Source organism: Shewanella sp. H8, assembly GCF_040285065.1.
GTDB lineage: Bacteria > Pseudomonadota > Gammaproteobacteria > Enterobacterales > Shewanellaceae > Shewanella > Shewanella polaris.
In genome coordinates this window covers 3,229,597-3,690,969 of the sequence record NZ_CP157213.1, presented here as the reverse complement: position 1 = coordinate 3,690,969, position 461,373 = coordinate 3,229,597, and the positions used below count along the sequence as shown (strand labels likewise).

Annotated in this window: 380 protein-coding genes, 5 tRNA genes, 6 rRNA genes, 2 pseudogenes and 2 riboswitches (2 of these 395 cut by a window edge); of the genes and pseudogenes, 225 read left to right on the top strand and 168 right to left on the bottom strand. The window is 40.9% G+C overall.

Features of this window, described 5'->3' with window-relative positions:
• Positions 1–544: the 5' portion of a cAMP-activated global transcriptional regulator CRP gene (gene crp / locus ABIS04_RS15935; protein ID WP_137225504.1), read on the bottom strand. The gene continues 92 nt to the left of window position 1, outside the view; 544 of the gene's 636 nt are visible here — the first part of the coding sequence; it begins with the start codon at positions 542–544; its stop codon lies beyond the left edge, outside the window.
• 296 nt (positions 545–840) lie between these two features.
• On the opposite strand from crp, the gene ABIS04_RS15930 reads away from it, so the two are divergent.
• A complete protein-coding gene (locus ABIS04_RS15930; RefSeq protein WP_371833607.1) occupies positions 841–1,620 on the top strand; it encodes a sel1 repeat family protein in 780 nt (259 codons plus the stop codon).
• A gap of 196 nt (positions 1,621–1,816) precedes the next feature.
• On the opposite strand, the gene ABIS04_RS15925 is transcribed toward ABIS04_RS15930, so the two are convergent.
• The 3 genes from ABIS04_RS15925 to ABIS04_RS15915 all read right to left on the bottom strand — a co-directional run bounded on the left by ABIS04_RS15925 (position 1,817) and on the right by ABIS04_RS15915 (position 4,121).
• Positions 1,817–2,713: a phosphoribulokinase gene (locus ABIS04_RS15925; RefSeq protein ID WP_137225508.1), complete on the bottom strand. Its 897-nt coding sequence runs from the start codon at positions 2,711–2,713 to the stop codon at positions 1,817–1,819.
• A gap of 133 nt (positions 2,714–2,846) precedes the next feature.
• Positions 2,847–3,095, bottom strand: a complete 249-nt coding sequence (locus ABIS04_RS15920) for a YheU family protein (RefSeq protein ID WP_350431694.1) — start codon at positions 3,093–3,095, stop codon at positions 2,847–2,849.
• A 12-nt stretch (positions 3,096–3,107) separates the two neighbouring features.
• Complete coding sequence (locus tag ABIS04_RS15915; protein WP_137225512.1) at positions 3,108–4,121, bottom strand: hydrolase; 1,014 nt, start codon at positions 4,119–4,121, stop codon at positions 3,108–3,110.
• A gap of 111 nt (positions 4,122–4,232) precedes the next feature.
• Between ABIS04_RS15915 and ABIS04_RS15910 the strand changes: the two genes are divergently transcribed.
• Positions 4,233–4,745, top strand: coding sequence for a TAT leader-containing periplasmic protein (locus tag ABIS04_RS15910; protein ID WP_140235121.1), 513 nt, complete (start codon positions 4,233–4,235; stop codon positions 4,743–4,745).
• A 23-nt stretch (positions 4,746–4,768) separates the two neighbouring features.
• Positions 4,769–6,358, top strand: a complete 1,590-nt coding sequence (locus ABIS04_RS15905; RefSeq protein ID WP_137225516.1) for a GMC family oxidoreductase — start codon at positions 4,769–4,771, stop codon at positions 6,356–6,358.
• Positions 6,359–6,708: 350 nt separating this feature from the next.
• Here ABIS04_RS15905 and ABIS04_RS15900 read toward each other — a convergent pair whose 3' ends face one another.
• Positions 6,709–7,191: a TIGR02444 family protein gene (locus tag ABIS04_RS15900; RefSeq protein ID WP_350431693.1), complete on the bottom strand. Its 483-nt coding sequence runs from the start codon at positions 7,189–7,191 to the stop codon at positions 6,709–6,711.
• Between the two features lie 72 nt (positions 7,192–7,263).
• The gene (locus ABIS04_RS15895) at positions 7,264–9,174 is read right to left on the bottom strand and encodes an ABC transporter ATP-binding protein (RefSeq protein WP_140235118.1); all 1,911 of its coding nucleotides are present in this window, start codon (positions 9,172–9,174) and stop codon (positions 7,264–7,266) included.
• Between the two features lie 176 nt (positions 9,175–9,350).
• On the opposite strand from ABIS04_RS15895, the gene ABIS04_RS15890 reads away from it, so the two are divergent.
• Complete coding sequence (locus ABIS04_RS15890) at positions 9,351–9,548, top strand: YheV family putative zinc ribbon protein (protein ID WP_137225522.1); 198 nt, start codon at positions 9,351–9,353, stop codon at positions 9,546–9,548.
• A 45-nt stretch (positions 9,549–9,593) separates the two neighbouring features.
• Here the strand turns inward: ABIS04_RS15890 and ABIS04_RS15885 are convergent, their stop codons facing one another.
• The 8 genes from ABIS04_RS15885 to sfsA all read right to left on the bottom strand — a co-directional run bounded on the left by ABIS04_RS15885 (position 9,594) and on the right by sfsA (position 16,527).
• Positions 9,594–10,112 carry a DUF4124 domain-containing protein gene (locus ABIS04_RS15885; protein WP_137225524.1) on the bottom strand — a complete coding sequence of 173 codons (519 nt, stop codon included), beginning with the start codon at positions 10,110–10,112 and terminating at the stop codon, positions 9,594–9,596.
• Between the two features lie 307 nt (positions 10,113–10,419).
• Positions 10,420–11,274 carry a pantoate--beta-alanine ligase gene (panC, locus tag ABIS04_RS15880; protein ID WP_350431691.1) on the bottom strand — a complete coding sequence of 285 codons (855 nt, stop codon included), beginning with the start codon at positions 11,272–11,274 and terminating at the stop codon, positions 10,420–10,422.
• A gap of 62 nt (positions 11,275–11,336) precedes the next feature.
• Complete coding sequence (gene panB / locus ABIS04_RS15875; RefSeq protein ID WP_137225528.1) at positions 11,337–12,131, bottom strand: 3-methyl-2-oxobutanoate hydroxymethyltransferase; 795 nt, start codon at positions 12,129–12,131, stop codon at positions 11,337–11,339.
• A 62-nt stretch (positions 12,132–12,193) separates the two neighbouring features.
• Positions 12,194–12,688, bottom strand: a complete 495-nt coding sequence (gene folK / locus ABIS04_RS15870) for a 2-amino-4-hydroxy-6-hydroxymethyldihydropteridine diphosphokinase (RefSeq protein WP_350431690.1) — start codon at positions 12,686–12,688, stop codon at positions 12,194–12,196.
• Positions 12,689–12,690: 2 nt separating this feature from the next.
• The gene (gene pcnB, locus ABIS04_RS15865) at positions 12,691–13,998 is read right to left on the bottom strand and encodes a polynucleotide adenylyltransferase PcnB (RefSeq protein ID WP_350433460.1); all 1,308 of its coding nucleotides are present in this window, start codon (positions 13,996–13,998) and stop codon (positions 12,691–12,693) included.
• A gap of 240 nt (positions 13,999–14,238) precedes the next feature.
• A complete protein-coding gene (gene gluQRS, locus ABIS04_RS15860; protein ID WP_350431689.1) occupies positions 14,239–15,120 on the bottom strand; it encodes a tRNA glutamyl-Q(34) synthetase GluQRS in 882 nt (293 codons plus the stop codon).
• Between the two features lie 139 nt (positions 15,121–15,259).
• Complete coding sequence (dksA, locus tag ABIS04_RS15855; RefSeq protein ID WP_137225536.1) at positions 15,260–15,703, bottom strand: RNA polymerase-binding protein DksA; 444 nt, start codon at positions 15,701–15,703, stop codon at positions 15,260–15,262.
• A 119-nt stretch (positions 15,704–15,822) separates the two neighbouring features.
• Positions 15,823–16,527: a DNA/RNA nuclease SfsA gene (sfsA, locus tag ABIS04_RS15850; RefSeq protein WP_137225538.1), complete on the bottom strand. Its 705-nt coding sequence runs from the start codon at positions 16,525–16,527 to the stop codon at positions 15,823–15,825.
• Between the two features lie 144 nt (positions 16,528–16,671).
• On the opposite strand from sfsA, the gene pepB reads away from it, so the two are divergent.
• Entirely contained in the window at positions 16,672–17,946 is a 1,275-nt protein-coding gene (gene pepB / locus ABIS04_RS15845) for an aminopeptidase PepB (RefSeq protein ID WP_350431688.1), read from the top strand.
• A gap of 51 nt (positions 17,947–17,997) precedes the next feature.
• Here pepB and ABIS04_RS15840 read toward each other — a convergent pair whose 3' ends face one another.
• Together ABIS04_RS15840 and ABIS04_RS15835 are read right to left on the bottom strand one after the other, a co-directional pair.
• Positions 17,998–18,243: a hypothetical protein gene (locus tag ABIS04_RS15840; RefSeq protein WP_350431687.1), complete on the bottom strand. Its 246-nt coding sequence runs from the start codon at positions 18,241–18,243 to the stop codon at positions 17,998–18,000.
• 73 nt (positions 18,244–18,316) lie between these two features.
• Positions 18,317–18,553: a 2'-5' RNA ligase family protein gene (locus ABIS04_RS15835; protein ID WP_350431686.1), complete on the bottom strand. Its 237-nt coding sequence runs from the start codon at positions 18,551–18,553 to the stop codon at positions 18,317–18,319.
• Between the two features lie 192 nt (positions 18,554–18,745).
• Between ABIS04_RS15835 and ABIS04_RS15830 the strand changes: the two genes are divergently transcribed.
• From ABIS04_RS15830 to mrcB, 3 genes are all read left to right on the top strand, one after another.
• Positions 18,746–21,007, top strand: coding sequence for a bifunctional diguanylate cyclase/phosphodiesterase (locus ABIS04_RS15830; RefSeq protein ID WP_140235110.1), 2,262 nt, complete (start codon positions 18,746–18,748; stop codon positions 21,005–21,007).
• 166 nt (positions 21,008–21,173) lie between these two features.
• Complete coding sequence (gene hrpB / locus ABIS04_RS15825; RefSeq protein ID WP_350433459.1) at positions 21,174–23,720, top strand: ATP-dependent helicase HrpB; 2,547 nt, start codon at positions 21,174–21,176, stop codon at positions 23,718–23,720.
• A 68-nt stretch (positions 23,721–23,788) separates the two neighbouring features.
• Positions 23,789–26,098 (top strand): penicillin-binding protein 1B, encoded by a 2,310-nt coding sequence (gene mrcB / locus ABIS04_RS15820; RefSeq protein WP_350431685.1) that lies wholly within the window; start codon positions 23,789–23,791, stop codon positions 26,096–26,098.
• A gap of 80 nt (positions 26,099–26,178) precedes the next feature.
• On the opposite strand, the gene ABIS04_RS15815 is transcribed toward mrcB, so the two are convergent.
• The 8 genes from ABIS04_RS15815 to ABIS04_RS15780 all read right to left on the bottom strand — a co-directional run bounded on the left by ABIS04_RS15815 (position 26,179) and on the right by ABIS04_RS15780 (position 32,986).
• On the bottom strand, positions 26,179–27,006 hold the full coding sequence (locus ABIS04_RS15815) for an ion transporter (RefSeq protein WP_350431684.1): 828 nt from the start codon (positions 27,004–27,006) through the stop codon (positions 26,179–26,181).
• Between the two features lie 128 nt (positions 27,007–27,134).
• Positions 27,135–27,470: a hypothetical protein gene (locus ABIS04_RS15810; RefSeq protein WP_137225550.1), complete on the bottom strand. Its 336-nt coding sequence runs from the start codon at positions 27,468–27,470 to the stop codon at positions 27,135–27,137.
• A 23-nt stretch (positions 27,471–27,493) separates the two neighbouring features.
• A complete protein-coding gene (locus tag ABIS04_RS15805; protein WP_350431682.1) occupies positions 27,494–28,147 on the bottom strand; it encodes a hypothetical protein in 654 nt (217 codons plus the stop codon).
• A 6-nt stretch (positions 28,148–28,153) separates the two neighbouring features.
• Complete coding sequence (locus ABIS04_RS15800; RefSeq protein ID WP_137225554.1) at positions 28,154–28,843, bottom strand: PspA/IM30 family protein; 690 nt, start codon at positions 28,841–28,843, stop codon at positions 28,154–28,156.
• Between the two features lie 10 nt (positions 28,844–28,853).
• Positions 28,854–29,267, bottom strand: a complete 414-nt coding sequence (locus ABIS04_RS15795) for a YjfI family protein (RefSeq protein ID WP_137225556.1) — start codon at positions 29,265–29,267, stop codon at positions 28,854–28,856.
• 79 nt (positions 29,268–29,346) lie between these two features.
• Positions 29,347–31,107 (bottom strand): polyamine aminopropyltransferase, encoded by a 1,761-nt coding sequence (locus ABIS04_RS15790; protein ID WP_350431681.1) that lies wholly within the window; start codon positions 31,105–31,107, stop codon positions 29,347–29,349.
• Between the two features lie 3 nt (positions 31,108–31,110).
• Entirely contained in the window at positions 31,111–32,010 is a 900-nt protein-coding gene (locus tag ABIS04_RS15785; protein ID WP_350431680.1) for a DUF350 domain-containing protein, read from the bottom strand.
• A gap of 13 nt (positions 32,011–32,023) precedes the next feature.
• Complete coding sequence (locus ABIS04_RS15780; RefSeq protein ID WP_350433458.1) at positions 32,024–32,986, bottom strand: hypothetical protein; 963 nt, start codon at positions 32,984–32,986, stop codon at positions 32,024–32,026.
• Between the two features lie 163 nt (positions 32,987–33,149).
• Between ABIS04_RS15780 and glnE the strand changes: the two genes are divergently transcribed.
• Positions 33,150–35,999: a bifunctional [glutamate--ammonia ligase]-adenylyl-L-tyrosine phosphorylase/[glutamate--ammonia-ligase] adenylyltransferase gene (gene glnE, locus ABIS04_RS15775; protein WP_350431679.1), complete on the top strand. Its 2,850-nt coding sequence runs from the start codon at positions 33,150–33,152 to the stop codon at positions 35,997–35,999.
• 136 nt (positions 36,000–36,135) lie between these two features.
• Here glnE and ABIS04_RS15770 read toward each other — a convergent pair whose 3' ends face one another.
• Positions 36,136–37,089, bottom strand: coding sequence for a sodium-dependent bicarbonate transport family permease (locus ABIS04_RS15770; RefSeq protein WP_140235104.1), 954 nt, complete (start codon positions 37,087–37,089; stop codon positions 36,136–36,138).
• Between the two features lie 191 nt (positions 37,090–37,280).
• Here ABIS04_RS15770 and ABIS04_RS15765 point away from each other — a divergent pair, with 191 nt between their 5' ends.
• Positions 37,281–37,574, top strand: coding sequence for a DUF3081 family protein (locus tag ABIS04_RS15765; protein ID WP_137225565.1), 294 nt, complete (start codon positions 37,281–37,283; stop codon positions 37,572–37,574).
• A 61-nt stretch (positions 37,575–37,635) separates the two neighbouring features.
• Here ABIS04_RS15765 and zapE read toward each other — a convergent pair whose 3' ends face one another.
• Entirely contained in the window at positions 37,636–38,835 is a 1,200-nt protein-coding gene (gene zapE, locus ABIS04_RS15760) for a cell division protein ZapE (RefSeq protein ID WP_350431678.1), read from the bottom strand.
• A gap of 85 nt (positions 38,836–38,920) precedes the next feature.
• On the opposite strand from zapE, the gene ABIS04_RS15755 reads away from it, so the two are divergent.
• Entirely contained in the window at positions 38,921–39,679 is a 759-nt protein-coding gene (locus tag ABIS04_RS15755) for a polymer-forming cytoskeletal protein (RefSeq protein WP_350431677.1), read from the top strand.
• A gap of 141 nt (positions 39,680–39,820) precedes the next feature.
• Here the strand turns inward: ABIS04_RS15755 and ABIS04_RS15750 are convergent, their stop codons facing one another.
• The 3 genes from ABIS04_RS15750 to ABIS04_RS15740 all read right to left on the bottom strand — a co-directional run bounded on the left by ABIS04_RS15750 (position 39,821) and on the right by ABIS04_RS15740 (position 44,862).
• Entirely contained in the window at positions 39,821–40,735 is a 915-nt protein-coding gene (locus ABIS04_RS15750; RefSeq protein ID WP_350433457.1) for a L,D-transpeptidase family protein, read from the bottom strand.
• Positions 40,736–40,889: 154 nt separating this feature from the next.
• On the bottom strand, positions 40,890–42,440 hold the full coding sequence (norR, locus tag ABIS04_RS15745) for a nitric oxide reductase transcriptional regulator NorR (protein ID WP_350431676.1): 1,551 nt from the start codon (positions 42,438–42,440) through the stop codon (positions 40,890–40,892).
• Between the two features lie 139 nt (positions 42,441–42,579).
• Positions 42,580–44,862, bottom strand: a complete 2,283-nt coding sequence (locus ABIS04_RS15740) for a nitric-oxide reductase large subunit (RefSeq protein WP_350431675.1) — start codon at positions 44,860–44,862, stop codon at positions 42,580–42,582.
• Between the two features lie 175 nt (positions 44,863–45,037).
• Here ABIS04_RS15740 and ABIS04_RS15735 point away from each other — a divergent pair, with 175 nt between their 5' ends.
• From ABIS04_RS15735 to ABIS04_RS15720, 4 genes are all read left to right on the top strand, one after another.
• Complete coding sequence (locus ABIS04_RS15735; RefSeq protein ID WP_350431674.1) at positions 45,038–45,187, top strand: hypothetical protein; 150 nt, start codon at positions 45,038–45,040, stop codon at positions 45,185–45,187.
• A gap of 143 nt (positions 45,188–45,330) precedes the next feature.
• Positions 45,331–45,816: a transcriptional regulator SlyA gene (gene slyA / locus ABIS04_RS15730; protein ID WP_137225577.1), complete on the top strand. Its 486-nt coding sequence runs from the start codon at positions 45,331–45,333 to the stop codon at positions 45,814–45,816.
• 8 nt (positions 45,817–45,824) lie between these two features.
• Positions 45,825–46,883, top strand: coding sequence for an HlyD family secretion protein (locus ABIS04_RS15725; protein WP_140235100.1), 1,059 nt, complete (start codon positions 45,825–45,827; stop codon positions 46,881–46,883).
• A 170-nt stretch (positions 46,884–47,053) separates the two neighbouring features.
• The gene (locus ABIS04_RS15720) at positions 47,054–48,082 is read left to right on the top strand and encodes a DUF2955 domain-containing protein (protein ID WP_140235099.1); all 1,029 of its coding nucleotides are present in this window, start codon (positions 47,054–47,056) and stop codon (positions 48,080–48,082) included.
• Between the two features lie 19 nt (positions 48,083–48,101).
• Here the strand turns inward: ABIS04_RS15720 and ABIS04_RS15715 are convergent, their stop codons facing one another.
• The 3 genes from ABIS04_RS15715 to ABIS04_RS15705 are packed head-to-tail and all read right to left on the bottom strand — an operon-like array spanning position 48,102 to position 49,489.
• Complete coding sequence (locus ABIS04_RS15715; RefSeq protein ID WP_137225585.1) at positions 48,102–48,317, bottom strand: TIGR02450 family Trp-rich protein; 216 nt, start codon at positions 48,315–48,317, stop codon at positions 48,102–48,104.
• Positions 48,318–48,349: 32 nt separating this feature from the next.
• Complete coding sequence (locus ABIS04_RS15710) at positions 48,350–48,952, bottom strand: HAD family hydrolase (protein WP_350431673.1); 603 nt, start codon at positions 48,950–48,952, stop codon at positions 48,350–48,352.
• 45 nt (positions 48,953–48,997) lie between these two features.
• Entirely contained in the window at positions 48,998–49,489 is a 492-nt protein-coding gene (locus ABIS04_RS15705) for a CIA30 family protein (RefSeq protein WP_350431672.1), read from the bottom strand.
• 453 nt (positions 49,490–49,942) lie between these two features.
• On the opposite strand from ABIS04_RS15705, the gene ABIS04_RS15700 reads away from it, so the two are divergent.
• Positions 49,943–51,076 carry an endonuclease/exonuclease/phosphatase family protein gene (locus ABIS04_RS15700; protein WP_350431671.1) on the top strand — a complete coding sequence of 378 codons (1,134 nt, stop codon included), beginning with the start codon at positions 49,943–49,945 and terminating at the stop codon, positions 51,074–51,076.
• A 153-nt stretch (positions 51,077–51,229) separates the two neighbouring features.
• On the opposite strand, the gene pepN is transcribed toward ABIS04_RS15700, so the two are convergent.
• The 6 genes from pepN to ABIS04_RS15670 form a co-directional block, all read right to left on the bottom strand.
• Positions 51,230–53,890, bottom strand: coding sequence for an aminopeptidase N (gene pepN / locus ABIS04_RS15695; RefSeq protein WP_350431670.1), 2,661 nt, complete (start codon positions 53,888–53,890; stop codon positions 51,230–51,232).
• 77 nt (positions 53,891–53,967) lie between these two features.
• Positions 53,968–54,561: a penicillin-binding protein activator LpoB gene (gene lpoB / locus ABIS04_RS15690; RefSeq protein WP_175405871.1), complete on the bottom strand. Its 594-nt coding sequence runs from the start codon at positions 54,559–54,561 to the stop codon at positions 53,968–53,970.
• Between the two features lie 48 nt (positions 54,562–54,609).
• Positions 54,610–55,968, bottom strand: a complete 1,359-nt coding sequence (locus tag ABIS04_RS15685) for a hypothetical protein (protein ID WP_350431669.1) — start codon at positions 55,966–55,968, stop codon at positions 54,610–54,612.
• Entirely contained in the window at positions 55,962–56,474 is a 513-nt protein-coding gene (def, locus tag ABIS04_RS15680) for a peptide deformylase (protein WP_350431668.1), read from the bottom strand. The genes ABIS04_RS15685 and def overlap by 7 nt, the downstream gene beginning before the upstream one ends.
• A 97-nt stretch (positions 56,475–56,571) precedes the next feature.
• Positions 56,572–56,784, bottom strand: coding sequence for a SlyX family protein (locus ABIS04_RS15675; protein ID WP_137225601.1), 213 nt, complete (start codon positions 56,782–56,784; stop codon positions 56,572–56,574).
• A 20-nt stretch (positions 56,785–56,804) separates the two neighbouring features.
• On the bottom strand, positions 56,805–57,761 hold the full coding sequence (locus ABIS04_RS15670; protein ID WP_350433456.1) for a hypothetical protein: 957 nt from the start codon (positions 57,759–57,761) through the stop codon (positions 56,805–56,807).
• A gap of 184 nt (positions 57,762–57,945) precedes the next feature.
• Between ABIS04_RS15670 and fkpA the strand changes: the two genes are divergently transcribed.
• The gene (fkpA, locus tag ABIS04_RS15665; protein ID WP_350431667.1) at positions 57,946–58,701 is read left to right on the top strand and encodes an FKBP-type peptidyl-prolyl cis-trans isomerase; all 756 of its coding nucleotides are present in this window, start codon (positions 57,946–57,948) and stop codon (positions 58,699–58,701) included.
• A gap of 94 nt (positions 58,702–58,795) precedes the next feature.
• Here the strand turns inward: fkpA and ABIS04_RS15660 are convergent, their stop codons facing one another.
• Complete coding sequence (locus ABIS04_RS15660) at positions 58,796–59,761, bottom strand: zinc transporter ZntB (protein WP_350431666.1); 966 nt, start codon at positions 59,759–59,761, stop codon at positions 58,796–58,798.
• A 199-nt stretch (positions 59,762–59,960) separates the two neighbouring features.
• Here ABIS04_RS15660 and ABIS04_RS15655 point away from each other — a divergent pair, with 199 nt between their 5' ends.
• Positions 59,961–60,332 carry a YacL family protein gene (locus ABIS04_RS15655; protein WP_350431665.1) on the top strand — a complete coding sequence of 124 codons (372 nt, stop codon included), beginning with the start codon at positions 59,961–59,963 and terminating at the stop codon, positions 60,330–60,332.
• 130 nt (positions 60,333–60,462) lie between these two features.
• On the opposite strand, the gene ABIS04_RS15650 is transcribed toward ABIS04_RS15655, so the two are convergent.
• The 3 genes from ABIS04_RS15650 to narQ form a co-directional block, all read right to left on the bottom strand.
• Complete coding sequence (locus ABIS04_RS15650) at positions 60,463–61,278, bottom strand: molybdate ABC transporter substrate-binding protein (protein ID WP_350431664.1); 816 nt, start codon at positions 61,276–61,278, stop codon at positions 60,463–60,465.
• Between the two features lie 477 nt (positions 61,279–61,755).
• Complete coding sequence (locus ABIS04_RS15645; RefSeq protein ID WP_350431663.1) at positions 61,756–62,385, bottom strand: response regulator; 630 nt, start codon at positions 62,383–62,385, stop codon at positions 61,756–61,758.
• Positions 62,378–64,093 (bottom strand): nitrate/nitrite two-component system sensor histidine kinase NarQ, encoded by a 1,716-nt coding sequence (gene narQ, locus ABIS04_RS15640; RefSeq protein WP_350431661.1) that lies wholly within the window; start codon positions 64,091–64,093, stop codon positions 62,378–62,380. The genes ABIS04_RS15645 and narQ overlap by 8 nt, the downstream gene beginning before the upstream one ends.
• 282 nt (positions 64,094–64,375) lie before the next feature.
• On the opposite strand from narQ, the gene nrfA reads away from it, so the two are divergent.
• The 5 genes from nrfA (at position 64,376) to ABIS04_RS15615 (ending at position 69,462) form a co-directional block, all read left to right on the top strand.
• Positions 64,376–65,767, top strand: coding sequence for an ammonia-forming nitrite reductase cytochrome c552 subunit (nrfA, locus tag ABIS04_RS15635; protein ID WP_350431660.1), 1,392 nt, complete (start codon positions 64,376–64,378; stop codon positions 65,765–65,767).
• Positions 65,768–66,100: 333 nt separating this feature from the next.
• A complete protein-coding gene (locus tag ABIS04_RS15630) occupies positions 66,101–66,439 on the top strand; it encodes a P-II family nitrogen regulator (protein ID WP_137225615.1) in 339 nt (112 codons plus the stop codon).
• Between the two features lie 9 nt (positions 66,440–66,448).
• Positions 66,449–67,699: an ammonium transporter gene (locus tag ABIS04_RS15625; protein WP_350431659.1), complete on the top strand. Its 1,251-nt coding sequence runs from the start codon at positions 66,449–66,451 to the stop codon at positions 67,697–67,699.
• Positions 67,700–67,784: 85 nt separating this feature from the next.
• The gene (locus tag ABIS04_RS15620; protein WP_350431657.1) at positions 67,785–68,138 is read left to right on the top strand and encodes a hypothetical protein; all 354 of its coding nucleotides are present in this window, start codon (positions 67,785–67,787) and stop codon (positions 68,136–68,138) included.
• Positions 68,139–68,337: 199 nt separating this feature from the next.
• Complete coding sequence (locus ABIS04_RS15615) at positions 68,338–69,462, top strand: hypothetical protein (protein ID WP_350431656.1); 1,125 nt, start codon at positions 68,338–68,340, stop codon at positions 69,460–69,462.
• Here the strand turns inward: ABIS04_RS15615 and ABIS04_RS15610 are convergent.
• Positions 69,459–70,304 (bottom strand): ABC transporter substrate-binding protein, encoded by an 846-nt coding sequence (locus tag ABIS04_RS15610; protein WP_254693644.1) that lies wholly within the window; start codon positions 70,302–70,304, stop codon positions 69,459–69,461. The two genes, ABIS04_RS15615 and ABIS04_RS15610, sit on opposite strands and share 4 nt — an antisense overlap.
• Positions 70,305–70,717: 413 nt before the next feature.
• Between ABIS04_RS15610 and aroG the strand changes: the two genes are divergently transcribed.
• Positions 70,718–71,773, top strand: coding sequence for a 3-deoxy-7-phosphoheptulonate synthase AroG (gene aroG / locus ABIS04_RS15605; RefSeq protein ID WP_350431655.1), 1,056 nt, complete (start codon positions 70,718–70,720; stop codon positions 71,771–71,773).
• 43 nt (positions 71,774–71,816) lie between these two features.
• Here the strand turns inward: aroG and ABIS04_RS15600 are convergent, their stop codons facing one another.
• Complete coding sequence (locus tag ABIS04_RS15600) at positions 71,817–71,990, bottom strand: hypothetical protein (RefSeq protein ID WP_350431654.1); 174 nt, start codon at positions 71,988–71,990, stop codon at positions 71,817–71,819.
• 353 nt (positions 71,991–72,343) lie between these two features.
• On the opposite strand from ABIS04_RS15600, the gene ABIS04_RS15595 reads away from it, so the two are divergent.
• Both ABIS04_RS15595 and ABIS04_RS15590 read left to right on the top strand, forming a co-directional pair.
• Positions 72,344–74,131: an ABC transporter ATP-binding protein/permease gene (locus tag ABIS04_RS15595; RefSeq protein ID WP_350431652.1), complete on the top strand. Its 1,788-nt coding sequence runs from the start codon at positions 72,344–72,346 to the stop codon at positions 74,129–74,131.
• A gap of 363 nt (positions 74,132–74,494) precedes the next feature.
• On the top strand, positions 74,495–74,743 hold the full coding sequence (locus ABIS04_RS15590) for a hypothetical protein (protein WP_175405873.1): 249 nt from the start codon (positions 74,495–74,497) through the stop codon (positions 74,741–74,743).
• Between the two features lie 214 nt (positions 74,744–74,957).
• On the opposite strand, the gene ABIS04_RS15585 is transcribed toward ABIS04_RS15590, so the two are convergent.
• Together ABIS04_RS15585 and ABIS04_RS15580 are read right to left on the bottom strand one after the other, a co-directional pair.
• Positions 74,958–75,152, bottom strand: coding sequence for a hypothetical protein (locus ABIS04_RS15585; protein WP_371833606.1), 195 nt, complete (start codon positions 75,150–75,152; stop codon positions 74,958–74,960).
• 142 nt (positions 75,153–75,294) lie between these two features.
• Positions 75,295–76,782: an FMN-binding glutamate synthase family protein gene (locus ABIS04_RS15580; RefSeq protein WP_350431651.1), complete on the bottom strand. Its 1,488-nt coding sequence runs from the start codon at positions 76,780–76,782 to the stop codon at positions 75,295–75,297.
• 407 nt (positions 76,783–77,189) lie between these two features.
• Between ABIS04_RS15580 and ABIS04_RS15575 the strand changes: the two genes are divergently transcribed.
• From ABIS04_RS15575 to ABIS04_RS15550, 6 genes are all read left to right on the top strand, one after another.
• A complete protein-coding gene (locus ABIS04_RS15575; protein WP_350431650.1) occupies positions 77,190–77,819 on the top strand; it encodes a DUF5610 domain-containing protein in 630 nt (209 codons plus the stop codon).
• A gap of 43 nt (positions 77,820–77,862) precedes the next feature.
• Positions 77,863–78,612 carry a ferredoxin--NADP reductase gene (locus tag ABIS04_RS15570; RefSeq protein ID WP_350431649.1) on the top strand — a complete coding sequence of 250 codons (750 nt, stop codon included), beginning with the start codon at positions 77,863–77,865 and terminating at the stop codon, positions 78,610–78,612.
• Between the two features lie 218 nt (positions 78,613–78,830).
• Positions 78,831–79,838: an extracellular solute-binding protein gene (locus ABIS04_RS15565; protein WP_350431648.1), complete on the top strand. Its 1,008-nt coding sequence runs from the start codon at positions 78,831–78,833 to the stop codon at positions 79,836–79,838.
• A 94-nt stretch (positions 79,839–79,932) separates the two neighbouring features.
• A complete protein-coding gene (locus tag ABIS04_RS15560) occupies positions 79,933–81,564 on the top strand; it encodes an iron ABC transporter permease (RefSeq protein WP_350431647.1) in 1,632 nt (543 codons plus the stop codon).
• A gap of 2 nt (positions 81,565–81,566) precedes the next feature.
• Positions 81,567–82,598: an ABC transporter ATP-binding protein gene (locus ABIS04_RS15555; RefSeq protein WP_350431646.1), complete on the top strand. Its 1,032-nt coding sequence runs from the start codon at positions 81,567–81,569 to the stop codon at positions 82,596–82,598.
• A 254-nt stretch (positions 82,599–82,852) separates the two neighbouring features.
• Complete coding sequence (locus ABIS04_RS15550) at positions 82,853–83,791, top strand: Dyp-type peroxidase (protein ID WP_350431645.1); 939 nt, start codon at positions 82,853–82,855, stop codon at positions 83,789–83,791.
• Positions 83,792–83,853: 62 nt separating this feature from the next.
• On the opposite strand, the gene argR is transcribed toward ABIS04_RS15550, so the two are convergent.
• Together argR and ABIS04_RS15540 are read right to left on the bottom strand one after the other, a co-directional pair.
• Positions 83,854–84,324, bottom strand: coding sequence for a transcriptional regulator ArgR (argR, locus tag ABIS04_RS15545; protein ID WP_101034246.1), 471 nt, complete (start codon positions 84,322–84,324; stop codon positions 83,854–83,856).
• Positions 84,325–84,490: 166 nt separating this feature from the next.
• On the bottom strand, positions 84,491–84,916 hold the full coding sequence (locus ABIS04_RS15540; protein ID WP_350431643.1) for an META domain-containing protein: 426 nt from the start codon (positions 84,914–84,916) through the stop codon (positions 84,491–84,493).
• Between the two features lie 121 nt (positions 84,917–85,037).
• Here ABIS04_RS15540 and ABIS04_RS15535 point away from each other — a divergent pair, with 121 nt between their 5' ends.
• Genes ABIS04_RS15535 through ABIS04_RS15525 form a run of 3 tightly spaced genes read left to right on the top strand, consistent with a single transcriptional unit; the run spans position 85,038 to position 86,228 of the window.
• A complete protein-coding gene (locus ABIS04_RS15535) occupies positions 85,038–85,256 on the top strand; it encodes a hypothetical protein (RefSeq protein WP_350431642.1) in 219 nt (72 codons plus the stop codon).
• A 3-nt stretch (positions 85,257–85,259) separates the two neighbouring features.
• Positions 85,260–85,811 (top strand): GNAT family N-acetyltransferase, encoded by a 552-nt coding sequence (locus ABIS04_RS15530; protein ID WP_350431641.1) that lies wholly within the window; start codon positions 85,260–85,262, stop codon positions 85,809–85,811.
• 57 nt (positions 85,812–85,868) lie between these two features.
• Positions 85,869–86,228, top strand: coding sequence for a hypothetical protein (locus ABIS04_RS15525; protein ID WP_350431640.1), 360 nt, complete (start codon positions 85,869–85,871; stop codon positions 86,226–86,228).
• 77 nt (positions 86,229–86,305) lie between these two features.
• Here ABIS04_RS15525 and ABIS04_RS15520 read toward each other — a convergent pair whose 3' ends face one another.
• Both ABIS04_RS15520 and metK read right to left on the bottom strand, forming a co-directional pair.
• A complete protein-coding gene (locus ABIS04_RS15520) occupies positions 86,306–86,854 on the bottom strand; it encodes a GNAT family N-acetyltransferase (protein ID WP_350431639.1) in 549 nt (182 codons plus the stop codon).
• A 161-nt stretch (positions 86,855–87,015) separates the two neighbouring features.
• Positions 87,016–88,167: a methionine adenosyltransferase gene (gene metK / locus ABIS04_RS15515; RefSeq protein ID WP_137225657.1), complete on the bottom strand. Its 1,152-nt coding sequence runs from the start codon at positions 88,165–88,167 to the stop codon at positions 87,016–87,018.
• Between the two features lie 540 nt (positions 88,168–88,707).
• On the opposite strand from metK, the gene tkt reads away from it, so the two are divergent.
• From tkt to ABIS04_RS15475, 8 genes are all read left to right on the top strand, one after another.
• The gene (gene tkt / locus ABIS04_RS15510) at positions 88,708–90,702 is read left to right on the top strand and encodes a transketolase (protein WP_350431638.1); all 1,995 of its coding nucleotides are present in this window, start codon (positions 88,708–88,710) and stop codon (positions 90,700–90,702) included.
• A 188-nt stretch (positions 90,703–90,890) separates the two neighbouring features.
• Entirely contained in the window at positions 90,891–91,910 is a 1,020-nt protein-coding gene (gene epd, locus ABIS04_RS15505; protein WP_350431637.1) for an erythrose-4-phosphate dehydrogenase, read from the top strand.
• A 75-nt stretch (positions 91,911–91,985) separates the two neighbouring features.
• Positions 91,986–93,161, top strand: coding sequence for a phosphoglycerate kinase (locus ABIS04_RS15500; RefSeq protein WP_350431636.1), 1,176 nt, complete (start codon positions 91,986–91,988; stop codon positions 93,159–93,161).
• Positions 93,162–93,314: 153 nt separating this feature from the next.
• On the top strand, positions 93,315–94,379 hold the full coding sequence (gene fba / locus ABIS04_RS15495; protein WP_137225665.1) for a class II fructose-bisphosphate aldolase: 1,065 nt from the start codon (positions 93,315–93,317) through the stop codon (positions 94,377–94,379).
• A gap of 590 nt (positions 94,380–94,969) precedes the next feature.
• Entirely contained in the window at positions 94,970–95,710 is a 741-nt protein-coding gene (locus ABIS04_RS15490; protein ID WP_137225668.1) for a DUF481 domain-containing protein, read from the top strand.
• A 542-nt stretch (positions 95,711–96,252) separates the two neighbouring features.
• A complete protein-coding gene (locus ABIS04_RS15485) occupies positions 96,253–96,999 on the top strand; it encodes a hypothetical protein (RefSeq protein WP_350431635.1) in 747 nt (248 codons plus the stop codon).
• 100 nt (positions 97,000–97,099) lie between these two features.
• Positions 97,100–97,564 carry a hypothetical protein gene (locus ABIS04_RS15480; protein WP_350431634.1) on the top strand — a complete coding sequence of 155 codons (465 nt, stop codon included), beginning with the start codon at positions 97,100–97,102 and terminating at the stop codon, positions 97,562–97,564.
• A 108-nt stretch (positions 97,565–97,672) separates the two neighbouring features.
• Positions 97,673–99,121 (top strand): hypothetical protein, encoded by a 1,449-nt coding sequence (locus tag ABIS04_RS15475; protein WP_137225674.1) that lies wholly within the window; start codon positions 97,673–97,675, stop codon positions 99,119–99,121.
• Between the two features lie 186 nt (positions 99,122–99,307).
• Here ABIS04_RS15475 and ABIS04_RS15470 read toward each other — a convergent pair whose 3' ends face one another.
• The 6 genes from ABIS04_RS15470 to ABIS04_RS15445 form a co-directional block, all read right to left on the bottom strand.
• Positions 99,308–101,566 (bottom strand): PAS domain-containing protein, encoded by a 2,259-nt coding sequence (locus ABIS04_RS15470; protein ID WP_350431632.1) that lies wholly within the window; start codon positions 101,564–101,566, stop codon positions 99,308–99,310.
• A gap of 89 nt (positions 101,567–101,655) precedes the next feature.
• Positions 101,656–102,270, bottom strand: coding sequence for a TatD family nuclease-associated radical SAM protein (locus ABIS04_RS15465; RefSeq protein ID WP_350431631.1), 615 nt, complete (start codon positions 102,268–102,270; stop codon positions 101,656–101,658).
• A 142-nt stretch (positions 102,271–102,412) separates the two neighbouring features.
• Positions 102,413–105,565 (bottom strand): efflux RND transporter permease subunit, encoded by a 3,153-nt coding sequence (locus tag ABIS04_RS15460; RefSeq protein ID WP_350431630.1) that lies wholly within the window; start codon positions 105,563–105,565, stop codon positions 102,413–102,415.
• Between the two features lie 2 nt (positions 105,566–105,567).
• Positions 105,568–106,767, bottom strand: a complete 1,200-nt coding sequence (locus ABIS04_RS15455; RefSeq protein ID WP_350431629.1) for an efflux RND transporter periplasmic adaptor subunit — start codon at positions 106,765–106,767, stop codon at positions 105,568–105,570.
• A 451-nt stretch (positions 106,768–107,218) separates the two neighbouring features.
• The gene (gene srmB, locus ABIS04_RS15450; RefSeq protein WP_137225682.1) at positions 107,219–108,439 is read right to left on the bottom strand and encodes an ATP-dependent RNA helicase SrmB; all 1,221 of its coding nucleotides are present in this window, start codon (positions 108,437–108,439) and stop codon (positions 107,219–107,221) included.
• Positions 108,440–108,492: 53 nt separating this feature from the next.
• Positions 108,493–109,248: a methyltransferase gene (locus tag ABIS04_RS15445; RefSeq protein ID WP_350431627.1), complete on the bottom strand. Its 756-nt coding sequence runs from the start codon at positions 109,246–109,248 to the stop codon at positions 108,493–108,495.
• Positions 109,249–109,728: 480 nt separating this feature from the next.
• Here ABIS04_RS15445 and brnQ point away from each other — a divergent pair, with 480 nt between their 5' ends.
• The 4 genes from brnQ (at position 109,729) to recJ (ending at position 114,777) form a co-directional block, all read left to right on the top strand.
• Positions 109,729–111,060 carry a branched-chain amino acid transport system II carrier protein gene (gene brnQ, locus ABIS04_RS15440; protein ID WP_350431626.1) on the top strand — a complete coding sequence of 444 codons (1,332 nt, stop codon included), beginning with the start codon at positions 109,729–109,731 and terminating at the stop codon, positions 111,058–111,060.
• An 88-nt stretch (positions 111,061–111,148) separates the two neighbouring features.
• Positions 111,149–112,054 (top strand): site-specific tyrosine recombinase XerD, encoded by a 906-nt coding sequence (gene xerD, locus ABIS04_RS15435; protein WP_167496045.1) that lies wholly within the window; start codon positions 111,149–111,151, stop codon positions 112,052–112,054.
• Positions 112,055–112,195: 141 nt separating this feature from the next.
• A complete protein-coding gene (gene dsbC / locus ABIS04_RS15430; protein ID WP_137225691.1) occupies positions 112,196–112,924 on the top strand; it encodes a bifunctional protein-disulfide isomerase/oxidoreductase DsbC in 729 nt (242 codons plus the stop codon).
• A 128-nt stretch (positions 112,925–113,052) separates the two neighbouring features.
• Complete coding sequence (recJ, locus tag ABIS04_RS15425) at positions 113,053–114,777, top strand: single-stranded-DNA-specific exonuclease RecJ (protein ID WP_350431625.1); 1,725 nt, start codon at positions 113,053–113,055, stop codon at positions 114,775–114,777.
• A gap of 161 nt (positions 114,778–114,938) precedes the next feature.
• Here recJ and ABIS04_RS15420 read toward each other — a convergent pair.
• The 3 genes from ABIS04_RS15420 to ABIS04_RS15410 form a co-directional block, all read right to left on the bottom strand.
• Positions 114,939–115,025: transfer RNA gene (locus ABIS04_RS15420), tRNA-Leu, on the bottom strand.
• 59 nt (positions 115,026–115,084) lie between these two features.
• Positions 115,085–115,160: transfer RNA gene (locus ABIS04_RS15415), tRNA-Phe, on the bottom strand.
• 318 nt (positions 115,161–115,478) lie between these two features.
• Complete coding sequence (locus ABIS04_RS15410) at positions 115,479–116,240, bottom strand: outer membrane protein assembly factor BamD (RefSeq protein ID WP_137225695.1); 762 nt, start codon at positions 116,238–116,240, stop codon at positions 115,479–115,481.
• 123 nt (positions 116,241–116,363) lie between these two features.
• On the opposite strand from ABIS04_RS15410, the gene rluD reads away from it, so the two are divergent.
• The 3 genes from rluD to clpB all read left to right on the top strand — a co-directional run bounded on the left by rluD (position 116,364) and on the right by clpB (position 120,792).
• Positions 116,364–117,338, top strand: coding sequence for a 23S rRNA pseudouridine(1911/1915/1917) synthase RluD (gene rluD, locus ABIS04_RS15405; protein ID WP_137225696.1), 975 nt, complete (start codon positions 116,364–116,366; stop codon positions 117,336–117,338).
• On the top strand, positions 117,338–118,066 hold the full coding sequence (pgeF, locus tag ABIS04_RS15400) for a peptidoglycan editing factor PgeF (protein ID WP_350431624.1): 729 nt from the start codon (positions 117,338–117,340) through the stop codon (positions 118,064–118,066). The genes rluD and pgeF overlap by 1 nt, the downstream gene beginning before the upstream one ends.
• 152 nt (positions 118,067–118,218) lie before the next feature.
• Positions 118,219–120,792, top strand: a complete 2,574-nt coding sequence (gene clpB, locus ABIS04_RS15395) for an ATP-dependent chaperone ClpB (RefSeq protein ID WP_140235067.1) — start codon at positions 118,219–118,221, stop codon at positions 120,790–120,792.
• A 59-nt stretch (positions 120,793–120,851) separates the two neighbouring features.
• On the opposite strand, the gene ABIS04_RS15390 is transcribed toward clpB, so the two are convergent.
• On the bottom strand, positions 120,852–121,298 hold the full coding sequence (locus ABIS04_RS15390; protein WP_140235066.1) for a DUF4124 domain-containing protein: 447 nt from the start codon (positions 121,296–121,298) through the stop codon (positions 120,852–120,854).
• A 97-nt stretch (positions 121,299–121,395) separates the two neighbouring features.
• Here ABIS04_RS15390 and pssA point away from each other — a divergent pair, with 97 nt between their 5' ends.
• The 4 genes from pssA to rrf (ABIS04_RS15370) all read left to right on the top strand — a co-directional run bounded on the left by pssA (position 121,396) and on the right by rrf (ABIS04_RS15370) (position 128,169).
• The gene (pssA, locus tag ABIS04_RS15385; protein WP_350431623.1) at positions 121,396–122,247 is read left to right on the top strand and encodes a CDP-diacylglycerol--serine O-phosphatidyltransferase; all 852 of its coding nucleotides are present in this window, start codon (positions 121,396–121,398) and stop codon (positions 122,245–122,247) included.
• A 757-nt stretch (positions 122,248–123,004) separates the two neighbouring features.
• A 16S ribosomal RNA gene (locus tag ABIS04_RS15380) occupies positions 123,005–124,549 on the top strand.
• 382 nt (positions 124,550–124,931) lie between these two features.
• Positions 124,932–127,842, top strand: a 23S ribosomal RNA gene (locus ABIS04_RS15375).
• A gap of 211 nt (positions 127,843–128,053) precedes the next feature.
• Positions 128,054–128,169, top strand: a 5S ribosomal RNA gene (gene rrf / locus ABIS04_RS15370).
• The 16S, 23S and 5S rRNA genes sit together here, the layout of an rRNA operon.
• A 205-nt stretch (positions 128,170–128,374) precedes the next feature.
• Here the strand turns inward: rrf (ABIS04_RS15370) and ABIS04_RS15365 are convergent.
• A pseudogene (locus tag ABIS04_RS15365) lies at positions 128,375–128,626 on the bottom strand (transposase); the annotation flags it as partial.
• A gap of 72 nt (positions 128,627–128,698) precedes the next feature.
• Between ABIS04_RS15365 and ABIS04_RS15360 the strand changes: the two are divergent.
• The 9 genes from ABIS04_RS15360 to ABIS04_RS15320 all read left to right on the top strand — a co-directional run bounded on the left by ABIS04_RS15360 (position 128,699) and on the right by ABIS04_RS15320 (position 136,817).
• Positions 128,699–128,998 carry a transposase gene (locus ABIS04_RS15360; RefSeq protein ID WP_350431622.1) on the top strand — a complete coding sequence of 100 codons (300 nt, stop codon included), beginning with the start codon at positions 128,699–128,701 and terminating at the stop codon, positions 128,996–128,998.
• Positions 128,935–129,642: a DDE-type integrase/transposase/recombinase gene (locus ABIS04_RS15355; protein WP_350431621.1), complete on the top strand. Its 708-nt coding sequence runs from the start codon at positions 128,935–128,937 to the stop codon at positions 129,640–129,642. The genes ABIS04_RS15360 and ABIS04_RS15355 overlap by 64 nt, the downstream gene beginning before the upstream one ends.
• A gap of 154 nt (positions 129,643–129,796) precedes the next feature.
• Positions 129,797–129,873 (top strand) — tRNA-Trp (locus tag ABIS04_RS15350).
• 404 nt (positions 129,874–130,277) lie between these two features.
• A complete protein-coding gene (locus ABIS04_RS15345) occupies positions 130,278–131,066 on the top strand; it encodes a polysaccharide deacetylase family protein (protein WP_350431620.1) in 789 nt (262 codons plus the stop codon).
• The gene (locus ABIS04_RS15340; RefSeq protein ID WP_137225801.1) at positions 131,063–131,449 is read left to right on the top strand and encodes a ribosome recycling factor family protein; all 387 of its coding nucleotides are present in this window, start codon (positions 131,063–131,065) and stop codon (positions 131,447–131,449) included. The genes ABIS04_RS15345 and ABIS04_RS15340 overlap by 4 nt, the downstream gene beginning before the upstream one ends.
• Positions 131,450–131,756: 307 nt before the next feature.
• Complete coding sequence (locus ABIS04_RS15335; RefSeq protein ID WP_137225803.1) at positions 131,757–131,969, top strand: cold-shock protein; 213 nt, start codon at positions 131,757–131,759, stop codon at positions 131,967–131,969.
• Between the two features lie 328 nt (positions 131,970–132,297).
• Complete coding sequence (locus ABIS04_RS15330) at positions 132,298–132,525, top strand: hypothetical protein (RefSeq protein ID WP_137225804.1); 228 nt, start codon at positions 132,298–132,300, stop codon at positions 132,523–132,525.
• 609 nt (positions 132,526–133,134) lie between these two features.
• The gene (locus ABIS04_RS15325) at positions 133,135–134,151 is read left to right on the top strand and encodes a hypothetical protein (protein ID WP_137225806.1); all 1,017 of its coding nucleotides are present in this window, start codon (positions 133,135–133,137) and stop codon (positions 134,149–134,151) included.
• A 479-nt stretch (positions 134,152–134,630) separates the two neighbouring features.
• Positions 134,631–136,817: an OsmC domain/YcaO domain-containing protein gene (locus ABIS04_RS15320; RefSeq protein WP_350431619.1), complete on the top strand. Its 2,187-nt coding sequence runs from the start codon at positions 134,631–134,633 to the stop codon at positions 136,815–136,817.
• Positions 136,818–136,931: 114 nt separating this feature from the next.
• Here the strand turns inward: ABIS04_RS15320 and ABIS04_RS15315 are convergent, their stop codons facing one another.
• Together ABIS04_RS15315 and ABIS04_RS15310 are read right to left on the bottom strand one after the other, a co-directional pair.
• A complete protein-coding gene (locus ABIS04_RS15315) occupies positions 136,932–139,400 on the bottom strand; it encodes an EAL domain-containing protein (protein ID WP_350431618.1) in 2,469 nt (822 codons plus the stop codon).
• Positions 139,401–139,880: 480 nt separating this feature from the next.
• A complete protein-coding gene (locus ABIS04_RS15310) occupies positions 139,881–141,389 on the bottom strand; it encodes a CotH kinase family protein (protein WP_350431617.1) in 1,509 nt (502 codons plus the stop codon).
• A gap of 426 nt (positions 141,390–141,815) precedes the next feature.
• Between ABIS04_RS15310 and ABIS04_RS15305 the strand changes: the two genes are divergently transcribed.
• Positions 141,816–142,064: a hypothetical protein gene (locus ABIS04_RS15305; RefSeq protein ID WP_350431616.1), complete on the top strand. Its 249-nt coding sequence runs from the start codon at positions 141,816–141,818 to the stop codon at positions 142,062–142,064.
• Between the two features lie 103 nt (positions 142,065–142,167).
• On the opposite strand, the gene ABIS04_RS15300 is transcribed toward ABIS04_RS15305, so the two are convergent.
• A complete protein-coding gene (locus tag ABIS04_RS15300) occupies positions 142,168–143,370 on the bottom strand; it encodes an ammonium transporter (protein WP_350431615.1) in 1,203 nt (400 codons plus the stop codon).
• Positions 143,371–143,763: 393 nt separating this feature from the next.
• On the opposite strand from ABIS04_RS15300, the gene ABIS04_RS15295 reads away from it, so the two are divergent.
• Positions 143,764–144,933 (top strand): lipid-transfer protein, encoded by a 1,170-nt coding sequence (locus ABIS04_RS15295; RefSeq protein ID WP_350431614.1) that lies wholly within the window; start codon positions 143,764–143,766, stop codon positions 144,931–144,933.
• Positions 144,934–145,010: 77 nt separating this feature from the next.
• Here ABIS04_RS15295 and ABIS04_RS15290 read toward each other — a convergent pair whose 3' ends face one another.
• Together ABIS04_RS15290 and ABIS04_RS15285 are read right to left on the bottom strand one after the other, a co-directional pair.
• Positions 145,011–145,415, bottom strand: coding sequence for a hypothetical protein (locus ABIS04_RS15290; protein ID WP_350431613.1), 405 nt, complete (start codon positions 145,413–145,415; stop codon positions 145,011–145,013).
• On the bottom strand, positions 145,416–146,090 hold the full coding sequence (locus tag ABIS04_RS15285; protein ID WP_350433454.1) for a PepSY-associated TM helix domain-containing protein: 675 nt from the start codon (positions 146,088–146,090) through the stop codon (positions 145,416–145,418).
• 536 nt (positions 146,091–146,626) lie between these two features.
• Here ABIS04_RS15285 and ABIS04_RS15280 point away from each other — a divergent pair.
• Complete coding sequence (locus tag ABIS04_RS15280) at positions 146,627–147,169, top strand: carboxymuconolactone decarboxylase family protein (RefSeq protein ID WP_011636227.1); 543 nt, start codon at positions 146,627–146,629, stop codon at positions 147,167–147,169.
• A 793-nt stretch (positions 147,170–147,962) separates the two neighbouring features.
• Positions 147,963–149,198 carry a dicarboxylate/amino acid:cation symporter gene (locus tag ABIS04_RS15275; protein ID WP_140235004.1) on the top strand — a complete coding sequence of 412 codons (1,236 nt, stop codon included), beginning with the start codon at positions 147,963–147,965 and terminating at the stop codon, positions 149,196–149,198.
• Positions 149,199–149,255: 57 nt separating this feature from the next.
• Here the strand turns inward: ABIS04_RS15275 and ABIS04_RS15270 are convergent, their stop codons facing one another.
• Positions 149,256–150,437 carry a GGDEF domain-containing protein gene (locus tag ABIS04_RS15270; RefSeq protein ID WP_350431611.1) on the bottom strand — a complete coding sequence of 394 codons (1,182 nt, stop codon included), beginning with the start codon at positions 150,435–150,437 and terminating at the stop codon, positions 149,256–149,258.
• Between the two features lie 500 nt (positions 150,438–150,937).
• On the opposite strand from ABIS04_RS15270, the gene ABIS04_RS15265 reads away from it, so the two are divergent.
• On the top strand, positions 150,938–151,471 hold the full coding sequence (locus ABIS04_RS15265; RefSeq protein WP_371833646.1) for an NUDIX hydrolase: 534 nt from the start codon (positions 150,938–150,940) through the stop codon (positions 151,469–151,471).
• Between the two features lie 186 nt (positions 151,472–151,657).
• Here the strand turns inward: ABIS04_RS15265 and ABIS04_RS15260 are convergent, their stop codons facing one another.
• The 4 genes from ABIS04_RS15260 to ABIS04_RS15245 are packed head-to-tail and all read right to left on the bottom strand — an operon-like array spanning position 151,658 to position 155,705.
• On the bottom strand, positions 151,658–152,905 hold the full coding sequence (locus ABIS04_RS15260; protein WP_140235002.1) for a glutamate-5-semialdehyde dehydrogenase: 1,248 nt from the start codon (positions 152,903–152,905) through the stop codon (positions 151,658–151,660).
• 2 nt (positions 152,906–152,907) lie between these two features.
• Complete coding sequence (gene proB, locus ABIS04_RS15255; RefSeq protein ID WP_350431608.1) at positions 152,908–154,008, bottom strand: glutamate 5-kinase; 1,101 nt, start codon at positions 154,006–154,008, stop codon at positions 152,908–152,910.
• Positions 154,009–154,028: 20 nt separating this feature from the next.
• Positions 154,029–155,525, bottom strand: coding sequence for a sodium/proline symporter PutP (gene putP, locus ABIS04_RS15250; RefSeq protein ID WP_137225832.1), 1,497 nt, complete (start codon positions 155,523–155,525; stop codon positions 154,029–154,031).
• 3 nt (positions 155,526–155,528) lie between these two features.
• Positions 155,529–155,705, bottom strand: coding sequence for a hypothetical protein (locus ABIS04_RS15245; RefSeq protein WP_167496042.1), 177 nt, complete (start codon positions 155,703–155,705; stop codon positions 155,529–155,531).
• Between the two features lie 782 nt (positions 155,706–156,487).
• Between ABIS04_RS15245 and ABIS04_RS15240 the strand changes: the two genes are divergently transcribed.
• Both ABIS04_RS15240 and ABIS04_RS15235 read left to right on the top strand, forming a co-directional pair.
• Positions 156,488–157,120, top strand: a complete 633-nt coding sequence (locus tag ABIS04_RS15240; protein ID WP_371833645.1) for a TetR/AcrR family transcriptional regulator — start codon at positions 156,488–156,490, stop codon at positions 157,118–157,120.
• Positions 157,121–157,167: 47 nt separating this feature from the next.
• On the top strand, positions 157,168–158,151 hold the full coding sequence (locus ABIS04_RS15235) for an MDR family oxidoreductase (RefSeq protein ID WP_350431606.1): 984 nt from the start codon (positions 157,168–157,170) through the stop codon (positions 158,149–158,151).
• A gap of 229 nt (positions 158,152–158,380) precedes the next feature.
• Here ABIS04_RS15235 and ABIS04_RS15230 read toward each other — a convergent pair whose 3' ends face one another.
• Genes ABIS04_RS15230 through ABIS04_RS15220 form a run of 3 tightly spaced genes read right to left on the bottom strand, consistent with a single transcriptional unit; the run spans position 158,381 to position 163,033 of the window.
• On the bottom strand, positions 158,381–160,426 hold the full coding sequence (locus ABIS04_RS15230; RefSeq protein ID WP_350431605.1) for an EAL domain-containing protein: 2,046 nt from the start codon (positions 160,424–160,426) through the stop codon (positions 158,381–158,383).
• Positions 160,427–160,430: 4 nt separating this feature from the next.
• On the bottom strand, positions 160,431–160,916 hold the full coding sequence (locus tag ABIS04_RS15225; protein WP_350431603.1) for a YfiR family protein: 486 nt from the start codon (positions 160,914–160,916) through the stop codon (positions 160,431–160,433).
• A gap of 53 nt (positions 160,917–160,969) precedes the next feature.
• Complete coding sequence (locus tag ABIS04_RS15220; protein ID WP_350431602.1) at positions 160,970–163,033, bottom strand: TonB-dependent receptor domain-containing protein; 2,064 nt, start codon at positions 163,031–163,033, stop codon at positions 160,970–160,972.
• Between the two features lie 307 nt (positions 163,034–163,340).
• Here ABIS04_RS15220 and ABIS04_RS15215 point away from each other — a divergent pair, with 307 nt between their 5' ends.
• The 3 genes from ABIS04_RS15215 to ABIS04_RS15205 all read left to right on the top strand — a co-directional run bounded on the left by ABIS04_RS15215 (position 163,341) and on the right by ABIS04_RS15205 (position 168,686).
• Positions 163,341–163,856, top strand: a complete 516-nt coding sequence (locus tag ABIS04_RS15215; RefSeq protein WP_350431601.1) for a VF530 family DNA-binding protein — start codon at positions 163,341–163,343, stop codon at positions 163,854–163,856.
• 340 nt (positions 163,857–164,196) lie between these two features.
• Positions 164,197–166,776, top strand: coding sequence for an acylase (locus ABIS04_RS15210; protein WP_350431600.1), 2,580 nt, complete (start codon positions 164,197–164,199; stop codon positions 166,774–166,776).
• A gap of 440 nt (positions 166,777–167,216) precedes the next feature.
• Complete coding sequence (locus tag ABIS04_RS15205) at positions 167,217–168,686, top strand: carbon starvation CstA family protein (RefSeq protein ID WP_350431599.1); 1,470 nt, start codon at positions 167,217–167,219, stop codon at positions 168,684–168,686.
• Positions 168,687–168,762: 76 nt separating this feature from the next.
• Here ABIS04_RS15205 and ABIS04_RS15200 read toward each other — a convergent pair whose 3' ends face one another.
• Positions 168,763–169,977: a 4Fe-4S binding protein gene (locus ABIS04_RS15200; protein WP_350431598.1), complete on the bottom strand. Its 1,215-nt coding sequence runs from the start codon at positions 169,975–169,977 to the stop codon at positions 168,763–168,765.
• Positions 169,978–170,220: 243 nt separating this feature from the next.
• Here ABIS04_RS15200 and ABIS04_RS15195 point away from each other — a divergent pair, with 243 nt between their 5' ends.
• Together ABIS04_RS15195 and ABIS04_RS15190 are read left to right on the top strand one after the other, a co-directional pair.
• The gene (locus tag ABIS04_RS15195) at positions 170,221–171,240 is read left to right on the top strand and encodes a DUF2817 domain-containing protein (RefSeq protein ID WP_350431597.1); all 1,020 of its coding nucleotides are present in this window, start codon (positions 170,221–170,223) and stop codon (positions 171,238–171,240) included.
• A 3-nt stretch (positions 171,241–171,243) separates the two neighbouring features.
• Positions 171,244–172,047: an alpha/beta hydrolase gene (locus tag ABIS04_RS15190; RefSeq protein ID WP_350431596.1), complete on the top strand. Its 804-nt coding sequence runs from the start codon at positions 171,244–171,246 to the stop codon at positions 172,045–172,047.
• Between the two features lie 336 nt (positions 172,048–172,383).
• Here ABIS04_RS15190 and ABIS04_RS15185 read toward each other — a convergent pair whose 3' ends face one another.
• Entirely contained in the window at positions 172,384–173,679 is a 1,296-nt protein-coding gene (locus ABIS04_RS15185; protein ID WP_350431595.1) for a sigma 54-interacting transcriptional regulator, read from the bottom strand.
• 247 nt (positions 173,680–173,926) lie between these two features.
• Here ABIS04_RS15185 and ABIS04_RS15180 point away from each other — a divergent pair, with 247 nt between their 5' ends.
• Positions 173,927–177,025 carry a choice-of-anchor O protein gene (locus ABIS04_RS15180; protein ID WP_350431594.1) on the top strand — a complete coding sequence of 1,033 codons (3,099 nt, stop codon included), beginning with the start codon at positions 173,927–173,929 and terminating at the stop codon, positions 177,023–177,025.
• A 413-nt stretch (positions 177,026–177,438) separates the two neighbouring features.
• On the opposite strand, the gene ABIS04_RS15175 is transcribed toward ABIS04_RS15180, so the two are convergent.
• A complete protein-coding gene (locus ABIS04_RS15175; RefSeq protein ID WP_350431593.1) occupies positions 177,439–178,338 on the bottom strand; it encodes a LysR family transcriptional regulator in 900 nt (299 codons plus the stop codon).
• Positions 178,339–178,485: 147 nt separating this feature from the next.
• Between ABIS04_RS15175 and ABIS04_RS15170 the strand changes: the two genes are divergently transcribed.
• Both ABIS04_RS15170 and ybaK read left to right on the top strand, forming a co-directional pair.
• Entirely contained in the window at positions 178,486–179,454 is a 969-nt protein-coding gene (locus tag ABIS04_RS15170; protein WP_350431592.1) for a TDT family transporter, read from the top strand.
• Between the two features lie 2 nt (positions 179,455–179,456).
• Positions 179,457–179,930, top strand: coding sequence for a Cys-tRNA(Pro) deacylase (gene ybaK / locus ABIS04_RS15165; RefSeq protein ID WP_350431591.1), 474 nt, complete (start codon positions 179,457–179,459; stop codon positions 179,928–179,930).
• 144 nt (positions 179,931–180,074) lie between these two features.
• Here the strand turns inward: ybaK and ABIS04_RS15160 are convergent, their stop codons facing one another.
• Together ABIS04_RS15160 and ABIS04_RS15155 are read right to left on the bottom strand one after the other, a co-directional pair.
• Complete coding sequence (locus ABIS04_RS15160; protein WP_350431590.1) at positions 180,075–180,791, bottom strand: DUF2057 domain-containing protein; 717 nt, start codon at positions 180,789–180,791, stop codon at positions 180,075–180,077.
• A 14-nt stretch (positions 180,792–180,805) separates the two neighbouring features.
• Positions 180,806–181,660 carry an RNA pseudouridine synthase gene (locus ABIS04_RS15155; protein WP_350431589.1) on the bottom strand — a complete coding sequence of 285 codons (855 nt, stop codon included), beginning with the start codon at positions 181,658–181,660 and terminating at the stop codon, positions 180,806–180,808.
• A 171-nt stretch (positions 181,661–181,831) separates the two neighbouring features.
• Here ABIS04_RS15155 and lgt point away from each other — a divergent pair, with 171 nt between their 5' ends.
• Complete coding sequence (lgt, locus tag ABIS04_RS15150; protein ID WP_137225879.1) at positions 181,832–182,608, top strand: prolipoprotein diacylglyceryl transferase; 777 nt, start codon at positions 181,832–181,834, stop codon at positions 182,606–182,608.
• A 153-nt stretch (positions 182,609–182,761) separates the two neighbouring features.
• Here the strand turns inward: lgt and fdhF are convergent, their stop codons facing one another.
• The 3 genes from fdhF to ABIS04_RS15135 form a co-directional block, all read right to left on the bottom strand.
• Entirely contained in the window at positions 182,762–186,982 is a 4,221-nt protein-coding gene (gene fdhF, locus ABIS04_RS15145; RefSeq protein ID WP_350431588.1) for a formate dehydrogenase subunit alpha, read from the bottom strand.
• Between the two features lie 441 nt (positions 186,983–187,423).
• Positions 187,424–188,140, bottom strand: coding sequence for an oxidative stress defense protein (locus tag ABIS04_RS15140; protein WP_350431587.1), 717 nt, complete (start codon positions 188,138–188,140; stop codon positions 187,424–187,426).
• A 64-nt stretch (positions 188,141–188,204) separates the two neighbouring features.
• Positions 188,205–189,134 (bottom strand): LysR family transcriptional regulator, encoded by a 930-nt coding sequence (locus ABIS04_RS15135; protein WP_350431586.1) that lies wholly within the window; start codon positions 189,132–189,134, stop codon positions 188,205–188,207.
• A 91-nt stretch (positions 189,135–189,225) separates the two neighbouring features.
• Here ABIS04_RS15135 and ABIS04_RS15130 point away from each other — a divergent pair, with 91 nt between their 5' ends.
• A complete protein-coding gene (locus tag ABIS04_RS15130; RefSeq protein ID WP_350431585.1) occupies positions 189,226–190,044 on the top strand; it encodes a class II aldolase/adducin family protein in 819 nt (272 codons plus the stop codon).
• A gap of 68 nt (positions 190,045–190,112) precedes the next feature.
• Positions 190,113–191,006: a bile acid:sodium symporter family protein gene (locus tag ABIS04_RS15125; RefSeq protein WP_350431584.1), complete on the top strand. Its 894-nt coding sequence runs from the start codon at positions 190,113–190,115 to the stop codon at positions 191,004–191,006.
• A gap of 122 nt (positions 191,007–191,128) precedes the next feature.
• On the opposite strand, the gene ABIS04_RS15120 is transcribed toward ABIS04_RS15125, so the two are convergent.
• The 4 genes from ABIS04_RS15120 to ABIS04_RS15105 form a co-directional block, all read right to left on the bottom strand.
• Positions 191,129–192,238: a sensor domain-containing diguanylate cyclase gene (locus ABIS04_RS15120; protein ID WP_350431583.1), complete on the bottom strand. Its 1,110-nt coding sequence runs from the start codon at positions 192,236–192,238 to the stop codon at positions 191,129–191,131.
• A 536-nt stretch (positions 192,239–192,774) separates the two neighbouring features.
• Positions 192,775–193,152 carry a DP-EP family protein gene (locus tag ABIS04_RS15115; protein WP_124729894.1) on the bottom strand — a complete coding sequence of 126 codons (378 nt, stop codon included), beginning with the start codon at positions 193,150–193,152 and terminating at the stop codon, positions 192,775–192,777.
• Between the two features lie 34 nt (positions 193,153–193,186).
• Positions 193,187–196,486, bottom strand: a complete 3,300-nt coding sequence (locus ABIS04_RS15110; RefSeq protein WP_350431582.1) for a winged helix-turn-helix domain-containing protein — start codon at positions 196,484–196,486, stop codon at positions 193,187–193,189.
• 225 nt (positions 196,487–196,711) lie between these two features.
• Positions 196,712–197,677, bottom strand: coding sequence for a 2-dehydropantoate 2-reductase (locus ABIS04_RS15105; protein ID WP_350431581.1), 966 nt, complete (start codon positions 197,675–197,677; stop codon positions 196,712–196,714).
• A 141-nt stretch (positions 197,678–197,818) separates the two neighbouring features.
• Here ABIS04_RS15105 and ABIS04_RS15100 point away from each other — a divergent pair, with 141 nt between their 5' ends.
• Positions 197,819–199,132: an amidohydrolase family protein gene (locus tag ABIS04_RS15100; RefSeq protein WP_350431580.1), complete on the top strand. Its 1,314-nt coding sequence runs from the start codon at positions 197,819–197,821 to the stop codon at positions 199,130–199,132.
• Positions 199,133–199,527: 395 nt separating this feature from the next.
• Complete coding sequence (locus ABIS04_RS15095; RefSeq protein WP_350431579.1) at positions 199,528–200,493, top strand: GGDEF domain-containing protein; 966 nt, start codon at positions 199,528–199,530, stop codon at positions 200,491–200,493.
• Positions 200,494–200,696: 203 nt separating this feature from the next.
• Here the strand turns inward: ABIS04_RS15095 and ABIS04_RS15090 are convergent, their stop codons facing one another.
• On the bottom strand, positions 200,697–201,143 hold the full coding sequence (locus tag ABIS04_RS15090; RefSeq protein WP_350431578.1) for a MarR family transcriptional regulator: 447 nt from the start codon (positions 201,141–201,143) through the stop codon (positions 200,697–200,699).
• A gap of 223 nt (positions 201,144–201,366) precedes the next feature.
• On the opposite strand from ABIS04_RS15090, the gene ABIS04_RS15085 reads away from it, so the two are divergent.
• From ABIS04_RS15085 to ABIS04_RS15070, 4 genes are all read left to right on the top strand, one after another.
• Complete coding sequence (locus tag ABIS04_RS15085; RefSeq protein ID WP_350431577.1) at positions 201,367–202,395, top strand: NADP-dependent oxidoreductase; 1,029 nt, start codon at positions 201,367–201,369, stop codon at positions 202,393–202,395.
• Between the two features lie 41 nt (positions 202,396–202,436).
• On the top strand, positions 202,437–203,114 hold the full coding sequence (locus ABIS04_RS15080) for a type 1 glutamine amidotransferase domain-containing protein (protein ID WP_350431576.1): 678 nt from the start codon (positions 202,437–202,439) through the stop codon (positions 203,112–203,114).
• 107 nt (positions 203,115–203,221) lie between these two features.
• Positions 203,222–203,836 carry a glutathione S-transferase family protein gene (locus tag ABIS04_RS15075; RefSeq protein ID WP_350431575.1) on the top strand — a complete coding sequence of 205 codons (615 nt, stop codon included), beginning with the start codon at positions 203,222–203,224 and terminating at the stop codon, positions 203,834–203,836.
• A gap of 209 nt (positions 203,837–204,045) precedes the next feature.
• Positions 204,046–204,645 carry a hypothetical protein gene (locus ABIS04_RS15070; protein WP_350431574.1) on the top strand — a complete coding sequence of 200 codons (600 nt, stop codon included), beginning with the start codon at positions 204,046–204,048 and terminating at the stop codon, positions 204,643–204,645.
• On the opposite strand, the gene ABIS04_RS15065 is transcribed toward ABIS04_RS15070, so the two are convergent.
• Both ABIS04_RS15065 and ABIS04_RS15060 read right to left on the bottom strand, forming a co-directional pair.
• Entirely contained in the window at positions 204,635–205,468 is an 834-nt protein-coding gene (locus ABIS04_RS15065; protein ID WP_350431573.1) for a TIGR03899 family protein, read from the bottom strand. The genes ABIS04_RS15070 and ABIS04_RS15065 overlap by 11 nt on opposite strands.
• Before the next feature lie 82 nt (positions 205,469–205,550).
• Complete coding sequence (locus tag ABIS04_RS15060) at positions 205,551–206,732, bottom strand: MFS transporter (RefSeq protein WP_350433453.1); 1,182 nt, start codon at positions 206,730–206,732, stop codon at positions 205,551–205,553.
• Positions 206,733–206,947: 215 nt separating this feature from the next.
• On the opposite strand from ABIS04_RS15060, the gene ABIS04_RS15055 reads away from it, so the two are divergent.
• From ABIS04_RS15055 to ABIS04_RS15035, 5 genes are all read left to right on the top strand, one after another.
• Positions 206,948–208,351: a hypothetical protein gene (locus tag ABIS04_RS15055; protein ID WP_350431572.1), complete on the top strand. Its 1,404-nt coding sequence runs from the start codon at positions 206,948–206,950 to the stop codon at positions 208,349–208,351.
• 40 nt (positions 208,352–208,391) lie between these two features.
• The gene (locus ABIS04_RS15050) at positions 208,392–209,555 is read left to right on the top strand and encodes an imelysin family protein (RefSeq protein WP_137225926.1); all 1,164 of its coding nucleotides are present in this window, start codon (positions 208,392–208,394) and stop codon (positions 209,553–209,555) included.
• Positions 209,556–209,693: 138 nt separating this feature from the next.
• Positions 209,694–211,328 carry a di-heme oxidoredictase family protein gene (locus tag ABIS04_RS15045; RefSeq protein ID WP_350431571.1) on the top strand — a complete coding sequence of 545 codons (1,635 nt, stop codon included), beginning with the start codon at positions 209,694–209,696 and terminating at the stop codon, positions 211,326–211,328.
• Positions 211,329–211,515: 187 nt separating this feature from the next.
• Positions 211,516–212,037, top strand: a complete 522-nt coding sequence (hemG, locus tag ABIS04_RS15040) for a menaquinone-dependent protoporphyrinogen IX dehydrogenase (RefSeq protein WP_350431570.1) — start codon at positions 211,516–211,518, stop codon at positions 212,035–212,037.
• Between the two features lie 4 nt (positions 212,038–212,041).
• The gene (locus tag ABIS04_RS15035) at positions 212,042–212,551 is read left to right on the top strand and encodes a cytochrome b/b6 domain-containing protein (RefSeq protein ID WP_350431569.1); all 510 of its coding nucleotides are present in this window, start codon (positions 212,042–212,044) and stop codon (positions 212,549–212,551) included.
• Between the two features lie 429 nt (positions 212,552–212,980).
• On the opposite strand, the gene ABIS04_RS15030 is transcribed toward ABIS04_RS15035, so the two are convergent.
• Together ABIS04_RS15030 and ABIS04_RS15025 are read right to left on the bottom strand one after the other, a co-directional pair.
• Positions 212,981–213,637, bottom strand: a complete 657-nt coding sequence (locus ABIS04_RS15030) for a thiol:disulfide interchange protein DsbA/DsbL (protein ID WP_350431568.1) — start codon at positions 213,635–213,637, stop codon at positions 212,981–212,983.
• 279 nt (positions 213,638–213,916) lie between these two features.
• Positions 213,917–214,576, bottom strand: a complete 660-nt coding sequence (locus ABIS04_RS15025; RefSeq protein ID WP_350431567.1) for a DNA-J related domain-containing protein — start codon at positions 214,574–214,576, stop codon at positions 213,917–213,919.
• Between the two features lie 394 nt (positions 214,577–214,970).
• Between ABIS04_RS15025 and ABIS04_RS15020 the strand changes: the two genes are divergently transcribed.
• Entirely contained in the window at positions 214,971–215,537 is a 567-nt protein-coding gene (locus ABIS04_RS15020) for a phosphoribosyltransferase family protein (protein WP_350431566.1), read from the top strand.
• Positions 215,538–215,710: 173 nt separating this feature from the next.
• Positions 215,711–217,624, top strand: a complete 1,914-nt coding sequence (locus ABIS04_RS15015) for a U32 family peptidase (RefSeq protein ID WP_350433452.1) — start codon at positions 215,711–215,713, stop codon at positions 217,622–217,624.
• 18 nt (positions 217,625–217,642) lie between these two features.
• Here ABIS04_RS15015 and ABIS04_RS15010 read toward each other — a convergent pair whose 3' ends face one another.
• Positions 217,643–217,777: a hypothetical protein gene (locus tag ABIS04_RS15010; RefSeq protein ID WP_350431565.1), complete on the bottom strand. Its 135-nt coding sequence runs from the start codon at positions 217,775–217,777 to the stop codon at positions 217,643–217,645.
• Between the two features lie 41 nt (positions 217,778–217,818).
• Between ABIS04_RS15010 and ABIS04_RS15005 the strand changes: the two genes are divergently transcribed.
• The 3 genes from ABIS04_RS15005 to ABIS04_RS14995 all read left to right on the top strand — a co-directional run bounded on the left by ABIS04_RS15005 (position 217,819) and on the right by ABIS04_RS14995 (position 221,985).
• Positions 217,819–218,136 carry a DUF3622 domain-containing protein gene (locus ABIS04_RS15005; protein ID WP_137225942.1) on the top strand — a complete coding sequence of 106 codons (318 nt, stop codon included), beginning with the start codon at positions 217,819–217,821 and terminating at the stop codon, positions 218,134–218,136.
• Between the two features lie 657 nt (positions 218,137–218,793).
• Positions 218,794–219,008, top strand: a riboswitch (cobalamin riboswitch).
• 141 nt (positions 219,009–219,149) lie between these two features.
• On the top strand, positions 219,150–221,129 hold the full coding sequence (locus tag ABIS04_RS15000) for a TonB-dependent receptor (protein ID WP_350431564.1): 1,980 nt from the start codon (positions 219,150–219,152) through the stop codon (positions 221,127–221,129).
• Between the two features lie 115 nt (positions 221,130–221,244).
• Positions 221,245–221,985, top strand: a complete 741-nt coding sequence (locus ABIS04_RS14995) for an HDOD domain-containing protein (RefSeq protein ID WP_350433451.1) — start codon at positions 221,245–221,247, stop codon at positions 221,983–221,985.
• Here ABIS04_RS14995 and ABIS04_RS14990 read toward each other — a convergent pair.
• Positions 221,965–222,870 (bottom strand): LysR family transcriptional regulator, encoded by a 906-nt coding sequence (locus ABIS04_RS14990; protein ID WP_350431563.1) that lies wholly within the window; start codon positions 222,868–222,870, stop codon positions 221,965–221,967. The two genes, ABIS04_RS14995 and ABIS04_RS14990, sit on opposite strands and share 21 nt — an antisense overlap.
• 155 nt (positions 222,871–223,025) lie before the next feature.
• Here ABIS04_RS14990 and metE point away from each other — a divergent pair, with 155 nt between their 5' ends.
• Positions 223,026–225,317: a 5-methyltetrahydropteroyltriglutamate--homocysteine S-methyltransferase gene (gene metE / locus ABIS04_RS14985; protein WP_350431562.1), complete on the top strand. Its 2,292-nt coding sequence runs from the start codon at positions 223,026–223,028 to the stop codon at positions 225,315–225,317.
• A gap of 163 nt (positions 225,318–225,480) precedes the next feature.
• Positions 225,481–225,693, top strand: coding sequence for a dodecin (locus tag ABIS04_RS14980; RefSeq protein WP_350431561.1), 213 nt, complete (start codon positions 225,481–225,483; stop codon positions 225,691–225,693).
• A 14-nt stretch (positions 225,694–225,707) separates the two neighbouring features.
• On the opposite strand, the gene queG is transcribed toward ABIS04_RS14980, so the two are convergent.
• Together queG and ABIS04_RS14970 are read right to left on the bottom strand one after the other, a co-directional pair.
• Complete coding sequence (queG, locus tag ABIS04_RS14975) at positions 225,708–226,838, bottom strand: tRNA epoxyqueuosine(34) reductase QueG (protein ID WP_350433450.1); 1,131 nt, start codon at positions 226,836–226,838, stop codon at positions 225,708–225,710.
• A gap of 139 nt (positions 226,839–226,977) precedes the next feature.
• Positions 226,978–228,840, bottom strand: a complete 1,863-nt coding sequence (locus ABIS04_RS14970; RefSeq protein ID WP_350431560.1) for a diguanylate cyclase — start codon at positions 228,838–228,840, stop codon at positions 226,978–226,980.
• Between the two features lie 535 nt (positions 228,841–229,375).
• Here ABIS04_RS14970 and ABIS04_RS14965 point away from each other — a divergent pair.
• Positions 229,376–229,810 carry a DUF3069 domain-containing protein gene (locus ABIS04_RS14965; RefSeq protein ID WP_350431559.1) on the top strand — a complete coding sequence of 145 codons (435 nt, stop codon included), beginning with the start codon at positions 229,376–229,378 and terminating at the stop codon, positions 229,808–229,810.
• A 168-nt stretch (positions 229,811–229,978) separates the two neighbouring features.
• Here the strand turns inward: ABIS04_RS14965 and ABIS04_RS14960 are convergent, their stop codons facing one another.
• The 4 genes from ABIS04_RS14960 to ABIS04_RS14945 form a co-directional block, all read right to left on the bottom strand.
• Complete coding sequence (locus ABIS04_RS14960; RefSeq protein WP_350431558.1) at positions 229,979–231,667, bottom strand: NAD-dependent malic enzyme; 1,689 nt, start codon at positions 231,665–231,667, stop codon at positions 229,979–229,981.
• Positions 231,668–231,949: 282 nt separating this feature from the next.
• Positions 231,950–232,414: a DUF1456 family protein gene (locus ABIS04_RS14955; RefSeq protein ID WP_137225960.1), complete on the bottom strand. Its 465-nt coding sequence runs from the start codon at positions 232,412–232,414 to the stop codon at positions 231,950–231,952.
• An 83-nt stretch (positions 232,415–232,497) separates the two neighbouring features.
• Positions 232,498–233,577 carry a serine hydrolase domain-containing protein gene (locus ABIS04_RS14950; RefSeq protein WP_350431557.1) on the bottom strand — a complete coding sequence of 360 codons (1,080 nt, stop codon included), beginning with the start codon at positions 233,575–233,577 and terminating at the stop codon, positions 232,498–232,500.
• Positions 233,574–234,839, bottom strand: a complete 1,266-nt coding sequence (locus tag ABIS04_RS14945; protein ID WP_350431556.1) for an Nramp family divalent metal transporter — start codon at positions 234,837–234,839, stop codon at positions 233,574–233,576. The genes ABIS04_RS14950 and ABIS04_RS14945 overlap by 4 nt, the downstream gene beginning before the upstream one ends.
• Positions 234,840–235,038: 199 nt before the next feature.
• Between ABIS04_RS14945 and ABIS04_RS14940 the strand changes: the two genes are divergently transcribed.
• Positions 235,039–237,606 carry a TonB-dependent receptor gene (locus ABIS04_RS14940; RefSeq protein ID WP_350431555.1) on the top strand — a complete coding sequence of 856 codons (2,568 nt, stop codon included), beginning with the start codon at positions 235,039–235,041 and terminating at the stop codon, positions 237,604–237,606.
• Between the two features lie 96 nt (positions 237,607–237,702).
• The gene (locus ABIS04_RS14935; RefSeq protein WP_350431554.1) at positions 237,703–238,335 is read left to right on the top strand and encodes a glutathione S-transferase family protein; all 633 of its coding nucleotides are present in this window, start codon (positions 237,703–237,705) and stop codon (positions 238,333–238,335) included.
• 57 nt (positions 238,336–238,392) lie between these two features.
• Here ABIS04_RS14935 and ABIS04_RS14930 read toward each other — a convergent pair whose 3' ends face one another.
• From ABIS04_RS14930 to ABIS04_RS14915, 4 genes are all read right to left on the bottom strand, one after another.
• On the bottom strand, positions 238,393–238,893 hold the full coding sequence (locus ABIS04_RS14930; protein ID WP_137225971.1) for a DUF4447 family protein: 501 nt from the start codon (positions 238,891–238,893) through the stop codon (positions 238,393–238,395).
• Between the two features lie 121 nt (positions 238,894–239,014).
• Entirely contained in the window at positions 239,015–239,416 is a 402-nt protein-coding gene (locus ABIS04_RS14925; protein ID WP_350431553.1) for an SMI1/KNR4 family protein, read from the bottom strand.
• A gap of 159 nt (positions 239,417–239,575) precedes the next feature.
• Positions 239,576–240,355: a GTP pyrophosphokinase gene (locus tag ABIS04_RS14920; RefSeq protein WP_137225975.1), complete on the bottom strand. Its 780-nt coding sequence runs from the start codon at positions 240,353–240,355 to the stop codon at positions 239,576–239,578.
• Positions 240,356–240,570: 215 nt separating this feature from the next.
• Positions 240,571–242,658, bottom strand: a complete 2,088-nt coding sequence (locus tag ABIS04_RS14915; protein ID WP_137225977.1) for a M13 family metallopeptidase — start codon at positions 242,656–242,658, stop codon at positions 240,571–240,573.
• 294 nt (positions 242,659–242,952) lie between these two features.
• Between ABIS04_RS14915 and rsuA the strand changes: the two genes are divergently transcribed.
• The gene (gene rsuA / locus ABIS04_RS14910) at positions 242,953–243,642 is read left to right on the top strand and encodes a 16S rRNA pseudouridine(516) synthase RsuA (RefSeq protein WP_350431552.1); all 690 of its coding nucleotides are present in this window, start codon (positions 242,953–242,955) and stop codon (positions 243,640–243,642) included.
• A 112-nt stretch (positions 243,643–243,754) separates the two neighbouring features.
• Here the strand turns inward: rsuA and rpiA are convergent, their stop codons facing one another.
• The 3 genes from rpiA to ABIS04_RS14895 are packed head-to-tail and all read right to left on the bottom strand — an operon-like array spanning position 243,755 to position 246,669.
• The gene (gene rpiA / locus ABIS04_RS14905) at positions 243,755–244,414 is read right to left on the bottom strand and encodes a ribose-5-phosphate isomerase RpiA (protein ID WP_350431551.1); all 660 of its coding nucleotides are present in this window, start codon (positions 244,412–244,414) and stop codon (positions 243,755–243,757) included.
• A gap of 44 nt (positions 244,415–244,458) precedes the next feature.
• Positions 244,459–245,271 carry a mechanosensitive ion channel family protein gene (locus ABIS04_RS14900; protein WP_140234957.1) on the bottom strand — a complete coding sequence of 271 codons (813 nt, stop codon included), beginning with the start codon at positions 245,269–245,271 and terminating at the stop codon, positions 244,459–244,461.
• A 48-nt stretch (positions 245,272–245,319) separates the two neighbouring features.
• Positions 245,320–246,669 carry a hypothetical protein gene (locus tag ABIS04_RS14895; protein ID WP_350431550.1) on the bottom strand — a complete coding sequence of 450 codons (1,350 nt, stop codon included), beginning with the start codon at positions 246,667–246,669 and terminating at the stop codon, positions 245,320–245,322.
• 266 nt (positions 246,670–246,935) lie between these two features.
• On the opposite strand from ABIS04_RS14895, the gene pbpG reads away from it, so the two are divergent.
• The 3 genes from pbpG to ABIS04_RS14880 all read left to right on the top strand — a co-directional run bounded on the left by pbpG (position 246,936) and on the right by ABIS04_RS14880 (position 249,243).
• Positions 246,936–247,856 (top strand): D-alanyl-D-alanine endopeptidase, encoded by a 921-nt coding sequence (gene pbpG, locus ABIS04_RS14890; RefSeq protein WP_350431549.1) that lies wholly within the window; start codon positions 246,936–246,938, stop codon positions 247,854–247,856.
• A 207-nt stretch (positions 247,857–248,063) separates the two neighbouring features.
• Complete coding sequence (locus ABIS04_RS14885; protein ID WP_350431548.1) at positions 248,064–248,708, top strand: cupin domain-containing protein; 645 nt, start codon at positions 248,064–248,066, stop codon at positions 248,706–248,708.
• Between the two features lie 184 nt (positions 248,709–248,892).
• The gene (locus tag ABIS04_RS14880; protein ID WP_350431547.1) at positions 248,893–249,243 is read left to right on the top strand and encodes a HopJ type III effector protein; all 351 of its coding nucleotides are present in this window, start codon (positions 248,893–248,895) and stop codon (positions 249,241–249,243) included.
• A 141-nt stretch (positions 249,244–249,384) separates the two neighbouring features.
• Here the strand turns inward: ABIS04_RS14880 and ABIS04_RS14875 are convergent, their stop codons facing one another.
• The 3 genes from ABIS04_RS14875 to ABIS04_RS14865 are packed head-to-tail and all read right to left on the bottom strand — an operon-like array spanning position 249,385 to position 254,065.
• Positions 249,385–250,662: a cytochrome c gene (locus ABIS04_RS14875; RefSeq protein ID WP_350431546.1), complete on the bottom strand. Its 1,278-nt coding sequence runs from the start codon at positions 250,660–250,662 to the stop codon at positions 249,385–249,387.
• Positions 250,659–251,195: a 2Fe-2S iron-sulfur cluster-binding protein gene (locus ABIS04_RS14870; RefSeq protein ID WP_350431545.1), complete on the bottom strand. Its 537-nt coding sequence runs from the start codon at positions 251,193–251,195 to the stop codon at positions 250,659–250,661. Before ABIS04_RS14870 ends, ABIS04_RS14875 begins: the two co-directional genes overlap by 4 nt.
• Positions 251,192–254,065: a molybdopterin cofactor-binding domain-containing protein gene (locus ABIS04_RS14865; protein ID WP_350431544.1), complete on the bottom strand. Its 2,874-nt coding sequence runs from the start codon at positions 254,063–254,065 to the stop codon at positions 251,192–251,194. Before ABIS04_RS14865 ends, ABIS04_RS14870 begins: the two co-directional genes overlap by 4 nt.
• A 1,151-nt stretch (positions 254,066–255,216) precedes the next feature.
• Here ABIS04_RS14865 and ABIS04_RS14860 point away from each other — a divergent pair.
• The 7 genes from ABIS04_RS14860 to ABIS04_RS14830 all read left to right on the top strand — a co-directional run bounded on the left by ABIS04_RS14860 (position 255,217) and on the right by ABIS04_RS14830 (position 264,944).
• On the top strand, positions 255,217–255,852 hold the full coding sequence (locus ABIS04_RS14860) for a YitT family protein (RefSeq protein WP_137225995.1): 636 nt from the start codon (positions 255,217–255,219) through the stop codon (positions 255,850–255,852).
• 1,041 nt (positions 255,853–256,893) lie between these two features.
• Positions 256,894–258,436, top strand: a 16S ribosomal RNA gene (locus tag ABIS04_RS14855).
• Between the two features lie 381 nt (positions 258,437–258,817).
• Positions 258,818–261,730 (top strand): 23S ribosomal RNA (locus ABIS04_RS14850).
• Between the two features lie 197 nt (positions 261,731–261,927).
• Positions 261,928–262,043, top strand: a 5S ribosomal RNA gene (gene rrf / locus ABIS04_RS14845).
• 486 nt (positions 262,044–262,529) lie between these two features.
• Positions 262,530–263,816 carry an acetyl-CoA hydrolase/transferase C-terminal domain-containing protein gene (locus tag ABIS04_RS14840; protein WP_350431543.1) on the top strand — a complete coding sequence of 429 codons (1,287 nt, stop codon included), beginning with the start codon at positions 262,530–262,532 and terminating at the stop codon, positions 263,814–263,816.
• A gap of 164 nt (positions 263,817–263,980) precedes the next feature.
• Positions 263,981–264,403, top strand: a complete 423-nt coding sequence (trxC, locus tag ABIS04_RS14835; protein ID WP_350431542.1) for a thioredoxin TrxC — start codon at positions 263,981–263,983, stop codon at positions 264,401–264,403.
• 94 nt (positions 264,404–264,497) lie between these two features.
• Positions 264,498–264,944 (top strand): DUF3465 domain-containing protein, encoded by a 447-nt coding sequence (locus ABIS04_RS14830; protein WP_350431541.1) that lies wholly within the window; start codon positions 264,498–264,500, stop codon positions 264,942–264,944.
• A 194-nt stretch (positions 264,945–265,138) separates the two neighbouring features.
• On the opposite strand, the gene metH is transcribed toward ABIS04_RS14830, so the two are convergent.
• Positions 265,139–268,855 carry a methionine synthase gene (metH, locus tag ABIS04_RS14825; protein ID WP_350431540.1) on the bottom strand — a complete coding sequence of 1,239 codons (3,717 nt, stop codon included), beginning with the start codon at positions 268,853–268,855 and terminating at the stop codon, positions 265,139–265,141.
• Between the two features lie 332 nt (positions 268,856–269,187).
• Between metH and ABIS04_RS14820 the strand changes: the two genes are divergently transcribed.
• From ABIS04_RS14820 to cobO, 8 genes are all read left to right on the top strand, one after another.
• On the top strand, positions 269,188–269,877 hold the full coding sequence (locus tag ABIS04_RS14820; RefSeq protein ID WP_350431539.1) for a histidine phosphatase family protein: 690 nt from the start codon (positions 269,188–269,190) through the stop codon (positions 269,875–269,877).
• Positions 269,878–269,982: 105 nt separating this feature from the next.
• A riboswitch (cobalamin riboswitch) is annotated at positions 269,983–270,114 on the top strand.
• A 78-nt stretch (positions 270,115–270,192) separates the two neighbouring features.
• The gene (locus ABIS04_RS14815) at positions 270,193–271,002 is read left to right on the top strand and encodes an ABC transporter ATP-binding protein (RefSeq protein WP_350431538.1); all 810 of its coding nucleotides are present in this window, start codon (positions 270,193–270,195) and stop codon (positions 271,000–271,002) included.
• Positions 270,995–272,101: an iron ABC transporter permease gene (locus tag ABIS04_RS14810; protein WP_350431537.1), complete on the top strand. Its 1,107-nt coding sequence runs from the start codon at positions 270,995–270,997 to the stop codon at positions 272,099–272,101. Before ABIS04_RS14815 ends, ABIS04_RS14810 begins: the two co-directional genes overlap by 8 nt.
• 110 nt (positions 272,102–272,211) lie before the next feature.
• The gene (gene cobT, locus ABIS04_RS14805; RefSeq protein WP_350431536.1) at positions 272,212–273,267 is read left to right on the top strand and encodes a nicotinate-nucleotide--dimethylbenzimidazole phosphoribosyltransferase; all 1,056 of its coding nucleotides are present in this window, start codon (positions 272,212–272,214) and stop codon (positions 273,265–273,267) included.
• A 9-nt stretch (positions 273,268–273,276) separates the two neighbouring features.
• Positions 273,277–274,062: an adenosylcobinamide-GDP ribazoletransferase gene (locus ABIS04_RS14800; protein WP_350431535.1), complete on the top strand. Its 786-nt coding sequence runs from the start codon at positions 273,277–273,279 to the stop codon at positions 274,060–274,062.
• Positions 274,062–274,592: a bifunctional adenosylcobinamide kinase/adenosylcobinamide-phosphate guanylyltransferase gene (gene cobU / locus ABIS04_RS14795; protein ID WP_137226016.1), complete on the top strand. Its 531-nt coding sequence runs from the start codon at positions 274,062–274,064 to the stop codon at positions 274,590–274,592. Before ABIS04_RS14800 ends, cobU begins: the two co-directional genes overlap by 1 nt.
• Entirely contained in the window at positions 274,592–276,154 is a 1,563-nt protein-coding gene (locus ABIS04_RS14790) for a cobyric acid synthase (RefSeq protein WP_371833605.1), read from the top strand. Before cobU ends, ABIS04_RS14790 begins: the two co-directional genes overlap by 1 nt.
• Complete coding sequence (gene cobO, locus ABIS04_RS14785) at positions 276,151–276,789, top strand: cob(I)yrinic acid a,c-diamide adenosyltransferase (protein WP_137226020.1); 639 nt, start codon at positions 276,151–276,153, stop codon at positions 276,787–276,789. The genes ABIS04_RS14790 and cobO overlap by 4 nt, the downstream gene beginning before the upstream one ends.
• Before the next feature lie 243 nt (positions 276,790–277,032).
• Here cobO and ABIS04_RS14780 read toward each other — a convergent pair whose 3' ends face one another.
• Positions 277,033–277,389: a helix-turn-helix domain-containing protein gene (locus ABIS04_RS14780; protein ID WP_137226066.1), complete on the bottom strand. Its 357-nt coding sequence runs from the start codon at positions 277,387–277,389 to the stop codon at positions 277,033–277,035.
• A gap of 135 nt (positions 277,390–277,524) precedes the next feature.
• On the opposite strand from ABIS04_RS14780, the gene ABIS04_RS14775 reads away from it, so the two are divergent.
• Positions 277,525–278,892, top strand: coding sequence for an aldehyde dehydrogenase family protein (locus ABIS04_RS14775; RefSeq protein ID WP_350431534.1), 1,368 nt, complete (start codon positions 277,525–277,527; stop codon positions 278,890–278,892).
• 80 nt (positions 278,893–278,972) lie between these two features.
• The gene (locus ABIS04_RS14770; protein WP_350431533.1) at positions 278,973–279,767 is read left to right on the top strand and encodes a 2OG-Fe(II) oxygenase; all 795 of its coding nucleotides are present in this window, start codon (positions 278,973–278,975) and stop codon (positions 279,765–279,767) included.
• A 152-nt stretch (positions 279,768–279,919) separates the two neighbouring features.
• Here ABIS04_RS14770 and ABIS04_RS14765 read toward each other — a convergent pair whose 3' ends face one another.
• From ABIS04_RS14765 to ABIS04_RS14740, 6 genes are all read right to left on the bottom strand, one after another.
• Positions 279,920–281,644 (bottom strand): RluA family pseudouridine synthase, encoded by a 1,725-nt coding sequence (locus tag ABIS04_RS14765; RefSeq protein ID WP_350431532.1) that lies wholly within the window; start codon positions 281,642–281,644, stop codon positions 279,920–279,922.
• Positions 281,645–281,813: 169 nt separating this feature from the next.
• Complete coding sequence (locus tag ABIS04_RS14760; RefSeq protein ID WP_059746541.1) at positions 281,814–282,752, bottom strand: hypothetical protein; 939 nt, start codon at positions 282,750–282,752, stop codon at positions 281,814–281,816.
• 284 nt (positions 282,753–283,036) lie between these two features.
• The gene (locus ABIS04_RS14755) at positions 283,037–283,414 is read right to left on the bottom strand and encodes a VOC family protein (protein WP_350431531.1); all 378 of its coding nucleotides are present in this window, start codon (positions 283,412–283,414) and stop codon (positions 283,037–283,039) included.
• Between the two features lie 109 nt (positions 283,415–283,523).
• Positions 283,524–284,312, bottom strand: coding sequence for a DIM/SIM/IMP family subclass B1 metallo-beta-lactamase (gene blaDIM, locus ABIS04_RS14750; protein WP_350431530.1), 789 nt, complete (start codon positions 284,310–284,312; stop codon positions 283,524–283,526).
• Between the two features lie 70 nt (positions 284,313–284,382).
• Positions 284,383–285,693: an AarF/ABC1/UbiB kinase family protein gene (locus tag ABIS04_RS14745; protein WP_350431529.1), complete on the bottom strand. Its 1,311-nt coding sequence runs from the start codon at positions 285,691–285,693 to the stop codon at positions 284,383–284,385.
• 406 nt (positions 285,694–286,099) lie between these two features.
• Entirely contained in the window at positions 286,100–286,642 is a 543-nt protein-coding gene (locus ABIS04_RS14740; RefSeq protein WP_350431528.1) for an isochorismatase family protein, read from the bottom strand.
• A 131-nt stretch (positions 286,643–286,773) separates the two neighbouring features.
• On the opposite strand from ABIS04_RS14740, the gene ABIS04_RS14735 reads away from it, so the two are divergent.
• The 11 genes from ABIS04_RS14735 (at position 286,774) to ABIS04_RS14685 (ending at position 299,393) form a co-directional block, all read left to right on the top strand.
• On the top strand, positions 286,774–287,811 hold the full coding sequence (locus ABIS04_RS14735) for a DUF2235 domain-containing protein (protein WP_350431527.1): 1,038 nt from the start codon (positions 286,774–286,776) through the stop codon (positions 287,809–287,811).
• A gap of 197 nt (positions 287,812–288,008) precedes the next feature.
• Positions 288,009–288,809: a cobalamin-binding protein gene (locus tag ABIS04_RS14730; protein ID WP_350433448.1), complete on the top strand. Its 801-nt coding sequence runs from the start codon at positions 288,009–288,011 to the stop codon at positions 288,807–288,809.
• Positions 288,810–289,625: 816 nt separating this feature from the next.
• Positions 289,626–290,228 (top strand): hypothetical protein, encoded by a 603-nt coding sequence (locus ABIS04_RS14725; protein WP_350431526.1) that lies wholly within the window; start codon positions 289,626–289,628, stop codon positions 290,226–290,228.
• 68 nt (positions 290,229–290,296) lie between these two features.
• Positions 290,297–290,692 (top strand): hypothetical protein, encoded by a 396-nt coding sequence (locus ABIS04_RS14720; RefSeq protein ID WP_350431525.1) that lies wholly within the window; start codon positions 290,297–290,299, stop codon positions 290,690–290,692.
• 812 nt (positions 290,693–291,504) lie between these two features.
• Positions 291,505–292,764: an HlyD family efflux transporter periplasmic adaptor subunit gene (locus tag ABIS04_RS14715; RefSeq protein WP_350431524.1), complete on the top strand. Its 1,260-nt coding sequence runs from the start codon at positions 291,505–291,507 to the stop codon at positions 292,762–292,764.
• 65 nt (positions 292,765–292,829) lie between these two features.
• On the top strand, positions 292,830–293,051 hold the full coding sequence (locus ABIS04_RS14710; RefSeq protein ID WP_350431523.1) for a hypothetical protein: 222 nt from the start codon (positions 292,830–292,832) through the stop codon (positions 293,049–293,051).
• A gap of 171 nt (positions 293,052–293,222) precedes the next feature.
• Positions 293,223–293,921 (top strand): ABC transporter ATP-binding protein, encoded by a 699-nt coding sequence (locus tag ABIS04_RS14705; protein ID WP_350431522.1) that lies wholly within the window; start codon positions 293,223–293,225, stop codon positions 293,919–293,921.
• Between the two features lie 17 nt (positions 293,922–293,938).
• Positions 293,939–295,252 (top strand): ABC transporter permease, encoded by a 1,314-nt coding sequence (locus ABIS04_RS14700; protein ID WP_350431521.1) that lies wholly within the window; start codon positions 293,939–293,941, stop codon positions 295,250–295,252.
• 22 nt (positions 295,253–295,274) lie between these two features.
• Positions 295,275–296,483 carry an FtsX-like permease family protein gene (locus ABIS04_RS14695; protein WP_350431520.1) on the top strand — a complete coding sequence of 403 codons (1,209 nt, stop codon included), beginning with the start codon at positions 295,275–295,277 and terminating at the stop codon, positions 296,481–296,483.
• A gap of 148 nt (positions 296,484–296,631) precedes the next feature.
• Positions 296,632–298,035 carry a sigma-54 dependent transcriptional regulator gene (locus ABIS04_RS14690; RefSeq protein WP_350431519.1) on the top strand — a complete coding sequence of 468 codons (1,404 nt, stop codon included), beginning with the start codon at positions 296,632–296,634 and terminating at the stop codon, positions 298,033–298,035.
• A 2-nt stretch (positions 298,036–298,037) separates the two neighbouring features.
• Positions 298,038–299,393: an ATP-binding protein gene (locus tag ABIS04_RS14685; protein WP_350433447.1), complete on the top strand. Its 1,356-nt coding sequence runs from the start codon at positions 298,038–298,040 to the stop codon at positions 299,391–299,393.
• 41 nt (positions 299,394–299,434) lie between these two features.
• Here ABIS04_RS14685 and ABIS04_RS14680 read toward each other — a convergent pair whose 3' ends face one another.
• From ABIS04_RS14680 to ABIS04_RS14670, 3 genes are all read right to left on the bottom strand, one after another.
• The gene (locus ABIS04_RS14680) at positions 299,435–300,244 is read right to left on the bottom strand and encodes a DNA-binding domain-containing protein (protein ID WP_350431518.1); all 810 of its coding nucleotides are present in this window, start codon (positions 300,242–300,244) and stop codon (positions 299,435–299,437) included.
• Between the two features lie 2 nt (positions 300,245–300,246).
• On the bottom strand, positions 300,247–301,185 hold the full coding sequence (locus ABIS04_RS14675) for a DUF692 domain-containing protein (RefSeq protein WP_350431517.1): 939 nt from the start codon (positions 301,183–301,185) through the stop codon (positions 300,247–300,249).
• 103 nt (positions 301,186–301,288) lie between these two features.
• Positions 301,289–301,747, bottom strand: coding sequence for a hypothetical protein (locus ABIS04_RS14670; RefSeq protein ID WP_350431516.1), 459 nt, complete (start codon positions 301,745–301,747; stop codon positions 301,289–301,291).
• A 342-nt stretch (positions 301,748–302,089) separates the two neighbouring features.
• Here ABIS04_RS14670 and ABIS04_RS14665 point away from each other — a divergent pair, with 342 nt between their 5' ends.
• The gene (locus ABIS04_RS14665) at positions 302,090–302,473 is read left to right on the top strand and encodes an MAPEG family protein (RefSeq protein ID WP_350431515.1); all 384 of its coding nucleotides are present in this window, start codon (positions 302,090–302,092) and stop codon (positions 302,471–302,473) included.
• 75 nt (positions 302,474–302,548) lie between these two features.
• Here ABIS04_RS14665 and ABIS04_RS14660 read toward each other — a convergent pair whose 3' ends face one another.
• A complete protein-coding gene (locus tag ABIS04_RS14660) occupies positions 302,549–302,794 on the bottom strand; it encodes a hypothetical protein (protein ID WP_254693657.1) in 246 nt (81 codons plus the stop codon).
• A gap of 266 nt (positions 302,795–303,060) precedes the next feature.
• Between ABIS04_RS14660 and ABIS04_RS14655 the strand changes: the two genes are divergently transcribed.
• Positions 303,061–303,669, top strand: a complete 609-nt coding sequence (locus tag ABIS04_RS14655; protein WP_350431514.1) for a uracil-DNA glycosylase family protein — start codon at positions 303,061–303,063, stop codon at positions 303,667–303,669.
• 10 nt (positions 303,670–303,679) lie between these two features.
• On the opposite strand, the gene ABIS04_RS14650 is transcribed toward ABIS04_RS14655, so the two are convergent.
• Together ABIS04_RS14650 and glnD are read right to left on the bottom strand one after the other, a co-directional pair.
• Positions 303,680–304,189, bottom strand: coding sequence for a YcxB family protein (locus ABIS04_RS14650; RefSeq protein WP_350431513.1), 510 nt, complete (start codon positions 304,187–304,189; stop codon positions 303,680–303,682).
• A 517-nt stretch (positions 304,190–304,706) separates the two neighbouring features.
• Entirely contained in the window at positions 304,707–307,352 is a 2,646-nt protein-coding gene (glnD, locus tag ABIS04_RS14645) for a [protein-PII] uridylyltransferase (protein WP_350431512.1), read from the bottom strand.
• Positions 307,353–307,428: 76 nt separating this feature from the next.
• On the opposite strand from glnD, the gene ABIS04_RS14640 reads away from it, so the two are divergent.
• From ABIS04_RS14640 to ABIS04_RS14620, 5 genes are all read left to right on the top strand, one after another.
• Positions 307,429–308,142, top strand: coding sequence for a 16S rRNA pseudouridine(516) synthase (locus tag ABIS04_RS14640; protein ID WP_350431511.1), 714 nt, complete (start codon positions 307,429–307,431; stop codon positions 308,140–308,142).
• Positions 308,143–308,206: 64 nt separating this feature from the next.
• The gene (locus ABIS04_RS14635) at positions 308,207–309,163 is read left to right on the top strand and encodes a LysR family transcriptional regulator (protein WP_350431510.1); all 957 of its coding nucleotides are present in this window, start codon (positions 308,207–308,209) and stop codon (positions 309,161–309,163) included.
• 337 nt (positions 309,164–309,500) lie between these two features.
• Positions 309,501–311,852: an OmcA/MtrC family decaheme c-type cytochrome gene (locus ABIS04_RS14630; protein WP_350431509.1), complete on the top strand. Its 2,352-nt coding sequence runs from the start codon at positions 309,501–309,503 to the stop codon at positions 311,850–311,852.
• 380 nt (positions 311,853–312,232) lie between these two features.
• Positions 312,233–314,617, top strand: a complete 2,385-nt coding sequence (locus tag ABIS04_RS14625; RefSeq protein WP_350431508.1) for an OmcA/MtrC family decaheme c-type cytochrome — start codon at positions 312,233–312,235, stop codon at positions 314,615–314,617.
• 363 nt (positions 314,618–314,980) lie between these two features.
• A complete protein-coding gene (locus ABIS04_RS14620; RefSeq protein ID WP_350431507.1) occupies positions 314,981–317,284 on the top strand; it encodes an OmcA/MtrC family decaheme c-type cytochrome in 2,304 nt (767 codons plus the stop codon).
• A 639-nt stretch (positions 317,285–317,923) separates the two neighbouring features.
• Here ABIS04_RS14620 and ABIS04_RS14615 read toward each other — a convergent pair.
• The 6 genes from ABIS04_RS14615 to ABIS04_RS14590 form a co-directional block, all read right to left on the bottom strand.
• A complete protein-coding gene (locus ABIS04_RS14615; RefSeq protein ID WP_350431506.1) occupies positions 317,924–319,459 on the bottom strand; it encodes an MFS transporter in 1,536 nt (511 codons plus the stop codon).
• A gap of 165 nt (positions 319,460–319,624) precedes the next feature.
• The gene (locus ABIS04_RS14610; protein WP_137226129.1) at positions 319,625–319,963 is read right to left on the bottom strand and encodes a PBPRA1643 family SWIM/SEC-C metal-binding motif protein; all 339 of its coding nucleotides are present in this window, start codon (positions 319,961–319,963) and stop codon (positions 319,625–319,627) included.
• A gap of 225 nt (positions 319,964–320,188) precedes the next feature.
• Complete coding sequence (locus ABIS04_RS14605; protein WP_350431505.1) at positions 320,189–323,095, bottom strand: valine--tRNA ligase; 2,907 nt, start codon at positions 323,093–323,095, stop codon at positions 320,189–320,191.
• 33 nt (positions 323,096–323,128) lie between these two features.
• The gene (locus ABIS04_RS14600) at positions 323,129–323,578 is read right to left on the bottom strand and encodes a DNA polymerase III subunit chi (RefSeq protein ID WP_140234910.1); all 450 of its coding nucleotides are present in this window, start codon (positions 323,576–323,578) and stop codon (positions 323,129–323,131) included.
• Between the two features lie 85 nt (positions 323,579–323,663).
• Positions 323,664–324,035 (bottom strand): hypothetical protein, encoded by a 372-nt coding sequence (locus tag ABIS04_RS14595; protein ID WP_350431504.1) that lies wholly within the window; start codon positions 324,033–324,035, stop codon positions 323,664–323,666.
• A gap of 13 nt (positions 324,036–324,048) precedes the next feature.
• Positions 324,049–324,972, bottom strand: coding sequence for a LysR family transcriptional regulator (locus ABIS04_RS14590; RefSeq protein ID WP_350431503.1), 924 nt, complete (start codon positions 324,970–324,972; stop codon positions 324,049–324,051).
• A 117-nt stretch (positions 324,973–325,089) separates the two neighbouring features.
• Between ABIS04_RS14590 and ABIS04_RS14585 the strand changes: the two genes are divergently transcribed.
• Positions 325,090–325,845: an SDR family oxidoreductase gene (locus ABIS04_RS14585; RefSeq protein ID WP_350431502.1), complete on the top strand. Its 756-nt coding sequence runs from the start codon at positions 325,090–325,092 to the stop codon at positions 325,843–325,845.
• 36 nt (positions 325,846–325,881) lie between these two features.
• Here ABIS04_RS14585 and ABIS04_RS14580 read toward each other — a convergent pair whose 3' ends face one another.
• Both ABIS04_RS14580 and ABIS04_RS14575 read right to left on the bottom strand, forming a co-directional pair.
• Entirely contained in the window at positions 325,882–326,106 is a 225-nt protein-coding gene (locus ABIS04_RS14580; protein WP_350431501.1) for a hypothetical protein, read from the bottom strand.
• Positions 326,087–326,446 (bottom strand): transporter substrate-binding domain-containing protein, encoded by a 360-nt coding sequence (locus ABIS04_RS14575; protein WP_350431500.1) that lies wholly within the window; start codon positions 326,444–326,446, stop codon positions 326,087–326,089. Before ABIS04_RS14575 ends, ABIS04_RS14580 begins: the two co-directional genes overlap by 20 nt.
• Positions 326,447–326,703: 257 nt before the next feature.
• Between ABIS04_RS14575 and ABIS04_RS14570 the strand changes: the two genes are divergently transcribed.
• Positions 326,704–326,841, top strand: coding sequence for a hypothetical protein (locus ABIS04_RS14570; protein WP_350431499.1), 138 nt, complete (start codon positions 326,704–326,706; stop codon positions 326,839–326,841).
• 125 nt (positions 326,842–326,966) lie between these two features.
• Here the strand turns inward: ABIS04_RS14570 and pepA are convergent, their stop codons facing one another.
• Positions 326,967–328,475 (bottom strand): leucyl aminopeptidase, encoded by a 1,509-nt coding sequence (gene pepA / locus ABIS04_RS14565; protein WP_137226143.1) that lies wholly within the window; start codon positions 328,473–328,475, stop codon positions 326,967–326,969.
• Positions 328,476–328,748: 273 nt separating this feature from the next.
• Between pepA and lptF the strand changes: the two genes are divergently transcribed.
• Both lptF and lptG read left to right on the top strand, forming a co-directional pair.
• Positions 328,749–329,861 carry an LPS export ABC transporter permease LptF gene (gene lptF, locus ABIS04_RS14560; RefSeq protein ID WP_137226145.1) on the top strand — a complete coding sequence of 371 codons (1,113 nt, stop codon included), beginning with the start codon at positions 328,749–328,751 and terminating at the stop codon, positions 329,859–329,861.
• The gene (gene lptG / locus ABIS04_RS14555) at positions 329,858–330,916 is read left to right on the top strand and encodes an LPS export ABC transporter permease LptG (RefSeq protein ID WP_350431498.1); all 1,059 of its coding nucleotides are present in this window, start codon (positions 329,858–329,860) and stop codon (positions 330,914–330,916) included. The genes lptF and lptG overlap by 4 nt, the downstream gene beginning before the upstream one ends.
• Positions 330,917–331,052: 136 nt before the next feature.
• Here the strand turns inward: lptG and ABIS04_RS14550 are convergent, their stop codons facing one another.
• The 4 genes and pseudogenes from ABIS04_RS14550 to ABIS04_RS14535 form a co-directional block, all read right to left on the bottom strand.
• Entirely contained in the window at positions 331,053–331,562 is a 510-nt protein-coding gene (locus ABIS04_RS14550; protein WP_140234907.1) for an RDD family protein, read from the bottom strand.
• A gap of 27 nt (positions 331,563–331,589) precedes the next feature.
• A complete protein-coding gene (locus ABIS04_RS14545; protein ID WP_137226149.1) occupies positions 331,590–331,844 on the bottom strand; it encodes a DUF2960 domain-containing protein in 255 nt (84 codons plus the stop codon).
• A 15-nt stretch (positions 331,845–331,859) separates the two neighbouring features.
• Positions 331,860–332,196, bottom strand: a pseudogene (locus ABIS04_RS14540) (DMT family protein).
• Between the two features lie 10 nt (positions 332,197–332,206).
• A complete protein-coding gene (locus ABIS04_RS14535; protein WP_137226151.1) occupies positions 332,207–332,701 on the bottom strand; it encodes a GNAT family N-acetyltransferase in 495 nt (164 codons plus the stop codon).
• 114 nt (positions 332,702–332,815) lie between these two features.
• On the opposite strand from ABIS04_RS14535, the gene ABIS04_RS14530 reads away from it, so the two are divergent.
• On the top strand, positions 332,816–333,388 hold the full coding sequence (locus ABIS04_RS14530) for a DsrE family protein (protein ID WP_350431497.1): 573 nt from the start codon (positions 332,816–332,818) through the stop codon (positions 333,386–333,388).
• On the opposite strand, the gene ABIS04_RS14525 is transcribed toward ABIS04_RS14530, so the two are convergent.
• From ABIS04_RS14525 to ABIS04_RS14515, 3 genes are all read right to left on the bottom strand, one after another.
• Complete coding sequence (locus ABIS04_RS14525) at positions 333,385–334,149, bottom strand: transporter substrate-binding domain-containing protein (protein WP_350431496.1); 765 nt, start codon at positions 334,147–334,149, stop codon at positions 333,385–333,387. The genes ABIS04_RS14530 and ABIS04_RS14525 overlap by 4 nt on opposite strands.
• Before the next feature lie 72 nt (positions 334,150–334,221).
• The gene (locus ABIS04_RS14520; protein ID WP_350431495.1) at positions 334,222–334,866 is read right to left on the bottom strand and encodes a DUF2913 family protein; all 645 of its coding nucleotides are present in this window, start codon (positions 334,864–334,866) and stop codon (positions 334,222–334,224) included.
• A gap of 156 nt (positions 334,867–335,022) precedes the next feature.
• Positions 335,023–335,601: a DUF4136 domain-containing protein gene (locus tag ABIS04_RS14515; RefSeq protein ID WP_350431494.1), complete on the bottom strand. Its 579-nt coding sequence runs from the start codon at positions 335,599–335,601 to the stop codon at positions 335,023–335,025.
• A gap of 187 nt (positions 335,602–335,788) precedes the next feature.
• On the opposite strand from ABIS04_RS14515, the gene ABIS04_RS14510 reads away from it, so the two are divergent.
• Positions 335,789–336,106, top strand: a complete 318-nt coding sequence (locus tag ABIS04_RS14510; RefSeq protein ID WP_350433446.1) for a DUF1289 domain-containing protein — start codon at positions 335,789–335,791, stop codon at positions 336,104–336,106.
• 15 nt (positions 336,107–336,121) lie between these two features.
• Here the strand turns inward: ABIS04_RS14510 and ABIS04_RS14505 are convergent, their stop codons facing one another.
• Positions 336,122–336,709, bottom strand: coding sequence for a TetR/AcrR family transcriptional regulator (locus ABIS04_RS14505; RefSeq protein WP_350431493.1), 588 nt, complete (start codon positions 336,707–336,709; stop codon positions 336,122–336,124).
• A gap of 146 nt (positions 336,710–336,855) precedes the next feature.
• Positions 336,856–338,277 carry a coniferyl aldehyde dehydrogenase gene (locus tag ABIS04_RS14500; RefSeq protein ID WP_137226163.1) on the bottom strand — a complete coding sequence of 474 codons (1,422 nt, stop codon included), beginning with the start codon at positions 338,275–338,277 and terminating at the stop codon, positions 336,856–336,858.
• Between the two features lie 244 nt (positions 338,278–338,521).
• On the opposite strand from ABIS04_RS14500, the gene ABIS04_RS14495 reads away from it, so the two are divergent.
• Entirely contained in the window at positions 338,522–338,953 is a 432-nt protein-coding gene (locus ABIS04_RS14495) for a universal stress protein (protein ID WP_137226165.1), read from the top strand.
• A gap of 49 nt (positions 338,954–339,002) precedes the next feature.
• Here ABIS04_RS14495 and ABIS04_RS14490 read toward each other — a convergent pair whose 3' ends face one another.
• Genes ABIS04_RS14490 through ABIS04_RS14480 form a run of 3 tightly spaced genes read right to left on the bottom strand, consistent with a single transcriptional unit; the run spans position 339,003 to position 342,046 of the window.
• Entirely contained in the window at positions 339,003–339,563 is a 561-nt protein-coding gene (locus tag ABIS04_RS14490) for a DUF924 family protein (RefSeq protein ID WP_350431492.1), read from the bottom strand.
• A 4-nt stretch (positions 339,564–339,567) separates the two neighbouring features.
• Positions 339,568–341,325 carry a PH domain-containing protein gene (locus ABIS04_RS14485; RefSeq protein ID WP_350431491.1) on the bottom strand — a complete coding sequence of 586 codons (1,758 nt, stop codon included), beginning with the start codon at positions 341,323–341,325 and terminating at the stop codon, positions 339,568–339,570.
• Positions 341,318–342,046 (bottom strand): PH domain-containing protein, encoded by a 729-nt coding sequence (locus ABIS04_RS14480; protein WP_350431490.1) that lies wholly within the window; start codon positions 342,044–342,046, stop codon positions 341,318–341,320. Before ABIS04_RS14480 ends, ABIS04_RS14485 begins: the two co-directional genes overlap by 8 nt.
• A gap of 225 nt (positions 342,047–342,271) precedes the next feature.
• Here ABIS04_RS14480 and ABIS04_RS14475 point away from each other — a divergent pair, with 225 nt between their 5' ends.
• The 18 genes from ABIS04_RS14475 to dinB all read left to right on the top strand — a co-directional run bounded on the left by ABIS04_RS14475 (position 342,272) and on the right by dinB (position 359,231).
• On the top strand, positions 342,272–342,598 hold the full coding sequence (locus ABIS04_RS14475; RefSeq protein ID WP_137227425.1) for a winged helix-turn-helix domain-containing protein: 327 nt from the start codon (positions 342,272–342,274) through the stop codon (positions 342,596–342,598).
• Between the two features lie 42 nt (positions 342,599–342,640).
• A complete protein-coding gene (locus ABIS04_RS14470) occupies positions 342,641–343,609 on the top strand; it encodes a magnesium transporter CorA family protein (protein WP_137226175.1) in 969 nt (322 codons plus the stop codon).
• A gap of 172 nt (positions 343,610–343,781) precedes the next feature.
• On the top strand, positions 343,782–344,459 hold the full coding sequence (locus tag ABIS04_RS14465; RefSeq protein WP_350431489.1) for an alpha-ketoglutarate-dependent dioxygenase AlkB: 678 nt from the start codon (positions 343,782–343,784) through the stop codon (positions 344,457–344,459).
• A gap of 167 nt (positions 344,460–344,626) precedes the next feature.
• Positions 344,627–344,926 (top strand): BolA family transcriptional regulator, encoded by a 300-nt coding sequence (locus ABIS04_RS14460; protein ID WP_137226177.1) that lies wholly within the window; start codon positions 344,627–344,629, stop codon positions 344,924–344,926.
• Between the two features lie 148 nt (positions 344,927–345,074).
• On the top strand, positions 345,075–346,199 hold the full coding sequence (locus tag ABIS04_RS14455; RefSeq protein ID WP_350431488.1) for a TRAP transporter substrate-binding protein DctP: 1,125 nt from the start codon (positions 345,075–345,077) through the stop codon (positions 346,197–346,199).
• Positions 346,200–346,289: 90 nt separating this feature from the next.
• Complete coding sequence (gene luxS, locus ABIS04_RS14450) at positions 346,290–346,799, top strand: S-ribosylhomocysteine lyase (protein WP_137226182.1); 510 nt, start codon at positions 346,290–346,292, stop codon at positions 346,797–346,799.
• A gap of 198 nt (positions 346,800–346,997) precedes the next feature.
• A complete protein-coding gene (locus ABIS04_RS14445) occupies positions 346,998–349,073 on the top strand; it encodes a TonB-dependent receptor (RefSeq protein ID WP_350431487.1) in 2,076 nt (691 codons plus the stop codon).
• A gap of 443 nt (positions 349,074–349,516) precedes the next feature.
• Complete coding sequence (locus ABIS04_RS14440; RefSeq protein WP_137227427.1) at positions 349,517–350,851, top strand: Na(+)-translocating NADH-quinone reductase subunit A; 1,335 nt, start codon at positions 349,517–349,519, stop codon at positions 350,849–350,851.
• Positions 350,851–352,050, top strand: a complete 1,200-nt coding sequence (locus ABIS04_RS14435) for an NADH:ubiquinone reductase (Na(+)-transporting) subunit B (RefSeq protein ID WP_350431486.1) — start codon at positions 350,851–350,853, stop codon at positions 352,048–352,050. Before ABIS04_RS14440 ends, ABIS04_RS14435 begins: the two co-directional genes overlap by 1 nt.
• Positions 352,043–352,828, top strand: coding sequence for a Na(+)-translocating NADH-quinone reductase subunit C (locus tag ABIS04_RS14430; protein WP_137226188.1), 786 nt, complete (start codon positions 352,043–352,045; stop codon positions 352,826–352,828). The genes ABIS04_RS14435 and ABIS04_RS14430 overlap by 8 nt, the downstream gene beginning before the upstream one ends.
• Positions 352,828–353,460 (top strand): NADH:ubiquinone reductase (Na(+)-transporting) subunit D, encoded by a 633-nt coding sequence (locus ABIS04_RS14425; protein WP_137226190.1) that lies wholly within the window; start codon positions 352,828–352,830, stop codon positions 353,458–353,460. The genes ABIS04_RS14430 and ABIS04_RS14425 overlap by 1 nt, the downstream gene beginning before the upstream one ends.
• Positions 353,461–353,465: 5 nt before the next feature.
• The gene (gene nqrE, locus ABIS04_RS14420; protein ID WP_011636427.1) at positions 353,466–354,074 is read left to right on the top strand and encodes an NADH:ubiquinone reductase (Na(+)-transporting) subunit E; all 609 of its coding nucleotides are present in this window, start codon (positions 353,466–353,468) and stop codon (positions 354,072–354,074) included.
• A 46-nt stretch (positions 354,075–354,120) separates the two neighbouring features.
• Positions 354,121–355,368: an NADH:ubiquinone reductase (Na(+)-transporting) subunit F gene (nqrF, locus tag ABIS04_RS14415; protein ID WP_140234893.1), complete on the top strand. Its 1,248-nt coding sequence runs from the start codon at positions 354,121–354,123 to the stop codon at positions 355,366–355,368.
• A gap of 121 nt (positions 355,369–355,489) precedes the next feature.
• On the top strand, positions 355,490–356,503 hold the full coding sequence (locus ABIS04_RS14410) for an FAD:protein FMN transferase (RefSeq protein WP_140234892.1): 1,014 nt from the start codon (positions 355,490–355,492) through the stop codon (positions 356,501–356,503).
• 57 nt (positions 356,504–356,560) lie between these two features.
• On the top strand, positions 356,561–356,785 hold the full coding sequence (gene nqrM, locus ABIS04_RS14405) for a (Na+)-NQR maturation NqrM (RefSeq protein WP_137226196.1): 225 nt from the start codon (positions 356,561–356,563) through the stop codon (positions 356,783–356,785).
• Positions 356,786–357,029: 244 nt separating this feature from the next.
• A complete protein-coding gene (gene bfr / locus ABIS04_RS14400; protein WP_137226198.1) occupies positions 357,030–357,500 on the top strand; it encodes a bacterioferritin in 471 nt (156 codons plus the stop codon).
• Between the two features lie 12 nt (positions 357,501–357,512).
• Positions 357,513–357,980, top strand: coding sequence for a bacterioferritin (gene bfr / locus ABIS04_RS14395; RefSeq protein ID WP_137226200.1), 468 nt, complete (start codon positions 357,513–357,515; stop codon positions 357,978–357,980).
• A gap of 171 nt (positions 357,981–358,151) precedes the next feature.
• Entirely contained in the window at positions 358,152–359,231 is a 1,080-nt protein-coding gene (dinB, locus tag ABIS04_RS14390; protein ID WP_350431485.1) for a DNA polymerase IV, read from the top strand.
• A gap of 91 nt (positions 359,232–359,322) precedes the next feature.
• On the opposite strand, the gene ABIS04_RS14385 is transcribed toward dinB, so the two are convergent.
• Complete coding sequence (locus ABIS04_RS14385) at positions 359,323–360,786, bottom strand: aminoacyl-histidine dipeptidase (protein WP_137226204.1); 1,464 nt, start codon at positions 360,784–360,786, stop codon at positions 359,323–359,325.
• A gap of 464 nt (positions 360,787–361,250) precedes the next feature.
• On the opposite strand from ABIS04_RS14385, the gene ABIS04_RS14380 reads away from it, so the two are divergent.
• The 16 genes from ABIS04_RS14380 (at position 361,251) to secF (ending at position 384,305) form a co-directional block, all read left to right on the top strand.
• The gene (locus tag ABIS04_RS14380; RefSeq protein WP_350431484.1) at positions 361,251–362,825 is read left to right on the top strand and encodes a leucyl aminopeptidase family protein; all 1,575 of its coding nucleotides are present in this window, start codon (positions 361,251–361,253) and stop codon (positions 362,823–362,825) included.
• Between the two features lie 901 nt (positions 362,826–363,726).
• Positions 363,727–365,016: an NCS2 family permease gene (locus ABIS04_RS14375; protein WP_350431483.1), complete on the top strand. Its 1,290-nt coding sequence runs from the start codon at positions 363,727–363,729 to the stop codon at positions 365,014–365,016.
• Positions 365,017–365,201: 185 nt separating this feature from the next.
• On the top strand, positions 365,202–366,311 hold the full coding sequence (gene proB / locus ABIS04_RS14370; RefSeq protein ID WP_350431482.1) for a glutamate 5-kinase: 1,110 nt from the start codon (positions 365,202–365,204) through the stop codon (positions 366,309–366,311).
• Between the two features lie 10 nt (positions 366,312–366,321).
• On the top strand, positions 366,322–367,596 hold the full coding sequence (locus tag ABIS04_RS14365) for a glutamate-5-semialdehyde dehydrogenase (RefSeq protein ID WP_350431481.1): 1,275 nt from the start codon (positions 366,322–366,324) through the stop codon (positions 367,594–367,596).
• A gap of 551 nt (positions 367,597–368,147) precedes the next feature.
• Complete coding sequence (gene dnaK, locus ABIS04_RS14360; protein ID WP_137226214.1) at positions 368,148–370,064, top strand: molecular chaperone DnaK; 1,917 nt, start codon at positions 368,148–368,150, stop codon at positions 370,062–370,064.
• Positions 370,065–370,175: 111 nt separating this feature from the next.
• Positions 370,176–371,300, top strand: a complete 1,125-nt coding sequence (gene dnaJ / locus ABIS04_RS14355; RefSeq protein ID WP_137226216.1) for a molecular chaperone DnaJ — start codon at positions 370,176–370,178, stop codon at positions 371,298–371,300.
• A gap of 110 nt (positions 371,301–371,410) precedes the next feature.
• Positions 371,411–372,643 (top strand): DEAD/DEAH box helicase, encoded by a 1,233-nt coding sequence (locus ABIS04_RS14350; protein WP_350431480.1) that lies wholly within the window; start codon positions 371,411–371,413, stop codon positions 372,641–372,643.
• A gap of 110 nt (positions 372,644–372,753) precedes the next feature.
• Positions 372,754–373,560 carry a M48 family metallopeptidase gene (locus tag ABIS04_RS14345; protein ID WP_350433445.1) on the top strand — a complete coding sequence of 269 codons (807 nt, stop codon included), beginning with the start codon at positions 372,754–372,756 and terminating at the stop codon, positions 373,558–373,560.
• A 78-nt stretch (positions 373,561–373,638) separates the two neighbouring features.
• Positions 373,639–374,256, top strand: coding sequence for an FKBP-type peptidyl-prolyl cis-trans isomerase (locus tag ABIS04_RS14340; protein WP_137226220.1), 618 nt, complete (start codon positions 373,639–373,641; stop codon positions 374,254–374,256).
• A gap of 84 nt (positions 374,257–374,340) precedes the next feature.
• Positions 374,341–375,153 (top strand): 4-hydroxy-tetrahydrodipicolinate reductase, encoded by an 813-nt coding sequence (dapB, locus tag ABIS04_RS14335; RefSeq protein WP_137226222.1) that lies wholly within the window; start codon positions 374,341–374,343, stop codon positions 375,151–375,153.
• Between the two features lie 173 nt (positions 375,154–375,326).
• Positions 375,327–376,484, top strand: coding sequence for a glutamine-hydrolyzing carbamoyl-phosphate synthase small subunit (carA, locus tag ABIS04_RS14330; protein ID WP_140234884.1), 1,158 nt, complete (start codon positions 375,327–375,329; stop codon positions 376,482–376,484).
• Positions 376,485–376,506: 22 nt separating this feature from the next.
• Positions 376,507–379,728, top strand: a complete 3,222-nt coding sequence (gene carB / locus ABIS04_RS14325) for a carbamoyl-phosphate synthase large subunit (RefSeq protein WP_350431479.1) — start codon at positions 376,507–376,509, stop codon at positions 379,726–379,728.
• 229 nt (positions 379,729–379,957) lie between these two features.
• Entirely contained in the window at positions 379,958–380,434 is a 477-nt protein-coding gene (greA, locus tag ABIS04_RS14320) for a transcription elongation factor GreA (RefSeq protein ID WP_137226226.1), read from the top strand.
• A gap of 399 nt (positions 380,435–380,833) precedes the next feature.
• A complete protein-coding gene (locus tag ABIS04_RS14315) occupies positions 380,834–381,421 on the top strand; it encodes a hypothetical protein (protein WP_350431478.1) in 588 nt (195 codons plus the stop codon).
• A gap of 144 nt (positions 381,422–381,565) precedes the next feature.
• The gene (gene secD, locus ABIS04_RS14310; RefSeq protein WP_350431477.1) at positions 381,566–383,377 is read left to right on the top strand and encodes a protein translocase subunit SecD; all 1,812 of its coding nucleotides are present in this window, start codon (positions 381,566–381,568) and stop codon (positions 383,375–383,377) included.
• A gap of 4 nt (positions 383,378–383,381) precedes the next feature.
• Positions 383,382–384,305: a protein translocase subunit SecF gene (secF, locus tag ABIS04_RS14305; protein ID WP_140234880.1), complete on the top strand. Its 924-nt coding sequence runs from the start codon at positions 383,382–383,384 to the stop codon at positions 384,303–384,305.
• Between the two features lie 75 nt (positions 384,306–384,380).
• Here secF and yhbY read toward each other — a convergent pair whose 3' ends face one another.
• A complete protein-coding gene (gene yhbY / locus ABIS04_RS14300) occupies positions 384,381–384,683 on the bottom strand; it encodes a ribosome assembly RNA-binding protein YhbY (protein ID WP_137226235.1) in 303 nt (100 codons plus the stop codon).
• A 90-nt stretch (positions 384,684–384,773) separates the two neighbouring features.
• Between yhbY and rlmE the strand changes: the two genes are divergently transcribed.
• The 14 genes from rlmE to rpsO all read left to right on the top strand — a co-directional run bounded on the left by rlmE (position 384,774) and on the right by rpsO (position 397,925).
• On the top strand, positions 384,774–385,403 hold the full coding sequence (gene rlmE / locus ABIS04_RS14295; RefSeq protein ID WP_137226237.1) for a 23S rRNA (uridine(2552)-2'-O)-methyltransferase RlmE: 630 nt from the start codon (positions 384,774–384,776) through the stop codon (positions 385,401–385,403).
• 45 nt (positions 385,404–385,448) lie between these two features.
• On the top strand, positions 385,449–387,422 hold the full coding sequence (gene ftsH / locus ABIS04_RS14290) for an ATP-dependent zinc metalloprotease FtsH (RefSeq protein WP_137226239.1): 1,974 nt from the start codon (positions 385,449–385,451) through the stop codon (positions 387,420–387,422).
• 70 nt (positions 387,423–387,492) lie between these two features.
• Complete coding sequence (gene folP / locus ABIS04_RS14285) at positions 387,493–388,326, top strand: dihydropteroate synthase (protein WP_350431476.1); 834 nt, start codon at positions 387,493–387,495, stop codon at positions 388,324–388,326.
• A gap of 52 nt (positions 388,327–388,378) precedes the next feature.
• Positions 388,379–389,716 (top strand): phosphoglucosamine mutase, encoded by a 1,338-nt coding sequence (gene glmM / locus ABIS04_RS14280; protein WP_140234879.1) that lies wholly within the window; start codon positions 388,379–388,381, stop codon positions 389,714–389,716.
• A gap of 139 nt (positions 389,717–389,855) precedes the next feature.
• Positions 389,856–390,638 (top strand): triose-phosphate isomerase, encoded by a 783-nt coding sequence (gene tpiA / locus ABIS04_RS14275; RefSeq protein ID WP_137226243.1) that lies wholly within the window; start codon positions 389,856–389,858, stop codon positions 390,636–390,638.
• A gap of 4 nt (positions 390,639–390,642) precedes the next feature.
• A complete protein-coding gene (gene secG / locus ABIS04_RS14270) occupies positions 390,643–390,978 on the top strand; it encodes a preprotein translocase subunit SecG (protein ID WP_137226245.1) in 336 nt (111 codons plus the stop codon).
• Positions 390,979–390,991: 13 nt separating this feature from the next.
• Positions 390,992–391,078: transfer RNA gene (locus tag ABIS04_RS14265), tRNA-Leu, on the top strand.
• Between the two features lie 81 nt (positions 391,079–391,159).
• Positions 391,160–391,235: transfer RNA gene (locus tag ABIS04_RS14260), tRNA-Met, on the top strand.
• A 170-nt stretch (positions 391,236–391,405) separates the two neighbouring features.
• Positions 391,406–391,861: a ribosome maturation factor RimP gene (gene rimP, locus ABIS04_RS14255; protein ID WP_137226247.1), complete on the top strand. Its 456-nt coding sequence runs from the start codon at positions 391,406–391,408 to the stop codon at positions 391,859–391,861.
• 31 nt (positions 391,862–391,892) lie between these two features.
• On the top strand, positions 391,893–393,392 hold the full coding sequence (gene nusA, locus ABIS04_RS14250; RefSeq protein ID WP_137226249.1) for a transcription termination factor NusA: 1,500 nt from the start codon (positions 391,893–391,895) through the stop codon (positions 393,390–393,392).
• Positions 393,393–393,417: 25 nt separating this feature from the next.
• On the top strand, positions 393,418–396,063 hold the full coding sequence (gene infB, locus ABIS04_RS14245; RefSeq protein ID WP_140234878.1) for a translation initiation factor IF-2: 2,646 nt from the start codon (positions 393,418–393,420) through the stop codon (positions 396,061–396,063).
• A gap of 66 nt (positions 396,064–396,129) precedes the next feature.
• On the top strand, positions 396,130–396,561 hold the full coding sequence (gene rbfA / locus ABIS04_RS14240; protein WP_350431475.1) for a 30S ribosome-binding factor RbfA: 432 nt from the start codon (positions 396,130–396,132) through the stop codon (positions 396,559–396,561).
• Positions 396,561–397,514: a tRNA pseudouridine(55) synthase TruB gene (gene truB / locus ABIS04_RS14235; RefSeq protein ID WP_350431474.1), complete on the top strand. Its 954-nt coding sequence runs from the start codon at positions 396,561–396,563 to the stop codon at positions 397,512–397,514. The genes rbfA and truB overlap by 1 nt, the downstream gene beginning before the upstream one ends.
• A 141-nt stretch (positions 397,515–397,655) precedes the next feature.
• Positions 397,656–397,925 carry a 30S ribosomal protein S15 gene (gene rpsO / locus ABIS04_RS14230; RefSeq protein ID WP_137226257.1) on the top strand — a complete coding sequence of 90 codons (270 nt, stop codon included), beginning with the start codon at positions 397,656–397,658 and terminating at the stop codon, positions 397,923–397,925.
• 309 nt (positions 397,926–398,234) lie between these two features.
• Here the strand turns inward: rpsO and ABIS04_RS14225 are convergent, their stop codons facing one another.
• On the bottom strand, positions 398,235–400,268 hold the full coding sequence (locus ABIS04_RS14225; protein WP_137226259.1) for a bifunctional diguanylate cyclase/phosphodiesterase: 2,034 nt from the start codon (positions 400,266–400,268) through the stop codon (positions 398,235–398,237).
• Positions 400,269–400,671: 403 nt separating this feature from the next.
• Between ABIS04_RS14225 and pnp the strand changes: the two genes are divergently transcribed.
• The 10 genes from pnp to deoD all read left to right on the top strand — a co-directional run bounded on the left by pnp (position 400,672) and on the right by deoD (position 413,875).
• Entirely contained in the window at positions 400,672–402,768 is a 2,097-nt protein-coding gene (gene pnp / locus ABIS04_RS14220; protein ID WP_350431473.1) for a polyribonucleotide nucleotidyltransferase, read from the top strand.
• A 152-nt stretch (positions 402,769–402,920) separates the two neighbouring features.
• Complete coding sequence (gene nlpI / locus ABIS04_RS14215) at positions 402,921–403,832, top strand: lipoprotein NlpI (RefSeq protein WP_350431472.1); 912 nt, start codon at positions 402,921–402,923, stop codon at positions 403,830–403,832.
• A gap of 76 nt (positions 403,833–403,908) precedes the next feature.
• A complete protein-coding gene (gene prfC / locus ABIS04_RS14210) occupies positions 403,909–405,489 on the top strand; it encodes a peptide chain release factor 3 (RefSeq protein ID WP_137226265.1) in 1,581 nt (526 codons plus the stop codon).
• A gap of 284 nt (positions 405,490–405,773) precedes the next feature.
• Positions 405,774–406,535 carry a TatD family hydrolase gene (locus tag ABIS04_RS14205; protein WP_140234874.1) on the top strand — a complete coding sequence of 254 codons (762 nt, stop codon included), beginning with the start codon at positions 405,774–405,776 and terminating at the stop codon, positions 406,533–406,535.
• A gap of 177 nt (positions 406,536–406,712) precedes the next feature.
• Positions 406,713–407,975, top strand: a complete 1,263-nt coding sequence (locus ABIS04_RS14200; protein ID WP_140234873.1) for a NupC/NupG family nucleoside CNT transporter — start codon at positions 406,713–406,715, stop codon at positions 407,973–407,975.
• 358 nt (positions 407,976–408,333) lie between these two features.
• Positions 408,334–409,221, top strand: a complete 888-nt coding sequence (locus ABIS04_RS14195) for an outer membrane protein OmpK (protein ID WP_350433444.1) — start codon at positions 408,334–408,336, stop codon at positions 409,219–409,221.
• Positions 409,222–409,606: 385 nt separating this feature from the next.
• Entirely contained in the window at positions 409,607–410,380 is a 774-nt protein-coding gene (gene deoC / locus ABIS04_RS14190; RefSeq protein ID WP_140234872.1) for a deoxyribose-phosphate aldolase, read from the top strand.
• Positions 410,381–410,505: 125 nt separating this feature from the next.
• Complete coding sequence (deoA, locus tag ABIS04_RS14185) at positions 410,506–411,837, top strand: thymidine phosphorylase (RefSeq protein WP_350431471.1); 1,332 nt, start codon at positions 410,506–410,508, stop codon at positions 411,835–411,837.
• 12 nt (positions 411,838–411,849) lie between these two features.
• A complete protein-coding gene (locus ABIS04_RS14180; RefSeq protein ID WP_350433443.1) occupies positions 411,850–413,067 on the top strand; it encodes a phosphopentomutase in 1,218 nt (405 codons plus the stop codon).
• Positions 413,068–413,164: 97 nt separating this feature from the next.
• A complete protein-coding gene (gene deoD / locus ABIS04_RS14175) occupies positions 413,165–413,875 on the top strand; it encodes a purine-nucleoside phosphorylase (RefSeq protein ID WP_140234870.1) in 711 nt (236 codons plus the stop codon).
• A 51-nt stretch (positions 413,876–413,926) separates the two neighbouring features.
• On the opposite strand, the gene ABIS04_RS14170 is transcribed toward deoD, so the two are convergent.
• Positions 413,927–414,601 carry an AhpA/YtjB family protein gene (locus ABIS04_RS14170; protein ID WP_140234869.1) on the bottom strand — a complete coding sequence of 225 codons (675 nt, stop codon included), beginning with the start codon at positions 414,599–414,601 and terminating at the stop codon, positions 413,927–413,929.
• A 161-nt stretch (positions 414,602–414,762) separates the two neighbouring features.
• Here ABIS04_RS14170 and serB point away from each other — a divergent pair, with 161 nt between their 5' ends.
• Both serB and ABIS04_RS14160 read left to right on the top strand, forming a co-directional pair.
• Positions 414,763–415,749, top strand: coding sequence for a phosphoserine phosphatase SerB (serB, locus tag ABIS04_RS14165; protein ID WP_140234868.1), 987 nt, complete (start codon positions 414,763–414,765; stop codon positions 415,747–415,749).
• A gap of 116 nt (positions 415,750–415,865) precedes the next feature.
• Complete coding sequence (locus ABIS04_RS14160; RefSeq protein WP_350431470.1) at positions 415,866–416,783, top strand: alpha/beta fold hydrolase; 918 nt, start codon at positions 415,866–415,868, stop codon at positions 416,781–416,783.
• On the opposite strand, the gene ABIS04_RS14155 is transcribed toward ABIS04_RS14160, so the two are convergent.
• Positions 416,784–419,168, bottom strand: a complete 2,385-nt coding sequence (locus tag ABIS04_RS14155) for a PilZ domain-containing protein (protein ID WP_350431469.1) — start codon at positions 419,166–419,168, stop codon at positions 416,784–416,786. It lies immediately after the preceding gene.
• A gap of 444 nt (positions 419,169–419,612) precedes the next feature.
• Here ABIS04_RS14155 and radA point away from each other — a divergent pair, with 444 nt between their 5' ends.
• Positions 419,613–420,992, top strand: coding sequence for a DNA repair protein RadA (gene radA, locus ABIS04_RS14150; RefSeq protein ID WP_350431468.1), 1,380 nt, complete (start codon positions 419,613–419,615; stop codon positions 420,990–420,992).
• Between the two features lie 95 nt (positions 420,993–421,087).
• On the opposite strand, the gene ABIS04_RS14145 is transcribed toward radA, so the two are convergent.
• The 4 genes from ABIS04_RS14145 to ABIS04_RS14130 form a co-directional block, all read right to left on the bottom strand.
• On the bottom strand, positions 421,088–421,447 hold the full coding sequence (locus tag ABIS04_RS14145; protein WP_137226289.1) for a PilZ domain-containing protein: 360 nt from the start codon (positions 421,445–421,447) through the stop codon (positions 421,088–421,090).
• Between the two features lie 153 nt (positions 421,448–421,600).
• Positions 421,601–422,932 carry a YjiH family protein gene (locus ABIS04_RS14140; protein ID WP_371833644.1) on the bottom strand — a complete coding sequence of 444 codons (1,332 nt, stop codon included), beginning with the start codon at positions 422,930–422,932 and terminating at the stop codon, positions 421,601–421,603.
• 387 nt (positions 422,933–423,319) lie between these two features.
• Positions 423,320–424,261 (bottom strand): U32 family peptidase, encoded by a 942-nt coding sequence (locus ABIS04_RS14135; RefSeq protein ID WP_137226293.1) that lies wholly within the window; start codon positions 424,259–424,261, stop codon positions 423,320–423,322.
• Positions 424,262–424,270: 9 nt separating this feature from the next.
• On the bottom strand, positions 424,271–425,272 hold the full coding sequence (locus ABIS04_RS14130) for a peptidase U32 family protein (protein ID WP_140234864.1): 1,002 nt from the start codon (positions 425,270–425,272) through the stop codon (positions 424,271–424,273).
• A 140-nt stretch (positions 425,273–425,412) separates the two neighbouring features.
• On the opposite strand from ABIS04_RS14130, the gene ABIS04_RS14125 reads away from it, so the two are divergent.
• Positions 425,413–425,910 carry an SCP2 domain-containing protein gene (locus tag ABIS04_RS14125; RefSeq protein ID WP_140234863.1) on the top strand — a complete coding sequence of 166 codons (498 nt, stop codon included), beginning with the start codon at positions 425,413–425,415 and terminating at the stop codon, positions 425,908–425,910.
• Between the two features lie 92 nt (positions 425,911–426,002).
• On the opposite strand, the gene ABIS04_RS14120 is transcribed toward ABIS04_RS14125, so the two are convergent.
• Both ABIS04_RS14120 and yegQ read right to left on the bottom strand, forming a co-directional pair.
• Positions 426,003–426,254 (bottom strand): YfhL family 4Fe-4S dicluster ferredoxin, encoded by a 252-nt coding sequence (locus ABIS04_RS14120; protein WP_137226299.1) that lies wholly within the window; start codon positions 426,252–426,254, stop codon positions 426,003–426,005.
• A gap of 12 nt (positions 426,255–426,266) precedes the next feature.
• Entirely contained in the window at positions 426,267–427,631 is a 1,365-nt protein-coding gene (gene yegQ, locus ABIS04_RS14115) for a tRNA 5-hydroxyuridine modification protein YegQ (protein ID WP_350431467.1), read from the bottom strand.
• Between the two features lie 252 nt (positions 427,632–427,883).
• Between yegQ and ABIS04_RS14110 the strand changes: the two genes are divergently transcribed.
• Positions 427,884–428,726: an HDOD domain-containing protein gene (locus tag ABIS04_RS14110; RefSeq protein WP_350431466.1), complete on the top strand. Its 843-nt coding sequence runs from the start codon at positions 427,884–427,886 to the stop codon at positions 428,724–428,726.
• A 106-nt stretch (positions 428,727–428,832) separates the two neighbouring features.
• Positions 428,833–430,323, top strand: a complete 1,491-nt coding sequence (locus tag ABIS04_RS14105) for a bifunctional diguanylate cyclase/phosphodiesterase (RefSeq protein ID WP_350431465.1) — start codon at positions 428,833–428,835, stop codon at positions 430,321–430,323.
• Positions 430,324–430,369: 46 nt separating this feature from the next.
• Here ABIS04_RS14105 and ABIS04_RS14100 read toward each other — a convergent pair whose 3' ends face one another.
• The 7 genes from ABIS04_RS14100 to ettA form a co-directional block, all read right to left on the bottom strand.
• The gene (locus ABIS04_RS14100; protein WP_140234859.1) at positions 430,370–430,801 is read right to left on the bottom strand and encodes a thioesterase family protein; all 432 of its coding nucleotides are present in this window, start codon (positions 430,799–430,801) and stop codon (positions 430,370–430,372) included.
• Between the two features lie 26 nt (positions 430,802–430,827).
• Positions 430,828–431,643: a transporter substrate-binding domain-containing protein gene (locus tag ABIS04_RS14095; RefSeq protein ID WP_350431464.1), complete on the bottom strand. Its 816-nt coding sequence runs from the start codon at positions 431,641–431,643 to the stop codon at positions 430,828–430,830.
• Between the two features lie 332 nt (positions 431,644–431,975).
• A complete protein-coding gene (locus ABIS04_RS14090; RefSeq protein ID WP_140234857.1) occupies positions 431,976–432,449 on the bottom strand; it encodes an NYN domain-containing protein in 474 nt (157 codons plus the stop codon).
• 23 nt (positions 432,450–432,472) lie between these two features.
• The gene (locus ABIS04_RS14085; RefSeq protein ID WP_350431463.1) at positions 432,473–435,571 is read right to left on the bottom strand and encodes a multidrug efflux RND transporter permease subunit; all 3,099 of its coding nucleotides are present in this window, start codon (positions 435,569–435,571) and stop codon (positions 432,473–432,475) included.
• Positions 435,571–436,656 carry an efflux RND transporter periplasmic adaptor subunit gene (locus ABIS04_RS14080; RefSeq protein WP_350431462.1) on the bottom strand — a complete coding sequence of 362 codons (1,086 nt, stop codon included), beginning with the start codon at positions 436,654–436,656 and terminating at the stop codon, positions 435,571–435,573. The genes ABIS04_RS14085 and ABIS04_RS14080 overlap by 1 nt, the downstream gene beginning before the upstream one ends.
• Before the next feature lie 280 nt (positions 436,657–436,936).
• On the bottom strand, positions 436,937–438,280 hold the full coding sequence (locus ABIS04_RS14075; protein ID WP_240778326.1) for a hypothetical protein: 1,344 nt from the start codon (positions 438,278–438,280) through the stop codon (positions 436,937–436,939).
• A gap of 284 nt (positions 438,281–438,564) precedes the next feature.
• Entirely contained in the window at positions 438,565–440,232 is a 1,668-nt protein-coding gene (gene ettA, locus ABIS04_RS14070) for an energy-dependent translational throttle protein EttA (protein WP_140234854.1), read from the bottom strand.
• A gap of 261 nt (positions 440,233–440,493) precedes the next feature.
• On the opposite strand from ettA, the gene glyA reads away from it, so the two are divergent.
• The 9 genes from glyA to ABIS04_RS14025 all read left to right on the top strand — a co-directional run bounded on the left by glyA (position 440,494) and on the right by ABIS04_RS14025 (position 448,031).
• Positions 440,494–441,747 (top strand): serine hydroxymethyltransferase, encoded by a 1,254-nt coding sequence (gene glyA / locus ABIS04_RS14065; protein WP_350431461.1) that lies wholly within the window; start codon positions 440,494–440,496, stop codon positions 441,745–441,747.
• 112 nt (positions 441,748–441,859) lie between these two features.
• On the top strand, positions 441,860–442,309 hold the full coding sequence (gene nrdR, locus ABIS04_RS14060; RefSeq protein WP_137226325.1) for a transcriptional regulator NrdR: 450 nt from the start codon (positions 441,860–441,862) through the stop codon (positions 442,307–442,309).
• A gap of 83 nt (positions 442,310–442,392) precedes the next feature.
• Positions 442,393–443,538, top strand: a complete 1,146-nt coding sequence (gene ribD, locus ABIS04_RS14055; RefSeq protein WP_350431460.1) for a bifunctional diaminohydroxyphosphoribosylaminopyrimidine deaminase/5-amino-6-(5-phosphoribosylamino)uracil reductase RibD — start codon at positions 442,393–442,395, stop codon at positions 443,536–443,538.
• A 64-nt stretch (positions 443,539–443,602) separates the two neighbouring features.
• The gene (locus tag ABIS04_RS14050) at positions 443,603–444,262 is read left to right on the top strand and encodes a riboflavin synthase (protein WP_140234851.1); all 660 of its coding nucleotides are present in this window, start codon (positions 443,603–443,605) and stop codon (positions 444,260–444,262) included.
• A 100-nt stretch (positions 444,263–444,362) separates the two neighbouring features.
• Positions 444,363–445,466, top strand: a complete 1,104-nt coding sequence (ribBA, locus tag ABIS04_RS14045) for a bifunctional 3,4-dihydroxy-2-butanone-4-phosphate synthase/GTP cyclohydrolase II (RefSeq protein ID WP_140234850.1) — start codon at positions 444,363–444,365, stop codon at positions 445,464–445,466.
• A 123-nt stretch (positions 445,467–445,589) separates the two neighbouring features.
• Complete coding sequence (gene ribE, locus ABIS04_RS14040; protein ID WP_137226333.1) at positions 445,590–446,066, top strand: 6,7-dimethyl-8-ribityllumazine synthase; 477 nt, start codon at positions 445,590–445,592, stop codon at positions 446,064–446,066.
• Positions 446,067–446,080: 14 nt separating this feature from the next.
• Positions 446,081–446,485, top strand: a complete 405-nt coding sequence (nusB, locus tag ABIS04_RS14035) for a transcription antitermination factor NusB (RefSeq protein WP_137226335.1) — start codon at positions 446,081–446,083, stop codon at positions 446,483–446,485.
• 87 nt (positions 446,486–446,572) lie between these two features.
• Complete coding sequence (gene thiL, locus ABIS04_RS14030) at positions 446,573–447,529, top strand: thiamine-phosphate kinase (RefSeq protein ID WP_350431459.1); 957 nt, start codon at positions 446,573–446,575, stop codon at positions 447,527–447,529.
• A gap of 10 nt (positions 447,530–447,539) precedes the next feature.
• On the top strand, positions 447,540–448,031 hold the full coding sequence (locus ABIS04_RS14025; RefSeq protein ID WP_140234848.1) for a phosphatidylglycerophosphatase A: 492 nt from the start codon (positions 447,540–447,542) through the stop codon (positions 448,029–448,031).
• Positions 448,032–448,120: 89 nt separating this feature from the next.
• Here ABIS04_RS14025 and ABIS04_RS14020 read toward each other — a convergent pair whose 3' ends face one another.
• From ABIS04_RS14020 to barA, 6 genes are all read right to left on the bottom strand, one after another.
• Positions 448,121–449,254 carry a hypothetical protein gene (locus ABIS04_RS14020; RefSeq protein ID WP_350431458.1) on the bottom strand — a complete coding sequence of 378 codons (1,134 nt, stop codon included), beginning with the start codon at positions 449,252–449,254 and terminating at the stop codon, positions 448,121–448,123.
• A 67-nt stretch (positions 449,255–449,321) separates the two neighbouring features.
• Positions 449,322–450,980, bottom strand: a complete 1,659-nt coding sequence (recN, locus tag ABIS04_RS14015) for a DNA repair protein RecN (RefSeq protein ID WP_137226343.1) — start codon at positions 450,978–450,980, stop codon at positions 449,322–449,324.
• 128 nt (positions 450,981–451,108) lie between these two features.
• Positions 451,109–452,077, bottom strand: a complete 969-nt coding sequence (locus ABIS04_RS14010; protein WP_137226345.1) for an AEC family transporter — start codon at positions 452,075–452,077, stop codon at positions 451,109–451,111.
• Positions 452,078–452,164: 87 nt separating this feature from the next.
• Positions 452,165–452,365, bottom strand: coding sequence for a DUF3319 domain-containing protein (locus ABIS04_RS14005; RefSeq protein ID WP_350431457.1), 201 nt, complete (start codon positions 452,363–452,365; stop codon positions 452,165–452,167).
• A 71-nt stretch (positions 452,366–452,436) separates the two neighbouring features.
• A complete protein-coding gene (locus tag ABIS04_RS14000) occupies positions 452,437–453,033 on the bottom strand; it encodes a YjaG family protein (RefSeq protein ID WP_350431456.1) in 597 nt (198 codons plus the stop codon).
• The gene (gene barA / locus ABIS04_RS13995; RefSeq protein ID WP_350431455.1) at positions 453,023–455,881 is read right to left on the bottom strand and encodes a two-component sensor histidine kinase BarA; all 2,859 of its coding nucleotides are present in this window, start codon (positions 455,879–455,881) and stop codon (positions 453,023–453,025) included. Before barA ends, ABIS04_RS14000 begins: the two co-directional genes overlap by 11 nt.
• A gap of 102 nt (positions 455,882–455,983) precedes the next feature.
• Between barA and rlmD the strand changes: the two genes are divergently transcribed.
• The 4 genes from rlmD to ABIS04_RS13975 form a co-directional block, all read left to right on the top strand.
• Positions 455,984–457,345 (top strand): 23S rRNA (uracil(1939)-C(5))-methyltransferase RlmD, encoded by a 1,362-nt coding sequence (gene rlmD / locus ABIS04_RS13990; protein WP_350431454.1) that lies wholly within the window; start codon positions 455,984–455,986, stop codon positions 457,343–457,345.
• 189 nt (positions 457,346–457,534) lie between these two features.
• On the top strand, positions 457,535–459,742 hold the full coding sequence (gene relA / locus ABIS04_RS13985) for a GTP diphosphokinase (protein ID WP_350431453.1): 2,208 nt from the start codon (positions 457,535–457,537) through the stop codon (positions 459,740–459,742).
• An 83-nt stretch (positions 459,743–459,825) separates the two neighbouring features.
• Positions 459,826–460,647, top strand: coding sequence for a nucleoside triphosphate pyrophosphohydrolase (gene mazG, locus ABIS04_RS13980; protein WP_350431452.1), 822 nt, complete (start codon positions 459,826–459,828; stop codon positions 460,645–460,647).
• 114 nt (positions 460,648–460,761) lie between these two features.
• Positions 460,762–461,373, top strand: the beginning of a protein-coding gene (locus ABIS04_RS13975) for a CTP synthase (protein WP_140234842.1). 1,026 nt of this gene lie beyond the right edge of the window; the window shows 612 of its 1,638 coding nt (coding positions 1–612); the start codon lies at positions 460,762–460,764; its stop codon lies beyond the right edge, outside the window.

Here is a 461,373-nt window from a genome sequence, read left to right as displayed (position 1 = left end):
GTGAACAACCGACAATTTGACCAATCTCTTGACGAGTGATCTTAATTTGCATGCCGTCAGGATGTGTCATCGCATCTGGTTGTTTGGCAAGGTGTAATAGCGTTTGTGCAATACGGCCAGCGACATCAAGAAACGCTAAGTCGCCTACTTTTTGGCTAGTACTGTGTAAACGATAGGCCATTTGCGCCGAAAGTTTCATCAGGATCTCAGGATTTACCTGAATGAGTTGCTTAAACTTCTTATAAGAAATTTCTGCAATTTCACATGCTTGCTTAGCACGAACCCAAGCGGTACGTTCAGATTGCTCTTCAAATAATCCAAGCTCACCGATAAAGTCGCCTTGATTCAGATAAGAAAGGATCATTTCTTTACCTTCTTCATCTTTGATCAATACTGCGACCGAACCTTTAACGATATAATATAAAGTATCAGAATCTTCGCCAGCGTGAATTAACGTGCTTTTTGCTGGGTACTTATGAATGTGACAATGTGAAAGAAACCATTCTAATGTTGGGTCAGGTTTTGGCTTACCAATCAGAGCCATATGATATTCCTCGATTGATTAAAAATGAAAGTAAGTAATGTCTAATTAAGGATTCTACGTTATTGAAACGATGAAAACTTTGATAGAGATCGTATTTAAAGATGTGCGTAGTGTATATTAACTTGTTAAATTTTAGATTAATTTTATTTTGTTTGTGATGAAAGTCGACTTTTTTTGTAAATTTGTTTAATTATCACTGAGATTGAATTATAGCTAATGTTATTTGTCTATTGTATTGGTTGCATGAGTTAGCTAATGTTATTTAATCAGTATAATAAATAGTTGTCGAGGTCTGCGTGAAAAAACTTAGTCAAATCGGGGTTATTGTGTGTGTTGCTCTATTGAGTGGACTAAGTTTGCCTGTCAGTGCGTTTGTTATTCCCCCTTCGAGCCAATCTCTGGCAGCGACTAAACTGGTTCATATTCAGATTAAAGCCAAGCAGGGTGATGCAGATGCCCAATTTTTATTAGGGTTAATGAACCTTTCGGGGCGATATGTTGCTCAAGATACTAAACAAGGGCTAAGTTGGGTTAATCTTGCCGCGCAGCAGCAAAATATCAAAGCGCAACAAACATTAGCAGACTTATCTTTTGAAGGTAAATTATTTCCACGAGATTTAGCATTGGCAGAAAAATGGTATCTGCAAATGACTGAGCAAGGAGATAAATGGGCTCATTTTCGTTTAGGGTTTATTTATTCTGCTGGTGGCGATGGTGTTATACGTAATTGTGGTAAAGCGATGGAGCAGTTTAGTGCTGCAGGTGATGCAATATCAATGGGTAATATAGCTTGGATATTAGCCACATGTCCTGAAGCTCAATATCGTGATGGATCACGTGCGCTGTCGATTTCGTTAAAATTACTTGAACATAATCAAAATGACCCAACGGTATTAGATAACCTTGCTGCAGCCTATGCGGAAATAGGTGATTTTACTTCTGCTATTGATGCTCAGAAAAAAGCGATTGATGCGTTGAGAAATAAACCGGAGATTGCGCGCAGTGATGAATTTATTTTACGCTTGAAGCAGTACCAAAATAATCAAGCTTATCGAGAAATTATTCCACTCATGTAGTGCCAATAAAACGCTAAGGTTCACTTAACGGTATTAAAGTTGATATTGGCTTGAGTATCGGGGTATTGGATTGCGTTGATGTGCTTAATGCACTAACAGATCGAGAAGGGGGATTAGTACTTTAAACACATCAACTGTCGTTATTTCGCCTGAAATCACGATGCGGTTATCTTAGTCTTTCTGACTTAAATCAAGCTTAATCGAGCTTAATATCATCTAGACTTTGCAACTCGATACGTTTATCCATTAAGTCTTTAATTAATGGAGTCAAAATTAATTCCATCGCTAATGACATTTTTCCTCCGGGCACAACCAGCGTATTGACCCGTGACATAAATGAGCCTTGGATCATATTAAGGTAATAAGGGAAATCAACATTGTTAATACCGCGAAAGCGGATTACAACAAAGCTTTCATCTAAGCTCGGAATGTCTTTTGCACTAAAAGGATTAGAGGTATCTACGGTGGGAACCCGTTGAAAGTTAATATGTGTCCGTGAGAATTGTGGCGTCATGTGTTTAATATAATCGTCCATGCTGCGCACAATTGAACCCATTACTTTTTCACGACTATGACCCCTATCATTGGTATCGCGAATAATTTTCTGGATCCATTCTAAATTGACTATCGGAACCATGCCGATCAAAAGATCGATATGTTTAGCCACATCAGCGTCTTCTGTTACCACACCACCGTGTAGTCCTTCGTAATACAGCATATCGGTATTTTCAGGTAAATCACGCCACTGGGTGAACGTACCTGGCATTTGGTTGAATGGAACGGCTTCGTCGAATGTATGTAAATAACTGCGAGTCTGACCATTACCTGTGTCACCGTAACTGGTAAAACATTCTTCGAGTTTTTTGAAGTTATTCGCTTCGGGACCAAAATAACTTAAATTACGATTTTCAGCCTGTGACTTTCTAATTAATACTTCCATTTCTGCGCGAGTGAAATTATGAAAACTGTCACCTTCAACGAATGCTGCAGTAATACCTAGCTGTCTAAAAATATGAGTAAAGGCAGTAGTTGTCGTTGTTGTGCCAGCACCGGATGAACCAGTTACAGCAATAATAGGGTGTTTTGCTGACATGTTATTTGCCTAGGTAATGTTGTGGACGCAAAAAATCGAGTCACTAGTTATACGGTAATTATCACCCGTCGGTCAATTATTCAGAGGTAACAATGTGATTATTTTGCCGAAATAATATCATTTTTTATTGCGACTAGTCGGCAGATGGACGCGAAATATGTTCGCGTTGTCGTATCGCAATAGACTCATCATCCTCACTAAACTCAACCACTAGCTCACCTTTTTTTAGTGCGAGCTTACATTGTTCCATTGCTCTAGCTAATTGTTGCTGATCGGCATCACTAAAACTACCGTCTTCAAGTTGCGATAATAAATATTCTTTTATGATACCTTGCAGCGTTTCTTGGGGTAATGACAGTAAAGCTTCATATGGCACAAGCATGGTGTATTCCTATTAAAGATCTCGCTGGGAAGATGGAGGGGCGTACTCGGATACTGTAGCTCCAGCAAGTTGAATAAACTCCAGAATACGATGTTCGAGGTAAAAACGTGGTTTCCAAGGCCATCCACCTTCAATAAACCCGACATGCCCGCCAAAATCATGCAATTCATATTCAACCATGGGTGATAATTGCTCTTGATTTGGGATGACATCATCAGTCATAAAGGGATCATCTTTGGCGTGGATCACTAATGTGGGCTTAGTAATATGTTGTAAATAAGCAAGGCCACTAGATTGCTGATAGTAATCATTGACGTCAGTAAAGCCGTGTAATGGCGCGGTGACTTTATCGTCGAACAAGTAAAATGTATCCAGTTTTTTCAGCTGACTTTTACTGATAGGCATTTGCTCGGCCAACTCTGGGGTATTAATTTTATCGAGCATTTTCTGTTGTAAGCGCTTTATTAAGAATCGCTGATAGTGAGTTGAAAAGCCACTTTCTAAGCGTTTGGCACATGCTGCTAACTTGAGCGGTGCAGACACCACAACAGCCCGTTCAAGTAGGCTGTGTCGTTCGGTGCTACCTTGGTATTTTGCCAATACATTGCCGCCCAAACTGTAGCCAACGGCATATAGAGGTGAATCAGGATAATAGTGTTTTAGTTGTGCTAGGGTAAATGCAAAATCGTTAACATCGCCGCTATGATAACTGCGAGCTAGGCGATTTGGCTCACCAGAGCAGCCTCGATGATGATGAACAACAGCAGACAATTTGGCTTTTTTTGCTTCAATGAGCATTCTGCGTGCATAATGTGATTCTGTGTTACCTTCAAGGCCATGAATAATCACTAAGATAGGCTCACCATTTTGAGCTTGGCCTAACCAATCTAAATCGATGAAATCGCCGTCAGGTAACTCTTGTCGCTGTCTAAATGTTGTTGGTCTGGCTACTTTGAAAAGCAATGGTAGAATCGTTTGGATATGTGGACTTGCAGCCCACCAAGGCGGAGTAAACAGCTTTTTCATAAATGGAATAATTCTACAATTGTTTGTGAAATTTAAACGTATTTTTAAATGTTTGTCGTGCCACTTTACCACATAAAAAATACTGACAACAATAAACTCAAAGGGAAGTAAATGAAGCGACGATCCTTTATTACTGGTGCTTTTGTCGGAACTGCGGCACTCGCGCTAGGTGTTAACTTGTATTCGCCAAGTGTCACCAATTCGATGGATGATATTCATCACCGAGTCTTGTTTAGTGTACTGATCCCAGTGTTCTTAGATGGTGCATTACCTGAAGTGCCTAGCCACAAAGAGATTGCGATTAATCGCACTTTAGATGCGATTTCGCAATCAATAACTCATTTACCCATTGAGCAACAACAAGAGTTGATGGAATTGCTGGAGTTGCTTGAAGGACGCTTTGGCTTATTGTTGCTAAGTGGCAGTATGACACCGCTGTTAATGCGTGAACCACAGCAATTGATCGACATGTTAGAGTTTTGGCGTCATAACTATTTGGACATGTTAACAACCGCTTATAACGGATTACGTGAATTGATAATGGCAAGTTACTATGCCTGTCCGGAACATTGGGGCAATTTACGCTATGTAAAGCCCACTTTCTTGGTGCATAACGCGCATTAATCCCTTATGTAAGGAGCTCTCCCTTGGCCATTATTGATCCTATTATCACCGGATTAAGCTCAGGCTGGCATCATATTGATGCCAGTACCTTAGAAATGGATCGTCACTTTGACGCTGATGTAGTTATTGTTGGTACTGGAGCAGGTGGCGGTACCGCTGCAGAGATACTCACTGAAGCGGGTTTAAAAGTGATTATGATTGAAGGTGGATCGCTTAAATCATCAACTCACTTTGATATGGAAGAACGTCACGCTTATCCTAATTTGTACCAACAAGCGGCGGCGATGAAAACCGCAGATAAAGGCGTGGGTATATTTCAAGGCCGAACTGTGGGCGGTTCAACAACAGTCAATTGGACCACATCCATCAGAACACCCGAGCAAACCTTAGCTTATTGGCAGCAAGAAAAGTCGGTAAAAGGTTTGTCTTCGCAAGATTTACTACCTTGGTTTGAGCTAATGGAACAGAGGCTCAATATTGAGCAGTGGCAATTTGAGCCCAACCGTAATAACGGTGCTTTGCGAGAGGGTTGCGAAAAGTTAGGTTGGGATTACACCGTTATTAAACGCAATGTAAAAGGATGTTGGAATACCGGTTACTGCGGCATGGGGTGTCCTGTTAACGCCAAACAATCAATGCTAGTGACCACCATACCTGCCGCATTAGATAAAGGTGCAACGCTGATTTCTCGGGCTAAGGTAATCAAACTTGAACATAAAGGCGATCAAGTTGTTGGCTTAACGGCTCAGGCATTAACCGAAGGTTTAGCACCAACGTCAGTTAAGATTACCTTCACCGCTAAGCATTATATTTTAAGTGCAGGGGCTATTCATACGCCGACGATTTTAATGCGTTCAAATACCCCTGATCCGCATAAGCAATTAGGTAAAACGTTTTTACATCCGTCATTGCTATCGGGCGGAATTTTTGCGGAACAAATTAATGGTCACAGTGGTGCGCCGCAGTCCATATACTCAGATGAATTTGTTTGGCGTGATGGTGCAAGTGGCGATCTAGGTTATAAGCTTGAAGTTGCGCCTGTACATCCAGTGCTGATCGCATCTAAAACCATTGGTTATGGTGTGAGCCACGCACAGTTAATGGCTAATTTTAACCAAATGCAGGTCACCATTGCGCTTATTCGTGATGGTTTCAATCAACAATGTCCTGGTGGACAGGTAAGGTTAACCGACACCACTTTTGCGTTAGATTATCCGTTAAACCAAGGTTTTTGGGATGGTGCACGCAGAGCATTTTTGTCTATGGCGGAACTGCAGTTTGCTGCCGGCGCTAAAAAGGTGTTACCAATGCATGATGGCTTGGCTTTTCTTAATTCGTGGGGTGAAGCGAAGCAGGCGATTAATAACGCAGATTTAGGTTTATTAAAAACCATTGTCGCCTCAGCCCATGTGATGGGAGGTTGTGCAATGGGTGAAGATAAAACCCTTTCAATGGTCGATGGCTTTGGTCATTCTCATTATCTTGAAAATTTATCGGTCATGGATGGTTCGGTATTTCCCACCAGTTTGGGGGCTAACCCTCAATTGTCTATTTATGGGATTGTCGCACGAAATGCGACGGCATTAGCTGAGAAGCTAACTCAAGCTAGTTAACTCAATTAACTTGATATACTGGCTATGGTCGGTATATCAAGTGATACTGAGGAGGATGTGTCGGTATTAGATAGGTAGCTCATTTGTCCCAATACTGATTATGTATGTGACTAGCATAATGATGAATGGTTAGTTATTTCTCCGTCATCTTGGTAGCGCTTGTGAGCCAGAAAGCAACTCCATTCTTTATAGCCTGTATCTGCTATATTTTTCCATAACCACTTGTTAATTAATGTTGTAGATTAACTAATAATGATAGCCATTTTATCGTCATAAAATACCATTATGGGTGGATGTTACTGTGACTCTAATGGACTGTGGATAATTGCTGAATAAACGGTGATGGTGTATTACAAACTAATAACACCTTGCGGATTTAACTCAGTCATAATAGCTTCATTTAAGCCGAATAAGCTCAGGTAGTGTTGTATATTGCTAGGCCCACAATGATCGGAGTTAACCGTTTCACCATCCAGTAAATTCAACTTTTGCAACAGCATATTTTGAGATTTTCGTTCCATAATTAACTCAACATCGAGCATTTTCTGATACTCGTCGTTGGCTAAGTGAACCTTAGTGATCCGACGTAATCGTCGATAAGGTTGTAACACATTCGCTTCCCATTTTTCCACTACACTGGTTAATGTTTCCCAGTGCTGCTGCATCAAAACGTAATGTTGTTGATCAAGGTATTGGGCTAATAATAAAATGTTAATATTTACTTGGTAACTGTCTTGTAAGCGTATGTAAAATTCAGGATTAATTGAATAACTTTGCTCGCAATGATGCCAAATTGTGTGACTAAACATTTGGTGATGAATAAAATGCGACATACCATTTCCTTTGCTGTGTCGATGTTATTAATAGACACTATAATTAATAATAAATCAATATGAATCAATTTGTTATTGAAAATCCTGTTCAATAACTTCAATCTGCTCTTGAATCTCTAACCAATTCATTTCGCTTTCATCCATGCTTTGCGTCAGCGTGGTGCGTTCGTTGAGAACATTAGTCATTTTAGCCTTGTTTTCTGCTTCGTATAAGCTGCCATCGGCTAATTCAATTTCTAATTCGGCTAATCTTTTACTAATTTTCTGTTGTTGGGTCTCTAACTTTATTTGTTGTTTTTTCAGAGGTGAAACTTGTTGGCGTAGTTCAGCGGCCATTCTTTTTTGCTGCTTTTTATCAACCGTGTTACCGCTGGTGGCTGTATCCGTTTTATTGTTGGCTTGGGCCAATTTTGCGGCATCTAGCAACCATTGATGATAATCATCTAAGTCGCCGTCAAAAGGTGTCACAGCGCCTTGATCGACTAAGTAATAGTCACTACAACTTAAGCGTAATAAGTGACGGTCATGGGACACAATAACCATTGCGCCTTCAAAGCTTTGCAATGCCATAGTGAGCGCGTGGCGCATTTCTAAATCTAAATGGTTGGTGGGTTCATCGAGTAACAATAGGTTAGGGCGCTGCCAAACGACTAATGCTAATACTAGGCGGGCTTTTTCGCCGCCAGAAAAAGGTCGTACGGGCGACAAAGCCATATCACCATTAAAGCCAAATCCACCTAAAAAGCTACGTAATTCTTGCTCGCTAGCATTAGGCGGCGCAAGTCTGACCAAGTGTTGCATTGGGGTATCATCAAGACTTAAAAATTCAACTTGGTGCTGAGCAAAATAACCAATGTTTAACCCTGGGTTAGGTTGGTATTTACCCGTTTTGGCCTGTAATTGACCTGATAACAGTTTAATAAGTGTCGATTTACCCGCACCGTTTCTGCCCAATAGACCGATTCGCGCGCCTGGAACCAGATTTAACTCAACTTGTTTGAGGATGATTTTATCTTCATAACCAATAGAGACATTTTCCATCACTATTAGTGGATTTGGTAAGGCTTCAGGTTTCCTAAAGGCCATTTGAAATGGATTGTCTACTTGTGATGGCAATAACTCAGCCATGCGTTCGAGGGCTTTTAAGCGGCTTTGTGCTTGTTTAGCTTTACTGGCTTTATAGCGAAAACGATCAACAAATGACTGCATATGTGAACGTTCTTTCTGTTGGCGCTCAAAGGCCACTTGTTGTTGTGCCATACGTTCTGCACGCACACGTTCAAAAGAAGAGTAATTGCCTTTGTAATAATTTAATTTGTGATTTTCGACATGAACAATTTCACCGACAATGCCATCAATAAAGTCACGATCGTGACTAATTAAAATAAGCGTACCTTGATAAGATTTTATCCAACCTTCTAGCCAATACATAGTATCTAAGTCTAAGTGGTTGGTTGGCTCATCGAGTAATAATAGATCGGAGCGGCATAACAAGGCTTGGGCTAAGTTGAGGCGCATTCGCCAGCCCCCAGAGAAGCTTTTGACTGGATTGCGTTGGTCTACATCCTTAAACCCTAGGCCGGCTAATAACGCGCCTGCTCGAGCGTGAATGGCATAACCGCCAATAGCATCAATTTTGCCATGAATAAGTGCAATGGCATTACCGTTATTATCGGTTTGAGCTTTGTCTAACTCGGCTTCAAGTTGACGGTATTCAATATCGCCATCAATAACGTATTCTAATGCGGAGACATCTAACGCTGGTGTTTCTTGAGCTACTGAGGCAACTTGCCAACCTGCAGGGAAGCTGAATTCACCTTTATCAAGATGCAAATGACCCAAAATCAAGGCAAGCAGTGATGATTTACCGGTACCATTGGCCCCAACAAGGCCAACCTTATGTCCGGGATAAATCGTCAGTGAGGTTTCATCGAGTAAGGTTTTACTGCCGCGAATTAACTGAGCTTGGCTAATGTTGATCATTAATTACAACTTGATATTTGAGAATAGAATAATGGTGCAGATAATATCGCATATACGATTTATTTCCCACAATCACGGGACTCATGTGGGCTAATCATGGCAAAATAGGCACATAAAGTAGATAAATACCTCCTTGAGTAAACATCTCAGTCAGTAACCACTAAGTCGAGTAAGTCATGACCAAAATTAAAAAGCGTTTTGTCGCCGGCGCTAAATGCCCTAAATGCGGTGCTAAAGACAGTATTTTATTGTTTAAAGAAAATGGTATTGAAACTGTTGAATGCACTGAATGTGATTATCGTGAGCAGCAAACTGATATTAAAGCGCCTCAAAAGACCAGTGGCAGTATGATTGGGGTATTTAAACCAGACTAAAACATATTTAACTGAAATATACCTCAGCAGGTATGGTGAGTGAGGCTAATTATTTATATCGTTATCGGGTGGCGTTTCGGTAGCGATCTTTGTTCTCTGCTGCTCTAATATGCTGATGAAATCTGTATTATGTTTATTTAGATCATCAAAGCGTTTGGTCACCTGTTGTAGCTCTAAAGCATAACTGGGATCGTCTTTGGGCTTGGTCTGCCAGTAACGTTTACGATCGAGCTTTTGCAGTTCACTGGCGCGTAATATTTCAAAATAGCTGTTTTCTTGCTTTAAGCGATAAATTTCGCCATCAAGCAATTTCAACAATTTCTGTTTCGAAAGAGTTTGGTTATTAAGCAATGCTGTTAATGGATCTTCTTTGAGTTCGCGCTTGTCAGAGTCGATTTCGGTGGTAATACCTAATTGGTATTCAATTTTATGTTGGCTATATTCTTGCGGACAAACAGTTTGGCTGAAAACGACTTTTTCATCCATCATGCATTTGTAAATAGTATTGGCTTGAGCAGTAAAAGCGCTCATGGTCAGTACCATCAATAATAGTCTTTTTGCCATACGGCCACACATCCTTTTGTTATCACTATTTTCGATATCAGAGCGTTAGATTATAAATACTAACCCTTATCTATAATCCCTAAAGTCTAACAACTGATTATTCTGTTTAGTTGGCTATGCCAACAATTGGTTATGGTAACAATTGGCTATGGCAACAATGATATTACGCTAGTGATATTATTGGTTAAATATGACGCAATTTTATCGATAAAGCCAGTTTTTTGGCAATAGGAATTTAAAATAATAACCAAATCTTTGTTTATTATTTATCGACTTAAGCTGATAAAATTGCTGTGTTAAGTGGGTATTAACTCAAGTGACGTTTAAATGACACATTATCGATTAAACGAGCCTTGCCTAGATACGCGGCGGCAATAACAACGAGTTCGCTGTCTGTGGCGGTGATTTGACGTAATGTATTGGCATTTCTCACTTCGAGATAATCTGGGGTAAAGCCAGCATTAACCAGCTGTTTTTCGGCTTTTAAGATAGCGTCTTGTATTGCTTCACCGTGTTGAATAGCGCTAATAATAATATCTAGTGCCTGTTTTAATGTCGCAGCAGAGTGTTTTTCATCTGCGGTTAAATAGCCGTTACGTGAACTCATTGCCAGACCAGATTGTTCACGAATAGTCTCAACACCAATGACTTTAATTGGCATCGATAAATCTTCAACCATGGTTTTGATGATCATCAATTGTTGAAAGTCTTTACGGCCGAATAAAGCGATATCAGGCTGAACAATATGAAACAGTTTGGTGACAATAGTTGCCACACCACGAAAATGACCTGGGCGGCTGGCACCACATAATTCATTGCCAATATCAGGTACTTCAACAAATGTTTGTTGTGCTAAACCTTTAGGGTAAATCATCTCTGGTGTCGGAGTGAACAGTATTGCTGTTCCGGCAGCCATCAACTTGTCGCTATCTTGTGCGAGTGACCGTGGGTAACCGTCTAAGTCTTCGTTGGCACTAAATTGCAGTGGGTTAACAAAAATAGATACAACCACATGATCTGCATGCTTTTTGGCTTCATTCACTAACGTAATGTGACCTTGATGTAAGTTGCCCATTGTTGGTACAAAGGCAACTGTTTCGCCGTTACGACGCCAAGCATTAACATGTTCGCGAATGGTTGAAATAGCAGTGGTGGTAATCATTTTCTGTTGGAGCCTTAATAATAAAACATCGTCGTTATTTGATGTACATTCAAAGTTAATGATTAATTAAATGTATGTTCTTCAGCAGGAAAAGTGCCGTTTGCCACTTCATCAATGTAGGCTCTGATCGCCGAGCGGATTTCACCAGTTTGCTTGAGATAGTTTTTAGAAAAACGCGGAATATAACCACTGGAAATCCCTAAAACATCATGCATTACCAGAATTTGTCCATCAGTGTCGGCACCTGCACCAATACCAATAACCGGGATCGTTAATGCTTCAGTGATGGCTTTAGCAAGTGGAGCAGGAATACATTCAACCACTAATAATTGCGCACCAGCGGCTTGTAATGCTTTAGCTTCATCTAGTATACGTTGAGCGTTGTCGGCATCGCGGCCTTGTACTTTAAATCCGCCAAATACGTTGACTGATTGTGGGGTTAACCCCAAGTGCGCACATACCGGTATGCCGCGTTCAGTTAACATTTTTACGCTTTCAAGTAACCAATGTCCCCCTTCTAATTTAACCATACTGGCACCCGCTTGCATGAGTGTTGCAGCGTTTGTCATGGTTTGCTCAGGGGTGCTATAGCTCATAAATGGCATGTCTGCGATAAGTAATGCACGCGCAACACCGCGTTTAACACAAGCTGTGTGGTAGGCAATATCGGCAATGGTTACTGGTAAAGTATCGTCATGGCCTTGCAGTACCATACCCAGAGAATCGCCAACTAAAAGTACATCAACACCTTCGCTGTCAAATGCGCTGGCAAAACTGGCATCATAGGCCGTTAATGCGGTGAACTTTTTAGCTTCTTGTTTGAACTTGATTAGGGTCGAACCGGTGACTTTTGACATAGTAGACTCTTAAAACAATATTGAAATACTAAAAGTTGAGCTTAATGTTCTGTCTGTTAAGATCAACTTAAATCGATAAGTTTTTGCAATTCATCGCGCATTGCTACACTAATAAGGCTTTCAAGACTGGTGTTGCAAGGCAGTGTTAGCGTTGGAGCAATATCTGCTAATGGCACTAATACAAAACTGCGTTGCTTCATGCCGTAATGAGGCACAGTAAGCCGTGGTTCATTTATGTGTTGTTGACCATACAATAATAAATCTAAATCTAAGGTCCGTGGGCCCCAGCGTTCAAGTCTAACTCGACCATGTTGCAGCTCAATGGCTTGCAATGCATCAAGTAACTCAACAGGCTGTAAGCTTGTTATAAAACCTGCTACAGCATTAATGTAATCAGGCTGTACAACGTCACCCATTGGCTTGGAACTATAGTAACTAGACACACTTAACGAACCTTCTAAGGCTAATCTTTTAAGTGCGTCGACTGCATCATCTAATTGTTGTGTTGGGTTGGCTAAATTAGCCCCCAAAGCCACATAAACTTGAGTTGCCGGCATTATTACTCTGCTTCTGGTTTCGCTTTTGCCACAGGTTTACGACGTCGTTTACGCTGTGGTGCATTTCTGTTGCGAGTATTACTGCCTTTGATACTTTTCGCTATGTCGCTACGGTCAGTTTCATCGGCTTCAACAAACGCTTTCCACCACTCAGCTATCTTGGCGGTATTGCCCGCTTCAGCTTCGCCGCGTAATAACAGTAAATCATAAGCCGCTCTAAATTTAGGGTGCTCTAACAGTTTAAAGGCTCGTGTACCTTGACTGCGCTCTAAGCGAAGTTGCAGCTGCCAAATATCACGTGCTGGAGTGCTAAATCTGCGTGGCAAACTAATAGTTCGACACTGTTGTTCAAGTACATCACCCATTGCAGCAACATGTGCATCGTAATGAGTTAAGCCACTTTCAATGGCGATATCGTCGGCTCGTTGTTTAATTGGGTACCATAATATCGCCGCGAAAAAGAATGCTGGTGTGACTGATTTATCTTCGCTGACACGAATATCGGTGTTGCGCATAACGGCTTGCAGCATTTTAGCTGTATAGCCTTTTGGTGATTCTTCGATAAGCTCGCCGACTTGTGGAAACAAGGGCGTGAATAAACCAAAGCGTAGCATCATCTGATAATTGGCTTCTGCTTTACCGGCAAAGAAGAGTTTTAATACTTCTTCGTACATGCGTGCCGCAGGGATATCGCTTAATAATGGTGCTAGTGCTTTGATGGGGTCCGCGGTAACTGCGTCGATTTGCATATCAAGTTTAGTGGCAAAACGAACAGCTCGGAGCATACGTACTGGATCTTCGCGGTAGCGAGTTTCTGGATCACCAATGAGCTTAATTGTGCGAGCATTGAGGTCGTTTATACCACCGCCATAACTGCGAATAGAATAGTCGTTAATGTCGTAGTAAAGAGCATTAATGGTAAAGTCACGACGCTCTGCATCCTCATCAATTCCACCGTAAACATTGTCGCGTAACAAACGCCCTTCGGCATTAGATTTAGACACCTTATCGTCGCTTTCACTGTGGTGACCGCGGAAGGTAGCTACTTCGATGACGTCACGACCAAAAACGATGTGTGCCAATCTAAAGCGACGTCCAACTAAACGACAGTTACGAAATAATCGCTTTATGTCTTCTGGGGTAGCGTTGGTGACGACGTCAAAATCTTTTGGTTCAAGTCCTAAAAGGATATCGCGGACACCACCACCCACTAAATAGGCTTTATAGCCTGATTTATTAAGACGGTAGAGTACTTTTAGTGCGTTTTCACTAATTTGACGACGTGAAACTGAGTGGCCATCTCTGGAGATAATATCCAGACGCAAGCCATCTTCTTGAATGGACTCTTCAAGCACTGGAGCTACTTTGTTGGTTTCAAATAGCTGTTTGCAGAATTGGCTAATACGGCGAAAAATAATACACCTCGGAATGCTAGAATAATTTGATTAAAAATCTGGCGGGTATAATACATTAAATGTAATCGAATGAGTATACATGCCGTAGTGCTAAAAAGGTTTAATGCCATAACTTATACTGAATGGTAACGATTGCTAGCTATTTCTCGCCGATAAGATAATTTCTTTTTTTGCCGGAATAGTGCTTATATTAAATTGTTCTATGGCTTGTTCAAGCATCACCTCTACCGAATCATAATCAACGGTTTGCTGACCCAAGAAGGCTAGTGCGGCATTTATACTCGCCTGTGGCTTGATTATATCGATGGCGGGGGCATGATTTTGTTTTGATAATTTAAAGCTTTTTTCGGTACAGGCTAACGGTAAATGTAGCCAACTAGGTTGAGCCAATCCCAGTTGTGAAAACATGCTTATTTGTCGGCAACTGGATTCAAGTAAATCACAACCTCTGACAACTTCAGTGATACCTTGATAGGCATCATCGAGCACAACAGCGAGTTGATATGCATATAAACCATCGCTACGTTTAATAATAAAGTCTTCTTCAGCAAAGTGTTTATCAACAATCACATGGCCTTGAATTTGATCAACAAAACTATCTGTTTTAACCCGATTACGAATTCGAATCGCGCCGTGTGTCAGTCTAGGTTGATGCCGACCGCAACGGCCATCGTATACACCACCGCTGCTTTGAATGATTTTTCGGCTACATTGACAGTAATAAGCATCGTCACTGGCGATAAGTGCATCAATTTGGTTTTGATAGGCCTGATGTCGTTGGTGTTGAAATAAAACGGTGCCATGCCAATGTAAGCCATAGGCATCAAGTGTTCTAAGGATGCTATCACTTGCACCGGTAACTTCACGTGGGGGATCAATGTCTTCTATGCGAACTAACCATTGGCCTTGCTGACTGTGCGCGCGAAGATAACTGCCTAATGCAGCAATGAGTGAACCAAAATGAAGCGGGCCTGATGGGGATGGCGCAAAACGTCCGATATAGGAAGTAGTACTCATGGTTTGGTGATGCTTTGGGGTCACTAATACAGCATTGCTTTTGTCACCACACCATAGGGTGGTAAAACAACGATGTTGTTAAGTCGGTTAAATAAAGAAAACAAAAGAGCGAGATAATCTCGCTCTTTTTGATAACGGATTAACCCGCCATTTGTTTTTCTTTGATTTCAGCTAGGGTCTTACAGTCGATACATTGATCGGCAGTAGGACGAGCTTCAAGACGACGGATGCCAATTTCGACACCACATGAATTACAGTAACCAAAATCATCTTCTTCGATTAGTTGTAACGTCTTTTCAATCTTTTTGATCAGTTTACGTTCTCTATCACGTGCGCGTAATTCCAAGCTGAATTCTTCTTCTTGTGCTGCACGGTCTACAGGATCAGGAAAGTTTGCAGCTTCATCTTGCATGTGAGTTAACGTACGGTCGACTTCTTCACGCAATTGGTTACGCCATGCTTCGAGGATCAACTTAAAGTGACCACGTTGCTTGGGATTCATATACTCTTCACCAGCTGATTCCTGGTAAGGATCTACACCAGCGATAGCGAGTACGCCAAGTTTTTTCGTGCCTTGAGGCATAACGCATCTCCTGTAATAATTTGCGTTTTAAGGGCGTCTTAAATTTACGGCCGCTATCTATAACAGAAACTCTACAGCGTGGCAAATTTTTTACTTTTTATTTTCACTTTTTCTTTGATTTACGCCATCACTTTACATGAGGTCGTTATCTGACTTTCTAATGGTGAAAGTTCAGTTTTATACGCTAACACTTCAACCCCCTCCAATACTGCTTGTTGAAATAAATCGGCATACTGTGGATCGATATGTCGTGCGGGTTTAACGCACTCTATGCCGCTGTGTTGCACCACAAATAATAATACTGCACGGTGTCCTAATGCGACCATGTGCATCAGCTCTCGTAGGTGCTTTTGTCCTCGAGTGGTCACAGCATCTGGGAAATAGCCCATCTGTTGTTCTAGTAAGGTACAACTCTTCACTTCAATATAGCAGTCTGGTTGGTTTTGGCTAGTGAGTAAAATATCGATGCGGCTGTTTTCATTGCCGTATTTCACTTCACGTTTTAGGTTGTCATAACCTAGTAGCTCAGGTATCACTTGTCGATTAATGGCTTCTTCTGCAAGTGCATTGGCTCGTCCGGTATTAATCCCGATAAGTTGTTGCTGATCCGTCTGCATTAATTCCCAAGTGTGGGCATATTTACGTTTGGGATTATCTGAGGTGGAAAACCATACTTTTTCTCCTGGAAATAAACAGTTTTTCATTGAACCAGTATTAGGGCAATGAATGGTGATTTCTTGCCCATTAGGCAGTTCAATATCAGCAAGAAAGCGTTTATAACGCTTAATTAATACACCGGATTCTAATTTGGGAGTAAATTGCATCGATGACTCATTTGATGAGTTGATTTACAACAATGCTAACAAACTTTAGCTTGGTTTATCGATTATGTTTTGTCTACACTACTGCCATTGACTCGTGATTAAACACGAGTATTGATGTTATTAGGCTTACTAAAAGGGATTATTATGAATATTATGACCGTTACTCTCACCACCGAAGCCCCTGCAGAACATTGGGGTAAAGCTGATGTCACTTATCAAGGTACTAAAGCGACGATCCATTTATCGGGTGGCGATGAACTGCGACAAGTGCAAATGGCCGCAAGAAAAATTCGCACTCAAGGCATCAATGATGTGCAGCTAGAGGGTGGTTTATGGAATTTGCATTCACAGTGGGCATTTGCGCAAGGTTTTGCTACGGCTAAAGCAGGATACCAAGTGGATTGGTGTGGCAGTGATGCTGACAAAGAGACGTTGAACCATCGTGCTGTAGCAGCCCAGTTTGCCCGTAAATTAATTAATGATACCCCTGAAGATTTATCGCCGTTGTCTTTGGCCAATCAAGCTGCGTCTTGGTTAAAAAATATTGGTGGCGACCATGTCAGTTTTACTATTGTTGAAGGCCAAGAATTATTAGAGAAAAAATGGGTCGGTATTCATGCTGTTGGTCGTGGTAGTGAACGTCCTCCTGCGTTGTTAGAGCTCGACTTTAATCCATTAGGCGCTGATGCACCTGTATCTGTGGCTTTAGTGGGTAAAGGCATTACATTTGACTCTGGCGGTTATAGCTTGAAGTCGTCAGAAGGCATGTTAGCAATGAAATGCGACATGGGCGGCGCAGCGACTGTTACTGCAGCGTTGGGATTGGCGATGAAGGAGGGGTTAAATAAACGCGTTAAGCTATTCCTTTGTTGTGCGGAAAATCTAATCAGCGGCCGAGCCTTTAAATTAGGTGACATTTTAACGTATAAAAATGGTACTACGGTTGAAGTGGTTAATACTGACGCTGAAGGGCGTTTAGTACTGGCAGATGGTTTACAAGCCGCGTCAGAAACGGGTGCTGGCTTAATTATTGACGCAGCAACATTAACTGGTGCAGCGGTGATGGCGGTGGGTTCAAATTATAATGCGATTTTTTCACCACAAATGGCAACATTACAATTAGCTCAAAAGAGCGCAGCTGCAGTATCTGAGAATGTATGGCCGTTGCCGTTAGATGCTTGGCATAAGGATATGTGTCCATCAGCTTATGCAGATACAGCTAACAGCCGACCAACCAAAGGCGGTGGCGCGGGCGGTGCATCAAATGCTGCTGGGTTCTTATGGCGTTTTGTGTCACCAGAAGCAAATTGGTTGCATGTTGATTTAGCGGCTGCATTTGAATCATCTGCATCACCATTGTGGGGCGCAGGTGCCACAACTCATGGCGTATTGACGATAGCTGAGTTATTGAAAGACTAATTATTTTTGAGCGTGACAAAGCCGTCGTTCACCTTATGTGACGGCGGTTTTTTATTCTTTGAGCTTTAAAGGCCAACTTTTTAATATCGTATAATGAACATTATTGTGCTGACGAGTCGATTGATATAAATGTAAATGGCTCGGTGCAATGGTGAGTTGAATGTTCGATTTAGTTTTTGGCAGTGATACCGATGTCACTCCGCGAAATAGACTAATATGTGGAATATAGTCATATTGATTTTTTGCGAGTTGGTGAATATCTGCAATTCTCCTAACGGCATCTGCCATAGTGTGCAATGATGCACAGGCTTGTCCTTTTAAGCAGATTAATTTTGCAGCTTGCCACCAATCTAAGGTATCGATAGTTTGGTTAAATTTGGTCTTTGGTCTTTGGCATTTGTTCTATAGCGGTAAGAATATCAGCGTAACTGGTCGGATCTACTGAACCTAAAAAGCCTAATGTTAGATGTAAATTGTGTGCTAAAACCATTGCGGAGTTAGTGTCTGTTTTATATTTAAGTAATTGTTGTAAAAGTAATATTTGTTGTGTTTGTGGTTTGTCTAGACTAAAGCCCACAAATAATCTCGCTGATGGACATGATTGCATTCGGTTGGGCCTGTGATCAGTTGGGTTGAAACATAAGCGTGAATAGATTATTAATAGCACTTAATGTAAAAATTTATCACATTATCAGTTAACTATTTAACCAATATGGTACTTATCTTTAGCGATAAGCTCCATGTGATAAGTGACTTTATTCCCAGCAAATTGAATTGCTAACCTTAACTGAGTTGATGAATGACCAATAGTACCCAGCAACTATTGAAAAGCGTTTTTACTGATGGACCTATTGAAGGCAATAATACTTCGGTGTTATCACTGCTTAATCAGGCTCTGCAATTAGTTTGCAAAAGAATGGAATGCACTGCTGCATTTGTGTTGACTAGTCAATATGATAAATTATTCGCAGTTGATAGTGATATAATCGATACCACTGAACAACAATGTGTCAGTTATTTTGGTGCATCATCCACATCAGAACCACTTTTTAATCAACAGCTTCAAGATAACTTTCCTTTATTTGAATCCATACTCTGCAATCATCAACCTATTATTTATGCTTCTTTAGCCGAACAAGAGTTAATCGCTGCCGACAATCCAATATTAATCCCGCTTTTAGAGATATTTGATGACCTTGATATTGACTGTAAACATCTTGGATTAAGCTCAGTATTACAGGTGGGTAATGTTAAGGTTGTACTTGGGACCTTGTGTGCATCAGATACTAATCCTGTGGCCAATCAGTATGACGATCCATGTCAATTTGTACTCAATTTACTTGAAGACACAGCATATCAACTAGCGTCTTCATTAGAGTTACGACGTTTAGCAGTGCTATTTGATAACAAAAATAAGCAGTATCAAGAGCTATTTCAATTATTGCCTATGCCATGTGCGCTGATTGATTTACACGATAATGTGGTACTGCAAAATGGGGTGAGTAAACATAGTTTACCTATAACCATAGGGCAGAGTTTATTTAACTTATTACGTGAAGACGATCATCCACTGCTACTTGATACATTGCATATTGTTCGTGAAGGGATTTTACGCCAAGCTTGGTGTGAAGTGCCGCTACGAAATGGAGTTCAAATTAAGTGGTATAAGTTTAGTTTTTGTCAGGCTCTTAATCAGCAACAGCAGTTATTGTTAATGATTGAAGATGTGACTGAGCGTTACCGACTTACCGATGAATTGTCGTTTCATTCAAATTATGATGTGTTAACTGGATTACCCAATCGGTTGCAGTTTGAAAACATGCTTGAAGAACTATTACATGAAGAAGATCAAGTACCTGCTTGTATAGCGTTTATCGATTTAGATCAATTTCAGGTTGTGAATGATTTAAGCGGACATCAAGCTGGTGACATACTGCTACAACAAGTGGCGACACGATTAAAACAATTACTGCGTAAAGGTGATGTTGTTGCTCGTTTAGGCGGCGATGAGTTTGGATTATTGATGCATTACTCAGATATGTCATCATCACAACAAGTGGCTAAACGGATTTGTCAGCAATTATTTGACCATGAATTTATTTGGAAAGGTATTAAGCACAATATCAGTGCCAGTATTGGGATCGCCAAGGTAGATTATGCTGATCCTGATATTTATGGCGTTATGAGTAAAGCGGATGCTGCTTGCCGATTAGCCAAAGAAAAAGGTCGCAATTGTTGGCATTTTTATAATCCTGAAGACCCACAAATGCACTTCATGTATAACCAAATGCTTGCTTCTGTTGATATTACAGGAGCGTTAGCCTTAAATCAGTTTGAATTATTTTATCAATTAATTGAGCCGCTAGATAAACCCGAGACTGGTATTCACATGGAAATCTTGCTGCGTATGGTACAAAGCGATGGCCAATATATATCACCAGGTGTATTTTTACCTGCAGCCGAACGTTATAACTTAGCGCCACGAGTCGATAAATGGGTCATTGACCATTTATTGAAGTGGGGTGGCAATAATTTAGCCATCTGGAAGCAACTTTCTATGGTGTCGGTAAATTTATCAGCTATGTCGCTTGCGGATAAAGAATTTATGAATTGGCTCGAAATGCGCTTGATGGTAGAACCTGAGCTAGTGAGTAAGTTATGTTTTGAAATTACTGAAACAGCAGCGGTAAGTCAGTTAGATCAAGCCACAGGATTAATCGATTTACTGGAACCTTTTGGGTGTAAAATTGCTTTAGATGATTTTGGTTCTGGTTTTTCCAGTTTTGCTTATTTGAAATGTCTTGACGTAGATTATGTTAAAATCGATGGTCAATTTGTGGTAAATTTATGTGAAAACCGCAGTGATAAAGCCATTGTTTCAGCCATTTGTCAGCTTGGTAAAGACATGGACTTTGAAGTGATTGCAGAGTTTGTGGAAAACACCGAAATTGGTGTATACCTGAAAAATATTGGTGTCGATTATGCTCAAGGTTATGCCATTAATAAACCGACCCGATTAGCAGAATTACAGAGTGGTTTACGAACACCGTGGTTAACATAAATTGAGTCAATAAAGTGATCTGATGGTCAAAGATGATTAATTGACTCGTGAAACCGGCAGTTAATGACACTTCGGTGCAATTGTGGGTAGAATGAACCTTAGAAAATTGCCGTAAAAGTTAATATCCTTGACCTCAAAACAAGCATTGCCGCAAATAGAATCATTGATGACCACTAAATTACCTATTCACGCGGTGCTCAACGCATTACGTGAGCAGTTTGCCACCCATTCACACATTATTCTTGAAGCGCCTACCGGTGCGGGCAAATCAACGGCATTGCCATTGGCCATGTTAGCTTGGCCTGAAATTAGTGGCAAAATTTTGATGCTTGAACCTCGTCGAGTCGCCGCCAGAAATGTCGCACAATTTATTGCCCAACAATTGGGACAATCTGTTGGGCAACTGGTGGGTTTTCGTGTGCGCGGCGAGTCAAAAGTCAGCGCAAATACTCGTTTAGAAATAGTGACTGAAGGTATTTTGACCCGAATGATCCAGCAAGATCCTGAACTGAGTGGGATTGATGTGATTATTTTCGATGAAATTCACGAGCGTCACCTCCCTACCGATTTAGGCTTGGCTTTAGCATTGGAAGTACAGCAATCATTACGTGACGATTTACACATTATTGCTATGTCAGCCACCTTGTCGGGTTTGCCACTAGACACCTTGATGCCTGATGCTGCGAAAATACACAGCGATGGCTGTAGTTTTGCCGTTGAGATTGCTTATCAACCTTGCCCTAGCCAACAGATGTGGCTAACGCATATGTCTCGTGTGATCATCGATATCATTTCAGACTCCAATCTAACGCCATATCAGCAAGGTAGTGTGCTCGCATTTTTACCTGGTAAAGGTGAGATCCGTAAATTAGCCGGACTATTACGTCAGCGTTTGGATGCATCATGGCTTATTTGTCCTATGTATGGCGACTTGTCGTCAGCGGAGCAAGATCTCGCCATTCGCGCAGCAGAACCGGGTAAACGTAAAATCGTCCTCGCGACCAATGTGGCTGAATCAAGTTTAACGATTGAAGGTATTACCCTTGTCATAGACAGTGGTTATCGACGTGAAGCGAGTTTTAACCCTAAAACCGGCGTGACACGCTTAGGGCTTAAGCGTATTAGCCAAGCCTCGGCAATTCAGCGTAGTGGCCGTGCAGGGCGTTTAGCAGCTGGTTATTGCGTGCGTTTGTGGAGCCAAGAAGAGCAAGGACGAATGCGTAACGTTGATGAACCCGAAATCACTCAAGCAGAGCTCACTGCAATGGCGCTTGATTGTGCCAATTGGGGGGCTAAATCATTTGCCGAATTATCGCTGCTCACACCACCGCCGCAGATCCATGAACAAGTTGCTTGGCGGTTACTCATTCAATTGGAATTAATTGACCAGCAACATAAGTTAACACCACTTGGTCGAGAGGCTTATGCATTAGGTTGCCATCCGCGCTTAGCGCATATGCTGCTTAAAGCTAAACAACTTGCTTTGCAAGACAATCAGCCACAGCTTTGTCTGTTAGCATGCGTTTTAGCAGGCATTATTGAAGCCCGTGGATTACCGAAAAAAGGCGCTGATATTCATCATTATTTGACCGAGGCTTTGCAGGGACAGATTAAACAACAAGTAAGACAATGGCAGCAATCCTTGGCGATATCGGGACAGGTCAATGAAGCAATACGTAATGCATCCACACGTGATATTAGTTATTTGTTAGCACTTGCTTACCCAGATCGTATTGCCAAAGCCCGTGGTCATGAAGGCTTTTTATTGAGTAATGGTACTGGTGTGGTGATCAATGCCGATGATAGTTTGGCTCATGAACCTTGGTTAGTGGTCGCTGACTTTCAAGAAACTCAAGGGCGTAATGCCGGCCAAGTGTACCTTGCTACTAAATTGGATGAACGCTTATTTACGGCAGAGCTTGCTTCGTTAGTAACTACTCACATTCACGGTGGTTGGGATGAAGCAAAAGGGCGGTTTTTTGCTGAAAAACATACCAAAATCGGTGAGGTTATTATTAAAACCGATACTGGAATTACACCAGAGCCCGCACAAATTACCGCCGCATTATTGGAACAGGTCCGCATTAAAGGGTTAACAATTCTTAATCGTGATGACAAATTAATCCAGTTACAATATAGGGTTGAATTAGCACGTCATTTTACACCAGAGCATGATTGGCCTTGCTTAACCGATGAGCATTTATTAGCGACACTAGAAGATTGGCTTGGGCCCTATTTAGATAACATTCGCTCACTGGCCGCGTTAACTAAGGTTGGTGCTTATGGGTTGGTGAAAAACTTACTCAACTGGCAACAACAACAGCTATTAGAACAATTAGTGCCGACACATTGGCCTATGGCAACAGGTACTCGTGCCCCTATTCGTTACCAGATGCCATTAGATGTTGATGGGCATTTTTATCATAACGCCGAACAACAAGGACGAGCTTTATTAAGTGTACGATTGCAAGAAGCGTTAGGCTTAGCGCAAAGCCCGACCATATTACACGGCAAAATGACGGTAACAATGGAGCTATTATCGCCAGCACAAAGACCATTAGCAGCCACAGCTGATTTAGCCAGTTTTTGGCAAGGTCCTTATATGGAAGTAAAAAAAGAAATGCGCGGTCGGTATCCAAGGCATTTATGGCCAGATGATCCTGTGAACACAGTAGCAACCAAATATACTAAAAAGAAAACGCCTGGCTTGTAGATAAGCGATAGCATTTATTAGCTATATGTACATATTTCAGGATTATATGGAAAACGAATCAATCAGTTATGACAAAAAAAACCAGAAAAACTAAAAAGTCTTCGGCCACAGCAAAAAAGCGTGGTTCATCATTGTGGCGTAAAATCTGGTCACTCACGTGGAAATTAGCCATTGTGGGTGCCGCCGTGGTCAGTTTTTATGCGATTTATTTAGACCAAATTATTGCGCAAAAATTTGAAGGTCAAAAGTGGCATTTACCTGCTCAAGTGTTTAGTCGTTCAATGGCGCTATACCCAGGTGCGGCAATTAACCATCCTCAATTAATGGCAGAGTTGAAACTGCTTGGTTACCGAAAAGTGGCTAACCCAAGGCAAGTTGGCGAGTTTTCGGCTTCAAGTACTCGTATTGAATTATGGCGTCGTCCTTTTTTACATCCCGAAGGCAATCAAGCTGAGCAACGCGTAATGATTAGCTTTGACTCTGAAGGGGTGAGTTCAGTGACTCGCATGTCTGATAAGCGTGAATTGGCGGTATTCCATCTAGAGCCTGTATTACTCGACCGCATTGTTGCTGGCGACGGAGAAGATCGTTTATTTGTTCCAAGTCCTGAGATCCCTAGCATTATTATCGATGCACTCATTTTAGTGGAAGACCGTAGCTTTTATGATCATTTTGGGGTTAATCCCTTAGCTATTGCCCGTGCGGCAATGGTCAATATTACTGCTGGCCGAACTGTGCAGGGCGGTTCAACGTTGACCCAGCAATTAGCCAAAAACTTCTTTTTAAGCAGTGAGCGCTCTATAGTGCGTAAAGTACGCGAAGCGTTAATGGCGCTGATTATTGATTTTCGTTACAGCAAGGATGAAATTTTAGAAGCCTACCTAAATGAAGTGTACATGGGGCAAGATAAGTCTCGTGGTGTACACGGCATGGGCTTAGCCTCACAGTTTTATTTTGGCCGTCCTGTTGGTGAGTTAACGGTATCGCAGCAAGCCTTTTTGGTGGCGGTAATTAAAGGGCCATCTTATTACAATCCGTGGCGTTACCCTGAACGAGCTCAAGAACGACGAGACCTCGTTTTACGCATATTAATGGAAAATGATAAGCTTACTGTCGCGCAATATAAGGCCGCTGCAGAGTCGCCTATCGGCTTACGTAGTGCAAAAAAATCAGTGCATCAAAAATTACCCGCATTTTTTGCTGTTGTGAAACAAGAGCTCCGTGATCGTTATGGAGATTCGTTACTGCAACAATCGGGCGTTAAGGTGTATACCACGCTAGATCCTATGGCCCAGGAAGCAGCAGAAAAAGCAGTGACATCTACGATGTCTTCGTTAAATAAACGCGCTAAAAATATTCAAGTGGGTATGGTTGTTACTGATAAGTACAGCGGCGGTATTGCGGCCATGGTTGGCGATAAAGTACCCGGTTATGAGGGATTTAACCGTGCCGTTGAAATTCGTCGCCCAATCGGTTCTTTAATTAAACCTTTTGTATATGCCAGCGCATTAAACCAAAGTGATAAATTCACCTTGGCTACACCTGTTGAAGATAAGCCGATAACATTAAAAAATGAACAAGGTAAAACATGGTCACCAAAGAACTTTGACAAGAAATTCAGTGGTAAAGTGCCTCTACTCACAGCATTTAAAGATTCGATGAATGTCCCCACAGTTAATGTCGGTTTAGCCGTTGGTGTTAATAATGTTGCTTCTACACTACAAAAATCGGGTTGGGCTGATGATATTTCACCTTATCCATCTATGTTGCTAGGTGCTGTGAATGGTTCGCCATTGATGGTTGCACAGGTTTACCAAACTTTGGCTGACGGAGGTCGTTATCGTAAATTAACCTCTATTACCGCGGTGTTAGATAGTCAAAATCAAGCTTTGGATGTGAGTCGTGCGGCTGGATCCCAAGCGATCAATCCTGCGACAGATTATTTAATCCAATATGCGATGAATCAAGTGGTACGTAATGGCACAGCTAAGCGTTTAGGTGCCGCTTTTCCTGGGGTGCGTTTGGCGGGTAAAACGGGTACCAGTAATGACAGTCGTGATTCATGGTTTGCCGGTTTTGATGAACGTAACGTAGCGGCCATTTGGGTAGGCCAAGATGATAATAGTAAAACGGGTTTGTACGGTAGTAGTGGAGCAATGGCTGTGTATCAAGCATTTTTGCAACAACGCCCACCACTGAGTTTACGTATGATCCCTGTTAATGGAGTTATTAATGGTTATTTTGATCGCACCACTGGTGCGGCTAAGCAAGGCAATTGTGACAATATCATTGGTCTGCCAGCGCTAGATAGCAGCTATAGACCCGCAAAAAATTGCGGTGAATCTTTGTCTTGGTGGCAAAAGTTAGTGGGTAATTAGTTAATGGATGCTAATAAAAAGCCCAAGATATAGATTACCTTGGGCTTTATATTGGGCTGTGTTTCGGTTTAGCTTGAAGATTAGTTTTTATTTTGTTGTTGCCTTAATTTGGCAATTTCATCCAGCATTTGTTGTTGGTTTTGTTCCATTTTAAGCTGGTTTTGCTGCATTTGTTCGAATGCTTGAGTCAGCTGATTATTAATGTGTTCTTTATGTGCCGCTTGAGCCTCTTGTGCTTCACTACGTTCTTGTTCATCTGGCGCCACAAATACTGAAGCCATATAACCCGAAATAACCCCAAAAAAGCTGACACCACTGATAATGACCAAACCACCAATGACATGACCGATAGTACTGACGGGATAGAAGTCACCGTAACCGACAGTTGAGATAGTGACGAGAGCCCACCAAATAGCTTGTTCAGCGGTTTGGATATTGGCGTTAGGCTCTGCGCTTTCTACTAATAAAATAAGTACTGAAGCAGCAGCAAGAATGAGCACCATTGCCACCAATAAACTGGCTAATGTAGTCTGTTTTCGTTGGCGTAATAATGGGATTATTAATGACCGGCTCATGCGGATAAGGCGGATCACTCTTAATATTTGAAATACCCGTGCTATACGTAGTGCTTCAATGGCTGGGATGCTGGCAACAAAATCAATCCAATGATGTCTTAAGTAATAGGTTTTATTGCGAGCTTTGAATAAGCCATAAAAAAAATTGATCATGAAAATGACGCATATCGAGCTGTCGATATACAGTAAAATCTTGTTGGTTTCGGTATCGAAATGGCCGAAAGTCATAGTAAGAACAATTACCACAGAGACTAACGATAGTACCATCATCGCAAGTTCAAATGGGCTAGGGGCTTCGACGTTTTTGATGGACCAACGTTTTGATTCGAGCATGTAGTTAAGTCCGCTTACGTTGGTTAGCCAATAGGCTTTATTAAATGATGAACTTTATCATAACAAAAAACGCACAAGACAGGAGCCTAGTGCGTTTTTTAATTACTGAAATGAATCGTTAAGCATATTTATTTGGTTAATTTAGTGTCTACGAAATTAACTAAATCATCTAGAACACGCTTTTTGATTTCCAGCTGAGATTCACTTTCTAAGCCGTATTTTTGCGCTAAAATGACGTAATCTTCAGCATTTAACGATACGGTCAAACGGGGGCGCTTAGGGCGTTTAGATACTGACAATCCGAGTATGGTTCGGATTTGGTCTGAAGGGCTAACACCTTTATCTAATGCGGCTTTGCGGATAGAGTATTGAAGTTTCTCATCCAAATCAAAAGCCACTTGAGTCGCTTTTGCCGCTTGTTGGTTTTTAAGCCATGTCTCTGGTAATGGTTTGCCTGAGCTCATTAGAAAATTATCTCCTACCTGTATCAGCTTGCTGGCCAGTACTCTCTAATATCGGTCAATGGACGATATAACGTTAGCATTACTTCAGTGTCGCCACTTTCATAAACTTCTATATCCACAGCGTGAGAGTCATCAGCATTCACCAAACTATAACCTTCAAAGCCTTCGCCATGTGCATCATCATCATTTTGCGGAGGTGTTAAGCCTCGAAAATCTTGACGATGGAAGTAGCCAAAACTTGCAAATTCGACTTGATGATATTCATCACTAAGCCATTTATCCAATTCTGTGCTTAATTCACTTGGAAGGGCTTTCACTGAGAGTGTGGCTTTGCCAGGCTCTTCAAATATTTCAGAAAATGCGTCAAGATCAAACAATTGTTCAACCACAGCGCGATTAATTTTCATTGAAATACTGAGGTAAGATTCGTCTTCTTGCAAGTAGGATAAGTAGATTGCGGTGCCGCTATGGCCACGTAATAAGAATTCACAAAGCTGCGAGCGCTGGTATTCATAAGTATGAACAGCTTCAACCTTAAGCTGTTGCCCACGCAATTGCGTAGGCAAAGCAAAACTGTCATCAAGGGTGATCATATCACCCTTGAGCAGTTTGTTAGGATGGTCAAGCTGGCGCTTCGGGGCTTCTTTTTTGCCGAATAGGCCGCTAAGAAATCCCATAACCGCTTAGCCTTTACGTGCTTTAATGCGATCTAACACGGCATTAGCGTTCGACTTTTGCTCACCAATACCTGCTTCAGCTAGTTTGGCATGTAATGACTTATCACTGTTTTCTTCAGCTAAAGTCTCTGACGCTTTTAAGCGATCATCAAATTGCTGTTGACGGGCTTTAATACGCTCAAGTGAATCTTTAGCATTAAGCAGTTTTGAGTTGCTTGACGCAAATGAGTCTGTGATAGTCGCAGTGGCTTTTTGTACGCTTTCAGTGGTTTTGACCATAGTTAATTGACGTTGATAATCATTTAACTGACGCTCGGTCTTTTTCACTAAATCTTTTAAACGCACAGCATGTGAACTAAAGCTGTCATTGGCAGTTTGTTGCTCGGCTAACTCTTCATCTAACTGAGCAATTTTTTCAGCAATTTCAATTGCTAATGCTTCATTACCTTTATCTAGCGCTTGGGTTACATAACCTTCGTGCTCAGCAACACTGCGTTTTAAGCGATCAATTTCGCGGCTAGCTTGCATTTCTTTAGCCATCACGTCAGTTAGTTCACGCTTGGCTTTAGTTAAATGTTTTTCTGCATCACGAATTTCTTGCTCAAAAATTCGAGTTGAGTTTGCATCAACAATATTTTGGCCAACTTCTGTTGCACCACCACGAAACGCGGTAAGAATCTTGTTTAGAATGCCCATAATTGGCTCCTTAGTTTAAAAATTCGACGAGTTCATCGATAACTTCCAGACAGTTGTCTGACAGTACGGCTAATTCTTGTTCAATCTCTTCCATGCTTGACAGCACAGACAATGCACCGTAAACCACGTATTTATCATCAATTTTTGCAAATGATGATAATGGCATGGGAATGTTGAGCTCTAACATGGTCTCAAACATTTCAGCGCGGCGATCTTGGTTTACTTCGTTTTCGCCCCACAGATAACTGATACACAATATTTGGTTGTCAGTTACTGATACAAATACCGGAATTTCTTCTCGGCCGACAATATTGACTTGCAACACTTCAACATCACCATCAATCAGATAACAATCAAACTGAAAACCGGTTTTGCTTTGATCGCATTGTCCGTTGAGGTGATTTGCAATGGTATGGATATTCATATGTGCCCTTAATTGACATATTATGTCTGTGAGTAAAGATAGCATTTAGACATATTATGTCAAGTGCTAATTAATCCAATTAAAAAAGATTAATGACTTCATTTTCTGACCAAGCAGCTAAGTGGTAGTAATACAGCTGTAATGAACCAATTTCGTTCACCTTAATCTTGTCTATATCGGTATAAAAATTCTTTGGAAACTCAAATGAAGCGTGGATAAGCCCTGGTGTAAGCCAGTTTTCTGGTACTGGCATTTGATCAATAGCGGCCAATCGTTGTTGTGGGTTTTTACCCATTTTACTGCCGATACTCCAACCCCACTCACCAAAGCTAGGGACATTATGGTGATACTGTTTGACATTAAAACCTGCAGCAGCGAGTGTTTTGCCAACCGAGATAAATGCTTTTTTGGCATGATAAGGAGAGGTTGATTGCACCGTGATCACCCCATCTGCACTGAGTAATTCATTGAGTTTGCGATAAAATAAATCTGAATACAGTTTGTTTAAATCTGGGTGGCTTGGGTCGGGCAAATCCACAATGATGGCATCAAACATTTGGCCCGTTTTAATAAGTTTATCGACGCCGTTAAATGCATCGTCGACCATTAAGGTTAAGCGTGGGTCATTCAAGGCATCGCCGTTTAACGCCAGTAATGCATCGCTTAAACGTTGTGGCATATCAGCCGGTGGCGATTTAAATAATGCCAACAAATCTTGATCTAAATCCATTAAGGTAACGGTTTTAGGTTGCCATTTGAGTACTTGCTTTAGCCCTAGACCATCACCTCCGCCAATGATTAACACGTTATCGTGACGTGCGCTGGCAGCCAATGTTGGATGAACTAAAAAGCTGTGATAGATATGCTCGTCGTTGCTAGAAAATTGCAAACGACCGTTGATATATAAATTATAAACAGGAGGTAGCCCGCCACCACGTAATCGCTCAGTAAAGTTGAGCTGCTGGAAACGTGTCGCTTTGGCATAGACCACATGATCTTTATACAATAGGTTATTAAAATGCTGTTCCCAGCTAGGGCCTTTAACCGCTAAAACACCAATGACTACACTGGCAATAATATGGCCAATCAACAACAATTTGACATGGTTTATTTTTGACCAAAAACGCCAAATAAATACCAGTCCAGCGAGCAAGTTAACACTGGCGGTGAGTGCGGCCGCTAATTGAATATCTATGGCCAGCATAAAACCGACCCAGATAGCGGCACCTATACCTGCACCAATGTAATCGGCACCATATATGGTGCCGGCATTATGCAGTAAGTGCGCTTCAGATAAGGATTGCCGAACGCGGGCGATAAGCGGAATTTCCATACCAATCATTAACCCAAGTAATACTCCCCAAACGTAAGGCAAGTATTCACTCAGGGTTTGCAGGCTAGCAATAAAGCCACCATTAGGTAAATGATCGGGCGGCAGGCCCAGTGTATTGGCGATGGCTAATGGCAGTTGTTGACCAAACCCAATCACAGCAGCGGTAACAATAATGGCAAATGAGCCACACAGTGCCACGGTTAATTCGAGCATGGCAAAGCCGGTGAATGCGCATTTTATTTTTCGGGCGGCAAATGCCCCCACACCCATTGACACAATCATTAAACCAATCATGGTGTAAATGGCAGCTTCTAGCGCGCCGAGAATTCGGCCTGCATAGTGAGATAATAAGTATTCATAAATAAGACCACATCCCGCCAGCGAGGCCATGATGCCGAGTAATAAGGCATCATCAAACCACGATACTTGACGGGATGTGAGGGGACTTTGCTGCGAGTCCCCCTGCGTTGTGCTAGTAGGAACTTCATCGAGCAAAGGTGTTGTCATAAATTAAGCCATTAACGCCGTGAGAATAAGGGCAACGGCAATACTAATCGCCATTTCTACGGCTGCAATACCAATGTTTTGTTGTTTTTCAACTTCTTCAGCAAGATTAATACCCGCCAACACCAGTTTTTTCACTAAAGTGATTAATAACGATAACACTGCCAACATGATCAATGAAAATACACACCAACCAAGAATGTTGCTTAGATGGGCGGTTGGGTTATAAACAATGAAATGACTTGCTGCATTAAAACTTAACGCCATGGCTATCATGTAACCACTGTGACGTAAGGCTAATGCCGTTTGACCTTGGGTTAATGCTTGTTGCATTGAGGCACCTTGATTACGTTGAGCATAACGTTTTTCTCGTAATCGAGTGAGTATCACTAGCATGAGTTGTGAGATTAGAAAGGCACTAAAAATGGCAATGAAGGTATCTAGGGTAATATCTTCGGCCCACATTAATACAGCGCGGATAATAATGGCTGTGGCTATAGCTGCTGCGGCATCTACTACGGCAACAGACACATTACCTTTAAGGATTTCAGCATTTTTAGCAAATTCATTTAAAGCGATTTTATCATGCAAAAGTCGGCCTAATTTGATCAACACTAAGCCAAATAAGCCATAAGCCGACATACCGATAGCTTCGGTTAAATACGATGGTGCTGCTTCGCCGGTAATAGCACCCGTGAGCACAATACCTAGTGCCGCAACAGCACCAGCGGTACTAATACCAAATGCAAAATTGTCACGCTCAGCGAGCTCGGCACTGCTGTTGACTTTAATGCTCCAGCCCTGCAAGTAACGCATTAGCGCCAGTAAAACGATAGCGATGGTTAAATCAATGGCTAGAATAATCGCCAGATCTTGAGTTAACCCATATTCTTGAAAAAATGTCATGGTGAGTCCTTACCTATTTTCCACGGCGAACACCGCGACTAGTGCGGCTGCTTGAGTTACGGAAACTGCTGTCTTTTGAATAGCTCGAACGGAATTTTCGACTCGCGCTCTGAGTGGTACTGCTGGCTTTGGGAGTACTAGCACTTTGACGTGATAAGCTAGTCGAACCGGTTCGTGTTTTAGCATAAGGGCTATCAAAACGTTTCCCTTGGCTGTTAAAACGTTTCTTGGTTTGTTCAAAGGTTTTGGCTTGCGAAGTTGCTTGCTTTGGTGAAGTGTAACGATAACGTCCCACATCATTATAATAACTGTAACCACGGTTTCCAGACCAACGGTCGTACCCTATAGGGCGGGTGAAATTAGAAAACATCGCATACATGCCATACCAAGCCCATATGGACGTACCGCTTGAGTTATTTTGCCAGCTACCATATGCCGGATTACCCACAAGCTGGCTACCGGCACCGCTGCCATCAGTACCATTTGCCAGTGCTTCAGCTTCACGGCTAATAGCGTTAACACGAGCAAGTTGCCCTTTAGACATGTCTGCAACTACGTTAACTGGATCAGATAACATATCGTTATATAAACTGGTGTCAGCCGCTTGATACACATTCTGTGCTTCGGCTAATTGCTGATCTAAATCAATAAAGTTCGCGCTGTTACTTAAGTCTTTATAACGACGAGTTAACGACTGAAACATTGGACCTTCAGTGCTGGCATCTTTAGCCAACGCTTCCAATAATGGCGTTAAGTCAGGTTGGCGTTTAGCCAAAATACTGGTGTATTGTTTGAGTAAAGTGGCATTACGTAACTGGTTATCGTTGAGCGAACTAGCCAACAGATTAAGGCGTTGTTGGGTCAGTTGTTGGTACTGAGCAATTTGTTCCGGCCTCTCGTCACCACAACCGCTAAGGGTTAGTGCGACAATCAATACCGTCATCAATGTGAGTACACGGGGGAGGTGACCTACCATGTTTTCTCCAAAATGTAGATTTTTCATGTGCTAATTCAATATGACACAGGTTATAGTAATCTTAGTGTCAATGATATTAATCTGATCATTAGACTAATCGATAGATATATCACTCACGACATAATATGTCCAACACTCATTTTCTTTAGGGGTCATTATTGCCATGCAAAACCAAGGTGACAAGGTATTATCTGTAGCCATGCTAGACAGCGCAGATCGTTACTGGTTAAGACTCTGTGACGTTTGGCCGGAAGCTACAATGGCACTGACAGTCATGCAACAACAAGAGTTAAAGATCGTGTTTAGCTTGAGTGACTACATGGGCGAGCAACTTTGTCGGCATCCTGAATGGATTGTTCAGCTATTTAATGGCTTGTTGGATGATGTGGTGCGCAGTGAGTTTGACCTTGAGTTACATGCATTATTGCAAGAGCTGACTCAAGAAGAGCAAGTTAAATCAGCTTTAAGACGTTATCGTAATCTGCAAATGGTTCGTTTAGCGTGGCGGGATTTTTTAAATTACACCCCAGTTGAAGAATCTCTGCTCGACTTATCTGCATTGGCTGAAGCATTAGTGATTGCTGGGCGAGATTGGTTATATCAAGACATGAGTCAGCAATACGGCACACCGACGAGCGCTGAAGGTAAGCCACAACCTTTATTGATTTTAGGTATGGGGAAGTTAGGCGGACGTGAGCTTAATTTTTCATCTGACATCGATTTAATTTTTACCTTTCCTGAGCATGGTGAAACCGTTGGCGGTCGACGAACTCAAGACAACCAACAATTCTTTATTCGCATGGGTCAGCGTTTGGTTAATTTACTTGATCAAGTGACGGTTGATGGATTTGTATTCCGTGTTGATATGCGCCTACGTCCTTATGGTGAAAGTGGTCCTTTGGTGGTCAGCTTTAGTGGTTTAGAAGACTATTACCAAGAGCAAGGTCGTGATTGGGAACGTTATGCCATGGTCAAGGCGCGTGTGCTTGGCCCTTGGTCTGGCTATTGTGACGAATTACATGATCTATTACGGCCGTTTGTTTATCGTCGTTATATTGATTTTTCTGCCATTGAATCACTGCGTAAAATGAAGCAACTGATCGCGCAAGAGGTTAGGCGTCGGCATTTAACGGACAATATTAAACTTGGCGCTGGCGGGATCCGCGAAGTCGAATTCGTGATGCAAAGTTTTCAGCTTATTCGTGGCGGACGAGAGCCTGCATTGCGTCAGCAGAGTTTATTCGGTGCCATTGATACCTTGTACAGCTTAGGTCAATTGGAATATTTAGCCGTTGATGAACTTAAGCACAGTTACATTCTATTGCGTCGAGTTGAAAATTTATTACAAGCCATTGACGATAAACAAACACAAACCTTGCCTAACAATGAACTTGATTGGCAACGTTTATGTTATCCATTAGACGTTGACAACGAAGCTGAACTTCGCGACAGAATCAATTCAGCAATGGCCACTATTCATGGTCACTTTAATGACACCGTTGGTGGTGATGATAGCCATGAAAACAATGATCATTGGACTTCTTTATTTTGGAATGTGCAGCAAGATGAAGACGCTAACGCATTACTGCAAGAGCAACAAATCGATGATATCGAATTATGGCCGCTATTAAGTGAGTGGCATAAAACTGTATCAAAACGTTCTATTGGGCCACGAGGGCGTGAAACTTTAGATAAGTTAATGCCTAAACTCCTCGAAGAGCTTGTTGGCCAAACCAAACCAAGCCAAGCGTTTAGGCCTGTTGCTAAAGTACTGGATAAAATCTTAACTCGAACAACTTATTTAGAGCTTTTATGTGAAAATCCGGGCGCGAGGCAACAATTAGTCAGTTTATGTTGTGCAAGTCCATGGATTGCCCGTGAACTGGCAAACTTTCCGATGTTGTTGGATGAGTTAATTGATCCATCGCAGCTGTATGACATTACTTCTATTGATGATTACCCTAGTGAACTACGCCAGTACTTATTACGCGTGCCAGAAGATGACATGGAACAGCAAATGGAAGCACTGCGGCAGTTTAAATTGTCTCAGCAGCTTAAGATTGCTGCTGCAGATGTGACGGGCGTGTTACCTGTGATGCAGGTAAGTGATCATTTAACCTTTTTAGCCGAAGCCATTATCGAACAAGTGGTGCTACAAGCTTGGCATCAGACTGCATCTCGCCATGGTATTCCTGAGGGGACGAGTCCTAGCAATATGGGGTTTGCGGTAATTGGTTACGGTAAACTTGGTGGTATTGAGCTGGGGTATGGTTCTGATTTAGATTTGGTTTTTTTACACGGGCATACAGGCTCAGGTACCACCGATGGTGAACGCCCTATCGATAATAGTCATTTTTATTTGAAGCTTGCTCAGCGTGTGGTGCATTTATTTGCCACCCGTACAACGTCTGGTGAGTTATATGAAGTGGACATGCGTTTACGTCCGTCCGGAGCTTCTGGTTTGTTGGTGAGTGAAATTGAACACTTTGGCACCTATTTACAACAAGAAGCGTGGACGTGGGAACATCAAGCTTTAGTGCGTGCTCGTTTTGTATTTGGTGATTATTCGCTGGCAGGACGTTTTAGTGAATTACGTGCGCAAATATTGCAAAATGAACGTAATAAAGTCGAGCTCGCCAAAGATGTCAGAGACATGCGGATTAAAATGCGTGAACATTTACTGAATGTAAACCCAGGACTATTTGATTTAAAACAGAGTGCCGGTGGGATTGCTGATATTGAATTTATTGCACAATATTTAGTGTTAGCTTATGCCCATGAATATCATGAGTTAACCATTTGGTCTGATAACGTGCGTATTTTTGAAGTGTTAGCCGAATTAGAATTGTTGCCAATAATGCAGGCCCAACATTTAACCCAAACTTACTGTTGGCTGCGAGACGAGAGCCATGAGTTGACATTACAACAGTTGCCCAGCAAATTACCGGTACAAAGTGTGCAACCAAAAACTGATAGCGTTATTGAAATTTATAATGAGATTTTAGCGGTTTAACTGGGTTCATTTAAACACTGTTAGTTAGTGAAATGTTTACTGATGTGTTGAATTTATTTAATCCAACACATCAGTAGGTTAAGTCCGATCTGAGATTCGATGTATGTCATCTATTTTCAAGATGATTATTCACTATTTAGCTGAGTATTTGCTCTATCCACCACTGATATATTGGCAAACCAATTAATACGTTAATCGGAAATGTTATTCCGAGTGACGCCAACATGGCCAAACCGATATTTGCATCTGGAATGGCGGCTTTAATTGCTGCAGGTGCTGCGATATAAGATGCACTCGCAGTGAGTCCCGCAAGCACTAAAATGCTGCCAGAGGGTAAATCAAGTAACATTCCCAAACCAATACCCGCCCAAGCCAGTACAAATGGAATGAGTGCTGCAAATAACAATAATCGCCACTGTTTGTATGGGATCGGGAAACAAACTTTTGCGGTACTGATACCCATTTCTAATAAGAACAATGCTAACAAGGTTTTAAAACCGCCTAGTAACATGGGGGTTAATGGTGCCATGCCACTGGTGCCATAAAGCCAACCTATGATAGCCCCACCACTGAGTAACACTACACCGCGACTTGTTAGAGCCTCGTGTAACACGCTGCCAGTTGAAGCGTGCTCACTATTGCCAGTGACTTTTGCTTGAAGGTAACGATGTAGCCACAACATGATAATAATAGCGGGTAGTTCGAGTAACACTAAATACAAGGTTGTTTCAGGTCGCAAAGGCCATTGAGACTGTTCTACCATCGTCATCACTACCGCAAATGTGCCCGCACTGACTGAGCCATAATGGGCTGCAATACTAATAGCTTCCTTTTGGGGGAGTTTGATGAGTTTACGCAGTAGTGGGTACAAACTCAGTGGAATAATAAATCCCAGTGCGATAACAGACAACAATTCTGTGATAGCTAAATGACTGGTTTCACCATGGAGTGCCATTCCGCCTTTAAGTCCTAGTGTCAACATGAGTAAAATAGACAAGGTTTCGTAGGTGGCTTTAGGAACTTTTAAATCTGACTTAATCAATCCGGCAAGCAAACCAAGAGCAAAAAAGGCAATGACAATATCAGGCATGTTATAGCTTCTGTCTGTTATAAAGTATCGCGATTTTGCCTTGTTGTGTTAACAAAGGGAAATTATTTAAGTGAAATAGACTGTAATACGGTATTATTTTATTGAGTAATATTATGCTGATCTATTAAGTGCAATCGGCGTATAGTATCTTTGGATGAACACATAAAATATTAACAGTAGAGCATCATGATATGAAAAATGAAATTGATATTCACCGGGCGTTAAAAGTGTTTAATAAAATCACTCAATATGGCGAGAAGCGCGCCATAGAAAGTGATGATGACGGCCATTTGGATCATGATTATTGGCTGTGCGGTATGAGTGCACAAACCGATCATGACGGTTATACCATTAGCTTGTCTGATGCTCAGGCTAGCTTAACGGTATTTTTTCACAACAAGTATCAGTTTGAATATCCGACCAATGACGCGCTAGACAATTTTTTACGTCGTTTTAATGATATTGAAAATTATCAAGCTCAGTAAATTTACGCTTATACTTATATTAGCCTGATCAGTGCCGATCACCTCAGTGCTGCAGGCTTGTTTACGCCCATTGTTGCATTTCAACAAGGCGACTATAAGTACGCCTAAACTCAAATTGTAATGCCCCATCAATATACAACTCTTCTAAACGGCACTGGCTGTTGAGAATTAACATCACTTTTTGGTCGTATAGCTCATCCACTAAACTAATAAAGCGTCGGGTAGGATCGTCTTCACTTGCATATGCCAGTTGTCGTTCACCAGTCGTAGTGGCTATTGCGCCATCCTCAGTACCTCTAGCTTTAATCCAACTGCGAACTTCACCGCCTAAAGTCGGCACATTACTGAGTAATATATGACTAAACTGTCCTGCAAGTTCGATATAATCTAACGCTGAACGAGGTCCTTGGCATAGGGCTGAAAATTCAAACCAAGCAAGCTGACCATATTGACTTTCAATGGCAACATCACGCTGACAAATCTCTATCGAATTAGATTGGTTTATTATATTCGACTTTTTCTGCGGGTATTGCTGACATAATAGTTCAAATACTGCTTTAGGCGTTATTGATGAAGGTAGTTTTAGCCAAGGCCTAGGTGCTGTTGTCGTTAAGTTTGTAGTATTAGCGTGTAAACGGTGATCAATCTGGCCGTTCAAATGAATGGTTTGGGTATATTGTTGAAGCAGATCGATAGTAGGTAAAAAACGATCGCGTTGTAAACCGTTTTTATACAAGTCGATAATAGGTACATTTGAGGTTGCGACTAAGGTAACATTGGACTTAAATAAAGTGTCAAATAATCGCCCAAGTAAGATGGCATCACCGATGTCAGTAACAAAAAATTCATCAAAACAAATAACAGAATATTTAGCTGCAATCTGCTTACCAATGTGAGTTAAAGGATTACGTATCCCCGATGTTTGATTTAATTGCTGGTGGATCATGGCCATAAAACGGTGAAAGTGCAGACGTAATACGGTTTTATCCGTTTGAGGCTGTGCGCTATATATGCTCTGGCCACACAAGCTTTGATAGAACAAGTCCATCAAAAAGGTTTTCCCTCGGCCTACATCTCCCCATAAATATAAGCCTCGCCTGTTTGTGCTAACAGATACGCATTGGTGATAAAGCAAATCAAGGGCGAGTATTGCTTGTTGTTGTGCAGGATCATCAACAATATTTTGCTGAATACATTGTTGGTAAGCTTGTAATGGTGACATAACATAGAATGTAAATTGCTGGACTAAGGAGTATATCATTAATGACTTACTTTATTATGATGGGATTTTCCTTTAAGCTCTTGAAGTAAAAATAACAAACCTTTAACTCTATCAAGGACCCAAAATGAATTATAAAAATAAGGGCATAACCTATATCGGTGTCGGTATGTCCTTGGAAGGTGATATGGATATCCAAGGTCCAGCTATGATAGCGGGCCAAACTAAAGGTAAAATCAGTTCAACTGCTCAAGTTAACATAGAGTTAAGCGGCAACGTTGAAGGTGAGGTTTTTTGTCAAGAGATGAGAGTTTCTGGGTTATTTAAAGGCAAATTACATTGCAAAAAATTAATCATTACCAGTTCGGGTATTGTTGATGGTGAAGTGTCGAGTCATCAAATGGAAATTTATGGCGGTGGACAATTTATCGGTATGCGCACTAAAGGGCCTGAATCATCAGGATTACCGCAAATAAACAATGAACGATTTTTATCACAAGACGATGTTACATCGACGTCGCATACAAAACTGCCAATATTGACTCGCAAACTGAGTTATTTGGCGGTAGCTATTATTGTCGTTATCACAGGGGTCGTTGTTCAACCCACAATCAGTTCGGCGTTAAACCGTGCTCAAGAAACATCTGCTGAGATAAATCAAACAAGCGCTGCGCAATACCCATTATCAGCATTGACGGTGACTGAAAAAAATGCCGCCGCATTATTGCAGGAAATGGATCAACAGGCTTCATTTGCAGAGCAAGCCGAAGAATTACTTAATGCAGGTCAAAGTGATGTTAACGTGGCGATGGAAGATTTAGATGCATTAGCACAAACCAGTGAAGTTTTGGGTGATAACCAGAATATAAGTGATGATGTTGAATAGAATCAGTTGAACGCGACGCCGGATAAACATTAATTTATTGATAAAATCAGATCAAAAAAATGGCTTGGTTAATTACAGTATTTACTGAATTAACCAAGCCATTTTTGTTATGTTTGAAGCAATCCAAGCATAACAATATTGTTATGGATTAATGCGAGTTGGCATGCCAGAACGTTGTTCAAGCAAGCGCTTTAATGTAAATGAATCAGTGTCTGGGTGAGCAACAAAACGAGTGGTGTTTTTATCGAATGATAATGGCACTGGCTCTGTTGATTCAAATTCTGCTTGGTTGCGTGAGAGTGGCTCATGGACTTCTAAATAACGGTTGCCATCAGGTTCTTCAGTGGCCTTGATAGGTTTATTGATAAACTCAACTCGAGTGCCAACTGGTACGGTCTCAAATAAATGTTTGATATCTTCATCGCGTAAACGAACACAACCAGAACTTACTCGTAACCCTATGCCGAACGTGGCGTTAGTACCATGAACAGCGTATAAATTGCCTACATAAAGTGCGAACAAACCCATAGGGTTATCAGCACCAGCTGGCCATACTGCTGGTAATGTTATCCCTTTAGCTGCGTAAGATTTGCGAATGTTAACTGTAGGTGTCCACGTTGGATTTGCGCGTTTACGATATACTTGAGTCACCCAATTTTCTGGGGTGTCTTTTCCTATTTGGCCAATACCAATAGGCAATACTTCGACAATATTTTTACCTTTTGGATAATAATACAAACGCATTTCAGCCGAGTTAATCACCACGCCTTCACGCTTAGTATCCGGTAAAATTAACTGGTGAGGGATCAATAAAGTGCTACCTGCTTTTGGCAAAAATGGGTCAACCCCAGGGTTAGCTTCTAATAAATTAGTCAACCCGAGCTGAAACTGTGATGCAATTTGTTCTAAGGTGAGTTTCCCTTCTGGAACCACGTAATATTGGTTTTCACCAACTAAATTACTGCCTTCAGCAGGTAGACGATATTCAACAGCAGCACTCGAAAAACTTAATACAATAGCGGTCGCTGCAATAAAAGTAGAGCGTAACGAATTTATCATGAGGGTTATATCATTCCTAAAACAGGCGTTATGTTAGTCAGCTTACAATATCTTGCCAAACTTGACTATTTTGTACAGATAATTAGTACAGATGGTTAGGGCGCATCGTTACTTATTGCGCCTAATATTTCAACTAATTTTTTCACTTTAGCTATTTTAATCCCAAGCGTTTAGCAAGCCGATGTAAATTACCCGAGTCGATTTGCAGATAACGTGCGGTTGCGGCCCAATTACCATCTGTTTGGGCTAATGCTTGTTGAATAAACTGGCTTTGAAAATGCTCGGTTGCATCGCGTAAGCTTGTTTGTGGCAAAGACGTTGCAGATTGTTTCATCGTTGGTTTTTTGTTTTGTCTGGCAACGGTGTCTGTGGTCTGCGCAAATTCAAAATGGCTATTTTTTATCAGACACATACCCTCTTTTGAGGTTTGTGATTTAGCTAATACAGCAGCTCGATGGATGGCATGTTCTAGTTCTCGTACGTTACCAGGCCAATCATATTGTTCAAGCAATTGCAGTGATGAAGGCTCTAGTGCTAAATGCGTTAAGTGCAACTGTTGACGATAGCGTTCGATAAAGAAGCCTGCTAACAAATGAATATCTTCTCGGCGTTCTCTCAATGGTGGTACAACAATGGGGAACACGCTTAAGCGATGGTATAAATCGGCTCTAAATCGTCCGGCTAATACTTCGCTTTTGAGATCTTTATTGGTTGCGGCAATAATGCGCACATCGACTTTTAAGCTGCGATCATCACCGACTTTCTGTAAATCTCCGTATTGCAACACTCGCAGTAACTTGGCTTGTAAGTTAAGTGCGAGTTCACCAATCTCATCTAAAAACAAGGTGCCTTTATCAGCCATTTCAAATTTGCCACTACGGTGGCTAATTGCCCCAGTAAAAGCTCCTTTAACATGACCAAAGAGCTCACTTTCAGCTACAGATTCAGCCAACGCGGCACAATTTAAATAAACCAACGGCTTTTTTGCCCTGACAGAATGCAGGTGGATTTCTTTGGCAATGAGTTCTTTACCTGTACCTGTTTCGCCTAAAATTAATACATTGAGTTCAGTTGCCGCAACCACATTCACTTCATTAAGCAGAGCTAAAAAATTATCTGCCTGACCGATGATTTCTGTTTCGTGGTTCAGTAGTCCTGATGTTTTTGCCTCTGGAATGGTAAAGTTGCTGGCTTGTTTTTCAAGCTTATCAATCAGTAATGCATTGTTTAATGACGCAGCGGCAATGGCACTAAAGCTGCGTAGTTCACTATTAGTAAATTGATCAAACTTGTGTGGATCGAGCGCATCGATGGTGAGTGCACCAATGAGTTGCTCGTTAGCGAACAACGGTAAGCCGATGCAGGCATGCACTTTTAAGTCACCATCTACATTCGGAATTAAACCATCGTAAGGGTCGGGTAATTCGCTATCGGAAGGGAAACGGACAATATCACCCGCTCGGGCAATGGTTTCGAGTCGCGGATGTTCACTCAGTATAAAGCGGCGTCCTAATACATCAGCACTCAATCCATCAATCGCCAAAGGGGTAAATTGATGACCTTGAAATGATAATAGAGCAGCAGCATCACAATGGAGGTTTTCTCTTACCGTGGTTAATAAGCGCGAAAAGCGATCGCGATTAGATAAATTAGCGGTGATATCAAGTGCGATACGAGTTAAGTCTGCTTGACTTAATGGCATGTCAAACTCCAATTAACAACAAGGTGGTGTCATTATGACAAGTGTAAATATAACAACAAGGGTAAAGGATAAATTGTTTGCACAAAAGGGGCCAGAAGGCCCCTTTGTGATATTCATCAACACATGTTTATCGATTAGATTACGCTAGTGCAGCCGCTTGTTTTGCTTTAACACTTTTGCTAACAATGGCTTTCTTGATGATGTCAAATAAGAACGCTGCCATCAACAATCCACCGATACTGAAGATAATGTCACCAAACATTCGCGTCCATACAAGGCTTTCCACTAAGTCGCTGTGGATCACTGCAGGAGAACGGGCATACCAATAACCGTGGTCGATGACCGCAAAAAACTGCACGATACCAACAGGTAGTAATGACATAAACAGCATTGCGGCTAAGCCAATATTTAAGGTCCAGAATGCCCCTTTAAGGTATTTATGGTTCCATTGCATATCGCCTGTTAAGCCACGCAGACAGAATAGCATTAGCCCTATGCCTAACATACCGTAAACGCCCATAAATGCACCATGAGAATGTGTCGCTGTAGTGTTTAACCCTTGGATAAAATAGAGCGATATTGGTGGGTTAATTAAGAAACCTAATACACCTGCACCAATTAAGTTCCAGAAAGATGTGGCCACAAAGAACATAATGACCCAGTGATAACGCTCCATCCACGGACTTGCTTTACGTAAACGATAGGTTTCCACTGCTTCAAAACCAATTAACGCTAACGGCACAACTTCAAGCGCAGAGAATATCGCTCCCCAAGCTATAACTGAGGTTTGAGTACCGGTAAAGTATAAATGATGTAGAGTACCGATTAAGCCGCCAGTTAAAAATACCACGGTTGTGAACAATACCGCTCCGTTGGCACTGCGTGCACGGATAAGGCCTAAACGAACTAACATTAATGCGATAACGGCAGTTGCAAATGTTTCAAAGAAGCCTTCTACCCATAAGTGCACCACCCACCAGCGCCAGTATTCAGCAATGGCAAGGTTTGAGTGTTTACCCATAAATAGGCCTGCACCATAAAATAAACCGATGGCCACACACGAGGCGTACAGGATCCAAATCGCCGGTAATATGTCGCTATTAACTTTTAATGCTGGGCGCATAGCTGCAGTAATTAACACTGTCCATATTAATAGGCCTACAAACAATAATATTTGCCAAACACGTCCTAAATCAATGTACTCATATCCTTGATGACCGAATAAATAGTTCATGTCTAGGTCAAAGTATTGCTGTACCCCAATCCATTCACCAGCCATAGAACCCAGAACGATAACAACTAACGCAACCCAAAGAATGTTTACACCTAAGCGTTGATACTTAGGTTCGTACCCTGATAGTGCTGGGGCAATATATAATCCTGTGCCTAACCATGCAGTGGCAATCCAAAATACGGCAAGTTGAGTGTGCCAAGTTCGGGTAACTGAATAAGGTAGAATTTCAGATATTGGGAAGCCATAAAACTCTTGACCTTCAACCGCGTAATGCGCTGTAATCCCACCCACTAATATTTGCAGTAAAAATAGTCCTATTGCTGTAACAAAATACTTTCCGACCGCTTTTTGTGATGGCGTAGGTTTAGTAAAAAATAATGGGTCACCTTTGGCTGGTTCTGGCAATGGTTCTTCTTTGCAGGTGGCGTGATGCCAAGCCAACATACCAATACCAAGAAGCAATGATACAAGACTTAATACTGACCAAACAATATTATCAGAAGTGGGTACGTTGCCGATTTGTGGATCGTATGGCCAGTTATTGGTGTAAGTATAATCATAACCAGGGCGTTCAGTTACCGCAGCCCAAGCTCCCCAAAAGAGGAAAGCATTTAACAACTCACGATGTTCAGCATCAGTAATCGTGCCTTCCTTCATGGCATATTGTTCACGTAATGAACTCAATGCAGGATCGTCACCAAATAAAGATAAATAATGTTTAGTGACTTCATTAATTGCCGCAATTCGGGTATTTGACAGCGCGACGTGAGTTTCATCCCCAGTACCTTTGACCACTGTGTTATGGCGAATATCATCTCTCAAGCCTTTTTCTAAACCGGCTTGCTGTTCTGAATCGAGTTCGGTGAAATTGCGGTTATAGCGCTCGTTTGCGGTGATTGACAACCAAGCCTGGGCTTCACGGTGTAACCAATCAGCGGTCCAGTCTGGCGCAACATAAGAACCATGTCCCCAAATTGATCCTAACTGATGACCACCCATTGAACGCCAAACGAGTTGACCTTGCTCAATATCATTTTTGGTAAATATAGGCTGACCACTGGTGTCGGTAAACGCCGTTGGAATAGGTGGTTTTTCTCGATATATGCCACTGCCTAAACTGAGTAATACAGTGAAGGAAGCAACTAGCACGATTAATAGTGCAATGCCGATAAGTTTGTTTTTGCTCATGAATCCTCTTTGCGCAAAGTCATTTTGATACAGTTAATCTGACACTACACAAGTCGTGCCAACTTTTAACCTGTATTTAAGTTGTTATTATTTAGAGGGTTACACTTCTATTTTGTTTAGAGGTAGTGTCTAAAAGACATTGAATTACTATTGTCTTTTGGACATCGGTGTCGAAATGACATCTCGTTATCGTGATGCAGATCACTTTCGATTAAATAATAGTCTTGGCGATTTATATCGATGGTTGTTTACCGCGACCATTGAGTCATTAGGCGTTGTTGAGCTTTTAAGGTTGTTTTTACAGCGAATTATGCAATTGAGATAGAGGTTATTTATAGGTTTTTCATGGGTTAACTATTGAGCAGTTGGTTTAATTCGCGGCTTATTGTTAAGTTTATACGCGCTACTATTTACTTAGCGTGCTAAGTAGTTATAATACTTAGCATGCTAAGTAAGTGACAATCCATTATGAATAAAGAATTAGAACGATTAAAAGAACTTTCTCTTGCTGAGAACTTAGGGCGATTGCATCGTTTATGGCGCACTGCAGCGGATGCAGAATTAATCCCCCTTGGTCTCACTCATCCTCGTTGGACTGCATTATGGAAGCTATTACGTTTAGGTGACAACGTAAGCCAAAAGGTGCTTGCTCATGCTTTAGAGATTGAACTGCCTTCGCTAATGCGCACCCTTAGTCAGCTAGAAGAGCAAGGATATGTACAACGCCGCTGCTGCGAGACCGATAAGCGTGCCCGTATTGTGTGTTTAACCCCAGAAGGTCTCGGCATGCTTAAACAAATGGAAGGTCGCATTATGTCAGTTCGTCGTGATTTATTGGCGGGCATTAGCACCCAAGAATTAAGTGAGTTTGAACGTATCATTAGTCTGATCAGTGATAACGCCCTCTCGGCGCTGCATAAGAACACTGAATCAGACCACAAAATCCCTGAATGAGAAATAATATGACTCCAGACCAACAATTTGCTCGACTCGTTAAAATATCCATTATTATGTTTGTACTGGTATTTGGTTATTTTATGTTTGCCGACGCCGTTATCCCTATGACGCCTCAAGCTATGGCGACACGAATGGTGACGAAAGTAACCCCACAAGTTAGCGGTAAAATTGCTTCGATTGAGGTTGAAAATAACCAAGTGGTTGCTAAGGGGGATGTATTATTTAAAATCGATTCAGCCTCATATGAGCTGGCCGTTGAACAAGCCACATTAGCCTTAGAACAGGCAGAACAAGATAATGCGGAACTGGATGCTGCCATTGTAGCTGCTCAGGCAGATGTAAAAGCCAACCTAAGCAGTTCCCAACAAAAGCGCAGCGAAGCAACCCGTATCGATACGCTTTATGCTACTAGGGGCGTATCTCAGCAGTTAAAAGATCAAACTGAAAGTGATGCAGCAACAGCGGAGGCAAATTTACTTGCCGCTAAAGCCCGATTAGTTAAATTAACCGTAAGTCGTGGACGTGATGGTAAAGATAATTTAAAAGTGCGCCAAGCTCAAAACCACTTAGCTCAAGCTGAGTTAAACCTGTCTTATACCCAAATTCGTGCTGATCAAAGTGGTGTGGTAACTAACTTACAGCTGAAAGTAGGTAGTTTTGCGACAATTGGCCAGCCGTTATTGGCCGTAGTATCAGAGAAAGTGGATATTATTGCTGACTTTAGAGAAAAAAGCCTAAGAGGCATAAAGCCACAATCAACGGCTTATATTACCTTTGATGGTCAACCTGGGCGTTTATATCCTGCTAAAGTCAGTACCGTAGATGCTGGCGTTAGCGCTGGGCAATTTGAAGCTAACGGTCGTTTAGCTTCACCACAGGATTCTGTTCGTTGGGTGCGTGATGCTCAGCGATTACGTTTACACCTTGAACTTGATCAACAAGCCATCAATACATTGCCTGCTGGGGCGCGTGCAACCGTGCAATTAGTGCCAAATAGTATTCTGCTTGGTTTGCTTGCAAAGCTGCAAATCAAGGCTGTGAGTGTGCTGCATTATATATACTAAATGAATGATTAATATATGCGTTTAGTTGTTGATTAATTGGTATTAAATTTAAATACCATTTTGCCAATCCGTAATAATGTATGACTTCCTTTTTGTTGTTTATCTGCTTCTATAGCAAAATATTAATATTAGTTTTGTGTGTTTTTTCTCCAACGCCGTAGGTATTTTAGATGTTATTACGTCATAGCCCTTTGACAGCAAATGATTTTCGTCAATGTTTACGCATTGCAACGGGCGCAACGCTAGGGTTTGCAATATGTAAGTTTTTCGACTTGAGCAATGGAGTCTTTTTTACCGTAACGCCAATGTTGTTATTGGGTTTGGTGCCTGTAATGAATGCCCATGCTATGCGACAATTGTTGGCATCGGCAGTAATGGCAGGCATTGAAGTCGGTATTGTTGGTGGTTTATTTGGCTCTCATCCAGGAATGATATTACCCATTGTTTTTGCACTTTTTTTGTATCGGTTTGCGGCAATGTCGCGTGGCAATTTATTTCTATTCGGTGCAAACGGAGTAATCAGTTTAAGTATTATGCTGCACTTTGCCAGTTATCCTAGTGTTGATATTAACAACCTTATTTTCAGTAACTTTTGGGCAACGGTTACTTCAGTCATCATTGCTTACGCCGTGACTGCATTATGGCCAGATGTTGAGCCCAGAGCGTCGATGGCGGCAGTAGTTAAAGCACCTAATCGAATGCGCCACGAAGCGTTGCTTGGAGCATCCATTGCAACGGCATCATTTTTAGTATTTCAGGTGTTTAACTTACGAGATTCTATGTCGGCTCAAGCCACTACGTTATTATTGTTATTTCCGATGCATTGGAATGGTGCGCTTGGCTATGCTCGAAAACGTGCTATTGGCACTTTATTTGGGGTGACGTTTGGCTTAGTTGGCCAAGGCTTGCTGTATGATTGGTCTGGATTATTAATTTTTGTGATACCACTGTTATGGATAGGCTTAATGCTATTTAGCCAAGTGCATGTTAGAGAGGCTAGCGGTTCCGGGGTCGGCTTTGGTGCCATGACCACCTTAGGAATCTTGTTTGGCCAATATTTAACCCCAAACAATGACTTAGTGTTTAGTGCCTTATATCGTATCAGTAGCATTTTAGTAGCGATAGTGGCGACATTATTGCTGTGTTATTTGGTGCATCGGTTGTTAAATCGTTTTGAAGCAACCCGATTTGGGCTGTAGTTAGGCGGCTGGTTTCCATTTATTGCCAGCCCATTTTCCACTGTTGTGAATCTTTTAGATCGTGCCAGTCTACCGCAAACTCTTGTGTATTCATTTCTGCACGAATAATGCATTCAATGACATTTTTTTGCTCGTCATATTCCACTTTTATGATGCTAAAATGTTTGAGCTTGTTAATAACCTCAATCTTAGTCCATTTACTGTGGAGTAATTTCTTTGGGTGAAATCGGTTCATATTGTTCTCATACTATTATTTGATTTATGTGACTAACACTTTTCAGTTGGAGTCAGTAATGGCAGCAGTTGACTTAGCTCATCAATAACAATATCTGCTAATGCTTGATAACGGTTTTCAATGCCATGGGTAATTAAGCAGGCGATCATGCCAGCATTATTGGCCGCTTGAATGTCGTATAAGTAATCGCCAACATACATAATATATTGTGGGGCAATTTCCCATTGCGAGGCTATTGCCAGTAGTGCATCGGGTGCGGGTTTTGCTGGATAATCTTCTCTAGTGAGCACATGGTCGATGGCAATATTATTTTTTTTAATCTTCATGTTACTAGCCGCAAGGCTATTACGAGTCACTATGGCGGTGGGTAATTTAGCCACTTCAATAGCATTAATTAACTCTGTCATGCCTTTAATGGGTTTAGCATTTATTGCATCTTGGTATTCATGATCAAGAATAACTTGGTTTGCTTTGGCTTGAGTTGTTTTGCAATTTAAACTGTCGACGTATTTAAGTAGATCAATGGCTTGAGGACAACCAATTTGCTGACGAATTAAATCAAAGTCCAAACTGGATTCAACTAAGGTGCCGTCTAAATCAAAAATAATGCCTTTTATTTGCATTGGTAAATTCAATGAATACCCTTACTTGCTTAATGCTTAATGCTTAATGCTTAATGCTTATCTGTCGAATTGAATAGAGTGTAACTCAATTGCAAATGGGCCTTGTTGTTTTTGGGCGACTAAAAAACCAATTCTATCAATATCTTCAAAATGTAGTTCTGGTGCATTTGCGACCGATCGCCCTCTAAAGCTGACAGTAAAGTCCGCGGCGGTAAAAGCATGTTGAGTGATTGTGTCTACACGAGTGGTAAAATTAGCTACATAAGCTTCACCATTCGATAAACTCGGTGTTTTTAGGCGAATTTGATAGGTTTTTCCATCACCTTCAACCACTAAAGTCAGTAATGATGCTGCTGTTATTTGAGATGTTAATATTGATTCTGTAGACGCAAATCCACCATTATTTTCTAATGAAACCGAACCCGTAAATAATAGCAAGTTTTGTTGGCCATCAATGCTGACTTGGCTTTGTGAGACGCCACCCATTACAGTGTCATTATTGATATTCCATTTTGTAAAGTGACTTACATCGGTAAAGTGAAATAGCATATTTTCCTCACTTGTACTCCATGCGGGCTGGCTAATAAGGGACATAAAACCAGCAACCAATATGGTTGTTTTTATGGCCTGATTCAGGCGAATTTTGTGTCTATTTATTGATGTCATTATAAACCCATTAATCATCGCTAGCGTACTGTTTTCATGATAATGCACTGAGTAAAAAAATGGCTCATCAGGGTGAGGGATAAGCCAAAAGGTACTACTGGGGGATTACATTGGCGGTATAAGATTTGCTAAACCAGCCGTTATCTAAATGATTCTCTAATAGGTTCTTTAGTAGGTGCTCTAGTAGATAATCTAATAGATGATTTATTAATACATTACGTAGGCCAGTGTCTTTCGGTTCAGTTATTTATTAGATTGCTAAATCCAATGTTTATATTCGACAAAGCATAATGATGGCAGTACCCTTGAGGAAGGTTTTACTGGGAACAATATATTTTGCAAGTCAACAGTACATTATTCACTCCATCACCAGTGCTTTCATTCAGTGTGGTGAGCATAAATTTATTTAATTTTATTGAACCGCCTTACGCTTACTACGACTTTGAAAATATCTATAGTGACAAACAGTGGCTAAAAAAGTGTGCCTGGTTAAGTGATTTTATTAAGCAGAACCAACCCGATGTTATCGGCTTTCAGGAAGTGTTTAGTCCAGACGTCTTAGCTAAACTGACAAAGTCGTTAGGTTATGAATATTTTGTTGCCTTGGATTTACCTGAGGTGATCAGTGACTATGTGTATCGCAGCCCTGTGGTGGCGATAGCATCTAAGTATCCTATTATTGATTCCGCCAATGTCATTCCAGATCCGCAGTGGGTGACTCAATTAGGTTTGGCTGAGTCATTTAGCTTTAGCCGTAAACCACTTCGAGCCACGATACAGTTTCCTATTTTTGGACCTTGCGACTGTTATGTTATTCACCTTAAGTCTAAGCGAAGTGGTGTGAGCCGCGACGATATGAGTGAAAGTGGCTTACATGGCGGAGCTGATTTTGTTGCAAGGCAAGTGCTTGGGCGCTGGGCATCCAGTTTGCAGCGTGGCAGTGAAGCCGCATTGTTATGCCATAAAATGCTAATGCGAAGACAACAAAGTCAACAACCCTTTATGCTCATGGGTGACTTTAATGACACTATGGGTAGTGAGATCTTAGCTGCGTTTAACAATCAATTACGAGTATACCGTAATGACATTGAAGACCCTGGACTAGCTAAGCTAGGCGAAACGTCATTAATGGCAGAATTACATCAAAGCAGTTTGTTTGACAGTTATGAGTTGTTTATTGCCGCAACTAAGCGCAATGCAACCTTAGCAGAAGATGAATTCGAATCGGCATCGGTAATAGATGATGAACCTCATGCGGTAAGGCAACCAACACATTACTATGGTAATAGCGGTTCTGTACTCGATTACATCTTGGTATCGAGTGAGTTCAATCCTACTCAACAGCAAAATCTGGCTCATATTGTCGATTATCAAACGTTCGATAGGCATCTTGTTCGACCGGACTATGAGCGTGATAGTGATAGTACTGATCATGCACCAGTGATGATGCGTTTTAATGTGCGCAGTTAGTGCTGTTTGTAAGTCATTGTTTTTAAAAATTAGATTGAACATTGAATTTAAATACCAATTAAGTGTGATTGACATTTGTTAATGGTGAAAGCAAATATTTGATAATAAAAAAGCGCTGATTTCTATCAGCGCTTTTTAACGTTTACAAGGTGACTAATTTAACATGTGTTTTATATTTACACAGCGCTGCTCTTGTTGACGAGTTTCAAGTAGAGCGCGTCTGGTCAATTTCGATAAACCTGTTTGCGTGTTTAAAACCGAGCTAATGGCATCAATGTTAGCTGAACTGCAATCCGTTGGAATGAGTTGCGCTGCAAAGCTGCGCATAAATACCGGCCCCTTGCTGTCCATTAACGTTAAGTTAGCGAAGCGTTGTTCTGCGGTTGCAGCACTTAATAACTTTTGCTCTGCAGGGTAAAGATTATTCATCGCGACTCGAATTTTTGAGAATGGCATGCTGTCATTATGTTCAATGGTATTTAGCCACTGTCGTTTAAGCGATGACTGCGGACGAATGACTTCTGCGGCGATAGCCGCTTTTTCACCAGAGTCAGATTGATCAAGCTGTTTTTCTCGTGTAAGTAACGCCTGAGCGTTGTCATAATCGTAACGGTTTAATTGTTTGATCATCGTCCAGCGTAAATCTTGATCTATGCTTAAACCTTTAATGAGGTCCTTACCTTGCAATAAAGATTGGATATGTTTTAACGCGTCTCCATTGCTAGAGAAACTAATGTAAGCATCGAACCAACGACGTTGGAAATCACTGTTACTAAAATACTCCATACTCATGCGCAGACTCATCTGACTCAGTGCTTTGGATATTTTATTATTATAGGCTGTATTGCTTGGCGCCATTAAATCGAGGTAGTTTTTAGCCCGCTGTAAATTGCCTAATACTTGTCCAAGAATTGTGTAATCCTTTTCCTGTGGTGCATTGATTAATGCAATATTTAAAAACTCATTTAATGGGGTTTTACCTTCGATGACACTGTCCCACATACTCTGCCAAAGCATTGATCGTAATAACTGATCGCTCACTTGGCTTAGTTGCTCTTTAGCGGTATTAAATGAAGTAGGGTCTAACTCCACTTTTACAAAACCCCAGTCATCGTAGTTTGGATAAACTAAATCTGGGCAAGCCTCGCCAATTAACTGCTCAACTTCGGTATAAGCGCCTTTGTATGTCACAGCAAGCGATTTTTGTTTTTCTACCCCATAACGTTGCTTATTGAACAAGCCAATTTTTATTCTTTGTTCACGCAGTGTTGGGTGTTGGTCATCTGCCGTTTGTATAATGGCAAACGAGTCAATTTGGCGGTTTTGGCAAGTGTATTGTGCTTTGATGGTGTTAACACCTGCGGCGTACAACCACTCTTTGGTCCAAAGTGATAAATCTCGGCCACTGGCTTGAGCTAGGCTATTAATGAAGTCGTTTAGCTCGGCATTCTTATAACTGTATTGTTGTAAATATTGGCTCACACCACGGCGGAAAGTCTCTTCACCGAGTAAATGACGCAATTGCTTGATGGTTGATGCGCCTTTTTGATAAGTAATCGCATCTATATTATCAAAAGCATTTTGGCTGGTGGCTACGGGCACTTCAATGGGATGTGTAGTGACTAAGCTGTCTTGATGATAAGCAGCTTGTTTACCAGAAGCATAAAAAGTACGCCAGGCATGACTAAATTCGGTGGCTTCACTGGTGGCAAGGGTGCCCATAAATGAGGCGAAACTTTCGTTTAACCACAGGCCATTCCACCATTTCATTGTTACCAAGTCGCCAAACCACTGGTGGGCCATTTCATGCATGATAACGCCCGCTAAACGTTCTTTTTGTTCAGCCGTCATTTCGGCATTAAATAAGAAACGGTCTTCAGAAAAAGTAATTGCTGCTGCGTTTTCCATGGCACCGTAGAGAAAGTCAGGCACCAGTACTTGGTCATATTTTTTGAACGGATAAGCAATGCCAAAGTAGCTATCAAAAAAGTCTAAACCTTGCTTAGTATAGGTAAACCAATCTTGTGGGCTAACTTGTGAGGCCACTGACTGACGAGAGAATAATCGCATTGGATAACGCCCTGAATTGTCTTGCCACACTTTGTAGGGACCGGCATGCATGGAGAAATTATACGGGCTCAGCTTAGGCGTTGTTGGGAATGTCCATAAGTTATTGTCACCTTGGTCAATCACATTGGTTTCGCGCATGGCGCTGATGACTTGCCAATCTTTTGGAGCATGGACATTAATTTGATAATTGGCTTTGATATCCGGTTGATCAAATACGGCAAACATTTGCTGGGCGGCAGCAGGCTCAAAATGCGAGTACAAGTAAACTTTTCCGTCTACAGGGTCGACAAAACGATGCAGGCCTTCGCCGTTAGTGCTGTGTTCCCGAGTAAATTCAATTTCAATAGTGTTACTACCACTGGTTAATAGACTCTGATTTAAAGTGAAGTAAGCGCCATTGTAATTAGGGTAAACCTTGGTGCCGTTAATGATAAATTGTTGAACATTGGCTTTATTTAGATCTAACGTAAGCGATTTAGGCACGCTGCTTAGGTCAAAGTGTACTACTGATTTTGCACTGAATTGGCTTTGTTCACTAAGGAAAAAGGTCAGCTCGTATTGCACATTAGAAACGATATTTGAACGTGCTTGCGCTTGTGCTTGGCTGATATTGGCTGTGCCATCTCGTTGAAAAGATGAGGTTGAAACAGAGCTGCTACAGCTGATCACACTGGCACAACATAATGCAATTAGGCTAGTTTTAATGATCCGAGGGCTAAATAATTCAGTGGATAACAATTTCACGTTAGTGTTCCTAACTTATTATTGGGTGTATGAAAAAGCCGACAAGGTTGTCGGCTTTAGCGCTATGATCAGGCTAATTACAAGCCTAAAAATGATTTCGATTTAACTTTACGAATTTCTTTTTCATCAGACCATTCAATTAAACCGGTATCAAGGTCCATTAAACGCATGGTCATTTTGTAGTACACATCTTTGGTGCTGCCATCTTGTTTAACGATGCTAGATAAGTTGCCGTACAACATGTACTGCGCCCCAATCTGACGACCAAATTTAATCGCTGTCGATGGGTCGACCATGCCTGCATTATTTTGATAATCGAGCTGTTTACGCACGGTATCAACCTTGGTCATGTCGATAAAGCGGAACTTACCTGAACGTAATAATTTGTTGCTAATAGTATCGGTAACAGACTCTGTGTCGATGTGCTCAGAGGTTTTGTTTTTGATTTTATCAACAAAAATAATGGGACGGTTAGTTTGAGTCATGACGATAACAGGTGGGAACGTCAACATACTGTCGACCATTTTAGCAGCAATATTTTGCAGATCGGTTGAGCCAAAGTTTTCGTTAACTGTTTCTACTTCAGAGGCATCGCCATATTCAACTTTAGATTGACAGGCACTCAGCCCCATTACTGCAGCTAACACAAATATCAGTTTCAAATTTTTCATAATAAATTCCATTAGTGATGAGTGACAGTTGATAAAGGTTATCGTCTATCAGATGATTATTGAATAAAAACGGGTACGATTTCCAGTTTCTATTGCCCAAATTAATGTTGTACGGTTCGGTTTCACTGTAATTTGTACATTTTGGCTATTATTTAAACCAATATTATAATCGCCCGCAGCAATAAACTCTCTGGCAATTTGTGCTTGGCGTGGCAACGTAAGCCAACTTCTACGGTCAGCCTGCTCGCTAATGACGTTAAAAATCTGCATCGCAATTGCCCCAACATTCATTTGATTGTTGCTACTACGGCTACTTTGGTTTAATTGGTATTTTGCGTAAATTCTGGCAGCTTGACGAAACAATGCAGCAGGCAAATCTTCTTTTAATGCATTTATAGCCAACGCATCGATATTGGCAATGCTCTGGGCTTCCAATACTTGGTTTAAGCCTATAATTTTACTTTCGCTTAATAATTGACGCTGTGGTTGGTAAGTCGCTAATGATGCTGTTTGCCAATTACCGTCGATAGAAAAAGGGACGGTAATACTTTGTTTTTCGGGGACAAAGCTTCTTTCTACAATAAACACCACTTGGCCTTGGTCTTCGGTAGGTAAAACGGCATCCCCCCAACGGCGTTTAAATTCATCGTATTGAGGCATGGCAAGTTGCTTAGCTAGGCGGATTAAATCTTGCTGTAAATAAGTGTTATTAGGGGTAATTTGAGCTGCTTTGCGATAATCGATAAAAGCATCGTTTGGCTCGTTAGCGAGTTCGTGCAATAACCCTGTGATGTAATAACTGTACGCGTTAAGAAATGAGCTGGTAACAGTTCCGGCTTCTTGGCTTAATTGAGTTATTTGTGCGTCGATAGTGCCATTGGCCATGTCTTGCACCGATTTTTGCGATTGCTGATATCGAGCTTGTTCTAAGCTTTGTAGTTCATTACTGCGGCGAACTTCAACGAGTGCACCTTGAGTGTCGCCACTAAATAAATAATTCAGAGCCTGATACTGGTGCAGCATTATACGTTCATAACCAGGGCCACGGTATGGAATGGCGTTATCATTTAATAAAATACTACTCGCCCCAGCCCCGAGTTGACTGGCGCTGACGGTGGCTTTGTCATCAAAGGCTTGGTAGGCATCAATGGCCTGTTGGTAATAGGTTTTGCTGCGAGTGAAATCTCCCGAAATCTGCATAATACGTCCAGACTCCTGGGCGTAAAGTAGGCCATCATTACCGCTAATATTGTCTGCTAACTCATTGATGTTTGCTGTGGGAGCATCACTGCTTAATTGTTGTCTGTACGGTGCTATTTGCGAAGGATAGTTAACAAATACACTGTTAAAAGCGCATCCCGTTAATCCCATCGTAAGAATTAATAACACCCAAACTGATTTTAACATGAGGATACCTCGGCCGATCCTGCCATAAGGTTGACTCGTTCAAGTAAGGTAATGCCTTGCAAGTGGTCATATTCATGTTGAAAAATACGAGCTATAAATCCCGATAATGATTGCTGGTGTAATCGACCATCGAGCGATTGATATTGGACCTCAATTTCGGTATGTCGCAAAATAGACAGACGTTTACCGGGGAGCGACAAGCAACCTTCTATGCCCGTTTCTGTCATTGTTGACGTAGACAATATTTGTGGATTGATCACGACCGTTGGGACCATAGATGGTGCATTGGGATAACGTTTATTGGGGTTGGATGCCATGATAAACATTGCCGCTCGACTGAACACTTGCGTTGCCGCAATACCAACCCCGTTAGTATTTAACATAGTGCTGAGCATGTTATCTGCTAACGCGTGTAATGCGTCATCAAACACCGTCACAGGCTCAGCCGTCAGCGTAAGAATATTATCGCCTGTAGTTGCTATTGTGAGGTGCTGATTTAATTGCATGTACGCCAACTGTTAGTTAACTTAAAAATAATGAGCTTTCGATACCATTGGTTAATGGTAAACCATCTTTAATCGCAACAGTGTTCATTAAGACTATTTAATAATGCGGTGGTGGTGTTTCATCTGCTTGAGATGCCATGTTACTGGGTTCAATCGCATGCAGTTTATTGACCATTAATAGCATTTGCTGTTGTTGTCTGGCAACTAATGTATTGAGTTTAATCACTTCTTGATTTAACTCCTCAATGACGATGTCTTGAAATGATAGTCTCATTTCAAGATCATCAATTTTTTGCAACACTTGCTCCATGTCGACCTCTTATTGATTGGTTATTGCTGCCAATATTCTACTAGACCTTGGCTACTAATACTGACGATAGAGCCTGGCTCTGTCATTACGGAAGAGTATACTACAGCGCCTTTATTTTGGGTGTTTTTACTCAGCTGAACTTTCCAATGTCCGAGCTTTTTCCCTGAGTCAACTTGCCATAAAAAGATCTCGCTTGATGGTGTTCCGGTGAGTAATTGCTGATCATTCTGAGCAAAGCGAGCAGAGGAAAAATTCATTTGCCTACGAATAATGTTTAACTGACTTAGTGCAGCCCCTGAAGCTGATTGCCAGATTGTTGCATTACCAGTTATATCACCTGCAAAGCTTAAACTGCCACTTTCATTAATCAGTACTTTGGTAATGCGCGAGCTTAACTGCCATTGTTGAATAGGTTGGCCTGTTTGCGCCTGCCATAGAATAACCTTGTTATCATTACCACCACTTAGTGCCTTTAGACCGTCAGCGCTAATCGATACACTATTGACCTTTTCGTTATGACCTAAAAACTGAATCAAACGATTGTTTTTCGGTGATAATGACATGACGGAACCATCACCAAGAGCGACTAAAGTTTGGCCATCATTGGCAATCGCCACGCTTTGAGCGTAAGAGGGCAGCGACCACCAACCTACCGAACTGCCATCATCTAAACGCCATATCGCTAATGAGTTACTGCTAATCGTGGCGGCAAAGATTTTGTTGGCGGAAATAGCGGTATCAATGACATTGCTGGTGTTATCCTTTTGACCTTGTAACCATTGATATGACAAACTTGGGCCGGTTAAATCCCATACTTGTACACCATTATTAGCCGTACTGATTAATGCTAGATTACCATCATCAGATAAGCTGGCGCTGTAGCTGGCATCAGTTGTCAGTATCATGACTTTGCTTGGTGAAGGTTGGCATGCGGATAATAAGCATACACAAAATAAGATTGAACAAAAAAACCGCATTGGAACTCGTATCATGAACTTGCTCCTAGAATTATTGTCTTAAACCTTAATTATATAAGGTTTACCCAATGGTATAACCGTTTTAACTAGTATAAAGTGGATAATTAACATGACCACTTACATATCTCATTGATTGAATGTATTAGGGTTATTGTAACCACTATAGGATGCTGAGGAAGCTTTAATGAAATCTATTTACAAATTATCGTTAGTTGCATTAGCCGTTGTTGGCCTTACTGCGTGTAATCAAGATCAAGACGTTACCCAAAAGAAAATTGAATTAACAACTGACGTGCAAAAAGAAGCATACAGTGTAGGTGGTTCAATCGGTAAGTACATGTCAGGTCACATTAAAGAGCAAGAAGAATTAGGTTTTGCTGTTGATCGTACCATGGTGATTAAAGGCTTTACCGATGGTTTAAGTGAAGACATGCTGCTAACTGAAGAAGAAATGCAGACAGTATTGGAAAACCTAGATAAAAAATTAAACGACAAACGCCTAGAGCAAGCTGAAATAGTAGCGGCTAAAGCGATTGCCGATGGCAAAAAATTCTTAGAAGATAATAAAGCTAAAGAAGGCGTAACAACGACTGAATCTGGTTTACAGTATGAAGTATTAGAAGCTGGAACGGGCGAAAAGCCAGCAGCAGAAGATACTGTTGAAGTACATTACCGCGGTACGCTAACTGATGGTACCGAGTTTGACAGTTCATATGCGCGTGGTGAAACCGCTAAGTTCCCGCTAAATCGTGTTATTCCTGGTTGGACTGAAGGTGTACAGTTAATGCCTGTTGGCGCTAAGTACAAATTCGTTATTCCAGCTGAATTAGCTTACGGTGATCGTGATACTGGTACTATTCCTGCTAATTCAACTTTAGTTTTTGAAGTTGAGCTAGTGTCTGTTGAAAAAGCGCCAGTAGCGGCACCTGCTGCAAAGTAATATTGAAATCGCTTTGCGATTATCATAGATATAAAAAAGACGCTTCGGCGTCTTTTTTATATCTAACTAACCTAACTCGGGATAACTAGTCTAGCTATATCCATTTTAAGCGGTAAAACAGATACATTTGAAAGGCAATAAGTGCAAATAAGCCTGCACAAAATGCAGTAAAAGCCCAGTTTGTTTCAGCCCCTGGTATGCCGCCAATATTGACACCCAATAAGCCAGTTAAAAAACCTAAAGGTAGAAATACTGCCGAAATAAGTGATAAAAAATACAACCTTTGGTTTACTTGTTCTGATTGCTGCGATTGCAGTTCTTCTTGGGTGACACTGGCGCGATCGCGTATTGAATCAAGATCTTCTATGACTCGGATCAGGGTTTCGTGGATTTCACGTAAACGGATTTTGTCATTAACGTCAAATAGCTCGTTGGTTTCTTGCAGCATACGAGAAAAAGCTTCTCGTTGTGGGGCTAGGTAACGTCGTAATACCACTGTTTGTCGACGTAGTTCAGCAATTTCAGTGCGCAACGTTTTATTGACTTGAGTGACTACTTTCTCTTCTAATTCATCTAGCTGCTCTTCAAGTTTACCGATAAACTCGACTTTACGTTGGGTCAACCGTTCGCAGATGGCCATGATAAACGCTGCGCTATCAACTGGACCTTTACCATGGGTAATTGCCTCGGCAACATCGATAACCGATTGTAATTGGCGTTCGCATGTTGAAATAATTTTGTGTTCTTCAGCGTAGATCCGCACTGCGACCATGTCTTCTGGATCGGAATTTGGGTTTAAATTAACCCCTCGCAATGCCAGTAAGATCCCTTTTTCTGAGCTTAATACTCGTGGGCGAGTATCGGTGGCCAATAGAGTATCCATCTCGACCCTATCTAAACCAGAGTTGAGGAGCCATTTACGCGCTTTAGGTTCACGATAGCGAAGGTGTAACCATAAAAGGCCATCTTGAGGCTGCCACTGAGCAACTTGCGCTTCAGTGAGCGATTGGCCAGCATTTGGGCCTGTTAATAGTAAGCTGTAAATAAAACCATTATTCATTATTAATCATTCCAAGTGATCACTATCGCAACAATTTACGCTACTTTTTAGTCTTGCCCAAGTTTAAACGAACATGTGGAATGAAATCCTTTCGTTATCGAATATTTAATCATCAAGCACACTATTTGATCCGCTAACAAGCAGCAGAATTGTCGGTCATCGGTTAAAATAAAACAAATACTATTAGAAGAGTACTCATATGGAATTTCAATTTCGTCGTAATCGCCTTGAAGGCACTGTGTTTGCTGAATTTAGTATGGGGCATGAGGTGTTAGGCAGTTGGTTTGCTGAAAATCTTGGTGATGACAAAAATCGCGCTAATTATATCTTAAACCAAATTATGCTTATTAAAACGGGTAGGGCTAATCATTGGCGTGATATTGGTAGAGATTTAACCATCGATATCGACACCGAACAAGTTAGAGTATTTGCTAATATAATTGATTTTGAAGAAGAGCATGTCTTAGACGAAGCAATGAATTTATATAATGCGGAATCTGAATCTTATTGTGGTTTGGAAGATTTCGAATCAGCATTGCAAAGTTGGTTAGCGTTTATTCAAGAAAAATAATAGTTCGCTCAACTTTATATTGGCTTGATCATTTGTGTTGTTAGCTAAGTACTTACTCTAATGTATTTTGACAGCTACCGACTGAAAATCGGTAACTGTCTTGTCATTTAAAACCTGATTTCAATACGTCTTAGAGCTTAGGAATGGCGTTGGCTTCAAAACCATATTTTTTCAGAATTCTTTGTCCCTCAGGTGAGAGAATATACATGGCAAATTGCCATGCTTTATTTTGTGCCCCCTCTTTAACTACCAAGCCATAATCTGCTCCCACTGAAAGTGATTCAGGTATGGTGATTATGTTGAGGTATTTAACCTGGTTTTTTGCCAATACAGCATTGGTGCAATAAGTTAGAAAAATATCCGCCTTTTTTTCACTCATCACCCAACCATATTGATTTAACCCTTCAGGTGCTTTTTCACTTTGTTCACCACCAGTAAGCTGCAAAGCTTTAGTTGAAAGAGCCGAGAAACTTCCTTTTTGTATTGTTTCTGCTTTGTGGAAAAGTTCCCAAGCATAATCACCACTTGGATCAGCTTTAGGCGTTGAAGTACCAACGCGGATTTGTTTATCCATTAACGTAGAAAGTAGGTTATCTGGAGTCACTTTTACATTCGGTTGCGCTAGCGCACAAAGCTGATTTCGGGCAAATAACACCACTGGACTTCCCCATCCCTCCGTAGCCAGTTTTTCAGGGTGTTTCATATTTGCAGAAGCAAAAACATCAGGTTGTTCACCGTCTTCAATTGCTTTTCTTAACAGTCCGCTAGGCGCATATTTTGTGCTGACTTCTGTTTTATAGGCTTGAGTATAAGAAGTTGCTACATCATTTAATGCCGCCTTTAAGCTACCAGCAGCATAGAGTGTTAAAGAGTCAGCTGATGCCGACATTGGGATTAAAAAGGCAATGAGTGCAGAGCATAAAGATAAGGTTTGTTTGATTTTCAAAATAATATCCTTTTAAATGAGATACGGGATAGACTCTATTTATTTTGTAAAAGTGTTTATTTCGCAAAATAATAATGTCTGAATACTGATAATTAGGTGACATCCGGTCACAAATGAATGGTCAATGAAGAATAGAATAAAGGTAAGTTATTTAAAACACATCATATTTTTCATGAGTTTAGGGATGGATAGTCTATTTAGTGACCATTGTCGCAATTTTGGAGGGATCGCATAAATGCGATATTGAGTATTTAGCTTTTAAGCTTCAACTCTGGTAGAGGTAGGGTTTATAACTGAAATGATTCAATGGCATCGTAATAGGTAAGATGTTCACCTCTACAGAATTAGATACATTTTATTGCGGCTGAATGAAACAGCTCCCAATTAAGGGAGCATTATTAACGGATCATTATTAACGGATCATTATTTATTCAGATATCGTAAAGTATTTGATTATCTACTTACTTTGATTGTTATCTATTGATTTAAATATCTAACAGCCATTTCGGTACGTGATTTTGCATCTGCTTTGCGAAGTAAATTCTTCACATGAACTTTGACAGTACCTTCACTGATGTGTAAATCTTCAGAGATCATTCTATTACTTTTACCTTCAGCAAGTTCTTGTAATATCTGTAATTCTCGAGGCGTTAAACTCTCAATCCAGCTGTTGTCATCGACAGTGTTTTTTAGCTCGTAGAGATAAGCTTCTACTTCATCACTAATAACTCTATGGCCTAACATGGCTTTTTTGAGCTGTGCGAGTAATAAGTCTGGCTCAGTATCTTTGAGTAAATAACCATCTGCACCAGCGCGTAATAAACGCATTACATCTTGCTTTGCATCAGATACGGTCAGTATTACAATTCTCGCGGTAACACCTTCTTGGCGCATCGCATTAAGGGTATCAAGACCCGACATACCTTTCATGTTTAAATCGAGCAAAATAATATCGGGTTCGTTTTCGGCGACAGATGTCAGCGCATCTAATCCTGTGCCTGTTTCACCAAACAAAATGAAATCGCTATCAGAGGTGATCAATTGGCAAATGCCACGACGCAGTAAAGGATGATCATCGACAACAAGTACGGAATAAGGCTTACCCATTTAAAGGCTCCTGTTGAGGTGGAAAACTCAGTGTGACGGTTGTTCCGCCATTTTGATTACTATTGAATGAAACAACACCATTTAATTTGTTGGCACGCTCATGCATGATACCAATGCCAAAGTGTTGGTCTCGTTCTGCTAAGTGTGACACGCCAATACCATCATCACAAATTGAAATGGTGATCTTACTATTATCTGTCAACTGACAATCTACCACTATATGGGCAGATTTTGCGTGTTTAATTGCATTTAATGTGGCCTCGCGAACTAATTGCAAAATATGAATATGTTGTTTTGCTTCAAGTAAATGTGGTGAAAGCTTGTAATTGAGTTGGATATCAATATTAGTTTGATTACGTAATTGATCTAGCATGACCTCGATAGCTTGGCCTAAATTAGGCTCTTTAATGGTTAATCTAAACGTTGATAACAGTTCGCGTAATTGTACATAAGCAATACTGACACCTTCATTGATCCCTGATAATTGCTCTTCAACCTCTGGACTGCGACAACTGTTATCAAGGCTCTTACTTAACAAACTAACTTGGATTTTTAAAAAGGATAATAATTGACCAATAGAGTCATGTAATTCTCTAGCGATCACCGAACGTTCTTCTAATAGAGCTAGTTGTTGGCGTTGCTCTGTTGCATTATGGATGGTTATTGAACGGGTTAACATCATGGCGAAGTTTTTAAATAGGATATTATTTAATGGCTTATTTGATATTACATCTAAATAACCCAACTGTTTTTGTTCCGACTGTAGTGGGAAATGCACTGATTCAAATGAGTGGTTTTCTGGCCAGCCAGCTTCTGCTTTAATAACATCTTTAGAACCATCATCATGTTCAATGACTAATCGTAAGTAAGTTAAGTCTTCATAATATTTCAGCTGATTAATCGCAGATTGTAATGCTTTATAGTCAAGTTTATCGGCATGTAACCTGATTAAATTATCGTACAAAAAATTCAGTTCGTTATTAGCTCGGGTTAATGCCAAGGTTTTTTCGTTGACTTGGTCTTCTAAATCTTCATACAAACTGGCTAACTCAGCGGCCGTTTTCTGTAATGCATTTCCAAGTTCGGTTAGCTCTATATAACCCGTTTTAGGCATTTCGACTTTGAAATTGCCTTTAGATATTTTGGCTGCACTGTCCATCAATAACTGTAATGGTTTAACAACACGTTTGCGTGTAAACACCACAGCAAAGAAAGCGATAACCAGTAAAATAGATAACCCGATAATCTGCCCAATGACCAATAGCTTTAGTTTTAAGGCTGCAAATAGTTCCATCTTTAATACTAAGGTATCAATGGTGTCGACAAAACCAGTTAACGATTTAGAATACTCTTGTGTATTACCTTCTTCTATATAGGATTTCATCACTTTCCACTTGTCAATAACTAACAAGTATTGGTCACTTAGCTCCTTGGGACTATACCAAGCGAGAGAACGGGTAAGGGCATCAGAGCTGAGTGTGTTTTCAAATTCAATTATTTTTTTATTGGGATTATTTCCGCCTACATTGGTATACAACAATAGCCTATAACTTTGCATCCGCAGTGACCCAGAGGCGTTGATCCCTTTGGCATCTCCTAAACTGAAGCTTAAATTAACAATAGAAAATACCGCTAAGCTTGATGATAATAAAATCAAAATGAGCATTAAACTGAAAATGGTGGAGGTAAGGCTGCCACGAGTAAACATAAGGTCCCGTTATTATATCAATGAGTGCTTAAAGGTAAGTCGAAAGTACTGTTTCGTATACTATCCAATAGTGTGTTCTATATTAGGTATTAGTTGATAACATTAACAATTGTATCAAACTGTGAGCTACATCTTGTTTACATGTTGATCTAGCGCAAACTTTTGCCGCTATACCTAATAAGGGGTATATTTAAAGCAGGATTAAATAGCTAAATTTGATCTTGGAGATGTCGTGATTATTAAATTAAATATAATGTAACACGGAGATAAAGGGTGATGAAGATGAATGTAAAATCAATTGCACTGAGTGCGGTGATTGCAGCCGGATTTATGGCTGCAGGCGCTATGGCGAGTGATAAAACCGAACCTCGTAATGAGGTTTATAAAGATAAATTTTCAAAGCAATATGACAGCTGGCATGCCACTGATGAAAGCAAAGACGTTGTTGATATGTTAGAAAAAGTACCTAGTTTAGTCGTGTTATGGGCAGGTTACGGTTTTGCTAAAGATTACAATGCACCACGTGGTCATATGTATGCAATTACTGACGTAACTAACTCATTACGTACTGGCGCGCCAAAAAATGCTGCAGATGGTCCAATGCCAATGGCATGTTGGAGCTGTAAAAGCCCTGATGTTCCTCGTGTGATTGAAGAGCAAGGTGAAGATGGCTATTTCAGTGGCAAATGGGCTAAAGGCGGTCCAGAAATTGTCAATGTACTTGGTTGTGGCGATTGTCATGAAAAAGGTTCATCAAAATTACGTATATCACGTCCGTATGTTGACCGTGCAATGGATACGTTAAATACACCATTTGATAAAGCTTCTCGTAAAGATAAGCAATCAATGGTGTGTGGTCAGTGTCACGTTGAATACTATTTCGAGAAAACTGAAGACCGTAAAGGTTTTGTTAAGTTCCCTTGGGATATGGGTACCACCGTTGAGCAAATGGAAGTGTATTATGACAGCATAGAGTTTTCTGATTGGACTCATGCAGTGTCTAAAACTCCAATGTTAAAAGCGCAGCACCCTGGTTATGAAACTTGGAAAATGGGTGTTCACGGTCAAAATAACGTGAGTTGTGTTGATTGTCATATGCCTAAAGTGACTAATGACAAAGGCCGCAAATTTACAGATCATAAAGTGGGTAACCCATTTGATCGCTTTGAAGAAACATGTGCAACTTGTCACACTCAAAGCAAAGAGTTTATGGTTAAGCAAGTTGAAGAAAGCAAGCATAAAGCACAAGATTTAAAAGCTCGTGTTGAAACTCAACTAGTTAAAGCTCACTTTGAAGCGAAAGCTGCTTGGGATGCTGGTGCCACTGAAGCTGAAATGAAGCCAATCTTAATGGATATTCGTCATTCACAATGGCGTTGGGATTATGCGACTGCATCTCATGGCGCATCAACTCATGCTCCAGCTGAAGTACTACGTATTTTAGGTACTGCAGTGGATAAAGCTGCTGATGCTCGTGTGAAACTAGCTCAGTTATTAGGTGCTAAAGGTGTTAAGCAACCGATTGCATACCCTGACACTTCTACTAAAGCAAAAGCGCAAGCAGCATTAGGCATGGACATGAAAACCATGAATGCTGAAAAAGCTGAGTTTAAGAAAACACTGGTTCCTCAGTGGGAAGAAGAAGCTAAAAAGCGTGAAGCGACTTACAAATAAGTTGTACTTAGCATAAGCGCTCTCCTCAGGTGTAAACCTGAAATAATCTAACAAACAGCCCTCATTTGAGGGCTGTTTTTTTATGGGCGTTATAAATAAATCCTTAACAAGTTGGTATTACAAAGCGGTTTCATGGGTGAGGTTATCGTTGCACCAAAATAATGCGATGGTGATCTTATACGCACTTGATTGGTGCCTTTATATTAATGGATAAAAGATAAAATAAAATAAAAGCTATATATAACAACTTGTTGGAAAAGTGGCCTGATGATTGAATTAACTCGTTACAACAAATAAATAACAACTAATTTTTTCACACTTTTGGAGGTCGAGATGAAACTCGTCAGCGCTATCATCAAGCCATTTAAATTGGATGATGTCCGTGAAGCTATTGCAGGCATGGGCATTGAAGGTATGACTGTTACTGAGGTCAAAGGATTTGGACGTCAGAAAGGTCACACAGAACTTTATCGTGGGGCAGAGTATCAAGTGGACTTTCTACCAAAAGTAAAATTAGAAATTGCCACAAAATCTGAAAACTTAGACATGCTTATTGAAGCGATTACCAGTGCCGCTCATACCGGTAAAATTGGTGATGGCAAGATATTTGTTACTAGTTTAGAACAAGTTATCCGTATCCGTACGGGTGAACTTGATAACGAAGCATTATAGGAGGCTGGTATGGAAGAGTTAACTCAATTAGGCCTGACGGTAACTGAATTACGTTTCGCATTAGATACGTTTTATTTCTTGATTTCTGGCGCGTTAGTCATGTGGATGGCTGCTGGTTTTGCCATGCTGGAAGCTGGATTAGTCCGCTCAAAAAACACCACTGAAATTTTAACTAAAAATGTGTGTTTATACTCCATTGCGTGTGTCATGTTTTTATTAGTCGGTTACAACATTATGTATGTCGACAATGTTGAAGGTGGATTTATTCCTTCTTTTGGTTCGTTAATCGGTGGTCAAGCTGATGGTGCAGATCATGCGCTCGAATCAGACTTTTTCTTCCAAGTAGTATTTGTTGCTACAGCGATGTCGATTGTATCAGGTGCTGTTGCTGAACGAATGAGATTATGGTCTTTCCTTGTTTTTTCAGTGGTAATGACGGCAGTGATTTATCCTGTTGAAGGCTACTGGACGTGGGGTGGTGGATTCCTTTCTGCTGCAGGCTTTGTAGATTTTGCTGGTAGTGGCATTGTGCATATGGCCGGTGCAGCAGCTGCAATCTCTGGCGTAATGCTTCTTGGTGCTCGTAAAGGTAAATATGGTGAAAACGGTCAAATTCATCCTATTCCAGGTTCTAATTTACCGATGGCAACCTTAGGTATGTTCATTTTATGGATGGGTTGGTTTGGCTTTAACGGTGGTTCGCAATTGTTAGTGTCAGATGCTGAAAATGCGAGTGCAGTGGCTAAAATCTTTGTAAACACAAACTCTGCTGCAGCATTTGGTGCCATCTCAGCACTTATTGTATGTAAAGTGGTATGGGGCAAAGCTGATTTGACCATGATTTTAAACGGGGCATTGGCTGGATTGGTCGCCATTACAGCTGACCCATTATCACCTTCATTGTTAATGGCTGGTGTGATTGGTTTAGTTGCTGGTGCCGTGGTTATCTTCTCTGTCATTGCATTTGACCGAGTTAAAATAGATGACCCAGTAGGCGCTATTTCGGTACACGGTGTTGCAGGTTTCCTTGGATTGATGTTGGTTCCACTATCGAATGCAGATGCTAGTTTTGGTAGTCAACTATATGGTGCAGCAGTTATCTTTATTTGGGTATTCACTGCATCGTTATTAGTATGGTTTGTATTAAAAATGACCATGGGTATCCGTGTAACAGAAGAAGAAGAGTACAATGGTATGGATGCTTCTGACTGTGGTGTAGAGGCTTACCCTGAGTTTTCTAGTGGTAATAATGCCGGTTAATTTTTAACTTCATTAACTGAGTCAGTATTAAACAGAACCTTCGGGTTCTGTTTTTTTTGGAGATTATTCGTAAATTGGGGGCGATATGAGTTTCTTTAGTACATTTTGTTTGCTTGGTTCAATTGTTGCTATTACTTCTTCTTTTAGTCCTATTGTTGCAGCGGGCACTGTTGTAGTGCGTAAATCATCTGAACCATTTGATGCTTTTGCTGTGCGTGATGAAGTGTTACAGCTACATGAGTGGCAAACGCTACTGCGCCAACAACAGCAATTAACTATTTTACGGTCATTACCAATTGGGTGTATTTCTGTTAATACAGCTTATCTTTATTATCACTGTGGACAGTTAAATTATCGTCCTTATCAATATCATGGCCAGCAGCTTTTCATTCAAATTGATCTACCTCATGACGAAGAATACCCCTCGAAAATAGAGTAATACTTTAATGACAGCTTGTTTTTTTATCTAGGTTTATTGGCTGAAAGATAGGCTATTGACTAAACTTTTAGATAGCTTATTCCTATCTGAGGGTTGAATTATGCTGCTTTGTCACCCATTAAAGCGCTCCTGTGAGACATTAAGTCTTAGCGATAATAGACATAAACCTAATGTTTGTTTCTTCATTCTATTGAGTTTAATGTGCTTCCTTTGCGCTTGCCAGTCAATCCCATCTCAGTCCAAAAATGTTAACGTTAATTCACTTTTTTATGATGATTATTTTGTACCTGTATTAACGATTGATGTCGACGATATTTATCGTTTACCCGACTCCTTTGTAGCGAATTTTAAGCGTCAGTTTCAGTCTGATAATTCCATCCGCAGCAAAAATACCTTAGCTAATGAATGGTTAGCCCAATATGTTGGTGCCCAAGATGGTGGTTTTGAATATCGCGATCATTATACTCGTACAGCGAGTGAAACAATGCTGGATCGTCAAGGAAATTGTATGTCTCTGGTGGTCTTATCGGCTTCATTAGCTGATGTGCTAAATGTACCTGTTGAATTGTATGATATTGATGTTGAACCTTTTTGGGATCGCCGCGGTGGTTTTTATTTAGTTAACGGACACGTTAATTTAAGCTTATTGCCGCCAGAAGATTCTCATACTGTATTGTTCAGGGGAACGGAGGTTTTAATTGACTTTTTGCCCGAACGTTCAGTACGGGCCTACCGAAAAAAACGAGTTAATAAGCGCCAATTAAGTGCCATGTATTACAACAACGTTGCAGCAGAAGCCTTAGTCCGAGCCGATTATGACACCGCATATGCGTTGGTAAAAAAGTCCATAATCTTAGATCCGCAGCTTGTTGCTGCCATCAATACCCTCGCGGTGATCTATCGTCATAAAGGCTTTGATGATGAAGCCGAACAAGTTTATCGAGCAGCCTTACAAGTTAATTCGCAAGACCTATCAACGTTATATAATTTAGCTCTCATTTTAGGCGAGCAAGATCGTTTAGTTGAGTGGGCCGAGATTCATAAAGTACTTGAACTTGCTCGAATTAATAATCCTTTTTATTATTTTGATATGGCGCAACAAGCCTATTTTGATAGCCAATATCAAAATGCACTTATATGGTATAAACGAGCTGTTGCGAAAGCCGATTATCGCCATGAATTCTATTTTGGCTTGTCGAGAGCTTATTGGGCAACGGGTGATGAACGACTTGCAGAGAAAAGCCTTAAACGCGCATTGGCATTAAGTGATACTAGCAACAAACAACGCTATCAAAGTAAATTACAAGCAATGAGACGGAATTAATCCATCTGAGGTTGATAATTATTTTGTTTAGCTAGATCAAGTATTTCTTGATAGCGATATGATTGTTTAAGTGCCGTAATGGCACTATTAACTTGATTAGCTATTATTTGATCATGACAGGCAATTTTTCGCTCTGCGGGGTCAAAAAGTGCGGCTTCGGTTACGCGGATACTGGTGTCTAATTTTTGTCTGAGCAAATGGCGATAATATTCAAATATTCGTCTTTCTAAAACGATTACTTGTACATAACCATTAAATAACATCACTACTTGGCTTTTCTGATTTGATATTTCACTATAAAGCGGATTAGCATCTTCTAAGATTTTAAACTCATCGCCTAAGTATTGTTTTGAGTTCTGAAACCCTAAAATAGACAAACCATTAAGATCATCAATTTGTTCTATCTCGAGGTTATTTCTTGATAAATAGAACAAACTATTTTGATATTCAATCAAGCTTTGTGTATAAAATAATCCTTCAACATTATCAGGAGTATTGATCATACAATCTATTTTTTTTGTTTTTACTAGACGTTGAGAACGTAAATTGGGCGCATGTATAATTTCTTTTATTTCAATATTTTGAGTGTTAAGCGCAGCTTTCAATAGGTCGTATTGTACACCAGTGTTTGTATCGGAAAAGAAATAAGGTGCAATGCTATTACTGGTTGAAAAGCTAATGCTATTAATGGTCGATACTAATGTTTTATTGTCATTCTGCGCGTGTAAATCGATTAATTCGTGTGTATCTTTGATGGGAATAATGGGATTAGCTAACGCAGATGGACAAACACCAATTAAAGAGCTGAATGCAATGAGTAAACTTTTGATGCTGTTTTTCAATGGTTTCCTCCTCTGAATTATCTGCTACATATAAAGTGGAACATCGTCCTTGTATTGCGTTTTAATCATTTTTGTTGTTTTAAGCAAAGCACATTACTTTCCTAATAATGTTTTACTTGTAAAATCAATCTCCTGCTAATAACTAGATTCATTTAACAATCATTTTGTATTGAAGGCCTATAGTTTCGTCCTCAATTGCTTGCTATTAACCACTTTGAACTAATATCTCTATAGTCTTTGTTATCGGCACAGATGAATAATTCTTGATTGATTTGTAGGTAAATACTGGTTAAATTGATAGTTGATGTTCATTTTCTCGATGTTTTTAATCATTTTTTTAATGAATTGTATTATCTGAATTTATCTTTTCTGAATAAGGTAAATAAAACGTTTTGGCTGGAGTTACAACTACTATGCATTACCAAAATGACGATATTCGTATCGATGAAATAAAACAATTACTTCCACCGATTGCGATTCTAGAACGATTTCCGGCAACCGAGAGTGCATCTACAACAGTTTTCAATGCACGTAATAGTATTCATAATATATTGGCGCGCGAAGATGATCGTTTATTGGTGGTAATTGGTCCTTGTTCTATCCACGATCCTGTAGCAGCCTTAGAATATGGTCAACGCTTGGTTAAGCTGCGTGAGCAGTATAAAGACCAGCTTGAAATTGTGATGCGGGTGTATTTTGAGAAGCCAAGAACAACTGTGGGCTGGAAAGGTCTAATTAATGACCCATATATGGACAATAGTTATCAACTCAATGACGGTTTGCGTACTGCTCGAAAATTGTTAGTCGATTTGAATGATTCTGGAATACCCACTGCTGGTGAATTTTTAGATATGATCACACCTCAATATGTCGCCGATATGATGTGTTGGGGAGCTATTGGCGCTCGTACTACCGAGTCGCAAGTGCATAGAGAGTTATCATCAGGACTTTCATGTCCGGTAGGCTTTAAAAATGGTACCGACGGCACGATTAAAGTAGCCATTGATGCTATCGGCGCTGCTAATGCGCCACATCACTTTTTATCGGTGACTAAGTTTGGTCATTCGGCAATTGTATCGACTAAAGGGAATCCTGATTGCCATATTATTTTACGTGGTGGACGGGCACCCAATTATAGTGCTGAACATGTAGCAGATATAACCAAGCAGCTTGCTAAATCGGGGCTGACTGAGAATATTATGATTGATTTTAGTCATGCTAATAGCAGTAAAGATTATAAAAAGCAGATAAAAGTAGCTGAGGATGTTGCTGGTCAAATAGCACAAGGTAATCAGGCTATATTTGGGGTGATGGTAGAAAGCCATCTAGTTGAAGGGCGCCAAGATTTAATTGAAGGTGGTTCGTTGTGTTATGGGCAGAGTGTTACCGATGCTTGTATTGGTTGGGATGACACTGAATCTCTGTTAGCGACGTTAAATCAAAGTGTGGTAGATCGTCGTAATGTATGATGTTTGCTTGGTCATATTTAAGATATAAGGCGCAATTTGCGCCTTATTTATTTGTTTCAACTAGGTACTCATTGGCTTTGGCTAAACTACCAAAGGCCGATATCAGGTTGTCACGACCTTTGTCTTGCAGTTCAGGATTATCTGATTCAATCATCATCCATACCCATGTTTGTAGTAATTGTAATGGTGGGTATTGAATTTTCGAGCTATCCAACATAAAACATCCTTTAAAATAGTAAATCGTTGTTGGTTTACCATCAAGCGGCGATTATCTGTATTCAAAGAATATCAAATTCTGCTTAGATAAATCACTCTATTTAGATGAATAAAGCACAAAATAGCAAAAAAAATAGAAAAGTAGTATCTTCGTCTACTGCATTTTTACTGATGGTAGGTCTAAAGTGCTATTAAGGTAACATTCACCCCCCCCCCCTCGCGATGACTAAAATAAGTTTGTATTTATTCCATCGTAATGTGACACAAGTCTAATAAGAAAATGGCGTATAATAAGACAATTAATGTTAGAGCGTCATAAACTGCCTATAGCAGCGGTAATTAACTGGAGTATAGATGAGACCTTCTGCGTATTTTGAAGGCCCGGTAGGGAAGCTAAATTGGCATGTTTTGCGATTACTATGGCCATATTTATTAGAGTTTAAAGGGCGTGTATTGTTGGCAATGATTTGCTTAATTGTTGCTAAAATCGCCAGTGTTGGACTGCCATTTATCTTGAAAGAGTTAGTTGATACCCTTGATAAACAATCTGCTACACAGCTTGTTGCTGTCCCTATTGGATTAGTATTGGCCTATGGGGCGGTGCGTTTGTTGAATGTCATTATTGGTGAAGTACGTGATACCTTATTTGGTAGGGTTACTGAGCGTGCTATTCGTCGCCTTGGGCGGGCTGTTTTTGAACATTTACATCGACTCGATCTTGATTTTCATTTAGATCGCCGTACTGGCGGTTTATCTAGAGATATTGAACGAGGTACTAGTGGCGTGAGTTTTTTAATGCGCTTCATGGTGTTTAATATAGTGCCGACATTACTGGAAATCGCTTTAGTTATTGGTATTTTCTTTTATAACTATGGGGTGATTTTTGCGTTAATTACGTTATTTTCTGTTATAGCATATATTGGTTATTCTATTATCGCGACGGAGTGGCGTACGGGTTATGTACGTGATGCAGCCAGAGCGGATTCGCTGGCGAATACGCGATCCGTTGATAGTCTATTAAATTATGAAACTGTAAAGTATTTTAATAATGAACAATTTGAATCACAACGATATGACGAAGCTTTAGAACAATGGGAAGTTGCGAAACGAAAAAATCGCTTATCATTATTTGCGCTAAATGGTGGCCAAGCAGTCATTATTGCTGTGGCTATGACCGCGATGATGGCTCTTGCAGCATATGAAGTGAGTCAAGGTTCAATGACGATTGGTGACTTCGTATTAATTAATGCATTTATGATGCAGTTGTTTATGCCACTTAATTTTTTAGGTTTTGTGTATCGAGAGATCCGTGGTGCATTAGCCAATATTGAGCGTATGTTTGATATCTTAGGCAAACAACCTCAAGTGTTAGACCAAGTTGGTGCAATTGAGAAAAGCCCAACTATTGGAGCGATAAAATTCACAGATGTAAGCTTTCAATATGATCAACGAATTATTCTAAATAGTGTTAATTTTGAAGTGCCAGCAGGGAAAAAAATTGCTGTTGTAGGTGACAGTGGTGCAGGTAAATCAACTATTATTAAGTTGCTATTTCGCTTTTATGATGTTGACCATGGAGCTATCACTATTGATGGTATTGATGTTCGTGACTTTAGTCAGCAGGCCTTGCGAAGAGCTATCGCTATAGTGCCACAAGATACCGTGTTATTTAACAATTCCATTTATGAAAATATTCGATATGGTCGTCCAGAAGCCACTGAAGAAGAGGTTTTTGCTGCAGCTAAATTAGCGCATTTGAGTGATTTTATTGAGTCTTTACCTGATAAAGGTAATACCAAAGTGGGTGAGCGGGGATTAAAACTTTCTGGTGGTGAAAAACAACGTGTCGCTATCGCTCGAGCGGTATTAAAAGGGGCACCTATTTTAGTATTTGATGAAGCAACATCGTCGTTAGACTCACGTTCTGAGCAAGCGATTTTAAACGCATTACGGGATGCAGCTAAAGGGCTTACAAGCTTAGTTGTTGCTCATCGTTTATCGACCATTATTGATGCTGACCAAATAGTAGTATTGAGTAAAGGTAAGATTGTCGAGCATGGTACACATAGTAGTTTGTTAGCTCAACAAGGTCTTTATGCCCGGCTTTGGCATATTCAAAATGAAAAAAGGCTTAGTGAGTAACTATAATTTATAATTCGACAAGTGAATCTTGGGATGCTGTTGCGTACCATACGGTTGTTGGTATTTATCATTAGCTATCACTTGACCATAAGGTTGCGTAGTTATAATACAGGCTGTTAACACCAACATGTTAAGTAGGAATAGTCTATCTCGATTATAGTAAAAGAGCTTGTTAATTGAACTGCTTATACTGCTAAATTGTATAGAAACTGTCTTGTTACATTTATTACGAACAAATTTTTTGACGATGATGATCAACGCAGTTAATCTATAGTTGTGCTTGCGGGTTATTTTTATGAGATAGCTCTATTTATCAACTAATTGGATCTTATGAAGGGACTAAATCGTGTCAGGAGGTAACTTGTGCATAATATTTCGTTAATTGCGGCGCTAGAAGGCACCCGACATCAAGTGACTACTGATTGGCATGCTATTATGGCCATGCTAAAAACACGTAATATGTCTGATGATGCAATTAAAATCGTATATAACGATTTGTGTGCAGGTTTAAGAGTAACAACTCGAGGTGTTACTTTAGCTAAGGCAATCAGCAGCGAGCTTGATAAGAGCATTATTAAACGAAATGATGACGCGCAAGACACACTTTTCTAGTCCAACTCTGTCTATCCAATCAATTTATGCAGGTATGCCGATTTATACTCATAAAGATGCAGATGAATTGATGTCATCAAACCCTTATTAATTCATGATAATAAGTTATTCATCGCTGATATTAGGTTTATTTACCATTTCAAAAATGAGGGAGTTGATTGGGATATAATGAGTGGATACTTAAATGATGAATACTATTGCTAGTTAAGATAGATTATTTTTTCTGCCAAGCAATACACACCATTTTGATCAGTACAGCTGGAGAAGGATCCAGTGTTAAACGCTTAATTTTGCCTTGTTCAAAACACACTAATTCGCCTTCGATTTCTGTCATTCGATTACAGTTTTTGCAACTTAAACTTAAGCTTTGCGTATTTATGTTTACGGCAGCGGTTTTTATATTCAACACGAAATCCTCTGGATTGGCGCCTATTCAAAATCACACTAAGGCCTTTTAATGTGATCCATATCAACTATATTCTACACCTTATATTAATTTTCGGCAATCTAATGACCCGCTCTAATTTTTTATTGAACGTTCGTCCGTTTTTTTATTGCATGTGGCGATAATGCTTATCTAAGGTTACTGCTACACCAGATGATTCGACTATACGAGCATGGTGGCGAGTTAAATATCTTGGATCTGTAACGCCGCATGAATGTGCGATCATGTTTAAATCGTAATGCAAAAAGTGATTGTAGTTTGCGACTCGTGCTGATTTATCTTTAGGATCTAAACCGTATTGTAGCCGTGTATTGTGAGTTGTGATTCCCGTTGGGCAAGTATCTTTATTACATTGCAAAGATTGAATACAGCCTAAAGCAAACATATTTCCACGAGCTGAAGCGATAAAGTCAGCACCAGTGGCCAAAGCCCATGCGACATATGATGGCATGATCATTTTACCTGTGGCGATAATTTTAATGCGTTGCTTAAAGCCGCGTTCATTCAATAAGTCAACCAGTAGCGGTAAGCTTTGTCTTAATGGTAAGCCTACATTGTCCATTAGGGCTTGTGGTGCTGCGCCGGTACCACCATCTGAACTGTCTAGTGTAAAAAAGTCTGGTGCATGTTCAATGCCGCGACGTTCAATTTCATCTAGGAAATCAGTTACCCAAGACATATCACCCAACACAGCCTTAATGCCTGTTGGTTTTCCGGTGATATCTCTTATTTGATTTATCATATCGACGATGTCTGCAACATTGTGTAACTCAATATGGCCATTAGGACTAATCGAGTCTTGTCTGACAGGGATCCCGCGAATAGTTGCAATTTCTTCGGTAACTTTTATGGCAGGTAAAATACCGCCTTTACCGGGTTTCGCGCCTTGGCTTAACTTAATTTCAAACATTTTGACTTCTGGATGCGCCGCCATGTCGCTGAGCTTTTGCGGATCTAAATGGCCTTGCTCGTTACGGACGCCGTATTTAGCAGTGCCTATCTGGAATACCAAATCACAATGCCCTTTAAGGTGATAAGGGCTTAATCCACCTTCGCCAGTATTGAGCCAGCAACCTGCTTTTGCGGCGCCATGAGATAATGCTGTCACCGCTGGACGAGACAAAGCCCCAAAACTCATCGCTGAAACGTGGCAAATTTTATCGGTAGTGTAAGGGTGCTGGCAGTTTGGTCCAATGGTTACCGGTATGGTGTTATATTTTTCATGATCGCTGATTGGAAATGCTGAGTTCATGAACATTACCGTACCCGGTTTATCCAATACTTGAGTTGACCCAAACGCAATAGTCCGGTCAACATTTTTGGCTGCACGATATATCCAACTGCGTTCAGCGCGATTAAAAGGTAGCTCTTCTCTATCTTGAGCAAAAAAGTATTGTCTAAAAAATTCACCTTGTTTTTCTAAAATATACCTAAACCGACCGATAACAGGGTAGTTGTGGCGAATGGCTTGTTTGGTTTGCAGTTTATCAGCAATAAACATGTAAATTATCGCGATGAGTAATAGCCAAAATAACACTAAAAAAAGACCCGAAAAAATATCCATTCCCCACATAAACCAGTGTTGTTGCGGCATAGTATTGTCCTTAAATAGAATTCGATATTAATGATTTAGTACTAGGGTCTTTAGGTCGTTTTTACTGCGTTATCGACTTTTTATGTAGAATAACTACACCACAAAGTCTCCGACTTATAGTTCATGTTTAAGTAATGACCAACAATTCGCTGCAAAACCAACCTTGAAAGATCAACTGACCCTAATGACTAATCAATCCTATTTGCTAGTAATGTTCTCTATATCAAATAGAGAATCACTATATCGTTAAAATTTTGGTCTTGCTATGAAACGATTATCACACACTACAGTAAAGCTGTAATTTCTTAGCTGTGATCATTTAAATTGTTTATTTGTCATTTGTGACTACAGATATTCATTTGTTGGTCGATAATTAAGCTATCGGTCATTCCAAATGAGATATTATTATGGACATTAAAAATACCACTTCAATAGCGACGAGCAACACAAGGGACAGTAAAGATGTTTCAGTCGGCATTTCGACGTCATCAAATCAAGCGGCTGAAAATAACAACTCAGCGGTAAATTCATCAACCAAGGTTTCTGCCAATCAACTCAGTCGTCAAATGATGAACAACACTATTCTTGCTGCTCAAGAAGAAGTGAGTATTGCTGCTGGTGACAAGTCTATGGCATTACTTTATCGAGCCGCGATTGAAGCCATTAATGAAGAGCTCGCACCAACGCTGGGAGAAGACTCGGTGCAAAAGAGTATTGATAGTGGGGTCGACTATTCGCCAGAAGCGACAGCAGATCGCATTTTGAGCTTTGCAACTAAGTTTTTTTCTGTACACCAACAACAAAACTCATCAATGGGGCTCGATGAGCAAGTAGATAGTTTTGTGGTAAAAATTGGTGATGCGATTGGTCAAGGTTTTAAAGAAGCCAGTGACATATTGTCAGGTTTAAAAGTATTAGAGGGTGATATTGCCACTAATATTGATAAAACGTATGAGTTGATCCAACAAGGATTAGCACAATTCAAACAAGACAACTCGAGTAAAGATGAATCACAAAGCGTGACTCAAGCTACTTAGTCTCTTATGATGAAGTTTGGCTCCCATTGATAAGGACTGGACTATGTGGACTACGGGAAAGGTAATTGAACGCATTGATTGGAATGATAAATTATTCTCGTTGCGTATCAAAGCCGATGTCGAACCTTTTATCGCAGGTCAATTTATTAAACTCAGTCAAATGCGTGATGATAAGCGTGTAGCTCGTGCCTATTCTCTTGTTAATCCACCCGGTACGGATTATGTAGAAGTACTGGCCGTAGCAGTAGAAGATGGACAGTTATCACCAGATCTAAAAGCATTAAAGCCTGGCGACACTATCGAAGTGTCATCCAAAGCCGCGGGTTTTATGACCTTAGAAGAAGTGCCTCATGGTGCATTGCAAGGTAAGCACCTGTGGTTTTTGGCAACGGGCACCGCAGTTGGTCCTTTTATCTCAATGTTAGCGACAGATGAACCCTGGCAGCGCTTTGAAAAAGTCATACTGGTTTATGGTGTCAGGCTTGCAGAAGATTTAGCCTATTTAGAGACAATTAAGCAATTTGTTAAAAAATACCCTCAACAGTTCGTGTTTATTCCAATTGTCACCCGAGAAGATTATCCCGATGGTTTATCGTGTCGTATACCTGACGGTATTAACAGCGGACTTATTGAGCAAAAAGCCGGATTAGAAATTAATGCCGAACACTCGCAAATGATGGTTTGTGGTAATCCTGGAATGATCACAGATGCTCAAACGGCCTTAATTGATAAGGGATTGGTTAAAAATCTTCGACGGGCACCAGGGCAGATTACAGTAGAAAAATACTGGTAATATATTCATTAATATAGATTTAACCCTATATTCCTCATTTGTCATTCTGATGGATAATCTAATTGTGTCATTTTCAACTTAGCTCGTTTCTAGTGTGATATTGAAACAATACTTGCTCCTTTTGATTTGATCACTTATCCTGTTGTAATTGATAACCATTATCAATATCAATTAGATTTGTAGTGACGAATATTGTTTTAATTAGGGAGCGTTAATTAATGAAATTGCTAAAAAGTGTCGCATTCTTAGGCTTAGCGAGTGTGACTTCTTCAGTCTATGCCGCTGATGCATTAACGGTTTACTCTTATCGTCAGGCTTTTCTGATTGAGCCTATTTTAGAAAAGTTTACTGCACAAAGTGGTGTCGACGTTAACGTGGTTTTTGCTAAAGACGGTATTGCAGAACGTATGGTGCGTGAAGGTCGATTATCTCCAGCAGACGTAGTGTTAACATCTGACTTTTCTCGTTTAATGGATTTAGTGGATAAAGACCTTGTTTCCCCCGTTGATAGCAAGGTGATTGACGCTAATATTCCTGTTCAATACCGTTCGCAACAAAATGATTGGTATGCGCTCACAATGCGGGTGCGTAATGTCTATTCCTCAAAAGAACGCAGCGGTAAAATTGATATTGATTATGAAGACTTAGCCACACCAGAATACAAAGGCAAAATTTGTACTCGCAGCGGTAAGCACCCTTACAATATAGCATTAGTGGCGTCGATGATTGCCCATGATGGTGAAGCGAAAACCAAAACCTGGTTAGAAGGCGTTAAGGCCAATCTAGCACGTAAGCCTCAAGGTAACGATCGGGATCAAGTGTTAGCGGTTAAAGAAGGTATGTGTGATGTTGCCATTGGTAATAGTTACTACTTCGGCAAAATGTTAATGGACAAAAACCAAAAAAGTTGGGCTGAAGCGGTTGAGATTAATTTCCCAAATCAACAAAATCGTGGCGCACATGTCAATGTTTCAGGTATGGCATTAGCCAAACATTCACCGCATAAAGACGACGCCATTAAATTAATGGAGTTCCTCACTTCAGACGTTGCACAAAAAATGTATGCGGAAGTGAATATGGAATATCCCGTTAAGGCAGATGTTGCACCGTCTGAACTAGTTGCGTCTTGGGGCGAATTTAAAGCAGACAGCTTACCTATCTATAAGTTGGCTGAGTTTCATCATGCCGCGGTGACATTACTTGATGAAGTGAAGTTTGATCTTTAATTGAATCTCGAACACATACGTCAATTAGTTTAAATATTATCAGCGCATTATCGAACATATATCGTTAGTGCGCTGAGTTAATTCGGTATTATTTATGATTTTAGGCTTAACCAGAAGCTGGTCGCTTACTGGTTATTTTATTGCAGCGATACTCATATTGCCGCTGGTTGCCTTAATTGTGCAAGCCATGCTTCCCGATCAAGCGGTATTCAGCCATTTGTTCAATACGGTACTGCCGACATATATTGCTAATAGTTTATTATTAATGTTGTTTGTTGGATTTGGGACGCTAGTGATCGCAACCCCTGCAGCTTGGTTAGTTGCCCGCTGTGACTTTCCATTTCGTCGTTATTTTCAATGGTTATTACTTCTCCCTCTAGCTATGCCAGCCTATATTGTTGCCTATGTTTATACCGACATGTTGGATTATGCTGGCCCAGTGCAACGTACATTAAGATCTTGGTTTGAATGGCAATCTCCCCATGATTATTATTTTCCTTCAATACGAAGTCTTGGTGGGGCCGCGATAATATTATCGCTAGTGTTATTTCCCTATATTTATTTATTGGCTAGAACGGCTTTTATGGAGCAGTCTTCCAGTTTGTTATACGCCTCGCGCATTATGGGCTGTAGTCCGTGGCGGAGTTTTTGGCGTCTCGCACTACCAATGGCAAGACCTGCGTTAGCCGTAGGTGTTGCGCTTGTGGCAATGGAAACAGCAGCAGATTTTGCTACTGTAAGCTATTTTGCTGTACCAACATTAACCACTGCTGTGTACGACACTTGGCTCGGATATGGCAGTTTAACCGCGGCGGCAAAGCTTTCGGCAATTATGCTGTTAGTGGTCTTTTCTATGATTGGGGTAGAGCGTTTTGCGCGCCGGAAACAACAATTATTTCAAAAGCAATCTTCCCTTAATGAAACTGACAGATATGTGTTGTCATCAAAAAGAGCTTGGATAGCATTCGGTTATTGTTTTTTATTGCTATTTACTGCCTTTTTATTACCTTTCATTGTGTTGTGTGGATATGCTATCGATTATTTCAACGAGAGTTGGGATGTGCGTTTTTGGCAATACAGCTTTAACAGCTTATATATTGCCGCCATTGTCAGTGCTGTGTGCGTGGTTCTTTCCTTGATATTGATGTTCGTACGCCGGGTTAGCCCACGTAAAAGTGACCAACTTCCGTCTAGATTAAGTTGTACAGGTTACGCTTTACCGGGAACTGTGTTAGCTATTGGCGTTTTGGTGCCACTGACCTTTATCGACTTTGCGATTAACGATGTTTACGACTGGCTTGGCGCTCAAGGGCCTGGTTTATTATTAACAGGAAGCGTGTTTGCACTGATTTTTGCTTTTTGTGTCCGATTTATTGCCATATCCATTGGCAGTTTAGAAAACAGTTATAAACGTATTTCACCTTCTTTAGATATGGCTTGTATTACGCTAGGGCGGACACCTAATCAACTATTATGGCGAGTGCATTTGCCTTTATTGCGTAAGGGCATTTTTGCTGGCGCATTGTTGGTGTTTATTGAAAGTATGAAAGAGTTGCCGGCAGCGTTATTATTGCGGCCGATTGGATTTGAAAACTTAGCCACTTATGTTTTTCAGTTTGTATCAGATGAAAGGCTTGAACATGGCGCATTGGCCGCTATTGTGATTGTGTTGGTTGGGCTTGTTCCCCTGATTTATCTAAATCGCTCATTAGAGCAACAAGGCTAGTTATGTCAACGTTAACCATTGAAAATGTCTGCAGTGATTATCAAGGCCAAGTTATATTGCGCCATTTAAACCTTATATTGGAACAAGGTGAAATCGTTGCACTATTGGGGCCTAGTGGTTGTGGTAAAACAACACTATTGCGGGCGATAGCGGGCTTACAACCCATTAGCCAAGGTTGCATTAAGATTAATGACCAAGTCTTGAGTGGTGATGACGTATTCGTTGCGAGTGAGCAACGTGGTGTAGGGATGATTTTTCAAGACTACGCCTTATTTCCGCATTTAACCGTGGCTGAAAATATATTATTTGGCGTTAACGATCTTAATCGTGAACAGCGGCTAACACGATTAGAAGAAATGCTTGAGTTGGTTAAATTAACCGGGCTGTCATCTCGTTATCCTCATGAGTTATCTGGCGGACAACAGCAGCGGGTATCTATTGCGCGTGCTTTAGCTTATCAACCTAAGCTGTTATTACTCGATGAACCTTTTTCTAATATTGATGCACAAGTTCGTAACGATATGATGTTGGAAATTCGTGCCATTCTGAAACAACGTAATGTGAGCGCGGTATTTGTTACCCACAGTAAAGACGAAGCATTTGTGTTTGCCGATAAACTGGCTTTGTTTAAAAATGGCGCCATTATACAGCATGGTAAAGCCGAAACTCTTTACTCAGCACCTACAGATCGTTATGTAGCCGACTTTTTAGGTTCTGGGAATTATTTACCGATTACGGTCACGTCTAATCATCAAGTACAGTATTCTTTAGGTTATTTAAACAGTACTGAAGCATTGTCTTTGCCTATTGGAAGTCCAGGGTATTTATTACTGCGACCACAGCAAATTGAATTACATTCCAATATCGACGGTAAGGGTTGTATTGTCCAAAGGCATTTTCTTGGCACTGTATGCCATTATCAAGTTCAAATTGGCGATGATGTTTTGGATATAAACAGTCAATCAACAATATTAATGCCTGGTCAACGGGTGAATGTTGTTATTGCCGCGCATCCTCTGGTGATTTTTAATTAACGCTCAACAGTCTGTATCATTTGATCTCTATTTGATGAATGTGACTGATGATCAATCTCTTATCTAAACTTATTTAAGTAAAATGTGACTTACAAATAAGCTAAATGTGAATACACTTAAAGAAATTTACATTTGATTAAGATAAGCTACTGATTAATGAAATTGATCAGAGGTGCTATTCGTTTTTTAATAGCATCCAGTATTAAGTTATCACCATTTAGGCCGACAGAAAGTATTAAGGTGGATAAGTAAATATGGGTAACCAAGTTATGCCTCGTGAACAGTTAGGGATTTGCGCAGAAGGGAATTTACACAGTGTGTATTTGATGTTTAATGCCAACGATGGTGTTGAAGAGCAATTACGTCCATCTATTGCTAATGTGGCACAATACATTTACGAACTCACAGATCAATATACCGACAGTGCATTTAATGGCTTTGTGGGTATTGGGGCTAATTTTTGGGATACCTTTTACCCAGACGCTCGTCCTGCATTATTAAAACCTTTTCCTGCTATGAATGAAGGTAATCGTGATGCACCTGCAATGGAATATGATTTGTTTGTTCATATCCGTTGTGATCGTTATGATATTTTGCATCTTGTTGCCAATGAAATTAACCAGATGTTTGAAGATTTGGTTGAATTAGTAGATGAAGAGCGCGGTTTTCGATTTATGGACAGCCGTGATTTAACTGGTTTTGTTGATGGTACAGAAAACCCTAAAGGACGCCATCGTCAACAGGTTGCACTTGTCGGTGATGAAGACGAAAAGTTTGTTTCAGGTAGTTATGTTCATGTGCAAAAATATCTGCATAACTTAAGTAAGTGGCATCGTTTACCGGTAAAAAAACAAGAAGATATATATGGCCGTACCAAAGCTGATGATATTGAGTACGAATCAGAAGATAAGCCGTTAACCAGTCATACTAAACGAGTCAATTTAAAGGATCCGCAAGGAAACTCATTAGAGATTTTACGTCAAAGTATGCCTTATGGTTCAACGAGAGAACAAGGGTTGGTATTTATTTCTGTCTGCCGCACCCCTGAACATTTTGAAAAAATGCTTCGGAGTATGGTACATGGCGATAGCGATGGAAATCATGACCATTTAATGTTGTTTACTAAAGCATTGACTGGGTCATCATTCTTTGTGCCATCGCTGGATTTTTTAATTCAATTCGATGATGCCTAAACGCTAATTTTAGATAATAAAAAAGCAATGCCATGGCATTGCTTTTTTATTGGAATGGTTTTTTATTCACTATAATTGAATAAAGATCTAACTGTTTCTAATGTATCATCGATAGTTTTTATACTTGCAGGGCAAATGAAAATAGTATCATCGCCTGCAATAGTACCTAATATCCCTTCAGGCTTGCCTATTGAATCAAGCAAACGTGCAATTAACTGCGCTGCACCAGGGCTGGTTCTGACCACTATCATGGCTTGATTATGATCAACATCCAGTACTAAGTTTTTAACGGGGCTACCTGCAGTAGGGACTCCTAGCTCGGCAGGAAGACAATACACCATTTCTTGCTTAGCATTTCGAGTTCGCACAGCACCAAACTTGCTGAGCATGCGAGATACTTTAGATTGATTAATATTACCGAATCCTTCGGCTTGAAGCGCAATAACAATCTCGCTTTGGCTTCCAAAACGTTCCTCTTTGAGAATCGCTTTAAAAGTTCGCACGAGCTCATCCTGATTTCTTGTCGCTGGCATAGTGATAATTCAACTTATAGTTATTATTCAAAAAACTAGCACATTTTGAATAGATTGACTTATTAAGTCAAGAAAGAATCAAAATAGTTGAATAAAAATTCATTTTTATAGTGGAAATTTAAGCTGACACTTATAGCCAATCCGATGATTTATTTAAATGATGGATTTAAGATAAGGGTAACGATTGCTTTGTTAGTACCAATAACGTATCACCCTTTTTTGATAATAAATTAAGTTTTCCTTTTGAAAAATCAATTTGCTGTACTAATGATATCGCCTTCATCAGATCAGCTTCTTGAGTCATTAAGCTATCGACACAAGCTTTCATGGTTGAATCTGACGGAGCCAGTTTTAGTAAGTTACCTTGCTGAGCGTAATGACCAGAAAATTGATTACAACTATTATTACCTGTTAGCTGACCATTTGGGGCAAACACTAAATTTGCTGGGCTATTATTAATGGTTGGAGTATCGAGGACAACGTCTACATGCCAACGACCCATTAATTGTTCATTAGAGACAACTTGTGGTTGGCTTTGGCAAGCACTAAGGCCTAAAAATATTACAGTGGCGCCGAGAATATGCTTTATCATGCTGAGAGGGTCCAAAAACGAAAACATTGCGGTTATTCTACTACTTGAACAGTAATAAAAGAGTAAATAAATGTAATGTTTTGGATGAATTAACATTATTTAACCTATTAAAGAGTCTCAAATGATCAAAATAGTCAAAATATTGCATTTTGTTGGGTTAATCATGTTGTTGCTGGGCGTAGGACTATACTGGCAAAGTGATCTTGCTCAACAAGTCAGCGGCATGTTGGTTATCGCTTTACTTATTGGTGTAGGTACATTAATTATGTCTCCGTTACCTGTTGCGCTAGTGATAGAATGGGCGAAGAATCAATCTCCCAATTCAGAGTCAAAGGAATAATCATTGTCATTTATTATCCGTAAGGCGTTATTAACCGATGTTGCTGCCATAGTGCAGTTAGAGCGTGCTCATGTTGATGATGAGTTGTTAGATTCTAATAGCCAACTACATGCTCACTCACTGAGAAAAGGTGAGGTTATTCAGTTGATCAATCAACATTGGTTTATTGTCGCAGAAGAACAGGGGCACATTATTGGTTATGTGATGGCTGCAAAATGGTCATTTTTTTCCGCACAACCTTTATACCGCCATATAATTCAAAAAATTAAGTTTGCCGATTTGAATGGTCAAGCAATATCAACAACTAACTCATGCCAATATGGCCCCGTTTGGATTCAAGAGTCGAAGCGTGGTCAAGGTATTTTCGCGGCATTAGTGAGTGAATTAAAACGGCAAGTACACGATACCTTTCCATTTATGGTGACCTATGTTGCCGCCGACAATGCTCGTTCATTGGCTGCACATAAACAAAAAGCGGCAATGACAGAGATTGATCAATTTAGCTTTGAGCAACGTGATTATTGCCTACTCGCGACTAGCAATTTACCTGATTAGCAACATAGGCTAAACAGGTAAAATGAGTTTACATCAACATGGCTATTTATTAACAATATGATAAGCACTGACTTTGACACACTTTTTAAGCCATACCTAAGCTTAAGGCTTTCGGCGTTTGACAACATCAAGCTAATTGCTGCAGTACTGTCTGATGCTGGCGAACCGTATCAATGTATTGAAGCGCACTTTCAAGATGCGGTTAATGCTCAAGTGCAACATTCAGGGTATTTTGTTCGCTGGAAAGAAACATGGATATTTTGTGGCATAACCAATGATTACAATGCAGCAATAACATTGGTTTCCCAAATAGAACTGATTAACATGGCCTCAATCATTGTTAAAGACGTGCCAATTATGACAATGCAGCAAGTGTCGTTTATGTGCATTGAAACGGCCCATTTTGATCACTGCTAATCGACTTGCCAGTGCTGTGTTGATGTCAGTTTAGGTTGAGTTAAGAATAGACTTAATTAGGTTTATTCGCATTGGACTTATTCTGACTTAAGCTTATTGCTGTTATATGGTTTTTTTATTACATCTAGCTTACTAAGTTGCATCAATATTAACGGTCGTTGTTCACTGTGATATCGGCGATACAATTGAGTTATTTCTGCCGGTAACGTGGATAATTCACTTGGCTCTCTTACTATAAATTGCTGTTGTTGATATAAGCTTATTAACCACGGATGGGCAAATAAGAAACAATCTTTAACGATTAATTTTGGTGCGATAAATTGTAATAGTTGAGTTGATACTTGCTGGCCACGATAGTCAGGATGGACTAGCAATCCACTTATTAATTGATATTGGCCTACAGGTTTAACTCTTATTGCGGCAATGATTATTTGCTGGCTCAATTCTGTGTCATTCGTGAGTGTTGGTTGAACATGATGGATGACAGCAACAGATTCTTTTTGGGCCAATCGAGCATAAGGCATATGTTGACGGTAGAATAATTTGATTGCGGACCATTCTCTAATGGCAACAGAAGGTTGCTGATTTCCAGTTATCTTTGTGTTTAGCCAAGTTGGTTGATACATAATGTGAGCCATTTTAAAATCAAATAATGATGTTATTAATGTTATATGTTGTTATTGCTACAAAACAGAAAAAATAAAACCGCCTAATGGCGGTTTTATTTTTCTATGCTATTAACTTAGGTTACAAATGCTAGGTTAAAATGACATAGACAGTTAGCTTATTATAATCCAGCGTCTGCACGAAGGATTTCAGCTTTATCTGTTGCTTCCCAAGGGAAGATATCTCGACCAAAGTGGCCATAAGCAGCAGTCTGTTGATAGATTGGACGTGCTAAATCTAACATTGCTGTTAAGCCATATGGACGTAATTCAAAGTGTTGACGAACCAATTTGATTAACACTTCTTGAGACACCTTACCGGTACCGAAAGTTTCGATACTGATAGAAGTTGGTTCTGCAACACCAATCGCATAAGACACTTGTAACTCGCAACGATCAGCAAGACCTGCAGCTACAATATTTTTAGCTACATAACGTGCAGCATAAGCAGCACTACGGTCAACTTTTGATGGGTCTTTACCAGAGAAAGCACCACCACCATGACGCGCCATGCCGCCATATGTGTCAACGATAATTTTACGTCCTGTTAGTCCACAGTCACCAACGGGTCCGCCAATAACAAAGCGCCCTGTAGGGTTAATAAAGTATTTAGTGTCTTTATTTAACCACTGTTCAGGTAATACAGGCTTAATGATGGTTTCCATTACGGCTTCAATCAAATCAGCTTGTTTAATGTCTTCACGGTGTTGAGTTGATAATACAATCGCATCAATGCCAATAATTTTACCGTTATCGTACGCAAAAGTGACTTGGCTTTTCGCATCGGGACGTAACCACGGTAGCGTACCGTTTTTACGAACTTCAGACTGACGCTTAACTAATTTGTGCGCGTAAGTAATGGGTGCAGGCATTAATACATCAGTTTCATTGCTTGCATAACCAAACATTAAGCCCTGATCGCCAGCGCCTTGCTCTGCAGGATCGGCGCGATCAACACCTTGATTAATATCTGGAGACTGTTTGCCAATGGCATTCAGTACAGCACATGAATCAGCATCAAAACCCATATCTGAATTGGTGTAGCCAATTTCGCGTACCGTTTTGCGGGTAATTTCTTCAATATCTACCCAAGCAGAAGTGGTAACTTCACCACCTACTAATACCATACCGGTTTTAACATACGTTTCGCACGCAACACGAGCTTTTGGATCTTGCTCAAGTATCGCGTCTAATACCGCATCAGAAATCTGATCGGCTATTTTATCTGGATGACCTTCTGAGACAGACTCAGAGGTAAACAAGTGCTTTGCCATAATAGGGGAATCTCGTTGGTTGCAATTGAATATACGTCTAGACGGCTATTTTAGTCGAATTTGATTTTGATAACACCCCCCTATACGAATTTATCTCGAGAATTGTGCACTAATGCATAAATATTTTTTATTCACAAAAACAATGTTTAGTAGAAAGGCTAATTAAATCGATGATTCAAAATAGATTTGGTGGTTTTCTACTATTGCATTTAATTACTTTGCTACTAAGAACTGAACAATATTATTGTGGGTTATTCGGTTTTAACCAGTAATAAAAGGTGATTGTTTATTGTTGCTTGCGTGTTTTAGGCTGTCGTTGTCAATAAATAGTTACTCGTATAGTGAATATTGATTATGGGTATCTGATCAGTTTGTATAATGAAATAATTTAGCTTTTTGTACTTCTATATGAGCAAAATCCAGTTAGTTGATCATTAAAATGTGTAATGAGAGTAATTTTAATTTGCGTCATATCGCCTTGTAGGGGAAAATATGGCTTCACAATTGCCAGCTAGATCATAAAAACAAGCAGGAGAGAGCATGTCATCTCGTAAAGTACTCGCTAATGCCATTCGCGCCCTAAGTATGGATGCGATTCAAAAAGCCAATTCTGGCCATCCCGGTGCCCCGATGGGCATGGCTGATATCGCCGAAGTGCTATGGAATGATTTTCTAAAGCACAATCCAACTAATCCTAAGTGGGTCGATCGCGATCGTTTTGTGTTATCAAACGGTCATGGCTCTATGCTTATATACTCTTTACTGCATTTATCTGGTTATGCATTACCTATGGAAGAGCTAAAGCAATTCCGCCAATTGCATTCAAAAACTCCAGGACATCCTGAATATGGTTACACTCCAGGCATTGAAACGACTACCGGCCCTTTAGGCGCTGGTATCAGTAACGCTGTGGGTATGGCTATTGCAGAAAAAACCTTAGCGGCTCAATTTAACCGTCCGGGACACGACATTGTCGATCATTTTACATATTGTTTCTTGGGTGATGGTTGTTTAATGGAAGGTATTTCTCATGAAGCCTGTTCATTAGCCGGAACGTTAGGTCTTGGCAAGTTAGTGGCATTTTGGGATGACAACGGTATTTCAATCGATGGTAATGTTGAAGGCTGGTTCACTGATGACACACCTAAGCGTTTTGAAGCGTACGGTTGGCATGTTATTGCTGGTGTCGATGGCCATAATCCAGAGGCTATCCGTGCTGCAATTGAAGAAGCGAGATCGGTTACAGATAAGCCATCAATGATTTGTTGTAAAACAATTATTGGTTTTGGCTCACCTAATAAATCAGGTAGTCATGATTGCCATGGTGCACCATTAGGCGATGCTGAAATTGCAGCCGCTCGTGAATTCTTAAACTGGCCATATGCTCCTTTTGAAATTCCATCAGAGGTTTATGCTGGTTGGGATGCTAAGCAAAAGGGTGCCAGCAATGAGTCGTTATGGGATGAGCATTTTGCAGCTTATCAAGCCGCTTACCCTGAGCTCGCTGCAGAATATGATCGCCGGGTATTAAAAGGTGAATTGCCTGCTGATTTCGAAACTAAAGCACAAGCGTTTATCCAAGAAAGCCAAGACAAAGCCGAAAATATTGCTAGTCGTAAAGCATCGCAAAATGCCATTGGTGTATTTGGTGCTATGTTGCCTGAATTACTCGGTGGCAGTGCCGACTTAGCGGGTTCTAACTTAACCCTTTGGTCTGGTTCTAAAGGTATTCAAGATGATCCAGCCGGTAACTACATCTATTACGGTGTGCGTGAATTCGGTATGAGCGGTATTATGAATGGTGCATCACTACATGGTGGTTTTATTAACTATGGTGCGACTTTCATGATGTTTATGGAATATGCGCGTAATGCAGTACGTATGTCTGCATTAATGGGGATTCAAAATATTTTCGTTTATACCCATGATTCTATTGGTCAAGGCGAAGATGGCCCTACTCATCAACCAGTTGAGCAATTAGCTAACTTACGTTTAACACCTAATATGGCCGTATGGCGTCCATGTGATGCAGCAGAAACGGCTGTATCTTGGAAAATTGCAATTGAACGTCGCAATGCTCCAACATCTCTCATCTTTAGCCGTCAAGGCCTTAAAGCTCAAGTGCGTACCGCTGAGCAATTAGCGAACGTAGCTAAAGGTGGTTATGTACTGTCTGATTGCCAAGGCACTGCTGATGTCATCTTAATTGCCACAGGTTCAGAAGTGCAATTAGCCATGGATTCAGCCGCTGAACTCACTAAACTAGGTCAAAAAGTACGGGTTGTTTCTATGCCTTCTACGACTGAGTTTGATAAGCAAGATGCTGCATACAGAGAGTCTGTATTACCAAAAGCAGTGACTAAACGTGTCGCAATTGAAGCCGCACACGCTGATTTCTGGTACAAATATATTGGTTTTGACGGTGGCGTGGTGGGTATGACGACCTTTGGTGAGTCTGCCCCTGGTGCTGAATTACTTAAATATTTCGGCTTCACTGTTGATAATGTCGTAAAAACTGTCCAGTCTTTAGGATAATCATCTGAGATTAAACACTTATCTATTAGGTGTTTAATCTGTATAATAACGGCCTGCAATACTCTTGTAGGCCGTTTTTTTATGTCTTTAATTCACGTAAAGTAATATATTTAAGTCGCTAATGTTTCAGTGTTTTATTTATAACTGACTCAATAATAAGTGCTTTGGTTAATTACTCTGGACCCTAAATGATTCGAGTTGCAATTAATGGTTATGGCCGAATTGGCCGTTCAATACTTCGTGCCTTGTATGAATCGGGTAAACGTCAACAAATTCAAATAGTGGCGATCAATGAGTTGGCAAAGCCAGAAGCCATTTGCCATTTAACTCAATATGACACCACTCATGGTCGTTTTAAGCACAAGGTAAAACTCGACGGTGACAAGTTACTGATTGGCGATGACAGCATTCAGCTACTAAACCAAGCTGATGCGAGTTTATTGCCATGGAAAGAACTTGATATTGATATCGTTTATGAAGCCACCGGCAGTTTAATTGATCGCCAAGCCTGCGAAGCACACATTCATGCAGGTGCTAAACAAGTACTCATTAGTAATCCTTCTTCTGCAGACGTTGATGGCACCATTGTTTATGGTGTTAATCATGACTTGTTGCGCGCAGAGCATACCGTTATTTCTAACGCTTCTTGTACGACCAATTGTATTGTCCCTGTTATTGATGTTTTGGATAAACATTTTGAAGTCAAAAGTGGTGCGATTACCACTATCCACTCGGCGATGAATGATCAGCAGGTGATTGACGCTTATCATGATGATTTACGCCGAACTCGCGCCGCGGGTCAGTCAATTATTCCAGTAGACACTAAATTAGCACGAGGCATTGAGCGTATTTTGCCGCACATGAAAGATAAATTTGAAGCGATTTCTGTTCGGGTACCTACCATTAATGTTACCGCGATCGATTTATCTGTCACACTTGAGAAAAAAGTCGATATTGCGCAAATCAACAGTGTGCTAGAGCGTGCATCAAATGGCAGTTTTAATGGTATTTTAGGTTACACTGACGAGCCGCTGGTATCGTGTGACTTTAACCACGACCCCCGTTCAAGTATTGTTGATGGTACTCAAACCCGTGTCAGTGCCGGCCACTTGGTCAAATTATTATTATGGTGCGATAACGAATGGGGTTTTGCTAACCGCATGCTGGATACTAGTTTAGCGATGATCCAAGCAAAATCGGATCGATAACATCAATTATGTCGCAATGGGGTAAACCGGTTGCGCAGTAAGATTTCGTATTAACTTAAAAAGGAACTGCTAATTATGGCAATTATTAACATGACAGATTTAGATCTACAAAATAAGCGTGTGCTTATTCGTGAAGATTTAAATGTACCTGTCAGCGATGGTTTAGTAACCAGTGATGCGCGTTTACGAGCTTCATTACCTACTATTAAACTCGCACTCAAAAAAGGTGCGGCAGTCATGGTGATGTCGCATTTGGGTCGCCCTACCGAAGGTGAGTTTAACCCAGAGTATTCAATGAAACCTGTGGTTGAATATTTGACTAAAGCTCTTAATTGCTCTGTACGCTTGGAGAGTGATTATCTTGATGGCGTTGAGGTTAATGTTGGTGAAGTCGTCGTATTTGAAAACGTTCGCTTTAATATTGGTGAAGGTAAAAACGATGAGACGTTATCTAAAAAAATGGCTGCCTTATGTGATGTGTATGTCATGGATGCATTTGGTACCGCTCATCGCGCTCAAGCGTCGACTCACGGCGTAGGCGTTTATGCTCCGATAGCCTGTGCGGGTCCGTTATTAGCCCAAGAATTAGATGCATTAGGTAAAGCGCTTCATAATCCAGCTCGTCCAATGGTGGCAATTGTTGGTGGATCAAAAGTGTCAACCAAGTTAACCGTACTTGAAAGCCTGTCAACCAAGGTTGACCAGCTTGTTGTGGGTGGTGGTATTGCCAATACCTTTATTGCAGCTGCGGGTTATAATGTCGGTAAATCATTGTATGAAGCTGATTTAGTGGAAGAAGCAAAGCGTCTTGTGGCCAATGCTCGAAGTCGCGGTGGTGATATTCCTGTCCCTACTGATGTGGTTGTGGCAAGCGAATTTAGCCCTACGGCTGTTGCTACGCTGAAATCGGTGAGTGATGTCACTGACAGTGATATGATATTTGATATCGGCCCTGAGAGTGCTGAAGTATTGGCAAAAATTATTGAACAAGCCGGCACTATCGTCTGGAATGGTCCAGTGGGTGTGTTTGAGTTTGATCAATTCGGTGAAGGTACTAAACGCATAGCACAAGCTATTGCGGAGTCAAAAGCATTTTCTATTGCTGGTGGTGGCGACACCTTAGCCGCAGTAGATAAATATAATATTGCTGACAAAGTATCTTACATCTCTACTGGTGGTGGCGCTTTCCTTGAGTTTTTAGAAGGTAAAGAGTTGCCTGCAGTTGCAATGCTTGAAAAACGTGGCGCTTAGTTCACGCATCAAGTATTTTACCGTAAAACCTAATAATAATTATTATAAAAAATGCTCTGTTACAGCCTAATGGAATTAGGTTGTCGCAGAGTTAACAATCCGTCCAAACGATAGCGACCTAGGTGAGTAATCACCCTATTAATGGAGAACGAAATGGCTCTTATCTCTCTACGACAACTACTTGATCATGCTGCTGAGCATGATTATGGCGTCCCTGCATTTAACGTAAATAACCTTGAGCAAATGCGCGCAATTATGCAAGCGGCTGAAGCAACAGACAGCCCTGTAATTGTGCAAGCATCTGCTGGTGCACGTAAATATGCTCGTCCACAGTTTCTAAAATATCTTATGGCAGCTGCGCTTGAGCAGTATCCTGATATTCCTGTGTGTATTCATCAAGACCATGGTACTGACCCTGATATTTGTCAGCGTTCGATCCAGTTAGGCATGTCATCAGTAATGATGGATGGCTCACTTATGGCCGATGGTAAAACACCTGCATCTTATGACTACAACGTTGATGTGACTCGTCGTACTGTCGCTTTTGCTCATGCTTGTGGTGTGTCGGTTGAAGGTGAAATTGGTTGTTTAGGCAGTTTAGAAACGGGTCAAGCAGGCGAAGAAGATGGTATTGGTGCTGTTGGTACCCTTAGTATGGATCAAATGCTAACCACCCCTGAAGAAGCGGCGCGTTTCGTTGCTGATACCCATGTTGACGCATTAGCTATTGCTATTGGTACTAGCCATGGTGCTTACAAGTTTAGCCGTAAGCCTACTGGTGATGTGTTACGTATTGATCGTATTAAAGAAATCCATGCGCGTATCCCTAATACGCACTTAGTGATGCACGGTTCGTCTTCAGTACCACAAGAATGGCTGCAGATCATCAACAAATATGGTGGTCAAATACCAGAAACTTACGGTGTACCGTTAGAAGAAATTGTTGAAGGTATTAAGCACGGTGTTCGTAAAGTGAATATTGATACTGATTTACGTTTAGCATCAACGGGTGCAGTACGTAAATTCTTAGCCGAAAATCCAGCAGAATTTGACCCGCGTAAATTCTTAAAAGCGTCAATGGAAGCAATGGCTGACATTTGTACAACTCGTTATGAAGCATTTGGTTGTGCGGGGATGGGCTCTAAAATTAAGCCTAAATCACTGCAAGCAATGTATAAAGCTTATCAATCTGGTGAACTTGACCCTAAAATCATGTAAGCCAGTTTTACGTTAAAAAAGCAAATCAGCTCATTTTTTGAATGAGCTGATTTTTTTGTCAATAAATAACGAAAAAATATTGTTTTTTAAACGCTATCTAGCATTATCCTCGCCTTAAAAATTGCCCCTAAATATCATAGCTTACTGATGTAACCTTTATGCTGTTAGCCATCTTAATAGTTGAATTACTAGGGGCTGTTAAGCCAAATACACCTTTATCGTTATTTTACTGACTTGGCCACTATTCGTCTATTTTGCTTTACACTTTTTAACGGCAGCAATTAACACTTTTATGATAAACCATGAGTCATATTGCGGTACCAGGTGCTTATTATCTCGGGGATCCACTTAGAGTATGGCTTATTGGGTGTTTGGGCCGCCTTAGCGCTTGATGAATGGGTTCGGGGGGGGCAATGATATGGCGTTGGCGCTGTGGCCGTTGGAAAGCTAAGATCCTTGTTGCTTAGCGCTTAGCGCTTAGCGGTATGACTATTTTTTCAATTCTGCGGGCAAAGTGTTAGTATGCGTGGGAATTTTAAGCGCATGACCCCACATTAGGTTTGTAAATCGTAAATAAAGGACGAAATGACATGAAAAAACTGCTACTTACTGCAGCTATTACACTAACCATGCCATTTGCAGCACATGCTGGAAGTGAGTTTGTTGAAGGTGATGCCACTCTTGCTGGTGAAGCAGAATTAGGTGCGACTTTAACCACTGGTAATACTGATACTTCTTCGTTTAAAGCGCGCTTCGCGTTAAAACAAGAATTAGGTGACTGGGAAAACGAGTATGTATTAGAAGGACTGTACAAAGAAGATACTGATGAAGTGACTGCAAAGCGTTATTTTCTTGGTGTACAAGGCGACTATCAAATTAATGATGTGAGCTATTTATTTGCTAATACTAACTATGAAGTGGATCCATTCACGGGTTATGATTTCACTTCAACGACTTCAGCTGGTTATGGTCACCGTTTTATTGATACCGATAGAATGTCGTTAAAAGCAGAAGCGGGTCCTGGTTATATATATCAACAACTTGATGACGAATCAGCACTGGCGGAAGGTTATGATAGCGACGACAGCGTTGTTGCTCACGCGGTGATTGATTTCCAAACCAAGATCAGTGATTCATCTAAGTTCCAGCAGAAATTTATTGCCGATTGGGGTAGTAAATTAGATGCTCGTTCTGAAACCTCATTAACGGCAAATATTGTTGGTGCTCTAGCGATGAAATTTGCCGTTATTGTTCGTTATAACAGTGAACCGCTTGATGATAAAGAAAGCACTGATACAGAAACAAACATGACATTATTATATTCATTTTAAGTTAGCTGCATAAATTATGTAACCTATAATGTAAGTATAAAAATGCTGGCTCTGCCAGCTTTTTTTATGGCTGATTTAAAATAAGTGTAATATTTAGCTTATACAGCACTAACTCTCTCACCACTTTATTTATATATTAATGACTTTTTCCCATTGAACTAACCTAGTCACTGGATAGTGAAGGGCTTATTATTGCCAATGCAGCGATCACGGCTACGATTATTCGTTCTACAATTCATTCGTTATAGAGTTATTATAATTAATACTTATTTCTATCCAAGAATTGATACTATGAGGTGTTCTTTTATAGTTTGATTCAAATGAAATGAACCATTTCTATCTCAATCACTGTAACAATAATAATGAAATTTGCGATTTTTATATTCGTTATCATGCAATTATACTTTGCGCATAAAAATCGTACTATTCGCGGACTCGCTCACAAATAATAATCTTATCCACAAGATCGTGACCAAGGAATCCATTTAGCGCTTCTTTTGAGAGTATACTTTTTTTATCAGTCGATACACTGAGACAGTGCGATGCAATTAGGATGTTGTTGGTTCGACAATACAGAACGTATGCTGATCGACCAGACCACGGCGACCCAGTGGCATTTAAATGATCATGAATACTGGGTCTTAAATCAGTTGGCTCTGCATCGCGGCCAAGTGGTTCCTCTCTCTATGCTTCAAACTGTCGCAATATCTGGCGACAGTCCCCAGCAAATACCTCATTCTGAACTACTGGATATTATCAGTAAAATTATTAATTATTTGTGTCAACGTCATGTGAATATGATTGAATATGTGCCTGATCAAGGGGTGGTTCTATACGCTACAGCGATGAATAAGCGTACTAAAATATTGGAGTTACCTAATCGACTACTCTCTTCCGGTCAGTATCTATTTATTATCGTTATTCTCTTAAGTGCATTATTATTTGTTTACTCAAATCTTAATCCCCCTCTGTTTACACAGGCAGATGTATTGCGGCAAGTGTTAACGCAAAATGGACACGTTATTCGACTATTTGTGTTTGGAAGTGATAATCAACAAGATGTGCTATTACATGCAGACTGCTTAGCTTCACAATTACGCTTATGTCACCATGTACGCTGGGATTCTATCACGATGGCTTTATCTTCCAATCAACACTATATTAGTTTTATTTTGATTGATTCTAGTGAGATTGAACCTGTGGTCAGTAGTCTTAAAGTCAGTGTTGATGACATGAGTTCGCCATTTATTACCCAGCAATGGCTGCAAAAGGTACATATTTGTGGCTAGATCAATGACTCGATTATGGCATATAAAAATACGCAGATTTTTACAATCCTCAAGGGGAAAACTTTTTTTTATATTAAGTTTGGTGCTAATTACGTTTACTGTGACCTATGTTCTTCATCGCGTTAACAACCCTCCTAATGTATGGCATTTTGATTGTCGTGCTGATGGTTATTTTAATCACTTAGGTGAATTACCGTTAACCGTTGAAAAAAGTAATGCTGAGTTAACGTTCAGTATTGAAAATAATCAAGCAAAGCTAACTTATCGGTTACAGTCATTAACAAGTGGCATAGAAATCGCGCAATTATTTGGTGAGGTTGAGCTACTTGATATAGGTTCATTAACGTACCATTTAGTATTAACGTTGCAACCGATTGACTGGCAAGATAATAGCCTGTTACGTCCATACTTGGAGAATGAATTTAGTATTGCTGCAGAGGAACTGTTAGCAGAGGAGGTAGGTGTATCTCAACAGATTCAGATAAGCTATTTAGATAAAACTTTAACCAAGGCAAGGCTAGATTTTGTTCCAAGCAATAATGTGTGGGCTTGTCAGATAAATTAACAGCATAGTTCTGACTAATTTTCATTGAATAAATTAACTTTTAGCTTAATATTCCCTTTACGGTATAGTGGGTCTGTGTTGATGAAAAAAGGTGTGTGAACAAATATAGTGGCAAAAGTTAAAGTAAAACAAGAAGAAGCATTATCAATAAAATTCAGCCATCAAATGGGCCCTGGAGACCAACGGGTATTTGATCTGTATTTTTATTTACCAACCGAAATGGGTGTTGGTTCGCATACCTTTGATGAAGAAGAGTATTATCACAGTGGTATTCTCGGACGCCGTTCTTATTATTCTAAAGGCCTTCATTTACCTTTAGTTCAGTCTCGTTTTATCAGTTTAAATAAACGAACCATAGAAGAGTTTCGTTTATACCTTAATTTATTCGCATACCAATTTGCTGTTGCTATTGAAACTGATGGTAAAGAATTACATCAAAAAACTGATCCTAGTGAGTTTTATCCTGAGCTGGATGAGCTTTGTGATGTGGTGACGCAATTGTTAAAAAAGTTTCGTCGTAATGAACCTAGTGATCCTAAGTGGAAATCTTATTTTGAACATGCTGATAATTACTTATCTTGGTTTTGCGAACAGCAACTATTAAAGACATTATCTCGTAGCCCTAGAAGTGCTGATTATAGTGATGTTAAAGATAAAGTGTTGAGCTTATGTCGTGGCGAAAATCATTATCGAGAACAAGAGCGTAAATATAATTCAGTGCAAACTCAGCTAGATGCTAACCGAATCTCTAATAAAATGTTGCTGTTAAGGCGTCTTATTCAGCAAGGGGTTGTCTTAAAAGAAGAGTTAAAACCTTTAGGCGTAGGGCTTAAAAAATTCGTTACAGGAATTGCTACGGGCTTAGTTATGCTGGTGGTGTCAGCGATGATTATAAAAGCTCAAGGTTTCTTTAATGAACTGACTTTAACGTTATTACTCACGTTGGCTGTTATTTATGGCTTCAGGGAAATTTTCAAAGAGGACATTCGAAATGCGATGTGGCGGTTTATTCAACGAGGACGTCCTCGCTGGAGTCGTATTTTACGCGATACAACTACCCAAACAGTGGTTGCAAAACAACTTGTTTGGCTAGAGTTTATGCGCAGCCAAGATATCCCTGATGTAGTAACTGAAATTATGAAGCAACGCCATAGTCAAAACAAAGTGGACTCAGAAGTGCTGCATTATCGTATCGCTACTAAGGTTACCAATAAGCCTTTTGAAGCCGACTATTCGCAAATTCAAGAGCAAGTTAACTTCAGTTTAGTGCCTTTTGCTCGTCATTTAGAGCGCGGGAAAGCCAAAATATATTCAGAAAACGAAGGTAATATTAGTAATGAGTCTGTTGAGCGTCGCTATCAAGTTAATTTGGTTGCGGTGTTGCGTGATGGTAAAAAACAACCGGAATATGCGCGTTTTAAAGTGACAATGAATCGTTCAAGTATTGTTGAAATTAAAGAAAGTCAGCTGCCGGATAATATACAGCCCTTTAAACTTGAATCAGATGATATTCTTACTGACATTACCAGTAATCCTCATCCCCGTGTTCATGAATAGTGTATTGAACAATGCTTATACAAGGGGAGTGGCTTAAGATGAGGGAGTATTGCCAATATATCGCGGGTTGTTAATTTAGGTTAACAACCCGCGATAAGCGAAATTTATTTGGCTGACGACAATACAATTTTTAAAGTCACATACTACAGTTACGCAAAGAATTTACCGTTACGCAAAGTGTTTGAGTTAATCACTTTCGTGGAGGTTGTCATTATCAATTGAACGAGTAAAAGCTTGGCAAATATTTTGATCAACGGACTGCTTTGCACGTTTTAATGCTATTTCAGCATGAGCTAGATATTGATCTAAACTTTGCGCTTGCAAATAGCTCGCTATGCCAATATTAATCCCTGCGCCTAAATTCATTTCTTCTAATCGTTGCATTATATTAATGGCATATTTATGTGCTGAATTCGCATTGGTCTCAGGCATTAAAATGACCAGCTTTCCAAGTTGCCATTGAGCAATTTGATAATTAAGTGGTAACTTAATCAGTAATTGCAGTTCAATGTCTTTTTGGCACTTTTCAAGTTGACTTATATTACCCATATTGCTGAAAATGCTTTCTGGATTGATGTCCATCACCAGTAAGCTTGAATTTTCTTTGGTGAGCTCGTTAAGATTAATAAAGTAATCTTCAAGCTCGTTTAAGCGTAATACAATGGCGCTGCGATGACCTATTATATTACTGCTGTTTTGGACTGATATCGCGGGAGTCGTTTCTTCAAAGGTGCAAATAAGAAATTCAATATCCCCTTCAAATGTAAGTTGACCTGTTAACGTTGTTTTTAAGCAATGTGTAAAACGGCTATGGTTAAATGGCATAATTTGCGCAGTCCATTCACCTTGTAAACTAATTTGTGCGGTAATATTTTGCCATTGATTATCCAGTTCCTCACCGAGCAACTCGGTGAGCGAAATATTAGAGTCTCCGTGTAAAGACATCAGCAGATCAAATTGGTGATTATATTTTATGATTGCTCCATTGGCATCTGTGAGCGCCGAAGCAACTGCACCATTGCTCATTAAGTGATAGAGATAGGCTTGGCGCTGACTATCAATTAATGCGGTAATATCTTCAAATGTGACCAACCAGTAATGCTCATTACTGTTAGGGCATTTTTCGTTGCGAATGTGAGTCTGTAACATACTACTATTAAGTGTTTCTAAATTGATTTCACCTCGCCATTGGTTATGAAGCGTTAACGCCTCTTTAATTTGATGGAAACGATCATCATCAAGATGCAGTACTCTTTGTATGCTGCGATCTTTGAGGGCATCAATTGGCAGTGATAAGGCTGCAGATGCTTTAGCATTTACACTTTGGATGCGGCCACTATCATTGACAATTAAACAGCTCAATTCGTTGTTAAATAGACCGTTACTCAATTGGACGCTATTTTGTTTTGCTCGTCGCTCTAGGACAAATCGATGCCTTAATATAATCAGTAAGCTAGCAAATAGTGCGATTAGGCATCCCGCAATAATGATCGTCATTCGCCATTGTGCATACCGAGCTGCAATATCATCATGGCGTATGTAAGATAATAAAAAGTATTCTCTTTTAGTTTCATATTGGCTAGTTAATTCAACTTTTAAATATACAAAAGTTGAATCTTGGCTATGAAACTGACCAAAGTTATTCATTGCCATCACTCGCCATAACTCGGGGTTAGTTTGTTTTAAACTGGCTCCTAAAGTGTCAGGCATGCTGTTTAATGGAGTAGGTTGGTTGGCTCCCGCATACAGGAAGCCTTGAGTATCAAGCAGCAGTAATGGCGAGTTTTGGTTGAAAAAAGCGGGTTTTATTGTTTCAAGTAATTTAACAATAGAATTGTAAGTGACCAAATAACCATTAATACTTTGGTCTGGATTCTCTATCCATGATAACTGGTAAAAATAAGGTTCTAATATGCCATTAATGGGAGTAAATGCCATTGGTGAAGTGTAAATATCACTGCCACCCATATTTTTACTTGAGCCCAATAATGTTGCTGGTAGCTGCATGTTATTGAAACTCCCCGTAGTGGAAAACTGAAGTTCTCCTTGAGGGTTAAATAATGCCAGATCAAGAAGCTCTGGTATATTTTCAGTTAATGAGTCCCATCTTTTGATGGTTTTTAATTTCAGTTTTTCTGATGGGTTTAGCAGGTATTGCCGCAGTAATTCATCTTTTGCAATGGTTTGAGTTCTAAATTGCAAAAATGATACTTTGTCTGACGCCAAAGAAGCGACTGTTTGTAATTCACTGTAACGCTGGTCGGCCCAATCTTCTTGTAGGCGACGTTCGCCTAAATTGACCACCATGCTAGTGATAATAAACACCGCAATTAATAAAATAATCAGTTGGCTTAACAGCGAAAGAATGTGCTGTTGAGACCAATGAGTCGCTTGTGATGAAATTAATAACGTGTTTGAAGAACCCACTGATTTGTGTTTAGACATTGTGCCACTTTTTTAGCATTCTCTTGCAACAATACTAACATGAAGCCTTCTTTGGCGAAAACGTCTATCCACTAATAGATCTGGTTTGTTTAACCAATGACATCTAACTCGCGTTGTTTAAATATTGCGCCGTTTTGTTCTGCGATAATGCGGCAACGTTCAATGTTTACATTAGCCAGTCCATTAATGGCACTCACTTGCACTTGAGGTATATATTTAGGAGCCAGTTGAATAAATTCAAGCAGTGCCTCATATGAGTTTTCAAGCTTGGGACGACAGTGTTGTTGGTAGCTTTCTGCTGTATCGGCATTGAGTGAAATTGATATACTGTCTATGTATTGGCTGAGCTCTGGCAAAATATTACGACGGTGAAAGTGATTACCTAAACCATCAGTATTCAGCCTTACGTGTCCACCTTGTGCTTTTATCTCTCGGGCAACTTCAAGCAAACACTCAAGGTTTAAAGTGGGTTCACCAAAGCCGCAAAATACGTATTCTTCCACTTCATTTACATTACCTAATAAGGGGATAATATCCTCTGCGGTAATACGTTGAGTGAGAGATAAGTCGTACTCGTGCACTTGCTTCGAACCATTATGCTTGGGGCAGAACTGGCATCTTAATGTGCATCTTGCCGTAATATTGAGATAACGGTGATTGCCGATATCGTAAACTAAGGTTGGCATAGCTGAGGTTGTGGTCATAACCGTTTTTACCATGGAGAACATGGCCAGTATTGTAGCTAAATACAGATGGTAACTATGTTGCTCAGCTCGCAGTTTTAAAGCAAAAAAACAGTGCTTATTTAGCACTGTTTTTTTAGATTAACAATAGTGGTTAACGTGGTTAATGGTGATCGTCAGAACTTAATGGTTCTGTAACTGCTTTAGGTTGCCACCACCAGAGGTAAAAACGGCTTAATGTACGTTTTATATCGTCAAGGATAATATACAGCACAGGAACTAAAATCAGCGTCACTACAGTAGAAAACAAAATGCCGAACGCTAAAGAAGTTGCCATTGGAATGACAATTTTAGCTTGTAAGCTTTTTTCCATAATAATCGGTACTAAGCCAACAAAGGTAGTGAGTGAGGTTAAAATAATTGCTCTAAAGCGATAACAACCAGAGTCGATTGCCGACTGCATCAACGATTTACCTTCTTCGCGTGCTCGGTTAACAAAGTCGACCAAAATCAGCGAGTCGTTTACCACTACCCCAGCTAACGCCACAATACCGCACAAGCTTAATACGCTCATGGATAAGCCAAGAATGTAATGACCAAACAAGGCGCCAATCATGCCGAACGGGATCACCGACATGATAATAAGTGGTTGAGTGTACGATTTTAATGGAATAGCCATTAAGGCGTAAATGGTAAACATAGCAAAGAAAAAGCCTTGTGCTAACCCTAACATGGCATTTTGCTCATCCAAGCTGCCGCCATCCAAAGCTGAAGCCACTTTAGGGAATCGCGCAGTTAATTCAGGTAGAAAATCTTCCTGAATTTCAGCGACCACTTTCGATGGTTCAACGTTATCCTTATTCACATTGGCCGAAATGGTGATAGCTCTACGACCATCAACACGGGTGATAGACGCATATGACTCGCCTAACTCAATATCTGCCACGGTTGAAAATGGTACTGCGGCACCAGACGGTGTGCGGATAAGCATGTTTTCAAGATCACCCACAGTACGACGTTGCTCTAGTGGGTAACGCACCATGACTTTAACTTCTTCTTTATTACGTAAAATACGTTGGGCTTCATAACCATAAAAGCCGTAACGGACTTGGCGAGCCAAATCAGACAATGTTAGCCCTTGCGCTTCTGCTTCTGGACGAATGTTTAAGCGGATCTCGTGTGAACCTGATGAGAAGTTATCAGTAATATCATACACGCCTTCGTAAGTGGCCAATTTAGCTTTAAGCACTTTGGCCGCTTCAGATAACTGGTCTAAGTCGGTTGCTGTTAAGCGGAACGATAAGTCGCCGCCAGCATCGTTGGTACTGGCATTGATGTTAAGCTTTTTAACTGATAATAACTCGGGTAATTGCTTGCGCCATTCTTCAGCAATCGCCACACCGTCTATTTCTCGGTCTTCACCTTTAGTCAGCTCGGTAAACACAAAGGCACTGCTGCGCGAACTTAGTTCAATATAGCTGTGCTTTACCATTGGGTAACCGTATTGATCTTCAAGTTTGGCGTTCATTTTGTACAACGCATCTTCCACTTGTTGAAGCACTTTTAAGGTGTTCTGTTCAGAGCTACCTTCTTCCATTTCAAGTTGAACTTGAATAAAGTCAGATGGAATATCTGGAAAGAAAACCCAGCGAACTTTACCGCTCTGCACCAAAGCTAACGATAGAATTAATACTCCAACAAACACCGCAACAACGTTATAACGATGTTTAATACAACGTTCGAGGAAGTGGCGATAGGTGTTATGAATAAAATGCTGAAGCCATTCGTTGATAGCAAATTTAATACGTGAGAATACATGTGTCGGTACTTTACGTTTTTTTATTTTCATGTGAGCTAAATGTGCAGGTAGAATCAGCTTTGATTCGATCAGCGAAAACGCTAAACACAAAATCACCACCATACCGATGGATTTCCAAATAATGCCCATGGGTCCTGAGACCATGATCATCGGGATAAAGGCCGCAATAGTAGTGAGAACCCCAAAAGTGGCTGGCATGGCCACTTTTTGTACTCCTTTTACCACGTTATCCAACGAGTGGCCGTTTTCTTCTAACTCGGTATAGGCACTTTCGCCGATGACAATGGCATCGTCGACGACGATCCCCAGCACCAGAATAAACGCGAATAAGGTCAGCATGTTAATCGACATGTTAAACGGCTCAAGTGGCATGAGTAGCATGGTGCCCAAAAAGCACACCGGTAAGCCCATCATGACCCAAAAAGCGAGCTTAAGATCTAAGAACAAAGCCAGAATAATAAATACCAGCAGGGCGCCATAAAACATGTTTGACAACATCATGTTTAAACGGCCTTGCAGGTAGTGAGTTAAATCTCCCCAGGTATCAAGTTGAATATTGCTTGGTAAGCTTTTTTTACGTTCGGCAACATAGGCCTTAACTTGTGATGAAATATCTAACGCATTTTGATCGTCAATACTGGTAATTTCAATGACGGCAGCAGGTTTGCCGTTAAAGCGAGTGTATTCTAGACGCTCTTCAAAATCATCATTAATGGTGGCAACTTGCGGTAACATAATCCGGCTGCCGTCTGCGCGAGTTTCTACCACAATTTGGGCAAAGTCAGCAGCGGTATAAGCTTGGCCTTTGGTGCGCAGTAGGATGTCACCGTCTTGGGCTCGAATAGAGCCCCCGGGTAAATCAATCGATGAGTTTTGCACCGCTAAAGCGACTTGGGTAAAGGTAATACCATATTCACGCAACTTGTCTTCAGACAGTTCAATGCCGATTTCATAGTCGCGAACACCAGTGACTTTCGCGCGAGTGACAGCAGGTAAATCGGTGATATCGTCTCTGATCGCTTTTGCCATTTCTTTCATGTCATGTAGGGTCATGTCGCCATAGACAGACACCCAAATCACATTGTTTTCTGGCTTTATTTGGTAAATATTAGGTTTTTCGATGTTATCTGGAAAGGTCGCAATAGCATCGATACGCAGTTTAGCTTCATCTAGCACTTGTTGCACTTCGTAGCCGTCTTCTACTTCAATCGTCACCGAGCCAACACTGTCACTGGCAATCGACGTCACTTTTTTAATCCCGCTGATATCTTGAATGGCTTCTTCTATTTTTATATTAATACCTTCTTCAATTTCTTGTGGCGCAGCACCGGGGTAGGCCACATTGATATTGATAAGGTTTAATTCAAAGGTTGGAAATATTTCTTTATTAATCAGTACAGCACTAAACAAACCGCCAATAAGCAAGGCTGCCATCAGTAAGTTGGCGGCGACACTATTGCGAGCAAACCAGGCGATAATTCCTTTATTAGTATCCATTATTATTCACCTGCAGTCGTAGCGGCTTGGGTGTCAGTATCGACTGGCTCAGTCTTGGTTTCTTCACCCAATACTTTGATGACTTGTCCAGAATTCAAGCTGTTAATGCTAGTGGTTGATACACGCTCATTTGCTTTGAAACTGCCTTGAATATAAATGGTATCAATGTCTGAGCGAATAATATTCACTGGGCGAATTTCAATAATGTTATCTGCACCCACTACGGCAACCTGACCATTGCGCACCACATGTCGAGGTAGTTTTACCACATCATTAACGGTTCGACCTGTGATGATTGCATTAACAAAACTGCCATATTTTAAGGGTAATTGACCTTCGGTTTTGTTTTTGCGCAAATATGGATCACGAATTTCTGCTACTAAATACACCATGCGAGTCTCTTCGTCGATGACATTTTCGCTGCGCACGATGTTGCCTTTCCAAGAGACTGGTTTACCTGCTAGCAATGCCGTAAGTGTGACTCCAGTTTCAGGGTTATCGACAGACTCTAAATAAGCGAGATCTTCATTTGCTAATGGCAATCTTATTTCGGCAATACTGGTGTCGTATAGCTCACCGAGGTTTGTGCCTAACGTAACATACTGACCTAAGTCGACATTGCGGGCCTTAATGATGCCGTCAAAGGGGGCGCGGATAACCGTACGCGCTAGGTTACGTTGTGCGCGGGCTAAAGCAGCTTCGGCGTATTTGACGTTGGCTTGTTCTTTTTTCAGCTGAGGAATGCGTAATCCCAGTTCTGGCGGTAAACCGTTACCAAAATCTTTAAATTCAATTTTTGCGACGACGCCACGGGCTTTTTCTTCATTTAATTCGGCTGTTGCTTGTGCCAATGTCGCTTCTGCCTGAATGAGATCGGCTTCGTAATCTGATGGTTCGATAATGGCCAGTTGTTCGCCTTTTTTAACCACGCCACCGGCAACAAAATTGGCTGAAATATTCAGCATTCGCCCTTGGACTTCGGTGACTAGCTGAGTTTTATATTTAGGGTTAACTACGCCGTACGACGGTAAATTAAGCGATAAGGTTTGTGGTGTGACGGTTTGCACGTCAATAATCGGTACACTGACGGGTTCATCTTTTTGCTCGGGAGCTTCTTGCGTGCTGATAAGCAACATGGCTGCGGCAACAAACACGGCAATAATCAGGAGTGGTGACAATCTTCTAAGTATTATTTTTATCATTTCTTTTGCGTATCCATGCTGAAATAATGCTAAAGACAGTTAACTTCGTTGGCTAACATGTTCATTCAGATTCATTTTATTACTCATATCATCTAAATTAACAGAGTATGGCGTTTATCTAAATAGTTTGATGTAAATAAAATGTTTCAAATTTTGCGTTTTTTTATGATATGACAATTAAAGCTTAATAAACGGGGTTTTTTAGCATATATGATTTGGGATAAAATACATTATTTGAGTTTTAATTCATAGCAATTAACGGTTTAGGGAAGATTTTACCGATGGGTGTTTTTTGTGCATAAATTGACACATCTTGACACTTTGTTGCGATATTAAGTCTAGTTAATGATGATATATAGTGCTTTAGGGATAAAAAAGCGAATTACTCAGTAATTCGCTTTAATATTTAGTTGGCGCCTTATTTTAGGGGCAACATAAATCAGCCTAGACGTTATTTTTTCTTATACTTTTTCGATTTCACTCGAGCATCTTTGGCATTCGCTTTTTTCTTACCTGGCACTTTGGCTTCTTTGTGTTTAGGGCGAAGCTCTTCAATGACACGGCGTTTAAGTGGCAACTCAATATAACGTTCGATTTTAGAGATAATCCGCATATCGTGTGCTTCAACCAATGAGATTGCGGTTCCTTTGGCGCCTGCGCGTGCAGTGCGGCCAATTCGATGGACGTACGCATCAGCAGAGCGGGGCATGTCAAAGTTAATCACATGGGTAATATCATCAACATCAATTCCTCGAGCTGCTACATCGGTAGCCAATAACACATTGACTTCGCCTTTAGAAAAACGCCCAAGTGCTTGGAAGCGTTTTTTCTGTTCCATATCGCCACGCATAAATGCACAAGGAATATTGGCTTTTAGTAGTAACCCTTCCAAACTAGCAACCATTTCGCGTGTTTTTACAAACACTATGGTGCGTTTAACATTTTCTTGTTGAAGAATATGGCATAACAATGCAAATTTATGCGCTTGATCATCAGCTAAGTGAATCCATTGATGCACTTTGGCTTTTTCACTGCGTGGTGCTTCTACATCTACCATGATTGGATCGTTTAACAATTCACGAGCAAATCGGTTTACACCATTGCCTTCAAGCGTGGCAGAAAACAACATATTCTGTTTGCGACCTTGAGCTTCAATGGCAATAGATTGCACCACTGATGAGAATCCCATATCAAGCATACGGTCAGCTTCATCAATGATTAAAATTTCAACTTCAGTGGCGTCAAATTTATCTTTGTCTAAGTATTCCATTAATCGACCCGGGGTGGCGATTAACAAGTCGACGTTATTTTCTAATGCTTCTTCTTGTGGGCCATATGGCACACCGCCAGTAATAATGACGATATTAAGATCGAGTCCAGTGGCTAAATGGCTGGCGTAACGATGAATTTGACTGGCTAATTCGCGAGTTGGTGTTAGCACTAAAATACGTGCTTGACCTTCAAAACGACGCGGGAAATCGATTAAATGTTGCAATGCGGGCAGTAAAAAGCTGGCCGTTTTTCCCGTGCCGGTTGGCGCACGCGCTAAAATATCCCGCTGATCCATGGCCAATGGAATGGTTTGCTGCTGAATGGTGGTAGGGGTGTTGTGTCCCATGGCCTTGAGTGACTCTAATAAGCTAGGGTCGAGCTGGAAATCTTCAAATTGCATGCGCTGGTCTCGCTGAAAAATAGTTGAGTATTATAGCTGACCTAATGAGCAGGCTAAAGCTTTAAGTAGAATGGGCGACATAAATCTATCATTGTTTCGCTGTATCGTCCTTGTTTATCGCGGATCGTCATCTGGTGGTGCTGGGTTTCAACAGCTGGATTAGCGAGTGTTGGCGGTTCGCTTGTTATTGGCTTGTGCTGGATTGCCAATATTGATCTGTTAGCTACCTTTCCCTCAATGCTAATGATATCAAACTGCTTTGCAACAAATAGACTATAAGCGCTGAGTTGTTGAGTAAAACTGGTTAAACTTTGCCGTGGTAAAATAACACTTGCCGTGCCTTGAGGCGCCAGTAATTGGCTGATCACGCTTTGTAATTCAGCGAATGACAAGGTGTTGGTGTGTCTTGCATCTGCTCGCGCGCTGTTTTTGGCCTGAGTACCCTGCTCAAAGTAGGGGGGGTTACAAATAATATGGTCGAATAATGGCTCATCATTGTTATTGTGTTGCTGTTGAAAGTCTTGAATAGCACCGTGAAATAGTTGCACTGTCTCTGACCAAGGGCTTCGCTTAATATTAAATTGGCAAGCCTTTGCTGCAGCATTGTCTATTTCTACTGCAATAATACTGGTGTGGTGAGGGCTTCGTTGTGCTGCCATTAAGCTGAGCAAACCGCTTCCTGCACCAATATCTAGAATATAACTAGATTGTGTCAATTCAGCCCATGCTCCGAGTAAAACCGCATCAGTACTCACAGCCATACCACATTCTTTATCATCGATATGAAATTGTTTAAACGTAAAAGACATAGGTAATAGATTACTCTTTCGGCTGCTTGAATGACTCGAACGGGATCATAACTGCTTTGGTTTTTACTGTCGCGTGTTAATTGTCACTGTCTGTAATGGTTGAGTTTTTGTTATGTAATTTAACGTAACGTTCATAGGCGTGGTGAATATGTGCACAAGTCCTGCCACAAATGGTAACTAAAATGACTTATTTTAATTGTTCGCCCTGCTTAAGCTTGAGTATATAGGTGATATTTGATATTAGTTTGCGCACTTTTTTAGACGTAAAGTTGAGTAAAAAGTCTAATTTAGGTTATTTCGTCAGGGATGTGTCGTTGAATTCAGATCTAACGAGTTATTTCGTTACTTTTAATAAAAGTTTTACTATTTTTAAGTGTATTTTTAACTTTACAATTTGTTGTTAGTTCAGTTCAACAGTAGCTAATTACGCTGTAATCAATTAGGTTTGTTAAAAAACATAACAATAAAATGAGGCGAGTAGTGCAAACAACCAAAATGAGTGTGACTGATACGCTAGGGTTAGGGTTTATGACCTTTGCGTTTTTTTTAGGTGCGGGTAACTTAATTTTCCCACCTTTTGCTGGCATGCTTGCTGGCGAGAATATGTCCTTTGCGATGTTAGGTTTCTTAATTACCGCTGTGGGTATGCCATTGATAGGCTTAATCGCTGTTGCCAAAGCTAATGGTAAAGTAATGGCGTTATTACCAGCATTTGCAGCAACGGCGTTAGCCATTGCTATTTACATTATTATCGGTCCTGCATTTGCTGCCCCGCGTACTGCTTTGGTGGCGTTTGAAATAGGAGCAAGGCCTTTTATCAGTAACCCTGACGCATTGATGATGTTAGGTGGTAAAGAGTTCAGTATTGCACAACTTATTTTTACGCTAGTGTTTTTCTCTATCGTGATGTTTCTCTCTTTATTTCCAGGCAAGTTGCTCGATAGCGTGGGCAAAATACTTACGCCGGTATTGATTTTATTATTGGTGGGTTTAGCCTGCTCAGTGATTATTATTCCTGGCGCAGAGGTGAATACGCCTGTCGGTGAGTATATTAATAACCCATTAACCAAAGGCATTATTGAGGGTTATAACACCATGGATACCTTGGCATCTTTGATGTTTGGTATGTTAATTATCGATTTATTACGCAAAAAAGGCGTTAACGATCTAGCTGATCAAACTAAGTATTTAGTGCGTGCAGCATTCATCGCTGCTGGTGGTTTAGGTTTTGTGTATGTTTCGTTGTTTTATCTTGGTGCTTCTGCTGGTGATTTTGCTATTGGTGCAGAGAATGGCGGACAAATTTTAACAAACTATGTGACTCATCATTTTGGCGGAATCGGCTCATTAATGTTGTCAACGGTTGTGACGCTAGCATGTTTAACTACTGCGATTGGTTTGGTGACGGCATGTTCTGAGTTCTTCAATGAGTTAATGCCAAGCTTGTCTTATAAATTGCTGGTAGTGGTGTTAAGTATGATTTGTGCCACCGTTGCCAACGTTGGCCTAACGCAGTTAATTAGTATCAGTATTCCTGTACTAATGACCATTTACCCCGTTGCGATCGCATTGGTATTGGTGACTTTTTTAACAGAACGCTTTGCGCGGCCAGAGTTTTCCCATCGTCTAGTACTTAGTGTTGCACTCTTTTTTGGTATTTTCGATGGTTTAAAAACGGCTGGTATGGACATGAGTTTCCTTGATTTTCTGCCATTGCATGCAGAAGGAATGGCTTGGTTACTACCTACGGCATTGACTGCAATTGTTTGTTTGTTTTTACCTAAAAAAATGGATAATAAAGCGGTTGTTTAAACGATAAATAGGTCATAATAAACAAATCAATACAACGACGTTATGATAAATTATCTAGCGTCGTTTTTATTATTTACTGGATACTGCTTTGGCCAAACTTGCTTATCAACCGAATCCTTTAATTAACCAGTTTATTGATGACGTATGGTCAACTAATGGGTTAAGTAATAATACCTTGGTATCCTATCGTACAGACTTACAAAATTTAGATCGTTATGTTTTGGCCAAAGGGCTGAATTTGCTGCAAGTCGATCAGGGAGTACTGCGTGATTATCTCGCTGTACGTTTTGATAAAAACTTTGCTAAAAGTAGTACCGCAAGATTACTCAGTAGTTTACGGCGTTTTTATGCTTACTTATTGGTTAAGCAGAAAATTAGCCAAGATCCAACTGCATTAATTAAGTCTCCTAAGTTAGCTCGTCAATTGCCGGATACATTGTCAGAGGCGCAAATCGACAGTTTATTATCCGAGCCAAATACCGAAGAAGCCATTGAGCATCGCGATAAAGCGATGTTGGAACTCTTGTATGCGACCGGATTACGAGTAACTGAATTGGTGAGTTTAACCATGGAACAAATTAGTTTGCGTCAAGGCTTGGTTCGGGTCATGGGTAAGGGAGGAAAAGAGCGTTTGGTTCCGTTGGGTGAGCTTGCCATCGCGGAGGTTGAACAATATATTAAGTTTGCTCGTGGTGAGTTATTGAGTATGAAGCAGTCAGATGTGTTGTTTCCGTCACGTCGCGGACAAATGATGACTCGACAAACCTTTTGGCATCGAATTAAATTGTATGCGGCCAGAGCGGGTATTCAATGTCATTTATCACCACATACCTTACGCCATGCTTTTGCTACCCATTTATTGAATCACGGTGCGGATCTTAGGGTTGTACAACTTTTATTGGGACATAGTGATTTATCAACTACACAAATATATACTCACGTAGCAAAAGTGCGTTTACAACAGTTACATAGTCAGCATCATCCGCGGGGGTAAGCATCTTAATGATTACCTGGATGATCAAATCCTTACATTTTAAGCGTGTCAGTCTAGTTGCGTTAGTGGAACTAAGTCTGTAAGTTTTATCTACTAAGTCGGGTCTATTCTAATCGAACCCGTGTAATTTTAGGAACTATCATGAAGTTAACCAAAGCATTAGCCCTTGTTGCCAGCCTTATTATCGCTCCTATAGTGTCTGCGGCACCTGCGACCGATGTCTCCAATGAATCAGCACTAAAGCAAAAACTCACTGAGACCTTGGGTGTCAACGTGACATTAATTCAACAATCTCCAGTTGATGGTTTATATCAAGCACTGACCGACCGTGGCGTATTATATGTAACTAAAGATGGCGCCAAGCTATTTCATGGCAATTTGTATGATATGGACAAAGGCATGAAAAACTTAACTGAGGCAGCATTAGCTGGACCTCGTATTAAATTACTCAAGCCATTTGAAGATGATATGTTGGTTTACAAAGCCAAAAATGAAAAGCATGTTGTTACCGTATTTACCGATGTTGATTGCGGCTATTGCCGTAAGTTACACAATCAAATGCAAGGTTATAATGATTTAGGCATTACTATTCGCTATTTAGCTTTCCCTCGTGCGGGTATTCCTTCTGCTAATGCTGATGAGATGCAAGCAGTATGGTGTGCCAAAGATCCTTTAAAAGCGATGACAGAAGCTAAAAACGGTGGCAATGTTAAAGCGGCTAGTTGTGGTATTGATATTGCTGCGCAGTATAAGTTAGGTGTGTCGTTTGGTGTTAACGGCACACCAGCATTGATTTTAGAAAATGGTGTTATGGTACCTGGCTATCAAGCTCCGGCAGAGTTATTAAATACTATCGAATCAAATTTATAATTCAGTTTTATTAACGCTGAATTATAAGTCCAAGCCGAAGAGTCTGTGCTAATAATATAAATCAAGGTGAGCTTCGGCTCACCTTTTTGTTATGCTCTATTTTCTTACCGTCCGATTAAGGTTGCCTTTTGTCTCATAAAATCGTCCGTCGCCCTCAGGTTGATGATAGCCATTTACCTGCTTCTTTACCGCCAATACTGAAACAACTCTATGCTCGCCGTGGAGTTAATGAAGATAACTGTGAATTAGTGCTAAATAAGTTGTTACGTCCAGATACTATGAAAGGACTTGCAGAAGCCGCCGTGATTATTGCAGATGCGATTGCTGCGCAACAATCAATATTGATTGTTGGCGATTTTGATGCTGATGGCGCCACGTCAACTAGTGTATGTATCTTAGCATTGAAATTAATGGGGGCTAACAATGTCGATTACCTTATTCCTAATCGATTTGATTATGGTTATGGCTTAAGCCCTGAAATTGTTGCGGTGGCTTATAGTAAAAATGCCGATGTACTCATTACGGTCGATAATGGCATCTCGTCAATTGAGGGGGTTGCAGCTGCCAAATTGTTGGGGATGACTGTTGTTGTAACTGATCATCACTTGCCTGGAAGTTCATTGCCCAATGCTGATGTTATTGTCAATCCAAATCAACCCGGTTGTCAGTTTGCGAGTAAGTCTATTGCTGGTGTTGGGGTGGCGTTTTATCTCATGTCAGCTTTGCGAGCAGAATTAAGACAGCGTAATTGGTATCAACAGCAAAAAATTACAGAGCCCAATCTAGGAACATTACTCGATATTGTCGCGTTAGGGACTGTCGCTGATGTTGTGGCGTTGGACACTAATAACCGTATTTTAGTGAATGCAGGATTACAGCGTGTTCGTAATGGCCGCTGTCGTGTTGGTATTACGGCGTTGCTTGAAGTTGCAAAACGTAGCCCTGAAAAGATGGTTGCCGCAGACTTTGGTTTTGCAGTCGGCCCCAGATTAAATGCCGCTGGCCGTTTAGATGAAATGGCCTTAGGGGTTGAAACCTTATTATGTGAAGACATTTTTCTGGCCAGAAGAATGGCTGCCGAACTAGATGGATTAAACCAAGAGCGCCGCGAGCTTGAAACCGGCATGCAACAAGAGGCATTAAAAAGTTTATCGAAAGTGTCGCTCAATGAAGATGATTTACCCTGGGGTATTGCCATTTTTCAAGATGATTGGCATCAGGGGGTGATTGGGATCTTAGCCTCACGGATTAAGGATCGATATCAACGTCCCGTTATTGCCTTTGCCGATGCAGGTGATGGCGCAATAAAAGGTTCGGCCCGTTCGATTAAAGGTCTACATATGCGCGATCTACTTGAACGCATTAATGGCTTATATCCTGGAATGATAATCAAATTTGGTGGTCATGCGATGGCGGCGGGATTATCACTAAAAGAAGACGCATTCGAGCAGTTTAAGCAAGCCTTTGACAATGCTGTAAGGGAAGTCTTGGATTATGAACAGCTGACGGGAGAGTTACTCTCTGATGGTGAGTTGTCTACTGATTTAATGACACTTGATACCGCATTTTTATTACGTAATGCAGGGCCATGGGGGCAATCGTTTGAAGAGCCTTTGTTTGATGGCGTGTTTAATGTTATCCAGCAACGTATAGTTGGCGAAAAACATCTAAAGCTTTTGTTAGAGACAGAATGCGGCAGTATGATGTTAGATGGTATAGCTTTCAATATTGATTTAGCCATATGGCCTGATGCAACCATTAAGCATGCTCGTGTGGTGTATAAACTAGATGTGAATGAGTTTAGGGGTAACCAAACCGTGCAGTTAATGGTGGATTATATTGAACCTATGTAGTGGGTTTAATCTTTGATATACCATTTATTAGCAGAGATAAATGGTATTGAGATTGTAAATTATGTGCCGTCTTAAAATGTATTTATCATCTTTAAGTACAATAAATTAAAACAAAAAGGCCTCGCAATGCGAGGCCTTTTTGTAAAAAGTATAAAGTTATTTGGTACAGGTGAGAGGACTTGAACCTCCACGCCCTTTCGAGCATCAGCACCTGAAGCTGACGTGTCTACCAATTCCACCACACCTGCAAAACATGTATTGCGAAATAACTTTATTTTATTAGTCGCTGAAGCCACCAACATAAATATGGTGCCCGAACCCGGAATCGAACCAGGGACACGAGGATTTTCAATCCTCTGCTCTACCGACTGAGCTATTCGGGCGACGGACGCAATTTAAAGGGTTTTGACCTGCTTAGTCAACCTGTTTTTACTATTTATGTCAAAATTTGCTTCATTTGGATGTATTTTGTGCGCATCGAATGTTATTCAGCCAAAGCATCATAGTGAGTGTAATACTTCATTGTTATGCTGGTTAGTTACTTAAATAATGTTATGGTGCATTTTTACTGAGTGATACTGAGACTAAGTAAACTAGAGTAGAGATAAATTTGCCAACGTTGGTTGGTCAGGCATAAAAAAACGCTCCGTGGAGCGTTTAATGGTAATAACTAATTAACTGCCGTTGAGATTAAATAATGGCTAGTTAGTTAATATCTCATTATTTGGAAAGTTTGCTTTCATCACAGTTTTAACGTGTTGTTGTAATTTTTCCTGACCTAATTCGCCATATGCTTCAGCCATAATCTCTAATGCTCGTTCAGTTGAAGGTGTTCCTGGGAATTTTTCCATAACTGTTTGAGCACGAACTGCAGCTGCACTCCATGCGTTCATTTTGATATAATATTCGGCAACTTTAATTGAATATTTGGCTAAACGGTTCTTTAAGAACTGCATACGTTGCTGTGCATCGGCAGAATACTTGCTATTTGGATACGATTTAATCAATCGATCGAAATCTTTAAATGCATCTTGGGCATTCTTTGGATCGCGATCGGTACGATCAATATTCATTAAATCGTGAAATAAGTAATTATCTGCCTGCATATTAGTTAAACCACGCATATAATAGACGTAATCTATATTAGGATGCGTTGGATTGAGGCGAATAAAGCGATCAATATTAGCAAGTCCCGAGGCTGCATCATCCATTTTGTAATACGCGTATATCAAGTCTAATTGAACTTGAGTTTTATGCGGACCAAATGGAAAACGTGAGTCTAATGCTTCAAGTGAACGGACGGCTTTAGAGTAATTACCTAATTCCATTGACGTTCTTGCTTGTGAATACAGTACCTCAGGTGATGCTTTATTGGCAACATCATCGTCTTCTGGACTGCTACTACAGGCTGTTAAAGCCAGTGAAAGTAATACTAGGGCGGCACCTTTGGCAATTTTATGCATACTTGAATTCAATTCTTTTTAAGTTGTTGTTAAGAATTTTTCCATTTCACGGTAAAATGGAAAACATCCGATTGTAACAGATAGTTCATTCACTTTGGACCCCTAAACTGGGGTACGGTTCCTATGACACAAGAGATTAATCTAAAAAGCGAGATCACAGCAACACAAACCGGTCTGAGATTGGACCAAGCATTAGCTGCTTTGTTCCCTGACTATTCGCGCACACGCATCAAGGAATGGATCCTATCTGGTGCAATTACTGTTGACGGTATCACAGTCGACAAGCCACGGGAAAAGGTTTTCGAAACTCAACTGATAGAAGTGACTGCCACTATTGAGGAAGAAGTGCGTGCACAAGCACAAAATATCGACCTTAATATTGTTTATGAAGATGATCATATTTTAGTGGTGAATAAGCAAGCAGGTTTGGTTGTTCATCCTGGTGCGGGCAATGCCGACGGCACATTGATGAACGCATTGTTACATCATTGCCCTAGTATTGAGCACGTTCCAAGAGCGGGTATTGTACATCGATTAGATAAGGACACCACGGGCTTAATGGTTGTTGCTAAAACGGTTGAAGCACAAACACACTTGGTAGCAGCCTTACAAGCTCGTGATATTGTTCGCGAATATGAAGCAATTGTATTGGGTACCATGACCGCTGGTGGCACTGTTGATGAACCTATCGATCGTCACGCGACTAGACGTACACAAATGGCAGTAATACATGGTGGTCGCCCATCAGTGACTCACTATCGTGTCGCTGAGAAATTCCGCGCTCATACACGTTTGCGTTTACGTTTAGAGAGTGGTCGAACTCATCAAATTCGTGTTCATATGGCATATATTGGACATGAGCTTGTTGGTGATCCTGTTTATGGTGGTCGACCTCGTCCTCCTAAATCTGCTAGCCCAGAGTTTTTTGAGCTGCTTAAAGGCTTTAATCGTCAAGCATTACATGCGGTGCGTTTAGAGCTTGCTCATCCATTTACTTGTGAAATCATGACATGGCATGCGCCTATTCCTGATGACATGGCTGAGTTAACTAAAGCACTACGAGTTGATACAGAGCTTAATCCGATAGTGTATTTATAATGCTTAAGCACGATTGGCTAATACCTGATAACGTTGCCATAGCAATGACAAATCGCTATGGCGGTATCAGTGTTAGCCCTTTTGATAGTTTAAATCTAGGTTTACATGTTGGCGATAAGCCTCAAGATGTATTAGCTAATCGTGCAATTTTAAGCGAAACATTATCACTACCTGCTAAGCCAACTTGGCTCGAGCAAGTCCACGGTACTAATATCGTCGATTTACAGACGTTGAGCGCAGATAGCTCAATAACGTTGGCGGATGGTAGTTATTGCAATCAATTTGGTCATGTTTGCGCGGTAATGACCGCCGACTGTTTACCGATATTATTGTGTAATCAACAAGGTACTGAAGTGGCGGCTGTCCATGCTGGATGGCGTGGTTTGTGTGAGGGTGTCATTGAGCAAGCCTTGACGATGTTTAAATCTGCACCATCAACATTGAATGCTTATTTGGGGCCTGCAATTGGCTCTTCTTCATTTGAGGTTGGCGCTGAGGTTCGAGATGCTTTTATCAATAAAGATCCGCAAGCTTCAAGGTACTTTGTACGTCATCACACCAAATACTTAGGTGATTTAGTTGGGCTGGCTAAGCTGCGTTTGTCTGCTGCGGGTGTCATTCAAGTCTATAGTGCTGATGTGTGCACCTTTTCAGATCCTGATTACTTCTCTTATCGTCGAGACAAACAAACTGGCCGAATGGCTTCGTTAATTTGGCTTAAATCCTAAGTTATTTGTTTGAGTTTAAAAAATACACGATTTGTTGATGTAGATTAAGTTTTAAGCTTGAAATTAAATAAAATGCCCCCATCATTAAGACAACAAATTATTCGTTTCTGAATTAATTTCCCTTCCATAAGTGTCAGATCCTAGGAGGTTGTATGAGACTCGATCGTATGACTAATAAGTTTCAAATTGCCATTTCCGATGCTCAATCGTTAGCCTTGGGGCGCGACCATCAATTTATTGAACCTATTCATTTAATGATGGCGCTATTAAATCAAGATTCCGGTTCTATTCATTCTTTGCTCACGCAAGCGGGGATTCGCGTCAGCGCGCTTCGTTCAGCTGTTAGCCAAGCGTTAGAGAATTTACCGCAGGTTGAAGGTACTGGTGGTGATGTTCAGCTGTCACAAGGGTTAATTCGTTTATTGAATCTTTGCGATAAATTAGCCCAAAAGCGTAAAGATAAATATATTTCATCGGAATTGTTTATCTTAGCCGCATTGGAAAATAATGATCAGCTTGCCAAGGCATTGAAAGATGCTGGTGCGACCAAAGAATTAATGGAAAAAACCATTGAAGATATGCGTGGTGGCCAGAATGTCGATGATCCCAATGCTGAAGATCAACGCCAAGCGTTGAAAAAATTTACTGTAGATTTAACCGAACGCGCTGAACAAGGGAAATTAGACCCTGTTATTGGCCGTGATGAAGAAATCCGCCGTACGATTCAAGTATTACAACGCCGAACAAAAAATAATCCAGTATTAATTGGTGAGCCTGGCGTGGGTAAAACGGCTATTGTTGAAGGTTTAGCACAACGTATTGTTAATGGCGAAGTCCCTGAAGGAATTAAAAATAAGCGTGTTTTATCATTGGATATGGGCGCGTTAATTGCGGGGGCTAAATATCGCGGTGAGTTCGAAGAGCGCTTAAAAGCAGTCCTCAATGAGCTATCCCAAGAAGAAGGTCAGGTCATTCTGTTTATAGATGAGCTGCATACAATGGTCGGCGCAGGTAAGGGCGAGGGCGCAATGGATGCTGGTAATATGCTTAAGCCGGCATTAGCGCGTGGCGATCTGCATTGTGTTGGTGCAACAACGCTAGACGAATACCGCCAATATATTGAGAAAGATGCCGCATTAGAACGTCGTTTTCAAAAAGTGATTGTTGATGAACCGAGTGTTGAAGATACCATTGCTATTTTACGTGGCTTAAAAGAACGTTATGAATTACATCATCATGTAGAGATTACTGATCCTGCTATTGTTGCCGCTGCAACAATGTCACATCGCTATATTTCAGATAGAAAATTACCAGACAAAGCTATCGACTTAATCGATGAAGCGGCATCTAGTATTAGAATGCAAATTGATTCTAAACCAGAAGCGCTAGATCGATTAGAACGTCGTGCTATTCAACTAAAACTAGAAGAGCAAGCGTTAAGTAAAGAGTCTGATGATGCCAGTCGTAAACGTCTAGAGTTTTTACAAAATGAACTGAGTGATGTTGAAAGTAAAGTCTCAGAGATGAATGAGATTTGGCATACCGAAAAAGCTGCACTAGCTGGAACTCAACATATTAAAGCCGACCTTGAACAAGCTAGAATGGACTTGGAAGTGGCTCGACGTGCTGGGGACTTAACACGTATGTCCGAACTACAGTATGGGCGTATTCCTGAGCTTGAAAAACAGTTGGATTTAGCATCTCAAGCAGAAATGCAAGATATGACATTGCTGCGTAATAAAGTCACGGAAGTAGAAATCGCTGAAGTGTTATCAAAAGCTACCGGTATTCCTGTGTCGAAAATGCTCGAAGGTGAACGAGAAAAGCTATTGCACATGGAGGCTGCATTACACGAACGTGTTATCGGTCAAAATGAGGCTGTCGAAGCGGTATCTAATGCCATTCGTCGTAGTCGTGCTGGTCTTGCTGATCCTCAACGTCCAATCGGATCCTTTTTATTCCTTGGACCAACTGGTGTCGGTAAAACTGAGCTATGTAAAGCGTTAGCTAAATTCTTATTCGATACTGAATCCGCGTTGGTGCGTATCGACATGTCTGAATTTATGGAAAAACACTCAGTGTCACGTTTGGTCGGAGCCCCTCCAGGATATGTAGGTTATGAAGAAGGAGGGTATTTAACCGAAACAGTACGCCGTAAACCTTACTCAGTGATATTGTTAGACGAAGTTGAGAAGGCGCATCCAGACGTCTTTAACGTATTACTGCAAGTATTAGATGATGGTCGTTTGACTGATGGTCAAGGCAGAACGGTTGATTTTAAAAATACTGTCATCATTATGACTTCGAACCTTGGGTCAGATATTATCCAAGAGGGATTTGGTCATACGAGTTATGAAGAGATGAAAGCTGGGGTCATGAATGTGGTGACACAAAGTTTCCGTCCTGAGTTTTTAAACCGTATTGATGAGTCAGTTGTATTCCATCCATTAGATGAAGAAAACATCAAACATATTGCCAGCATTCAATTTGAGCTCTTACGCAAACGTTTGCTTGAAAAAGAGTTCGATATTGAATTGTCTGATGAGGCTCTAACGTTAATCGCGGATGCTGGATTTGATCCTGTCTATGGTGCAAGGCCATTAAAACGAGCATTGCAGCAAGAAGTTGAAAATCCGTTAGCCCAAAAATTACTCCGTGGCGAATTGCTGCCGGGTAAAATGATTAAAGTCGTAGTGAAAGAGGGAAAATTAGCATTCATTCAATAATGTAATTTAGCAATATTAAGTTATGCTGATATAAGAAAGGGAGCCGTTGCTCCCTTTTTCTATTGTTGTGTATTGCAAAATAAACGGATTCGGTCAGTATTTTCTTTTATCGCTGCTTGTCTTTGTTCTTCTGTCATGGTCACTGTTTCGCCGCTTTCTTTGTTTTGTTGGCTTAACTTACTGTGGGTCTTTAATACGTTAAGGCTGTGTTTAGCACTTTCACAGATATCTTTCGCCTGTTGCTTATCCTTTTGGTTAATAATTTTTGCCGATTTCTCTAACTCAGATTCAACTTTAACGGAAGATTTTTTCTGTGGTGTGTGGGTGCCTATTTTAGACGGTTCCATATCTTCACTGTAAATCTTGTTAGCATCTACATTTTGAGGCTGTTGTTGACTGTAATGAACTACACCCTTTTCATCTACCCAAGTGTAAATTGTCGCGGCAAATAAGCATGTACTAAATGCAAAAGTGGTTAAAACAATAACTAAACGCATAATTCCCATTTGAGTATCCTAAAGCTAATTGACGTTATGCTTGAATGTATAAAAATATGCTATCTTGATTATAAATCCAACATCTAAACGATAATATGTAAAGTGTATGCAAAATTCATCCAATCACCCAGTAAAAAACAAAGGTATTTACTTATTACCTAACTTGTTTACCACAGCAGGATTATTTTCAGGTTTTTATGCGGTTATTTCATCGATGAATGACCATTTCGAATCTGCTGCCATTGCTATTTTTATCGCCATGATTTGTGATGGCCTTGACGGCAGAGTTGCGAGGCTTACAAATACGCAAAGTGATTTCGGCGCCGAATACGACAGTATGGCAGATATGGTCTCCTTCGGTATGGCCCCAGCTTTATTAGTTTATAACTGGGCGTTACAGGATTTAGGTAAGATTGGTTGGCTTGCATCCTTTATTTATTGTGCATGTGCAGCGTTAAGGTTGGCGCGTTTTAATACTCAAGTCGGTGTGGCTGACAAAAGGTTTTTTCAAGGGCTTGCAAGTCCAGCTGCGGCTGCTTTAATTGCTGGAAGTATCTGGAGTGGTAGTAAATATGGAATTGATACAACAAGTATAAATTACATAGCTGCAATAATTACCACATTAACTGGACTGCTAATGGTCAGTAATTTCCGCTATCACTCTTTTAAAGAAGTTGATTGGCGAAGTAAGGTAAATTTTGTCGTAATGTTAATGCTTGTCGGTGTATTCGTTATTATTTCTGTAGAACCTGCAATCATACTTTGCCTAGGCTTTTATATTTATGCACTCTCTGGACCGATTATTACCATTAAAAGTATTAAGAAACTAAAAGTGGAACATATTGTTGGTGACGAATTGAATAAACAAGATACACAACAACCTTCATCTATCTGTAATGCTCCTAGTACTGATAGTACTGATAGCACCAAGAGTACAAAAGATGAAACTGGAAGCTAAGAAGTGATCATTAACGACAGTAACGCTTAATAATAGCATTGGGCATTATTAGGTATAGATTACATTCCCATAAATTGTTTGTCCTTATCTCCTCATTAAATAGCCCCTACTCTTCATATTCCAAAAATTAGAGCTTTCATTTAAGTCTCATTACATCTTAATCAGTAAACCTTTGTATTTTAGCTGTAGCGTAATGGAATGAAATTTAACCTTGTTGAGTGCTTTTAGTACTGCGTTGTTTGAATAGTGTTCGGTCGGTTGCTTTTCTTCTAAAAGGTATACAAAAGGGCTTGCACTAAATCCTGTGTTGCCTATAATGCGCATCCACTGACACGGCAGACAGCGCAAGCGGTCACCGGGTTAGGTTGAATTAAGTGCTTCAAAACACTGAGTTCAGCAGCGAAAAGAAAGTTTGAAAAAACACTTGACGCCAACACGGGGAAGCGTAAAATACGCACCCCAAGCCAACGACCTAGCGTCTTAGGCTGCTAACATGAAAGACTTAAACTTCTTCATAGTGAGCAACGTTCTTTAACAATTTAAACAAGAAATCTGTGTGGACATTCACAGGTATTGAGTTATTCGAAATTGTCTTCTGTTCTTCGGAATGTTGGCAATCAAAAAATTTCAACTCAATGCAACGATGAATGTTCATAGCAATATGTAACAAGCATTTTATAGATTCTTCCGAGTTTATAAGGTGTAAATCAGAATTCATTGAGCCGAAATATTCCTAACCGAATATTTCAAAAAACTTTAATTGAAGAGTTTGATCATGGCTCAGATTGAACGCTGGCGGCAGGCCTAACACATGCAAGTCGAGCGGTAACAGGAAGGAAGCTTGCTTTCTTTGCTGACGAGCGGCGGACGGGTGAGTAATGCCTAGGGATCTGCCCAGTCGAGGGGGATAACAGTTGGAAACGACTGCTAATACCGCATACGCCCTACGGGGGAAAGGAGGGGACCTTCGGGCCTTTCGCGATTGGATGAACCTAGGTGGGATTAGCTAGTTGGTGAGGTAATGGCTCACCAAGGCGACGATCCCTAGCTGTTCTGAGAGGATGATCAGCCACACTGGGACTGAGACACGGCCCAGACTCCTACGGGAGGCAGCAGTGGGGAATATTGCACAATGGGGGAAACCCTGATGCAGCCATGCCGCGTGTGTGAAGAAGGCCTTCGGGTTGTAAAGCACTTTCAGTAGGGAGGAAAGGTAGCGTGTTAATAGCACGCTGCTGTGACGTTACCTACAGAAGAAGGACCGGCTAACTTCGTGCCAGCAGCCGCGGTAATACGAGGGGTCCGAGCGTTAATCGGAATTACTGGGCGTAAAGCGTACGCAGGCGGTTCATTAAGCTAGATGTGAAATCCCCGGGCTCAACCTGGGAATTGCATTTAGAACTGGTGAACTAGAGTCTTGTAGAGGGGGGTAGAATTTCAGGTGTAGCGGTGAAATGCGTAGAGATCTGAAGGAATACCGGTGGCGAAGGCGGCCCCCTGGACAAAGACTGACGCTCATGTACGAAAGCGTGGGGAGCAAACAGGATTAGATACCCTGGTAGTCCACGCCGTAAACGATGTCTACTCGGAGTTTGGTGACTTAGTCACTGGGCTCCCAAGCTAACGCATTAAGTAGACCGCCTGGGGAGTACGGCCGCAAGGTTAAAACTCAAATGAATTGACGGGGGCCCGCACAAGCGGTGGAGCATGTGGTTTAATTCGATGCAACGCGAAGAACCTTACCTACTCTTGACATCCACAGAAGCCGGAAGAGATTCTGGTGTGCCTTCGGGAACTGTGAGACAGGTGCTGCATGGCTGTCGTCAGCTCGTGTTGTGAAATGTTGGGTTAAGTCCCGCAACGAGCGCAACCCCTATCCTTATTTGCCAGCACGTAATGGTGGGAACTCTAGGGAGACTGCCGGTGATAAACCGGAGGAAGGTGGGGACGACGTCAAGTCATCATGGCCCTTACGAGTAGGGCTACACACGTGCTACAATGGCGTATACAGAGGGTTGCAAAGCCGCGAGGTGGAGCTAATCTCACAAAGTACGTCGTAGTCCGGATTGGAGTCTGCAACTCGACTCCATGAAGTCGGAATCGCTAGTAATCGTAGATCAGAATGCTACGGTGAATACGTTCCCGGGCCTTGTACACACCGCCCGTCACACCATGGGAGTGGGCTGCAAAAGAAGTGGGTAGTTTAACCTTCGGGAGAACGCTCACCACTTTGTGGTTCATGACTGGGGTGAAGTCGTAACAAGGTAGCCCTAGGGGAACCTGGGGCTGGATCACCTCCTTACCTATACGACTAACTCAATACCTAAAAGTGCAGAGATGCATGTGAGTGTTCACACAGATTACTTGTTAACTTCTTCGGAAGGTAAGTAAAACATACCGCGAGCCGGTTAAGTGTTGTTCTTTAACAATTTGGAAAGCTGATAGTACTAACTAAAGGCGCATTGATGACGATTCGTTGTTGTTGATGTGATTACGTTAGTGCGAAAAATAATACTGATGCGAAAGCATCAGTATCTTGAGTTCTCAAAACACTGTTTAAGTGTCTTGAATATTCTAAAAACTAAGGCGAGTCCACTTCCTACCCGGAGGTGAGACAAGTAAAAACCAGCTAGTTGCGATATAACGCAGGTGGTTCACGCAAGTGAAACTCATTTGGGTTGTATGGTTAAGTGACTAAGCGTATACGGTGGATGCCTTGGCAGTCAGAGGCGATGAAGGACGTAATAACTTGCGAAAAGCGTTGGCGAGCTAGTAATAAGCATTTGAGCTAACGATATCCGAATGGGGAAACCCAGCAGCAGCATAAGCTGTTATCACTACATGAATACATAGTGTAGTGAGGCAAACCCGGGGAACTGAAACATCTAAGTACCCGGAGGAAAAGAAATCAACCGAGATTCCCCTAGTAGCGGCGAGCGAACGGGGATTAGCCCTTAAGTCTATGGGGTGTTAGTGGAATGAGTTGGAAAGCTCAGCGGCACAGGGTGATAGCCCCGTACATGAAAACTAACCATAGATGAAAACGAGTAAGGCGGGACACGTGACATCCTGTTTGAATATGGGGGGACCATCCTCCAAGGCTAAATACTCCTGACTGACCGATAGTGAACCAGTACCGTGAGGGAAAGGCGAAAAGAACCCCTGTGAGGGGAGTGAAATAGAACCTGAAACCGTGTACGTACAAGCAGTGGGAGCGGTTCTTGAGACCGTGACTGCGTACCTTTTGTATAATGGGTCAGCGACTTACGTTTTGTAGCGAGGTTAAGCGAATAGCGGAGCCGTAGGGAAACCGAGTGTTAACTGCGCGTTTAGTTGCAAGGCGTAGACCCGAAACCGAGTGATCTAGCCATGGGCAGGTTGAAGGTTGAGTAACATCAACTGGAGGACCGAACCGACTTATGTTGAAAAATGAGCGGATGACTTGTGGCTGGGGGTGAAAGGCCAATCAAACTCGGAGATATCTGGTTCTCCTCGAAAGCTATTTAGGTAGCGCCTCGAGCGAATACCATTGGGGGTAGAGCACTGTTAAGGCTAGGGGGTCATCCCGACTTACCAACCCTTTGCAAACTCCGAATACCAATGAGTACTACTCGGGAGACAGACAGCGGGTGCTAACGTCCGTTGTCAAAAGGGAAACAACCCAGACCGTCAGCTAAGGTCCCAAAGTGTATGTTAAGTGGGAAACGATGTGGGAAGGCTTAGACAGCTAGGATGTTGGCTTAGAAGCAGCCATCATTTAAAGAAAGCGTAATAGCTCACTAGTCGAGTCGGCCTGCGCGGAAGATTTAACGGGGCTAAACATACCACCGAAGCTACGGGTGCATTTCTTAGGAAGTGCGCGGTAGAGGAGCGTTCTGTAAGCGGTTGAAGGTGAAGGGGTAACCCACACTGGACGTATCAGAAGTGCGAATGCTGACATGAGTAACGATAAAGGGAGTGAAAAACTCCCTCGCCGAAAGACCAAGGGTTCCTGTCCAACGTTAATCGGGGCAGGGTGAGTCGACCCCTAAGGTGAGGCCGAAAGGCGTAATCGATGGGAAACAGATTAATATTTCTGTACTTCTGCTAACTGCGATGGAGAGACGGAGAAGGCTAGGCTAGCGCGGCGTTGGTAGTCCGCGTTTAAGGTAGTAGGCTGTATTCTTAGGCAAATCCGGGAATACGTACTTAAATGTACAGGTTGAGAGCTGATGACGAGTCACTAAGGTGATGAAGTAGTTGATGCCATGCTTCCAGGAAAATCTTCTAAGCTTCAGGTTAGTAGAAATCGTACCCCAAACCGACACAGGTGGTCGGGGGTAGAGAATACCAAGGCGCTTGAGAGAACTCGGCTGAAGGAACTAGGCAAAATGGTACCGTAACTTCGGGAGAAGGTACGCTGCTGTCGGTGATGGGACTTGCTCCCTAAGCTGACGGCAGTCGCAGATACCAGGTGGCTGCAACTGTTTATCAAAAACACAGTACTGTGCAAAATCGCAAGATGACGTATACGGTATGACGCCTGCCCGGTGCCGGAAGGTTAATTGATTGGGTTATCTTCGGAGAAGCTCATGATCGAAGCCCCGGTAAACGGCGGCCGTAACTATAACGGTCCTAAGGTAGCGAAATTCCTTGTCGGGTAAGTTCCGACCTGCACGAATGGCGTAATGATGGCCACGCTGTCTCCAGCCGAGACTCAGTGAAGTTGAAATTGCGGTGAAGATGCCGTATACCCGCGGCTAGACGGAAAGACCCCGTGAACCTTTACTATAGCTTGGCACTGAACATTGAACCTACATGTGTAGGATAGGTGGGAGACTTTGAAACTTTGACGCTAGTCAGAGTGGAGTCAATCTTGAAATACCACCCTTGTAGTTTTGATGTTCTAACCGCGGCCCCTTATCGGGGTTCGGGACAGTGCCTGGTGGGTAGTTTGACTGGGGCGGTCTCCTCCCAAAGAGTAACGGAGGAGCACGAAGGTTGGCTAAGTACGGTCGGACATCGTACGGTTAGTGCAATGGCATAAGCCAGCTTAACTGCGAGACATACACGTCGAGCAGGTACGAAAGTAGGTCATAGTGATCCGGTGGTTCTGAATGGAAGGGCCATCGCTCAACGGATAAAAGGTACTCCGGGGATAACAGGCTGATACCGCCCAAGAGTTCATATCGACGGCGGTGTTTGGCACCTCGATGTCGGCTCATCACATCCTGGGGCTGAAGTCGGTCCCAAGGGTATGGCTGTTCGCCATTTAAAGTGGTACGCGAGCTGGGTTCAGAACGTCGTGAGACAGTTCGGTCCCTATCTGCCCGTGGGCGTTGGATGATTGAAGGAAGCTGCTCCTAGTACGAGAGGACCGGAGTGGACGAACCGCTGGTGTTCGGGTTGTTATGCCAATAGCATTGCCCGGTAGCTACGTTCGGAATCGATAACCGCTGAAAGCATCTAAGCGGGAAGCGAGTCCTAAGATGAGTCATCCCTAGAGCTTTAAGCTCTCTAAAGGGCCGTAGGAGACTACTACGTTGATAGGCAAGGTGTGTAAGCGTTGTGAGGCGTTGAGCTAACTTGTACTAATGACCCGTGAGGCTTAACCATACAACCCAGATGGGTTTTACTGAAAATGTTCCCGACATTTTCTAGCACTTCCTCCTTCCATGGAGGTCGTACTAAAGGGAGCATGACCTTAGTGTTAGAATAGAGCGCTTAGACAGTGTGAGAGACTCAAGTACGCTTTAATAAAGCATAATCAGCTTTTCGAATTATTATTTAATGCATAAAAAAGAATGCGTTAGATAAGCAAAATTTGTCTGGAAACCATAGAGCTGTGGCACCACCTGATCCCATTCCGAACTCAGAAGTGAAACACAGTATCGCCGATGGTAGTGTGGGGTCTCCCCATGTGAGAGTAGGTCATTTCCAGGCGCCTAATTGACTTGAAAGAGTCGTGAGACAGCCCGCTATTATATAGCGGGCTTTTTTACGTCTGTTCATCGTTGAAATTAGGGCTTGGTTTATCTGAAAATAATGTTTGTGTGGCCGATATGCCCATGTGAAATAGGTTATTTTTAGGCGCCTAATTGACTTGAAAGCGTCGTGAGACAGCCCGCTATTATATCATTTACATTAATTAATTGGTCAGTTTTGTCCACCGTCTAGAACATAGTTGAATCACCCTTTCCGGCTCTGCAATAAATCGATTCCATGCAATAGAACACTGCTCAACAATATCGTCATATCCACTAAAGCAACAATTGGCGAGTTCATTCTGACGAAGCCATTGCCACACTTGTTCTATAGGGTTGAGTTATGGCGAATAGGGCGGAAGTTTAAGGATACTAAGGTTATCAAAGTCCTCAGTCAGATCTTGTTGATGCCAACCTTATTGTGGCTTAATGAAACTGTACACCGATATGAGGTAAACTTGCCTTAAGATAAAACGGTGCAAAAAGTAATGAAGATTCAACCAACTTACTCAACAGAATTTAAAATAGATACTGCTAACCTTGTGATTAAACAAGGCTACACAATCCGAGAAGCTTGTGATGCAACCGGCGTAGGCCCGACAGCGATTAGACGTTGGGTAACCCAGCTAAGACAAGAATTTGAAGGTATTACTCCATCAGCTAATGCCATCACTCCCGAACAAAAACGAATTCAAGAGCTTGAAGCTCAAATTAAGAAAATTGAATGGGAGAAAGATATCTTAAAAAAGGCTACCGCTCTCTTAATGCAAGACAACATCAAACGATAGCATTAATTGAATCGTTATCGAGAGAGCAGAACATCGTCAAACAGCTTTGTCATTTGTTTGGAATACCGCGTAGTAGCTACCATTATCATCTCAAACATCGTGGACTAGTGAAGCCTGAACGAGAGAAATTGCGCCAGCAAGCAATTGCAATCCACCATGATAGCCGAGGCTCAGCAGGCGCGAGAACGATAGCAGGCCAGCTCAATCAATTAGGTGAAAATGTTGGCCGCTATAAGGCTGCCAGTTTAATGAGAGATGCAGGATTTATCAGTAGCCAACCCAGAAAACATCGCTACAAGATAGCGAATGATGAGCCTACAATCGCGCCTAACTTGTTAAAGCGACAGTTTAACGTTGACGTCATAAACCAGGTTTGGTGTGGTGATGTAACGTATATTTGGTCTGGAACTAAATGGCTTTATTTAGCCGTGGTAATGGATTTGAATGCGAGAAAAGTGGTGGGTTGGGTTTGCTCTGACAGCCCGAATACTGATTTGACTTGTGCAGCATTAAGAATAGCATTTGAAAGTCAGTACGAAGCATTACGCTACTCTTGTTTTAGCTTGGGACTTAAAGTCATTAAAGAAGTGTACCTAAAGCAGCGTGTAGAAAATAAGACTCTACAACTAGTCATATCAAAATAGCAATTATTGAATGCCCAGAACAGGCTTGTAAAATTATAAGCGACAACTGAACGATTAATAACTACAAACTTGTTTGAAAAAACTGCAATTAGGCAGATAATGCAAAAAAGTGCTTTACCTTTAGGGGGGGGTTTAGCATAATGCACTCGTCAACAGGGGTGTAGTTCCAATTGGTAGAACAGCGGTCTCCAAAACCGATGGTTGCGAGTTCGAGTCTTGCCACCCCTGCCAAATAAAACAACGGCTTGCATAGAAATATGCGAGCCGTTTTCAATTCTGTTGAAGCAACCGTAGAAACGGTAATTTCAAAGTCTTCATTTCTTTTGATAAATACCAGTCAGAATTTTATTTTCGATCACATATATTGACCTAAATAGTTTATTAGCATTATTCAATCATTGAATAAATGGATTTCAGTTTGAGATATATTAAAACTAGAACCAACGAACTGCATTAGTCTGCTAAAAAACAACTACCGCATAAAATCTCATTCCTATAACATAAATTAATCGGTTAAGATTGGCTGGGCATTAACCAAATCGAGCAAAAACCATACCCAGCATGCTTTTACTCATAAATTCTAAAACGTTAGGCTAGGATTTAAGTTCACAAAAATATTATCAAAGGTGAATTCTATGATTCAAATAAGCTTATTCTTTTTGGTATTACTGTTTTCATTCTCTAGTTACTCGCAAACACCGAGTAAGGAATTTACTTGGCCAGGTGGGAGGACGCTAGCGATAAGTCTTTCATATGATGATGCGTTAAACAGTCAATTAGATCATGTTATTCCCGAGCTTAATAAACATCATTTTAATGCCTCGTTTTACGTAGTCGCAAACTCTCCTGTGTTGAATGTGCGAATGGAGGAGTGGCGAGCAGTTGCAAACGCTGGCCATGAGCTTGGTAACCATAGTGTGTATCATCCGTGTAGAGGTTCACTTGCCGATAGGGACTGGGTTGAAATGCATCATGACCTTGATCACTACAGCGTCATACAGATGATTGAGGAGCTGGCAGTTGCTAATACTTTACTAAAAGCGATTGATGGTAAAACTGAAAGGACTTATACGGTTCCCTGCGGCGACTTGCTTGTTGGTAGTAACCTACTGGGTGACGGTAAAGAGTACCTCAATGATATAGATCATCTATTTACTGCTATTAAAGGTCAAGGGGATGATAAACGATTTTCACCTATATTGTATCCAGAAGGACAAAATGGAGAACAATTGATCGAATATGTTCAGAAACTATCCTCGGATATATTGTTAATTAATATTATTTTTCATGGGGTAGGCGGAGATTATCTATCTGTTTCATCTGAAGCGCATGCTGAGTTGTTGACATTTTTAGCGGATAATAGAGAACTCTATTATGTTGATTCATATATTAATTTGATGAGGTATGCCAATAGTATCTTATGACAGAAGACATCTTTATCCTCCTTCCTTCTCTTATTCATCGAATTGGTGGGGATAGAGCCAAACAAGCTAAAACGATAGCATTGCAGTGTGATTGCCAGCTGAAGCGTGTACGTCGTTCGCGAAATTGGGTTGTGTCAGGCAAGGCCATGAGTATTCAATCGTTTACCGAACAATTAAGAGCGGATAGTGATGAGGGCTTTAGTTATCTTATCAAAAAGATTGTAACCGCATTGTTGGGGCATGCCGACAAGTTAGAGCCTTTAGACGCAAAGCTTGCCCGTTTGATTAACCAAACCCCTAGCATTACCTTAGGGGAATTAATTCAACTGACTCAATGCACTATGGCTGAAGCCAGAGTGGCACGCTTCAATGCGGACTTATGAAATTAAGTTGGTACGATTCGCTAGATAGTAGATAATCAGAGCATTGAATATCCATCATCAATACAATAAATGTCATATTTTTCAAAATAAACCTTTACAATACTTGAAACCAAGGTATTATACAGCCTGCTCTGACATTCAGAGTTATTAATGAACATCAAGTAAAAGAAAAGCCTTAGAATCTCTGCGTTATCGTTGTTATCCTCTGTGTTTCCCTTAGCTTCATCGTGACATTCAATAATTCAAGCTTGAGCGCATCGCATTTTCGCGACAGATTGATTAAATTTAAATATATAAGGGACACAAAATGTCTAATAAAACAACTGGTTTAGTAAAATGGTTTAACGAAGATAAAGGTTTTGGCTTTATTACTCCTGATAATGGCGGCGCTGATGTGTTCGTTCATTTCCGTTCAATCACTTCAGAAGGTTTCAAAACTTTAGCTGAAGGCCAAAAAGTTTCTTTCGAAGTTGAGCAAGGCCAAAAAGGCCCTCAAGCTGCTAACGTAGTAGCTGAGTAACTCTTACTTTGTAAGATAGCGCAAATGGTTTAGCGACTGTTTGCGCTTTTTTGTATCTATAATTTAGTGATTTATCCCTTATTCATATCAGCTCGAGTTCACAAGTAACTAATTTATATTTACTTTATCCGATTACAAGTCCATTGATTAACGATATGCCCAGATAAGAGACAAAAAGACCAACTCTGCCTTTTCTATTTAAGATCTGACTCACTTTATTAGTTGGTTCGATCCTCTCTCGATGTTTTTATGATCTTCATCAACACTTATCACCGTAAAACGAATCATTATACTCATTGGATATAATAATGATGACTGCGAGGTGTTCATGTCTGATACCAAAATAATTTTGATATTAAAAATATGTATATCGGTAGGGATTAGCTTAATCTTGTTAGGTATTTATTGCCATAACTTCAGTAATACCATTGAGATGATGGGTATTAATGGCATCATGATTAGTGCAATGTGTGTGGCTTTTGGTATGGTGTTATCGTTGCCGACAAAAATGTATCTAACGTTTATATTGGTTAACCATGAAACGAAACTAACCTAAAAGTAGTAGATTAGTTTGGTTGATTCCAAACCCTGAGTTTAAATCCTGGTACGGATTCCAATTTAAAAATTTTTAAGAAAGTTGATGCGATAATGATCAATCATTAACACCAATTATATCCTCCTTTTCTATTTTCTATTTTCTATTTTCTTTTATGCTTTTTAGCACTCAATCGCTTTTAATAACCTCAACTTTTCATCATTCTGAATCACTACAGCAAATTCCTAATTTAGCGAATTTAAAAAATTTCATAAAGGGGCAAAAATAGTAATTTAATACTTAAATATGATGTTTTTTAGTTGTTGATTTTGAATCGATAAATATAATGATTACGATAAAATAATTTTTAATTAGCTCACTTATTACTCAGTTGATATATTTGATATATTTGATATTATGTAACAGTATATTTGCTACAATAAAATTTTAATATACTGATTATATTGTTATTTAATAGTGGTTGATAATTTTTTAATGTACTAAAAAAGACTTTTTTTCCGGTTATTAATGTGACTTTTGTTACCTTTTGGTTATTTTCGTGATGACATTCGTTGTTTAATCCGTTATTACTGTTTGTGCACATAGGCAAATGACATTTAAGGGAAAAAAATGAGTTCATGGTTTGATAATGTTCAACTTGGTTTTGATATGGCTACGAGCCTAACCATCGTTGGCGCAGCAGTGACTTGGATTATTCGCGAAAAGAAGCAAGCAGAAGCTGAAAAAGTGCGCGGAATTAACCAACAAGTGAGATCGACCAGTTTGAAAAAAGTACAAGATGTACTTTCTGAAATGGAAGATAAATTTTCATTGTTGATTAATGAAACTCAAACTTATGAAAACATGATTGATAACCGAGTGCGAACCGTAGATGAACAATTGGATTTTTCACGATTAAATTTAGCGATAAAGAGAGACAGTAATTTTCTGGTTAAAGCGATTGATCGTCTACAAGCTATCCGTGAAGAGTTAGGCCAATTTTATGAGTTGATTCAAGTGAGACGCTATAGCTTGATACCTTTACTTGATGCTATTGAAGAAGGCGACAAGTATATTGGTGTATTTCAACAGAATATTGATGAAGTTGGTGATGCTTATAATAAAGTAACATCTGGTAATGTCTCTCTTTTAAAAGAATTAGAAATTATCATTTCACGACTCAATGAGGAATTTGGCGATCAGTTAATTGATGTAACAGATGATGTTAAAAAGGAATTATTCCAAAAGATATCTGCTGATGACAAGTATATGCAACCGATAAAATCAATCATTTTTGATGAAGATTATTTTTATTGGGTGCAACGATTTGTCCCTTCAGGAAAAGAAGACGATTACGTCGAAAAAGTGATTAGACCAAGCAATATCGAAGATACCGATTTGTGCTCTGAAGTCATTGTGCACTTCATTTTAGCGTTAATCGGTAAGAATCATGAGCTAATTTCTCAAGTGTTAAGAACGGCTTCTGTTTCGGTGATGAAAGCGAGAATTGAATGTAAAGATATTTTAATTTCACTTAGTGCTATTTCACATAAATTGGTGATGGATAATAACGGTGCATCTTTAAACAATGTGATTATTAAGTATGACTCTAAAGAGTATTTCGGAAGAGACATCACTATTCGCTAGGTTGGTAATTTAGCCTTTAATTTGTGTACATTTTTCCTCGTTACTTAGTTTTAAATGAATGAGGGGTGAGAACTCCTCATCATTTAAGACTAATTCCAATGACTAATTTTATGGTTAACCGGTCTTTCCCTAAACTTTATGACTAGTTTAGGTCATAAGGCGTTATAACCCCTCTATCAACAATTGGCGTTAAAGCATTATTGATGCATCAGTAATGCATCGCTGGGGAATCACTTTATGAGCCCCGCTAGTACCGGATATAACGCAAGATTGATAATATAAATACCTTCAACATTTCCTGTTATTGAGCCAGACCTGTACTACAGGCTTTCGAGCTAAACAGCATTATTTATTCGGCTAAATCCACTTAATGCCTTCATGAAGGCAATTAACCCAAGACTATTGGGTCAAAAACACCGATAATTCACCTCAATTAGACAAGCTGCCCTTTTGGTCGCGCAAGACTGTGGATATATTCAATGGAAATCAAAGTAAACTTTCTCGATAACTTGAGACTCGAAGCTAAATTTGACGACTTTACCGTCACGTCCGATCAACCTATTCGTTATAAAGGTGATGGTTCAGCTCCTAGTCCTTTTGATTATTTCTTAGCTTCGTCTGCGCTGTGTGCGGCTTACTTTATCAAGGTGTATTGTAAAGCCCGAGATATTTCGACTGAAAATATCAAGTTGTCGCAAAACAATATTGTTGATCCTGAAGACCGCTATAACCAAATATTTCAAATCCAGGTGGAATTACCAGAAGATATTTCGGATAAAGATCGCCAAGGTATTTTACGTTCAATCGAACGTTGTACCGTTAAGAAAGTGGTACAAACTGGCCCTGAGTTTAAAATTGAAACCGTTGATAACCTCGATGCAAATGCCAATGCAATGTTGATGGGGCAACCTCAAGGTGATGAGAATACTTTTATCTTGGGTAAAGACTTACCGCTTGAACAAACCATCAAAAACATGACTGGCCTATTAGCTGATCTTGGGATGAAGATTGAAATCTCCTCTTGGCGAAACATTGTGCCAAACGTTTGGTCTTTGCATATCCGTGATGCTGCATCACCAATGTGTTTTACTAACGGTAAAGGTGCCACTAAAGAAAGCGCATTATGTTCAGCATTAGGTGAGTTCATTGAGCGTCTCAATAATAACTTTTTTTATAATGATCAATTCTTTGGTACTGAAATCGCAAATAGCGAGTTTGTACATTATCCAAATGAAAAATGGTTTGCACTCGAAGGTAATGATTCGTTACCTTCAGGCATTTTAGATGACTATTGCTTAGATATTTATAACCCCGATGAAGAGTTATGTGGCTCGCATCTAATTGATACTAATTCTGGCAATAAAGATCGTGGTATTTGTACTATTCCGTACACGCGCCAATCTGATGGTGAAACAGTTTATTTTCCGTCGAACCTTATTGAAAATTTGTTTTTAAGTAATGGGATGAGTGCAGGTAATAACTTGCAAGAAGCCCATGTTCAGTGTTTATCTGAAATTTTTGAGCGTGCGGTAAAACGTCAAATCATTGAACAAGAAATAGTGCTTCCTGATGTGCCAATGGCGGTACTAGAGAAATACCCAAGTATTTTAGCGGGTATTAAAGGGCTTGAAGAACAGGGGTTCCCTATTGTAGTGAAAGATGCTTCATTAGGCGGCCAATTCCCTGTCATGTGCGTAACCTTGATGAACCCTCGTACCGGTGGTGTCTTTGCCTCGTTTGGTGCACATCCTAGCTTTGAAGTGGCATTAGAGCGCAGCTTAACCGAGTTATTACAAGGTCGCAGTTTTGAAGGCTTAAACGATGTGCCAAAGCCAACGTTTAACAGCATGGCAGTAACTGAACCAGAAAACTTTGTTGAGCACTTTATCGATTCAACAGGGGTTATCTCTTGGCGCTTCTTTAGTAGTAAGTTTGATTATGAATTCTGTGAATGGGATTTTACTGGCACTAGTGAAGAAGAAGCCAGCGGTTTATTCGGTATCTTAGAAGCCATGGGCAAAGAAGTGTATATTGCCGAATTTACTAATTTAGGAGCGTCTGCTTGTCGTATTTTAGTGCCTGAATATTCTGAAGTGTATCCAGTTGATGACTTGATTTGGGACAATACCAATAAAGCCTTAAACTATCGTGAAGACATTTTAAACCTGCATTCATTAAGCACTAAAGCGTTAGGTAAGCTAGTTAATCGCTTAGAAGAAAGCCAATTAGATAACCATACCGATATTCGCACTTTAATCGGCATTGTGTTCGACGAAAACACTGTTTGGGGCCAATTAACTATTATCGAATTGAAAATCTTGATTTACCTCGCGTTAGGAGCCCATGAAGATGCCATTGAGTTAGTCGGAGAGTTCTTGCAGTTTAACGACAATACTGTGCAAAGAGGTTTATTCTATCAAGCTGTGAACGCAGTATTAGAGGTGACGTTAGATGAGGATTTAGAGCTTGAGCACTTTATTGGCAACTTTAACCGTATGTTCGGTAAAGATGTGATGGACAATGTGGTAGGTTCGATTAATGGCTCGGTGCGTTTTTATGGCCTGAGCAAAACCAGCATGAATTTAGAAGGTATCGAGCCGCATCTACGTTTGATTGAAAGTTACAAGAAACTGCACCAAGCGCGTAAAATTAAAGCTGGAATATAAGTAATACATCCGCTTGAAATATCTCTAAGAGCGAACCTGATGGTTCGCTTTTTTTGTTAGAGGAAGTTAGCCAGATTTCATGACCATGATTGACGACGAGTTCAGATCAAATGCTTACTGCATTAAATAAGTATTGTGCAGTGTAGATAACGTCAAAGGTTTATCAAAATAGTAGCCTTGGATTAAATTGCAGCCAAGAGAATGCAGCATGGTAAGTTGTTCCTTCTTTTCAACACCTTCAGCGACGGTTATCATTCCGTATGCATCACTGATAGCTAAAATTGATTTGATGAGGGCCTTACTTTGCTTACTGATAGTAATGTTATTTACAAAACAGCGGTCTATTTTAACTTCATCAAAAGGTAGCATATTCAAATAACTTAATGATGAATATCCGGTGCCGAAGTCATCTAGTGAGATGCAGAACGAGCGTTTTTTTAATTCAGTTAATATGTCATATGTTTTTTCAAGCTCATTCAGCATGACATTTTCGGTGATTTCTAAGGTTATTCGGTGTCGTTCAATCCCTATTTCATCTGTTGTCTGTGTAATTGATTCAATAAAGTCTGGTGACATTAACTGTTTTTGAGAAATATTAATCGAAACATTAATAGCCTTTTTACCTGCTGGGGACACACTTAATATATCTGTACAGGCTTGGCGAAATACAAATAGGCCAATTTCTTTAATGATCCCAATTTCTTCAGCTATGCAGATAAAGTCATCGGGTGAAATAGATCCCAGTTTTGGATGTTCCCACCTTGCAAGTGCTTCTACGGCAATTATCTGTTGTGTTTTGGTGTCTATTTGTGGCTGATAAAGAAGGAATATCTCTTCATTTTCGAGCGCTACTCTAAGCTCTGCTTCTAGCAAATATTTATATTGAATTTGTTCATTCAACTGATAGTTATAAAAAGTCGCACTACCTTTAAGTTCTGCTTTAGATTTGTAGAGTACGATGTCAGCTTTACGGATAAGGCCTTCAGGTTGGCTATCATCAGAAGGGTACATGCTGACTCCAATGCTACATTGGGTCATGATCTCTCGGCCATTGACAATAAATTTCTCATCAAATAATTGCTGTATTTGGGCCACTTTTAGGTAGGCTTCATTGAGATTATTGAGCTGCGGAAAGCAAAAGACAAATTCATCACCACCAAAGCGCGATATGGTGTCTTTTGACTCAAAAGCATGTTTAAATTTTTCGCAAATTGATATTAATAACTCATCACCTGCGGAATGACCATGACAATCATTGACCTTTTTAAAGTCATCAATATCGATAAATACAATAGCGACTTGTTGATGGTGAATATCTGCTGATTCTATGCCTTCATAAATTTTTTCGAGTAACAATATTCGATTAGGTAGCCCTGTTAACGCATCATGTAAAGCCATGTGGTGGAGTTTGCTTTTTGAGGCTTCTAATGCATGGATATTATGTTCAATTCGATGGAAACGTCTAGCAATTAAGTTGCTTACTATGAGCGAAATCCCCACCATAAATAATGTTGAGAAAATACTTAATAATATGATGTTAAATAATTTTTTCTGATTGAGTGAGTTTGTTTCTTGTTGTTTTATTTTGATGTAGTTATTCACATTGCTTGAATTAAAATACGATCCTACGATCCAATTCCAATCTTTAATTCGCCTTATGTAGCCTATCTCTGTTCTGTCATTGCCGTCCTCGTTAAGGGTTGCATCATTTAAGGTGATAAAATTGCCTTCTAGTTGGGCTTTAGTGGCAATCTTTTCAGTTATCGTAGAATTTGAATTGATCAGGAATGCTAATTGAGTATCCTTGCTTTCATTAGCAAGTAAGTTGCCTTGGTCGTCGATAATAAATAAGTTTTCATTTTCAAAGTGTTCAAAGTCAATAACAGATTTCAACAATGATATTTTTAAATCGTTTTCAATATCAGAAATATACTCACCAGTTCCAATGAACCAATCATAGGGGGCGAAATACTTTCCAAAGCCAATTTTTTCATATTCTTTTTTTAAAGCTTCTCCGGGTTTTGGGTACCACCAGTGATAAAAAGCTTCTCCATTTTGCTGCTTAATTAAGTTTATATGCTCTCTTAAAATGTATGATCCCCGTAGGTCTTTAGCATCCCAAGCAGAGCTTCCTTCAAGCTCGGGTTTAAGTCCATGCAAGACATTAATACCATTCATTTGAAAGATAAAAAAGTAACCTCTCCCTTCATAAAATCGGATAGGGCGTAACGCATCAGTGATTAATTTTGTCACCGCCGTTTGGGGTTTGTTTTGGTTGTTGTTGTAGATGTTTGTTGCTATTGCATATGCTTCATTTACACGTTGTTGAGACAGCGTTTTAAGCCCATCTATGACCATTTCTTTTTTATAAATAATATAATTCGATGCTTTGTTAGTTGATTGTTTTACGGCATTTTTATTTGTTTCAATAATGTCTTCACGAAGGGATTTGATACTTTCACGGGCTTTATCTTGATTGTCTTTAATAATGATAATATTGACAGTAATCGCGAAAAAGCCAACGACAATACTTGGTGTGTACTTTATTAGGTTAACTAACTTTTTATCGTTTAAAATCATCATGAAAGCTTAGTAAATTCCTTTTTACTGCTTGAATTGTGTATAAAAACAATCCAGTAGAGATCGTTTTTTAGACATTTATTTTCTGTATATGTCTAATGATTAATCATAGCTGATTATTTATCGATCTGTATACTTTACGTTCATTTTGCCGTAGCACTAATGGTGTTTAACCATGTTGATTTGGTTTAAATAATAGTACTTATAATTTATTGGTGCGCAGTTTTCATCAAGTGCAATGTTTTTGTGTCATGAATGATAATTTGCAATTTATAGGTGCACGATTCGTATTACCTTTGGCTATTGGTAAGTAGATGGGCATTGTCCCATAGGGGCATGATATTAATGAGGAAGTCGTGCATGACTGCGTACTATAGAGATAAAAAAGGCCATTTATGTTGTAATAAATGACCTTTTTTTGTTATATCGAGCGTAGATTGTAGGTGTTTTCTATTTAAACAATTTTTTGAGCTTTTTTTTGAGCTATTGTTTGTCTAAGTAACTGTCTACCGCTGTGGCTCTGTCTTCGGCGTGCTCTAAAAGCTCATCGATAGCATCATAAAAATCATCACTGTTTTCTAAGAAACTGTAGCCTGATACTTCTGTGGTAGCGTATGGGGCAATAAGCGCTGAATATGTATTATAGTTGGCTTGCATTTTATTTGTTTCGAATGCATCACCGATGACTTCGAGTACATATTGGTTGTAGCGGTCTCGGTATTCATCATCTGCGTAAATTTTTGCAATGAGAGGCCAGCTATTAGAGTTTAAATCAGAAAAATCTAAGGCTAAAGCGCCACTTTGTTTACCGTCTTGCAAGGCTTCGTTGTTGTCCCATGGGATCCATGTCAGTTGTGATGTTTCAGGATTATTATATAAATAGTAGTTGTGTGGCATTATGCCGTAAGTGTCCCAGTTTTGAATAATGCCATTGACGGCTAAATATTTTAAAAATACATCAACATCAAATACGGCTTCAAGATTTGCACGCCATGTTTCTGGGTCGCTACTGGCCGTATCTTCATCATGTAAAGCTGTGAATAGAGCAAGGATATCAGACCAATCTTCGTCGTCCTCGTTAGTTTTCTTTTCAAAATCGTCTTGGCTAAATGAACCGTCTACAAAAGTCGCTCCATCATCTTCAGGTTTGTATAAGTTACCGTCATCACTGGAGAATTGAGTATCAATTAAGGTGTCGTCAACTTCTTCAACTAGGGTATATAAACCAAAATATTCTGGGCCATCACCATGGTCGACATATAAGGTGTAAAAGCCGGTATGAGAGACAGCTAAACCTGCATCTTCAAATACATCTGCGGCGACTTTTTCTCGTAGCATTGACTCATCATTAAAGTTGTTTTTCAAACTGAATTTTTTAAAGCCATAAAATCGTTGATTTTTAATTTGCGGATAATCATCTTCATATTCGTCAAAGTCGAGTTTAAAGGCGAGTTTTAAAATACCTTGTTGCCAACTGGTTTGCAGTGATGAGTTACCTTTAAAGCGAATTCCCACTCGATACCATTCAGTGTCGTTATAAAATACTTCAGCAGGTACAAAAATAGGATCTTCATCGGTATCGTTTAAGCTGTTGGATGTGGTTTTTCCAAATTCGCCATAGAGTGATGTCATGTCATCTAACATGCTTTGCCAGCGCTCTTCAGTCACGACGATATCGAATCGTTTAACTTCAGTATCATTAAATACTTCGGTAAAGTTAGGGTCGACATTTTTACTGTGAGTTTCGTCTGTCCAATCGGTAGCTTCAAAATCCGCATCTGTGACTACATCTTCGGTATCTGTATCTGTATCTGTACTTGTGTCGGTATCAGTATCTGTACTGGTGGCTGTTTCAGTTACATCTGAAGTGCTATCACTGTCACTACCACAGCCAGTGAGCATAAATACACAACTAAATGTGATGATAAGTAATAGCATTATCGGCAGGCGAAACAGCCGATGGGTATTATGTAAGTTATTGATGGAAAACATTGGGCTCTCCTAGCATTAAGGGGTAATTGCAAATGTAAAACCGTTACGAGGATGTTATCGAAAAAAAGTGCAGAAGATGTGCAGTATTAGTGGAAGAAACTAGCAAGTAGATAAAAGTACGATTTTGATCCTATTAGCTCTTAACTCAATGATGATCGCTGTATTTTAGTTAGGTGCTTTTTGGTTGGTTGTATGTCCGGTAAATTGGTATGTCTGATTTGTTCTTGTTTTGCTGTTGTTGATGAGTTGGAATAATACTACCGCTTCAAACTAGAATGTAGGTATTGTTGGTGTTAGGGGCTACGGGAGGGAGTGTAAAAAATTATTGTGGTGATATGCAGTGGTACCTTATAAATTTACAATGATATAATCCTTCTCAATAATAAGTTAACGCTTACTTAGGTATGAAACCTATTGGGGGTATAAATGAATGTTGAAAATGATGTAATCGACAATCTAGCTGAATTAGAGCGTTTTTTGTTGATAGTCGAAAAGGGTGGTTTAGGCTTAGAGGGCGTAGCTGGGGTTGGCTTGGCAACCAATAATGCTGATGGTAGTCATTTTGTTGCGGTGTTTGGTTATAATCATAAGTTGTTATTGGCGCGTGGAGTTACAGCTGAAATCTTTGAAAGCGGCAAGGATATGGTGAAGAATGGGGTAAAACCCAAGCATTAACCTCCAAAATTATCGGTAAACTCAACAAGGGCAGAAATACATTTCCTGCCCTTAGTTTACTGGAGATTTTTGAGAATTTATTTATCGATATTAATTCATTCAGCTACTTGTCTGAATTGGTTGAACCAATTTTGTGAATTGCTAAATCCGCGCCAATAAACTCATCTTCTTGGCTTAAGCGTAAACTTGATATTTTATTAACTAAACCATAAACGATCATACCGCCAATTAATGCAACCGCTACCCCGGCAATACTACCAATGAGTTGCGACAAAAAGCTGACTCCGCCAAGACCGCCTAAGGCTTGTTGACCAAAAATCCCCGCAGCTATACCGCCCCATACACCGCATAAGCCGTGTAATGGCCATACACCGAGTACATCATCTATCTTATTGCTACGCTGTAACTTGGTGTAAACCCATACAAATAATCCACCGGCCACTCCACCAACAACAAATGCACCAACAGGATGCATTAAGTCAGAACCCGCACACACAGCCACTAAACCAGCAAGAGGGCCGTTATGAATAAAACCAGGGTCATTTTTACCGGCAACAAGCGCCACAATAGTACCGCCGACCATAGCCATTAAACTGTTCACCGCAACTAAGCCGCTAATGCCGTCGAGGGTTTGTGCTGACATGACATTAAAACCAAACCAACCGACAATAAGCACCCAAGAGCCTAGTGCAAGAAACGGGATGTTCGATGGAGCAAACGCAATACCAGGTTTACGACCGCGTCGAGGGCCTAATAAATAGATGGCGACTAAAGCTAACCACCCACCCATGGCATGTACTACAACAGAACCGGCAAAATCATGAAATTGGGCGCCAAATTGGCTTTCTAGCCACGCCTGAAAACCAAAGTTACCATTCCACATAATCCCTTCAAACAAAGGGTATATGAAGGCAACAATTAATGCCGATGCCAGTAAAAAAGGTCTAAAGCTGCCGCGTTCTGCAATACCACCAGATACTATTGCTGGAATGGCTGCTGCAAAGGTCAGTAAAAAGAAAAATTTAACCAGTTGATAGCCATTATCGGTGGCCAAGCTTTCTGCGCTGACAAAGAAGTGGTTGCCATAAGCTATTTGGTAGCCAATGACAAAGTAGGCCATGGCAGAAAAAGCAAAGTCAGTCAGAATTTTCACTAAGGCGTTGACTTGGTTTTTATGTCTTACCGTGCCCATTTCTAAAAATGCAAAGCCAGCGTGCATGGCTAAAACCATAATTGCACCAAGTAAGATAAACAGGGTGTTTGCACTTTGTGCAATAACGCCAATAGCATCACTAATATTATTCATTTCAGTACCCACAAAGCGATTCTCTTCTACAATTCATACTGTTATAAAGCAAAAGTCATTCCTAAATCGTTACTTTGTTATCACTTTTTGAACCTGTTTGGTGCAAACTCATGAAAATGTTGCTGAAATGATCTCGTAAATGTTCGATGTTAGTGCAATTGAAAATTAAGCCAACACAGGGAGTGATGGTGAAAATTGAGGGCTTAGATATTTGTGTTCCATATTGGTGCGCTTGCGCTTTCCTTTGGTGCGTTGTACACGGTGTGAATTAACTTTATGTTAACAGTTGCTATTAAGATAATATTGTTCAAGTAAAGTAGGGCGCATAATCTGTGAATATCCCACTTCCTATTAACAAAAACTAGAAATGACAAACTTAATAACGGGAATAATATGACATTGGTAAGAGTAGCGGGGGTTGGGATGATCCCTTTTTGCAAACCGGGTAATCATGAACCCTACCGCGCGATGGCGGCTAAAGCGATTAAGTTGGCATTAACTGATGCAGGGCTTGAAGCAAAATTGATTCAGCAAGCTTATGGTGCATATATCTATGGTGACAGCACCTGTGCACAGCATGCATTTTACGATGTGATCCAAAGCGGTATTCCAATTATCAATGTTAATAATAATTGTTCTAGCGGCTCGACAGCGTTATTTCTAGCGCGCCAAGCAATATTGTCAGGACAAGTTGATTGCGCGTTAGCATTTGGATTCGAAGAAATGCAGCCTGGTGCATTGGGATCACATTGGACTGATAGAGAAAGCCCTTTTGAGCGGATTGAGCCAGTGTTAAAACAGTTTAATGCCCCGCAAGGCCCGATTGCATTACGTGCTTTTGGTGCTGCAGGCCGACATTATATGGATAAGTATCATGTAGGCGCCGATATCTTTGCCAAGGTGGCAGAAAAATCGCGTCGTCATGCATTACAAAATCCATATTCGATGTTTTCAAAACCATTAACTTACCAACAAGTGCTTGATGATAAAGTTATTTATGATCATTATTTAACTCGACTTATGGCATGCCCACCTACTTGTGGCGCAGCAGCAACGATTGTGTGCAGTGAACCGTTTGCCAGGAAACATGGTATTACCTCTAAAGTACATATTATTGCGCAGGCAATGGCAACAGATACCGAGCAATCGTGGCAAGACCCAATCTATGCCGTTGGTAAAGACATGACGCAACAGGCTGCCGAACAAGTTTACTGCGAGGCAGGGATTGGTCCAAATGATATCGATGTGATTGAGTTACATGATTGTTTTACCCCAAATGAAGTGATTACTTACGAGGCGTTGGGCCTTTGCCCTGAGGGCGGTGCCGCTGAATTGATTGCCAATGGTGACAACACTTATGGTGGTCAATTTGTCATTGGACCTTCGGGTGGGCTGATGTCTAAAGGCCACCCCATTGGTGCAACAGGGCTGGCACAATGTACTGAATTAACCTGGCATTTACGCGGCCAGGCCGGGAGTAGACAAGTGGATAACGCCAAATTAGCGTTGCAACACAATGTCGGATTAGGCGGTGCTGTGGTAGTGACATTATATGGTGTTTAACAACGGTTTGATTTCATGCTACGCTACATTGCCGTCGATGTATGAAGGAATTATAGCGCAACATGGTGGGCTGTTCGTTAACTGGCTTTTTTGCGACTAAAAGTACGTCGGTAAAAGGTCACCACACTGAATGATAAAATCAATGTGCCAATGAGTGACACCAAGGTAATCAACATTACATAGCTTGCTGGCATGTACAGTCCATCGTGTAGAGGCCGAACAAAACTGGCAATTTTAGCTGATAAAGGTCGGTCACTGTGTTTGATTACGGACTCAATCGTTCCTTGTTGATAATTCATGTTGATGCGATCCGCTTCTCTTAACCACACGCCCTGATGTTCATCGAATTGAATACTGTACACAAGGTCTTGTGGTTTATCTGTTTCTGCTTGTTGGTCTTTATTGGGCTTAGAGCGTGGTTTACTCACTGATACAAGCTCTGCGTCTGGCCAAATTTGTTGTGCGTTGCTTAGCTGGCTCAATCAATGACTTGGTTGGCTGACAGCATAAGTTCGTGTCTGTTCGTTGGCGGCATCTTGCTTAAGAACACCTGTCCATAAGCTGTTGTAAGTGATTAAAAATCCGCTGATACACAATATAAACAATGGTACTGAAATAAATAATCCCAGTTGAATGTGGCTTTTAAGTAAACTGCTTGAGCGGGTATTTTTAGGAATACTTTGTTTTAATCTAAATCCATTACGCACTCGCCACCACAGGTAAATGCCAATTAAGGTTACGATGCCCCCCGCAAGCGATGCCCATGCATTAATGTATTTACCACCATTGTCGATGAGAAAATTTCGATGCAACCAAAATACCGTGCTATATCCAGGTAAATCGAAAGAGGAGCTACTCGACAGTTCATTTAACTCTTTGTCCAATGCAATTGATTTACCACGAGTGCTAGCTTGAATATATGGGGTGTGTTCTGTTGGAAAGCGAACAGTACTCATGTCGGGATAGCGCTCAAATACACTCGCAACAGTATCGGCTTTTTGTTCAAGTGTGATTGGAGAGTATGTTTGATCTTTACTGTCTAGGCGATTGAGTAAATCAACGCTACCGAGATATACTCCAGTGGTAAGTACTATTAACATGGTGATGCTAATAAAAAAACCTACCCAGTTGTGAAACCATTTTAATGTCGAAACCATGTTCATTTTTGTTTGCTCAAATTATGCCATGCAGTATTGCAATTAAAGTGTTAAACCTGCTGATTTTATTATTTTTTATAAAAGTTAATACAAATCTACAAACTTGCAGTAATGATAATTAATCTCAATTATTTGTTCAATTAAAGAAGTGTAAAGATGTGGGGGATAAACCCATTTTATCGTTTAAATATCGTTTTGGCGTAAGTGCTTTATTCTGGGATTGTTATTAATTAGATCGTACTTCACCCTATTAGAGCCGTCGCTACGCATTTCTAGATGCCTCAATAACTGGCACTTGAAATGTTCAAGTGGCTAGTAGGATTAGCATTAACGGATGAGTTAAGTGATTATTTTATATTTTTTAAAACTCATACTATTTTGATAATAAACAATATTCTCTAGTGTAAATTTGCATAATAACAATCAATTTGAACAACTACTCAAAATAAACTTGAGCGAACGTTCAAATTGATTTATAGTGGTATCAATTCGAAACGCAACACTCCTAAATTTATTTATCTAGAAGAGAGGATATTATGACTGCATTTACTATTCACACTGTAGACACAGCACCAGAAGACAGCAAAGCAATGTTAGAAGGCGCTAAAAAGCAAATGGGCATGGTACCTAACTTATTTGGCGTGTTGGCAGAATCTCCAAGCACGTTGCAAGCTTACCAACAGTTACATCAGGCTTTTTTAGACACATCATTTAACCCTGAAGAGCTAACGGTTGTATGGCAAACAATAAACGTTGAACACGAATGTGGCTATTGTGTACCAGCACATACAGGTATTGCACATTCAATGAAAGTGGACCCAGCGTTAACTGAAGCATTGCGTAATAAAGCGGCGATGCCAACTGCAAAATTACAAGCGTTACAAGATGCGACATTAAGTATCGTACGTAACCGCGGTAACATTTCTGAAGCAGAACTAGCAGCATTTTATGCCGCAGGTTATGGCCAACAGCAGGTGTTAGAAATCATTTTAGGCTTATCGCAAAAAGTGATCAGTAACTACACTAACCATGTTGCCAAAACACCCGTTGATGATGTATTTAAAAAGTTTGCTTGGTAATATGACAGCTTGCTAATTATTGCAAGCGGCAGTAATTACTCCCCAATACCAATGTTTGTGTTAACGCAACATTGGTATTTTTTTACCGGAGATTAAAGGTGTTGTACATATTACTGCTACCTATAAACTCGTGTCTTAGGGCCTGTTGTTCTTTCAAGGTTGTTTTTGCAGTGAATTGTTGGTCATTTGTACAAGGAAGAGACTTTGTGGTGTAGTTATTCTACATAAAAAGTCGATAACGCAGTAAAAATGACCAACAAACGCTGCCCGAAGGGTTCGGCTAAAAACGTTTTACTCTTTGTTGAGAGCATCTTTTTGACGTGATAGCAGCTTAGATTGTTAGGCAGCAATTCACTCGCCTCGATTAAAACGTTTTTATCTCGAACAAAATTTAACCAGCAAAGGTTAACAGGCCCTAGTCACTCAATAAGAAGTCTTGTCGATCACGTGAATTTATCCTCCAAGTTAGCTGAACTATGGATATTCAGTTAACTTGAATATATCGTGACGATGACCAAGATGTGATGCAAAGTATTACTCAGTTTGATTTTGCCTATTCCATGAGATAAGTGTCTGGCACGGAAATAAAGTCTATGGTTGTTAGATAGTCTGAAAATCTCATCATTGGAATTTACGTAAATGATTAAGCTAAGTGAATTTTTGTGATTAGTATCACATTGGTCATGTGTGATATTTTGTAGCTGTACAACTTGTTGTTCCATGTGCACTTTTTATTACTGAATCCTGTACATGGCATTGCTCATTTTTTGTCTAACTGTCTTTAGGAAATTATATGTTGAGCAGTCTACGTGCTTATCGTTCGTCCATTATTTTACTTAGCGCCCTCTTAGTTGGCGGTTTGTTTGGTGGGCTATTTCCTGAATGGGCCATCAAACTTAAACCAATAGGACAGATATTTCTTAATTTACTGTTTATGATTATCGTGCCATTGGTGGCAGTAAGTGTGATGTCATCGATTGCCCACATGACAGATTTAAAAAAATTGGGTGCGATATTGGTATCGATAATGGGCGTGTCAATTGTGATGGCCATTATCCCTTCGGTAGGTGTGGTATTGCTAGCGTTAGCTTATGATCCAGCACAAGGGGTGACATTAGACTTAGCCAATAGTGTTGAAGCTACTTCAGGCAGTATGGATTTTGTCAGCTTATTAACCACCAATGATTTTGTTGGTTTATTATCTAAATCCAATATTTTAGCCTTAATTATTATGTCAGTAATTAGTGGGGTGGCGATTGGTCAGTCTGGTGAAGATGGCCAGAGAGTCAGCCGGATGCTAGACAGTTTAAATACTGTCATCATGAAAGTGATATCAATCCTAATGCATGTGGCTCCCATCGGCCTTGGTGCTTATTTTGCAGCCACAATGGCCAGTCAAGACTCGGAACTGATGGGCACGTTTGCTCGTGCTGTGGGGCTGTTTTTTGTCGCCATGGCGTTGTATCTTACTTTAGGATCCACCTTATATGCTTGGATTGGTGGTGGTGTAAAAGGCGTTAAGTTGTTTTGGCAACATATGCTCGAACCTGCCGTGACTGCATTAGGGACCAGTTCGTCATTAGCGTCCTTACCCGTGACGATTAGTAGCGCCGCGAAAATGGGGCTAAATGAACAAATTGCCGAGATTAGCTTGCCACTGCTGGTTAATCTAAACAAAGGTGGTGCCGCTGCGATAACGGCGTTAAAGATAGTGTTCATTTATTCTTTGCTAGGGTTAGACTTTACGACAGACGTATTTATGCTGACCATTTTGATTTCGGTGTTATCGGCATTTGTTATTGGTGGTGTGCCAGGTGGGGCATTTTTAGGTGAAATTTTTATTGTCACCACCCTAGGGCTGCCAATGGAAGTGATCCCCATTTTAGTGGTGATTGGTGCGATAACGGATGCTGCTTCAACCGTGATAAATGTTGTGCATGATTTAACCGCGACGCAAATTATTGAGCGCATTAATGGTAAACATTATGCTGCAAAAATACCTGATAGCGAACTTGTTAGGTTAGATTAGATATAAACCTAACTGACTGATACCACTGCATGGCGTTGAGTTCTGGTGTGGTATATTTTAGGCTACAGCAACACAATTTCGTCCTTGTGATTTTGCCTGATATAAGGCTTTGTCGGCTCGTTCTAACAGACTGTGGGCATTGTCTTCCGGGTAATATTGAGTGACACCTAAACTGATTGTAAGCGCCATGTTTTGAATGTTTTGCTTGGCAATATAAAACCGTAATCTTTCCGTTAATTCGGTGGCATCTGCCAACGATGTGTTAGGTAAAATAATCACAAACTCTTCTCCTCCCCACCGCGTTAATAAGTCATCATTACGCATTTTACTTTGAAGTAATTGTGCCAGTTCACACAATACTTTATCGCCGACCAAATGACCGTGATTGTCATTAATTCGCTTAAAATGATCGATGTCGATAATAACAATCGAAATAGGATGCAGGCTAGGAGACGACAGATCAGGCTTTGTTGATATCTTTTTATCTATTATGTTGCCATTAAAAAGTTGACCAATTGCCATTGAAGAAGAGGCATCTTCTGTGTCAATCAAGGGGTTGATTGTATCGGTATTTGCCGCTGATGTGGTTAATAACGTGTTGAGTACTTCATCAAGTTTTTCACGGTTATATAATCCAGTAAGTTTGTCTATTTCAGCCATTTTTTGAATTTCTAAATTACGTATTGCCAGTTTTTGATAGGCAGAGAAACGTGTTTTCTCATAAAATCTAAATAACAAAATTTGCGCAATACACACTTCAATCACGTTAAGTAATGCACCAATTCCAAACGTAACCTGTTGGGGATCTTTCGTTTGCAGGTAAACCATAAAAACACATATGCTAAAGCACAGGGATGAAATATATGTGCCCCATGTTCGACCGATAAGAAAAAAACAAAACGGCGGAATTAGGGTTGCCCATAGGAGTGAATGGACATAACCCTTGGTTGAAATCACAAACAACATGATTAAACTCGTTAGCATGAGAGTGGTAGCCCAAGCGGTTATCTTTACATGTCCTGTTTGGCAAAATCGGTAGTAAATTCCCAGAGAAAGTACCAAGCCAAAAGCATCTAACAATGCGTACATGGATCCTGAAAAATACACTAAATTGATTACAGTGAGAATGGCGAAGTATATAGTTGTAATTAGCAGTGAGTGACCAATAAACCGGATGCGCCAGTAATCCGGATGATCAGGCGGATATTGAGAGAATTCTTTGTACCAAAATTTCAGCATAAAATCTAATCCGTAGTTTATCCGCTCACATAATGAGGGGGAGATCGTCAATAGCATTTTATCATGCTAGTTATATAATGTTAGTTATAGGTAATAAGCTAAATCGTAATTTAAAAACCAATCTATAGCCGCCTATGTCACGGAGATTAGACTCATAAGATGTGTCTGTTTATTGTCGATTACTGGTTTTTACTTATTAGTGTTAATGCATCGGAGCTAATACACTATAACAAGTGCCTTGGGTTACCTTGCTTTAGGATTATTTTTGTTAACGCTTATATTTCCAGTTTTCTTCAAGCATGATAAAGATGTTATACGGTATGTTGTCATGAATGTTGCCAAAACTTGGCATACATTGTTGGTTTTTCCTACCAATATCACAAAGCATTATTTTGTACCGGTATGTACACCCAGCACTCTGTTGATTTTATGCGATAAACTTGATGCATGTATTTGGGCAACGTATCATGCGAATTTTTATTACGATGAGCTCCTCTGCAATGCGCCATTTAATCACTCATTATCATATCAACACTCCAAAAGATGTTGTTGTAGCGAATCAACAAACAATGCTAATTCGGCTAGCTACTCGGGGCATAGTCATGCGTGGTAAACAAATATTGATGCTTTATACCCAACGTTATCATGACTATTCATTGCCAGGTGGCGGCGTCGATGCGGGCGAGTCGATTGAGCATGGTTTAATCCGTGAACTGCAAGAAGAAACCGGGGCGAAGGCTATCAGTAATATCGTGCCGTTTGGGCTATATGAAGAGTATAGACCATGGCTGCGAGATGGTTATACCTTGGTTAATATGCTGTCGTACTGTTTCACCTGTGATATTGCTAGTGAATTAGGTGAAACCCAATTTGAAGCTCACGAGATAAGTAATGGCATGATGCCAATTTGGGTTGATATTGATGAGGCTATTCAGCACAACCTAGATACCATAGCCAACAGCAATAAAAAAGGCTCGTCGATAGAGCGAGAAACCTATCTCTTAAAATTGGTTAAACAAGAATTATTAAGTTAAGCGTAATGTTTGTTGAAGTGGTGTCAGTGTTAAATCAAATAGACATTAATGTATATTCGTTCTATATGGTTAAGGTTACTTAGTCATTTATTAGTATAAAGGTAATTAGTATAAAAATAATTAGGACTGACCACACAAAAAAGGGCCACTGCTTTCGCTTGGCCCCTTATTCATAATGCTTTTTGATTAAGCGCGCACTTGACCTTCACCGCTGACTAAGTATTTTTCAGTGGTTAGTGACTCAAGACCCATTGGACCATATGCATGCAATTTGCTGGTGGCAATACCAATTTCAGCGCCTAGACCCAATTCACTGCCATCAGAAAAACGTGATGATGCATTAACCATGACGACAGAAGCATCTACCGTGCGCTGAAAGCGCGTAGCTGTTGTGTCGTTTTGGGTACAAATCACTTCAGTATGATGACTACCAAAACGGCGAATATGATTAATAGCGTGATCAAAATCAGTGACTTGTCGAATCGCAATTTCTAAATCTAAATATTCTTGACCAAAATCATCATCGCTAATAACGTTGGCATGCTCAAAGTATTGTTGGGCATTTTTACTAACATTAATACGTACTTTATGTGCAGCTAACTCGGCCGCCACTTTTGGTAAAAATGTGGCTGCTACGTCCTGATGTACCAGTAATCCCTCTAGGGCATTACATACTCCAGTTCGCTGGGTTTTACCGTTGAGTAATAAAGACATCGCAATATCGAGATCAGCATCTTTATCAACGTACAAATGACAAACACCTTTAAAATGTTGAATAACAGGAATTTTACTGTTATCAGTAACAAAGTTAATTAAGCCTTCTCCACCGCGTGGAATAATAACGTCAATAAAGTCACGTTGCTGCATAAGTTCTAGCATTAAAGCGCGATCTGGATCTGGTATGACAGTAATCAGCGCTGGTGGTAGCTGATATGCTTGCAGTACATTTTGTAAAATAGAAGCAATAATTTTACTTGAGTTCAATGCTTCTTTACCACCACGCAGTATCACTGCATTACCTGATTTAAAGCACAAAGCACCTGCATCGGCGGTAACATTTGGGCGTGCTTCATAAATCATGCAAACGACCCCTAAAGGTACGCGCATTTTTTGAATATTAAGACCATTTGGTCGTTGGCATATTTCACGGATCATACCGACTGGATCAGGTAACGATGCAACGGTTTCAATGCCTGCAGCCATTGATTCAATACGCTCTGTTGTCAGTGTCAGTCTGTCTATCATTGCCGCGCCTAAGTCAGCTTTTTCGGCATGATCTAGATCTAATAAATTTGCTTTGATGATATCGTCACTATGAGCACGAAGCGCGCGGGCCATATCAAGCAAAATGGTATTTTTAACTTTTTCATCTAAAATGGCTAGAGTTTGTGCAGCTGTAGCTGCGGCTTGCGATAAGTCTTTAATTAAACTCATTTTTACTCCAAAATGGCGATGTTTTTGTCAGAGATCAGTGGGCCCGTTTTTTGCTGGGCATTGTTGGCAAATTCACGATCTTCTTGATCTGCAATAAAATGTAATAAACAACTACTGTAGTTTGATTTGGCTTTTGCCAATTTAGTGCCATCGCCTTTGCGCACTAAAACAGTATCGCCGACGGAAAAGTTGCCTCTTACGGCTACTACATCGTCACTGGTCAGTTGGGTATCATGTTCTTCAAGGTCTGCGCTAAAGTCATTTTCGACAATTAACTCACCTTGAATCTGTGATGTATGAGTCATCCAATGCAAAAGGTCTTTCATTGGTACGTCATATGGTTTGAATAACGTGCCCGGATTCTGGCCTTTTAACAGTTGATTAAAAGTATCCGCGTCAAAACCATCAACAATCATGGTTTCAATTCCGTGTGAAATTGCTTTTTCAGCTGCTTCTATCTTGGTTAGCATACCGCCAGTACCTACGCTACTAGTGGCTCCGCCAGCCATCGCATAGATGTCAGCATTTATTTCACTAACTTGTTTAATCAGTGTGGCATCTTCATGTAAATTAGGGTTTTTAGTATAAAGCCCTTTTACATCAGAGCAGATAATTAGCGCATCCGCATCAGCAGCTGCTGCAACCATGGCTGATAAATTATCATTATCACCCACACGTAACTTAGCGGCGGTAACAGCATCATTCTCGTTAATAATGGGCAGCAAGCCATTGTCTAACAGAGTAAAAATGGTATTTTTAATACTGATATAACGATCGCGGTCACGTAAATCACCATGAGTAAGTAATAGCTGGGCCGAAGGGAAATCAAACAACTTATCCCAAGTGGCCATCATATCTGCTTGACCTGCAGCTGCCATGGCTTTTTTAAGTGAAATGTTCGGCTCTGCCGTATCAGGGAATCGATGTTTTCCTGCGGCTACTGAGCCTGAAGATACCAATACAACTTGGCACCCTTGAGCACGACAAGTAGCGATAAACTGTGCAATACCTAATAAATAATGACTGCTACAACCTTGTTGATGGGGCGCAATTAATGCGCTTCCCACTTTAACGACAATGCGCTTCCAATGTGAAGTTGACATAGTGTAAATATCCTCCTTCATTATAGTTCCTCGGCTAAAACACGATTGGCTTTATCAAAAGTCTTAACGGTTTTATGGCAAGGGTCGGCATCCAGTGCACTGGTAATAAAAATCACCACACTGCTGACAATAAAGCCGGGGATCATTTCGTACATTACGGTGGTTAACGCTTTTCCATCTGCTAAAACTGGCGCGTAAATCCAAAACAATACGGTCACTGCACCCGATATAATACCCGCAACAGCGGCTTTATGTGTCAGGTTCTTTTTATATAGGCAACACAGTACCAGTGGACCAAAGGCCGCACCAAATCCAGCCCATGCATTGCTGACTATCGATAAAATGCTATTTGAGCGATCTAGCGCCAGTAAGCTGGCGACAATACCGACACCGGCTACACCATATCGTCCCATTCTGACCATTTCTTTCTCAGTTGACTCTTTTTTCGAAATAACTCGATAAATGTCTTCGGTCAATGAACTTGACGACACTAATAACTGTGAAGAAATCGTGCTCATAATAGCGGCTAAAATGGCAGCTAAGAGGAAACCACTGATCAGTGGATGGAACAATAATTCAGAAAATACAATAAAGATGGTTTCAGGATCGCTTATTGTCATGTCGAATTTATTGGCGTAGGCAATACCCACTAGACCTGTTGCCAGCGCACCAGTAATGGTGACTGTCATCCAGCTCATGCCAATTCTTCGTGCAGCTTTGATATCAGAAACCGAGCGGATAGCCATAAAGCGCACAATAATATGTGGCTGACCAAAATAACCTAATCCCCAAGAAAGACTTGAAATCAATCCAAGTAGAGTGACATTTTTCATCGCATCAGAAAAATGTGGGATCGACTCATAAGCAAAGCCCATCATTTTATCAGCACTGCTAAACTCTTGATATGCCACAACGGGTACCAGAATCAGGGCAACAAACATGATACAGCCTTGAACAAAGTCAGTCATACTGACGGCTAAAAAACCACCGAGTAGAGTATAAGACACAACCACACCTAGGGTGATCACGAGCCCAAGTTCATAATTTAAATCAAATGCAGAGACAAATAATTTCCCTCCAGCCACTAATCCTGCCGAGGTATATAAGGTAAAGAAGATCACAATGATCACAGCCGCGATAATCCGCACATTACTGTTAGGTGCGTGGAAGCGTTTAGCAAAAAACTCAGGGATCGTTAGGGAGTCACCCGCGACTTCAGTATAAACCCGTAATTTAGGTGCCACGATCAGATAATTAACCAATGCCCCCGCTAATAGGCCAATCGCAATGTAGATGGTTTCGAAGCCGACTAAGAACATGGCTCCAGGTAAGCCCATAAGCATCCAGCCGCTCATGTCGGATGCACCGGCTGACAGTGCGGTAACTTGTGGGCTGACTTTACGTCCACCTAAAATATAACCCGATACATCGCTTGTTGATTGTTTATAAGCAAACAATCCAATGCCTAACATTACTAGGAAATATATTGCCAATGAGACATAGGTTAAGTAATGCATTAATTATTTTCCTCCTAACGCTTTGTGATTTTGAATCCCTTTAGGTTTCAACATGACAAAGAGATAGGTGCTTAAAAGGGCGCACAAACAAAATAATTGTGAAGCTTCTTTCAGCTTTAATGTAGCGGTGCTCCACACTGTGGTTATGAGATTTTCTTCGCTAGACGTGTCTGTTGACATATTGTCCTCCTGGGTTCGGGCTAATCGGTTTATTGTTAATTCATTTATAATTAGCAATAAAAAACCACCAAACTAGTTAGTGGTCTAACTATATTAACATCATTTGGGGTAAAATTTCCAATCGAATATCAATTGAAGCGCTTTTAAGTGTTTTTTAACAACTATTTAACTTTATATGGCTGTGCTGTCTATTATGTGTTTTATGTTTACTGAACATTGGTTGATTAGGTCAGAATCAATTGTCATTATCATTTGCGGGATATGATATATTTCGAACGGATTATCTTTTAAGTTATTAAGTCTTAAGGTTTTTGTGTATATTTTGTATGGTGTAAAATGATATTTTTAAATGGTTATCTGCTTAGCCAATGATATAGGATTTATTTATTATGCAATTTAAACGTTACAACTATGCTGCTAAATGGAAGGGTAAAGTCATTTATTTTGTGTTGTTGAATAAGCTGTCTTTAGTTAAGTGGTTACAGTTCAAATAATTTGAATTCAAATGTTTTGTGTTCAAGTGGTTATGTTTAAGTGAGTACGATCAAGTGATTTTATTTTCACAATGCATATATGGAATAGTTATTTTCAACACGGGATTTTCATACTTTATAGTGTCAAATTACTTAGAAAAGACGTCATAGTTACGGTTTCAACGCTATAGTGATTTAGCAGACAGTTTGCTAAATGGATTTCAAGTTATGATTTAATCATAATGGCATTGTATTTAATTAGACGTTCGGTCTAATATGTTAGTTATGAATAAATCAACGACTCACGAAATCACTCTATTAACACCTAAACCTCGTCGTGGACGGCCACCTAAAGTATCACGAGATAATCCTGATACTCGGGCAGAGCTTATCCGTAGTGGCCTCGAACAGCTAACTGAGCAAGGTTTTGCTTCATCAGGCATTGACGCAATTTTAAAAAAGGTGGGAGTGCCAAAAGGTTCTTTTTATCATTATTTCGCGAGTAAAGAAGCGTTTGGCCAAGTTGTATTGCAAAACTATGCTCAATACTTTTTACATAAACTTGAAACCCATTTATTTGATGAAACTTATTTGCCGTTAACGCGAATTAGGCATTTTGTGGAAGACGCTAAAGCGGGAATGATTCGATACCAATTCAAACGCGGTTGTTTAGTGGGAAATTTAGGTCAAGAGGTGGGGATCTTACCAGACAGTTTTAGACCACAGATAATCGAGATCTTTTTAAGCTGGCAAGCTTGCATGGCACGTTGTCTTAATGATGCGCAATTATTGGGTCAAATATCTGCAACTGCTGATTGCGATCTCTTGGCCGAAAACTTTTGGGTCGGTTGGGAAGGGGCGGTAAGCCGCGCTAAGTTAGTACAAAATGAGTTACCACTCGAAAACTATTATAAGTATTTTATAGCAGGACTTCCGAAATAAAATTTTTTAATCATTAATAGACGATTAGTCTAAAATAGGAGCATACGATGTTTAACGGCATATTGATTGAGAAAGATGACCAAGGTTACCGCGCCACAGTGCAAAGCATTGATGAAAGTGTGCTACCTGAAGGTGATGTCACAGTAAAAGTACTTTACAGCACGCTTAATTATAAAGACGCTCTAGCGATTACAGGTAAAGCACCTGTTGTGAGAACATTCCCTATGGTGCCAGGAATTGATTTAGTGGGCGTTGTCGAACAAAGCGATAGTGATAAGTTTTCCGCAGGCGATAAGGTCTTATTAAATGGTTTTGGGGTGGGCGAAACTCATTGTGGTGGTTTGGCGACTAAGGCGCGTTTAAAAAGTGAATGGCTTATTCCATTACCACAAGCATTTTCACCACAACAAGCTATGGCGATAGGCACAGCAGGGTATACCGCAATGTTATGTGTGATGGCTCTTGAAAAAAATGGCGTAACGCCAGATAAGGGAGAGGTGTTAGTTACTGGAGCAAACGGCGGTGTTGGCAGTTTTGCGATAGCTATTTTAGCTAAGTTAGGATATCACGTTGTAGCTTCTACTGGCCGAATGGATGAAAGTGACTACCTAAGAAAATTAGGCGCTAAGGACGTTATCGATCGTGCAACATTATCAGAACCAGGTCGACCTTTGGCCAAAGAACGTTGGGCTGGTGCTGTTGATTCTGTCGGCAGCCATACTTTAGCCAATGTGTGTGCCAGTACCCAGTATGGCGGTACTGTTGCCGCTTGTGGTTTAGCGCAAGGAATGGATTTCCCTGCCAGCGTTGCGCCGTTTATTTTACGTTACGTGACCCTAGCCGGAGTTGACAGTGTCATGCGACCTTTAGCTGACCGTATTGAGGCATGGAAGCGTCTAAGCGAGATCCTTGACGTTAGTGTTTTCGACGACATAGTCCATGAAATTAGTTTGACTGAAGCGATTGATGTGGCGAGTGATTTGTTAGCTGGTAAGGTTCGTGGCCGTGTAGTTGTTGATGTAAATCGTTAATCAAATGGTTTTATATAAGATATTTATCTAAAGAGCTTTGTCGGTCTGCGTGTAGCAGGCTGATGAATTTATTAGCTTTATTTTCAGCGTCTTCTAGTACATTATGACAGCAAATTGGCACGATAATTTTTTACCACTGCAAGCTTAGTGAATGTCTTCATTCGAAGTTAAATGCCAACTTATCAGACTCAAAAAACTATTTTTGTATTACTATTTGTGAGTTGTTTTATTACTCTGTGACAAGTAGGGTTGGTGTGACATATTGGTCAATAAAATCTTTTGACGGCATAGGTTTAGCAAATAAATACCCTTGTAAGTAGTCACAGGATAATTGTTTTAATAGTTGATGCTGGCCTTCCGTTTCAACGCCCTCTGCCACTACTTTAACCTTTAAATTATGTGCCATAGTGATAATTGCCCGCACTAATGCGATGCTACTTTCATTAGTATCCATATGTTTAATAAACGAGCGGTCAATTTTTAAAATATCAATATCGAGTCGCTGTAAATAAGCTAATGATGAATATCCGACCCCAAAATCATCGATGGCGATATCAATACCATAATGGTTGAGTCGTTGCATTTGCTGTTGAACAGGTGAGTCAGGATCCATTAAGGTGTTTTCTGTTACTTCGATAATCATGGTATCGCGGGGGAGGTCATGTTTATTGCACGCTAATATCCATTCATCAACCCACAAACCGTCATGATCAATTTGCAGCGGTGAGGTATTGACACTCACTTGCATTTTTTTGCCCGACAATTGATAAAAATAGGCCGCATCTTCAATAGCCTGACCTCTAACCCAGTTACCTATATCTTCGATTAAGCCATTTTCTTCGGCAACTGGAATAAACTCATTAGGGCCAATAAGACCGCGCTGTGGATGGTTCCAACGAATGAGTGCTTCTGCTTTGGTTGCATTAATGCCACATTGGTCAAAAATGGGTTGATAAAACAATACAAATTGACCGAGTTTAAGTGCGATGCGGATTTCTTCGATAAGTCGACGTTTTTCAATCGCTTGTTCTTCAATAGCATGAGAGAAAAATTCATATCGATTGCGCCCTTTGCTTTTAGACAAGTACATTGCTTGATCGGCATGTTTGACTAATTCCTCAACATTTTGACCATCACCAGGATAGAAAGTAAGCCCGATACTCCCTGTCACATTGACTTGTACCTCTTTGATGCTAATGCATTGCATGAGGCTACTTTTCACCTTTTCAGCAATTGTGGCTGCGTGTTTTAAGTCACTAACATCTTCAAGAATTAAGGTAAACTCATCTCCGCCTAGGCGCGCAACAGTATCATGATCTCGAACGCATCCACGTAAACGGTTCGCAACTTGATGAAGTAGCAGATCCCCATATTCATGGCCTAAGGAATCGTTCACCTCTTTAAAGCCATCGAGATCAATAAAAATCAATGCAAAAACCATGTCGTCAGTATCAATGAGTGACTGAAGTTTTTCATAGAAAAAACGTCGATTCGGTAGCAGAGTTAATCCATCTTGATAAGCATATTCGTGTAATTGAATATTGGCATTTTCGAGTTCTTTAGTACGCAGTTGTACTTCACTTTCAAGCGAACTCTCACGCTGCTCAATATTTTCTAACATGCTATTAAAACATGTGGTTAATTGGCCTATTTCGTCTTGAGATTGTACTTGGGCACGTAAACTGTAATCTTGTGATTTTGTAATTTTTTGCGAAATTTTAGCAAGGTATAACATAGGACTTAAAAACTTGCGCCGTAAAAATAAAGACAAAAAGAAACTGGCAACAAAGGACGAAAGCAGGATTAACACAATAAACTGACCATAAAATGTCACCCGCTCGATGAGCAAACTGTCATCGACTGAAATCTGCAATTCACCGTAATGTTGGTTATCGAGTGTTAATGGAGTAATCACTTGAGTGATGTTATGGAGGTCTCTATCAATAAGGATAACAGAAGGGCTTTGTGATAATGCTTGCGCTAAAACAGCACCTTCTGCACTGGTTACAGATACTGATAAGACATCGGATCTTAACAAGATCGGATTAATCAGTTCTTGGATTGCATCTTGATCATCAAAAAGTATGGCTGCGGTGATGTTTGGGGATAACATTTGCGATAAGCTTTGAAGGCTTTCAATTTGTTCTTTTTTGGCTGATGACAGTTCGAAAGCGCTGAATATTAACGTCACAACAAGTGTCGAAATGACGGCAACACTCATTAAAATAAACTGAAGTTTTTTACTAATAGTATTAAGAGTGAATAATCGTTTCATAGAATTAATCATTTACTACTCGTCCTAGGCGTAATACTTTTGAGCTCATTGTAATGCCTGACAGTGTTAATCTGTCGGGTGAGACTTCAAAACGTATTTTTCCTCCGGATAAAAAGAAACGAATATGTCCACCTTGTTGAATAAAGTTGTCAGTTTCACCGACGATCATCACATCTGAAAGGTGTTTGTTATTCGATTGCTGCCAAGACTCTAGAGTATCAGCGGTGATAAATAAAATATCGCACAGAGTAAGATCTGATTCTGTAAGAATGACCTCGATATTTTTAATTGGCAGCTTATTGACTTTCCTACCACTTAGCACGGTTCGTGATGTATTAATAAAGCTGCTATCAGGGCTACACAGTGTAAACGAGGTTGCGGTATTTGAGTGGTTATTCCATTCACCGTAGCGAGCAAAGTTAAATAAAAAGCCTGCTTTAAGTGCATATTCTTTTTCAATAGCACTCGCGCTCTGGCTTATTATAAGCAAAAGTGTTAATAATAATCCGAACAGTAGGTGTTTAATCGTTAGCATCTAATTAGTTAGAACTTCGCCGTAATTTTAAAGGTAACAGTTTCGTCGATGTAATTTGGGCGAGTGTATGTTTCACCATAATTACCATATTCAAGATGTGAGCCCGCAAACAGGTTTTTACCCATAATAGCGAAGGACCAGTTAGGATGAAAAGTCCAGTTCCAAGTTAAATCTAATGCGGTATAATTTTCTGTTCCGTAGGCATCACTATTTTCAACTCTGAGTGACGCAAAAATATTATGCTGCTCAAGAAAATGTATATCAGCTTTAGTGAAGAGTTGACGACTCGTTGAGTCAAAGCCGAAGGCTGGAAAGGTATTGTCCACTAAGTTGTACTTAAAGGTGTTGTAGCTATAACCTAATTCGGCTGAAAAACTATCAAAAGGTTGCCAAGTTAAAATAATATCACCACCTTCAGTCGTGAGCTGTGCATTTGATACTAAGTCGAAGTTAATAGATGTGGTAGTTAAGGTTTGTAAGGCCGAATCAATCTGCCCTGCCTGTAACATTGCAAACACAGGGATGAACTGATCAACGTTGGCATCTATTTCGAGTACAGCCACGTCATCGGTGTCAGTGTGATAAAGCGATAAGTCGAGTGCCCATGTCGCATCAGATAAACGATAGCCAATTTCGTAAGAGACTGATTTTTCTGATTTTACGTCATTATTACCGTTTAAGTAAGTTCGGATGTAATATTGATCTATTTCTGCAATTCCAGTGGTAATAGGTGAAACCTCTTCAACTGTTAAACCATCAATGATGAATTTATCGTTAAACAGAAGTAACGAGGGCACCATTACACTTTTTGATGCCGATAGCCATAAAACTTGGTTATTGTGTGGTTTCCACACTAACTTTGCTAAAGGTTGGCTTTCCCAGCCTGTTAAATCGTTATGGTCAACTTTAACACCCATAATGAAGTCTAATTTGTCAGCTAGTAGGTTATATTGAACTTGCGCTAATGTGCCGTACTGCTCAAGGTTGTCAAAACCACCGCCACTTTGTATAAAAGTGCTTTGTGCAAATGAAATAGAGTTGTAACGATAATTAAGCCCCCAATCAAATTGCAAGTCTTGATACAAAAAGTTGATTTGGTAATCAAGATCAAATGATTCGAACTTTTCTTGAATATGTGCTTGATTGCCACTTTGTTTTAACCAAGATGTTTGTAGCATTTGGTTAGCAAAAGGCGAAATTCGATTTTCTAACCGAGCCATAATGCGCGAATCGGTACGATCTACAGTGCCAACAAATGAGATATTTCGGTTACTACTATCAACAACACCATTATAGTTTTGCCCTAATGTTGACTGAGTGACATCAGCTTGAATAAGACCTGACCATTGATCGTTCGGGGTGAAGTCAAACCGTGCTCCTGCCGATTGTTGCTCGGAAAAATCAGCTGGTGCTATTCTTCTCCCTTTGTCTGACGCTTGCGCATCTTTAGCGTGTCCATACACTCTGAAACTGCCGTTATTACCGATATCGCCACCATATCGAAGATTGGTATCGATATTTAGTTGGCTACCGCTACTGACATCTGCATGTATGCCTCTCGTATCGATACTGTTTTTGGTAATAATATTAATCACGCCATTGGTGGCATTGCTACCCCACAGCAGTCCACCTTGACCTCGGATAATTTCGATACGTTCAATATCGTATAATGGCACATTTAACGTTTCCCAATAAACGGCAGCAAACTCTGGGGTATACAAACTTTGGCCGTCGATCATGACCAGTAATTTACTGGAAAATCGTGAGGCTACGCCACGAGAAGAAATCGCCCATTGATTATTATCAAGTTGTCTAACGGCTAATCCTGGAACCATTTTAAGGGCTTCTGGTACAGATGTTACACCTGAACGAGTGATTTGTTCTTTGGTTAATACATATATAGATGAGGCAGTTTCAAAGGCTGATTGGGTTCTTTTCATCGCGGAAGTCACTTGTACATCCATCGCCATCAATGAATCTAAATCTAAGTCTAGATTGCTTAGGGATTCTTCTGCAGCAACATAAGGCGAGATTAACATAAATAAGTACAAGCATTTTTGTGATAACTTCAAACCAATGTCCTTGAAACCAGTGATGATCTATTTTAATCGCGCTACTTTAACACACGCTGTTAACTAAATGTCACTCTATTGGTTTCAATTTGCGGGCTAATTAACCTTATGTTAACTAAGGCGTTGTTATTTTAACCGAGATGTTTGTCTGTTTATGCTGGAATGAATGAAATGATTATTTATAGACTCAAAAGGTAAGCTGTTTTTATTACACATTAGTAGGGCATCTGAAGATGCATAAAGACGATAGCGCATTTTAACGGTAGACTATACATTATAGAGACAGCTTTCGAGGTCATGAGATCACATGGTAGAACTGCAGCAAAATAATCCACTTCATGGTTTAAAATCAGAAACGATGATATCTGAGTTGGTGGCGTTTTATGATTGGAAAATTTTATACGCGGCCTTGCGTTTAGAATGCTTTAATACCAATCCTAATTTGGACGCTTGTGTTAAGTTCCTTAAAAAGACGGAATGGGCGAGGGAACGTGTTGAAAATTTCTATTTGTATCGTTTCAAGCGTATGCCAAAAGGTAACTCAGCTCAGTTCGAGTTAAAACCTCGTGAGCGTGGCTTTGCTGATGGTATTTTACCGCGTAAGCCGCAACCTTTAACGGTTGAGTTAGTTGCCGAGTTGAAAGCCAAAGCAACCGCGGATTATGAACAGATGAAACATAATCAAAGTCGTTCATATGCATCTTCGTCATCATCTTCATATTCTTCGTCGAGTCGTTCAAATGACAGTGATGCCGCAACACAGCGCAATAATAAAAATAAGCCGCAACCTATATTTGATCCAAACAATCCGTGGAATAAATAACCATTAGATAGATGTTATATTAAAGTCTTCGCAACCTAACGATAAGCATATTATCGTTAGGTTGCGTTTTTTATGGAAAATCGAAAGTTATATTTTTCATTTAACTACATAGGGTTAATTGTTTTTATGAGATTTTTTCGAATATTTTTATCAAGGAGTAGACACCCGAGAGAATGATTGCTTAAATAGCAATGCATGTCTTTGTTGTATTTAAGCGCTGCACATTCGCTTCAAGGTCGTTGGGATTACTTTGGGCGCGCAGCTAACTTAAATTGAGGCATAAAGGATTAAATACCTCACCCAGTGTGCTTAGCATTGGGATACAACAAGGATAATAATAATGAAATTGAATAAAATTTTGCTCGCTATCGGCATGGTATCTAGTGTCGCTCTTGTCGGTTGCGATGATGACACTCAATATGGCAAAACACCTCAAGTAACCCCTGAACCCGAAGTGACTCCTCTACTACAAGCCTTTGCTCCAAATGGCACCTTAAAAGCGCAAATCCGCAGAACGAAGTACGGTGTGCCACATATCACCGCAGATAATTTGGAAAGCCTTGGTTTCGGTAACGGTTATGCGCAAGCACAAGATAATTTATGTGTAATGGCCGATGGATTTATTAAAGCTAATTCGCAGCGGTCAATGTATTTTGGCCCCCATGCGTCGTTTGATTTTGCTTCCGGCCTCCCTACCAGTGAGGATAACGGCAATTTAATCTCTGATTTTGCTTACAAAGCATTAAAAATTAGACAACTTGCAGAAGAGCAGTACCCACAATTTAGTTATAACTCGCGTGCCTTAATGGAAGGTTTTAGTGCTGGTTATAATCAATACCTTGCCGATGTAGAAGCCGGAGCTCAAACGGGTGAACCATTTTGTGCAGGTCAGCCATGGGTTAAACCTATTGATGGTGTCGATGTTGCCAGTTATCTATTTTCCATCGCATTATTACCCGGTGCAGCCAACTTTTTAGATTTGATATTCTATGCTAATCCCGGCGATGCAGAAGAGTATTTACCTCGCATAGTTGGCCCCGCACCTTCTGCTGCACAAACTACATTTATACGCGACATGAACAACACCTTAATTGCACGGGCTGCAAACATAACCACTCCCGAAACAAATCCTCGAAACTTGGGCTCTAATGGCTGGGGATTGGGGAAAGATAAAACTGAAAACGGTAAAGGCATGGTGTTAGGCAACCCGCATTTTCCACACACAGGTAACTTACGTTTTTGGCAGTCACATTTAACCATACCAGGACAAATGGATGTGATGGGTGGCTCGTTAGTGGGTATGCCTGGGTTGGTTAACATTGGTTTTAACAAAGATGTTGCTTGGACACATACCTTTTCAACAGCAGAACACTTTGTGATGTATAACCTAGAGCTAGTTGCCGGTGATAGATTGCAATATATGTATGATGGTTCGGCATTGCCGATCACTAAAGAAACGATTTCAGTATTAGTCAATGCAGGGGCTGCAGGCATGTTGGTGGCAGAAAAAGACATTTACACCACAGCTAAAGGTCCTATGGTTGAAGCGCCACCAGCATTGGCGCCGTTTGGATGGGACGATGGCCAAGCTTTCTTTATTCAAGATGCTAACATGGCCAATAAAGATCCCATTGATCATTGGTTAGCTATGAACCTCGCATCCAATAAAGAGGAGTTTCAGCAAGCATTTAAAAATTATGATGGCGTGATTTTTAACAACACTATGTACGCAGATAAAGAAGGTAATGCGTTTTATATTGATGATTCTACCGTTCCAGGATTTTCTGATTTAGTCGTCAATATCATTAAAACCACACCAGAAATTCAGGCCGCTAGAACACAAGCAGGCTTTACTATTCTGCCGGGTAATAACTCGTTATTCAGTTATGATTCACCGATGCCTTATGAACGCGCACCCAAACTTGAACGCAGTGACTTTGTGCAAAACTCAAATAACTCATTTTGGTCGACTAACTTATCTGAACCACTTGAAAACTACTCTCCTTTATATGGTCCAGAGCGAGGTCAATTATCGTTACGTACTCGTATGGGATTAACCTTAATGGATGATGCCGCTGGTGACGATGGTAAATTTTCGCTTGAGGAGTTAGAAGCTGCTTTATTATCTAACCGCGCTTATCTTGCTGAGTTGGTACTAACTGACTTAATTAGCCAGTGTGAGCAACAAGGTGCCACCCCAGTCATGGTGAACGATACCTTGTCTAAAGATGTATCTGCATCATGTACAGCACTAACAGCGTGGAACGGTAAACAAGATAATGACAGCAAGGGTGGGGCGTTAGTTCGTGAGTTTGCCCATCAGTTTGATCAAAATACCATGCTAACCGAAGCATTTGATTATATGAGTGCAGCAACCACGCCTAGCAAACTCAATACTGATGGCAGTGCGTTAATCGCTTTAGCTCATGCAGCTTTGAATCTTGAAGCAGCAGGCTTTGCGGTTGATGCGGCGTTAGGGGATGTGCAATTTGTTGAGAAGTCTCTTCCCGATGGCACTGCATCAGGGGTTAAATTGCCTTGGCCTGGAAGTCATAATGCAGAAGGTGGATTTAACGTGTTCTCGACCAGTTTATCTGGTGATGACACCTTAATCCCTCAACACTCGTATAGTCCTGTTATGGATGTTGTATCAGGCAAGGCAGCTGCATCAGGATTAACGGCAGAAGGTTATCAAGTGCGTTATGGTTCAAGTTGGATGATGACCGTAAGCTTTACTGATGATGGCCCTAAGGCAAAAGGTATTTTGACATATTCTGAGTCTAGTAATGTGTTAAGCCCAAGCTTCTCCGATCAAAGTGAGTTGTATTCTTCGGCCAAACAATTAAGGCCATTGTTATTTACTGAAGCGGAAATTCAAGCATCTGTTGAATCTACTGTCGAGTTAACCTTGCAAAGATAGACGATAAAACAACATTGTGTTGGCCCATGAAACCTCATCGAGACTTGTCGGTGAGGTTTCATTATTTTGGATAAACGAATAAGCGACGATTGATGTTTTTCACAGCACAAATACGCTCTAGTGAGCGCCATTCAATACAGTATATTAATCCTTGTTATTTATGTGGGAATTTGTGAATTTACATGCAGTAGGTGGTCGGTGATGATTTATTTATAAATTATTATGCTGCGTTAATATCCGTAATAAAACCGCATATTATTGAAGTGAAGGGGTAAGCTATTAACAGGATTATAGTTTATCGACAAAGTGAGTATATATGCATACCAAATTATTAATAGCAATCCCTACTTTGGTATAAGACCCCGTAGCTTGACCTTAAATGCTATCTGAAACACACTCAACATATAAATATATTTCTATAAAAAATGGATGATAATAATATGCTGATTTTCTTCATTTGCATCGGGGTGCTAGTGCTCGGGTTCAAGTTTTACAGCCCGTTCGTTGAGCGACAAGCGGGTATCGACCCAAATATCAAAACCCCACAAACACGATTTAATGATGGCGTTGACTATGTTCCAGTTCATCCGGTTAAAGCATTCTTAATTCAATTTCTTAATATTGCGGGTGTAGGACCGATATTTGGGCCAATTTTAGGTGCGCTTTATGGTCCTATTGCGTTGGTTTGGATTGTTCTTGGTAATGTACTTGGTGGCGCGGTTCACGATTACTTCTCTGGTGTAATGAGTATCAAAGAAGACGGTAAAAGCTTACCAGAAATTGCAGGAAAGTATTTCAACATATACTTTAAAGGTGCCATGTTGGTGTTTACTGCCATGTTACTTTTCTTCGTTGGTGTTGTATTTATTATGAGCCCAGCAGGGCTGCTGAGTAATTTAGATTATTTTAAAGACACTTTTTTAAGTAACAATACCTTTTGGGTATTAGTCATTTTAGGTTATTACTTCCTCGCTACTTTGCTACCGATTGATAAAATCATAACCAAATTGTATCCATTATTTGGTTTACTCATGATAGTAATGACAACATCAATTGCTGTTGCGTTACTCATCCATGCGCCACAATTACCGACAATAGACGGTATCTTTGCTTACTTCGATCACAGTCACTATAACAATGACTTATTGGAACCTAACCCAAGTGGGTTACCAGTATGGCCATTGTTATTTATTACTATTACTTGTGGTGCCATCAGCGGATTCCATTCAACTCAAGCACCTATTATGGCGCGTTGTTTAACTAACGAAAAATACGTTCGTCCAGTGTATTACGGTGCAATGGTTGCCGAAGGTATTGTTGCATGTGTTTGGGCTACTGCAGGTATTGCTGCTTTCCCTGGTGGTTATGTCGAACTTAAGAGTATTCTCGATATAGGCGGCCCAGGAATGGTGGTTAACCAAGTCGCGACCACTTACTTAGGGGCTGCTGGTGGTATTATGGCGATTATCGCTGTTGCGATTTTCCCTATTACTTCTGGTGATACAGCATTTAGAGCATTACGCTTAACCATTATTGATGCGTTTAAAATCCCTCAAAGTATTAGAAACCGTTTATTCGTTGCGATTCCTATTCTAATTATTGCTTATTTTATGACGAAGATTGATTTCACTCTAATCTGGCGTTATTTCGCATTCTCAAATATGTTGTTATCTACCAGCGTATTGTGGCTAGCGACGAAGTATCTATTTGATCGCGGTACTTTCCATTGGATTGTGAGTATACCCGCCACTATCGGTACTTGTGTGACAGTGTCGTATATCATGACCGCAGGTATTGGTTTTGGTTTACCGCAAGAGCTAAGTCAACCAGTGGGTATTGCTGTTGGAGTGATATGTCTTATTGCTCTGATTATTGCGCACAATAAACGTAAAGTAGTACCAGTCGTGTAATTGGTTACTGTTTAAATAATAAAAGGGCTGCATAGTGCAGCCCTTTTTGTTGTTCATATAAAAGTGAATATTAAAATTAATGACCGACACGATCCAGTTTTTGAATTAATTCCATCTTTATATCGTCAGGTGTTTGGCTGTGCCAATAACCACTTACATAAGCGAATAGTGGCACCATAAACATAAGAGTAAACAATAAAATCATTAAGCCTCTGGCAGAAAGTTTAATACCATTACGAGTACTAAATTGTAGCGCTTCTTTTTTAGGACAAGCAGACACACAACGCATACATGCTTGGCACTCGTCTGAGTGAATATTCTTTTGAGTATGTACAGATATATTAGCTGGGCAGGCTCGAGTGCATTTGTCGCAACTCATGCCTTTGGTTTCAATTAAACAATGTTGCGTATCGCGACGAATTTTAAACGGGCTAAAAAAGCTCACTATGCCTAACATTGCGCCATAAGGGCAAATGTAACGACAAAATCCTTGGCGACGCCATGCTGCTAACGCAAAGATAATGCTGAAAGCGATTAACGCTATCATTGATGGCATCATAAAAAATACTGCCATTTTTAAATCGGCTACTTTATGATAATTGCCTTGCAAGTAATTAGGAATACTTGCAGCTGGCATTGAAAAGACCAAATAAACCAGTGCAGCTAATAATAAGTATTTTACCATTCTAAGAGGCCAGTCTATCCAAGCTGGTGGCAAAAGTTCGGCAGGAATAAAACGTTTTCTGAGTTTAAATAAATATTCGCCAGCTAAGCCTAATGGACAAGCCCAGCCACAAAAAGCTCGTTTGCAAATTAACCCTGTTAATAGCACAACACACAGCATAACCACGGCAGCGGGGTGATTTTGATCCCATAAGCCTAAGGTTAAAATAGCTTTAAGTTCAATACCGCCAGCAATCGGTAAAAAAGCATCACCAATATCAGGTCGCATTAACCAAGGGGTTTCTCCGGCATACAACATTCCAGCATTAATGGCATATTGTACGCCAACTAATAACATGGAAAGGGCAAAGAAGTGTTGGCAAATTTCACGTATTCTATTGGGTCTGCCTTCTGCATTAGCAAAGGCGGGTTGGTATTGACCTAGTGCAGTCACAGCGATAACGGCGATTAATAATATAAGCAGTAGCGGCCAGAAAAAGCTCGCAAGGGTTGCGCCGAGCAATAATGATCCACTGACCAATGCTCCCCATTTTTTGCCACCCCAATATAGTAGGCTGGTACTATATACTAAGGCTAGCATTAAGGTGATTGATTCAATTGTACTCATTGTGAATGCCTGTGTTGTGTTATTTCCTGTCAATAATGATAAAACCTCTGCGCACGGGTAAATGTGAGTTGGGTCGCCAAAGCCAATAATTGATTTCTAAATATATGATCTATATTGATTTGTTTGGTTTATGTAAACATTGTTAAGGAATGTGTTATTTAGTGATTCAAAGTGTTGTCATGAACTTGTCTTATTTTAGGGTTAAATTATTAAGATCATTTTTGTGACCGTAAAAAGTGGCTAATGGTTAAGTTTTCATTTGAGCATTCGTTCGAGATCGATACGTTAAAGCGCTTAATTGCCCAGCATCAACATCAATTTAGACATAAGTCATTGGCTGATTTGTATTATCGTGGTGAAAAACTATCGGTAACCGCCATCGAACTTGGGCAGCAGCAACAACCTTGCCCTACAGTATTATTTGTCGGTGGTGTTCACGGGGTTGAGCGCATTGGTGCACAAGTGGTGTTAGCTTTTTTAGACAGCTTAGTTAATCGACTTCCTTGGGATACTCATTTACAGCAATTACTTAAACATGTGCGTTTAGCCTTTGTGCCGGTGGCGAATCCGGCGGGCTTTTTACGAGGTAGTCGTGGTAATGCTAATAACGTTGATTTAATGCGCAATGCCCCTATTGATTCAGATGAAGAGGTCACTTTTCTGGTGGGTGGGCAGCGACTATCATCATGCTTACCTTGGTATCGTGGTCAACATGGTATGGAGCTCGAAACCCAAGCCTTAGTGAAGTATGTGCAACAACTACAACACCAAAGTACCAGTGTGATTGCGTTAGATGCCCATTCTGGTTTTGGTTTACGAGACCATCTATGGTTTCCTCATGCGCATACTCGGCAACCGTTTGCGGGTATAGGCTATATTTACCATTTAATGCAACTGTTCGAAAAAGGTTATCCTCATCATGGCCATTATCGGTTAGCGCCACAAAGTCATTTTTATCGTACCCATGGTGATATTTGGGATTATTTGGTGGCGAATGATATTAACCATAAACCATTTATTCCGTTAACGTTAGAAATGGGGTCGTGGGCTTGGGTGCGTAAAAATCCACGTCAGTTATTTAATTTTCCTGGGTATTTTAATCCGCAAAAAAGCCATCGCCATCAACGGATTTTACGTCGTCACGTGGTGTTAATGCAGTTCTTGATTGATGCAGCGTATGCGCAAATTATTGAACAGGTTAAACCGACTCAGCTGACCCAATTGACCCAACAAGCCAATCGATTTTGGACACCGCGAGGATAAAAAATGACCACTTGGGTGTTACTGCGAGGATTAATGCGTGATAGCCGTCATTGGTATGGTTTTGATCGGCTTATACAGCAGCAGGGTATTAATCTTATTTGTGTCGATTTACCCGGTAATGGGCGTTTAGCGCAGCAGGTAAGTCCGTTGTCGATAGACCAGTATTGTGATTCCGTGTGGCAACAAATAGATGCAGCAATGCTTGAGTCTCCAGAGTTAAATTCACCGTTAATGCTGGTGGGGTTGTCAATGGGTGGAATGTTGGCGCTGCAAATGGCTGCTCATCGACCGCAAAGTGTTAAGCAAGTGGTGGTCATTAATAGCAGCGCAGCAAATATTTCAACTTGGTATCTACGTTTTCAGCTTGCGCCCTTATTAGTGTGTAGTGTAAAAGCGCTATGGGGGGCAATGGGTGAGCTAATGTCAGATTTACGCGGTAATAATCCGCACAAATCACATGTGCATATTATTGAATCTATTGTATTAAAGTATACCAGCCGTAATCAATGTAACAATATCGAAGTATTACAAGCGTGGAGTGTGATGAGGCAGCAACAACATACTTCGTTCAGTAATGGCTTACGTCAACTTTATGCTTGCGCAGGTTTTAATTGTCCGACATTGCCGAGAATTGCGGTGAGTGTCATTGTGGCAAATCAAGATCAACTCGCTTACCCCAAATGCAGTGATAATTTAGCAGTTTTTTATCAAACTCAACTACATAAAATCGACAACTGTGGTCATGATGCGAGTCTTGACCAACCTAAAGAGCTATTACAATTGTTACAACAGATTGCCAAAACCTAAGCGTAAATCTTCAAACTTGCTTGTTGATATTAAATTCAAAAAACTAAGCTTTACTCTGTATGGACGAAGCAATACGAACAGTGTTGGCTAGCCACTGTTATGTCTGTAAGCACGGTTTTTCATAGCAGCGATTTCGCTTAAAATCTGTTGACAATAATAAACGGTTTCTTCAACTTGCATGGTTAAACTGACTTGGCGAGTGGTGTAATGATAGCCATGAATTTAGCTGTCATTTTGTCAGTTTTAGTAAACTATAATGAAATGAGATCATAAGCAATTGAGCTGGTCAAAATCTCTCTGGAATTGCTCGAATAACGTTCGCAATCAGCTCAGTGCCTACTGTAACTTTCTATATAATGAGCGAGTACTAATGCCTGCCAAAGCTGCGGCTTTGTCTTTATCGCCATTAACACACTCTAAAAGACGTTGTAAATATCTTTGTTCATTGCTTTTCAAATCAATCATATACTTTGAATTATTTTCTATTTTGCGATCAATTTCAAGACAGGATTTAATCACATTTTCATCAATAATTTGTGTGTTTGCTAGCACTAGTGCACGGGAGAGTATATTGCGCAGTTCTCGGATATTACCTTTAAAATCATGATTTTTTAATAAACTTATTGCAGAATCAGTTACCGTGTATCGTCCACTGTCATCTATTCGCTGCAGAATCGCGGTGGTTAAAAGTGCTATATCATCTTTACGGTTATTTAAAGAGGGGATATGAATAGGGAATACATTAATGCGATAGTATAAGTCTCTTCTGAATTCCCCACGCTCTACCATTGAAAAAATATCTTGGTGAGTCGCGCAAATAAGTCTGAAATCTGACAGCTTGGTTTCTCTGCTGCCCACTGACCGATAAGTGCCGGTTTCAATTAAACGTAATAGCTTTATTTGTAGTTCATAAGGTACATCGCCAATTTCATCTAAAAACAATGTACCTCCATTGGCCACTTCAACTAGGCCGTGTTTATTGTATGTTGCGCCAGTAAAAGCTCCTTTTATATGGCCAAATAATTCACTTTCAAATAAGGTTTCAGTGAGGCCTGAACATTCCAGTATCACCATTGGCTGAGTTTTACGATGACTTGCGAGATGAATAGCTGAAGCCGCTATTTCTTTACCTGTACCTGTGTCTCCCACTAATAATACCGATGCTTCTGTTGGTGCCACTCGGGTAATATTTTCGACTAATTGGTTAAAAGCAGGACTGGCACCGACCATTTCATTATTGCCAATTTGGGGTTTTGCCAGGGTGACTGACTTTAACAATTCGACAAAAAATTTAATCTCTCCTTTGTCGTCAACAATAGGCAATATTTCGATGTCGACATGCTCTGTACCCCGGGGAGAATGATGAATATGTAATACACGTTCTTTTCTCCTCGAAATGCCTGCGGCAGATAATGGACAGGCCTCTCCTGCTTGGTCACAGGGGACCTCATTATTATGTGACACCTTGTAACAATAAGCTGGTTGTTCCTGATCTATTGCGCCAAAACTTTCAAGATACCGTTGGTTACTTGCAAGTATCTGATATGCGGGGGTAACCAAAATGGCAGGGCAGTCATAAGCATTTAGCATAGTGGCAAAGTCTTGATTGATATCTTGGAGGTTAATCTGCATAACGGACTCCATTTTTGTCAATACATTTGACATATATGGCAATTATATTAACAAAAATACAAAAATATAATATCAATCAAACATATAAAGTTGATATTAATCAGTATTAATCAACATTTTGAAAGTATCAATATCATTGTGGCGCGGTCATTGCTGTATATAAAATATCCAATTCATTTGGTGTGATGGTGATCAAAATTTAAGAATAAGATTTTTCATTGAATAATGACAATAAGGAAATTTTATTATGAAATTTAAAAAACTACTATATTGTATGGCCGCTGCTTATCTATCAACTACCGGATTTTCAATTGCTTTAGCCAGTGATGCACAAGCTTTATCACCTCATGATGACGGTGGAGTACTCACTGAAGACTTAGCTGCAAAAGGCAAAATAAAAAGACTGCCTAATGGTGATTTAGTCAGTGCATATGCTTATGGTAATAGTGATAATAAAACGGTTTATGACCTGAAAGCGCAAAGAGAACGTCCTGCTCAAGATATTTTTATTCGGGTATCGAAAGATGATGGTGCGACGTGGAGTAAGCCTGTCAATATTTCTGATACGGCACGTAGAACATCGAAGCAAAGCTACTGGGAAACCGATGATAATGGCGATATTTCTCTTGGCGATTTTTATGGTGACTCCGGAAAACCAAATATCTTTGCGGCAGGTGGTTATGTGGGTGTTTCATGGGCAGATAAATACTGTCCAGCAGTCGACGTTGATGTGACAAACCTGAATGATGATATTCCTGATTATAACTACCATCAGGGTGCTGCTACCTATCTTGATCGTGAAGGAAGACAACTGCCTTTTAGTTGTACTTACATCGCCTATACTAAAAATCCTAGTGCTGTAGATGCTGATAATAATCCCACTGGAGGTACGTGGAAGCGTGAACAATTAAGCTTTGGTGAACGTGATGCCAAACAAAATGTACCCCGTGCAACTAGCTATAGTAACGGTACAAAAGTCGCGTGGAATGTTGTTTGGCAGGAAGACCCAGAAGGTTTAAAAACAGGTACTGCCGATGGTCCGGGAGATGGGGCTAGTGGTGCTAATGTCAATAAAGGTACAGATATTTGGTATACCTATATTGAAGATATGAAGGCTCCCGCACTTGCAGATATTTCGTTTGCTGCCAATGTTTCTCGTGTTACCAATAACTTCAAAAAGTTTAAAAAACGTGAAGGTGATGATGTCGTTGTAGAATTAACGGGTTATCTTGATCCGGTTTGTGCGGCCACACCTGAGTGTTCAGACACTAAGCCATTATTGGTAGAAACAGGTAAAGAAGGCGCATCACGCGCAAACTTAGGCATGGTACAAGTGCCTGGGCAGAAACCTGTCACGGTCATCGCTTATGAAGAAACCAAAGGCGGTGGTGAAGGTGTCGATTTTGGTAAAGTTGTACGTTATCACCGTTTTACTTTCGATAATCCGCCAGCAAGTTATATTAATGTCGCTTTTAGTTCCGGTTTGCAAAAAGGTGGCAGTTCAACTGGTAATTCTAAAAATCAGAATCAGCCGGGTGCTAAAGGAAATTACACTGAAAGTGACACTATTAATACCAGTTCAGATCCACAAAGTGAATATCCAGACACAGAGGGCGTTGTTAGTGACGTTTACCAGTCACCGGATTGGGCAGACCCCGCACGTATTGGTTGTGTGATTAGTAACCCAGCAGAAAATGCTCGACGGGTGCGCTTCTTTGGTAATCAAGTCGCGGGTATGGATGAAAGTATTAACAAAAGTGGTACCAAGTTTATGTTTTTCTGGAAAGAGGGTGCATACGATAAAGGTGGCCCTTCTGACATCGTAGGTCGTATTGGTAAAGTCGGTACGGATGCTGCCAATACAGGCTTGACTCCAGTTGATTTAATACCCGCTGTAGATACCAATTTTACTACGTTTACCCGTTATGTGCTGACATCTACAGGTTCAGTGGTTTATCCCGATGGGCTCGGTGGATATGTAGATGGTTTAGGTAATACCGTCGTTGTTGCAGAAGGGGATGCAGTATTAGATGTAACCTATGAGGAAGCGGGTGGCTGTAATTATTATTTAACTGATGATGATCGAGATCACGTACCCCCAATCACATTATCTGATCGTATTAACAATTCAGGAGCGATGAACCTAAGTACTAATTCTATAGGTGAGGTCACAAGTAACGATACGACTAAGACTATTGAAGCTTTAACGATAACTACCGAGAATAATAATCTCGAAGATGCACGAGCACATCGTGGTGCTATCCGTGGTGATACCATCTTGTTTGGTTACAGTTACACTGCAGATTGGGCATTAGCGAAGTACACCACTGAAAATAACTATAACTTCTTTACACGTCGTAGTTATGACGGTGGACATACTTGGACGGGTACCCAAAACCTGACTAATTATCTACCTGAAGCTGAAGTCGATATTAAAGAGCCTCGTATTGTGGGCGCACCAAGCAGTACGTCTGCCTGTGATCCTGTCAATGCGCCAGAAGGTGCAAACTGTCAAGATCCTAATGCCTTTATATTAGCGTGGGGTTCTGTCAAAAACACCTATGCTCATATCGAAGCTGGTGCAGAACTTGATGTTTTTGTCACTAAAACCAAAGATGGTGGTAGAACCTATGAGCCACTAAAATTAGTATCCGCTAATGTTGATGTTCCTTTAGATCCTGAGGGTGAGCCTGATTTTGAATCACAACTCACCATGAAGCCTAACGGTGACAATTTATATACAGTATGGATGGAAACATCAACTGATGCTGCAGGCAATGAAGATACTGTGGTTCGCTATCGTGCAGAAGCAGATCTCGATGACGCAGGAGCACCAACCACTATACTTGCCGATGGCACTGCTATTTATAATTTAACTCGACCTATTACAGTCGATCAAGGCAGTGTGTCAGGTATTGTTGTTTCAACAACAACAGCAACGGGTACTGAGTATACTTATCCTATGCAGCAATTTAGCTACAACGTAACTGGCTTAGAGGTTGGTAGCACTATATCCGTTACGATTAATTTTGGTGGCACTTTACCAGAAGATGCTGTTTTACTTAAAGTAAACGCTGACGGTAGTACGGTTGAGGTTGAGTCTGCTGATTGGGAGCTAATCGGCGATAATTTAGTGCAAGTCAGTATCACTGATGGCGGATACCTTGATGAAGATGGTGCAGAGGATGGCGCAATTATCGATCCTGTTACTGTTGGTGTTCCTGTTGCAACTGTAGAACCAACGCCAGTTTCAACAAGTAGCAGTGGCGGTAGTTTAGGACTAATTGAATTGTTGATTGGTCTTGGGTTATTAGCCCGCAGAAGAGTTAGAGTAACTAGAAAATAGTACTATTTTTCAACATTAAAAAAGCCCCGTCTAATTGATCGGGGCTTTTTTTTGCAATAATTAACCTTCCAGATTTTGCCAAAGCCATGTTTGATGAAGCCGAAAGTGCTAAGCATGTTAATCAACGTATTAGCGTTGCTTACTAAGTGATATTTGGTGGGTGATTAATCTAAACAGGCCTAAATGGCCTGCTTTTTTTATGCTTTATCCGGTGCATAGGTGGTTATATCGATTAGGCAAACAATGGTTGAATTTGTATTAGGCCATAGCCGTTACTCGTTAAGATTTGAGCGCATTTTATTCAAAAATTATATTGGGTTATCAGTTACAGGCTATGTGATTTGAGTCTGTTTTAAAACGTTTTTGGCTATTAAGGTATGGCCTGCGGCCATATTCAACAAATAACCACTTTATCAATTATCCCATTGATGACAAAACTCAATAAAACTTTTCAGCAGCGGGCTGTGATATTTGTCTTTGTGGACCACTAACCAAAACGGTCGCTGCATTTTGATGTTATCACCCTTGATATGAGAATCGAGCTGAGTGACACGCCCATCTCTTACTGCATATTGAGCCGCTAGCGTCGATAAACACCCTAAACCAATACCCGCAGCCACACTATTAATTAACGCTTCAGTAGTATTAAGCTCAAACACTTCATGCCAAGTCTCAATATGCGGTGCAAGGCTGCGCAAAAAGAACTCTCGCGATCCAGAACCTGCCTCTCGCAGTATCCAGTCACTCGGTGATAAATCAGTAATGTGCGGTTTTTTAATATGACAAAAAGGATGTTCTGGAGCGGCAATAATGCACATGTTGTCATGGCTGAATGGTGTTGCAATGAGATCCGGGTGAGGCGTGTTCCCCTCAATTAAGCCAATGTCTAACTCGTAATCACGCAGCTTTTGGCAGATTAGCCGCGAATTTGAAATAAACACACTTTGAGAAAAATGTTGATGCTGGTGGCGAAACTGACTCAATAACCCGGGTACAACATGATTACCTATAGTGTCACTGGCGCCAATTTTTAATTGTCCTGCAAAAGCTTGCTCTGCATCAAATAATTGATTGATATTATTTGCTCTACTTAGCAGCTCATCAGCAAGAGGTAATAGCTTGTGTCCTTCTTGATTAAGCACTAAACGATTATTGACTCGATCAAACAACGGATGGCCAAGTTGTTTTTCTAATTCTGCTAATGCCATACTCACCGCCGCTTTAGACAAGTAGATAGCTTGAGCTGCAGCCGTTAAGGTGTTGTGTTGAGTAATACTCATAAACACATTGAGTTGTTTAAGTGAAATATTCATCTTATTTGGCGGACTCTATTGATGAGAGATGTATTGTCGTTTTAATGTTCAGTTTTATTGAACGCATGTTTCATATAATTGGATATTTATAAACAAACAGCAAGCGTAAAATCACTTTATTCGCTTGTCGATTGGTTTGAGGATGTAATGATTCGAGCAGTAAAACAAACAGTAATGATAGCGCCGACACCAATGGCAGGCCTTGCGTTAGGGATTGCCAGTTTAGGGTGGAGTTGGGAATATCTGGTCGATTTCCACCATTATGGTCAGTGGGTAAGTGCGGCTATTGCTAGTGTATTATTGTTGTTATTAGCGGCTAAATTTCTATTCCATGCCCATTTATTGCGGCAAGATATTGCGCATCCAGTGGTTGGCAGTGTGGTCCCCACGTTTGCCATGGCGTTAATGGTGGTGTCTAATTCCCTCGGCTATGTTTCAGCATTAGCTGGAGACTTAATGTGGTCATTTGCGGTGTTGCTCCACATCAGTTTTTTGGTTGGCTTTATTTATCATCGTAGTAAGCAGTTTTCCTTGCATCATATGGTGCCGAGTTGGTTTATTCCGCCTATTGGTATTGTAGTAGCTGATGTGTCATTTTCAGGTAATGCTCATCTTATGTGGGTTGCTTATGCGGCGCTTATGTTTGGTATGTTAAGTTATGTGGTGATGTTACCCATAATGATTTATCGGCTTATTTTTGCCGAAGCCATTCCCGATGCGGCAAAACCGACATTAGCTGTTTTAGCGGCGCCAGCCAGTTTATCATTGGCGGGTTACCTAACCATTACTCAATATCCGTCACCGGTTATTGTTGGGCTTTTATTTGGTATAGGGGTGTTGATGACCGCGATTATTTACCTGTCGTTTTTTAAGTTATTACGCTTACCTTTTAGCCCCGGCTATGCTGCATTTACCTTTCCGATGGTAATAGGAGCAACAGCATTATTTAAAATGACCGTATGGATGGAAGGTATTGGCGTTGAACCTGAATATATTCAGCAAATTCATTTGCTGGCCGAACTAGAATTGCTTATTGCGACAGTGGTGGTGACATATGTTTGTCTACGATATGTGTCTTTTTATCAACCGAATAAAGTATCGATCATGGATATTTAAATATGACCCCAGCAATTGAAACAGCCAAAAAACATAAAATAGATTTTGAAGTACATGAATATCATCATGATGCTCATTGTGAGTCTTATGGATTAGAGGCGGCACAAAAACTGGGGTTACCTGCACAACAAGTGTTTAAAACCTTAGTGGTGAGTGTAGATAATCATTCGCTAGTGGTTGGTATAGTACCTGTGTCGTCTATGCTCAGCATGAAGTCAATTGCTAAAGCCGCAGGGGCTAAAAAAGCGCATATGGCAGATGCATTAGCGGTGGAGCGTTCAAGTGGTTATGTGCTTGGCGGTGTTAGTCCGTTAGGGCAAAAAAAGCGTTTACTCACGGTTATTGATACCTCGGCACAACAGTATCAACGGATTTACGTTAGCGCCGGCAAAAGAGGCGTAGACATTTCCCTCAATCCTATGGATTTACAACGCATACTTAATGCTAAATTTGCTAATATTTGCGCCCAAAGCTAAGTGTTGTTGATAACCCAATAGCATCGCTAAGCTAATCAAAATAAGCTAACCAAACTAGGTTAACCGCCGAATTAGCCATCTAAGCCCATCAAATAAGCCCAGCAAATAAGTTCACCATCTAAATTTAAAAGGAACAATCAATCTTTAGTTATTTATTTTGGCTTTAAATTCAGCTTGGGTTTGCTGATTGGCTTTTTGATACCAGTAATCTAACATCCGGCTCACTTCTGCTTGTGTTATATCGTCGGTTTTTTTAAGTGGTTTTGCTGCGGTATTATTAACGGCTTGCTCACCTTTAACGGTTGCAGCAGGCATCATTGATGGGGTCATTACAACCGCGCCCGGTTCGGTGTTTGGAACTGTACTTAGTTTGGTGTTAGTGGCCATAGCTGCGATGGCTCCAGAGGTATTGTATTGCGTCATTTCTTGTTCAAAATCGCGACCAATTTGTAAGCCAGCTTTCATCAATTTATCTTGTGTAAACGCAACTTTATCGCCAGCCTGATTGGTTAAGGTTATTGCAGGATGAGCATTAAATTGATTGGCGCGTGAGGTTGAGTTAATGGTCGGCAGGGCTACAGTGTAGGTTTGCTCGCTAGCAGTAAAGCGCAAGATAATGACGTCAGAGGTAAAGTGATTCTGACTACCATTATCGCGATAACGGGCTTGATAGCGAAAGGCAATTTGCTGGATAGCATCAGGCGTCGTTAAGTCGAGCTTTACGCTAGATTGTTGTGTGGCTTTACCATTCACTAATACAGTTTCGGTATTGTTGGGCAGTTGCAAACTGGCCGCCACACAAACTTGGCTAACACTAAAACAAACACTACAAAAAAGTAACCCAATGATGATGTTACGCATGGTATGACGTCCCTTTAAGTTGATTTGGTGGCAGCGAATGCTGGACGGTAATGCTCTGGCAATTTAAAGGTTTTTACGCTGTTACTTAACGGGCAAGTAAAACGAAAAACGCATGATGTCAGCGCGAGATCGGGTGAGTGATCGTTACCATTGCCATGTAAACGATCGCCCACGACAGGATGACCAAGACTCGCCATATGAATCCGAATTTGATGCTTACGGCCTGTGTCTATTTTCACCTGTACTTTTGATTGATTTAGCGCTGGATGATAAGCAAGCCTAGTGGCATGCGACAGTGCGGGTTTATTATCGACAGGACTGTCAATGCTCATGGGTTGACTAGAAAACTCGCCTTCAACAATCACCTGATAATGTTTTTCAAATTCACTGGTTTCAAATAATTTGGCAATGGCCGCGGTGGTTTTTTTACTGTGGCCCAGTATCAATAAGCCCGTCGCTGCGCGGTCAAGCCGATGGATAATAAAGGCATTGCGTTGTGGTTGTATATGCAACTCTGCGTAGCGATTAATGGTGGTATGGTCACTCCACTTTGAGCCTTGGCAGCGCATACCATAGGGTTTGTACCAAATACTGTATTCGCCTTGATCAAATAACAGCTCTGCTGGTGCAACTTGTTCATCTAAAATGTACTGGTTGAAATATAGATGCAGCTTATCGCCAGATTGTAAGGGCTTTTTGGCGCGACGAATGCGATTGGTTTGTTTACCGTGGCTGTGCCAAATAGCACCTTTTTGCATGGCATCTTTTAATACTTGTTTACCTAAACCACTGGCTTGCGCCAATAAGCCTATGGCATCAGTACTGTGCTCAGTAATATCAATATGGTATTCGGTTTTATCAGCCATCATTTAGTTAACTCTAATAACGCAGTCTATAAGCGGTAAATTACGCCAAATGGTACCTTATTTATCGGTTGAATGTTGATTAGTTAATGAAACTTTCTCTTCTGTTGGCTATCTATGTATCATCTGTCGTAAAGTTGTTTTAGCATAATGTGTCTATCAATTGGAGTAAATAAATTGGAACATATCGTTTGGGATCTTGATCCTGTGTTGATTTCGTTTATGGGATTAAAAGTACATTGGTATGGAGCCTTGTTTGCGTTAGCCATAGCGACGGGTTTTCAGGTGATGAAACGTATTTATACAAAAGAAGGCTTAGATGTTGAGTCGCTGGATAATCTATTAATTTATTGCGTTGTCGGCATTATTGTTGGTGCTCGTTTAGCCCATTGTATTTTTTATGATCCAGGGTATTACTTCTCTCATCCAATGAAGATTTTTGCGATTTGGGAAGGCGGATTAGCCAGCCATGGTGGGGGCTTAGGTGCCATATTGGCCTTGTATTATTACCAGCGTAAAGTGAAGTTACCGTTTTTGTTTCTGCTTGATCGTTTAGCAATCGCGACTGCGATATTTGGCTTTTTTGTTCGTTTAGCCAACTTTGCTAACTCTGAGATTTTAGGCGAACCAACAACGCTGCCATGGGGCATTATTTTCAAGCGGATTGATATGCTTCCACGCCACCCAGCACAGTTGTATGAGTCGTTTGCGTATCTATTAATATTTATTGGCTTATACGCCATTTATAAATACACCAATATGAAGCAAAAGCACGGCGCCATTTTTGGTTTGTTTTTAATTTTGGTATTTAGTGCTCGTATTGGTATCGAAACCGTAAAAGTGAGTCAAGCGGCTTACCATGAGTCGATTCTCAGTGCTGGCCAGTGGTTAAGTTTACCGTTTTTATTCACGGGTATTGTGTTGCTCATTATGGCTTACCGTAAACGCAGTTAATTATTTTCTGATAAAAACTCGTACACAAAAAAACGTCCTATGGCTAATGCGATAGGACGTTTTTTTATGGCTGGTATTTAGCGTTCAATTAATGCTTGGTAGTATACCTAAACATACATAAGCATGTTGTGGGTCGTTGAGCTGTAAACACAGTTAAACGACTAAACATACCGGGTGTAACTTTTCTGCTTTAACGGCGCACACCTTATATTCTGGAATTTTTGCAATGGGATCCAATGCATTAATGGTCAGTTTATTGGCCGCGGCTTCGGCAAAATGGAAGGGTAAAAATAATACGCCTACTTGAGCACGTTTAGTCACAAAGGCGGCTATTTCAATCGTTCCGCGGCGGGTACTGAGGATTAACATATCACCGTTACTCACGCCTAATTTTTCGGCATCGTAAACCGAAATCATCACTCTTGGCGAACCTTTAATATCAAGCTCTGGGGTTTTGCGTGTCATGGTGCCAGTATGAAACTGCTCCAGTAAACGGCCTGTTGACAGTGTTAATGGGTACTCACTATCAGGCATTTCAGCGGGTAGACGATAACTCGCGGGGATCATTCTGCCTTTGCCGCGCAAAAATGTCTCGGTATGTAAAATCGGGGTGCCAGGATGGTTTTCATCAAAGCATGGCCATTGTAAACCATCTACTTTGTGTTCAAGGCGTTGCCAAGTCAGACCTTGATATTGTGGAGTGACATGATTAATTTCATCCCAAATGTCTTTGGTGCTGTGGTAATGCCAATTTGCACCTAGGTTGTTGGCAATCGTTTGAATAATTTTCCAGTCGACAATGGCTTCACCCGGTGGCGTTAATGCCACACGTAATTGCTGTACCCGACGTTCGGTATTGGTGAAATGACCATCCTTTTCAGCAAAAGCCGTGGCGGGCAGAACAACATGCGCCATTTGGGCGGTTTCGGTTAAAAAGATATCTTGCACGACCATAAATTTGATTTTAGACAGGGCTGCAATAACATGGGCTTGATCTGGATCGCTCAGTACAGGGTTTTCACCTAATACATACAATGCCTCGAGTTTGCCCTCAACAATTGCGTGCATGATTTCTGTGGCCGTGAATCCGGGCTCAGATGGAAGCGAGCTGTTACCCCAAACGTGAGTAAATTTAGCATTATTATTCAGATTATCGACTTTCTGATAACCCGGATAATAATTAGGTAACGCGCCCATATCACACGCACCTTGAACATTACTTTGGCCGCGAAGCGGGTTTAATCCCGCGCCTATTACACCAATGTTGCCACACAATAATTGTAAGTTAGAGGTAGACACTACGTTGTCATAACCTGAAGTATGTTGGGTTATTCCCATGGCATAATACAAGGCAGTTTTGTTTGCGGTGCCAATCATTTTTGCCATTAAGGCAATATCATCAGCGCTGACACCTGTGATTAATGCGGCATTGGTTAGATTGTAATCTGGCTTCATCACTTCTTGCTTGAGTATTTCATAATCTTCAACACGATTATTGATGTAGTCGACGTCTTGCCAATCATTGAGAATAATTTGCTGCATGATGGCATTGAGAAGCATGACATCTGTGCCAGGTCGATGAGAAACATAAAGATTAGCGCTGTCTGCAATCGTGGTTTTCTTTGGGTCTGCGACGATTAAGCGCGCACCATGTTGACTCACCGCCCGTTTGATATGAGAAGCAATAATCGGATGGGCGCTGGTGGTGTCAGAGCCGATGATAAAAATAACATCAGACTCTTTAATACTAGGAATATCATTGGTCATGGCGCCGCCGCCAATGGTATCGGATAAGCCTGCAACCGTTGATGAATGACATAATCTTGCGCAGTGATCGATGTTGTTAGTACCCATAATGCTACGGGTAAACTTTTGCATTAAATAGTTTTCTTCATTGGTACATTTAGCTGAAGATAATGCGGCAAATTTACTCGGTCCTGTGGCATCTTTAATCGGTTGTAGTTGCTCGGTAATATAGCTAATGGCCTCGCTCCAACTGGCTGGTTGCAGTTGACCATTTTTGCGAATTAATGGTGTGGTAAGGCGTTTAGGGCTGTTTAAAAAGTCAAAACCTGAGCGACCTTTTACGCATAGCATGCCTTCATTTACCAGTGAGTGACTATCGCCACTGACACGCATAACGTGGTTATTACTTTGGTCGACATGTAGTTCAACACGACAACCAACACCACAATATGTGCACACGGTTGAGGTTTTAGTTAATTCTCTGTCAGTGCCTTGAGTTTTATCTCTGGCATCAACCAAGGCGCCAGTGGGGCAGACTTGAACACAGTTACCACATTGCACGCAGTCACTGTCATTCATAGACGCGGTAAAGCCAACTCGCGGCGCATTACGGCTAATGCCTGCTGTGGTGGCATCGGGTAGCGCTTGATAGCTGTTGGGTTCAAAGCTAATCACGTTATGGCCACTTTGTTGATGACAGGCTTCAATGCAAGCCCCACAGCTGATGCAACGATTGGCATCAAAAGTAATAAAAGGCGCACTGTTGTCGACTTTAAATTTACGCGCCTGAGTTTGATCGAGTGTTTTACCGTCAACTTTATATTCGGTGGCATAGTCGCGTAACTTACAATCGGTATTGGCTTGGCAAGCACATTCTAAACAGCGCATGGCTTCTTTCATTGCTTCTTCAGGAACAAACCCTAGCTCCACCTCGGAAAAATTAAGGGTTCGATTTAACTGACTTAATTCAGGCATTTTTAGTCGAGGACGTTTAGCTATCTCGGGGTATAAGTCAGGATATAGCTCAGCAGACAACGAGGCTGTTTTGTTGGCTTTTCGTGAGTTAAATAGCCCTTGTTCTAAATGGCAGGTTAACCCTTCAGTTAATAATCCTTCAATGGCTTCAGCAGCTTTTCGACCATCTGCCACTGCACCTACTGCAGTACCAGGGCCAGTGCGCGAATCACCAATAACAAACAGTTTTTCTACGCCTGCAGACATGGTTTGTTCACAGCCAAGGAAGGTATGCCAGCGGGTTAGGGCAAGGTGACCTGTGTCTATTTGGTTTTCGGGCTGTTCTAAAAAATCTAAATCGACTTGTTGAGATACTGCTGGAATAACGGTATCAAAGACTTCTTCAAAGGTTTCTCCAGTCGCCTTGGGAGAGCGTCGGCCTGATGCATCGGGTTCACCTAGCGCCATTTTCGCAAACGTGACCGATTTAACTCGGCCTTGGCTATCACTGTGGTTTTCGACTGGATTGGTGAGAAAATGAAACTTAACGCCTTCTTCTTCGGCTTCATGTATTTCATAGGGTTCTGCTGGCATTTCATCGCGGCTACGGCGATAAATTAAGGTGACATCTGCACCATCGCGCACAGCGGTTCGAGCGCAATCAATCGCAGTATTACCACCACCAATAACGGCCACTTTTTTGCCGGTAATGAATTTTTTATCTGTGCAATAATCGCGTAAATAATCCACCCCTAAATAACAGCCTTGTAAATCGCTGCCTGGGTAATTCATGGGTACGGCTTTTTGCGCCCCAATTGCGAGGCAAACCGCATCATAATTGGCCACCAATTCGGTTAAATTGGTATCACGACCCAATGCACAACCCGTTTTAATCTTAAGTCCGTTACGGGTGAGTAGTTCTATTTCTTTATCGAGAATATCTTTGGGTAAGCGATATTCTGGAATGCCGTAACGTAACCAGCCGCCCGCTTTTGGGGCAGACTCCATAATGGTGACATCGTGGCCATTATTAGAAAGGTAGTAACCCGCGGTCAATCCCGCTGGTCCACTGCCAATGATGGCAATGCGTTTATTCGTCGCAGGTGCTTTTGGCGGAACGTAAGATTCTAAATCATGTAAATCTAAGTCTGCGGCATGACGTTTGAGCTGACGAATGGCTACGGGTTCATCAACTAATCCGCGGCGACACTCGGCTTCACAAAATGCAGGACAAACACGGCCAATAGACAGCGGTAAAGGTAAGGTTTTTTTGATGACCTTTACCGCTTCTTTATAGTCGCCTTTGCCAATATGATAAAGGTAAGATTGTACGTCAACGCCTGCAGGGCAAGCTGTTTGGCAAGGGGCTTCACAATCGGCAAAATGATCGCTGAGAATATTCTCAAGTGCCTCTTGACGAATTTTACTTAAATAGCTTGATTGGGTAATCACTTCTAAGCCGGTTTCTAGGGCTGTCTCGCAAGCACGAACACAGCGTAAGCTGCCATCATGATTTTTTATTTGCACTTGGCATAAATTACAGTGCTGTTTAGCCTTACTGTGGGAAAAGTCACACAAGTTTGGGATGTTAATACCGGCATCAGTGGCTGCTTTTAATAAGCTATCTGCCTGGGGCAGCGATAGGGTTGCGCCGTCTATGGTGATGTCAATCATTACAAGGCCTTTTAAATTTGAATTGCTGGCTAAGTTTGAATTGCTGTATAAGTCTGCATTGAATGGGGAGCGTACAACTGGACGTCATTCAGGTATCACTACAAAAAGCGGAGTTTGTTTAGCGTGTATTATGTTGCTCTGCAGATTGCGTTTGATAACCTTGGTGTTGTTTCTGCACCCACTGTTGATAAATTCAGTTTAATTGGCTAGGGGATGTTCAGATGTGATTTAGATCATTTTTGTGGTAATTAAAAAGCATGTTTAAATTTATTTCATATTAAACACTGAGTTATTAATATGGAAATAGTGATGGTAAGACCTGTTAAGTCGCACTATTTCGCCATTGTTTATGATTATGGACAGCAAATGGCTAATTTATGCTGCCCAAAAAATCACAGACAGAGCTAACGGGATCGCCCAATTAGCCTCTGTCTGTTCAAATTACTTAAGCCTAAAAACGGCTTCGACTCTATCGCTAATCGTTATTTGACCTTGCTGGTAGGTTTGTGACACGTCTGCATTCATTTTCATACTTGCACGGTACATTTCAGGCTGATGTGATTGCTGCGGAAAGTATCTCACTTCCCATACCCCTGCAATTTGTTCATCAAAACCTTTGGCTAATGATTGGGCTTTTTGCTTGGCATCATTAATGGCGGCTTGGCGAGCTTGAGTGATGAGGTGGGCTTCTTGGCTGGATTTAAGCTCGATGTTATTCACATTATTAATCCCTTCAACCAATGCGCTGTCGAGTATGTCATTTAAGCTAGTGAGATCCATTACGGTGACCGTCATTTGGCGGTTGGCGTTATATCCGCTGAGTTTTCTCGGCTCATTTTTGACATAAACATATTGTGGATTAAGTTGTAAATTAGCCGTTTGAATGTGCTTTTTGTCGATACCCGCTTTAAGTAAACGTTGCATAAACTGGCTGACGGCTTCGTCGGCTTTATCTTTTGCCGCTTTGGCGTTGTCGGCTTGTACTGCCACTGCAACATTAATAATTGCCATATCGGCTGAGGCTTCAATGGTACTGGTGCCCACGGTTTCAATATGAGCAAAGCTTAATTCGGCCGCTTGCACTGTCGCTAAACAGCTGGTGGCCGTTAAGGCGAATAATGTGCTTGAAATGATACTGGTCAGTAATCGTTTTTTCATGAAAAACTCCGTAATCAATAAGATCTGTTAATCAGTGTAAACGTGACAAAAATAAAAAAGGGTTTTATTTTTTATCTTTAGGTTGGTCGTGAAAAAGCTGTGCTGAGATATCAAGTAGTTTATCTCTTATCCATTGATTTACCGGATCGTCTTCTGCTTGTTTATGCCAATACATGTGCACGGCTAAATCGGGCACTTCAAAGGGCAACGGCGATACCACAATAGGCATAGATTGTTGCAACAACATGGCGTAGCTATTTGGCATGGTCATTATCATGTCAGATTGGCTGACAACATTAATTGCAGCAAAGTAGTGTTCGCAGCGCAGGGCAATATTGCGGGTAATGCCTTGGGTTGCTAAAGCCATGTCGACGGTGTCGATAGTAAAGTCTTTTAAGCTGACTAACGCATGTGATGCTTTGGCGTAATTTTCCAGTGTTAACTGCTGCAATATCGGATGATCTTTACGGCAAATAAGTGAAAAGGATTCATGGCAAATTAAACTGCTGCGTATGTCTTTATGGGTTGGCATTAGCACATCGATCACAATGTCTAAACTCTGCTGCGCCAATGAGGGTTCAAGTTCGATACGCTTAATTTGACGACTGTTTAATGTGAGGTTAGGGGTGTTGTTAAGTAAGTCTGGCACCAAAATGGGGAAAAACATCGATTCTAAAATATCCCTTAAACCGAGTTTAATTTCGCGTTTATGCTGCAGAATGTCAAAAGTTGCCGGCTTTGATATGGTGTTATCGAGCAAACTCATTGCTTGTAATACATCAGGAATAATTTTTTGGCATAAGGCCGTAGGCAGCATTTTGCGACCATGGCGAACAAATAATGGGTCGTTAAATTTGTCGCGTAAACGTGCTATTGCATGGCTTACCGCTGGTTGGCTTAAGTGTAATTTAGCCGCAGCGGCAGTAATACTGCCTTGCTGATACACAGTGATCATAATGAGGAATAAGTTCAAATCAATCTTACTATGCAACATATTAATAGTTATCTATGAGTTAGTATCATTTGAATTTATTTTAGGCTTGGTTAAATTAAAGTCAAACTAAACTAATAAAAGTAGACTCAAGATGACCACATTACACGATACCCAGCAAACCCAACAAATGAAAAAAATGACCATCGGTACCGATAAATTTCCTATGCCATTACCGCCTAAATTTGATAACAAGCAACAGCAACAACAATTCGAAAAACAGCGCTTAGCGGCAGCATTCAGAGTATTCGCCCATTATCGATTCGACGAAGGTTTAGCGGGACACATTACCCTGCGAGATTGCATTGCCCCTGAAACCTTTTGGGTAAATCCTTTAGCAGTACATTTTTCCAAAATTAAAGCATCAGATTTAGTGCGTGTTGACCATAATGGCAATATTTTGGAAGGCAAGCACCCAATTAATAATGCAGCTTTTGCGATTCATTCACGCATTCATCATGCTCGCCCAGATGTTAATGCCGTCGCTCATGCCCATACAACTTACGGCCGTGCATTTTCATCATTAGGTGAGCTACTTAAGCCTATTTCTCAAGATGCATGCATGTTTTATGAAAACCACAGCGTGTTTGACACTTTTACCGGTGTGGTGGCTGACTTGTCTGAAGGCGATATGATAGCAGAGGCGTTACAAGACAATGCCGCGGTAATTTTACAAAATCATGGCTTATTAACCGTAGGGAAATCGGTTGATGCAGCGACAGCTAACTTTATTATGTTAGACAGTTGCTGCCACAGTCAGTTATTGGCGCAGGCGGCGGGTGAACTCAAGTTAATTGGTCATGATATTGCGACTAAAACACGACAAATTAATGGTTCCGACTTAGTGACTTGGGGGAATTTTCAGCCGATTTACCAAGTGATGTTAGCGAAAGATAATAGCTTTTTAGATTAATTTCAGCCTCGCTTTTAACACCACTCTCGCTAGGTCGTTTGGCTTAGCGAGCAAGGATGCACTCCATTATGACTGGTTCGATTATTACTGAAATTCTGTTGCCGCTGTCGCTTGCGTTTATTATGTTTGGTATGGGCTTGAGTTTAACCCGCTTTGATTTTTTACGCCTTTGGCAAACACCTGCACCTATTCTCACTGGCTTTGTAGGACAGATTATTGCGCTGCCATTGTTGGCTTTTGGTATTTGTATCGCAATGGATCTTTCTGCGCCCATGGCTGTTGGTTTGATGATTTTGGCGGCTTGTCCAGGTGGCACAACCTCTAATGTGGTGAGCCATTTAGCCAAAGCAAACTTGGCGTTATCGGTAAGTTTAACCGCTATTAGCAGCATAGTGTGTGTGGTTACTGCGCCGTTTGTGATTCAATTTGCTATTGCTCATTTTGCTAATGATGTGTCCATTGATATGTCATTAACCAGCATTTCATTGGGGTTACTCGTTATTACCTTATTGCCAATTATATTGGGTATGTTAGTGCGCAGTTATTGTCGTGATTGGGCGGTAAAGGCTGAGGTGTACTTTAGACGCTTTGCATTAGTGTTCTTACTGTTAATGATTATCGGGGTGGTTATTCAAGAGCATACCATTATTGTTGATGCCTTTAATGAGGTATTTATTGCCTGCTTATTGCTAAATTTTGGCGCGATGTTTATTGGGGCAATCAGCGCTAAATTATTATCGCTTAGCCATAAAGATACCTTAACGTTAGCGATAGAGATTGGTTTGCAAAACTCCACTATGGCAATGTTAATTTGCATTAGTTTACTGCAAGTGCCTAGTTATGCTGTGGTGGCAGGAGTTTACAGTATAACCATGTATGTAGGCGCTGGATTACTGATTGCTTATGCTAGTTATATTCATTCGGATAAAAGTGCCGCTGTTCAAGCGAGCGAGCCACATTAGTAGGGCTTGCTGCTATAAACAAATGGCTCGTTTTGATTATGGATGGTAGGTACTGAGTACCCGCCTAGGCTAATTGAGATAAGTATCATGTCACTACATGTTCAATTAGCGACAGCGCATCTTTAGCCACTAATGTTAATTCGATTACGGCCGCTTGATTTTGCGCGGTAAAGTGCCGTGTCAGCTGCGCATACAAGGGCGGTAGGGGTACGATATTGACCGCTGCGCTCACAGGCAATGCCTTGGCTGACACTGATTTTAGTTTGCGCTGGCAAACCGAGATCGGTGAAGCTTAATTGGTTAATACGCGCTTGGATTTGCTTAGCAATATATTCTGCTGTTAATGGATTGCTGTTGGGCAAAATAACCACAAATTCTTCACCACCATACCTTGATGCCATGGCATTGTTCGAGGGTAAGGCGTCTAACAGTACTTGAGCAATTTTTTGCAAACATTTGTCGCCATTTATATGACCAAACTGATCGTTAAATATTTTAAAGTAATCCACGTCGATAATGATCAAACACAATGGTTGGTCGTGATTAATGCTGTCGTTCCAATTGTTTTGCAACGCGTCATCAAAAGCGTGACGATTAGCTAAGCCGGTTAATTTATCTGTATGGGCTAAGTGGCGCAATTTATTGTATTCGGCTTTATGGCTGGTTAAATTATGCATGATACCGATAAATAACGGTTCTGAGCCTAACTTCATAGAGGGTAAACATGACAATGATAAATCGGCTTCGAGTAGGGTGCTGTCGGCGCGATTAATAATAATTTCTTTTGGTCCATGATTAAAAGGCGCTGTTTGTTTATTGGTTTCGCTGGCCTTGTTCCACACTTCAAATAACGATTGATATTCATCTTTAAACGGACTTTGTAAATAATCGGTCCAGGTTTGGCCAATTAACATTTCATTCGGGGCACCAAATAATTTAGCCGCCAATGGGTTAATCATTTCAATAACACCGGCGGAATTAATCACAAAAATGGCTTCAGAAATGGCCCCAATTACATTGAGCAAGGTGGTAATTTGCACGTTTTCTGCCGCCGTCATTTGACCATTATTATCGGCAGTGGCCATATTTTCTAACATGGTATTTTCGTGGATTTGGACGTTATTTAAAATTTGTTTTTTTGTCCCGCCAGGAAATTTAGCGAATGAGTTTGTTAATTTAGTCACACGAGAAATCGTGTTATTGAGTTCAGTTAATTTATCATTGGTAAACATGGTGCATTCCCTTAAGCGTTTGGTATTGGTAACCCCTTGTTGATGTCAAACACTCTATTAGAAATAGCGGTTTTTAACCTTTCGGTAATCTTCTTATTTTAACCTGTTGATTTATTTGTGTTTAAAGTTTCTTTTTATAGTATAAATTGGTTGTTATTGAGTTGACGCTATTGCATGTACCTTGGATGTAAGCCGGTTTTGTTGCTGGGTTTTAGGATTTGTCTCTTTAGAATCGATAGTCTTCTTAGCCGAAACAGCCTTTTTTATGGCTATATTTGGTTGCATCGTTGACAGATAGTAAGCCGTTACTGGGAGGTAGCGAGACCGTTATTTGGCAGGCGTTTGCTCGTTGGGCTATTGAGAAATGATTGGTTTTTGAGTTCGGTTAACGGGTAAAAGATAACTCCAACCTCAGGTGATGTTAATGGATCACACTAGCCGTTTTATCAAGGTTTAATTATTGGTTGTTTTAATGATATTGAACAAGATAAAAGCTCAGGGCAAGCCTGAACTTTTATCTTAGGTTTATTTAATGTTTAGTTTGGGTGATTGACGATTTCAGGATCGGGACTGAGTACCTGCAAGGTATTGCAGCTGTTTGATAATACAAACTGAAAGCCGGTATTACCTGGTGTTTTATCTAAATCGGTTAATTGAATTAATGTGCCATCGCTGCTAATGGTAATCGCATCAATAATTTTATCAAAAGGTGTGGTGAAGGCCGCACCAACAAATTTTAGCCCTTTACCGGTTTTATCAATTAGCTGGTAAGAAATGGTGCTGTATTGGTTAACGACGACATTGCCACATACATCTGTGCCATCCAGGTTGGTATAAGTAAATACAGGCACTTCTTTGTCGTTTAGGGTGATAGTGAGATTAAAAAACGTTGCTTGGCCTTGAGTGTTTGACATTATATTCTCCATACTTTGGTTTAGGGTTTAGGGTTTAGGGTTTAAGTTTAGGATTAAACCTAAAATCGGTTATGGCCGATTGTTGTAACAGTTGCAATAAATCAGGGTGTTGGTCGAGTTCGCCAAGGCAATCGAGAGCTTGAGCATAAGGAATGGTAAATTGTGGGTCGTTATTTTTTTCAACAATAGTTGCTAACAGACTTTTAGATTGCCGACACAAGGTGATAACTTGTTGTGGCTGGCCGATGGAAGCCAGTAATGACGCCGCTAACATATTGCTTTGGGTTAAATTCGCCACATAAAGTGAACTTTGTTTAAACTCAGTGGTTAATTCGCTAAAAGAGGATATTGCTAGACGCGCATAAACAAGGCTTTCTGAAAGCAGTCCTTGTGAGGCTAAATAATTTGCTGCGGCCATTTGATATTTTGCCCATAACTCATTTTTTTTGTTGGAGGTTTGTAAGTACAAATCTTCAGCAAATTTGGATGCTAATGAGTCAACACTGTAGCTCATAGTGTGTTCAATTGGTTCAAGACTAAAAGCCAACATATTCAGATAATCATGATATTGGAGTATTTTCCAAACTTCATTTTCAGGGTCTTGTTTTAGGGCATTGGTAATAGCAATGAGACCAAGTTTTGCTTTTTCAAAGGCTTGTGAGTTATGACTTCGATAACTTAACAAAATGGCCAGTTGTTGGTAGCTACTGGATAGTCGTTCAAGTAAATAAGGCTGTTTTTCTAAAGCTTGATTGGCCAACTGCTGTTGAATTTGTTGGTGTATTTGTATCGCCGCGGTAATGTCGCCTTGGGCGGTGGCGGCGCTGGCAAGCCAAGAGCGTGCATTAGCAATATCGGCAATCAATTGGCTGTTGGTGTTATTTTTATCCCATAGTTGTAACTTGAGTAGCAATGATTGCTCAAATGCCTCACGGGCGGCGGTAAAGTGTTGCTGCTTCATGTGGATCGAGCCTAAGGAGTTGTGGGCGTACGACAATTCCATAACGGCATCGTCATCGTCTGGCGCGTATTGATACATGGCTTGGCTGTAGCTTAAGTATTGCTCCAACCAAGGCTGTGTTGCAGCCCAATCACTTTTATCGTATTCAAGCTGGCCGAGCCAAAAAGCATTGGCACCTAACGTTTTAAGTAAGTTGAGGTTTTGCGGTTGTATTTCGAGTAACGGCAGCATGCGCTGTTGGGCAGCAATTAAGGCGCTGTGGGCTTCGTCGGTATTGCCGCGCGAATAAGCCACTTCGCCCATGGCCTCTAAGGTTTGGCTGTGTTGAAACTGGGCTTCAAAGCTTAAATAGCTGGCATCGTCGGCCGAAAAGTCACTGAAATATTCTAATGCTTTATTACTGATACCATCGAGCAAGTCCATGCGACCAATACCGCGCATTTTGTCGGCGAATTCACCCACCATAAAACCGAGTAAGTTTTCCGCCGCCAGGCGTTTTTGTTGCGCTTGGGTTTCGGCCTGAATACTGCGAACGCTCATGGCGACAGAAATTAATGTCAGTGTCACAAGGGCTAGCATGACTGCGCGGCGGCGCCAGCGGCCGATGTTGGCTTGTTTGCTAGAGGCTTGAATGAGTGCGAGTTCTTGAGGCTCTAGGTTAAACAATTGGTTATTTAGCAATGTGCTTGCTTCTGTTAATGGTTTACCTTCTGCCAGTAAATAAGCACTACTTTTTGACTCCGCTAGCCAGCGGTTGGATTGATGCTGTAAACGGCTTTTAATCGCTAAACTGTCCTTGTGCTCGGTTATCCATTGGGTCGCGCGGGGCCAGCGCCTTAATAGCGCTTCGTGGGCAATACTAAAGCAGGGTTGATCTTGTTGCAGATGCGAAACAAACAAACGATTATCGACCATGGCTTTGACGAGGTTTATTTCGGCGTCGCTAACGAGATCGCTCCAGCGGGCGGTGCTGCTAGTGATCGATTTTTCATCTTCGGTGAGGGTGACTAACATCGACAGTATTTTAGGCAGCGCGGCGCGTTCGCTGTTGTTTAATTGGCCTAGCACTTCTTCGGCATTTTTACCGATGGCGCCTTCAATACCACCAAGCGAATGGTATACCGACACCAATAATTGGTTGTTGTCATCTTTGTTCAAATACAGTGATTGCAAGGTGTATTGCAACATGGGCAGAGCATCGGGGTTTGAGGCGGCTTCACTGCAAAGTATTTCGTCCAACGGCATTGCCGTATCGGGATCGAGTGTCCATGTGAGGTTAGCTGCATTGGCCGGCAAGCGGATCATTTGCATCAGCTCTGATCGGGTTGGGGCCGATAAATCGAAATGTGAGCCATTGGCTTTGCCTGCCATTAGGCTTGGGTGGCTAACAACCTGAGGATAAAAGTCATTGCGGCAAGCACTAATAATTAATACTACCCCTGAAACCGCAAGGGTTTCTAGGATATCTAATACATTGTTACGTTCGGATTCGGTAAATAATGGCGACGCTAATAAGATTTCTAAACGGTCGATAAACAATGAAAAATGGGGCCGACTGTATTTGGGGGCATTGTCATCATTGATTGATGAGTATTTGGCTAAAGCTAGCTGACAATATTCAATAACGGCATTGATGTCGTTTTGCAGTTTGTTTGCCAGCATATCGGCACTACAGTCGGTAAACACCGCTTGGTCATTGATTTCCCAGTCGAGCATCGCACTGGCGATATCGATAATTAACCTGCTTTTAGTGACATCGGCTAAATCTAGGTTGGCATTATCAATGACGCCAACCCCGTTAAAGCCATTTTTCGACATCAAATTAGGCATGATACCAGCATTAATGAGCGATGATTTGCCTGTACCGCTGGGGCCGAGGATTAAGCAAAAGGCACGGCCAAAATCAACTTGTTTAGTAATGCGATTTAATAAGGTGTTAACTTGCTCGCTTCGGCCAAAAAATACATTGGAGTCGTTGGTGTCAAATGCGCGTAACCCCGGAAACGGTGAGGCGCCTTGCCATTGTTGGGTAGTGACTTTAGCATGGTGACCAATGGGAAATTCAACTTTGGCTAATGTGCGATACCCACGCTTGCGGATGGTTTCAATGTAACTGGGGTTTGATGCTTGGTCACCTAAGGCTTTGCGCAGTTGGGTTATCACTTTATGCAGTGGATTGTCGCCAATGGCGATGTCTCCCCAGCATTGACGAATAATATCGTCTGGGGTGAGCACCTCTCCTTGGTGTTGGCACAGTAGCCTTAATACGTCCATGGCTTTAGGTTCGAGGGTGCGGATTGTGTCACCCGATTGAACACTGTTACTTTGCGGATTGATTTGCCAATCGCCAAAAAAGAAACTGCTGTTGCTCATCTTGATTCATGTCCAATGCGTTAATCGCGTTAAGTTTGGCTAAATATAGGTTTCGCCTTAATGATTGATATCCAGCGCTAAGCTTACTTCTGGAGTGTTATCATTGGTGATACTATTTTCAGCACCTTTTATTGTAGGGTGCGATTACGTCAGTTGTATTTTTGTTATAAAATTGTACCGTATAATTACATTTGTCTCGACAACTATATCGCGTACAGCATCTGGTTAATGTTGTTGTTCTAATTGTTTTATTTGCTCTACTATGAATTGATTTACTGGGGTTTTTATACCGTATTTTTTGCCAATACGGACCACTGCGCCATTGATGTAATCGACTTCTGTTTTTCGTTTTGTTTGAATGTCTTCCCACATCGACGATCGTGCTTTGGGATCTATGTCTAGCATCTGTTTAGCTAAAACATTAAATAGTACATTTGGCAGCGATAAAATGGTGGGTAACCAAGTGGGTTTGACCTTAGTGTATTGGTGTAATTGGATGTCAGCCGCCTCGCACACCGCTAACCATTCTTTCATTGCTTTGGCCAACATCCGACGATTTTTGTAATGACTTAATTGCTGTTTAATTGGTAAGTCGATGACGGCATTTAAGGCGTTATTGAGATTTAATAATAATTTACCGTAAATCATGGGGGTAAAGTCTGCTTCAATGTCGCAACCAAATCCGTGGCTAACGAGTGCAGATTGAATTGCGATGGTATGAGGGTTTGCTTGTAAGGTAAACACACCCTCTGTGCCTTTGTGAAACACAGCATTGGGCAGTTGTAGCACATTAAACGGCGTGATCCCTTGGAGTAAGCTGTAATGATCGAGTGAGTCTTTAATGCTGTCAAAACTGCCTAAGCCATTTTGCATAAATACTATGCTGCTGTTGTCATGAGTAATCGCCATTAACTGATTGGCAATAGTGCTGACTTGATGACATTTTAAGGTGACAAATACCAGATCAAATTTGCCATTGATTGACGGCTCTTTGTTGATATCAGTGATCAACGCTTGCGGCATAATGGTTTGTTTAAAGCCGTTATAATCGGTCATGGTAATGCCGTTATTAGCGATAATTTTCAGCTTAATCGCTGGACGACAAATTAAACTGACCTGTAACCCTGAGAGACATAACTGACCTGCTAAATAACAGCCTGTTGAACCCGCGCCAAAAATTGCAATATCCATTTTATATTCATTCACTGTTTGTTTATGACGAATCGATTTTCTAATCGTTATGTAACACGATATTTTACTTGCTTGTAACATAACAGTATTTTTGGCAGTGTAGAAAACTTAACCAAATAAAATTAAAAAAAGAGAGTTTCTATGAATAAAAATGCTATTAGCACTCTGGCCTTGGCAGTGTTCGGATTAACTCTGGCATCTACTGTGGTTGAAGCTGCCGAAATTAACGTTATTTATGCTGAAACGTTATTAACCGTGCCGGGTGAGGCACCTTTAAGTCAGCAAACTGTTGTAATAAAAGATGGGGTAATCACTTCTATAACATCAGGCTATCAATCTGCGCCAGTGGCGAACGAGAATGACAGCGTTGAGGTTATAGATCTTAAAAATAGCTTTGTAATGCCTGGGATGATGGATATGCATGTTCATTTACAGGGCGAGTTAGGACCGAATAATGATAGCGAGACTTTGCGTATGTCGGATGCCGATGTGGCAATGCGCAGTGCTTATTTTGCAAAAAAGACCTTATTAGCTGGCTTTACTACCGTTCGGGATTTAGGCGCTAAACCGGAACAGATATATGCGTTACGCGATGGCATTAATAAAGGTTGGGTTGATGGCCCACGAATTATTGCATCTGGGGGCGTATCAGTAACCGGAGGCCATGGTGATGTTGATGGCATGAGCCCCGATTTACTTGATAAGTTCACCTCAAAGACCATTTGTGATGGGCCTTATGATTGTCGTCGTGCGACTCGTAGAGCCATTAAATTTGGTGCCGATGTGATTAAGATTACTTCTACTGGCGGTGTGTTATCTGACACTAATACTGGTACTGGTCAACAAATGGATAATGATGAACTTAAAGAAGTTATTGATACTGCGCATGCATTAGGTCGAAAAGTAGCTAGTCATGCCCACGCAGCCCAAGGGATTAATGCGGCGTTGCGTGCTGGCGTCGACAGTATTGAGCATGGCAGTTACGCCGATAAAGAAAGTATTAAGTTAATGAAGAAAAGTGGTGCGTTTTTAGTGCCAACATTGTTGGCCGGTGACACAGTAGTGAAAATGGCCAATGTGGCTGGGGGCAACTTTATGTCTCCAGCCATTAAAGCTAAAGCGATTCGTGTTGGTGGTGACATGATGAAAAACTTTAGTGCGGCTTACAAAGCAGGCGTTAATATTGCTTATGGCACCGACAGTGGGGTGTCACATCATGGTGACAATGCCCAAGAAGCAGTATTGATGAGCAAGGCTGGCATGAGTAATGAGGATATATTAGTCAGTGCGACAGTTAATTCGGCAAAACTGATTGATATGTCGGATAAACTGGGCACGCTTGAGGTGGGTAAATATGCCGACATTATCGCGACACATAACAGTCCGCTTGAGCAAATTGAAGCGTTATTAGATGTGTCATTTGTGATGAAAAAAGGAGTTATTTATAAGCGTTAATGCTATTTATTATTGTAGGTTGGTGGTACCGGAAATATATCACCTCAACGACTACTTGAGTTGGGATTAATTGGGTTGAGGTTAATTAGCAAATTAGCAGACAGTTTATTAACTGGAGCTAAGGTTAAACTGACTTTAGCGCCAGTATTGTTGATCCCTAACTTATAATCATTGTTTATTTTCTTTGTGGTATTTCAATAATCGGCTCAGTGTCGCACTTCTGAATTGAATTTTGGTATTCATTATTTGATTTTTATCAATAAAACGTCTCATTCTTGACCGCGCTTACCATACAGTATGGTTAACCGTAACTAATAAGAGTATATTATTGAATTTACACCATTAACATCATCAATGACGTATATGGATATATAGATGGTAGCTAAGGAATGCTTATGTCGCTTGAAATCGTTGAATTATTTATTTCCATCTTATTGTTAATTATTGCAGTGTTGTTGGTTGTTAATTTGAACCGACACAGTCAGCAACAAGCTAAGAAGATGATGTTAAATACCTATGAGCTTATTCTTGATCAAGTTGATGCTTATATTTATTTAAAAGATACGCAATGTAAATATGTTTATGCGAACCAACTCACCCTTAACTTCTTTGGCGTGACTCTTGAAAAGCTAAAGGGAACTTCCGATAGCGATTACTTTCCAGATAATGTTGTAGAGATATTGCATGGGAATGACACTAAAGTGCTTAATTCACAGCATAAAATATCTGATGATGTGGTTGTTGATACCACAGCATCTTTAGTTGTTTATCACGATGTGAAACAACCTGTATATAACCATAAAGGCGTATTAATTGGCCTAATTGGGATTTCTACCGACATTACTGCTGACTATCATTTACGTTCAAAATTAGAGCAACTTGCTAATACCGATCCGCTAACGGGTTTGTTTAATCGCCGTTCATTTACATCTTTTTGTGAACATGAATTTTTTCGTTCTACTCGCTATTTTCGCCCCTTCTCATTAATGATCATCGACATTGATTTGTTTAAACTGGTTAATGACACCTATGGTCATTTAGTCGGTGATGAGGTAATTAAGCGTGTAGCTAATATATGCGGTGAACATGTCAGAGAGGCTGATGTAGTGGCTCGAATTGGCGGTGAAGAATTTGCGATTTTATTACCCAATACTGATATTGACTCTGCTTATATTTTGGCCGAAAGGTTAAGAGTCGCTCAACAACAGCCTGATGAAAATCAGGCTCCTTCTATAACCATTAGCATTGGTGTTGCAACCTTGTGTTCTCAGGATAAAGCATTTTTAGAGGTATTTAAGCGGGCAGACAATGCGTTGTATTCTTCAAAAAATGTTGGACGCAATAGTGTCAATGTCGCGTAAGAGCATGTACTAAATAACCATTTCAATATGATGGCAAAGTGGGTTTAATGCCATTTTATCCAGTACAATCCATTAGGTGTCATTATGTAATTGGTCATATAATCTTAAATATTGTTAATTTAAGTTGCGCGCAATTAGTTATTGCGATTATCATATGGCTAATAAAAGGACGATTTAAGTTAAATTTTGCGTAATTTTGTGAATTAGCGCTCGATATGGGTGGGAAGTTTACGCCTAAATTGATCCAGTTGTTGTTTTAACGCAGAGAGTTCACATTGATCGATACCGCATTGTTGAATAATGCAGTCGTGGATTTGTATTGCTCTGGATTCAAGTTGGTGACCTTTGTCGGTTAATTGCATACATAATACCCGTTCGTCTTTAGGGGCGCGGATACGTTTAAGCAGCCCATCGGATTCAAGACGTTTTATGACTGGTGTTAATGCGCCGGACTGCTGTCCGAGTTTGCTGGCTAAGGTTTTTAAACTTAAGCCGTCTTGCTCCCAAAGCACTAACATCACTAAATATTGAGTGTAGGTGAGGCCGATAGAGTCAAGTAACGGTTTATACAACTGTGAGATGGCCAATGATGTTGAATAAACAGCAAAGCACAGCTGATTCTCAAGTAACATGGGTTTATCATTTTTCATATCAGTCGCTTAGCTCGCAATATGGTTGATCATTTTTAGGCTGATCAACCTAGGTAAAAGAAACGTATTATAAGAACTTAGTTGGCTATGGTATCAGTTTTTGATGATATCTGTATTGCCAGTGTTAACAAAGTTAATGATTTTTAACATTTTTTAATTATTTAGATCATATTGTCTTTTCGTGGCCGATTTTATGGTGCCGTTGTTATTTAAAGGATACAAGATGAATACTCAAAACCGTCGTATAGTACTGGCAAGCCGCCCTCAAGGTGAACCTGTCGCTAATAATTTCCGTTTAGAAACTGTCAATAAACCGATACCCGCACAAGGTGAGGTATTATTGCGCGCGGTGTATTTATCAATTGATCCCTACATGCGTGGGCGTATGAATGATGCTAAATCATATGCAGAGCCGGTTGCCATTGACGATGTGATGGTGGGCGCAGCGGTATCACAAGTGGAAGTGTCTAATCATCCTGATTATAAAGTGGGTGAGTGGGTGTTAGCGTTTGGAGGCTGGCAAGATTATTTGGTCTCTAATGGCGAAGGTTTAATGAAATTAGGAGATAACCCAAGCCATCCTTCCTATGCATTAGGCATTATGGGAATGCCTGGGTTTACCGCGTATATGGGACTATTAGACATTGGCGTACCTAAAGCGGGCGAAACCATTGTAGTTGCCGCGGCCACCGGGCCTGTTGGCGCTACGGTTGGCCAAATTGGTAAGTTAAAAGGCTGTCGAGTCGTTGGTATTGCTGGTGGCGCTGAAAAATGTCGCTACGCCAAAGACGTGCTCGGTTTTGACGAATGTATTGACCATAAAGCCGCTGATTTTGCGCAGCAATTGGCAACACATTGTGGTAATGGCATTGATGTGTATTTTGAAAACGTTGGCGGCAAGGTGTTTGATGCGGTATTACCGTTATTGAATACGGGTGCTCGGGTGCCTTTATGCGGATTAGTTTCTCAATATAACGCGACTTCGTTACCCGATGGCCCAGATCGTTTGTCCTTGCTTATGGGCACGTTGTTGGTTAAGCGGATTAAGATGCAAGGCTTTATTATTTTTGATGATTATGGCGATCGTTATCCTGAGTTTGCCAAAGATATGGGCCAATGGCTTGGTGAAGGTAAAATTCAATATCGCGAACAGATTGTTGATGGTCTTGAAAACATGGCCGCTGCCTTTATCGGACTATTAAAGGGCGAAAACTTCGGCAAGGTTGTGATTAAAGTAAACGATCCTCTGTAATCCAGTTGATTACGTAAACAGATATTATTTAAGGAATAACAATGAAAGTATTAATGGTATTAACTTCGCACGATAAGTTAGGTGATACGGGTAAGAAAACCGGTTTTTGGTTGGAAGAATTAGCTGCGCCGTATTACACATTTGTCGATAAAGGTGCTGAAGTTGTATTGGCTTCTCCTAAAGGTGGTTTACCGCCACTGGACCCTGTAAGTGATCAAGCTGATTTTCAAACTGACTCTACGCGTCGTTTTACTGCAGATGCTAAAGCGCAAGCATTATTAGCCAATACACTAACATTAGCATCAGTTAATGTAGCAGACTATGACGCAGTGTTTTATCCTGGTGGCCATGGTCCATTATGGGATTTAACCAATGACAAAGACTCCATTGCATTAATTGAACAATGTTATAAAGCAGACAAACTTTTAGGATTGGTTTGCCATGCGCCAGGAGTACTTAAATTCCCTAAAAAACCAGATGGAACACCATTAGTTGCGGGTAAAAATGTAACCGGTTTTACTAATGGTGAAGAAGCTGCTGTTCAGCTCACCGATGTTGTGCCATTTTTGGTGGAAGACATGCTACAACAAAATGGTGCAACCTATTCTAAGGGAGATGATTGGCATCCATATGCGGTCGTTGACGGTAAATTAATTACTGGCCAAAACCCTGCTTCGTCAGAGTTAGTGGCACAAAAAATGTTAGCTTTGTTAAGTTAAAAGCTAATTTATCCTCGGTTCGAATGAACAGAACTGAGGGATTGATATAAGCCCAGTGATTTTTCATTGGGCTTATTTTTACCGTTTCAAATGACTTGGATAACTTAATGATTAAACTACATCACTTAAACAAATCACGTTCAAAACGCATTATTTGGTTATTAGAAGAGCTGGGTGTCGATTATGAGTTAGTTGCTTATCAGCGTGATGCGAGTTCTTTTTTAGCGCCAGAATCACTTAAAAAAGTACATCCATTAGGTAAGTCACCAGTGCTTGAAACAAGTGACTATACCATTGCAGAGTCGGGCGCTATTACCGAATACTTAATTCAAACCTATGGTGCAGATAAACTGATGCCAGCATTAGGTACAGCAGATTATATCGATTACTTACAATGGATGCATTTTGCTGAAAGCTCGGCTGCACTGCCATTATTATTGAAGATTTTTGTTAATATGGAAGGTGCTGAAACGCGTTTTATTGGTGGCTATGCAGATGCCGAAACAGCCAAAGTCATTGGCTATGTTAACGATCGTTTAGAAGGGAAGTTATATCTAGTCGGTAACCGTCTTAGCGGTGCAGATATTATGATGTCGTTTATTGCAGAGCTTGTTGGCCAAAACGGTGAGTTTGAAAAGTATCCTAATATTGGCAAATATTATCAGCAATTATTGACTCATGAGTCATTTCAAAAAGCATTGAAAATTGAAGCTGAATATTAATCACGATAAATATAAAACTTAGGTTTACACCCTGAGTTTGGATTTTTTGTATAAAAAGGCGGACGTAGTTCGCTTTTATTTTTTTTGTACAAATATCATACAAATTGATTACACAGTAAAAACGCGTAAAGCTATTGGTGTAAATTTGTTCTGCACCTTACTAATGTGTAGTATTAATAGCGTATTTATGTGTTTTAAAAGGTTAGATTATGTCTATTTTATCTAATGAAGAGCTCGCATATTTTAGCGATGTGTTCTCGCCTCAAGATGACAATATCGATAATTCATTATCGAGACATTCATTAAGTGTTGCGACTGAAATACCCCAAGTGCTTGCTCATATTTTGGGCAACGCCAAGTTAACCTTGCTGGCTGAAATTAGCTATTACCGTTTGTGGTTTCCGTTAACCGTAAAGTTGGATGATCTAGGGCGATTTTCACCAGAACTGGGAATTCCTGAAGTCATTGATATGCGTGGTGGAGAACGCAGTTGGCGACTTGATCATGTTAAAAATGTCACTGTTATTGATAATGATACCGCTATAGATGTCGAAGTCTTATCTTTATCTAGCTCGGGTATGACCATTAAAGTGCCACAAGAATTTGATACCACATTGCCACATTCAAGCCAGCTTATTTTACCAAATGGTACTCATATTCACATAACATTTGAGCCTGTGCGGACTGAAAATGGCATAATGGCTGCCAAAATTAATGCTGAAGGTGAGTCGCGGGAAATATTACGTCAATTCCTATTTAGCGAACACAAAGCCAAGTATGCGCATCTTTATAAAAATATTAACTATTAACCATAAAATCTTTGGCTAATATAGTTTTAACCGTATTGATAAATTCATTGTCACTTTTTGCCTGAATTAATTGGCATAACTCATCACCTACAGTAGTAAACCGGTAATAGGTAAATAATAAGTGCTGATTCTTTGGCTTTAGCGTCAAAGTGGCATTACACAGGGTGAACTGAATGTGTTCATTAGTGTTTAATAATCCTGTTTCAAATTCACTTTTATGCAAAATACCTGCATCAACCAAAGTTAAAATACTCGAATAGGGTAGCCCAAACTGTGATAAGCCAAAATTGGTTTGGGTGTGTTTACGAAAATATTGTTTTATCCCGCCATTAATACGATAACTGCTCAGTAATTTAAGTCTGGTTTCGGTATTGAACTTGACCGACATGCCTAAAGCTTTTTCAAATATTTGTGCTTCGCGAAAGGTCAGTTGGAGTAATACGGCTAAGGTGCGAAGACTAAATTTTCCTGGATTTACAATTTCACTGGCTAAAATTCTTGCCCATAAATCCTGCATTTTACGGTTATGAATTTGTTCTGCCATCTTAAAAAATTGATAGCGCCAGTCTGGATCTAACTCTACGCCAGTGACATCGGAAGGTGTGTAATTGAGTGCGAGAGCAAATATACTTTCAAGGTTTGCTTGAAACTGGCTGAGTTGTTTTCGTTGGCGGTGATCGGCCCTATCGGTAATAGAAGCCGTGGAAGGGCGGTAGTCTTCTTCGCTTGCTAAACCGATAATCCGCCCAAGTAATAAGGTTTTTTTGCGTGCAGACACTTGGGTGTTGTCTTGTGGTATTTCAGTTACATCAACATCAGCCATCGCGAGATCTCTTTGTGTTTTATACTTGCAACATGCCTATATCATACGACATATATCTCATAGGATATCTATATTAAGTCGTTTAGTGTTTTATGCTTAATGGTGACCATAGCGTTTCTTTATTTGGAAGCGGATGACGCGGAACATTGAATGCTAAGGCAAGTGAACATACCGCCAACCCAGTGCCGATAAAGAATACCGCTTTAGGCGAGCTTAACCACAACATACCTAATAACACCGGAATAATAACCGCTGCAATATGATTAATGGTAAAACTGACCGACATGGTTGAAGCAATATCTTGTTTATCAGCAATTTTTTGAAAATAAGTCTTGGTTGCAATAGCCATAGCAAATAGAAGATGATCAATGACATATAATCCGGCAGCAATATTGGCGTCGCTGACATAAGCATAACAACTGAAAATAATCACTAAGCCTGTGTATTCAATAATCAACGCATTACGTTCACCTATTCGACCAATAAAGCGGCCTATTTTGGGTGCAAAGATTAAGTTAACCACATAATTTATGAGAAATAATCCGGTAATTTCAGACACCGAATAACCGAACTTTTCAACCATCATAAAGCCTGCGAAAACCATAAAAATTTGCCGGCGCGCTCCAGAGAAAAAGGTCAGTAAATAATACAGCCAGTAGCGTTTTCTCATTATCAAATGCTTGTGTTGAATAGAGCCTATTGTAAAACGAGGGAAATATATCATCATCACAATTACCATCAATAATCCACATCCGCCAATGATGCTATACATCCAAATGTAATCAAGATTAAGCCAGCTCATTATTAACCAAATTGAGCCATAGCCCAATAGCGCTGCAGCGGAACGCCAAGCTAATGCTTTACCCATAAAGCCAGGGGCATCTTCTTTTTCAACCCATTGTAATGTAAGCGATTGATTTATTGTTTCAAAATAATGGAAGCCTATCGACATTAGTATTGTCGTTAAATACAACCCGATGACATCGGGAAACCAGCCAGTAATACCCACGCCAATACACAATAATGCCAATGATGATAACGCAAAGGTTTGTTCTTTGATCATCAACAGCACAAACACCGCAGTAAAGGCTAGAAAACCAGGGATTTCTCTTAGGCTTTGTAACAAGCCTATTTCTGCTCCGGTAAATGCGGCGCGTTCAATGACAAAATTATTCAATAATGCCTGCCAAACAGCAAATACCATTGACATTACAAAGGTCATCCATAGCAGTAATTGTTGTGGATTTGTTTGCTGGCTAGTGATTGCGTTACCGCGAGTAAGTGAAACGTCTGACATGGTTGAAACTCTTATTTTTAAGCTTATCAAACCATAGTGACATAAAACCATTTGTTAGGTGAATGTAATTTATTGTAAATAAAAACGCCTATTTAAATGTAAATTATAATGCGAATAATTATCATTTGATATATGCTTGTTGCGTTTTGAGGGAGCGTTTACGTGATATGTCGGAGAAAAAGATGAATAACAAGTTAACTTTGTTGGCAGTATCTGTCGCAAGTGTATTGGGCTTAAGTGTTATGTCAAATGCACATGCCGCAACAAATACCGAAACATTAGCCAAAGCGATTGCTAAGCAAGAGGCTGAAATTGCACTGCTAAAGCAACAGCTTGCTACATTGGCATCAGAGCAAAAGCAACAACAGCAACAAAATAAACAGGTGGCAAATCAAGTTGACACTGTGGTGCAGCAAACCGCTGAAGCACAAGATCGTTTTAGTCGTTTTAGCTTTAAATCATATGGTACTGCTGTGTACACCAGTGATGAATATTTCGATAACGTTCAAGACACATCGGCAGAGCGACGTAATCGCACGGATTTAGAGCGCATCGTGACCGAGTTTGGTTATCAGTTTACTGATGATTGGAGCATGGAAGTTGAAATTGAATACGAACATGGCGGCACTGGCTCGGCATTAGAATATGACGGTTTTGATGAATTTGGTGAGTTCGAATCCGAAGTGGAAGCCGGTGGTGAAGTGGTCGTTGAAAAAGCCGAAATTCGTTATCGTCCAAGCAAAGCGTTTGGGGTTAAGTTCGGTAATATTCATTTGCCGATAGGCTTAACAAGTATTTTGCACAAGCCTAATCAATATTTAACCGTGCAGCGCCATAAGAGTGAGGCTGCAATGATGCCAACCGTTTGGAATGAAAACGGTATTGGTGTTTACGGCGAAATTTCAGATTTTCATTATCAAGCTCAAGTGGTTAGTGGCTTAAATTCTGAATATTTCCGTACTTATGATTGGGTGGCATCTGGCCATCAAAAACGCTTTGAGGAAGTCAATACCGATGACTTAGCCTTTGCCGGACGTCTTGATTACGGCAACTTTAAAACTGGCAGTGCTGTTGGTGTGGCTTATTACTATGGCAATACCAGCGGTAATCGTCATAAAAGTAACAAGTTAGACGTTGATGGTGCATTAAGCATTGTGTCTGTCGCAGGTGCGTTTGTTGAAGGACCTTGGATACTTCGCGGTCAATATTTATATGGCACGTTAGATAATGCAGATGCCATTACCTTGGCTAATAAAACCACGCCAGGTTTACAACCGGGTAACTTTGCACAATTGGGGTCAGAGTCTCAGTCGTTCTTTGTTGAGGCCGGTGTAAAGCTGGACGAATGGTTTGATCTTCCGATGACCGTCTTTGCCAATGTTGATTATTCCAACCCACTCATGGCCGTTGAAACGGGCACCGCAACTAAGCGTTATGAAAACACTTGGAGCAGTGTGGGTGTTAACTATTCCCCTATCCCTGAGATTGTGATTAAAGCCGAAGGTGGTATTCACCAAGTGGCTGTTGCCAGTATTCCAGATACTAACTTTTTTGCTTTAGGTGTGGGATATCAATTCTCACTATAAGTTTAATTATTTTGATTCATTTTTTACATGGAGTTTTATTATGCGCGTTAAACACACTGCAATTACACTGGCTTTAATCACTGCACTATCAGCATGTGGCGGTTCAGGCTCTGATGATACAAGCACCGAGATCCCAGATGTACCAACAACGGGCTTTAGTTTTGTCGCTACTGAAATGATCACCAATTTAACCGATGATGTCATTGTGGCTGGCTATGCAAATTTAGCAGCTAAAGGTGATGCATTATTATTGGCAACACAAGCATTGCTAAGTGCTTCTGCTACTCAAGCCGATTTAGTCACAGCACAGAATGCGTGGAAATCAGCCCGTGAACCTTGGGAGCAAGGTGAGTCGCATATTTTTGGCCCAGTAGATTCATTAAGTATTGATCCGCATTTAGACAGCTGGCCATTAAACACTACCGATTTACAGACTCAGTTAGATAATAACAGCGGTTTTGATGCTGAAACGATTAAAGCTTGGAACGATGATGTTCAAGGTTTTCACACCATGGAATATTTGTTATTTGGCAATGGTGTTGACAGCAATACCAAGTTGATTGCTGACCTTACTACCAGTGAGCGTGAATATTTAATTGCATTAGCTGAAGTGTTCAGAGATTACACAACACTGTTAGATGATGCGTGGCAAGTGAGCTATAACGCTGAAGGTGCCACTGCTATACCTTATGCCGATTTACTTAAAACCCCTGGTGATGCCACTAACACTATTTACTCATCACAATTGGCGGTTATTGAAGAATTAATCAACGGCATGATTGGTATTGTCGATGAAGTGGGTAACGGTAAAATTGCAGATCCATTTGGTGAATCAATCAGTACTGCTGATACCTCAAAGGTGGAGTCACAGTATTCATGGAACTCACTCACTGACTTTGCTAATAACATCATTGGTGTTCGCAATGTATATCAAGGTGAGTTTACTGGTGCGTCAGATAATACTGGTTTAGTAGACTTTGTTGCCGCTGCTGATGCGACGTTATCAACTCGTATTACCAGTGAAATTGATGATGCTATTTTAAAAATTCAAGCCATTTCAGGCAGCACTGATATGCCTTTCCGCCAAGCAATTTTAGACGAAGATGGCCGTGTTCTAGTGCAAAGTGCAATAGATGCACTTACAACATTGCAAACTTCACTGGAGTCAGACGTACTGCCATTATTATCAGATTGGAACTCTTAATTTAGTTATTGCCTCTCCCCATAAGATCATGGAACGACCTTGTTGGGAGGGGAAATGCAACCCTATAACAATATAATAATAACCAGGGTGCATTACCGCTAAACAACCTGATTTCTATTAAAAATGTGTGAGAAAACGATGAATAAATTATTAAGACAACCATACTGGGTTGTAGCATTACTCGGGCTGAGCTTAAGTGCTTGTGGTGGCAGCGGTGATGAAGTTACCCCCGATACCGTTGAGCAAGTTGAACCCGTTGTTACTTATCCTAGTTACACCTCTGTCATTATGTTAGGTGGTGATACCACAACGTTAGATGCCAATAGTTCTGGCCATGGTTTTTCGACGCCATCAGTGAATTTAACTGCCGATGAACTTGAATTACATTTAGAAGGTGATGCCAATTTTGAAGTGTCATTTACTACCGCACCGAATGATCAACATCCAGATCTTGATGGTTTAGGCCCAGTATTCAACAACGCAGACTGTAATTCTTGTCATCAACGCGATGGCCGAAATTCAACACCATTTGTCGCGGCAACTGAAACGCGCATCAAGTTAGGCTCCGCTGATGGCATTTTCTTGCGCATTAGCAAAGCTTCTGCAGAACCTTGTACTGAAGGTACGGCTGAAAATAATTACTGTGCGCCAATTAAAGTACCTGATTTTGGTGATCAACTGTTTCATCGTGGAGTATTAAAAGCGCGTGCAGATTGGCAAGACAATTCGTTTGTTGGCCAAGCGGATGTGTATTTGTCTTATGAACGTCATGATGTCGTTTATTCTGACGGGCAAACGATTAGTTTGAAAAACCCTATTTTTGAAGTGGAAAATCCTTATGATGCGCCAGGCGAAACCAAGCAAAGTGCGAATGTAACGTCTAATTTACTTCAAGATGATGTGTTGATGGGCTGGCGTAATGGCATGCCTGTGTTCGGTTTAGGTTTATTAGAAGCCATACCTGAAGCAAGCATTTTGGCCAACGTTGATGCCGATGACAGTAATAGCGATGAGATTTCTGGTCGTGCAAACTGGGTGTTTGATGCTATAAAAGCACAAAATGGTGAGAGTTCACCTGTGTCTTTAGGTCGCTTTGGTTGGAAAGCCAACACGCCCAGTGTCCGAGTACAATCGTTAGGCGCATTGCGTGGCGATATTGGTATTACTAACCCGTTATTTCCCGATGAAAGTATTGCCGGCACCAGTTTACATGACTCATATTTAACCCGCACAGGATTTGTCGATACCGGTGAAGGCGTCGACGGAGCACCAGAAGCCAGTGCACAATTCAGTGACTCTGTGGTCTTTTATGCAGAAACGTTAGCGGTACCTGGTAGACGTAATGTGGATGACAGCGATGTGCGTGAAGGCGCTCGTTTATTTGAACACCTCAATTGCAGTGGTTGTCATACCCCATCATTTGTGACCAAAACCTCGGGTGACATTGGTGGAATTCCGATGAGCGACAGTTTAAAAGGCCAGACTATTTATCCATTTAGTGACATGTTATTACACGATATGGGTGAGGGGTTAGCTGACGGTCGTCCAGACTTTTTAGCGGATGGTAATGAATGGCGCACACGACCATTGTGGGGAATAGGGCTTACGCAAACCGTTAACCCACAAGCAGGTTTTTTACATGATGGCCGTGCGGCAACCTTGGAAGAAGCCATTTTGTGGCATGACGGAGAAGCCAAAACCACTAAGGAAGATTTTATGGCATTAACCCAAGCTGAGCGAGCTCAAGTTATCGCATTTTTACAGTCACTTTAAGTTAGCGGTAAAAATGCTCAAGCCCTAGATTTTTTCTAGGGCTTTTTTGCGCGTAACTTCACATTGCGTTACTGTACTGCGCATTGTATTAATTACCGATCGTGAGACGTGATCTGTTTCATGTAAATTTTGCTTTCACTGGGCTAAGATACTGTATTACTTTATATGATTTCCATTAGAGGTCAGCATGAGTCAGATATTACTGATCCATTCAAGTGTCCATGGTTACACTCAAAAAATCTGCGACTATTTACAACATCAATTAGCTGAACAAGATCAGCAAGTCACAGTGTCGTCTTTATCTGATGCGCCAGATTTGGCTCAGTTTGATAAAATATTCATTGGTGCCAGTATTCGTCATGGCAAACATCGCCCTGCGTTATATCAATTTATTGAAACACATCGTGCTGAGCTGGAAAGTAAACCAAGTGGTTTTTTTTCAGTGAGTTTAGTGGCCCGCAAGCCCCATAAAAACACGCCAGAAACGAATACTTATATGCAACAGTTTTTAAACCAAAGCGCATGGAAACCTAAGTTATTACAAGTGTTTGGTGGTAATTTAGATTATCAAGGTTATGGTGCAATGGACCGAAATATTATTCGTTTTATTATGTGGCTAACTAAAGGCCCTACCGACCCAAATACTCAAGTTGAGTACACTGATTGGCATAAAGTTGATCAGTTTGCACAGCAGATCATAGAGGCATAATGTCATGGTAAAGCAGTTATGGCAGTGTATTGAAGTTAGATTGCATCAGTTAGTGATATTGATGTCTCTGCTATTAATTTGCACTAGCCCATGGATTTTTATCGGCCGTCAATTAAGTCCGCGTGCTGGCTTTTGGGATGTATTTCATGTGTATGGCGGGTTGTTTACTGGGGTGTTAGCTCTCCTGTTTACTTTTCATATATGTTCAGCAGGGCAATGGCGGCAGTTTTTCCCTTGGCTTACTCTTGATGTTAAACCATTACTGAATGATCTCCGCGGCTTAACGCGTGGAAAATTACCGCACTCTGGAAATAAAGGACTAATTAGTGTCATTGAAGGACTCGGGGTTATCGCGTTACTGTTAGTGTCCTTGAGCGGTGCTATATGGTTTTTTTCGGACCCAAGTAATGCCTTAATGTGGCGAAGTTACCATATACTCTTTGCCCAAGTTTTTATTGGCTTTATCGTTATTCATTTTATATTGGCGATTGTGCATATCAGAGACCTTTTTTAACTAATTTACCTCTGCGATATTTCAAATAGCTATTTATCCACTAAATTACTATTAAGGTATTATTCTCGATAGAGGTTTACTTGAGTAAATTGACTCAGTAATGGCTTAATTTTGCATATTGGGTGACATATATTATGGATAAATTGAGCAAGCTGGTTATGCTTGCGGACTACTTTATTATTTGCGGATGTACTCTTAGTTCTGTTGATCAATACCGCTTGTAATATTGCCTTTTCCCAACCGGTGTCAACAAGGTGTTGTTACCCTAAAATAATACATCATCTCATTAGTACTTACGTTTTCAATATATGTCTACCACGGTGTAAAAAAGTCACTTATTGCAATGTTGTAATTAAAAAAATGGCTATCAACTGATAGCCATTTTTTTAACACAGAGGTTTATTGTTCCCAATAAACCTACTGAAGTCTTTATTTTGTAGTAGCTAAATAATTCATTAATTCAATTAGTTCATTTAAGCTATGCATTTCATTCATGTTGATAGCATATTTATCATTTACGATAAATGTGGGTACGCTACTGACGCTATATAGGTCTTGTTGCTGGCGCCACAAAGCCAGTTTGTTATTGGTATCATTGCTGTCGGCTAATGTGTCATAGGTTGCAGCATCAATACCAAATTGACTGAATACCTTTTTAATATCAGCACGGCTGTTTATTTGTGATTGATGCTGATCGCCTTCAGCATTGTGATCATGTCCATTTGCACCATTATCGCCTTGAATTGCCGCAAACATTGCGTGGTTAAGTTTTTCTTCTTTGCCAACTTCATGGATAACTGCCAGTGAGCGCATGACTTCAGTGCCTAAATCACTGTTCATAAAGTCGACATGCTTAGTGTCGAAGCTGATATCTTTATCTAATCCGGCTTTAATTTCAGTAAGGTATTGAGTTTCCATGTTGAAGCAGTTATGGCAATAAAATGAGAAAAACTCAGTGACTTTAGGTGTGCTGGTAATCATATTATTGGAAATTTGAGTGTAATGCTTGCCTGCAACAAATGGCGTGGCAAGTGTGCTAAATGAGGCTGTGATGAGCGTCAGTGCAACGGCGAATTTTTTAATCATGTAAACCTCAAATCAATGTTAATCGTAAATAACCTTAGGCTTAGGTTAATCTGCGTGTGCTAACTAGAGTAAGTTTCTAAACTGAATTATGGCTTAATTCATCCATTAAAAAGCCCTTAATTACGTGACCTGTGCGTGCTTTATGAGGTTAATACTTGAATAGAAACATATATCGCAGTGAGTTCCAGGGTAACCGGGGAGTATTATGATTTAGTGACAGTGAGTTGTTCATTGTAGTGAGTTCAATGTGACAGCTAAAAAATTGCTGGTTATTAATGATTATTCTCTTAGGGTTTGCCATGCTTCGCATACTTCTCGAAAACGCGCTGCATTGCCTTGATCTCGATCGGGATGCCATTTTAACGCCAGTTTGCGCCATTGTTTGCGAATATCTCTGCTGGTAGCGGTTTGATCAAGTTCAAACACTTTTAAGGCATGACCTTTATTCATTAATTGTACGTTAACGCCAATATATTCTTGATAGCTTGACCAGAATGACTCAAGCATTTCACGCACTACGTTTACGCTGGCATCATAATTCACCCAGTCGAGATAGTAATCGCGTAATGCACCATCGCGAATATGCTGTATATCAGCACTGGCTGGAATTATTCTATATATTTGGATTTCCATCGCCTGAACTTGCAACCACTGCTTGGGCATTAATATGTCTTGTAATTCATATAAGGCATTCATCAGTAAAAAGTTACGTTTGAACAAATCTTTTTCTGGTAAGGGATCTAGGTTATGCATTAACCCTTTGGCTTGTAGCTCACTCGCCAAATGGTGCACTTTCCAACTTTGGTTTGTTGATTGTAATAAGCTCAGGACTGGCCATATGAGTGGGTTGTCACCTTTAGGCACATTGAGTTCGTTACTGTCTTTGGTATTTTCCAGTTCAGCACCATAGGCATTGTGTGAGATTTTATTGAGCAGCATAGTGGCGTATTCATCCTGAATTGGCGAGAAAATCTACTTATCATTAAAGCCCACTATGCCATAGTCGTTTTCAATGACAAGTAGATTTATCACTGCTGGTAGGCCAAAATTGCGTTTCAGTTTGTGGTTTTACTTGGACAAACCTAATCGTAATTTTGATGATATGCCTGAGTTTGCATGTAGACGGTGCGGATTTACATCAAGGTTATCAGATAACTCAACACTGGGTTTAGGTGTTTGATATATACGATAATTGGCCTTGAATAAGGTTGTGATTTAAATAGTCGTTTTCATTTTTTTATGGGGGGTTGATCAATTAATTCTTATTCTTACAGGCAAGAAAACATTATTTGGTATAAAATTCGGCGCAATAAAATAACCAAGGGCTTAACCAATGACAGATAAACTCTATGTTAGTGCGCAACAATTACTGGAAGATTCATTTAGACTCGCTGCACAAGTCTATGACAGTGGCTTTCGACCACAGTTTATCGTTGGTATTTGGCGCGGTGGAGCTCCTATCGGTATTGCAGTCCAAGAGTATTTCGACTTTAAGAAAGTCGACACCGATCATATCGCGGTTAGAACCTCGTCTTACTACGGCATTGGCACAGACAAGCAAGACAAAAACATTAAAGTGCATGGCTTACATTATATTATTGAGAATGCCAATGCTGACGATGGTTTATTGATTGTCGATGATGTATTTGATTCAGGCCGAAGTGTGGATGCGCTTATTGCTAAATTAGGTAAGTTTATGCGTTTGAACATGCCTACCGATATCCGTATTGCTTGCCCTTACTACAAACCTAAAAATACTAAAGTCGACCTGAAACCAGATTATTTTATTCATGCATCTGAAGATTGGTTAGTATTCCCACATGAAGTGTCTGGACTCAATCCACAAGAAATAGCAGAAGGTAAAACTGACTTTAAAAACATCCAAGAACTGTTTTTATAAGCTCTGCTTGGTCTTTCTTTAGCTGGTTATTAATACGAATTTGCTAGAACTTTATTCAAAGTTTGCTAAAGTATAATGCTATGTGAGTGCGTCAACATATTAATGTCAATGTGACAATATCAGTATGTTGGCGCACTTTTTTATCCGAATCAATGCGAAATTTAATTAACATTATGGTTTCTGTAGAATTGTTCATCCCAGAGGTGCCTGTAAAGCGCCAACTTGAACTGTTAGCTCCTGCTAAAAATGCTGATTACGGCATTGAAGCTATTCGCCACGGAGCCGATGCGGTTTATATTGGTGGTCCAGCGTTTGGCGCGCGTCATAATGCTGGCAACAGTGTTGAAGACATTGCCCGCTTGACTGAATTTGCTCATCGTTATCATGCCCAAGTCTTTGTGGCGTTAAATACCATTTTAATGGATGACGAGTTGGGAAAAGCACAGAAACTTATTTGGCAACTTTATGAAGCCGGTGTTGATGCGCTAATTGTTCAAGATATGGGTATTTTACAGTTAGATATACCACCTATCGCATTACATGCGAGTACCCAAACTGATAATCGTAGTCCTGAAAAAACCGTTTTTTTAGAGCAGGTTGGTTTTTCACAAGTGGTATTAGCCCGCGAACTGAATATCCCACAAATTCGCGATATCGCCGCTAGCACAAAAATGAAGTTAGAGTTTTTCATTCATGGTGCGCTATGTGTCAGTTATAGTGGTTTATGCAATTTAAGTCACGCGTATTCTAATCGCAGTGCTAATCGTGGTGAATGTTCACAAATGTGTCGTTTACCGTGTAATTTGACTACGCGAGAAGGCGATGTTTTAGCCGAAAACCAACATTTATTATCACTTAAAGACAATAATCAAACTGATAATTTAGAAGCCTTAATTGATGCTGGCATTAGCTCGTTTAAAATTGAAGGACGTTTAAAGGATATTACCTATCTTAAAAACGTAACCGCTCATTATCGCCAGCAGCTTGATGCCATTATCGCTAAACGTGATGATCTAGAATCGATTTCTCATGGCCGTTGCGAGTTTAACTTTACCCCTGATCCAGATAAAAGCTTTAACCGCGGTAAAACAGATTATTTTGTTAATGAACGCACTGAGGCTATTGAACATTTTAGTTCGCCTAAGTTTATTGGTGAAAAAGTGGGCCGTATTACCCATGTAGGTAAAGATTTTATCAAAATTGATACCAGTGAAAGTGGCAAAGATATCCACTTTAACAATGGTGATGGCTTATGTTTCTTTGTTGAACATTATGAAACTCAGCGTTTGTCTGATGATAAGTTATCGGGTGTGCGCATTAACCGGGCAGACGGAAATACTTTGTATTTAACCGAGGTACCTAAAGATCTTAGCGTTGGTGTGATGATGTTCCGTAACTTCGATCATAAATTTGAATCAACCTTAAATAAAGACTCTGCAACACGAAAAATTGGCGTCGATATGCAGTTTTTTGATACCGAAGATGGTGTGGGTTTAACGCTGACTGATGTGCATAATATCAGTTCCACAGTGAATCTTGTTTGTGATAAAGCTCCTGCCAATGATCAAGCCAAGACAGCAGAACAACTCAAAAAACAACTCAGTAAACTTGGCAGCAGTGATTTTGTGTTGAATAAGATTAATTTACTCACTCAGCAAATGTGGTTTTTGCCTACTTCAGTGGTGAATGAACTTCGTCGCGATGCTGTTAGTGCACTAATGGCTGCAAGGGTTGCTCGTTATCAACGACCAGAGCGTTGGATACATGATAAAGAAGCTCGTTTTCCGCAAAAAGGATTAAGTTTTTTATCCAATGTGGCCAACGAAAAAGCCAAATCGTTTTATCATCAACACGGGGTGATTCAAATTGAAGACACCTATGAAAAAAACACCGTCTTGCATGATGCACCATTAATGGTGACTAAACATTGTTTGCGTTACAGTTTTAACTTATGCCCTAAAGAAGTGGAAGGCATTAAAGCTGACCCAATGTTTTTAGATGTGGGTAAAGATAAATTAAAATTAGTGTTTGACTGTCATAAATGCGAAATGATGATTGTTGGTTCTAATCAATTAGTGAAACAATAACCGAATAGCAGCGATATTTTATTCTTCATATTTCCCTCTGTGGCAGCATTGCGCTTGCCACTGGGTTCGTTTTTCAAATAAGCTGCAAAAATAACCATTAAATAGCTGCCAAAACTTGTGCATTTCGAGTACACTGCGCGGCTGAAATTTCATGGGTTTTAGCCTGTGATACCTTAAGTAGGAAAGAATAGATTATGAGCGATAGCAAAAAATATGGTTTACGTGTAATTCAAGTTGAAGATACTTGGAAAACTGAAATCACTCGTCGTATGACAGCGACTAAAACGGTTGTGTCAAAAAGCCAAGATGGTTTTGCATCAGAAGCTGAAGCAACTGCGTGGGGCGAACAAGCACTGCAAGGCTTTTTATCTAAGCAAGCTGATCGTAACAAGCGTAAAACCGAGAAGCACCTTAAAGCTAAAAGTTTAGCTGCTGCTATTGCTGCTGAATCTGCTGTCGATGAAGAAGAGCTATTTGATGCAGAAGATGAAGATGACGAAGAATTAAACTAACATTTTACCTACTGATGTAAATGTTATCGATAAGTGTCAATTGTCGTATGTTCAAGGTAGAACATACTGGATTAGAATGACTGTTAATCAACTTATCGCTGTCTTGACCAAATAAGGTTTCATTTGGATGTACAAGATACTGCAATTATTGGCTGCTCGGGCGATTGTTATTCCCGAGTGGTGCATCTGCTACTCCTCCATCATTAGCCGTTATTGAGCAACGTTGATAATACATTATGCTTTTATTACCAGCCTGCAAAATGAGATAGGCTATTTACAGTGATAATAGGTATGTCTAGTAAATCCATAAGCTTATTCACGCGGCAATCTCTAACAGTAATAGCGCCAATGACCGTTGAGCATTATGGTTAATTTATGACGCTACGATGGTGCTTTCTTCATGCCATGACGGAGTTTTCGTGAGGTTATCATGGTGTCGTGACGAGGCTCAGCAAGTTGAATTATCTATGAGTTAATCTTTTGTTAGTATCAAGTTCAACTGTGGATCCGTTATAATCATCGCGCTATCATTTTATGATGTCATTATCAGCTTGGAAGTTTCAAGATATTCATTATTCTGAAAATTTTTGTTGTCATGACATCGATATAGCAAAATTTATATTAACAACGATGAGTTGAATCTCAACTCACGTTAAATGAATAGTCAATCTTTACGGTGCTTGCCGTGGATCGTTAGATCTAAGCAGGATAATCGGGAAACCAGTGTAAATCTGGTACTGCCCCCGCAACGGTGATTGGTGAGAGTCTGGTGCGCAATAGCTTGCGTTAAACATCTAGGCTCGCGCGTGTTGTATCATAGGTATGACACCACAACCTTAGTCCGGAGACCGGCCATAAAGGTGATTTCGATGATTTCGGTGGGCAGATCTCGAAATGTAATGTGATACCGCTTGTCGGTTTATGCTATGGGGTTATTCTATAGTTGCAGGCAAGATAGGTGGTCTATATTGCGGCGTTATTGCCCCATTTTTCCTTTCAGGAGTTAAAGGTAAATGGGTACTAAACCAACAAAAATTGCACTGCTATTAAGTGCTGTCTTCAGTGTTGCGAGTGTTAATGCAATTGCGGCTGAATCAACTGCTACATCCCCAGAGGCTTCGGCTGTCAGTATGGATGAAACCATTGTGGTCATTGGCCGTAATGTTGCTAATCCATTAAACATAGCAGCCAATGTTAATGTTATTGATGCAGCTGATATTCAAATGAGCGGTGCTACCAATTTAACCGATTTATTACGTGGACAGTCTGGGATTCAGGTGTCGGATAATAATTCGGGTACTGTATTCTCTATGCGTGGTTTTTCTGCATCACAAGCCGCTAATAACACCTTGATTTTGGTCGATGGACGCCGACTCAATAATATTGATATTTCTGCGCCAAGCATTGAATCAATACCGATTAACTTAATTGAGCGGGTTGAGATTTTATCGGGTAGTGCAGGGGTACTGTATGGTGACCAAGCCGTTGGCGGCGTTATCAATATTATTACTAAAGCGCCAACAGAAACCAGTGGTGGCTTACAGGTTAGTGGTGGCAGTTTTGATACCTATGAAGTGAAAGGCGATGTTTCAGGTGCCATTAACGATGCATGGCGATACTTTTTAGCGGCCAGCTATAACGAAAGCGACAATTACCGCGATAATAATGACAATGAAACCAACTCTATTTTAGGGCGTTTACAGTATCAAACCGATATTGAAGACTTTTTTGTTGAAGTAAATTACTTTGATAATGATCTTCAAGCACCAGGAGCATTATCGTTAGCCCAGTATGAAGCCGATCCTAGCCAAGCAGGGTCTTTTTCTGCGGGCGATTTCAATCATGAAATGACCACCTCATTGCGCAGTGGTTATCAATACCAGCTGAATAATATTTGGGCATTAGGTGCAGATTTAACCTATTCAGATACATTAACGACCAGTGTATCATTTGGTAGCGCAGGCCGTATTGAGCGTGACTTATTGAGTTTTTCACCTAAAGCAACGGCCAATTACCACTTAGACCAAGGTGATTTAAATTTTGTTGCCGGTATTGATGTCAGTAAAGGTGAAGCAGATTTTGATTTTACTTATATGCAACGTAACAATAAACAAACACAAAAAAGTGCTTATGTACAAGCATCGGTACCGATAACACCAACATTATCTTACGTTGTTGGTGGTCGTTATTCAGAAGTGACAGACGATTTATATGATCAATTGCTTTATCCAAACCGTATTGAAATTGATAATGACGCCCATGCATTTGAGTTAGGACTTAATTATCGCCCAAGTAATGAAAACCGCTTTTATGTTCGTGCAAATGATAACTTCCGCTTTGCCAAAGTCGACGAACAGGCTTATACGCCGCTAACGACAATAGGTTTAGATCCTCAAACTGGTCGTTCTTATGAAGCTGGTTGGGATTACACGACAGCGACTCAAACACTAAAAATTAATGCTTACCAACTTGAGTTAGAAGATGAGATTGTCTACGAAGGTGGTCGCACTGATGGTCCCTATGGTGGTGGCGCTAACGTTAATGCAGATGAATCTCGCCGTTTTGGTGTGAGCACTGCTTATGATGTGCAGTTTGCTAGTAACTGGCTACTAGGTGCTTCATACGACTATATTGATGCTGAATTTACTCAGGGCGAAAACGATGGTAAAGCCTTATCTTGGGTGGCTAAGCATTCAGGTAAAGCCTATGTAAGTTATGATTTTACTGAAGATTGGCAAGCCTTTGTTGAAGGTGTTTACACTGGCGAACGTTACATGGAAGGTGATAACAGCAATACGGATGATAAGTTAGACAGCTATGTGCTAACCAACCTTGCACTAAACTATACTCATGGCAGTTGGAACGGCAGTTTACGTGTTGATAACTTACTTGATGAAGATTATGTCGGTGCTGGTTATTACTCACCTTATGGCAATGGATATTATTCTGGTACGGGTCGCTCAATTAGACTGACCGCTGGTTATCGTTTCTAACTTAACCCTGTAAATAATATTACCTGATGAAAGCCAGTAAACTATTACTGGCTTTCGTTTTAATATACCGTTAAATTAATTTAACGGTATATTTTAAAGAAGGTAATCGATGAACATGACTAAGCTTGAGCAACAAGTTCTTACTCAGGTACACGCTATTATTGGCAATGAAGAACAGGTCATTGGTCGTCGGGGGATATTAATTCCGTTAAAGAAAGCCCTTATTAATGAAGCTAATATTCGAGTTGTTATTGATACGGTATCTGCAGATCCTGCTTTAGCAGCCCATTTGTTATTACGCAGTAATACTGCGCATGCCGCAGGCATCGTATTGACAAAAAGCCGAAGTGTTAAAGATGCCTTAATTCGTTTAGGCCAAGTGAATATTTATCGTTATGCATTTTCGTTTTATCTTAAAGAAAGGCTTGATGAGCTTTCTGAGCCTTATAAAAAACTTGTTCAAGGTTATTGGGAATTAAATGAAAACATTGCGATGGATTGCATAGCATTAATACGTGAAGAAAGCGCAACCAATACGAGTAGTAAAATTGATGCAGACGAAATGCAAACATTAGCGCTATTTAGTGTGTTTGGCCAGGTGATTACGTTAACTGCATTTGCTTATTTAAACGCTGAGTTACCACGACCAGTATCGTTAAAAGTATTGAAATCACTCATTGATAAACAACAGCAGCAGTTATCACTAGAGGCTTTTGAATCATTAGGATTAGATGATGATTTACGCGAAGAGTTTTTAATTGCACATAACTTACGCCAAACACAAAATCCTGATTCACCGGGACTTGTGCTTCGACGCGTGTTATCTAAACGGGGTTTATTGATCAATCCGTTGTAGTTTTATACCTTCACTTGCTACCAGCTCGAACCACTTTTGGATTAAATTTGCATTAGTGGCATCGCGGCGATAGGCACCAAATAATGGACGTTTTAGTCCTTCAGCTCCTAATTTTACCGCGGTAAGACTTAATCCCTGACTTTCTCGGATAGACCAAGTAGGCAGGGTTGCTACGCCGTCATTACAGGCAACACGCTGTAATAACATTGAGGTTAAATCGCATTGTTTTTGCTCGCCAGGTTCAATGCCAGCAGGCTCTAAAAAGTGTTTATAAATGTCCAAACGTGCTAAAGGTACTGGGTAGCTAATTAAGGTTTGTTTTGCCAGTTGTGCTGGTGTTACAAATGCTTGTGCCGCTAAAGTGCTATCACTGGAAACGACTAATTTAACTTCAAAATCAAATAGATGTTGATAAGCAATGCTGTGGCCTGGTACTGGGTCTGATGTTAGTACTATGTCTAAACTACCCGTTTCCAACGCATTGAGTGAATCAAATAAATGTCGACTTGAAATATCAATTTGGGCCGCCGGAGCGTGTTGCTTAAATTGCTCTATAACGGGCATTAACCAACGGAAACAACTGTGACATTCAATACCCAGTTTAAGCTGCTGGCTTTCACCCTCTAAGCCGCGCTTAAGATCTGATTCAGTTGCAATCACTTTGGGTAAGATTTCTTCTGCTAGATTCAGCAGACGTGCCCCCTCATGCGTAAAGGTTAACGGCTTACTTTTACGCACAAAAATGCTTGAGTTAATCCGAGTCTCTAACTCTTTTATTTGATGAGAAAGCGCCGACTGAGTTACAAATCGTTTTTTAGCCGCACCCGCTAAACTGCCACTTTCTTTTAACGCCATCAAGGTGCGAAGGTGTCTAAGCTCTATCATTTTCTCTCCACATGAATCTTGCTCAACTAGCCGATGAAATCAATTCGATTGCTTGACAACAGAGTAACACAATAAACTTCTAGACGTCCAGACGCCTATGCAGTTTTTCTGCATAAATGTCCATAAATTTTTTGCTCAACGAAAAGGAAAGCAGTATGAAAATTTCAAGTTTAGGATTTCCCCGTATAGGGCGTCAGCGAGAATTGAAGTTTGCACTTGAGCGCTATTGGCGCGGTGAAGCGGCATTATCGGAATTAAAACAGGTTGCCAGTGAGTTGAAACGTACCCATTGGCAGTGGCAAGCAGACGCAGGCGTTGAGTTCGTTCCCGTAGGTGACTTTGCTTATTATGACCAAGTGTTAACCCTGAGCGCGACGTTAAATGCGATCCCCGAACGTCATCGTGCCACTCAAGCTGATGGCAGCCTAGCCGCTATCGACATTGACACATTATTTCGCGTGGCTCGTGGTCGATCGCAAACTGGCCAACATGCCTGTGCGGCAGAAATGACCAAGTTTTTTAATACTAACTACCATTATCAAGTACCAGAATTAAGCGCTGAACAAACATTCGAGATTGCCTTTGAGCAATTGTTTGATGAAGTGACAGAGGCACAACAATTAGGCCATCAAGCTAAACCAGTAATGCTCGGTCCAGTAACTTATTTATATTTATCTAAAAGCCTCACTGAGTTTAATAAGTTATCGTTATTACCGCAGTTACTATTAGCTTATGAGCAAATACTGTCTCGTTTTGCTGCCCAAGGTGTTAGCTGGGTTCAACTTGACGAGCCGGTACTTGCAGCGGATTTAACCGACGAGTGGCAGCAAGCCATTAACCACAGCTATCAATTTTTAGCGCAAAAAAAACCTACGTCATTGAATATTTTACTTGCCAGTTATTATGGTTCTATTGCCCATCATCAAGCATTGGTGAGCGCATTACCGGTAGAGGGATTACACCTTGATTTAGTAACAGCGCCAGAACAATGTGATGTGTTTGTTGATGCACTTTCTCGCCAACAAGTGCTCTCTATTGGGGTCATTAATGGCCGCAATGTGTGGGCTGCTGATGTTGATGTAATTGCTGAGCAAGTATCCGAATTAGCGACTACGTTAGGTGATCGTTTGTGGATTTCACCTTCATGTTCATTGTTGCATTGTCCTGTTGATGTCGAGGTTGAAACCCAATTAATGAGTCCATTGCTTGGTCAATTAGCTTTTGCAAAACAAAAGTTATTTGAGCTTAATGAAATTCACCAATTAATCGTTGAGCAAGGTTCTGCAACTAGCCAAGCGATTATTGATCGTTGCCAGCAACGCCGCTTGGCAAAAGCTGCCGCAGCTAATCAACAGGTTGTTGATCGTGTGTCGCAGTTAACCGCTGATGATTTTGAACGTATCAGTCCATTTGCCAGCCGTATTATTGCCCAACAGCAAAAGCTAGGGCTACCATTGTTACCCACGACTACCATAGGCTCATTTCCGCAAACCCCCGCTATTCGAGGGTTACGCAACCGCTGGCGTAAAGGCGAAATCAATGACAGTGATTACCGGTTACAGCTTGAACAAGTCACTCAAGACACTATTTCTCGTCAACTTAAATTAGGTATCGACGTGCTAGTTCACGGCGAAGCTGAACGTAATGACATGGTGGAGTATTTTGGCGAACAATTAGAGGGCGTTGGGTTTACTCAATTTGGTTGGGTGCAAAGTTATGGTTCTCGCTGTGTTAAACCTCCATTAATTTATGGGGATGTGTCTCGCCCTAAGCCCATGACAGTTGATTGGGCTACCTATGCGCAAAGCTTAACCGACAAACCTGTTAAAGGCATGCTAACGGGTCCGGTAACCATTTTGCATTGGTCGTTCGCTCGTGAAGATATTTCACGTAAAGATATTGCCAATCAACTTGCGTTAGCAGTACGTGACGAAGTGGTTGATTTAGAGAAAGCGGGTATTGGGATTATTCAAATAGATGAACCCGCATTTCGTGAAGGTTTGCCGATTAAACAAAGCCAATGGGCGGATTATTTAGCCTGGGCTGTTGATGCTTTTAAGTTATCGGCGGCAGGTGTTGAAGATGCAACTCAAATTCATACTCACATGTGTTATAGCGAATTTAATGACACTATCAATGCTATTGCAGCAATGGATGCCGATGTGATTACCATTGAAACATCACGTTCACGGATGGAGTTATTGAATGCCTTTGAAGACTTTCATTATCCGAACGACATTGGTCCTGGGGTATACGACATTCATTCGCCCAATATTCCAACGGTTGAAGAAATGGTTGACCTTATTACTAAGGCATCGGAGAAGATTCCGGTAAAACAATTATGGGTAAATCCTGATTGTGGTTTAAAAACCCGTACCTGGGATGAGGTAGAGCCCGCACTGCGTAATATGATTGAAGCAACGAAAGTGCTTAGACGTCGATTTTAATGTTGGAGCAAGTGTGGTTGCTCTCGATTAACTTGCAGAACTCAATTGAGTTAGGTTGAGTTCTGCTACTCCATTTTGCTCGTTATTACGCAGTGATTTTGCGGTGAACTGCGCTATTGTTTACTACACTAGAAATGTATTCAAAAAAACAATAGGAGCTATTATGAGTCACACTTATAAAGTCATTGAACTAGTGGGGTCATCACCTATCAGTTCAGATGAGGCGGTCAAAAATGCGATTGCAGAAGCCAATAAAAGTTTACTACATTTGCGTTGGTTTCAAGTTATCGAAACTCGTGGTCACTTAGAAGAAGGCCTAATTGCTCACTGGCAAGTGACCATTAAAGTGGGTTTTACCTTGGATCCCGATGCTTAATAATAGCGCTAGGTTTATGCATCTCTTGGTAGGCCCTTTTGTATTGATCTAATCACTCGTTGAGTTTTACGTGAAAGCGCCGACTGTGGCGCTTTTTGTATTTGTTGCACTAATGCCCATTCAATATGTTCAAGTACCATGTCATCCACTTCTTCACTGTGCTTACGTTGCTCCAAAGCCTCAATAATAGCCGGATTAGCTGGGGCATTACCTAATGCTATTGCGATATTACGTAACCAACGTTTGTGACCAATTCGACGAATGGCGCTGCCTTCAGTTTGGCTGAGGAAATAAGTTTCAGACCACGAAAATAGCGTCAATAAATCGGGTTGAATAAGCGCACTACGAGTATGAAAATCGGTCTCTTTAGTCAGTGGTGCTTGAGCATTAACAGGACACACTAACTGACAGTCATCACAACCATAAATACGATTACCTATTAGTGATCGAAACTCTTCAGGGATTGCACCCTGTAACTCAATAGTCAAATAAGAAATACACCGTCTGGCATCGACTACATAAGGTGCAACTATTGCGTCGGTAGGGCATGATTTTATACATGCAACACACGTATTGCAGCCTTCTTCAATCGGGATATCTAGCGGCAAAGGTAAGTTAATTAATAATTCGCCAAGGAAAAACCAGCTTCCTGCATCTGGGTGTAAAATTAACGAGTGTTTTCCGGTCCAGCCTAATCCCGCTTTGTCGGCTAAAGGACGTTCTAAAATAGGCGCTGAGTCCACAAAAGGTCTAAAGTCAGTGGAATCGAATCCGAGTGTTTTACAATGTTCGGTAATATTATCGCCAAGCTTTTTGAGCCTTTGACGGATCATTTTGTGGTAATCACGTCCGCCAGCATAGCGAGAAATATAACCAAGCGTTGGATCGGTTAAATTACTGGCAAAGCCAGCATCGGGTGGCAGGTAATCCATACGTGCGCAAATAACTCTTAATGTGCCAGGGTGTAATTCAGCTGGTCTAGCCCGCATCATTCCGTGATTAGCCATGTAAGCCATCTCACCGTGATAACCGTTATCTAACCAGTCTTGCAATCCTGCTTCGTGTTGGCTTAAGTCGATATCTGCAACACCAATATGAGCAAAGCCAAGTTCTTTACCCCACAACTTGATTTGTCTATTGAGCATATCAAGTTGAGCCGCTGTCAATGGACATGGCTGGCTTGTTAGATCGGTTCCTCGATCAGGAATTGGATTTGGAGTTAATACTGCGGTCGTTGATGTCATAACATTATCATTGAGTAAACACGCAGAAATTATACGCGTTTTACTCGGCTTTAACACAATTTCGCCCAGCTGCTTTAGCAGAGTAGAGCGCTTTATCGGCTTTTAGCAATAACGGTGATAGATCTTTTTCGTTACTATAGCTTGTTACACCTGCGCTGACGGTTTGATGTAAGTTGGGTGAAATTTGTGACCAATCATATTTATCTATGGTATCGACTAGCCGATTAGCGATTTCAATGGCTTTAGTTTTGTCGATATTAGGCAGCAAAATTAAAAACTCTTCGCCACCAACACGACCAACAACATCGGTTTCTCTCATCATGCTTGCGCTAATGGAGGCGAGTTTTACCAGTACCTTATCACCCATATCGTGACCATAAGTATCGTTAACCAGTTTAAAGTAGTCAGCATCAAAGGAGATAATAGAGAACGGTTTTTCGGATTGCTGAGCTGCTTTTAAAAAATGGTTTCCTTGAGTATATGTATAGCGTCTATTGGCGAGTTTTGTAAGTTCATCAGTAAGTGCTAAACGTCTAAATAGTTGTTTTCTTATGACTTGTTTATAAGCGTAGATTGACACTATTAACAAAATGATCGCGACTAATGTGATTATAACGATTTGCATATCTTTATTGCGTTGTAATATTTCTAATTGTTGTTTTTTATCATCATTTCGTTGGATCAGTAATTTGTTTTCAGTTTGAATTTTGTTGGTGTCAAATCGGATTTGCATCTCAGAATTACGCTCTGAAAAGACTTTTTTATCCTGGGATATATGTGATTCTACAAAAGACTCCAGCGCCTCATAGGCCTGCTGCCATTGTTGTAAAGCTTGGTATATTTTGCTTTTGAGTTGTAATGTTTGATTGAGTCCGCGGATATTATTATTGGCGTTAAATGATTTTTCTGCGTGAGTAATGTCTATTATTGCTTGGTTATAGTGACCTTGCTTGAAGTGAATCTGGGCTAAAAACAAATTCATGTAACTATAACTGCCATCGTTATCAGGGGTAATGAGAGGTTTAGTTGTTTGAAGAATAGTATCGGCTTCATTGAGTCTATTTAAACGGATTAAATTACCTGCGATATTAACTGATGTATTTGCGGCTGCAACAAGCTCATTTTGTGTTAACCAAAAATCGCGGCTTTTTTTATTATGTTGTATCGCTTCTTCATAACGTTCAAGTTTTTCTAACGAAAGTGCTATTTGACCATTTGTTTGGTTCGCTTCATAGAACTGTTGGTGTTTTAGGTAGTTTTGTTCGAGTTTTATTTGATATTTAAGCGCTGTTTCGGCATCTCCAAAGCGACGGTAGCTGCTCGCGATCTCACCTAAATTAACATTAGCCCAATAAGTTAAGTTAAGAGATTCATACATATTTTGTGCGGTAATTAGATCTTCTAATGCGGCAGAAAAATTACCTAAATATGATAAAATGGCACCTCTAATACTACGGCCATCGGCAATTAAGCGTAGGTCTTCAAGCTGATATGCACTCTCGATGGCGGTATCAAGTTCAGTAAATATATTGTCATTTTTTCCTTGCATATGGAGATACCAAACTTTGCAATATTGGAGATCTATAGAGATTGATGACGGAGTCGGTTGGCTGTATATCTGAAGGTATTCATCTGCATAGTCAACTGCCGCTTTTATTTTTTCACTGGTATCAGTCGGTAAGCTCCAGCAATTCAATCGAATATAGATTTTTTGGCGAACAATATCATCGGCCGACAATGTCGATTTATATTCGTCGAGTAACTTGCGGTTATCTTCATCAGAGACAAAGTGACCACTATCAAATAGTTTATAAATTTCATCCGCACGCGGGTTAGCTATTGGATTGGCATATGCGATGCAGATGAATCCGATAGTAAAAAATAATGTAATAATACGAGCCATGTGGGATGTATTTGATGTTAGCAAAGTTACCTATTCTCACTTTTTATTTTTAAATTTATTGTAGAGCGCTGACTTGATATTTAAACAATATATGGTGGAATTATAGCCTTTTATTGAACTTAAAAGATATTTTTTGTTTTATAAAGTGTGTGACCTTATTCATTATTATTGTCTATTATTTTGCAGCCCAAATTGACTGATTTGCATTCAGTTATTTACACGAGTATAAAGACGCCTGAATGGATAAAGGCAATGCTGTAAATAATGCCGCAAGTAATGTTATTTAACATTCTGACGGTGTTATGAACTTATGGCGCAGAACAGTGTTTACAAACATCTGATAATGCATGATATCGCATTGGCAGGTAGTTTACTGATTGAAGATGATTATCAATATTGCTTGGCAATAGGCTAATGCCGACGTGTTGAGTCGAGTCATTAGTCTAAACATTTAAGTATGACTTAGTATTATTCCTATAACCTCATTAGACATATATGGCGTGTATAGTGAGTGGCAGATTGTAGAGAGAGAATCATGACAAAAGTTGACCCGCAGTACCTAGAGGTAGCAAAACAAATTTCGTATAACGTAGCCAATAAAGTGCTGCCAATGGACATACTGCCTGAAACATTGCAAGAGGCCTATGAAGGCCTATTTAAAGAGCTTATTGAAGATAAAGCCAATGGGTTCGCCCATGCTTGGGATGCATTGCCAGCCAGTGCGCAAAAGTTAATGACTAAAGCAGAGTTTCATGGCTTTTATATTGCTAATGCATGGATGCAATTAAGCCGTGTTGCTCAAGAGATTGCTGACAGTGCAGACTCTGAAGAAGAGATGAATAATAACGAGTATGATGGCGTATTTGGACGTTTAGCGGAGCAATCATTGAAAGAGTGTTTGCGTAAGCTCAAAAAAGCTCGCACTGATCGTTCATTATTGAATAGCTTTAAACAAGTGATGTCTGCTTAAGTGTATATGTGCATTTGAAATAAGCTTGTTGTTTGACAGAGACAAAAAATCCCAACCTAGATTGGGATTTTTTATGGTCAAAAAACGTAACCGTTACAATTAGTATTTTTACTTCCATCACTATCAACACTTTACAATATTAACGCGTTGAGTCGAACGGATGAACCTTTAGAACGAAGTTCGTTTGTAGCGACGATATTCAGGTTCCCAGAAGTTAGCCTCAATTGATTGTTGGAGTAACTCATCGGTACAAGGTAAGGCTAAACCTTGATCAATAGCCGCTTTAGCAACCGCAAAAGCAATATATTTACTGACGGTTTGAATCTCTTCTAGTGGTGGAAGCAGTGAACCAGTGCCATTTTTACCTAAAGGTGAGCACTCTGCTAATGCACGACTAGATGCCATTAGCATTTCGTCTGACACGCGCCTTGCGCCACAAGATAATACCCCTAAACCGATACCTGGGAAGATAAAGCTGTTATTACATTGAGCAATCTGAAAGGTTTCGCCATTGACGACCACAGGTTCAAATGGACTGCCTGTTGCGACTAATGCTTGGCCAGAGGTCCAATGTAAAATATCTTTAGGTGTTGCTTCAACACGACTGGTTGGATTCGATAATGGGAATACAATCGGACGTTCGCAATGGCTGTGCATTGCTCGGATAATTTCTTCAGTGAATAAACCTGGTGCACCAGATACTCCAATGAGTACTGTCGGTTTGGCATTATTCATTACGTCTAGCAGCGAAATATTGTCACTGTAGTTGTCCCATCCTTCGATATTGGCACATGGCTGAGCCAGTTTCTGCTGGAAAGGCAACAAGTTAGGCATATTATCGAGTAGTAATCCCCAACGATCTACCATGAATACTTGCGAACGCGCTTGTTGATCGCTAATGCCTTCTGACACCATGGTTGCCACAATGGCTTCGGCAATTCCACAACCCGCACTACCAGCACCTAAGAAGGTGATGCGTTGTTTGCTTAGTTTACTGTTTGCGGCTTTACATGCTGCGAGTAATGAACCGACCGTTACCGCTGCCGTGCCTTGAATATCATCGTTGAAACTACAGTATTGATCTTTATAACGTTCAAGCAATGGCATGGCATTTTTTTGAGCAAAATCTTCAAACTGAATCAGTGCATCAGGCCACCGACGGCTAACAGCTTGCATAAATGCTTCAACAAATTCGGTATATTCTTCACCGCCAATCCGCTGATGACGCCAGCCCATATACATTGGATCTTCTAATAAATGAGGGTTATCAGTACCGACATCTAGGGTCACCGCAAGACAATATGCTGGGCTGATCCCGCCACAGCTAGTGTATAACGATAGCTTACCAATTGGGATCCCCATGCCGCCGATACCTTGGTCACCTAATCCGAGAATACGTTCTCCGTCAGTGACCACAATCACTTTGACTTTTTGGCGCGTAGAGTTGTTTAAAATATCATCAACACGATCTTTGTTAGGATATGAAATGAACAATCCACGGTTTCTACGATAGTTTTTAGAAAAGCGTTCACACGCTAAACCAACAGTAGGGGTGTAGATAATCGGCATCATTTCACTAATATTGTTGCGCACTAAGCGATAAAATAACGTTTCGTTAGTATCTTGAATATTACGTAAATAAATGTGCTTATCGAGATCATTGGTGAAGTTTTTAAATTGTGCGTATGCGCGTGAAGCTTGTTCATCGATGGTTTCAATAACCCAAGGAATGAGGCCTTCAAGGTTGAAAAATACTCGTTCTTCTTCACTAAATGCGCTGCCTTTATTAAGCAGTGGTGATTCTAGAATAGCTGGGCCGGCAAAAGGAAGATAGAGGGGGCGTTTGTTATCGTCCATGGGGAACCTTAATGTGTTAGATCCAGTTAGATCGTTATTAGAATAGGGCTGGTTTTTTGTCATTATAGATTATCACGGATGATCTTTTTTGTGGTCTGTTAAGTGGGTTAAATCACACTATTGTCAGGTATTTTAATTCATGTCTCATTTTTGGTGGTTTGCATCTCGCTCATAGTGTAATTAAATATAAAATTATATGGTTTAAATACCCAAGGTTAGAAACAAAAATGCGCAGCCTAAACTACGCATTAATAAAATATTATCTCAATATTCACACTTATATTACTTACCGCGATGTTTGATAGATAAACCTTTTACGAAGTTTCTTAATACTTGGTCACCACAAGGCTTATAGTTTTTATGAGTCGGGCTACGGAACAAGGCTCCTAGTTCAGATTTAGTCATCGCAAAATCGGCTAAGGCTAATGTGGCAAGGATATCTTCTTCACGCATTTCAAGCGCAACGCGTAATTTTTTGAACATAAGGTTGTTAGTCAATTGCTTTAAAGGCGTAGGCACTTCTGCACCAGGCTTTAAACCACGGTTATTAATAATCAAACCATCTAAAAACTGACACATTAAGGTGTCGTTACATGCCTGATAACCTTCTTCATCCTCTTTTTTCAACAGTGCTATAATTTGCTCTGAAGACATTTCTACATTTGCTTGACTGAAAATGTTAATCATTTTGGCATTTGAATAATCAAACACAAAACGAATACGGCGAAGAATATCATTGTTAATCATAAGGTTCTCTGGCGCGGATGCGCTTAAATGGTTTAGGTCAATTGACAAAAGCTATTATAGCGAGAAATCTTTGATTCGTCAGATTATTCGTATGTGGTTAATTGTTTTCTTACTGCTTGGCGGATCTTGTCGTGTAAACCAAAAACACGATCGATATCATCCAAATCCCACGAGGTATTTTCTAATATCACAACGGTTAATTGCGATTGCGGGTAATAGAGCATTAAGCTGATGTACCCAGGGATATATCCCGAATGGCTGTATTCTACTAGGCCATCTTGTTGGCTGATTTGCAAGCCATAACCATAGCCTGTATCTCCCCAACGATGATGCCTAGTTGTACTTGCATGGGTCATGGCTTGATAGCTTGCGGCAGATAAAAATTGGCCTTGATGTAAACCGTTTACAAACTCCACCACACCATCACTACTGGCCTGCATACCGCCAAATGCAATAAAGTCATTGTTTACTGTAAAGTCAGTCAATTGCGTGCGCTGCTGTTGTTGCTCGGTATAACCATTCACTAAGCGTGTTTGCTTGTCGTGAAGCTGTGCAATTGAACCTGTACCAGCATGGATATCAAGTTGATTCTTTTCGGTAAACTGATTAACTAATTGCACATAGGGTTGTTTGTAAACCTGAGCCAATATATCGCCAAGTAATTTATAGCCATAGTTTGAGTAACTAAACTGGCTGGCAGGTATAAATTGAGACCCAGCATTAAGACTCGGAGATTTCGGTGTTGTTATCCCAGAGGTGTGATTTAACAGCTGGCTTATCATGACGGGGTTATCAGGGATGATATCAAGGTGATCTGTGATGCTATCGGTTAACGCTAATTTCTTCTGGTCCACCGCCTGTAATACGAGGGTGGCGGTGACCGTTTTAGAAATAGACCCAATCATAAATATGCTGTCGGGTGCGATGTCGGTACCTGCTTGGTAATTAACATAGCGGGTATCAGTGTCGCTAATGATAATTCTACCGTTAAAAGGTCTCGAATCATTATCTATGATGGTTTGCACATCAACCGCTGTTAATTCAAACGCACTGAGTTGAAATGATATTGAGGCTACGCATAATACAATTAACATACAGCCGAATTTTTGGAAGCCAGTTTTTTGTAAGATAGTGAAGCGGCTAAATAATTGTGATGTGATCATTTAGTGAGATACCAATAAATAAACAAGATAGCGAAGCCGACTAAATACACTAAACCAATCCACGACAAGCCCACCATAACACGGCCATAACGATGTTTTTCAGCCAAAGTGTTACTGGTCATTAAACGGAAGTTAAGCCATGCAAAAATAATTGTGGTCATAAAGGCAAGGATCATTACAAACTCAAGCAGCGGTAATAAAGCGCCTTTAAAAAATAGAATAAGTAATAAACCAAGTGCACTCACAGCCAACATAACTTGAGTTAAATAGCTACGTGGTGACGTGTTGTTGGACAATAATTTCCAGCCCATATCGAGTGTGCGACTGTAGCCATCTATCACTGTGACTGTGGTGCTGAATATACATAAAAATGCGACAACCCCAATTAAATAACGGCTTTCGTTGCCCATGACTTGGCTATAAAGGGTGATCAATTGTGAAGCAAATACTGCCCCAGAATTTGAAAATTGCTCGCCACTGCCATGCATCACTAATGCACCCAGTGCTAAAAATACCATCGCCAGTAATGCTGTGGTGACATAGCCTAAATTAAAATCAAAAATAGCCTGCTTGGCCGTTACCGTTTGGGTTTTACGTTTTTCTATTAACCATAGTGAGTTCCAAGTACTGACCTCTATCGGAGCGGGCATCCAGCCCATCATAGCGACCAAAAAACCTACATATGCCCATTGCCAAGGGGACTCGCTTACTTCTGGTGAACCAAATCCGCTATGAAGATTAAACGCCAATACCACGGCGGTTAAGGTGGTTAGTGTGAGAGCCAACATGATAATTTTGGTCATTTTATCAAGCAACTTATAGTGTCCGAAAATGAGTAATGCTAGAGAACTGACCAGAACAATGAGAGCTAATACATCAATAGACAACGGAATAAATTGCGTCAACATGGCAGCCGTTAACATACATACCCCAGCCGTGCTGGCAATGGCAGCAATAACATTGAGCCCTGTAAACAGCATTAAATACCCGCGACCTTGCTTGTGATAGCCGTGCAGTAAGCTTTCATCCGTTGCAGCTGTGTAGCGAGCGCCGGCGGCGAAAAAAGGATATTTAACGATATTGACTAATAAAATGAGCCACGCCAGTTGCCAACCAAATTCAGCACCAGCACGGGTAGAGGCCACTAAGTGAGAAGCGCCAATCGCAGCAGCGGCCATTAATATTCCCGGTCCTGTGGCTTTAAATAGGGCAGAGACTCGAGAGAACCACGGTAATACGGGGGCAGTTTGTTGATTAAGCATGTAAATTCACTTTTTTAATTATTTATTCTTGGCTAAGTATTTAGTTGTACTTTTGTTGTTGTTTTGTATTGACATTGTTAAATTTTGAATTAACTTGGATGGGTATATTAGAATCCAAGAAAGTAGTAGGCGGTAATCTTGTTACCGCAGTTTGCCGTAGTCATGGATATAAAACAATAAATTAACGTTAAGGATGATCATGAAAAAAACTAACCTTTTTCGCAGCGCATGCGCTATTGCTGTGTCACTGTCCCTTGCTCCAATCGCCTTTGTTACTCAAGCCGCTGATGTCGGCGCCGATTCAAAAGTTGAACGAATTGAAGTGACGGGTTCCCGTATCAAACGAACTGATATAGAAGGGCCTTCACCAATACAATCGTTGAATAAAGATGATATCGAAAATATGGGTTTTGATAACCTACAGCAATTGCTTGAACGTATGCCGGCAAATGGTTCAGGTGCATTTTCAACCCGTGGTAACAGCCAAGATTCTACTGCAAACGGCGGTGCATCAATCAGTTTGCGTGGCTTAGGGCCTGATGCCACTTTGGTGCTTATTAATGGTCGCCGTGTTGGATCGAGTGCTTTTGCTGAAGGGATCTCCAATTCATTTGTCGATATTAATAATATTCCTGTATCGGCCATTGAACGGATTGATATTCTTAAAGACGGTGCATCAGCTATTTATGGTTCTGATGCTATTGCTGGTGTTGTTAACATTGTATTAAGAAAAGACATTGAAGGCATCGAACTTAGTGTTGGTTATGGTGATGACAGTGGTACTGGTTATGATGAAACTACAGCCAGTTTAGTGTGGGGCATGAAGGCTGACAAAGGCAGCGCATCAATCATTCTTGATTACTTTACTAATGGCACGTTGTCAGCAAGCGATATGGGCCGTTTTGGCACAGCTAACCAATCAGCTTACGGTGGTGAAGATTACCGTTCTTCTCGTGGCTTCCCTGGTTATTTTTATGTTGATGGCGTGAAAACCATTGACCCAGATTGCCCGGCCGACAGCGCTACTGCAAGTGGTAGCTGTTTATTTGACTACGGTCCGTATAACTTAACGATTCCAACGTCTGAACGTGTGGGGGCTATTGGCCAATTTGAATATATTTTAGGGGATGACTTAACTGCATTTTTAGAACTGTCTGTGCAACATAATACTTCTGAAGCGGGCGGCGCACCAACGCCATTAGATGAAGATGCAGGCTTAACTGTGCCTGGTACTCACCCCAATAACCCTTTTGGACAAGACATTGATATTGGTCGTTTCCGTACTGTTGATGCCGGACCTCGTCGTTGGGATATCGAATCCGATACTATGCGAGTGGTTGCCGGACTTCGCGGTGTCGTTAATGATTGGGATTGGGAAGTTTCAGCACAACGAGGTCGCAGTGAGTCAACTCAAACCGGTGATCGCTCACAAGGTTGGGTAAGAACCGATTACTTACAAGCTGAAATTGATGCCGGTAACTACAATCCATTTGGTGGCAATATCAACTCGCCTGATGTGATAGATCGCATCACCACGAGCTTAGTGAGACAAGGTGAATCACATATCACCGCTTATGATGCCAGCATTTCAGGTCATGCATTTACCTTGGCGGATCGCGATATCATGATGGCTGCGGGTGCAGAATATCGTGAAGAAGATGTTAGCGATGTGCCAGATGAGCAGTTTCAACGAGGGTTAATTTTTGGTACCGAAGCGGTTTCAGCTTTTGGTTCTCGAGATCAACATGCTGCCTATGTTGAGTTTTCTATCCCAGTGACAGATAATTTTGAGCTGCAGTTAGCCGGTCGTTATGATAACTATAGTGACTTTGGTTCAACTACCAATCCTAAAGTGGCTTTCCTATGGGGCATTAATGAAGAAGTGACGGCCCGTGGTTCATGGTCGACAGGTTTCCGTGCACCTTCCTTGGCACAAATTGGCCTTGGTCCATCTGAAAAAAGTGATTTTTTGGTGGATAGCTATCGCTGTGCTGCTGATAATGTAGACTGTGAATTATTGGATTATAATTTTATATTTGCGGGTAACCCGAACCTTGAAGCGGAAGAGTCTGAGACTTGGAACGTGGGTATGATTTGGGCACCAAGCCAGCAGTTTGATATCGGATTTGATTTCTACAATATCTTACAAGATAACAAAATTGACTCGCTGCAAAACCAAGATGTTTATGATGAAAACTGTAATGATCAAAATAGCACTATCTGTTTACGTAACGCGCCACAAGCCGGTGAAACATTCGGTTCGATTGATGTTATTCAATCAGCGTTCGTCAATATTGGTTCTCAAGAAGTACAAGGCGTGGATCTATCAGCTCATTATGGCCTTGAGTTAGATCGCTACGGTAGTGTTAAATTTGGACTCGAGTACAGTTACTTAATCAGTTTTGAAAAAGAAATCGATGGTGAGACTATTGATTACACTGGCGAGTACGAGTATCCGCAACACCGTTGGTTAGCTACAACTAATTGGAACATGGATGACTTTGCGGCTAACGTTAACTTAAGTTATATCGGCGAGTTTGAAGACTACAACAAAACGCGTACCGTTGATGCACAGTTATTAGTTGATATGTCTGGTTCGTATCGCTTCAATGACACGGTTAAGTTATCTGTAGGTGTCAATAACGTGTTTGACGAGGAACCATCGTTTGCGATTGGTGATGGCGACGCAGATTTATACGGTTATGCAATGGGTGTACATAATCCATTAGGTCGTTATATTTATACTAAAGTCACAATGAATTTCTAATGACAACGTCATAAGATAAACAAAAGCCACATTCACCTAAGGTGCAATGTGGTTTTTTTTGTTCTCATTATTCTCACTATATAATATGGAGCTTAAATGATTACGTTATACGGAACCCAAAAAAGTCGTGCGCTCCGAGTATCTTGGCTTTTAGAAGAATTAGGTGTTGAATGGCAATTTCTTTTTATTGATTTTGCCAAAGGTGAAAATAAAAGTGACGCCTTTTTAACCCTTAATCCTAGCGGGAAAATACCAGTGTTGAGCGATGGTGATTTTGTGTTAACCGAATCAGCTGCCATTATGCGTTACTTAGCCGAAAAATACGGTCAAGGCTATTGGTTACCAAAGCCAGGTACTGAGCAGTCTGGTATTCATGAACGCTGGGTGAGCTTTGTGATTAGCGAACTTGAACAACCACTGTGGAGTATGGGTAAACATCGTTTTGCGTTACCAAAAGAACTGCGCGTAGACGCCATGTTTGCTGTGGCTAAATGGGAGTTTGATCAAGCTGCTGCTATAGCTGAAACGTTGATACCAGAGTCTGGTTTTGTATGTGGTAGTGAGCCTATGGTTGCCGATGTTTTACTCGCACAAACGTTAGGTTGGGCTTTGGGGTTTGAACAACATCTACCGCCTAAGTTGTCAGCGTATCGCGATCGACTAAAACAACGCCCCGCTTTGGCCGCTGCGCTAGCCAAAACAGATGCGCTTGCCAATGCAACAACATAACCATCATTAAAAAAGGAAGCGCTAGGCTTCCTTTTTTGCATCTATTATGCAAACAGTTTATAACTGAGTCGCAGCCCATTTAGCACGGCTTTCACGGCTTTCGCTCATGCCATTATCTGCACGATAAGCTTTATAGGCTTCGGCATCTAATGCAACTAGGCTTACATCGACTTCTAAAACCAGTTTACATTCTTTCTTAATACGCCATGCAGCGGTATTGTACAATTCTGTTAATGGCAAAGAGCTTAAAAATTCAGGATTGTATTGGGTGTAAAGTGCTTGAGTCGGATATACCACAAACGCTAAACGGCGCTTAGGTTCTTTTTTAAATAACTCTTCAATACCATCAGAGGTGTTGAGCACTTGCATTTCGATAATATCATCGATTTCTAATAACTTTTTCTGCGCTGGGATAGGCGCTTCTTGTTCGCCAGACTCCCAAGACATTACGTCTTCGTTACTGGTTTTAGTGAGGCTCGCAACTTGTTCAGTTGTTAAGCCTAAAGATAGACGTAAATATTGGATCTCAATCGCATTTAAACCGGTATTTTTCGACATAGTCATTCTCGTATTTGTAGTTAACCTCAGCTTGGGATCATAAGAGGTAAGATATAAGCCAAATATTGTAATTTTGGTTTATTTACCCCAAGTTGAGTCGTTGCATTCTGTTTAGTTAGGGTTACTGGTTAAGCCATACATCTTCGGCCCAATCCCATAATGATTCCCAGCCTTCTTCCTTAAAGCGACCATTTTTCCAAAATCGCACTATGCCTTCTTCATCAATACAGTAAAAGCTATCGCCTTTCTGACAAATGGCAATTTGTTCACGGGGCATACCTATAGACCATGCATAACAGGTCACTTCGGGTAGGTAAGTGTGCGAAGACGGATCCGCAGCTGTTACGGGTTCAATGGTGCCATAAATAACATCGCTGCCATAAAGTAAAAATTCTTTTAGCGCATTGGGTAAACCGATTAAAATCTGTTCTTCAACTTCCACAAGTTGCTCAAATGTTGGCAATTCTAGCGGGACAGGTACTGTTTCGCTTAATTCTTGTAGTTGTTCAATAATTTCATTCATAACATTGTCCCGCCATATCATCGTAATGTTCGCGAGTATAACAGATGTGGTTGTAGCGGATCTTATCTGGCAAAAAAAAAGCGCTCATATGAGCGCAAAGGGTGAAACGGATGTGGAGTCGAAACAAGGTAGAACTCTGAATAATAAGGTGATGAACCCTTATGCTACTTGTGCTTGTGATTCATATAAACTTTGGCGTTTGTAACTTAACCACGCTTTATGATATTGCTTATGAGAATCTTGACGAAGCTTAACTATTTTGGCTTGTTCCCAATCGTCTAGTTGCCTAGAGGTTGCTTTAGCTTGAGTTTCTATCTGTTGAATTTGCTCGTAAATATAATGTTCTGGGCCGCTTTTTATCTCAGCAATATCGTTTAAATGAAACTGAATCTCCACCACCATTTGGCTTGTCGGTAATTTTACTAATACATTTAAGTCGCGATAACCTGACATTTTGGGTTGAGCAAAACGGTTTTTCAATTGCACAATTTCGGTGTGCTGACGCAGTTGTTGATAACTTGATAGTAAGCTTTTAACATCATTAGCCACCACACTTGCTCGCGCTATATCGGTCAGTTGACTGGCATCGCCATCAAATTTTGTGTGAACTTTTTGCGCTGCTCGTTGGTAACTTTTAGTGGCAGGAATAATCGTGCCGGTATTACTTAACTGACTAATGCTGTGAAGTAGGTTGATGAGTTCTTGTTGTGCGACGGGGGCTCTATTCATCAAAGCGTCTAAGTCATCGGTGTCTTGGTTAACTTGCGCTGAAGTGTGTTCGTTCAGTGCCATTAGCTGTTCAATATCATTGGTTGATTGCTGGCTGAAGTCGGAGGCTTGAGCTAACTTGGCATATTTAACCTCGTTAGGTTGAGCTATCGCGCCACGGGTAGACAGTAAAATTAAGAATATAAAGAAGGTACGAAACAACTTATTCATTGAATAGCTCCAGCATAATGTCTGTTAACTTAATGTACCGACTTTTGGCTGGATAGGAAGATTAATGAATAAGGTTTAATGATATATATGAATCTGGATTTATGTAGTATTTGTTTTTATTATCAATTGGTTATTTTTTTACTTATAAAAAAGGGCATCTTTCGATGCCCTTTTTGTGTGTAAATGTGACCCAGATCAGTCATCCATCGTGGTTATTACCAAATTTTTACGCGTTTAGCTGGTTCAATATACATCTTGTCGCCTTCTTTCACGTCATAAGTACTATAGAACTCAGGCATGTTAGATAAGGCACCTAAGGCACGGAAGTGACCAGGTGAATGTGGATCAGTTGCTACACGGTTACGCATTGCTTCTTCTTTCATCTTCACACGCCAAATTTGGGTGAAGCCCATGAAGAAGCGTTGGTCACCAGTTAAACCATCAATAATCGGTGCTTCTTTACCGTCAAGTGACATTTTGTAAGCTTTATAAGCAATGGTCACACCGGATAAGTCACCGATGTTTTCGCCTAATGTTAGGCTACCATTAACGTGTAAGTCGTCAAACACTTGGTAACCATCGTACTGAGCGATTAATGCCTTACCTTTGGCTTCAAATGCTGTTAAGTCAGCTTCGGTCCACCAGTCACGCATGCTACCAGTACCGTCAAACTTAGCGCCTTGATCGTCAAATCCATGACCCATTTCGTGACCGATAACTGCACCAATACCGCCGTAATTTACAGCATCATCGGCTTCTAAGTTGAAGAATGGAGGCTGTAAAATCGCAGCAGGGAACACGATTTCGTTCATGGTTGGGTTGTAGTAAGCATTAACCGTTTGCGGGGTCATGTGCCATTCATCTCTATCAATGGGCTGGCCTAACTTAGCAATGCTCTTATTATGTTCAAAAATAGCAGCTCGGTTGCTGTTACCGACTAAATCATCTGCTTTAATGGTGAGCTTGGTGTAATCATCCCATTTGTTTGGGTAACCAATTTTTGGATTAAATTTGGCTAGTTTATCCTTTGCGGCAACTTTAGTGTCTGCACTCATCCAATCTAATGAATCAATGCTTGAACCATAAGCACCGCTTAAGTTGCTAACTAATTGCTCCATACGTGTTTTTGCTTCTGGTGCAAAATGACGTTTCACATATACTTTACCGACGACTTCGCCTAATGTGCCGCTAACAGTACTAACACCACGCTTCCAACGCGGCTCTTGTTCTTCTTGACCGTTAAGAGTCTTAGAGAAAAAGGCAAAGTTTTCGTTATCTAATGCTTCAGATAAATTGCTGGCATTGTGAGTCAATGTCATCCAAGTCATGTAGTTTTTCCAAGTCGCAAGGTCGTTGTTTTTAAGGACCTCGTTTAAACCTTGGATATAGCTTGGTTGGTTGATAATAATATCAGTTTGCTTGTCGCCACCTAGGGCAGCTAAATAACCATCCCAGTTAATCTCTGAAGCCAATTCTGGCAAATTTTTAACTTGGTATAGGTTGTAAGTTTTAGTGCTGTCGCGATTTTCAACAACGTCCCAATGCTTTTCAGCAATTTGAGTTTCTAGCGCTAAAATGGCTTCTGCACTGGCTTTAGCATTTGGCAAGCCTGCCAAGTTGTACATTTTTTCGATATGTTCAACAAAGGCTTTACGAATATTAACAAAACGTTCTGCTTCGTTAAAATAGTAATCTTTTTCAGGAAGGCTAAGACCATACTGATAAATATGTGTGGCATAACGGCTTGAATCTTTAGCGTCAATATCAACATAAAATGCTAAAGGTGTGCCACCACCATTGACTTGGTTTTCACCAAAGAAAGCGGTTAATTCTTTTTTGTCTTTTAAAGCAGCAATTTTATCTAGCTCAGCTTGGATTGGCGTAATACCTAATTTATTTAAGGTTTCAACGTCCATAAATGAGCGGTATAAATCAGCTACTTTTTGTTCGTCAGTGCCGTCGGCCAAATTAGGCGTTGCACTTAAATCTTCAATAATGGCTTTAACGTCATCACGTGCTTTTTCGCGTAAGTCGTAAAAAGCACCGATGCTGGTACGGTCGCTTGGGATTTCAGCTTTTTTCATCCATATGCCATTAACATACATGTAGAAATCGTCTTGAGGGCGAACTGACTTGTCGATGTTGTCAAAGTTGATGCCTGAAGTAAGCGCTGTTTCTACTGCAGTTGCTGTGGCAGTTTTAGCGACATCTGCTGCAGGTGCAACGGTTGCCTTTTCATCATTACAAGCACTTAAGCCTGCAATTAACGAGGCACATAGACCTCCAATAACCAGTTTTCTCATGTTGTTTCCTTTGCTTTATTTATAGAGCCCTTCAATGGGGGGCATTGCGAGCTGTGTCGCTTAATTCAGCAATAACCCCTTTATCCAAAGGGAAAAGCTATTACTTTTATAGTGAATTGTATGTTAAAGCCTTCTCCGCCTATAAAACAAGCCGCATGGGCTGATATTTACAGGCTTTTTTGTCACGATATGTAACCAAAAATTACCATAGTGGTGAAAAATATCGGTGATTGATTTCTATTTAAGTGTGTAGGCAGCATAATAGCGCCAATATTTTTAGATTGAGTAATCATTGTGCGTTTAGACAAATTTATCTGTGAAAGTACCGAACTGACTCGGTCATTAGCTAAAAAAGCATTGCATCGTGGTGATGTAACTTGTGATGGCGTTGTGGTGAAAGACTCAGGTTTTAAAGTGCTGCCACAAATGGCAGTGCATTTAGAGGGTACCTTAATTAGTGTGATTGGCGAGCGTTACATCATGATGAACAAGCCAGTTGACACTATTTGCTCAACCATTGATGAAGAATACCCTTCGGTATTGAGTTTGATTGATATTGAAAAAATAAACACTTTGCACATCGCTGGTCGCTTAGATGCTGACACCACAGGGCTAGTGTTAATTACCAGTGACGGCCAGTGGTCGCATAAAATCACTTCACCGAAGAAAGATTGTGGTAAGCGTTATTTAGTGGAGTTAGCCAATCCGATTGATGACAGTTTGATACAGGTATTTGCCGATGGTATTGAATTACGAAACGAAGATGGTCTTACTAAGCCTGCCTTATTAGACATTATTGATCCCACTCACGTCAGGCTAACCATCAGTGAAGGTAAGTACCATCAAGTGAAACGCATGTTTGCTGCGGTAGGTAATCACGTCGTCAACTTGCATCGTGAAGCGGTGGGAAGTATTGAGCTTGATAGTGATTTAGCGCTTGGTGAATGGCGTTTGTTAACCGACGTAGAAGCCAAATCTGTGTAAGCACTTTTAATCTTTCAATATAAAAAGCCCGTTGATGTTTATAAGCATTAACGGGCTTTTTTATTGTTATAATTTAGTGACTTAAGGAACCATGCAAAGTCAGAGGTGGTTATTACATGGTGACTGTTTTAACGCCATCAGGGGTGCCAACTAACAATACATCTGCGCCGCGATTAGCAAATAAGCCATTAGTGACGACGCCGACGATGGCGTTGATTTTAGTTTCCATCACTTTAGGGTCTAGAATCTTCATATTGTAGACATCTAAAATCACGTTGCCGTTATCGGTTACAACACCTTGGCGGTAAACTGGATCTCCGCCTAATTTGACTAATTCACGAGCCACGTAAGAACGTGCCATTGGGATGACTTCTACGGGTAATGGGAACTCACCTAAGATTTCTACTTGTTTAGTGTTATCAACAATACAAATAAACTTGTTGGCAACGGCCGCAACAATTTTTTCGCGTGTTAATGCCGCGCCACCGCCTTTAATCATGTCCATGCGGTCATTGATTTCGTCTGCACCATCTACATAGATGTCAATTAAATCAACACTGTTTAAGTCAAACACTTCAATGCCAAGTTCGATAAGTTTTTTAGTCGATGCTTCTGAGCTCGATACAGCACCTTCAATATCATCCTTCATGGTGGCAAGCGCATCAATGAAGTAGTTGACGGTAGAGCCTGTGCCTACACCTACGATGGTGTCTTTTTTGACATATTGCAGTGCAGCCCAGCCAGCCGCTTTTTTCATTTCATCTTGTGTCATAGCTATATTCTCCATTTTAACCATTGGGTTAATGATAACCTAAATTACTGAAGTACCGTTTGTTGTGCATCATAAAAATGTGCATTTTTAAACGCTGAAAGTACTCGTATGTTGATGTCACTCATAAATTTTTTCTCTAACCTTACATCCATTACATAGGCTTTAACTGTGATGGTTTGTTGGTACTGTCCGAATGAGTAGTCATTGCCCAAATTAACGATAATAGGTTTTTTTAATAAGGTATAAGGTGAACATTGAGTCGCTTCTTTGGCGAGGGCAATTGCGAGTTTATGGTCAGCGTGAATTGGAATGGTAAAACTCACTACCACCATTTCATCTAAGGCACCGCTATTAGCGTTGGACACTGCCGTTTTAAGTGCTTCGGCATTAGGTACCATCACGGTATTATCATCAAAGGTGCGTATCCAAGTTACGCTCCATTCTAATTTGGTCACTTCGCCATAATAGCCTGATACGGATATCATATCGCCAACGCGGTAAGGGGGGTTGATCATCATAATAAATCCGGAGATCATATTTTTAGCGGGTTCTTGAGTTGCTAAACCCACCACAATACTGATTGAACCCACAACCGCGAGGATTAAGTTTTCGTGAGGATCAATAATGCCGACAATTGAATAAATTATTACCGAAAGCCATACAAATAAACGCACAAAAGGGAATGATCGACTCCAAATTAAGCGGTATTTAGGCAATGCTTTATTGAGTTGGTTTAAGCAAAACTGCACCAATACCAAAAATAACCACGCTATCAAGCACAGTAGTAAAATACTGATAATGCGATCTAACGAAATAATATCTAAAAATGCTTGTAGTGCTTTACTTGAATCGTCCATATTTGCCCCGGAATGTTATTTGCTGTGCACGTTATCAATCAGGCCTTATTAATGAAAAAGCTTGTTATTATTAATTAAATGAATAGCAATAATATTGGTTAAAAGTGGCGTTATACGGTAATAATGTGCCACAAAATCTTGTTCAGAGTAGTGTACCTGTAATAATCCTTGGCGGACCAAATATTCAAGCTGCAGAATACTTTTCTCAATTGAAATGGTAAAAATATGGGCATGTTGATGCACTCTTAATCCACCGTGGACATATATTTCTGCCAGCGAAAACAAATCACTGTCTTTACAATTTTTTAAAGCCGAGATATTAATTTGGTAAATTTTAATCTCGTTTTCTTGCTTTGTTTCATCGGCATTAATGTCTACTTGGTGGTTGAGTGAATACTGTAGTAACAATAAGGCTAGCGCTGGATGACCTTGGCTAATGGAATAAAGTTGTTTTAATTGGTCTTCAAATGGTGGTTTTTTATCGGTAACTTGCGCCGGTTTAGCCTCTACTGAGTTGACATCAACATGCTGTTCGGTATTAATTAATCCTAATTTGTCTAATTGTTGTGTTTGTATTTGAGCCAGCTCTTTAGCATTAAAATAATTAAATTCAAGCAGATTACTTACTAAATGGCCGATTTGATATTGCGCCGATAATCGCTGCCAAGTATAGGTTTCACAACCGAGTAACCAACAATGTTGTTTGCGGGTTTCCATCATGATGGTAGCAAAGGTCATTAATGCTTGAGAATTCCCCATCATTCTTATCATAAGCTTATGCACATCATCGATAATAATCAGTTGTGAGTTTTGCTGATTGATTAATTTGATGGCATCAGTAATGGTGTCTGGTGGGGCAATGTTAAAACAATAACAGATGTTTGCGATTGCTTCTTTTGCACTTAACGGTGCCTGATAAAAACTCATATAGAGAACTTGCTCTGGCAGCGGTTTTATATGTAACGTACTTGTTGATGACGATGAATCTATTTTAGGCGTAGAAAGCGATTTATTTTGTGATGCTGCTGATATGTCATTATGCATTGTCGTGAGCAGTGACATTACTTGAGCTAAAAAGGCTGACAACCCCGCTCCAGAAGGAACAATAACCGCTGTTAATTCTCCTTGTCGCTGGCACCATAATTCGATAATTTCACGCATTTGTTGTTGTTGTTGTTCACGGCCGACAAAATTATCACCAGTGACGAATGATGGGCATGACACTGTACCCATCAGTGCTCTTTGGGTCTGTATATTAGGAGAGTTTTTGGCGATGGTATAGAGGGATATTACGCCTTTTTCTGCATCATGGGACTCAGTTTTATGTGACGGTGATGAGATAAATAAATGCGTAATAGCTTGTTTAAATTTATTTAAAAAATTGAAGTTAATGTCCATCTATACTCTCTTTTTACATGCCTAAGTAAAGCTTAACATGAAGTCATTAAAAACAGTATTTGCACCACATCGAGTTTAATATTACCTGGGTAAACTAATCATTAACTGACAAACGAGTAAATATAATCTATCGCTGATGTCTTTTTAGTTTAAAAACCAATAATTTCGGTTAAAAACCTATTATTTGTGATTATTTACCTATTATAGGGCCAATTCTTTATCGTATACTCATTAGACTTATTGAGCTGATTTTTTTAGAGAGAGTGATGAAACGCTGTTTATTTTTTGCCTGCACCTTCTTATTGTGTTCAAGTGCCGTTTTTAGCCATTCGGTAGCTGCTGAACCCGTATCTCAAAAACAATCATTACAAGAGCTAGCGTCAATCAGCGCTATGCTAGTCGACTTGAACACCAATGAAGTATTGTACTCCAGCAATCCGGATCAAACTGTTCCCATCGCTTCGGTGACAAAACTCATGACTGCCATGGTAACTCTTGATGCAAAACTACCGTTAGATGAAAAGATATCAGTTAACGTTTCAGACTCACCAGTGATGCGTAATGTGTATTCTAGAATACGATTAGGCAGCAAAGTGAGCCGTGAAACCATGTTGTTAATGACGCTGATGTCATCTGAAAACCGTGCGGCTACTTCACTTGCTCATCATTATCCTGGTGGATTTAAAGCGTTTGTTCGGGCCATGAATGATAAAGCAACCGCATTGGGGATGACACATACCCATTATGTTGAACCTACTGGGTTATCGCCTGAAAATGTATCTAGTGCGAATGACCTTATTTTATTATTGAAAGCCAGCCAGCAATATCCGTTGTTAGGCAAGTTAAGCTCAACCAATAAAAAGCATATTATTTTTCAAAAACCACGTTATGCACTCGATTTTCACAACACCAATAAATTAGTGTTCAAAGATAGTTGGAACATTGCGTTAACTAAAACCGGTTATACCAGTAAAGCTGGACATTGTTTGGTGATGTTGACGGAAATGAATAAGCGTAAAGTGGCGTTTGTGGTATTAGATTCGTTTGGTAAATACACTCATATGGCGGATGCTAATCGACTTAAAAAATGGTTGGAAACCGGTCGAACTACTCCTATTCCTGCTTCGGCAAAAGCGTATAAAAAACAACGCCAGTTAGTCATAGTCGCCAGTAATACTGAAAGCTAACTAGGTTTCTTTTGCCCAAATGATAAACCTGCAAATAATATTTGTAGGTTTTTTTATGGGTGAAAAATATTCCTTATAAATCAACAAAAAGCACCTGTAAGTACCTATTAATTAATAAAAAACAACTACAAAACTACTGAGTAGTAGCTGTTCATTGAGGTAGTTTCACTCTAAGATATTGGTAATTATCGCGGTAAAGGTATCAATATGTTAAACATGGATTTTAGCCAAAGAGTGGTGATCAACACTGCTGAACTTGAATGGCAAAATAGCCCTGCTGTAGGCGTAGTACGTAAACGGTTAGCGCGCGAAGAAGCCGAGCGCGGTCATGCTACTAGCATTGTTAAATATCAAGCTGGTGCTAAATTTAACTCGCATCCTCATCCGTTAGGTGAAGAAATTTTAGTGTTAGAAGGTGTATTTTCTGACGAAAGCGGAGATTACCCCGCAGGTACGTATTTACGTAACCCTGAAGGGTTTGTTCATGCGCCATTTAGCGTTGAAGGTTGTACCTTATTAGTGAAATTACACCAGTTCCAAGAGAGCGATTCACAACAGGTGGCGATTAATACGAATAAGGCTGAATGGTTGCCTGGTCAAGGTCAGTTAAAGGTGATGCCACTGCATCAACATGGCACTGAATCTACCGCTTTAGTCATGTGGCCTGCGGGAACACACTTTCAACCGCATCGTCATTTTGGTGGTGAAGAAATTTATGTGATTAGTGGAGAATTTATTGATGAACTTGGCCGTTATCCTACCGGTACGTGGATCCGCAGCCCACATTTAAGTCAGCATAATCCCTATGTGGAGCAAGATACTGTTATTTTGGTAAAAGTTGGTCATTTATAAGCGGACTGTTGCGCTAAAAGTATAGGATTCAATCCATAATCTATTAAAAAATACTTAATTTATTGAGGCTTTTATAAATAGATGGCTATGTATGCGTGCCACTTAACTGCGGGATTATATTGGTTCATCTAGGTGTTTATTTAGTTATTTAAAGTGTGATTTTATCAAGGGCAGGGCGTTATTTATGGCTTCAACACGGACTAGTGAATTTATATCATCTTTAGCTGAGCGAGCAGAGACAGTGCTTTTTGAAGAATCAATTGCTTTGATAGACAATCATTATAATTTTAGCCCTAGTGCATTTAAAAATGGTGATCAACTTAATGAGGCTGGGGAGAACTCTGGTTCTTGTAAGGTGTTGGCATTTGGGCAAATTCAGCAATTAACCGTACAGCAAACATTAATCCTGTTTGGTCAGCATTATCGAGATGTAGTGGCAACACCACAAGGCGATGATCATCAAAATATTCGTCAGTTTATGCAGCATGGTTGGCAAGGGGTTTTGTTTTCGCAATTGGCGTTACAAGATAAATAATTGTCAGCTTTCAAACATTGTAGAATTAACCACTCAGTATTGTATGTTGCTACGATAAAAAGGTGGCCACTTAATTAGATATAATAGTGTTTCTAATTAAGTGGCTCAGATGAACAGATCATCTATTTTGTATTCAAACGCTTAATCATGTTCGAATATCTCTTCTTTTAAGTCACGGATTGTATTCAGATCTAAATTTCCAGGTTGAGGGCTCCATGTTACTCGCAAATAATTAGCTAAATCTCTTAGCTGTTCATCACTTAATTTATCAGCATAAGCTGGCATGGCATAAAAGCTGGTGGTGGTGTTGTAATGTTGGCTTTTAATCCCTTTTAACATCACTGCGACGATATTGTGTGGACTGGCTTTATCTAAGGTAGAGTTACCTGCCATTGCGGGTGCAACATTAGGTCGCCCCTCACCATTTAGACCATGACAACCGGCGCAATATCCTGTGTATAGCTTGTACCCTGGTAATTTAGGCTGATGACCATTGAAGGTGAGCGCTTTAGCTTCTACTGCTTCGTCAGTATCAAGCAAGTAACTGCTTACCGCGTGCATGTCGGAATCGGTTAAGTGACTAAAACTGTGGTATACCACAGGATACATGCCACCAAATACGGTACCTTTGCGAGAATAGCCTTCAGTAAACAACGACTTTAAATCATCATGAGTCCAGTTTTGTCGGTTAAGCTCAGTAGGAGTGATATTAGATGCTTCTAGCCCTTCGATAATGGCACCTTGAAAGTGTTTATCCGGTTCCATCGCAAATAAGCTGTCTCTAGGAGTATGACATTCACCACAATGTCCTAGCGAATTGACTAAGTAATTACCTCGGTTCCACGGCTCACTCTTGTCTTTCTTTGGGGTAAATTCCTTAGCATCATGGGCTACTAAATTCCATGCCTTGAGGCCAAATCGTATGTTGAAGGGGAAATAAACATCATTATCGAGATTGGCTTGTTTGATGGGTTTAGTACTCATCAAATAAGCATAAATCGCTTTGGTATCTTGATCCGTTAACAGGCTGTAAGACGTGTACGGCATAGCCGGGTAAAGGTTGCCATTAATACCGACGCCATGATGCATTGCATCAAAAAACTCGTCATAACTGTATTTACCCATTCCGGTGTCTTTGTCTGAAGTAATATTGGTTGAGTACACAGCCCCAAACGGAGTTTCGAACGGCAAGCCACCCGCTAATTCGCGTCCGCCCACCGCGGTATGACAAGCCACACAGTCGCCTATTTTCATTAAATAAGCCCCACGCTCTATCGCACTCGTGTCATCTGCAGCGCTGCAAGTCAACGCCACTAAACCCAAACCGACACTGAGTAATACCGTATGAGTGAGTTTTTTACTCAAATTTAGCCCTAACCATTTAAGACTAGCTAAATGATGTTGATATGCTAGTTTCATGAGAGGGTTAACCCCTCTGTTTTGAGGATCAATTCTTTCATCGCCGCATAGTATTTTACATAGCCAGTACAGCGACAGACATGTTCGCTCAATGCTTCTTCTATGACTTTTTCAACTTGATCTTTGGCAATGGGTTTGCGCTTTAGTTGCTCCATCAGTGCGGTTGATTCATTGATAAAGCCCGAAGTGCACCAACCACATTGAAACGAGAAATTGTCCAAAAAGGCTTGTTGCACAGGGCTAAGCGCGGTGATTTCGCCTTGGGCATTCTGTTTAGCATGACCTTCTATTGTACGGATATGTTTACCGTTGAAACGTTCAACACCGTTGATGCAAGTACGTACAACCTTACTTACGCCTAAGTTGTCGTCTACTATTACTGTACAGGCATGACATACGCCTACGCCGCAGCCAAACTTAGTGCCGGTGAGATTTAAATACTCATGTAAGAATTCAATCATCATGACGCCATCGCCGACCTCAATTGGGCCCACGGCTTGGTTATTAATAGTTAGTTCAATTGACTGGCTCATGCCATGGCCTCCTTAATTTTTTTCGCTGTCATTGGTAGTTCGTAAAAGCGTACTTCGGTAGCCTGATAAACGGCCTCAATCAAAGCGGCCACTACAGGTATCATTACCACCTCGGCAATGCCGCGGTTCGGATCGGTTTCGGATAGTTGCGCTAAAATAGTGTGTCGCTGATTCCAAACACCAACATGCCTTGCTAACGGCACCTGATAGCGATTGAGGTTCCAAGTGCCATTACCCGATCCGGCTTCAAATGGGGGTAACTCTTCATGAAGTGCATGGCCGATCCCCATGACAAGACCGCCTTGAATTTGGCCTTCAACTAACTCCTTAACAATCACTTTACCGGCTTCTAACCAAGTATGAGAGCTCAGCAATGACACTTCGCCATTACCTTCATTTACGGCAATTTCGACTAATGTTGCGCACGGAGCATAGTAAGTCACCATGGCATTATTGAGCTCAGTGCTAGGGTACTTCATGGTTTGACGATCGATTAAGTGATAGCCATTAGAGCTCATGCTGGCTTTGCGGGCCGCATTGCCATGATAGCGATTACCTTCGCCGTATTGCAGTGCCAAAGCATCTAATGCAATACGTTCTTTAGTGCCAAAAATTTCGAAATCAGCTTCAGCCCAGGCCCAGCGGTTAAAGGCGTGACCCATTACGCCAACCACTAACCCCATATCGTGAGCGCGTTTAGCCATAATATCGATCGACAGTGGCGGAAAGCCCATGGCGGTAAGTTTGCCATCAACCCAGCGGCCATCGCTTGAATCATTGAGGTTAGTCGAACCCAATGGGGAGTTAAAATATAACTCATTCCAAATAGACACTGCAGCAGGCCACAGTCCATGACGGTAGATAATGTCAGCGGCAATGCGGGTTACATGGCTTTGATAATAAGCAGACATAGATGCTGACGATGCCATAGCTTTAACGGGTGTCCAACGTGGGTTCGCCGCCATTTCATCTTGGCGCTGTTGTGAAATAATGTAAGGATTATCGGTTTGCACTAACTGCATCGCATCCCAAATGTCTATTTCCGCGAGTTTCACCTCATGGGCATAATTACCTAGCGACTCGCTGACAACCACTGCTTGGGAGGTTTGGGCGCCGGTGCCCATTTCGACAAACCCAATCTCCAGTATTATTTTTCCGTCTGGGGCTAATCTAACCGCAGCACTTGGCGCCGCGGCCCCAGTACCATAATCTTTAGTGGCGATGCCAAAGCCTACACCGTAGCGCATGCCTGGATGCTTGGCTTCATAATTAGCCTTTGTAGCGGCTCGGTTTTGCCATACAGGGTCTTGTTCGGCCATATCGAGCATTTCACGGTATCGCAACGTACCATTGGGGATAGCACCTTGAGTATTACGTTGTCCTGACTCCATTACATTAGCCGCACGTAGCTTAAAGGGGTCTACTTTTAACTCTGCAGCCATTTCGTGGATCATGCATTCCATAGCAGTCATAGATTGCAATGTGCCATAACCGCGCATAGACCCTGCATCTGGGTTACGAGAGGCATAACAGGTGGCGACAATATCATTACGCGGCGTGTAGTAAATACTTTGCATTGCCGTTGCGCCAACGGAGGTGACCGACGGACTGAAGTTAACTCTACCACCGCCATCTACAGTCATTTTTGACGTTAATGCTTGAATTTTTAAGGTGGCTTTATCTACCGCTAAACGATTTTTCATCGTGAATGGATGACGCTTAAGGCCGACTTGAAATTGTTCAAAGCGATCATTGGCTAAACGTATCGGACCGTTGGCATAAATGGTCGCAAGCACACCATAATAAGGAAATATCGAGTGATCTTTGGCGCCAAAACCACCACCAATATAAGGTGAGTGCACCACCAAATGTTTTACTTTGTCCGCCAATGGTCCAGATGACAGCATATGCACCGCCATCTCTTGAAAGTCTTGCGGCGATTGCGAGGTAATAACCGTATGAAAGGTTTGGCTACTGGCATCAAACCAGCCATTAAAGGCTTCTGGTTCCATCATCATAGGGTCGATAATTTGGGTGCGATATTCGCGTTCTAATACTTGCCATTGTTGGCTTTCTTTAGCACTCGCTATCTGCTTCTCTATCTCGCCAGCATAATAAAGCCCCCGCTCAGAAACCGAACCTTGAGCATTAGCATCCCCAAGCCATTCCGGTTTGTGGTTTCTAACACTTGGAAAAAACAAGCCGTCGTGTAGTGGACTATAGGCGTCTTCAGTAGCGCCATTTTTACCTTCAACCCGAATAAGACGCCAGTTGGCATAAGGATCTTTGCTGTCTGATAAAAAAGGGGTTTTTTCACCGTATTGCAATAAGGTATTGTCGAACTGCAACAAAGATTTAGCCTGTTTAAACGCTGGGAAACTGTCGAATAATAATATCGCCACAGCGTGACCAAGATAGTCAGCGGTATGTCCTTGTGCCAGTAACATATTGTCACCGTAAAACGCCGGCAACTTAACTTTGTCGCGGGCAAGATCTGCAGCGGTTATTACTTTATAGGGTTTAGCCGAAGCGGGTAGGTGATCAAGGGAGAAACCTTGATAAGTATGATCCGCATTAGTTGCTCGTAAAACAAACGCATAGCCTTGCTGTTTTGGCCAGCCAGCCATGTCCATCGCGCGGTAATCTCGACCGTAGACTTTTTGGCCGGTGACTTTAGCAATACCATCATTGCGAAATTTGGGCTTAGATTGACCGTTAACTTGAGTTTGCCATTGAGCAGCCAGTTCAGGAGAGATTATAGACGCATTGGCCCGACTCATTTCCCACAGTAAAGGCGCTGAATAAACCGCTACCCCACCAATCACACATTGTTTAATAAAGGTCCGGCGCGACGCGTTAGACATATCCATATATCACCTCAGTTTGTCTTAAGGGGAAAATCAGACGCCCTGTTAACTGTCGTCCGATCTTGACTCATTCATTTGGTTATAAGTGCAGAATTTGATTGCGATGAATCTAAATTAGCAATATTCAACGCTAACATAGGGATATTAGAATGCATATTCTCTATGGTTATAGGACTTATCAAATAAAGACGCTTGAATAGACTAGCACCATTTTCATGATTTAATCGGCAAAAAAACGGTGTAGATTTAGAGTATGTTATAAAAATGCTGTTATTAATGTTTAACATCGTCAACATTACCCTTTTGGGCTCAAACAGAGTTATTTGATGTTTCATTGAGTAAATGGTTTTTTTTCACCATTAATGAATCACATAGACAGCAAAGGGGGTATTAGTGTGGGCGAGCATCTTGGCTTTTTATGAAGATTGATTATTTAATTTTAGTCAGTATAAATAATAATTGTGTTTGAAAATGAATCTTTGTTTATGGTTTTAAGTTAATTGTTTTATTTGTATTTCTATGGTTAAAATTTTGTTTTGTTTTGTTTTGTTTTGTTTTGTTTTGTTTTGTTTATGTGTTTATATTGAGGGTTTAATCATAACTAAGGTTAACTGTTTAGCTGTGATGAGAGTCTCATTATTATCAAGTGAGGTGATATCGCCCCCTGTTATGCAGAGGTTTTACTTATTGAATGTATGCAGTGACTTAATTATATGGTTCTATTCTTGGCAATAAGTTGTGATAGCCGGGTCATTCAATTGTCTTATATAATAGAAGTATCTTTTACCTGTTTAACCCGCAGTAATTTATTACTTATGCCTGTTGTTGAATCTCTATTGAAGTTAATTTTTACATCCGTTAATACTGTGCCAATATTCCCCCACAAGTATGATCAAGCGCACCTCTTACTACTTCAAACTCGCCATCAGATAACAATTAAATAACGTTTTAATTACTAAACCATCAAAACCGTAAACTTAAATGTACATTCATGGCGGGGATCGCAATATTTGTCTTATTTAGCTAACTGTTTAATCCAAATTGATTAGGTACACTGCGCGCCTTTGATATGCAGAGCGTTCAAAGCACTACTATATAGCCATTGCATTACCTGCATTATTTAATCACAACCTGTTTAAAGGATAGAAAATCATATGCCATTTCCAACACACCGGTTTTACGAAGACATTATGGCTTTGTTTTGTGCAGGTGTAATGGTGTCTTTGGGGGTGACGCTCTATAACAGTAATCAACTTATTACTGGTGGTACCGCTGGCCTGGCGATTATTGGCATGCATTTGACATCATTAAGTTTTGGGATGTTATTCTTTTTAGTCAATGTGCCTTTTTATTACATCGCATGGACAAAACTTTCTAAGCGTTTCACTATCAATACCTTCATTTCAGTGTCAATCATTTCGGTAATGACGGATTACATGCCGATGTTTATTCATATCGACAATGTAAATCCAGTATTTGCAGCCACTGTCGGTGGTATGTTGATTGGCGTCGGGATGTTAATTATGTTCAGACATAAGTCGAGTTTAGGGGGCTTAGGCATTTTGGCGCTTTACTTACAAAATAAGTATTCAATTCGAGCTGGTAATTTTGGCTTGTTAGTTGATACGATTATTTTAAGCTCTTCGATGTTGATGTTTTCTTTTGAGGTGGTGTTATTGTCTGTGATGGGGGCTGCAATGTTAAATGTGTTGATTGCGATTAATCATAAACCCGGCCGTTATCAAGCTTATGTTGAGAGTAAAACCGAAAAAGACGGTGTTAGCGTATAATTGAAGTCAAAGTTTGCCTCCGCTTATTTTTTATTGCCACACTTAGATTAAAATAAAGTCGTGGCACTTCTCTCACTCATAGGCAATGGGTAAAGTGCATTCTTGATTATTAATCAGTATTTGCAAACCTCAGAGCTCCGGCAACATTTTTGTTGTTTACTTAAATAACACAAGTGAAAAGCTCGCGTCTGTTATTCATCTCTACTTCGAGTTCATCTTTAACCGTCTTCGGCCCATCTTATAGTTCAAAGTGAAAATCCAACGTTTCCGATAGGAATCTGATAGACAGCATTCTGGCTTAATGAAACTGCACACCTATATACACCTATATAAGAAGTAAACTTGCCTATAGATAACATCGGCACAATATGAATAGTGCGATATTAGCGCTATAAGAATAATATGACCGATAAATACAAGGGAATTGAGCTGTTTCAATTGATCTGCATTTTAAAATTCCTGTAGTTACTAATACTTAATAAGCAATATTGTGGATAAGTTTGTGTGTAACGTGTGGCTAAGCTGGTGTTAAATCGGGTATAAAAACTAATTGATAAATATCATTATAAATGGGTTGCACTAAATCTTGAGTTGCCTATAATGCGCATCCACTGACACGGCAGACAGCGCAAGCGGTCACCGGGTTAGGTTGAATTAAGTGCTTCAAAACACAGAGTTCAGCAGCGAAAAGAAAGTTTGAAAAAACACTTGACGCCAACACGGGGAAGCGTAGAATACGCACCCCAAGCCAACGACCTAGCGTCTTAGGCTGCTAACATGAAAGACTTAAACTTCTTCATAGTGAGCAACGTTCTTTAACAATTTAAACAAGAAATCTGTGTGGACATTCACAGGTGTTGAGTTATTCGAAATTGTCTTCTGTTCTTCGGAATGTTGGCAATCAAAAAATTTCAACTCAATGCAACGATGAATGTTCATAGCAATATGTAACAAGCATTTTATAGATTCTTCCGAGTTTATAAGATGTAAATCAGAATTCATTGAGCCGAAATATTCTTAACCGAATATTTCAAAAAACTTTAATTGAAGAGTTTGATCATGGCTCAGATTGAACGCTGGCGGCAGGCCTAACACATGCAAGTCGAGCGGTAACAGAAAGTAGCTTGCTACTTTGCTGACGAGCGGCGGACGGGTGAGTAATGCCTAGGGATCTGCCCAGTCGAGGGGGATAACAGTTGGAAACGACTGCTAATACCGCATACGCCCTACGGGGGAAAGGAGGGGACCTTCGGGCCTTTCGCGATTGGATGAACCTAGGTGGGATTAGCTAGTTGGTGAGGTAATGGCTCACCAAGGCGACGATCCCTAGCTGTTCTGAGAGGATGATCAGCCACACTGGGACTGAGACACGGCCCAGACTCCTACGGGAGGCAGCAGTGGGGAATATTGCACAATGGGGGAAACCCTGATGCAGCCATGCCGCGTGTGTGAAGAAGGCCTTCGGGTTGTAAAGCACTTTCAGTAGGGAGGAAAGGTAGCGTGTTAATAGCACGCTGCTGTGACGTTACCTACAGAAGAAGGACCGGCTAACTTCGTGCCAGCAGCCGCGGTAATACGAGGGGTCCGAGCGTTAATCGGAATTACTGGGCGTAAAGCGTACGCAGGCGGTTCATTAAGCTAGATGTGAAATCCCCGGGCTCAACCTGGGAATTGCATTTAGAACTGGTGAACTAGAGTCTTGTAGAGGGGGGTAGAATTTCAGGTGTAGCGGTGAAATGCGTAGAGATCTGAAGGAATACCGGTGGCGAAGGCGGCCCCCTGGACAAAGACTGACGCTCATGTACGAAAGCGTGGGGAGCAAACAGGATTAGATACCCTGGTAGTCCACGCCGTAAACGATGTCTACTCGGAGTTTGGTGACTTAGTCACTGGGCTCCCAAGCTAACGCATTAAGTAGACCGCCTGGGGAGTACGGCCGCAAGGTTAAAACTCAAATGAATTGACGGGGGCCCGCACAAGCGGTGGAGCATGTGGTTTAATTCGATGCAACGCGAAGAACCTTACCTACTCTTGACATCCACAGAAGCCGGAAGAGATTCTGGTGTGCCTTCGGGAACTGTGAGACAGGTGCTGCATGGCTGTCGTCAGCTCGTGTTGTGAAATGTTGGGTTAAGTCCCGCAACGAGCGCAACCCCTATCCTTATTTGCCAGCACGTAATGGTGGGAACTCTAGGGAGACTGCCGGTGATAAACCGGAGGAAGGTGGGGACGACGTCAAGTCATCATGGCCCTTACGAGTAGGGCTACACACGTGCTACAATGGCGTATACAGAGGGTTGCAAAGCCGCGAGGTGGAGCTAATCTCACAAAGTACGTCGTAGTCCGGATTGGAGTCTGCAACTCGACTCCATGAAGTCGGAATCGCTAGTAATCGTAGATCAGAATGCTACGGTGAATACGTTCCCGGGCCTTGTACACACCGCCCGTCACACCATGGGAGTGGGCTGCAAAAGAAGTGGGTAGTTTAACCTTCGGGAGAACGCTCACCACTTTGTGGTTCATGACTGGGGTGAAGTCGTAACAAGGTAGCCCTAGGGGAACCTGGGGCTGGATCACCTCCTTACCTATACGACTAACTCAATACCTAAAGTGCAGCGATGCATGTGAGTGTTCACACAGATTACTTGTTACCTTCTTCGGAAGGAGAGTGAAACACACCGCGAGCCGGTTAAGTGTTGTTCTTTAACAATTTGGAAAGCTGATAGTACTAACTAAAGGCGCATTGATGACGATTCGTTGTTGTTGATGTGATTACGTTAGTGCGAAAAATAATACTGATGCGAAAGCATCAGTATCTTGAGTTCTCAAAACACTGTTTAAGTGTCTTGAATATTCTAAAAACTAAGGCGAGTCCACTTCCTACCCGGAGGTGAGACAAGTAAAAACCAGCTAGTTGCGATATAACGCAGGTGGTTCACGCAAGTGAAACTCATTTGGGTTGTATGGTTAAGTGACTAAGCGTATACGGTGGATGCCTTGGCAGTCAGAGGCGATGAAGGACGTAATAACTTGCGAAAAGCGTTGGCGAGCTAGTAATAAGCATTTGAGCTAACGATATCCGAATGGGGAAACCCAGCAGCATAAGCTGTTATCACTACATGAATACATAGTGTAGTGAGGCAAACCCGGGGAACTGAAACATCTAAGTACCCGGAGGAAAAGAAATCAACCGAGATTCCCCTAGTAGCGGCGAGCGAACGGGGATTAGCCCTTAAGTCTATGGGGTGTTAGTGGAATGAGTTGGAAAGCTCAGCGGCACAGGGTGATAGCCCCGTACATGAAAACTAACCATAGATGAAAACGAGTAAGGCGGGACACGTGACATCCTGTTTGAATATGGGGGGACCATCCTCCAAGGCTAAATACTCCTGACTGACCGATAGTGAACCAGTACCGTGAGGGAAAGGCGAAAAGAACCCCTGTGAGGGGAGTGAAATAGAACCTGAAACCGTGTACGTACAAGCAGTGGGAGCGGTTCTTGAGACCGTGACTGCGTACCTTTTGTATAATGGGTCAGCGACTTACGTTTTGTAGCGAGGTTAAGCGAATAGCGGAGCCGTAGGGAAACCGAGTGTTAACTGCGCGTTTAGTTGCAAGGCGTAGACCCGAAACCGAGTGATCTAGCCATGGGCAGGTTGAAGGTTGAGTAACATCAACTGGAGGACCGAACCGACTTATGTTGAAAAATGAGCGGATGACTTGTGGCTGGGGGTGAAAGGCCAATCAAACTCGGAGATATCTGGTTCTCCTCGAAAGCTATTTAGGTAGCGCCTCGAGCGAATACCATTGGGGGTAGAGCACTGTTAAGGCTAGGGGGTCATCCCGACTTACCAACCCTTTGCAAACTCCGAATACCAATGAGTACTACTCGGGAGACAGACAGCGGGTGCTAACGTCCGTTGTCAAAAGGGAAACAACCCAGACCGTCAGCTAAGGTCCCAAAGTGTATGTTAAGTGGGAAACGATGTGGGGAAGGCTTAGACAGCTAGGATGTTGGCTTAGAAGCAGCCATCATTTAAAGAAAGCGTAATAGCTCACTAGTCGAGTCGGCCTGCGCGGAAGATTTAACGGGGCTAAACATACCACCGAAGCTACGGGTGCATTTCTTAGGAAGTGCGCGGTAGAGGAGCGTTCTGTAAGCGGTTGAAGGTGAAGGGGTAACCCACACTGGACGTATCAGAAGTGCGAATGCTGACATGAGTAACGATAAAGGGAGTGAAAAACTCCCTCGCCGAAAGACCAAGGGTTCCTGTCCAACGTTAATCGGGGCAGGGTGAGTCGACCCCTAAGGTGAGGCCGAAAGGCGTAATCGATGGGAAACAGATTAATATTTCTGTACTTCTGCTAACTGCGATGGAGAGACGGAGAAGGCTAGGCTAGCGCGGCGTTGGTAGTCCGCGTTTAAGGTAGTAGGCTGTATTCTTAGGCAAATCCGGGAATACGTACTTAAATGTACAGGTTGAGAGCTGATGACGAGTCACTAAGGTGATGAAGTAGTTGATGCCATGCTTCCAGGAAAATCTTCTAAGCTTCAGGTTAGTAGAAATCGTACCCCAAACCGACACAGGTGGTCGGGTAGAGAATACCAAGGCGCTTGAGAGAACTCGGCTGAAGGAACTAGGCAAAATGGTACCGTAACTTCGGGAGAAGGTACGCTGCTGTCGGTGATGGGACTTGCTCCCTAAGCTGACGGCAGTCGCAGATACCAGGTGGCTGCAACTGTTTATCAAAAACACAGTACTGTGCAAAATCGCAAGATGACGTATACGGTATGACGCCTGCCCGGTGCCGGAAGGTTAATTGATTGGGTTATCTTCGGAGAAGCTCATGATCGAAGCCCCGGTAAACGGCGGCCGTAACTATAACGGTCCTAAGGTAGCGAAATTCCTTGTCGGGTAAGTTCCGACCTGCACGAATGGCGTAATGATGGCCACGCTGTCTCCAGCCGAGACTCAGTGAAGTTGAAATTGCGGTGAAGTGAAGATGCCGTATACCCGCGGCTAGACGGAAAGACCCCGTGAACCTTTACTATAGCTTGGCACTGAACATTGAACCTACATGTGTAGGATAGGTGGGAGACTTTGAAACTTTGACGCTAGTCAGAGTGGAGTCAATCTTGAAATACCACCCTTGTAGTTTTGATGTTCTAACCGCGGCCCCTTATCGGGGTTCGGGACAGTGCCTGGTGGGTAGTTTGACTGGGGCGGTCTCCTCCCAAAGAGTAACGGAGGAGCACGAAGGTTGGCTAAGTACGGTCGGACATCGTACGGTTAGTGCAATGGCATAAGCCAGCTTAACTGCGAGACATACACGTCGAGCAGGTACGAAAGTAGGTCATAGTGATCCGGTGGTTCTGAATGGAAGGGCCATCGCTCAACGGATAAAAGGTACTCCGGGGATAACAGGCTGATACCGCCCAAGAGTTCATATCGACGGCGGTGTTTGGCACCTCGATGTCGGCTCATCACATCCTGGGCTGCTGAAGTCGGTCCCAAGGGTATGGCTGTTCGCCATTTAAAGTGGTACGCGAGCTGGGTTCAGAACGTCGTGAGACAGTTCGGTCCCTATCTGCCGTGGGCGTTGGATGATTGAAGGAAGCTGCTCCTAGTACGAGAGGACCGGAGTGGACGAACCGCTGGTGTTCGGGTTGTTATGCCAATAGCATTGCCCGGTAGCTACGTTCGGAATCGATAACCGCTGAAAGCATCTAAGCGGGAAGCGAGTCCTAAGATGAGTCATCCCTAGAGCTTTAAGCTCTCTAAAGGGCCGTAGGAGACTACTACGTTGATAGGCAAGGTGTGTAAGCGTTGTGAGGCGTTGAGCTAACTTGTACTAATGACCCGTGAGGCTTAACCATACAACCCAGATGGGTTTTACTGAAAATGTTCCCGACATTTTCTAGCACTTCCTCCTTCCATGGAGGTCGTACTAAAGGGAGCATGACCTTAGTGTTAGAATAGAGCGCTTAGACAGTGTGAGAGACTCAAAAAGCAATCAGCTTTCCGAATTATTATTTAATGCATAAAAAAGAATGCGTTAGATAAGCAAAATTTGTCTGGAAACCATAGAGCTGTGGCACCACCTGATCCCATTCCGAACTCAGAAGTGAAACACAGTATCGCCGATGGTAGTGTGGGGTCTCCCCATGTGAGAGTAGGTCATTTCCAGGCGCCTAATTGACTTGAAAGAGTCGTGAAACAGCCCGCTATTATATAGCGGGCTTTTTTACGTCTGTAATTTGTTGAAATTATGGCTTGGTTTATCTGAACATCATACTTGTGTGGCCGATATGCCCATGCCAAATAGGTGATTCCTAGGCGCCTAATAAGTAAAATAAGTAGCTGCATTTAAAATAACTTCACGTTTTCATTGATGAGGGCTGAATAAGCTGGCATGGTTTAAAGCTAGTAAGATCATTGGCCTGCAGGTTTTCATCTTTTTAAGCATAATTCCACAATATTGTAGTTAATATTATAGAATCGTTTTGATTAACTGAAGCTAACACCATTTATGTCTCATTTATTATTGAAATAATGCTCTGTAATGACTCTATATCGCAACTCTATGTTTTAGCGCATAGTGTGTATTGTTAACGCTATTAAAACGTTAATTTAACCCTTACACTACAAATAGCTTAATGACCTTGAGTAATATTAATGAAACCAATTATTTGTAGCAGTGCATTAGAGGCCGTGTCCTTAATTGAAAGTGGTGAAACCTTGTGGACTCATTCCATGGGGGCAACCCCAACATTATTGTTAGACGCGTTAGCCCAACATGCGTTAACAAAGCATGGTTTAACATTATTGCAGTTGCATACCGAGGGTGCAGAGTCGTTAAGTGATCCCCGTTTAAAGGATCATCTACGCCATCGTTGTTTCTTTGCTGGCACACCCACGCGCTCGCTGTTGCAACAAGGTGATGCCGATTATGTGCCTATTTTTCTTTCTGAAGTACCCAAGTTGTTTCGTTCCGGCGAACAGCATATCGATACCGCGATTATTCAAGTTTCCCCACCAGATAAACATGGTATCTGTTCGTTAGGTATATCGGTTGAGGCAACTTTAGCGGCCTGCCAAATGGCGGGTAAAATCATAGCCCATATTAACCCTATGATGCCTCGCACCCATGGTGATGGTTTTATTCATTATCATAAGCTTGCTGCAGTGTATGAGCAGAGTATGCCGTTACCGCAACATCTATTTGCCCCAAGTGATGCGACAAGCTTAGCTATCGGCCAGAATGTGGCTAAGTTAGTACGAGATGGCGCTTGCCTACAAATGGGCATAGGTGCAATTCCAGACGCTGTATTGGCGTGTTTAACCGGACATAAAGATTTAGGCGTACACACCGAGCTATTTTCAGATGGAGTGCTTAATCTGGTTGAACTTGGGGTTATCAATAATAGTCGTAAAAAGGTCCATCCCGGTAAGACAGTGACAGGCTTTGCATTGGGTAGCCAACGACTTTATGACTTTGTTGATGATAACCCCTCGGTAATATTTATGGATATTGAGCAAGTAAATGACACTGCGATTATTCGTAAAAATCCGAATGTAATGTCAATAAACTCCGCGTTACAGGTCGATATTTCAGGGCAGGTGTGTGCTGACTCATTGGGCACGCAAATTTATTCAGGTGTAGGCGGCCAGATGGACTTTATCCGCGGCGCTGGCCTTTCTGAAGGCGGCCGATCTGTCATCGCATTGCCAAGTACTGCGGCTAATGGCACTGTGTCGCGGATAGCCACAGTATTATCCCCTGGCGCTGGCGTGGTAACCACCCGTGCGCATGTACACTATATCGTCACAGAGTATGGAACCGCTTATCTACGCGGTAAGTCATTACGCGAGCGAGCCCGAGCGCTTATTGATATTGCTCATCCAAAGTTTAGAGAACAGCTTTGCCAAGAAGCCTTTGATATGTGGCAAATTACGGTTTAAATTCGGTTAACTGAACAGTTTGAGTGAGTTTTTGTTTATGGCCTGCGGCTATTGACGTTGTCCGCAGGCCATAATATAAAAAATTAAAACGATTATTCGTTTAACACACCAACAAGGTTTATGATTGAAGAGTCTCGATAATGAAGTTGATGTGAGGTCTAATCATGATAATAGCTTGCCCCCATTGCGATACCTTAAATCGCATCCCTGAAGAACGTCTTGAACAACAACCGACTTGTGGGAAATGTAAACAAAGCCTATTCGTTGGTGAACCGATAGAGCTTACTGCTGCCAATTTTAGCCTCCATGCTAATAAATCAGAGTTACCACTGGTGGTCGACTTTTGGGCTAGCTGGTGCGGTCCGTGTAAAAACTTTGCGCCGGTATTTACTCAAGCAGCCAAGAAATGGGAACCTAAGTTTCGTTTCGGCAAGCTCAACACCGAAGAGCAACAAGCCCTTGCTGCCCAATTCAATATTCGCTCGATCCCAACCCTGATGGTATTTAAACAAGGCAAAGTGCTTGCACAACAATCCGGCGCTATGCCTGCATCATCATTTAACCAATGGCTAGAGTCGATTAAATAGATTTTGGACTTTAGATTACTCATTAAAAACGCGATAAACTATCGCGTTTTTGTTTAGCTTTATTTTGATTGTTGTTTAAAAGGAATTGATAAACATGAAAAAAATCTTAGTTATCTGTTTACTTAGTCTCGTGATATTTGGCTTTTTGGATCAAAAGGGTCAAACCACTCAAATTGTACAAAACGTTTATGCTGGCTATACCGCTGGCAGCGATAGTGCGTTACAAAATGCCATTGATAATAAGCAGAGTAACCTTCAAATCGGTGGTTCAGGGGATGTGGTAAAAATACTTTCCGATGATTTAAAAGGCAGCCGCCATCAACGATTTATTCTAAAAATAGCCAGCGGAAACACGCTATTAGTTGCCCATAATATTGATTTAGCCCCACGGATAGAAAACTTAAATGTCGGTGATACCGTCGAATTTTACGGTGTTTATGAATTTAATAACAAAGGTGGCGTCATCCATTGGACTCACCATGATCCACGCGGACAACATCAAGGCGGCTGGTTAAAACACAATGGCAGCACCTATCAATAGATCGCAGTTTTAATAGTATCCAAACAACTCAAAGTTCTCGGGCAACAATCTGGTTGAGTGATCCATGAGAGAGGAACCTTGTGATCTTAATCCAAACGAAGTTTGGACATAAAAAAGAATAACCGTGATTATTCAAGGTTACTCTTTTCGGGATCACTCTTTATTCAGGAGCTCTATCTACTCAGGGCCGCTCTCTATTCTGGATCATAGTCCAATATTGGTGCCAACCATCGTTCAGTCTCTTCCAATGTCATGCCTTTACGCTTAGCGTAGTCTTCTACCTGATCTTTACCAATATTGGTCACGCCAAAATAGCGCGATTTAGGATGAGCAAAGTACCAGCCAGAGACCGCAGCGGTTGGGTACATGGCGAAGCTTTCGGTGATGTTCAAATCGATAGTTTCATCGGGTTTGAGTAAGTCCCATAACAAACCTTTTTCGGTGTGGTCTGGACATGCAGGGTAACCTGGTGCTGGGCGAATGCCTTTATAACGCTCACGAATTAACGCTTCATTGTCGAGCACTTCATCTGCGGCATAACCCCAAAACTCTTTACGAACACGTTCGTGCATACGCTCGGCAAAAGCTTCGGCTAAACGGTCTGCTAAGCATTTAAGCATAATCGCGTTGTAGTCATCGTGATTGGCTTCAAAGCGGGCAACATGTTCATCAATTCCATGCCCCGTCGTTACCGCAAAACCGCCCATGTAATCAGCAACGCCTGAATCTTTTGGTGCAACAAAGTCAGATAAACAAAAGTTGTCGTTACCGACACGTTCAAGCTGCATACGCAAATGATGAGTGGTCATTTCTAATGTGGTGCGGCTTTCATCGGTATACAGTTCAATGTCGTCATGGTTGACGGTATTGGCTGGGAATAAACCGATCACTGCTTTGGCGGTAAGCCACTTTTCAGCAATAATTTGCTTCAACATAGCTTGGCCATCGGCAAATAATTTAACCGCTTCTTCGCCTACCACTTTGTCTTTTAAAAGTTCTGGGTAATGACCGTGCAGCTCCCAGCTTCTAAAGAACGGTGTCCAGTCGATACGTGCAACTAAGTCTTCTAGTGGGTAGTCATCAAACACTTGGCGACCTAACACGTTAGGCGTAAATGGAGTGTAGTTTTCCCAGTCGTGTTTACAACGGTTTTCGCGCGAATCTTCTATCGACACTATGGTTTTACGCTTAGTTTGTGATAAACGTTTTTCACGCATCATGTCGTATTCAACGTAAGCTTCGTCAATGGTCGCTTGGCGTGTTTCGTTGTTAATCAGTTTTGACACCATAGGCACGGCGCGCGAGGCATCGGCAATGTAAATGGCACCGTGTGGATAATGCGGAGCTATTTTTACTGCAGTATGAATTTTAGAGCAGGTTGCACCGCCGATAATAGCAGGGATGGTTAAGCCTTCACGGTGGAAGGTTTTCACGTTATGTACCATTTCATCAAGACTTGGTGTAATAAGACCTGACATGCCGATAATGTCAATATTGTGCTCTTTTACTGCATCGAGAATTTTATCGACCGATACCATCACCCCAAGATCGACCACTTCGTAGCCGTTACAAGCGAGTACTACACCAACGATATTTTTACCGATGTCATGAACATCACCTTTTACCGTGACCATTAAAATTCGCCCGTTTGACTGACCGGCAACCTTTTCAAGCTCAATATATGGATTAAGATAAGCCACGGCTTTTTTCATTACCCGAGCCGATTTAACCACTTGGGGTAAAAACATTTTGCCCGCGCCAAATAAGTCGCCAACCACGTTCATGCCATCCATTAATGGTCCTTCGATAACATCGAGAGGGCGCACGGCTTCTAGGCGGGCAGCTTCAGTATCTTCATCAATAAATTCGGTGATACCTTTAACTAAGGCATGGGATAAACGCTTAGATACTGGCCAACTGCGCCAGGCTAAATCTTCTTTTTTGGCCACTTGTGAGCCATCACCTCTAAAGCTTTCAGCGATGTCGAGTAGTTGTTCGGTGTTACTTGAGTCGGCAACCGGGCAAGGTAAGTTTTGGACTACGTTTTCAACCCGTTTTTTGAGCTCTGGGTCAATATCATCGTATATGGCTAACTGACCTGCGTTAACAATACCCATGTCCATGCCTGCTTGAATGGCATGGTATAAAAACACCGCGTGAATAGCTTCGCGTACTGGGTTGTTACCACGGAACGAGAATGACACGTTAGACACGCCACCGGAGATCATCGCGTGTGGCAAGGTGGCTTTGATGTCTTTAATGGCTTCGATAAAGTCGACTGCATAGTTGTCGTGTTCATCAATACCGGTGGCAATGGCGAAGATATTGGGGTCGAAAATAATGTCTTCTGGTGGAAAGCCGACAACATCGACCAAAATACGATAAGCACGGGTACAAATTTGGGTTTTACGTTCACGTGTATCGGCTTGGCCGTCTTCGTCAAAGGCCATGACAATGGCGGCAGCGCCATAGCGTTTCACTAAGGTGGCTTGTTCGATAAATTTGGCTTCGCCTTCTTTCATCGAAATAGAGTTTACAATCGACTTGCCTTGAACGCATTTAAGGCCGGCTTCAATCACTTCCCATTTTGATGAGTCAATCATGATTGGCACGCGAGAGATGTCGGGCTCAGAGGCGATTAAGTTTAAAAACTTCGCCATAGACGCCACGCCATCGAGCATACCTTCGTCCATGTTGACGTCGATAATTTGCGCGCCGTTTTCAACCTGCTCGCGCACGACATCTAACGCTTCTTCGAACTTTTCTTCTTTAATTAAGCGTAAAAACTTGGCCGAACCAGTCACGTTTGCGCGCTCGCCGACATTCACAAATAACGAGTTTTTATCAATGGTGAGTGGCTCTAGGCCCGATAAACGACACGCGACTGGAAGATCTGGGATCTGTCTTGGTTCGTGTCTGAGTACTGCTTCTCGGATGGCGCTAATGTGAGCTGGTGTACTGCCACAACAGCCGCCGACAATATTGAGCATGCCTTCTTGCGCCCATTGATTAATGACTTCGGCCATTTCTTCTGGGGTTTCATCGTAGCCGCCAAATTCGTTGGGTAAGCCAGCATTAGGGTGGGCAGAGACATAGCATTCGGCAATACGTGACAATTCTTCAACGTACGGGCGTAACTCTTTTGGTCCTAGGGCGCAGTTAAGGCCAATCGATAACGGCTTGATGTGGCGTAAAGAGTTATAGAAGGCTTCGGTTGTTTGGCCGGTTAGTGTACGGCCTGAGGCGTCGGTAATAGTGCCAGAAATCATGACAGGTAAGCGATCGCCAAGCTGATCGAATACTTTTTCAATCGCAAATAGCGCGGCCTTGGCATTTAAGGTATCAAAAATGGTTTCAACCATAATGATATCGGCGCCGCCTTCAATTAAGGCGCTGGTTGATTCGACATAGGCTTCAACTAATTGATCGAAACTGACATTACGAAACCCTGGGTCGTTAACGTCTGGGCTGATAGAACAGGTACGGTTGGTTGGGCCTAATACACCGGCAACATAACGTGGTGAACCAGTTTGTGCTGCTACTTCATCTGCTGCTTGGCGAGCAACTCGGGCGCCAGCAAGGTTAATTTCAGCGGCCAGTGACTGCATATCGTAGTCGGCCATGGCAATGGTGGTGGCATTAAAGGTGTTGGTTTCAATAATGTCGGCACCGTTTAACAGGTACTGAGTATGAATATCTTTAATGATTTGCGGTTGGCTGAGTACTAATAAGTCATTGTTGCCTTTAACATCGCAATGCCAATCTTTAAAACGCTCGCCACGATAATCTTCTTCTTCCAACTTATAGTCTTGGATCATGGTGCCCATAGCGCCATCTAAAATCACAATACGCTGCGCTAACAATGCGTTAAGTTGTTTAAGAGTTTGACTGTAAGAAGTCGATTTCGCCATAACAGTTACCTTTTTATCACTATGTTGCTTGATACCTTGATTGAGATAAGCATACCCTTAAATCTATGTAAAAGGGCGATATCCGCATTGAACATATCAATGGGTCAATTTAAATGCTTATCTGCTAAGATTACGTTTAGACATATAAACGTATAGACGGCTATAGTACGCGAGTTTTTATAATAAGGGCAAGGCTGAATTAAGCACTATTTGGCTTAAAAATTAAGTTAACATCAGAATGTTTAATCTAAGTGAGTATAAATTTTCCATTTTTAGGCAACACAAGATATTGTTTAACAATAATTTATTATCTTGAGTAAGGATTTATTTTAATGAAACAAGCCAAGATAGTGTTTTTACGTCACGGTGAATGTGAAGGCGGTGAAATAGCACGTGGTCAAATTGATGTGCCATTAACGCCGCAAGGCCATGAACAAATGTGCCAAGCCTTTGCTAGTGTCACGCACCCAATAAGCCATATTTTTAGTTCGCCTTTAGTGCGCTGTAAAAGCTTTGCAGCAAGCTTGTCACAGCAATTAACCGTGCCGCTAGATCTTGTGCCAGCTTTGCAAGAGATAAACTTTGGCGTATGGGATGGCCAAGCATTTGATAAAATTTATCATAAAAGCCCAAGCCAGTTTGATGCTTATTGGCGGGATCCATGGAATGTTGAAAACACCCCCGAGAAGGGCGAAAGTGTGGTCGATTTTGCAGAGCGGGTACAACAAGGATTAATTGAGGTTGTAGCCTGTTTACAGCGAGTGTTGAATGAAGCAGATGAATCAATTCCACAGGCATTGGTGGTGACCCATGGTGGCGTAATTCGATGCATTATGGGACATGTGCTAAATGCCGGCCAATGTAGTGGATTATTCGCTAACCTAGCGATCCCCTATGCTGCTATTATGGTGCTCGATGTTTATTGGCCTGACGATGTTGATATTATTGATAGTTCTCAGCCAGCGGCAATGGAGAGTGAGCCTGCTAAAGTGAGCTTTAGATTACATTGGCCTAAGGCTTAATTGTGATTGCTTTAGTGCCATTGCTTAGTTGTTGCAGCGTCATAATGATGATTTTTTCAAAATTATAACGTTAAGCTAAGGATTTTTAAGATCATTGTTGTAAGATCATAGCTTCAAAATAATAGTGCTTTTCAAGGTATTGGGAATTGGGATAAGCCCAAACTGTACCCGCAACTGTAAATGACCCATTTCGTATGGGGCATAAGTCAGATACCAGCTTTGAATCGCCTCAATATCCATGCCTAAGCGGGTGACTTAGGGGAGTTATTAAATAGATGTATGTGTTAATTAATTGGACATGGCGAGGTCTCTTACATGTCTAAATCTGTATTAGATGTAAATCATCTTTTTTGGCAAATCGATAATAAAACGATTCTGGCGGATATTCATTTCAGTCTATCTCAAGGGCAGATGTTAGGTGTTATAGGCCCAAATGGTGCAGGTAAGTCTAGTCTGTTGCGCTGTTTGTACCGTTACATTGTGCCGACCAGCGGCGATATAAACATTTTTTCTAAATCCATCAGTAAATATTCTTCTAGGTTGTTAGCGCAGAACATTGCTGTGGTACAACAAGATACTCCGCATTATTTTGACATCACTACCGAGCAGTTAGTGGCGATGGGGCTGACACCGCATAAAGGCTTATTTGACGCTAACACTGCCCAAGACCGCGAGCGTGTGTTAAGTGCATTAACCAAAGTGGGATTACAACAAAAAGCACAGCAACAGTATGAACTGTTATCTGGCGGCGAAAAGCAACGTGCCTTGATTGCCCGCGCTATTGTGCAACAACCTCATATTCTTATTTTAGATGAACCAACCAATCATTTAGATATTCGTTATCAAATTCAAATTCTTGAATTGGTTAAATCATTAGGTATTAGTGTTATAGCCTCTATCCATGATTTGAATTTAGCCAGTGCGATGTGCGATAAATTATTGCTGCTTGATCACGGCAAGTTAATTGCTAAAGGTACGCCAACAGAAGTGCTTACCGAACGCCAAATTAGTGAGGTGTTTGGTGTGTGTTGCGATATTAATAACCATCCGCAAAACGGTAAGCCGCTTATTAGCTATTTTTATGGTTACCAAGCAAGTCAGAAAGGACGCCTAGATCATGATTGATGCATCACAACGTCGCTATTATTTGTATTTCAGTTTGTTGGTTTTAGCCACGCTGATCACCCCTTTTTTTGCGGCTAGTTTTGGCGCGGCCAATATACATATTAACGATGTGTTAATGAGCTTTAATAGCTTACTGAGTAATGAGATCCCCAGTGCTATTGTTGGAAATGATCATGGCACAACGCTAACTCAACGTATTGTGCTTGAATTACGTTTACCGCGGATATTGTTAGCTTTTGTGGCGGGGGCAGGGTTGTCAATTGCTGGCAGTGTGCTGCAAACCGTCACCCGTAATCCGTTAGCCGATCCCTATTTATTTGGCATTAGTTCTGGTGCGTCATTTGGTGCTGTGTTGGTGGTGTCATTATTCAGTCAAACGGGCTTATTTGCTGATTTTCTATCTGGGGTATTGACCATTAAACCAAGTTATACGCCACAAGCTTGGTGGTCTTGGTCAACGTTAAGCATACCAATAGGTGCGTTTATTGGTGCGAGTTTGTCGGTATTGATCGTGTTTATCTTGTCGGGTTCTGGTCGAACTAGTCAAGTTGAACGTATGTTGTTGTCTGGTGTAGCGACCTCATTTTTGTTTGGTGCATTAACCAGTTTGCTATTGTATTTCTCTACCCCACAAGCTGCAGCGTCAGTGTTATTTTGGAGCTTAGGCAGCTTTGCTAAAGCAAGTTGGTCTAATTTACTGCTACCCAGTGTTACGGTTGGTGCAAGTTTATTGATTATGTTGGCATTTAGACGGCAAATTATGGCGCTGCAAGCAGGTGATGAAACTGCGCACACGTTAGGTATTAATGTCGCCAAATTACGTTTAAGTATGTTGTTATTGTGTTCACTGATCACCGCGATGTTGGTGGCGACTTGTGGCGGTATTGGTTTTGTGGGGTTGATGATCCCGCATACCGTTAGGCTATTGTTCTCTGGACGTCAGCCGATGATCTTAACCGCCATGTTAGGTGGTTTGTTTATGGTGTGGATTGACGTGATAGCCCGATGTATTTTAGGCAATCAAGAACTGCCAGTCGGTATTATTACAGCCGCATTAGGCAGTGTATTTTTCTTGTTTATTTTGCGCCAGCGCCGTTAATCCTTTAGACATTCGAATGTGAACAGTGATAAGCACTTTATTAAGTACTTTTATATGGACTGTGATGCACATTATGTTGAAATGTATTTGCACAAGTTATTGGAGTTGTGATGTTTGTGATAGAGCCTATTAGCCCTAAAGTTGATGATGATATTCAGCATAAGATTAATCAAAAAACCAAACCGTTAGGGGCGTTAGGGCAACTTGAATCGTTGGCATTGCAGATCGCTCGGGTGCAGCACAGTGGTAATCAACACCTTTTAAGTACACCACTGCAAATTAAAAAACCGACCATGTTGGTGTTTGCTGCCGACCATGGTATTGCTGCTTTCGGTGTTTCGATTGCACCTAGCGAAGTCACCATACAAATGGTACAAAATTTTGTTCAAGGTGGTGCGGCAATTAATGTGTTTTGTCGCCAAGTGGGTTTTGAGCTGGAGATAATTGATTGTGGAATATTACAGCCACTAACAGACCAAGCCAAAGTGATTGATCAGCGCTTAGGCGCGGGTACTAATGCAATGCATTTGACTGCCGCAATGTCGCTTGAAAAAGTCGCATTGGGGTTTGAGCTTGCTCGCCAGTTGGTTAGCCGTCATGTTGATGCTGGTTGCAATATTATTGCCTTGGGTGAAATGGGTATTGGCAACACATCTGCCGCGACAGCGGTAATGTCAGCTATGCTTAATATCAATGTTGAACAATGTGTTGGTCGAGGCACTGGAATAGACGATGCCACCTTGGTAATCAAAACCAAATTAATTAACCAAGCGCTTGATTTACATCAACATGAACTAGTGTCTCCTGAGGCTATTTTGGCACATGTAGGTGGGTTTGAAATTGTGCAAATGACTGGGGCAATTTTGGCTGCTGCGGAACAAAAAATATTAGTGCTAATAGATGGTTTTATCGCTACTGCTGCTGCATTAGTTGCGGTAACATTATTTCCACAAGCAAGAGATTATTTAGTCTTTGCTCATGAGTCGCAAGAGCAGGGACATAAGCTTCTTTTAAAACAGTTACAAGCAACTCCATTGCTGTCGCTGGGTTTAAGACTTGGAGAGGGTACAGGTGCTGCGTTAGCGTTACCGTTAATTCACGCTGCGGTGAATTTTTACAATCAAATGGCCAGTTTCGATGATGCTGGCGTTAATAATGTGGTTTAAAGGAATAAAATGTCTGGCGAGATAAAATGGTTGCGGCAGTTAAATTTATTTTTTGTGGCGTTGAGTTTTTTTACTCGGATCCCTGTTCCATCATGGGTAATGATAGACAGTGACGAGCTGAACAAAGCTAGCCGTTATTTTGGCTTGGTCGGTTTAGTCATAGGCTTAATAAGTGCGTTGGTTTTTTGGCTCGCGCAGCTTATTTTACCGGCGAGCATTGCGATTTTGCTAGCAATGGTGGCGGGTGTATTAGTGACCGGAGGCTTTCATGAGGACGGTTTAGCTGACACAGCAGACGGCTTTGGTGGTGGTTGGACGGTAGAAGATAAACTGCGAATTATGAAAGATTCGCGCTTAGGCAGTTATGGTGCTTTAGCGTTAGTGTTGGTGCTATTACTGAAATGGCAATTGTTAGTTGAGTTAGCATTATATAGCCCAATGGCTGCGGTAAGTGCGCTTATAGTGGGTCATACTCTCAGTCGCGTTGTGTCTGGTAGCTTAATTTTTAGTGGGCAATATGTGCGCGACGACGACAGCAGCAAGTCGAAACCAATGGCGGAAAATCAACAGTTAAACGACTTACTTATTTTACTTGCCAGTGGTATTTTTGTGTTGCTCTGGCTTAATGGGGTTGTCGCTTTTGTGTTGTTTATTGGCTTATGGTTGGCGCGTATTTTATTGGGCGGTTTTTTCCGTAAACAAATTGGTGGTTATACTGGCGACACCTTAGGCGCAGCACAGCAAATTAGTGAAGTGTGTTGTTATCTGGTAATTTTAGCGGTTGGGATAAGCTGATGATTCATTTGGTGTTGGGCGGTGCGCGTAGTGGTAAGAGTCGGTTTGCCGAGCAATGTGTGGCCGAATACGCAGCGATTGGTTATTCATGTGTTTACTTAGCCACAGCAACAGCATTAGACGATGAAATGTCTGAGCGTATTAATCAACACCAACAAGACCGTATGTCCAGCGCCCATAGCTGGACATTGCACGAACAAGCTTACGATATTGCCCAAACATTAGTGGCAATAGATAAACCACAACAAGTGATATTGCTTGATTGCCTGACCTTATTATTAACCAATCACTTATTATTAAATGATGGCGCCTCGTGGGCCAGCCAAAAGTCATTATTCATCGACAGTTTGTCTGCATTACAAAGCCATGTGGTGTTAGTCAGCAATGAAGTGGGCTCTGGCATTGTTCCTATGGGTGAGTTAAATCGCCGTTTTGTTGATGAAGCCGGTTGGCTCAATCAAGCCGTAGCGGCGATATCTGATCAAGTTACTTTGGTGGTCGCTGGGCTGCCTTTGGTCTTAAAAGCATAATGTCATTGGCTGACGATCAATCTTCAACCATTCCACAATTGTATGGCGCATTAATGGTACAAGGCACCACTTCTGATGCGGGTAAAAGTACACTGGTTGCTGGACTATGCCGAGTATTTTCCCGGCAACACGTCAATGTAGCACCTTTTAAACCACAAAATATGGCGTTAAACAGTGCGGTTACTGTCGATGGTGGCGAAATTGGCCGCGCCCAAGCACTACAAGCCTTTGCATGTAACATCCCACCTCATACCGATTTTAACCCCGTATTATTAAAACCAAGTTCAGACACTGGCGCCCAAATCATTATTCACGGTAAAGCGTTAACCACATTAGAAGCCAAGGCTTTTTTTGGTCCACAGAGCCAAGGCTATAAAACCTTAGCTTTGGCGGCGGTAATGCAATCTTACAGGCGCTTGCAACAGCAATACTCATTGGTGGTGATAGAGGGTGCGGGTAGTCCTGCCGAAATCAATTTACGTGAAGGTGATATTGCCAATATGGGCTTTGCCGAAGTAGCCGATTGCCCTGTGATCATTATTGCTGACATTGATAAAGGTGGCGTTTTTGCGCATCTGGTGGGTACGTTAGCGCTGTTAAGTCCAAGTGAGCAAGCGAGGGTTAAAGGCTTTGTGATTAATCGTTTTCGAGGCGATATGAGCTTATTACAGCCGGGAATCGATTGGCTTGAACAATACACCAATAAACCAGTATTGGGCGTGCTACCGTATTTACACGACTTACATCTAGATGCTGAAGATGCATTAATTGACACGCCCATTAATCCATTAACAGACACATCCGCTAGGTTAACTGTATTGGTTTTAGTGTACCCGAGGATCAGTAATCACACCGACTTTGATCCGCTGCGCTTACATCCACAAATTGATTTTCATTATGTGAGCATGCAAAGCGATGCTAGTTCGGCGGTGTGGCCTCACGCCGATATCATCATTTTGCCTGGCAGTAAAAATGTCCGTGCGGATTTAGCTTTTATGCGTCAGCAAGGTTGGGATATTAAGCTCAAACATCATTTACGTTACGGCGGTAAAGTCATCGGTATTTGTGGCGGTTATCAAATGATGGGTGAGCTTATTGATGACCCTTTAGGCATTGAAGATAACGCTGGTTGCAGTGACGGATTGGGCCTATTGCCTATTACTACCGTATTAACGGTTAGTAAAACCTTAACTCAAGTAAGGGGTCACTTACGCTTACAAGACCAGCAGGCCGAGTTTAGTGGCTATGAAATTCATTGTGGTGAGTCTTCACTCACTCAAGGTGACCTAACGCAACCCATGTTGATTAAACATGTGGCCGATCAACCGTTGCCGGAGGCGAAACTCGACGGCTTACTGAGTAATGACCAACAAATTTTAGCAACATATATACACGGCTTGTTTGACAGCCCCCAAGCGTGCCAACTCATATTAGGCTGGGCAGGGTTAACCAACGCGCAGCATATTGATATTAACCAAATCCGCGAGCAGCAACTAAATCGTCTTGCCGACGTATTAGAAGCGCATTTGGACATGAACACACTGAAAGGATTAATTGCATGACAACTGATAACCACGACACTGAACAAGATAACGCTATTGACGCAAGCAAAGCTGAACGTCATAAAGCCCGCCAGCAGAAAGTCAAAGTGGGGGTGGATGCCAAAATTGCCGCCGCACAAGACGAAAAAGGCATTTTGTTAGTATTAACTGGTAACGGTAAAGGCAAATCAACCTCTGGTTTTGGTTCGATTACTCGCGCTGTAGGCCATGGACATAAAGCCGCAGTAGTACAATTTATTAAAGGTACTTGGGCGTGCGGCGAGCGTAATTTACTTGAGGGTGCAGGTGTGCCATTTCATGTCATGGGCACAGGTTTTACTTGGGAAACTCAAGACAAAGAAAAAGACACTCAAGCAGCAATGGAAGCCTGGCTTGAAGCTGAAAAGTTACTTAAAGATGAATCGATTAACATGGTTTTGTTAGATGAATTAACTTACATGGTGAGTTACCACTATATCGAACTTGAACGGGTATTAACGGCTTTAAGAAATCGCCCTGCGATGCAACACGTTATTATTACTGGCCGAGCTTGTCACCGTGACATCATTGAATTAGCCGATACGGTGAGCGAAGTACAACCCATTAAACATGCGTTTAACGAAGGTATTAAAGCGCAGTTAGGCTTTGATTATTAAATTTTAATTAGTAGACAATATCGCTTGGGCGCTGCGATATTGTTAGCACTAAATTGATTGCTCAATGACGTTAAATATTACCGCTATTGGTCTGTGACCACAGAATTAACATGAGGGACAAACTAACGAGCGGTGATTTTTTCTAATTCGCCATTTTGTTTCAAGGCGTTCAAAGCTTAGCGCATACTTTTTGCTAATGTTTCATCAGTATCTTTATGGTGAGTAACAGACCATAGTACTTTGCTAAACAACGTATTCATCAGCCCAATCTTTTAAGCGTTCTAAAATGTCTAAGGCTGTGCGGCCAAAATCGGTTATAGCATAAGACACCGCAATAGGACGATCACTAATCACATGACGAGTCACTAACCCTTGGGCTTCTAATTCTTTAAGGCGTTGGTCGACCATTTTTTTACTTGCCCCGCCTAGCATGCGCGATAAATCATTAAATCGTACTGGGCCATCTTGCAGGTGCCATAAAATTGATGCTTTCCATTTACCGCCTAATACACGCATACCGCGCTCGACCGAGCAGGGTTCAGCACAAGCATTGATAACTTTTTTTTGACCGTTAGTCATTGTTTCAATTTTAGTTTTCATTAATCCAACCTAGGTTACCAAAAGTATACTAGTTGCTTTTGTATTCCATTGTATCAAAATGGTTATCAATAAATCTATTCATCTATCAAACAAACAGGCTAGCGCCACTTTAATACCATTAAGGAATGTTTCTCTATGGCAGTATTAACCTCTTACGATCCCACGAGTTATCACAAAGTTGATGGTGGTGAACACATTGAAGCCATTGCGGTCGGTAGTGTCGAAATAACCCCTATTGAGCTGTTACCCGCAGTGATAAACAATGCGAAAGTTGCTCAAAAAGCTTGGGCAAGTTTGCCGTTAATAGAACGCCAACAATATGTGGTTAAAGCGTATCAGCAGCTGGTGGCCGTACAAGATGAGCTTGCAACACTTATAGGTCAAGAGATGGGTAAAGATTATCGTCGCGCTACTTATGAAGTGGGAGGAACGATACAAAATGCGCCTTATTTTGCCAGTGAAATAAGTGATGCCTTAACGACTGAGCAAATTGATAATCGTACGGAATTACAATATCGACCATTAGGTGTTGTGGCTGTGATTTCGCCTTGGAACTACCCGATAGCCATGGCCAATAACTTACTGATGCCTGCGCTTATAGCGGGTAACAGTGTGATATTAAAGCCGTCGGAATTGACGCCTTTAGTGGCTGAGTTGTTTATTAAAACACTTAATAAAGTGTTACCAGAACATGTGTTGCAAGTGGTTCAAGGTGATAAAGCCCTTGGCCAAGCATTAGTGGCTGCAGACATTAATATGGTGGCATTTACAGGCTCAATGGCCGCTGGTAAAAACATTATGGCCAATGCAGCTTCTGGCTTAAAACGTTTGGTAATGGAGCTGGGTGGCAATGACCCCTTGATTGTGATGGCCAGCGCCAATATCGATTCTGCGGTTAGATTCGCTGTCGCCAGTTCGTTTGAAAACGCCGGACAGATGTGTACCTCAACGGAACGAGTTTATGTTGATGAGCGTATTGCCGCTGAGTTTGAACAAAAAGTAGTAGCTTTAGCCAGCCGCTATCGCGTAGGCGCATGGGACGCAGCGAATGTGAATATTGGCCCGATAGTCAATCCAGCTCAGCACCAGAAAGTGCTTGAGCAGTTACAAGATGCTAAAGCCAAAGGGGCCAGGTTGTTACTGGGTAGTGATGATTATCCATTACCGTTCATTCACCCTACCGTGGTCACAGGTATTACCCCTGACATGCTGTTAGAGGGAGAAGAAACCTTTGGCCCTGTGGTGGCGATTAGTCACTTTAGCGACATTGATGCAGCCATAGGTCGTGCTAATAACAGTCATTATGGTTTAGCTGCTGTGGTATTTGGTGGCCAAGGCGCTAAAGCCGTTGCTGAGCAACTTGAAGCTGGCATGGTCGGCGTTAATCAAGGTGCTGGGGCAGGTAATGCGCCATGGGTAGGGGCTAAGCAAAGTGGTTTTGGCTTTCATGGTACTGCGGCTGGGCATCGTCAATTTGCCCAAGTGCGGGTAATGAATTATTAATTTTTTGGGGCCAGCTAGCATTTAACTCGCTATTTTCAGTCAACAATCGTTGGCCCACGTTATGGTTAAAGGTATAAAAAATGAATACAACAAATGTAAATTCAGATTATTTTGTCGTGGCACGTGAACCCGGAGCTGAACATCCTGCGTTACCGACATGGGCGAATCATAAAGCCAACATCGCAGAGCTTAATGATGCTGCGTTGGCTGATGCACAGCAGCCAAGTGTGAGTAAAAAAATGTTAGCCGAAGTGCCTGGGGCGTTTCAATTACTCAATGTATTGTCGGCCGATGAGTGCAAACGATTAATATCTGCAAGTGAAACTATGGGCTTTTTACCTGATGCGGCGGTGTCTCTGCCTCGTCATGTGCGTCATAACGACAGTTTAACCTGGGTGGTAGATAATGCCACTGAGCAGGTTATTTGGAATAGAGTTAAATCGCTTATGGATGACAACCTAGGTATTTTTGGTGGTAAAGCTGCTTTAGGATTAAATAATCGATTTCGTTTTTATCGCTATAACCAAGGCGATTTTTTTAAGCCGCATTCAGATGGTTCATGGCCAGGCAGCCAAGTCATCGACGGAGAATTAGTGCGGGATGCTTTTGGCGATCGTTACAGTCTGTTGACCTTTTTAATCTTACTGACCGATGATTTTGAGGGTGGTGCTACGCGCTTTTTAGTCAATGCTGACAATCCAGATTTACCAGCTAAACATGGCGATAATGTTAAAACCGTGGATGTACGAACCCCTGCTGGCAGCGTGCTTTGTTTTCCTCATGGCATGCATCCTCTGCATTGTATCCACAGTTCAGAACCGATTTATCAAGGGATTAAATACATCATTCGCACCGATGTATTGTTTGAGTTATAGCGTTACTGATGGGGTCGCGTAGCGATAAGCTTACCTAATGCTTAATATTTCTATTCAAGTATTAGTGGTGGTTTATATGAGTGTTTTTCAACGATGAAATAGGCTTAAATATCGACAGCTTGAATATGGTTTTTTCAAGATAGTGATAGGCATTATTCAAAATCGGCCGCTACTTCAAACACCATGCTTTCACCTGTCGTTGGATGATTTAATGCCAAATATTGGGCGTGTAAATGCAATCTGTTGGTGGCGACACCGTATAAATCATCACCCACAATCGGCATATGCAAACCATCGTGATGGGCGCAATGCATGCGTAATTGATGAGTACGTCCGGTTTTAGGGTATAAGTGCACTAAAGTGCGCAGGCCTTGACGTTGGTGTACCTGCCAAAATGTTTCGGCATGCTTGCCGTATTCATAACACACCAGCTGCTTTGGCCTGTCATCTAAATCAACTCTAAGTGGCAAGCTAATATCGCCTTGTTCGGTATCAGGGGTGCCTTCTATAAGCGCAATATATCGCTTGGTTACACTGCGTTGAATAAATTGCTGCTGCAGGGTTTTATTGGCCTCTTTGGTGAGCGCTATTACCATCAAACCTGAGGTCGACATGTCTAAGCGATGGACAATTAATGGCCCAGTGGCATTGGGAAACTGTTGCTGCATGCGACTAAATACGCTGTCGGTAATATTTTTACCGGGTACCGATAATAACTCCGCGGGCTTATTGATTATGGCCATCACATCATCTTGATAAATAATGTCTATTTGAGTGTCTTTACCGGGATTAATCAGCAAGGGGTCATCATCAACTTGCATGCCTTTAAGCATGTGGGTGAGAATTGGACGGCATTTTCCATGACAAGCTGGGTAGTAGTTTTTGTGTTGTTTTATTTCTGATTTGGGCGATGTTCCCCACCAAAATTCAGCCATGGCAATCGGAGTAAATTGGTGAATAAATGCATATTGCAGTAACTTAGGCGCAGCACACTCGCCTGCACCCGCGGGCGGTAAGTGATTAGGTGCATCGTTAAAAATAGTGTTTAAGTCACGCACTTCACCCAGGATATTTAAAAACTGATATTGAGCAAATAACTTTTTTTGTAAACTGTTAGATAATTGTTTTCGTTGAAGTTTAAGTTTTTTTATTTGTTGTTGCAGCTCGCCTAGCTGTGTTTGTGTTGTGTCTATTTGTGTCTGCCACTGCTGCTTTAATGCATTGAGCTGATGCTTTTGCTGCACGCTTTGGCGACTAAGCTCAATTGATAAGGTTTTATACTCATCACTGCTGATATCGGCCTGGGCTAATGCGTTATCGGCTTGTTCACGGGCGAGCTTACGTTGTTTTCGACTTTCAACTATTGCGTTGCGTTGCTGCTCAAGCTCACGTTCTGCTTGCTGTTGTTGCTGAGTTAACTGCGTGGTTAAGCTTGCCAGTAACGGGTCGCTTTCATGTTGATGGAGTAACTGGTTAATCTGGTTAATCTGCTTGTTTTCAGCGTTAAAAAAGCTGTCTTGGGTCAGCATGTCAAACACTGGCGGTACAAAGGGCTGCAAGATATTTTGATCGGCTAATTTGCCTGAAAATGATGCTAAAAAACCCAGTTGTCCGTGAGTGTCTTTTACCACCAACACTCCAAACATCTTACCAATTACCATGCCGCGATCTTGTTGGCTGTGTAGGCCAAAGTTATGCTGCCAAGGATTAGCCTCGAGCAGATCCTGTTGCAACTGTTGTGCTGCCAATATGGTTAAAGGGTGAGGTTGGTAATAAAACGGAAAGGTAAAAGACTCAGGCAATCCTTGTTCTGCAAGTGTGCTATTGAACGCTATCGCATCATTAAAAGGAATAAAACACGGATCGCTAACAGTCATTACATACACTCACAGCATAAACGGGCGGCTATTTTACCCCGTAGTGGTGTGTGATGCATCTAGTTAGTTTTTCTAGCGATAGGGAGATATTTGTTAGAAAAAAGAAGTGAAGTTTTTAATCAAAATAGGATGCCAATAATTTTGGCATCCTAACAGAATAATCACTTCGCTACTTAACGTGATATCTAAATAATACTAGGTTATCCAGGATGACATTACTTGACCAAATAAACGCTGCCCCCGCACCTGAAAATTGCTGCTGAAAATTCATATAGGCTTTTTTGTTGTCTACGCCAATTTCTTGTTCGGTAAATTCAACAGACTTAGGCCAACTGACATATTCATTGTTAGTCGGCCAGTCTTGAGGTATTTGCCAGTGCAGCGAATAAGCCTTGTCATAGCTATCTCTTCCCTCGGTATTACAACTTTTTGTTAACCGTTGTTGACCGACTTCAGTCGCACAACTTAAGTCATAAATGGGTGCGGTATAAAACGTTTGCGCTGACCAATCTGCGTTAGTGACTGTGCCATCAGAGAAGCTGGCAATTAAGCCGCCGTCGCCGGGATGATATTTTTTACCGCGATTATTCTCAGTTCCTAACCCTGAGCTTTCTTCCCAATCGACGACTTTGATAGCGATGTCATAAGGCTTTTTAACTTTAAATCGGACGATATTAGAGTTAAAAGGCGTAAAAGGAATAGGATCAACGCCGATGAGCTTACCGTTAATAAACAGTTCGAAGTAATTATCGGCAAAAATATAGCCGGTTACTATCTCGCCATCTTTATCGACTTCGATAACCGGCACTGACGATAAATCAACCTCATTTATTGATGCCGGCGTTATCCCTGAGCATTCATTATATAGGTCAGCAGTGAAGTATTGTTGTTGGTATTGAACTGATGCAGGCACTATAAACTCTTGGCCATTGTCGGTTTTTACGCCGATAGGTGATGAGCGCGACTGACCATGTTGGCAGGTAAATAAGTTAGCTTTTGTTACTGTTGCTTGGCCTTCAATAACATGTGCCGTACCGTTGTAATTCAATGGTGCAGCGATTGTTGCAAAACTGGCGAGTAGTAATAACGGTAATATTGTAGATTGCATTGGGTATTCCACTTAAATGCATTGTGCCGACAATACTAAGCTTGCACTTTGTCCGGTTCAATCAAATACCGATAAGTTTACATTTATTTACGCTATATAAAGAAAAAATTCAAAGGGCGAAACTTCGTGTTGGTAAGTTGAAGTGTTTTTTTGTGGTGTAAATGTAAATGCAAATAATTATGACGGTTAATATTGGCAAGACGTTGTTATTAAAGAAAATAGGCGAAGCATAAGTGCTTCGCTTATTAGGTGACTACCGAGAGATGATTGGCTATATTAGTCTTTTACACTCGGTTCAGAGCACACAGCTTGTTGCCATCGGGGTCACGAAGGTAGGCTAGGTATAAGTCCATCCCTGCGCCTGAACGTACGCCAGGAGCGTCTTCACAGGCGGTGCCGCCATTAGCAACGCCAGCTGCATGCCATGCATCGGCTAATGCTGGGGTTTCTGCAGCAAAACCAATAGTTGAGCCATTACCGTGACATGCAGGTTCACCATTAATCGGTTTAGTGAGTAATAAAATACCTGTTGGGGTCATGTAGATACAGCGACCTTTAGGATCTATTTTACCCTCAGCAATACCTAATGCGCCTAAAATGGCATCATAGAATTTTTTTGACGCTTCGATATCATTAACGCCAAGCATAACGTGACTAAACATGGTGACTCTCCTTGTGTAAGTTCAACTGAACTGTAAATTAACTAACTGTTTTTATATGGTTTTTATATGGTTGTAAATAGTGCATTATTAAATCAGTGCTGATGTGAGATTACTGTGTTAACAAGTCTATGGTATGGCTTAGCAGTGAAGTATCACCTATTTTGCCATGCCCGGGTACGACAATTTTTGCTTGAGTAAATTGTGCTTGTACTTTTGCCACTGTAAGCGGCCATTGCTCTAGGTCTGCTTCACCGGTATAACCAAGAGTGCGTGAACTCAGTGATTTTATTAAACAGCCGCCGAATAAAATCTGTTGCTTAGGCAGCCACACCACCAGGTTATCGACCGTGTGGCCTGCGCCCAGATAATACACTTCAATGAGTTGCTGCTGAAGTGTGTGTTGCTTAGTTCTAAATGTGTGGCTTGCGCTGCTGAGTTTGTTAGCGGTCAATAGAAGTTGAGTTTTATCTGACACCCAGGTGGCGATACCTTGGCTGTTAAGGTAGCCAATTCCACCTGTGCGGTCTTGATGTGAATGAGTCGATATAGTGGCTGTAACGGTTAAACCTTGCTGGGTAATCCAATCCACAAGCTTGGCGGTATCGCTATCTGTCCAGGGAGTATCAATAATAAACGCCTGTTTGTCTTGCACCACCACTAGGCCATTTGACTCAACTAATCCAAAGCCGTTGACCTGTTTATATGACTGGTGTAAATACACATCTGGCACAAGAGGCGATAGGGTGAGCTCAGCGGGTTGCTGCTGTGGCCTTTGGGCTGCATCGGTGTTGCTTTGAACTGTTTGTTGTTCGTTTTCATGGGCAAACGAAGGCGCACTTATCATGAGCATCGCTACGCTAACAATAGAGCAAAACCGCCAAAAATGATTTAACGTCATGATGATGCCTTGTTTGAGTAAATGTGTAATTTAACAGGCATCATTACCGTGTTTTATAAAGAGTGGCGATTTAACCTCGATACTTAGAAAATAGCTCGCCAACGTTCACTTTAGCCTTGAGTTTAGCTGCCAGTAAATACATACCTGCTAATTTACGATGAATAAAAATAGCATCGGTTGGCGGAGTATGCCATTCATTTTGTTGGGTACTGATTGCTTTACCTGCTTGAGTAACTCGTTTGGCTAAGTCGCTTTGGCCAAAGTCGTATTCGCCTTCAAACCGTAGCGGTTCACAAGCTTGATAAAAGATATCGATAATCAGTTGTTGATGGCCAGGGTCCATTTTATCTTTAAAAAAGCCAATTTTTTTGGCTGCGGATGCCATTTGAAGCTTGTCTTGTGTTGCTGCACCTTGCATGAGTTCATGATAACCCTGCGATAGCGCATCACTAATAGTACGAGTGGCGCCAAAGTCAAATAGGACGATTTTTTGAGTGTCAGTTTGGTACTGAAAATTGGCAAAGTTAGGATCAGACTGGACTAATTTAAACTCGAATAACTCTTTAAAGCATAAAGCCATTAACTCGCTAGCGATATGGTCTCGAACCGCCTGTGACGCTTGTGTTACAGATTCAATCGCCACACCTTCAACAAATTGCATGGTTAAAATACTGTTGTTACTGAGCTGTTTGTATACTTTAGGCACTATAAAGCTGGAGTTCTCCCCCAATTGCTGTCGATAAAGCTCAATGTGTTCTGCTTCAAAGTGATAGTCAGCTTCGTTATGCAGTTGGGCTTTGGCTTCTGCCAGTAAGGTATCCAGTTTAACGTTTGCCGGAATAAGACGTGAAACTTTTAATAATGTCGCTACGTTGTCGATATCACTATCGATACTGTCTCTAATACCTGGATATTGAATTTTAATCGCCAGTTTTTCCCCTGTATCTAAATAGGCTAAATGTACTTGGCCTATGGATGCAGCGGCAAAAGGGCGCAATTCAAATTGGGCAAACGGAGCGAGCCAGTCGCGGCCCCAATGTTGAATTAATAAGGTGGTTAATTGTTTATGGGGCATGGCTTTGGCGTCTGAACGCAACCTAGCTAATATATCTGCTAGTTCTGGAGGGACTAAATCACCAGCATCCATTGATAACATTTGGCCCACTTTCATCGCCGCACCACGAAGTTGTGACAGTTTATCGGCAACATGACCAATGTTGGTTGGGGTCATTACTAGCTGTTGTAACTTAGGTGATTGACCTTTGCTAAGTTGTTTTGCACCTTCAAGCAGCACGTTACCCGCTAGGCGAGAAGCCAATCCCCCCATTTTTGATAATCGCGATAATCGGCTGGTTGGTACTTTGGATTCATTATTTTTCATGATGGTCTTTATCTGCAATACAACGATTAGATTGGTTTTATTGTACGCTTATGAAGAGTTATATGATCAGATTCAATGATGTCTAATTCGAAATTATATTAACCTGAACTCGGGATAAGGAATGAACTTAGCTATTTAACATCAGCATGTTAACCAAGCTCACTTTCAAGCTTGTCATTTGTTATGCTAACAAGGTGAATTGACGCGTCAATAGCTAGCCTATTGTAAGTCGATTCAACACAGTTAGCAGGACAAAGGGCTGTTTGAAAGGCGTTTATTATCCCGAGCTCAGGTTATATTACTAAGAATAACCTGACTAATTAGTTAGAGTGATAGGTTTAAGGCGAACTCAATAACGATTGATGAATACGCCTTTGATAGATTTTTGGACACTAATAACTTATGGCTATTTTATCAATTTAAGTAAGGCTTTAAAGCGATCGCCTTGGGCAACATGTTGTAGTTCAAACAGCAGTGATTCTACATTAGTGAGTTGGGCACCATCATTAAGCATCATTTGTACCCCAAGAACTTTATTGTCTGTCCCCCTTGATGAAACGGCATCGGCAACCAAGTGGACTTGATAGTCATTAGCTAATAAGTCTTTGCAGGTTTGGTAAACGCAAACATGGGTTTCAATACCCGCTAGAATGACATTATTGCGCTTTAATGTTGTCAGCTGCTGTTTTACTTCGTCGCAATGCCAGCCACTAAAGTGTTTTTTAGCTATGGGTTGGGAGGTTTGCGACAACAATGGTACGAGTTCTTCGCTGGAGTGGCCTAATTTATCGGGTAATTGTTCTAACCAGATAATAGGAATATCAAATAGCTGTGCACCTTGAATTAATACCGCAAGCTTTTGGTGTAATTGGGCTGATTGCTGCATAACTTGTGCAAGCTTGCCTTGTACGTCCACAATCATTAATACACTTTGTTCTGCTGTTATCATGGTCAGTTACTCGAATAGATGTAGTGAGCTTTTGAGTATTGGCTATTTTGTCCATGGTGAAAATAAGCATTTAGTCTATTATGGCTATGTTAGTTTATATGATTGTTCATGCTGGAGTGTCAGGGATTGATATGAAAAAACGCATTGTCATTTGTTCCGATGGAACCTGGAATCGACCCGAGAAAGATCTTGAAAAAGATCACGCCACTAATGTGCTTAAACTTGCCCGCGCCATCAAACCCATTGCGGATGATGGTGCACCTCAACAGGTATTTTATGATTGGGGAATTGGCTCATCTCACGATGCTATTATTGGCGGCATAACTGGGCGCGGGCTGAATAAAAATATTATGGATGCCTATCGCTATATTGTGCAAAACTACTCAGCCGGAGACGAAATTTACCTGTTTGGTTTTAGTCGCGGCGCCTATACCGTGCGCTGTTTGTGTGGCCTAATCAATAATTGCGGTATTGTTACTCGTCCTGATGCCAAGCTTATTCAACAAGCGTTTGACCATTATAAAATGAAAACGAAACCTTTCGCGCCAGACGGTGAACGATCGGTGCAGTTTCGTCAGCAACATTCACACCCATCGCGCGAAGTGGCGTTTGTGGGCGTGTGGGATACGGTAGGCGCAATGGGGATTCCGTTATCATTTTTAGGCATTTTTGAAGATAAAGATGAGTTTTACGACACCAAACTTGGCCACAATGTCAAAGTGGCGCGCCATGCTTTAGCAATTGATGAACATCGTAGTGATTTTGAACCGACGATTTGGCAACCCAGAAGTGGTATTGATATTCAGCAAGTTTGGTTTGTTGGTGCCCACAGCAACGTTGGTGGCAGCTATGTGCCAGATTCAGACGGTAGCACTTTGTCAGATATTGCATTGCAGTGGATGATTAGCCAAGCAAAGAGATTCGATTTAACGGTGGAATTGCATTTATCTGATACATTACAACCTAATCCAATGGCGGATATTCAAGAGTCATACCGCAGCTTTTATCGGATTAAAAAACGCTTTATACGCGAGCTAGAACCAGAGAAAGTACCAATATTTTTGCATCAATCGGTTAAAACGCGTTGGTTAAATGACGACAGTTACCGACCTGAAAACATAGTCAACTATATAGATAGCTATGGCTGGCCCGACAAACTGGTCGATTAACTGTTGTGAATAACTGAGCTTAAATAACAGCTTCCAATTTATCATTTGAATTAACCCGTTTTAATTAATCGCTTTCAATTAGCCCGTTTTAGTTTGCATTAACAATTAAGGAAAATATCTTGCTACGTTTATTTTTATCATTGAGTACAGCCATTGGATTGTTGTTAGTGTCGTTAGTTTTACCGGCAACTGAACTCATAGCAGGGCAAGATCTACAACAAGGATCACAGCCAAAGCAGCCCGCCAAACGAATAGTCGCTTTGTCGCCCCATGGAGTTGAAATGCTTTTTGCTATAGGGGCTGGGGAGTCGATTATGGCGACCACTGATTATGCCGACTATCCTGCAGCAGCTAAAAATATCCCTAGTATTGGTGGCTACTATGGCATTCAGATAGAGCGAGTCATTGAGCTTAATCCAGATTTAATTGTGGTGTGGCAAAGCGGCAATAAAATGGAAGATATTAATCAGTTACGCGATTTAGGTTTTAAGCTATTTAATAGCGACCCTAAAAACTTGGCTGATGTGGCGACAGATCTTGAACTGCTAGGCCAACTGACTGGACATCAAGCACAAGCGCAGCAAGTGGCGACCGATTATCGCCAGCAGTTAGCGCAAATTAAGCTAAAAAACCAAGCTAAACCAGTTGTAAAAGTATTTTATCAATTATGGTCAACACCGCTGATGACGGTTGCAAAAGGCAGTTGGATCCAAAACTTGATTGAAGTGTGTCATGGTGAGAATGTGTTTTATGACGCTGCCAGTGAATACCCACAAATCAGCATTGAAAATGTATTGCTAACAGGCGCCGAAGTAATTTTACAAAGCCAAGATGAGGGCAATGTTTTAGGTATCAATTGGGCTGATTGGCCAGAGCTCCCCGCAGTAAAAAACCAGCATATATATCAGTTTGATGCAGACTTACTGCATCGGGCAACACCAAGGGCTATTTTAGGTGTTAATGCTGTTTGTGGGGCGTTGGATAAAGTAAGAGGGTAGGTGGTTGAACTGGTGAGTGTGGGCACTGTTTCTTATGGCCTGCTGCCACACCAGAATGTTCAAATTTCGTTTGAAATAAGATCGCAAGGTTCCACCCTGCACGGGCCAAAAGGGGATCAACAGCAATCCCCTCTTGGATCACCCCTGCCGTTCCGGCAACATTTTCAAAGAGCGAAAAAGTCGCGACGGAAATTAATCCAGATTTTAACTTCAATTGTAAGCTGCTTCGGCCTTATTCGAAAATGCTGACGCTTCCTATGGTACATCCTGTACCTCGAAAGCTAAGCTCACATCCATGTGAGCTTCACGCTATTTTCTTCAACGGCCTCAGGTTCAGAGTTGAATTTGTACATTTTAAAGCAGCGACTAGCTCGTTTTTGCCCCAAAACTTGTTACTCTTTAATGAGTAAGCGGTCCATTGCCAAGTAATCTCCAGTGTATTCAGCATGTGCTATTTCATTATTACGATCTAGATGTATTCATTTACTATTAAAAACAGCAAAACTACGTTACTAAAACTGTACTCTCAGAAACATACATGATGGCTTTGTTTTTTGATAAAAAGTTATTGAAATATTGATGTGCTTTCGATAGAAACTATTATTTACAGGTTAGATTGTGCTTAACAGAATGAACTGATTTTATATAGATTTAGCTTAATTAAAATCAACTAACTCATGAAGCAAGCCTAAAGTCGTAATGTAGATTAATTTCGAAAAGTATAATTGATTGATAATATTATAAATACATATCATGGCTTGCTTTTTAAACGACATTATCGAACGAGCCGTTCAATAAGTTGTATGGGGCTAATCAATGTTAGTCGAAGAAAACGGAGTTATTCATCAAGAGCGAGCTTCAGCTCTTGGTTATTTAGTCAAAGTTGTCGTTTTACAACAATACGACAAGGTGAATGATTTCAAATATCTTTACCTTAAATACGGTGGAGCTACTCTTACAAAAGAGCAAATGGAGCTAGAATGTCCTAGTTGGGATAGTAGATGGATTGTTTCGCAAACGTTTACTGCTATGTCTTTAGAAGCATTTTATTTTGACTACATACAAAATAATGCATCTAAAACTCAAGCTGGGAAAAAACGTACTTCTCCACAAAGGTTTCAGTATATTTGTAATGAAATTTTAAAAATAAATACTAATGAAGTTAATAAGCTATTTGATAAATTAGTGCTTCTAGATAAAACAAGAACTCATTGGGTACACAATAAAAGTGCTGACTTTGAAAACTATAACAAAGTTCCGGAGTTTTTTAGCTCAGATGAATGTATAAAAATTTTATTAGAGGTTTTTGAACTCATTAGTAAAAATGACAGTAGTTGCATAGTTGCAAGAGAAACGGCATGTATATTAAAACAAGTACAAGAGAATGTTGCAAATGAAGTTGCAGCCCTCACCCCATAACAAGCAAGTCATTCCTGCTGACGCATGAATGACGCGTTAGCGAGTTAGTTCAGCATGGAGCACATTAAGTGGAAGTAGCACTCACAATAATCGCTGGGGTAATCATGATATTGATTACATTTGCAGTATCATCAAGTAGAGATAAACAACTTGATGATCCCAATGATGATAGCGTTGTATATCTAGATAAACTCGAAGAAGTTTCAACTCTACAAGAAAATGGAAAATATCTAGTAAGAATATTGAGACAAAGCGGAAACCTTCAAAAAGATGATCAAACTTTTGATTGTCCAAATAAAGCAATTAAAACTGCTATTTCTACTCTAAAACGTGCAAAAATTGATTTTGTGTTAATTTCAAAAAATACAGACGTAGAGTTTTTCTTCCGCAGAACTTATCACCATCACGGTGGTAGTGCGGAAGGTAAGAAAGTTGGCAGTGTAGAAATATACAAAGTAGAGTAACCCGCTAACAAGAGACTATGGCTCAATAACTATGATTAAACTTTAGCATTTGAGGCTGACATCATTCTTCATATGATAAAAAACAACAGTTTGGTGTAACAATTAACTAATCCAATACTCGTACAACCCGCGTATACAGGCGTCTTAGAATTATGGGGAGGGTTCAAATCTCTACCCCAAATTTAGTTGGGTCAGTGTAAACTTTATGTCATTGCACTAAATCCGAAGCTCTAACGCACTTTTGTCCAAAAACGAGTTAGTCTTAGCTTTCAAATGCTCAAATTCAACTCTGAACTTGAGGTCGTTGAAGAAAATAGCGTGAGCTGGCCATGGATGGCCCGCTAGCTTTCGCGGTACAGGATGTACCATCGGAAGCGTTAGCATTTTCGAATAAGGCCGAAGCCGTATTCAAATGAGGTTCAACGCTGAATTAATCCCCATGGCGACTTTTCGCAGCTCTTATTTTGTAAATAGCGAAAATGTTGCGGGGCGGCTGGGAGTTCCAAGAGGGAACAGCCGTTGGTTTCCTCTTGGTCTGGTGTGGGCGAAGCGCCACGACGTTAGTGGCCGCAGGCCATAGGTACAAAAAGTACAAAAGTACAAAGCAAACCATAAGTGTCCGCTCGGACACTTCCTCAATAACCGGACAGTATTTAAGCCTGTCCGCGGACACTTTTAGGGTGTTCGATTATCACTTTAAATAATTATCATTATGAAAAATAACAATAAATAACTATTGGCATGGCTTGTGCTTTATCTTGGTATAAATGTGAAGCGGTGGTTGCGGTCAGCGCGTTACCTAAGGACTTGAGATGATTAAAGACACAAGTAGCCAAGATACTGTTATTGCGCCTAAGTTAGGCCGTAAATTGCGCCTACCCTTAATAATAGGTTGCGGCGCCATATTAATGAGCGCGCTGGTGTGGGCAAGTTTTAGTCACGACAGTTCAGTGCGGTCGGTTGATGGCGCCGATTTACGCATGGCAACGCTCACTCGTGGCACCTTAGTGAGAGATATTGCCACTACCGGTAAAATTGTCGCGGCCAATGCCCCCATTTTATATAGCACGGAAGAAGGTGTGGTGACGCTATTAAGTCAACCTGGTGATGAAGTTGAACTGGGGCAAGTGGTGGCCAAGATTGAAAGCCCACGTTTACAAAGTGAATTGCAACAACAGCAGTCGTTGCTTGAAGGCATGCAAGGTAATTTAGAACGAGCCAAGTTAGATGCCCGCCGAGAGCAATTACGCGTTAGCCAGGTTTTAGACATGTCGAAAGTAGATTTAGAAGCCGCTGATCGTGAAAGTCGTCGTGGCGATCAACTGATTGAGTCGAGTTTGATCAGCATAATCGATTATGAAAAAAGCAAGGATGATTTACATAAAGCCAAACTGCTGCACAAACATGCCCAGCAAGAAGTTGAGTTAATGCGCGACACCCTCAGTTTTGAAATTCAAAACCGTACCCTTGAAGTTCAGCGTCAGGCCTTAGTGGTGCGCGAGCTCACACGACAAGCGAATGCGCTGAATATTGTTGCGCCAGTGAACGGCATTATTGGCAACTGGCTGGTGGAACAAAAAGCCCGTATTGGTGCGAGTCAGCCGATGTTAACCGTTGTGGATTTAACTGCCTTTGAAGCAGAGCTTGCTGTACCCGAGTCCTATGCCGATGAGCTGGGACTCGGCATGGATGTCGAGCTGAGTTTTGGCAACCTGAATGTGGTTGGTCAATTGTCGTCAATTTCACCTGAAGTCCGCAATCGTGAAGTGACCGCCCGAGTGCGTTTTGCTGACAGTAACACTTTATCGTTACGCCAAAATCAGCGTTTATCTGCCCGAGTCTTACTGGAAAACAGATCCAATGTGTTGATAGTTAAACGCGGTGATTTTCTTAATATGGGCGGCGAAGTGGCGTATCAAGTGAGTGACGCTGTTGCTCATAAGAAAGTCGTTAAATTGGGCGCACGCAGTATGAGCCAAGTTGAAGTGCTTGAAGGTGGTGAAGAAGGTGATGTATGGGTGATATCTGGCACCGAAATCTTTAAAAATGATCCAACAATTCAAATCCGATAGCTAAATAAATAGCTAAATCAATAACTAAGAAAATAACCAAACATTTAACTGAGTAAGGACATTCTATGATTTTTATTCAACGTAGACAGCTTATTGCGCTAGGCGCGTTATTTATACTTGCAATGGCTGTGAGTTATCGCATTGATAATCAGACCGATTGGTTATCGGTCAGTTTGCAATTAATTGATATAAGCAGCCAAGTATCGACTCGGTTAAGTGACATCAATCCGACTGTTAGTTTGCATATTGACATTAGCGACATACTCAAGTTTAAGTTGTTGCTTTAGCTTTGTTAATGACAAAAGAGTATTAAGTAGCACAGCATTTAATAACACAGCATTTAACAATAAAGTATTTTACACGACCGTATTTAGAACAACTGTATTCAGATTAGCAAGATTCACATTATCAGCCCTAAGCGCTGGGATGCGACAGCCGAATTAACCAAGGAAGCCATTATGTTATCTATGAAAAATATCAGTAAAGTATTCAAAACTGATTTAGTTGAAACCCATGCGCTACGCGACTTTAACCTTGAAGTGAGTGAAGGCGAGTTTGTCGCGGTGACTGGCCCGTCTGGTTCAGGTAAAACCACCTTTTTGAATATTGCTGGTTTACTTGAGGGGTTTTCATCTGGCGAATACTGTCTTGATGGCGTTAATGTGTCGAATTTGAGCGATAACAAAAGCGCTAAAGTCCGCAATGAAAAAATTGGCTTTATATTTCAAGGTTTCAATTTAATTCCCGACCTTAATTTAGCCGAAAACGTCGAAGTGCCATTGCGTTATCGCGGTATGAATGCCAGCGATCGTAAGCGCCGAGTAGAATCCGCATTAGAACAAGTCGGCTTAGGTGCGCGGATGAAACACTTACCGACACAATTGTCTGGCGGACAACAGCAACGTGTCGCCATTGCGCGCGCATTGGCAGGCGAACCACGTTTTTTACTTGCCGATGAACCTACTGGTAATTTAGACAGTTTAATGGCGCGCCAGGTGATGGAGTTGTTAGAGAATATTAACCAGCAAGGCACGACCATCATTATGGTGACTCACGACCCAGAATTGGCCCGCCGTGCCCAGCGCAATATTCAAATTGTAGACGGCCAAGTGTGTGACTTTTCGATGTATCAACCTGCAGCTACTGGCACGCGTTAATCGCATAAGGGAATATTATGTTTTTTTATTATTGTGATTTGGCGTGGCGAAGTATCCGAAAAACGCCGATGTTATCGATGTTAATGGTGTTAGCAATTTCGATTGGTATCGGCATTACCATCACCACCTTAAATGTGTATAAAACCATGTCTTATAATCCGGCAGGCGATCGCAGTGAGGTGATTAACTCAGTGCAGCTATGGAGCCAAGGCTTGGATACTTGGGATGAGTTTATTGCCAATATCACTTATATCGATGCGATGAATTTGCGTAATAACGATGAGTTGAGCCTTAAAGCGGCGACTTATCGTACTGGTTTAGCGTTGCAGTCTGACAATCCAAAAATTGAACCTGTATTACAAAGTGTGCGGGTGACCGATAGAGACTTTTTTAGGATTTTTTCTGTACCATTTTTATACGGCAGTTATTGGGAAGCGAGTGTCGATTTACGCCCAGCTTATCAAGTGGTGATTAGCCAAAAGTTAAACTTACGCTTTTTTGAAGGCAAAAATAGTGTCGGTAAAACGGTGTTTTTAGACCGTAAGCCTTACCAAATAGTCGGGGTGATTGAAGATTGGAATCCACAGCCTAAATACTATGATCCACTTAATGGGGCGTTTAATGATGCTGAAGAAATATTCATTCCTTTTTCGTTAACTGGCCAAGAAGAGTTTGATGTGTGGGGCAATACCAGTGGTTGGAAATTTGAAACCATGATTACTTACAACGACCGATTAACGTCAGAAAAAGTATGGATTCAATTTTGGACTGAATTGAATAGTGAAGATGAAAGACAGAGTCTTCAAGGTTGGTTAACCCGCTATGTGGAGCAGCAAAGAGCGATCGGCCGCTTTACTGATACGGCTAAAACCCCTAGTGAGTCAGTACAAATTAGCGATATCGATAAATGGCTTGAAGATAACGATGTGGTGCCAAAAGATAACAAAATATTAGTTGGCTTAAGCTTGTTGTTTTTAAGTGTGTGTTTGGTGAATATACTTGGGTTATTGCTGACCAAATTTTTAAAGCGCGCGCCAGAAGTCGGTGTGCGCCGTGCTATTGGCGCCAGTCGTGGACAAATATTTAGTCAGTACATGGTTGAAGTTGGCATGATTGGTTTTATCGGTGGTGTAGTGGGTTTGTTATGGGCTTGGGGTTCGTTAACAGCGCTGCACAGCTATTTTTCAATGGATCAAAGTGTTACTGGGCTTGATGCCAGTATGTGGATTATTACGCCATTAATTGCTATTTCTACCGCTGTATTGGCTGGAGTTTACCCTGCCTGGGTGGTGTGCCGCACTAAACCGAGTGTGTATTTAAAAGCCCAATAACGGATTAAACAAGGACATCACCATGTTACATATCAAACCGATTTTATCCAGTTTAATGCGCAGTAAAAGTGCGCCGATTTTATTGTTATTGCAGATCATTTTGTCGGTTGCGATAGTCGCCAATGCCAGTTTTATTATTAACGAGCGTTTGTCGTTAATGCAGCGAGAATCTGGCTATGCTGAAGATCAAATACTCACTTTTAGTGTTTATAATTTCGACCCTGCAGTTGATAACATCAAACAAAATCAGGTTGATCAACAGATTTTACGTTCGCTGCCTAATGTTATCGATGCCAGTTCGAGTAATATGTTGCCGTTAAGCGGCAGTGGTTGGATGGACCGTTATGTTGATGGGCCTAATCCTGATACGGCCAAAAGTACCCCTGGATTTGCTTTTTACTTGGGCAATGAACATTTATTGAATGTTATGGGCGCAAAACTGATTGCCGGACGTAATTTTACCGCCGACGAAATAAATACCAACTTAGATGACAGTGGCATGTTGGCGATAGTGTCGCAGCCCTTAGCCAAAGCCTTTTGGGGTGAAGAGTCACCGCTGGGTAAAACCATGTATCAAGGCGAACAAACAGTTACCATTATTGGTGTAGTTGATAAGCTACAAGGGGCTTGGGTTGATAATGAGAATTTTGAATATAGTGTGATCCAAAATATCGATTTTGGCGGTAACAGCAGTAACAAATCATATATGGTACGGGCATTACCGGAACATATTCCTGCCTTAGAAGAAGCGATCCGTAAAGCGCTGCATGCTGAAAACCCCAATCGGGTGTTTGATAACTTTCAAACCTTGACTGAGTTAAGAAATCTTACCTACAGTAATCACCGTTTAATGGCGACGGTATTGAGTATTATGGTGGTGTTATTGCTACTTATTACCGCGTTAGGATTAACCGGGATGGTGATGTTTAATATTCAACGCCGCACCAAACAAATCGGTACTCGCCGGGCGCTGGGTGCACGTAAGCGTGACATCATTCAATATTTTATGGTGGAAAATTACCTGATTTGTATTGTCGGTGGCGTGATTGGTGGCATGTTGGCATTAGTCTTGGGGCAGCAATTAATGTCACTGTATAGCTTACCTATGGTACCGGTGATTTATCCGATTATATCTGTTATTGGTTTGCTGGTGGTGACCACGCTGGCAGTAATAGTGCCGGCAGCTAAAGCCGCGAATATTTCACCAGCAATGGCAACGCGCAGCGTGTAGTGTGTTCAACTGCGACGCTTACGCTTAACAATAACGTGACAGTAAGGTCTTTCGTCATGTTATTGTTAATGATTTCATTGTACAAACATGCAGTTGTATAAACATATTTATGTGTAGCAATAACCTAATTGGACTCAAACATACTCTAATGGATAATATTTTAATTGTTGATGACAATCATGCCATTTGCCAAGCGCTTGCGTTAATGATTGAACTGCATGGCTATCAGGCCATTTTTTGTCACACGCCTGATGCGGCTGTTGAGATTGTTACTAACAAAGAAATCAGCTTGGTGATCCAAGACATGAACTTTAGCCGTGACACCACCTCGGGTGAAGAAGGTAAGCAACTGTTTTACGCATTGCGTCAATTACAACCCAATTTACCGATTATTTTAATGACAGCATGGACCCAGTTAGAAACCGCAGTCGAATTGGTTAAAGCAGGGGCAGCTGATTACATGGGTAAACCGTGGGATGACGCTAAGTTGTTGAACAGCATTAGCAACCTATTATCTATCTATCGACTTTCCCAACAAAACAACCAATTAACGCGTATCGACAGTGAACGCATGTCGGCGATTAATGGCGCCGACTTATGTGGCTTAATTTTTGGTAGTGGTGCAATGCAGCGCTGTGTTGATTTGGCGTTGCAAGTTGCGCGATCCGATGTGTCGGTGATGATCACTGGCCCAAATGGTGCGGGTAAAGACAAAATAGCCGATATTTTACAGGCCAACTCGCCACTAAAAGACCAACCTTTTATTAAGGTTAACATTGGCGCTTTACCAATGGATTTGTTAGAAGCAGAACTGTTTGGCGCAGAAGCTGGCGCATTCACTGGCGCCAACAAAACCCGTATGGGTCGTTTTGAAGCTGCCGACGGTGGCACATTATTTTTAGATGAAATTGGTAATTTGCCATTATCTGGCCAAGTAAAGTTATTGCGCGTATTGCAAACGGGTGAATTTGAACGTTTAGGCAGTCATCAAACTCGCAAAGTGAATGTTCGGGTTATTAGTGCTACCAACGCGGATTTAGCCGGTGACATTGTTAATGGGCGTTTTCGTGAAGATTTGTTTTATCGCTTAAATGTCATTGAACTGAATGTGCCGCCACTTAATCAACGCCAAGATGATATTTTACCGTTAGTTAAACACTTTATTGGTGTTAATTTTAGCCTTGATAAGTCGACCCAGCAGGCTTTAATTAATCATAGTTGGTCGGGTAATGTACGTGAATTAGAAAATGCCTGTAAACGGGCTGTGCTGTTAGCTAAGTCACCACAATTAACGATTGATGACTTTGGTTTGATGGCGATAGCCAGTGGCAGTGCAGCTACCCAGCATACGCTTGTTGTTGGGCATCATCTTGGCCCACAAGATCAAGGCATTGATGATACTCAGTCGATTTGCGAACCAGATAAGCAACAGCTAGAGGACGCCTTAGTACAATATAATGGCGTCATTGCCAGAGTAGCAAAATCCTTTGGCTTAAGCCGACAAGCCCTTTATCGCCGTATGGAGAAATATGGCCTTAAGGTAACTAAATAATGATGTTATCACTGCGCACTAAATTGTTGTTCAGTAACATGTTGAGCTGCCTTTTGGCGGCGATGTCAGGCGCTTTAGTGTGGCTTACATTAGGCGATGACTCTTTCTGGTTGGCTATTATTGTGATGCTGGCGGTGTGTTATTTTTGCAGCATGTGGCTCACCCGAAGATTGAGTGACAGTCTACGAGCATTAGAAATCGGTCTACTTAACTTTAAAGATAATGATTTTAGTGTGTCGCTGCATCCCTACGGCGAGCCACAATTAGATGCTCTAGTGAGCTTATATAACCAAGCATCGGCAAAGCTGCGCAGTGAGCGCCAGTTTATTTATCAGCGTGAGTTAATGCTCGATAAGGTGATTCAGAACTCACCTAATGTCATGCTATTAATTGATGATTCCGAACGGGTCATTTACGCCAATGGAGCAGCAAGGCATTTGTTTAATCAGGGTGTTAAAGTAGAAGGCATGTTGTTACCTGATCTTGTGGTGATGTTACCCGACACGCTTAAAGGCGCGTTAAGCAGTGAGCAAGAAGGACTGTTTTCGATGGGCGGGAGCGGAGTCGATGATGTTGATAGTTATTCTAATACTAATGCTGACAGTAACGACGTTGAAACCTGGCATATCTCTCGTGGTCGCTTTACTCAAAACAATCAGCAGCACCATTTAATTTTGCTTAAACAACTCACTAAAGAACTTAATCGCCAAGAAGTAGCAGTGTGGAAAAAGGTGATTCGAATTATCAGCCACGAGCTCAATAACTCGGTCGCGCCCATTGCTTCTATGGTCAATTCCGGTAAGTTTTTAACCCAGCACTTAGACGACAGCAAGCTGCAATTGATTTTTGATACCATCGAAAATCGCACCACACACCTTAGTCAATTTATTTCCCATTATGCCCAGTTTGCTAAGTTACCGCTACCACAAAAAGTCTTGATTGATTGGGCTAAAATGACCCAGCAATTAGCGCAGCAATACCCATTTAACCTGTTGTCACCTTTACCTATTAATCCAATTAAACTCGATGCAGTGCAATTAGAACAAGTCTTTATCAATCTGCTTAAAAATGCCCATGAGTCAGGTGCGATGGCAGACACTGTGTCGTTAATGTTTGAGGAAGTGACTCATCCAGTTAACGGGTTATTAATTAAAGTAGAAGATCAAGGTAGCGGGATGTCTAGCGAAGTATTGTCGCAAGCCTTGTTACCGTTTTATTCAACTAAACAATCGGGTACCGGGATAGGTTTGCCATTATGTCGTGAGATTATTGAAGCTCATGGTGGCCGTATTAGTATGCAAAACCGCCCACAAGGCGGCTTAAGTGTCAAAGTCTGGTTGCCTTCGCTAGAAGCTTAATCTCTACTAGAAGCCTGGCCCATTTACTCTTTCACGGCATGTTAACTGCTAACGACTGAACGAATTAAGCCGCGTTGAAACCAGGTTTGCATCGTTTGCAATACCATCAGTGGCGCAGATTGCTCGTCGTGCCATTGCAATATTTGTTCGCACTGGTTGGCAAAGTTGTTGCCTTGAATAAACCCCTGCAATAATGCGTGTTGTGCGGCTGATAATGAGGAAAACTCAGTTAGGCGTGACTCTCCACGCCATAGTAACCATGCCCGAGGTGATAAATAGTCTGGTGCAGGTGGCGTGGAATCGGCTTTTAATGCTTGCCAGGCTTCGACTGCGTTACTATTACAAGTAAATATTTGCACGCTGGGATGAAAGCGTAAACAGCAATTAGGCCACAACTCTGGCGATATAGCCTGCAAATCGCTAAAGCTTGCATGGGCACAGTCTGCTGCATCAAATGCAATGAGTAATCGGCGCTCGAATCGGGCTAAATCGGCAATAATGGGATGTTGTTTAAAAAACGCATCTTGTTGTAGAAAATCTGGCAGATCATCGCAAAACTGGCGCAATGATTTATTACTCGAAGGATGTGCACGGGTATAGTCAGCCGCCATTTTATCGAATAAATCGTCACCCAAATACAGCCCTAGAAGTTGGTGGTCGGTTTCGATGGTTTCTTTTAAACGAATTCGATAAGCGTTGGCATAAATTTGTAGACGGTCATCAGCACCGATCCCCGCTTGTTCAGACACATTGGCTTTCATCACCGACTGAATGTGTCCGTGCTGGGTATCCGAACTATCAGAGAGTAAATACTGCATAAATTGCTGTTGAATTTCAGCTAAACGGCTCATGTTTATGCCCTGACTTGTTGCGGTGAAGTGTGATTAGCGTTAATGAGCTTGCTTAAGTCATCAAGTGAACGACAGCCAAATTGTGAACGTGCTAAGGCTGGATCATCGGGTAGCGTTAACTGGGCAATGTGTTTAGCTTCGAGCAATTCTTGGTATAACGCAGGGAACTCTGGAATATTCGCGTCGCGTTCAATCATGGTGCTAACAGCGCCAAAGCGCTCTAGTGCAGCTTGGTAAAGTGTCCAAACCGATGGTGGTACATCATGGTCGTGAGTATCAATGACATAATCACCAAAGTCGCTATGTCCCGCTAAATGAAATTGTTGTACCCGGCGAGGATCGATCTTTTTAAGGTAATCCAGCGGATTAAAATGATGATTACGGGCGCTGACATAAATGTTATTAATGTCGAGTAATATCAAGCAATCTGCGGCTTCTGCCACTTGGCTTAAAAAATCCCATTCATCCATGGTCGAGTCTTGATATGACAAATAACTCGATACGTTTTCTAGCAGAATTCGTCTACCTAAAAAGTCCTGCACAATACGCACTCGCTCAGCAACATGGTTAACGGTTTCTTCGGTGTAAGGCAATGGCAGTAAATCATGACTATTGACGCCGTGAATTGAGGTCCAGCAAATATGGTCTGAAATCCATTTCGGTTGAATGTCATTACTGAGTTTTTTAAGGGCTTTTAAGTAATCCATATCTAAAGGATCTGTACTGCCTATCGACATCGATACGCCGTGCATTACAACAGGATATTGCTCGGCAATAGCTTCTAAATAGTATCGGGGTTTACCGCCAGCAACTAAGTAGTTTTCAGACAACACTTCAAACCAATCGATATCGGGCTGGTGCTGTAAAATATGTTCAAAATGGTCAGTACGTAAGCCTAAACCAAATCCAAGAAAGTCTTCTGTAATACGTGTATTTGGCATGGTGTACCTTGTTATTGCAAACAAATTGGTAATGAATAAAAAGGCTGATGACGTTCAAGTCACAGAGTTAGAAAGCCATCAACCTTATGAGTTTTATTGATTACTAGCTAACGTTACCGCCAATGTCACCACAAGATTTAGCTGTAGTGTTCACAAAGCCAGTGCCTTTACAGCTTGCCATTCCGCCACAAGCATTATCAGCACCTTTACAATCGTTATGGCCTTTACAGACGTTAACACCGTAACAATGTACTAAATCGGCTTTAGTGACTTTACCAACCCAATCATCTTTTTGCGTGCCGCCCACATCTGCACAAGCTTTTGATGGCATGCCAACAAAACCTGTGCCTTTACAGCTCGCTTGACCGCCACAGGCATTGTCAGCTGTTTTACAATCGTTATGGCCTTTACAGGTATTAACGCCGTAACAATGAACTAAATCTGTTTCGCCAGCAGCCATAGGAGCTGTACTTGTTTCGGCCGCCATTGCCTGACCTGATAAACTGGCCATAGCTAATGCGAGTGCTGCGCCTGTTAGGCTAGTTTGTGCTTTGGTATTCATGATGTATTCCTTACAATGTTGATTATTATTTTTACTGCTTATTCTTGTTACTCGTCACAAGATTGATTTGCTGCAGCTATCACACTTGTTAGGAGTTATTAGTATTGACCGTGGTGGGGCTCAATATCTTTCAACATAAAGTGTAGTCTAGTCACTAAAATGTTGTATAAGTGTTAACTTACAATTGATTTATAAGACGAAAGAAATGAATAAGTAAGATAAATAAAATGATGTTAGTTGAGATAACTAGGGCGTTCAAGCGATGAGGGTTAACTGGCTATTTATCGTTTTTCGATAATCAAAGTTCAGGTTAAACACGATAAAAAAATATAAGGAAAAATTATGCAGACAATACTTGTTTGTTTATTCATCGCAGTATTATTGCCTTATGCGGCAAAAGTACCTGTTGCGGTGGCAATGGCAAAATTGGGTCGATATGACAATAATCATCCGCGAGCACAGCAAGGGCAATTAACCGGATTTGGTGCGCGTGCAGTGGCGGGACATCAAAATGCGTTTGAGTCATTAATTGTATTTGGGGTTGCAGTATTAACGGCGTTAGTAACTAACAATGTTACCGATGTTGTCGCGCTTTTAGCCATAGTGCATGTGGTCGCGAGAGTGGTTTATCATGTCATGTATTTATTAAATTACGGCACATTGCGTTCGTTGTCTTGGTTTGTGGCTATAGGGGCATCGCTAGGGATTTTTTGCCAAGCGTTTTAATTCCGTTTCTACTTCAAATAAAAAAACGCCTTACATGGCGTTTTTTTATTTGAAATCAATTACGTTATTGTTGCATTAATCTAGGCTAGTAATACGTTGATAACCCATTTCAGTTAATTGGTCGTTAACGCAATCCAATAAAAATGAGCCGACTTCGCTTTCTGGTAATTGATCTTCTACCGCGATTTGCTGACAGGCTTGTTTTAATGACGCGACATCCTTCTCAGGGGCTTGCGGTAGGGCAGATGCTGTAAAACTAACTACCGAAGCACTGGCCAGTAATGTTGCAAATGTAATGCGGGTGATAATAGTTGATGGCATGGTTGTTCCTTCTTGGGAGAACTTTGTTATTTTGACTAGTTAGTTGGACAAATATTACTTTAGCTTAGTTCCGTTAGATAGAGTGATTAATAGTATTTTTATTGTTAAGTCGCGCATATGAAGTGGGATATTAGTGTTGTAAAGCATGGTGCTTTCCTGTTCTGTCGAGTGTTTTTTAATGAACACAAAACAACTAGATTGATAAGATAGTTTGTGATTGTCACTCATTTACCCGCTTAATGTGGTTTGTATAAAAAGGTAAAACGATGCAAGATTTTGACTCTTTACTCACCCAAGTTAGAAATTGCCAAATTTGCGCTGCAGAATTAGTTGATGGTGTTCGGCCCATTGTGCAAATTGATCCTCAAGCAAAGATATTAATTATCGGTCAGGCGCCTGGACGTAAAGTGCATATGTCGGGTATACCATTTGACGATGCCAGTGGTGACAGATTGCGACAGTGGTTAGGTGTCACAAGAGAGGTTTTCTATGATGCCAAACAAGTGGCTATAATGCCGATAGGTTTTTGTTTTCCTGGCAGTTATCAAGCCGGCGCAGTAGGTACTAAAAAGGGTAAATCGGGTGATTTACCGCCAAGGAAAGAATGCGCACCTAAATGGCATAACTTGTTGTTACAGCAGTTAGTTAACGTAGAGTTGGTGTTACTGGTGGGGCAATATGCACAACAATATTATTTACCTAATAAACCTAAAACATTAACCGAAACGGTGCATCAATGGCATACGTTTGGGCCGCGCTTTATTCCCCTGCCACATCCCAGCCCGCTTAATAATATTTGGCTTAGTCGTAATCGCTGGTTTGAAACCGAATTACTCAGCGATATTCAACAACGAGTGGCTGCTGCGTTAGCGTAACGATAACGCGTTATTGTGTTATGTGTTGCTGATTTATAAAATCGATAGCGCTATGCGTTAAACAACGTTTAGATAAATAGGTAGTGGTTTTTTGTAACTGGAGTAAAAATCCGCTATCGGTTTCGGTGATGCGATAAACATCAGTCCACAAAATATGTTGATTAACATGGAGTGATTGGCTGTTGATACCCTTATCATCAATGGTCAGCTTTACCTCTTCACCTGCCGCTTTACTCATCATTTGACGCCATAACCACCAGGTTTTATTAAAGCGAATGCTTAAAAATTCAACCACAGACAGGCCAATGAAAAAGTAGCCTAGGTAATAGGTTTCTTGAGTGCTTATTGCCGCTTGGCTTATTGAATCAATTAATAAAATAACTAAACCAATCAGCGCAAAAATGGCCGTTTTAATAAACCGTTTTGCTGATGGGGTAGGGTTGATGGATTGCTGATAACATTCTTCAAAATATGATTTATTGAGTACATATTCGGCAGTATAACTAAAGGCTTGTGACATGATGACCTAATTAACAACAATTGATGGGCATGATTATCGCATAGTCATTAGTTTGCTCAAAGTATGCTAATTATTGTCACACCTTTATACCAATCCTTATTAGAATATGATCTATTTTAGGCTGCGTCACTAGGCCCAGTACAATGAAAATGACTGTAGGTGTAGTCTTCTACATCAAAGTCATTTGAAACAGTAATGGGGGTTGTGACACCGCCCCGAAGGGCGAATTTATCAGAGTGGTCTTCTTTGTTAGCCTTTCTTAACGTAGAACGACTATGTCTTCAAAAGGCTGCCTCGAATACCTCACTGATAATTTTCGCTAAAAGAGCAAATTCTAATGCGGATTGGTATTACTACCAACAGTGTCGGTCCTTGGTGTCATTCTATCTCAGCAGTGTCGTGAATATGTCGTAAATGGCTATATCAAATACTTTTATCAGAAGCGTGGGGTAAATATATGGCGCGTTATTGTTATCAACAACGCGCCATATTAATGGCTATTTTTAAACACCAAATATCAGTCTATGTTGATGGTTTGCATTAACGCATCTGTAAGCTGTTGCTGTTGTTCTGGGGTTAATTGCTGATTGTCTTGGTTCGATAATGAAAACACATTGTCTGCTCGTTCACCGACGGTACTTATGGTGGCCGAATGAATATGCAATTCTAATTCCCTAAAAATATTGGCAATTTGTTCCATAAATTCACTGGTGTCTAGGGCGGATACATTGACTAAACTACGAGTCGATTTTCGTGAATGTAAAAATTCGATACTGGGTTGATTATCAAAGCTTTGATGACGCCTAGACTGACGTTTTTTAGGTAAGCTAATGCCTTTATCCAGTACTTGATGCAATTTATTGATCACTTGTTTACGACGTTGCGCACTGATGATAGGTTTTTCGTCAAAATCGAGCACTTTGAATGACTCAACCACATAACCATCTTTAGTTCGGGCAATTTGTGCCTGTTTTACCGAAATGCGCAGTGCCGCTAAAGTATTAAATAATTTAACAAATAATCCTGGGCGATCTTTAGTGTACACAAACACATCACTACAGCCTTTAACGACCGCATCATCAAGTAAAATGAGGGTGTTGTATTTATTATCTGTTGTTGGTGCAAGATCATGGTTAATCATTGCTTGAGTATATCTGGCAATATCATCAGTATCGGCATTACTAAAGAAGGCTATCGGTAGTCGTCGCCATAAGGTTTTTATGGTTGTAGTCATGTCGTCATCTGCGTGTAACAGATTAAGTGCTTCTTGTTTATGTTCGCGGACAATGGTGCGAATTTGCAGCATATTTTCAAGGCCATTGCGAAGTGCTTTGCGGGTAATAAAATATAAATCTTTTAACAGTGATGCCTTCCAGTCATTCCAAAGATCATCATTGGTTGCTTGAATATCGGCAATGGTTAAGCAATACAAGGCATCTAAACGGGCTAAGGTTCCGACTTTTTTAGCAAAAGTATCAATCACTTCAGGATCGTTAATGTCCATACGTTGTGACGTCATGGACATTAGCAGGTGATGCTCTACCAACCAGCAGATGAGGTGTTCTTGTGACACTTTCAGTCCATGAAACTTGGCAAATAAACTGGCATCGACAGCTCCTAGTTCACTGTGGTCGCCACCGCGACCTTTAGCTAAATCATGAAATAATGCCGCAAATAACAATGTCGATTTGTTAAACATTTTTTGATAGATGTCAGCAGCTAATGCCAAGTCTTTATTTAAGGTTTTAATGTCTTTACCGTAGGTGTAAATATTTTTTAGCACCTTGTGGGTGTGTTCATCAACGGTATAAGCATGAAATAAATCAAATTGCATCTGGCCAACCACTTCACGCCATTGCGGTAAATAAGACGCTAAAATACCGTGTTGGTGCATTAAGGTAATGGCAAGTCCCATGCCTTGAGGATGCATAAATATTGCTTTAAATTGCTCACGGCAGCGCTGAAAGTCTTGTAAGTCGCCCATTAAGCGACGTCTAACTTGGCGCAGTGATCGTAAGGTTTCTGCGGTAATGCCAACTATTTTGTCGTGATGAATCGCGATAAATTCAAATAACGCCATAATTTGAGTGCGATCAATAAACACGGTTTCGTCACGAACATGGATGTATTTATCGACAATTTCAAAGTTTTCATTCAACTCTATTATGTCGGGGTTGAGCTGCGGAATAATTTCGCGATGGAAATAGGCCATTAAAATCTTGTTTAATTCACTAATACGTTTCATGGCGCGAAACAATTGGCGCATCATTTTTTCGATGGCTATATTGCCACTTTCGCCGATGGGCATGCCATCACCAAAACCCATTAATTTAGCCACTTCTGCTTGATATTGCAGTAATAAACGGTTTTCTGATCGTTGAGCGGCTTGATGTAAGGCAAACCGCACTCTAAATAAAAAGTGTTGGCATTCCATTAATTCGGCGTATTCGTCATTGGTTAAAAAGCCAAATCGTCGCAGTGATTGCATGCTGGCAACGCCGAAATGCTTACGGGCAACCCAAGTAAGGGTTTGTATATCGCGCATACCACCGGGGCTAGTTTTAAGGTTAGGTTCAATACTATAGGAGGTGTCTTGTGCTTTAGCGTGGCGTTCTTGTTGTTCGCTGAGTTTGGCATTAAAAAATGCCTGGCTTTGCCATAAATCTTGACCGTAAAGGGCGTTTAATACTTGTTGTTGGTGCTGATTATTACCAAATAAATGCCGAATTTCCAATAAGCTGGTCGCAATGGTTACATCGTCTTTGCATGCTTGGAATGTGTCATCCATACTGCGCACTGCATGACCTAAATCTAGGTTAAGATCCCACAGATGGGTGAGGAACTGACTCACTGAATTAGCTTCGGTAGGCGTTAAAGGCCCATCATGAATAATGCAGATGTCGATGTCGGAGAAGGGATGTAAAGTTTGTCGACCGTAACCTCCAACAGCATTAAGTGAGATGCGATCAGGATCTAATTCGAAAGGTTGCCAAAGTTGGCATAATAACTCATCGAAAAAGTGAGATCGCTTATTCAAAGTGTCGTTAATTGCACTTTGAAAAATGTTATCTTGTAAAAATTGATCCAGTGACTTAATCGCCTGTTTTAGCTCTGCGGTGGTCATGTCTGGGCGCAAAACTGTACTAGCAGGTTGCGAAAGCATGTTACTCCTTGTTGATGTGCCTTTTAACAGAATAAGGTATTCTTAAACAAATTGGTATCATTCTTAATGAGGTTTTATGGTGTCTAAACGAGGTCGACTAGACCAATTTATTGCTGGCACGTTACAAATTTCTAAAAAAGCCGTCCGTGGGTTGTTAATCAGCAATAAAGTACTTGTCGATGGTCAATTAGCCAAATCACCTGATTTACAAATAGATGAGTTTAGCCATATTACCTGCAATGGTGTGGTGTTGCGTCAATATCAAAAACAATACTATATGCTCAATAAGCCCGATGGCGTGGTCAGCGCAACCATTGATGATAAACACCCAACGGCATTGGGATTAATGACGGGTGTTAACACTGATATGCTGCATATTGCTGGCAGATTAGATTTGCATTCAACTGGGTTGTTGTTGCTCACTAATGACGCCAAATGGTCTGCTGCTTTAATGGCGCCTGAGCATAAAGTAGATAAGCAGTATTTAGTGACATTAGCCAATCCACTCCAGCAAGAATATGTCGAGGCATTCGCCAATGGGATGTATTTCGAATTTGAAGACATTACCACCTTACCAGCACAACTCGCATTATTATCCAGTCATCAAGCAAGGGTGGTGTTGCGAGAGGGCAAGTATCATCAAATTAAACGCATGTTTGGTCGTTTTCGTAATCCGGTGGTTGCGTTGCATCGCGAGTCTGTGGGTAATATTCTGTTAGATAATACTCTGTTACCTGGTGAGTTTCGTGCATTAACAAAAGCTGAAGTTGATAGTGTTATTCAGCACTAGATCAACTTTTTTGATTTGAATACATGTTAATTTACCTGCTTCATTACAACAAATTAGGTGGCATGTGGATATTCAAGCATTAAAAAAAGTCAGCGAATTAGATGTATTTAGTTTGTTGGTGTTTAAGCTCATTTACGAAACGGGCTTTGCTAACTTTGCCGCCAAAGAGCTTGCTGTCTCCGCACCGAAAATTAGCCGCTGTTTAACATCATTAAGAGTCATTTTTAATGATGAATTATTTTTTCGTCGCCAGCAAGGATTGAAACCGACACCATTAGCCGAACGTTTATATCTGCCTATATGCCAATTATGTGACATGGTGAGCCAAATTGAGCGAATGGCAGACGATCGTTTAAATCATTGTCAAACGCCTATTTTACATATTGCGGTATCACCAAGCATTATTACCAGCTTAGCGATGGCGTTAAGCCAGCTCCCTCGTAATGTCATTGGTAAAGTTAAACTTCACAGTTGGGAGGCCGACACAGAAGAGCTCATTTACAATGGTGAACTTGATTTTGGTATTGGGTTTGATACTCAAGATGCTCATGAATTAGAGCTATCAAATATTGCAAGCGTGACATCTTTATGTGTGGTGGGAAATACTAATCATTCATTTTGGGCTGGTGGTGAGCCAGTAAAGTTAGAAAATATCATTCAGCACCCTATCGTGTATTTACGTTGTAAAGGTTTTAATAATCGTATTGACCCTTTAGAACTTTATTGTCAAACCCATGGTTTGCTTTTAGACGATATTGAATGTGTTAGGAAATTAGAAGATTGGTATTGGCATATGTTAACAATGGATAGTTTGGCTATCACAATTTGTAATGAAGGGGCATTTGCACAACAAATTCCACAATTACGAGTGGAGAAATTACCCGATAGCGAATTTAAAAAACTTAATGATGTCATGGCTATGCCTAATTATTGTTTAATTGAGCGTGCAGAACTTTATCGCCGTTATTCTTCAAAAACCACGCAAATGATAATGGATATCACTAAGTCGCTATTGCATTAAGGTATATTCGATTGTAAATGAGATTCAAAACACTTAGCTGTGTAGGTTGAGTGTTTTGTTTTAAAAAGTTAATAGTTAAAAATCAATATGTTACATTGTTAATGTTTTTCCCTTCAAACTCATCCTCAATATACCTATTTTTAAGTACTTCTTTGGGGTTGCGCGGTGTGAATTTGGCTATTTTATTTTTGTTAATACTTAAAAATAAAATCGCTAATTTCTTCTAACGAATCTCTAACTTAATCTCACAGGTTTGCAATAGCAGACGAGCATTTTGTCTTATTTCCTTATATTTTATAGGTGCAAAAACCTACAAATTTAAATCGGGGGATTTAAAATGAAGAAATATAATAAAACATTACTCGCTGTAGCATTTATGGCTGCAATGGGTGTGACAGGATGTGGCTCTGACGGCAGTGATGGTGCCGATGGTGTTGCGGGTGCTGATGGTGCTGCAGGTGCCAATGGTACAGATGGTACTTCAGCAGGCTTAACAGTCACTACAGTTGAAAGTGCAGCTAATTTTAATTTAACCCTAGCACCAGCAGATATTGTTGTTGTGGGTACAGATGCATTTAGCGTTAAATTTAGCGTAACAGGTGAAGGTACTGGCGGAGCGGCTGTGCCATTCTCTGGACTTGATAAAGTTGCGCTGTATGTAACCAGCCAGTCTGCTAACACTACCGATACGGGTGCACCTTATTTATGGACCAACCATGCACTTGCTAATGATTTTGGCAGCAGCATGTATTGTAATTTAACGGGTAGTACTACAGCTCGTGATGGCAGTGAAGTAGAAGCCTGTACATTGGTTGAAGATCCAGCTAACCCTGGTACTTATACAGGTACTTGGGAACATGATGGTAATGCGCCTGTAGTATTGGCCGATGGTGATGCTAACGATTTAGTTCGTGTGATGATCCGTGCTTATGATGTTGTAATGGCAGATGGTACAGAGGTAAGTGATAAGCCTCTATCAACGCCAATTGATTTTATTCCAGCAACTGGTGAACTTGCGGTTTCAGCAAAAGATGCCGTGTCTAATGCAGCATGTATCAAGTGTCATAGCCCAATGGAAGGTTATGCTGATACTGATTTGCGTATAAGTAACATTAGTGCTCACCATAACTATCAAAAAGTTGAAAACTGTGTTGCTTGTCATAACCCTGCTTATGCGGGCGGACAAGACGACGAAGAAGTGGGCTTTAATGCAAACTTCAATGCCATGATCCACACCATTCATATGGGTAAAGATCTTGCAGAATGGCAGGGACTACAAGGCGAAGCTAAAGAGATGTGGGGCGAAATTGGTTTCCCAGCTGAGTCAACTGAATGTGCTGTTTGTCATGATAATGGCACCCAGTGGAACGACAATATCTATGCTGAAGCTTGTGAATCATGTCACTTAACTGTGAACTTTGAAACGGGTGAAGGTCATAATGGTATTGTGCCTTCAAGTGACGCTGTTTGTTCTGGTTGTCACGGTTCAGGTAGCTTAAGCCCAATGGAAGCTCATAAGGTTGGTCGTCGTGCTGACTTAGCAAATGGTTTAGTCTTAGATGTTGTTTCTGCTGAAGTTGCAGCAGGCGAACTAACTGTCACTATTGGTGTTGAATTAAATGGTGCAGTTGCAGCTGATGGTACTGATCTAGCTGATTATGTATTTAGCACATCTGGTGGTCGGAGTATTTTAATCGGTACCCTTGATGACAATGGTGATTACGTTCAAGGTACAAGTATCTCTACTGATGGAGGTATGTTTGTGGTTACGGGTGGTAACATCGTCCTAACTCAAACACTTAGTGATGCTACAGATTTAGATGGCGAAACACTTTATGTGTCATCTGAAATGAACATGTGTGGTGATACAGACACCGATATGATTGTTGCTACAGCTGATGGTTGTGATGTTGGTATTCCAGCTAACATCGTCACTAAATACTTTGTATTTGATGCAGTAGCCGCTACTGGTGTTGCCACTACTGACAACCTACGTTTTGTTAGTCCTGCAGTAACTGCTTATAACGCACCTACACAGGTGGGTAATGACCGTACAACCGCTGACGAAGCTAAATGTAATGCTTGTCACGACAACTTAGCGCACGTTAAAGCACCTCGTCATGGTGTGACTAACTTTACACAATGTGCTGATTGTCATAACAATGCTAGCCCTGTAGGTTCTCATCATGAAACAGTTCAAGTTGAATCTGCTGACGGTACGTTTGAAGTGGTTGAAGGCCTAGAGTACTATAACCGTGATTTAGTAACTGTTGCTCACCGTTACCACAGTGGAACATATGCGGAAGAAGCATCTGGCGTTTATATCAATGCTGACGGCGACTTAGTTAACTATCCTGCGGATCAAACTAATTGCCAAGCGTGTCATAAAGATGCAAATGCAGCTGGCGATGCTATGGCATTCTTTGATGGTACTGGTACTTTGACCTCTGGTAGAACTTCAGTTGCACTCGGTAATGGTGAATTTATTTCTCCAGTTACAGAAGCTTGTCGTAGTTGTCACGCTCACTCTGGTGAAGCGGCTCTAGCTCACTTTAAGAGTAATGGCGCAACAGTCTTTGGCGACAACATTATGTCTGCAGACGCAGTGCCAATTGAATCATGTGCAACATGTCATGCCGATGGTAAAACATACGGCTTAGATGTAGTTCATGGAAGTTCTGCACATTAATAGAAAATAATTTCTTAATCATCACTTAAGAAAATAAAAAAGAGGGAGGCAATAATGCCTCCCTCTTTTTTTATTAATTTTCAGGCTAAACGCTGCATATATAACATTTGTAATTTACTTCATTAGTTGTATGTTTTATTTCTTTATTTTGCTCTCTTAGTTTTTATCTCAATTTGTTCATGTCGGAATACCTCTTTGTAATTACATAATGTGAAATTGCAAATTTTAGTTTTGCAAATACTCAAATATGAAATTATAAATTTTCATTAAGAGAATTGTGATTAAGCATCACAGGTTTGTAACATTTTTCGGGCCTTTTTCCTTATTTCCTTATATTTTGTAGGTGCAAAAACCTATAAATTTAAATCGGGGGATTTAAAATGAAGAAATATAATAAAACATTACTCGCTGTAGCATTTATGGCTGCAATGGGTGTGACAGGATGTGGCTCTGACGGCAGTGATGGTGTTGCGGGTGCTGATGGTGCTGCAGGTGCCGATGGTACAGATGGTACTTCAGCAGGCTTAACCGTCACTACAGTTGAAAGTGCAGCTAATTTTAATTTAACCCTAGCACCAGCAGATATTGTTGTTGTGGGTACAGATGCATTTAGCGTTAAATTTAGCGTAACAGGTGAAGGTACTGGCGGAACGTCTGTGCCATTCTCTGGACTTGAGAAGGTTGCACTATATGTAACCAGCCAGTCTGCTAATACTACCGATACTGGTGCACCGATGTTATGGACCAACCATGCGCTTGCTAACGATTTTGGCAGCAGTATGTATTGTAATTTAACGGGTAGCACTACAGCTCGCGATGGCAGTGAAGTAGAAGCCTGTACATTGGTTGAAGACCCAGCTAATCCTGGTACTTATACAGGTACTTGGGAACATGATGGTAATGCGCCTGTAGTATTGGCCGATGGTGATGCTAACGATTTAGTTCGTGTGATGATCCGTGCTTATGATGTTGTAATGGCAGATGGTACAGAGGTAAGTGATAAGCCTCTATCAACGCCAATTGATTTTATTCCAGCAACTGGCGAACTTGCGGTTTCAGCAAAAGATGCCGTGTCTAATGCAGCATGTATCAAGTGTCATAGCCCAATGGAAGGTTATGCTGATACTGATTTGCATATTAGCAACATTAGTGCTCACCATAACTATCAAAAAGTTGAAAACTGTGTTGCTTGTCATAACCCTGCTTATGCGGGCGGACAAGACGACGAAGAAGTGGGCTTTAATGCAAACTTCAATGCCATGATCCACACCATTCATATGGGGGAGCATATTGCTGACTCACTTACTGGTGAAGCGAAAGAGATGTTTGGCGGAATCGCTTTTCCTGCTGAAGCAAATGAATGTACTGTTTGTCATGATAATGGCACCCAGTGGAACGACAATGTCTATGCTGAAGCCTGTGTATCATGTCACGTAGATGTGAACCTTGAGACCGGCGAAAACCATAACGGTATTGTGCCTTCAAGCGACGCTGTTTGTTCTGGTTGTCACGGTTCAGGTAGCTTAAGCCCAATGGAAGCGCACAGTGTTAATCGTCGTGCTGCTTTTGAAGATGGTTTAGTGTTAGACGTCGTTTCTGCTGATGTTGCTTCAGATGTATTAACTGTTGTCATTGGTGTTGAATTAAATGGTGCAGTTGCAGCTGATGGTACAGATTTAACTATGTATCTAAACAAAGCGAAATCAGGTGACGATATCTTAATTGGTACACTTGATAGCAATGGCGATTATATTCGTGGATTAAGTGTAAACACTGTATCTAATCCAGAAATGTTTGTTGTTGCAGGCGGCCAGTTAACCTTAACTAAGTCACTTACCGCTAATCAACTTGATGGTAAAACAATTTCAGTTTCTTCTGAATTGAACATGTGTGGTAACACAACAACTGACATGATTGTTGAGAACACAATGCTAGCTGATGGTGCAGGTACTGATACTGGTGCTTGTGATGTAGCGGTTCCTTCAAACATTGTAACTAAGTACTTTGTGTTTGATACAGTTGCTGCAGCGGGTGCTGAAACTACTACCAACTTACGTTTTGTTAGCCCTGAGCTAACAGGTTACACTTCACCTACACAGGTGGGTAATGACCGTACAACAGCTGATGAAGCGAAATGTAATGCTTGTCATGACAATTTATCGCATGTTAAATCACCTAACCATGGTGTGACTAACTTTACACAATGTGCTGATTGTCATAATAACAACTACCCTGGTTCTTATCATGCAGATGTTTATAAACAGTCTGGTGTAGATGATGATGGCGAACCTACGTTTGAAGTTGTTGAAGGCCTAGAGTATTACAACCGTGACTTAGCAACAGTTGCTCACCGTTTCCACAGCGGTTTGTTTGCAGGTAGTACAGGTGCTGGCATCTACTTAGATACAGATGATGAATTGGTTAACTACCCTGCGGTACAAACTAATTGTCAAGCGTGTCATAAAGATGCAAATGCTGCTGGCGATGCTATGCCATTCTTTGATGGTACTGGTGAGTTAACATCAGGTAGAACTGCGATTGAAATCAGTGGTGGTGAATTTATTTCTCCAGTTGCCGAAGCTTGTCGTAGTTGTCACGCTCACTCTGGTGCAGCGGCTCTTGCTCACTTCAAGAGTAATGGTGCAACAGTCTTTGGTGATAATATTACCTCAGCTGATGATGTACCGGTTGAATCATGTGCAACATGTCATGCTGATGGTAAAACATACGGTGTAGATGTAGTGCATGGAAGTTCAGCACACTAATAGAAAATAACTTCTTAATCATCATTTAAGAAAATAAGTAAGAGGGAGGCAGTAATGCCTCCCTCTTTTTTTATTAATGTTGTCTAACCGGTGCTTATTTAATATTTGTAACTTAATTCATTCGTTGTATGTTTTACCTCTTCGTTTTTATCTCAATTTGTTCACGTTGGAATGCTATTTCTCATTACACAATATGAAATTACAAGTTTATTTTTTTGTTAGTACCTGAGCATTAATTGATAACATAATGAAGCCAAATTGTGATCAGTATTCACATATTCGCAACATTTTCGGGTTTTTTGCCTTATTTTCTTATATCTTATTAGATGCAAGAACCTATAAATTTAAATCGGGGGATTTAAAATGAAGAAATATAATAGAACATTACTGGCGGCCGCTTTTATTGCCGCTTTTGGTTTAGCTGGATGTGGCTCTGACGGCAGTGATGGTGCCGACGGTGCCGATGGTGCAGCAGGTGCCGATGGCGCTGATGGTACTAATGCTGGTTTAACGGTAACTACCGTTGAAGATGCTGCAAACTTTACGTTAACTATAGCGCCAACAGATATTGTGGTTGTTGGTACTGACGATTTTAGCTTTAAATTTACGGCTACAGCGGAAGGCTCTGGTGGAGCGACTTTTCCATTCTCTGGACTTGAAAAGGTCCAGCTCTATGTAACCAGCCAGTCTGAAAATACCACTGACACGGGTGCCCCATACCTATGGACAAGTCATTTATATGCTAATGACTTTGTTAGTGATAACGCTATGTATTGTACCCTTACTGGTACTGCAACTACTCGTGCTGGTGTTGAAGTTGAAGCGTGTACGATAGCTGAAGATCCTGCTAATCCTGGTACCTATACCGGTACTTGGGAGCATGATGGTAATGCGCCATCAGTATTAACTGACGGTGATGCTAACAACCTAGTTCGTGTGATGTTACGTGCATATAATGTTGCTATGGCTGATGGTACTGGTATCAGTGATAAGCTGTTATCAACGCCAATTGATTTTATTCCTGCGACTGGCGAGCTAGCTGTTTCTGAAAAAGATTCAGTGTCTAATGCGGCATGTATTCAATGTCATAGTTCATTAGATGGTTACGCTGATACAGATATGCGTATGAGCAACATCAGTGCACATCATAATTATCAAAAAGTTGAAAACTGTGTAGCGTGTCATAACCCAGCGATGGCAGCCGATGAAGACTATGCAGATTTGGGATATAACATCAGCTTCAACGCTATGATCCACACTATCCATGCTGGACATCATATTGCTGACTCGCTAACTGGCGAAGCTGCAGAGCTGTTTGGTGAAATTGGTTTCCCAGCCGAGTTAAATGAATGTACAGTTTGTCATGATAATGGCACTCAGTGGAACGACAACGTCTATAAAGAAGCGTGTGTATCATGTCACGTAGATGTTAACTTAACGACGGGTGAAAACCACAACGGTATTGTGCCTTCAAGCGACGCTGTTTGTTCTGGTTGTCATGGCTCTGGTATTTTAAGCCCAATGGAAGCTCATAAAGTGGGTTTACGTGATAATGTTGCTGAGGGATTAGTCTTTGATTTCACTTCGGCAGTTGCAACAGTAACAGCAGACCCATCAATTTCTACTTTAACAGTTACTGCTAATGTAACACTTAATGGTGCTGCAATTGCTGATGGTACTGACTTAAGCGAATATATGACTTCAACAAGTCGTGGTTTTCTAATTGGTAATTTATCTGAAGATGGCGCAGTTACCAGTGGTCTTGGAATGTCGGTGATTGATGATGCAGTGAGCATGACTGGCGGTGTATTAACCGTCGCTAGTGACTTTGATGCAAGCCTTTTAGTCGGTCCTATCTATGTTACAGCAGAAGTTCAAGTTTGTGCTGAAGATGACATGATTGTTATGTGTACTGAAGATGCTGATGGAAATATTGAACAACTTGGAGTGGCAAACAGTGCCCCGGTTAAGTATTTCAACTTAACCGATGCCGATGCAACTGAGGTGGTTTCACGTTTTGATGACCCTGCACGTATCACTGTAACTGAAGCGAAATGTAATAGCTGTCATGGTAGCTTAACATATGTGAAAGGTACCCATGGTGTGACAGAATTTACTCAATGTATGGATTGTCATAATGAAAATGTTGGTAGATCTGGTCACCCAGTGCAGTACAAGTCTGATGAAGTGGATGAAGATGGTGATGCGATATGGGTAACAACTGATGTTACATTTAGCCAACGAGATTTATTTGGTGTAGCACACAGATTCCATTCTGGCCTTTGGGATGCGACTCGTGGCGAACCTGGTATCTATCGTGATGCTGATGGTGAACTGCACGGATATCCAGCTGTACAAACTAATTGTACAGAGTGTCATAACGATGGTGAGTCTCTATTTGCTGACGATGGTGGTTTAACATCAGGCAAACGTGCAATTAAAGTGAGTACTAGTGAAGAGTTATACATTTCACCAGTAGCAGAAGCTTGTCGTAGTTGTCATGCTCACTCAGGAGCTGCTGCATTAGCTCATTTCAAGGCAAATGGTGCAACAGTTCAAGGTACGCCAGATTCAACAGCTGACTTACCAGTTGAATCATGTGCAACGTGTCATGCTGAAGGTAAAACTTACGGCGTAGATGTTGTTCATGGTAGTTCAGCACACTAAATATAAAATAAATTCTTAATCATCACTTAAGAAAATAACTAACAGGGAGGCAGTAATGCCTCCCTGTTTTTTTAATGAAGTTTATTAATCAATCTATAAGTATTTCATGGTCATTCGTTGTCAGTATTTTCTTTGAAAAAATATATCGAACAAGATCATTAATTACACAATCTAATCCTATTTAACCCAACGTAATCTAATCAATTCAGTCAATGCCAGTAACTTAAGTTATTGCAATTTAATTGACCATTAAATTGAGGTTAATGACATATCAACTTCAACTGAATTATCTAACGTAGTGGCATTTGTCCTACAATTGATGATGTCTCAATGAGCTGGAAACATCGGCGTGTAAATCGTTGATGATGCATGCTCTGTCGTCTGTTATATGGCTCATGCGATTTGAGGGATATGGGCTACCAATCGGTAATGAACAAGGTAGAAAATAAACAGAGTGACTAAGGAGGACTGATTAATGAGAAAGACGTTATTGAGAGGGAAGTTAACGATGGGGCAGTTCTAGTATGACGCTATTAAAATCTATCAACTTGTTTGGTGCGAGAAAAACAAAAGGGAAGCACAGCTGCTTCCCTTTTATCAAACCAGTATTTTTTGCTAAGTACTCTACAGTTCGTTTCGTTAAGCCATTTGTTGGCGTTGCATTCTTAATAGCCATTTTCCGTAGATGAAAATACCTACGGCTGAAATAATCCCGATAGCGGCAATAATATACCAAGCCATACCGATGTTGTTGGCTTGATACAAAGCTTGGGTTAAGGCTTGTGGCTCTTGGCCTGTTACGCTGACTAAGCGGTTAAACGCTTCACCTTGTGGGATGTTAGCTATATCGGTTAGGTTCATGCCATGTTCAGACAAGGCTTCACGAGCGATACGCTCTTTTGAAGCGTACATGTCATACAGTTTAGGGCCGAAATAACCTTCTAACGTCCAACCTATGCCTTGAGGTAACATAACAAAACCTAAGTACATGGCTTTTTTACCTTCAGGTGCAATATTGCCCATAAATTCGTTCTTCTTGGGACTTATCATCATTTCACCGACAGAGAACATGGCTATTGCCAGTACAATCATCCAAGCTGCATTAAATGCACCCACCAAAGCAATGGCTAAAATACTCAATAAACAACCGACAAACATGGCGGTTGTAATGCGATATTTAGCCGTAAGCGCAGCAACAATAAAGCAGGTGGTCATGATCATGCCTGCATTAAGGTTGAGCATGCCCTCTGGCATCACTTTGGTACCATCATTACTAAGGCCTAACCAAAATTGCAATATGCCGTTGCTAGTGCCTTCGGGGCCAAATAATGAAGTGACAATGACGCTGGTGTCGACCCACTCAGCAATGTGGATCGGTAATACATCAAATAATGAATTGTATAAGAACCAAAAGCCGGCAAATACTAGCATATAGTAAATCACCACAGGTTTTTTAAGTTCTCTAAGGGCATCTTTCCACAATGCGTCTTGCTGTAGTTCGCCAGATTTTACTTTACGAGTGCGCTCTAAACGCTCGTCTTTACCGGGTTCTTTGTAAGCCAATAAAAATAAAAAGTTTAATGAGATAATCGTCGCACAAGCATAAAACACATTATCCCAAGATAATTGGCGCATATGCACTGCAACCAGTGGACCTAAAAAACCACCAATATTAACTACTTGGTAAAAAATACCCCAAGCCATCGAAGTATTATTACGATTAGTTGACAGTACTAAGGTGCCTTGAATTCCGGGTTTGAATACCCCTGTACCCATGGCTAGCAACATGGCTCCGGCGAGAAAACCCCAGAAACTGGGGAAGAATGCCATGGTTAAATAACCACATATTTTGATGATGGTAGAAACGAAAATGGTTTCTTTATAGCCGACACGATCAGAAATTCCGCCGGTTAACACGGGTACAAAGGTTTGCAATAACGCCCAGACCGATATGATAATACCGTAATCACTTAAATTAATGCCCAGTCCGCCTTGTGATACAGGCGCTTTAGCGTATAAACCTGCACTGGCTTTTACACCATAATAGGCAATGCGTTCTATTAGCTCCATACCACCAACAAGCCAAAATATATAACCTAAACTGCTTATTGCTGCCCACATACCTAATTGTTTTACTTCACTCAAGTCATTGCTTGAGTGTGAATTAGTGCTCATAAGTCACCCTTTTATTTTATGCTTTTTATCATTTCTTTAACAAAGGCTGACACTGTACCTAAGTTCTAGATAAATATCCAAAGACAATAAAAAAAGCGAATCATAAGATCCGCTTTTTTTATATCACTATTAGCCTATCGACAGGCCTAAGTTTGCTATTGTGGCTTATGCACCACAACACTTTTTGTATTTTTTACCACTACCACAAGGGCAAGCATCATTACGGTTAGGTTTAGCTTCAAAGCTGACTGTTTTCGGTTTATTTAATATACCGCTTAAATCAATGATGTTTTCAGGTTTGTCGGCATCAATAGTGATATTGGCAAACAACTGTTTGTCGGCCACTATTTCAGCTACTTCAACTTTGCGCGCTTCAGTTTGTACTGACAATTTAAGCGGTAATGCTTCTGTGCCAAGTTTGGCTGCGCGTTTGGTGTTATAACCACTTTCGCCATAGGCCGGTTTAGGGGTTTGACGACCTTTAAAAAAGAATTTATCAGACATTGTTTTGGCCTATTAAATAGATTGATGATATTGGCCGAAGCTTATACACCAAAAATGTAAATTGAGATATCAAGGTTTTAAGTTTGAACTAAATAAAGGTTAAATTATTGCTATAGCTCACATCAACAAAGATAAAAACCAGCGAATTATTCGCTGGTTTTTGCAGGACGCTTTATTTGAGCTGAGTAAATCGTAACTAATAAGTCAACAACTTACTGGTTGCCGTTAAATCTTGGCCAATTCAATTTTTTGCTCGTTTAGTTTTTCAATATCACGAGTTAAATCGGTCATTTTAGCGCGTTCTTTATCAATTACCGCGGCAGGGGCTTTAGCCACAAAGCCTTGATTAGATAATTTACCCTCAATACGGGCTATCTCTTGAGCAAGCTTTTCTAGTTGTTTATCAATACGGGCCATTTCTGCGCCGACATCGATCAAACCAGCCATTGGAATTAACAGCTCCATATTGCCAACTAATTGCGTGCTCGACATTGGTGCCGTTTCACCTTCTTCAAGGATAGTGATGGTTTCTAATTTTGCGAGACTAGCAAAGAAGGTTTGGTTAGCTTCAAGGCGAATACGATCCTCGTAGCTTACACCGCGCACTAATGCATTAAGTGGCTTAGAAGGCGCAATGTTAAGTTCTGCACGAATATTACGTACTGCCACAATCACTTGCTTAACCCATTCAAGATCGGCCATCGCGGTCGCATCAACTTGATCGGCTTGATAAGTTGGGAACGATGCTAGCATGATGGTATCGCCTGTTACGCCCGCTAATGGCTTAACACGCTGCCAAATCGTTTCGGTAATGTACGGCATAATTGGGTGCATTAGGCGTTGTATTTTTTCAAGCACATTAACTAATGTATGGCGCGTTCCACGCATTTGCGCGTCGCTACCATTTTGCATTACTGGCTTGGTTAGCTCTAAGTACCAGTCACAGAATTGGTTCCAAGTGAACTCGTATAAAGTGTTAGCGGCTAGGTCAAAACGATAAGCGGCCATGTGGTCATCAAAGGTTTTCACGGTTTGGTTAAACAAACCAATGATCCAACGATCGGCTAATGACAACTCCATTGTTCCTGGTTTGCCATTAACTAATAGTTGACCGCAATCTAAAGGTTCGCCAGCTTCATCGCTATCGGGATCCGTCTGCACTTCAGTGTTCATTAACACGTAACGTGACGCATTCCATAACTTGTTACAGAAACTGCGGTAGCCATCAAGACGTTTCATGTCCCAGTTGATGTCACGACCCGTTGATGCCATTGCTGCTAACGTAAAGCGCAGGGCATCGGTACCGTGGGCTTCAATGCCGTCGGCAAATTCTTTGCGGGTACTTTTTTCAATTTTTGCCGCCAGTTGTGGCTGCATCATGTTGCCAGTACGCTTAGTTACTAACGTTTCAAGATCGATACCGTCGATCATGTCTAATGGGTCAAGTACGTTACCTTTAGATTTTGACATCTTATTGCCGGCTTCGTCACGGATAAGGCCAGTAACGTAAACGGTTTTGAAAGGTACTTGTGGTTTGCCATCTTCATCTTTAATGAAGTGCATTGTCATCATAATCATCCGCGCAACCCAGAAGAAGATAATGTCAAAACCGGTAACCAACACATCGGTTGGGTGGAAGGTTTTTAAATCTTCTAAGTTATCCGGCCAACCTAAGGTTGAGAATGTCCATAATGCCGAGCTGAACCAAGTATCTAATACGTCGTCGTCTTGACGTAATACCACTGAGTCAGCAAATTGGTGCTTAGCACGCACTTCCGCTTCGTTACGGGCAACATAGACTTTACCGTTTTCGTCGTACCAAGCTGGAATACGGTGTCCCCACCATAACTGGCGTGAAATACACCAGTCTTTAATATCACGCATCCACGAGAAGTACATATTTTCATATTGCTGCGGCACAAACTTAATTTCGCCGGTTTCTACTGCTTCAATCGCTGTTTTTGCCATTGACTGTACGGCCACATACCACTGGTCGGTTAATAGAGGTTCTATGACCACACCGGAGCGATCGCCATAGGGTACTTTTAAGCCGTGCGGAGCGACTTTTTCAAGTAAGCCTAATGTTTCAAACTCTTCAACAATTGCTGTACGAGCTTTAAAGCGGTCAAGGCCGACATAACGCTCTGGTAAGGCAATTTCAATGTCTTTGTTTGGGGTGCCATCGGTGTTGATGACTTCAACAAAACTGCGGACACAGGCATCTAACGTAAAGATACTGTACATAGGCAGTTGATGACGTTTACCGACTTCATAGTCGTTAAAGTCATGGGCTGGAGTAATTTTTACGCAACCAGTACCAAATTCCATATCGACGTAATCGTCGGCAACAATTGGCACTAAACGGTTAACGATAGGCAATAGAATGAATTTGCCAATTAATGACTGATAACGCTCATCATCTGGATGCACGGCTACTGCGCTGTCACCTAACATGGTTTCTGGGCGAGTCGTGGCCACTTCGAGATAGTCTTTACCATCGGCCGTTAATGCGCCTTGGGCCAAAGGATAGCGGAAGTGCCACATGTGGCCTTGCTTCTCTTTATTTTCAACTTCTAAGTCAGAAATGGCGGTATGAAGTTTTGGATCCCAGTTAACTAAGCGCTTACCACGATAAATTAATTCGTCATCGTATAGGCGAACAAACACTTCTTGAACAGCTTTAGATAAGCCTTCGTCCATCGTAAAACGTTCGCGATCCCAATCAACAGATGCGCCCATGCGGCGAAGCTGTTTAGTGATGGTGCCACCAGACTGTTCTTTCCAGTCCCACACTTTATCAATAAAGGCGTCACGGCCTAAATCATGGCGAGTTTTACCTTCTTCGGCTTCAAGCTTACGCTCAACCAACATTTGAGTCGCAATACCTGCGTGGTCGGTGCCGATTTGCCACAAGGTATTTTTACCTTTCATGCGCTCATAGCGGGTAAGGGTATCCATGATGGTATCTTGGAATGCATGACCCATGTGTAAGCTACCGGTTACATTCGGTGGCGGGATCATGATGCAATAATTGCCTTGTGATTCATCGCCGCTAGGCTTGAAGTAACCTTGCTCTTCCCAGTTTTGGTAAAGGGCTTGTTCGATAGACTTTGGGTTGTATGTTTTTTCCATAGGAGCGTTATGTTCTCTATCTAAATTAAGTGTTTATTCGGCTAATGCTTGAGTGCTGGGCGTAATGCCTACATTCTGATATTGACGGTAGCGATTGCGTGCAATGCGCTTGAGTTCGTCATCATTAGCGACAAAATCGATAATATGGGGCAAGTTTACCGCAAAACTGGGCATTTGGTCTGCAAGATTAATCAGAACTTGGCGACTTTTATTTGGCCCTAAGGTATCAAAACCAATTTCGACTGGCGCACCTGTCACTGGGCCTTCACCTTTTAAGTTGTGTGGTACAAAGGCGTTTGGCTCAAATTGCCACAGTAATTCGTCAATTGCATAAGCTTGCTGTTTGTCTTTGCAGTGAATGTAGACTGTTTTTTGTTGACGATATTGTTGTTCAGCTAACCTGCAAGCAGCTAAATACAGTGCATCTAATGCACTCATTTGATTATGATTTTCAGGCATAAGGTAAAATATGGCTTGAGTCATGTTGTGATGCTTTTAACAGGTTAATAAGTTGGGCTTGAGTTTACACTAAAATCGTCTGCGGGTTAATGACCTCGTGATACGATATTCATATGATGTTGGAATAGCTCAATACCACTAAGGTCAGTTTAATCGCGCTTATTAATCCGCCATATATCACTATCATAATGGATTTTCTACGCCGCTGTGGTAATAGCTCTGTAATGGATGGACGCTGAGGCGATGGTTGAGCTGGCGTTAAGCTTGAACGCCACAACACAAACCACCTAATGGTTAAATTGTAGGGGATGTTATTAATCATTATTTGCTGTTTACGCCATGGGCTTAACAGCAGTAGTCGACTATAAATCCTTTGCTGATTTATCACTATGCTAAAACGGGTGGTGAAACGGTCGTAATAGACATCTATTTTTCGATTATCAATTAAATATTCTTTGTGTTGCTGGCGAGTCATGGCCATTAATTTGCCCCGTTTATTGATTCATTACTGCGGTTTTAACAATACTGTCGAGCCAATCCATAAACAAACTTAGGCGCTTAGGTAGTTGGCTACGTGAAGGATACAAGATACTCACCGGCATGGGAGCGGCTTCATATTGAGGCAAAATCCGGATTAAACGACCAGTATTTAAGTAGTCTGTTACGCCCATCTCTGGGATTTGAGCAATACCTAGCCCAGCTAAACATGCCGAGGTGTAAGCGTCGGAATTAGTTACCGAGACCACACTTGGAACCGTGCACTGGTCATTCTGACCGTGTTCTACATAGTCAAAAAGAGCTGAATTGTGATCCGTTGAGGTACTATGATTTATTGTTGGGATATAACCGATTATTCGGTGTTGTTGTAAGTCTGCAAGGGTGCTTGGTGTACCATAGCGTTGGACATAAGTTGGGCTAATACAGTTTATAATGCGATATTGTGTTAAGGGTCTGGCAATAAGTAAACTGTTACCTTGATTCCCCACTCTGATCAGGCAATCAACACCAGATTTTATTGGATCGATATGATAATCGGTGCTGCTGATGACTATATTGACACGAGGATAACGATCGCACCATTCGCTGAGTCGAGGCAATACGGTTTTGTTGGCAAAACGACTCGGCATATCAACTTTTATGACGCCTCGAACACTGTCATTATCATGCTGAAACTGACTTTCTAATGCATCTATATCGTGCAATATTTGTCGACATTGCGCTAAATAGATAGCCCCATCATGGGTTAACGTCACCCGCCGAGTACTGCGTTGAAAAAGCCGCGTTCCTAATAGTTGCTCTAATGACTCAACTGCAGCTGAAATACTCGATTTAGGTAAGTGCAATGCCGCTGCTGCCTGAGTAAAACTGCCTGTTTGCGCGACATGAACAAATCGTCTCATAGCTTCAAATTTATTCATTTTCGCCTTATTATTGTTCGTGTAATGCAAACAATAATGCCACTTTTATGCTGTTTATCCTAGTAGATGAGTGTTTTATTATCATTGCATCTTCTATTAAATGAACAAGAGACATATATGAATAAGTTGGTATTAGTCACTGGTGGTAGCCGCGGTTTAGGTAAGAATGCCGCATTAATGTTGGCGGCTAAAGGTGCGGATGTGGTGATTACGTATTTACATAACAAGGAGGCCGCAGATGAAGTTGTCGCAAGTATTCGCTGGCTAGGAAAAAAAGCCGCGGCATTACCGCTGAATGTCGGTGATGTTTCCATGTTTAGCTCATTTACAGACAAATTGTCTGAGTTGTTAAGCCAATATTTTGAACGCGAGAATATTGATGCACTGATTAACAATGCCGGAATGGGTGAGTTTGCAGCATTTGCAGACACAACTGAAGCTCAGTTTGATGGATTAATGAATGTGCATTTAAAGGGAGTTTTTTTTCTAACCCAATCGTTACTTCCTTTAATAAATAATGGCGGCAAAGTGATTAATGTGAGCTCTGGGTTAACACGTTTTAGTGAAACTGGGTTCTGTGCTTATGCGATGATGAAAGCGGGTGTTGAAGTGATGACCCGCTATTTAGCTTTAGAGCTTGGACCACGTCAGATAAGTGTTAATACCTTAGCCCCAGGGGCAATAGAAACCGATTTTGGTGGTGGCGTTGTGCGCGATAATACTGCGTTAAATGAGTCTATCGCATCAAAAACGGCACTTGGGCGTGTTGGTTTGCCGGACGATATTGGTAAGGCGATGTTGATGCTATTAAGCGATGAAGCGCAGTGGTTAAATGGCCAGAGAATTGAAGTGTCTGGAGGAATTCATTTGTAATTGATGGTGAAATGACTATAACCAGCGGTAAGTCCGTTATTGCTTAGCAAAATCGGTATCAGTTGGAAAATAATCTTGATAAATGGTTTGGTACATACCTAATGAGATTAATTCATCAAATGCTTGTTGCCATAGCGCAATTACCTCGTCACTGGTGTCGTTTGAGAACGCAATGTACAGTGTCGAATCGTACAGTTTGATTGGTATTCGCTCTATGCTATTGATATCAATATTGGCGGCTTTAGCTAAAAAAAGCATCACTAATAATGATAGGCCCGATCCACTTCATACTCTGTTCTCGATCAGGTCTTTTTGCAATAATAAATAACGTCGTATTAGGTTGTTCTTTTAGCATTTGAAATGCTCTATTAAAAGGATACATTTTGATATCAGTGTTTACATGCTTGTTTTTCATCATCGCTTTAACAATTTCAACAGAAAAACCATTTAGCTGGTCATTTTGTTGATAGCTAAAAGGGTGTAAAGGATGAGTGATAAACTGGGTGTCGGCAAGAGGTTGTGCGAACAGATTTAAAGGCACTAATGCAGCAAACACACTGAAGAATAAATAAAGCGGGGATAATCGGAAATTTTTTATCAAAAAATGACCAACTTAACGTTAACAGATCCTTGAACTTGCTGTGCCATTCAATCAATTCCTTCTGATTGTTAAGTAAAGTATTTAATGTAAATTTGTACAATATGTAATTTATCATGTAATTAGGTCATAAAAAAAACTATGACTGCACTATTATTGTTTTATGTGAACGAGTTATCGTGATTCATCTTCTGTTGATTTAATAGCCAATCTTGCTGGATCTGGGAAGACAAGCGGTTGTTTTATGTGCCACAAGAAACATGACGTTTAATGATGTATCCACCGTGACTAATATTGAGCAAACTAAAATTCCCCATCCAATCGCGTTTTTACCTAAGTCTGCCCAAAGTACCACTAAGCTTGGGGCTAAATTTAAGTCGCCTAGCTTTGTTGATTAAACTCAATGACACTGAACTAAAAGTCACGCTTATCGATGTGGTCGAGGATTTATAACCCCAGTAAAATAGTAACATAAAAGGGTAAAGCATTCGCTTTACCCTTTTATATGCGTTAAACCTAAGGTTTACTCGCTAATTTCAACACCAGCGCGGTTAATTAAGAACTGGCTTAAAATCGGAACTGGACGACCTGTAGAGCCTTTGTTCGCACCGCTGTTCCAAGCTGTACCTGCGACATCTAAATGTGCCCAGTTATACTTCTTAGCGAAACGCGATAAGAAGCATGCCGCAGTGATTGAACCTGCTGGACGGCCGCCTAAGTTAGTCATGTCGGCAAATGGGCTATCAAGCATGTCTTGATATTCATCCCATAATGGCATGCGCCACGCACGGTCACCACTTTGCTCACCAGCATTAAGGATCTCATGTGCCAATGGGTTATGAGAACTAAACAAGCCTGAAGCGTGTTTACCTAATGCAATAACACAAGCACCGGTTAAAGTGGCTGTATCAATGACTAATTCAGGTTCAAAGCGCTCAACGTAGGTTAATACGTCACATAGCACTAAACGGCCTTCAGCATCAGTATTAAGTACTTCAACCGTTTGACCTGACATAGTGGTTAAAATGTCACCAGGGCGATAAGCATTACCGGCAGGCATGTTTTCACAGCCAGCTAATATACCAATAACGTTGATAGGTAATTTCATTTCGCATAACGCTTTCATGGTGCCAATCACACCCGCAGCGCCGCCCATGTCGTATTTCATTTCGTCCATGGCTTCGCCTGGCTTTAATGAAATCCCACCAGAGTCAAATGTTAACCCTTTACCTACGAGTACAATTGGCTTTTCTGTGCTGTTTACTGCGCCCTGATATTCCATCACTGTCATGATAGATTCGTTTGCGCTAGCACGGCCAACAGCAAGGTAAGCGTTCATGCCTAACTTAGCCATTTGCTCTTCGCCAATAGTCGTGACAGTAAGGTTTTCATGCACTTCAGCCATTTGACGGGCTTGAGATGCTAAATAAGCAGGGTTACAAATGTTAGGTGGCATATTAGCTACATCGCGGCATAAATGCATACCCGAAGAAACTGCTGTACCATGCTCAATCGCACGCTCACCAATGGTTAATTCACGGCGTGTCGGCACATTGAATACCATTTTACGTAATGGACGACGAGTTTCGCCTTTACGGGTTTTTAATGCGTCAAATGAGTATAAACTGTTTTTAGTGCTTTCAATGGCTTGGCGAACTTTCCAGTAGGTGTCGCGGCCTTTGACATGCAATTCAGTTAAGAAGCATACGGCTTCCATTGAACCCGTTTCATTAAGGGTACTAATGGTTTTTGTGATAATTTGTTTGTATTGGCGCTCGTCTAACTCACGCTCTTTGCCACAACCAACCAGTAACACACGTTCACTTAATACATTTGGCACGTGATGCAATAGCAACATTTGTCCTGGTTTTCCTTCAAGGTCACCACGACGAAGTAGGTTACTGATGTAACCTTCACTTATTTTATCCAATTGCTCTGCGATACCAGACAGACGGCGAGGTTCGTATACGCCGACAACGATGCAGGCTGAACGTTGCTTTTCGGGGCTGCCGCTCTTTACGCTAAACTCCATGAGCACTCCTAGATTCTTAAAGACAAATATTTAAATTTATTAGATAATGTTTGCATTAGGCCATCTGGCATATAATCAACGAAAAGGTGTTCAGTATTTGGGGATATTAACGAAAAAGAGGCGTAAATTGACAGCCAAAATAGATGTTAACCATGACCCCAAAGCACCTTCCGCGCTGGTCAGAAAACTAGCAAAACTGTTGAAAGTAGACAGTTTACATGAAAGTTGCTCTGATACCAGTAAAAAGATAAGTTTAGCCACCGGATCCTACTTGTGATTGTATTTAGATATCTTATTCGTGAAGTTTTAAAAGCACAATTCGCGGTACTTTTAGTGTTGTTAACTATTTTTATCAGCCAACAATTTGTGCGAGTGTTAGCTGACGCATCGGACGGTGAATTTCCCGCTTCATTAGTGATGACATTATTAGGGTTAAATTTACCTCAATTAACCGTATTAGTATTACCGTTAAGTTTCTTTTTAGGGATATTGCTTGCTCACGGTCGAATGTATGCCGAAAATGAAATGGTGGTATTACACAGTGTAGGCGTGAGTGAATGGTATGTCACCCGAGTCACCTTATTGGTGGCTTTTGCTAATTTGTTGTTTACCGCATATTTATCGATTTATGTAGGACCTTGGGCTGAAGAACGCCAAAATCAAGTCTTAGAAAAAGCGCAATCAGAAGCTGGTCTAGCGGCATTAACTCAGGGGCGTTTTCAAGAAAGCCCTAATGGTCGAGCGGTATTATTTGTCGAAAAAATAAATAAAGACAATACATTAGATAAGGTTTTTGTTGCACAGCTTCCCGATCCAGAAGACGAAAATGGTCTAACAAATATTGTTGTCGCCAATAAAGGTCGAGTGATTGAAGATAATATTGGTAGCCAACAGTTACAACTTGAAAATGGCTTCCGTTATCAAGGTAGCCCTAGGTCACTTGAGTTGCAGGTGATAGCGTTTGGTGGCTATAAAATGGAAATCAAAGAACAGGAAGTGGATGAGCGTCGACGTAAATTATCGGCATTACCCTTTGATGAGTTGTTAGATACTCCAGGCCCAGAAGCAGCAGCAGAATTTCAATGGAGACTGGCCATTCCTATTTCAATTCCATTGCTCACTTTGATTGCTGTGCCATTAGCGCGAGTGAATGTACGTCAGGGTAAGTTTGCTAAGATGTTTCCAGCAATTTTGCTGTACTTAGGGTATTTCGGATTAATGGTTGCAGGTAAAAAAGCGTTGCAAGATGAGGTGATACCACAGTTTTTAGGCATGTGGTGGATCCACGGGTTTGCGTTGATGTTAGGGCTGTTGTTATTAATTAAAGAACGCCCTACAGGGATGAAATTCCTAAATTTATTTAAACGCAAGCAGGTGACTGCATGAGAATATTAGATCTTTATATCGCCCGCATGATTATCGGCACATCAAGTTTATGTTTACTTATTTTGACAGGATTATCTGGGATTATTAAGTGGGTAGACCAATTACGCGTTGTTGGTCGTGGTGCTTATACCATGATGGATGCGGCGATTTATGTTCTGTTTTTAGTGCCTCGAGATATTGAAATGTTTTTCCCAATGGCGGTATTGCTTGGAGCATTAATTGGTATGGGCATGTTGGCATCAAATTCAGAATTAGTCGTGATGCAAGCCTCTGGTATGTCACGCTTACAAATAACTCAATCTGCGATGAAAACGGCAATACCTTTGATGATTTTAGTGATGGCGCTGGGTGAGTGGGGCGCACCTATTGCTGAAAAAAGTGCTAAAGAACTGCAGGCAACTAAAATATCGGGTGGCAGTTTAATAAAGTCTCATCGTGGTATTTGGGCTAAAGATGGTGACTTATTTGTTAATATTGGTGAAGTATTAGATATTAACACTTTGAATAATATTAGCTTGTATGAGTTTAGTGATCAGCAAGAACTAACCAGAGTGACACATGCTAAAACAGCGGCATTCACTGATAATGCTTGGCAATTAACTGCTGTTGAAAATACTACTGTTAAAGGTGATCGTGTTATTCGCGAGCACCTTGATACTGATGTATGGCAGTCCTCATTAACACCTGATAAGTTGAGTGTAGTGTCGGTAAAGCCTGAGGCGCTCTCCATTAGTGGACTCATTGATTATTTGGATTATTTAGAAGTTAATCAACAAGACCCAAGTCGTTATGAGTTAGCGTTATGGCGCAAAATTATGCAACCAGTGACCGTGGCTGTAATGATGTTAGTGGCATTGTCATTTGTATTTGGCCCATTACGAACTGTTACTATGGGGGCTCGTGTGTTGCTGGGTGTAGTGGCTGGATTTAGCTTTTATATCAGTAACCAGATATTTGGTCCTATGAGCATAGTGTATGAATTACCCGCCGCAGTAGGGGCTATAGCGCCGAGCATATTGTTTACGGGGTTAGCTTTGTATTATATTCGTAAATAATCAAAATTTTCTATGATCAGTCTATGTATCAATATTTTAGGTATAAATAGATTGTGTGAAACTGAATAAAAAAATGGCAACCTGTTGGTTGCCATTTTTGTTACTTAATACTGAACTAAGTGCTGTATTAGGTTAGCTATGCACCATGCCAGTTACGCATTTGGTTAGCTTCTACTGACAACACCACAACTTCAGAACGAGTCATCATGTCTTGTAATGCTAATTTGTCATCATTGATGAGAATCCACAGATTGCCAATACCTAATAAAGACCAAACTACCCGAGCACATGCGGTAATAAAACTTAGATTTTGGCCATTAGGGTGTTGAACTTTGAGTCGCCAAGCCCGCATGCCTAATGTTTGCCCGCCTTTACTCCAAAACAGAGCATAAAACCCGCCGACACAAATGGCTATCCAGAGTTGATAAAGGCCATGGTAAATCGGTGTGTTATTAAGTAAGTCTGATACATCTTCATGGCCATTCATTGCGATAAGTCCGCTACTGTGCAGCCCGAAAAAAATACCAAAACCTAACGCACCGGCAAACATGAAAACCGCAACAGCAAGTACTGAGTCGTACATCATTGCACCTAAACGGCGAAAGAAGCTCGCCCGAGGGAAATTAGCATGGTCTGAATTAAACATAGCGGATCCTTACAATAAGCCAAATGGCTAAACTTCGTCATCTTCACGAACAAATTTGATACTCGTAAAACCAAAACGTGCGAACTCGGTTTTACGAAATTCTTTTTCAGCTTTGGCACCTTTTTTTGAGGTTAAGGCAACTTGTTGTTCCATGGCCAAAAAGTTTTTTAAATCAATACCTTCAGCTTCAGCTGCTGCTTCATAAAGATCACGATGTATGTCATAGCTAAAGGCGATAGTTTTGCTTTGGCCTTTAAAGGTATAAATCACTTGGCGTGCCATGGATAACTCCTGAAATTAATGTAATTCACTTTTAAATATAAAGAATACGGCATCTAAAGGCATAACCCTGCCCATAAATAGTCAGGCTTTAAGGGCTCTTTGAGATACCAAACGGCAAAAGGGACAAATACACATAAGCTGATGACCTCTTACAGAATCTTTAATTGTCCCACGTTCATCGCGGTATAACCAAGACGATTTGCAGGAACTTGCAATAAATATTCGAATAAGGCAATCCCCCAGCTCACTAAAGCATCGATAATCCATGACTTACCGTTTAAGGTCTTTAAATGGCCATACCAAGCAAAAGTCTAATACACAACAAACCGATGGTGATGACTGATGGGCGCATTAGATAGACCTTATGATAAAGATAAATACAGGTAACATGCACCAGCGGGATAACTGTCTAGTGACTTAGTCAGTTTTACTGAAGTGCTGTCTGGTTTGAATCCTTGTTTCTGCCAGTAAGTATGTGCACCTTGCACTGCGACTAATCCAATACCATTAACGGCCAATGTTTTTGCCTGTTTAACGATATAATTAAACAGCTTTTTACCAATGCCCATGCCTTGAGCGCTGGGTGAGATGGCCATGTCGTGTAAATACCAGCTATCAGCATTAATCTGTCCATTGATTTCGGTATCCAATGACGGGGCATCACCTTGCCGCCAAGGGTGAACAAGCGCGTAGGCTAACATTTGATTGTTATGCTCAAATACCCAGCAACTTGAGGGTGAAGTTTGCCATTTACTTTGCATGACACTTAGCGATTCCGGCGTGAGTTCGACATAACATTGCGCTTGGATCGCCATAATAGCGGGCCAGTCTGTAGTGGTAATTAGGCGGATTGGCATATCATTCAGTCTTCACATAATTGAAGTCGCAATTATACTCAGAAACAGCCTAAAACCTAAGCGTTAATCTATGCTAGAGTAGTTGTAAAAATAGAGATTAGGAAGATCAACATAATGAAAGTCAGTTTACATTCAATGAGTAAAGGTGTTGTTACATCAACACTGGTTACGTTAATTACGTGTTCATCATTTATGGCAATGGCTGGTGTCGAAGCATTTAAATCAGGCCCTGTAATTAAAGATTATGGCAAAGTGGCTGAAGTAAATAGCAGTTTAGTCATACCAGCAGATATGAAGTTTAAAGTCGCTTTTGATTTAAGTAACGCATCCAAACCAGCAGAATTAAACCGAAGTATTAATACGTTAGCGCGCTTTATTAATATGCATGTGGCCGCAGGGGTTAAGCTTGAAGACATTTCACTCGCCATGGTTGTGCATGGTAAAGCCGCTAATGATATGACTAAGGATAGCTTTTATCAGCCGCTTAATGCAGGGCAAAAAAATGTAAATACTGACTTAATAGCACAATTGGTTAAACAAGGCGTTAAGTTTTATGTGTGTGGCCAGACCGCTGCATATTATGGCATTACACCAGACGATTTACTGCCTGGCGTAGACATGGCATTATCGGCATTAACAGCACATGCAATATTGGCGAATGAAGGTTACAGTGTTAATCCGTTTTAAACTCTAGTTAATTCGTTATAGTTGATTAAATACTTCTTTTTTGTGTATTTATTAATCATTTTGTTGACGGTGCCATTTTGTTGCAGTTGTATTATTGCCGCATTGATTTGCGGTAATAATATGGCATGTTGTTTGCGAAGGCGTAGTACTAATTCGCCCTTTGAATGAATGGCAGCCAGTGTGATGGGGATATTTAATTGTTTGGCCCAATATAATGCAGGTAAGTCACCTGAAATAGCAGCACCAACTCGCTCTCTATGTAATGCTTTTATTAACTCTCGTTCAGATGCAAAATCCACTCGTATAAAGTTAGTATCATTATGGTAAAGATAACCCCGAATGGTACCAATCCTTTTATCTTTAATTTGGTTAATATCTTGCCATTTATGAGCATTCTTATCCAAGGTGATAATGTTTTCTTGGATGGTTAATATTGGTATCGATTGCGTAAAATCATCACCCAGATCTTGATTTTCAAACCAGCTAGGACTGACAATATCAAAGTCCAGTAAGCCATTTTCAAGAGCATAGTTGGTTCTTTTTGGGGGGAAGTTATGGTTTTCGATGCTGATATTTGCTTGGGATAATATCAAGGGAACTAACTCACCAATAATACCCGGATTATCCGGCGAGTTAGAGATAAAATAAGGTATCCAGCCATTTGACGCGTTAACATTATATTTTAAAATGGTTTGAGCGTTTACCGTAAAGCAACACGTTATCAACCAATATAAGAGGTATATTCTGTAGTATTTTCTCATAGTATCCCTTCTTGTAAATGGTCAATATCAAGCTATATCAATACTTAGATTCAAATAATAAGTCCGTTAGATTTAATATTGTTCAAGACATAATAAACACAAACTTGGATGATTATTTTTTGGGGTTAAAGTGTAAGTTTTATGATGTTTGATAAGTGATGTTTTCTTATTACCTTGGCTTAATAATAGACCTTGTTGCAAAGCTAACTTAGCCACAATTTTTTCATCACCACGAATATACATCGAAATTGTTTTGACAATATTATCTTCAACAATATGCTGATTAAACTCTTTTGCTGAGATAATTAAACTCGATTGGCCATCGCTTTCGAGCTTAAGTTTACTATCAAGATCAGTATCGGTGATTACCAGCCATTGTTGCGTGGAAAGCTCTGCCAATAGGTTTTTTAGTCCCGTACCTGTAGCGATAACACTGTTGTTAGCTTGCTGATATTGATCGGCAATGCAGGTTAATAAACGTGTCAGTTGTGCCCCAGCTCCCTGACTACGCGCTTGACGGATCCAAGCCGATAAGTCGTCAGCGACGAGTTTAGAAAACCGTTTTGTTTTTAATGACTCAACCATCCAGTTACATAAAAAATGGCTTTCTTGTGCAGCAGTTCTGACGGCTTTGTGCTGCGATGCAGAGGTGTTTATTGCCTCTATTCCTGCCAGCGCAAGGGTTAATAAAGCTTGGTTGTAAGTTTCAGTCGTCATTTCAACAGATCAATAAAGTAATGTGATGCGCAGTTTAACGTGTAGACGTTAATTGCTAAACAGATATTTGTGTTTAGTGAGTTCATCAGGTTGGATTCTCTGTTTGAAATAATTGCAGTTTTATAACCATAAAACTGCATTTTATCTATTTTTATCTTACTTTTTTGGCGGGAATTGCGCCAAAATAGTCGCAACAGTCTTGTTAATATCTTTTGCTTTATCTTCACCACCTTGATCAAAGTGATACTGACCATTACCGCGCCAAATCAAGCGTTTGTCAGCTGGGTCGATAATATCAATTTGAATAGTTTGCGTTTTTGCGGTGTCACTGCCTAATGGGATACCTATACTTGTGCCAAGGCTAATTCCACCATTAGATCCCCAAGTGCCGGAGCCTAAGCCAATGGATAATCCTGAATCTTTTTCTTTGTTTTCTGTCACGAAAGCATAGTTAACAAAAAAGTCAGCATTGTCGGCTCTAAATACATAACCTTGATTCACTAAGGCTTGTTTAATGCCATCATTAATTCGGTCAGCAGTTAAAGGATCATCAGTGTGTTCTACGCTGAGTTGACTGAATGTTTTCAGTACCGAGAAGTCGTAATTAACATCATAATCTTGTTTAGGTTTTGTAGCACAAGAAGTTAGTAACACTAAGGCGAAGAGTATAAAAATGTGCTTGCACCACGCGATAGTTCGTGAAAACGACTGACCCGAATGTCTTAATGTACTCATGAAACCTCCTATTAACTCGCAATAATGTACAAAATTAACTCAATTAGTATAACCTTAACCTAACGGTGTTTGGTGGTGACTTTGGCTAATAAAGCGAATGGCAGTTATCAATCCAAGCTATTAATGACTATATAGTATATTTAGATGGTAAGTACTAAATTCAATACTAAGGTTAAAGACTCTAATGATGGAACAGTTAAGTTTTTTTGCGGTGCCCAGTCCATGCATCGGCGTTTGTCAGTCTGACAGTCGCGGCTATTGTGTGGGTTGTCTTCGAAGCCGTGATGAACGTTTTAACTGGATGAGTTACAGCGAGTTGCGAAAACAGGACGTGATCCGTTTGTGTTTACAGCGTAAACGACGTCGTCAATATGCTATCCATAAAGCCAAGCAACAGGAACAACAAACCCAGCAAACATCGCACACGCCTCAATTAGATTTTGATGCGCAGCCAATTTCAGATAGTAGCTATGTTGATTTAACGGATTTTAGTTTGGATGAATAATTTATCAGTATAAAACTAGGCTTTCATCGCTTGCCAAAATAGTTTAAAGCTAGCGCTTCTGTGTATCTCATCGTCACCTAAATGTGGATTATCGGTAAAAAAACGAATGGCTGCTAAGTACTGACCATGGCAGTTTTCGAGCAATAATGCGTTGGGGAAGTCAGCAATAATTTCCTGCTGTTTACCTCGATTAATCAATTCGACTACAAATCCTAAAATGCTGTTCATTGCTTGTTTTCTTACGTCGGCATCAATGTCCGCTGACATCGAATACTGGAGAAAAAATAACTGTTTTAATGGTTGTGCAATAGCCCAATCGATGGCTTTTTGCCATAACGTATTGGCATCTTGTTCGATATCACCACTAAATTGAGTATTACTAACCATGTTGGTGGCAAACTCCTGTTTAATGGATAAAAATAGTTGACTCATGATATCTTTTTTTGTCGGGAAATGATGGAACAAGGTACCTGTAGCTACGCCAGCCGCTTTGGCTATTGATGCGGTTGAAGTGGCGTTAAAGCCTTTATTAACAAACAGCTGTAATGCTGAATCTAAAATCGCTTGTTTTTTGTCTGTTCTGACAATGGGTGTACTGCTCATTGAGTCAAAATACCTGTGTATGTTGGTACGGTTTATCTACAGTTTATTTATCAAATTCGTTTGAATGCTGACTGTTTAATTTCGAAATCGGCTCAGTAAGTATCACTAATTAACGTCATACTTACTGTTGCGACAATTTAGCGTTGTTAGCGCAGGAAAAACTTCATTAGTAGTCGCTGGATCAAGCCGCCATAAGGTGGATGGACCAACACGCCAGTATTAATTTTACCACTATTTAATATGGTTTTAGCGTGACTAAAGGTTAAAAAGCCTTCTTTGCCGTGATAGTGGCCCATGCCAGATGGACCAATACCACCAAACGGTGCGTCATCGGCAGCAACATGAAACACAGTGTCATTAATACACACTCCGCCCGAATGCGTTTGCTGTAAAATATCTTGCTGAGTTTTATCATCAAAACTCATGATATATAGGGCTAAAGGGCGATCTCGATGGTTTATGTAACCTATCGCTTCATCAATCGATTGATAACTAATAATTGGTAATAAAGGTCCAAATATTTCATCCTGCATAATGAGCATGTCGTCAGTGGTATGTGTGACTAACTGAGTGGCTATTTTGCGTTGAGTTGTTGATATTGGGCTATTAATTGCGGAAGTGACAGTTGCTCCTTTAGTCTTCGCATCTTCCAACACCTTGAGTAGGCGTTGGTGCTGACGCTCATTAATGATATTGCCATAATCTTGGTTGGTGTCGAAATTAGGATACATTTTATTAAATCGACGTTGATAAGCACCAATAAATGCTTCGACCTTGTCGGCTGGGCACAACACATAGTCAGGTGCGACACAGATTTGGCCAGCATTTAAGCATTTGCCAAAAATAAGCCGTTCAACGGCGGTGTCTATTGGCATATCTGGCGCAATAATCGCTGGCGATTTTCCACCTAGCTCTAATGTCACTGGTGTCAGATTGTTTGCCGCTGCACGCATCACATGACGACCAACCACAGTTGAACCGGTAAACAGAATATGGTCAAACGGTAATGCTGAAAATGCTGCGGCGACATCTGCTTCACCTTCAACTAATTCGACTTCATTTGAGTCAAAAATCGTTGCTAACATCTTGCGCAATACCGCATTAGTTGCCGGAGTGAACTCTGACATTTTTAACATGGCACCATTGCCAGCTGCAATGGCAGTGACTAATGGCCCCATTGATAACATGATAGGGAAGTTCCATGGCACAATAATACCAATTACGCCTAAGGGCTGATATTGCACCGACACTTTGGACGGGGAGAGTAATAAACCCGCATGACGACGGCTGGGTTTCATCCATGATTTAAGGTGTTTGATGGTGTAATTGATATTATTAACACAAGGCATAATATCTGAAATGATGGTGTCATTTGCAGAACGGTGGCCATAGTCGCTAATTAATGCGTCAATAATAGCTTGTTGATTATCGAGTAAAGCTTGTTTTAGTTGGGTTAATTTATCAACCCGTGACTGGTAATTTGGTGCTGGGGTAGATTGGAAGCGCGTACGTTGATTGGTCAGTAATTGTCGTAATTGTGTTTCAATATTATCAACGGCCATATTCATTTTCTATCTCCAGTAAAAATAATATCGTCGATTTGATGTCTCTAATACAAATAAACCGACTGATTAGTCGGTCTGATGTTATGTTAGTTTGTGAGCTAAGGCAAGTTTTCGCACTAGGTTTGATTTTGATCACTATGCAAGTCTTTGTTACTGACTATACTTTAATCGAAGATATGGAATTAGGTGCCTTTAATTGAGGCATGAATGTCATAGCTCGTGAACACTTATCTCTGTGGAGGATAATATGCGAAAAGGTAATATTTTATGGCCTACCGATTTTTCTGATACGGCATCGCATGCATTACGATATGCGATTGAAATGGCGAATTTATATCAAGTCGATATTCGTATCATGAATGTAGTTGATCAGCCTATTGGTGATGAAAATTTCATGGCGCTTACGATTACACCAGAAGAGTTGGCAAAAACCATGGAAGATGCTGCCGCCAGCCAAATGCATAAATTATTGGGGCAACTTAATACCAATTTAAAAATTGAAACGATTATTCGACGTGGTGATGCGGTTAACGAAATTCTGGAAGAAGCTAATAGTGGTGATATTGGAATGGTGGTTATTGCCAGCCATGGCAGAAGTGGACTTTCACATTTTTTGAATACCAATGTTGCAGAAGCTGTTGCGAATAAAGCTAAATGCCCAGTATTAGTGGTCAAGTAATCTTGGCTGTTGTAAAAGCCCTAGTGACTTAACCAATGTTATTGTTTGCTTAAAAGCTCGAACCGGGTTGGGTTAAAAATGCGACTTCGGCCGCTGTTGAGTCGCGACCTAAGATCGTATTTCGGTGTGGGAAACGGTGAAATTGAGCAATAATAGCGTAGTGATGCTGTTGGCTACGCAGATTGTTCGGTGCATATTGTTCAAATAATGGTAACGCTTGTTGATGAATGACAATCGATTCACTGTGCATATAGGGCATAATTAAAAATGCAGCCTGTTGCGTCGGTAACACTGCTAAACAACCCATTGCCACCGCTTCTTGTGCTAGTGATAATGCGAGATTATCAGCGGAAAATGCCGCTGGTGTATCGCGATAAATGTTTCGCGAAAATTGATCAAGTACAATAATTTCGGCTAATCGACCTTGAGTGTTTTCCCGCCAGTGTTGTAATTCTCCCTTTATGGCTGCATCTAAAGTGGTGCCAAAAAGCTGTGTAATCTGTAAATCAAAATCGGTATCTTTTATCCACCATTGTTTAGAAGATATTTGAGTAAACCAAAAATCAATAACATCTTTGGCGATGATGTTGGTGGTTTTTATTAATGTCATTATGCTAAATCCAATTACGATTATCGTGGCTTATTGCATTGAGTGATCGAGCGATAATTAATTGTGCTACCGACATGGGAATGTACGGAAATACCACATTTCCACTGGCCAACCCAACTTCAACATAGGCTAACTGAGCCTGTCTCTGTCCTTTGGTTTGCGTTATTTTAATATGCTGAATTTTTTCGAATGCGACTCGTTGCCATTGCTGGCCGAAGAAACCATTATGTTGCCAAATAACCTGATCTTTTACGACATAGCCCCATTGTTTATAACGGATGTAAATAGCAGATATCACCATGACAGCAGTAAACCAAATCAACTGAAAAAAACCAAGACTATGTTGGCCAAAATAACCGATGATTGTGAGCACACTTGCTAGCAACAGTGGCAGAACGATTCGTCTTGTCAGCCAATTAATATGGATAGCTGTATAACGATTAGGTAATGCGCCTGCGCCGCCACTGAGCTGTGGGATTTGAGCCAAGATGGATTTAATTTCAGTGGTCTTCACGCTTGGGATTAACATGTGTTGTTTAGTTTTGTGTTCAACTTCATGTCCTTTGACTTGTTTAAAGTATAAGGTCCAGCGGTTAAATAAACGCGCAATAACGGGTTGTTGAAAATGAATTAATTGAATACGCTTTATGGCCAATGCATCTTGCTGATGCGAAATAACACCGCCACTTCGCTGTATGGTGTCATTATGTTTGTCGAGCTGATATGGATGATATTTTAAAATGGCAGCCACAATTGAAATTAACGAAAACAAGCTGTAAATCGCAAATAACCCCACGATGACCATGATAGTTTGCAAGCCGATATTTTGATCTGTTTGCTGTTGAACCCAATACCAGAACTGTTGTGCGACAGGCGAGTCGAATACTTTATCCCAATCAAGCTGACCTGCGATAGGGCCGGCTATGACCGCAAACCAAATAAAATTGTTTTGATAAAAACCAAATAAAACTAAATCAGATAAACTTTTTCGTACAATAGGCTGCATATTGTCAGTGCATTGTTGGTTGACGGCCTGCGGATCAGTGTTTATTGACAACGTGGTGTCTGATTGAGGTAAATCAGAATGATTTAAAGCAGGGTCGCTTAAATTCGAATGGGTTAAATTAAGTAATAAATTTTTTAAGGTTTGCGCTTGTTGTGTGTCTAATGCCGCTAAATGGGCTTCGTCATCTTTCGAACCTGCGGTTTCAATTATCAGAGTACCGAGCGACAATGGCTTAAAATAAAATGGTTGTTGATAACGTATATTTTGAATTCGACCTAGGGGGATTTCATCTTTTTTGGTGAAAAATAACCCGCGCTTTACTTCAAGTTGATGGTTGTTAAGGCGAAAGCGAAATTTATGCCATTCTATTATCGCAGCCAATGTGACCAATATTAATAAAGCACTAGATGCTAATATTCCCCATTGCATATTAAAACCTTGCTGCCATCCAGTGTAAACAATCGGCACAATAGCGAAGCCATTACTAAAGATGTTTTTCAAGGTACTAAAAATATTATTGACGATAGACCATGCCGACAGCGCTTGCCATTGTTGTAAATCACTTGTTGGAGTATCACTCTCGTTCGTTACAGCAGAGTGATTGTTCGTCATATCTGCGCTATCGGTCGTCACACTCGAAGTTTCGTGAATCGCCTCTAGAGTATCCGTTGAACTGGCATTTTCGGGCTTATTCGCAACGCTAGCAGTGCGTTGAATAAGTCGTTCATTATCTTGTGATAGTGGTGGCTTATCCATTGTGGCTATCCTGCTGAGGAGGTTGAATGGATAAGCTGTCGACTTCAACGTTTGAAGCTGCTGGATCAATAATATCGCAATCGTGAGTGGGTAATAATTTACTTGTGGCCGCTTGGTTTAATAAATGTTGGCGTAAATGTTCTGCTAGGTCTGCATTGAGACCTGGTAAATTAATTTCAGCTAAACCACTACCAGCACTAAAGCATTTTAGGGTGACTAAGTTGAATTTTCGTTCAGCTGGCCCTTGCGACAAATTAACATGTTGTAGCCGAGTATAGGGGAGTGCTGTTGTTGATACCCAATATAAACCTTCACGTAATACTATTTCATTTTTAAACAATCCATACGCAATTTTATTGGCTTTAAGATGGATAAGTTTAATGATTATGGCGGCTAAAAATATCGCCAGTATTATGATGCTAGTCGCTATCATTAAGGGGAACGGTTTTGTCAGTAATAGAAATGCAGTTAATGCCGTTATGATGAGCATCGCCACTACACTGCTAATTATCAATAATAGCTTAGGGTAATTAGGGTCAATATTACTCAATGATAAATCAGCAAGTTGAATATAATCACCTTGAGACAAACGCGGACCGTGGTGATAAACAGACTGCAATGTTTCTTCTGCTGATCTCTTCACAGAAGCATCACTTAAGGTTGACTGAGCATGTGATTGTTGTGACGTTAATGTACTCTTTAACTGCGGCGGAGTATCCATGGCTGTTCGCTTTCCAAATCTGATGATATCGATTGTTAAAAACTATAACGAGATTGTCTCTACTTAGGTAGTGTTAATCATATAGGGTGATGAATAAATGAATCTATTGCCATAAAAACCGCTATTAATTCAGCCGCGATTAGCTAACACTAGCAATAGTGCTTGCGTAACTGACTGCAGATACAGTAATTTCTAATCAGTGATGAGAGATAATAGGGTGTGATGATGTTTTCGAATAATTACGTGATCAATAAATCGCAAAAAGCATTTCTACGAAAATTATATTTAGCGCATCTTCTCGATGAAGAACAGCATAATTTACTAAGCTTACAAAAATTAACCAAGATGCCAAGAAGAACCTTGCAAGATGCGATTGCCGCATTTGTTGATATTGGTATTGAGGTGGATTTTGTCCAACAAGGCCAACGTCATAATGAAGGCTATTATCGTATTTCTACTTGGGGCCCAATCAGCAGCGCTTGGGTGAATAGTCATTTTAAGCAGATCAAGCAGCACCTAGAAATTATAGATGATCCTGAAATGGCCCATTAGATCGTTTATGCATCATTGTATTCATTGTTGAAAGGATAACTCATGACTATTCAGATATTGTTATTTAATCCACAAGGTCAATTGTTATCTCAAGGCGATGACACGCTTATGGCCCAATATGATCCGCAACAGCATTTGATATGGGTTGATATTACTGGGCCTAATAGCCAAGGTTTTTTTCAGCAATATCCTTTATTTGGGATTAATAGTCTCGATTTTGAAGAAGCGCAACGTGAACGTCATCCGCCCCAATTTGAAGAATATGACACGCATTCATACTTATTAACTCATGAACTTATGGACCGAGAAGATTATCTTCTGCTCGAACGTAGCCAGTTGCTATTACACGTCAGTGACCGCTTTTTAGTGACCCAGCATGTCAAATCGTCACTGAGTGTTAGCAAAGTGGCTCAACGGATCATTGAACAAGGTTTCCTTGATAGCAATAATATGAGCAAAGTGTGTTATGAATTGCTGCGCCAAATTGTTTTTGATTATCTGGCTGTGATGCTGGCGTTAGAAGAGCGTTTAAGTGAAATTGAAGATGAAATATTTGAAGTGTCAACGGATGATTTACTGGCAGAGTTGATTGCTTATAACAGTAAATTACAAAAGGCTAAACGTTCGTTTAGCTATCATGAAGAGGTGTTACAACAATTACTTGGTGATGATAGCCATCAACATATTAAAATGGACTATGAACAACTGAGCTATTTATATAATCAGTTTGAGCGCTTATCGAGTCGTGCCAGCCTTTATCAAGGGTTAGTGGACAGTTTAATCAATGGTTATATTTCGGTGAGTGCTCATAAAACTAATCGCGTGATGATGACGTTAACCCTGGTGACTGCTATTTTTTTACCACTAACCTTAGTGGCTGGTATTTACGGAATGAACTTTAACAATATGCCTGAGCTGCAATGGCAATTTGGTTACTTTGCGGTATTGCTGCTGATGGGCATTATTGTGGTATCGGGTTTATTAATGGCTAAGATTAGGCATTGGTTTTAATAATTTTAGATTGATATTAGATGTTTTTTACATATCATTCGTGTTTAAGGTGAAATTTGTTCCGTACTCATTGTTGTTAGTTATTATTCATTTTAGTTACCATGATGAGTAGTTTCATCTTGGTTAAACCTTGCAGTAAGTTGGTGCCATATTTGTAATCAAAGGAGGGGTTTTGGCGGTATTTCAACATGGGTTTAATTTTGGCAACATTGATATTACGTCCCAAAAACCTTCTCCTACAGACAGCCAAACTGCAGATGATTACCAAGTCGATTCATTGCAACCGCCAGTAACCCACATAGAACAATTTTTATCTGCCAAGCAACAGCAGCTACTGATGAAAGAGGTAGCAAGCTACCCATTGGAGCGGGTTGAAATTGAAGTCTATGGCAAGAAACATCTTATTCCTCGTACTCAAGCATGGTTTGGTGATCCCGGCTGTGATTATCGCTTTTCTAAATTACAGATTTCACCTTTGCCATGGCCTGCTGTATTGAGTCGATTACGGCATAAGTTACGTGTTGATCATCACTTTGACAGTAATGCTGTACTCGTTAATTATTATGCCAATGGACATGACAGCATGGGATGGCACAGTGACGATGAACCTGAAATTGTCAGTGGTTCTGCTATCGCTTCAGTCACTTTAGGCGCAGAGCGTGATTTTGTTGTGCGTCATAAACATAATCATAATAAAGTGAATTTTGCTTTAGGCAGTGGAGACTTGTTGATTATGCATGCTGGAATGCAGCAAGTTTGGCAACATGGATTGCCAAAACGTTTAAGAGTGACAGAGCCTAGAGTTAATTTTACTTTTAGGCAAATTGTTGCTGGTTTTTACTCTCGCTAACTTTATTATCATCCTGATTACTATTCAAATTTGTTAGTTCTGCGACGGCCCATTTATCCTTGAACGGTTCTGTGCTCTAGTGGCGACTTTTGGTTTGCTTGTTTGACCTTTAATCAGCAAACCAGTACTCTGCGATTTCTGAGATATGTATTAACAAGAGTATTACTATGTCTATTCAACAAATCATTACTGATAAATTGAATCAAGCTTTCTCGCCGTTACACCTTGAGGTGATTAACGAAAGTAATCGTCATCATGTGCCACCAAATTCTGAGACTCATTTTAAAGTCGTTATGGTGAGTGAACTCTTTAGCGAACAAAGGTTATTAGCGCGTCATCGTGCCGTTAACCAAGTACTCGCAGATGAACTAGCTAATGGCGTACATGCGTTATCCATTAACGCTTATAGCCAACCAGAATGGCAAGCATTAGATGACGTGCCTAGAACGCCTAACTGTAAAGGCTAATGTTTATTACTTATTGATCTATTTGTACAAAAACCTCGCAAACTCTGTGAGGTTTTTTATTGGCAGTTGAAGTGATGCGGTGCTTGTCACTCGTTATGATTATGTTACAGTCATGGACTAGCTGAGTGAGAACGATAAGGATATTTACATGGTAAAAGTGATAAAAACCTGTTGTTTAATAGGTTTACTCTTATTGTTCGCCTGTCAACCCGATACTCCTTTGCAAACAAATTCTCTTTCTCAAAAATCTTCCGTTCCTTACCAAGCAATAGAGTGGCGTTTAGCTACCTCGTGGCCGAAAAATTTGCCTGGCTTAGGTATGGCTCCTGAAAGGTTCGCTCAATTAGTCAAACGCATGTCTAACGGACGTTTAATCATTACCGTTTATGGTGCAGGACAGTTGATGCCAGCATTATCTGTATTTGATGGTGTTAGTAATGGCACAATCGAAATGGCCCATAGCGCTTCATATTATTGGAAAGGTAAAGCTCCCGCAGTCCAATTTTTTTCATCAATTCCCTTTGGGTTAAATGCGCAACAGATGAATGCATGGCTTCATTATGGTGGTGGAATGGCATTGTGGGAAGAAGTCTATCAACCCTTTGGTATATTGCCATTAGCTGGGGGAAATACTGGTATGCAAATGGGGGGCTGGTTTAATAAAGAGATTACCGCACCAGAAGACTTTAAAGGTCTCAAAATGCGTTTACCTGGCTTAGGTGGTGAAGTTCTTAAAAAATTAGGCGGCATTCCTGTAGATGCTCTAACAGGCAGAGAATTATATAGCGCTTTACAAACGGGTGCTATTGACGCTGCAGAATGGGTTGGACCTTATAATGATTTACCATTAGGTTTGTATCAAGTAGCTAAATATTATTACTACCCCGGCTGGCATGAACCTGGTTCGACAATGGAATTTTTAATTAACAAACAAGCTTTTTCTACTTTGTCCGACGACTTAAAAATAATTGTTAAAGTGGCTGCTAAAGCAATAAATCAAGATATGTTAGACGACTATACTCAAGGCCATATTACGGCGATGGACGTATTGCTTAACGAACATGCCGTGCAGGTTAAACCTTTTCCTCAAAGTGTGCTCCGCGCATTGAAACAAGCAAGAGATGATGTGCTTAATAATGAAGCGGCTAAAGATCCATTGTTTAATAAAGTCCTTGAGTCATACATGGCCAACGAGACGTCGGTTAAACGCTATTTTAGTTACACTGAAGATGCATTAAGTCGATTTGAATTAGAAGCTCAACAGCAGCAGTAAACTCTGGCTGTGACAACGCTTGAATAGTGATATTATCTCAACATTAGATAATATCGTGTCGGATAATTTTACTTATTTTGGGAGTAAGCAATGCCTTTATTAGACAGTTTTACCGTAGATCATACACGTATGAATGCTCCAGCAGTTCGCGTTGCCAAACACATGAGCACCCCAAGCGGTGATGCTATTACGGTATTTGATTTGCGTTTTTGTGCACCAAACAAAGACATCCTTAGCGAGCGTGGTATTCATACCCTTGAGCATTTATTTGCAGGCTTTATGCGTGAGCATTTAAATGGTGATGGTGTAGAGATTATCGATATTTCTCCAATGGGTTGTCGTACCGGTTTTTACATGAGTTTAATTGGCCAACCGACCGAAGGTCAGGTAGCTGATGCTTGGTTAGCGGCAATGGTTGATGTAACGAATGTGATTGATCAAAAAGATATTCCTGAATTAAATGAATATCAATGTGGTACTTATGAGATGCATTCATTAACACAAGCACAAGATATTGCCCGAATGATCATTGCTGCGGGTGTGAGCGTTAATCAAAATGATGATTTAAAATTGAGTGATGAAATTTTAGGTAATCTTTAATCTAATAGATTCACTGATATTGATGAAAGCGGCTTTAGCCGCTTTTTTTGTGAATAAAACACCCCAATTCTGGGTAAATGTTATCACTACGCTATTTTTATATGACTGAAACCGTTATTGTAATGTGCTAATTTTAGTACGACATTTTTCATTTTAAGCGGTTTTTTTGCGTGACCAGACAGATATACGGAGATTAATATGTCTAACCACCCATTTAGCTTGTCAGTGATTGCGGCTGCAGTGCTTTATGTTTGCCATTCAACCAATGCTGTTGCAGAAACAGTGACAGAATCTATTGATAACATCAATAATCAACTCGATTTACAACAATCATCGGTAAGCCTATTTCATTATCGTCAAAATGATATAGCGCTAGGGTTGACGGGCGCAACAATATTGCCTCAAGCACCACACCAGGATGTGACGATCACTCATGCCAGTGCCACTGACGGTGTTGCCATTTTACAAGATGGTGTTTTCTTCTCTCCTGCACCGTATTCTGGAACGCAATTAGTATTACAACCCAATTTAAAGCAGCAACAAAAAGTATCGTTTACTGGCATGACCAGTGTGACTGAGAGTTCGCAAGCCGCTTTTGGTAAACTTGATTATCAATCCGTGCAAATTAGTCCCAATAAATATGCTACAGACATTAATCTTGAAGGCAGTGACAATAGTGCTATCAATGGTGGTGTCATCGTCAGCGGCACCACAAAACAAAATGGCATGTTATTGGCACTTGATTATCAATCAGCATCTGACGATGTTGGTTATCGCGTTCCGAGAGATGCCGATTCGACTCAGAAAGATATTCTGTTCAAAATTGCTGCCGAGAGTTTGCCGGGTGCGCGTAATCAACAAACCACCGAATTTAGTTATCAGTATTCATCGCAAGATGTTGATCGCGGTTCATTGGGGTTAACAAGTATTGATTTTGCATTAAATCCGGCTCAACTATATTCAGCTGCCAGCACTGACAATATTGAAGATGAGCGTCAACGTTACGTATTAGCCCATAAGGTTATTTTGTCTTCGACTTCAACAATGGCTACCGATTTTTACTACCAAAGCTATTCACAACAATCTCAAGACATGCGTTTTGTTGACGGTATTCAAATTGATGGTGCCTTGTTGTCTGGTATTGCCATGTTTGAAGTTGCCCCTACAGCAGATGGGATGAACTTGGGATCGTTAACCCAAAATAATGATTTTTCAGGTTTTGGTATACAGACAAAAGGCGTCAGCATGTATGGTCAACACCAGGTTACTTATACCGCGCGATACCATACTGATAAAGCTGAAATGCGATTAGGTCAACGTGAATGGTTGTGGGGCAATGATTTATTATTAACCCCAACTACCGATGATGAATATGCACTTACTTATACTGACGATGCTTCGGTGTATTCATCAGCAGTCGACACTAAATTAAATTATGGTCAATGGTCTATTAATCTTGGTTTAGGCTATGAGCACGTTAGCGTATCCCGCGAGCTTGATGATGCAGATGCTAGCATTAATGCTGTTGATTTTTCTGATGATGGATGGTCACCTTCCATAGAAGTGGCTTATCAATCTGGAGCATGGTCTGCAGCATTACAAGCCAAGCAGGCTTGGACTGCAGCTTCTGCTGGAAACGTTGAGCAAACGGCGCAAAAGGCGCTCCAATATCAATTAGCGTTAGGCTATCAGCAAGATGCCTTCTCGATTGCTATCAGCGGTTATATGCATGATTACGATAATCAACATCTTAGCTGTATACAGGGCATGGTATGTGATTACGAGCAGATCTCATTACAAGAAAATATTAGTGATGTCTCTGTTGTGGGAGCGGACTTTAGCCTAGCGTATGGATTGACCTTCGATCACTTTTCTATTCCATTTAAAGCAAAATATCAATTTACTCAAGCCGAAACCGATAACGCTGATTGCAATGACTTAATGGGCTGTTTTGCTGCTGATAGTCAATTGCCATGGGTGCCAGAACAACAATTGACGTTAAGTTCTGGTGTTATTTACGGTGATGTGTCGATTATGGCGCAAGCTTTGTATCAATCTGAACTAGGTTATCAAGGGGCATTCACTAATGATCGTGCTATTGATAGTCAATGGAAGGTGGATATAGCAGCGGCTTATCATTTTTCCGAACAGCATGAATTGTATGTTCGTGTTGAAAATGTATTAGATGAAGACTTAGTCGCGAATAGTACGATAATGGGTTATCAAGGACAGTCTGAAATGACCACTTATTTTGGTTATCAAGGTCATTTTTAAATCGGTATCGATAGAATAATATTCAATTTTTGTTAATGGTATTTATAATTCAACATGTTATTAACACTTAAAAGAATATTCATTTTTGGGGTGATATTGCAGTGGTATCTGTTCTCTTTAGGATGGGAATTTAAGATTAATACTCTAAAAATTAATACGTTAGTTTTTAAAATCAGAATCTAGCAGACAATATAAGCTCTTAGGTTCTGATCCGTTTGCCTTGACCTCAAAGCCAGCTATTGAGTAAGGTATTGGTTTGAAAACACCTATAATTTTCGTGGCGATAGTCTCATATTTGCGGTAAAATGCGCGCGACCAGCGTGATTATGATCGCATTTTCGAGTTAAATCTGCGCTAGCTCAAACGCAAAGTGTTTGTTAACACTTTGTTTTTGTAGCGGAACGTGGCGCATTGTCTTTCCTTCAAACGTAGTGCTTGTGGATATGATTACAATTAAGAAAGGATTGGAACTGCCTATAGCAGGCGGACCAGAGCAAGTTATCCATAATGGCCCAGCCATTAGACACGTAGCGACTTTGGGTGAAGAGTATATTGGCTTACGTCCAACGATGAAAATCAAAGTGGGCGATAAAGTACAAAAAGGCCAAGTTCTTTTTGAAGATAAAAAGAATTTAGGCGTTAAATATACGGCTTTAGCCAGTGGTACTATTTTAGAAATTAACCGAGGTGCAAGACGTGTACTTCAGTCAGTGGTAATTGATGTGGAAGGTGACGATAGCGTTGCTTTTGCTCAATACGATGCTGATAAGCTAGACACGTTAGACGCACAAGTTGTTCGTGATAATCTGATTGATTCAGGTTTATGGACCGCTTTGCGTACTCGCCCTTTCAGTAAAGTGCCAGCAGTAGATGCTACTGCCGCAGGTATTTTTGTTACTGCGATTGATACTCAACCTCTTGCTGCCGATCCTGTGGTAGTCATAGCTGAACATAAAGAAGATTTTGCTAATGGTCTTAAGATCTTAGCTCGATTAACTGAAGGTAAAGTTTACCTATGTAAAGCTCAAGGCGCTGATATCCCAATGGCTAATGCTCAAGTCCAAGAATTTGCGGGTAAACACCCAGCAGGTCTTGCGGGTACGCATATTCATTACGTTCTTCCTGCTTCTGCAACACGAACTGTTTGGCATATTGGCTATCAAGATGTGATTGCTTTTGGCCAACTGTTTACACAAGGTGTATTAAACACTGAGCGTGTCGTTGCTATTGGCGGCCCTAAAGCGAAAAATCCTCGCCTTGTTCGTACTGTTGTTGGTGCTAGCATGGCTGAACTGACTAATGATGAAACAGTTGGTGACGATATTCGTGTGGTTTCGGGTTCAGTGTTAAATGGCCATACAGCAGTTGGACCTAAAGCTTATTTAGGACGTTATCATCAGCAGGTGAGTGTGCTGGAAGAGGGTACTGAGAAAGAATTATTTGGTTGGGCTTTGCCTGGTTCAGATAAGTTCTCTATTACTCGATCTTTCCTAGGTCACTTACATCCATCGCGTCTGTTTAATATGACGACCAGCACGGGCGGTTCAGACCGCGCAATGGTGCCGATTGGTAACTATGAACGCGTAATGCCTTTAGACATTCTACCTACTATGCTACTTCGCGATCTTGTTTCTGGGGACTTTGATGGTGCAGCTCGTTTAGGCGCATTAGAGTTAGATGAAGAAGATTTAGCATTATGTACGTTCGTATGTCCAGGTAAGTATGACTACGCTTCATATTTACGTGACTGTCTAGATACGATCGAGAGGGAAGGCTAATGAGCTTGAAAGATTTTATCGAGCGTATTGAACCGCAATTTGAAAAAGGCGGTAAGTACGAAAAGTGGTATGCCCTTTATGAAGCGGCTGCCACCGTATTGTATACACCAGGTAAAGTGAACCACGGGGCAACTCATGTTCGCGATAACCTTGACCTAAAACGTATGATGATTACGGTTTGGGCGTGTACATTCCCAGCGATGTTTTTTGGTATGTACAACGTAGGCTTACAAGCTCAAATTGCCATGGGTGCCGGTTTCGGTATGCCTGACATTTGGCAAGTAGGTTTATTTGAATTATTTGGCGCTCAACTCACTGCAGACTCTGGCATTACGTCCTTGATGTTCTATGGTGCGTGCTTCTTCCTACCTATCTATGCAGTGACTTTCATTGTCGGTGGTTTTTGGGAGGTGCTCTTTGCGTCAGTGCGTGGCCATGAAATTAACGAAGGTTTCTTCGTTACTTCAGTGCTATTTGCATTAACTCTACCGCCAACAATTCCTTTATGGATGGTCGCTTTAGGTATTACCTTCGGTGTGGTTGTAGCAAAAGAAATATTCGGTGGTACAGGGCGTAACTTCTTAAACCCTGCACTCGCTGGACGTGCTTTCTTGTTCTTTGCTTACCCATTAAGCATGTCTGGTGATAACTCTTGGGTTGTGGCTGATGGCTTCTCTGGTGCAACGGCATTAAGTCAGGCTGCGCAAGGTACTTTCGATTACGCCTCAAATGCTAACTGGATTGACGCCTTTATGGGCTTTATTCCTGGTTCAGTGGGTGAAGTATCGACCTTTGCCATTTTGCTAGGTGGTTTAGTTATTATCTATACCCGTATTGCCTCTTGGCGTATTGTCGGTGGCGTGATGCTAGGTATGGTGGCAATTGCTACTCTACTTAACTTGGTAGGTAGTGATACAAACCCTATGTTCGCAATGCCTTGGTATTGGCACTTAGTATTAGGTGGCTTTGCATTTGGTATGATGTTTATGGCGACAGACCCTGTTTCTGCGTCATTTACCAATACGGCTAAATGGACATACGGCTTCCTTATTGGTGCAATGGTAGTGTTTATCCGCGTGGTTAACCCTGCATTCCCTGAAGGTATGATGTTAGCTATCCTGTTTGCTAACCTATTTGCTCCATTATTTGACCATTTTGTTGTACAGGCAAATATTAAGCGGAGGATTGCTCGTGGCTAGTAATAAAGATTCGTTCGGAAGAACGCTATTTGTTGTTGTCGGCTTATGTCTTATCTGTTCTGTACTTGTTTCTACCGCTGCGGTGTTGTTAAAACCCATCCAGCAAGAAAACAAGTTGCTGGATAAGCAAAAGTATATTCTTGAAGCGGCGAGCCTGATTAATCTAAAAGAAGGCAATATCACCAAAAAAGATATTCTAAGCAAATACAACCAATATGTTGAAGCTCGCTTAGTTGACCTTAAAACAGGTGATTTTGTTGAAGGTGACGCTAATACTTACGATCAACGTAAAGCATCGCGTAACACTGACATGTCGTCTATACCTGAACATGACATAGCCTCAATCAAGCGTGTTGCCGATAAAGCCGTTGTTTACCTTGTTCGTAATGATGAAGGTAAATTGACTAGCGTAATTTTACCTGTCCATGGTTATGGTTTGTGGTCAACTATGTATGCGTTTTTAGCTCTAGAAGCTGATCTCAATACTGTGCAAGGACTTGTTTACTATGACCAAGGTGAAACACCTGGTTTAGGTGGCGAAGTTGAAAATCCAAAATGGAAAGCATTATGGAAAGGTAAGCAGTTATTTGATGCTCAAGGTAACTTGGCTATTAGTGTAACTAAAAACCCCGTAGTGGCTAGCTCTATTCATGGGGTTGATGCGCTTTCTGGTGCAACATTGACCAGTAACGGTGTACAACACTCATTGACGTTTTGGTTAGGTAAAGAAGGTTTTGCAAACTTTATCGCTAAAGCACGCAACGGAGGGTTAAGCTAATGGCTAACGCTAAAGAACTTAAACAGGTTCTGACCGGACCGATAATCAATAACAACCCAATTGCATTGCAAATCTTGGGTGTGTGTAGTGCGCTTGCTGTTACCAGTAAATTAGAAACAGCATTAGTAATGACGATTGCATTAACCGCGGTAACAGCGTTTTCTAACCTGTTTATCTCGCTTATTCGTAATCACATTCCAAGCAGTGTTCGTATTATTGTGCAGATGACCATTATCGCTTCATTAGTGATTGTGGTTGACCAAGTATTGCAAGCTTATGCTTATGCGATTTCTAAACAGTTATCGGTATTCGTTGGTTTGATTATTACTAACTGTATTGTAATGGGGCGCGCTGAAGCTTACGCAATGAAAACGCCACCTTTGATGAGCTTTATGGATGGTATCGGTAACGGTTTAGGTTACGGTGCAATTCTATTATCAGTTGGTGTGGTGCGTGAACTATTTGGTAATGGTTCATTATTCGGCGTAGAAATCCTCAGCAAAATCTCTGACGGTGGTTGGTACCAGCCTAACGGTTTATTACTACTACCACCGAGTGCATTCTTCTTGATCGGTGGTTTGATCTGGTTGATCCGTACTTACAAGCCAGAGCAAGTTGAAGCAAAAGGGTAAACGCAATGGAACATTATATTAGTTTATTAATTCGTTCAGTTTTCATTGAAAACATGGCACTAGCGTTCTTCTTAGGTATGTGTACTTTCTTAGCTGTATCAAAGAAAGTCACTACTGCGATGGGCCTTGGTGTTGCAGTTATCGTGGTGCTGGCTATTTCGGTTCCTGCTAACCAAATTATTTATCAAGGTTTATTGGCTCCAGGCGCATTAGCTTGGGCTGGTTTCCCTGATGCTGATTTGAGCTTCTTGAAGTTCATCACCTTTATCGGTGTGATTGCAGCACTTGTACAAATTTTGGAAATGGCTTTAGACAAGTATTTTCCACCTTTGTACAACGCGTTAGGTATTTTCTTACCTTTGATTACCGTGAACTGTGCAATTTTCGGTGCAGTATCTTTCATGGTTGAGCGTGATTATAACCTTGGCGAGAGCGTAGTATTTGGTATTGGCTCTGGCATTGGTTGGGCGTTAGCAATTGTATTGCTAGCCGGTATCCGCGAAAAGATGAAATACTCTGACGTGCCAAATGGCTTACGTGGCTTAGGTATTACCTTCGTTTCAGCAGGTCTTATGGCTCTAGGTTTCATGTCATTCTCTGGTGTTTCTCTTTAAGAGACATTGAGGCGACGCATTAATTTGAACCTTTAAGGATAAGTGAATGGGTATTCTTGAATCTACTCCACTAGATGTATATTTAGGTGTGAGTATGTTTACTGCAATTGTCTTGATTTTGGTATTAGTGATTTTATTCGCTAAATCAAAACTCGTGGCAAGCGGTGATATCAAAATTGGTATTAACGGTGATGCAGATAAAACAATTACAACAGGCGCTGGCGGTAAGTTACTTAACGTTTTAGCCGACAACGGCATCTTCGTATCAAGTGCGTGTGGCGGCGGTGGCTCATGTGGTCAGTGTCGTGTGCAAATTAAGTCTGGTGGTGGTGATATTCTTCCTACTGAGCTTGACCACATTAGTAAAGGCGAAGCTCGTGAAGGTTGTCGTTTATCTTGTCAGGTAAACGTTAAAACTGACATGGAAATTGAACTTGATGAAGAAATCTTTGGCATCAAGAAATGGGAATGTGAAGTTATCTCTAACGATAACAAAGCAACGTTTATTAAAGAACTTAAGCTGCAAATTCCTGATGGCGAAACAGTGCCTTTCCGTGCTGGTGGTTACATTCAAATTGAAGCACCTGCTCATCATGTTAAATATGCTGAGTTTGAAGTGCCTGATAAGTATCGTGGCGACTGGGAACACTTTGGTTTCTTCAAGTTAGAATCACAAGTAGACGAAGAAACTATTCGTGCTTACTCAATGGCTAACTACCCAGAAGAGTTTGGGATTATTATGTTGAACGTGCGTATTGCTACGCCACCGCCACGTAATTTAACCTTGCCTTGTGGTAAAATGTCTTCATACATCTGGAGCTTAAAAGCCGGTGATAAAGTCACTATTTCTGGTCCATTTGGTGAGTTTTTCGCTAAAGATACTGATGCAGAAATGGTCTTCATTGGTGGTGGTGCTGGTATGGCCCCTATGCGTTCACATATTTTTGACCAATTAAAGCGTCTTAAATCAAAACGTAAGATTAGCTTCTGGTACGGTGCGCGTTCTAAGCGTGAAATGTTCTATGTGGAAGATTTTGACGGCTTAGCGGCCGAGAATGAAAACTTCCAGTGGCATGTTGCGTTGTCAGATCCGCAAGCGGAAGATAACTGGACTGGTTATACTGGTTTCATTCATAACGTTTTGTATGAAAACTACTTGCGTGACCATGACGCTCCAGAAGATTGTGAGTTCTACATGTGTGGACCTCCAATGATGAATGCAGCCGTAATTGGTATGCTTAAAGATTTAGGTGTCGAAGATGAAAACATCTTATTAGATGATTTTGGCGGCTAATGAGTTAGCTCATTACATTGACATGTAAGTCATGAAAATTGCAGCAATGCAGACAGGGTGGTTAAACACGAGTCTGTGTGCTGCAATTTTTTTTATTCATTTGAAAAAGTGTAAATTTGAAATGACCGTAAATTCAATCAAGTTACTGCTATTGCCAGCCCTTTTGCTATTCGTCAGTGCATGTAGCTCACCAGAGCCGATGATTTCATTATCAGGTAGTACAATGGGGACCACATACCATATTAAAGTGGTACCTAATGAAAAATTACCAGAACCCCAATTACTTCAAGCTGAAATAGATATGGCCTTGGAAGTTGTTAATGATCAAATGTCGACCTATCGTCCAGACTCGGAACTGTCGAAATTTAATCAATTACAAATACAGCAGAGAGTTAAGGTTTCAGCTGATACGATTAAAGTGATAAAAGAGGGAATGCGTCTTTATAAAGAGACCGATGGGGCGTTAGATATCACCTTAGGCCCAGTGGTTAACTTGTGGGGTTTTGGTCCAGATAAAAGACCTATTACTGAGCCAAGCCAAGCCCAAATTGATGCCGCAAAATCTAAAATGGGCATCAATGAATTGTCAATTAGTGGTCATAGCTTAATTAAGCATAATGCCGATTTATACATTGATTTATCATCAATTGCCAAAGGCTTTGGTGTTGATAAAATTGCGGCCATTTTAGATAAGTATCATGCCAGTGGTTACCTTGTAGAAATTGGTGGTGAGCTTAACGTCAAAGGCACTAAAGCTGATCATTCACCTTGGCGCGTCGCAGTTGAGCAACCCACTAGTGAAGGGCAAGTGGTGCAACAAGTGATTGAGCCAGGAACCATGTCATTAGCAACATCTGGCGATTATCGTAACTTTTATCAAGAAAATGGCGAACGTTTTTCACATTTGATTGATCCACGAAGTGGATATCCTATAAAGCATAAACTTGCGTCTGCAACCGTGTTAAACTCTAGTTGTATGACCGCAGATGGATATGCTACCGCCATGATGGTGTTAGGTACTGAGGCTTCCCTCGCACTTGCTAAAGAGAAACATTTAGCAATAATGCTGATAGAGAAGCAAGAGCAAGGTTTTAAGGTCTATTACAGTGATGCGTTTAAAGCGTATTTGAAATAGGTTTTTTTGATTCAAAACTACTCAAGCTTGAGCTGAATGAGTTGACTGGAGTTCGTTATGAGCACATTTATTGCTGCATTTGTGGTGTTATTATTATTTTTCTTATTGATGTCTGTCGGATATATCGTTAAAAAGAAAGCGGTTGAAGGCAGTTGTGGTGGTTTAGGTGTTTTAGGTATTGAAAAAGCCTGTGACTGTGATGATCCATGTGATGCTCGCAAGCGTCGTATGGAAAAAGATCAAGCTCGCAAAGAAATGCTTAATCAAAACCGCATTATTTAAGTCAAACAGTTTTATAAAAGCCATTTAAGAAACAATGTTTTTAGCGCTTACAATGTAAAGAGTCTTCATTTTGAAGGCTTTTTTTATGTCTTATTTTTAGATTGCCATTACAAATCTAAGTTGTAATGATAACGGTTATCAGTTGTAAGTGTGTGAAATAAAAAGGAAATTTGCCTTTCTCTCTACAGTGTTCTATTCTATGTGAAATTGATCGAGATCAAATTATTTATCAAGGGACATTACTATGAAAGGTCATCCTAAAGTCATCAGCCAACTCAATCGCGTACTTACTTGCGAGCTGACGGCCATTAACCAATACTTTTTACATGCTCGTATGTTTAAACATTGGGGTTTGGCTAAGCTTAATGAAAAAGAGTACAAAAAATCGATTGAAGACATGAAGCATGCTGACAAATTGATTGAACGTGTTTTGTTTCTTGAAGGTTTACCTAACCTACAACAGCTAGACAAACTTCGTATTGGTGAACATGCTGAAGAAATGCTTAGCTGTGACATGGCGGCAATAACGGCACAAATTGCCGTTTTGCGCGAAGCTATTGATATCTGCGAAACCCAGCAAGATTATGTTAGCCGTGATCTGCTTGAAGATTTACTAGAAGATGAAGAAGAGCACCTAGATTGGATTGAGTCGCAACAAGAGCTCATCACTCAAACCGGTATTCAAAATTATCTTCAATCACAAATTAACGACTAATAGGAACAGATTATGAAAGGTCATCCAGAAGTTATAGACGCCCTAAATCTTTTATTAACCGGTGAGTTGTCTGCCATGGATCAATATTTTGTCCATGCGCATATGTATGAAGATTGGGGATTCAATGAATTATATACTCGTATCTTGCATGAATCAGATGACGAAAAGTTGCACGCGGCAAAATTAGTCCAACGCATTTTATTCTTAGAAGGCACTCCCGATGTAGGTAGCCGTGAAGCATTGAATATTGGTAAAGACGTGCAAGAAATGTTTAGAAATGATTTGGCATATGAATATCATGTCGCTGATAATTTACGTAAGGTGATTGCCCTATGTGAAGAAAAAAATGATTATCAAACCCGCGAAATTTTAGAAGTATTACTTGATGACACTGAATCTGACCACATGTACTGGTTAGAAAAACAATTAGGTCTTATTGAGCGTGTAGGTTTGCAAAATTATTTGCAGACAAAAATGTAATTTATTTGTAAGAGCATATCATTTGCAAGATAGTATCATTTTTAGATTGTATCATTTTTAGTTAACAGCCCAACTATGTTGGGCTTTTTTGTGTTTGCAAGAGAATGATTGAATACTGTTTTTGTATACAGTAGTATTACGGTTAATTAAGTTACTGGTAATGGTTACAGAATGCGTAAAATCATTCACATCGATATGGATTGCTATTTTGCTGCCGTTGAAATGCGAGATTTTCCTGAACTTCGTGGGAAAGCTATCGCTGTTGGCGGCAGAAGCGATCGACGAGGTGTGATAAGCACATGCAGTTATGAGGCCCGTAAATTTGGGGTCCGCAGTGCCATGTCCAGTTATCACGCACTGCAATTGTGCCCGCATCTAATTTTAGTGCCTGGGCGAATGGATGTGTATAAATCAGTATCATTGCAAATACGTGAGATTTTTCATCGATACACTGATTTGGTTGAGCCATTGTCTTTAGATGAGGCTTACCTTGATGTTAGCGACTGCCAAGCTCATCAAGGCAGTGCCACGTTAATCGCTAAAGCTATCCGCGATGATATTTTTGACGTTACCGGGTTAACGGCTTCAGCCGGTATTGCACCCATTAAGTTTCTAGCCAAAATTGCTTCCGATTTAAATAAGCCAAATGGTCAATATGTGATTACCCCGAATCAAATTGGCGATTTTGTCAAAGACCTACCCCTGAGTAAAATTCCTGGTGTTGGTAAAGTCACCTCAAAAAAGCTAGCCGATATAGGTTTAACCACTTGTTATGATGTACAGCAATATTCCAAACCTCAGTTAATCGATGCTTTCGGTAAATTTGGCCATGTGTTAATAGAGCGTTCTCAAGGTATCGATACCAGGCAAATTAGCCCTCACCGAGTGCGTAAATCGGTTGGTGTTGAAACGACGTTAGCTAAAGACATTTTTACTTTAGAACAATGTCATCAAGTATTACCACAGCTTATTCAAGAACTGAGTGCTCGTGTTCATCGAAGTGCTAAAGACAGGCAAATCCATAAGCAGGTCGTTAAACTTAAATTTAACGACTTTAAACAAACTACCATTGAGCATCGCAGTGATGAGATTTCAATTAATTTGTTTCATGAGTTGTTATTGCAAGCTTTGCAGCGCAGCCAAGGACGAGGGATCCGTTTGGTTGGCGTGAGTGTTGGTTTAGCGGATGTAACGTTGGCAACGGCAGATAACGGTGTGGATCAAATTACTCAACTCGATTTACAGTTTTAATATTTCATACGTTGAAGTTCTTTATACCAATGGGTACAAAAAAGGCGACATTTCTGTCGCCTTTTTTGAGTCTGTAAATTATTGATCGTGATTAAGCTTCTTTAGCTGGAATACGTGCCAATACTGCAAGTAACAATTCCCAGTATTGACCAACAGTAGTGATGTTGACCTTTTCATCTGGGCTGTGTGGATAGCGAATTGTTGGGCCAATCGATACCATGTCCATAAGCGGGTAGGGTTCTTTGAATAAACCACATTCAAGACCTGCATGGATTACCATAATGGTAGGATCTTTTTTATAAATGTCGTTATAGGTTTCACGCACAATCGCCATTACTGGTGAACTGGTGTCTGGTTTCCAGCCCGGATATGCACCGCTTAAATCAATACTCGCCCCAGAAAGGTTAGCCAATGCAGTCAGCATGCCTGTGACTTCTTCACGACCCGAGTCAATTAATGAGCGAATAAGACATAGCACTTCAACGCTTTCATCTTCAGTACTAATGACACCGATATTCAATGATGTTTCTGTAACACCTTCCACTTCATCACTCATGCGGATCACCCCGTTAGGGCTAGCATGCAGTAGGTCAATTAAGGTATTTTGCGCTTCTTCGCCCATGACTTTCGTTGGTGGCTCTATTGTGGCTAACGTGAGTGTCATGGATGGATCTGCAACGGCTAATTCTTCACGAACTAACGCTTGGTATGTTTCAATGGCTTGCTTTAATGCTTCAATGTTTTCAGCCGGCAACATAAATTGAACGTTAGCTTCACGCGGAATCGCATTACGCAGCGAGCCACCGCTAAAGCTGACAAGCTCTAGGGCTAATTCGTCACTGTATTTAAATAGAAAGCGAGCCAGTAACTTATTTGCATTGCCACGACCAAGGTGAATATTCACCCCTGAATGACCGCCTTTTAAGCCTGACATGGTTAATGAGAAACTGGCATTACTTTGCTCTGGTGCTTGCCAAGACATGGGGACGCTTATCTGAGCGTCAACACCGCCCGCACAGCCCATGTAGATTTCACCTTCTTGTTCAGAATCTGTATTAATTAAAATATCAGCTTCAAGGTAACCCGCTTCTAATCCAAAAGCCCCTGTCATACCGGCTTCTTCATCAATAGTGAGCAGTACTTCCAGTGGCCCGTGTTTAATGTCTTTACTGCCTAAAACAGCCAACGCTGAAGACATACCAATACCATTGTCTGAGCCTAAGGTTGTGCCTTTGGCTTTAACCCAATCACCGTCAACATAGGCTTCAATAGGGTCGGTTTCAAAGTTATGTACCTTATCGGCATTTTTCTGCGGCACCATATCAATATGTGCTTGTAACACCACTTTTTTACAGTTTTCCATTCCTGCTGTAGCAGGCTTACGGATGATTAAATTTCCGACTTTGTCTTCAACAACAGCAAGGCCTTGTGCTTTTGCCCATTGCTGAATGTATTGCGACAATGCATGTTCATGTTTTGATGGATGTGGAATAGCACAAATTTGTTCAAACCATTGCCATAGAGGCTGAGGATATAATTGAGTTAATGCAGTCACGAAACGCCCTCTAAGATGAAATTGAGTCGATATACGACAAAAATATAACTACAGCTATTTTAACATATTCTGCGCAGTTACTTGATATTGCAGCACCGATTTGCCAAGGTTTAGTCCACAATTGTGTAAATAATTATGAACCCATCAATTTGCTTGTCTAGGGCTATTGATGTTTGGTGTTTTAAATATGTTTGAGATAAATGCCCCGTGCTCTATGTCACAAGGTGTCACTACTTGTGCCGTCTAGAATGCTAAGCAAATACCTTGCAAAAAATGCCTTCAAAAAAACAAGATCGTTTAGCTGAATATTCGGGCAGCGCTTGTGGCTTCTATCTACAGAGTTATCGTCTACTTATGTGGATCCGCTGTATTTCATCCGCTCAGCATTGTATTAACGTGACACAAACTGCTGCCAAATTGATCTTGAAAGATCAATGGCCATTGCAATAGATTAAGGATTTTTTATGACCCCAATTAATAAACAAGTAAACAAAGCTATTAATGCGTTTCAAGTACCCATTATTGATGTATCCAGTGATGAGGCTATTTTTGAAGGAGAGGGGGAAGGTTGGGATGCTGTGGTAGTCGTTGCTACAAGCCTGGCAGACATTAAGCAAGATGAAATCAGTTTGCTGGCGGCACATGCGAGTCAAATTGATAAGCGTGTAGGTAAAAGTGCCACACTATTATTTGCTCCAGGTTTGGCTGGTGGCCGCTTAATCATCTCGCCCGTGGTGGATAGCGAGAATGAATACAGTGATGTCAGGATTTTTGCTAAAGCAGCAAGGAAGGGGATTGCTATCGCCAAAGCTGCTGGGGCAACTAAACCTTTATTAGTAGTACCAGCTGTAAGTGATAAACGCTTTGCTAATGCTGAACAAGTGGCAGCATTGGCATGTGGCCAAGAGCTGTGGCAACCGTTAGAGGCCCGTGAAGCAAACTCATTATCGCCGAGTTTAGAGGCCATTGGATTATTAAATACGGCTATACATAGTGTGTTAATTAATGCAGCTGAAGCTGGACGAGTATTAGCGCGAGATCTTTGCGGCACTGAGCCTGAGAGAATGTCGGCTATCGGGTTTGCCCAATATTGTGTTGATGCTTTCGCTGATAGCGGATTAGCAGTGTCTGTCATTGATCAAGTCGAGCTGTTAACAGCGCAATACCCACTATTAAGTGCTGTTGGTAGAAGCTCATTTGGGGTTGAACGTCACCAACCTCGAGTGGTAAAGCTTGAATATGTAGGCGAAGGTACTATAAGCAAAACGTTGTTCTTTGCTGGTAAAGGAGTGATTTACGATACGGGTGGCTCTGATATCAAAGTTGCAGGGTCAATGGCGGGAATGAGCCGTGATAAAGGCGGTGCGGCTGCAGTGGCAGGATTAATGAAGGCATTATCGATTCTTAAACCCAAAGGCATCAAAGTTATTGCTGAGCTTGGGTTGGTTAGAAACAGCATCGGCAGTGATGCGTTTGTTACCGATGAAATTATTACCAGTCATGCAGGTGTGCGAGTTCGCATTGGTAATACCGATGCAGAGGGGCGTTTAGTGTTAGCTGACTTGTTATCACATTTGCGTATTCAGGCACGAACCTCTGTGAATCCACAATTATTTTCAGTGGCGACCTTAACTGGTCATGTCGTACGCGCGTACGGCGGTTATCCAGCTTTAGTTGAAAATAATGCAGCCAAAAGACAAGGTGTGGCTGAGTCATTAGCTGAGGTGGGAGAGTTATGGGGGGAGCCATTTGAAGTTTCGCGTTTACGAAATGAAGATTTTGATAAAGTGGCAGATAAAAATGGCGCTGCCGATGTGGTGTCATCTAACAATGGCCCGTCTTCAATTACGGCTCGCGGACATCAATATCCCGCAGCATTCTTAATAAAAGCTTCTGGCTTAGAGGATACTGCATTGGCATTTACACATATTGACATCGCTGGTAGTGCTGTTGAAGGGGATCCTCTCTATGGTAAGCCAACAGCTAGCCCTTTGGTTGCTTTATTACATTTTTTGAAGTTACCAAGTATGTCGCAATAAGGTATTGTTTAATAACAAATATTAACTTTGTTAACATTAGGTGAACAATAGTTATACATAGTTTTAATACAAGAATAATGTAATAAAATCACTTTATTCGAGTTTTTTGTGAATAAAAGCAAATAATACTTGTAATTAAATTACGATTTTGTATAATTCAATTCGTCGACAAGCAGTGTCTTCGTCGACTCTAGTTAATCCAGGATGGATATAGCCTCCAAGGATCTGAGTGACAAGTTGTCTCAATGGATTTGAGTAATGTACGTTCCAGGGAACCGAGCCAAGCTTTACTAGGTTTATGTAACTTTACTTAATTTAGGAGAAAGACTATGTCTTATACAGGTAACAGCAAATTTTATTGGCAAAACACTTGGTTTGCTGATGTAACAGTTTTACGTGGCGGTATATTCGCCATGAAACGTTAAGAACTGACCCTCTTTACGTAGCGTTAATATCCATCAACCTTTTGTTCGTCTCGTTTGACGGTTTTAGACAAGGTGGTAAATTATTTAATTTATCACTACATCACATTAAGTGGTGCTAGCTTTCCTTTCCCCATATGGGATGCTTGTAACATGTCTGCCTACTCTTTTGAGTAGGCTTTTTTTTGCCTAAAATTTAGTTAGACTTTGGCTAGACCTTCGCTAGATTCTAGTAAGGTTGTAGTTAGAATGTAGTTAATGGTTTTAGTGCGCTATATAAAAAACTGAAATCTTTCAACAAAAAGGCTATTGATAGCTATCAAGGTCGTAAGTATTTATAATTCTCAAGATTAAAGTGAACCCTCGGTAATGATGGTGATTTTGCTCTAAAGGTAAGCTGTAAATGCTTATCTCATCCTCATCTACAACAATTAAAACGATTAACTCAATGTTAACCTTTGCCCAAGGAACCCCGTTCCATGTTAGAAAAATTATTTAAGCTTAAACAGAACAACACTAGCCTTAAACAAGAGGCTATCGCCGGTCTTACTACTTTCTTAACCATGGCTTACATCATATTTGTTAATCCTATGATGCTTGCTGATGCTGGGATGGATCATGGTGCGGTATTTGTTGCTACATGTTTAGCCGCTGCTATTGGTTGCTTGGTTATGGGCTTACTGGCAAATTATCCTATCGCATTAGCGCCAGGAATGGGTTTGAATGCCTTTTTTACTTATACGGTAGTAGGGGGAATGGGCTATAGCTGGGAAACCGCACTTGGTGCGGTATTTATGTCTGGGGTATGTTTTTTAATATTATCTTTGGTGAGAATACGTGAGTGGATTGTAAATAGTATTCCAATGTCATTGCGCTTTGGTATTGCGGCTGGTATTGGGTTGTTTTTAGCCTTAATCGGTTTGAAAAATGCCGGCATTGTTGTAGCGAGTCCAGCAACAATAGTGACCATGGGTGATATCACTTCATTTCCTGCTGTTATGGCTGCATTAGGCTTTTTCCTAATTATTGCCATGGTACACCGTGGCTTAAAAGCTGCAGTTATTTTTAGTATTTTGATCGTAACGGTTTTAGGGATGATATTTGGTGATGTGCAGTATCAAGGTTTAATTTCTATGCCGCCGTCTATTATGCCGACATTTATGAAAATGGACTTATCTAGTGTATTAGAAGTGAGTATGTTGTCTGTGGTGTTTGCTTTCTTGTTTGTCGATTTATTTGACACTTCTGGCACTTTGGTTGCTGTCGCCCAACGTGGCGGATTACTCGATGAAAAAGGGCGGTTGCCTAGAGTTAAACGTGCACTAACGGCGGATAGTATTGCGACTATTACTGGTGCTGCATTAGGCACATCAACAACCACCAGCTACATCGAAAGTATTGCTGGTGTGAGCGTGGGCGGTCGTACAGGTTTAACCGCCGTTATTGTTGGCTTACTTTTTTTAGCCGCTTTATTTGTTTCGCCATTAGCGGGTATGGTGCCAGCATATGCAACAACGGGAACCTTGTTTTATGTTGCAATTCTAATGATGTCTGGTTTGGTAAATGTTGACTGGGAAGATATTACTGAAGCAGCTCCTGTAGTTGTGACGTGTTTATTAATGCCATTAACCTTCTCTATTGCCAGTGCTATCGGTCTTGGGTTTATTTCTTATGCGGTGATCAAATTAATGACAGGACGTTTTAAGGATTTAAACGCGGGGGTTTTAGTGGTTGCAGCTTTATTTATTGCTAAGTTTATTTATAGTTAACCAATACCCATGAAAATGGACAAAGGGTAATTTATTGGCTTAGGCTAAAACAAAAAAGGGCTTATTGCTCTTTTTTGTTTTTTTAAATGCAAAAATATAACTGTATTAATGGCTTTCACTATGAATTGTCGTGTGAATTGGGTATAAAAATGGATTACATATTTTTAGTTAACTGAGTAACACAAATGGGTTATCGCCGCGTAGTTGTTAAGTTGGGCACCAGTGTACTGACATCAGGCAGTAAAAAGCTTGATAAGGCACATATGGTCGAATTGGCCAGACAAATGGCATCGCTTATGCGTTCAGGTGTTGAAGTTGTATTATGTACATCCGGGGCGATAGCGGCCGGACGAGAGCATTTAAATTACCCTCTATTACCCGATACTATGGCGAACAAACAGTTACTTGCGGCAGTGGGTCAGAGTCAGTTAATTTTGGCTTGGTCGCAATTATTCAGTATTTACGGTTTACATGTAGGTCAATTACTACTGACGCGAGCTGATTTACAAGATCGTGAACGTTATCTCAATGCTCGCGATACCTTAAACGCCTTATTAACTCATAATATTATTCCCATTATTAATGAAAATGATGCCGTCGCAACCAATGAAATTAAAGTGGGGGATAACGATAACTTATCAGCCCGTGCAGCCTTACTTTGTGATGCAGATTTATTGATTTTACTCACCGACCAAACAGGCTTATTTGATGCAGATCCTCGTACTCATCCAGATGCACAGTTGATTAAACAAGTCACCAATATTGATGACAGTTTGCGTTTATTGGCAGGCGGTTCAGTGTCTGGTCTTGGAACGGGCGGAATGGCCACCAAACTTGAAGCGGCGGATGTGGCACGGCGCGCGGGGATTGAAGTGGTCATTGCATCGGGACATCATCCTAATGTGATTACTAAACTGGCGGCCAAGGAGTCAGTCGGCACCCATTTTAGTGCCATAGAAAATCCATTGGAAAGTCGTAAACAATGGATCCTTGCTGGACCGACTTCGCAAGGGAAATTAATTGTTGATTCTGGTGCCTCTGCCGCAGTGGTGACCAATGGTCGCAGTTTACTCTCTAAAGGTATTGTTAATGTTGAGGGGCACTTTGATCGCGGGGCGACCTTACTGATTGTGGATCAAACTGGCAAAATTCTGGCTAAAGGGATAAGTCGATATTGTGCTAATGATTTAATTAAAATTAGCGGCAAACATTCTAATGATATAGAAAGCCTGCTTGGCTATAACTACAGTGATGCCGTGGTTCATCGTAATGATATGGTCGTACTTGATAATTAAGGATAAACAGATGTCAGCCACAGAAACGGAATATTTAACCCAATTAGGTCAACGTGCTAAGGCGGCGAGTTTTATATTAGCTAACTTAACGGCTAAACAGAAAACGGCACTATTAACGACAATTGCCGACCATTTAACGTTGCATAAAAATGAGATTTTACAGGCAAATGCGCAAGATGTCGCCGCAGCGAAACAAAATGGGTTAACCGACGCTATGGTTGATAGATTGATGCTGGATGAAGGGCGACTCGGCGGTATTATTGCTGATATTGATAATGTCATCTCATTGGCCGATCCCATCGGTAAGGACGCTGAAAGTCGGATATTGGACAATGGTTTACGCTTAACTCGCCGCAGTGTGCCATTAGGTGTGGTTGGGGTTATTTATGAAGCTCGTCCAAATGTTACTGTTGATATTGCGGTGTTGGCGTTAAAGACAGGTAATGCTGTGATTTTGCGTGGTGGTAAAGAAACCTTAACGTCCAATAAAGTGTTAAGTGAAGTGATCCGAGAAGCGCTGACTAGCTTAGATTTGCCTAAAGATGCCGTACAGTTAATTGATTCACCAGATCGTAGTTTGGTTAGTGGTTTACTCAGACTGGATAAATATGTCGATATGATTATTCCTCGAGGGGGACAGCATCTACAAAGACTGTGTGCTGAACAGTCGAGTATCCCAGTGATTTTAGGTGGAATTGGAATTTGTCATTTATATGTTGATAAGCAAGCCGACTTAGTGCGCGCAATCGAGGTAATTGCCAACGCCAAAGTTCAGCGTCCGACAGTGTGTAATGCCCTAGATACCTTATTAGTTCATCAAGACGTTGCCGCTGATTTTATTCCCAACATAGCGTCACACTTGCATTCGTTAGGCGTCCGTTTTCATGCTTGTGTAAACAGTTTTCATTATCTTGAAGGTTTAGGGTTTGATGTTACCCCCGCACATGATGAATCATTTTCGACTGAATGGTTATCGCTGACATTAGGGATTAAAGTCGTCAATAACATTGATGAAGCGGTAGGGCATATTCGCCAATATTCGACAGGGCATTCTGAAGCAATTTTGACTGATAATATCAATACAGCAAGTGAGTTTATGAACCAAGTCGATTCGGCTGCTGTGTATGTTAACGCCAGTACTCGCTTTACTGATGGTTCACAATTCGGCCTTGGCGCTGAAGTTGCTGTGAGTACCCAGAAGTTACACGCTCGTGGTCCAATGGGTTTAGATGCTCTGACTACCTATAAGTGGCTCGCTTGGGGGGATTACACCAGCAGACAATAATCAGTTTGTTATAACTATGGCAAAAAAGGGTACAGGTAAGTGCCCTTTAGTTATTGGTATTTTATGCCAATAACTAGAAATAGTGTGTTCTAGCAAAATAATCAATAAAGCAATGATCAATAGGTAATTATCAAGGTTAATGTCATAACCAGCTCTATAGTATTGAACTACATAGACCCAATGCCACTTCAAAGGTACTTGCCGCCTACAAAAAATAATATCGCTTCAAAACCATATAGAGACATAACTTGAAACGATGTCACAGATATTATTTTTATGGGTAACTTAAGCGTGCTTTATCATTTTTATGTGAAATACCCTTACGTGTTGCCATTTCGCGGTGATATCAGTAAAACACGATAAAATTTTACTTGTCCCCTTGTAATTTATTTTGTTGTCCCAATATAGGTATCAAGGCAGATATGAGTGGTTAATATTGAACCTCAAGTTAGAAAACAAAATACTTGAATAACTTGTTGTTCGTCCCCATATCTACATCAAACAACGTATTTTTATATTTTCGACGACTAACGTCAATTTCGGAGGACCCCATGGGCAAAATTATTGGTATCGATTTAGGAACGACAAACTCTTGTGTGGCTGTCCTTGATGGCGGCAAAGCACGCGTAATTGAAAACGCAGAGGGCGACCGTACAACTCCTTCAATCATTGCTTACACTGAAGAAGAAACGATTGTTGGTCAACCAGCAAAACGTCAAGCTGTAACCAACCCAACAAATACTTTCTTTGCTATTAAGCGTTTAATTGGTCGTCGTTTTAAAGATGACGAAGTTCAGCGCGATGTAAACATCATGCCATTCAAAATTATCGCTGCTGATAATGGTGATGCATGGGTTGAGTCTCGTGGCAACAAAATGGCTCCACCACAAGTTTCAGCTGAAATCTTGAAAAAGATGAAAAAGACAGCAGAAGACTTTTTAGGTGAAGAAGTAACAGAAGCCGTTATTACTGTTCCTGCTTACTTTAATGATTCACAACGTCAAGCAACTAAAGATGCTGGCCGTATCGCTGGTTTAGATGTTAAGCGTATTATCAACGAGCCAACAGCTGCAGCACTAGCTTATGGTATTGATAAAAAGCAAGGCGATAACGTTGTTGCTGTATACGACTTAGGTGGTGGTACTTTCGATATCTCTATTATCGAAATCGACAGTAACGACGGCGATCAAACATTTGAAGTATTAGCAACCAATGGTGATACTCATTTAGGTGGTGAAGACTTTGATAACCGTTTAATTAACTATTTAGCTGACGAATTCAAAAAAGACCAAGGCTTAGATCTACGTAAAGATCCTTTAGCTATGCAACGTTTGAAAGAAGCTGCTGAAAAAGCAAAAATCGAGCTTTCAAGCACTAACCACACTGAAGTTAACTTACCTTATATCACTGCTGATACCTCTGGTCCTAAGCACTTAGTGGTTAAAATTACTCGAGCTAAGTTAGAGTCATTGGTTGAAGATTTAATTCAACGTACTTTAGAACCGTTAAAAGTAGCACTTGCTGATGCTGACTTAAAAGTCTCAGACATCAACGAAGTGATTCTTGTTGGTGGTCAGACTCGTATGCCTAAAGTACAAGAAGCCGTTACTAACTTCTTTGGTAAAGAGCCACGTAAAGACGTTAACCCAGATGAAGCTGTAGCTGTAGGCGCGGCAATTCAAGCTGGTGTATTGTCTGGTGAAGTGAAAGACGTTCTATTACTTGACGTTACGCCGTTATCATTTGGTATTGAAACCATGGGTGGCGTAATGACTAAGCTTATCGAGAAGAACACAACTATCCCGACAAAAGCGAGCCAAACGTTCTCTACTGCTGATGACAACCAAAGTGCGGTAACCATTCACGTGTTACAAGGTGAGCGTAAGCAATCAAGCTACAATAAGTCTTTAGGTCAATTCAACCTTGAAGGTATTGAACCAGCTCCACGTGGTCAACCACAAGTTGAAGTTGCATTTGACATTGATGCTGATGGTATCTTAAAAGTGTCAGCAACAGACAAGAAAACCGGTAAAGCTCAAAACATCACCATTAAAGCTAACTCAGGTTTATCTGATGAAGAAGTTGAGCAAATGGTTCGTGATGCAGAAGCTCACGCTGATGAAGATGTAAAATTTGAAGAGTTAGTTCACGCACGTAACCAAGCTGACGGCTTAGTTCACTCAACTAAGAAACAAGTTGAAGAAGCGGGCGATGACTTACCTAGCGAAGACAAAGAGAAAATTGAAGCGGCTATCGCAACTTTAGAAACTGCTATTAAAGGCAATGAAAAAGAAGCAATGGATACAGCAACTCAAGCTCTTATCGAAGCATCTGCTAAGCTAATGGAAATCGCTCAAGCGAAAGCTCAAGCTGGCGCAGAAGGCCAAGCTTCTGGTGCTGACCAAGAAAAACCTGCTGATGATGTTGTTGATGCTGAGTTCGAAGAAGTTGAAGAAGACAAAAAGTAATTAATACTTTCAGTTAGTTATCATTGAAGCGGGCGTTGAGGTTATCCTCATACGCCCGTTTGTATAAATTAAGTTTAGCAACTTACTTAAATCTTCGAGAAACAAAATATTATGTCAAAGCGTGATTTTTACGAAGTTCTCGGTGTTGCTCGTGACACCAGTGAACGCGAAATTAAAAAAGCGTATAAACGCTTAGCGATGAAATTTCATCCAGATCGAAACCCAGGTGACAAAGTCGCAGAAGCTAGCTTTAAAGAGATTAAAGAAGCGTACGAAATTTTAACCGACAGCGATAAGAAAGCAGCATATGACCAATTTGGCCATGCTGGCGTTGATCCTAATCGTGGACACGGTGGTGGCCAAGGTGATTTTGGCGATATCTTTGGTGATGTTTTCGGGGATATTTTCGGCGGTGGTCGTCGTGGCGGACAACGTCAAGCGGCGCGCGGAAGTGACTTACGTTATAATCTTGAATTGTCTTTAGAAGAAGCAGTTCGTGGTTTAACTAAAGAATTGCGTATTCCGACATTAGCCGCTTGTGATTTGTGTGACGGTAGCGGTGCTAAAAAAGGCACATCTGCAACCACATGTGGCACTTGTCATGGCCAAGGCCAAGTGCAAATGCGTCAAGGATTCTTTGCTGTTCAACAAGCCTGTCCTACTTGTCATGGTCGCGGTAAGATCATTAAAGAGCCATGCAGCAAATGTCATGGTGAAGGACGCGTTGAGAAAAGCAAAACCTTATCGGTTAAAATTCCTGCAGGTGTTGATACTGGCGATCGTATTCGTCTTACTGGCGAAGGTGAGGCGGGTGAGTTTGGTGCGCCTCCTGGTGATTTATATGTTCAGGTCAGCGTACGTGAGCATGCTATATTTACTCGCGATGCCAACAACCTTTATTGTGAAGTGCCAATTTCATTCAGTAAAGCAGCATTAGGTGGCGAAATTGAAGTCCCAACACTAGACGGTAAAGTGAGCCTTAAAATTCCAACAGAAACCCAAACTGGGCGTATGTTCCGTTTACGCGGTAAAGGGGTTAAGTCAGTTCGTAGCCATGCAGTAGGTGATTTACTGTGTAAAGTGGTTATGGAAACGCCTGTGAATCTGAATGAAAAACAAAAAGATTTACTGCGTGAATTTGAGGCAACCTTAACGGGTGAATCGAAAAAACACAGTCCAAAAGCGGAAGGTTTTTTTGATGGTGTAAAAAAGTTCTTTCAGGACTTAAACAGTTAATCACTATTCATAGAAAGTGATCATCAATAAAGGCTGTTTACTTTGGGTAAACAGCCTTTTTTATTGGGATATAGAATTTATTTGTATTCATGACTAATTAGGCGCCATCCATGTCATTTTCAGCATTTTCGCTCGATCCAAAATTATTAAGCACATTACCTACCGCGATAATTGAGCCTAGCCGTATTCAACAATTGGCTATTCCAGCCGTACTGGAGGGGCAAGATGTGTTGGCTCTGGCACAAACGGGTAGCGGAAAAACCTATGCTTATGGTTTACCTCTATTACAACAGTTAAGCCAATTGTCTGCTGCTAGTTTGTCTGCGGTGGTAATTGTGCCCACCAGAGAGTTAGCCGTTCAAGTTATGCAAAATCTGGCTCCATTAGCACAAGCGGTAAATTTACGGGTTGATGTGTTGTGCGGCGGTGAAGCAATTGAATTACAAATTGAGCGACTCACTCAACCGATTAATCTGGTTGTTGCAACGCCGGGGCGTTTATTAGCGTTAGCGCAACAAGGTGTGATTCAATTTGACCATGTTCAAAGTCTAGTACTAGATGAAGCCGATCGATTGCTGGACATGGGATTTATCGCTGATATTAATGCACTTATTGCTTTAATGCCAAAGGGGCAACGGTTATTGTTTTCAGCAACATTGCCTGAGCCGCTAACGGCATTAGCCGAACAAATATTGTCTGCATCGTGTGTACGGATTGAAGCCCATGCTGTTAATAGTACTGTGACCGATATTGCTCAAACCCTATATCATGTAAATAAAGGCAGTAAGGCAAAAGCATTGATCCATTTAATTACTTTGCATCAATGGTCACAAGTATTGGTGTTTGTTAATGCTAAAGATGATGCCGATACATTGTGTAAAAAGTTACTCAAAGCGGGTATTAATGCGGCTGCACTTCATGGTGATAAAGAACAAGCTTTGCGAAGCCAAACATTAGCGTTGTTTAAAAGCAAAAAACTAACGGTTTTAATCGCTACAGATGTATTAGCTCGCGGTATTCATATCGACGCATTACCTGTCGTAATTAATGTCGACTTGCCTGCTCAGGCAGCAGTCTATGTTCATCGAATTGGTAGAACAGCACGGGCGGGATTAAGTGGCGTTGCATTATCATTAGTTTCACACTCTGAGTTACAAAGTTTAGATGCCATTAGAACCTTAATAGGTCAAACATTACCTTTGACCGAATTAGTAGGCTTTACGGTCACGGATAAACCGACTAGCGCAACCAGTAAGCGTGCTCCGCGTGATAAACAAGCCAATCGTCGTACGGCTAACAAACGCAGTATTAGTGATTTCAAAAAGCAAAAAACAGCACGTTAATACTTGCTTATTTATCGCATTTCAAATGGTGTTTTGCTGAGGTAGATTAGTATAAAATAAGTTAATGATGGATTAGCTTAGTGGCTAAATGAATGTTAAAAGGATGAATGATGAAACCTCTCGCGCTAACCTTATTCGTTTCTGCTTTATTGGTTGGTTGTGTTAACAATCAATCACCCACAGGGCGTGGACAAACCTTACTGTTTTCAGATGTGCAAATGCAACAGATGGGAGCTCAATCATTTGAAACCATGAAACAAAGTGAAAAAATAAGCCAAAACCAAGCGCAAACACAATATGTAAACTGTATAGCGAAGCGTATCACTGCAGTACTACCTGATCAGTCACAGCAATGGGATGTCGTATTATTTGACTCTGATCAAGTCAATGCATTTGCCTTGCCCGGTGGTCATATTGGTGTTTATACAGGTTTGTTAAAGGTCGCTGTCAATCAAGATCAACTTGCTACTGTTATGGGTCATGAAGTGGCTCATGTGTTAGCGCAACATGGTAATGAGCAGGTCTCACGGGCTCAGTTAACCGGGTTGGGTATGCAAGTTGCCGATGCCGCAATAGGAGTGTCGGGTGTAGCCAATAAAGATTTATATATGGCCGCATTAGGTTTAGGGGCGAATGTGGGTATTATTTTACCCTTTGGTCGCAGCCAAGAGTCCGAAGCCGATATTGTCGGACTAGAAATAATGGCAAAAGCAGGTTTTAATCCTGGCCAAAGTATTACCTTATGGCAAAACATGGCCAAAGCTGGTGGTGCCCAAGGACCAGAACTTCTGTCTACACATCCGTCACACAGTCACCGAATTGATGACTTACAAGCGGCACAAAATAAAGTTATGCCACTTTATACACAGGCAAGGAAACAGTCTTTGACTGAGTGTAAAATAGCTCCGGCTAATTAATGTTTTTGCCAACATTACCAGGATTAATTGTGATAAACTCTGGTGCGAATTTTTTATGTTTATTGAGAGAAAATTATTATGTCAGATTTGTTCAGCACTATGGAACAGCATGCAAGCTACGGTGTAGGTCGTCAAATGGGCGAGCAATTAGCTGCCAATTCTTTTGACGGTATTGATATTCCTGCTGTTCAAGCTGGTCTTGCTGATGCATTTGCCGGTAAAGAAAGCGCAGTATCAATGGAAGAGCTTCAAGTTGCATTTACTGAGATCAGTCGTCGTTTACAAGAAATTCAAGAAGCTGCTTCAGAAGCTGCTGCAGCCGAAGGTGATACATTCTTAGCTGAAAATGCTAAGCGTGATGGTGTTACCGTTACTGAGTCTGGTCTTCAATACGAAGTGCTTGTGCAAGGCGAAGGTGAGAAACCAACTTACGATTCAACTGTTCGTACTCATTATCATGGTACTTTTATCAATGGTGATGTATTCGACAGTTCTGTTGCTCGTGGCGAACCTGCTGAATTCCCGATATCAGGTGTTATTGCTGGTTGGACTGAAGCATTACAGTTAATGCCAGTTGGAACCAAACTTAAATTATATGTTCCACATCACCTAGCATACGGTGAGCGTGGCGCGGGTGCTTCCATCCCGCCATACTCAGCTTTGGTGTTCGAAGTTGAGTTGTTAGATATTATCTAGTTTATTAAAAACGCCTAAGTTAACTTAGGCGTTTTTGTATATGCTGTTTTTAGATTTACTTTTAGTTAACGCTGGGAGAATGAAATGACTGCAAAAGTGAGAATTGCTGTAGTTGGTGCCAGTGGCCGTATGGGCCGTACACTGATTGAATCTGCTAAACAGCAACACGTTATCGTACTTGGCGCCGCGATTGAGCGTACTGGGTCAAGTCTAATAGGTATTGATGCTGGTGTGCTTGCTGGTGTTGGTGCGATGAACGTTACCATTACCGATTCGCTAGATAAAGTCGTCAACGACTTTGACGTGTTAATTGATTTTACCTCACCAGAATCTTCAATTGTTCACCTTGATTGGTGTGCAAAAAACCATAAAGCAATCGTTATTGGTACCACTGGTTTTAATCATGCTCAAAAAGAACAGATTAATGCCTATTCAGAGCAAGTACCCGTGGTGTTAGCTCCGAATATGTCTGTGGGTGTGAATGTGATGTGGAAATTACTCGCACTGGCTACAGAAGTCATGGGTGATTATACCGATATCGAAATAATCGAAGCACATCACCGTCATAAAAAAGATGCTCCGTCTGGTACTGCATTAAAAATGGGCGAGATCATTGCTGAAGTATTAGGCCGTGATTTAGATGAATGTGCAGTTTATGGGCGAGAAGGCATTACTGGTGAACGCGATCGTAATACCATTGGTTTTGCAACGGTTCGTGCCGGAGATATTGTCGGTGAACATACCGCTATGTTCGCTGATATAGGCGAACGCTTGGAAATAACCCATAAAGCATCGAGTCGAATGACTTTTGCTAATGGGGCGATGAGGGCGGCTTTTTGGCTCTCAGATCAAAATGCTGGTCTGTATGACATGCAACAAGTATTAGGATTGAATTAGATAATGAAAACACCAAATGTTGGTGTTTTTTTTTGAAAACAATCCTGTAAAATATAGACGTAAAAGCTAATTTCTTATACAATCGATAGAATTTGTCGAAATTTTGGATTTTATCGAAAATAGACAATTCATACAAAATAAAAAACACATAATTTAAGTGGCTTGGCTCTTTTCTGGAGGTCGCGTTGACACAGTCTGCCTTACTCGTACTCGAAGATGGAACCGTATTCTCTGGCACCGCAATTGGTGCTACCGGTATCTCTGTTGGTGAAGTGGTATTTAATACTTCAATGACAGGTTACCAAGAGATTCTTACGGATCCTTCATATTCACGCCAAATAGTAACATTAACCTATCCTCACATCGGTAACACAGGTACTAATGATGAAGACACTGAATCGGATTCGGTTCATGCATGTGGCTTAATTATTCGTGACTTACCGCTTATGGCGAGTAATTTCCGCAACCAACAATCATTAAGCGATTATTTAAAAGCGAATAATGTGGTTGGTATTGCTGATATTGATACTCGCAAACTAACTCGAATTTTGCGTGAAAAAGGCGCTCAAGCCGGTTGTATTATGGTTGGAGACCTAGACGAAGCAAAAGCACTAGCGGAAGCGAAAGCATTCCCTGGCTTGAAAGGCATGGATTTAGCTAAAGAAGTGACCACCGATAAAGCTTATACATGGCGCAACGGTAGCTGGAAATTAGTCGGTGGTTTACCGTCTGAAACACCAGAATCGGAACTCAAGTATAAAGTTGTCGCATACGATTACGGTGTAAAACGTAATATTTTACGGATGTTGGTTGATCGTGGTTGTGATGTAACGGTAGTACCAGCGCAAACATCTGCTGCAGATGTGCTCGCCATGAAGCCTGATGGAATATTCCTATCAAATGGTCCTGGCGACCCTGAACCATGTGATTATGCAATTGAAGCCATACAACAAATTTTAAAAACAGACATTCCAGTGTTTGGTATTTGTTTAGGTCATCAATTACTTGCTTTAGCCTCTGGTGCGAAAACCTTAAAAATGAAGTTTGGTCATCATGGTGCAAACCATCCGGTGAGCAATATTGAAAAAGGCAACGTGATGATCACCAGTCAAAACCACGGTTTTGCTGCAGATGAAACCACATTGCCTGCAAATATTAAGGTTACGCATAAGTCGTTATTTGATGGTTCATTACAAGGTATTCACCTAACGGATAAACCAGCGTTTAGCTTTCAAGGACACCCTGAAGCGAGTCCTGGGCCAACCGATGCCGCGCCGCTGTTCGATCATTTCATCGAGCTAATTGAACAATACCGTCAGCACGCTAAGTAGTTATCTGGGAGAAGACGACGCAATGCCAAAACGTACAGATATAAAAAGTATTCTTATCCTAGGTGCCGGTCCAATTGTTATTGGGCAGGCGTGTGAGTTTGATTATTCAGGTGCACAAGCCTGTAAAGCGCTTCGCGAAGAAGGCTATCGCGTGATTCTGGTCAACTCTAATCCCGCAACGATTATGACCGACCCTGAAATGGCTGATGCAACCTATATCGAGCCAATTCATTGGGAAGTGGTACGTAACATCATTGCTAAAGAACGACCTGATGCAATTCTACCCACAATGGGTGGGCAAACTGCACTAAATTGCGCACTTCAACTTGAAGAAAAAGGTGTGCTAAAAGAATTTAATGTTGAAATGATTGGTGCGACAGCTGATGCGATTGATAAAGCTGAAGACCGTAGCCGTTTCGACAAAGCGATGAAATCCATTGGGTTAGACTGCCCGCGAGCGGGTATTGCTCATAATATGGATGAAGCTTATGGCGTATTAGATATGGTGGGCTTCCCCTGTATTATTCGTCCGTCTTTCACCATGGGTGGCAGCGGCGGTGGTATTGCCTACAACAAAGAAGAGTTTGAAGAGATTTGTTCTCAAGGCTTAGACTTGTCGCCAACTAACGAATTATTGATTGATGAATCATTAATTGGTTGGAAAGAATATGAAATGGAAGTGGTTCGTGACCGCAACGATAACTGTATTATCGTATGTGCTATCGAAAACTTTGACCCAATGGGCGTTCACACTGGTGACTCAATTACGGTTGCGCCAGCACAAACGTTAACTGACAAAGAATATCAATTAATGCGTAATGCTTCTTTAGCGGTTTTACGTGAGATCGGTGTTGAAACTGGTGGTTCAAACGTACAGTTTGGTATTTGTCCTGATACTGGCCGTATGGTTATTATTGAGATGAACCCACGAGTATCACGATCATCAGCTCTAGCGTCTAAAGCGACTGGTTTCCCTATTGCTAAAATTGCCGCTAAGCTTGCTGTTGGTTACACATTAGATGAGCTTAGTAACGATATTACAGGCGGTAAAACACCTGCATCGTTCGAACCTGCTATCGATTATGTTGTGACCAAAATACCACGTTTTAACTTTGAAAAGTTTGCTGGTGCAAATGACCGTTTAACGACTCAAATGAAGTCTGTGGGTGAAGTCATGGCCATTGGCCGTACTTTCCAAGAATCATTGCAAAAAGCGTTACGCGGCCTTGAAGTGAGTCGTAACGGTTTTGATCCGATTGTTGATTTACAATCTCCAGAAGCCATACAACGTATTCGCCATGAATTAAAAGAACCGGGTTGTGACCGTATTTGGTACATCGCAGATGCATTTCGTGCAGGTTTAAGCCGTGATGATATCTTCACGCTAACTAATATTGACCATTGGTTCTTGGTTCAAATTGAAGATTTGATTACCCAAGAAGCAAAAGTCGCTGAGCTTGGGATGTCAGGATTAGAGCAAAACTACTTACGCCAATTAAAGCGTAAAGGTTTCTCTGATGCGCGTTTAGCCGATGTGTTAGGTGTGAATGAAAGCGAAATTCGTAAATTACGTCAACGTCATGAAATTCACCCAGTTTATAAGCGTGTCGATACTTGTGCAGCTGAATTCTCAACTGATACAGCTTACATGTATTCAACGTATGAAGATGAGTGCGAAGCTAACCCATCGAACCGTGAAAAAATCATGATTCTGGGTGGCGGTCCTAACCGTATTGGACAAGGGATTGAGTTCGATTACTGCTGTGTTCATGCAGCATTAGCACTACGCGAAGACGGTTATGAAACCATTATGGTGAACTGTAATCCTGAAACCGTATCAACCGATTACGATACATCTGACCGCTTATATTTCGAACCCGTCACGCTTGAAGACGTACTCGAAATCGTGCGTATCGAAAAACCAAAAGGTGTAATCGTACAGTATGGTGGTCAAACTCCCCTTAAACTAGCACGAGAATTAGAAGCAGCAGGCGTACCGATTATTGGTACCAGCCCGGATGCAATTGACCGTGCAGAAGACCGCGAACGTTTCCAACAAGCGATTCAACGTTTGAACATGAAACAGCCTGAAAATGCGACAGTAACTACTGTAGAAAGTGCTGTGATTGAAGCTGAAAAAATTGGTTATCCCTTGGTTGTTCGCCCATCTTATGTATTGGGCGGTCGTGCGATGGAAATTGTATACGATAAGCAAGATTTACTCCGCTACTTTAACGAAGCGGTCAAAGTATCTAATGCATCGCCAGTATTACTTGATCACTTCTTAGATGATGCGATTGAAGTGGATATTGATGCAGTGTGTGACGGTGAGACTGTGGTGGTTGGTGCCATTATGGAACACATTGAACAAGCTGGGGTTCACTCTGGTGACTCAGGATGTTCATTACCACCTTACACCTTGAGTGCTGATATTCAGGCGAGAATGCGTGATCAAGTGTCTAAACTGGCTTTTGAATTAGGCGTGGTCGGTTTGATGAACGTGCAGTTTGCAGTAAAAGATAACGAAATCTATATGATTGAAGTTAATCCGCGTGCCGCACGTACAGTCCCATTTGTGTCTAAAGCGACAGGCGTGCCGCTAGCTAAAATAGCAGCACGAGTTATGGCTGGCCAAAGTTTAATTTCACAGAACTTCACTAGAGAAGTGATTCCACCGTATTTCTCTGTGAAAGAAGTGGTATTACCGTTTAATAAGTTCCCAGGTGTTGATCCGCTATTAGGCCCAGAAATGCGCTCAACTGGTGAAGTGATGGGCGTGGGTGATACTTTTGCTGAAGCCTATGCAAAAGCCCAGCTTGGTGCCACATCTGAAGTGCCTAAGTCGGGCCGTGCGTTATTATCTGTGCGTAACAGTGATAAAAAACGCGTTGCCGATTTAGCTTCTAAGCTAATTGAGCTAGGTTATGAAATTGATGCCACTCATGGAACCGCGATTATCTTAGGCGAAGCAGGGATTAATCCTCGCTTGGTTAACAAGGTACATGAAGGTCGTCCACACATTGTTGATCGTATTAAAAATGGCGAATATACCTACATTGTTAATACTACAGAAGGTCGTCAAGCGATTGTCGATTCTCGACAGATCCGTCGTGGTGCATTGCGTTATAAAGTCAATTATACTACGACATTGAATGCTGCCTTTGCGACCTGTTTAGCGCATGCTGCAGATGATCGTGTCAAGGTGACTTCTATACAAGAGCTACACAAACGTATAAAAAGTTAATTTTTACTGTGTGGTCGTGATTAAGGTCGCCATTTGGCGACCTTTTTTATGACATTTTGATGAAGCATGACTAGCAAGTCTGTAAAAGCTTAGGTAAGCTGTTGTCATCATCGAAAAGATGCATCCTAGATACGCACGCTAAGTCGGTTGCGTACTTCCAACTAAATTTTTACTGTGTTGACTTTTGTCAGCACGGGATGCTTTTGTTTTTAAAGGAGACAAAGTCATTATGAGTAAAGTCCCAATGACTGTAGTTGGCGCAGACCAATTACGTAAAGAACTTGAAATGCTAAAGTTCGATCGCCGTCCAAAAATTACAGAAGCAATTGCTTCTGCACGTGAGTTGGGCGATTTAAAAGAGAATGCCGAATACCATGCAGCCCGTGAAGATCAGGGAATTTGTGAAGCGCGTATTCGCGATATTGAAGGTAAGTTATCTAACGCTCAAATTATTGATGTCACTAAACTGGAAAACACTGGACGAGTCATTTTTGGCACCACTGTGACCATTTTAAATATTGATACCGATGCTGAAGTGACTTATCGCATTGTCGGCGATGATGAAGCCGATATTAAACATAATTTAATTTCTGTTAATTCGCCCATTGCACGTGGATTAATTGGTAAAAGCGAAGGTGATGAGGTTTCTATAACCACGCCTGGCGGATTAACTGACTATGAAATTATCGCGGTTAAATACCTCTAAATGAGCGTTTATTGCCATTTGGAATATTGATAAATTGTTATTAATGCCTCGGTTTAAGACGAAAAGGCCTCTTATGGACAAATTCAATCCAAACTAAAACAATACTGTCTAACTGAAAGCACTAAATAACATTATTTAGTGCTTTTTTTGTTTACTGTAATGAATATTTAAACAGATCAGATATTGGATAATTATTGGTATAAAGCATAGAACATGGATGAAAATTCATTTGCAGATTAAAGGTGCAATGGATATTCTCGGCATGTGTTAAGTTGATGTGTTGTTTCTGATGTTACTTAGTAAATAACTATATTGATCTGTAAAAGTAAGTAAATAGCTTTGTAAGATAAGTGCATAGCTTTGTATGATAAATAAATTGATTTGCAACTTAAGGTCATTATGACGTTTCCATGGGCTCGTATATTGCTAATGCTGATTATTGTGGGGTTGTGTTCAATCTTCCTTACCAATAGTCGTGTGCTAGTTTTAGCATCTATGCCATTTGATTCATATTATAGTCATTCTTGTTCGTATGATCAGGACTTAACGTCAAAGGAACGCCGTTGTGAACCGCAAAGCAATACTTATTCTGATACTACCTTTTCTTCAATTGAAAATGCGAATGTAGACTTATCTACTGTACTTAGCGACACTCTTACTGATGTGAGCAGCTCAATATTGGACTACGCTAGAGATCTGTCATCAACGAATGTTATCTCTGAGCCACCTAATTCAAACGATGTCCATTATGTGCCCACTTATTCTGCACGATATATCAGCATAGCTCAGCATCAACCCGACGAAACAAACCCTAATTATGTGTTGGCTTATGAATTTGTTTCTCCACCAGTACCGAGCTTAACCATAGGTTATCAAATTAATTTTAGTCCCCAATTGGACTGGACATTGTCAACCGCGTCAGCCCCCTCAAGACTTTCAGCTTGGAAAGAGTCTAATTTACTTTTCGTTCACGCTCACACCTGCTAACTAAATCCTGCATTAATGATAAATGTCATTAGCTTTGCTAATGAGTTTTACTGTGGGTCGATGATTTAGGTCAATACTGTTCATCACTCACTATGCATTTTAGATTGTGGCTTAAATGGCCTCAATATTGTGGGATCAAGCGTTATGAAAATATCATCAAAAAATAGTAGATTAAATCATTATTCTCAATGGAAATATTGGCTTTTAATTATCACCCTAAGTGTCCTGTTTTTGAGTGCATTACCTTCTTGGTTTGGGGAAGAACCTGCGGTTCAGCTTGCTGTTAAATCGCAACATTCACTGACAACAGAACAAATCCACCATACATTGCAACAAGCTGGCATAAACAGTAAACGCATTGATCAGCAACTAGACAATGTCTTGGTGATATTAGCTGATGCCGATACCCAAACACAAGCTAAAGAGGCTTTAGTTAAGCAGTTTGGACAACAAGCCCAAGTGACTTTAGCGTTATCACCTGCTGCCCCAAATTGGTTATTAGATTTAGGTGTTAAACCCATCAAGTTAGGATTAGATCTTCGAGGAGGCGTGCAGTTTCTGCTGGACGTGGATCTTGACCTCGTATTTAAAAATCAAGCCGTGATGATTGGCGATGCCATAAGACAGTTTGTTAGAGAACAACACTTTAGCCGAGTGTCAGTGGATTCAGGCGAGGGTGCGGCATTAGCTATCAATGTCGTTAATGACGATGTTCGTGGGCAATTAAGGCAATTTATTGCTCAGAAATATCCTTTGTGGCAAGTGAGTGGGCACCAACAAACACTGAATGTGAGTTTACCTGAAAATGAGCAAATCAAGTTAACGAATTTAACGGTTCAGCAAAATTTACAAATTATGCGTAGCCGGATTGAAGAGTTAGGGATTACCGAAGCATTAGTACAGCGTCAAGGTGAAAATCGTATTCGCATTGAACTGCCTGGTGTGCAAGACCCCGCCACGGCTAAAAATGTCATTGGTGCCACTGCAAGTTTAGCATTTTACCCTGTAGTTCAGACAGGTTCGGTCAATGCTATTGTCTTTAACGACGAACAAAATAAACCTGTTTATGTTAACAGAAGCCCGGTACTTAACGGTGATCACATTATTGATGCTCGTGCCGCTACCGGCGACTTTGGTATGGCAAAAGTGAACATCAGCCTTGATGCTGCGGGTGGTATGCTAATGTCGGACTTCTCTCGCGACAATATAGGCAAGCCTATGGCAACCGCATACAGCGAGTTCAGCCGTGATGATCAAGGTAAAGCCATACAAACGACAAAGATAATCAGTGTAGCAACCATTCAAAGCCAATTAGGCAATCGTTTTGAAATAACAGGTGCAGGAAGCCATCAAGAAGCTCAGCAGCTTGCATTACTGCTAAGGGCTGGCTCAATGACTGCGCCTGTTACGATTGTTGAAGAGCGGACCATTGGCCCCAGTTTAGGTGCTGAAAACATCGTTAACGGTTTTGCGGCATTAGCATTAGGTATGGCGGTGACATTATTATTTATGGCGTGTTGGTATCGTCGTTTAGGCTGGGTCGCTAATGTGGCGTTAATTGCCAACATGGTGATGCTATTTGGATTGTTAGCGCTTATTCCTGGTGCGGTATTAACCTTACCTGGTATTGCGGGGTTAGTGCTTACTGTCGGTATGGCAGTAGACACGAACGTACTTATATTTGAGCGGATTAAAGAAAAAATAGCAGAAGGTCGGAGTTTTGCCAGTGCAATTGATGTGGGATTCGATAGTGCCATATCAACTATATTTGATGCTAATTTCACCACAATGATTACTGCTATAGTGCTGTTTTCAATTGGCAATGGTCCCATTCAAGGTTTCGCTTTAACCCTAGGGTTAGGTTTATTAACCAGTATGTTTACTGGTATTTTTGCCTCTCGGGCATTAATTAATCTTGTTTATGGCCGTGATAGTCGTCGTGCAATTAAGGTGTAATCAAATGAACTCAAATCCTTTAAATAACAGCTCAAATCAACTGCAATCTTTTACCAAATGGCGTTATACATCAAGCATGATATCCATTGTGTTGATGTTGTTTTCATTAACGGTAATTGGCGCAAAAGGTTTTAATTGGGGGCTCGATTTCACCGGTGGTGTTGTCACCGAAGTGCAATTAGATAAGGTTATTACAGCAAGTGAAATTCAACCATTAATGACGGCTGCATATCAACAAGAGGTTAGTGTTATTTCGGCCGGAGAGGCCGGGCGTTGGGTATTGAGATACGCAGATATTCCAGATGAAAATCAACGCCCAGAACTGCAAGCTGTATTAGCACCTTTAAATAGTGACATTAAGATATTAAACAGTAGCATCGTTGGACCACAAGTAGGGCAAGAATTAGTTGAACAAGGTGGACTGGCATTATTGATAGCTATGCTGTGTATCATGGTCTATTTGAGTTTTCGATTTGAATGGCGTTTAGCTTCAGGCGCATTATTTGCGCTAATGCATGACGTAGTGTTTGTATTGGCTTTTTTTGCTCTGAGTCAAATGGAATTCAATTTAACCGTGTTGGCGGCTATTCTGGCTATTTTAGGTTATTCGTTAAATGATTCGATTATTATTGCCGATCGAATCCGTGAACAACTTATTGTTAAGCCGCAATGGAATATTACTGATATTAATAATCTTGCCGTTAAATCGACGTTTTCAAGAACCATGGTCACATCCGGCACGACCTTATTAACGGTTGTGGCTTTGTGGATTATGGGAGGATCGCCGCTTGAAGGGTTTTCTATTGCGATGTTTATCGGTATTTTAACCGGTACATGGTCATCAATTTCGGTTGGAGCAACCTTGCCTGAGTTTTTAGGATTAAAAGCTGAACACTATATAGTGGCACCCGTGCCTGATACTCCATAGATATGTGCGTATGAATTATTCTTCATAAAAAAGCCGCTGAAATCAGCGGCTTTTGTTTTGAATTCAAATATCGCGTTATTTTTTTGCTTTTGGCAAAGCAATCTTCATTTCTGCCGAATGGCGGAAAAGAACTAATACATGACCGATAAGTTGCACTTTCGCAGACTGCGTTTCACGAATAATGGCGTCAACGATGGCATTTTTAAGCTCTCTGTCAGCAGAGGCTACTTTCACTTTAATCAATTCATGATGAGTAAGAGCGCTATCAATTTCAGCCAGAACACCTTCAGTTAGTCCATTGCCACCAAGCAGCACCACTGGTTTTAGACTGTGTGCCAGACCTTTTAAATGCTGTTTTTGTTTGGTTGTTAAGTTCATTTTTACCAACTTTTGCTGAGTTACTGTTGAAAAACGCGTATTCTACCCTTATATAGAGCTTATGTAACTCTGAATCGTTGCGGAATTTAAATGACAACAAAAAAACGAACGGCAAGTTCAAGTCGTTGGATGCAGGAACACTTTGATGATCACTATGTGAAACTGGCCCAGAAACGAGGCCTACGTTCACGTGCAGCATTTAAGTTAGAAGAGATCCAACAAAAAGATAACTTGATTAAACAGGGGATGACTGTTGTTGATTTAGGTGCTGCACCAGGTGGTTGGTCACAAGTGGCTGCCAAATTAACGGGTGATAGAGGCAAAGTTATCGCGTGTGATATCTTACCAATGGACCCCATTGTTGGTGTGGATTTCCTTCAAGGTGATTTTAGAGAAAACAAAGTACTCGAAGCATTGCTTGAGCGTGTAGGTCAAGATAAAGTGGATGTGGTACTATCAGATATGGCTCCGAACATGAGTGGTTCGGGTGCTGTTGATCAACCGAGGGCTATGTATTTAGTTGAATTAGCGCTAGATATGTGTCACCAAGTGTTGGCGCCTAATGGCTGTTTTGCTGTTAAAGTCTTTCAGGGGGAGGGCTTTGACGACTACATGAAAACAGTCAAACAGGCATTTAAAGTAGTTAAAACACGTAAACCAGACTCCTCTAGAGCGCGCTCTCGAGAAGTCTATCTAGTGGCGACTGGTTACAAGTTGTAGTAGTCTAACGTTAATAATCGCAGGACTGTTAAGAGGTCGAGTAATTTGAGTGACATGGCTAAAAATTTAATACTCTGGGTTGTCATCGCTGTTGTGCTGATGTCAGTGTTTCAGGGTTATTCCCCCTCTTCTTCGAATACGCAGAAGATGGATTATTCCGCCTTTTTGGACAATGTTCGAAATGGTCAAATTAACAAGGTCGAAATAAAAAGCGACCAACGAACCATTGAAGGGACAAAGCGTACTGGTGAAAAGTTCACCACTATCATGCCGATTTATGATCAAGATCTAATTAATGATCTAGATAGAAAGGGTATCGACATGAAAGGGCAAGAGGCTGAAGAATCAGGCTTTTTAACCCAAATATTTATTTCATGGTTCCCAATGTTATTGCTCATAGGGGTGTGGATATTCTTCATGCGTCAAATGCAAGGCGGCGGTGGAAAGGGCGCAATGTCATTTGGTAAAAGTAAAGCCAAATTAATGAGCGAAGACCAAATTAAAACCACATTCGCTGATGTTGCTGGCTGTGATGAAGCAAAAGAAGAAGTGAAAGAACTGGTTGATTATTTACGTGATCCTACCAAGTTTCAAAAATTAGGCGGTCGTATTCCTACGGGCGTGTTAATGGTTGGACAGCCTGGTACAGGTAAAACCTTGCTAGCTAAGGCTATTGCTGGTGAATCCAAAGTGCCATTCTTTACCATTTCAGGTTCTGATTTTGTGGAAATGTTTGTCGGTGTTGGTGCTTCTCGTGTTCGTGACATGTTTGAACAAGCCAAAAAATCAGCTCCATGTATTATCTTTATCGATGAAATCGATGCCGTAGGTCGCCAACGTGGTGCAGGTGTTGGTGGTGGTCACGATGAACGAGAGCAAACATTGAACCAGTTACTGGTTGAGATGGATGGTTTCGAAGGTAATGAAGGCGTTATTGTCATTGCGGCAACTAACCGTCCAGACGTACTCGATTCTGCACTACTTCGTCCAGGTCGATTTGACCGCCAAGTTGTGGTCGGTTTACCCGATGTTCGTGGTCGTGAACAAATCCTTAAAGTACACATGCGTAAAGTGCCTTTATCGGACGATGTTAAAGCAAGTGTTATTGCCCGCGGTACCCCAGGGTTCTCAGGTGCAGACTTAGCAAACCTTGTTAACGAAGCTGCGTTGTTTGCTGCTCGTGGTAATCGTCGTGTAGTCGGTATGGAAGAGTTTGAACGTGCTAAAGACAAAATCATGATGGGTGCTGAGCGCCGTTCTATGGTGATGTCTGAAGAAGACAAAGAGATGACGGCTTATCATGAAGCCGGACATGCTATTGTTGGTTGCTTAGTGCCAGAACATGATCCAGTACATAAAGTGACAATTATTCCACGAGGACGTGCATTAGGTGTTACTTTCTTCTTACCTGAAGCTGATGCTGTTAGTCAAAGCCGTCGCAAATTGGAATCACAGATATCCGTTGCTTACGGTGGACGTTTAGCCGAAGAGCTTATCTATGGTAGTGAAAAAGTGTCTACTGGTGCTTCACAAGACATAAAATACGCGACTTCCATTGCTCGTAACATGGTTACGCAATGGGGCTTCTCAGACAAACTGGGTCCATTACTCTATGCCGAAGAAGAAAATGAAGTTTTCTTAGGACGCAGTATGGGTAAATCAAATGCCATGTCTGGTGATACTGCATCATTAATTGATTCTGAAATCAAAATGTTTATCGATAAAAACTATCAACGTGCACAAACCATGTTGACAGAAAATATGGATATTTTACATGCGATGAAAGACGCATTGATGAAGTACGAAACGATTGATTCGTTACAAATTGATGATTTAATGCATCGACGTGAAGTGCGTATGCCAGCTGAATGGCAAAAAGATGAATCATCTGACGATAAAGACAATGGCAATACCACGCCTAAGTCTGAAGTTGAAACGCCAGTGGATGACGCTAAAACCGACACTAAAGTCGACAATAAAGCCGATTCGAATGATGCGGATGAATCACCAGCTAAATAATTAATTTAGTGAATAAAGAAAACCCCGAAAGGGGTTTTCTTGTTTTTAGCCTTTATCAAGGAAAACTAATTTGTTTCAATTAATCCATGCTAAGAAAACCCTCGATTTATCATCTCCAGTTGTAATGGGGATTGTTAATGTCACCCCCGACTCTTTTTCTGACGGCGGTGCTTATTCTAATGTTGAATTAGCCTGCAAACATGTCGACCACATGGTTGAGCAAGGTGCATTAATTATTGATGTGGGTGGCGAGTCAACTCGTCCAGGTTCCGACATCGTTTCAGTGGAAGAAGAACTGGCACGTGTTATTCCCATTATTGAATACACCGCTAAAAAATATGATGTATGGATTTCGATAGATACCAGTAAACCTGAAGTAATGGAGCAGGCAGTCAATGCAGGTGCCAATATGATTAATGATGTGCGTGCATTGCAAGTAGCTGGAGCCTTAGCAATGGCTGCAACCTTAGATGTGCCAATTTGTTTAATGCATATGCAAGGTGAACCTCAAACCATGCAAGAGAAACCTGAGTATCAAGATGTAGTTGAAGAAGTAAAAGCCTTTTTCGAACTGCGTATTGCCTACTGTGAAGCGGCAGGTATTGATCGTGAGCGTCTAATTCTTGATCCAGGTTTTGGCTTTGGCAAAACTTTAGCGCATAATTACCGCCTATTAGCGACATTACCTTCCTTACATGAATTTCATTTACCTTTATTGGTCGGATTGTCACGAAAAAGCATGATTGGGGACTTGTTAGGGCGTGCTATTGATCAACGCCTTGCGGGTAGTCTTGCTGGAGCACTTATTGCAGCTCAGCAAGGTGCGCAGATAATACGAGTTCATGATGTACCCGAAACTGTTGACGTACTTAAAGTCATGTCTGAAACAATGGCTAATTTGTAGTTCTGTCGATATAACACGTTGTATAAAAAGTGATTAACTTAAGTGGGGACCTGTGAAACAAAGACAATTTTTTGGAACCGATGGTATTCGCGGCAAAGTAGGGGCAGGCAAAATGACCCCCGAATTGGCATTGAAGCTCGGTTGGGCCGCAGGACGAGTATTGTCGCGAAATGGCACTCAAAAAGTGATTATTGGTAAGGATACTCGTATTTCAGGTTACTTATTTGAATCGGCTTTAGAAGCGGGATTATCTGCCGCCGGGTTAAATGTTTTATTACTTGGACCCATGCCGACACCTGCAGTAGCTTATTTAACTCGGACATTTCGTGCTGAAGCGGGTGTGGTTATTAGTGCTTCGCATAATCCATATTACGATAATGGTATCAAGTTTTTCTCAACAGATGGCAGTAAACTCGATGATGATATTGAGCTTGAAATTGAGGCTGAACTTGAAAAACCATTAGTGTGTGTTGAATCTCACTTATTGGGTAAGGCCCGCAGAATCGAAGATGCTGCAGGACGTTATATTGAATATTGCAAAGGGAATTTCCCAGCAGATCAAACTCTTGAAGGTTTAAAAATTGTGGTTGATTGTGCCCATGGTGCAACTTATCACATAGCCCCCAATGTATTTCGAGAACTTGGTGCGGATGTGATTGCTATTGGTGATAAACCTAATGGTTTGAATATCAATGATAAAGTGGGTGCAACATCAATGGCCAAAATATGTGAAACTGTATTAGCTGAAAAAGCTGATTTAGGTATCGCATTAGATGGTGATGGCGACCGTATTATGATGGTCAATAGCCACGGAGAGGTAATTGATGGGGATCAAATTTTATATATTCTAGCCGTAGATGCCCAAAAACGTGGTATTTTGAAAGGCGGTGTAGTGGGCACGTTAATGTCTAACCTAGGGCTAGATTTAGCATTGCAAGCGCTTAATATTCCATTTGTTCGCTCGAAAGTGGGTGATCGGTATGTCATGGAAATTCTTAAAGAAAAAAACTGGCGTATCGGCGGAGAAAATTCGGGCCATATACTCAATCTTGATCATGGCACCACAGGTGATGGTATTGTTGCGGGTATTTTAGTGCTAGCAGCGATGCGACGCCAAAATTCGTCACTTGAACAATTAACCGAATCAATGAAGATGTTACCGCAGGTATTAGTGAACGTTAGGTTTGAAGGAAACTCGAATCCGTTGGATACTGATGCAGTAAGATTAGCCCAAGCTGATGTTGAGCAACAATTAGGTTCTCGTGGACGAGTATTATTACGCAAGTCGGGTACAGAACCGTTAATTAGGGTGATGGTTGAGGGTGATGATCATCCACAAGTGCTTGCACATGCAAATCGTATTGCTGACGCCGTAAAGGCAGCATGTTAATTATCTGAATATTCAGTTATGTTGTTACGCGCTCAAAAAGTAGACGCTTCGACAGATTATCTGAATTATTCCCCTTTTAGCTCTTGTAACTTGATAAGTGGTTCGCTATTATTCACGCCGCTTTCAGAGGAGATAATGAATGGCACTCAGACGTCCTATGGTCGCTGGCAACTGGAAAATGAATGGTAATTCGGCATTGGCCCAAGAACTTTTCAAAAAGTTTGCTACAAAGCTCCAAAATGATTCCGCTGAAGTGGTTTTATGTCCGCCTTCAATTTATCTTGAAAGTGTTCGACAGCTGCTTGAAGCTAATAAGCAAACCTTAGATGGCGCGCTTGTGAGAATGGGCGCACAAAATCTTAGTCAACATGATTTTGGTGCGTACACCGGTGAAATGTCCGGGCAGATGCTAAAAGATTCTGGATGTCGATATGTTATTATCGGCCATTCCGAACGTCGCCGTATGTACGGAGAGACGAGTAATATAGTGGCAGAGAAGTTTGCCGCAGCGCAAAAAAATGGTCTGACACCGATTTTATGTGTAGGTGAATCTGGACCGGCTCGTGAAGCAAGACGTACCTTTGAGGTGATTGCGGAAGAGCTTGATATAGTAATTGAAAAAAACGGTACCATGGCTTTTGATAACGCGATTATCGCCTACGAACCTTTATGGGCAGTAGGTACAGGTAAAAGCGCTACACCAGAGCAGGCACAAGAAGTACATGCGTTTATACGCAGTCGCCTCTCTGAAGTATCTCCCTTCATTGGCGAGAATATCAGAATTTTATACGGTGGTAGCGTCACCCCAAGCAATGCGGCAGATATATTTGCCCAGCCTGATGTTGATGGCGGCTTGATTGGCGGTGCCAGTTTGAACTCAAGTGAGTTTTTAAGTTTATGTACCATAGCGATGAGCGCGTAATAATATGTACGAAGTTCTTATAGTTGTATACTTGGTGGTAGCGTTAGGCCTTATCGGCTTAATTTTAATTCAACAAGGAAAGGGTGCCGATATGGGCGCATCTTTCGGAGCCGGTGCTTCAGGCACATTGTTCGGTTCAAGCGGATCAGGTAACTTCCTGACTCGCAGTACTGCAGTATTAGCCATTGGTTTTTTTGCATTGAGTTTAGTGATTGGTAATTTAAGTGCTAATCATACTCAACAAAATGATCAATGGAATGATTTAGGTCCAGCAGCAGAGCAAATCATTGACGATGCGCCTGTGCAAACCGAACAGTCAGAAACAAAAATTCCTGACTAGTAAACTAAATATCGCCGAGGTGGTGGAATTGGTAGACGCGCAGCCTTGAGGTGGCTGTGTCTTAACGGACGTGCGGGTTCAAGTCCCGCTCTCGGCACCATTATTTAACTAACAAATCATGGATTGAGTTTGATTAGTTATTGCAAGATATAGTGTAAATCAATATACTTGCATCAGTTGACGCGGGGTGGAGCAGTTGGTAGCTCGTCGGGCTCATAACCCGAAGGTCGTCGGTTCAAGTCCGGCCCCCGCAACCAGCTCCTTGTAATTTAACTTTGAAAGAAGATAAATTACAATTTACAGGTTTTATAATAAAATAACCTCGTGATTACGGGGTTTTTTGTTATATGGACTTTTAAATATCCGTGTTTTATGCGGATTGCTATGGGGCTATTAGCCCTTTTTTTGTTTTTTTTGGGGGTCATTTTTGGCAACGATAGAATCCAAGCTAGTTGAGATGTTAACGGTACCCGTTGAAGCATTGGGCTTTCAACTATGGGGCATAGAGTATATTCAAGCTGGTCGTCATTCAATATTACGTGTTTTCATTGATCACGAGAATGGCATCAACATTGAAGACTGTGCAGAAGCCAGTCGTCAAGTTAGCGCAGTTATGGATGTTGAAGACCCTATTTCTACAGAATACACATTAGAAGTATCTTCACCTGGCGTAGATAGACCTTTATTTACCGCTGAGCAATATGCGGCCTACGTGGGTGAAGATGCAAAAGTACAGTTGACTATGCCTGTTGCGGGTAGTCGTAATTTAAAAGGCGTCATTAGTAGCGTTGATGGGCAAATGCTCACCATCACTGTTGATGGTAAAGACTTGATTGTTGCTTTGGATAATATCCGTAAAGGCAACATTATCGCTAAGTTTTGATAGTTTCAGGTGAAGAACGAGGCAAGACCAAATGAATAAAGAGATCCTGCTAGTCGCAGAAGCGGTTTCCAATGAGAAAGGCGTTCCCCGTGAGAAAATTTTCGAGGCGCTAGAAATTGCACTGGCCACTGCTACAAAGAAAAAATACGAAGGCGATATTGAAGTTCGTGTTGAAATTGACCGTAAAACGGGTCATTACGATACGTACCGTCGTTGGATGGTAGTTGATGACCATGGTGAACCACTAGAGAACCCTTATAGTGAAATTACCATTGAAGCTGCGCGTTATGAACAACCTGATATCCAGCCAGGTGAATACATTGAAGATGAAATAGATTCAGTTGTCTTTGACCGTATTACGACGCAAACAGCAAAACAAGTTATCGTTCAAAAAGTTCGTGAAGCCGAGCGTGCGCAAATTGTTGAACAATTTATTGAGCGTGAAGGTGAAATTGTTACTGGTATCGTCAAAAAAAGTACCCGTGAAAGTGTGGTTGTCGATTTAGGCAATAACGCAGATGGCGTGATATTTAAAGAAGACTTAATTAGCCGTGAATCTTTCCGCCCTGGTGATCGTGTACGTGCTTTATTGTACTCAGTACGTCCAGAAGCGCGTGGAGCACAGTTATTTTTAACTCGCAGTAAGCCTGAGATGTTAATTGAGCTTTTCCGTGTTGAAGTGCCTGAAATTTACGACGAATTGATTGAAGTGATGGGTGCTGCTCGTGATCCAGGAGCTCGTGCTAAAATCGCCGTTAAATCAAATGACCGTCGCATTGACCCTATTGGTGCTTGTGTTGGTATGCGTGGCGCACGTGTACAAGCCGTATCAAACGAATTAGGTGGCGAGCGAGTAGATATTGTGATGTGGGATGATAATCCTGCACAATATGTGATCAATGCCATGGCACCTGCTGATGTAGCCTCTATCATTGTCGATGAAGATAATCACTCAATGGATATTGCTGTGGAAGCAGATAGTTTGGCACAGGCAATTGGTCGAAATGGCCAAAACGTTCGTTTAGCGACTCAACTGACTGGTTGGGAATTAAATGTAATGACAGTTGAAGACTTGAATAAGAAACACCAAGCCGAAAGTGCAAAGGTGATTGACTTGTTTGTAGCTTCTCTGGATGTAGATGCAGATTTTGCAGCCGTGTTGGCTGATGAGGGATTCACTTCGTTAGAAGAAATTGCTTATGTCCCAGAATCTGAACTATTAGCAATAGAAGGTTTTGACGAAGATATCGTTGAAGCACTACGTGAACGTGCAAAGGCGGCAATCTCAACAAGAGCATTAGCGTCTGAAGAAGCGTTAGACGGTGCAGAGCCAAGTGATGACTTACTAGCATTGGAAGGATTAGAAAGACATTTAGCTTATGTTCTTGCGAGCAATGGCGTAGTGACTTTAGAAGACTTGGCCGAGCAAGGTATTGATGATTTACTTGATATTGAAGAATTAACAGAAGAAAAAGCAGGTGAGCTCATCATGGCTGCCCGCAATATCTGTTGGTTTGGCGAAGAAGCATAAGTCGATCAACAGGGGGATTTAATTGATGGCAGATACAAATATAGAAAAATTAGCAACAGAAGTGGGCAAATCAGTCGAGCGACTAATTGAGCAATTCTCAGAAGCAGGTATGAGCAAGAAGAAACTCGATACCGTTTCAGAAAATGAGAAGAAACAACTTCTTGATTATCTAAAAAAACAGCATGGTGCAGATACTGTACCGACTAAAATGACATTGCAGCGTAAAACTGTGTCAACATTAAGTGTTGCAAGCACTGACGGTCAGTCAAAAGACGTTAAAGTGGAAGTCCGTAAAAAGCGCACTTTCGTTAAACGTGATGATGCAGAGTTAGCAAAACAAGCTGAATTAGAAGCTCAAGCCAAGGCCAAAGCAGAAGCTCAAGCAAAAGCGGAAGCTGAAGCAAAAGCCAAAGTAGCGGCAGAAGCGAAAGCAACTGCAGAAGCGAAGAAAAAAGCGGAAGCCGAAGCCAAATTGAAATCAGAAAAAGTAAAAGCTGAGCCTAAAGTAGCCAAAGTTGCTGACCCAGAAACGGCAGCAGCAAAAGCAGAGGCCGAGCGTTTAAAAGCGACTCAAGAAGCTGTGTTAACTCAAAAGCAAAAAGATGAAGCTGCTAAAGCTGCTGAAGCTGCACGTTTACTTGCAGAAGTAAACTCAAAGCGTTGGGCTGAAGAAGAGCGTCAACGTTTAGAAGCTGAAAAAAATGGTGATCATCACATCACAACATCTAAAGTTGCTCGTGCAGCAGAAGACAGTTCAGATGCTGATGACGAAAAACGTGGTCGTCGTGCTCGCAATAAAAACGCCAATAAAAAACGTGGCGGAAAAGATGCTCGTGACGGACGCGAAAAGCACATGCGTAACCGCAGCACTGCACCAGAATCTATGGCGCATGGTTTTAATAAACCTGCAGCTGCTGTTAGTCGTGATGTGCGTATTGGTGAAACTGTAACCGTATCTGAATTGGCTCATTTAATGGCAATTAAAGCCACTGTGATCATCAAGCAAATGATGAAAATGGGCACTATGGTGACAATTAACCAAGTACTTGACCAAGAAACAGCGCAAATGGTTGCAGAAGAACTCGGTCATAAAGTGGTACTTATTCGTGAAAACGAACTTGAGCATCAAGTTCTTCAAGACCGAGATGACAACATTAAACTAGAATCACGCGCACCGGTTGTGACTATCATGGGTCACGTTGACCACGGTAAAACATCGTTACTCGATTATATTCGTCGTGCGAAAGTAGCATCTGGTGAAGCCGGTGGTATTACTCAGCATATTGGTGCATACCACGTTGAAACTGACAACGGCATGATCACTTTCCTTGATACTCCTGGTCACGCGGCGTTTACGTCAATGCGTGCTCGTGGTGCAAAGGCAACTGATATTGTTATTTTGGTTGTAGCTGCTGATGATGGTGTAATGCCACAAACGATTGAAGCGATTCAACATGCTAAAGCGGGTAATGTACCGTTAATTGTAGCTGTTAACAAAATGGATAAGCCAGATGCTGATCCTGAGCGTGTTAAGAGTGAGCTGTCTCAACATGGCATTATGTCAGACGATTGGGGCGGAGATAATATGTTTGTTCATGTATCAGCTAAAACTGGTATGGGCGTTGACGAACTATTAGAAGGCATCTTGCTTCAATCTGAAGTATTAGAACTTAAAGCTATACGTGATGGAATGGCAGCGGGTGTTGTTATTGAATCAAAACTTGATAAAGGTCGTGGCCCTGTGGCTACTGTCTTGGTTCAAGAAGGTACATTACGTCAAGGTGATATCGTTTTATGTGGTTTAGAGTACGGTAAAATTCGTGCGATGAATGACGAAAATGGTCAATCTATCACTGAAGCAGGTCCTTCTATCCCGGTAGAAATTTTAGGTCTTTCTGGTGTGCCGTTAGCTGGTGATGAAGCGACAGTTGTACGTGATGAACGTAAAGCCCGTGAAGTAGCATTGTATCGCCAAGGAAAATTCCGCGATATTAAATTAGCACGTCAGCAAAAGTCTAAGCTAGAAAACATGTTTGCCAACATGGAAGAAGGCGAAGTACAAGAACTGAATATCGTACTTAAAGCGGATGTTCAGGGTTCTCTTGAGGCAATTTGTGAATCATTAGCTAAACTGTCTACTGATGAAGTGAAAGTGAACATTATTGCTCGCGGTGTCGGTGCATTAACTGAAACTGATGCAACATTAGCTGCAGCTTCTAATGCTATTTTGGTCGGCTTCAATGTCCGTGCTGATGCACAGGCTCGTAAGACTATCGATTCAGAAAGTGTTGATTTACGTTATTACAGCATCATCTACAACTTAATTGATGAAGTACGTGCTGCAATGACAGGTATGTTAGCACCAGAATTTAGACAAGAAATTATCGGTCTTGCTGAAGTTCGTGATGTATTTAAGTCTCCTAAAATTGGCGCTATTGCTGGTTGTATGGTTACCGAAGGTATTGTTAAGCGTAGTGCACCAATTCGTGTTCTACGTGATAACGTGGTTATCTTCGAAGGTGAACTTGAGTCATTACGTCGCTTTAAAGACGATGCTCCAGAAGTCCGTAATGGGATGGAATGTGGTATTGGTGTGAAGAACTACAATGACGTTCGCGTAGGAGACCAAATTGAGGTCTTCGAAACAGTCGAAATAGCTCGCACCTTATAAGAACCAATGGAAGGGCGGCTTTAGCCGCCCTTTTTGATTGTAGACCTAACGATATGGCATATCATCATGGCAAAAGAATTTAGTCGTACACGTCGTATTGCACAACAGCTCCAGCAAGAACTTGCAATGGTGTTGCAGCGCGATATGAAAGATCCCCGCATTGGTTTTGTTACTGTAAACGATGTCGATGTTTCACGTGATTTAAGTTATGCAAAAGTTTATGTGACTTTCTTTGAAGAAGACACAGAACTTGTTCAACAAAAAATTGATGCGCTTACTGTTGCAGCGCCTTATATCCGTACTTTAGTTGCTGGCCGTATGAAATTACGTGTCATGCCTGAATTACGCTTTATTTACGATAGCTCACTAGTTGAAGGTATGCGTATGTCTAACCTAGTGACCCAAGTTATCAATAAAGATAAAGCCAAGCAGCAAGAGTTTAATCCAGAAGCATCTGATAGCAGCGAGTCTGCTGACGGTGAAAAGGAGCAAGATTAATGGCTCGTCGCCCTAAAGGTCGCTTCATCGACGGTATAGTGTTACTCGATAAAGATACTGGCATGAGCTCTAATTTTGCCCTGCAAAGAGTTAAGCGTTTTTTTAATGCCAATAAAGCCGGCCATACAGGTGCTTTAGATCCGTTAGCAACAGGTATGTTGCCTATTTGTCTCGGAGAAGCAACTAAGTTCTCTCAGCATTTATTAGATTCGGATAAGCGCTACCTAGTGACGGCTAAATTGGGTCAACGTACTGATACGAGTGATTCTGATGGGGAAATCGTGCAAACGCGTCCCGTTAATGTTACTCAAGCATTACTTGATGAAAAGCTCGCATTTTTTCGAGGAACCACTCAGCAAATACCTTCAATGTATTCGGCATTAAAATACCAAGGTCAACCTTTGTATAAATATGCTCGTGAGGGGATTGAAGTTCCACGTGAGTCGCGACCTATTACTGTATTTGAGCTTAATTTTATTAAGCTTGAAGGTGATGAATTAACCCTAGACATTCATTGTTCTAAAGGGACTTACATACGTACCATTATTGATGATTTAGGTGAAATGCTTGGCTGTGGAGCACATGTTATTATGTTGCGACGTACTCAAGTTGCCGAATATCCGTATGAAAAAATGGTAACGTTAGCGCAATTAGAAGCGTTAGTTGAGCAATCCCATAGACAAGATGTTGCGCCTCAGACATTGATGGATCCATTATTATTACCAATGGATACAGCTGTGGCTAAATTTGCTGAAATTAACTTGCCAGACGAGATGTTATATTACGTTATGCAAGGACAAGCAATCCAAGCTGCGGGACTTAAGCCTGAAGAATTAGTGCGTATTACTATTGGTGATTCACATCGATTTGTTGGTATGGGCATCATGAATGATGATGGTCTATTAGCACCTAAACGGTTGATTGTAATTCACGATAATGATCCTGCAGAGTAGTCAGACGGCTTTAACGTTGGCTTTTAACAATAAAAAACGAATTTAGATTGCGGTTAACTATCAATGTGGTTAAAATACTGCGCTCGCTCTGGCTGAGTTAGTGATCGGCTAGAGATACATTTACTTTTTTTGGAGATACACATGTCACTAAGTGCTGAAGCAAAAGCGAAAATTTTGGCTGATTTTGGTCGCTGCGAAAACGATACAGGTTCAACTGAAGTTCAAGTAGCTTTGTTAACTGCTCAAATTAACCACCTTCAAGGTCACTTTAAAGAGCACATCCATGATCACCACTCACGTCGTGGTCTATTACGTATGGTAAGTGCACGCCGTAAGCTTTCTGCTTACTTAAAGCGTACTGACGTAGCACGTTATACTGCTATGATCCAGAAGTTAGGTTTACGTCGTTAATTCGATATTCGGCTTACTTTTGTAAGCAGATTAGACCATAAAAAAGGAGGCTATTGCCTCCTTTTTTATTGTCCAAAATAAACAATATTTACTTTGGATAATCATACTCACTATAGTTGCAGCGCTGAACTTCAATATCTAAAATAATAGTGTTTATGCTTGAGGTGTTAGCAATGAGTATTTCATTACCATTTTTGTGGTGATGAGCCACACGTGTAGTACTGGTGTACACGTAAATAATCATTGTAGACATTCAGTATACAGGCAAGCGTCGTCACTTAATTATATGATGTCACGTTTATACAATCCCTACACATGAATGATCTTAGCGGTATTACAGGCTATATATTTTTCTTCAAATTCTTCTATGGGTAACGGCTCACTGAAATAAAAACCTTGGCCTATTTCACATTGATTTTCTCTGAGCCATTCAAGCTGTTGTATATTCTCGATACCTTCAGCAACAATCGTCAAGTCAAGCTGGCGACCAAGCATTAAAATAGTCGATGCAATAGCGCTATCCTGTGGAAGATCACTCACAAATGCTCGATCAATTTTCATGGTGGTAATTGGCAGGTGACGTAAATAAGACAATGATGAATATCCAGTACCAAAGTCATCCACCGCAATCCCAAAACCGGCAGATTTGAGCAGTTCTAATTTTGTTATAGCTTGCTCAATATCATTCATTAGCGATGTTTCAGTAATTTCGATTTCAAGCAATTCTGGCCGGATTTGGTAACGAATTGCCAATTGTTTAATATCAGGAACTAAACTGGCATCAGCAAATTGTTGTGAGGCCACATTGACGGCAATAGGAATTTCATAATTGTATTTACGTTGCCATTCTCGAATCACTTTACAAGTTTGTTCAATGACCCAACGACCAATAGGGATGATTATCCCTGTTTCTTCTGCCACGGGAATAAATGACATAGGGCTAATCAAGCGTCCGTCTTTTTGCCAGCGAATTAACGCTTCACAGCCAACAACTTTATCTGTTTTTAGATCAAATTTAGGTTGAAAATACAATAAGAACTCATTGTTCTTTAGTGCATCATGTAAAGAGGCTTCTGTACGTAATCTAACCGCAGCGCGCTCAGTCATTTGTTGTTTGAAAAACGCCCATTGATTTGAGCCAGCAGCTTTAGCGCTGTACATCGCGATATCTGCATGACGAATTAAATCTTCTGCCGTGATACCATCTTCTGGATAAATAGAGATACCGATAGATGCCGCTGGATGAATGGCGTGCTCATTAAGTTGAATTGGGGTGTTTAATTGAATAAGCAACTTGTCAACAAAGTCTGCTGCTTGTGAAGGTGTTTGAATCTCATCGGCTAAAATCACAAACTCATCGCCACCTAAACGAGCCACACTACCTTGCTCACCAACCACTCTTTCTAAAATACGGGCAATACGTGCCAGGAATTGATCACCGATAGCATGACCTAATGAGTCATTGACGTTTTTAAACCGGTCTAAATCAATAAAGAGTAAAGCGAAATTCCGTTTATGAACTCGAGAACGTTGAATGGTTACATTCAACGTTTCTAATAATAAAGCCCGATTAGGCAAACCAGTCAATGGGTCTCGGGTTGCCATTTTTCGGAGTTTGTTTTGGGTTTGGCTAAATTGCAGCAAAATCTGATTAAACTTACTTGTCACAAGTCCTAATTCATCATCCTTATGCGCTTTAGACATGGGCAATAGATTTTCATCAGGATAATCTGGGTCAATTTTATCGATAGCTTCACTAATACGAGCAATAGGTTGAGTGAGAAAACGATGAAACACCACCGTTAATACTAAAGTGAGCAACAATGCTCGAGCCAATGTGGCAATGAGTCCAAGTTGGAGTTGATTAAACAGTTTGTTGGTGAGTTTTTGCGTGTCGTAGAATATGGTAAGTGTGCCGATTAGCTGTTGTTGCTTATTACCTTCAAAATAGAACGGGCGATATAACGGGCGCGAAATTTCTTTCAGATCACCAAAAAGACGGTTGCTGATGGAAACATAACTATTTGATAATTCATTTAACTCATTTGCCGAAGAAACAAATAATGAACCGTCATCAAGTTCAATGACAGCCGAGCCAACATTATCGACTTTGATAATGCCCTCTAGAGTTTGACTGGCAAGTTTATCGTCTAAAGACCACACTGCATTGGTGGTGGTTTGTTCAACAGAATTCAGTAGTTCTTGCTGTGCAGCTGTCAGTTGTTGTTTAGTCGTGATGACGACTAGTGCTATTTCGACAATAAAAATGGCAATTGCAAAAAATAAAGCAGTAAAAACAACTAAGTTTGTCTGTTTCCATGTTAGGGACTTAAAATTGGTCATTATGTATTATTCCATGTCACATAAGTGACTATTTTTACGTTAATTTTGTAACATCTTAAAATGCTAAAACTACAAAATATGTAGACCCAATATGAAAATCAATTCTATTGTGGTTGTTCAATATATAAACCCGACAGAAATTGATATTATTGCTCATAACTTTAGTCAAGTTCCTCTGTCTTGTCATCAATAATCAGTGCAATAAGTCAACCTTAAGTCACTTAATAGACATAAACAGAGGTTTTTCGTGCCACATTGAGTTTTCAATACGGTGTGCTCATCTAGGAATGTGATTATTTTTATGATTTTCACATTCTACCACTCGCGTCTATTTAACTATTCGAGCTAATTGAAGTATACTCGTACGCGTAATTAAAGGTCATTAAATTAAGGAATGGGTCACGTGAATCCAATTGTAAAGAGTTTTGAGTATGGTCAACATACAGTCACCTTAGAAACAGGTGTTATTGCACGTCAAGCAGATGCTGCAGTTTTAGCAAGCATGGGCGATACCACAGTATTAGTTACTGTAGTGGGTAAAAAAGTAGCGGATCTAAGCCGTGGTTTTTTCCCTCTAACGGTTAATTATCAAGAAAAAACCTATGCTGCAGGTAAAATCCCTGGTGGTTTCTTCAAGCGTGAAGGTCGTCCTTCAGAAGATGAAACTCTGATTGCACGTCTAATTGACCGTCCTATTCGTCCTTTATTCCCTAACGGTTTTAAAAACGAAGTTCAAGTTATCATCACTGTAGTTTCAGTTGACCCACAAATCGAACCAGATATTGTTTCAATGATTGGTACTTCTGCGGCACTTGCTATCTCTGGTATCCCCTTCAGTGGCCCACTTGGCGCTGCTCGTGTTGGTTACATCGACGGTGAATATTTACTGAACCCAACTGTTGATCAGCTTGCTACAAGTTCACTTAACTTAGTGGTAGCGGGTACTAAAGGTGCTGTACTTATGGTTGAATCTGAAGCTAAAGCGCTTGCAGAAGAAATCATGTTAGGTGCTGTAACTTACGGCCATGATCAACAACAAGTCGTTGTTGATGCCATTGCTGAGTTCAAGGCTGAAGCCGGCAAACCAATGTGGGAATGGACTGCACCAGTTCAAGATCCTGTATTAGTTGCCAAAATTAAAGAACTTGCTGAAGTAGGCATGACAGAAGCTTATCAAATTGAAGTTAAGCAAGACCGTTATGTACAAGTCGGTATTGTTAAAGACGCAGCTAAAGCAGCATTAGTTGCTGAAAATCCAGAAGTTGATACTCGAGAAGTAGACAACTTACTTGGTAGCTTAGAGAAAAGTGTTGTACGTGGACGTATTATTAATGGTAAGCCACGTATCGATGGTCGTGAGCCAGACATGATCCGCGCATTAAGTGTTTTAGCTGGTGTACTTCCACGTACACACGGTAGTTCATTATTTACTCGTGGTGAAACTCAAGCTCTAGTAACCTGTACTTTAGGTACTGAACGTGATGCTCAGAAAATTGATAGCATTATGGGCGAACGTACTAATCGCTTTATGCTTCACTATAACTTCCCTCCGTATTCTGTTGGTGAAACAGGTATGGTTGGCTCACCTAAGCGCCGCGAAATCGGTCATGGTAAGTTAGCATGGCGTGGTATGAATGCTGTTATGCCTTCAGCTGAAGAATTTCCATACAGCATTCGTGTTGTATCTGAAATTACTGAATCTAACGGTTCAAGCTCAATGGCTTCTGTATGTGGTACTTCATTAGCATTAATGGATGCAGGTGTACCAATTAAGTCGTCGGTTGCAGGTATTGCAATGGGACTAGTTAAAGAAGGTGACGATTTCGTTGTACTTTCTGACATCCTAGGCGATGAAGATCACTTAGGTGATATGGACTTTAAAGTAGCGGGTACTCGTGACGGTATTACTGCATTGCAGATGGATATTAAGATCGAAGGCATTACTAAAGAGATTATGGATATCGCGTTGCAGCAAGCTTATGGTGCACGTGTTCATATCTTAAACGTAATGGATCAAGCTATTGGTTCACATCGTGATGATATTTCTGCCCATGCTCCACGTATTACGACTATCAAGATTAATCCAGAAAAAATCCGTGATGTCATTGGTAAAGGCGGTGCGGTAATTCGCGCGCTAACCGAAGAAACTGGCACTACGATTGAGTTAGATGATAATGGTACTGTTAAGATTGCATCTTCAAATGGTGAAGCAACTAAAGAAGCTATCCGTCGTATTGAAGAAATCACTGCTGAAGTTGAAGTGGGTCGTATCTATAACGGTAAAGTTATCCGTATCGTTGATTTCGGTGCCTTCGTTAACATTCTTCCAGGTAAAGATGGTTTAGTACACATCTCACAAATCAGTGACGAACGTGTAGCAAATGTATCTGACCATTTAGAAATGAACCAAGAAGTTGCTGTTAAGGTAATGGAAGTGGATCGTCAAGGTCGTGTAAGATTATCAATTAAAGAAGCTCAAGCAAAAGAAACTGCTGAGTAATTTAATCGTTAAATCTTAGTTATACTAAAAAAAGGAGATCATTTGATCTCCTTTTTTTTATCTATCGAAAAATAATCTGTAATGTCCATGGCTCTTAGATTGCCAGATTGCTATGATGTTGAATATTAATAGAACCTGATAAGGTAAAGCGGATGGAATGTAAACTACGCACCACAATCGTTGCCGTTGTTGTCGGTGCAAGTATGTTATTGTCAGGGTGTGCTGCAACGTTAGGTTCAAAAGATGATATTGCAGGACAGATGATTGTCGCGCCAGTGATGCCAGATTATAAATTGGAATTGACCTTGGCAAAGCTGAATGAAATTTTGGCTACTATGGAGTTAACTGACGAACAACGCGCACGTTTTCATTATGACCGTGGGGTTATATATGACAGTGTTGGTTTGCGTTTGCTCGGTCGAATTGATTTCCATCAAGCTATAAAATTACAACCAGACTTAGCCGATGCTTATAATTTTTTAGGTATTTATTATACCCAAGAAGGTGAGTTTGAGAGTGCTTATGAAGCATTCGATGGTGTATTAGAATTGTCACCAAGTTATGACTACGCCTACTTAAATAGAGGAATTGCTTTATATTATGGCGAACGTTACGAGTTAGCCGTTAATGATATGAAAGCATTTTATGAGCAAGATCCTAGTGATGGTTACCGTGTTCTTTGGCTTTATTTAATGGCTTCCTCTATAGATAAAAATAGCGCTTTAATTAATTTAACTGAACAGCGAAAGCAATTAAGAAATGAAGCTTGGTCCAGTGTATTGGTCGATTTTTACATGGGAAAAGTCAGTCAAGAACAAGTGTTTGTTGCAGCTAAACTCGGTTTGTCTCAACCTAAAGAATACGCAGAACGTTTATGTGAAGCATATTTTTACTTAGCTAAACATGCTGCGGAAAAGGGGCAATATCAGCAAGCTGCTAATTTTTACCGTTTAACGTTAGCCACCAATATCTATGATTTTGTTGAACATCGTTATGCGAGAATTGAATTAGCTAAAATGCAAAATATGATTCAACAATCTACCGAATTATCAGCGAAGCACTAAAAAACACTTTGCCTAGCCAATTCTGTCGATAGGCGCTATAATTTGCGCCTTTTTTAGCGGCTAGTGCAAGGTTAACATGTCAGGCAATAAAGTTGAGGTCGACAAGCGTCGTACTTTCGCCATCATTTCGCACCCCGATGCGGGTAAAACCACCATCACCGAAAAAGTACTTTTATTCGGAAACGCCTTACAAAAGGCCGGTACGGTAAAAGGTAAAAAGTCTGGTCAACATGCTAAATCTGATTGGATGGAAATGGAAAAAGATCGTGGTATTTCGATTACCACCTCTGTGATGCAATTCCCTTACGGTGGTGCGCTTATCAATTTACTTGATACGCCTGGTCACGAAGATTTTTCGGAAGATACCTACCGTACACTAACCGCAGTAGATTCATGTTTAATGGTTATTGACTCGGCTAAAGGTGTTGAAGATCGTACTATTAAGCTTATGGAAGTAACGCGCTTACGTGATACACCCATAGTGACATTTATGAACAAATGTGACCGCGATATTCGCGATCCCATTGAATTGATGGATGAAGTTGAAGACATCTTAAAAATAGCTTGTGCACCTATTACCTGGCCAATAGGTTCAGGTAAGGAATTTAAAGGTGTGTACCATATTTTGCGAGATGAAATCATTTTATACCAGAGCGGTATGGGTCATACCATCCAAGAAGAACGCATTATTAAAGGATTACATAATCCTGAATTAGATAAAGTCCTTGGATCATACGCCACTGAAATACGTGATGAAATGGAGCTGGTTGCTGGCGCTTCAAATGAATTCAATCAAGAAGCTTTTCTAAAAGGTGAGCTTACGCCAGTATATTTCGGTACAGCCTTAGGTAACTTCGGTGTGGACCATATTTTGGATGGTATTGTTGAATGGGCCCCAAAACCATTGCCTCGTGAAAGTGATGTCCGCAGAGTCACTCCTGATGAAGAGAAATTCTCAGGTTTTATCTTCAAAATTCAAGCTAACATGGATCCTAAACACCGAGATCGGGTTGCCTTTATGCGCATCTGCTCTGGTGTATATGAACAAGGCATGAAAATGCATCATGTTCGTATTGGTAAAGATGTAAATGTCAGTGACGCGTTAACCTTTATGGCAGGGGATCGTAGCCGTGCTGAAGCTGCTTATCCTGGTGATATTATTGGCTTACACAATCACGGCACTATGCGAATTGGTGATACATTTACTCAAGGTGAAAAACTGCGCTTTACTGGTGTGCCTAACTTCGCGCCTGAAATGTTCCGCCGTATTCGTTTAAAAGATCCTCTTAAGCAAAAGCAGTTACTAAAAGGCTTGGTTCAGCTAGCAGAAGAAGGTGCAGTACAAGTCTTCAGACCTGTGGATTCTAATGATTTAATTGTTGGTGCTGTTGGTGTACTTCAGTTTGAAGTGGTTGTTGGGCGCTTAAAAAGTGAATATAACGTAGAAGCCATTTACGAAGGTATCAGTGTCAGTACCGCTCGTTGGGTCTATTGCAAAGATGAACGTAAATTAGAAGAGTTTCGTCGTAAATGCAGTCAACAGTTAGCCCTAGATGGCGGCAATAATTTAACCTATATTGCCCCTACAATGGTCAATCTCAACTTATCAATGGAACGTTATCCTGATATTGAGTTTACCAAAACACGCGAACACTAATTGTTAAGATAGTTTTTGCAGATATGTTAAAAAGGTGGCTTTGCCGCCTTTTTTATTGATGTTTTTTTGGGATTATTAAGATGAATAAAGCTATTCTTAAATTATTTTGTGTAACTAATTGATAGACATGCGTTTTTTGTGTGGTGGTATGGGGTTAATACTAGAAAATCAACATTGTTGTTTGCCAATAGTGAACAAACATGAAAATAATATTGTAATATCAATAACCACATTACAACCAACCATCGATACTAATGTTGGCGATAGTATAAAAAGGCAATTTTATGATTGATACTCATGCTCACCTCGACATGGCTGCGTTCGATGATGATAGAGCACAGGTGTTTGATGCAATGCATCATCAAGGCATTACCTCCGCTATTATACCTGGAGTATCGGTTCAACAATGGCAAAAGCAAATCCAAATAGCACAGCAATATGACTGTTATTTTTCACTTGGTATTCACCCTTGGTATGTACCAGAGGATATTGATGCCACCATTATTCAGCTTGATACCATGTTACAGAAATATAGGGGGGACAAGCGTTTAGTCGCGGTAGGGGAGTGTGGGCTAGATAAATTGCATCATTGGTCGGATAAACAATTAACGTTACTTGAACAACAATTGTTGCTTGCAAAAACTTATCGATTGCCGGTTATTTTACATGCAGTTAAAGCCCATCAAGAGCTTTTAGCTATATTAGGGAAAATGAAGCTAGACCGAAGCGGGGTCGTGCACGGATTTTATGGTAACAATGACATTGCCAAACGATATATTGACCTAGGTTTTAAACTGGGCATAGGGGCTTTAATACTCAATCCAAATGCAACAAAACTTCGCCAAACAGTAACAAATTTACCCTTAGAACACTTCTTAATAGAAACCGATTCACCTAGTATGCCTCCTTTCGACCATCCCAAAACGCGTAATACTCCTCTTATATTAAGTAGAATTGTGTCCGAAATCGCATTTTTAAAGAAAAAAGAAATTGTCTGTATATTAGAACAGTTGAATAAAAATGCTGTGCAACTATTTGAGCTTTAGTCTTTTTTATTGAAACGAAAACATCAATTTGTTATTTAATTTGCTAAGAGATTGAAATTAAACTTTAAAAGCTTGATCAAAACAACGCTTTTCGTTTCATGCTCAGTTATAATCGTCAACGGAAATTAGGTGAGTTAACAACATTCAAAAAAACTGTTAACAAAAGGGTGATGATTAATGGATATAGTAATGAGTTTAGTAGGGGTGGTCACCTTACTATTGATAGGTTTTGCACTATCAAATAATAGAAAAGCAATTAATGTACGTACAGTCGGTGGTGCTTTAGCAATTCAAGCATTCTTCGCTGGTTTCGTATTATATGTTCCAATCGGTAAAGATATACTGAAAGGTGTTTCAGACGCAGTATCAAGTGTGATTAGTTATGCACAAGCAGGTACTAGCTTCTTATTTGGTGATTTGGCTAACTTTAAAGTTGGTTTCATTTTCGCCATCAACGTATTACCTGTCATTATATTCTTCTCTTCTCTAATTGCAGTGCTTTACTATTTAGGCATTATGCAGTGGATCATCCGTATTATCGGTGGTGGACTACAAAAAGCATTAGGCACTAGTCGTACAGAATCTATGTCAGCTACAGCGAATATCTTCGTTGGTCAAACTGAAGCACCATTAGTAGTACGTCCGTTTATTGCGACAATGACTCAGTCTGAGCTATTTGCCATCATGGTTGGTGGTTTAGCGTCAATCGCTGGTTCTGTATTAGCGGGTTACGCGCAAATGGGTGTTCCAATTGCATACTTAGTGGCTGCGTCATTCATGGCGGCACCAGGTGGTCTATTAATGGCTAAACTGATGCACCCAGAAACAGAAGCCTCTATCAATGAAATGGATGAATTACCAGATGATCCTGATAAGCCTGCAAACGTATTAGACGCTGCTGCTTCAGGTGCTGCATCAGGTATGCACCTTGCATTAAACGTTGGTGCTATGTTGATCGCATTCGTTGGTTTAATCGCAATGATCAACGGTATCATCGGTGGTGTAACAGGTTGGTTTGGTTTAGAGGGTATTACTCTTGAACTTATCCTAGGTTATATCTTCATGCCTTTAGCATTCTTAATCGGTGTACCTTGGAATGAATCGTTAGTTGCGGGTTCTTTCATCGGTCAAAAGATTGTTGTTAACGAATTTGTTGCTTACTTAAACTTCGCTCCGTATCTACTAGATGCATCTGCTGAAGGTTTCAAAGTAGTAGCAGAAACTGGCATTATGATGTCAGACCGTACTAAAGCGATTATATCTTTCGCATTGTGTGGATTCGCTAACTTATCTTCTATTGCAATCTTACTTGGTGGTTTAGGTGCTATGGCTCCTGCACGTCGCCATGACCTTGCAAAATTAGGTATCCGTGCTGTTATCGCTGGTTCATTAGCTAACTTAATGAGTGCGACATTAGCCGGTTTATTCTTAGCTATCTAAGAAGAAGTCCTTGGGGGAAACCCCAAAAAGCTGGGTCTTTATATCAATAATAAATTAGAGACCCAGTTTTTTAAGAAAGTTGTTATTGATTTTTGTGTTAATCCACCGTTTCCCAATATGAAGTTATGCCGTTTTATTGATTGTAAAAAAGGATGCTTTAAATCCTCTTGTCAAAGGTGAAATGTCAAATTGTTAACAATGTGTAGACAAAAAGTCGCGACATTGTTCACATAAAAGAATTTTGTATTCGTTTTTTATTGATTAAATATTGAGATTTATATCAGTAACGGTAAAATGCGAATGACTAAAAAGAAGTGCTATCCACGAAGATAGTTAAATAATATACATGGGGTTGATGATGAAAAAATTAAATACTTTAGTATTGGCAAGTACTGTTGCTCTAGCCGGTTCTGCATTTACTGCTTCTGCTGCTGAACAAACTGGTGACATTCACGCTAATGATTACAAGTGGATGCAGTTTAACATTATGTATGCAATAGATGAGCATCCAATTGCAAACGAAGATGAAGCTACTCATAACTATTTAGAAATGGAGTTTGGCGGTCGTTCTGGTTTTGTTGACCTATATGGTTATGTTGATGTGTTCAACTTAGGCAACAGTGATTCAGGCGATAAAGCTGACGGCGCGAGCAAAATGTTCATGAAGTTAGCGCCTCGTTTCTCACTTGATGCGATTACTGGTACCGATTTATCTTTCGGCCCAGTTCAGGAAGTGTATTTATCTACTCTATTTAACTGGGGTGGTGGCGCTATCAATACAGAAGGCAATGGTGGCGGCGATGTTAACATGTCTTTTTGGGGTGTTGGTGCGGATGTAATGGTTCCATGGTTAGGTAAAACTGGCATGAACCTTTATGGTGCTTATGACATTAGCCGTAAAGATTGGAATGGTTACCAATTCTCAGCTAACTGGTTCAAGCCATTTGTATTCTTCGAAGATAAGAGCTTCTTATCTTTCCAAGGTTATGTTGATTATCAGTTCGACATGGATGAAGAATATTCAGGTATGAACACTGATGGCGACTATAACAACACAGAACACGGTGGTGCTGTATTCTTCGGCCTTTACTACCATACAGATCGTTTCGCACTAGGTTATGGTGGTAAGTACTTCTACCATTCTTATGGCTTGAACGATAATGCATTTAAAAATGATACTTTTGGTTTCGGTGGTTTAGACACTACTGGTTGGACTCACTTCCTCACTGCAACTTACAAAATCTAATTGTTAATGAGTTAGTTATATTGGGGCCGCAGATTGTGGCTCCAAATTTTAAAGCAAAAATTAAATAAACATCTAAATCTTTATCTAAAATTATGTGAATATATCGTGGTTTTATATAAAGGTTTGTACTCTACAAAGTTTTATTTTTACGCGCTAAAATGGATTTTTCGCGGAATAGTTAAAACAAATATCTTTGTTTTACCTTTTCCGGTCTTCAAGGATTCAAGTCGTGGTACTCGTTATCAGATTGAATACCTAGGTTAGTAAATATCACCTAGATTTACTGGCAGTACTGAAGGCCCGGCCATAATTTAATCATATGCCTGTTCAATAGTATTGCCTGAAAAAATTTATCGACTTTGATTTTTCGTTTCGGAGAGCAATTATGACTGATTTAAAAAAAGCGGCACTACGCGGTATTTCATTAATGGATTTAACCACATTGAATGATGATGATACAGAACAAAAAGTGATTGATTTGTGCCATAAAGCCAAGTCTCCTGCTGGCAATACCGCTGCTATATGTATATATCCTCGCTTTATTCCTATCGCACGTAAAACACTTAATGAGCTTGATTGTGAAGACATTAAAATTGCTACAGTGACTAACTTTCCTCATGGTAATGATGATATTGCCATTGCCGTGTTAGAAACCCGTGCTGCTGTTGCCTATGGTGCCGATGAAGTGGATGTTGTGTTTCCTTACAGAGCGTTAATGGCTGGTAATGAGACGGTTGGCTTTGAATTGGTAAAAGCGTGTAAAGAAGAATGCGGTGAAGATGTCCTTTTAAAAGTGATTATCGAATCTGGCGAGTTGAAAGATCCTGCTTTAATTCGTAAAGCATCAGAAATAGCTATTGATGCAGGTGCTAATTTTATCAAAACATCAACCGGGAAAGTACCGGTTAATGCCACGATTGAAGCGGCTGAAATAATGCTAACTGTGATCAGTGAGAAAAATCGCCAAGTTGGTTTTAAACCAGCTGGTGGTGTACGTGATGCCGAACAAACTGCAGAGTTTTTAGACCTAGCCGAACGTATTTTAGGTGCTGATTGGGTCAGTCCGCAAACATTCCGTTTTGGTGCCTCTAGCCTATTAAACAGCTTACTGCATACCCTTGAAATGACTGAAGCGCCTAAATCGACTTCAGGCTACTAATTCGTATTATGCATTAACACTCATTTTGCATGACCGCTAATGGTCATGCAAAGCGTCATCATCTGATGACATTTAAGATATTAATGGCGATCCTCAAGGTGTTGGATTGCCTAAAGGGGACTCATATGTTTCTTGCTCAAGAGATTATTCGCAAAAAACGCAACGGCGATGCACTAAGTACGGCTGAAATTCAATTTTTTGTTGATGGTATTACTCATAATACGGTTTCTGAAGGTCAAATTGCTGCGTTCGGCATGGCCGTGTATTTCAAAGACATGAATATGGACGAACGTATAGCATTAACTATTGCGATGCGCGATTCCGGAACAGTATTAAATTGGGATTCACTCGGCCTTGATGGTCCTATTATTGATAAACATAGTACTGGCGGTGTGGGTGATGTTATCAGCTTAATGCTTGGCCCTATGGCTGCAGCTTGTGGTGGTTATGTACCGATGATTTCCGGGCGTGGTCTAGGTCATACTGGTGGTACACTAGATAAGTTTGATGCTATTCCTGGATATCAAACTGAGCCTTCAAGTGAATTGTTCCGCAAAGTTGTTAAAGACGCAGGTGTTGCCATTATTGGCCAAACTGGTGACTTAGTACCGGCAGACAAGCGTTTCTATTCCATTCGCGATAATACCGCCACTGTAGAATCTATTTCGTTAATTACCGCATCCATTTTATCTAAAAAGTTAGCTGCTGGACTTGATGCCCTTGTGATGGATGTAAAAGTAGGAAGTGGTGCATTTATGCCAACCTACGAAGCATCTGAAGAATTAGCTCGTAGTATTACTGCTGTCGCAAACGGTGCAGGCACAAAAACAACCGCGTTATTAACGGATATGAACCAAGTGTTGGCTTCATGTGCAGGTAATGCTGTAGAAGTTCGTGAAGCGATTAACTTTTTAACTGGTCAATATCGTAATCCGCGTTTATATGCTGTCACCATGGGATTATGTGCAGAAATGCTCATTTTAGGTGGTATTGCACAAAATGAAGCAGAAGCACGTAATAAGTTAAATGCTGTACTCGATAATGGTAAGGCCGCTGAAGCGTTCGCTAAAATGGTTGCTGGCTTAGGTGGCCCAACCGATTTCGTTGAGGCATATGATAAATACTTACCTCAAGCGAAGATTATACGTCCAGTTTATTCGAACATATCTGGTTTTGCTTATAAAATGGATACACGCGAACTTGGTTTATCTGTTGTTACCTTAGGTGGCGGACGTCGTAAACCTGGTGATGTATTGGATTACAGTGTTGGATTAACTCAAGTGTGTTCATTGGGTCAGGAAGTTAATAAAGATGTCCCGTTAGCGATGATCCATGCTCAATCTGAAGATGCTTTTGCAGAAGCCGCAGCAGCTGTTCAGCAAGCGATTGTTATTGGCGATAGTGCGCCTGAGAAGACGCCTGAAATATATCGTTATATTCGCGCTTCAGATTTATAAAGGGAAAACATGATGAAACGAACTTTTATTTTAATGCTCGACTCTTTTGGTGTCGGTGCAGCCACCGATGCAGATAAGTTTGGTGATGTCGGTTCTGATACTTTCGGCCACATTGCGCAGGCGTGTGCGGAAGGTAAAGCGGATATTGGCCGACAAGGGCCTTTAAAATTACCTAATCTTGCTCGATTAGGTTTAGGTCACGCAGGCTTTGAAAGTACGGGTCAATTTGCTGCTGGTTTTGGTGATAATGTTGAGCTTATTGGTGCTTATGGTCATGCTGATGAATTAAGCTCTGGCAAAGATACACCAAGTGGTCATTGGGAAATGGCTGGTGTACCCGTTTTATATGAATGGGGATATTTCAGCGATTTAACCAATTCATTTCCTAAAGAATTAACCGATAAAATCCTAAAACGCGCCGGATTAGACGGCTTCTTAGGTAACAGCCATGCTTCAGGCACTAAAATTCTTGAAGAATTAGGCGAAGAGCACATGAAAACAGGCAAGCCTATTTTTTACACTTCTGCCGATTCGGTATTTCAAATAGCTTGTCATGAAGAATCATTTGGCCTAGAAAATCTATACAATTTATGCAAAATCGCTCGTGAAGAGTTAGAGCCTTATAATATTGGCCGTGTTATTGCGCGCCCGTTTGTAGGGACTGGAGCGATAGATTTTGCGCGTACAGGCAATCGTCATGATTACGCGGTATTACCGCCAGCACCAACAGTGCTCGATAAAATGAAAGATGCTGGTGGTGAAGTGGTGAGTATTGGTAAAATTGCCGATATTTATGCTCATAGTGGTATTACTCAAAAGTTTAAAGCCACGGGTCTTGAAGAGCTATTTGATGAAACCTTAGTGCAAATTAAGCGTGCGGGTGATAACACTATTGTATTTACTAACTTTGTTGATTTTGACTCACATTATGGTCATCGTCGTGACACCGCTGGTTATGCTAAAGCTCTTGAATATTTTGATTCTCGTTTACCTGAGTTATTTGCGGCTTTAGAGCCAGATGACCTTGTTTTATTTACAGCAGATCATGGTTGTGATCCTACCTGGGTGGGTACTGAGCATACTCGTGAACGCGTACCAGTTTTAGCTTATGGTGCAGGTTTACCCGCGGGTTCATTAGGTCGCCGTAAGTCTTTTGCTGATATTGGTCAGTCTATTGCGAGTTATTTTAAGTTAGAACCAATGAATTATGGTGAATCTTTTATTAATTAGTCACATTTTCAAACGACGGTTCTATATAAAGTTTAATGCCTTTGCTAAACTGCAAACATGATTAAGTAAAATAAAATAGAAACATAGGGGTTATAACATGGCTACACCACATATTAATGCTGTTGAAGGTGCTTTTGGCGACACTGTACTTTTCCCAGGCGATCCATTACGTGCAAAATACATTGCAGAAACATTTCTAGAAAATGTTGAGCAAGTAACAGATGTTCGTAACATGCTTGGTTTTACTGGTACTTATAAAGGTAAGCGTATTTCGGTTATGGGTTCAGGTATGGGAATTCCATCTTGTTCAATTTATGCTCATGAATTAATCAAAGATTATGGCGTTAAAAACCTAATCCGTGTTGGTACTTGTGGTGCTATTAGCACTGATGTAAAAGTGCGTGACGTGATTATTGGTATGGGTGCATGTACAGACTCACGCGTGAATCGTTTACGTTTTAAAGATAACGATTTTGCTGCTATTGCTGATTACAGCTTATTAAGCGCAGTCGTTGATTCAGCTAAAAAACATGGAACGAAGATCCGTGTTGGTAACGTTTTTTCTGCTGATTTATTCTACACTCCAGATCCTCAAATGTTTGATGTGATGGAAAAGATGGGTGTTTTAGGCGTCGAAATGGAAGCTGCTGGCTTGTATGGTGTTGCACATGAGTTAGGTGCAAAAGCCTTGTGTGTCGTGACTGTATCTGACCATATTCGTACTGGTGAAAAAACCACTTCTGATGAGCGTCAAACCACATTCAGCGACATGATAGTTATGACTTTAGATGCAGCATTAACACTGTAATTTAAACGTTAATTATAAAAATGGGCACTCATTGAGTGCCCATTTTTTATATTATTTTTTGCTATCTGTATCTATATCTGTTGCAGAGGAAGGAGTAAATGACCTCTTTTTGGTCTTTTTATGTAATTTGAGTCGTGTTTTTCGACGATCAAAATCTGCTCGTTTAAATGATAATGCGCGAGAGAGTAATAAACCAATAAAGCCAGCTACAACCAACATCATCTGTTGTAATTGCATATTTTGTTCATACAACACTTTTATTTCATCAAAAAATATATCCAGATTTAAACGTACTTCCACGTAACCTAAATTATTATTATCTTGAATCACGTTTTCAATTAATGGAGGATACGGTTTTAACAAACCTTTTAATGTTTCTGAATCTGCTTCTAAGTTTTCATATGACACACTTTGCGCAAAAGCCAATCTGACACCTTGCGAATTATAGATATTCACCGACATCACTTTAGGATCCGCTGCTAGTGCAGATGCTAACCATTGAAGTTGTTCATCATTTTGCAAAAACATTGCTGGTGCAGCACCATTAGCAGCTTGTTGTGCTAACAGTCGAGCCATCACTTTTGTCTGTGAATTTAATAATTTCTGGCCATTACGTAAACTCGATTGCCACAATTGTATTAGACCTAATATCAGTACTATTGCTACAATGATTTGCACAATTCTGCTGACTTTTTGTCTTTTTTTAAGGCCTTTAATAAAAATCACTTTAATCCTCAGTGTTTTTTCTATTTAATTAGAAACTGTATTTTTGGGCATTTTTGTGGGCAGCCCTTCTGTAGTTATCTAATTACAGAGAATCATCAAAAAGCTATATTAATCGAAAAATTTGTCAGTAGATAGTCGTAACATACTAAGAGGCCGTATTGATGCTTAAACAAGATGATAATGTTTTACTAAATTGGTTATTTTCAGGTAGTTGTGAGACATATCAACATCTAAGCTGTGTGTTATATCGTTATCGAGAGTCAGATTATTTGAATAATTTGCAAGCTCATTTATCGTACCGTTGTCGAGTGATTTTTAGTGTTGAATGCTCAACTGAAATTGAGTCTTGGTTATCCTCTATTCCAACGAATGCCCATATTGCAAAGCTTGACAGGCAGAATGATTTATTAGGTTTTGAATTGGCGGCCCAAGTAGCGAATGATCAATGGATAGCGTCATTCCCAACGAATATAGCTGCTGAAATTGTGCTTGTTCAACAACCTTTAGCTCGCCTCAATCAACCGGGGTTATTGGTGATGGATATGGATTCCACAGCGATTGAAATCGAATGTATTGACGAACTTGCCTTCATGGCTGGTGTTGGTGAAGAAGTTGCCGCCGTTACAGCAAGTGCAATGCGTGGTGAACTAGACTTTGAACAATCTTTAAGACAACGTGTCAGCAAGCTTGCTGGAGCCGATGCGGCGATTATTCAGCAATTATGCGATACCTTACCCTTAATGTCTGGTCTTGAAGCGATGTTAGCCGAATTAAAAACGCATCAATGGAAGTTAGTAGTCGCTTCCGGTGGCTTTACACCATTTGTGGACCATTTAAAGACATTATTGAATTTAGACGCCGCGTTTGCCAATGAACTGGTTATTGTTGATGGTAAGCTCAGCGGTGAAGTGACCGGTGATGTCGTGGATGCTCAATACAAAGCTAACGTAGTGAATCAGTGTGCTGAACAATGGTCTATTGCATCAGGCCAACGAGTGGCAATTGGTGATGGTGCCAATGACATTGCGATGATCCAGGCCGCTGATTTAGGATTGGCATTTCATGCTAAGCCTAAATTAATTGCCGCCGCAGATGCTTCAATACAACATGTCGATTTACGCGCCTTGGTTTTTTGCTTACAGCTATAAAGACAGTATCAATGCTTATAAAGCACGTTAAATATAGAATAGTTACTCTATTCTAGTTGTAATTCATGGCAGTAATGTTAGTTTTAGATTTATTATTACTAATATAACTGCCTATTTTGACTAAAGATATCTTCCAAGACTCTCTCTATATTCCATACCGTGATGGTTCATTACATCTTCGGCATATTCGTCCTACGACATTAACACCTCTGGGGATCCCCATTTTGATGTTGCATGGTGCTATGTCAAATGGGAGGGTATTTTACAGCGACACAGGGCGCGGTCTAGGGTGTTTTTTGGCTAAGGCTGGTTTTGATGTTTATGTTATGGATACCGCAGGGCGTGGCTTGAGTAAGCCTGTTATTGATCGTCATTTTTCTTTGGGTCAAGGTGAAGTCATTCGTGAACAATTGCCTTTAGTACAACATTTTATTACCAAGCGTCACCCTTTGGTGAATAAAGTACATTGGTGTGCACATTCATGGGGAGGGGTATTAATGGCCAGCAGTTTGGCTCGTTATACTCATTTACAATCCAGTGTTGCATCACTATTAACTTTTGGCTCTAAACGCACTATCAAGGTGAAGTCATTTAAGAAATGGTTAATGGTAGATTTTTTCTGGAATCGTTTTGCGCCATTGTATATAGCCAAACAAGGCTACTTTGATGCCAGTCGGCTTCGTGTCGGTATGGACAATGAAAGCCGTGCATCTTTATTGCAAACCATTGATTGGGTTAAGGGGGATTGGATTGATCATGACGATCATTTTCACTATGCCCAAGCTGCAACAAAAGCACTATGGCCACCGGCTTGGTTCATTGCGGGGGAAAATGATCATGTTTTAGGCAATCCATCAGATGTACGCGATATGATCGATGAATGTGGTTTTACCCAGATTAAGTACACATTGCTCGCTAAAGAAAAGGGTAATTTAATGGATTATAATCACGCAGGTATGTTGACAGAACGACAGGCAGAGCAAGATCATTTTGTACAAATTAAACAATGGTATTTGGGCCTAGCAGAGCATTGATTAGGTTAGCGTCATGACACTTGGAAAGCGAAATTCAACTTCTGCGGTAATATCGAGTAACTCACCAGAGCCAATGACTTTCCATAACTGCTCTTCCAATTGCTTAGCTCGATGATTTGCATGAATATGAATATACTCTAGCTCGCGTCGAATATAACTCATATCGGGCTTGTCAGTTGCTCCTACATACACTCTTAATGCCATAAAACGACCCGCTTTTTTACTTTGAGTAATAAATTCAATTTGTTGTTCTCTATTAATCAGTTCAGATTTAAGTTTACATTGAATTTGCACTGCGCCTCTAGGGTGACGTGTGAGTTGAATAAATACTTCAAAAAAGGTCATATCTTGCGTGGGTTTCATCAGTTTAAGCGGGTCTACAATTTGCTGTTTTAATACATTGTTCTTTAACAGTGGCATTAAGTTGTATTGCAGTAATTTATCACTATCCTGAGCAAATAAATGACTAATTTCATCGGACGTAGTACCAATACCTATATATGCCATTTTTGCCGTTTTGGCTGTTTTTTCAATAAAATAGGGTACACCGGGTAATTGACGCATTAACAGATTTTTCATCCCGTCAGCCAGTTCTTTCTTTTGGCCTTCGTTATCAGATAATTGTTCGAGTTTTTGTTTATTGTGGGCAATGAGTTTATTTAAAAACGTTACACCTTCATGTGGTGAGTGACCAATAATGGCACTGACATGTAAAATCAGCCCATTCATTCGGCTGCGTATTAATTGGTATGGTAAATTTGATAAATTCGTTGTATTCGCTGCGGCCTGAAGTCTTGGAAATGATAATGTTATGGCACCCGGTTCATCAAAGTTAGCGGTCTTTTCTAACATAATTTGTAAACCACGACTTGAAATATCATGAGTGATACCCGATGTCTGTTTATCACCTTGCTGGATGGTAATTAAGGTTTTAAAAGAGAATCGGGCTTCATGGCGCCGTTCACTAAATGGCATTGAAACCTTTTTGATGTTTTGTTGCTTGATCTTAGTTTGCGCAAAAACCTTTAAAGCATTGACATCGGATTGCTCAAACCAGCATTGATAGTCCTTACGAGCTTCCTCGTTAGTTAAATCAATAAGTTGTAAAATATGACTAAATTGAGCTAATTGTTGTTCTGTGAGGGCTGCATAACGAGCATCATCTCCGGGGAGGGTCGATGTTTTGTAGCTTTTACTGTGATCGATTACTTGAGTGATCACTTTAAACACTCGCCAACTGGCTTTTTTAGAAGCAAAACCGAAAAATAAATGGATATTTTTAGTGGATTTAAGTTCCGCTAAGGTAGCAGAATAAAAATGTAGCTTACCGTTGGCATGATAAGTAAAACTAAATAAATAACTATGGTCATTGTTTTCGGCTTGATTAATCAGTTGAGTTAACCGACTCGTATTAAGAAGGCTTGGGAGTTGGCTAATTTCATTTTCATCTTGAAAATAATGCTGGATAGATTGGTTACTTCGACTCAGCAATTCATAAGTTATCTGTGGTTTATTATTAACCGAAGAAACAAACAAGGGTAAATGCGTCAATAAAGGCAGGTAATGACGCTCATAACCTAATCCCGTCGCGGTAACGATGACATCATTAACATCCACTTTATAGCGGAATTTATGCCCGCGGATTAACTGCGATAACAAGCTATCTAACGCCCCTCCGCCGCCGAGCCTTTTTAGTCTAAAGATGGCACTGTCATCTTTGTTTTGAATATCAACTATTTGATAGTCAACACCTTGCTGTAAATCATCCAAATAATATTCATCACTGAGTTCAAGCAGTTTTACGCGCAACGGTTTGTCTTGGTCAAAGCCATGTTTCAATGGCAACTTAATGCGAGCTCCGCCGACGGATAAATCTAGCGTAACACCATTATCTTCAGCTAGCCCTTGCTGAGAAACCATGATTCGAATGCTATAATTCATTCGTTCTTCACTACGATTAAAGTAGCTCCCGAGCACGACTCCAGGCACCAGAAATTGATTTTCTTGGTTAGTATCTTCGTCAGAGACTTTTTCTCTCAGTCTAAGGCGACGCCGCTTATGCAGTTTAATAACATGCTCATATACGCCTAGTGTGTAATTATTGCGATATAATGGCAGTATTTGTAATAAAGACTCTTTTGCTGGTGCATCTAGGAAATGTTTTTGATTAGCAATGACTATTTCTTCGCAAGGTAATTCAGTTTTGTCGCGTAAATCAATCAGTCGTGTGCATAAAGATGAGATTCGGTTTAGCTCCATTTTCAGTAGAAAACGGGTAGAATTTGATTCGTCAGCGGTTAACTGTTCAAAAATATCCTGAAAGTCAGGTTCCATGATCAGAGACTTTAGTTGTTCAATTAATGCACTGTGGTTTTCTAAGCTCATTATTATGTCGTTTCAAATACTTATTGTAAGTCTGGCTGATAATGTTATCGGCAAGAAAGTGCTAATCTGTATTGTAATATACATTTCTGCGATCTTGGTAAACTATGGCGAAATGATATGCTATGAATTGTCATATTACTCAGATTAACACGCGGTGTTATGGATAACGCGTTATTGATTTAGCACTGGCTTTACTGCGCGCTATTTATCACTCATTTATAGTTGTTCTGTATGGAGTGTGAACAAGATTTTAACCATTGGCAAGACTCAAACTAAAGATCATTGTTATTATTACTAATATAAGTCATCAAAGCGGTTATTTTGCTTTTGTCGATGGTACATAGATGTAATAAACATAACTTTTTAATTATGATTGTTTGGGAGTCTTTAGATCAAATAACTTGAATTGTAACGTATTAATTGGTTTTCAATATAGGATTTAACATGGCAAAAGCTCCAAAAATGACATTTGTTTGTGACGATTGTGGTCAAGATTATCCGCGTTGGCAGGGGCAATGTCGTTGTGGTGCGTGGAACTCTTTAGTTGAAATGAGGTTATCGGCATCAAAGAGTTCAACCTCGCGTTCATCGGTATTGGGCTACGCAGGTGCTGTTGGTGGCGGTTCCAAAAAGCTGAGTGAAGTTGAATCTGTGGAAGCTGAAAAAAGACTCACTGAAATTGGTGAGTTAGACAGAGTATTAAGCGGTGGATTAACAACTGGTTCTGTTAATATTATTTCAGGTGATCCTGGTGCAGGTAAAACAACGTTGTTATCCGATTTAGTTGCTCGAATGTCGCAATCAATGGCGTCGTTGTACTGTACTGCAGAAGAGTCATTATCCCAATTTAAGAATCGCGTTAATCGTTTAAAGCTTAATTATAACGAAGATAACTTGTTTCTGTTGTCTGAAACCAGCGTAGAAGCGATTATTGAGGAATTAGAAGCTAAGCAAATTAAATTTGCCGTAATCGATTCTATTCAAGCAGTCGTTACAGATGCTGCAAATGGGAGTCCAGGGTCGCCGTCGCAAGTTAAAACAGCTGCACAAGCGTTTACGCAATACTGTAAAAAAAATAACGTGACTATGTTTATTATTGCTCATGTGAATAAAAATAATGAAATCGCTGGACCGCAAACCTTAGTCCATATTGTGGATTCCTTGCTACATATTGACACTAATGATGGCCAAATTCGTACCTTACGAGCCAATAAAAACCGTTTTGGTGATGTCGATACCGTGGGGATTTTTCGTATGAGTGAGCGTGGAATGCTCAGTGTTGATAACCCTAGCGAAATATTTTTATCGGGCTCCACCACAGAATCACCCGGTTCGACAATTACCTGTATTCGTAAAGGTAATCGTAATTTGTTGTTAGAAATACAATGTTTAACGACTGAAACTGAGTCTGAATTTCCGCAGCGTGTATGCGTCGGTCTTAACATGAACCGAATTAAGATGTTAACGGGGATTTTACGTAAACATACTAAAACCAAGATATATCATGATACTTTTTTCAACATTGTCGGCGGATTGAAAATTGATGAATCAGAAACCTGTATTGATTTAGCGCTTGTTACGGCATTATTGAGCAGCTTAAATGACTTTGTGGTGCCTAGAACCACTTGTATTATGGGTGAGTTGAGTTTGAACGGCGATGTACGTCCAATTGACAGTGGTGTTCCAAGGGTAAAAGAAGCTGCACAGCACGGGTTTACGGAGATTTTTATTCCATTTCGGAATTACCATAAAACCATGGAAGGGTTAGGCGCCAAAATCACTCCGGTAAAAACTATTCATGAGCTACTTGAGCTCATTCATTAATCATCCATTGTGCAAATGGCTCATATAAAAAAGGTAAATCAATGATTTACCTTTTTTTGTTTTCGCGACGTTATTAATTAATTTTTTATTAGTCACTACGGAGCGATTAAAAACGTAAGTTCACGGTTTAATAGCTGGGCATCACCCATATTTAATTCAATTATTCTTCGAAGGTGGGTGATACTGTCAACATCAATATGTGTACATTTTAAGCCAAGATGTTCAGGCGTTTTATGCACAATTTCAGTTTCCATTGTTAATTCAATAGCGGAGTCTGCTAGCATAAATTTTAGCGTTAACATGCTATCTGGCTGCTCATTGTAATCTGCAGGTCTTTCTACTAAGGCGCCATTGAGACTTAAATCTAAAATTTTTGTTTGCCATGTTTTCTCTGCTTGCGTGAGGTAAGCACTGGCTGCAAATAAAATACGAGAAAACTTACGCCTATCGTCCATGGTTTGCCCTTAGTTATTCAGCATTATAATGATATGTCGTTAATGTTACTTTTTAAGCATACTCGATTTATCTCGGTTACGCAGAAAATTTTTAACATAAACTGAAGCGCATGCGCTTCAGTTTATTTAGTGGTGTTGAGTTCGCTTGTGAAATTAAACCAGCAAGTGGCCCATTAACGCAATAATAGGCAAGGTTACTAACGTTCGTAGAATAAAGATGACGAATAGTTCAAAAAAGTTAACAGGGATTTTACTGCCAATTAAAAGTGCACCCACTTCACTCATATAAATAAGCTGAGTAACAGATAAAGCAGCAATCACAAAGCGTGTTAAGTCAGACTCTATCGAACTGGCTAAAATGGATGGAATAAACATATCCGCAAAGCCAACAACAATCGTTTTTGAGGCTTCGGTAGCTTCTGGAATATGGAGTAATTCTAAAAATGGAATAAATGGCATACCTAAGTAATTAAAAATTGGTGTGTGTTCCGCTAATATCAAAGCTACTGTGCCAATAGCCATAACAACGGGGATAACACCAAATATCATATCGACAACGTTTTTAATCCCTTCAGTCAGAACATGTTTCATTCCACCAGCAGAGGATGCTCGTTGCATTGCTTGATCAAATCCCCATGAAAACACCCCATGATTAGCTGGGATCGTTTCGTCATCTTCGTGGCGAGGAGTGTTATCGATGTAAAGATCTTTCTTCCATGATAGCGGAGGTAGTTTAGGAACTATGATTGCGGCAACAAAGCCTGCTAGACATACGGTGAGATAAAATGGCGCAAAAAGATGTTCTAGTTTGACTTGTGATATCACCACTAGACTGAACGTTATTGACACCGCAGAGAACGTAGTACCTATGACTGCAGCTTCACGGGCAGTATAGAAACGGGTTTCGTATTGTTTGGTGGTCATTAAAATGCCCACGCTGCCATCACCTAACCAAGACGCCATACAGTCAATGGCACTTCGCCCTGGTAAATTAAATATTGGCCGCATCACTTTAGTTAATAACGTACCAAAAAACTCTAATAAGCCAAAATTAAGTAATAAGGGTAATAACATACCGGCAAAAATAAATACCGAGAACAACACTGGGACTAAATCATTGAGTACTAGGCCGCCAGTTGACGATGAAATAATCGCATCAGGTCCCACTTGCAAGTAAACCATGACAATAAAGATTGCCCCCAGTATCCGCACGACTAACCAGAATAAATTTACTTTCAGTAAAGTGCGTAAAAAAGTGTTTTTACGCACAAATTTAGGATTAATGATCTGAGTAAACAGTGAGGCGAATGCCATTAATACAACAATACAGGTAACAATAAGCTGAATCGAACTGCCCATTTGGCTTTGCAATGCTTTTGAGATGATAGCGATTGGAATGGTAATAGACCCTTCGATGTTAATTGGGGTCATAAACAATAATAAACCAATCAGTGATGGAATAATAAAGGTGAGGATTGTTTTGATGCTGTGTTTTTTCTGTGTCACGTTAAATTCACCCTACATATTTGCTTTAAGTTGGGAAAGCTGTCCTTTCCAACTGTTTATCATGGACAGACATTGAATGTCCATTCAGTTGTATTTTTTGGTAGGCAAGGTTACCCCCTTATTTACAGCTTGTAAAATGATAACTTAACCGAATAGATATTAGTGAAATGTGAGTAGTTATTTGCTTTGAAAGAATCACTTTTTATATAACGAAATACTAATTGAACTGAATGTTTAGTATTTTGTTATTAGCGTATTTTTATTTTGATTTTGTGGAATTTACAACTACTCGAATAGCCATTAAAAAATATCAATATTGTGTCAATATATGACCTATTGATTAATGGCTAGCGAGTGTTTTTTAGATTATAGCCTTGGAGGATTGGACTCAAGCACATAATCCATACCGGGTAATCCTAACCAATAACCATTGCAATGATGGCTGGCCGCCGACACAGATTTATTGTCATTAAACTGTTTTGTGAACAGTGCTTCTTTGTTAAGTGTATCCGTTTTGACTTGTTCTAAAGCATGGGCTAAGTCTGAACCCAAAGTTATATCGGCTAATTTGTTAGGTGATATTCGCCAGTAATCAATTCCCATATCGAGCATCTGTGGGATTTGGTTAATTAAATTCACCTGCGCTGCTGATTGAGTTTGGATGCCATTTAGACGCAATAAGGGTTGCGATTCTTGTGTTTGAGCAAGTAATCCTTTGCTATGACGTTGGCAAATGGTTTGGCATTTATCTTTAGGTAACCGGTAATGTTTGGCAGTAAAACAGCGCGCTGAGAGTGCTAATGGCATATAGCCATGGCCAAGCACTTCTATTTCAAAAGCCGGTTTACCGCCGTAGTTGATAACGTTACTTAACCATTGTTGCGATAATTCACATGGCATAACAAAACGGTACATCCCTTTACGGTGCAATAAATCAAGACTGGTTCGATTATAATTATTGATTGTTGGCCCACAAACAAAAGGGACTTTAGCTTGGTGTGCATAATGTACTGCAGCCATGTCATTAGCCTCAATACTGAAATCACCATTATCGATAGCACGCTTTAATTCGTTAAGTTCAGATTGTGCTTCTATCAGGGCCATTGTTGATAGCACCACATGCTTACCATGAGATTTAAGCATATTGGCGAGTTCAAGGTAGTCATTAAACTTCACTTCTCGACGGCGACTGCATACCGTTTCACCTAAATATACGGTATCGATATCACTTAAAGCAACGTGTTGATAAAACGCTTCTACGTTAGGTTTTGACCAACAGTAGCTAATTGGAGCAAGAGATATTTTCATTTTATAACCTTATTGCCATTGACGCTCGTAAGCACCCAATGTTGTTATTTGTCCTTCGGATACTTTTGCTAGCACTTGTGCCCATTGTGGTTGTTCGCAAAACGACTCGGGGTTGGCGAAATAAGTGTCAATCGCGCTACGCCAAACTTGAGTCACTTGGCTCACATAAGCAGGACTTCGTTGTCGTCCTTCAATTTTGAGTGATTTTATTCCTGCTTGAGCCAGTTGAGGCAATAAGCTTAACGTATTTAAGCTGGTGGGTGACTCAAGTAAATATTTCGCGTCATGGTCATACTCGGCAATATAACGGCCCTTACAGACCACAGGATACCCAAGTTGCTGGCTTATATCAGCTTTATCGATTAACACGTCATTAAGCCTGGTGAGTTTATCATTGCCGTCATCTTGCCAACGCACATGATTGGCTGGCGAGCACGACCCGCCAGTATTAGGTGATTGTCCTGTCACATAGGACGATAAATGACATCGACCCTCAGCCATAATACATAGACTGCCAAAGGCAAAGACTTCAAGTTCGACCGGGCTGACTTTAGCTAAATCTCGTACTTGTTTTATTGACAGTACTCTAGGGAGAACGGCACGTTCGATATTAAATGCTTCTTTATAAAACGACAGAGCCCCTAAATTGGTCGCACTAGCCTGTACAGACAAATGCAAGGTAAGGTGAGGGTAGTGCTGGTGGGCATAATCTAGCAATGATAAATCAGCAACAATGAGGGCGTCCATTTCTAATTGAGCTGCTAAATCAACAGCTTGATACCAGCGATGTTCTTGTCCAGGTTTAGGGAAGGTGTTAAGGGTTAAAAATACTTTTCGTCCTTGGCCATGAGCCAGTTTGGTAGCTTGCGCTAGTTGAAGGGGCGAAAAGTTTAAACCGGCAAACGAACGCGCATTGGTGTCATCTTTAAGTCCGAGATAAACCGCATCAGCGCCAGCGTTAAGTGCGGCTTTGAGTGACGCTATATTACCGGCGGGGCATAAGAGTTCCATGTTGGTGTTCTCGTTTTTTTCAAAGATCAGGAGTGTAAATGTGATTGAGTTAACATGAATTGATTTAAAACAGGTTTAGTTAGATAAATTGCCAGTAGACTATCTTAATTAATAGTTATTTTTGTAGGTAGGTATTTACAATGGCTCAAGCGTTTACACACCAATTTTCACAACACTTATTACATATTGCGCCTAAGGTGGGTCGTCGTTCGCTTAATTTGATGCCAGATAAGTTAAAAATGATCGCGCTCAATAAGCTATTGAATTTAGTGTTAACAGAACAATTAAAGTCAGATGAACTCCATTTCCTCAAACAAAAGTGGGTAGGGATCTGTATTGATGATATTGGTTTACACTTTGAGGTGGGTATTGAACAAGAATTACGAGTGCGAGGATTAACTCAGCCGGATGTGACATTAAGTGCCAATGTGCCTGAGTTAATTTTAGTTGCAGCGGGCAAGGAAGATCCCGATACACTGTTTTTTCAACGTAAATTACGTATTGAAGGGGATACTGAATTAGGTTTAGAAGTAAAAAACCTATTAATGTCTATTGAGTTAGATAATTTACCTAAACCTGCTCAAGTGGGAATAGAACAAATGGCAAAATTACTGCACGCATTACAAGCCAAGGATTAACATTGGCGATAATAATAAACGGCGTTATTTGCGCTGTTTTTTTGCGTTTATTATTATCAAATTATAGATAAATTATTGAGCCTCTTAAGTATCTAGCCTTTACCTGTGAGTACTTTATATTTTATTAATAACTCGTCTTGCGACTCGACGTGTTTGGGATCTGGATCGATACAGTCAATCGGACACACAGACACACATGTCGGTTTGTCATAATGGCCAACACATTCGGTGCATAATGCGGGATCAATTTCATACACTTCTTCACCCATAGTAATGGCCTCATTAGGACATTCGGGTTCGCACATATCACAATTAATACAGCTATCGTCAATAATTAATGCCATAAAAACCTTAAGTTAAGCAGGTTGATGAGGGTTTCGAGTGTCCATTCCCTCAGGTAAATTACGCATTAGCATGGCTTTATCGACATTGATATTATGTGGAATGGCCATAAATACAAAATGACCCGAACCCAGTGCAGCATCGATTTGCTCATTTTTACGATTCACTAATGATTCAATAGTGATAACAAAATTACCTTCAGTTGTCATCACTTCTACACTGTCACCAACAGAGAATTTATTTTTCACATCAATTTCTGCCAACCCTTGCTCATTACGTTTGCCGGTAAACTCACCCACAAACTGCTGACTGTCGCTAACCGAATGACCATATTGATAGTTTTGATATTCATCATGAACATGACGGCGTAAAAAACCTTCGGTATAACCACGATGGGCTAAACCTTCAAGGTTATTCATTAAAGTACGATCAAAGTCTTTTCCTGCGGCTGCATCTTCTATGGCCTGACGATACAATTGTGCTGTGCGCGCAACATAGTAAAAAGACTTAGTACGACCTTCAATTTTTAATGAATCAACGCCCATTCTGGTCAAGCGATCCACATGTTGAATGGCTCGCAAATCCTTTGAATTCATAATATAGGTGCCGTGTTCATCTTCAAAAGCGGGCATATACTCGCCAGGACGACCTGCTTCTTGTAACAGAACTATGTCGTTACTGGGTTGTCCAGAGCCTAATGTTGGGTTTTCCAGCTGCACAGTTGGTGCTACAGGGATGATATCGCCAGAATCGGTTTGCTGTGCTTGATGCACATCATATTTCCAACGGCACGCATTGGTACAAGTGCCTTGATTGGGATCGCGTTTATTCATGTAACCAGACAATAAACAACGGCCAGAATATGCCATGCATAATGCACCATGAACAAATACTTCAAGCTCAATATCTGGACAACGTTGACGGATCTCTTCAATTTCATCTAATGATAATTCACGAGATAAAATGACCCGTTTAATACCTTGTTGCTGCCAGAATTTGACGGATGCCCAATTAATGGCATTAGCTTGAACTGATAAGTGAACCACTTGCTCTGGAAACGTTTCGCGCACCATCATAATTAACCCTGGATCTGACATGATTACCGCATCGGGTTTCATCGCGATCACAGGTTCCATGTCTTTAATATACGTTTTTAGCTTGGCATTGTGTGGTGCAATATTGCTGACGACATATAATTTTTTGCCTAGGGCGTGAGCTTCTTCAATACCAGAAGCAAGATTTTCCATTTTGAAATCATTATTTCGAACTCGTAAACTGTAACGAGGTTGGCCAGCATAAACAGCATCGGCGCCATAAGCAAAGGCGTAACGCATATTTTTAAGTGTACCAGCGGGGGATAATAATTCAGGTTTGAACATGGTTTTTCTCGACCTAGTTGAACATGGTATGATTCAAGGGCCGAAGCTTACTTAAGGATATTAGCTGGGACAAATATAGCCTTGGTATTTGTGAGGTTGGTTGTGTTTTTAGAGTATTGAAGAATCTTTTTTACCGATACATCAAAACCGAAAGTTATAATTAATTGAATTCTAGTTAGCTCAGTAATCGCAAACGTTTTCAGTTTGGGTATATAATCTTAATATTAGTAATTATTTATTTATGGAGACTCCATGTCCACGGAACATCAACTCTTGGTCGGACTATTAAGAAAGCTTAAAGATGACGCTTTAGTTCTACCAACATTACCAGAAGTGGCTATGCGTGTTCAAGAAGTTGTGTCCCGTAGAGATTCAAGCCTAAAACAAGTCGCTGAGATCATTGGTCAAGATGCAGCTATTTCAGCTCGTATTATTAGAGTAGCAAATAGCGCTTTATACTCTGCAGGGAAAAAAGCTGAGAGTATAAACGCTGCGGTTAGTCGTATTGGTTTAGTGCAAATTAAATCCATTACAACATCTGTGGCAATGGAGCAATTATTTATCTCAACCAATGAAATGGTGTGGGAGGTAATGGATGAAGTATGGAATACCTCTATTGAGGTGACGGCTTCATCTTGTGCGATGCTTGAAATGTATAACAAGCGCCATCCAAATAAAAAATTAGACCGTGATACCTTAACTCTTGCTGGTTTGGTGCATAATATTGGCGCATTACCAGTATTAACCGAGGCCGAAGTTCAGCCAGAGCTATTTAGTCGAATTGACGATTTACGCAGTTTAGTGCGTAAAATGCAGGGGCCTATTGGTCGTGCAATATTGAAAACATGGGATTTTGCACCTGAAGTGATGGAAGTGGTGGAGCGCTGGGCTGATTTACATTACATGCCTGAAAAAGTGACTTATCTAGATTTTATTCGGTCAGCTGCATTTTATACCGGAGAGTTACGTGCGGGTGAAGAGTTAGAAGAAAGATTAGGTGTTTTTGCTGAGCGAGGCTTACCCGTGACCCCAGAAGATCTTGCTAGTGATGAGTTTATTGAAATGTATCATTCGATTAAACAGAGTTACGAATAGTCGTATTGGATTTATTGTTACCAATTTAAGTCATTGAGCCAATACAATATAATATCCAAATATAATGCTAATTTAACGTATAAAGAAAGCATAAGATTAGAACATAATGAATTATTTACTGATAATAATATTATTTATACTTACGGTTATGCTGTGCATTGTCGGGTATTTTTATTGGCGTCAATATCGATTTATTCGGCAATTGACTCATTCACTTGAATTACAATTATTAAATCAAGATTCATTTTTAATCGACTCCCCTTCAACATTATTAAAACCACTTACTAACGTCCTCAACAATTTACATCAATCAAATTATTTAAACAGTGAACGAGATAAATTAACGGGATTGGCTAATCGCGTTGGTTTTAAACGCAGAATTCTGTCAATAATGCCTATTTCAGAAGGCATGTTAGTGTTGATAGATATTCGACAATTTCGTTTTGTAAATGATTTATTTGGTTTTGTATTTGGCGATAAACTTCTAAAAGCGTTTGCTAAAAAAATCACTAATATCAGCTGTAAAGCTCAATTTATCGCAAGGATGAACGGCAATGAGTTTCTGTTGTTTTTTCATAAACCATTGACTAGTGAGCAATTGTTTGCGATAAAAAATGATTTACAAACCCTGTTTGAAATAGAACAACAGCCAATTAGCATCAAAGTGCAGCTTGGCGTCTTGTCGTTAAACGAGCACCATGCCGATGTCAGTTTAATGTTGCGCCGATTAGATTTAGCACTGAAAAAGGCCAAAACATTAAAACAGCAGATAGCTTTTTATGATCAAGATGACGATAAAGCACAGTATCGAGAATTATTAATTATCAATGGCTTACCTAAAGGTTTAAAGCAAAACCAACTGTTTATGGTATTTCAGCCTAAGTTGGATATAAAAAGTGGTCAATGTAAACAGGTTGAAGCTTTGATTCGTTGGCAACATGAAGGCTTAGGATTAATTTCACCTAGTGAGTTTATTCCACTCGCGGAACAAACTGGTATGATCGAAATGTTAAGCACTTGGGTGCTTGATAAGGTCATCGCTCAACAAGCTAAATGGCGCAATATGGGTATTTATATTAATGTGGCCCTAAACTTGTCATCTACTGATTTAGATAATCCCAATTTAGCTGTCGATGTTGCCACTAAATTATCCCAATACCTAGTTCCTGCCGAATCGATTACTATTGAAATCACCGAAAGTGCTTTAATGTCATCTGTCGAAAATACCATTGTTATTTTAAATCAATTGCGTGATATTGGGGTTAAACTTGCTATTGATGATTTTGGTACAGGACATTCATCGTTGGCATATTTACGTTATCTCCCAGTAGATGAAGTTAAGATTGATAAAGCCTTTTTAAATGAATTTGAAACCTCTGCTGCTGCCAAACACATTGTGAAGACCAGTATAGAACTGGCTAAAAATTTGGGTTTTAAAGTGACGGTTGAAGGCGTTGAATCAAAATCAGTATTAGAAGTGTTAACGGGTTTTGGAGTCGATACTATTCAAGGTGATTACTTTGCAAAGCCATTCACCGTAAGCGAATTTGAACATAGTTACCCGCAACTTAACTATCCGATATCTAATGAATCATAAGGAGCCTTATAAACTGAATGCAATTTTATAAGTAGAGAGTTAATGATTAAAATCCTACTGACAACTGGCTGATTAATGTTGCAGGCATAGGTGCTAACTGGCGTTTTTGATTCATGCAAACCATTTCAATTGTTGCTGTTACAGCAGGCTTTTTAGCATTTGGCCGCCATATTTCCTGTTTCCATACTGTGCGGTATTTACTCTCAAAATAAAATTGCGTACGCACATCAATAATATCAGCAAACTCAACGCCATCGTGACATAACATATCGCTGCGATAGACAGCAAAACCCAATTGTTGTTGCTGCCAAAGCTTGCTGAGTACCTCTGCGCCAATGACATGCTCCCGCGCACGTTCAAAATACTTTAAAAAATTTGGATGATAAACTACACCAGAAAAATCAGTATCTTCATAATAAATTTGTACAGCAAAAGAGTAGATTGGACTGTATTTAGGCTCTGCAGGAGAATGGCTCATATCGCTATGACCTTATTATATTGTGGTTAATCATTTTCAGGCTGAAGCAGTTGATGATATTTACCCTGCTTTTGTAATGTTAATAGCCCTTCGTCTAATAACTTGCTAAGACGCTCCGCTTGCGGATTTAGTTTAGAGAACGCGACAAAAATTTCACTTTTATGGTTAATGAATTTAGCCGTTATATCGTCTTCAACTCCCATCTGTTGAATGTAAACATCTGCCACAAGATCGAACATAATCGCGGTATCAATTCGGCCTACTAATAATAAATTGATCAGCTGACGTTGACTGTTGACCGTAATGACTTGCAATTTTCGTTGTTCTACCAGTGTGTTGAATTCGTCACCGTATTCATAACCATTCACAATCCCGATAATACTTCTGCTTGGGAGCTGCCATTTATTATTGGCCATTGTTGGATGTTCTTTAGCAAAGAAAAAAGATGCGGTTACGGTAAAAAGAGGCTCATTACCAAACACAAAGCGATCTATGGTACTTTCCTCCCGAGTGACATTAAAGACGCCATCAACAGATCCTCGCTCGGTCATTATGAGTCCGCGAGTATAAGGCACTATAATAGTAGAAACGTCTACATCAACTTGCTTGAAGGCTTGATTGATTAGATTGTGGGAAATACCGCTGCCAAATTCGTTGGCAAAAGGTGGCCAGCCATCTTCAGCTGCCAAAGTGATTTTTAATGGCTCGGCTAATGTTGTTTTTGGTGTGAAGATCACGCAAAAGATCACCAATGCAAGTAAAGTAACCTGTGCAGATATTCTGCGTACTTTATAGGTTGAAATATGATCAACCAAGGTGCTGAGGTAACCTATTAACGACATATCATCCTTTATTAAATATTTTAATAACATTGAGTGAATACTACCATCTTTACTACCCAAGTGGTATTTACTCAGTCGGGTAAATATTTGGATAATAATTATGATAATCAATAGTCTAAGGCTATAAATTGATTTCGTAAAAAATTTATTATTACAATATTGGTAACCCTAATGCAGTGATCTTAAATTTATTCATTGGTTCTTTGCAACGTTTCTCTGAGTTACTCATAATGTAAGTCTTCAATTTAATGTTTAAAAAGTTTAATTGAAGTTTAGTATTATTAGAATAAGTACTGCCATCGACGAAATCTGAAAAGCGATTGCGCAAATGATTAAATTAATAACGTGCTATCAATGGCAGTAAATTGCTGACATTGGTCGGTTAATGACTTTGCAGTAAGGCGCTCAACACTAATTACATGGGTGTAGCATGTCGTTGTTTGATTGATTTTTTTTAGTAATAAATCGAAATCGCCATCTCCAGACAGTAAAATTACTTCATCAACAGCAGGCGCTATCTCAAGCATGTCGATGGTAATCCCAACATCCCAATCACCTTTTGCAGAGCCATCACTACGTTGAATATAGGGCTTAGTTTTCACGGTAAAGCCAATATGCTTTAGTGCATCTTGAAACTTTACCTGTCCGTCATCAGCCGGGGCTATTGCGTAGGCAATAGCGTGGCTGATATTACCTTGAGCAGATAAACGTTTATACAAGGCACGGTAATTAAATGAACGCCCAAAACCTTGTTTACAGGTGTAATAAATATTTTGTACATCTACGAATACTGCAAGCGTTGTCATTATTAAACCTGAGAAAATTAAGGCTATTGCGCTTGTTGGGCGGCAATGGCGTCATTAAGTTGTGCTTCAATAAACCCTGGAGAGTGAGTTGACGAAGAGATGAGTCGGTACATTGCTGGGATCACTAATAGGGTGACTATGGTTGCAAATGCCATGCCGAAGAATATCACAGTTCCAACCGCAATGCGGCTTTCACTGCCAGCTCCGGATGACATAATCAGGGGTATTGCACCAATTAGAGTGGTGAATGCGGTCATTAATATTGGCCGTAAACGGCGCGCTGAAGCATCTATAATAGCGTTGTCGAGTGATAAACCGCGGTCACGTAATTGATTGGCAAATTCGACAATTAAAATACCATTCTTGGTGACCATACCAATTAACATTATCATGCCAATTTGACTATAGATATTCATCCCTTGATGCATGAGTACTAAGCCAATAAAACCACCAAAAATACCCATCGGAACAGTAAACATCACCACTGCCGGATTGATAAAGCTTTCAAATTGAGCTGCTAATACTAGGTAAGCAATCAGTAATGCTAAAGCAAACACAATGAGCACACCGGTTTGGTTTTCTTTAAAATCTTTTGACTCACCAGTGTAGGCAATTGAAATATCGTTTGGCAGTAATGTAATTGCGCGATTCTCTAAAAAGTCGAGTGCTTCCCCTAGTGTATAACCTTCACCTAAATTTGCTTTAATGGTAATCGATTTTTGTTTGTTGGTATGGCTTAGCCGCTGCGGTGAGGCAACTTCTTCAACCTTAGTGACGGTGTCGAGGGTGATTAATTCGCCTTTGCTGCTTCTAAAATAAATCTTACTGAGGTCAGTGACGCTATTAAAGCTGTTTTCATCACCGCGTAGGTATACATCATATTCTTCACCACGTTCAACAAAGGTTGTTTCGCTACGCCCTCCCAACATTATTTCTAAGGTTGTCGCTATTTCTGAGACGCTAATTCCTAACTCTGCAGCCCTTTGTTTGTCGACCGTAACGACAAGTTCTGGGGTTGTTTCTGCGTAATCTAAATCAGCACCGTCAAGCATAGGGCTCGCATCGGCTTCTTGTTGTAGTACTTGGGCCCATTTAAATAACTCGGAATAGTCGGAGCCCCCCAATACAAATTGAACTGGTTCACTTGATTGACCTCTAAATCCAGGTAGCATCGGACGAACCATTACATCAGGAATATCCTTTAACGTTTGACTGATTAATGCTAAAGCTTGTTTAATATCTGTATCACGATCTTGCCAATCTTCAAGTTGGATAATGGCAAATCCGGTTTGATCACCCGCTCTGCCACCAAATGCAGGGGCTTCAACACTAAATGATTTCACTACTCCCTGGCCTAATAGTGGCATTAATCGATTTTCAACAATGTCCATATTGGCGACCATGCGATTATAACTGGTGCCTTCGGCACCTTTAATAAACGCAAACAAAACTCCACGATCTTCTTGCGGTGAGAGCTGTGAAGGGACTTGTTGCATTAATAAGTAACTACCACCGATACAGACGATGATAATAATTGGTGCCGCTATTCGCCAACGAAGCGCCCATTTGACCATGCCACGATAGCGTTGTTCTAATCTATTAAAACCATTATCTATAGCAAGATTAAAGCGATTTTTTTTCACATTGGCTTTTAATAGCTTACTGCACATTACTGGGGTAAGTGTCAGTGCGATAAGTGATGAAAAAAGTACCGACATTGCCAGCATCACGGAGAATTCTGTAAACAATAAACCCACCATGCCATCCATAAATGAGATGGGTAAAAACACCATAATTAACACTAACGTAGTGGACATAACCGCAAAACCAACCTCACGGGTCCCTTTATAAGCCGCTAGAAGTGGTTGTTCGCCTTGCTCAATATGATGAAAAATATTTTCCACCACAACGATGGCGTCATCAACCACCAGTCCAATAGCCAAAATGAGTGCCATTAAGGTTAATAAGTTAATGGAGTAACCTAAACTGTAAGCGGCCATAAAAGAGGCTATTAATGATACTGGAACGGTAACGGCTGGTATGAGTGTCGCTCGCACTTGACCGATGAAAATGTACAGCACCAACACAACCAGCACACCAGTTATGAACAAGGTGTTGTAAACCTCATTAATGGAGCGAGCAATAAACACATTGGCATCATAGTCGACAACTAATTGTGTCCCTTCAGGCAGAAAACTCTGCACTTTATCGACTTCTTGTTGTACTTGCATCGAAATGTCTAATGGGTTGGCATCTGATTGCGGCACTATTCCTAGGCTTAAATTGACAATGCCATTACTTTTAAAGGTCGAATTTTCGTTTTCTGCACCGATAAACACACTGGCGACATCTTTAAGGTAAATCGGGGTGCCATCGTTTGCGGTGTGGACAACTAAGTAATTAAAATCTTCTGGGCTGTAATATAACCGTTTTGTTCTGACTGACATTACAGTGGTGTCATTACGGACTTCACCTCCGGGTGTTTCAAGGTTTTCTGTATTTAATGCATTAATTATATCGCTGGTAGTCACATTTCTACCTGCCATTAATTGTGGCTTTAGCTGCACGTACATGACTTTGTATAAGCCACCTGAAATATTAACCGAGCTAACACCAGTAATTAAACTGAATCTATCTTCTAATACTCGTTGGGCGTAATCAGTGAGCTGAGTACGGTCCATATTTTCAGAGCTTAAGTTGACGTAAATCGATGGTTCACCAGTACCATTATCTTTAGATACAATGGGATCATCAGCTTCGTCAGGTAAGCGGCGTTGCGCTTTGGCCACGGCATCTCGTATGTCACTCACGCCTTCGGTTAAGTCCCAACCAAGTTCAAATTCGACTGAAATACGTGACATGCCATTTCGAGTGACTGATGTGATCTCATCTATACCGCTGATCCCGGTCAACTCATCTTCGAGAGTCTTGGTTATTTTACTTTCCATGATAGTGGCCGATGCACCGCTATAGGTGGTCATAACGGTCACTACAGGGTTTTGTACATCGGGCATTTCTCTAACTGACAGTTTAGAAAATGACACTAAGCCAAACACACACAGTAATAAACTCAGTACAATTGCAACAACAGGGCGCTTAACGGCCGTATCACTTAACCACATTATTCGCGCTCCTGTTTAACAGGGCTTGTTGTAGACTGAGTGGCTAAGTCTTTCACTTTCACACCGTCACGCATGTTCACTAGTCCTTGTACAACAATGTGATCGCCTATATTGATACCAGATTCTATTAATACCTGATCTTTAATTCGCGCGCCTAACATTACTTGGGTGCGTGTGGCGATATTGTCTTGATTTATCACGTAGACATAACGTCTGGTGCCTGAATATTCAAGCGCTTGTACTGGGACAATAGGAGATGACACACTAGGAAATACTAGTGTTGCTGACATCATCATGCCAGGCTTTAATTGACCTTTTTTATTATCAAACTGACTACGAATATTGAGATTGAGAGTTGCTGAATTGACGCGAGGATCAATCGCGATAATCTTGCCTATAAAAATGACTTTATTCCACGCTCTGCTTGTAGCGCTTACCGACATCCCTGTACTTAGTAGTGAAAGATAATGTTCAGGAACTTGTAGGTCGAGCTGTAATACGGATAAGTCATCAAGTGATAACAGTGATTCATTGATACTAACCATTTTCCCACGACTGAAATTAATAAAACCAGTATTACCGGGAAATGGTGCCGTTAATGTGTGGTAATCCAAGTCGGTTTTAGCTGATTCGAGTCGTGCGAAAGCGATATCGACATTCGCTTTTTGAGCTTCTATTTCTGTTTGAGTGATGGCGTTAACGTGAATCAGCTTGTTAAATTCATTAAGCTTACGAACCTCATCCTTATAGTAAGCTTGAGCTTCGGTCACACTGGCTTTTGCTTTGCGGTTATCTAGGGTTAGTAATACTTGTCCTTTACTGACATGTTGGTTGGATGTGACTTCTATGTTGTCTATTTTACCTGCTACTTGTGGCGCTATCATTACCGCATGAGTAGCAGCAAGTTTTCCTATCAAGGTAATTGATTGTGATAGGTCATGTTGTTCAATGGTTGCAGTGATGACAGGCACGACTTTTTCTGCCCGAGGAGATTTTTGTGCGGCACTGGCATTAGGTAAAAAGACAATGAAGCCCAAAAAAAATATGGTTGTTAAGAAAAAACATTGGCCAAGTTTATTCATCATTTGAGTCATATCTCTATAAACATTCATTTAAGGGGAGTGTAACGCGGCGGCATTTGGCTAACGAGTAGCTTGTCAGTAATAGTTGGTTATTGTAATTTTTTTCTTTTGAGTAAAGAGTAAAGTAATGTAAAGCTTTTGATATTTTTGTAACAAGTCGCATTTCTATTTCCCCATTAATCATAAGGAATGGGGAAATAAAAGCCATATCATTTGATATGGCTTTTATTTATATTTCAGCTAAATTATTAGTGAGTTAAAGCTGATGGGACTATTTTAACTTTTATTTTTCGATAGGTTCGTTCGTAATTTCAATAGTCTGTTTTTTATTCACAGGGGTTAACCCCATAAAATAACCAATACTTTTGTTTGGTGATGACTTGTTAACATCTTCATCATTTAATTCAAAACTGGCTTGGTCTGAAAATAGTGAATATTTTGTTTTCGTTTTTTGAGCTGTCGGTTGTTGTGTTGTTGTGTTTTGTTCGACTTTTGGGGCTTCTGTTGTGACTGCTTTACTAGTTTTAGTCGGTATCAAGTGATTAAAGTTGTAATTAAAAACCCCACTCGCTTCAATTGTTTCTACACTGGATTTATCTTGATTTTGATAAGAAGCTAAAATACCGTGTTTACCGAGTGGAATCTCATGGGATAGTTTTTTACCGGTGCCAATTTTTACACCATTTATGTACCAATCTGCTGGTACGTCACTGTTTAATGTCACCATCGCTGATTTTAGGCCTAGTTCTTCATTCAACCTAGCATCGATTTTATTGTTATAAGAAGGCTTAAATTGCATTGCAACTTTATAATGTAAGTCACCTTTCATGTTCATGTTGGCGTCAAGAACTTCGTATGATAATAAAACACTTTTTTCATTTAAAAATGGAGATTCATTACGAGTATTCGATAAAATGCTACTTTTAGATTCTTTCAAACAATCAGCAATCGATTGATATTTTGAACATTCAGTTGCGCCATTTATATTCACTGGGAATGTACTGTCTGGTTTTGATAAATCAGCAAGTAAACGGTTAGTTATTTCTGTTTTGAGTTTAAATAATTGTTGACTTTTATCGGCACGCTTTTTGTTTATGGCTTCATATTCAGCTAAGATTTCTACTTTTTCAGTTTGAAGACGTTTAATATCATCTTCTGCTTCTTGAGTTAATTTATCGACAGAATAAATAGACGCTTCTATTTGCTTATATGTTTCGGCAATATTCGATTTTGCACGAATAATTTTAGGTAATTCGGCAATAAGCTCATCATAACGTTGTTGCTCTGAAATAATTGATTTTTTCAGACCTTCTATGTCGTAAGCTTTTTTATTGAGCTGTGAAAATCTGTCGTTCACCGTGATTAGCAGAGTATCAATATTATATTGTTGTTCAATTGTATCGAAAGTTTGCTTTTCTAACGCGGTAATGACTTCAAGAGCCGGAATAACTGGTTCTTCTGACGTGGCAATGGCTTCAAGGGCCGGAATAGTCGGTTTTTCTGACGTAGTAATGACTTCGGATGTCGGAAGAGCCAGCTTTTCTGACGTGGTAATAATTTCGAGTGCCGCAAATGAGTTGCTTGCGTATAAGCACAATAAAGCAAGGCTAATTGAACCGTATATCACACTGGTATCTCCATTAAATTTCTCTACAAGCTGGAACCATCAACACTCTGTAATACGCTGAGCATAATCAGCAAAGAGTAACATAATCCGTTAATATTTTATAATACTGAAGTTATTTTAGCTTTACAAACAGATTGTCGTGCATTGCTCACAATAAATTCACAAATTTTTGAGTTACTATCTCAATTGAACAGTATTAATTATAACCTCTCAAATACGGTTAAATAATAAAGCGGAGCACTGAGGCTCCGCTTTATTCTATAATATATTTGGTTTTATAATAATTACTTATTTAAACGCTTATATTTTAACCTATGCGGTTCCATTATATCTGTTCCTAAAGTCTCTTTTAGCCAGTTAGAATATTCAGTATAGTTTCCTTCATAGAAACTCACTTTACCTTCGTCACGGTAATCAAGAATGTGAGTCGCAATACGGTCTAGGAACCAACGGTCATGGGAAATAACCATTGCACAACCAGGAAACTCTAATAACGCTTCTTCTAGTGCACGCAGTGTTTCTACATCCAGATCATTGGTTGGTTCGTCGAGTAATAATACGTTGCCACCGGCTTGTAATAATTTGGCTAAGTGGACTCGGTTGCGCTCACCACCCGATAATGAACCAATTATTTTTTGCTGATCGCCACCACGGAAGTTAAAGCGGCCTACGTAAGCACGGCTAGAAATTTCAGTGTTGTTGATCCGCATAATATCTTGGCCGCCAGAAATCTCTTGCCACACGGTATTTTTATCATTCATTGAGTCACGGAACTGATCAACTGATGCAATTTGAACCGAATCACCGACAGAAATAGAGCCACTGTCTGGTTGTTCTTCGCCTGAGATCATTTTGAATAAGGTTGATTTACCTGCACCATTAGCACCAATAATGCCGACGATAGCCCCCTTAGGAACCGTGAATGTCAAATCGTCAATCAGAACGCGGTCACCATATGACTTGGTTAAATTAGTCACTTCAATGACTTTGTCGCCTAAGCGAGGTCCTGGTGGAATAAATAATTCATTGGTTTCGTTACGCTTTTGATAATCGTTAGTGTTCAATTCTTCAAAGCGAGCCATACGGGCCTTGCCTTTAGACTGACGACCTTTGGCGCCTTGGCGCACCCATTCTAATTCTTTTGCAATGGTTTTTTGACGAGCACTTTCAGTTGAAGATTCTTGCTGTAAACGGGCATTTTTTTGCTCAAGCCATGAAGAGTAATTACCTTCCCATGGAATACCTTCACCACGGTCGAGTTCTAAAATCCAACCCGCGGCATTATCTAAGAAGTAACGGTCATGGGTAATGGCCACTACGGTACCGTTATATTCTTGTAAGAAGTGTTCTAACCATGCCACTGATTCAGCATCCAAATGGTTGGTTGGTTCGTCAAGTAACAGCATCTCTGGTTTTTCAAGTAACAGGCGACAAATGGCTACACGTCGACGTTCACCACCTGAGAGCACTGCAATTTTTTCATCCCAATCCGGTAGACGTAATGCGTTTGCCGCTCGTTCAAGAATATGATCAAGGTTATGGGCATCTTGAGATTGAATAATAGCTTCTAATTCACCTTGCTCTTTAGCTAGGGCATCGAAGTCTGCATCTGGCTCTGCATAAGCAGTATAAACTTCATCTAAACGTATTAATGCATTTTTGGCTTCGCTTAATGCCTCTTCAACAGCTTCGCGAACGGTTTGTTGTTCGTTTAAGCGAGGTTCTTGCGGTAAATAACCTATTTTTAGACCGGGCATCGGCCTTGCTTCACCTTCTATTTCGGTATCGATACCCGCCATAATGCGCAGTAGAGTTGATTTACCTGAACCGTTTAATCCGAGTACACCAATTTTTGCACCGGGAAAAAAACTTAGAGAAATGTCTTTTAATATTTGTTTTTTAGGCGGGACAATCTTACCCACTCTAAGCATGCTGTATACAAATTGAGCCATAATGATACTGTCTAATTGTCAACAAAGATGAAGATAATTCTACTGCATTATGAGCTGAACTCAACAGGCAATTGTATGATTTAATTTTGGGTGTTTTTAAGCTTAAACAAGCTCCTTAATTAGATCGCTTTGTTGCTTAAACATGAATCGTTTTGTATTAAGAACACAGTGAATTTCATGTTGTTTCTACTGTAAATCATTGTCGTTGCAGGGTAGAATACCGCGCAACCCTACTATATAGATAATGATGTTGGAGCTACCATGTTGAAGAAAGCGATGAATATTGCGGATTATGATCCAGAATTATTTAAAGCCATTGAAGACGAAACTTGTCGTCAAGAAGAACACATCGAATTGATCGCGTCTGAAAACTATACCAGTCCACGTGTGATGGAAGCGCAAGGTTCTCAGTTAACCAACAAGTATGCCGAAGGTTATCCAGGTAAGCGTTACTATGGTGGGTGTGAATTCGTTGATGTGGTTGAAACATTAGCGATTGAACGTGCAAAAGAATTATTTGGTGCAACTTACGCCAATGTGCAGCCTCATTCAGGCTCACAAGCAAACAGCGCTGTATTTATGGCGCTATTGCAACCAGGTGATACCGTTTTAGGGATGAACTTGGCTCATGGTGGTCATTTAACTCACGGTTCTCCAGTTAACTTCTCTGGCAAGCTTTATAACATTATTCCTTACGGTATCGATGAGTCTGGCAAAATTGACTATGACGAAATGGAACGCTTAGCAATTGAGCATAAGCCTAAGATGATGATCGGCGGTTTCTCAGCGTTTTCAGGAATAGTTGATTGGGCTAAAATGCGCGAAATCGCTGATAAAATTGGTGCGTACTTATTTGTCGATATGGCACACGTTGCAGGCTTAATTGCTGCTGGTGTTTATCCAACACCAGTCCCACATGCCCATGTAGTTACGTCTACAACACATAAAACGTTAGCTGGCCCACGCGGCGGGATTATCATTTCTGCAGCCGATGACGAAGTGTTATACAAAAAACTTAACTCAGCAGTATTCCCAGGTGGCCAAGGCGGCCCGTTAATGCATGTTATCGCGGGTAAAGCGGTTGCATTTAAAGAGGCATTAGAGCCAGAGTTTAAAGTATATCAACAACAAGTGGTTAAAAATGCAAAAGCTATGGTTGAAGTGTTTTTAGCTCGCGGTTATAAAATCGTCTCTGGTGGTACAGAAAACCATTTAATGTTGGTGGATTTAATTGGCCGTGATTTAACAGGTAAAGAAGCTGATGCCGCATTGGGTAATGCAAACATTACTGTTAACAAAAACTCAGTGCCAAACGATCCGCGTTCACCGTTTGTTACTTCTGGTATCCGCATTGGTTCACCGGCTATTACTCGTCGCGGCTTTAAAGAAGCTGAAGCAAAAGAATTAACCGGTTGGATTTGCGATATTTTAGATGATGTATCTGATACCGCAGTTATTGAGCGCGTTAAAGGCCAAGTATTGGCCTTGTGTGTTAAATTCCCTGTATATGGTTAATCGCTATTGATGATAGGCATACAGGTTTAGGTTAACCTTGTGTCGCAAATAGGATAAACTTTAATGGCCGCTAATTGTTAGCGGCCATTTTGTTTTTTCTGCAGGAGGTTCAATGCATTGCCCTTTTTGTAGCGCGACCGATACCAAAGTTATAGATTCTCGTTTAGTGGCAGATGGTCACCAAGTCCGTCGCCGCCGGGAATGTACCGAATGCCATGAACGTTTTACCACATTTGAAGGCGCTGAATTAGTTATGCCTCGCGTCATAAAACGCGACGGAACTCGGCAACCCTTTGATGAAGATAAGCTGCGTGGAGGCATGTTGCGGGCAGTTGAAAAACGTCCAGTCTCAATTGATGAAATAGAGCAAGCTCTCACCAAAATCAAATCAACATTGCGAGCCACTGGCGAACGTGAAGTTAACTCTGAAATGATTGGTAATCTAATGATGGAACAGTTAATGAGCCTTGATAAGGTTGCCTACATTCGCTTTGCGTCTGTGTACCGAGCCTTTGAAGATGTGTCTCAATTTGGTGAAGCCATAGCTAAACTGCAAAAATAATTACTGATTAAAGCAATGTTTATCGTGTGATGTGTCTATGTCACTCGTGTAAATAACATGGCATCGAAAAAGAGATACCTACCATGCCTAACTGGTCTAGCTTCGATATTGAAATGATGAGCCGTGCCATTATGTTGGCAGAGCGGGGACGTTATACCACTCGGCCTAATCCTTGTGTGGGATGTGTGATTGTTGCTGATGGACAGATTATTGGTGAAGGTTTTCATCAACGAGCAGGCCAAGGGCATGCCGAAGTCAATGCTCTTCAAATGGCGTTTGATAATGGCTTTTCTACCGAAGGCGCGACCGCTTATGTCACTCTTGAACCTTGTAGTCATTATGGCCGCACGCCACCTTGCGCTTTAGGCTTGATAAACGCCAAGGTAGCTAGAGTTGTGGTTGCTGTTACTGATGCTAACCCAGAAGTGTCTGGCAGAGGTATTAACATGCTTCGTGATGCAGATATTCAGGTTGATGTGGGATTACTGACAGAACAAGCTTATGCCCTTAACCTTGGTTTTATGAAGCGGATGAAGACAGGAGTTCCTTGGGTTACGGTTAAAATAGCCGCCAGTTTAGACGGTAAAACCGCGTTATCTAATGGGGTATCAAAGTGGATTACCGGTGAAGCTGCACGAGCAGATGTACAAAAGTATCGTGCTAGCCATTGCGCATTAATCACCGGTGTTGAAACCATTCTTGTTGATGATCCTAGCTTAAATGTTCGCTATGAAGCGTTAGGTGAACTAACTACTCATCATACCAAAGATGAAATATTCCAACCTTTAAGAGTGGTGCTCGATAGTCGAGCAAGATTAACTGCAGCTCAACAGTTGTTTGCGATTAAAAGTCCGATATTGTTAGTTTCTGGTCGTCATTATGCAGACAGTGTTAAAGCGACATTTCCTGAGCATGTGTCTTTTTTAGTATTAGAGTGTGACTCGTCAGGTAGAATCCCGTTATTAGCCTTGCTAACGTATTTAGGTGAAAATGCTAATGCTGTATTGGTTGAAGCGGGCGCCACTTTAGCTGGGGCATTTGTCGCTCAAAACTTAGCTGACGATATCGTACTTTATCAGGCGCCTAAACTATTAGGCAGCCATGGACGGAATATGTTGCAGTTACCTGATTATAATGCAATAGAGCAAATTCCTGCATTGCACTTAATTGATGAGCGCAACGTTGGACAAGATAAGCGATATATCCTCAGATATAATCAACCATATTAATGTGCGAGTTGTGAAGCCTAAAACCTGAGCAATAGCAAAGTTTAAAAGCAAAAAGTGAGTCATTATGTTTACTGGGATAATCGAAGCCCTTGGTACATTACGTAAAATTGATCGCAAAGGTAACGATATTCGTTTAACCGTTGCCAGTGGTAAGTTAGATTTGGCTGATGTAAAGCTAGGTGACAGCATCGCCACAAACGGAGTGTGTCTAACCGTAGTTGAACGGTTGGTTGATGGCTATGTTGCAGATATTTCGGCCGAAACGGTTGGATTAACTGGTTTCAGTCATTATCAAGTTGGCCAAAAGGTAAATCTTGAAAAAGCGGTGTCAGCCACCACAAGGTTGGGCGGACATATGGTCAGCGGCCATGTTGATGGGATTGCTAAGGTTGAGCAATGTGCTTATCGAGGCAAGGCAATAGAATTTTGGTTAGTGGCTCCAGTTTCATTACAACGATATATCGCACATAAAGGGTCGATCACAATTGATGGCGTTAGTTTAACTGTTAATGAAGTTGATGGAGCACGTTTCAGGTTAACCATAGTGCCTCACACTGCGGGTGAAACTACGCTGGTGGATCTAAAAGTCGGTGATAGTGTCAATATTGAAGTCGATTTGATTGCTCGTTATTTAGAACGTTTAATGCAGCCTCAAGCAGAGCATACACCGCCTACATCTGGTGTGACAATGGAACTGCTCGCTAAGTCAGGTTTTTTGCGTTAACGACCACAGTAAATAATATTTGTGCCCAAACAAAAAAATATTACCAATAGATTTAATACCTCAAGATTAAATCAATAACTAAATTAATAAAGGTCTGACAATGGCGTTACATAGCATAGAAGAAATCATTGAAGATATTCGTCAAGGTAAAATGGTTATCTTGATGGATGATGAAGACAGAGAGAATGAAGGTGATTTAATCATGGCCGCTGAAAAAGTGACGCCAGAAGCAATCAACTTTATGGCAACTTATGGCCGAGGATTAATTTGCCAAACGTTGACCAAAGAACGTTGTCAGCAACTTAATTTACCTTTAATGGTTACTAACAATAATGCCCAGTTTACAACCAACTTTACAGTATCTATAGAGGCGGCAACGGGTGTTACAACCGGGATTTCAGCCCATGATCGTGCTGTGACGATACTAGCTGCAGTGGCTAAAGATGCTAAGGCTGCAGATTTAGTCCAACCAGGTCATATATTCCCATTGATGGCACAAGAAGGCGGAGTATTAACTCGAGCAGGCCATACAGAAGCGGGTTGCGATTTAGCTCGCTTAGCGGGATGTGAACCTTCCGCAGCGATTGTTGAAATTTTAAATGAAGATGGCACCATGGCCCGTCACCCAGATTTAGCCAAGTTTAGTGAAAAACATGGCATTAAAATGGGCACAATTGCAGACCTAATTGAATACCGTAATACTAATGAAACCACTGTTGTGCGTGAAGCTCAATGTAAGTTGCCTACCCGTTTTGGTGAATTTACTATGGTGACGTTTAGAGACACTATTGATAATCAACTGCACTATGCCTTAGTTAAAGATGAAGTGAAGCCAAATTGTTTAGTGCGGGTACATTTACAGAATACCTTTAATGATTTACTGCATTCAGAACGCGACCAAAAGCGTAGTTGGTCATTAGAAAAAGCCATGGAGCTCATTGCAGCTGAAGGTGGTGTTTTAGTGTTACTTGGTAATGACGAAAATACCAGTGACGTGCTAGCTAAAGTCAAAGCATTTGAAGCCGAGGACAATGGTCAATCACCCGCGCCAGCTCAATGGCAGGGAACTTCACGCCGTGTGGGAGTAGGATCGCAAATTTTGGCAAGTTTAGGTGTCACCAGTATGCGTCTATTAAGTTCACCAAAACGTTACCATTCATTGTCAGGTTTTGGTTTGGAAGTGACCGATTATATCGCCGAATAATATTGGCTGATGGTAAATTTAACAATTTCATTAATTGCATAGAGCTCAGGACTAACGGCTGTGATATCATAGCGCCTCTTTTTGCCCCGAGCTGGGTGCTTTAGCTAATTTAGGTAAGATAGAATGAACATAGTTCAAGGTAATATCGAAGCGAAAAATGCCAAAGTGGCGATCGTAATATCGCGATTCAATAGTTTTTTAGTTGAAAGTCTGCTTGATGGTGCAATAGACACATTAAAGCGTTTCGGCCAGGTCAGCGACGACAACATTACCGTTGTTCGAGTACCTGGTGCAGTTGAATTACCCCTTGCCGCTAAACGTGTTGCGGCAAGTGGAAAGTTTGACGGAATCATAGCATTAGGCGCTGTCATTCGTGGCGGCACACCTCATTTTGATTTTGTTGCTGGTGAATGTAACAAAGGTCTTGCACAAGTTGCATTAGAGTATGATCTTCCTGTTGCGTTTGGTGTATTAACTACAGATACCATTGAGCAAGCTATTGAACGTTCAGGTACTAAAGCAGGTAACAAAGGTGGCGAAGCAGCCCTTAGTTTGCTTGAAATGGTTAATGTACTGCAACAATTAGAACAACAGCTGTAAATAGTAGGAAAAGTATGAAACCTTCAGAGCGCCGTAAGGCCCGCCGTTTAGCCGTTCAAGCCATTTATTCATGGCAGTTAAGTAAAAATAATGTTGCTGACGTAGAACATGAGTTTTTAACAGAACAAAACACTGACGGTGTTGATGTGGCTTATTTTCGTGAATTGCTAACGGGTGTAGCATCAAAAACTGCGCAGATTGATGAGTTGTTAAAACCACATCTTGACCGTAATTTTGAAGAAGTGTCACCAGTAGAAAAAGCCATTGTGCGTTTGGCCACTTACGAGTTAACCTTCCGCAAAGATGTGCCATTTAAAGTGGCCATTAACGAAGGTATTGAGTTAGCAAAAGCCTTTGGTGCTGAAGATAGTCATAAGTTTGTTAACGGCATGCTTGATAAGTTAGTAAAACATAAGTAACACCAGAACGGTATCTTCGGATACCGTTTTCAATTCTTATTAATTGTTTCAAAATTAAGGTGGACGGTTTACCGTACCAGACTGAATGTGAAAGAATTTGATCTCATCGAACATTACTTCCGCAATAAAGGTCAAAAAAGGCGCGATGTTGAGTTAAGCATCGGCGACGACTGTGCGTTAGTGAATCCAGCCGACAATAAATCTATCGCTATTTCTTGTGATACCCTTGTTGAAAATGTCCATTTTTTAGCTGATATTCCGGCTCATGCTTTAGGGTATAAATCGTTAGCGGTTAATCTTTCTGATCTGGCGGCTATGGGGGCTGAACCCGCGTGGTTTACGTTAGCCCTGACATTACCCAATGTGGACCAGCCTTGGTTAGCACACTTCAGTGAAGGCCTGTTTGAAATTGCAGAATATTACAGTATTGCTCTTATTGGCGGTGATACAACCCGTGGACCTCGCAGCATCAGTATTACAATTAATGGCCAAGTCCCGAAAGGTACAGCCTTAACTCGTTGCGGAGCCAAAATAGGTGATTGGATTTATGTTACTGGTACTTTAGGGGATTCAGCTTTAGGCTTGGATATTCTCCGAGGGGTTAAAACAGTTAATCCAGAAGATAAAGAATACCTTATTAATCGCCATTATTATCCAACTCCTCGTGTGTTAGCTGGTCAAGCTCTTCGTACATTAGCTACGAGTGCTATCGATTTATCAGATGGTTTAATGTCTGATATTGGCCATGTGTTAAGTGCTTCTACGGTTGGTGCGATTATTGATATCAACCAAGTGCCGTTATCTGCGTCGTTAACTGCTAACCTAAGCCGAGAAGAAGCATTAAGTTATGCACTTACTGGTGGTGAAGACTACGAGTTACTTTTCACTGTTCCTGAGTCTCAACGTGGCGCGATTGATACTGCGTTAATTAATGCCGGCGTCAAGTTTGTCAAAATTGGCCAAATTTGTGCTGGAGATAAATTAAAATTCGTAGACGACGGTAAAGCTTTTTCTCCAATATCTCGCAGTTTTGAACATTTTTAATTGAAGCATTATGAAACTACTTACCCAAGATAAATTTGTCAACAAGCTATCTTTAGCTAATCCTATTCACTTTTTAGCATTAGGCTTTGGCAGTGGCAAAGCGGCGAAAGCACCGGGTACTTTTGGTACCTTAGCCGCCGTTCCGTTGGTGCTATTGATGCAGCAGTTAAGCCTTACGAATTACCTGATTATTACCTGTATTAGTATGCTTGTTGGGATTTATATTTGTGGTAAAGCGGCTAGAGATATGGGAGTACACGATCATGGCGCTATTGTGTGGGATGAAGTGGTTGGTTTGATGATCACTATGATAGCTGCGCCTCTAGGCTATATGTGGTTAGTACTTGGCTTTGTTTTATTTCGTTTTTTTGACATAGTTAAACCTTGGCCAATACGTTGGCTTGATGCCAAAGTACATGGCGGTTTTGGTATTATGATTGATGATGTATTAGCAGGTGTTTTTTCGTTAATAGGTGTGCAGTTGGCAGTTTATTATCTATAACGTAGTCATAAACATCGAATAAAAAAGAGCGCAATGTGCTCTTTTTTCATATTTGATTCTTGTCATTGCAAACTCAGAGATACTAAGATTTATTGAGTCATGATTAAATTGCTGCGTAGCTGTTCTATTTCATTATTCATATTGACGATGCGCAATTTAAGATCTGTTTCATAATAAGAGCAGCTTAATATTTTACCCACCGGGTTGTAGCGTAATTGCCATAACTGCAGCAGGCTATTGTCGTTATTGCAATATTCTGGTTTTTTAAGCAGAAGCGATGCATCTGTTGATACAGGTTCTTTAACCATATTAACGAAATATTCAGCCCGCAAGTTATCATCATCAATGGGTTTAATAAACATTTTAGCTAACCATTGCTCGTAAAATGGTGCTGTATCTTGTTGAGCTTCCATTACCATTTGCTGCATGGCGTTGTGACCAAAGAGCCACTCACCTGAAAATATACGTTCATAGTCATTTTGATTTAAACTGAAAGGGGATTGCCAAGCACTGATATTTTTAACCACTTCTTTATTGCTTTGAGCTAAAGTACCCGCAAAGCGGAGTTGCTCCTTCAGTACACCACTGACAATCATATGAACCAGTAACGATCCCGATGAGTGATATACATTATTCCAAAATTGCGTTTCTTTGTTTAGGAATGCTATTGCAGCATCAACCCCTATTTTGCTGGCAATAGATCCCGAGCGATTCATCGTTTCAAGTAAACTTAGCTCTCTTAACTGAAACAGTTGAGACCAGAGAATTTGATCTTGAGGGATTAAAGACTGATCATTTTCTTGCCAATCAGGCATAGCGACTAATATATTGTATTTATCAATATTGGCTTGATGGGCATTAATAGCACGGTTAATTGTTTCACTATTACGATTAAAAAACTCATTGCAAGTTTCCCAATATGCTAAGTGGCAAGCTTCTTTAAAGTCGCGAATTAATTTAGTTTGTTGAGTACTAAAGCTGAGCGATGTTTCTTGTGGATTCGATTTAGCACCCTCGATAGTGCTCAGCATCTTCATAGCATACTCAACCCCGTTTTCACTCGATGCAACAGGTTGCTGCTTTAGCCAGCTTTCAACTAATAACGTATTAGGAGACTTTGTTCTGTCGGAAGCGTTGATTGCCACTAAGCAGACAACGGCAAATACTAATAAGCTGCTTATTAATCCAACCAGCACACCAATCGTTTTTAACAACATCATCATTCTTTATCCGCAAAATCCATTTAACACAATGGTAACATGCAGCTTGATTTTTGATAAGTCATGACCTTTATTGTAATAACTCTCGGGCGTTAGCTAAGGTGTTTTCAGTAATCACGTCTCCACCTAGTAAGCGTGCCAATTCATTAACCCGTTGATCTTTATCTAATGCCTGCATCGTAGTTTCTGTGGCACCCGCTTTATTGAATTTGTTTACAAACATATGTTGATGACCTTTACCCGCAACTTGGGGTAAATGAGTGACACACAACACTTGAGTAGACTCTCCGAGGCTGCGCAACATGCGTCCAACCACAGAAGCCGTTGGACCTGAAATACCGACATCAACCTCATCGAATATTAATGTCGGTGTTGCCACTTTTTTAGCTGTGATCACTTGAATCCCTAATCCAATACGCGATAACTCACCGCCAGAGGCAACTTTAGAAATCGGTTGTAATGGTTGCCCAGGGTTTGTGGTCACCATAAATTCAATGCTATCGCAGCCATTAACTGAAATGTTGTCCGGATTATGATTAATTTGAATAGTAAATTTACCCTTAGGCATATTGAGCTCATGGATAGACTGGGTAACTAGCTTGTCTAATTCTTTAGCATAACGGCTACGACTTTGACTAAGTTTCTGCGCATTGGTTAAATAGGCGTTTCTAGTGTCTTCAAGTTGCTGTCTTATACCATCTAATTTAGTCTCGTCGTCAGCAAGTTCTGCCAATTCACTCATCAAGGCTTGATGATGTAGTGCCAGCTTATCAGCACTCACATGATGCTTACGCGCCAATTGCATAGCTGTTGAAAGGCGTTTTTCTAAATAGGCAAAATGTTCTGGATCAAGCTCTAAACTGCTTAAATAACTTTCAATTTCACTCGCACTTTCTTGTACTTGAATTAACGCATCGCTGATCATAGTGCTAATAGGCGCAAGGGATTCATCATAGCCTTGAAGCGTATCAGCAATACTGGCCACTTTATTGAGTAGAGATTCTATATTGCCTTCATCACTTTCTGTCAATAAATGTAAACCCGCTTGGCAGCGTTCAATTAAATCTGTGCCATTGGCTAAGCGCTTGTGTTCTTGTTCTATTTCATCAAATTCATCTATGCCTAAATTAAACTCATTAAGTTCTTCTACTTGATATTGCAGTAACTGTTGACGCGAAATACGTTCATGCTGAGCTTGTTCAAGCTGTTTTAGCTCGTTTTCCACTTGTTTGCAGCGTTGATAGCTGGCACTAACGCTATCTATCAGTAGCTTGTGGTTGGCATAACTGTCGAGTAAAGCTAACTGATGGTCATTTTTAAGCATGGCATGATGAGCATGTTGGCCATGAATACCAATGAGGAGCTGACCTACTGATTTTAATTGGGTTACAGGGACTGGATTACCATTGATATAGGCTCTCGAGCGACCGTCATTATTGATAGTCCTACGCAATATACATTCATCTTCAGCATCGAGATCGTTGTCTTCTAGCCAGCGTTTGGCTAAAGGGACATCATGGAGGGTAAACCTTGCACTAATTTCTGTTTTAGTTGCACCTGGTCTGATGGTGTTTGCGTCACTGCGGTTTCCTAAGCACAATCCTAGGGCATCGATAGCAATCGATTTACCTGCACCCGTTTCTCCGGTGATGCTTGTCATACCGGCTTTAAAGTCGAGTTCTAAAAAACGCACGATAGCAAAATTATTGATGCTGAGTTGGCAAAGCATAGTGAATCCTTGTCAATGAAACGTTCAAACCACTGTATTGATAAACAGTATATACTGATTTTATATACAGTAAAGTAGTTGGTGTGAAATTATCGCTGACTATTTTATCGCCTGCTAGCGGTTAATGATTAACCAGTGGATTTTAATAGTATTTCTATTATAGGCAAACTAATAAAGGTCACTAATGTGCCATATAAAATCCCTTGGGCACTTCCATTAGCATTAATTTGGTAGCGATCTGCCAGTAGATACACACTTGCTGCCGTGGGTAATGCTGCTAAAAGCACTCCCATTATCAGTAATTCGTGTTCTACGCCAAATAATTTGAGTAATCCAAAGGCAATAAAAGGCTGAATAATTAATTTGAGTAAATTAATTAAACTCAATTCTGTAATCAGGCTAAGACTGAACATCTTTGCAAAAGATTGATGTCGTAAAGCTTTGGCAAGTACCATACCTATAGCAAATAGTGCACAAGGGCTGGAGGTGTTACCCACTTGGTGAAGTACCAAAGCCAGACTTTCAGGTAAGGTGATATGCAATGCTGATAAGGTGATACCAATGAGGCTGCCTAGCACAATCGGATTTTTATACAGTGCATTACCCATGATGACGATAGCGTGGTCGGTTGATTGTTTATTTCGGCTGGCAAGTTCAATAGACACTAACGCAAAAGCAAACATGAACACCGACAGTAAGCTGGCAATTGAAGCCGCAACTAATGCCATTTTGTGTCCTGGGAATAACAAGCTCAGCAATGGAATACCAATAAAGGCGGTATTGCCAAATGTGGCGTTTAAGGCTCGCATGGCGGCAACAGCTTGCTGCTTTGGAGCACACCAAAGTGATACAACAATCACTATGGCGTAAGTGATGACCATCGCGAGACTAAATGCGCCAATAAAGCCCCATTGAATAATATCTTCAATACGAGTTTCGGCTAAAACAATCAGTAAAATTGCCGGGAAGGCAATGTAATAGACAAATTGATTGAGGATCAGATCGGTATCTGGTGGCAACAGTCTCAATTTTTGAACAATACTGCCAAGCAGCATAATTATAAAAACAGCGATTAGCGGGGTAAGAATACTGGACATCCCTCGCAATTCCTTAACAAAATGGTAATAAGGTCACTGTACTGCTTTTTGGTAGGCGGATGCAATTAGGCTAAAGTTAAACGGTGATTATTTTTTTGATTTATTGTTTAAACTGGCCTTTGATACTTTAGGCGGAGGTAATATGCCTAGCTCAGTAAAAAAGTGTACTTGTCTTCTTAGTTCAAATAACGATCCAACTCGTACTTGATTGCCAATAACTAGCGTCCAGTCATCAGTCTTACCATTAGCATTACTGAAGGTGAAACCTTGATAAAAAATGCTTCTCATGGGCGGCACTCAATAAAAAGCCTGAATAAGTTCAGGCTAAACAATGTTTATTGCAAGGCTTAGACTGTGTATTACAGACTAATACCGATATTAGACACACCAGCTTCAATAATATCTTTACGTAAACCTTTAACTAATTCACTATTTATTTCCGGATTTGCTTCGATAATATCGAGTAACATGGCTTGTAATTGTTTTTCTTCTTCCATTACTGGATGTGAAAATACAAACTCATCGAGCGCTTCATCCATTAAGGATTCATCACTAATGGCTTCAATATAATTGGCCACAGTACTCGATGATAACTTGCTGATATTTGTTATATCTTCTTCAATCTTACCGTCTATCGCTCCCATAAGGCTGGCAATCGCGACAGCAGCATCCATTGCTGGATAAGCTCCATAGGCTTCAAATTCGCTCGGCTCAGGAGTGTTTTCATCGAGACGCTGCAAATGCACATGGATATTGAATTTAAGTTTTTTGTCATACTGGCTTTGCCATAACAAATCTAATGCTGTACTTAATACTTGAGGTTGGCCGAATTCACACACTTCAGAAAAAAGTTGGTAGTTCGGGAGCATACGTTGACATAGCGCTAGGGCAAAAAGCTGCTTTTGCGGTAACGATAATGCTTTAAGGCGTTTAAAAAAACCGGATTTACTGGTCATTTGGAGTATCCACTGATAGCTGATTTATCACTTGATTTGCTGCTAATTCTACCTTAGTTAACTCATCAAGTAACTCTAGTATTTCAGGTTCTAAGTCATTAAGGTCAATTTTATGTTTTAATCCAGACTCTATATCTCGACACAGTTTTTGTGTTGTTGGTACGCCGCAATAACATGTTGCCCCATGCAATTTATGTACGACTTGAAGTAGTAGGTTTGCATCTCTTGTCAGTAATGCTTTTTCGATAGCTTTTGTTGTTTCTGGTAATGAGTTCACCAGCATCTTTAGCATATCCAACGCTAAATCGGTTTTCTGATTGACTTGTGTTAAACATAAATCCCAATTCAATATTTGGGCATCAAAATGGGTGAGTTGTGGCTTATTCATCCATCGACTGATAACACTTTTTAAGGACAATTCGTCAATGGGTTTGGCTAAGAAACCATCCATTCCGCTGGATAAAATATTATCGCGCTCTTCAGCAATAGCATGCGCAGTTACAGCGATAATTGGAGTATTACGGTTGAGCGATTCTGAGCGTATTTGTCGCGTTGCCGTTATACCGTCGATTCCAGGCATTTGAATATCCATGAAGATTAAGTCAAATGCGCGTTTCTTTGCCTGCGTTATTGCATCCGCACCATTATTTACGGTAACCACATCAACCACTAATTCTTTTAGTAAAGTATCAATTAATTTTAGGTTGGCGATATTGTCGTCAACAGCTAATACTGATGCATTTTGGCGAGGTGTGACATCTTGACTTATTTGTTCTGGTAAACTCACAAAAGTAGAAGGCACTGGTGGATATATTAAATGATGCGCTAGGGTTAAATCGCTTACCGGGGTGCTGAGCAACACATCTGCATTGACTTTTAACACATTGATAATCATGTTTTGATCTAAACAGTCGTGCAATAAAATGAGACAGTCGGTATGTTGTCTGGCTCGTTGTAATAAATGAATAAAAGACGCTGTGTCAGCAAAACCATGGCAACTCATGATGATGTAATCAAATTTGCTGTTTTTAGTGTGTAAAACAGAGGTAAGGTTTTCTGGGTTGGCAACATTAGTGATAATTAATTGCCATGACACTAAACGGCGATTTAAAGTATCGCGAGTTAATTCCCGTGGTTCATATAATAAGACTGATTTATGTTGCAATGCATCAACTGGCAATACTTCACCAATTTCAAATTGACTGATCCCAAGTGGGAGAATAAACCAAAAATTGGAACCTTTATTGGGGGCCGATGTAAAGCCTATCTGGCCACCCATTTGGTTAATTAAGCGTTTAGTAATCACTAAGCCCAATCCGGTGCCACCAAAGCGACGTGAAATGGATGAGTCAGCTTGGCCAAATGCTTGGAATAAATATTCTTGTTGGCTCTCATCAATACCAATCCCAGTATCAATAACTTCGCAGCGTAAAGTAATATTATCTTCGCCCTGGCCCACTAAGTGTATTTTGAGTATCACACTGCCTTTGTCGGTAAACTTGATAGCGTTGCCGACTAAGTTAGTAATAATCTGGCTGACTCTCATTGCATCGCCACTGACATTTTCAGGCACATTAGCATCAATGTCGATAACCAGTTCTAATCCTTTCTCTTGCGCACTACCCGCAATTATAGTCAGCGTTTCCGTAAGCGTGTCACGCAGCGCAAAAGGCATTTTTTCTAATATCATTTTACCGGCTTCTAGTTTAGAGAAGTCGAGAATATCGTTAATAATACCGAGCAGGTTGCTGGCACTGCGTTCAATCGTTTTTATATAGTCAAGTTGGCTCGTATGCAGTGGTGTTTTTAATAACTGTCTTGCAAAGCCAATAACACCATTAAGTGGGGTGCGTAACTCGTGGGACATGTTGGCTAAAAATTCTGATTTTATGCGACTTGCTTCAAGGGCTCGTTTTTTGGCAATATCTAGCTCAACGTTTTGAATTTCAATTTGCTCAAGCGTTTCACGCAAGTCTGAGGTTGCTTGATCAATGTTTTGTTGCATTTCATCGTGATATTCAGACAATGAGCCAGCCATTGCGTTGATCCCTCGTTTAAGCAGATCCAGCTCGCCAATCAAGTTACCTTCGAGGCGAGTATCAAGTTTACCTTCACGAATTTTAGCTACCACTCGCACCATTTCGGTAATGGGGTAGTTAACGTGTTTAACTAAGCGGAAGGTGAAAAATAAGTTAAATTGTACGCCAATCAATACGATAATAAACGCGGCTATTGCAGCTCGATGTTGTTCAAGTAAAGCATTTTCTTTATTCAATAATACTGAAATATACCCTAGTACTCTTTCTTGTTGATTATTGTAAATAGGTACAACGATGCCATTGGCTGATGACGCATTATCGGTGTCGTCGTCATTCTGGCTATTTATCCGGGTAACATATTTTGGTTCTAACCCAGTATGAGATATTATTGGCACTCGAATGATTAAGGTATCACCAATAGTTTGATGTTCTGTAGCGATTAAGTTCGCCAACGGTTGTTTATAACGCATGGTTTCAAAATCTTTGTGGTAATGCGAGGTAACAAAGAGTTGGTTTTCGGCATCAAATACAGCAATAGATAGGATAAGGGATGCGTTGTTTATTTGTGATGCGGCGAGTAAGCGTTTAGTCGATTCTCGATCTTGATTGATAATACCAAATTCACTGGCAATGGCTAACGGCTCAACAATATTGCTGCCTTTTTCAATTAAGGTTTGTTCCAATTCATAAAAGCGGTTTATCGTGAAATAACTTCCAAGTAGAATACCAACTACAATAGTGGGCGCTAACGCAAGTACCAGAACCCAAGAGCGTAGGCTGTATTTGGTCATATTGTTGGTACTTTTCATAGCGGTTAGGTGTGTCCCTGTGGCTAAATCGCGATTATTGGGTCTAGACTGCCAGAAATGGCGCACTCTTGACTAGTTTTTTATTTAATACCTGAGGCCTAAATGGCACAATTTTTCCAAGCAAAACCGAACAAATCTAAGCAATTATCCGCAAAGCTAAGCCTCAGCGTTACTCAACTTGATCATTTAGGTGCAGGGATTGCGCAACATCAAGGCAAAGTGGTGTTTATTCCAGGCGTGTTACCAGGCGAGACTGCAACGGTACAATTTGTGGAACAAAAGAAAAGCTATGCTAAAGCCAAGCTAATTGCTATTGATCTTGCATCCGCCGATAGAGTTAAACCTCTCTGTCCACATTATCATCAATGCGGCGGTTGTGATTTACAACATATGGACATCAATGCGCAACGCGATCATAAGCAGGCTACCTTGGTGGATCTTATTAGCAAACTGTCGAGTGCAGAAGCCATTGAAGCCGATATGATTGCAAAACCGATAGTGGGCGATGCGTGGCATTACCGTCGGCGCGCAAGGCTGGCAACATTATTTGATAAAAATACTCGACGTTTACAACTTGGGTTTCGTGCAGGCAATAGCAATAAAATTGTGTCTATTGAACAGTGTCCAGTATTAGCGGATTCGTTGTCGGCATTAATTACCCCCTTGGCAGTTAATTTAAATCAACTTAAAGCCAAGTCTAGTTTAGGTCACGTTGAACTTACTCAGGCCGATAATGGTAACTTTGCGGTGTTAAGAGTAACTAAAGTATTGCCTGCATCAGATATTCGTTGGTTAACGGGCTTTGCTGAAAAACATCAACTGCATTTTTTATTGCAAGATGATGAAGGGCAGTTAACTCAACTGTATCCGTTATTACAAACTGATGGCGAGGTAACGTTACCTTATTATCATCTGGCACAGGAGTCTGTACGTTGTTCGTTTACACCAGGTAATTTTGTTCAGATAAACGAAGTTATTAATCAGGCTATGGTAGATCAAGCCATCAAATGGTTAGATCCTCAGGCCGGTGAGCGTATTTTAGATTTGTTTTGTGGTGTAGGTAACTTCAGTTTACCGTTAGCATTAAAATCAGCGGAGGTTATCGCTGTTGAAGGTGTGCCCGAAATGGTGCAACAAGCCAAGCAAAATGCGGTTGACAACCAACTGGATAATGTCAGTTTTTATCATGCAGATTTAAGTGCTGATCTCTCTACGCAAACTTGGTTAGGTAAAATTGATAAACTATTACTTGATCCTGCTCGAGCGGGCGCGTTTGAAAGTTTACAGTGGTTACAGAAAATGCAACCTAAAAAAGTGGTATATGTTTCATGTAATCCAGCCAGTTTAGCGCGTGACAGTAGTGTATTATTAGCTAACGGTTATCAAATTACCCAAGTGGGATTAGTGGATATGTTTCCACAGACACATCATATTGAAGCCATGGTGTTATTTGAATTACTGTAATAAACAGCCAGTTTTTGGTTGTATATGGGTAGTATGCTAAAAATTTGTTCAACTAAACGCTATTAAATTGACAAAATTGTGTAGAGCTTCAAGATAGGTTGTTTAGTTATTGTTAATACCATATCAACACTTTATGCCAAGTGTGAATATGGTTGGATGTCAGTCGGTCATGCGGCTAAGGAAGGGTTCATGGTATCTGTTCGCGAAGCACATTTTAATACGCAAGCATTCCAATTAGATGAATGGGTCGCTCGTTACATCGACGACAAAGACGATGCGCAAACGTTATTGTCGCTGATCCAACAAGTTGAGGCTTTACCGGTTAAAAATAAGCAGGCTCATACTGAGTTGCTTGCGCGTGCTCGTGAAATGATTGAAATCTTAGCGCCGTTGAATATGGACATTGAAACACTGCAAGCAGCAGTACTCTTTGTGTTATTGGAAGCGGGTGTGCTTAATGAAGAGCAAATCTTAGAGCAATATGGTGAAAACCTTGCTAGATTAGTTGCCAGTGTCGTCACCATGGACGCTATCGGTGCTTTAAAAGTCAGTCAAAACGCTCGTGATGCCGAACCTCAAATAGATAATATTCGTAAAATGCTCCTCGCAATGGTTGAAGATGTTCGCGCCGTAGTTATCAAATTAGCCGAACGTGTTTATTTATTGCGAGCTGTCAAAAATGCCGATGAAGAAACTCGGGTGCTGGTCGCGCGTGAAATTGCTGACATTTATGCACCATTAGCTAATCGTTTAGGTATTGGTCAATTAAAGTGGGAACTTGAAGATATTTCTTTTCGTTACTTGCATCCAACAGTTTATAAAGACATTGCTAAACAGCTTGATGGTAAACGTGTTGACCGAGAAGTGTTTATAGACAAATTTGTCACCCAGTTGCAACAACGTTTAGATAGTGATGATATTCGCGCAAAAGTGTACGGACGCCCTAAGCACATTTACAGTATTTGGCGAAAAATGAAGGGCAAAGATCTCAAGTTTGATGAGCTTTTTGACGTTCGTGCGGTGCGTATCGTGACCGAAAGATTACAAGATTGCTATGGCGCGTTAGGGGTTGTGCATGATCTCTGGCACCATATTCCGCGTGAATTTGATGATTACGTTGCTAATCCAAAACCTAACGGTTACCAATCTATTCATACTGTGGTTGTTGGTCCTGAAGGCAAAACTGTCGAAATTCAAATTCGTACGGAGGCGATGCATCAAGATTCTGAACTGGGTGTCGCAGCGCATTGGAAATACAAAGAAGGTGCGGGTAACACTAAGCAAACGGGTTACGAAGAAAAAATTAATTGGTTACGTAAGATTTTACAATGGCAAGAAGATGTTGCCGAAAGCGGTAATTTGGTTGATGAAGTTCGTAGTCAAGTGTTTGAAGACCGAGTTTATGTCTTTACGCCAAGTGGTGAAGTTGTTGATTTACCATTAGGTTCCACTGTGCTCGATTTCGCCTACTATATTCACTCGCATGTGGGGCATAAGTGCATTGGAGCAAAAGTCGATGGCCGTATTGTGCCATTTACTTACCAGGTTGAAACGGGTGAGCGTATTGAAATTATTACCTCAAAGACACCCAATCCTAAACGTGATTGGCTTAACCCTAGTTTAGGTTATATTAAATCGTCACGTTCACGCTCAAAAATCCAACACTGGTTTAAGCAACAAGACCGCGATAAAAATATTGCCGCGGGTAAAGAGATGCTTGAATCAGAATTGGCCAGAGTAGGGCTAAAAGTTAAAGACGCCGCAGTGGCTGTTGAACGCTTTAATTTAAATACCATGGATGACATGTTGGCTGCCATCGGTGGGGGTGACTTACGCTTAAATCAAGTGGTTAACTTCACAGAAACCAAAATTCGCAAAGTAGAAGAGACTGACGAAAACTTACTTGAAGACATCATAAAGAAAACGACACATAAACCGAAGAAGTCTGATAAAGGTCAAGTTGAAGTTGATGGTGTCGGCAATTTAATGAGCCACATCGCTCGATGTTGCCAGCCAGTCCCAGGTGATGAAATTTTTGGTTATATCACTATGGGGCGTGGTATTTCTGTACACCGAAGTGATTGTGAGCAAGTTAAAGAGTTAATGCGTGCTCATCCCGAACGTAGTGTCGATGTCATTTGGGGAGAGAACTATTCAGGTGGTTATCGTATTCGTGTTAGGGTACTTGCCAATGATCGTAGTGGTTTATTGCGCGATTTAACCACAGTACTTGCTGCTGAGAAATCCAATGTGATGGCCATGAGTTCATCTTCTGATGTTAAAAGCCAAACTGCAACTGTTGAGCTTGAACTTGAACTGTACAATTTAGATGGTTTATCTCGGGTTCTGGCTAAATTGTCGCAAGTTGATGGTGTTATTGAGTCGCGTCGATTATAACTAATATCGTGTGTTGATCGAGAAGGCATCTACTTGTTAGGTGCCTTTTTCATTCCGTTTTATTCAAGAAAGAGGACATTTTTGTGGCAGACATTCAATCGTTACTCACCATAATGCAACAATTACGCGATCCTGATTCTGGTTGCCCGTGGGATCTTGCCCAGGATTTTGCCAGTATAGTGCCCTTTACCTTAGAAGAGGCTTATGAGGTCGTTGATACGATTGAGAGGCAGGCGTGGGAAGAGTTACCTGATGAACTCGGTGACTTACTGTTTCAGGTGGTGTTTTATTGTCAACTGGGACAAGAGCAAGGTAAGTTTGATTTTTCGACAGTGGTGGCGCGTATTAACGATAAGCTTGTTCGTCGTCATCCTCATGTATTTAGTCAATCAGCCAGTGAAGCCACTGTGGCGATTACTAATACTCAAGACTTAAGCCAAGCGTGGGATAAGTTAAAAGCTAATGAGCGCGAACAAAAACAACTGCACTCTGCTTTAGATGATATTCCTCAAGCATTACCCGCATTGTCTCGATCACGAAAAATTCAACATAGAGTGGCTAAAGTCGGTTTTGACTGGGCCGAACTTGATCCTGTGGTCGCCAAAATCCACGAAGAAATCGATGAAGTATTGGTTGAAGTTAACAAAAGAGATGAAGACCCTGATTTTTATCAACCCAGAATCGTCGATGAAATGGGGGATTTATTGTTTGCCGTGGTTAATCTTGCTCGGCATTTAAAGGTCGATCCTGAGCAAGCTTTACGCCAAGCCAATCATAAGTTTGAACGCAGATTTAGAGGGGTAGAGCAATGTGTAGCGGATAGTGGCAAAACCATACAACAACATACATTGACTGAATTAGACGGATACTGGAATTTAATAAAGCATTACGAAAAAGCAAATTAGCTAAAATTAGCGCGTTTAAGTTTGTCGAATCAAGGTGGCTTTGCTATAATATCGCCCCGTCCTAGTGCTTTCTTACAAGCACGTAATTTTCCAATCTAATTTCTCAGGTTCAGCATGACTACAAGGTATATCTTCGTTACTGGTGGCGTTGTTTCATCACTAGGTAAAGGCATTGCAGCAGCTTCGCTAGCAGCAATTTTAGAGGCGCGTGGCCTCAATGTAACCATTATGAAACTTGACCCATATATTAACGTCGATCCGGGTACTATGAGCCCCACTCAGCACGGTGAAGTATTCGTGACTGAAGATGGTGCTGAAACCGATCTCGACTTAGGTCATTACGAACGCTTCATTCGTACCAAAATGAATCGTCGTAATAACTTTACTACCGGCCGTATTTACGAAGAAGTGATTAGTAAAGAACGTCGTGGTGATTATTTAGGTGCAACCATTCAGGTTATTCCTCACATTACTAATGCGATTAAAGAAAAAATAATCGCGGGTGGTGAAGGCCATGATGTGGCGATTGTGGAAATTGGCGGCACGGTAGGCGATATTGAATCATTACCGTTTCTCGAGTCTATTCGTCAATTAGGTGCCGAGCTAGGACGTGAGCGTACTTTATTTATGCATTTAACCTTAGTGCCATTCTTAGGCGCTGCAGGTGAAATTAAAACCAAGCCAACTCAGCACTCCGTTAAAGAGCTACGTTCTATTGGTATTGCA

Coding starts and splice junctions, on each gene's coding strand:
- ABIS04_RS15925 (WP_137225508.1), bottom strand. CDS start 2,713: ATGTCAGCAAAACACCCTATTATTGCTGTAACTGGTTCATCCGGTGCT.
- ABIS04_RS15920 (WP_350431694.1), bottom strand. CDS start 3,095: ATGCTTGTGCCATATGAAGCTTTACTGTCATTACCCCAAGAAACGCTG.
- ABIS04_RS15915 (WP_137225512.1), bottom strand. CDS start 4,121: ATGAAAAAGCTGTTTACTCCGCCTTGGTGGGCTGCAAGTCCACATATC.
- ABIS04_RS15910 (WP_140235121.1), top strand. CDS start 4,233: ATGAAGCGACGATCCTTTATTACTGGTGCTTTTGTCGGAACTGCGGCA.
- ABIS04_RS15900 (WP_350431693.1), bottom strand. CDS start 7,191: ATGTCGCATTTTATTCATCACCAAATGTTTAGTCACACAATTTGGCAT.
- ABIS04_RS15895 (WP_140235118.1), bottom strand. CDS start 9,174: ATGATCAACATTAGCCAAGCTCAGTTAATTCGCGGCAGTAAAACCTTA.
- ABIS04_RS15890 (WP_137225522.1), top strand. CDS start 9,351: ATGACCAAAATTAAAAAGCGTTTTGTCGCCGGCGCTAAATGCCCTAAA.
- ABIS04_RS15885 (WP_137225524.1), bottom strand. CDS start 10,112: ATGGCAAAAAGACTATTATTGATGGTACTGACCATGAGCGCTTTTACT.
- panC (WP_350431691.1), bottom strand. CDS start 11,274: ATGATTACCACCACTGCTATTTCAACCATTCGCGAACATGTTAATGCT.
- panB (WP_137225528.1), bottom strand. CDS start 12,131: ATGTCAAAAGTCACCGGTTCGACCCTAATCAAGTTCAAACAAGAAGCT.
- folK (WP_350431690.1), bottom strand. CDS start 12,688: ATGCCGGCAACTCAAGTTTATGTGGCTTTGGGGGCTAATTTAGCCAAC.
- gluQRS (WP_350431689.1), bottom strand. CDS start 15,120: ATGAGTACTACTTCCTATATCGGACGTTTTGCGCCATCCCCATCAGGC.
- dksA (WP_137225536.1), bottom strand. CDS start 15,703: ATGCCTCAAGGCACGAAAAAACTTGGCGTACTCGCTATCGCTGGTGTA.
- sfsA (WP_137225538.1), bottom strand. CDS start 16,527: ATGCAATTTACTCCCAAATTAGAATCCGGTGTATTAATTAAGCGTTAT.
- pepB (WP_350431688.1), top strand. CDS start 16,672: ATGAATATTATGACCGTTACTCTCACCACCGAAGCCCCTGCAGAACAT.
- ABIS04_RS15835 (WP_350431686.1), bottom strand. CDS start 18,553: ATGCAATCATGTCCATCAGCGAGATTATTTGTGGGCTTTAGTCTAGAC.
- ABIS04_RS15830 (WP_140235110.1), top strand. CDS start 18,746: ATGACCAATAGTACCCAGCAACTATTGAAAAGCGTTTTTACTGATGGA.
- hrpB (WP_350433459.1), top strand. CDS start 21,174: ATGACCACTAAATTACCTATTCACGCGGTGCTCAACGCATTACGTGAG.
- mrcB (WP_350431685.1), top strand. CDS start 23,789: ATGACAAAAAAAACCAGAAAAACTAAAAAGTCTTCGGCCACAGCAAAA.
- ABIS04_RS15815 (WP_350431684.1), bottom strand. CDS start 27,006: ATGCTCGAATCAAAACGTTGGTCCATCAAAAACGTCGAAGCCCCTAGC.
- ABIS04_RS15810 (WP_137225550.1), bottom strand. CDS start 27,470: ATGAGCTCAGGCAAACCATTACCAGAGACATGGCTTAAAAACCAACAA.
- ABIS04_RS15805 (WP_350431682.1), bottom strand. CDS start 28,147: ATGGGATTTCTTAGCGGCCTATTCGGCAAAAAAGAAGCCCCGAAGCGC.
- ABIS04_RS15800 (WP_137225554.1), bottom strand. CDS start 28,843: ATGGGCATTCTAAACAAGATTCTTACCGCGTTTCGTGGTGGTGCAACA.
- ABIS04_RS15795 (WP_137225556.1), bottom strand. CDS start 29,267: ATGAATATCCATACCATTGCAAATCACCTCAACGGACAATGCGATCAA.
- ABIS04_RS15790 (WP_350431681.1), bottom strand. CDS start 31,107: ATGACAACACCTTTGCTCGATGAAGTTCCTACTAGCACAACGCAGGGG.
- ABIS04_RS15785 (WP_350431680.1), bottom strand. CDS start 32,010: ATGACATTTTTTCAAGAATATGGGTTAACTCAAGATCTGGCGATTATT.
- ABIS04_RS15780 (WP_350433458.1), bottom strand. CDS start 32,986: ATGGTAGGTCACCTCCCCCGTGTACTCACATTGATGACGGTATTGATT.
- glnE (WP_350431679.1), top strand. CDS start 33,150: ATGCAAAACCAAGGTGACAAGGTATTATCTGTAGCCATGCTAGACAGC.
- ABIS04_RS15770 (WP_140235104.1), bottom strand. CDS start 37,089: ATGCCTGATATTGTCATTGCCTTTTTTGCTCTTGGTTTGCTTGCCGGA.
- ABIS04_RS15765 (WP_137225565.1), top strand. CDS start 37,281: ATGAAAAATGAAATTGATATTCACCGGGCGTTAAAAGTGTTTAATAAA.
- zapE (WP_350431678.1), bottom strand. CDS start 38,835: ATGATATACTCCTTAGTCCAGCAATTTACATTCTATGTTATGTCACCA.
- ABIS04_RS15755 (WP_350431677.1), top strand. CDS start 38,921: ATGAATTATAAAAATAAGGGCATAACCTATATCGGTGTCGGTATGTCC.
- norR (WP_350431676.1), bottom strand. CDS start 42,440: ATGCCATTAAGTCAAGCAGACTTAACTCGTATCGCACTTGATATCACC.
- ABIS04_RS15740 (WP_350431675.1), bottom strand. CDS start 44,862: ATGAGCAAAAACAAACTTATCGGCATTGCACTATTAATCGTGCTAGTT.
- ABIS04_RS15735 (WP_350431674.1), top strand. CDS start 45,038: ATGACATCTCGTTATCGTGATGCAGATCACTTTCGATTAAATAATAGT.
- slyA (WP_137225577.1), top strand. CDS start 45,331: ATGAATAAAGAATTAGAACGATTAAAAGAACTTTCTCTTGCTGAGAAC.
- ABIS04_RS15725 (WP_140235100.1), top strand. CDS start 45,825: ATGACTCCAGACCAACAATTTGCTCGACTCGTTAAAATATCCATTATT.
- ABIS04_RS15720 (WP_140235099.1), top strand. CDS start 47,054: ATGTTATTACGTCATAGCCCTTTGACAGCAAATGATTTTCGTCAATGT.
- ABIS04_RS15715 (WP_137225585.1), bottom strand. CDS start 48,317: ATGAACCGATTTCACCCAAAGAAATTACTCCACAGTAAATGGACTAAG.
- ABIS04_RS15705 (WP_350431672.1), bottom strand. CDS start 49,489: ATGCTATTTCACTTTACCGATGTAAGTCACTTTACAAAATGGAATATC.
- lpoB (WP_175405871.1), bottom strand. CDS start 54,561: ATGAAAAATTTGAAACTGATATTTGTGTTAGCTGCAGTAATGGGGCTG.
- ABIS04_RS15685 (WP_350431669.1), bottom strand. CDS start 55,968: ATGTTAAAATCAGTTTGGGTGTTATTAATTCTTACGATGGGATTAACG.
- def (WP_350431668.1), bottom strand. CDS start 56,474: ATGCAATTAAATCAGCACCTCACAATAGCAACTACAGGCGATAATATT.
- ABIS04_RS15675 (WP_137225601.1), bottom strand. CDS start 56,784: ATGGAGCAAGTGTTGCAAAAAATTGATGATCTTGAAATGAGACTATCA.
- ABIS04_RS15670 (WP_350433456.1), bottom strand. CDS start 57,761: ATGCGGTTTTTTTGTTCAATCTTATTTTGTGTATGCTTATTATCCGCA.
- fkpA (WP_350431667.1), top strand. CDS start 57,946: ATGAAATCTATTTACAAATTATCGTTAGTTGCATTAGCCGTTGTTGGC.
- ABIS04_RS15660 (WP_350431666.1), bottom strand. CDS start 59,761: ATGAATAATGGTTTTATTTACAGCTTACTATTAACAGGCCCAAATGCT.
- ABIS04_RS15655 (WP_350431665.1), top strand. CDS start 59,961: ATGGAATTTCAATTTCGTCGTAATCGCCTTGAAGGCACTGTGTTTGCT.
- ABIS04_RS15645 (WP_350431663.1), bottom strand. CDS start 62,385: ATGGGTAAGCCTTATTCCGTACTTGTTGTCGATGATCATCCTTTACTG.
- narQ (WP_350431661.1), bottom strand. CDS start 64,093: ATGTTTACTCGTGGCAGCCTTACCTCCACCATTTTCAGTTTAATGCTC.
- nrfA (WP_350431660.1), top strand. CDS start 64,376: ATGAATGTAAAATCAATTGCACTGAGTGCGGTGATTGCAGCCGGATTT.
- ABIS04_RS15630 (WP_137225615.1), top strand. CDS start 66,101: ATGAAACTCGTCAGCGCTATCATCAAGCCATTTAAATTGGATGATGTC.
- ABIS04_RS15625 (WP_350431659.1), top strand. CDS start 66,449: ATGGAAGAGTTAACTCAATTAGGCCTGACGGTAACTGAATTACGTTTC.
- ABIS04_RS15620 (WP_350431657.1), top strand. CDS start 67,785: ATGAGTTTCTTTAGTACATTTTGTTTGCTTGGTTCAATTGTTGCTATT.
- ABIS04_RS15615 (WP_350431656.1), top strand. CDS start 68,338: ATGTGCTTCCTTTGCGCTTGCCAGTCAATCCCATCTCAGTCCAAAAAT.
- aroG (WP_350431655.1), top strand. CDS start 70,718: ATGCATTACCAAAATGACGATATTCGTATCGATGAAATAAAACAATTA.
- ABIS04_RS15600 (WP_350431654.1), bottom strand. CDS start 71,990: ATGTTGGATAGCTCGAAAATTCAATACCCACCATTACAATTACTACAA.
- ABIS04_RS15595 (WP_350431652.1), top strand. CDS start 72,344: ATGAGACCTTCTGCGTATTTTGAAGGCCCGGTAGGGAAGCTAAATTGG.
- ABIS04_RS15580 (WP_350431651.1), bottom strand. CDS start 76,782: ATGCCGCAACAACACTGGTTTATGTGGGGAATGGATATTTTTTCGGGT.
- ABIS04_RS15575 (WP_350431650.1), top strand. CDS start 77,190: ATGGACATTAAAAATACCACTTCAATAGCGACGAGCAACACAAGGGAC.
- ABIS04_RS15570 (WP_350431649.1), top strand. CDS start 77,863: ATGTGGACTACGGGAAAGGTAATTGAACGCATTGATTGGAATGATAAA.
- ABIS04_RS15565 (WP_350431648.1), top strand. CDS start 78,831: ATGAAATTGCTAAAAAGTGTCGCATTCTTAGGCTTAGCGAGTGTGACT.
- ABIS04_RS15560 (WP_350431647.1), top strand. CDS start 79,933: ATGATTTTAGGCTTAACCAGAAGCTGGTCGCTTACTGGTTATTTTATT.
- ABIS04_RS15555 (WP_350431646.1), top strand. CDS start 81,567: ATGTCAACGTTAACCATTGAAAATGTCTGCAGTGATTATCAAGGCCAA.
- ABIS04_RS15550 (WP_350431645.1), top strand. CDS start 82,853: ATGGGTAACCAAGTTATGCCTCGTGAACAGTTAGGGATTTGCGCAGAA.
- argR (WP_101034246.1), bottom strand. CDS start 84,324: ATGCCAGCGACAAGAAATCAGGATGAGCTCGTGCGAACTTTTAAAGCG.
- ABIS04_RS15540 (WP_350431643.1), bottom strand. CDS start 84,916: ATGATAAAGCATATTCTCGGCGCCACTGTAATATTTTTAGGCCTTAGT.
- ABIS04_RS15535 (WP_350431642.1), top strand. CDS start 85,038: ATGATCAAAATAGTCAAAATATTGCATTTTGTTGGGTTAATCATGTTG.
- ABIS04_RS15525 (WP_350431640.1), top strand. CDS start 85,869: ATGATAAGCACTGACTTTGACACACTTTTTAAGCCATACCTAAGCTTA.
- ABIS04_RS15520 (WP_350431639.1), bottom strand. CDS start 86,854: ATGTATCAACCAACTTGGCTAAACACAAAGATAACTGGAAATCAGCAA.
- metK (WP_137225657.1), bottom strand. CDS start 88,167: ATGGCAAAGCACTTGTTTACCTCTGAGTCTGTCTCAGAAGGTCATCCA.
- tkt (WP_350431638.1), top strand. CDS start 88,708: ATGTCATCTCGTAAAGTACTCGCTAATGCCATTCGCGCCCTAAGTATG.
- epd (WP_350431637.1), top strand. CDS start 90,891: ATGATTCGAGTTGCAATTAATGGTTATGGCCGAATTGGCCGTTCAATA.
- ABIS04_RS15500 (WP_350431636.1), top strand. CDS start 91,986: ATGGCAATTATTAACATGACAGATTTAGATCTACAAAATAAGCGTGTG.
- fba (WP_137225665.1), top strand. CDS start 93,315: ATGGCTCTTATCTCTCTACGACAACTACTTGATCATGCTGCTGAGCAT.
- ABIS04_RS15490 (WP_137225668.1), top strand. CDS start 94,970: ATGAAAAAACTGCTACTTACTGCAGCTATTACACTAACCATGCCATTT.
- ABIS04_RS15485 (WP_350431635.1), top strand. CDS start 96,253: ATGCAATTAGGATGTTGTTGGTTCGACAATACAGAACGTATGCTGATC.
- ABIS04_RS15470 (WP_350431632.1), bottom strand. CDS start 101,566: ATGTCTAAACACAAATCAGTGGGTTCTTCAAACACGTTATTAATTTCA.
- ABIS04_RS15465 (WP_350431631.1), bottom strand. CDS start 102,270: ATGACCACAACCTCAGCTATGCCAACCTTAGTTTACGATATCGGCAAT.
- ABIS04_RS15460 (WP_350431630.1), bottom strand. CDS start 105,565: ATGGATACTAATAAAGGAATTATCGCCTGGTTTGCTCGCAATAGTGTC.
- ABIS04_RS15455 (WP_350431629.1), bottom strand. CDS start 106,767: ATGATAAAAATAATACTTAGAAGATTGTCACCACTCCTGATTATTGCC.
- srmB (WP_137225682.1), bottom strand. CDS start 108,439: ATGCAATTTGAAGATTTCCAGCTCGACCCTAGCTTATTAGAGTCACTC.
- ABIS04_RS15445 (WP_350431627.1), bottom strand. CDS start 109,248: ATGTCTTTTACGTTTAAACAATTTCATATCGATGATAAAGAATGTGGT.
- dsbC (WP_137225691.1), top strand. CDS start 112,196: ATGAAGTTAACCAAAGCATTAGCCCTTGTTGCCAGCCTTATTATCGCT.
- ABIS04_RS15410 (WP_137225695.1), bottom strand. CDS start 116,240: ATGCATAAAATTGCCAAAGGTGCCGCCCTAGTATTACTTTCACTGGCT.
- rluD (WP_137225696.1), top strand. CDS start 116,364: ATGACACAAGAGATTAATCTAAAAAGCGAGATCACAGCAACACAAACC.
- pgeF (WP_350431624.1), top strand. CDS start 117,338: ATGCTTAAGCACGATTGGCTAATACCTGATAACGTTGCCATAGCAATG.
- clpB (WP_140235067.1), top strand. CDS start 118,219: ATGAGACTCGATCGTATGACTAATAAGTTTCAAATTGCCATTTCCGAT.
- ABIS04_RS15390 (WP_140235066.1), bottom strand. CDS start 121,298: ATGGGAATTATGCGTTTAGTTATTGTTTTAACCACTTTTGCATTTAGT.
- pssA (WP_350431623.1), top strand. CDS start 121,396: ATGCAAAATTCATCCAATCACCCAGTAAAAAACAAAGGTATTTACTTA.
- ABIS04_RS15360 (WP_350431622.1), top strand. CDS start 128,699: ATGAAGATTCAACCAACTTACTCAACAGAATTTAAAATAGATACTGCT.
- ABIS04_RS15355 (WP_350431621.1), top strand. CDS start 128,935: ATGGGAGAAAGATATCTTAAAAAAGGCTACCGCTCTCTTAATGCAAGA.
- ABIS04_RS15345 (WP_350431620.1), top strand. CDS start 130,278: ATGATTCAAATAAGCTTATTCTTTTTGGTATTACTGTTTTCATTCTCT.
- ABIS04_RS15340 (WP_137225801.1), top strand. CDS start 131,063: ATGACAGAAGACATCTTTATCCTCCTTCCTTCTCTTATTCATCGAATT.
- ABIS04_RS15335 (WP_137225803.1), top strand. CDS start 131,757: ATGTCTAATAAAACAACTGGTTTAGTAAAATGGTTTAACGAAGATAAA.
- ABIS04_RS15330 (WP_137225804.1), top strand. CDS start 132,298: ATGTCTGATACCAAAATAATTTTGATATTAAAAATATGTATATCGGTA.
- ABIS04_RS15325 (WP_137225806.1), top strand. CDS start 133,135: ATGAGTTCATGGTTTGATAATGTTCAACTTGGTTTTGATATGGCTACG.
- ABIS04_RS15320 (WP_350431619.1), top strand. CDS start 134,631: ATGGAAATCAAAGTAAACTTTCTCGATAACTTGAGACTCGAAGCTAAA.
- ABIS04_RS15315 (WP_350431618.1), bottom strand. CDS start 139,400: ATGATGATTTTAAACGATAAAAAGTTAGTTAACCTAATAAAGTACACA.
- ABIS04_RS15310 (WP_350431617.1), bottom strand. CDS start 141,389: ATGTTTTCCATCAATAACTTACATAATACCCATCGGCTGTTTCGCCTG.
- ABIS04_RS15305 (WP_350431616.1), top strand. CDS start 141,816: ATGAATGTTGAAAATGATGTAATCGACAATCTAGCTGAATTAGAGCGT.
- ABIS04_RS15300 (WP_350431615.1), bottom strand. CDS start 143,370: ATGAATAATATTAGTGATGCTATTGGCGTTATTGCACAAAGTGCAAAC.
- ABIS04_RS15295 (WP_350431614.1), top strand. CDS start 143,764: ATGACATTGGTAAGAGTAGCGGGGGTTGGGATGATCCCTTTTTGCAAA.
- ABIS04_RS15285 (WP_350433454.1), bottom strand. CDS start 146,090: ATGGTTTCGACATTAAAATGGTTTCACAACTGGGTAGGTTTTTTTATT.
- ABIS04_RS15280 (WP_011636227.1), top strand. CDS start 146,627: ATGACTGCATTTACTATTCACACTGTAGACACAGCACCAGAAGACAGC.
- ABIS04_RS15275 (WP_140235004.1), top strand. CDS start 147,963: ATGTTGAGCAGTCTACGTGCTTATCGTTCGTCCATTATTTTACTTAGC.
- ABIS04_RS15270 (WP_350431611.1), bottom strand. CDS start 150,437: ATGCTGAAATTTTGGTACAAAGAATTCTCTCAATATCCGCCTGATCAT.
- ABIS04_RS15265 (WP_371833646.1), top strand. CDS start 150,938: ATGCGCCATTTAATCACTCATTATCATATCAACACTCCAAAAGATGTT.
- ABIS04_RS15260 (WP_140235002.1), bottom strand. CDS start 152,905: ATGAGTTTAATTAAAGACTTATCGCAAGCCGCAGCTACAGCTGCACAA.
- proB (WP_350431608.1), bottom strand. CDS start 154,008: ATGTCAACTTCACATTGGAAGCGCATTGTCGTTAAAGTGGGAAGCGCA.
- putP (WP_137225832.1), bottom strand. CDS start 155,525: ATGCATTACTTAACCTATGTCTCATTGGCAATATATTTCCTAGTAATG.
- ABIS04_RS15245 (WP_167496042.1), bottom strand. CDS start 155,705: ATGTCAACAGACACGTCTAGCGAAGAAAATCTCATAACCACAGTGTGG.
- ABIS04_RS15235 (WP_350431606.1), top strand. CDS start 157,168: ATGTTTAACGGCATATTGATTGAGAAAGATGACCAAGGTTACCGCGCC.
- ABIS04_RS15230 (WP_350431605.1), bottom strand. CDS start 160,426: ATGAAACGATTATTCACTCTTAATACTATTAGTAAAAAACTTCAGTTT.
- ABIS04_RS15215 (WP_350431601.1), top strand. CDS start 163,341: ATGGTAGAACTGCAGCAAAATAATCCACTTCATGGTTTAAAATCAGAA.
- ABIS04_RS15210 (WP_350431600.1), top strand. CDS start 164,197: ATGAAATTGAATAAAATTTTGCTCGCTATCGGCATGGTATCTAGTGTC.
- ABIS04_RS15205 (WP_350431599.1), top strand. CDS start 167,217: ATGCTGATTTTCTTCATTTGCATCGGGGTGCTAGTGCTCGGGTTCAAG.
- ABIS04_RS15200 (WP_350431598.1), bottom strand. CDS start 169,977: ATGAGTACAATTGAATCAATCACCTTAATGCTAGCCTTAGTATATAGT.
- ABIS04_RS15195 (WP_350431597.1), top strand. CDS start 170,221: ATGGTTAAGTTTTCATTTGAGCATTCGTTCGAGATCGATACGTTAAAG.
- ABIS04_RS15190 (WP_350431596.1), top strand. CDS start 171,244: ATGACCACTTGGGTGTTACTGCGAGGATTAATGCGTGATAGCCGTCAT.
- ABIS04_RS15185 (WP_350431595.1), bottom strand. CDS start 173,679: ATGCAGATTAACCTCCAAGATATCAATCAAGACTTTGCCACTATGCTA.
- ABIS04_RS15180 (WP_350431594.1), top strand. CDS start 173,927: ATGAAATTTAAAAAACTACTATATTGTATGGCCGCTGCTTATCTATCA.
- ABIS04_RS15175 (WP_350431593.1), bottom strand. CDS start 178,338: ATGAATATTTCACTTAAACAACTCAATGTGTTTATGAGTATTACTCAA.
- ABIS04_RS15170 (WP_350431592.1), top strand. CDS start 178,486: ATGATTCGAGCAGTAAAACAAACAGTAATGATAGCGCCGACACCAATG.
- ybaK (WP_350431591.1), top strand. CDS start 179,457: ATGACCCCAGCAATTGAAACAGCCAAAAAACATAAAATAGATTTTGAA.
- ABIS04_RS15160 (WP_350431590.1), bottom strand. CDS start 180,791: ATGCGTAACATCATCATTGGGTTACTTTTTTGTAGTGTTTGTTTTAGT.
- ABIS04_RS15155 (WP_350431589.1), bottom strand. CDS start 181,660: ATGATGGCTGATAAAACCGAATACCATATTGATATTACTGAGCACAGT.
- fdhF (WP_350431588.1), bottom strand. CDS start 186,982: ATGATTGACATCACCATAGACGGCGCAACCCTATCGCTGCCCCAGGCA.
- ABIS04_RS15140 (WP_350431587.1), bottom strand. CDS start 188,140: ATGAAAAAACGATTACTGACCAGTATCATTTCAAGCACATTATTCGCC.
- ABIS04_RS15135 (WP_350431586.1), bottom strand. CDS start 189,134: ATGTTGCATAGTAAGATTGATTTGAACTTATTCCTCATTATGATCACT.
- ABIS04_RS15130 (WP_350431585.1), top strand. CDS start 189,226: ATGACCACATTACACGATACCCAGCAAACCCAACAAATGAAAAAAATG.
- ABIS04_RS15125 (WP_350431584.1), top strand. CDS start 190,113: ATGACTGGTTCGATTATTACTGAAATTCTGTTGCCGCTGTCGCTTGCG.
- ABIS04_RS15120 (WP_350431583.1), bottom strand. CDS start 192,238: ATGTTTACCAATGATAAATTAACTGAACTCAATAACACGATTTCTCGT.
- ABIS04_RS15115 (WP_124729894.1), bottom strand. CDS start 193,152: ATGTCAAACACTCAAGGCCAAGCAACGTTTTTTAATCTCACTATCACC.
- ABIS04_RS15110 (WP_350431582.1), bottom strand. CDS start 196,486: ATGAGCAACAGCAGTTTCTTTTTTGGCGATTGGCAAATCAATCCGCAA.
- ABIS04_RS15105 (WP_350431581.1), bottom strand. CDS start 197,677: ATGGATATTGCAATTTTTGGCGCGGGTTCAACAGGCTGTTATTTAGCA.
- ABIS04_RS15100 (WP_350431580.1), top strand. CDS start 197,819: ATGAATAAAAATGCTATTAGCACTCTGGCCTTGGCAGTGTTCGGATTA.
- ABIS04_RS15095 (WP_350431579.1), top strand. CDS start 199,528: ATGTCGCTTGAAATCGTTGAATTATTTATTTCCATCTTATTGTTAATT.
- ABIS04_RS15090 (WP_350431578.1), bottom strand. CDS start 201,143: ATGAAAAATGATAAACCCATGTTACTTGAGAATCAGCTGTGCTTTGCT.
- ABIS04_RS15085 (WP_350431577.1), top strand. CDS start 201,367: ATGAATACTCAAAACCGTCGTATAGTACTGGCAAGCCGCCCTCAAGGT.
- ABIS04_RS15080 (WP_350431576.1), top strand. CDS start 202,437: ATGAAAGTATTAATGGTATTAACTTCGCACGATAAGTTAGGTGATACG.
- ABIS04_RS15075 (WP_350431575.1), top strand. CDS start 203,222: ATGATTAAACTACATCACTTAAACAAATCACGTTCAAAACGCATTATT.
- ABIS04_RS15070 (WP_350431574.1), top strand. CDS start 204,046: ATGTCTATTTTATCTAATGAAGAGCTCGCATATTTTAGCGATGTGTTC.
- ABIS04_RS15065 (WP_350431573.1), bottom strand. CDS start 205,468: ATGGCTGATGTTGATGTAACTGAAATACCACAAGACAACACCCAAGTG.
- ABIS04_RS15055 (WP_350431572.1), top strand. CDS start 206,948: ATGAATAACAAGTTAACTTTGTTGGCAGTATCTGTCGCAAGTGTATTG.
- ABIS04_RS15050 (WP_137225926.1), top strand. CDS start 208,392: ATGCGCGTTAAACACACTGCAATTACACTGGCTTTAATCACTGCACTA.
- ABIS04_RS15045 (WP_350431571.1), top strand. CDS start 209,694: ATGAATAAATTATTAAGACAACCATACTGGGTTGTAGCATTACTCGGG.
- hemG (WP_350431570.1), top strand. CDS start 211,516: ATGAGTCAGATATTACTGATCCATTCAAGTGTCCATGGTTACACTCAA.
- ABIS04_RS15035 (WP_350431569.1), top strand. CDS start 212,042: ATGGTAAAGCAGTTATGGCAGTGTATTGAAGTTAGATTGCATCAGTTA.
- ABIS04_RS15030 (WP_350431568.1), bottom strand. CDS start 213,637: ATGATTAAAAAATTCGCCGTTGCACTGACGCTCATCACAGCCTCATTT.
- ABIS04_RS15025 (WP_350431567.1), bottom strand. CDS start 214,576: ATGCTGCTCAATAAAATCTCACACAATGCCTATGGTGCTGAACTGGAA.
- ABIS04_RS15020 (WP_350431566.1), top strand. CDS start 214,971: ATGACAGATAAACTCTATGTTAGTGCGCAACAATTACTGGAAGATTCA.
- ABIS04_RS15015 (WP_350433452.1), top strand. CDS start 215,711: ATGGTTTCTGTAGAATTGTTCATCCCAGAGGTGCCTGTAAAGCGCCAA.
- ABIS04_RS15010 (WP_350431565.1), bottom strand. CDS start 217,777: ATGAAATTTCAGCCGCGCAGTGTACTCGAAATGCACAAGTTTTGGCAG.
- ABIS04_RS15005 (WP_137225942.1), top strand. CDS start 217,819: ATGAGCGATAGCAAAAAATATGGTTTACGTGTAATTCAAGTTGAAGAT.
- ABIS04_RS15000 (WP_350431564.1), top strand. CDS start 219,150: ATGGGTACTAAACCAACAAAAATTGCACTGCTATTAAGTGCTGTCTTC.
- ABIS04_RS14995 (WP_350433451.1), top strand. CDS start 221,245: ATGACTAAGCTTGAGCAACAAGTTCTTACTCAGGTACACGCTATTATT.
- ABIS04_RS14990 (WP_350431563.1), bottom strand. CDS start 222,870: ATGATAGAGCTTAGACACCTTCGCACCTTGATGGCGTTAAAAGAAAGT.
- metE (WP_350431562.1), top strand. CDS start 223,026: ATGAAAATTTCAAGTTTAGGATTTCCCCGTATAGGGCGTCAGCGAGAA.
- ABIS04_RS14980 (WP_350431561.1), top strand. CDS start 225,481: ATGAGTCACACTTATAAAGTCATTGAACTAGTGGGGTCATCACCTATC.
- queG (WP_350433450.1), bottom strand. CDS start 226,838: ATGCTCAATAGACAAATCAAGTTGTGGGGTAAAGAACTTGGCTTTGCT.
- ABIS04_RS14970 (WP_350431560.1), bottom strand. CDS start 228,840: ATGGCTCGTATTATTACATTATTTTTTACTATCGGATTCATCTGCATC.
- ABIS04_RS14965 (WP_350431559.1), top strand. CDS start 229,376: ATGACAAAAGTTGACCCGCAGTACCTAGAGGTAGCAAAACAAATTTCG.
- ABIS04_RS14960 (WP_350431558.1), bottom strand. CDS start 231,667: ATGGACGATAACAAACGCCCCCTCTATCTTCCTTTTGCCGGCCCAGCT.
- ABIS04_RS14955 (WP_137225960.1), bottom strand. CDS start 232,414: ATGATTAACAATGATATTCTTCGCCGTATTCGTTTTGTGTTTGATTAT.
- ABIS04_RS14950 (WP_350431557.1), bottom strand. CDS start 233,577: ATGATCACATCACAATTATTTAGCCGCTTCACTATCTTACAAAAAACT.
- ABIS04_RS14945 (WP_350431556.1), bottom strand. CDS start 234,839: ATGCTTAATCAACAAACTGCCCCCGTATTACCGTGGTTCTCTCGAGTC.
- ABIS04_RS14940 (WP_350431555.1), top strand. CDS start 235,039: ATGAAAAAAACTAACCTTTTTCGCAGCGCATGCGCTATTGCTGTGTCA.
- ABIS04_RS14935 (WP_350431554.1), top strand. CDS start 237,703: ATGATTACGTTATACGGAACCCAAAAAAGTCGTGCGCTCCGAGTATCT.
- ABIS04_RS14930 (WP_137225971.1), bottom strand. CDS start 238,893: ATGTCGAAAAATACCGGTTTAAATGCGATTGAGATCCAATATTTACGT.
- ABIS04_RS14925 (WP_350431553.1), bottom strand. CDS start 239,416: ATGAATGAAATTATTGAACAACTACAAGAATTAAGCGAAACAGTACCT.
- ABIS04_RS14920 (WP_137225975.1), bottom strand. CDS start 240,355: ATGAATAAGTTGTTTCGTACCTTCTTTATATTCTTAATTTTACTGTCT.
- ABIS04_RS14915 (WP_137225977.1), bottom strand. CDS start 242,658: ATGAGAAAACTGGTTATTGGAGGTCTATGTGCCTCGTTAATTGCAGGC.
- rpiA (WP_350431551.1), bottom strand. CDS start 244,414: ATGACACAAGATGAAATGAAAAAAGCGGCTGGCTGGGCTGCACTGCAA.
- ABIS04_RS14900 (WP_140234957.1), bottom strand. CDS start 245,271: ATGGACGATTCAAGTAAAGCACTACAAGCATTTTTAGATATTATTTCG.
- ABIS04_RS14895 (WP_350431550.1), bottom strand. CDS start 246,669: ATGGACATTAACTTCAATTTTTTAAATAAATTTAAACAAGCTATTACG.
- pbpG (WP_350431549.1), top strand. CDS start 246,936: ATGAAACGCTGTTTATTTTTTGCCTGCACCTTCTTATTGTGTTCAAGT.
- ABIS04_RS14885 (WP_350431548.1), top strand. CDS start 248,064: ATGTTAAACATGGATTTTAGCCAAAGAGTGGTGATCAACACTGCTGAA.
- ABIS04_RS14880 (WP_350431547.1), top strand. CDS start 248,893: ATGGCTTCAACACGGACTAGTGAATTTATATCATCTTTAGCTGAGCGA.
- ABIS04_RS14875 (WP_350431546.1), bottom strand. CDS start 250,662: ATGAAACTAGCATATCAACATCATTTAGCTAGTCTTAAATGGTTAGGG.
- ABIS04_RS14870 (WP_350431545.1), bottom strand. CDS start 251,195: ATGAGCCAGTCAATTGAACTAACTATTAATAACCAAGCCGTGGGCCCA.
- ABIS04_RS14865 (WP_350431544.1), bottom strand. CDS start 254,065: ATGGATATGTCTAACGCGTCGCGCCGGACCTTTATTAAACAATGTGTG.
- ABIS04_RS14860 (WP_137225995.1), top strand. CDS start 255,217: ATGCCATTTCCAACACACCGGTTTTACGAAGACATTATGGCTTTGTTT.
- ABIS04_RS14840 (WP_350431543.1), top strand. CDS start 262,530: ATGAAACCAATTATTTGTAGCAGTGCATTAGAGGCCGTGTCCTTAATT.
- trxC (WP_350431542.1), top strand. CDS start 263,981: ATGATAATAGCTTGCCCCCATTGCGATACCTTAAATCGCATCCCTGAA.
- ABIS04_RS14830 (WP_350431541.1), top strand. CDS start 264,498: ATGAAAAAAATCTTAGTTATCTGTTTACTTAGTCTCGTGATATTTGGC.
- metH (WP_350431540.1), bottom strand. CDS start 268,855: ATGGCGAAATCGACTTCTTACAGTCAAACTCTTAAACAACTTAACGCA.
- ABIS04_RS14820 (WP_350431539.1), top strand. CDS start 269,188: ATGAAACAAGCCAAGATAGTGTTTTTACGTCACGGTGAATGTGAAGGC.
- ABIS04_RS14815 (WP_350431538.1), top strand. CDS start 270,193: ATGTCTAAATCTGTATTAGATGTAAATCATCTTTTTTGGCAAATCGAT.
- ABIS04_RS14810 (WP_350431537.1), top strand. CDS start 270,995: ATGATTGATGCATCACAACGTCGCTATTATTTGTATTTCAGTTTGTTG.
- cobT (WP_350431536.1), top strand. CDS start 272,212: ATGTTTGTGATAGAGCCTATTAGCCCTAAAGTTGATGATGATATTCAG.
- ABIS04_RS14800 (WP_350431535.1), top strand. CDS start 273,277: ATGTCTGGCGAGATAAAATGGTTGCGGCAGTTAAATTTATTTTTTGTG.
- cobU (WP_137226016.1), top strand. CDS start 274,062: ATGATTCATTTGGTGTTGGGCGGTGCGCGTAGTGGTAAGAGTCGGTTT.
- ABIS04_RS14790 (WP_371833605.1), top strand. CDS start 274,592: ATGTCATTGGCTGACGATCAATCTTCAACCATTCCACAATTGTATGGC.
- cobO (WP_137226020.1), top strand. CDS start 276,151: ATGACAACTGATAACCACGACACTGAACAAGATAACGCTATTGACGCA.
- ABIS04_RS14780 (WP_137226066.1), bottom strand. CDS start 277,389: ATGAAAACTAAAATTGAAACAATGACTAACGGTCAAAAAAAAGTTATC.
- ABIS04_RS14775 (WP_350431534.1), top strand. CDS start 277,525: ATGGCAGTATTAACCTCTTACGATCCCACGAGTTATCACAAAGTTGAT.
- ABIS04_RS14770 (WP_350431533.1), top strand. CDS start 278,973: ATGAATACAACAAATGTAAATTCAGATTATTTTGTCGTGGCACGTGAA.
- ABIS04_RS14765 (WP_350431532.1), bottom strand. CDS start 281,644: ATGACTGTTAGCGATCCGTGTTTTATTCCTTTTAATGATGCGATAGCG.
- ABIS04_RS14760 (WP_059746541.1), bottom strand. CDS start 282,752: ATGCAATCTACAATATTACCGTTATTACTACTCGCCAGTTTTGCAACA.
- ABIS04_RS14755 (WP_350431531.1), bottom strand. CDS start 283,414: ATGTTTAGTCACGTTATGCTTGGCGTTAATGATATCGAAGCGTCAAAA.
- blaDIM (WP_350431530.1), bottom strand. CDS start 284,312: ATGACGTTAAATCATTTTTGGCGGTTTTGCTCTATTGTTAGCGTAGCG.
- ABIS04_RS14745 (WP_350431529.1), bottom strand. CDS start 285,693: ATGAAAAATAATGAATCCAAAGTACCAACCAGCCGATTATCGCGATTA.
- ABIS04_RS14740 (WP_350431528.1), bottom strand. CDS start 286,642: ATGATAACAGCAGAACAAAGTGTATTAATGATTGTGGACGTACAAGGC.
- ABIS04_RS14735 (WP_350431527.1), top strand. CDS start 286,774: ATGAAAAAACGCATTGTCATTTGTTCCGATGGAACCTGGAATCGACCC.
- ABIS04_RS14725 (WP_350431526.1), top strand. CDS start 289,626: ATGTTAGTCGAAGAAAACGGAGTTATTCATCAAGAGCGAGCTTCAGCT.
- ABIS04_RS14715 (WP_350431524.1), top strand. CDS start 291,505: ATGATTAAAGACACAAGTAGCCAAGATACTGTTATTGCGCCTAAGTTA.
- ABIS04_RS14710 (WP_350431523.1), top strand. CDS start 292,830: ATGATTTTTATTCAACGTAGACAGCTTATTGCGCTAGGCGCGTTATTT.
- ABIS04_RS14705 (WP_350431522.1), top strand. CDS start 293,223: ATGTTATCTATGAAAAATATCAGTAAAGTATTCAAAACTGATTTAGTT.
- ABIS04_RS14700 (WP_350431521.1), top strand. CDS start 293,939: ATGTTTTTTTATTATTGTGATTTGGCGTGGCGAAGTATCCGAAAAACG.
- ABIS04_RS14695 (WP_350431520.1), top strand. CDS start 295,275: ATGTTACATATCAAACCGATTTTATCCAGTTTAATGCGCAGTAAAAGT.
- ABIS04_RS14690 (WP_350431519.1), top strand. CDS start 296,632: ATGGATAATATTTTAATTGTTGATGACAATCATGCCATTTGCCAAGCG.
- ABIS04_RS14685 (WP_350433447.1), top strand. CDS start 298,038: ATGTTATCACTGCGCACTAAATTGTTGTTCAGTAACATGTTGAGCTGC.
- ABIS04_RS14680 (WP_350431518.1), bottom strand. CDS start 300,244: ATGAGCCGTTTAGCTGAAATTCAACAGCAATTTATGCAGTATTTACTC.
- ABIS04_RS14675 (WP_350431517.1), bottom strand. CDS start 301,185: ATGCCAAATACACGTATTACAGAAGACTTTCTTGGATTTGGTTTAGGC.
- ABIS04_RS14670 (WP_350431516.1), bottom strand. CDS start 301,747: ATGAATACCAAAGCACAAACTAGCCTAACAGGCGCAGCACTCGCATTA.
- ABIS04_RS14665 (WP_350431515.1), top strand. CDS start 302,090: ATGCAGACAATACTTGTTTGTTTATTCATCGCAGTATTATTGCCTTAT.
- ABIS04_RS14660 (WP_254693657.1), bottom strand. CDS start 302,794: ATGCCATCAACTATTATCACCCGCATTACATTTGCAACATTACTGGCC.
- ABIS04_RS14655 (WP_350431514.1), top strand. CDS start 303,061: ATGCAAGATTTTGACTCTTTACTCACCCAAGTTAGAAATTGCCAAATT.
- ABIS04_RS14650 (WP_350431513.1), bottom strand. CDS start 304,189: ATGTCACAAGCCTTTAGTTATACTGCCGAATATGTACTCAATAAATCA.
- glnD (WP_350431512.1), bottom strand. CDS start 307,352: ATGCTTTCGCAACCTGCTAGTACAGTTTTGCGCCCAGACATGACCACC.
- ABIS04_RS14640 (WP_350431511.1), top strand. CDS start 307,429: ATGGTGTCTAAACGAGGTCGACTAGACCAATTTATTGCTGGCACGTTA.
- ABIS04_RS14630 (WP_350431509.1), top strand. CDS start 309,501: ATGAAGAAATATAATAAAACATTACTCGCTGTAGCATTTATGGCTGCA.
- ABIS04_RS14625 (WP_350431508.1), top strand. CDS start 312,233: ATGAAGAAATATAATAAAACATTACTCGCTGTAGCATTTATGGCTGCA.
- ABIS04_RS14620 (WP_350431507.1), top strand. CDS start 314,981: ATGAAGAAATATAATAGAACATTACTGGCGGCCGCTTTTATTGCCGCT.
- ABIS04_RS14615 (WP_350431506.1), bottom strand. CDS start 319,459: ATGAGCACTAATTCACACTCAAGCAATGACTTGAGTGAAGTAAAACAA.
- ABIS04_RS14610 (WP_137226129.1), bottom strand. CDS start 319,963: ATGTCTGATAAATTCTTTTTTAAAGGTCGTCAAACCCCTAAACCGGCC.
- ABIS04_RS14605 (WP_350431505.1), bottom strand. CDS start 323,095: ATGGAAAAAACATACAACCCAAAGTCTATCGAACAAGCCCTTTACCAA.
- ABIS04_RS14600 (WP_140234910.1), bottom strand. CDS start 323,578: ATGACTCAAGCCATATTTTACCTTATGCCTGAAAATCATAATCAAATG.
- ABIS04_RS14595 (WP_350431504.1), bottom strand. CDS start 324,035: ATGGCCATGACTCGCCAGCAACACAAAGAATATTTAATTGATAATCGA.
- ABIS04_RS14590 (WP_350431503.1), bottom strand. CDS start 324,972: ATGAATAAATTTGAAGCTATGAGACGATTTGTTCATGTCGCGCAAACA.
- ABIS04_RS14585 (WP_350431502.1), top strand. CDS start 325,090: ATGAATAAGTTGGTATTAGTCACTGGTGGTAGCCGCGGTTTAGGTAAG.
- ABIS04_RS14570 (WP_350431499.1), top strand. CDS start 326,704: ATGACGTTTAATGATGTATCCACCGTGACTAATATTGAGCAAACTAAA.
- pepA (WP_137226143.1), bottom strand. CDS start 328,475: ATGGAGTTTAGCGTAAAGAGCGGCAGCCCCGAAAAGCAACGTTCAGCC.
- lptG (WP_350431498.1), top strand. CDS start 329,858: ATGAGAATATTAGATCTTTATATCGCCCGCATGATTATCGGCACATCA.
- ABIS04_RS14550 (WP_140234907.1), bottom strand. CDS start 331,562: ATGTTTAATTCAGACCATGCTAATTTCCCTCGGGCGAGCTTCTTTCGC.
- ABIS04_RS14545 (WP_137226149.1), bottom strand. CDS start 331,844: ATGGCACGCCAAGTGATTTATACCTTTAAAGGCCAAAGCAAAACTATC.
- ABIS04_RS14535 (WP_137226151.1), bottom strand. CDS start 332,701: ATGCCAATCCGCCTAATTACCACTACAGACTGGCCCGCTATTATGGCG.
- ABIS04_RS14530 (WP_350431497.1), top strand. CDS start 332,816: ATGAAAGTCAGTTTACATTCAATGAGTAAAGGTGTTGTTACATCAACA.
- ABIS04_RS14525 (WP_350431496.1), bottom strand. CDS start 334,149: ATGAGAAAATACTACAGAATATACCTCTTATATTGGTTGATAACGTGT.
- ABIS04_RS14520 (WP_350431495.1), bottom strand. CDS start 334,866: ATGACGACTGAAACTTACAACCAAGCTTTATTAACCCTTGCGCTGGCA.
- ABIS04_RS14515 (WP_350431494.1), bottom strand. CDS start 335,601: ATGAGTACATTAAGACATTCGGGTCAGTCGTTTTCACGAACTATCGCG.
- ABIS04_RS14510 (WP_350433446.1), top strand. CDS start 335,789: ATGGAACAGTTAAGTTTTTTTGCGGTGCCCAGTCCATGCATCGGCGTT.
- ABIS04_RS14505 (WP_350431493.1), bottom strand. CDS start 336,709: ATGAGCAGTACACCCATTGTCAGAACAGACAAAAAACAAGCGATTTTA.
- ABIS04_RS14500 (WP_137226163.1), bottom strand. CDS start 338,277: ATGAATATGGCCGTTGATAATATTGAAACACAATTACGACAATTACTG.
- ABIS04_RS14495 (WP_137226165.1), top strand. CDS start 338,522: ATGCGAAAAGGTAATATTTTATGGCCTACCGATTTTTCTGATACGGCA.
- ABIS04_RS14490 (WP_350431492.1), bottom strand. CDS start 339,563: ATGACATTAATAAAAACCACCAACATCATCGCCAAAGATGTTATTGAT.
- ABIS04_RS14485 (WP_350431491.1), bottom strand. CDS start 341,325: ATGGATAAGCCACCACTATCACAAGATAATGAACGACTTATTCAACGC.
- ABIS04_RS14480 (WP_350431490.1), bottom strand. CDS start 342,046: ATGGATACTCCGCCGCAGTTAAAGAGTACATTAACGTCACAACAATCA.
- ABIS04_RS14475 (WP_137227425.1), top strand. CDS start 342,272: ATGTTTTCGAATAATTACGTGATCAATAAATCGCAAAAAGCATTTCTA.
- ABIS04_RS14470 (WP_137226175.1), top strand. CDS start 342,641: ATGACTATTCAGATATTGTTATTTAATCCACAAGGTCAATTGTTATCT.
- ABIS04_RS14460 (WP_137226177.1), top strand. CDS start 344,627: ATGTCTATTCAACAAATCATTACTGATAAATTGAATCAAGCTTTCTCG.
- ABIS04_RS14455 (WP_350431488.1), top strand. CDS start 345,075: ATGGTAAAAGTGATAAAAACCTGTTGTTTAATAGGTTTACTCTTATTG.
- luxS (WP_137226182.1), top strand. CDS start 346,290: ATGCCTTTATTAGACAGTTTTACCGTAGATCATACACGTATGAATGCT.
- ABIS04_RS14445 (WP_350431487.1), top strand. CDS start 346,998: ATGTCTAACCACCCATTTAGCTTGTCAGTGATTGCGGCTGCAGTGCTT.
- ABIS04_RS14440 (WP_137227427.1), top strand. CDS start 349,517: ATGATTACAATTAAGAAAGGATTGGAACTGCCTATAGCAGGCGGACCA.
- ABIS04_RS14435 (WP_350431486.1), top strand. CDS start 350,851: ATGAGCTTGAAAGATTTTATCGAGCGTATTGAACCGCAATTTGAAAAA.
- ABIS04_RS14425 (WP_137226190.1), top strand. CDS start 352,828: ATGGCTAACGCTAAAGAACTTAAACAGGTTCTGACCGGACCGATAATC.
- nqrE (WP_011636427.1), top strand. CDS start 353,466: ATGGAACATTATATTAGTTTATTAATTCGTTCAGTTTTCATTGAAAAC.
- nqrF (WP_140234893.1), top strand. CDS start 354,121: ATGGGTATTCTTGAATCTACTCCACTAGATGTATATTTAGGTGTGAGT.
- ABIS04_RS14410 (WP_140234892.1), top strand. CDS start 355,490: ATGACCGTAAATTCAATCAAGTTACTGCTATTGCCAGCCCTTTTGCTA.
- nqrM (WP_137226196.1), top strand. CDS start 356,561: ATGAGCACATTTATTGCTGCATTTGTGGTGTTATTATTATTTTTCTTA.
- bfr (WP_137226198.1), top strand. CDS start 357,030: ATGAAAGGTCATCCTAAAGTCATCAGCCAACTCAATCGCGTACTTACT.
- bfr (WP_137226200.1), top strand. CDS start 357,513: ATGAAAGGTCATCCAGAAGTTATAGACGCCCTAAATCTTTTATTAACC.
- dinB (WP_350431485.1), top strand. CDS start 358,152: ATGCGTAAAATCATTCACATCGATATGGATTGCTATTTTGCTGCCGTT.
- ABIS04_RS14380 (WP_350431484.1), top strand. CDS start 361,251: ATGACCCCAATTAATAAACAAGTAAACAAAGCTATTAATGCGTTTCAA.
- ABIS04_RS14375 (WP_350431483.1), top strand. CDS start 363,727: ATGTTAGAAAAATTATTTAAGCTTAAACAGAACAACACTAGCCTTAAA.
- proB (WP_350431482.1), top strand. CDS start 365,202: ATGGGTTATCGCCGCGTAGTTGTTAAGTTGGGCACCAGTGTACTGACA.
- ABIS04_RS14365 (WP_350431481.1), top strand. CDS start 366,322: ATGTCAGCCACAGAAACGGAATATTTAACCCAATTAGGTCAACGTGCT.
- dnaK (WP_137226214.1), top strand. CDS start 368,148: ATGGGCAAAATTATTGGTATCGATTTAGGAACGACAAACTCTTGTGTG.
- dnaJ (WP_137226216.1), top strand. CDS start 370,176: ATGTCAAAGCGTGATTTTTACGAAGTTCTCGGTGTTGCTCGTGACACC.
- ABIS04_RS14350 (WP_350431480.1), top strand. CDS start 371,411: ATGTCATTTTCAGCATTTTCGCTCGATCCAAAATTATTAAGCACATTA.
- ABIS04_RS14345 (WP_350433445.1), top strand. CDS start 372,754: ATGAAACCTCTCGCGCTAACCTTATTCGTTTCTGCTTTATTGGTTGGT.
- ABIS04_RS14340 (WP_137226220.1), top strand. CDS start 373,639: ATGTCAGATTTGTTCAGCACTATGGAACAGCATGCAAGCTACGGTGTA.
- dapB (WP_137226222.1), top strand. CDS start 374,341: ATGACTGCAAAAGTGAGAATTGCTGTAGTTGGTGCCAGTGGCCGTATG.
- carB (WP_350431479.1), top strand. CDS start 376,507: ATGCCAAAACGTACAGATATAAAAAGTATTCTTATCCTAGGTGCCGGT.
- greA (WP_137226226.1), top strand. CDS start 379,958: ATGAGTAAAGTCCCAATGACTGTAGTTGGCGCAGACCAATTACGTAAA.
- ABIS04_RS14315 (WP_350431478.1), top strand. CDS start 380,834: ATGACGTTTCCATGGGCTCGTATATTGCTAATGCTGATTATTGTGGGG.
- secD (WP_350431477.1), top strand. CDS start 381,566: ATGAAAATATCATCAAAAAATAGTAGATTAAATCATTATTCTCAATGG.
- secF (WP_140234880.1), top strand. CDS start 383,382: ATGAACTCAAATCCTTTAAATAACAGCTCAAATCAACTGCAATCTTTT.
- yhbY (WP_137226235.1), bottom strand. CDS start 384,683: ATGAACTTAACAACCAAACAAAAACAGCATTTAAAAGGTCTGGCACAC.
- rlmE (WP_137226237.1), top strand. CDS start 384,774: ATGACAACAAAAAAACGAACGGCAAGTTCAAGTCGTTGGATGCAGGAA.
- tpiA (WP_137226243.1), top strand. CDS start 389,856: ATGGCACTCAGACGTCCTATGGTCGCTGGCAACTGGAAAATGAATGGT.
- secG (WP_137226245.1), top strand. CDS start 390,643: ATGTACGAAGTTCTTATAGTTGTATACTTGGTGGTAGCGTTAGGCCTT.
- nusA (WP_137226249.1), top strand. CDS start 391,893: ATGAATAAAGAGATCCTGCTAGTCGCAGAAGCGGTTTCCAATGAGAAA.
- infB (WP_140234878.1), top strand. CDS start 393,418: ATGGCAGATACAAATATAGAAAAATTAGCAACAGAAGTGGGCAAATCA.
- rbfA (WP_350431475.1), top strand. CDS start 396,130: ATGGCAAAAGAATTTAGTCGTACACGTCGTATTGCACAACAGCTCCAG.
- truB (WP_350431474.1), top strand. CDS start 396,561: ATGGCTCGTCGCCCTAAAGGTCGCTTCATCGACGGTATAGTGTTACTC.
- rpsO (WP_137226257.1), top strand. CDS start 397,656: ATGTCACTAAGTGCTGAAGCAAAAGCGAAAATTTTGGCTGATTTTGGT.
- ABIS04_RS14225 (WP_137226259.1), bottom strand. CDS start 400,268: ATGACCAATTTTAAGTCCCTAACATGGAAACAGACAAACTTAGTTGTT.
- nlpI (WP_350431472.1), top strand. CDS start 402,921: ATGGAATGTAAACTACGCACCACAATCGTTGCCGTTGTTGTCGGTGCA.
- prfC (WP_137226265.1), top strand. CDS start 403,909: ATGTCAGGCAATAAAGTTGAGGTCGACAAGCGTCGTACTTTCGCCATC.
- ABIS04_RS14205 (WP_140234874.1), top strand. CDS start 405,774: ATGATTGATACTCATGCTCACCTCGACATGGCTGCGTTCGATGATGAT.
- ABIS04_RS14200 (WP_140234873.1), top strand. CDS start 406,713: ATGGATATAGTAATGAGTTTAGTAGGGGTGGTCACCTTACTATTGATA.
- ABIS04_RS14195 (WP_350433444.1), top strand. CDS start 408,334: ATGAAAAAATTAAATACTTTAGTATTGGCAAGTACTGTTGCTCTAGCC.
- deoC (WP_140234872.1), top strand. CDS start 409,607: ATGACTGATTTAAAAAAAGCGGCACTACGCGGTATTTCATTAATGGAT.
- deoA (WP_350431471.1), top strand. CDS start 410,506: ATGTTTCTTGCTCAAGAGATTATTCGCAAAAAACGCAACGGCGATGCA.
- ABIS04_RS14180 (WP_350433443.1), top strand. CDS start 411,850: ATGAAACGAACTTTTATTTTAATGCTCGACTCTTTTGGTGTCGGTGCA.
- deoD (WP_140234870.1), top strand. CDS start 413,165: ATGGCTACACCACATATTAATGCTGTTGAAGGTGCTTTTGGCGACACT.
- serB (WP_140234868.1), top strand. CDS start 414,763: ATGCTTAAACAAGATGATAATGTTTTACTAAATTGGTTATTTTCAGGT.
- ABIS04_RS14155 (WP_350431469.1), bottom strand. CDS start 419,168: ATGAGCTTAGAAAACCACAGTGCATTAATTGAACAACTAAAGTCTCTG.
- radA (WP_350431468.1), top strand. CDS start 419,613: ATGGCAAAAGCTCCAAAAATGACATTTGTTTGTGACGATTGTGGTCAA.
- ABIS04_RS14145 (WP_137226289.1), bottom strand. CDS start 421,447: ATGGACGATAGGCGTAAGTTTTCTCGTATTTTATTTGCAGCCAGTGCT.
- ABIS04_RS14135 (WP_137226293.1), bottom strand. CDS start 424,261: ATGAAAATATCTCTTGCTCCAATTAGCTACTGTTGGTCAAAACCTAAC.
- ABIS04_RS14130 (WP_140234864.1), bottom strand. CDS start 425,272: ATGGAACTCTTATGCCCCGCCGGTAATATAGCGTCACTCAAAGCCGCA.
- ABIS04_RS14125 (WP_140234863.1), top strand. CDS start 425,413: ATGGCTCAAGCGTTTACACACCAATTTTCACAACACTTATTACATATT.
- ABIS04_RS14120 (WP_137226299.1), bottom strand. CDS start 426,254: ATGGCATTAATTATTGACGATAGCTGTATTAATTGTGATATGTGCGAA.
- yegQ (WP_350431467.1), bottom strand. CDS start 427,631: ATGTTCAAACCTGAATTATTATCCCCCGCTGGTACACTTAAAAATATG.
- ABIS04_RS14110 (WP_350431466.1), top strand. CDS start 427,884: ATGTCCACGGAACATCAACTCTTGGTCGGACTATTAAGAAAGCTTAAA.
- ABIS04_RS14105 (WP_350431465.1), top strand. CDS start 428,833: ATGAATTATTTACTGATAATAATATTATTTATACTTACGGTTATGCTG.
- ABIS04_RS14100 (WP_140234859.1), bottom strand. CDS start 430,801: ATGAGCCATTCTCCTGCAGAGCCTAAATACAGTCCAATCTACTCTTTT.
- ABIS04_RS14095 (WP_350431464.1), bottom strand. CDS start 431,643: ATGTCGTTAATAGGTTACCTCAGCACCTTGGTTGATCATATTTCAACC.
- ABIS04_RS14090 (WP_140234857.1), bottom strand. CDS start 432,449: ATGACAACGCTTGCAGTATTCGTAGATGTACAAAATATTTATTACACC.
- ABIS04_RS14085 (WP_350431463.1), bottom strand. CDS start 435,571: ATGTGGTTAAGTGATACGGCCGTTAAGCGCCCTGTTGTTGCAATTGTA.
- ABIS04_RS14080 (WP_350431462.1), bottom strand. CDS start 436,656: ATGATGAATAAACTTGGCCAATGTTTTTTCTTAACAACCATATTTTTT.
- ettA (WP_140234854.1), bottom strand. CDS start 440,232: ATGGCTCAATTTGTATACAGCATGCTTAGAGTGGGTAAGATTGTCCCG.
- glyA (WP_350431461.1), top strand. CDS start 440,494: ATGTTGAAGAAAGCGATGAATATTGCGGATTATGATCCAGAATTATTT.
- nrdR (WP_137226325.1), top strand. CDS start 441,860: ATGCATTGCCCTTTTTGTAGCGCGACCGATACCAAAGTTATAGATTCT.
- ribD (WP_350431460.1), top strand. CDS start 442,393: ATGCCTAACTGGTCTAGCTTCGATATTGAAATGATGAGCCGTGCCATT.
- ABIS04_RS14050 (WP_140234851.1), top strand. CDS start 443,603: ATGTTTACTGGGATAATCGAAGCCCTTGGTACATTACGTAAAATTGAT.
- ribBA (WP_140234850.1), top strand. CDS start 444,363: ATGGCGTTACATAGCATAGAAGAAATCATTGAAGATATTCGTCAAGGT.
- ribE (WP_137226333.1), top strand. CDS start 445,590: ATGAACATAGTTCAAGGTAATATCGAAGCGAAAAATGCCAAAGTGGCG.
- nusB (WP_137226335.1), top strand. CDS start 446,081: ATGAAACCTTCAGAGCGCCGTAAGGCCCGCCGTTTAGCCGTTCAAGCC.
- ABIS04_RS14025 (WP_140234848.1), top strand. CDS start 447,540: ATGAAACTACTTACCCAAGATAAATTTGTCAACAAGCTATCTTTAGCT.
- ABIS04_RS14020 (WP_350431458.1), bottom strand. CDS start 449,254: ATGATGATGTTGTTAAAAACGATTGGTGTGCTGGTTGGATTAATAAGC.
- recN (WP_137226343.1), bottom strand. CDS start 450,980: ATGCTTTGCCAACTCAGCATCAATAATTTTGCTATCGTGCGTTTTTTA.
- ABIS04_RS14010 (WP_137226345.1), bottom strand. CDS start 452,077: ATGTCCAGTATTCTTACCCCGCTAATCGCTGTTTTTATAATTATGCTG.
- ABIS04_RS14005 (WP_350431457.1), bottom strand. CDS start 452,365: ATGAGAAGCATTTTTTATCAAGGTTTCACCTTCAGTAATGCTAATGGT.
- ABIS04_RS14000 (WP_350431456.1), bottom strand. CDS start 453,033: ATGACCAGTAAATCCGGTTTTTTTAAACGCCTTAAAGCATTATCGTTA.
- barA (WP_350431455.1), bottom strand. CDS start 455,881: ATGAAAAGTACCAACAATATGACCAAATACAGCCTACGCTCTTGGGTT.
- rlmD (WP_350431454.1), top strand. CDS start 455,984: ATGGCACAATTTTTCCAAGCAAAACCGAACAAATCTAAGCAATTATCC.
- relA (WP_350431453.1), top strand. CDS start 457,535: ATGGTATCTGTTCGCGAAGCACATTTTAATACGCAAGCATTCCAATTA.